Source organism: Virgibacillus sp. CM-4, assembly GCF_000445495.1.
Classification (GTDB): Bacteria; Bacillota; Bacilli; order Bacillales; family Amphibacillaceae; genus Virgibacillus; species Virgibacillus salexigens.
The window spans coordinates 288357-749729 of sequence record NZ_AUQA01000002.1; the positions used below are offsets into that span (position 1 = coordinate 288357).

Here is a 461373-nt window from a genome sequence, read left to right on the forward strand (position 1 = left end):
TCACTACTTATTTTTAACTTGGTTGCCCCTAAAAAGCATGGTGTATTTCCATAAATTTTTTCCTGATTCATGTTGTACCACTCCTAGTATTTATTTAACTCCTGTGACTTTATCGTACTCATCTATCATTTCTTTTGATGGTCCTTTTCCAACGAGGCTAAATAAGACAATAGCAATACTTGATAAAACAAATCCTGGTACCATTTCATAGAGCTCGGAGCCAGTTAACGGCCATAGGAATACAGTAATTCCACCAATTAATATTCCTGCCACTGCACCATTTCGGGAGGTCTTTCGCCAAAATAAAGAAAATAATATGGCGGGGCCAAATGTAGCACCAAATCCAGCCCATGCATAACTTACTAAATCAAGGACGGAACTCGTTTCATTCCATGCAATCATAACAGCAATAACGGCAATAACTAATACCGAGATGCGACCAACCCATACGAGTTCTGTTTCACTAGCATTTTTGCGGAAATACCTTCTGTAAAAATCCTCAGATAGAGCACTAGATGATACTAGTAATTGGGAATCAACCGTGCTCATAATGGCTGCAAGTACAGCAGCTAATAAAACTCCTGCGATCCAAGGATTGTATACCACTTGTACAAGCTGAATAAATACTTGCTCGGAATCCGCAAGCGGCTGATCAAAGGTTACAATTCCAAGCATTCCAACAATCAACGCCCCGTAAAGTGGAATCACTAAGCCCATCGATACACTAATTAACCGGGCTTTACGAACTTCCTTATGAGATCGAATCGCCATAAATCGAGCAAGTATATGTGGCTGCCCAAAATATCCTAATCCCCAAGCAAGAGCAGAAATGATTCCCACTGCTCCAATTGCACCTGCAGATTCCCAAAGAACCCCTTCCACTTGATTGTATTCGGTTGCGGCAAATGCATCGATTAGACTTGGTGTTATTTGACCTAGTTGATTAAACAATTCCCTAAATCCACCAATCTCAATCAATCCATAAATAGACGTAAAAAGAAGTGCTGCAGACATTAATGCACCTTGAATAAAATCGGTGTAGCTAACAGCCAAAAACCCTCCCAAAAAAGTATATGCAACAATAATAATTGCTCCAACCGTTAGTGCTAAATGATAATCCATATCAAAGGTTCCCTGAAAAAGCTTCGCACCAGCAACTAAACCAGAAGCAGTATAAAAAAGGAAAAAAGCTAAAATAAATGCTGCTGAAATGACTCGCAATAAATGAGAGTTATCTCTGAATCGATTTTCAAAATACTGAGGAAGCGTAATAGAATCATTTGTATATTCTGTATAGATTCGAAGTCGCTTTGCAACATACTGCCAATTAATCATGGCACCAATCGCTAAGCCAATGGCGATCCATAAACTCCATGTACCAAGACCTGCTGCATAAGCAGCTCCAGGTAAGCCAATTAACAGCCAACCGCTAAAATCACTAGCTGAAGCTGAAAAGGCAGTAACCCAACTGTTTAATTTTCTTCCACCTAAGACATAATCCGATAAGGTATTTGTCATACGGTATGTAATAATACCAATTACGATCATTACGATAAGATAGAAAATAAAAGTTAAAAGTGTAGGATTCATTTATCTTCTTTCCCCCTCTCGCTAAAAAAGGTAATGATTGCCCAAACAACAAGTAATGGCATTGGTATCGCAAACCAAAATAACGTCCATCCACTAATTGCATATTCCATCTTTTTCCTCCTTTTTTGATGAAATTCCCCTTTTTTATTACCTTATACCTAGTTTATCTTATCATAATAATTAGAAAATTTCATTTTATCTAATTTTATGCATTAGTCTTTACTTTTAATCTGATGGATTGATTTATATGTCTTCGTACAGCTTGTATCACGCTATACATGAACTCATCTTACAGGAAATAAAAAGAATCCATTTTTTACAAAATGGATTCTTTCTTCGTTATATAAGAGATCGAAATATTCTCTACCTTTACTTAAGAAGCGTTCCATCATGCAGAAAGACATAATTCTCTTCATTTCTTAAATTCGTAAACTGCCCGAATCTATTGATAGATTCGGGCTTAAATTGGGATAATTCTTAATCTAAACAGTTTTTCCCAGTCCTATTACATCATTCATATTGATAGTATTCTATCATATAGTTGGTATCAGCAAGCACTTCTTCATAAGCGTCCGTTGACAACCAACCTCGATCGTTTAATTGTTCGATTAATGTCTTAAATGTTAGTAAATGTTTGATTAGCTTATCCTCTCTTTGTTTCTTCTCATAATAGGCGAGAACATCTAAATGCCTCTGAATAGAACGAACCGTTCGATCGTTTGCGAAATCCCCACGTTCTGCCAGTTGTTCAACTAAGGATTGCATCCCACGAATCGAGCTAGAATGATTCCCTGGGATAACCTTCACTTCCGCAACAACAGGAAGATGATCAGCAGCATTCGTTTGATAAGTATGCGATCCTTCCACTTCCATCCGTTGAGAAGTGAAGATATAATCGATTCGCCGATCTGGATTGGTAGCTGGATAGGTAAAACCTGGCGCTTCATTTATTCCCCACGCATCAGTAAATCGTTGAAAGAGTGGCGATAATTCAGGAGCAGTTGGCCTGGCATTCATATCGCCAACTAATATAGAATATGTGTTTTCAAGCATGATATCTCTCATATCACTTACTTGCATTTCTCGTACAAACGGGTCCGAACGATAATCTAAATGTGTAACATAAACCGATACATGAGCACCATTCACATTAACCGTAGCTTCTAGAAATCCTGGTGCAAGACTCGGTGCTGGATTGGGATCCTGTGTAGAAAGCCTGGTAATTTCTCGATTGGCAGCATCAATAATGGGATATTTACTAAGTAGACCTACTCCGAATTGTCTGCGTTCTTCCCTACCAGTTTCAGGGGCCAAATCGTAAATTGGAGCAAAATAATAATACATATCTAATTCCTCAGCAAGCCTTTCCATCATATGATCATAATTACTTCGATTCCCCCAATGGATATCTACTTCCTGCAGCCCGATAATATCAGCTTCTGTCTCACGGATGGCTTCTGCAATTCGCATTAAATCATACGCCCCATCTGTACCTCTACCAGCGGCAATATTATAAGTTGCAACGTTCATAGCTATCTGATTATTATTTTCTGCTACCACCACATTTTCAGACTTGCCGAACATCGTAATAATCATTAAACTAAATAAAAGTATAACCAATCGCTTCATTAAAAACCGCTCCTTTACCCATGAAAGATTCATAAAAACAAGAGAAACCCATTGTCGCTTCTAACACATATGCTGTTTGTTGTAGGAAATGGCAAAATACAACCACTATCACTCCCCATTGTAAATAACCTGAAAAAAGTCCCCATTTATGAAAGGGGACTACTCTATTTGTTTTATTTCCATTGATTCATCATATCATTGGTATAATCCATTAAGCTTTTATACGCAGCTTCCGTGATATTTTGTTCTTCTTTTTGCTGATCAAGCAATAACTTGAATCCATTCAGATGTTTTCTCACTTTAGCTGCTTGACCTTGTTCTTCATACTGAGCAACTGCTGTTAAATGCATCAATAATTTACCTTTGGCATCTCCTTCAAATGCTGATCTATCATCCCATTCTTCTATTGCTGTTTGCACATCTTCAACCATCACTTTATAGATTAAATAATCCCTTCTCGTTCCTTTAAATGTTTCTAAATCTTCTGACCATGTATCAATCATTTGACCAACCGTTTCACCATTTTCAATTGCCTCACGTACCCATCCGTTACCAATTAAATTATCAAAGAAGGATATTCCATCACTATTTTCAGCACGGAATGAAAAATCTTCTGGATACATGTCATGAATCATCTTTACAATATGAAGTCCAGTAACTACTGGCTGATAAGCCTCTTTATCCATTACATGAATCTGTACGCCATGAGATAATGTCCCACTATGTTTGGAAAAAGTTGGTGTGAATGATGCTGCCCGGAAAATAACGCCAGGTAATTTCAAATCGTTCATTGCCTGAGCAAATTCCGTACTATTTATAAATGGCGCACCGATTAGTTCGAATGGTTTCGTTGTTCCACGTCCCTCTGAAACATTCGTTCCTTCAATGAGTGCTGACCCTGGATAAACGAGTGCTGTATTTAGTGTTGGCATGTTGGGCGATGGCAATACGAATTCTAAGTTCGTATCATCATAATACATCCCTCTTTCCCAGCCATCCATCCCTACAACCGTTAAATCGGCACCGATTTCAAATTCCTCATTAAATAAATTTGCTAATTCGCCGACGGTTAATCCATGACGTAATGGAATTGGATAATTCCCTACAAATGAAGCGTACGCTGGATCAAGTACCGGCCCTCCTACTTCATAACCACCTAATGGATTTGGACGATCCAATACAATAAATTCTTTGCCATTCTCTTGTGCAGCTTGCATTGCATAGGCCATGGTGTAAATATACGTATAAAAACGTGCACCGACATCTTGAATATCGAATAAAAGAACATCTACATTTTCTAACATTTCTGGCGTTGGTTTTCGTGTTTCTCCATAAAGACTATATACAGGCAGCCCCGTTTGTTCATCGATATAGTATTCAACGTATTCCCCTGCTTGTGCGTCACCTCGAACGCCATGCTCCGGTCCATAAAGTGTAGTTAAATCCACGTCCGGATCATTGTGTAGTCGGTCAACAATACTGTTTAAATTTTGATCTACCCCGGTAGGATTTGTAATTAATCCAACACGTTTTCCTTCAATTAATTCCTTTTGATCATCCAATAAAACTTCTACCCCAAGTTTTAATTGTCTTGGTTCCGATTCATTTGTTTCATTAGCTTTATCTGCCATAACAACGGATAAAGAGTAGACAACAAAAGCGATACTTAACAGTGTAATGACTACTTTCTTCATTGTTTCCCCCTCCTATGGAATCTTACATTATTTTGGCTGATTTTGAAAAAAGAAGACAGCTAGTCCCACTATCCTATTTCCACGTGAGTTCCTAGCTGTCTTCATATCCGTAGATCAACTGACGAAAAACATAGCTACATCCTTATTTAGTTTTGCCATTTATTTTGTAAATAAGCAGTATTATTCGCTAATGTCGTATACGCCTCTTCTGTTATCATTTCCTGATCTAACTGCTCATCGATAAGTTGTTGGAATCCTTTTAGATGCTTAATAACTTTATCTGACTTATCTAGCTTTTCGTACCTGCTTACTGCAGTTAAATGAAGCTGAAGGGAATAGGCAGCCCGATTCGTAGCAAATGCATCTTTCGTTTTCAATATCTCAACCATTTCCTTCATTTGTTCTGCACTCCATGAATGAATAGCAGCTGCAGTTTGTTCAGAGACTTCTCTACGGATTGGATTAGTCGAAACAGTTTCCCGCGTAGGGTGAACGCGATTCGTTAATAGAACCGCAAGGCTATTCTGGTTTGGGCTGACAACAATGGATGTGCCTGTATAACCCGTATGCCCCATCGTATTAACTTCAGCTAAATCATCCATGTACCAACTCTGATTTAACTCCCAGCCTAATCCTTGATCTTGTCCTGGAAAAGCCTCATTCCAATTTGTTTTCATCAGTTCTACTGCTTTATCAGAAAGAATTTGTTCGCCTTTGTAATTGCCATCTTGAAGCATCATTTGAGCAAAAGCTGCCAAGTCAGTAGCTGTACTGAAGATACCAGCTTGTCCTGCAACGCCATCTAGTGACCAAGCATTTTCATCATGAACGCTTCCCCATACAAGACCTCGTTCTGTCCATGGCTGGTATTCTGTAGCAGCTATCCGATCTCTTAATGAAGCAGGTGGATTGTACATTGTATCTTCCATATCTAGTGGCTCGGTGATATATTCAGATACAAAAGCATCTTGTCTAACTCCACTTAACCTTTCTACTAACACACCTAATGTTAGATAATTGACATCGCTATAGACATACTCTGTATTTGGCTGATTTTCCAATGGTTCTTCCAGTACAAAGTCTAGTCGATCCTCCCGATCCCCTTCTATTAAATATAGTGATTCTGAAGGACTTGGCGCGAAACCAGACGTATGGGTAAGCAATTGACGGATCGTCACTTCTTCCTTCTCATTGACAGCGAATTCTGGTATATACTCTGCTACAGGATCATCTAATTCAAATATTCCTTGATCCCATAACTGCATAACAGCAGTTGCTGTAAATAATTTAGATATCGATGCCATATCGAAAATGGTGTCTTCTTGCATCATGACCGGATTCTCCATTTCTGTAAAATCAGCATCCGTATAGCGCGCCGCATAACCATAAGCGTTATGTTTAACGATTTTTCCGTTTTTAGCCACCAACACCACTGCTCCAGGCATGACTTGCTCTGAGATAGCTTCTTCTATCGCTTGATCAATATCTGCTAATGGCTCTTCCAGCATTTGTACTTGATTGGGGTTATCTGGAACTAATTGGTTTGCAGCTGCATGACTCATGTCCATGCTAGAAATACAAAAACTAAGGATCAACGTCATAACTATCATGAAAGGGATGGTTCGTTTTTTCATTTCAACTCACTACTCCTATCTATTGCTAGTTCAATTATTTTTCCTCACCAGCACTTTGTGTCGCAGTGAAAGTCCATTCTAAATTCAAAGAATCTCCTTGAAACTGATTTTGATCTTCTCCGTTATCCACAAAATTAAATTTAACGACCAAATCATCAATCGAATCAACAGGAAGCCCTTGTTCTCCAAGCAATGGATCAAATACGTGTTCGTTAACGGCTTCCGGTGTCATTCCTTTTAACTCAGCTAATGTCGTTTCATAAATAACTTCATCCAATTTATCTGCATTATATAAAAACTCTACTTGAATATGTTGACCAAAATCTTCTGTATTATCGCCACTCGCATCCGCAACGTTATAATCTGTAGCAAGTAACACTTTATCAATATCCAATGATCCATTATTTTGCAGTTCAAAATCACGAATCATCGAATCTCCTGGTTTAATATTTTCAACTTGAATAATTTCAGTAGGCTCAGCTACCAAATCTAGTGTGCCAGCAGCAAACGTATTATTCGTCGTTTCACTATCACTGAAATAAGCATAAGTTCCTCCGCCAATAAGCGATAAACCGAGTGCCGCTGATAGAATCCCTGTTCCTAATTGTTTTTTAATATTCATTGAAAATTCCTCCCCTATATTCATAAATGGTATAATCTGTGATTCACTCTGTTCGCATATTTTTATCATCAATTAGTTGTTTCACTTCTTTAATGGTTCGGCGAATAGTAAATAATGCATAACCAAGCAGAAGAATTCCAGGTAAAATCAACAATAATGCTGCTCCTTCTTTTGTTTCAGCAAAATTCATAATGTAACCAATATACGGAATCGTAAATCCGCTATACGTACCAACAACATTTTGGGAAAGAACTGGATTTAAGTCTTTTCCATCATTAGCATCGCCTTTTGTAATATATTGATTGCCATTATCAATAACTTCTACTATACGATGGGTTACCAGCATATCGTCTTCTGTCCTAAACGTAATGACATCACCTGAATGGAATTGTGTTTTATCCCCTTCCGTATGAATAGCTATTATTGAGCCTGTTTCAATATTCGGCTCCATGGAGCCAGATAAAACCGTCTTTAGCTGATAACCAAATAAATTCGTCTCATTGCCAGTTGCCTTTGATACAAGAACCAGAAATAGCATACAAAGCAACAGGATAAATAAAAGAGTAGTGAGTAAATTACCGATTCGCTTCAGCATCTGTCTGCTGTTCATTTGGCTTATCACTCCCATCTGAATCAGAGGCCTCGATGTCTACTGTACTTGATTCGTCGTTTGCATCTTGAGCTTCTGTTTTGTCTTGATTTATATTTGAGGATGGTTTGGGTTCGGATTGTTGGTCCTTAACTGTTTTCTTTTCCAGTTGTTCTTTTTCCTCAACCGTTTCTTTCTTTTGTTCTTTATCTTCTTTTTTCTGATCTAACCCTTGTTCTTCTGAACGTTCTTTTAGCTCTGGTTTAGAATCATCAGATGATTCCTTTTTCTGTTTTATCTCCTCTGCATGATCTACTTGGATTATTTCATGAGCTGTCAAACTTCCTTGAACAGTACTTGTTGCCGTAAAGGATGCACTAGTAGGAGATGACAATTGGCTCACGATGATAAACATGAGATACAGTAATGTTATGAATCGAATGGTGATACGTTTAGAAAACGGTTTATTTCTGCTCTCTCTCTGTTTGTTATTCAACGTATATTCCTCCTGCTATTTGAAACAAGTCAATCGTTTTCATTCCAGGTTTCTATTAAGTGAATAGCTTCTGTATCTAGATAGCTAAACGCTTTGTCGGAGATCGCGTTATTTGCTAGTTGATGCTGAATCAAATCTTGAAAACCTTCCATATGTTTCACTACTTTATCTGCAGCTTGTTTACGTTCAAATCGACTGACAGCTGTTAAATGAAGAGATAATTTACGTTCCACATCACTCGAAAACTCGCCTTGACTAGCAAGCTCCGCAGCTAACTCCTTCATTCCATCTGCACTAAGCTCCGTATCAATATAGTCTATGCTATGACCAATCTCATACATATCTGGGATCGTCACAGGTAATTTCCCAAATGGGTTTAGCTCGCCAGTGAGTACATTAGCAACAGCATTTATGGATACATCCATATAACTATAGGTACTTAGATACCCCTCCACTTCAGGAAATGCCATTACATCATACGGATTCCGATGAGCGGAAACAATTACTGGTTTTCCTGTGTCTTCTAATGCTTGAACGAACTGCTGCTGCTGTTCATTGGTATTGGCTGTATAGGTTGTGACTAGCACTTTATCAGCCTCTTCAGCCCGTGCAACAGCTTCATTAATCTCTTCCTCTGTTGGCGAAGCAGCTGTCGAAAACCCTTCCACATGAATTCCTTGATCCATTAGTAAATCTGTTAGTCTATCTGGCTTAGCCATAGATGGACCTGTCACAAAAACGGAGTCGGATGATTGGAATGGGAGAACATCGTCACTATTTTTTACTAGTGTTACACTACGATCTGCCATCTCCTGAGCAGCATTTAAATGATCTGAAGATCCAATACTCTCTATTGCTCCAGGATCTGTATATGGGTCATTAAACAACCCATTATTCATTTTGGCAGCTAGTATTCGATGAACGGATGCTTCCAACCGTTCTACACTAATTTCACCAGTTTCTACTGCCTCTAGCATAGAATTAAAAGCAACCTCAACATTCGGTGGATTGAGTAAAATATCAGCACCGGCTTTAAACGCTTCTACAGGAACGCGTTCTGGTGGAACAACATTGGCACCTGACATTCCAAGACTATCTGTAATAATTAATCCTTCAAATCCCAGTTCTTCACGCAATAAATCAGTTAAAATCGGTTTCGATAGCGTAGCAGGCAATCCTGAATCATCTAATGCAGGAACTACGATATGACCAGTCATAATTGATTGTATTCCGTTATCGATCGCTTCTTTAAACGGTTTCAAATCTACTTCATGTAATGTTTCCAAATCATGATCTATAATCGGTAAACCATAATGAGAGTCAACAGCTGTATCACCATGTCCTGGAAAATGCTTTGCAGAAGCAATCACGTTTTGATCTTGATAAGCATTAATTTGAGCAGCACCTAATTTAGAAACAAGATCTGGATCTTCGCCAAACGAACGGACACCTATAACTGGATTTTCTGGATTCATATTGACATCCACTGTTGGTGCGAAATTCATATTAACTCCTAAACTCGTTAATTCATTGCCAAGTATACTTCCCGTACGGGATGCATAGGCTTCAGAGCGGGTCGCACCTAGTGCCATATTTCCTGGAAAGACAGTTCCTGGACTTGTTACCCTTTGAACAATTCCACCTTCTTGGTCTGTTGAAATAAATAATGGAATTTCTGCCGACTGATCCATTGCAATTTGTTGTAATCCATTTGATAAGCTATTTACTTGAACCGCATCGAGCGGCATGCCGATATTATCCGTCCAGTTAAAATAAATAATTCCACCGACATGGTAATTTTCGATGACTTCCTGAAAGTTCTTCCCTCCGCGATTATTTCGAAGATTTATCTCCTCATAATCAGAATCTGTTGGGGTTTGTCCATAAACATGAACAATAAAGAGTTGTCCAATTTTTTCTTCTAATGTCATCCCATCGATGATTTCCCTAATCTCATCGTCACCTGTTCCTTCCTTGTTTGTCTGATTTGCTGAAATCTTAGAGAACGGTCCAATAACCAAAACAAGGATTACGGAAAAGAGTAAAATCGCTCGGTAACGTTTCAATGGTATTACCTCCTTCAATGGTTACTACTAAAATGGAAGTCTACCTAATAACATGCTGCATCTAACAATCAACGTTTTACATTACATAAAAAAGAATGTGATATTCGAAACAAAAACACCTGCCTTTCCGAGCGTATTTCAGGTCATCGATGCAAAGAGCACAGTATGTAATTGATTAACTTGACAATAGCAGATAAATTTTGAAATATCTGCACAAATTTGTCGAATAAATCAAATTTTTAGAAAAATGATCCTATTGAACTAGAATATTTCTAACTACCATTAGGACAATAGTTGAAATTCTATTCCTAGAGCTATTAAAAAAGCACTAGGAACACATCTATTTCGAATTGGGTAACTTCATGCTACACTTTACATATCTGAAAATCGATGGAAGAAGGAGATGCATTATGACAAATTTTCCAATTATAGATGGTCATAACGATACCCTTTTACGCCTTTATGAGGAAAATGAGGATAAAAATAGTTTCTTTAGCAAAGGTGCGAATGGGCATATTGATTTACCTCGTGCTCGTAACAATCAATTTGGCGGCGGATTCTTTGCGGCCTTCACTCCAAACGCCAATTATGAAATCGCCCCTGAAAAGTATGTAACGTCGACTGGTTATGATATGCCGCTGCCACCTCAGATTGATCAGCAAACAGCGTTAAATCATACCATGCAACTTGCTTCTATGTTAGTTGAGCTAGAAGCAACTTCTAATGGCATTTTTCAAACAGTCACGAATACACAAAAACTAGCGTTCTGTCTAGAGAATCAGATTTTAGCAGCTATCTTCCATATTGAAGGAGCCGAAGCGATCGATACAGATTTCTCTGCATTACAAGTTCTTTATCAAGCTGGCTTGCGTTCACTTGGAATTGTATGGAGTCGACCAAATGCATATGGAGAAGGGGTCCCTTTTCGCTATCCATCTTCACCAGATATCGGAGGAGGTCTTACTGAAGCTGGTAAGGATCTAGTTCATGCATGTAATCAGTTGGGTATTATGATTGATACCACTCATTTGAATGAAAAAGGTTTCTGGGATGTAGTCCAACAGAGTGATGCACCTATTGTTGCAACACACTCCAATGTACATGCAATCTGCCCGATTTCTCGTAATCTTACAGATAAGCAACTTCAAGCAATTAAAAAAAGTAATGGGGTGGTAGGTATCAATTATGCAGTAAATATGCTAAGAGAAGACGGACAATTCGACACCAATATTCCCCTCGATACAATTGTCCAACATATTGCATATATCGCCGAAAACTTTGGAATTGATCATGTGGCTCTCGGTTCTGACTTCGATGGGACAACCGTTCCTGATTCATTAAAAGATGTCACAGGTTTACCTAAACTAATGAAGCGACTTCAAGCACATGGGTTTACAGATAAGGATTTGGAAAAAGTAGCCTATAAGAATTGGATACGGGTATTGGGAGCTACTTGGAAAGATTGATAATAGACGATATACTTATACCCCCAAAGTTGAATAACAGGTACAAAACGTAATTAATAATACTTCTTCTCGAAAGTTCCCATCATCTGCTTAGTGAGGTGGGATTGAAGGAGAATCATTTTCAATATAGGGATGGAATATACTGCGAGATATCGAGCCCCACAGTGGCGTTTTATTCCACGATGAGACTCGGGGTGTTCGTCCGCAGTACGTGTGAGACTGTGGACAATCAAAAATGTTATGCAAATCAAGGTAATTCTACAGACAAGGTTCCTTCTACCTTCTTATGTTTTTGCGATTTCTTTACCCCTTAATTGCACCTTCTGTCATTCCTTTGGCAATTCGCTGCTGGAAGATGGCATAAAGGATAATCACTGGAACAATCGCAATCACCAAACTAGCAAATAATGTTCCCCATGCGTTCGTATATTGCGCCTCACTACTGATATAATCAATAGCTAACGCAAGGGTATAATTCTCACTGCTCTGTAAAAAAATAAGTGCCATGAAATACTCATTCCAAAATTGAATAGCATTCATAATCGTCACTGTTATGATTCCTGACATACTTAATGGTGTGACGATCTTCCACAACACCCGATATGGAGACATGCCATCCATTGCTGCGGATTCTTCTAATGACTTAGGAATCGTACTTATAAAACTTGTCAAAACAAAAATAGAAAACGGCAATTGACTTACTGCATAAACAATTGCTAGCCCAAAGATATTATCCAATAAATTTAATTGCATTAATAGGAAAAACAATGGGATCCACCCCAACACCATTGGGATCATCATCCCAGAAACATACAACGTAAATAGCAGTTTACTCCCACGAAAATTAATTCGTTCAATTGCATATGCAGTCGGAATCGCCATAACTAGTGTTAAAACTGCACCAATAGCAGTTACAATTAAACTATTAAAAACGCTGATATCAATATTGTAATTGGTCCATGCTTCTACAAAGTTTTGTAGATGAAAAGATTCTGGTATTCCCCACGGATTTCGATAAATTTCTGCATTGGATTTAAATGAACCAAGAAACATCCAAAAGATCGGATATAATACAGCAATGGTCCATAAAACAAGTGGAAGCCGAATCCCAGTTCTGCCTAAGACCTGCCCGATACTTCGTTTCACAAACATATCCCCCTCTCAATTTACTTAATACTCGACTTTATCTCTACGCAGCAAGAACTGTAATATTAATACAGTTAGCAAGGAAAGAATTAAAATCATCACACCAATTGTGGCACCATAACCAAAATTATATTGAACAAATGCTTGTTGATATAGATAAGATCCCATAACATGCGTTGAATTATTCGGTCCTCCTCCTGTCATAACTTGTACGATTATAAAAGAACCGTTTAATGTTGTAATAACAATATAAAGGACAGAAATTTTTATTTGCGGCCAAACAAGCGGCAAGGTGACTTTCCAAAACTGTTGCCATTGATTGGCTCCGTCAATCTCAGCAGCCTCATAATAATTCTTTGATACATTTGCAATACCTCCCATGAGCATAAGCATAAACAAGCCAATCCCAGCCCAAATGGAAGGAAGAACAAGACTTGGGAGTGCCCAATTCTCATCCCCAAGCCATGGCCGCGCCCAATTCTCTAGTCCAAGGAATTCTAAGCCTGAATTTACTAATCCTAAATTGGGGTTATAAATAAACGTCCATAGAATTCCAATAACCACAACAGACATGATATTAGGAAAGAAAAAAACAATTCGATAAAAAGGTGCTTCCTTAATTTTCAACTGCGTTAAGGCAACCGCAAAGAACATAGCAAGAATCATGATTCCAATTACCTTTGTTATAACTAGAAAATAATCATGAATTATCGTATTTGGTATAATTGCATCTTTGATTAATGTTATGTAATTTGCCAAGCCAATAAACTCTTTATCTTGCGACGCACCTGACCAATCGAAGAATGAATAATAAAGTCCACTGAATAAAGGGTAGAGGGTAAAGACTGCGAACATAATAAATGTCGGGACCAAACAAAAAGCCAGAAATGTATACTTCTGTTTTTTTGACTGTACCATCCAATCACTCTCTCTGTTAATCGTTAGAAAACTTGACTATTTACATAAAATAACGAAAATCTAAATTGTACTTATAACTGATTTGCTTTACATGTTTATACCTAACTCCTATTTGGAAAAGCCATCAGCAGAGGTATGCAATCCCCTGCTGATGGACGGTCATGTTAATTACTATTCCGATAAGTTTCTGCCGCTTTTTCTGCCTCTTGAACAAATTCCTCCGCTGTCATATTTCCTAACATTAATGACATCAGCGCATTACCAATTGGTGTTTCCAAATCAGCACTCATCGGGTGTGGCTTTTCGTAAATTTGTACTTGTTCTGTATCATTGATCATTTCATTTGCTTCTGTTAAGTAACTTGGGATCTTATCACTTTGCGTTAAGTCCACCTCTGTGAGGTTCATGATCGCACCAGTATGTTCGGAGAATGACATCGCATAATCCCTTGTGAAGACAAATTCCACGAATGCTTTAGCAGCTTTTGGGTTCTCTGCATTTTCTGCAATTGCCAATGGTCGTAAATCCGGTACAATCGCAAATGGCTCTCCAGCATCCTGCATAGGTGATGGGATAAATCCAAATTCAAAACCATCAGGAATATCATTCTTCATCTCATTTGGCAGCCAGAATCCTACAGGAATAAAAGCATTTTCATGCAACAGAAAATTCATTTGAGATTGTGTATGATTTAAAGCACCTAAACCTTGATCAAACATGCCTTCTTGTTGCATTTTCTCCACTTTTTTCATCGTCTCTAACACGACATCACTTGTCCAAGCCCCTTCTTTCCCAGTAATTAGATCAGCTAGAAGTTCATCCCCGCCAGCTGCTCCAAAAGCCGGGTATAACATGCCTCGAAGGAAATAATATGGATGTTGACCAGAAGTAACAAATGGATCGATTCCTTCTTTATCTTTAATCTCAGTCATGGAACTCATAAAACTATTGAAGTCTGTCGGTACCTCATATCCTTTTTCTTCAAACAGTGCACGGTCATACCATGTACCCCAAGTATCAAACACCAATGGAAGTGAATAAATGTCACCATCGAATTTACCTGGATTTACGATAAAACTATCGATTAACTTATCCCCATTATCTAGTTCAATTCCCTCTACCCATTCCGTTAAATTCATTAGTTGTCCATCTTCCACCATTTGTGTTTCACTTGATCCTGCGCCATCGATATATACAACATCTGGTGGATCATTGGATACCCAACGAGACCGCATTTCTTCGTTAATATTCGGTCCGGCATGTTCGATTACGTTTACATCTGGATATTTCTCTTTGAAGTCAGCAATTACTTCTTTCCACCATGTATCGCCATATCCCCCAACAAAATACTGAATTTCTAGATCACCAGAAATCCCCCCTTCTCCACTAGTTTCTGAAGAATCCGTTGCCTCCTCTTCTTCTGATTCATCATTTGAAGAACAAGCAGCAACAACACCGATTAAAACTAAAGCCAGTAACCCAAGTATCCATCGGCTTTTACGGAACTCTTTCACTGTATAATCCCCCTTTATATGCCTTTTTTATATGAACGCATGAACAGAAGCACTCTATTCATGGAGTCCAACAACCTGAAAATGTCTATTAATTTATTGTATGTAAGGAACATGCATTAATGCCTAGTAATCCAGATGCTACTAGTTATATTCTCACACCCTTATCTGGCGAAACCATCATTACTGATTTGTTACCTTACCAAATCATGAATAAAAATTATTTAAAAAAATAATACAAATTAAGTTTTCTAATATATTTATAATAGGGATTTTTTTATGATTAAGGAATCGTTGGGAAGAAATAGTTAAAGATTCTAGAGATTAAAAAGCTGCTTTTCATCTCTAAAAAAATACGAAGGATAATTTCCAGTTTGCTATGGAAAGTATGAATCTAACATAAGGAGACCTGTTATGAGTTATATTATTGGAATCGATGGTGGCGGGACAAAAACACTTGCGCTTTTAGCTGATTTGCAAGGAAATATAATATCCACTTGTATCACTGGTCCCTCCAATCCGAATACCGTTTCATCAAGAGCGTTATCACATACTTTTGAAACGATCTTCTCTCAATTCAAAGAAGAAGCACCCGAAGCTTTTTCCAAACTCATTGGCATATTTGCTGGTATTGCTGGTGCTGGTAGCTCGATGATTCAAACACAACTATATCAACTACTCGATGCCTTATCTCCATCAGCTTGTAGGGTGACGGTTCAACCGGATGCCATTAATGCTCTTTATTCTGGCACATTAGGAAAGCCCGGCGTTGTTCAAATTTCTGGAACTGGATCATTAACTTTTGGGATAAACGAAAACCAACAACAGAGTCGTATTGGCGGTTGGGGGTATTTACTGGGAGATGAAGGAAGTGGTTATGATATTGGAAAAAAAGGAATAGCTGCTGCATTGCATTATCTAGATGGTAAGATAAATGAAACAATGCTTTTAAAGATGCTTTATGATTATTTTCATGTGGATACTGGACGTGATTTAATTGATCAGATTTATCATAATGCCGATCCTAAGCGTTCGATTGCATCTGTATGCAGGCTTGTTTTTCAAGCATATCAATCTGGAGATAAGGCTGCTTCAATTATTATAGATGACGCTGCTTGGGAAATTGCTAGAAACATTCACCTTCTTCATAAACGGCTATTTTCAGTAGGAGAACAAATAAATGTTGTAGTATGTGGCGGTGTATTCCAAAACAGTATATTTCCAACATTAATCAAACAGGAATTAAACAAAATTGTTTCGGGTATAACCGTTATCACACCTAAACTTCCCCCAGTATGTGGATCTGTGATTGGAGCATATTTGAGTGAGGATATGAATATATCCACCGATTCAATGAATCGTCTACAAAACTTTCAATCAAATAAATAACCGGAGGAAATCATATGAAAACGTTGATTTCCTCCGGTCTTATTATTCGCTTCGGAAAACTTCAACTCATGTTCCAGCACCGTTGCTTGTTGCAACGGAATCACGGTGGACAATTTGGTGTGGTATAATAATCCGTTTAGCTGGCTCATCTTTTGTCTGCGTTTTTTCAATTAATGCTTTAGCCGACTGAGCACCCAATTGATAGATTTGAATATCTACAGTTGTCAGTGACGGACTCGTAATTTCTGATAAATACACATTATTAAAACTAACCAAAGATATATCTGCAGGGACATCTACACCAAGTTCTTCTAAGGTACTAAGTACTCCAAGGCTCATCAAATCATCCGTTACAACAATTCCCGTTGGTCTCACTTTGAGAGCTAGCAATTGCTCAACTGCTTCCCTTCCTCCAGACTTGAGGAACTCAGTATGAATACGGTAAGCTTTGTCCGCGGCTATTCCAGCTTCTTTTAAGGCTGCTTCATATCCTGCTTCCCGATCCATTGTAACAAACAAATCCCTTGATCCACCGATAAAGGCAATCCTTTCATGACCTTGTTGAATTAAACAGGAAGTAATGTCCTTACCGGCAGTAAAGTTATCGTTATCCACATGGGTAATCTCATTCAAATGATCATACGGCTTGCCGACAATAACAAACGGAAAATCTTTCTCCCGTAGAAAATTCACAATTCGATCATTAACACGTGAATAAAGTAAGATAATCCCATCTACATAACTGCCATAAACCATTCTTTCCACTTCCGTAAATATTTCACTTTCTGTGCCTCCGCTAGAAAGTGTCATCGAATATTGTAATTGGTGAGTAATCGATCCAATTCCCCGAAGTACTTCTGGAAAAAACGGATTTTGCAATGACTTATCTGCTGATGAAGGCAATACTACACCGATTGCCTTTGTTGACTTTGCAACTAAGTTCCTAGCGTTTACGTTGGGATGGTATCCCAAATCCTTCATAACCTTTCGAACCTTCTTCTTTGTATCTGGGCTAATTCTCGGGTTATCTGCAATGACTCTAGAAACAGTAGAAGGTGATACCCCCGTTGCCTTTGCTACATCTTTTATTGTTACCACTGCGTTTTTCACCCTCTGTCTCCGGTAGGTTTTCCTAAGATAATGTTTTAATAAGATTCTAGCTTGTTTGTTCATTTATTATAACAAACTAAATACATATTGTGGATGAATTTTAAACTATCCCTTGGTTGCCCCTGATGTAAGCCCAGAGATTAAATATCGCTGTAAAAGTAAAAATACAAGCGCAATTGGTATAGCTATTAGTATTGACCCAGCAGCAAAGCGGGTAAAATTAGTGGAAAATTGATCATTGATAAAATTATATAAACCTAAAGCCAATGTATATTTTTCTGGACTAGTTAACACGATACGTGGCAATAAAAAGTCCATAAAAGGTGCCATAAAATTAAACAAAGCCACTACTGCCAAAATAGGCTTAGCAAGAGGTAACATAATCGTCCAAAATACCCTTAAATGCCCAGCTCCATCCATTTTTGCAGCTTCATCAAGTTCTTTAGGAATCGTATCGAAATACCCTTTCACTAGCCACGCATTAAAAGGTATTTGCCCTCCTAGATAAATTAGCATAAGTCCATATAACGAATCCGTTAACCCAATCGTGTTCAACAAAATATAAAGTGCTACCATTCCCATTAAAGCAGGGAACATCTGTAACAGTAAAAACATATATAAGCCATATTTTCTACCAATGAATTTATACCGAGAAAATGCATATGCAATTAACGAAGTAATGATAACTGATCCACCCGCATTAACTAATGCAACATATAGACTGTTTTGGTACCAAATAACATAATCACTGTTTGGATCCATAAATAACCATTTATAATGTTCTAGTGTTGGAGATTCAGGAAATAGATCGGTTACCAACATATTAGAGCCTGGATTCAGACTCATCATTAACGCCCAAAATAAAGGATAACCAATAATTATGAACATAATAAGAAAAAACAAGTAAATGAACGTTACCTCAATTTTCGATTTTTTCTTTTGTGACATAGCCATTAGTAACGTCCCTCCTCTTTAAAGGATGCTGTTTTTCTAAACTGGAAAAACGCAAATACAGAAATAATAATCCCCATAATGATTGTAATTGCAGCAGCCATATTGTAATTATTTGTCTCAAATGTAAGTTTATAAACCCAAGAAATTAGAATATCTGTCCCACCTGCATTTTGCCCACGCACAGCGGGGTTCCCTTCATTAAATAAATAAATGATGTTAAAGTTATTGAAGTTCCCTGCATATTGCATAATTAATAATGGTGCTGTTGCAAATAACACATGTGGTAATGTAATATGACGGAACTTCTGCAAACGGCTTCCCCCATCAACATCAGCTGCCTCATACATATCTTGTGGCACACTTTGGAGCACACCAGTAAATAAGGCAAATACAAATGGAAATCCAAGCCAGGTTTGAATCATAATCAATGCTACCTTTGCCCAAAATGGATCGGAAAGCCAAGGAATCATGGTTTCAAATTGACTTAGTATATCTCGATTAATTGCACCAAAAGTAGGATTAAATAAAGCAGAAAAGATTAAAATCGATACAAATGCTGGTACCGCCCATGGTAGAATTAAAATAGTCCGAATCGTTCGTTTAAATTTAATTCGTTTATCATTAACTAATAATGCTAGAAACAATCCTAAAATAATTTGAAAAGACGTTGCCACTACTGTCCAAACTACAGTCCAAGTAAATACGCTCAAAAATGTATCTTTCCAAATACCCACATTAGCTAAATCTACAAAGTTATTCAACCCAACCCAGCTCAATAAATGACGTGGTGGAGCATTGTATTGATTGTAATCAGTAAATGCCAAAGCTAGCATAAACATTAAAGGTACAACTACGATAAATAAAAGCATCAATAAACCAGGCAGAATCATAAAATATGGAAAACCATTGTTATAAAAGGCAGCCATACCTTGAATTAAAGTTGGATTTGATCTATGATTCTCCCTAGCAATTGCATCTGATCTAGCATCTTTCAAATTATAAAGATAGATTGCAATACCAAACCCTAAAATGATGAGTGAAATTAACCCTTGTATAAGTAATTGAATCGAATGATGGTCACGCGGAATAGTTCCTAGTGTGAATAATCCCCATATTCCAATATCAATATAGTTCCATGTTGTAATTAAGAATGAAACCGTCACAATCAATAAGCTAATACCTTTCAAAAAACGACGATTATAAAATTGTCCTAATCCTGGAATAATTGATAAAATCGTAGCAATATTACGAGGTTTTTTTATCCAGGCACTGCCACTATTATGATTTGTTGCCATTCCAGTATCCTCCTATATTTCCCGAATCACTTGATCATTCTAAAATGATCAAGTGAAACATTTATGGTGAGTTATCTCCCCATAGATTGTTCCTAATTTGCTCCAGAAGCGTCTATTTGACCCTGAATGGTTTCAACAGCTTCATCAAGGACATCTTTCACTGGTTCTCCTTTAGAAATAAAATTTAATGCATCGTTGATCGGATCCCAAACTTGCTGCATTGCAGGAACACTTGGCATTGGCTCTCCAAACTTTGTTTGTTCTGCAAATGCAGAAAAGATCGGATCCTCCGCAATAGCTGGATCCTCCATTGCATCATCACGGGCTGGAATTTCCCCAGCAATATCGTAATATGTCATAGAGTTTTCATAGTTTGTAATATATGCCATTAAATGCTCAGCCCACTCTTTGTTGTCTGAGTAATACGACAACATATATGATTTAACTCCTACAAATGATTTCGGGTTTTCTCCATTGTCCAAAATAGGTAATGGAACTGCACCGAGGTCGTTGCCTAGCGCCTCCGAGTATTCTCTTACCATCCAAGGCCCATTGATAACCGTTGACACTTTTCCTTCTTGAAATAATCCATTCATAATATCTGGAGTTAAATCTTGAGGAATATAGTTGTTATCGAACCATTTCTGAACAAGTTGACCACCCTCTACAGAACCTTCATTAGCTAATCCAATATCTGAAATATCATAGTTTCCATCTTCATTTGCAAACACATATGCTCCATTCCCAGAAAAGAAAGGATAAACAAAATAAAAATTAGCTGCTTCCATTAAAAATCCAAATTGGTCTTTGCTTGTATCTGTATCTCTCTCTGCAATTGACATAACATCTTGTATCGTTTCCGGAGTTTTTTCTACTAACGATTTATTATAATACATCGCATACGTTTCAATGACGGCAGGATATCCCCAATATTCATCTTCAAATTGAACTGCTTGCAGTGCGGTATCAGTGTAACCGCTTTCTTTATTTCCAAAGTTAACTGGATCTACTAATCCTCTAAGTACTAGATCACCAATTCGATCATGTGGTTGAAAAATAATGTCTGGACCATTCCCTGCAGGTCCTTCCACATCAAGCTTTTCCACTTGTTCCAGCATATCCACAGGAACCATATCTACCTTAATCCCGGTTTCCTCTGTGTATTTATTTGTAATTTGTTGAACTGCTTCTTGCTGCTTTTCCTCGGCATTTACCCAAAGTTTAAGAGAATCTGGCTTCTCCGGCATTTCATCCCCTGCTGCTTTCCCTTCATTGGTAGAATTTTCTTTTGGTTCGGTATTATCTGGACCACATGCAATTAAAATCACAGCTACCAATACCATTGTTAATGAATAAATCAAGCTCTTTTTCACTTGTACCCCTCCCATGATTTAATAGAGAACTGCATAAATAATGAAAACGTTTGCGCATTCATTATAACTTTATTATACATATTCCCCTAAAAATTACAACTCCATTTTAGAAACTTCTAATTATTTAATTAATAACTAATAAAACGCTTACATTATCATAGCATTAATGCTATGATAATTATAAACATTGGTAATGTATTTAAAAATTAATTAGTATTTAGCGCAAACGATTGTACAGAGGGAGGTAAAAAATGAATAAAGAAGCAATCTATCATCGTCCAAAAGATAATTTTGCGTATGCCTATGATAATGAGACCCTTCATTTAGTACTACGGACCAAAAAAAATGATCTAGAAATGGTGGAACTTGTATTTGGTGATCCTTATGATTGGATAGATAATCAGTGGCAGAGCGTGTCAAAACACATGAAAAAAACCGGTACAACAAGCTTACATGACTATTGGTTTATTGCTGTGAAACCGAATTATCGTAGAATGCGCTATGCGTTTATTTGCTCGAATGAACACGAATCTTGTATTTATAGTGAAGGTGGAATATTTGCAAGTCTCCCCTCGGATATTGCTAATTATTTTTGTTTTCCTTACTTAAGCTCCATTGATGTATTTAATGCACCAGATTGGGTGAAAGATACGGTATGGTACCAACTATTTCCTGAACGATTTGCTAATGGTAATGAACAGTTAAATCCAAAAGGCAGTTTACCATGGGGCTCTGCAGATCCAACACCTACTAATTTCTTTGGGGGAGACTTGGAAGGAATTATTCAACACCTCGATTACCTTGTCGATTTAGGAATCAATGGGATATACCTAACCCCTATCTTCAAGGCATATTCCAATCATAAATACGATACGATCGATTACATGGAAATTGATCCACAATTTGGAGATAAAGCTACATTTCGTCTATTTGTCCAAGAATGCCATCAACGAGGAATCAAAGTAATGCTAGATGCTGTCTTTAATCATAGTGGATATTATTTCCCACCTTTTCAAGATGTGTTGAAAAATCAAGAAGTGTCTATCTATAAAGATTGGTTTCATATTTGGAATTTCCCTATAGTAACCAAACCACGTCCGAATTACGATACATTTGCATTTGTGCCTACAATGCCTAAATTAAATACGAAGAATAAGGAAGTCAGAGACTATTTATTAAAGGTCGCAACATATTGGGTAGAAACATTTGATATCGATGGCTGGCGATTAGATGTTGCAAATGAAGTGGATCACCATTTCTGGAGAATGTTTCGACAAGCCGTCAAAGAAGTGAAATCAGATGTTTATATTCTAGGTGAAATCTGGCATGACTCTATGCCATGGCTACACGGTGACCAGTTTGATGCCGTTATGAATTACCCATTTACTAATGGAGCGATTGACTTTTTTGCTAAACAAAACATGAATGCTGCTACATTCACCGAGACCATCACTAGTGTTTTACATATGTATCCACAAAATGTGAATGAAGTCGCTTTTAATCTATTGGATAGTCATGATACCCCACGCATCTTAACTTTAGCAAATGACAATGAAGCCCGTGTAAAGCTATTGTACCTTTTTCAATTATCCTTTGTTGGAACACCTTGTATTTATTATGGTGATGAAATAGGAATGGCTGGTGATACAGATCCAGGGTGTCGTGCATGTATGCAGTGGAACCCTAACCAGCAAAAACAAGAACTGTATCGATTTGTCCAGTCTCTTATTCATTTACGCAAGACAAATCCACTTTTTGGTAACCATAGTGACATTCAATTTCTCCAATCGAATGATGCAAGCAACACCATTGTATATGAGAAAAACGACGGACATCATCGGCTCGTCTTCTTTCTTAATGCGGGTGAAAAAGAGGCAAACATAACTAGAGATATCCTACGTATAAGCAGTTGTAAATATCTAACTGAATGGCATATTCAAAACCAGCAAGCAAGGAAATATAGAATTGATGAATTACCAACTTCAATTACGGTACCCCCTCTTCATTTCCGTATTTTTGAAATTGTATAAACTTAAATTAAAAAAATACTTTTTTGGGAATTTCGAAAATTATCTTGACAGCCACATTCGTTTCTAAGATAATGAGTACAATCAAAATTTCATATTAACCTATCAAGAGTCAGGGGAGGAAACTGGTCCATTGATCCTGCGGCAACCATACTCTATTTGTTATTCCGAGTAAAGGTGCTAAATCCAGCAAACGAAACTTGTTTGAAAGATGGGAATTGTTTAGTAAACAATAATCAAACCTCTTTCAATCGAAAGAGGTTTTTACTTTTTTACTTGATAGGTAATGTTAACAAATTAAAGGAGGAATGGGATGGCTCGAATCGACGACAAGAAAATCAATGACATTACTGAAGCTCTAGAGAAGATTGAATTCGGATCATTAGCAATTACGATACATGAAGGAGAAATTACGCAGATTGACACAACGGAAAAGAAACGGTACCCGTTACAATCAAAACGAAAAAAACATGTAAACGGGTAACGACGTGCTTATTGGAACACCAAAAGCACAGTTAAAGATTATTTACAAGGGAAACCGAATAAACGATTAACATGCTAATTAGACGACTAAAGGCATCCATTGAAATTAAGGTATTTGTATTTCCTTTATTAATTTGGATGCCTTTTTTTAACTTTCATATGGAAAGGAGACGTAACATGGACTTGTTAGCCGAATTAGATAAACGAATCTTAATCGGCGATGGTGCAATGGGAACTTTACTTTATTCCTATGGGGTCGATCATTGTTTTGAAGCATTAAATCTTTCTCATCAAGAACAAATTGCACATATTCATGAATCTTACATTCATGCAGGTGCTGATCTTATTCAAACTAATACATATGGGGCAAACTATATGAAGCTCGCAAGATATGCTCTTGAAGATCAAGTAAAAAAGATAAATACCGAAGCCATAAAAATTGCGAAACAAGCTGCAAATGAAGAAACTTTTGTTCTTGGCACTATCGGTGGTATTCACGGCACACAAACGCTGCAAGCCACAACAGATGAAATCAAAAGAAGTTTTCGAGAACAGTTGTACTGCCAATTATTAGAAGGTGTAGATGGACTTATCTTAGAGACCTATTATGATCTTGAAGAATTAATTACTGTTTTAGAGATTGCAAGAGACGAAACAAATCTTCCAATTATTGCAAATGTATCAATGCACGAACCTGGTATCTTACAAAATGGGATACTTCTACCCGATGCACTAAAGCGATTAGAGAATACTGGCGCGGATATCGTGGGGATTAACTGTCGACTTGGCCCATTTCATATGCTTGAATCACTGAAAGATGTCCCATTACTAGATAAAGCATTTTTAGCAGCTTATCCGAACGCTAGTTTACCAGCTTATCGTGACGGCAAATTAATCTACGAAGATGAACCGAACTATTTCAAAAACTGTGCGACCGATTTTCGCAACGAAGGCATTCGCTTACTAGGTGGGTGTTGTGGAACTACCCCAGCCCATATAAAAGCAGCAGCTGATGCCATCAAACCTACAAAGCCAATTAAGGAAAAGATTGTACCAGTTAAGCCACGCCCCATTAAGGTCAGCGAACAGAAAGAACAATCAGAGTTAGGTCTAATTGATATTGTTCAACAACGACATGCTGTGATTGTTGAATTCGATGCACCAAAACATTTAGATACATCCGAGTACTTAAATGGGATTAACGCCTTGAACGATGTAGGGGTAGATGCGATCACATTAGCGGATAATTCGCTAGCTACACCACGAATTAGTAATATTGCTGTAGCAGCAAAAATCCAACAAGAAATTGGGGTAAGGCCGCTAGTGCACTTAACCTGCCGAGATCGCAATCTCATTGGACTGCAATCGCATCTTATGGGATTACATACCTTAGGAATCCATGAAATACTTGCTATTACTGGGGACCCTACTAAAATCGGGGATTTTCCTGGAGCAACTTCCGTTTTTGATGTTACGTCATTCGATTTAATAAAATTAATCAAACAATTTAACCAAGGGATATCGTTGTCTGGAAAATCCCTAAAGAAACCAACAAACTTTCAAGTTGGTGCTGCATTTAATCCGAATGTAGCCCACATAGATAAAGCGGTAAAACGAATGGAACGAAAAATGGAACGTGGAGCGGATTATTTTTTAACACAACCTGTTTATAGCAAAGAGACGATTGTTGCGTTGGCTAACAAAACCAAACATATTGATAAACCGATATTCATTGGGATTATGCCGCTTACATCTTCGAGAAATGCTGAGTTCCTGCATAATGAAGTGCCGGGAATTAAAATGCCAGATGTGATTAGAGAAAGGATGAAAGCAGTAGCTGATGATAAACAACGTTCTATTGATCAAGGAATTCAAATTGCAAAAGAACTGCTTGATACGGCATTGGAACACTTTCAAGGAATTTACATTGTAACGCCATTTATGCGTTATGACATAAGTATTGAATTGGTTACGTATATGCAAGCGCGTGTACAACTTCTTTCCACATCGAAAATGACATAATTAAAAAAATAGTATTGGAGGAATTGATAATGACTGCTATTAGTTCAAATCTTGGTTATCCGAGAATCGGGGAAAAGAGAGAATGGAAACGAGCGTTAGAGAAGTTTTGGAAAGGTGAAATTACTGAAGCACAATTAATCTCAGAAACAGATCAAATTAGACTTCAGAGCTTAAAAAAGCAAAAGGACATTGGTGTAGATCTTATTCCTGTAGGGGATTTTTCTTTCTATGATCATGTTCTTGACACATCGGTAATGTTTGGTATTGTCCCAGATCGCTTTAATTACCAAGGAGGAAAGGTTGACCTAGAAACGTATTTTGCAATTGCTCGAGGCACAAAAGATGCCGTTGCATCTGAAATCACTAAATGGTTTAATACCAATTACCATTATATTGTTCCTGAATTAGATAACTCGAAGCCTACGTTAACGGAGAACCGCCCCCTTACTTTTTATCAGGAAGCAAAAGAAAAATTAGGTATCGATGGGAAACCTGTCCTTTTGGGACCAATTACGTACTTACATCTTGCAAAAGGCTATCGAAAGGAAAACCTTTTGGAATTAATCGATACATTCGTTCCATTATACGTACAAATCTTAGAGGAACTTCAGGCAGCGGGAGCTTCTTGGATACAAATTGACGAGCCTATCTTCGGTACCCAGCTAGACCAATCCATTCTTTTAAAGGCTGAACAAGTCTATCAGCAATTTGCCGAAGCCGCTCCAAATTTAAAGATCATTTTACAAACCTATTTTGAACAAGTAATTCATTATCAAGCAATTAGTAACTTCCCTGTTCATGCTATTGGACTTGATTTTGTTCATGGTAATACATTGGAGCTAATTGAGCAATATGGATTTCCAAGTAATAAAGTGCTTGCTGCTGGAATTATTAATGGACGAAATGTATGGAAAGCTGATCTTGAGGAGAGACTTTCATTCCTTGAGTCTATTCGACCTTATGTGAGTACAGACCAAATTATATTACAGCCATCCTCCTCCCTCTTGCACGTACCAGTAACGAAGAAGTTAGAGGAGAAACTAAATAACGATATTAAAGCCGGATTATCATTTGCTGATGAGAAATTAACCGAAATTGTTACGTTAACAAATGGCTGGAACAATGGAAAAATAAAAATCACCAATGCCATTAAAGAAAATCGTGTAGAGCGGCAACAATTCATTCGTGCATCTTCACGTTCAAATGAGCAAGTGAAACAAGCATTAGCTACCTTGACTGCTTCTGATGCAGTACGCGATTCCTCCTTTGCTGAGCGAATAAAACAACAACAAACGAAGCTAAATCTACCATTACTTCCAACAACGACAATTGGCAGTTTGCCACAAACTGCAGTTGTTCGACAAACGAGGACGAAATGGCGTAAAGGAGATATTACCAATCAGGAATATGATCAATTTATTAAAGAGAATATAAGGAAATGGATTGCAATTCAAGAAGAATTGGGTCTGGATGTTCTTGTTCATGGAGAATTCGAACGGACCGATATGGTAGAATATTTTGGAGAAAAACTAAATGGATTTGATGTTACTGAGTTTGGCTGGGTTCAATCTTACGGTTCGCGTTGCGTTAAGCCTCCCCTTATTTACGGGGACGTATCTTTCAATAAACCAATGACAGTAAAAGAGAGTGTCTATGCCCAATCATTAACTAAAAAACCAGTTAAGGGAATGTTAACTGGCCCTGTTACAATACTAAATTGGTCATTTGTCCATGAAGATGTGGCCCGGTTTACCGTACAAAATCAAATTGCATTCGCTTTACGTAAAGAAGTGCAAGTGCTAGAAGAAAACGGTATTCAAATTATTCAAGTAGATGAGCCCGCATTACGTGAAGGTTTACCTTTGGATGAGCGAAAGTGGAAGGGGTATTTAGAAGCTGCTGTTTATGCCTTCGGCTTAGCTACTTCTGGTGTAACTAACAGCACCCAAATTCATACACATATGTGTTATTCTGAATTCCAGGATATCTATGATACGATCGATGCCTTGGATGCTGACGTAATCTCGATTGAAACATCTCGTAGTCATGGTGAAATGGTTGGTTCGTTTGAAGATCACACATATGATAAAGAGATTGGACTAGGCGTTTATGATATTCATAGTCCACGAATACCTGCCAAAGAAGAAATTCTAGAAAATATTAACCGAGCTTTACAGAACATTTCTCCGAAGCAGTTTTGGATCAATCCAGATTGTGGATTAAAAACACGAAGCGAAGAGGAGACCATTCAAGCTCTAAAAGTCATGGTCGATGCAGCAGCAGAAGTTAGAAATGAAAAATTGACATATCAAAATAACTAAATTTACAGCGCCAACACAAATGTGTTGGCGCTACTTTTATGGAAATTACTTGTTGTGTTGCAGATACACGAATTCCCTTAGAGCAAAGTCCGAGATTATTCCGTAAACAACCAACGCTGCAGACGTAAATAGCTTGATTATACTGAGAAGATTCCTCACTTTATAAAGCGAATTCTTTCAAACACTTCATGAATAATTATTATCGGTACCTACAACGTTCTATTTGCAAGAAAGGCATCCACTTGCTGTTGATGATGCTGATCATGCTAGATAAATCCTGCAATATAATTAAACATTGTATGTGAGTAGCCAGAGTAAGGGTCTATAGTTTCCCCAATAAATGCAAAAGGCGTAAAGAAATCATCTTCCGTCTTATTACGTAAATCCTTTATTAGTTTTTCCCGCATTATTTTTTGTTGACTAATTAAATTATGACCAGAAACGCCAGATAAAGCATATTCAGATGCTTAATTATTCCATGCGTCAAATCCAACACTACTAATTTCTGCATCTTGTTTCATTTGAGGTAGCGTTTCTTCTATTATGTAATTATCCCAAAAGGTCAGATGACAAATTATTTCAGCTGAGGTCTACTCTCCTTCTCCAATGGGCTCAAACAAAAGTCCTTCATTTATGGCTTTCAAGTCTTGTACCCAGCAACTACTTTCACTAAAATCATGAATTAAATTCGCTATCGAATACATTTGCTCCCCCCTATTTTACTTTTCTATTCTTTCGCTATGTTGTTTATGAATTCCTGATTTTTAACCGAAGTACTTGATAGATATAAAGAATAGGAGTATTATAATTCATGTGGAAAATTTGCTGGTGTAGCACAGCTGGCAGTGCACTTCACTCGTAATGAAGGGGTCGGAGGTTCGAATCCTCTCACCAGCATCCGATATGCACATTGACATAAAGCGATTCTTGATACTATCAGGAATCGCTTTTTATTTTAATTTGTCGACATTTTTTAGTGATTCATATTGAACAGAAACTCTTATTAAACAATGAGTTTTTTAATCTATTCATACAGCAATAACACAAATCATCCCTATTATAATTATTAATTTACAGCTGTGGCTTTGATAGAAATTAAAATCAAAGGGGAATTACAGCAAAAGAGTAACATTTATGATGCGCTGAAAAATCTGGAGAAGCACTAGGGCAGATTGTTTAACAGAAAAGAAATTGGGTTAAATAAAAGAGAAGTTATATTTTATCAAATGAGACATAACGACGGGTTTCCTTATCTTGAAAATAAAGTTAAACTTGTTGACTTTACGTTTATTATAGGAACGATATAAAGTGGTACTAGGAAATGTTATGCCAGTTTGAAAACTCCTATATCTACATGAGCAATATAAATTCAATAAAGTTGAGTATTCTTTGCACTACCTGTGTTAGTGAATGCCAAGGGAGGAATTATTCAGTATGATAACAAGAGAAACCATCTTTAAGCACGCCAAAGAAAAATACGGCACATCACCTGATTATCCATTTCAAAAATTCCCAAACTATGCAATCTTAAGACATGCATCTAACAAAAAATGGTATGCCCTTATAATGAATGTTCTCCCTAAAAAACTAGGACTAGAAGGAAATGAAGAAATAGATGTTCTGAATTTAAAATGCCCCCCTGAAATAATTGATGGTTTAAGAAATGGAAAAAATATTCTACCTGGATATCATATGGATAAAGAAAATTGGATTTCATTTGTTTTAGATCGTACCGACCCAAACGAAGAGGTTTATAACTTAATTGAGCAAAGTTTTAATTTAACCAAGAAAGAATAAAAAGTTTTTTTAATTAAGGTTTTTCGTCCTATGCCACAATAGGCTAAATTGTTGAATACAGAGTGTTAAAAACCAAATCACGGATACAATAATCAAATTGATCATAATACCTCTAATTGAAGGGGCTAAATGGTTAATTTAAACAATTTTTCCTTAGCCCTCTATCAGTACAAAGGGCTATTTTACTGTTGATTAGGTAAAGGAAGGAACCCGTAGGTTCCTAAAAAATTTTAATAGTATCTTCCACAACTCTTGCAATGTTTTTTCTTTTTCTTCTTTTTGCATGGATCGTCATGATAACAAGGATCGTAGTAATAATCTTCTTCATAACAACAATCATATTTCTTTTTACAGCAATCACAATAGTGGTGATGCTTCTTTTCAAAAGGATCATAATAATACATAAGATAACCCTCCTTTCTTTTACTACATAGTATGAGCGTAAAAGAAAGTTGATTGGACAAGTTTCTTAGTCAAAGAATACAATTTTTGGTTTAGGATGATCAATATATAGAAATACTATCATTGACTCAAAAGTCTTTAACACCTTTACTCTAGCCCCTCTGTCCTCGCATAGATCAGAAGGGGCTTAAACATGTAAAGAAAACGTAAAACTTATAAAGATTATCAAATTTAGAGTAGGGAAATTAATAAGTGAGCAGCCCCTTTCCCTAACTATCCCCCAAGTATATTGCGGGGAAAAAAACTTAAAAGGTATCATTAGATGCCTTTTAAGTGCTGCTCATTATACATATACTAGACATTGACGGTTCCTTTTCAACTCGCATCTTACGAAATTTGTTCACCCTATCATTGAGGATTATTACAACGGATACTCTATGGATCTATGTATATGTGGTTGGCTGTTACTGCAATTTCACTTTGGAAAACAGAGAATTATATTCGAAGAATAAAATGGTGATGGCTCCCTTTTTGAAAGGAAATTATCTGACTTAAAAATTTCCTCATTTCTGTCGATAGTAACAATAAGCCAAAAGCTCTCATCTTCCTAAAGATATAGTATAAAAGGATACTCTCCCTTTCTAATGTATAAAAATTGGTTAAGTCCGTCTAATTTGAAGCGTAAATAGTAGAAAAAATGATAAGTGAGGTAATACTATGAAAAAAATCACTAGAACTAATCCCGAGTTTATGCCAAAACCAGTAGGAAACTACAGTCACATCACTAGAGTGCCAAAGGGTGCAGGTTTAGTTGTAACATCAGGCCAAGTAGGAACGGATATGGATGGTAATATTCCTTCAAGTTTAAACGCCCAAATAACAAATACTTTTGCAAACATGAAAAAGGTACTTGAATCAGAAGGTTTGACTGAAGAAAACGTTATAAAAGTTAATATATGGGCAACAGAGGAAATAGACTGGGATCATTTATATCCTCAATGGGGTAAGTTATTCGAAACTTCATATCCATCTATGACAGTTGCTTATATTTCTGCTTTAGGATGGCCGGAGTTAAAAATTGAAATCGAACTTTGGTGTGCTATAGTATAATATTATTAAAGCTGTATTATTTTTACATTCACCATAAACATGAAGTAAAGCCCCACAAGCGTGAGGGTTGTAGCTTTTTCAACTCTAGCCTTTAAAAGGATAGTTTTCTAAACTTAATTACGTAATTGTTATTATCCATATAAGACACGATCATTTTTGTTTATACTCCTTCGACCGGTAATATAACCCTTTTCAATTACTCTAGTACTTATAAAATCCAAGCTGACTACGGGGGCAGCTTTTTTGTTACAACATTACTTGAATAAACTTAAATATTTAAACCCTTATAGACGTATTGCCCTATGTTATTATAAACTCTAATAAGTTAACCATGGACAATTTTCTGAGGTGATCGTGATGAAGCGAAAGAACACGGATAAAGAAACACATATTATCAAAACAGCTATGAAACTTTTTTCATCGAAAAATTACAACCGAACATCGATGCAAGAGATTGCTAATATTTGTGGAATTTCCAAAGGAACATTATATATTTATTTTAAATCGAAAGAGGACTTACTTTTACATATTCTCAAGTATTACTTTCATTCGATTGAAGAACAAATTATCGCTCTTGAACAGGACACATCCTTGACGGATAAAGATAGATTTATTCGAGAAATTGAAATCAAATTAAATCATTACATGGAGAATCAAGCATTTTATCGACTGCAAATTCAAGAATTACCAGGATTGTCTGACCAAAACATCTATCAGTTTTTACGACGACAAAATATTGTACAAATTAAACGTATCAAAAATTATTTAATCGCTATATATGGCCAGGAAATTAGTGGTTTTGCAGCGGATGGGGCATTTATTTTGTCTGGTATGCTTAAACAATATATGGAACTAATTATGTTAAAACAGCTTCCAATCCCTATCAAAAAAGTACTTCCTTTTTTAGTAAAACAAATGGATTTTATCATGGAAGGGGTAAAGCATCAAAAAGTGGAAGCCATTGTAAATAAAAATTTATGGAATATATACTTGGAAGATGTGAATCAAGAAGAAGTTAATCCGCTAGAGGTAATTCAACAAATGAAATTGAAACTAAATAAAAGTACGTTTACCGAAGCAGAAAAGGAAGATGGCATCCAATCCTTATGTATAATGGAAGAAGAACTGATGAAGCTACAACCAAGAGCTGTTATTCTTAGAGGAATGCTTCATAATCTTAAGAACTATCCATTTCTCGATGAATTACGAATGAAATTAAACAACAACCTGCCATACCAAAAAACATAAACACCGTGCCAAGGCCAGCCCTTGGCACGGTTATTCTTTATGAATGTAATTTTAATGGCAGCTGTTTCAAAGACTGACCAGCTGCAGATTCAACTAAATTCTCCTCCAGCTGAAAGGATTCAGTCGGTTCAATCTTCGAAAATTGGGTTAAAAATGTTTTTAAAGCAATTTTTAATTCTAATCGAGCAAGAGGAGCACCCAAACAAAAATGGGGACCCTTTCCAAACGTCATATGCCGTTTATTATTCTCTCGGTGAATATTTAGTGTGAAAGGATCTTCAAATATTGCCTCATCCATATTTGCAGCACTCATCCAAGCAATGACTAAATCGCCTTTTTTAAGGTTCACACCTAATAGATTATTGTCCTGTGTCACCGTACGATCCCGCTTAGAAATTTGAAATCGGTAGCGAAGCATTTCTTCAACTGCCTGAGGTACCAGTTCTAAATCATTACGAAGCTCTTCATATAGTGACGAATCGTCATAAAGTAACGAGTAAAACGTATTTGCCAACATATGGCCAGTCGTTTCTACCCCTGCACCTAAAAGCGCCATGGTTACGCGGACAATTTCATCATCCGTAAATTGTTCTCCATCTACTTCTGACCTGATAAGATCTGAAATAATATCATCGGTAAGATTTATGCGCTTTTCCGCTACGATTGGATAGAGATATTGATAATACTCTTTGGCAGCTATTTGTTTCTTCTCTTCTACTTCTTTGGCATTTTCCTCCGTGTAAGGTTGGAATATTATATCTACCCAATGCTTAAATTGATCTCTATCTTTAATCGGTACACCAAACAACTCTGCAATTACTAAACTCGGTAAAGGTGCAGCGAAGGATTGGACGATATCAACGGTGTCCTTCTCCTTTATTTCATCCACAAGTTCGGAAGCGATTCGTTGAATTTGAGGTTCCCAATTTTTTAAACTTCGTGGTGTAAAAGCTGCTGATAATAACGAACGACGCTTTCGATGGTCTGGAGGATCAACAAAGTTAACATTGACTTTATCTGGGATACTCCCTTCTTTATTACTTGCTCCAACAGGAATAGTTGTTTTAGCTCCCTCACTAGAGAAGTATTCATAATTACTTAATACTTCCTTTACATCATTATATTTAAAAACATTCCATGTTTTCGTTGGTTCATGATAATAAACAGGCTGATTATCAAGCATTTCTTTATACCAAGCTAATGGAAAAAATTCTTCCGACCGTGTACCAAATGATTTCACTTCATTTAATAAAACTACCTCTTTATTCATAGAGAAGACTCCCTTCGAAATAATTTGTGTAACACAAACGTTACTTAAACGGCTGCTCAGCTACAATAATGGAATCTGTAGGGCATTCTTCTTGAGCTTCTTCCAGCTGCTCTAGTTTTTCTTCCGTAATTGGTGTTACCCCTTCATTTTGATCTACTTTTACATAGGCCAGTCCTTCTTCATCCAATTTGAAAATTGTTGGAGCTACATCTTCACAGTTTCCACAAGCAATGCAGGTATCTTGGTTAACAATTGCATATTTTGGCACTGTACCTCCTCCTTTTCCTTCACAGAACTACAAAGTTCTATAAATGACTATATAGTCAATTAAAGATTATCATAATCAATAATTTCCAATCAATGGTAATTTAGTAGGGTTCAAAAAATATACTAGAGTAAGGATGAATCTAAAACTGATTCCTATTTATTAGATAGCAAAAGTGTTAAAAGTTGTAGTAACGATTCCTCTCATAATTTATTTCTCTGTTAAAGAATTTCAACATTCCTTCTATTGGCCTATTTATAAATCTTCACTCTAAAAAACAAAAAAGCTTGTAAAGAAGAATCTTTACAAGCTTTCTATAACATACAGTTGTTTATCTAAAACACAATGGTTTTATTATCATGAACAATAATACGATCATCTAAGTGCCACTTTACTGCTTTTGCTAAAACCGTACGTTCAATTGTCTGACCAATCTTTTTCATATCTTTACTGTTATCTCGATGATCAACCCGACCAATATCTTGTTCGATGATTGGCCCCTCATCCAAGTCGTTCGTAACATAATGAGAAGTAGCGCCAATCATCTTCACCCCACGTTGGTAGGCACGTTCGTAAGGTTTCGCACCAACAAACGCAGGTAAAAATGAATGATGTATATTGATAATTTGACTTTTATACTTATCGACAAAATCGCTAGTGAGAATTTGCATATATCTTGCTAAAATAATTAAGTCAATCTGATAAGTTTCCATTAATTCCAACTGCTTTTTCTCCACTTCTTTTCGAATCGATTTATTTGCAGGAATATAATAGAACGGGATACCTAGTGCCTCTACTGTCTCACGGGAGGACTCATGATTACTAATAACTAAAGCAATATTAGCCATTAAATCTCCGCTTTGATATTCCCATAATAATTCCAATAAACAATGTGGTTCATTTGAAACAAAGATAGCCATATTTTTTAATTGGCTCACATAAAGCAGCTTCCAATCCATATCAAATTGGGTAGCAATAGGTTGAAATTCTGCTTCTAATGTTGCTGCTTTTGTGTTTAAATCTGGACATTCAAACTCAACTCGCATAAAAAACTGTCCACCCTCTGGATTGATGGTATACTGATCAGACGCAATGATATTAGCGTCATGGTTATATAGGAATTCTGAAATCGCAGCGACTATTCCTGGCTGGTCTGGGCATTTAATTAGGAAGCGTGCTTTATTTAAATGAGCTTCTTTAAATTGGTCAATACTTTCTTTCATATAGTGATTCATAGAAAACATACCTCTACATTTCTTTTTAGTTAATACTCTATGTTACCATAACGAAGAAAGTCAAGAAAAGATAAACTACAAATTAGAGAGCATTGTAGTTGTAAATAGTGTCATTATTTATTACAATATCTTTTGTTGGATTCTTTAGTTTAACATAGATTCATAGAGCTGATTTGGAGAAATACCCAAGTCTGGCTGAAGGGGACGCACTCGAAATGCGTTAGGGCGTGCAAGCGTCGCGTGGGTTCAAATCCCACTTTCTCCTCCATAATTTATACAAATATCGTAAATGTACGAAATGAAAGGTACTCTTGATGGGTACCTTTTTACGTAAATATCTTTCCTTCCTTATTAATTCCTGTTGCTAAATGAAGGTTTTACTTGTTTGGAAACCTTTTATTTCGTGTATAGTGTGAATAGGAAGGAAGTGTTTACAATGCCAAACCAGTTGCAAAAGGAAAAATCACCTTACTTATTACAGCATAAGGATAACCCGGTTCAATGGTATCCTTGGGGCGAAGAGGCTTTTCAACTTGCCAAAAAACAGGGGAAGCCCATTTTTCTTTCGATCGGATACAGTACTTGCCATTGGTGTCATGTTATGGCGCATGAATCATTTGAAGATGCTGAGGTTGCCTCCATTCTCAATGATAAATATATCGCGATTAAAGTAGATCGAGAAGAACGACCAGATATTGACTCGATTTATATGAAGGTATGTCAAATGATGACAAGGCATGGGGGTTGGCCCTTATCCATCTTCATGACACCAGATAAAATTCCGTTCTATGCAGGAACTTATTTTCCCAAACATAAAAAATATGGGATGCCAGGGTTTGTTAATATCCTACAACAACTCTATCGCAAATTTAAACAAGATCCGGAGCATATAGACGAAGTAACAGAGAGTGTCGAACAAGCTCTTAAACAAAGTCTTGGCTCAAAAAGCAACAATCGTATTTCCAAAGAACATATAAACCAAGCATTTCAACAACTTGGCAAAAGCTTCGACTTTGTACATGGTGGGTTTGGACAAGCTCCCAAATTTCCAATGCCACAAAATTTATTATTTTTACTCAGATATGCTTATTTTTCTAATAACAGTGCTGCTTTAAAAATTACCGAAAAATCACTTCAATCCATGGGCTCTGGTGGGATCTATGATCATATTGGCTTCGGATTTGCTCGATATGCTACCGATGAGCAATGGCTCATCCCTCATTTTGAAAAGATGTTATATGATAATGCACTTTTGCTAATTGCATATACAGAAGCCTATCAACTTACGCAACGTCCCTATTACAAGAATATTAGTGATCAGCTAATTACGTTTATCTTGCGTGAAATGACCACCAAAGATGGGGCGTTTTATTCAGCTATTGATGCGGATTCAGAAGGTATAGAAGGTAAATACTATGTCTGGGATTATCAAGAAATTATCGACATACTTGGGGAAAAACTTGGTGACATCTATACAAGATGCTATGATATTACACCAGAAGGTAATTTTGAAGGAAAAAACATACCGAATTTGATTGAAGCTAATATCGAACAACTGGCTTCAGAACTGAAACTCCCAGAAAAGATGATCATGAATAAATTAGAAACAGCCAGACAAGCTCTTTTTACGGAAAGACAAAAACGTGTATATCCCCATGTGGACGATAAAATACTAACCAGCTGGAATGGCTTCATGATTGCTGCATTTGCTAAAGCCGGCAAAGCTTTTCAAAACCAAAATTATATCGCTACATCTGAGAAAGCAATATCTTTTATAGAGGATCATTTAATTGATCATGGTCGCTTGATGGCCAGGTACCGTGATGGGGATACAAGATATCCAGCTTATATTGATGACTATGCTTTTCTGTTATGGGGCTATATCGAGCTATATGAAGCGACATTTAAGCTTGCTTATTTACAACAAGCAAAACAGCTAGCAGATCAAATGCTTGCATTATTTTGGGATAGGGAAAATGGTGGTTTCTACTTTACTGGTGAAGATAGTGAAGCATTAATTGCTAGAGATAAGGAAGTATATGATGGTGCAATTCCATCTGGGAATAGTGTTGCAGCTGTTATGCTAGCTCGTATCGGCTACTTAACAGGTAACACCACTTATCTCGACCATGTAGAAGAAATGTTTTATACGTTTTATGAGGATATCGAAAGGCAAGCATCTGCTAGCCCCTTCTTTATTCAAAGCCTTCTACTTATTGACAAACCTACAAAAGAAGTCGTCGTAATTGGATCAGATACCGACCCAAAAAAACAAGCGTTTCTACAACAATTACAAGAAATGTTCTTACCTGATGTATCTGTCTTATCGCTCGAAAACAAAGAGCAAGCAAAAGGAATTGCTGACTTTGCAACAGCTTATGAGCAAATCAACGACGCCACAACCATCTATATATGTGAGAATTTTGCTTGTAAGCAGCCGACAACAGATTTAGCTGAGGCTTTAAAAGCAATTACAAGTTAAACATAAAAGAATCATTTCATTTAGAATTACGTTCACATAAATTCATCTAATCTATTATTTCCTGATTTCATGCTATAATTGGATTAGTTTAACAAAGGGAGTAATTAAGAATGAAGGTTAAAATGAATGTACAAACAGCTTATCATGGTGATCTCCTTCGTGCAGGAAAAACGTATGATGTTGATAAGGAAACAGCAAAACGTTGGATTGCCAGTAAACTAGCAATTAGAGTAGAGGATAACGAAAAATAAGAGTAGAGGCTGGGACATCATTAGCCAAGAACAAGCTAAAGCGGGTTTTATTATCGTATTTTGATGATCGAACCCGCTTTTGTGTGGGTTGTTCTTAAGATATGGATACGGCAGCTGGCTGAAACGAAAGGTGTCTGACTAAAGCCGTGCCCGCAGATAGCAGGCAGGCACCTGCAGTGTAAGTCACCCTAAGTGTATAGGATAAATGTCAGACAGTTCTTATCATTAGAAGATTCGCCTTACCAGGGTTTTGTCCCAGCCTATACTTTTACTTTGATAAATATAAAAGCCGAATCACCTAAATAGAGGCGATACAGCATATATAAGTAATCAATCGGATTGCTACTTGTTTGCAAAAAATGCTTCTGCTTTTTCTAGGAAAACTTCCTGTTCTTCCGTTATATCATATTCTTCTTCAATTGCATCTACTGGGCAAACTGCTTTGCAGGCACCACAATCAATGCAAATATCAGGATCGATGTAAAATTGATCAGGGCCTTCTTCTATACAATCAACAGGGCAAACACTTACGCATTCACCTGACTTTTCACTTTGACATGGATCTAAGATTACAAATGCCATCTAGTTTAACCTCCTTATCTCTTTAAAAACAAGTCTTGTCCACTTCTTATTTAATGATACATGACGTATGCATTGCAAGTAAACAGCTTAGAGATAATTCAGTCTATAGATAAATCTCGACACCAGGACCAAATGGAATACCTAAAAATACAAATAACAGTAATAATACGATCCAGGTTAGTAAGAAACAGATTGAATATGGTAACATAAGGGCAATTAATGTACCGATACCCGCTTTTTTATCGTATTCGCGCATAAAGGAAAGTACGATAATAATATATGGATTCATCGGTGTAATAATATTTGTTGAAGAATCTGCAATACGATATGCTGCCTGAATAAACGCTGGTTGATAATCCAAGAAATAGAACATCTTAATAAATATAGGCGCCTCTAGCGCCCATTGTGCAGACCCGCTGAAAATAAATAAATAAATTCAGTACCGCTGCTAATATCACAAAGCCAATAACGACCGCAATCCCTGTGAATCCGATGGACTCAAGAAAATTAGCACCGCTGACAGCTATCCATGATCCAATATTTGACCACTCAAAATAAGCAATAAATTGCGCCGCAGCAAAAATGAGTACGATAAAACCAGACATATCTTTCATCGCTTCCCCCATATATTTTCCGATATCCCTTGAGCTTGTAATATTTTTTACGGTTACACCATATGCAACTCCAGCGATAATAAATAAAATTAAAATTAGTGGGACAATTCCATTTAAAAATGGAGAAGGCACAATACTTCCATCTTCACTACGAAGTGGGGAGTTTGATAAAAATAGTACAATTAAAATAAGGGCTATATAGGCAATACTGGCAATTGCTGCATTTTTCAATCCCTTAATTTCCATTGGTTTGGCTGCTTCAAATTCCTTCTTCAATTCCCCTTCATAATTGCCTAAACGAGGTTCTACGATTTTTTCAGTCACAATTGCTCCGATAATAGATAAAACAACGACGGACGCAATCATGAAATACCAGTTATCAACCGGCGTTACAACGATGTTTTTCATCTAATGTTTTCATAACTTCAGTGGAAATACCTGATAACAATGCATCGGTTCCTGTCACCATAAAGTTGGCAGTAAAACCAGCACCTACCCCAGCAAACCCTGCAGCTAAACCGGCTAACGGATGTCGACCTATATTATAGAAGACCATTGCTGCCAGCGGAGGTACAATAACAAACGCAGCATCCGAAGCAATATTTCCAAGGATGCCTGTAAAAATAACAGCATAGGTTACGAATGCAGGTGGGGCTTTTAATATCGTACTTTTAATCCCCGTTTCTAATAATACAACTTTATCGGTTAATCCAATTCCCAACATCGTTGCTAAAACAATACCAAGTGGTGCAAAACCTACAAAGTTATCCAACATAGATGTGAGGATATACTCTAAACCTTCTTCAGATACTAAACTCTTGATGGCTACTTCCTGTCCATCTCCAGGCTGGGTAAATGTCACGTCAAACCATGAGATGATCCAAGATAGTAAAATGACAATTCCGGCTAAACTGATAAACAGTATAAATGGATCAGGCAGCTTATTTCCAACCCGCTCAATTCTATTTAAAAAGCTAGTCATAAATGATTTCTGCTTCTTTGCTGCCATTCTTTCCATCCTTTCCAAATCATTTATTGCTGTGATTTGTCTGTATAATGTTCGTTAGTGCTTCCACAGCAACTGGCAATACATCTTCTTGAAAATCAAACGAAGGATGATGATGTGGAAAATCTAAAGGTGTACCAAACAGCATATAGGTGGCTAACCCGTTATTTGCTTGAACACGATTCATCATAAAACTTGCATCTTCGGATCCAGAAACAAGAGCTACAGGCCAAACCTGTTCAATATACTTACCTTTATCACAGGCTATTTCAATGGAAGATATAAGTTCGTTGCTACCTTTTAGTTGTTCTGTTTGACCAACAGCTTCTATTTGATATTCTACCCCTTGCATCATCGCTGAAGCCTTAATAATGCGTTTAGCTTCATTTTGCATATAGGAATTCATTTCTTCTGTTTCACCACGTGTCTCGATTTCCAAATAAGCATCAGCAGGTATGATGTTTCGCCCACTACCTGCCATCATTTTTCCTACATTTATCCTGGTAATTCCACCGCTGTGACGCGAAATTCCATATAAGCTGGAAACAGCAGACGATGCTGCTAGTAAGGCATTCTTGCCGAGTTCTGGTTTCATGCCAGCATGAGAGGATACACCTTTAAATGTTACATTTAATTTTGAAGATGCTAAAAATCCATCTACTGTTGCTGCAACTGTTCCTACCGGCAACGATTCGATTCCAATATGGCCCGAATAAAAATAATCGACATCATCAAGCCAGCCATTTGCTGTAATCGCCTTCGCTCCCCTGCCTCCTTCTTCAGCAGGCTGGAACAGTAAGGTGAATTTACCACATAACCGTTCGTGGTAATCCGAAATGAAAGATGCTACACCTAGACCAATGGTCATGTGGCCATCATGTCCACATGCATGCATTACTTGCTCATTTAAGGAAGTAAAGCCTTGTTGATGAGGGAAATGGGAAGTTTCTCTAGTTTCTTGGATTGGGAGTGCATCTATATCAAATCGTAAGGCTACAGGATCTCCGGGCCTCCCTGTATTCCAGGTTGCGATTACTCCTGTCATACCACCTTGCATACGATCAAGAATGTCTTTTTCTACCCCATGCTTGATTGCCTTTGATTCATAAAATTGAAGCTCTTTTGATGATGGGATACCAAGCCGTGCTTCTTGTTTCATAACATCTTTTCCAATATGGATGGTAAACCCTAACCGCTCTAATTCCTTAGCCAATTTATAGCTCGTGACATATTCGGTAAACCCTAATTCTGGATATTGATGAAAATCACGGCGCCATTGTATGAGCTGAGGTGTTATGCTTTCAATAAATCCCTTCATTAGCTATCACCCTTTGCTAACGCATTTAACGTATCAAGAGCAACTTGTACGAACATTGAAGTTCCAAGTGGCAATGCACGTTCATCTAATTGGAAATGAGCATCATGAAGGGGTGCCTGTTCATCAGCATTTTCTATTTGGGTTCCTAGCCAAATAAATGCACCAGGATATTTTTCTAAAAATCTACTAAAATCTTCCCCCGCTAAAGAAGGATTCACTTCTGGTGTTTCTCCTTGAACGCGAGCTGCAGAAGTTCGAGCAAGCCTTGCCCATTTTGGTGTATTAATGGTAGCTGGATACCCATCTAAATAAGTAATATCTGCCTTTGCTTCAAAGGTTTCTGCGACTTGATTGGTAATCGTAAAGAACCGTTCCTTTAATCGTTTACGAATATGGGGAGCATAGCTACGAATTGATCCTTGTAGTGTTACTTGATTCGGAATGATATTCGGTGCTTCTCCACCCTCGATTGTTCCAATGGTAACAACAGATGCTTCTAATGGATCTAAACTTCTGCTCACAATCGTTTGCAAACTTGTAATTAAATGGCCTGCCGCAACCATCACATCATTGGTTTGATGTGGCATGCTTGCATGTCCACCTTTTCCTGTTAAGATGATTTTAAAGCGATCGGAAGCTCCCATCATTTCTTTATCGCGGATACCAATCTGTCCTACTGGTAGGTCTGGCCATACATGCTGTCCATAAATAATATCTGGTGTATACTCATGAAACACCCCATCATCTAACATGACCTTCGAGCCACCAACAGGAGAATCCTCTTCAGCAGGTTGAAAGACTAATAGAACTGTCCCATGTAATGATTCCCGCATCTGTTGGAGGACATAACCCGCCCCTAACAACATAGCAGTATGAGCATCATGTCCACATGCATGCATAATCCCTGCATGTTTTGAAGTGAAATCGTGATTATTCAACTCTTGTATTGGCAGAGCATCCATATCAGCTCGCAAGGCTACTGTCTTTCCCAGATGCTTTCCTTCAATAATTCCTAACACACCATATTTAGCAAAACCAGCTTGAAAGGTTACTCCATACGTTTTCAGTTTTTCTTGTATAAAACGGGAAGTTTCCGCTTCTTGGTTGCTTAATTCTGGGTTTTGGTGTAAATGACGGCGCATTTGAATAACGTCATCTTGGATATGATGTAAAAGACTTTCTCTTATGCTCGCCACTGTTTCATTCCTCCCTGTATTTTGCGACATTATTCTAAAAACTTTATTACACAAAAGTATACCGAAAAATTCAGACAGTGTATATTATTTTAGGAAAATTTATAAATATGAATTGATTACCAATTACGGTTTTAAATTTGTAAAATGCGGGAATTCCATAATTATCACTAGATAAAGATAAAGGAGTTTTAATAATGAAAACATATACGGTAACACCAAATGTAGATGCAACAGGATGGTTCGTAAAGTTAGAGGATGTAGCTCCGGAAGAGTTATATGATGCAAAAGATGAAGCGATTAGCGAAGCAACACGAATGGCGAAAGAAAACAGTCCTAGTAAGGTTACAATATTGGATAAATTCCACAATATTGTCGAAGAAACAAGATATTAAATAGAAAAAACGTGTCAGATTTAATCTGACACGTTTTTTATTTATTTTTAAATTTTGCAAGTTGTTCGGCAAGGGCATTGTTACTGAACCGTTCATCTTGTTTCTTCAAATACTTATTGACTTCCTTTTTGGAAACATTATGTTTCTTTTCTTTATCTTTACGTGCTTGAAACGTTGATAATTTTTCACGATGCCCACATTTACACATGAAGATTTGTCCATCTCCTTCACCACGTAGCTCAAGGCGTTTATGGCAATTCGGACAACGTGCATTTGTTTGTTTAGCAATGTTTTTCTTATGACCACAGGAACGATCCTGACAAACAAGCATTCTTCCTTTTTTGTTTGCAATTTCTAACATCAACTTTCCGCATTCTGGACATTTTGTTCCAGTCATATTATCATGCTTGAATTTTTCCTGACTCGATTTAATTTGCTGAACTACTTGCTTCGTATAACCTTTAATTTCAGACATGAACTGGTTTTTGTTTAATTTGCCATCTGCAATTTTTGTCAATTTATCTTCCCATTCTGCTGTTAATGCTGCAGAACGCAATTCTTCTGGAACCAAGTCGAGTAATTGCCTTCCAGTCGATGTAATAAAAATGTACTTTCCTTTCATTTCCATATACATGTTATTAAATAATTTCTCAATAATATCAGCTCTGGTTGCTACTGTACCGATTCCACCCGATTTGTTTAACGTGTTTGCATGTTTTTTGTCATTTGAACTCAAGTAACGTACAGGATTTTCCATTGCCTGTAACAGCGAGCCCTCGGTAAAACGTTCTGGTGGTTTCGTTTCACCAGCTGTTATGGTATACGTTATATTTGAAAGGGTTTGACCTGTTTCTAAAGCAGGTAACTGTTGATCATCTTCTGCTTCCCCATCATCAAAACGATGATTATAAACTTCTTTCCAACCTTGTTTTTGAATGACTTTTCCTCTAGCTGTAAACTGTTCTCCCTCTGTTTCTGCATAGATGGTTGTTTGTTCATATTCAAATGGATCAGACAATACAGCTAGAAAACGTTTCACTACTAAATCATAAATTTTCCGCTCTTTATCATTTAAATCAGCAAGCACAACATTTTCTTCTGTTGGAATAATTGCATGGTGATCCGATACTTTGGAGTTATCCACAACCGATTTTGTTAAATTTAAATCTTTGTTTAGAATTTTATACGCTGTACGAGCGTATTGATCGACACCACAAGCTTTGACACGATCCTTCAACGTAGAAACAATATCGGTTGAAAGGACCCGTGAATCGGTTCTCGGGTATGTTAAAACCTTATGTTGTTCATATAACTTCTGCATGATCGATAAAGTCTGTTTCCCAGAAAAATGAAACATACGGTTTGCATCACGCTGCAATTCTGTTAAATCATAAAGTTGAGGGGCTGATTTTTTCTTGTGTTTTTTATCAATATGTTTAATTGTCAGTGGTTGATTGTTCACTTTCTGTTCGATTGTTTGTGCTGCTTCTTTGGAAAATATTCGTTTATTATTTTTATTATCTTGCCAAGTTAACGAAAAGCCTCGATTTGTTCTGGCAGCTATTCCATAATACTTCTTTGGAATAAAGGATTTGATTTCCTCTTCTCTTGCCGCTATCATCCCAAGGGTTGGCGTTTGTACTCGGCCAGTAGATAATTGGGCATTATATTTCGTCGTCAATGCCCTTGTAGCATTTAAACCTACATACCAATCGGCTTCTGAACGTGCAACCGCTGATGCATAAAGGTTTTCAAACTTCGTACCTGACTTTAATTGATGAAAGCCATCACGAATGGCTTTATCCGTAACAGAGGAAATCCATAAGCGTTTAACCGGCTTATGAACACGTGCTTTTTCCAAAATCCAACGGGCAACAAGCTCTCCTTCTCTTCCTGCATCTGTGGCGATAACGATTTGATTCACATCACTACGATGAAGCTGTGTCTTAACAACATTAAATTGCTTGCCAGTTTTCTTAATTACCGATAGTTTTAGATTAGACGGAAGCATAGGCAAGTCTTCAAGCTTCCATGTCTTGTATTTATTATCATATACTTCAGGGTCTGCTAATGTAACAAGATGACCTAACGCCCAGGTTACGATATATTGGGAACCTTCCATAAAACCATTGCCTTTTTTATTACACTTTAAAACTCGAGCAATATCACGGCCAACGGAAGGCTTCTCAGCTAAAACAACTATTTTACTCATCTTTAAAATCCTTTCTTAAAAGACCTATCCTTTATCTTATCACATTTCACCTTCCGTTTCAGATTAAAGCAGCTAAACTAACTCATGATAAAAAGTTGGATACGCACAACAAATATAAAATAACCATACAATACCTTAGAAATAGATAAAGGAATTGGTGCCATGCTTTTTTATACTGGTTTAATTTTTTTAGTTATTGCAGTTAGCTTAGACGGGTTTGGAGTAGGTATAACTTATGGCATGCGAAATATTCGTGTACCATTAAATGCATTACTTATTATTATGCTTTGCTCAGGTATTATCGTTTTGCTGTCAATGACGATTGGAATTATGTTAACTTCCATTCTTTCTCCAAATATTGCTGGGATGCTTGGTGGAAGCATATTAATTATACTAGGGAGCTTTGCGTTATTTAATTGCATCACTCCCAGAAAAGAAATAGAAGAGAAAGATACCAATCAAAATATTTTGTCCACTGTTCTATCTACTCCAGATAAAGCTGACTTAGATCGCTCTGGTGTTATTTCTCCAACCGAGGCAATCCTGCTAGGTTCGGCATTAGCGCTTGATGCATTCGGTGCTGGAATTGGCGCCTCTATGTTAGGCTATGGGGCATTTTTAACAGCTGGTTTAATTGCAATAATGAGTGGTACATTTCTATTTTGTGGATTAAAAGCAGGGATATGGTTAGCTAAAAGCAGACAATTACAACGAATGACGTTTCTTCCGCCACTTCTATTAATTGCTTTGGGAATAACTAGCTTATTCCACTAAGAGTGCGAATATAATGGGAAACACAATGTAAGGAACACTGGGTTTCCCTTTCACTCTAAATTATAAGGATTTTATTAACCCGCCATCAACAATTAGTGACTGCCCAGTAATATACGTATTGGAAGCTGAAGCTAAAAACAGGATTGCTTTTGCAAATTCTTCTGGTCTTCCATAACGTTTCATTGGTATTTGGGCCTCTGCTTTGTTCATTACTTCTTCTTCTGATACCCCTAGCTTTCCAGCTTGTTTTCGATTTAAATCAAGAATTCGGTCTGTCTTTACTGAACCAGGCCCCACAGTATTGATTAATATATTGTCCTGGCTTAGTTCCTGAGCCAATGTCTTAGATAATCCGACAATACCTGGACGCATTGTATTTGAAAGCACCAAATTATCTAAGGCTTGCTTAATTGATGACGATGCAACATTGACAATATGACCGGCTTGCTGCTGTTGCATTTGTGGTACTACCGCTCTAATCGTTCGTATAAAACTAAGTAAGTTTAATTCAAAGGCATGATACCAATCTTCATCGTTCATTTCTAAAAAACTTCCTGCTGGAGGTCCTCCTCCATTATTAATTAACACATCAATTGTTTTCCGTTGGTCTAAAATAGAGTGAATCATTTGCTTAATCGCTTGAGGATCTTTCATATCACAAACAACATAAGAAACGGAATTATTACCCGTCTTCTGTTTGATCTCTTTCACTGCCTGCTTGAGATTTGTTTCATTACGACTGCTAATATAGACAACTGCTCTCTCTTCAGCAAACGCTGTAGCAATAGCTTTCCCCAAACCTTTACTCCCAGCTGTTACAATGACTGTTTTATCTTGTAACTGCATATCCATGTAATCATCTCCTTCTACATATAAAAACCCGAAATGACTTTCCCTTCATCCATTATAAAGGAAGTATTTCGAGTTAACTATTTAAAAGTTTGAATCTTATCGTTAATTAGAATAAAGAGACGATCCAACCAATTACGACAATTGCTCCAATAATCATTAAAATCGTACGTATCATCTTTCTCATCCTTTCGTTTTATCCGTGTTAGTTGAATACCCCTAATACACCCATAAGAAACATTTCATTTCGTTATCAAACATTAAAACTCCATACCTTCTTGACATTTCAAACAGTATATGAGAATATAATAAGGTTAATAAACCGAAGTAACAGATAAGTGATCTGGCATTCTACAATGTTTTTGAAGATGCTTATTCACACTGGCGCGACTTCGGGGTCGCAAGGACGTAAGAGCAGGTAGGGCTTACGTTGCTTAAGTTAGAGGACATCCAGTGGAACATATACCGCGGTTAAAGTGAAATTCGAAATAAAAATCATCGAAGATGAAACAAAGAGAAATATGGCATGCTGCATATTTCATACAGTTTAATTAATTTTAACATTGGATAATAAGAATTTCCCACCCGATGAACATTTATCGGGAGTAAAAATAAAAGGAGTAATAGCTTTATCCAGCTTTTACTCTCAATAAAATGAAAAACTTATGTGTTACTTTAAAAACAAAGGGGTACTCTTAAGATGAGTATCCCTTTTCCAATACATATAGAAAGAAGGTAATGTAATTGAAACATTTAATCGGAACTACCCAAACGATGATCGTTGATCGAATTATTGATACAGGCTATGTACTAACATTTGAAATGGATGAAGTTCTTTTGCATTACAATGAAGCAAAGAATGAATTAAGACCGAATCAAGAAGTAAATGTTTTTTTATACATGGACAAAAAAGGAAAGGTTGTTGCCACTTCCTATTTGCCTAATGTCAAGATGGATGAGTACGGTTGGGGACAAGTCAAAAACGTCCTCCCTAATCTTGGTGTTTTTGTTGACATTGGTACGACAAAAGAAATCCTCGTTTCTAAGGATGATCTTCCTTTATTTGAGGAAGTTTGGCCACAAATGGATGATCGTCTTTTTGTCACATTAGGCAAAGACAGGAAAGGACGACTACTAGCAATACCAGCATCAGAAGGGGTAATGGCAAGAATGGTGGAATTAGCACCTGATTCGCTCTTAAATACTACCATACAAGGAACCGTATACCATACAAGCAGAGAAGGGTCTGCAGTTATTACGAATCAAGAATACCGTGGGTTTATTCATCATACCGAGCGAAAAGAGGAACCGCGTTTAGGGGAACAAGTTACTGGCAGAGTAATTGAAGTTAAATCTGACGGCACATTAAATATTTCACTTCGGCCATTAAAACAGCACAGTATGTATGAAGATGCAGAAGTCATTTTACAACACTTAGAAGCCAATAATGGTGTTATTCCGTTTAGTGATAAGAGTGATTCAGATGATATACGAGGAACGTTTCAAATAAGCAAAGCTGCTTTTAAACGAGCCTTGGGTAAGCTAATGAAAGAAGGAAAAGTGGAGCAGAAACAAGGTAATACCTATCTAATTCAGTAATAAACATTAAAAAAGAGCGGATATATTATCCGCTCTTTTATGCTTTCGCATTCGCAAAAGAATCTGTTAAAGCTGTAATAATCAAGCCAATTGCAGCGGCAAATAATGATGCAATACCCCAGCCACCAAAACCAGCTCCCATAATGTCTACCTTGCCAGCCATCGTAGCTAACACTAGAAACACAATTCCTGCTGTAGCAACAACGAAACCAGGGAAGTAGGCAACATAGCTTTTCTTCGATGTTGCTTTAATAAGAACGAAACTAAGCGCAATAAGAATGGCTGCTAAAATTGCTCCAATTGTAAGTACTGGTTGAACCATTGTTTTCACCTCATACAATAAATATATTGCTTAGTATAGTCTACAATTGAACGGGAGTAAAGTCAATTATAGAAATGGATTTTCCGGTTGCGTTTACATAACCTATATGCCGCATTTCTATCTATATATTTTCTCCCTTAGTGTCTACATATGGCAAAGGGTTATACAGGTTCATGTTTCAACCAGTAAGGCACTAGGCTGTCTCAAGAATCTGATGCATACTTTCAATATAGTGTAATTGTTGATCCTTCCCGTTAACTAAAATCGAATGTGTTAAATAGTTTCCATTTCCTGTTTTTATACCATTTAAAAATAGATTGGCTGTTATTCCTGTCGCGGCAAATATGCATTCATCTGTTTGAACCAATTGCGAATGGGATAAGGCTTCATTCGGGTTCGTTATTCCCATTTCCAAACAACGTTCGATCTCTGTCTCATTTCTTGGTATCAGCTTCGCTTGCATCTCACCGCCAAGGCACCTAACTGCAACGGCACCTAATACCCCCTCAGGAGCACCACCAATTCCAAAAAACATATCAATATTTAAATCTTCCATACAAGTAGATGTTGCATAGATTACGTCTCCATCATTGAATAAATGTACATTCGCACCAATATCTCGGATTTCATCAATGTACTCTTGATGTCTAGGACGTTGCTGAATGAATACCGTTAAGTCACTAATCTTTTTATTTTGAGCTTTAGCCACTGCTATCATATTATCTTCCAAAGACGCTTCAATATTAATTTTCCCTTTTGCTCTTGGACCAACTGCTAACTTCTTCATATACATATCTGGTGCGTGAAGCAGCGTACCTTTTGGCGCAGCTGCAATAACAGTAATTGCGTTTGGTTGGCCATTGACCGTCGGGGTAGTTCCTTCAATGGGATCGACAGCAATATCAATTGCTGGACCCCCCCTCCCTGTGCCAACATTTTCTCCGATATACAGCATTGGAGCCTCATCAATCTCCCCTTCACCAATGACGATGGTGCCTTGCATATTCATCGCATTTAATTGTCTTCTCATCGCCGTCGTTGCGGCATCATCAGCAGCAATTTTATCCCCACTACCAACCCAGGGCTTCGATGCAATTGCAGCTAATTCGGTAACTTTTAAGAAATCGAATAATAAAGCTTCCATCAAATGAAACCTCCCATTTAACTACACTGATTACCTGCAGCTGCTTCTTGATAATGATCACGCAAAAATTTATTTTCATTTTCTATAATTTTATCAACTTTTCGTTTTGATCCGTTTGCCCATTCTGCATTTAGATAGGACTCAACCACCTTCTTACCAAGTTCAACACCAATAATTTGAGCGCCCATGGTAAGAATTTGAGCATTATTACTTAATTGAGCTCGTTCTGCTGAATACGTGTCATGAGCAAGCGCTGCCCTTATACCCGGGTATTTATTTGCTGCTATACATACACCAATGCCCGTTCCACATATTAAAATACCACGATCCAAATCCCCCTCACTAATCGCCTTCGAAACATCAAAAGCAACATCTGGATAATCCACTGCATTGCAGGAATGACAACCATAATCAACCACTTCACGCTCTGTACTTGATATGAATTCTTTAATCGCCTCTTTTAATTCAAATCCGTTATGGTCACTGCCAATCCCTATCTTCATGTTGAACATCCTCCCTATTTATTTTTTCATTTTAAATTAATTTACAACAAAAAACAACTTTAATACTTTCGTTTTTAATCGTTTTTTTTCGTTTAGTTGGATTTGGACGAAAAAAAGAATCAGAAAAAAATCTCTGACCCTATTTTTTTCATTTCCTATTGTTTTCTCTTCTATTCATAATAATGTTTAACTTACTTTTGCTTTTCTTTCTTCAATAAAACTTAAGAAGGTCGCAAGTATGAAGTATACAGAAGTTGCCCCTGGATCTTGTGCACCAACAGAACGTTCACCTAAGCGACTTGAACGTCCTTTCTTTGAGATAAGCTTTTTCGTTGACTCCATCCCCTTTTTTGCATCGTTAACCGCAATTTGAAAAGCGGTCAGGAAATCTTGCGTGTCTGCAAATTGGGATGTCAATGATTCGGCAAATGGTTCCAGCGTATCCACCATTGTCTTATCGCCTACTTCTGCTTGCCCTCGCTCTTTAATTCCATTTGCAAAAGCTACCCAATATGCTGTTAGATCATTATCATGTAGTGTATTTTTATTTTTCAACGTTTTTGCCCCTCGCATAAAGCCGGTTGCATACAGCGGTCCGACAGATGATCCAACCGCACTTAAAAATGTCTTCCCAACAACAAGACTTATTTTCGCAGGGTCTTCTTCGTCAACCAACTCATTTACGAGCTTTTCATTTACAGCTTGCCAGCCAATAGACATCGTAACACCATGATCTCCGTCACCAATTTTACGATCAAGTTCACATAAATAATCCTTTTCTTCTTCAACCATATTTACAATTAAGTGGAAATAATCCTTTAAATCTCTAGATGTTAGCTCCATTATTTGATCCTCCTATTAGGATTTTATTTTTGAACAAACATTGGACAATTCACAGGATGATCAATCGTCTGTTTTAATTCCTCATCTAGCTTCATTACCGTAACTGAACATCCACCCATCTCTAAAGATGTAATATAATCCCCGACATAGGAACGATATACGACGATCCCGCGTTCAGCTAGTAATTGTTCAACTCTTCGATAAATGAGATATAATTCCATTCGTGGTGTGGAACCTAAACCATTTACTAAAACAGCTACTTGTTCCCCTTGATTAATTGGCATATCTTCCAATATATCTTTCACTAAACGCTCGGCAACATGATCAGCGGTTTCTAATGGCCCTTTTTCTATACCAGGTTCTCCATGATGACCCAATCCAATCTCCATCTCATTTTCACCTAATTCAAAACTGGGCTCTCCTGTTTGTGGTAAAGAGCATGGAGACAATCCTACTCCCATAGAACGCGTATTAGCATTTGCTTTTTCTGCCACTCGGATGACATTTTCTAAATCATAGCCAAATTCAGCTGCTGCACCAGCAGCTTTAAAGATAAACAGCTCTCCAGCAATTCCACGACGTTTCTCCTGCTCTTCTTTGGGAGCAGATGCTACGTCATCCGTAGCCAATGCTGCTTGCACTTGAATCTCCTCTTCTAGATCAGCCATTTCAGCCGCCATACCAAAATTCATTACATCACCTGCGTAATTCCCATATAAGTAAGCAACTCCTGCACCCTTATCAATTGCTTTTGTTACTTCTAAAATAGGATCTGGTGAGGGTGATGCAAAAATATTACCAACTGCTACACCATCTGCCATCCCTTCTCCAACATAACCCATAAAGCCTGGCTCATGCCCGGATCCGCCACCAATAAGGATACCAACTTTATCATCTCTTGTTTCCCTTACTGTGACGAGTGAACGTTGGTTTTCAGGTAATTGTTTGATATAATCCGGATGTGCTTTTACATATCCTTCTAGCATCTCTTCTACCACATTCGTTGGGTTATTTAACAGTTTCTTCATCGATGCACACCTCTCATTTAAATAGTTATAATTAAACGTGCAAATACTTCGCTATTATACTTTTCTATTTTTATGAAAAATCAATAATTTTACTATCTATAAGTTTATCATAATTGGTTTATATCCTGTATGGAGAGGTCAAATTTGGGCTCTCCATACAATACTATTATTCCATTACACAACAGAGTGTGCTTCCTCTTTATCTGAACCTTCCAATTGATCTTCTGGTAATTTCAAGAATTTAGTTGAAAATGCTGCCACAAAGTATAATGCAGCTAGTAACCACATTAATCCTTGTGTACCAATCAAGTCATAGAATAAAGTAACTAGAGCTGGACCAACAAACACGCATAATCCTGCCCCTAAATTCAAAATGGACATTGCCGCACCTTTATCCCCATCACCAACTAGAGAAGGAGTTAAAGCAGATAATGGGACAAAGCCAGCTAGACAAGCTCCCCATAACATACCAATTGTCCCAATTAAGAAAACGTTACCTGTAAATACCTGTGGTACGTAAAACATTAATAGCGTAAAGAACCCACAGCCAACAGCTCCAAACCACATAACCGTATTTCTCCAGCCTAATTTGTCGCCAACATAACCAAATATCAAGTTAAAAGCAATATTTGAAATAAAGATCGTTCCCCAAATATTTAACCATACCGTCGTTTCTATCCCTTGATCAGCTAAATAAATAGGTAAGAACAGTGGAAAAGCGTATTGAGAGGCTTGGTTAACAATCCTAACACAGCCAGCAATTGCCACTTTTGGTTCTCTTTTTAAAATGGTTATTCCGTTGATTAGCTCTTTAAATTTACTATCCGCACTATTCTTTTCTTCCAATTCAAATTTATCCCGGTTAACGATCAGTGCAAAGAACGCTCCTACCAGCACCCAAAACACTGCTGTCCACATCGTAGGAATATGTCCAATTGTATTAATTGCAAAACTAGAATAATAAGCACCTAACACACTTAGTCCACCAGTAAATACAAACCAGAACCAACCTACAGCTGTGCCTAATTGATGCTGTGGTGTTCGGTATGTTATCCAAACGAGAAACGCATATGCAAATAATGGATATCCAAACCCACGAATGGCATAGGTAGGTATCATTAATCCGTAATTAAGGTTTGGTATCGCTAAGCCAACAAATAGCACATGGCCAATTAAGTATAAGACTAACCCCGCTGTCATAGTCTTCCGTGGTCCAAATGCTTCTACTAAAACCCCAGATAACCAGGCAGCAATTGCGATTGTAACACCATAAGAAGTGGTAAGAAATGCAGCTTGCTGCACGGAAAGACCTTGGTCAACTAAATATGGACTAATCCAAGCTAATTCTAGTCCATCACCCATCATAAAGATAAGTACCCCAAAGTATCCCCACGCTAAGTTAGCAGGGATACCAATCTTATCTAAAAATGTTTGGTTATTTAAATTTGGCATAACTTTCTCCCCCCTTTTGTCATGGAATCATTAAGGTTTTAATATAATCTTTAACGATTGCTCACCTTTCTTCATTAGTTCAAACCCTTCTTCAAACGCTTCTAAAGGTAATTGATGTGTTACAACACCACTAGTTGGAAAGTCTCCATTTGAAATTCCTTCAATGACAAGTGGATAACAATACGGTCCAAGATGTGACCCTAATAAATCAAGCTCTTTTCGGTCACTTATAATACTCCAGTCAACGGATACCGGTTCTCCAAACACACTGAACTCTACAAATCTACCAAGCTTACGAATCGCATGAAGTCCTTGTTCCACTGACTTAGGATGCCCAGTCGCTTCAATATAGATATCACATCCATACCCCTCGGTCATCTCTTTAATTGCTTTCACGACATCTGTTTTACTAGGATTCAATACGACATCTGCCCCAAATTGTTTTGCTAATTCAAGCCGATCTTCTTTCATATCTAAAACAACTAATTTTTTCGGACCAGCCTTCTTTATTGCTCCTACCATCCCAAGCCCTAACGTACCTGCACCTGATAATACAACGATATCCCCTAATTGCACTTGAGCCCGTTGAACAGCATGGAGACTACAAGCATATGGTTCAATCAAAATCGCATCTTCAATTGGTAAATCTTCAGGTACTTTATAATTAATAGCTTCTTTCGTAAACTTCATGTATTCAGCCATACCACCGTTTACATTATTCTGAAATCCGTATAAATCATGTTTCTCACACATCCAATATTGACCACGGTTACAGAAACGGCACTCCCAGCATGGGACAATTTGCTCTGATATCACACGATCACCAATGTTAAAGTCGGTTACTGCATCTCCTTTTTGGACAACATGCCCAATAAATTCATGCCCTGGTATCATCGGCGCTTTTATATAAGCTGGTTGTGTTTCATCACCCCAAAAACTAGGTGCACCGTCATATGCTTTGATATCACCAGCACATATTCCGCAAGCTTCCACCTTGATGATAACTTCTTTGTCATTTTCTAATTTTGGTGTTTCCACTTGCTCCTCAAATTTATAATTTTTTGGGCTATATGCAACAATAGCCTTCATATGTTCAGGTATTTCTTGCTGTTTCACAGCATGTTTCTCCACTGCTTTTTCCATACTTCCATCTCCCTTTAAATCAAATTTTTGGAGTATAAGACATCATTGGAATGATTGAAAACTTTGAAATCGTTTTCAATTTCTAATTCTATGTTATCATTCATTTTCACATTGTCAATATTATTTTTTGATTTTTTTCGATTTCAATTATTTTGTTTAATTTATATTAAAAACGACAGAAAACAAAAACATAATTGAATTTATATTGATAAATGCAGTGAAATACAATAAGATGAAGGTAGAATAAATATAAGGGTGAAACTTCATGAAAATGTTTGCTAGTGAGCGAAGAAGTAAAATTATTGATCTTCTTCATGAAAGGAAGCGAATTACAGTTAAAGAAATCGCTTCCCAAATCGGGGTATCTGAGGCAACGTTACGAACAGACTTGAATAAAATGGAGAACGATGGGTTGTTAACAAGAACGCATGGTGGGGCAGTAATTAATGAAGATAAAGAAAATGATACAAGCTTTAATGTAAGACAAAAAAAGAATAAAAAAGAGAAAATACAAATTTCAAAAAGAGCACTAGATTTAATAGAAGAAAAACAATGTATCTTACTTGATGCAAGTTCTACCGCTCTGGAATTGGCTCGATTATTAAATTCCACCTCGTTACGGTTAACTGTTGTCACAAGCGGCCTGCAAACAGCGATCGAGTTAAAAGATAATCCGGATATCACTGTGATATTAATTGGTGGTGTCGTTACCAAAAAATCAACATCAATTGAAGGTACTTTAGGAATTGATATTCTTGATTATGTAAATATTGATATTATGTTTACGTCTGCAAATGGATTTTCCTTGGAAAACGGACTAGAGGACTTTAACTTATATGAAGTTCAAATTAAAAAAGAGATCGTACAACGTGCCTCCAAGGTAATAGCATTGGTCGATTCTTCTAAGATTGGTAAATCATCCAGTGCTGTATTTGCCAAATTTGGTCAAATTGACCGGTTAATCACAGATCAACCAATTGAGTCGCCATTTCTAAACAAGTTAGACGCACATCATATTGATACTATTATTACGAATGAGACTTGAATAGTGGGATAACAAAGCCCACTACTTTTTTGATGAATATTATCTGATTATTTAAAAACTCTCTAACCGATAGTGCTATTTAAAAATTGGTATTCCTTTCTGATATTGATTTCTGCTTCAACGGTCACTTCCAAAAAGGAATGATCTCTATGAATTTAAACACACCTTTTTAATTACTTAAAGAGGATTTACATGGAATACAATTTAGAGTAGGACAAATCCCTTGCTTATGAATGAGCGCCAGTTCACATCAATATAAATACAATCTCACCTATTGTTATTCTTACAGAGTTAGGAAAAAAGGGATGGACAGGGGAAAAAGCGAAAAAAGAAATAGAATTTAATTACAGGAGAACAAATTGTCATGGATGGTGGCGTTACCATTAAATAAGCTTCTCCCATTTCATACGAATTGACAAATGCTTTTCGTATTTGAATAATAGAAGGAACAAGCAATGATTAAACAAGCAAAGGAGAAGTCCATGAACTATAAAATTCTATTCCTCGATATTGATGGTACCATCTTAAAGCCAGACCATACATATACACCCTCTACAAAAGAGGCAATTAAGCAAGTACAACAACAAGGGTTACTTGTGTTTCTATGCACAGGAAGACCACTTCATGAAGTCAATGATTTAGCGCATGAATTGGGAGTTGATGCATACATTGGTTATAATGGCTCCTATGCCGTGTATCAAGATACACCGCTTGTCAATGAACCGATGAAACGTAATACTTTAGAGGAATTTCTATCAATTGCCAGCAAGCATCAACATGAACTTGTATGTTATACAACGAAAAAAAATTATTTTACTTCCTTATCCAGTCCAGCTACCAAAGACTTCATAGAAGTTTTTCAGCTAAAACAAAATGAAAAACTCACAGATGATTCACTTGACCATATTCTCGGGGCTTCCATAATGAATGTCAGCCCTGAACAAGTGCAATGGTATGAAGCGATTGAGGAAGATATTCACTTATCTGGAGTCAATGTAAATGGAGTTTCTAACTGTTATGATATTATTCGCGACAGCGTAAATAAAGGAGAAACTGTGAAGAAAGTGCTTGATCACCTTCAGCTATACAAAGAACAAGCGATTGCTTTCGGAGATGGGATGAACGATAAAGAAATGCTGCAAACAGTTGGTGAAGGATTCATTATGGAAAATGGCGATCCTCAACTTTTCCCATATGCCAAACATCAAACGACTTCTGTTGATAATTCAGGTATCTTTAATGGCCTGAAAAAGCTAGGGTTAGTGAAATAAAAAGAGAAAGGTTAGCTAAAGAGCTAACCTTTCAGGCTGTCGAGAACGTATTTGACAGTCTTTTCTAATGGGTGCTAATGTCGTCACACCCTTCCCCTGGGCAATACGTAAGCCACCGTTCTGTGGGACGAAAACTACGAGATTCCTGTAGAATAACGAGCGAGCCAAGACCCCGCAGCGTGAGTTTCGCGAGGAGACTTGGGCGTTCGCCCACGGAAAGCGAGTGGTTTTCTCCCCGGCGAGACTAAAAAAAGCTTGCAAAAAAACATCTGATTTCACTACAAGCTCTGAAAGGTTAGCTATGAAGCTAACCTTTCTATTTACAAGAAAAACCCGCCATAAATAAGTGCCCCACCGATGACAAATGCTGGGTGTAATTTTACCCGTTCAATTAACAAATAACTAACCACTGTTAGAATGACTGTCTGCCATAAGCCGATACCTTCATAGGATTCACTAAAGAAGCGCCAAGCCATTACTCCTAATAAAATACCAATAACCGGCCGTATATAGAGCGTCATTCGCTTTACTTTCGGTGAGTTTTTATATTTATAAAGTATTCCTAATAAGACAATAATTAATAGTAGGGACGGGGCAACAGTAGCAAAAACACCTATGGCAGCACCCGGAATCCCCGCAACATCATAACCAATGTAACCAGCCATCTTTGTAGCGATTGGTCCTGGCAGTGAATTTCCCAGTGCAAGCACTTCACTGAATTCCTGAACATTCATCCAGCCGTAGCGTGTAACCACTTCATTTTCTACCAGAGGAATAGAAGCCGGCCCACCGCCGTAGCCTAAAATTCCTGGTATGAAAAAGGCCAGAAATATTTCCCAGTAGATCATTAAGAATCACCTTCCCTTTCGGTGACTGCCGTATCTTGCTCAGGGTTTTTATCTTTTTTAATAAGCGCTAAGATTAATAATGTTGCTATGATAATTCCTGGATGTATTTGCAGAAATTGCAGCAAAATGAACACAACTAGCAACAAGATACCTGTTTGTACCCATCCCATCCCTTTTCCTGCTTTTTGGACGAATTGCCAAGTTAACGTAGCAAGCATAACTGCAACAACAGGTATTACCGCTGCCGTCATTCCTTGTACCCAGTCATATTCTTTAATAGATGACAAGGAAGATAATAAAATAATCATAAGGACAACCGTTGGAAAAATCGTTGCTAAAACAGCATTGATCATTCCCCATATACCAGATACACGATACCCAATATAACCAGCAAGTTTTGTAGCAATTGGTCCTGGCAATGTATTGCCTAATGCTAATAAATCACCAAATTCCTCTTCACTCATCCATTTGTATTTATCGACTACTTCTTTGTGAACCAGCGGTATGGAACTGGGTCCACCACCATATCCCAACATACCAACCCGAAAGAACGCAATAAAGATATTCCAATGTGTTTTCATATGTCACGTACCTCTTCTAAGTTGTTATTTTTATTTACCAAGCCGCTACCGTGCCATCTGTACGAGATTCTGTTCCTCCAACGAGGACACCTGTATCAGGATCCCTCCAAATAACCTGCCCTCTTCCAAAGCTATTCGGTTCTAATTGGATGCGAATATCATGTCCTTTTTTGGCTAAATCCATTGCGATATGATGTGGGAAACGGTGTTCTACTTCCACTTGTTTATCTTTCATCCACTGCCAACGAGGTGCATCTAATGCTGCTTGTGGGTTTAAATGAAAATCAATCGTATTCATGATGACTTGCACATGTCCTTGCGGCTGCATAAAACCACCCATAACTCCAAATGGGCCAATCGGTTGCGTATCTTTCGTTAAAAATCCAGGAATAATGGTATGATACGTTCGTTTATTTCCTGCTAATACATTGACATGATTCGGATCCAAAGAGAAATTATGACCACGATTCTGCAACGCAATACCAGTTCCCGGTACTACAAGACCAGATCCAAATCCCATATAATTACTTTGGATAAATGAAACCATATTCCCCTCATTATCTGCAGTAGCTAAATAGACGGTACCGCTTAATGAAGGTTCACCCGCTTCTGGCTGCATGGCTGCATCACCAATCAAGCTTCTTCGGTCATTTCCATAAGTTTCACTTAGCAATTCTTCTGCTGAACGTTTCATATACCTTTCCTCTGTTACATGTTCTTGCCCGTCAGAAAATGCCAATTTAATCGCTTCGATTTGTTTATGGTATGTATCTACTGAATCTTTGGCTGTGAAATGAAAACCTTTTAAAATAGTTAAAGCTTGTAAAGCAACAATTCCTTGGCCATTAGGTGGAATTTCCCATACGTCATAACCATGATAGTTGACTTTGATCGGACTCACCCAATCCGGCTGATAGGATGCTAAATCATCCAGATCTAAAAATCCACCATTTGCCTGGGAGAAGTTACTTATTTTCTCAGCCAATTCTCCACGATAGAAAGATTCTGCACCTGTTTCTGCGATTTCCTGCAATGTCTTTGCATGATTAGGCGAGCTCCAAATTTCTCCAGGTTCTGGTGCACGATCATTTGGTGCAAACGTTTGAAACCACTCACGGAACATATCATCTGTTAATTGCGCTTTAAACACATCGTAAGCCTTCTTCCAGAACTTGCTTAATGTTGGTGACACAGGAAATCCATCTTGTGCATAGAGAATGGCAGGCTTTAGCACCTCTTGTAAAGGAAGTTTTCCAAATTGCTTCGAGAGTTCTGCCCAAGCTCCTGGTGCACCTGGGACCGTAACTGGAATCCAGCCAAATTTTGGAATTGCTTGATGTCCAGCTTCTTTTACTGCATCGATTGATATTGCTTTTGGAGATCTACCACTAGCATTTAAGCCATGTAGATTTCCCTTCGTCCACACCAAAGCAAATGCGTCCCCACCTATTCCATTTGAAGTAGGTTCTACAACTGTTAAACAAGCTGCTGTTGCAATGGCGGCATCAATTGCATTACCTCCTTGTTTCAAAATAGCAAGACCTGCTTGTGAAGCAAGTGGCTGAGATGTTGCAACCATACCGTTTTTCGCATATGTTGCTTGCCTTGGAACAGCATATGGGTACGTCTGTGAATTAAAAAATTCCATGTAAGTCATACTCCCCTTCTCTTATCATTGACCGAGTGAATCTTCTCCTGTTTTCTTTCTGTTTTTCATATTATTATAAATTCCATATCCCATTGAAATAATAGAAAGCACAATTAATACTGCAGATAGTGGGCGTGTCAAAAATAAAGATAAATCAGCACTTACAGATATAGCCTGTCGTAAATTTTCTTCAATCATCGGGCCTAATATAATACCTAAAATAAACGGGGCTAGCGGGAACTTATTGGCTTTCATCCAAAATCCGATTATCCCAAAAAACAATAGAACCCAAACATCAAAGATTCGATTGTTTACTGCATAGCTACCTAAGACACATAATAGTAAAACAATGGGAACTAATAGGTGATGCGGTATTTGATTAATTTTCATAAATGCTTTGATTCCAAAACTTTGTACAACCAACATTAAAATGGCTGCTAAGAAAAACGAAATAAATATTCCATATACCAAGACTGGTTGATTCTGCATTAATAATGGTCCTGGTTGAATTCCATGTATCAATAAGGCACCTAACATCATTGCTGTGACCGCATCTCCCGGAATTCCAAATGATAGCATTGGAACAAGTGAACCACCGATAGATGAATTATTTGCAGATTCAGCAGCAATTAAGCCATCTTTGTTCCCTTTTCCAAACTCATGCGACTGCTTTGAAAACTTTTTAGCAATATCATAACTTAATATATTAGCAATACTACCACCTGCAGCAGGCAGAATACCTACCAATGTACCAACAAGACTCGAACGCACAACATTAACTCCAGATTTCCATAAATCGCGTATTGTTTTAAAAATGGGATAGGAAATCGGTGCAGTACTGTCTAATGTTAATTGATTCGGTGGTTTCCGGATATCGTCCATTAACTGAGAAAAGGCAAATATCCCTATTAGTACCGGTAAGAAGTTAAAACCTGCCATCAGTTCTGTAAACCCAAATGTAAAGCGCGATACTGCAGTAAGCGGGTCAGAGCCAACCAGGGCAAACATAATACCTAAGCTTCCTGAAATTAATCCCTTTAACATCGACCCTTCACTTAAACTAGCTATAGCACTGATTCCAAATAACATTAATGCAAACATTTCCCATGGACCAAATTCTAATGCCCACTCTGCTAATATCGGTGCAGTAAAAATCAAGATGATTCCAGAAATAATGGAGCCTATAAAGGAAGACCATAAACCAATGGCTAGTGCTTTACCTGGCTGACCGTTTTTAACCATCGGATATCCATCAAACGTTGTTGCCATCGCGGATGGTGTCCCCGGAATTCCTAATAAACAGGCGGTTATTAAGCCTCCTGAACTGCCACCAACCTGTACCCCCATCATCAGCGCAATCCCATTCACTGGTTCCATTCCAAAGCTAAACGGTAACGTCAAAGCTACCCCCATCGTTATAGTGAACCCAGGTATACTCCCTACTATAATACCAGCAATGACCCCAATGAATAAAATAAGGATGGTTTTTACATTTAAAATTGCTTCAAAACTTAATAGTATTGATTCCATTTACACGATGCTCCTTTAAAAGAACATTCCAGGAGGTAGAAACACGGATAATGCCTGTTGAAATATTACATATAACAGCAAAATTAACCCGATCATCCCTAAAATGACTAATCCTAATTTATTTTTAGTTGGTGCAAGTACTATGTATAAACTGATCAGGAATAATACAGACGCAATAAAATATCCAATATATGGCAAAAGAAAAACATAGCCTGCAAATAATCCGAAGGTTGCCACCACTTTTTTATTCCGTTTAATCACTTTACGAATAGCTACTTTCTCCATTCTTTTTTCTTTTGTCATACGATACATGCTTATAATCAGCAAACAAATACTTAAAATCGCTAATACAGAAATAACGATCGTTGGGAAAAAGTCTGCTTCTGTTTTCCCAAGACCTTGAATGGGTATTTGTGTTGACCCGAAATAGGCAAACCCACTAAATGCTAACAAGATAATCGCGTTTATAAAATCACGTTTAGCATTTGCCAATGCACAACCTCCTAGTTATCTAGTAATCCACTTTTTTCTAGTGAATCTTTCATATCTTCTTCACTTTTTTTTAAGAATTCAATATATGCTTCTGTACCTTTAAAGTTAACCTCCGTACCTAATGAAGCTATTTTTTCTTTAAATGACGGACTATTTGCAACTTTCTCCAATGCTTCATTTAATTTTGAAACAATTGCTTCTGGTGTATCTTTCGGTACAACAATTCCCCTGTTCGCTGCGTTTATTACATCAATTCCTTGTTCCTTTAATGTAGGAACTTCTGGCAGTTCTGGACTTCGCTCCTCCCCTGTATAGCCTAATAATTTCATTCGTTCATCTTCCATATAATCTTTTCCTGCTGCGATCGAAACGCTTCCTAAACTGACATCATTAGCAACAACTGCTTTCATTCGTTTTGCCGTACCATCATACCCGACAATATTAAATTGAATATCTGCTGCAGTTTGAATTAGCGCTGGTTCTAGTTGTGATGTAGAGCCAATAGATGCTGCATAGGTAATCTCTCCAGGTTTTGCTTTCGCATCTTGGACAACGTCTTCCATTGAATCCCAGGGGTTAGATGGATTAGTTGCAACAAGCTGATATGTAGAAGTCATTAAAGAAACAGGCTCAAAATCAAAGTATCCAAAATCAGATTGTCCGGTTAATTGCGACATCGCTACCGAATCATGGATGGCAAGTAAGGTATATCCATCATTGTTTGCTTGCATTGCTTGTTGTGCCCCAATCACACCACTTCCACCAGCAACATTTTTTACAACAACACTTTGGCCAAGTTCCTTTTCTAATTCTTCAGCGACGATGCGATTAATTGCATCTGTATCCCCACCAGCATCCCAAGGCACGACGAGTTGAATATCCTTTGAAGGATAATTTGCAGCTGCTTCTTCTCCACTTCCGCTACTTGGGGAACTACATGCAGTTAATAGAAATAAACCAACTAGAGCGATTATACAAGTCAAACGACTGTACATTTTATTTCCTCCTTTTATTTTTCAGTAATTTCATACTTTTGTTAAATTAGTTAATATAATAATAAACAATTATACAGCTGTCAATATATTTTTCTGACATAAATAAACCTAAATAAAAATTATTCTTCCTATTGAAATTATAATGGGATATTTTTCTTACTTTATGTTGCTGTTTACATTTTCAGTATCATCTAGTTTTTCTTACCAAGATATTCTGGTAAACTAGATTTAGCTTGAAAATAAATGTAGGAGCCGAAAACGATGAAACTTGATAACATTGATAAGAAGCTGTTAGAAGAACTTGCTGAAGACGGCCGTTTATCCTATGTCGAACTGGCAGAAAAAGTTGGTTTGTCTCGTGTGGCTGTAAAAGATCGCATTCAAAATTTAAAGGAAAAAGGTGTCATTGAGAAGTTTACGGTTGTTATCAACTCAGAGAAATTCGGAAAACAAGTATCTGCTTTTTTCGAAGTAGATGTAGAACCGATGCAGTTGCAGGAAGTTGCTCAGAACCTGGCTGATCACCCCCAAGTTGCTAGTATCTACCAAATGACTGGTCCAAGTACCCTGCATATGCATGTCCTGGTAGAGGATTTTCAGAAATTAGAAGTTTTTATAAATGAGGAGTTATACTCAGTAGAAGGAATTACTCGAGTTGAAAGCTCCATTATTCTGAAACGCTTTAAGAGTCGAACTGGATTTAAGCTATAAAATAAGCACGTAATGAATGATTTATATTCATTACGTGCTTATTTAACTTATTGAATCATGGTTTCAATTAGACGAATATCAACATTTCCTCCTGACAGTACACAAACAACATTTTTGTTATGGACTGAGATTTTATTGAACATCGCTGCAGCTACCGTAACAGCACTAGAAGGCTCAATCAGCTGTTTCATTCTCTCTAATACTAGCGAAAGCGCCGCTTTTATCTCCGGCTCACGAACTAACACAACATCATCAATATAATGTTGAACGATGGGAAATGTTACATGGCCAGGATGGGTTGTCCGAAGCCCATCTGCAATAGTCCTGGTTGGGGGGATACTAGTAATTTGTCCAGATTGCAAGGAAAGAAATGTATCTTGGGCTGTGTCCGGTTCTACGCCGATGATTTTAATTGACGGCTTCTTTTCCTTTATTGCTGTTAATATGCCGGAGATTAATCCACCACCACCTATTGGTACAACAACGACATCAACGTCCTCTAATTGTTCCAGGATTTCAAATCCAACGGTCCCTTGACCTGCAATTATCAATGGATCATCATATGGTGGAATGACTACTCCTTGGTTTTCTTTTGCTAATGCTTCAGCCCTTGGTAAGCGATCAGCTGATGTATAGCCACATTTTTCAATACTTCCATGGTAAGCCTTAATCGCATTCAATTTGCTTTGGTTTGCATCTTCTGGCACAACAATTGTAGCTGGAATTCCTAGTTGATTTGCAATATAGGCAACTGCTTGCCCATGATTACCTGAAGATGCAGCCGTAACAAGGGAAGCTCCATCCTTCACTGCTTGTTTGACCTTGTTTGTTGCTCCTCTAATTTTAAATGACCCAGTCTGTTGTAGATGTTCCGCCTTAAAGAACATATGATTACCAAATAACTTTGACAGCTGCGTCGAACGTAAAATCGGTGTAGAATTTATCGTATCGGCAATGGTATGTCGTGCAATTTTTATCGCTTCGAATGTGACCATCAACTTCCTCCATATCCAGTTATAATAAATGTCCAACTTTGCATCTCAATTTTTTTAAATATCCTCGGCAATTAACTGCCGAGGATCCATCTTTTACTGCTTTTTTCCAAACGATCTTGTAACAGATTGATAAACTTCATCGAGGTTTTTTTCCATACCCGCTTCCACAGCAGCTACATACGATCCTTCCACAATTGGCGCCTCAATTAATTTCAGATCATCACGACCTGTTATCTCAATCGCCATTTCTGCATTCATTTTCGCACTACCGATATCGTAAAACAGTAAAACTCCTTCACCTTGGTTGGCTTGTTCAATGGCAGCGTTGATTTTTTCAATACTTGTCCCGATCTCGCCTTCGTCCGTTCCACCTGCTGTTTCAATTGGAACCTCCTTCATCACTTGACGAATGAGTTCTTTTGTTCCTTCGGCAATGTGGGAACTATGTGAGATGAGTACAATACCTACGAACGCCATATTAGTTGTCTCCTTTCCAAACATCAGCTAAAGCTTCAAATAGATAAAAAGTAGAGACAGCACCCGGATCTAGATGACCAACTGATTTTTCTTTAAAATAGGCTGCCCTGCCTTTGGTTGCCTCTAATTCTTTTACACTTTCTAATGCGGCTTGGGCTGCCTCCATCATATCTTCTGGACGAAAGTCACTTGCTTGTTGGAATGCTTCAGATATGGGCGACCACATGTCAATCATTGTTTTTTCACCCTCTGTGGCTTTCCCTCTTTGCTTTATGCCATTAACAGCTTCGGTTAAAGCTTTAGCAAATAAGTCTCTTTCGACAGTGCCTGCCCCTTTGACTGCTGTAGAGATCTTTAAAAAAGCAGTACCGTACAATGGCCCTGAAGCACCACCTACTTTTGACATTAACGTCATTGCAACATCCTTCAGTACAGCAGAAACCTCGTTATATTCGGTATCATTTAATTTATTGACTACTTCTTGAAACCCTCTTGCCATATTAATTCCATGATCTCCATCACCAATAGGCTGGTCAAGTGTGGTTAATTCATCTTTTTTTGCTTGCATTTTCTCATTTGTTTGTTCCATCCATTCTACAGTTTTTAAAACATCTAATTCCATTTTATCCCTCCTACCTTCGAAATGCAGGAGCTTCAGACGGTGCATCAAGTAGTAGCTTTAATTCATCATCTAAATGCAATACCGTAATCGAGCAGCCTGCCATTTCTAATGAAGTCATATATTCCCCAATATAAGTTCGATAAACCTCTATCCCTCTATCACGAAGAATGGCTTGAACTTTCTGGTTTACTATATATAGTTCCATTTCAGGGGTAGCTCCTAAACCATTAATTAAAACAGCAACTTCATTTCCATTGGAAATATCGATATCATCAAGGATACGGTCTGTTAGTTCTTGGGCAATCGTATCCGCTGAAGCAATTGGCTTTCTTTCTATACCTGGTTCTCCGTGAATACCAATACCAATTTCCATTTCATTATCTTCTAATTGGAAACCCGGTTTGCCTGCGGCTGGAACGGTACCTGAAGTCAAGGCCATTCCCATCGATCTTACATTTGCAACTACTTTATCAGCAACTTGCTTAACCTCTGATAACGATCCACCAGCTTCTGCTTTAGCCCCAGCAATTTTATGCACGAAAACCGTCCCAGCAATCCCTCTCCTACCAGTGGTGAAGGAGCTATCCTCTACTGCAACGTCATCATTTACGATTACTTTTTCAACTTGTATCCCTTCTGCTTCTGCTAGTTCTGCAGCCATTTCAAAATTTAAGACATCCCCTGTATAGTTTTTGATGACTAAGAATACACCCTCTCCCGCATCCACTGCTTTAATACCTTCTAAAACTTGGTCCGGGGTAGGAGATGTAAACACTTCTCCAGCAACAGCTACATCAAGCATTCCCTTTCCTATATATCCCGCATGTGCAGGCTCATGTCCACTTCCTCCACCACTGACAAGACCAACCTTCCCAGTGATTGGAGCATCTTTTCTAACCACTGCTAGTGTTTCAGGTATTAATGTCACCTTGTCAGGATAAGCTGCAACAAAACCATTTACCATATCTTGTACTGCTTGATTTGGATCATTTATAATTTTCTTCATATGCACGACTCCTTTCCTTTCTTATTATTGTAATACATTTCGATTAAATACGAAAAAAAGAGGTCATTCTTACCAATTGCGATAATCATGACCCCTTTTTATATCAGTCGTATGTTTTATTTAAATACACGTGTTGCTTCAACTGCCTTCTTCCATCCTGCATATAAATCTTCACGTTGCTGGTCTTCCATGTTGTTTTCAAATGTCTTTTCAACATTCCATTGCTGTGCGATCTCATCTTTGTCCTTCCAATACCCAACAGCAAGACCTGCTAAATAAGCTGAGCCTAGAGCTGTTGTTTCTTGTACGACAGGGCGCTCCACCGGAACTCCTATAATATCACTTTGAAATTGCATCAATAAGTTATTTTTAACTGCTCCACCGTCAACACGTAGTGTTTTTAAATCAATTTCTGAATCAGCGATCATTGCATTTAACACATCTTTTGTTTGGTACGCTAGTGATTCTAATGTGGCACGAATGAAATGATCTTTTGTGGTACCACGAGTAAGACCAAACACGGCACCTCTAGCATCACTATCCCAATAAGGTGTACCTAATCCAACAAAGGCAGGAACCATATATACTCCATCCGTGCTATCAACATTACTTGCATAGCTTTCACTTTCTGGAGAATCTTGGATTAATTGAAGCCCATCGCGAAGCCATTGAATCGCAGATCCCGCTACAAAGATACTTCCTTCAAGTGCATATTCTACTTTTCCGTCTACTCCCCATGCAAGTGTCGTCAAAAGACCATTTTCGGAATTAACGCCTTCTTCACCTGTATTCATCAACATAAAGCAACCCGTACCGTAAGTATTTTTAGCCATTCCCTTTTCGAAACATGCCTGACCAAATAACGCTGCTTGTTGGTCACCAGCTATTCCAGCAACCGGGATTTCTTCACCAAAGAAATGGTAAGATACCGTATGTGCATAAACCTCCGAAGATTGTTTTACCTCGGGTAACATACTCTTAGGTACAGTGAGAATTTCTAGTAGCTCATCGTCCCATTTCAAATCATAAATATTAAACATTAATGTACGGGAAGCATTTGAATAATCAGTGATATGCGTAGTTCCACCAGAAAGTCGATAAACTAACCAACTGTCAATTGTGCCGAACATAAGGTCACCATTATCGGCTTTTTCTCTTGCTCCTTCTACGTTATCTAAGATCCATTTAACCTTTGTACCAGAGAAGTATGGATCAATTAATAAACCTGTTTTTTCTCTAAATAGATCATTGTATCCAGCTTCTCTTAACTCTTTACAGATAGCTTCTGTCTGACGCGATTGCCATACAATTGCTTTATAAATAGGTTTACCAGTATGTTTATCCCAAACAACTGCTGTTTCTCGTTGATTGGTAATACCGATACCCGCAATTTGATTTGCTTCTAAATCTGCCTTGCGTAGCACCTCAGCAATACACGCAAGTACGGAGGTCCAGATTTCATTTGCATCATGCTCTACCCAGCCAGGATATGGGAAGAATTGCTCAAATTCCTTCTGAGCTGTCTCTACAATTTCACCATTTTGGTTAAAGATGATCGCACGAGAGCTTGTAGTACCCTGGTCAATTGACAAAATGTATTGTTTACTCATCACTATCTCCTCCTTAAACAGCCTTATTATTTATTTTATCAGAAACCGTTTGCGATTTCTTTAATTCCATACTAGCAGCGCTTACAATTAATATAGCCATGATAACACTTGTAATCCAAAAACCTACTGTAAAATCACCCATGAAAAATGCATTATAAAAGAACGCACCATAGACGCCTCCTAGTATTGGACCTAAAACTGGTATCCATGCATATCCCCAATCAGAGCCACCTTTTCCGGGAATTGGTAGAATCGCATGAGCAATTCGTGGACCTAAATCACGAGCAGGGTTAATTGCATAACCGGTTGCTCCACCTAAGGACATCCCAATCGCAATAATTAATACCCCTACAATTATTGGGTTTAACCCTTCTGTGAATTCGTTTGCACCAATGAATAAAAGACCCATCACTAGTACAAATGTACCTACAATTTCACTTAATAAATTTGAAAAAGGACTACGTATTGCCGGATCAGTTGCAAATACACCTAATTTTGCTGCTTGATCATCCGTTTTCTTCCAGTGCGGTAAGTAATTTAAGAAAACAATTGCCGCCCCAATAATTGCGCCTATCATTTGTGCAGTTATATACATTGGTACTTTTGACCATGGAAATTCTCCTATTGCTGCAAAGCCTAACGTAACTGCTGGGTTAATATGAGCTGGTGAATAATTACCAACCGCATATACACCTAATGCAACCGCGAGTCCCCAGCCAATGGTTACGACTATCCAACCAGCACCTTCTGCTTTTGATGACTTTAAGGAAACGCCTCCAACAACTCCGCCCCCAAAGATAACTAGAATCATCGTGCCGATTAGTTCTGCTAGAAATTCAGACTCAGCCATGTATAACACCCCTTATTTTATTTTCTCAAAGCTAACTATGTTTTAAAAAAACGTTTACATCTCCAACATATGATTGATGGTATGCAAAAAGACCCGCACTTTAAATGATATACTCCCCCCAAGGAAGATACGATTAAAGTGTGGGTCTCCTATTCTCCGCCACATAATTAACTTGTAAACTAATCATACTTTAGTATGCAAACGCTGTCAAGATTTAAATAATATTCTAAATTTTCCATCCTAATCGAATGTGCTTTCTGATCACGTTTAGAAAAAAAAACCATAGTCATTTTACCCAGCTTATTTCTATTTCGAGCTTTTCCGTGAAACAAAATCATTTTTCGATATTTCCCGGGTAATAATATTGTCCTACTTTAGCATTTAGACCAATCTATTATTTATTCTGGTTGGAAAATCAACAAATTACCTTGTGATTGCGAAAGTGTTGTTTCATGATAACTGCCATGAACCCAATCTGTTAATTGATCATGATACCAATCACTTTTGAAATGACCAGACTGTCCTGGGCCCACTATATGATACCCTTTTTTTGGCTCTTCCATATCGACAACAAAACGCCAAGAAGCTCCATGATTCACGATACCTGTCTCTGTTTTGTAGGCAGCAGCCATAGGTGTTACTTTGCTCCCTCCAACAGGTAAAGGGGCTTCATTATTGAAAAAGAATTCTAGTACTGGATTGATTTCAGATAATGGATGACGGAAAGAGACTTGATGATAATCTCCCCACTGCCAACCATTCATCTTCTTTCCAAAGTCATTTTCAAGTTTATTCAATGAATTTGTTAGTGCATCCTTTACTACCTGCTGTAATCCACCTGCGTTCTCTACCCATATTGCATCTTTTCCTTCAACAGATTTTCGAATTAGCTCATCTGTTGTTTGACCGCGCGAACCAAATAAATCCATCATATTATCTGGTATATCTTGATAGATAATTGCTTCTAATTCATTCATCCAATGATGGAAGATTAATGGTTGTACTGCTGTTGCTTCATCATGGTAATCCCATTTTTTCATGACATTGACCGCTTGTTTTTCTTTTTCTGAAATGTTCATATTACGCAATATCGATAAAAAAACAGGGACAAACTCTTCTGCTTGCATGTTCTTTGTATCCATTTGCAAATCTTGCATATCACGAACGGTTAATGCATTACTAGATTCTAATACTTCTGCTATTCGTTCATACCGATATGGTTGTGCCCAAACATTACTTATATGGTAAGGATAATCTTCTGTTGTAATTTTGTTATTTGCTGTAGCAATATAACCTTTCGCAGGGTTTACAATACGTGGTAATTGTTCAAAAGGGATATACCCTTTCCATTCACTTTCTTTCTCCCACCCTGGTAATGGTAATAACGCATCAGTCCCATCCTGATAGATTGGTATGTTTCCATTTGCCTTATAAGCAATGGTTCCATTTTTCTGTGCAAACACAAAATTTTGCGCAGGTACGAGAAACTTTTCAAGCCCTTTTTCAAAAGAAGACCAGTCACTTGCCCGGTTTATTTCAAGAATGGCTTCCAATTCTGTGGTAGGTTCGAGTGCTGTCCACCTTAAAGATAGCATTGTATCTTTTCCGCTTTCTTCAGCGAATTCAGAGATAATTGGCCCATGCCTCGTTTCTACTACATGATAATCTAGTGTTTCCTCATTTTTTACTTTAATCGGTTCTTCTATAACCGTTGCCTTTTCCCATTTCCCTTCATAGTAAAATTGATTTTCCCTCTCAGGATGCTGTTTTTCTAAATACAATTGCTGTACATCTGGGCCTGTATTTGTAACCCCCCATGCAATGGTATCGTTATGACCTAAAATAATTCCAGGAACACCTGCAAATATAACACCACTTACATGATTCGTATCTGATTCCAATTGCATCTGTAACCATATAGATGGGGTAGCTAATCCTAAATGAGGATCATCTGCAAGTAACGGTAATCCGGATGCTGTTTTATCCCCACTTACTACCCAGTTATTACTTCCATTAAAAGCAGGGGGGATAATCGCCTTATCAAAGCTTTCTGGTATCGATACATACGGTTCTTCCATAATTACTGGCTTCTCTTCAGGATAATCAGGAAATAGTTCATACGCTTTATTTTCCGGATAGTTTTGTAATAAGTAGTAGTTGAATGCTTGTCTTTCCCAATGCCCGCCTAAATCAAACGCCATATACTTCCCAATGGTTAATGAATCTATTGGTGTCCATGCTTCTGGTTTTATTCCCATTAAGGTAAATTCAATCGGCAGACGGTTGGTCCGTATTGCTTCATCCACGTAAGCATTTACGCCATCGGAAAAGTATTGTAATACCTGCTTTGCTTGTTCGCTATAAATGTCGTAGGATTTGGTAGCTGCCCTTCTTAGACCCAATGTTCGAAAATATTTATCTTGATCAATCGCTGCTTCTCCTACTACTTCACTTAATGTGCCAGATGCTTGTCTTCTCGACATCTCCATTTGGAACAACCGATACTGTGCCTGAACATATCCTTGTGCTACGTACAAATCATGATCATTCGCAGCTTTAATATGTGGAACACCATTTTCATCCGTTATTACCTGTACTTGTTCTTTCAGGATTGGTAAGTTGATCGTACCATTCACTTGTTCAACAGATCGTCCAATGAATGCGTTTACAAAAAGGATCAAACTACCGATCGTTAGCAATAAAATGCCACTAGTAATGAAGGCAAATTTTTTCTTCTTTCTTTCCTGCCTATGTGGCTGTTTATCAAATACACGTTCTTCCATGTTCCCCCTCCTATATTCTTCGAAGACAAATCCATCTTTTTCTCTAATCAATATCTTCTTATTTCGGCAAATCCTTATGGTTTTCCTCTTAAAAGCTGCCTCCAAGCAACAGATTTTTTAATTTGTCTGCATTGATAGGAGATTATCAGATTCGAAATAGTATTTTGTTCAAAAAATACTATTCTTGTCTGAAAGGAATGGATACCATTATCATAGCAAATAAAATATGGGTGACTCCTGCGGAATCAGCACGAGTCCGAAGATCCAATCCGGTAAGCGATTTTTGCTTACCGAAGTTAACTGAGTCCGTGCCCGCGGAAAGCAGCCCATATTTCAGTTTGCCATTTAAACAATAAAAGATTATTCAACTTGGGAGTTACTCACTACTTAAGCTATATCCGCGCCTTAACACCTTTTATTCACTCACTGTTACGTTATATTTCCGCAGCCAATAATCAATTTGACAGAGATGGGCAATAAGTTGGGGGCCCTTCATTAGTTGACCATACCAAGGGTCTTTGAATTCTTTCCCTTCACTTTGTAAAATCGCTTCAACCTTTTCACGCTTAAGAAACTCAAATAACCGTGCTTCTTTATCATCTAAAATCTCTTGCATCCATGTCGTTACTGCTTGCGTATATTCGGGTTGAAAGGTTTTCGGATATGGGCTTTTTTTACGATATAGCACGTCATGAGGTAAAATCCCTTCCATTGCCTTTCGTAAGATGCCTTTTTCTCTTCCTTCCGCCATTTTCATATCCCAAGGAATATTCCATACATATTCAACCAATTTATGGTCTGCATACGGCACTCGTACCTCAAGACTGGCTCCCATACTCATACGATCTTTACGATCTAGTAATTGGGCCATAAACCAGTGCATATTTAAATAAAACAATTCTCTTCTTCTCGCGTCCGTATCATTCTCGCCATGTAACCGAGGTGTTTCACGAATCGTTTCTTGGTAACGATCAAATACATAGTTTTTTAAGTCTAGCTTTTCTTGCCATTCGGGGTGCAATAGATGAATTCGCGAGTCAAGGGAGCGCATCCACGGAAATCCTGATCCTGCTTCCTTTGAAGGATCATGAAACCAAGGATAACCTCCAAAGATTTCATCAGCACATTCCCCAGAGAGACTCACCGTCGTATGCTTTTTTATCCGCCTGCAAAACCAAAGCATCGATGAATCAATATCAGCCATGCCTGGCTGATCACGTAGATCAACGGATTCTTTTAAATGATCTGCTAACTCCTTCCCTGTGATTATTTCATTATGGTGATCTGTTGCAAAAGCCGCAGCCATCTTATCAACCCAGGGCTGATCCATCGATGGTTGAAATTTACTTGCTTGGAAATGCTCTGCATTACCTTCATAATCAATGGAGAAGGTAGTCAAAGGAGCATTTCCTTGCTTTGTAAAATAATTGGATGCAATCGCTGTAATTGCACTGGAATCTAAGCCCCCAGATAGAAATGTAGATACAGGCACATCTGCTACGAGTTGACGCTGAACCGCGTCGACAAACAGCTCTCTTACCTTATTTGTAGTATCCGCTAGTGAATCGGTATGCGGATGGCTTTCCACATTCCAATATCGCCATACCTTTAATCCATGTATAGAAAAGGTAAGCGCATGGCCAGCACGAAGTTCTTTCATACTTTTAAAGATACCATGCCCAGGTGTTCGTGATGGTCCTAACCCAAACACTTCCGCTAGGCCAGAACGGTCTACTTCTGCTTTCACATCGTTATGTGCTAAAATTGCTTTTAACTCTGAACCAAAGATAAACTGCTTCCCCTGCGTCAGGTAAAATAATGGCTTTACGCCAAGCCGATCTCTCGCCATATATAGTTGATTCTTTTGTCCATCCCAAATACCAAACGCATAAATGCCGTTTAGATAATCTACACATGTTTCTTTCCACTCCATATAAGCAGTTAACAATACTTCCGTATCAGAAGTAGTTGCAAAGCGATACCCCTTTGTCAGCAGTTCTTTTCTAAGCTCATCCGTATTATACAACTCTCCATTATAAGTAATGGTATACGTATAACCATCTTTCGCCTTCTGCATTGGCTGTTTTCCACCTTCTAAGTCAACAACAGAAAGACGCTTATGTCCAAAGGCAATATGCTGATCCATCCAACAATTTGTATCATCCGGCCCCCGTAATGACAACGTTTCTGTCATATCTTGAAGCATTTGTTTATTCGCTCGAACATCGCTTCCCCAGTCTACATAACCCGTGATCCCGCACAAATATCGTCACCCTCTCTAAGTTGCATAAATAGCCTACGCAGCATTTTATGCAGAAACAGTTGTAAATATGACAGATTCACCATCTATTACTATATGATTGCATGTCTAGCAGTATTACTATTTTATTTGGTTCTAGTTAAAGTTGATCGAATAGCAAGCCGGATTCATGAAAAAAAGCCCCTGGTCAGAGGCTTCCTTTTCAACTAGATTTATTCTGCTTTCATTGGTTCTTCTTGGGTAACAGCAATCTCATGTAATCCACTCCATTCAAAAGCAATTGAATAGTTTTGGACACGATTGTTAACCGGTACTAATTCGGAACGATAAAGGGTTGGGAATACTGGAATTTCTTCAACCATTAGTTTTTGCCACTCATTATAAACTTCTTTACGATGTTCCACATCAAAGGATGCTTCAGAAATTCCTTCTTCAATTAACTTATCATTTTCCTCACTTGCATAACGTGAGAAATTAAAAATGGCATCACGGCCGTATAATCCGGCTGGATTCACATCATTCCCAACGCTCCAAGCCCCCTGGAAGATGTCTACTTTTGGATCGTCATCGCCATTTTGTCCGACACGATCATAGAAGGTATTGAATTCTTGTAAGCGCCCATCCAATAGTTGGACATTCAGACCTACCTTTTTCCATGATTGAATATAATAGTTTGCTAATGGCTCTGCAGTGTCCCCACCTGACATGGAGGCGAAATTAATTACTAATTCTTCCCCTTCCGGATTTTCACGCATACCATCGCCATTCACATCTTCGTAACCGGCCTCATCTAAAATTTCCTTTGCTTTCTCTGGGTCATAAGCTAAACCCGGATTCTCGGAATCATGGAATTCTGGGTGAGATGGCGGAATTAATGTAGTTGCATTCCAGCGAAGTCCATTATAGAACTGTTCACCAACGGCATTATTATCCACAGCATGCCACATCGCTTTACGTAGGTTAACATCCGCCATTTTCATATTAGGATCAGGTTTCACTTGTTTCTTCTCTTTATCCCATGTACCTAACTTAAAGCCAATATACGTATAAGCCATATCGATCTGTCCTAAGAATTCAACATTGGACATTTCTGCATTGTCCGGATATTGATCAACTGGAAAACTGTCAACGGTATCAACTTTTCCTGTTTCTAATGCTTGCACTACTGTGGTCGGATTAATTACTGATAGAGTAACTTTATCTAGCTTTGGCTCCCCTTGCCAATAATCCTCATTTTTCGTATAAACAACCGATTCACCTGGTGTAATGGTTTCGACTTTAAATGGACCAAATCCAATCGGATGTTCTCTTACTTCAGGTGATTCAGCCATTTTTGCAACTGGAATGTCTTCAAAAATATGCTTTGGCATCGCATATGGCCAAATTCCACCAGTTAGAAGCGAAGGTGTCGCTTCTTTGTAAGTAATTTTTAATGTTTTTTCATCAACTACCTCAATACCGGAAATGCTGTCAGCTTCCCCATTATGATAAGCTTCCATTCCTTCTACATTCGTGAAGTCCTCTCCATAACGAACGCCATTATAATCCGGGTGACCAATTACTTCATAAGAGAAAGCCCAGTCTTCTGCAGTAACTGGTTCGCCATCATGCCAATTGACATTATCACGAATCGTAAATGTGAATACTCTGCCATCCTCAGATGTTTCAAATGTCGCAGCACCATCTTGGGTATACATAAAATTCTCATCATCTGCTAATAAAGGTTCATCAAACCATTCAATCACCTCTGCATCATATGTTCCTGAATAGAAGTTCCAGTTTAATGTACCTTCAAACGCTGTATCGGTAACGAGGCCAAATTTTAAGTGACCACCGTCAATTGCTTCTCCTTCATTTGTTTTCTCCGCACTAAAATCATCAATCGAATATAATTTCTTTCCACTATCTTCTGATTTATTGGAATCAGATCCACCACTATCTCCCTCTGCTTCTCCCTCCTCAGATCCGCCACTGCATGCCGCTAAAGCAAGCAGCAAAACTAGCAACAGTGCGAGAAGTGCTTTGCTCCAACTTGTCTTTCTCATCCTTATAACCTCCCCTTTTTTGTCTTTCTTGTTGCGTCAACAAAGATGTTGACAGCATTTATACTTAACATCTGATGATGCAAGTAACAATTAGTAAACTGTATTACTAAATGATCGGATTTATGCTTACCCTCTCCGCTGTCTTGCGTCAGTAGCACGCTTTAATGCTTCCCCTACGTTTCGAACAGCCAACATCAGTAAGAAGATAAGAACTGCTGCTGGTACCCAGACCCACCAGTGAAACTCCAATGTTTGTGGATTTCTTGCATAGCCTAGTAGTGTTCCAAGACTTGGTGTTGTTTCCGGGAAACCAAATCCTAAAAAGGAAAGCCCAGACTCTAGGCCGATATTGGCGGCCAGATTTAACGTCATCGTTACAATAATAAGCGAGCTAAGATTTGGTAACACTTGGGTAAACATAATTTTAAAATTAGATGTTCCTAATGTTTTAGAAGCCTGTGCATAATCCAATTCTCTTTCTTGCAATGCTTTCGAGCGAATGAGGCGGGCAATTCCCATCCACAGAAAAGCAGTCATGATCAAGGAAAAGGACCATATGCTGTACTTCGGTACAATTGCAACAAAAACAATAACAATCATTAAGAATGGTAGAATTAAGAAAAAATCAACAATCCGCATCATAATATTATCGACGGTTCCCCCATAGTAGCCAGAAACCAGTCCATAAACGACGCCGATAACACCGGTCATTAGTGTAACGAGAATACCTATCGATAATGAGTTCCTCGTCCCAATAATTAACTGTCCAAAGATATCCCTTCCCCCGTAATCAGTACCTAGCCAAAATTGTTCAGATGGCGCTTCATTGATTGCAAATAAATCGACGGTTACGATTTCTGATTGTTCCAAAAATATTGAAATACCATATACAAACCCAGTTGTTCCAACAAGAAAAATGAGTGATATAAGCGCTACTTTATCCCTTACAATTTCCCTCCAAATAATGCTCCATGTAGAAGGGGTTTTTACTTCCGTGTCTGTTTGAGCCGTATCAACATGTGCATTGGCCATTTGAATCACCTCCATGTTTATCAAGTTATTATTTAATACGAATACGAGGATCCACAAGACTTAGAATGATATCTGAAAGTAGCGCTCCTAGAATGGAAGCTATCCCAAATAACAGAACAACTGCGGTTACCACACTGTAATCACGCTGCAATACAGAATCCATAAATAATAGTCCCATTCCTGGATAACTAAAAATCGTCTCGATAAACACTGTTCCCCCAATTAAACCGGTAATTTCAAAGCCAAAATACGCAGCGATTGGCAAAAGCGAATTTCGTAAAATATGGCGGTTATAAACACGTGATTCAGAGGCTCCTTTTGCTCTTGCAGTGACAATAAAATCTTTTTGCTTTGTATCAATAATTTCACTGCGTAAATACTGGACCGTATTAACCGTAGTAATTAATGCCATCGATAAGCCTGGCAATAATAAATGTTGAAATTTGCTGAGCGCATATTCAAATGTTCCGGGTTCTAATCCTGGTGCCACACTTCCACCTGTTGGGAACCATCCCAACTGAAATCCCCCAACCCAAAGCATAACAAGTGCAAAGATAAATAATGGGGTTGCGAAACCGATATACGTATAGCCAGTAATTAGCTGGTCGCGCATTGTATCATTATAGCGGCCGCTCGTAATACCAAGTGGAATTGCTATGATATAAGTAAAAATAAGGGTAACTAACCCTAACCAAAAGGAATTTATCAGGCGTTGTTCTACTAAATCAGTGACAGGCATCTTGAAACGAAACGATTGTCCTAGGTCTCCCTGTAATGCCGAAGATATCCAATCACCGTATTGGATATACCACGGGTCATTTAACCCCATTTTCTCTCGTTGCTCTTCAATAGCAGCGGGGTCAATATTTGGATCAATTAACCCGGTTAATGCGTCACCTGGCATCATTTGTGCCATAACAAATACTAAAATACTAAGTAAAACAATTTGCGGCAATGTAATTAAAAGTCGTCGAACGATAAATTTCCACATATTATACTCAACCTTTCTCTGGCAAAGCTACGAGATGTGAATCAGAAATGTTCCGTAATCTATAAGCCAAGCCCTCATTATCAAAGTAGTCGTTATAATATTGTTGATATTCCATTTGCACTTCATCACGCAAATGTTTCTGCTTTTGGCGATTCTGTGGGTCAATATCAGGAATAGCTGCCACCAGACGTTTTGTATAAATATGTTGCGGGTTATTAAATATGTCTTGCTTCGTACCTTCTTCTACGTAACGACCTTTATACATAATGCCAATATCATCACACATGTGTTTGACAATCCCTAAATCATGACTGATGAATAAGTAAGTTAAATTTAATTCTTTTTGAATTTCCTGCATAAAATTCAAAACTTGTGCTTGTACCGAAACATCTAATGCCGACACCGGCTCATCAGCAATAATCAGTTTTGGTTTTAAGGCAATTGCTCGAGCAATACCAATTCGTTGTCGCTGTCCACCAGAAAACTCATGGGGATATTTCAATATACTTTCAGGGTTTAAGCCAACTTGTTCTAATAATTCTTGCACCCGTAGCTTTTCTTCAATTTTAGTTAGCTTTTCATAGTTTCGCAGAGGCTCTGCAACAATATCTAGCACGCGTTTTTTTGCATTTAATGAAGAATAAGGGTCCTGAAAGATCATTTGAATGTCTTTTCGAACATGCTGGGTTTTACTTTTCTTGCTAGTTAAATCTTTCCCTTCAAACATAACCTGGCCCGATGTAATATGATTTAATCCAATAATTGCTCTTCCAGTGGTTGTTTTTCCAGAACCAGATTCACCAACGAGACCATATGTTTTCCCTTCTTCAATTGAAAAGGACACACCATCAACCGCTCTAATTGCCCCAATTTTTCGATTTAGAATACCGCCCCTAATCGGAAAATGTACCTTCAAATCGTTCACTTCAAGAAATCCCATCCGCCTGCTCCTCCTTCTTTTCATCTGGGAAGTAAAATTGATTATGGCATGTACAGCGAACAAAGTGCCCAGGCTTTATTTCATGTAATTCTGGATTCGTTTCGTGAGCAGAAGTGTCTATCCATGGAATACGGGCAGCGAACCGGCAACCCTCCCGAGGTAATTTATGTAATGGAGGTACAATGCCTTGAATAACATGTAGTTTATCGTTTCCTCCATCTATATTTGGTATTGAATGCAATAAAGACCTTGTATAAGGATGCCTTGGATTAGCGAACAATGTATGAACATCAGCGATTTCTACGATTTGACCAGCATACATGACAGCTACACGATCGGCCATTTCTGCAACAACACCCAAATCATGTGTAATTAAAACAATTCCAGCATTCATGTTTTCTTTCAAATCATTAATTAAATCAAGTATCTGCGCTTGAATGGTTACATCCAATGCTGTTGTGGGTTCATCTGCAATAAGAAGTTCAGGATCATTTGCAATTGCAATCGCAATGATGACACGTTGCCTCATTCCTCCAGATAATTCATGGGGGAATTGATCACATGTATGTTCAGGACGTGGAATCCCTACTTGATTTAATAAATCTATTACTTTCTCTCTACGTTTCTTCTTCGAGAGATTCTTATGATGGAGTAAAAGTGTTTCAGCAATTTGTTCTTCTATTGTCATTAACGGGTTTAGTGCTGTTAGTGGATCTTGAAAGATCATAGCCATATCATCGCCACGCAGCTTATTCAGCTTATTGGCTGGCAGATTGGCAAGATCATGATCCTTAAAATAGATATTCCCTTCTATTTTTGCGCGATTATGTAATCCCATGACCGAAAATGCTAACGCACTTTTTCCTGATCCAGATTCTCCGACAATGGCCAATACCTCATTCTTATTTACAGTTAGTGATACATCATCCACTGCCGCATAATAATCATCGCGAATGCGAAAAGATGTCTTCAGGTTTTTAATTTCTAATAATGCGTTGTTCAAATTAATCCCCCTAGTCTTGTTTTATATTCATTTGTATAGTTATCCCTAGGCCAACAATGAACGAAACTTCAGAAAATTTATCTTAAAATAAAAATAATACCCTATTATATTTAATTATTCTGATATTTCTAAACTTATTACTCACTTTAACGACACACCCTCAAAAAAATGGCGTGTTCATCGAATATAAATTATTTATTGAGAATATTATCAATGTTAATATATTGTGATTATATGGGAATGTTTTCGAAAAAGCAATATTATTTTCAATATTTCATAGATAATCCGGTCTATATTCTGACGAAAATTGTCAGACAAAAGTCATTAATATCTAGTTATATCAACGTTCTACGCCTCTAAAGCTAGTATATTTAATAGATAAATAATTTGTCGATTTATGCAGGTATTTTTTCTTAGTTTTTCCCTTTTCACATGGTGAAATTCTTAATGTAAAAGAAAGTTTCCCAAATTGATCTTACTACAAGAATTATGCCATAATATATCTTACTAATCGGATAAGAATTGTATTAGGAGGATCGGAATGAATTTATCCCAATTAAAAACAGCGGAAGAACGATTACAAGCGTTAGAAACAACGGTTAAACCATTCACGGAACGAGGCGCAAAGCATGATCAAGCAAATACTTTCCCTCACGACAATTTTAATGATTTAAAACAAATTGGCTACCCTGCATTAACCATTCCTTCCAAATATGGCGGAAAGGGAATATCTTTAACAGAATTAATAAAGTCGCAAGAAATTATTGCAAGAGCAGATGGGCCAACAGCCCTAGGTATTGGCTGGCATATGGGGATTACCAAACACCTTGGTGAAAATGAGATTTGGGAATCAACCAAGTATCAAGCTTTCGCTAATGATGTTATTCAAACTGGTGCCTTGCTAAATAATGCTGCTTCCGAACGTGCTACCGGAAGTCCTACACGTGGAGGCAGACCAGAAACAACAGCAAAACAAACTTCACATGGTTGGGTTATTCACGGTCGTAAAACATTTACTACATTAGCACCAGTTCTAACCTATTTCGTAGTTAGTGCATCGATTGAAGGTACAACAAAAACTGGCAACTTTTTAGTAAAGCGTGACCGTCCTGGTGTTTCCATTGATGAAACATGGGACTCTATTGCAATGAAAGGTACGGGCAGTCACGATCTTGTTCTAAATCACGTTTCTTTAGATAAAAGTGACTATGTGGAAGAGCTCACACCTGGAAAAAAAGCAGCTGCAGGCTGGCTCCTTCATATACCTGCTTGTTATTTAGGAATTGCTCGGGCAGCTCAGAAGTATGCATTGCAGTTTGCTACAAGCTACTCACCAAATAGTATTGAAGGAACCATCTCTGATTTACCAAATGTTAAACAAAAACTAGGGGAAATGGAACTTCAACTAATGGAGAGTGAACAATTTCTTTACGGAACAACCGAGCAATGGGATCATGGAACAGCATCCAAACGCACTGACATGCAACCTTTACTAGGGGCAGTGAAATTATCTGTAGTGAATAAAGCCATTGAAGTGGTTGATTTGGCTATGCGAGTTGTTGGCGCACGCAGCCTTTCCAACAGTAATCCACTTCAGCGTTATTATCGTGACGTAAGAGCAGGATTGCATAATCCACCAATGGATGACATGACAATAATAAAACTTGCTGACACTAGTTTAAAAGACCTTAATGATTAATCTCATTCTTTGAAAATAATGCATTGTTGTATTTTGATAAGCTATCGATACGAAGACCAAAGTAACTTATTCCTATAATCATCCGAACGATTCCATTCAAATCCGTTCGGGTGATTTGGTTACATAAAACAGGTTCTACCATCACTCCGTCAACATACTTCGCTTTCAGTTTCCTTGCCCCGTTAAGGGTATCCCAATGTGGCCCACAAAGGATGAGTTTCGTTGGCCCTCATTAGAACACATTCCTTCGAGATCTTCAACTCTTGCTGTTCCCGTGTTCCCACAGGAGTCTGAGTCTACGTAGGTTGATTGTACGTATATTAGCTTTTATTTCATTCCTGGCTTAGTTGTGTTTCTGCCTCTCTTTTTATACTTCCTCAATAATTAGTAAAATTTTTACAAAACGAAATATATTTGAAATAGAAATGTAAGATTATAATTAGCCTATTTAAGGGTAATAATATATAAGATTCCTATGTTTAAGGTTAGGATTAGGAAGTATCTTCCAAGTACAAGGGGTGTTACGATGAAAGGTATTATTTTAGCAGGTGGAAGTGGAAGTAGATTATCTCCAAGCACAGATAGTATTAATAAGCATTTACTTGCAGTTTATGACAAACCAATGATTTACTATCCGTTATCGGTTCTAATGCTTGGAGGAATGAAGGACATTATGATTATTAGCACGCCCGAGGATAAACCGAGATTTGAAGCTTTATTAGGAGATGGATCATCGCTTGGAATTACATTAACCTATAGCGAACAAAAAGATCCCAATGGTATTCCTGAAGCTTTAACTTTATCGGAAGATTTTGTTGGTGATGATGATGTGACATTAATTCTTGGGGATAATATTTTCTATGGTCAAGGATTTACAACATTACTTCGCAATGCAATAAAGCATCATAAATATGCGACTATTTTTGGTTATCGCGTCAAAAATCCACGTCGGTTTGGTGTAGTAGAATTTGACCACCGACAAAAAGCTATAACGTTAGAAGAAAAACCAAATGATCCAAGATCTGATTTTGCCGTCACTGGCCTTTATATCTATGATAATCAAGCTGTGAAACTAGCAAAGAAATTAAAACCATCTGCACGAGGGGAACTAGAGATTACTGATCTAAATAGAGCGTATTTAAAACGTGGACAATTAGATGTTGAACTTCTTGGCAGAGGTTTTGCTTGGATGGATGCAGGCACCCATGAATCATTATTTGACGCAGCTGAATTTGTTAAAATCACACAACAACGCCAAGGATTTAAACTTGCATGTCTTGAAGAAATTGCCTATTACCTTGGTTATATCTCTAGAGAAGCATTATATAACAAGGGAAAATCAATGGAGAAAAACGATTATGGAACGTATCTCCTAGAAATAGCGGATCGCAAGCATACACAACAATATTGGGATTCCATTGATCGTAATCCAATGCTAGGACTGGTTGAATGATGAAAACAAACGAAACTACCATTTTAATTACCGGTGGTGCGGGGTTTATTGGTTCTAATTTTATCCCTCATTTTATGAGTAAACATCCAAATTATAAAATTATTAACCTAGATAACCTTACGTATGCTGGTAATCCATTACATTTAACAGAAGTCAGTAATTTATCTAACTACCATTTTATCCATGGCGATATTGCAGACGAACAACTAGTTACCGACATATTCGAGCGTTATGACATCCATGGTGTAATTCATTTTGCAGCTGAATCACATGTTGATCGATCTATTAATGATGCAAAACAATTTATCCACACCAATGTTATGGGCACAATGGTTTTACTACAGATTGCTAAAAATAATTGGGAACAGAAGCACGAATTACACAACCGAAGATTTCACCATATCTCAACAGATGAAGTGTACGGATCACTTGGTAAAACGGGGAAATTTACAGAAGCAACACCTTATAACCCCAGAAATCCATATAGTGCGTCCAAAGCTGGTTCAAATATGCTAGCAAAAAGCTTTGGATATACGTATGGAATGAATGTCATCGTAACAAGTAGTTCAAATAATTATGGTCCGAAACAGCATCAGGAAAAATTAATTCCCACGATTATTCGAAAAGCTCTAAACGGAGAAGCAATACCAATTTATGGTGATGGCTCCAATATTCGTGATTGGATCTATGTATTGGATCATTGTAAAGCACTTGACCTTGTCTACCACCATGGCCAATCATTAGAAAAATATAATATTGGGGGCTCTAATGAACAATCTAATATTGCAATTGCGCAGCAGATTTGTAGCATCTTAGATGAACTTGTTCCGGAGTTAAAAACGGAGCACGGGATTTCTAGGTATGAAGAACTTATCACCTTCACAAAAGATCGGCTTGGACATGATCAACGCTACGCCGTCGATGATCAAAAACTACGCACAGAATTGGGCTGGCAACCTGTGGAAGAATTCCATACAGGTCTTCAGAAAACAGTAGAATGGTACGTTAATCAATGGTCGAGAACAAAAACCCATTAATTTCTGTTGTTATTCCGGTCTATGGTTGCCAAAAATGTCTACATGAACTATGCAACCGAATCAAATCGACAATAGAAGCAATTCCAGCCCAATACGAAATAATTCTAGTTAATGATGCTAGTCCGGATAACGCTTGGCCAACCATTAAAGCATTAAGCAATGAAGATAAACAAATACGCGGGTTTAATCTAGCTCGTAACTTTGGTCAACACCACGCAATCACAGCAGGTTTAGATTATACTAATGGAGACTTTATTGTCGTCATGGATTGTGATTTGCAAGACCGTCCAGAAGAGATAAAAAAATTATATGAGAAAGCATTAGAAGGCTATGAAGTCGTTTTTGGAAAACGAATGGAACGAAAAGACACTTGGTTTAAGCGAATTTCATCAAGAGCCTTCTATCGAATCTATGATTATTTTACTGGAGGAGCTTCTGATCATACGGTGGCCAATTACAGCATGGTAACCAAAAAAGTAGTGGAAGGATATCGCCACATGCGAGAACAGAATCGTTTCTTCCCATTATTCCTACAATGGATGGGGTTTGAAAGTACTTCTATTGCTATTGAACATGATGCACGTAAAGAAGGGAAGTCTTCCTACAATTTAAAGAAATTGATTACACTTGCCACCGATGCTATTATTTCACAATCCAATAAGCCTTTAAGGCTATCTATTCAATTCGGATTCCTTATTTCATCCGTGTCATTTATTTATGGCATGTACTTATTTGGCAGGTATTTTTTCCTTGCTGAACCAGTACAAGGTTGGACCAGTGTAATGGTATCTATTTATTTCATCGGTGGATTGATTTTTTTTAATTTTGGTATTCTAGGATTGTATATTGGGAAAATCTTTAACGAGACGAAAGATCGACCGCTCTATTTGATAAAAGATACGACAGACAAGGAAGAAAATCAAACGAACAAACGGAGCTGATAGAATGAACACATTTTTGAAACCAACCCCTTGGGATAAACGGAACTTTCATATTAATACCTATGAGCTTACAAGTGCTTCAGAGGAAGCCCTACAAGAGACAAATCAAATCGAGGGGCATTTTACATTAAAGATTGATCCTACCGTCAATACAGAGAAGTTGCATAAATATGGGTTTTACTATACAGATACGTTAATGGAACCAGTATGTAAAAAAGATAGATTACAATTATTTGAGCAAGAAGGTATCGAACTTTCTAGAGAATATGATAAAACACATATATTAGAAATCGCTGGAGATGTTTTTACGAATGGACGTTTTCATCGTGACTTTCATATCCCTAACTTCATGGCCGATCATCGCTATAAAAACTGGGTAAATGACCTCATTCAAGCGGACAAAATTGTCGCGCTAATTTATGAGAATCATTTAGCTGGGTTCTTTGCCTATGAAGGAGATAAAGTCTTGCTCTTAGCAATGGATAAATCCTACCGAGGAAAAGGTCTTGCTAAGTCGTTTACAAGCCATTGTGTCGCAGAATTATTTCGTATAGGTAATTATGATGAGGTACGTACATCGATCTCCCCTTCTAATTCGGCATCGTTAAATGTGTTCATTTCTTTAGGATTCCGATTAAATGGAGCAGTCGATGTCTATCATAAATTAAATGGTACGTTACCAGTAGGAGTGTAACCATGGGTTATCTATATATTTTAGGAACCATTGGATTCACGGTGTATGGTCAATTAATTCTAAAATGGAAAATTGACCAATATGGTAGTCTGCCAGATGCCTTCATGGATAAAGTTATCTTCTTACTTCAATTATTACTAAATCCGTGGATTCTATCTGGATTATTCTCTGCTTTTCTAGCAGCGCTGTGTTGGATGGCGGCGATGACAAAGTTCGATATTAGCTATGCCTACCCTTTCATGAGTCTTTCTTTTGTGCTCGTGTTTATCCTATCTGCGCTTTTCTTCGGGGAACCAGTATCTGCACAAAAAATTATAGGATTTTCCCTCGTAATTGTAGGCATAATTATAATGAGGTGATAGGATGATTCCGTTTAATAAACCTTGCGTGATTGGTTCTGAGATACACGCAATTCAACAGGTTATAACCGCTGATAAACTATCTGGGAATGGAGAATTTGGGAAGAAGTGTATGAAGTGGCTGGAAGAACAGCTAACATGTGAGAAGGCATTACTTACCCCCTCTTGTACTGCCGCACTAGAGTTGACGGCATTACTAACAGATATACAACCAGGTGATGAAGTAGTCATGCCTTCTTATACATTTGTATCAACGGCGAATGCCTTTGTACTACGTGGCGCTTCCATTCGATTTGTTGATATTGAGCCATCAACAATGAATATTGATCCACAAGCTATCGAAAGAGCGATTACCGAACATACGAAAGCAATTGTGGTTGTTCATTATGCTGGTGTAGGCTGTGATATGGATACCGTTTTAACCATAGCAAACAACCATAATTTATGGGTGATTGAAGATGCTGCCCAGGGCTTAATGAGTACGTATAAAGGCGAATCACTAGGTACAATTGGCCACCTAGGCACGATTAGCTTTCATGATACAAAGAATTATACTTGTGGCGAAGGCGGGGCATTACTGATTAATGACGCTTCCCTTATTGAACGAGCAGAAATGATTCAGGAAAAGGGAACAAATCGCTCCCAATTTATTCGTGGAGAAATTGACAAATATACGTGGAGGGATGTAGGTTCTTCCTACTTATTAAGTGAATTAAATGCAGCTTATTTATCCGTACAGTTCCAGCACGCGAACGAAATTAATCAGAATCGACGACACAGTTGGGCTCAATACAACCATGGATTGATGAATTTACAACTAGATGGTGCAATTGAATTACCAACCATTCCTAATGTATGCGAACATAATGCACATATGTATTATATTAAATTGGAAAATGAAATGGAAAGAAACCAATTACGACAATTTTTAAAGCAAAACCATATTACCGCAGCTACACATTATGTGCCTTTGCACACTGCACATGCTGGCAAACAATTCGGTTTATTTGTTGGAGAGGATAGGTATACAACAACGGAAAGTGATCGCTTATTGCGGTTACCGCTTTATTATGGAATAGGAGAAGAGGCAATAAATGATGTGGTCAACAAAATACAGCAATACTTCCAATCCTAAACTATGGGTAGGCATTGCTTGTTTCGTCATCATCGCCTACCTCATGCCTTACTTTATATTAGGGGAAGATACTCATATTCGTGTCCATGACAATTTAGATTCGAATATTGTATGGTATCAATTACTTGCAGAAAGCGGACAAATTTTTAGTTTAACGGACACAGTACTTCCTAACGCGATTAACGGCTTACCAAGAAGTGCTCTACCATCTGGATTAGATGCAATGGTTTGGTTATACGCCATTTTTGAACCAATGACGGCATACACGATTGGACAAACCATTATGCGGTTTACAGCTTTCTTCGGTATGTACTTCTTACTAAAGCATTTTACCTCGTTTGGGAAAGAGATACCAATCATTACGGTTGGGGCCTCGTTAGGCTTTGCGCTTTTGCCATATTGGCCATCCGGTATGCTATCCATTGCTGGATTACCACTAGCATTATTTCTTTTCCTAACGATTCGGAAATATGGGAAAGCAACACCGTGGTATTATTGGCTAACGTTACTGGTTATTCCATTTTTATCTAACTTTGTTTTAACCTTCGTTTTCTTTTTAGCCATGATGGGAGTATTTTGGCTTCTCGATTGGCTTCGCAGGAAGCACGTGAATTGGCCATCTTTTATTGCAATTGCAGCCATGACAAGTGTTTATGTAATTAAAAACTACCTATTAATTACTTCGATGTTTTTTAGTTCTGGGTTTACTTCTCATCGTGATGCGTTAGATTTAGGTCATAATTCTTTCCAGCGAAGTATTGAATTATCATTGGAGAACTTCCTCCATGGTCATACCCATGATATGGCACAACATTATTGGATTATTTTTCCGGTTATTGGTATCGCCTTAATTGTTGCTGGTTATCGGAATGTAAAACCAAACTGGCTTGTCGGGTTATTTTTCTTTAATTTACTGCTTTCTATCTGGTATGCGTTCTGGTATTGGGAAGGTTGGCGTATTGTTAAAGATAACTTTATGATAGCCAATACCTTTAACTTTGCACGAATACATTTTTTTGATCCGGCAATCTGGTATATTTGTTTTGCTTTGGCATTGGCTATATTTTGGAAACATTTACGATTTGGCAGGGTAATTACCATTATTTTAATAATTGCGCAATGTGGGTTGGTTTTATTTCCGTTAAACGAAGAAACCAAATATAATTTAATTGGAACACCCACATTTAAGGAATTTTATTCAGAAGATTTATTTGACGACATCCAGTCCTATATTGGTCAAGACCCTAAAGATTATCGAGTGGTAAGCATCGGAATGCATCCGACTATCGCTCAATACAACGGGTTCTATACGCTGGATACATACAATAATAGTTTTCCATTATCGTATAAACATACGTTTCGAGAAGTTATCGCAGGTGAGCTCGATAAAAACCCATCATTAGAAAATTATTTCGATACGTGGGGTGGCAGATTGTATATGTATGTTGCTGAACATGGCGAGAACTATCTCTATACAAAGCATCGCAATGATCCAATTGAACAACTGGATATTAATACGGAAGCATTAAAGGATCTTGGCGGAGATTATATTCTGTCGGCTGTTCCTATTGGTAATGCAGAGGAATTAAATCTCACGTTAGAGCGTACATTCGAACAATCTGACGCTGCTTGGAAAATCTGGCTTTACCGTGTAGATTAATGGAATCGCGCGAGTCAATAAGACTTGCGCGATTGTTGTATAAAATCAGACACCTGAATCATCCTTAACAGCACAGCTACTCGTAGTGGGCCCAATGATTAACTTTGCTGGAATACGTTCATTTACAATTTGACTTTCCCCGCTATACATCGCTAATAACCGTTGGGTGGCAAGTTTTCCTAGTTCATTTTCATTCTGTTTCAAATGTGTGAAGTTCCATTCAATCGTATTCCATGGTGGACTATCAAAACAAATAATGGACATATCATTAGGTACCTCTATGCTTAATTCTGTTAAGGCGACTTTTGCTAATACTGCTATTTTATATTCTAAAGCAAACAATGCCGTTATATCCTGATGTTTTCGAATAAAATGTTTAATAACCTTAATATCTTCTTCCTTCGCTGCCAGTGGTGTTGGCAACGTACTTTTTAAATCATAACACCATATTTTTCGATTAACACGTAACTGTTTTTCTGAAAAAGCTTCGACAATTCCATGTAACCTGTCATCTATAGTAGTTGTCTTAAAATAATATGGCATTAGAACACCAATTTCTTGATGCCCTTTATTAATTAAATAGTCTATCCCTTTTTTAGCCGCTGCTTTATTATCCGTTGATACAGAATTAGCAGCTATCCCCTTAAATGATCTATCAATCAAAATGAATGGGAATTTATTTATAACCATTTTCAAGATTTCTGAACTATAATGTTCAGCTTTAGCTGGAAATACTATTAAACCTTCGACCCCATCGTCTAATAATTCTTTAACTAGCTTCTCCTCATTTTCCGGAATGCCAAATGAACATTTTAATATAAAATGACATTTATCCCTCGATCCTTCTACAATTGATGTAATAAGGCCACTACCAAAACTGTCATCAAAAGCAGTTACGATTAAACCAAATAACGGTTTGCCCTCACTTTCAGCATGTGAACTTCTAGTTTCCATCTGATTGGAATCTTTAACGAAAGAGCCTCTTCCTCTTTTTCGGTAGATAAAACCTTCTTCCGCTAACTTCTCTAACGCTTTTTTACTAGTGATTCTACTAACTTGAAATGTAGTTGCTAGCTCTTTTTCCGATGGTACTTGATCTCCAGTTTTATATCGTTCGGATACAATATCTTTTTTAAGAGATTCATAAACTTGTTCATATAATGGTTTCATTTGTTCACCTCAACTAATAATTGTCCACATATATAACCGTTTCCTCATCGAAATAAAATATCCTCCACTACAGTGGAGGTATGTTTAATTAAATGAAATGATTTGATTGATTATACTCAAGTTCCTCCCTAGGAAAGAAATGTTTATTTCATCCTATGTTTCTAAATCGACTTGTATTGATTATCCTTTTGTCGCCCCGCCTAAGCTGAAGCCTTGAGACATAAATCGCTGGGAAAACAGATAAAGAACAACTGCAGGCATGGTATATATAACAGAGAAGGCGGCTAACTTCCCATATTCCACCATTCCATAAGTTCCAAAGAATTGATAGATCGTTACAGAAGCAGGAAATTTATCTGGAGTTTGAATCAAAATGTACGGCACAAAGAAGTTTCCCCAACTCATTGAAAATGTAAAAATGGCGACAGTACAAATTCCTGGTATCATTAACGGGGCTACTACTTTCCTAACCCCTTTCCATATAGAAGCACCATCCACCCATGCGGATTCTTCTAAATTAATTGGAACGGAATCCATAAAATTTTTTAACATCCAAATGCTATAAGGCAGACCTGAGGCAGTTAAGAATAACATGGTTCCAAATAAGGAGTCTTGTAGATTCAAAAAAACAAATAATTGATAAACTGGCACCATTACTGCTGTTATTGGTAATGAAGTCATAAATAAGATCGTATACATAAATGGCTTCTTATACTTTTGTGTATACCGAGATAATGGATAAGCAGCTAATACGCCTACAACAACAACTAATATAGATTGGCCTAATGATAATCCTAAGCCAATCATAAAAGAACGAATATTTGCTGGGTCTGATAATATAGAAGTGTAATTGGTAAATGTTATTTTATCTGGTAATGTTAAAGCTTGTTGTGCATTTTCATCAATAGAAGCGAAAATAACCCATAATAGCGGAAGAAGGAAACAAACCCCTATAACAGATAAAATTATATAAGGAACGGCTACTTCCAGTTTTATCTTTTTCATGTTTATCCCTCCTTATATCTGAACTTTCATAGATCGGATATAAAATAAGCTTGCGATTATTCCAATTACAAGTAAGACTAGTGAGATAGCCGTACCATATCCTAATTGATAATTAACAAATGCTTGATTATACATAAAGATCGGTAATGTTTGAGTCGAGGTTCCTGGTCCTCCTCCAGTCATCGTGTAAATTAACGTAAATACACCAAGCGTTTGAAGGGTAACTAAGATCATGTTTGTTACAATCGTTCCTTTTACAATTGGGAGGACAATTTTAGTCAAAACTTTTATCTTTGACGCTCCATCGATACGTGCAGCCTCCTCTAATTCTGTTGGAACATCATCTAAGGATGCTTGAAACACCATCATGGAAAATGCGGTTCCATGCCAAATATTTGCAATACAAACACTTATCATGGGGAATGTATATAGCCAAGTAACTGCACTTAGACCAATTGCGTTTAATATCATATTCAATGTGCCGCTATCATTCAAAAATGCAACCCAACAAAATGCCACTACAATTTCAGGGGTTACCCACCCAGCGATAATGATAATACCGATAATTCTTCTAAATGATTGCTTTCTCCCCTTCATTAGAAGTGCCAACAGAAATCCTAATACTTGCTGACCTATAATTGCTGATAAGAATAGGAAGACAATAGTTTTTAAAACGCTTATTCTAAAATTCGCATCATCAAACATTGCAGCAAAGTTTTGAAAGCCTACAAAATCTATGTTCTGTGCCTGTGTTCCAGTTAAAGCAAGATTCGTAAATGAAAAAAACACGGTTAACAAAATCGGACCTACAAAGAAAAGTAATAATAATAACCAAGAAGGAAGTAAGAATACGATGGAACGCAGGGCCTGTGGTTTTTTAAGTCTCCCTTCTTTCGTAACATAGTTAGATGCATTCATATTCAAGCCTAACCCTTCTCTCCAAATCTTATTTTGCTTATATTAAAAGCTTCCTCCCGCGCTATAGAAGGAAGCTTTAAAATCTATCTCTCTGTGACATTGTCCTTCCCAACAATTTTTGTAACTTCTTTTTTATACATCTCTGCCGCTTCCTCAGGCGTAATTCTATCAGTCACTACATCTTCTACCAATGATTGAATTACTGTTGATACATTAGGATATTTATCAACAGCAGGGCGAAAATTGGTATGTTGAAGAAATTCTGTAGCTTCTTCAAACATTTCTATCTCCAAATAAGATTTTTCTTTAGCGACATCCTCTCTTGGAGTTAGGTTTCTATCGATTAATTGAAGCTTCAAATTATTTTCTTTTGTTGATGCCATTTTAATAAATTCCCAAGCCATATCTTTATTATCTGAATTTGCTGGTATAGATAATGCCCATCCGCCAGACATTGACGTCGTACCTGGAGATTGGCCATTCTCTGTTGGCATAGCAGCAAAACCTAATGTTTCAAATGCTTCAGGCCATGGAGCAGGTCCACTTTCATGCCATGTACCTGCCTGCCATATTCCATCAAGACCTATTGCTAGATTCCCATTTGGCATTAATTCTTGATAGGCAATACTACTACCTTGCCCATTTAACACTTGAGAAAGATCTGGACCTAGATCTTGTTCGTAAACCTTATCAATAAATTTGAATGTATTTAATAATCCATTACTCTTTACAATCCATTTTTTATTTTCACTATCATATAATGGATCGCCTGTTCCATAGAGCAGCATTTCAAATGTTTGCATGGATGTTGCTTCACCGGTAGCCTTTCCAGAATTCATCCAAATTGGAACTACTTCACCTGACCCTTTTTCTTTTATTGCTGTTGCAGCATCTAAAATATCTGACCAGGATTTTGGTTCCCACGGGATAGAAATACCAGCCTGCTTTAATAATTCCTTGTTATACCATAATCCCCTAGAATCCGTATTATAAGGGACACCATAAATCTTTCCATCTTCAGCAATCACGCCGTCTTTTACATTTTCGGTAAAATTATCCCATTCTCCCCACTTCTCAATACGACTATCCAATGGCTCAAGATAACCGGCACTTGCATCAGAATTAACCATAAATGTATCTTCCGTCACAATATCTGGAGCAGCGTCTTTTGATTGTAACAGTAAAGATACTTTAGCAAAATAATCCCCTTCACTAACTTCTAACGGGGCTAAATTCACCGTCACATCTGGATATTTTTCATTAAATTGAGGTATTATTTCGTTATTTAACCAATGTATTAACCCACTATTCGTACCGCCACCTGAGCGAAATGTAATACGAAGTTCATTATCTGAATCCGTATTATCTTCATTGGAACATGCAGCAATTAAAAGTAAGCAAACAAGCAGACAGCCATATCCAAGTATCCTATACCACTTTCTCATAAAATCCCCCTTAAAGCCTATTTGGTAAACGTTTTCATTTAAGTGGAATAATTGATATATCAACTCCTTTAAATGATATATGAATAACATATTATATATATATTATTAGTACTGGCGAAAATGAATCAATTTAAAATTATCCAAAAAAAAAAGACCACATTTAGGTCCGCAAAAGGATAATTATTTATTGAACGTTAAAACGAACTGGTTAGGGCTAACTGTCCATATTTTCATAATCCCATAATAGCTTCCATTCTCCTTCTACTTCAGTCATATACACATCTTGTATCAATGTAGAGTTTCCATATTTCCCGTTAAAATGTTGCGAAACGGTAATGCGATAAACGGTGGGAATTGGTTCTTTATCAACAGCAGGTAACCAATTTTTTATTTCTTCTACGTCTTCGAAACTATATGTAAAATGCAGAACGCCAAAGTAGTTCATAATCACATCTGAACGATCTTGAATGTACGTTCCTTTTGGGAATTTTTCTTTCATTAATGGATGCAACATTTCCCATGACTCGGCAAAGGCACCGCTTTGTTCATAAGCATAAAATTCCTCTGCTGCTCCCTCTGCTTGATTTTCTGGTGATACTAGAACGATAAAATAAATAATGCCAGTAGCAAGGGTAGCCAGAATAATTAATGGAATAAGTAATTTTTTCAACCGTCCCATCTCCTTTTTATCTCTGCTATCATCTTATTCTAGCTAGTCTCAAATTATTATAGAATCTCTGGCAAATAAAAAGCTGTTACATCTACTGTAACAGCTTTTTCTATTCGTTAATCTGCAGTATAGATACTATCGATAAGCGTCCGTTCAAATGGAAAACCGGAACGAGTCTCTCCTTTCACATCAATGGTTATATTATAAGATTGGTTCTTTTTTAGGTTAGACAATTCACTGCTAAAGTCGAGCGTCCCGCTTTTTTTCCATGTATTTGCGGTTGAACGATTCCCAGATTCAAGCACTGTATAGGTTGCTTGCAAACTATCTTGTTTTACTTGCGCTGAATCTGCTTGTATTTGGTAGTTAAATGTAGATGGCTTACTTTTCTCACTGATCTTTTTTATTAATGGAAGATCTTTTTGTTTATCAAACTTGGTGACTAGTAAATAAGCACTGTCTTGATTACTGCTTAATTTCACTTTCCAATTCCCCTCAGGAGGATTTTTCACTGCAATTCGATACGACTTTGCCCCATAAAATATTCCACCTGTATCATGTGTCGTTACTTTTTTTGCTGAGTAGGATCTTCCGGTCGGATCAATTAATGTTAAATCTTTGAGATTATGTCCAGCATACACAAGTAAATCAATACTTTCTACACCATCTTCAACGACTAGTTCCTGTTGTTCGGGATTCCCTTTCGTGATGGCATTTCCTCGTATCAATTGATTCGATACTGGAGCCGATGTCGGCTTTACAGCTTTCGTTAGTTCGGGCCTTACTGCTACCTGTCCATCCATAATATAATCGTCCATAAACGGAAAAATAATTTCGGTTTTAATCGATAGATGATCCCATTCTCCAATCGCTATTTCTTGTCCCTCTGGCAAACTACTGCTTACCGCAGTAACAACCCCATCATTTTCACCATAACTGGACAGATAAACACCACCATACCATGTAACCGATAGAACACTACCCCAATCCATACCACCGAATGTGTAATAATCATTATAATACGCATAAGGCTGTTCATCTATTTCAGATCGAAAATGCGTCATACGACCGGTCTCTACCGCCGTCGTTCCTTCACCTTGAAAGCCTAGTAGATCTGCAAGCCATCCTGCCCAATTACTGTTTGCTAAGTCCGCCAATTGCGAACCATGATGAGGACTTGATAACGTAATAATATTGTCGACATAACGCCAAGCACCATAATAAGCGGCAGCAGTTTGAGCATCGACTCCCCCTTTACTATAAGCCACCAATGTAATTGGCCGTCCATTAAAATGCGCCGAAATCTCCTCAATTTTTTCAGCTAATAACATACCGTTGTCCCACATATCAGCTGATGCACCACCAGCATCATATAGTTGTACGAATGCTGTCTGATAACCAGCTTCATAGGCAGCATGATACAGCCCATCTTCCTCTTCCCAAAAGATTTGTGCGACATTGTTTAAACCAGGTACGAATAATAATATCGGTGCATTTTCAACCGGATTGACTGGTGCCTGGCCAACATACCAATCGCCAGGTGTTTCTTCATTTCCATTACCACCCTTTCCCATCAATACGTTTTCTTCCCCCTTGCCGACTAACCTTGGATTAGCTAACCCTTTCGACTGGGCAATTACATAACACGGAATGGATAATACGATTAAGCTGAAAAGCAGCATAACGACAATGCGAATCGTCATCTTTTCTCCTCCATTCTACTTTGTAATGTATATCGAAACACCATTTTTTAAATGATGGGATTAGAACTGTTAAATGAATATGTTATAACAAGCCCTGTTCAGAACTTCTCTATTCTAAAAAAACAGCTGAATCTATGAGTAGAGATTCAGCTGTTTTTTCTAAAGATGGATCATCGTCTGCACATAGATTTGTACCATGATATAAAAGACAATCGCATATTTAATATTAAAGCGAATACCATTTTTAAACCCATTTAATCCATTTGATGCACTTAACATAATGACTGGCATAATGAGTGGTGAAATTAAAATGGAAATCACACTACCAGAAGTAACAGCTAACACGATTAATTCCGGTGGGTATGGCAATGCTATATTTTCTAATATTCCAGCAACCAATACCATGACGGTTAATGGCCCCATTCCTAGAAACCCTAGTAAAATGACGATAAACGGAAGTAAATATAAAAAATTAATAAACGGTAATAACTCTTGTAGTGCATAGACCCCATCTACCACTTTCGTGGCAAAATTGGTTTGGTTAAGGGCAAATATTAACACCCCAGCAGCCAGCATAATACTGAGCTGGTACGATTGATTTGCCAAGCTTGTTTGAAAATAAATTTTTGCTTCCTTTGCAAATTTTCTTGGTTTGTTTTTAACTGCATAATATAAGCAGGTCCATACCAAGATGGTTAATGGAATGACGATCATCAAATCAGCAGAAAACAAACCATGGATGATAAAGATCGACCCGAATAAACTAAGAAATAAAACGACAAATTCAATAACCTTTCTCTTTCGTTCTTCTAATGGATCGGCATGACGTAACACTTCATCAATTTCTTGCTGCAACTCATACGTCAAATTTACACCATAATGCTTTTCTTGGAAATAAGAAAATAGAACCGCGATCATGATCCCACATATGGCAATAAGAAAGCCTTGCAGAATACAAATCCAGAGGGAAGCATTCATTGTTTCTACTGCAAATATAAAGCTAGGAATGCTAATTACCCACATCGTAGATAAAGCGAAAGCACGTAAGAGTGCGGTCCCCTTAAAGTTTTCCCATGCTTCGTTTCTTTTCTTCTTCAAAATCTGATTAATAAATTGATACATCATGGGGATTGCACCGAATAAAAGAAAATAGGAAAATATTTGGGTTAACGACATCATCCCCAAATAGAACTTCCGACTGGTATTTAAAAATCGATGCGCCATTCCCATAATGTCTTCAATATATGGCTCCTCTCTTAATACCCAGCTAATCATTGGTACAATCACAAGTAAACCGACAATACTTCGCATCTGCAAGAATCCGCCATACAGTCCTTTCCATACAGAACCTTCAGCAAAAAAAAGAATGATAAGTCCAGCTGCAAATAAGAAAAGCGGCAATTTAAATTGGCGTAATGTTTTCGAAAGCCCTGCAAATAGAAGGATCAAAAATCCTAAGACAGCTAAGATAGAAAGCAACGGTTCTACTTCAAGGAAAGTCGTTACAAAGTGGAGAAGTGTATAGGAAATAATGGAAATCCTTAACCCCCATTTGATGACTGACTGCATACACCCCATCTCCTAATCTAATTAATATTATTTACCTTCATTAGGATAGCGTTTATCTAACGATTACACAAGCTATTTCGACTTTCGAATTATTATATAATTGATTCACCTTTCCTTTGCAAACAGCTAAGATTCAATATAAGATGTCCTGTCCTATCCCACATCCCATTCCTTCCACGCTAATGTGCCACAAGTAGTTTTTTCCTATCATCGTTAATCCTAGTCGATAACTCTACCATTTACCACTTCTGACTAAGATATTTTTCAAGTTGTTTATGTAATAGAAAACTAAATGATAGGAGACCATGATAAGGAACACCCATGTTACTACATTGCTTATTATATGGTTTGAAATTTGATTAACCACCCAGATACCCAGGTAATATAGCAAAAAAGTTGCAGCTATAATGATGCCCATAAAAGAACCGAACACTTGTAACATATTACCGAAAGTAAGTTTTTTAATTATATCCCTATTTTTAATTAAGCTTTGAATTAGTACAATCAATGTTAATATAACCATTACAATATCGTTCATCATGTCACCCCATAAAATAATGTCCTGCAGACCGCTCAGATTTTCTGACGTATTTGGTAAGCATCAGACCATCCCCTTATTCAACGATTTCCATGTTGGTAATTATTTCAAAATCTTAAGCATAAAACAATTCCGTCTTTATCATCTATTATGCTGACAGGCATCATTCATAAAAAAATAACTTCTAATGCCACCATCTCTGCATATACATGAAAGGGTGTGTAACCATCGTTGATTAACAGGGAGGTTTTGGATTTGCCGAGCGGTATTTGTGAACGTCAAGTTAATATTCCTATTGAAAACATATGGCGCTTTGTTAGTGATATGAATAACTGGGCTCCTCTTGTTCCCGGCTATCAGGAACATCGCATTATTAATATGAAACAATCGATTTGGATCTGTAAAGGTGATCTAGGTATCATCCAAAAAACCGTTCGTTTATCCATTTGGATTACCGAGTGGAAACGTCCAACCAAAGTTGCCTTCACTCTTTCTAGCGGAAATGAACAAGTAATGGGTAACGGCTATTTTCAAGCAGTAAAGATTTCAAAAGATAATACAAAAATGATTGGTTCCCTAACAATTACTGCAAAAGGCATAAAAGGAACGATGATCAACTCTGTACTACGCCCATTTATTCCGAAAGCAACTGCTGATCTTACCGATGCAGTCATTAGACAAATACAGAAGAAAGAAACCGTTGTTATGCATTGATTGACAGGTTTTTCCTCTCTTAAGTTCGACAGTTTAGATCCTTCATGTTAGAATATAGCCGTCACAAGGCTATCAAGAAAGGATCTATCGTTATGACAGGATTAACTAAAAATATGAATAAAACCGTTTTGTCTTATACTCAAATTATTTTTGGAGCCACACTTGTTGCATTATCCTATAATTTATTTTTACTCCCATCAAAATTAGCGGCTGGCGGAATCTCAGGAATTAGTACAATTCTTTATGAGGTATATTCTTTAAGCCCGGCTTATAGTCAATTTCTAATTAATATACCTATCTTTATTATAGGACTACTCACCTTGGGAAAAGATTTTGGTTGGAAGACCTTAGTAGGTACGTTTTGGGTGCCGTTTATTATCTGGTTAACTGGCGACATCCCTTTTACCGTAACAAACCCTTTACTTGGTGCCATTTATGGTGGAATTATTCTAGGTACAGGGCTAGGAATTGTGTATAAAGGCAATGGTTCGACAGGTGGGACAGCAGCGATTGCCCAGATTGTAAAAAAATTCACTGGTCTATCGAGCGGCTACTCCCAATTAATCGTTGATGGATTGGTCGTTATTTCTTCTATCATTGTCTTTAATCTTGAATTAACATTATTTGCCTTAATGTGTATCTATATTACTAGCAAGACCATTGATATTGTGCAATTACAGACTTCAGCATCCAAGTTAGTTATGATTATTACAGAAAATGAAGAGCACATTCAGAACATCATCCGTACCGAAATCGATCGTGGATTAACAAAAGTACGCTCCGTTGGTGGATACTCTCATACGGATAAAACGATGATCCTATGTGTAGTCGAACAACAAGAAGCAGTCTACCTTAAAAAGATACTCCAAAAAGAGGAACCAAATGCTTTTGTTATCTTCTTAAATGCTTCAGAAATATTAGGTCGGGGATTTTCTATTGATAAATATTACGGACAAAAACTATAGTTAGTTGAAAGCTTCTAATGACAGAAAACGGACTAAAAAAGATTCATCCACGAAGAGATGAATCTTTTTTATGTTTAAAGGGTTATGAATTAACTAATATTGGGTGATGCAATCGATCGGCGAGTTGTTGAATTTGCGGCATTGTACCAATATCCATATTACCGCCACTAACAATGACGCCACAATGTCGGGACTTAATTTGCTTATTGTGAGCAAATAATGCTGCTAAAGCAGCTGCACCTGCACCTTCCATTAACGTTTTATTCCGCTCTAACATATAAACAATAGAGGATGCAATTTCCTCATCAGAAACGGTAACCATCTCATCTACATATTCTTTAATAAGTGGTAATGTGCGTTTTCCCGGCTTCTTCACAGCAATCCCCTCTGCGATGGTGTCGACTGATTTTAAGTTTTGACTTCGACCGGTATGGTAACTGGAATGCATAGCTGCTGCTCCAGATGCTTGCACCCCAATTATTCTCAAATTGCGGTTGACATATTTGGCAGCAACTGCAATCCCACTTATTAATCCACCACCACCAACTGGAACTAGAATCGTATCGATTCGATCTTCCTGTCGAAGCATTTCCATGGCAATCGTTCCTTGACCAGCCATTACATCATAGTCATCAAATGGGTGAATATATTCTGCTCCTGTTTTCATTTGATGTTCTACCGAGGCTTCATATGCCTCTTGAAATGTTTCTCCAGTAAGCACAACTTGCGCTCCATAGTTCCTGGTTGCATTCACCTTAGCTAAAGGAGTTTTTTCTCCCATAAATATGGTTGCCTTCGCACCTAATTTCGCTGCGGCATAGGCGACACCTTGAGCATGATTGCCGGCTGAAGCAGTAATTACGCCTTTTTTCAATTGCGCTTTGGTTAATTGCATTAATTTAAACGTGGCCCCTCGAAATTTAAAAGCACCCGTTTTTTGCTGGTTTTCCATTTTAAAATAGACATGTTTTCCCAAAAGATTATTCGTTGTCTGCGATGTTAATAATGGTGTTCGATGCACGAGTGGGACCAGCCTCTGCATCGCGGTGTGAACCTTTTCACCTGTTAAGCAATTCCCAATTCCGTCACTCTCCTTGTTCAGCTATTCCTATTATTTCTTCATACTTGTTTCATAGTCTGAGATTCTATCTTCATAATGAAGTGTTAGCGAGATATCATCCCATCCATTCACTAGTTTCTCTTTATGATATGCAGGGATCTCAAAGGGATATTCCTGATCGTCTTCAATAATTAGTTGTTTTTCGAGATCAACTTCTAGTGCTAGATTCCCAGTTTCTGCATCTTCCATCCATTGCCTTACTTGATCTTGGTCTAGTCGAATCAAGATGATTCCATTTTTTAAAGCATTATTATAGAAGATATCTGCGAAACTTGGAGCAATAATAACACGAAAGCCATAATCTAACAAAGCCCAAGGTGCATGTTCTCGTGAAGATCCGCATCCAAAATTTTCTCCGGCAATCAAAATAGATGCATTCTGATACCGTTCTTTGTTTAAATCAAAATCACTTCGTGTATTGCCCTCATCATCAAATCGCCAATGATAAAATAAAAATTGGCCAAACCCTGTTCGTTCGATTCGTTTTAAAAACTGCTTCGGAATAATCTGATCTGTGTCGACATTGGTTCGATTCAATGGGTATACGAAGCCCTTATGCTCTTTTATTGCTTCCATTTCACTCCTCCTTTACAACGGAACACCTGCGTAGTCACGAACATCAACAAACCGTCCCTCAATAGCTGCAGCTGCAGCCATTTCTGGGCTTACTAAATGGGTTCTAGCACCATTTCCTTGCCGTCCTTCAAAATTACGATTTGATGTAGAAGCACATCTTCCTTCAGGTGGTACAATATCATCATTCATTGCTAGACACATGCTGCATCCAGCTTCACGCCACTCAAAACCTGCCTCTTGGAAAATTTTATCAATTCCTTCTTTTTCCGCCTGCAATTTGATACTAAAAGAACCGGGTACAACAATCGCTCTTACATTCTGATGTACCTTTTTTCCACGGACAATTTCAGCTGCACGCTGCAAATCACTAAATCGAGAATTTGTACAAGAACCAATAAATACATGATCGATCTCAATTGACGAAATAGGTTGATTTTCTTTAAGTCCCATATACATCAAGGCGCGTTCAACATCGGCTTTATATTCCACTTCTTTTAGATTAGGCGTCGAGCCGCTAACAGGAACACACATAGAAGGATTTGTGCCCCAAGTTACTTGCGGTTCAACTTCATCCCCACGAATAATTACTTGTTCATCATATACCGCTCCATCATCTGTAGCTAATCCTAACCATTCCTGTGAAACTTTCGTAAAAGCCTCGCCATCTGGTACATGCGTTTTTCCTTTTAAAAATTCAACAGTTGTTTCATCCGGGCTTATTAAACCAGCTCGAGCACCAGCCTCAATGGACATATTGCAAATTGTCATACGACCTTCCATTGATAGATTACGAATAGCCTCTCCAGTATATTCCATCACATATCCTGTTCCAAATCGAACACCAAATTTTGCAATGATAGCCAGAATTAAATCTTTAGCCGTTACACCTGGTCCTAAATCTCCCTCTACATGCACATTTAATGTTTTTGGCCGTTCTTGCCAAATGCTTTGTGTCGCTAAAACATGCTCCACTTCACTTGTACCAATTCCAAAAGCCAATGCACCAAACGCACCATGTGTAGAAGTATGACTGTCTCCACAAACAATCGTTTTACCAGGTTGCGTTAAGCCCAACTCCGGTCCGATAACATGAACAATTCCTTGATCGGGATGAAACATATCCGCTAATGGAATATTATTTTCTTCACAATTTTTCTTTAATGTTTCCATCTGCTTTCGTGAGATTTCATCCTTGATAACATCTCTGTTTTTCGTAGGGACATTGTGATCCATCGTTGCAAAAGTCAGTTCTGGTCGCCGAACCTTACGACCGTTGATTCGCAGACCTTCAAAGGCCTGCGGGGACGTTACTTCGTGAACCAAATGCAAATCAATATAAAGTAAGTCTGGCTTTCCTTCTTCCTGATGGACAACATGTTTATCCCAAATTTTTTCTATTATTGTTTTTGGTTTTCCCATTATCTTCACCTCCAGCCATCAGGCATATGAGTTACAAATACAGTTGGAAACACTGTTGCTTGAAAGATTTCCAATTACGGTATCTGTCATTTCTTTCGTCCCTACTTTTATTCCATCCTTTATACTCAAATCAGGTGTATGATAACCTTGATCCAATGTCTCTTGAACTGCTTTTTCAATTTCATCTGCTTCTTCTTGCATATCAAATGATTGCCGAAGCATTAGAGCGGTAGACAAAATCATCCCTAACGGATTTGCAATCCCCAGGCCAGCAATATCTGGTGCAGAACCATGAACCGGCTCATATAGACCAACACCATCTGTACGTATGCTTGCTGAAGGCAGCATCCCTAGAGAACCAGTTAAAACAGAAGCCTCGTCACTCAGAATATCTCCAAATAAGTTTTCGGTTACAATTACGTCAAATTGATTTGGCTGGGTAATTAATTTCATAGCTGCTGCATCTACAAGTAAGTGATTTACTTCAACATCTGGATAGGATTTGCTTTTTTCTTCGACAATCTCTCTCCACAATCTACTTGATTCTAGTACGTTCGCCTTGTCAACAGAAGTAAGTTTTTTTCTTCTTTTTTGTGCTGTCTGGAAGGATTTATCAATAATTCGTTCCATTTCCTGTCGAGAATAATACAACGTATCTACCGCGGCATTTCCATCTTCTACCCGACTTTTCGGTTCACCAAAATAGAGGCCACCGGTTAATTCCCTGATAATTAAAATATCGCTACCTTCTATTATTTCTTGTTTTAAAGGAGAGGCATGAAGTAAAGGAGCAAATCCTTTAATTGGTCGTAAATTGGCAAATAAATCTAAAGCTTTGCGAATACCTAATAGTCCTTTCTCAGGACGTTGATCACCGGGAAGCGAATCCCATTTTTCTCCACCAACCGCCCCTAACAATACAGCATCGGACCCTTTACACGCTTTAATTGTTGTCTCCGGTAACGGCGTCTGATATTGATCAATCGCCGTACCCCCAATTGCATGTTCATGAAATATAAACTGATGACCGAAATTAGCTGCGACCGTATTTAACACTGATTTTGCAGATTCCATAATTTCTTGGCCAATTCCATCACCCGGAAGTAAAACAATCTCCCTCTTCATACACGCTCCTCCTCTTAATTTGATTTCACTGTCTTTTTCTTTTCGCTATTTTGATGAATGATAAACCGATTGATTGCATTTAAATATGCCTGAACAGATGCTTCCATTACATCTTGAGCAGAACCTCTGCCATTAACTGTTTTACCATTTACAATTAATTGCACACGCGATTCAGCTAATGCATCTTTCCCCCCACCAACAGAGTTAATTTGGTAATCAATCAACTTTGTTTCTTCCTCTGTCAGTGAATCCAATGTCGTATACAGCGCTTCTACGCTGCCTTGTCCGGTACATGCTGTCTTTACTGTATTTCCCGAAGGTGTAGTCAATTCAATAGCTGCTGTCGGGATATTGTTTGAGCCGTATTGAAGTTGGAACATTTTTAATTGATACTTTTCAATAGATGTCGTGTCTGTTTGTACTTCAGTAACAATGGTAAAAATATCATCATCGGTAACTTCTTTCTTATGATCTGTCAGTTGTTTAAATAGCTCAAAAGCCTTTTTAATATTGTCCTCAGAAACGTCCATTCCGAGTTCTTCTACTTTGTCTTTAAAGGCATGTCGTCCAGAATGTTTTCCTAGGAACAATGTGTTTGCGTTAACTCCAACCAGCTCTGGCGTAATAATTTCATAAGTGGATGCATGCTTTAACACTCCGTCTTGATGAATACCAGATTCATGGGCAAAGGCATTTCTACCAACTACTGCCTTATTTGCTTGAATATACATGCCTGTTAATTTTGCAACCATATCGCTAGTACGTTTGATTTCCTGTAAATTAAGATTCGTTTGATACGGATAGAAATCTGAGCGGACTTTTAAGGCAACAGCAATCTCCTCCAAAGATGCATTACCAGCACGCTCTCCGATTCCATTTATCGCTCCTTCTACCTGGGTCGCCCCATTTTCAACAGCAGCGATTGAATTTGCTACCGCCATTCCTAAATCATTGTGACAATGGCAAGACAACGTTACCTGATCAATATTCGGAACCGTCGACCGAATAAATTGAAACATATTGCCATATTCTTGAGGAGTGGTATAGCCTACAGTATCCGGTAGATTAATGACAGTTGCTCCAGCATCGATAACTTTCTCAATAATTTGTGCAAGAAAACTCCAATCTGAACGCGAAGCATCCTCAGCAGACCATTCAACTTGCGGGAATTTTTTCTTCGCATAAGCTACCATTTCCACTGCTGTTTCAATTACTTCGTCGGGTGTTTTCTTTAATTTATACGTCATATGAATCGGTGAAGTAGCTAGAAAAATATGCACACAAGGCTCATCAGCACCTTTTAATGCTTCCCAAGCAATATCAATATCCGATTTTGTTGTCCTTGCTAATCCTGTAACAGACGTATTTTTGATCGTATCCGCTATCGCTTTAACGGCTTGAAAATCACCTTTGGAAGAGGCTGGAAATCCAGCCTCCATTCGATCCACACCTAATCGTTCTAGCTGTTTGGCAATTTCTAATTTTTCTAGCTGATTAAGGTTTACACCTGGGGATTGTTCACCGTCTCTCAATGTGGTATCAAAAATTTTAATTTGTGACATGCACTTTCACATCCTTTTGTTTATTTTGAGTTGCTTGCAAAGGCTGTTTAACAAAAGGCATTAACTCTCGTAACTCCTTCCCTACTTTTTCAATTGGATGCTGGTTTTCTTTCACATTAATTGCGTTGAATTGTGGTCGATTTACTTGATTTTCGAGAATCCACTGCTTCGCAAACGTACCTGTTTGCACGTCGTTAAGAATCTCCTTCATACGCTCTTTTGTCTCTTCATTAATTACACGTGGTCCTGACACAAAGTCTCCCCATTGTGCAGTATCAGAGATGGAATAACGCATATTCTCCAGCCCACCTTCATAGAGAAGGTCAACAATTAATTTCATTTCATGCAGACATTCAAAGTATGCAACCTCTGGTTGATATCCTGCTTCGGTTAACGTTTCGAAACCTGCTTTGACGAGACTTGTTAGTCCTCCGCAAAGTACTGCCTGCTCGCCGAATAAGTCCGTTTCCGTCTCTTCTTGGAAGGATGTTTCTAAAATACCAGCTCGTGCTGCTCCAATACCTTGCGCGTAAGCAAGTGCAATGTCAGTAGCATTACCCGATACATCTTGGAACACACCATAAAGTGCCGGAACCCCCGCTCCTTCTTCATACGTTCTGCGTACAAGATGCCCTGGACCTTTAGGTGCGACTAAGAAGACATCCACGTTCGCTGGAGGAACAATTTGATTAAAATGAATATTAAATCCATGTGCAAATGCGATCGCATTTCCAGCTTGTAAATTAGCTTCAATACTCTCTTTATAAACTGCTGTCTGTTTTTCATCCGGTAATAAAATCATCACTACATCCGATTGCTTCACCGCATCTGCTACAGATAATACAGTAAAACCATCTTCTTCTGCTTTCGCTTGTGATTTACCAGGACGTAGACCAACGACAACATCATAGCCGCTTTCTTTTAAGTTAAGGGCATGTGCATGACCTTGTGACCCATAACCAATGACAGCAATTTTCTTATCCTTTAGAACCTCTGTTTTTACATCTTTTTCATAAAGTACTTTTGACATAATATATTCCTCCTCAAAATTATTAATTAAATAGTAAATGAATTTAATTCAGTAACTTGATTGGGCTGCTGCCCGCGTAAAAAGGCAGTTACTCCTGTTTTGGTTAACTCTTTGATTCCGTAGGGGCGAAGTAGCGCAATTAACGCTTCTACTTTATCTGGTCTGCCTGTTACTTGTATTGTCAGACTATCTCTACTTACATCAATAACAGTTGCGCGAAAAGGAGTTATTATCCCTTGAATTTCTGCGCGAAGCTGGCCACTTCCACCTACCTTAATCAGTGCTAATTCTCTTGCTACAATAGCTTTTTCTGTGATATCTGAAACCTTCAGGACGTCGATCTGTTTATTTAACTGTTTCGTTAATTGCTCCAGTTTTTGATGATCACTAACCTCAACTACAAAAGTCATTTTGGAAAGCCCTTCTGTTTCTGATGCACCAACCGAGATACTTTCAATATTGAATTGCCGTTTATGGAGCATGCCGGTAATTCGATTCAGCACCCCACTTCGATCTTGTACCGTAGCGGTAATGATACGCCTCATTTGCTCACCCCAATCATTTCATGAATCCCTTTTCCAGGAGCAATCATTGGATATACACATGTTTGTTGAACTACTTGACAATCAACGACGACAGGCCCGTCAAAACCAATTGCTTCCTCCAGCACTTCCTGAACATCTTCCTCCTTATTCACCCTCATTCCTCTTATGCCATAACTATCGGCTAACTTCACAAAGTCTGGATTTTGGACAAATAAAGATTCAGAATAACGTTCTTCATAAAAGCTCTCCTGCCATTGTCGAACCATCCCTAATGCTTGATTATTTACGATTAAAATCTTGATTGGAAGATTCCGTTCTTTTACGACTGCCAACTCTTGCGCAGTCATTTGGAACCCACCATCCCCCACAACCGATACAACTAATTCACCTGGCGCTCCTAACTGTGCACCAATCGCCGCAGGGAACCCAAAGCCCATTGTTCCTAGCCCTCCGGATGTAACCCAGCGATTTGGTTTTTCAAACGAATAAAATTGTGCTGCCCACATTTGGTGCTGCCCAACATCTGTTGTTACAATCGCTTCTCCATCCGTGATCTGGTGTACACGTTCCAGTAGCCATTGCGGGGAAATCTGTTGATCCGATCGTTCATACCAAAGCGGATAATCCTGCTTATATCGAGCTAACCGCTCCTTCCACACTAGTTGGTCACCAAGTTCTACGGATCTCTTCAGTAACGCTTCTAATGCTTCTTTTGCGTCTGCAACAACCGGGATTTCCGTCTGAACGTTTTTTCCAATTTCTGCAGGATCAATATCGATGTGAGCAACTTTGGCATGCGGTGCAAAATGTTTAAGATTACCAGTTAATCGATCATCAAAACGAGCTCCGATGTTAATTAATAGGTCACATTCGTACAATCCCATATTTGCTGCATACGTTCCATGCATTCCAGCCATTCCAAGCGATAGTTGATGCGAGCCTGGGAAACACCCCAGTCCCAACAATGTATTGGTAACTGGTAAATGATATTTCTCTGCAAATTCAATTAATTCATTCGTGGCTTTTGCAAAAATCACCCCTGCACCAGCTAATACAATCGGTTTCTTGGCACGACTTAATGCATCTGTTAGTTTAATAATTTGTAAAGGGTTCGGTGTTTTATTAGGTTGATATCCCGGTAATTCGAAATGACTTTCATAGACCGCTGTCGAAAGCTCAGCTGAGATATTCTTTGGAATATCCACGACAACCGGTCCTGGTCTGCCAGTTGAAGCAACATGAAATGCTTCTTTTACAATCCCTGGAAGTTCGGATAATTGATTGACCTGATAATTGTATTTTGTAATTGGTGTTGTAATCCCCATAACATCCGCCTCTTGAAAAGCGTCCGTGCCTATAACACTACTTGCCACTTGACCGGTAAATATGACGATAGGCAATGAATCCATCATAGCGTCTGTAATACCAGTAACTAGATTCGTTGCTCCAGGACCAGAAGTTGCAATTACAACCCCGGGTTTACCCGTAACACGAGCATAACCTTCAGCTGCGTGAATGGACCCTTGTTCATGACGAGAAAGCACATGTTCAAACTGAGCATTAGAACGATAAATCGCATCATAGATTGGTAATACAGCACCACCGGGATAACCAAAAATCGTATCGACCTCAGCTTCGACTAATGCGTTAATTAATACATCCGCACCTGTCATTACTTTCTTTGCACTTTCCAATTCATGCTTTGCCTCAACCTTCACTGCTGCATGCCTCCTTTAGTAATCATTTGTATAGAAAATCCTCGTTCTCATGGAACCTAAGGATCATTCAACCTTTTTTCATAAGTTTTTGCTGAAATAAAAAAGACGCCTTCTATCCCATAACTGCACATTCGTTTACAGTGATTGGGGAGAAAAGCGTCTTCTTTTCACGGTACCACCCAGGTTTTTAGTATCCTCGCGAACACTAACTCAACAAGACCAATATATTGGTCTCAATTGATAACAGGTACAGGTAAGCAGTACCTGGCCGGCCTATTAAGTAAACTGTTCAGTCCGGCACTCAGAGATGATGTCAGAATATAGTGTACTTCCGGGCTCACAGCAACCCCGGATCTCTGCAAATACACAAGTTATATTCCTTTTTTCCCGTCATAGCGTTATTTTTATAAAATTGTGAACTTTTTTCTTTTCATTGTTCTTACAGTCAATTAGGCGCTGTTAAAATTAATAAGTTAATATTGCCGTTAATCATATACCGTTTTCGAACAAGAGTCAACAGATATTTTTAAGTTTTTTGATATTTTTGATTTGCGAATTATTTTGGATGCGCTTACATATTTAGTGTGCATAGCATCTTTGTCTTTATTACATTTTCTTTACAAACCGATATATTGATTTAAACACCTAGTTTTATTATATTTATTAACTTTTTCACTTCGTAATATATCAGTTATTATTTTTTGTTATTTAAACCAATTTACTACAATTAATATATTGATATACAAAAAGGGCCTCTTACCTAGATAAGCCCCTTTTTGTAACCATTATTCTATTTATTTAAGTAATCCGTTACTGCACCAACGGATGAACAAGCAACATTATGTGCGTATTTACCTAACACTCCTTTTCTGTATAAAGGTGGAGCAATCCAGTCTTGTTTTCTTCGTTCCAATTCAGTTTCTGAAATCTCAAAGAAAATTTCCTTCTTTGTTGAATCAATCGTTACAAGGTCTCCCTCTCGTAAAAAGGCAATTGGCCCGCCGGATTGGGCCTCTGGAGCAATATGCCCAACTACTAAACCATGAGTCCCTCCAGAGAATCTACCATCGGTTAATAGAGCTACTTTTTCTCCTAAGCCCTTGCCAACTAGAATAGAAGAAATAGATAACATTTCCGGCATGCCAGGGCCACCCTTTGGTCCTACATAACGAATAACAAGCACATCACCTTCATTAATCTGATTATTCATGACTGCTACTGTAGCCTCTGTTTCCGTGTCAAAAACCCTTGCAGGACCTGTATGCCGACTCACCTTAACACCAGAGACCTTTGCTACCGCTCCTCGAGGAGCAAGATTACCCTTTAGTACGATCAATGGACCATCTTCTCTTTTTGGCTTATCAAAAGGCATGATAATGTCCTGACCTTCTAATAATGACGGGGCATTTGCTAAGTTCTCCGCTAACGTTTTGCCAGTTACAGTTAGACAGTCCCCATGTAAGTATCCAGCTTCGTATAACAACTTCATAACTGCTTGTACCCCGCCAACACGATGAAGATCTTGCATAACATATTTACCACTTGGTTTTAAATCAGCTAAATGTGGTGTTTTCTCTTGGATACGATTAAAGTCGTCAATCGTTATATCTACTTCAATTGCATGTGCAATTGCTAATAAATGTAAGATTGCATTGGTTGATCCACCCAAAGCCATAACGACGGTAATGGCATTTTCAAAAGCTTCTTTCGTCATGATATCTTTCGGGTAGATACCTTTTTCTAATAATTGATAGACTGCTTGCCCAGCTTTGGAACAATCTTCTGCTTTTGCAGCTGACTCCGCCGGATTTGATGAGCTTCCAGGTAAACTCATTCCAATTGCTTCCATTGCCGATGCCATGGTGTTCGCTGTATACATTCCTCCACAAGCACCTGCGCCTGGGCAAGCATGACATTCGATTGATCGTAATTCACTATCATTGATATCGCCATTATTATGTCTTCCAACACCTTCAAATACAGACACAATATCAATATCTTTTCCATTTACAGAGCCTGGGGCAATCGTACCACCATAAACAAATACAGCTGGTACATCAGCATTTGCTATAGCGATCATACAGCCTGGAATATTTTTATCACAGGCACCAATTGCAACAAAACCATCTAAATTTTCTGCACCAACCACTGTTTCAATCGAGTCACCGATTAAATCCCTGCTTGGTAAGGAGTACCTCATACCTTGCGTTCCCATTGATATCCCATCAGAAACGGTAATTGTATTAAAAATTAAAGGAACACCGCCAGCTTCCCGTGCTCCTTTCTTTGCCTGTACAGCCAAATCATCAATATGTATGTTACATGGGGTAACTTCACTCCATGTACTAGCTATTCCAATCATCGGCTTTTGAAAATCTTCATCTGTTACTCCTACAGCCCTCAGCATGGCACGATTCGGGGCCTTCATTGTCCCTTCACTAAATACTTTACTCTTTATCCGTAAATCTTTTCCCACTGGATTTCCCACCTTTCTTTCGAATTATTATATGCCTAATTATCGAATAGTTCAATGAATTTATTTAATTGGTATTAATTAAAATTTATCACCTCATATAGTTAGAGGGACAAAAAAGGCTTAACGCCATGGATTAGCGTAAGCCTTTTGTTATATGGATATGATCATGCCCTTTTTACACACCCAACCTGGACACAAGTATGGAAAACTGGTGATAACAAAGTACTAGGGGCAATAATTATATAAGTATATGATTAGCTTCATTTTATTCGCTCATCAATTTGTAAGATCCACTTTGATATCATCTCCCCAGCTGCTTGTTGTCTGCTTAATCTTGGGCCTTGACCACTCCATAAATGCATCCATTCTGGTCGATTTTGGTTAGCTGCTTCTCTACGTATCTCTTTCGTCAATGCATTTTGAATTGGATAGCTTGGTAGGTCTTCCTCATATGCTGCCATCTTTGTTATAAATTGATTCTTTATTCCTCTTGCTGGCTTGCCGCTGAAGGCGGAAGTAATTACTGGCTGTTCTTCTGTCGTATGTAAGATCGCTTCTTTATGTTGTTTTTTTGCACCGCTTTCTAGGCAAGTCAGAAAAGCAGTACCCATTTGTACAGCTTGAGCACCCAAAGTAAGTGCTGCCAATATACCTCGACCATCCATTATTCCACCTGCTGCAATAACTGGAATAGATACCTGGTCAACAGCTTGAGGTACAAGTGCCATCGTTCCAATCATCGCATCCTCAAATTCCCCTAAAAATGTTCCACGATGACCTCCTGCTTCACTCCCTTGCATAACCACCATATCCATCCCGTTTACTTCGTTTATCATTGCTTCTTGTACAGTAGTTGCTGTACCAATTAATAACAAATGATGTTGTTTGAGTTTTTGAATGGTTTCTTTATCAGGTACGCCAAATGTAAAACTGCAAATTGGTACCCCTTCTTGTAAAAGAATCTCTAATTGTTTTTCATAATTCGATGAGGAAGGTTGCTTCACTTCTGGTTTGGTTAGTTGTAATGCTTCTCGATAAGGTCGTAACCATTCATTTGCTTGGTTAATAGCTTCTGTATCCACATTCGGAATTTCCGGGATGAATAGATTTACCGCAAAAGGTTGATCTGTAAGTTGTTTAATTTGTTTAATCGCTTGTTGCATCGTTTCTGGAGTCATATATCCTGCCCCTAATGTACCAAGTGCACCACTATTCGAAACAGCAGCTACTAACTCGGGGGTGGTAACACCTCCTGCCATTCCAGCCTGTATGATGGGATACTGGACACCTAGCTTCTTCGTTATTTCACTCCTATACCACATCCATTTCTCCTCCTCTATACATGTGCTTTCCTTTTCCTATTCAGACATATCCTTCATCTCATTATAACGATAAATCCAGGGACGATGAAGTCTTCTTTTTCGATTAACGTAACACAAATATGGAGATAGCCAAATAAATAGCCTCCCGATAATCGGAGGCTATTTATCATACCTGACCCTATTGATCAATCAAAACGATCTGGATTTGAACCACTTCGTTCATTTATATTTAGATTAGTTATTTGCTTCATTTCTTCTTTTGTTAAAGTGAAATCAAAAATCGATGCATTTTCAATTATACGATGTTCTTTTGTTGATTTAGGTATCGTAATAACCTCATTCTGAATATCCCACCGTAAGATAACTTGTGCAGCGGTTTTATTATATTTTTCACCTATTTGTTTTAATACAGGTTCATCAACCAAGCCACCTCTTTTAAGTGGAGACCATGCCTCTAATTGAATGTCATGCTTTTTACAGAAAGCATGGAGAGCTTGTTGAGTTAAATGTGGATGATATTCTACTTGATTTACAGCTGGTTTAATCATGCAACCATCCATTAAATTTTCTAAATGATGTTGATGGAAATTGCTAACACCAATGGCCCTGATTTTCCCCTCTTTATAGAGCTCCTCCATTGCCATCCAAGTGTCCTTGTATAACCCCTTTACTGGCCAATGGATAAGATAAAGATCCAAAAACTCTAAACCTAACCTTTCCATACTATGATGAAAAGCTTTTCTCGTATTCCCATATCCTTGTTGATCATTCCAAACCTTTGTTGTGATAAACAATTCCTCTCTCGGAATACCTGATTCTTGAATCGCTTCACCGACACCCGTTTCATTATCATAGAACGAAGCCGTGTCAATACTGCGATAGCCATGTATAATTGCGTTTTTGACTGCATCCTTTACTGTACTTCCATCTTCTACTTTATACACACCTAAACCAAACCCAGGCATTTTCACATTATTATTTAGAGTTATCGTATCTTGCAAATGCTTCATCATATATCCAATCCTCCATTAGTTTTGCTACTTATATTTTAAAGGAAAACATTCATCGTTAAAATGAATAAGTCTATAACGCGATGTGTAGCGTGTTCAGAAACCGGGTACAGTAAATGGTATTAAAGGGTGTGAAACATGTTACCAGAATTATTTCATTCAAATTTATTTATTCTTGCAGTATCGATTATCCCTATCATTAGTATCCTAGGTGTTCAATTTTCTGCACGCATCAATTCACCATCTTTGGTCTTTTTTATTATCATCGGCATGATACTTGGAAGTGACACGATTGATGTCTTTGATTTTCGTGATCCGGAAATCGCTCAACTTATTGGAATGATGGCATTAGTTATTATTCTATTTGTTCTTGCTCTATTCCTATGCTTGCTGATTTACAACACAGTCAATTGTATTTCAATATTATTTTCTTTATTGTATTAACTTCTACAGTTATTCAAGGAACAACGATTCCATTATTCGCCAAAAAATTAGGACTATCGCAACCAGTTGGTACAAACCCATTGCATACCTTAGACCTACTATCTGTTGGCAAAAAGGAACTTAGTATCATTGAATATCAAGTTGGTGAACAAAATAAAATTAATGGACAAGTCATTGCAACGATTTCCTCCTGCAGCAAATATTATTATCATTCTAAGAGACGGTGAGACGATTTCACCTACTGCAAAGACCAAACTGTTCCAAGGTGATGTCCTTTATATCTTGGCGCCCGATAATAATAGAGAAGATCTTGATCTTGTGTTACGAGAAGAAAACTAACGAGGCTGTGATGATATAATTAGCTAAGAATATGCAGGTGACTGAAGCAAAAGGTGACTGTGGCCGTGCCCGCGGAAGGCAGACACCTGTAGTCTAAGTCAAACGTATAATAGTCAGGCAGATCATCCATCATTAGGTGATTTGCCTGACTTCTTTCTTTATTACCAGGATTTTGTCCCAACCTCATCTGTTTAAACAAAGATGGCCCACAAGAGGAATGTGATAATAAATGCAACCAATCCTTGGAATAATGTTGCAGCTGTTTGTGCTTTGTAGGCTTGTGTTACCGTCATCCCACTAAATTCCTTAACGACCCAGAAATAACTGTCATTCACATGGGAAACAACCATCGCCCCAGCTCCAACGGCCATTACTACTAAAGCAAGTGGAACAGCACCCGTAATCCCCAAATCAGGTAAAAGTGGAGCAATTAATGTAGATGTAATGACAATTGCCGCAGTCGATGAACCCTGTGCCGATTTTAAAGCAGCAGCAATTAAAAATGGAATAATTAGAAACATCGCGCCTGTCCATAACGTGTTTTGACCAAAACTCTGAATATAATCTGCAATTGGTGTGGTGCTAATGACTGTTCCAAATGCACCACCAGCACCGGTTATCAGTAATATTGGAGCCGCTTCTTTAATGCCGATGCCTATCCATTCTGTTAATGTTTCTTCATCATATGAGGGCAGCAGTGCAAAGGCAAATAGTACCCCAACCAATAATGCAACCACCGGTGAACCAAGAAATAAGAAGATAGATGCTAATGTACCATTCCAACCAGCAAATGTTATAATCGAGCTTAATCCAATTAAGATAATCGGTACAATAATTGGAGCAAACGACTTTGCGGCAGAAGGCATCTCGCCAAATGCCTTCACAATAGCCTCATAATCATATGCCTCTTCTTCTTTATCTTCTCCCTCTAATTTCATCTTTGTGCCAACTTTGATTGCCCAAAGATAGCCGGTAAAAATCACCGGAATAACCACAATAATGCCAATGAGAATAATCGTACCCAAATACGCTTCTGCACCAATATTACCAGCTGCCGCAATTGGTCCTGGAGTCGGTGGTACTAAAGTATGCGTAGCAAATAAGCCCGTTGATAAAGCAATAGTCATGGAGGTGACCGCAACCTTTGCTTTTTTTGCCAGTGCTTTTTTTAAAGAAGATAAAATAACAAACCCTGAATCACAAAATACCGGAATACTAACAATCCCGCCAATTAGACTCATTGCCATCTGCGGTCGTTTTTCGCCAACAATTCGCAATACAACTTCAGCCATTCGTAAGGCAGCACCTGACTTTTCTAATATCACACCAATGATTGTTCCGAAGATAATGACCAGACCAATACTGCTCATTAATCCACCAAATCCACTATTCACAGCTTCAACTACATCTGATAATGGAAGACCTGCAACAATGCCAATTGCAAAAGCTGCGATTAGTAAAGATAAAAAGGGATGAAGTTTCATCTTTGCTGTAGCAAAAATAACAAATAAAACACCCAGAATAATAACAAAAATAAGTCCTAATCCTTCCACGTTGTTCCTCTCCTTCTCTCTGATGTTTGTTAGCGTTTTCAATTGTTACATTATTATATTATCATCCATTCTGTATATAGACCAATGGAAGTTTTAATCTTCATCTTTCCGTAAGCATAACAAAAGCACCATCGATAAATCCGATGGTGCTCTCCATTAGCTATGTTTGTGACTGTGTATTGTTTCCAGATACTTCGTTTCTGATTTGGTGTGATCATGTACATCACAATAATATACGATTGTCTCAACCTTTTGAGATATTTGGCATGTGCGCTTGTGTTTCATAAAATTTTTCCAATATGTAAATTCATGGGTACCTGTATCAATAATATTCGTATCTCTACTATATTCTTGCCAATTATGCGACTTGTTGGAATCATCTTCCGTCGTCTCTGTATGAGCAAGTGCAATAGTTGGTAGGCCTAAAAGCAATAGAGCTAAGCCTATAATAACCAGTCTTTTCCGCATGCCATCACCACTTTATTGTAAATTCTTTGCTTGCTATTTAGTTTTAACAATAAAATCAATATTATTCCTATATAGCATGTAAATGTTTTTAAGAAATATTTTGTTTAACACCTGACTTAATAAAATCTTCATTTTTCGTATAAATCGTTAGTCCGGTAGTGTTCTTGGTGTAAGTCGGAAAAAAGATACTTGCTATATATCCAAAAATGCAGGAAGAAAAGAACGCCATCACACTTACCGCAAATGGTGAAAAACTAGTCTGTTGAATAAAGTAGGATGTAATTGCACTTAATATTAGACCAATAAGTACACCGGGAGCATTTGCTCTTTTTGTAAAAATCCCAAGAGCAAATATTCCGGCAATTGGAACTCCAAATAATCCAGTCATTGCCAAAAAGAGATTCCATGTTTCCGCTTGATTTGTAGATACCAGGTAAAGCGCAGCACTCATACCAAGAATTCCGGTAATGATTATAACAAGTCTTGCTAGTACCACATCATTAAGCCTCCATGTTTTGTCAAAAAAACGTTGTTTAAAGTCGACAGTTATACAGGCAGAGATACTATTTAAACTCGATGATATCGTCGACTGACATGCCGCAAAAATCGCTGCAATTAATAATCCAGCAACACCAACTGGTAAGGTTGTTACGATGAAGTAAGGAACAATCGCAGAAGTATTAAAACCTTCTGGAAGCGCCTCCACATTTGAATAATAACTAAAAAGAACTGTACCCATTCCATAGAATATTGGAATTGTGATTAATGCTAAAATACCATTTGTCCATAATGACCGATTCGTTTCTTTTATTGATTTTGTTGTTTGATAACGTTGAACAACATCTTGACTAGCGGTGTATTGATGTAAATTATTAAAAATTGATCCGATAAAAATAATAGGAATTGCGGCTGCAGCTGCTCCAAATTTAAAATTATCCGTAGTTATTAATTTATCATTGACCAATGCATCGTTTATTACAGTTGACCATCCACCATTGATCGTTAATATACCAAGGACTAAAACTAAAATTGCTCCTCCAAGTAATAAAATCCCTTGAATGACATCGCTCCAAATAACACCTTCCATTCCACCTAAAAAGGTATAAATAATACAGAGTCCACCAACCACGGAAGCGATTACAATTGGATTAATACTAGAAACGGATGTAATTGCAAGCGTAGGCAGATAAATAACAATTGCTACCCTACCTATATGATAAAGCACAAATAATAGACTGCCGACCACCCGTAACGAAGGTCCAAAACGCTCTTCTAAATATTCATAAGCCGTCGTTACGTTGAGTTTTCTAAAAAACGGAATATAAAAATAGATGAGTATTGGTATAATCGCAAAAATTGCAAGATTACCAGCAGCATACGACCAATCACTTAAAAAAGCTTGTTCCGGCGTTGACATAAACGTAATAGCACTTAATGTTGTAGCGTAAATACTAAATCCTGCTGCCCAGGCAGGAATTTTTCCACTTGCTGTAAAAAAAGCATCCGTATTTTTTCCTGAGCGTTTTGTAAAATATACTCCCACACCAAGCATAGCAACTAGATAAACAATTAATACGATCCAATTTACTGCTCCTAAACCTACCTTATCCATTTCGAGTTCCCCCTTGTTTCATTTTTACGGTGCTGCCGCAGCAACACACGCCTAAGCAGCACCGTTTCTGACATCTTATAGATTAAATGTACTTACTAACTTCTTCACTTCTGCTCGTTTCTCAGAGTTGAATGCTTCAAATGGTTTTTTACAGACTCCGGCATCGATACCCGTAATTTTTAAAATTTCTTTCAGTGTTTGATACAAACCTAAATCTAAAATTCTCTCTATTAAATCATTTGTTATATGTTGTATTTCATATGCTTTTGAAACTTGATCTTCTTGACAAAGTGTAAGTATTTGTTTTGCACGTTTTCCATTAATATTAAATGTGCTTCCTATTGCACCATCAATTCCTGAAATGGCACCATAAATTAACATCTCATCAAATCCCGAGTAAATCAGCTTGTTTGGGTACTTTTTTCTTAGACGCTCTAATAAATAGAAATTCCCATCTGTAAATTTAACCCCTATTACGTTCTCGTTTTGGAAAAGTGCTTCAAATTGATCCAATGACATCGAAATACCTGTTAAAGCAGGAATAGCATAAATAATCATATTATTCTTCGTTTCATTGATAATTGTTTCATAGTAATATTTTATCTCATCGAATGAAAACTTATAATAAAATGGAGTAACAGCCGATAAGCTGTCATAGCCTAAATCTGTCGCATATTTCCCTAACGCAACAGCTTCATTTAAATTAATCGACCCTACTTGAGCTATCAGCTTTACTTTCCCTTTATTTTCTTCACTCACTATTCGAAACACTTCTTTTTTTTGCTCGGTAGACATCATAAAATTCTCTCCAGAACTACCATTCACATATAATCCATCCACTTTTTGTTTATCAATATTTTGTCTAATGATCTCACGTAATCCTTGCTCTTTTATGTCTCCGCTTTCATCAAATGGTACGAGTAGAGCAGAAAATATTCCCTTCATGTTGTCCCCTCCGATAATGTATTGATTTATAAACTTAATCAAGTTATAATATGGTCAGACCAATTTTAGTTAAACTCATCATAATTTCCTTATCCATAAAAGTCAACCCTTTTTCGTAAGGGGTTTCCTATTCCAATATGATATGATATGGATAACAATCATCACAAACCTAACTATATCAATGGTTTTGTGAGTGGATGAGGAGATTAGAATGAAAGCAAAAAAACAATCATTAGTGGAAGTAGTTATCGAAAGAATTAAAAAATCCATTATCGACAATAATCTTAAACCAAATGATAAATTTTTGTCCGAAGGAGAATTAGTCGAACAACTACAAGTCAGTAGAACCGTTATTCGAGAAGCGCTAATTTCTCTTCAAGCTCTAGGCATTCTTAAGGTTAAGGCTGGAGGCGGTGTATTTGTTGCAGATACAAAGCTCTATGCAATTACTTCTATCTTAAAACATCATTATGAAACCTACGGTGTAAAAATCAAAGAACTTGTGGAAATACGTAAAATAATTGAGCTCGGAGCGCTTCGTTTAATAATTGAAAAAAACATAGATGTTAATCTAGAAGCATTTTACGGCATTAATCATTCCTATTATCAATCGATCATTAATAATAACAATACAAATCAATATGATAATGATTTCCATCAGTTACTAATAAAAACAACTCAAAACGAAACGTTCTATCATTTCAGCGAAATTATCAATGAATATTTCTTATTGGCAAAGATGGATTTATTTCAAAAAGAGGAAGATCTTATGAAGTCCTACGATGAACATACGCAAATAATTAAAGCAGTTGCTGAAAAGGATTTGACGAAAGCACAGCAAACGATAACACAACACTTCAATCCTATATTCACATTTATAAAACAAATGGAGGAAGAATCGTGAAGATAGAACCAATCCAGAGTATGGAGAGAACCTCACTTAAAAAAACAGTTATTCAGGAGATTAAAAACTATATTATCGAAAACGAATTGTCGTCTGGGAATAAACTTCCCACCGAGCGAAGACTAGCTGAGATGTTTCAAGTCAGCAGGTCTGTTGTACGTGAGGCTTTAAGCTATTTAGAAAATACAGGAGTAATAACGACCACGCAAGGAAAAGGAGCTTACTTAAATGAATCAAATATTGACACTCTTTTAAATAGCTTCTTTTTTCTTTGGCAGATAAACGGCGGCAATATTGAAGATATTATGAGCCTGCGTATTATGTTTGAATCAAGTGCCGTAGAAGAGATTGTAAAACAAGAAAACCGTGAAGAAATGGAGACGATTCAAGCACTCCTAATCAAGAGTAAAGATGCTGATACCATGGAGGAATATAGAAATTTTGATATGTTGTTCCATAAACAATTACTTAAAGCAACAAGAAACCCACTTTTTATACAAATGACCAATATGATTAATAGCTACTTTTTTGAAACCGAGTACATCCAACTTAGTCTAGAAGAATATCAGCAAGTTATTCGTGAGCATCAATCCATCATAGAAGCAATTAAAAACAAAAATGCTGAATTAGCAAAATCATTGTTGAATAATCATATAAAACGAGCAAAACTATAGGGGGCTTTAGATGGAATATTTATCAATCGATATTGGTGGAACGTATATTAAGTACGCCCTCTTAAACGAAAACTTAGAATTAAACGATCATAGGAAGGAACAAACCAAAACTACTAGTAAACAAGTTTTATACCAACAAATAGAACAGATTATTAAAGAGATACAGAACGAATATAACCTATCTGGAATTGGGATCAGTACTGCTGGTATTGTGGATAGATACATTGGCAAGGTTGTTTATGCTGGACCAACTCTCCCTTTCTACAAAGGGATGGAATGGAAACAGCCTTTAACCAAAAAATTCAGTATACCAGTTGTCGTTGAGAATGATGTGAATGCAGCATTATTGGGAGAAATCTGGAAAGGCTCTATGATAAATAAAAACAATATCTTCTGCATCACTATTGGTACTGGAATTGGTGGAGCTTACTACAAAAATCACTTAATAGATGGAGCAAATCAACAAGCGAATTCTGTGGGCTACTTATCATATGACCCTACTACAGGAACAAACTACGAGTCCAGAGCTTCTACCAATGCACTTATTTCAACAATAAAGGAACATCTTGATGATACTGTTACCCCAGAATCGTTATTTGAACGTGCAAAATTGGGGTGTCACAAATGTTTAACTATTATTCGTAACTGGGCAAAGGAAATAGCAAGTGGCTTGGCACAGATTATCCTACTATATGATCCAGAGTATATCGTGATTGGTGGTGGCATTTCCAAACAAGGTGATTATCTATTAAATTTTATTCAAAAAGAAATACATCACTATTTGCCTAAACATTTTCTACAGACAAAGGTAAGGATGGCTGCTTTACATAATCATGCAGCGTTATATGGCGCCATCTACCCTTTTTTAAAAACAAACGCGGAAGCGTCTTTGCATTAATCTACTTTTAAAAAGGATGAAGAACTTTAGATAAGGAGTTGATCGAATGCTAGCGCAAGTTAAAAATGGATTAATTGTTTCTTGTCAGGCTTTACCTGATGAGCCTCTACATAGCTCCTTTATTATGTCGAAGTTGGCACTTGCTGCTTTTCAGGGTGGTGCCTGTGGGATAAGAGCCAATACCAAAGAAGATATCGTAGAAATAAAAAAGGAAGTACCACTTCCAATAATCGGTATTGTAAAGAGGGATTACCAAGGCAGCTCTGTTTTTATAACAGCAACGAAAAAAGAAATTGATGAATTAATAGAGAGTGGTTGTGAAATGATCGCTATGGATGCTACAGATCGGCGAAGGCCCAAATCAGCGACAATTAGGGATATAATTAAACATACAAATCGATCAGCTCCCCATGTTGAGCTAATGGCGGATATAGCTACCGTTGAAGAAGCTATATCTGCACAAAAATTAGGATTCGATTGTATTTCAACCACACTTCACGGATATACAGAAGGAACAAATGGAAAGAAACTATACGATGATGACTTCTCCTTCTTAAAGAAAGTTATCGAACACGTTTCTATTCCTGTAATCGCAGAGGGGAATATTGTGACTCCTGATATGTACAAACGATGTAAAGAAATTGGCGCTTTTGCATGTGTAGTAGGTGGTGCAATTACTAGACCAAAGGAAATAACGAAACGATTTATCAATGTATGTGGTTAAGTCATACGGCAACTTCTACGAAAACAACCTCTGCTAACTCGGGTATGCAACAAGCAATTCCCCCGATTGGAACAGCACGACCTGTGCCGTTCCTGCAGATTTCTCAACATGCTCAACTGTTTCATTTTCCTGTTTATAAAATCCTATAGAAAGAGACAAGAACCCGAATACAATAATACGTATTCGGGTTTACTGTTATTTTATTTCGAAATTGCTCTTGCACCTGCCTCATCTGACAACGTGCTTCAATCAGCTAGCTTTAACGAGAATTTCTATTCCCTTTCGTATTGGTTACTTTATCTGCCGAACCAACCATTTCAATTTTTACATCTGTTGACACATGGATCGAGCTTTGTGAGAAATAATTTTCCCCCGTTTCCCAATTATCCTTAACCTTTGACCAAAACCCATAATGATATGTGTATAAGAATTCTCCAATCCCAAGTATATCCGTATGCAATTCATCTTGTGCTTTTGCTATTACTTGGTAGGACATGGCCTTTACCTTTTCTTCAATGGCTTTTTTTACCTTTTTCAGGTATGCATCATTTAAAACACTCATATCCCCTATTCTTTCGGTGATTCTTCCCTCTAAATCAATGGTTATAGCAATTTCTGCCGTATTTTTATGCTTATTTACTAGACGGATGGACGGTTTAATATCACTTAATTCAACAGCAACCATTTGACCATCGATCTTAATTTTAATTGGTCCTCCTTGGTTATGTTGTGTTAGGAAGTTTAATCCTTTTGATTCTTCATCCGATAATGAATCAACCATTTTATGGCTCATTCCTTGAAATGCAGCAGCATCTTTATATTGAATGTAATTTTTATCCGTCATGTTTACTTTAGGGATGACAAAACTTTGATTGCCTAGGAGCATCTCTTGAACTTCTCCAATATGTACTGGTTTCATTGATTCTGTATTTTTATATGCATTATCCATGAGCGATTCCAAATACAAAGCGGGAAGATGTTCATTCTCCACTTTTGAGTTTAAGATTTCTTTAGCTCCACCATCTGCAATGACTAACTTTATCGAACGTCTCATCTCATGATCTCGAATAAAGTAATCCACAATATTTGCAATTAAATTGGGCTCTTTCGCTAATTCTTCAGAAAGAATGAGTACTTGCATATGAGAAAAAAACAAGGCATGGCTGGTTATTGTAGACATTTGCCTAGTTAACTCAAACAAGCTTTCTCCAGAAGCTGATATATTGGAATATGCTTTTTTACTGCCACCTCCTCCTTTTAAAGGGGAACCAAACTCGGAAGGAACAGCTGCTTGGTGTGTCAGTTCTAATACATACGAGCCGTCAGGTTTTTTTTCTTTTAAATCAATAGCGGATCCAATAACGAACCCTCTATCTTCAATTTCCACACGATCCCAACAACCTGTTAGGAATATGCAACAACTGAGTACGATAACGATATGCTTTTTGCCCACTCATACCAAATCCCTTACCACGTTAAGCTATAATTCCAGCATTTTTATGGTTAACTTGTCCTCAATGAGAAGGAGATATGCATAGCAAAACAATATAAAAAACTGCACCAAAGCGGGGCAGTCTCTAGCAAAAAAAGTATTCAAAATGCATTCACTTTATATATTTTTTCTTATTCCATGTACGTAAGTGCAATAGCGCCTTTTATCCCCTGCTCATCTGATAACGTTGGAGCTGTGATAAAATCTTCTAGATTACCTAATTCCACATAATTATTCATTAGCTGTGAAAAGTAATTACGAATACGCTGATATAATTCATGCTGTTTCATAACGCCGCCACCAATAATAACTCGTTCGGGAGATAATACAAGCGTATAGTTTATAATCGCTTGTGCGAGGTAAAAAGCTTCTAACTCCCATACCTCCTTGTGACTTGCAAGCAATTCTGCTTTTTTACCATATCGCTTTTCAATGGCTGGGCCGGACGCTAGACCTTCTAAGCATGCACCATGAGAGGGGCAAATGCCAGCGAAATAATCATCCGTATGTTTTTGAATCATGATATGTCCCATCTCTGGATGACTTTTTCCTTGATACGTTACGCCATCTTTAACAAAACCAGCACCAATACCCGTTCCAACAGTAATATATAAGCAGCTCTGATCTTTTTGTGCAACTCCATATTTGTACTCTCCTAAAGCTGCAGCATTTACATCCGTATCTAGAAAAAGCGGGACTTGAACATATTCTTTCATTGCAGTTAGTAAATCAAATTGCCGCCATTGTTGCTTTGGCGTATGCAAAATGGTCCCGTAAGAGGTACTCTTCTTGTCCAAATCCACTGGTCCAAAACTTCCAATTCCAATAGCACGTATAGAGAATTCAGAAAAATAGTCACGTACACGCCTAAGTGTTTCATCCGGAGTTGTTGTAGGAAAGGTTACCTTGTCAATGATTTCCCCTGATCCTTTACCTACTGCACAGACAAACTTTGTACCGCCAGCTTCAATACCACCTGTTAACATACATGCTCGCTCCTCACTAAATGTTTATGTATGGGAGACAATGAATTCTGCATGACCATTCAATTTGATATGTTTGTATGCCGCGATGCAGAATAAAATGGTCTCCTTTTTCAATCGCAAATTGTTTTATCACGCTACATTGTAGAAAATCCAGCGATTGTTCTCTCCCCGCCCATATTCTCTTTTGAGACACGGGCTAAAAAAATCGGATCCTTATCCATACCATATGTCCTGCTCATTACTCAGTAATAGTATAACAAAATCTTACTTAACTTGTTTCATAGATAAACCAGAAGAAAACAATGCCCTGCCTTTATTGCAATTCTTGGATAAAAGCTTGATAGGTAGTAGATTTTATCAGTTGTTGGACAGTTATTTCTGAATTGACAATAGATCCTAACAACTCATACATCTGCTGTAAATCTTCCTTACTATCTTTTTTCACATTTAACAAACATATGAACTGAACAGGCTTTGTCCCCCATAACACCGGCTTTTTTAACGTACATACGGTTAAAAATGTTTCATTTGTCTGCGGTGTGATTGGGTGTGGAATGGCCACTAAATTACCATAGGAAGTTGGCGCAATTTTTTCACGTTGATATATATAATTCAGGAAATCACCTTGAACCATCCCTAACTGAAAGAGCTGATGATATAAAAATTCAAGCACTTCATCTTTTGTCACTAAATCTTCTCTTAAAAACATGAGGTGTTTTTGGAAATAGGTAGTTATTCGTCCTTGATTGTTAATAAACTGTTCAATCCGTTCTAAATCCGAACTTCCCAATATAGCGCTAACTTCGACAACAGGCACAGAAATATTCGATGCAATTGGCACGGAACTAATAATGACGTCAATTTCATGTAACGGATACTCATGTAACTTGTATCGTTCCGTAATTCCAACAACGTCTAGCGTTTGTTTAAATTCTGTTTTTACTTTGTAATAAATAAGCTGTGCTGTTCCAAACCCAGAAGCACAAACAATTAAACAGCGTTTCGGACCTGTATGGAAATTTTTCCTTTCGATTGCAGCACCAATGTGTAAGGCAATATAGCCAATTTCATTTTCATCAATCTCTGAACCTGTTTCCTCTTCAATTACCAACCCTGCTAAAATTCCTGCTTCAAATGCCAAAGGATACTTTCTTTTAATTTCTTCAAGTAATGGGTTTCGTATATTCATGCCATATTTGTATCGATTGATGGCTGGTTTCAAATGCAATCCTAACGCAATAATTAACTCCTTATCATGTTCAATTCCTAAGTTATATTCTCCCTCTACTTTATGCAGCATTTTTCGTATAATAGCTAAGATATTTTCTGAAATCATATGTTCATCGAGTACTTCTGCTTTATTAGGTTCCGATAACATTTTTGTTCCTAGTAAGTGAATAGCTATATAGGCTGTTTCTTCAAGTGGGAATGCAACTTGAAAGTGCTGCTCAACTTTCTTTACGATCCTTGCAGCTACTTGATATTCGTATTGCGTACGAATTTGTTTTACTTCACTAGACTGCAACGTGATATGATTTCCACTACGTATGCGCTGAAACGCAATAGCGATGTGGACAACTAAGTTTTGAATGGCAATATCTGACATACTAATATGATAGTTCCTAATCTGTCGGATAATAACCTGGGAAATAGACTCTACATCTTCCTTTTCGATAGAATCAATGAATTTTTCCATTGGTTGTTCACCACGATCATCGTTTCGCTCAACGATATATTCAGCCATACAAAATCGAATCTTTAATTCTTCACCTTCTAATCGCAATCCATAATTAGGTCGGGATTTTAGATGAATGGAGTAGCGCTGTAAAATACGTTTCACTTGCTTCAAGTCATTTTGCACGGTAGATTTACTAACAAACAGCTCATCAGCTAATTGTTCCAACTTTACATAGTCATTACTAACTAATAGCCTGCGAATAATTTCTGTCTCCCGTTCTTCTGGTGTTTGTGGATGCATTATTCCAATTGGTAATTCATGATAAGCAATCCTATGCAGAAAATCGCGGAACCTCGTCTCGTCAAGTATTGCTAGTTTATACCCTTTTCCCATAATCGTTTCAATCTTTGCGCCATATCCTTGAATCTGGTCATCCAACTTCTTTATATCTCCCCTTGTCGTGCGAGAAGTTACATTATTTAAATCAGCCAAAAAAGCTCCTGTAACAGGAGCATCGGCAATCATCATTTTTTTTAAAATCATTCGCATCCTTAAGGTAAGCATATCTAATTGCTCCTTACTGAAGGTTTAGAAAAGAGGGCGTTCTGGTAGTTGAATGTACTAAATCCACCAGAACGCTGTTTTTTTACTGAAGACCAAAATTACTCAATTCTCTTTATTTTAGTCGATTTGTTAATAGAATGATACTTTTTTAGTATTTGTCTTTTAATGGATATGAAGGCCATTCTTTTTTAAAATCCGTTATGCTCAGCTACGCTTTTTATCCAATGTGCGCTTTTCTTTGGTGTTCGTTTCATGGTTTTGAGATTCACCGAGTAGAAACCGTAACGATTTTTATAAGCATTCATCCAAGACCAATTATCCATGAACGCCCATAAATGATAGCCTTTTACATTACAATCTTCTTGAATCGCTTGATGGACCCATTTTAGATGATCACGGATAAATTCAATGCGATAATCATCCTGAATTTCTCCGTTTTCTATAAAACGCTCCTCATCTTGAACGCCCATCCCATTCTCTGAGATGAAAGACGCAATATTTCCATAGTTCTCTTTTAAATTAATCAAGATATCATAAATACCCTTTTCATAAATCTCCCAACCCCGATACTTATTCATCTTCCTTCCTGGCATTTCATAATTATCGAAAAACCAATCAGGCATAAACGGAGCATATGGATTTGGTAAATGCTCTTTTGCTTTGACTCGACGAGGCTGGTAATAATTTACGCCAAGTAAATCGATCGTATTTCGTTTTAAGAGCTCCTTATCCCCTTCGAATGTTGAAGGCAGTTGACCATGCTCTTTTAGAATAGCAATCAATTCTTCTGGATATTCACCAAGAACAGCTGGGTCTAAAAAGCTACGATTAAAAAATAGATCCGCGATTCGAGAAGCTCTAAGGTCGGCTGGGTTATTGCTTCTTGGATAAGAAGGAGTTAGATTTAAGATAATTCCAATCTTACTTTGTGTAAAGTCAAATTGACGAAATGCTTGCACTGCTTTCGCATGTGCAATCATCGTATGATAAGCTACTTGAACAGCCTTTTTGGCATCAACGATGTTTGGATAATGAAAATCATATAAGTAGCCACCTTCTACTGGTACAATTGGTTCGTTAAACGTAAACCATTTCGTTACACGATCGCCAAACAGCCGAAAACATGTAGCAGCATAATCTACATATTTATCTACTACTTCTCTACTTTCCCAACCACCCTGTTTTTGCAAATCAAATGGCATATCAAAGTGAAAGAGATTGACAAACGGTTCAATATCATTAGCTATTAACTCGTCGATTACCGAATTGTAAAATGTTACAGCTTGTTGATTTAGCTCTCCCTGAGGCATGAGCCTAGACCATGAAAGCGAGATTCGAAAGGTGTTATGTCCAATTTCTTTCATTAACTGTATATCATCTTTATAGGTATGATAAAAATCAGAGGTCTTACTCGGACCGACGTTATCAAAAAATCGATGAGGTTCTTGTTCATACCAATGATCCCAAATGTTTTTTGCTTTGCCGTCTTCGTTTGCCGCCCCTTCTATCTGCGTTGCTGAAGTTGCACTCCCCCACCAAAAACCTTGTGGAAACTGATAATTCACTTCCATTACTGTACCTCCTATTTATATCTGACTACTTATTTCGATAGATTTCAATTATTTCAATCGCAAGATCTCTTACTGTCATAGTTGTCATTAAATGATCCTGTGAATGGATAAGCATGACATTAATCACATTCTCCTCCCCTTTTGCCTCATTTTGAAGGAGTTTTGTTTGATACTCATGTGCCTTACTTAATTCTTCACCCGCTTCTTCTACTAATTCATCCGCTTTAGAAAAATCACCATGTTTAGCTTCTTGAATAGCCTCCATCACATTCGATTTACCATTACCTGCATGCAAAATAATTTGAAATGCAATTTCTGTTGTTTGATCCACGATTTTCACCTCTCATGACTGTTCAATTACGTCGATTTTTTTGTTTCTGCTTTTTTCTCTTTCTCATAGTAGCTTTTATCCATAATTTTCAAGAATGGCCACCAAATAGCAATAACAACAAGTAAATTGAAAGCTTGTAATACACCGCCTTGCCATGCATTCCCGGTTGCTAAAAATCCATTTAAAATAACAGGTGTTGTCCAAGGAACAATGACCCCTGCAGGTGGTGGAACTAATCCTGTAGCCATTGCAACATACGTAATAACGGTAACTACTACTGGTGCAACAAGCCATGGAATAATAATCAATGGATTCATAATAATTGGTAAACCAAAAATAATTGGTTCGTTTACATTAAAAATACCAGCAGGAGCTCCTAGCTTTCCTAATTCTTTCAATTGTCTACTTCTCCCGATGATAAAGATTAGGATAATGACAGCTAATGTCATACCTGACCCACCCATACCAACAAGAAAAGAATCAACAAACTGTTTGGTCACAATGTTTGGCAATTCATTTCCAGCCTGAAATGCAGACAGGTTTTGATCATTTAATGCATACCAAATTGGATCGAAAACGGAATTCACAATGATTTGGCCATGAAGACCAAAGAACCAGAAGAGTTGAATTAATAGTACGGCAATAATCGTTGCGGGTAATCCACTACCTAATTCAGTTAATGGTTGTTGTATAATAGTATAAATAAAATTCTGTAGCGTCTCAAAATTAGTATAACTAAATAGAATACGGATAACTAAAAATACAGATAATGTTAACGTGATTGGAATTAATGCACTAAATGATCTAGAAACAGCACCTGGTACTCCAGCAGGCATTTTGATCGTCCAATCTTTTTTCACAAAAAAGTGATATAATTCTGCAGAGATAAAGGCTGTAAAGATACCAAGGAACATTCCTTCTGCTCCAAGACTCGCTGTAGGAATAACCCCGGAAACACCTTCTAATACTTGCGGAGTTAAGATAAGGAATGCAGCTAATGCCACAACTCCACCGTATATTGCCTCTCCTTCATAATGTTCGGTTAGCTTATAACCGATCCCAACAATGACGAACATCCCCATAATACTCAACGTTGCAGCTGAAGCTGGACCTAAAGCATTTTGGTATGCTGTATATGCCTCCTCACTAATCATCTTATCCAGAAAAGGAAAATTGGCAATAACAACAAAAATGGATCCAAAAATAATCAGTGGTAAAGCAACCATAAATCCATCACGTAAAGCTGATAAATACCGATTATTGTTTAACTTATCAGCAATAGGTAATAAGAAGTTCTCCAACATTTCCATAAACTTCCCATTCATTTAAATCTCCCCCTTTTAAATGGCAGCTAAATAACGATTAAATAATTATCAAACACTTGAAATCGTTATTAACTTTTTATTTATTTCCCTCAAGCATCTCTAATGCTGTTGTTAACACCGCTTCTCCATCGATTCTTCCATATGCAATCGGATCAATGACATCAATAGGGACATTCAACTCTTCCGCGGCCTTCGAAAGCTTCTTCTTCAAAAAGCGCATTTGCGGTCCAATAAGTAGTACATCTGCTTGTTCCATTTCTTTAACCACTTTATCCTGTGCTACTGCCCAAATCCGGACATCTAGTCCTTTTTCAGTAGCTATTTCTTCCATCTTAGAAACTAATAAACTTGTTGACATACCTGCTGAACATGCTAAAACAATATTTTTCAAGAGAATTCCTCCTAGCTGGTAATTAGTTAATTTTAACTATAGTTTAAAAGAATACTACCGGAAACTACACCTATACTTTTTCCGTTACGAAACGGAAATAATTAAGCGCTTACAATTATTTACATAAGTAAAGGATAAAGTTTAATTCATCAATTAGGTGGGTACTAACATATTTAGACAGAAATGAGAAGGAGACAGTTCATGAAAAGGTTAAATCAATATGAAGCAGCTTGGATGGAGGAAGTTTTAGTTGAACATCAATGTCTATTTAAGATGAATGATCAAGTCTAACGAATTTGCATACAACAAACGGCGAATGAAAACCATATAAAAAACAAGCTGCAATAGAAGAGAAAAAGCAATCGCTTATAAATGGCGATGATTTTTCGCTGGAAGCTGTCGTAGATATGATTAATAGCGGGGAACTATAAGGATCAGATACTATTATGAAGAAAAAGGTTGCAGGAACTGGCAAAGAACCAGTTCCTGCATGTTTGTTAAACCTCATGGCAAGCAACAAAATGATTTTCTTCTACTTCACGATACGCAGGCATCCTTTCCGCACAATAGGATTTTGCAATCGGGCATCGTGTATGAAATGGGCAGCCTTTTGGATAATTTGCTGGACTAGGCATGTCCCCTTGTAACTTGATGCGTTCTCGCTTTATTTTAGTTTTCGGGCGAGGAATAGCAGATAATAATGCCTTCGTATATGGGTGAAGGGGATTTGCATAAATTCGACTTGCATCTCCTAATTCAACCTGTGCGCCTAAGTACATAACAAGGACTCGATCACTCATATGTCGGACGACTCCCAGATCATGGGAAATAAATAAATAGCTAAGCTGATATTTTTTCTGTAAATCTTTTAAAAGCTTTATAACTTGAGCTTGTACAGAAACATCAAGAGCAGATACAGCTTCATCGCATACAATCAATGACGGATTTAATGCTAACGCACGTGCAATACCTATGCGCTGCCGTTGCCCCCCACTAAACTCATGTGGATATCGATGATAATGTTCTGCTTTTAATCCAACTTCTTTAAGTAATTCCAAAACACGCTGCTTTCGGTGCTGTTTATTTAAATCGGAATCATGAATAATAAATACTTCTTCTAAGGCGTCTCCCACTTTTTGTCTTGGATTAAGTGATGCAAAAGGATCTTGAAAAATCATCTGCAAATTCCGTTTATATTTTTTCAAATGACGATCTGATAATTGTCCAATAGAGTCCCCTTGAAAATAAATGGTTCCATTGGTCATTTTTTCAAGACCAATAATTACTCTTCCTAAGGTAGACTTACCACAGCCTGATTCCCCAACCACACCTAATGTTTCTCCCTCATGAACAAACAAATCCACACCATTAACCGCTTTTACATGTGCTTTTGTACGCCGAAACACCCCTTTTTTTATTGGGAAATGTTTGGTTACATTGTTAACCTCTAATAACGGTGTTCGACTCACTCTCTGTCACCTCCTGTAACCAACATTTACTAGTATGCATCGGAGACAGATTAAATAATGGAGGTTCTTTCTGTTTACATTTTTCCATAGCAAATGGACATCTGGGATGAAATCGGCATCCTGTTATCTTATCGTCGGGTCCAGGCATAGAACCTTCAATTATTTTTAACTCCTGCATTGGATTATCAACATCTGGAACGGAATGAAGTAACCCTTTTGTATACGGATGTTGGGGAGCTTCAAAAATCGCATCGACATCAGCCGTCTCAACGACTTCCCCTCCATACATTACCATGACACGATCAGCAATTTCAGCAACCACCCCCATATCGTGTGTGACAAAAATAACTCCCATTCCAATCTCTTGTTGCAGCTCATCAATTAAATCCAAAATTTGTGCTTGAATGGTTACATCAAGCGCAGTAGTTGGTTCGTCAGCAATTAATAGATCTGGTTCACAAGCTAATGCGATAGCAATCATCACCCGCTGACGCATACCACCACTTAATTCATGTGGATATTGTTTTAACCTCTCTCTCGGACTAGGAATTCCTACTTTGTTTAATAACTCTATACTTTTTACAGTAGCTGCTTTTTTATTCATTTGCCGATGAATCATTAGTGATTCACGAAGTTGAAAACCAATAGTTAGGACGGGATTAAGCGCAGTCATCGGTTCTTGAAAAATCATGGATACTTTATTTCCTCTTATCTTCTCCATTTGCACTTCTGATTGTTTCGTTAGTTCTTCTTCCCCGAGTAAAATGCTTCCATTCGTTATTCTTCCCTTCGCTGGTAAAAGACCCATGATTGAAAGAGAAGTCAAACTTTTTCCGCAACCTGATTCACCGACAATACACAACGTTTCCCCATGATCCACCGAAAAGGATACATTTCGGACAGCAGTCAAATCTTTATTTGGTGTATGAAACGTTGTTTCTAAATCCGTTACTTGTAATAGTGGATTCATAAGATTCATCCTTTCTATCTACTAACTGGATATAGCGACCACTTTCCGGTAGGATCAACAATTAACCCCTCCATAGACGCATCATAAGCTGCTGTTACAATGCCATGATTCATTACAATCCAAGGAGCTTCCTCCATAGCAATTAAATTTGCTGCGTGTAATTTTTGCTTTCTAACTTCTTGATCAACAGACGAACGTGATTCTTGTACCAATTTATCAAATTCGCTATTTTCGTATCTTGCATAATTGGAAGAACCAATATTATCTGAGTGTAAATTCGGATAGAGTAATTCACTTCCGTCTGCAGTACTATTTGACCAGCCTAGAAAAGTCATCTCGTAGTCTCCCTTTCTAGCACTCTCCAAAAAGCTTGCCCACTCCATTGTTTCAATAGAAACATTTAATCCGATTTCTGATAACTGTGATTGTACAATTTCGGCCATTTTCATATAATTGTCACGGTTGGCAGCAAATAGTGTGATTTCCTGACCAGCGTACCCATTATCTTCTATCAGTTGCTTGGCTTTTTCAGGATTATATGCATACCCTTTTTCCTTAGCATCTTCTTGATAGCCGAAAACATTTGGACCAATAATACTCTCATTGTCTATACCAAGATCATTCAGTTGAGATACGTATGCTTCTTGATCAATACCGTATGCAACCGCTTGTCTAAATGCCAATTCATTAAATGGTTCTTTTTCCATATTAAATCCTAGATAGGATACACGCGTACCTTCCGTTTTTTGTACTTCAACATTTTGAATCGATTCGACACGATTAATATGATCAGATGCGATTGCATCGATAAATTGGACTTCCCCTGTTTCCAACATGGATATAGCGGTTGAAAACTCTGGAACTACTTTGTATGTCACCTTTTCTAATTTTGCTGGATCTCTCCAGTAATCTTCATTTCTAGTTAATGTAATATGATCGCCTTCCACCCACTCATCAAATACAAATGGTCCAGTTCCAACTGGTTCTTTATTGATATCCCCTTCCTGATCAGCTGTTGGGCTAACAATTGCTGCATTCGTATGGCTGAGAGCAGCTAACATCGGTCCGTACGGTTCCTCCGTATTTAATACGACGGTATTTTCATCTTCCACTTCGATCGATTCGATCGGTGCAAGCAAAGATGCTCGAGGCGCGGCTCTATCTGGATCTTTCAATTGTTCAAATGTATACTTCACCGCTTCAGCATTAAACGGAGTACCATCGTGGAAGGTAATCCCTTCTTTTAACTTAATAACCCATGTATTATCATCAGGATTTTCATACGATTCAGCTAATAATGGTTCGATTTCCATTGTTTCTGGATCCTGTGTGAATAATGTTTCATACACTTGATACGTTACATTTGAAGATACAGAGTCATTGGTATCAATTGGAGACAACCCTGCTGCATCTGAAGTAGAGGCATATGTGATTTCTTGTGGGGGTGTTGTGCTTTCTTTTCCACTACTATTCTCACTACTACAAGCAGCAGAAACAATCATTAATACGAGCAAACATATTGGTACAAAACGTTTTCTCATTCATATCTCCCTCTCTCTTTTTTAAACATTCATGTCCATATTTGGATCAAGTGCATCTCTTAATCCATCACCAACTACATTAAAGGCAAAAACGGTTAACATAATACCTAATCCTGGGATAATAGCCATATGCGGCGCTTCCCACATAAAATCCTGCCCTGCTGCTATCATTGCCCCCCATTCAGGCGTAGGTGGTTGCGCTCCTAATCCTAAGTAACTTAATGCAGAGGTTGATAAAATAGCAGTAGCCATTCGCATTGTCGCAAATACAATTAAAGGAGCAGTACAATTAGGAAGAATATGTTTTAATAAGATTCTTCTATCACTTGCCCCTAATGTTTTCATAGCAAGAATATACTCTTGTTGTTTTATGGATAACACACTTCCGCGAACGATACGAGCACAGCCTGGAATGGACCAAATACTTATCGCAATAATGACATTTATTAAACTTGTGCCAAGCATTGCTATAATTAACATGGCTAATAGAATTCCAGGAAATGCAAACAATAAGTCAACAACTCTCATAATCAATCCATCTAACTTTCGGTAATAACCTGCTAGTAGACCAAGACCAATTCCGCCGATCAATCCGATTGCTACGGAGCTTAAACCCACCACTAGAGATAGCCTCGCTCCATGAACCAATCTCGACCACATATCTCTCCCATAATTATCTGTTCCTAAGATGTGGCCATCTGCCCCAGCTGCTAATTTGGTACCACTTAAATCCTGTTCATAGGGACCATAACTCGATAACCAAGGAGCAAATACCGCTGCAATAAAAATGCTTGCGATGATTACAATCCCAATCGCAGCTAATTTGTTTTTAACTAAATCCCGAAATATGGTGATCAATCGATGTTCCTTCCATGATTTCTCTTGTTTTTCCTTAAGCCCAGCTACCGATGACATTGTTTACCTCCTTTCTAACTTAATAACTTATTCTTGGGTCAATGAGTGCATAGATAATATCTACTACCAAATTGACAACTACAAATATGCCGGCAACTAATAATACCGTTCCTTGTACAATAGGAAAATCTCTTGCTGCTATCGCATCAATCATTAATCTGCCAACACCATTAATGGCGAAAACCTGCTCCGTAATAATCGTTCCCCCTAGTAGCCCACCAAAGTTAATGCCAATGACAGTAATTACCGGAATCATTGCATTCTTAAGTGCATGTATCCATATTAACGAATGCTTGCGAACCCCTTTTGCTCTGGCTGTACGAATATAGTCTGATCGAATTACCTCAAGCATAGATGACCTAGTCATCCTCGCAATAAGTGCTGCAGATGCCGTACCTAAAGTAATTGCAGGTAAAATTAACTCTTTCATGCCTTCTACTGTGTAAAAAGGGGAATTCAATCCACCTACTGGAAGTATTTGTAGGTTTACGGAGAAAATTAATATAAGCATTGCACCAAGCCAAAAATTAGGAATAGAAACACCAGCTAAAGCGAAAGTTGTACTTGTCACATCAATCCAGCTATTCTGCTTTCTTGCTGAAATCATACCTGCAACGATTCCAATAATAATAGCCACAATCATACTAGCGGTTGCAAGCTTTATTGTCGCAGGAAATCGAGTAATAATTGCTTCTGTAACTGCTTGATTCGTTTGATATGAGTAGCCGAAATCTCCTTGCAACACTCCAGCTAAATAGTCAAAATATTGAACAACGACAGGCCGATTTAGTCCTAAATTTTCCCGAATAGCCTCCAAATCTGATGCGGTTGCATTAGGACCACCAATGATAGTTGCAGGATCTCCTGGTGCAAGATGCATGCTCATAAAAACCAAAAACGAAATACCGAATAACAGCAATAGTAATTGTAAAAACCGTCGAATAATTAATCCGACCATTCATTCCTCCCCTTTCAATTGTTTCATTTTTCTTATTTTTCTATATAAATTAAATATTATTCTATTTCACAATTCGACAGTTGTCAATATTATCAGCTGTCGATTTAACCATTTTTTTAAATAATTACTTTCTTTTTTAAGGAAATATCCCTATAATTATTTCGTTTATGTCATTAGCACTATATTGTTGTTTATAGCTGCCATAACATGTTTAAATACCTTCAATTACATCGGAAACGTGGATAAAAAAGCACTAATCTTCATTATATATAGCGATTCTGCACTGGCTGAAGTCTACATGAAATGAAGATTTTATCGTTACCACTGATCCCTTTATCATGATCCTGAAAATAGTACACGAAATCACTACAGAGTTAAATAAGTAGATTTTGCATAATGTTTTTAACTTGAATTTGTTACAGTTTTCTCTCCTGATACTACAATTCATTGTTATATGGCTGTTCCCATAGCTTATGTACGCTACGAATTAAATCAAATCAACTAAATTTAAACAGAAAAGGAGTTTTAATATGTCACAGTTTTCTCTTGAAATACGTCAACAAATGATGGGAGTTGTTATGATATGAATGAATAGGGGACTCAAGAATCCTCACAAAACTGGAGATACTCTTAATCGGGGTCTATAGACGTCTGGTTGGCCAGAAATCACGGTCGAAAATATATATCGTAATTATTGTAGGAGCTGTGATATTGCTTCAACAAGTCACCGATCCTAATCCCGGGTTTATGGGTCATGCTCTCTCTGCATTATCCGCTTTGGACGGATTAGGATCCTTTGGAGCAGCCTTCATCATACGTATTCGATCCGCTTTTTCTTTTGACTTTCGTAAAGTATCCTGGCGGTGGCTCTTGCTGGGGTTGGCTCTCGGAGTGGCTATTAGTTACGTATCCACCATCGCAATCTACTATATGGGCTACACTTCAATGGATACCCAAGAAAGTTATCGCACCAGATATGATTTCCTTATTTATCCATATAATGGCCACAATCGTCTCTGTAATCTTTATGTGAATTAGTCATTTGTTTTAAATTAGTACGAATAGTATTAGCGATAATCACACCAAGGATATGTTATCCTCAATTGAAGAATAGTCGATAAAGTTCCTTAGAACCATACCACTTAACCATTAAGTCGTTAGGTTTATTTAGTTGGACCAATAAAATCCGAACTACCCTTCCCCACTATAATTTCGTATACTCGGAATGATAGTTCGGATAGATCTGCCTTTTAATCAAAAATAACCGACTATGTTGTGTTAACGCATGAGGGCTATTCTATGTTGATTTACAAATGCAATGGCGACATCCTGATTCACTACTGTTTTCTTTAATTGTCGTTGAGTTGTTCCGACACCCGGTACAATTGATGAAACTGCATCAGATGCATTTATTAATCCATAACCGTATCCATTATTGGGCGATTCAGGAAATTCGCTATCCGTCAATGGGTTAGCTGTCGATATAATCGCTTGTTCTATCTCATCGACGGTTAAACTACTATCTGCTTGTTTCATTAATGCTACTACTCCAGAAACTGCAGGGCCAGCCATGGAAGTTCCATTCCATCCGCCTTCATAGCCACCACCTGGTACACTAGAACGGATGTTTACACCTGGTGCTGAAATTTCAGGCTTTATTTCTTCATAAGGGGACGGTCCTTGTAAAGAAAAGCTACCTAGTTGATCATTCAAGTCCGTTGCACCAGTTGCAAATGATTCAGGGTAATTCGCTGGTACTGCTACCGATTCCGGTCCACCTGGATTCGTAAGCGTCGTGTTGCCTGCTGAAAATTCAGGGAATATTTCTGCAGCTCTCCAATTTTGTACAACATCACGGTACCATTCATCAAGACCTGAACCGCCCCCCCAGGAATTATTAACAATATCTGGAGCCATTTCTACATGTGCATTTCCTTCAGCATCCGTCGGGGCTAATATCCATTCCGCTGCTTCTAATAAATCTGCATCTGTACCTCCAGTGGCAGAAAATGCTTTTACTGCGATCCAATCTGCTCCAGGAGCAACGCCAATTTGGTTAGAGCCATCAGCTTCACTTCCAACCATTGTACCGGTTACGTGTGTACCATGGCCTTGATCATCATAAGGCGCTGCTTCACCTGCTGTTGCATCAAACCAGTTAAAATCATGACTTACCTCTCCTGAAGCTGCATCATAGCCACGGTATTTTTCTTTTAATGCCGGATGATCCCATTGAACCCCCGTATCTATACTAGCAACAGTTACACCAGAACCATCAAATCCCATATCCCATACAGCGGGAGCACCGATACGCTCAACATTCCATTCTACATTAGCAATGCGTGAAGCAGGCGCTTCTGCATCTTGCCTAACTGCTGTAAATAATTCCCTTGTTTCATTAGGCAACACCTTTTCTACTTCCTCAAAACCGGCGATTTTATTAGCTGTGTCTTTTGTTGCTGTTACTGCCATCCCATTTACAATATGGTACGACTTAAATGATTCTACATTACCTTTTTTAGCTTCTTCTGCTAGAAACTGCCTCACATTTTGCTGCGTATCCAACGATGTTTCCTTTAATTCGGTTAAGACAGCAGACCGTTGGGTTAGCTCAGCCTTCTCAGCAGTTACTTGTGCCCTTTGACTGGAAGCTTTTGCTTGTTTAGCCACCCTCATCGTATCGGCTTTTTCACGAAATTTGACTAGGAAGGTTATTTTACTATCATCATTAAATTCGTTCACTAACCGCTTACTAACTTTTGCTTGTACCACCTGATTGGATTTAGTACTTGTTTCTGCATTTACTACTGCTGGTGTGAATAATGAGAAAGTCATGATTGCCGATACAGCTATGCTAAAAACTGCTTTCATTCGATGTCTCCGTTTTATTCTCACAGCTATTCCTCCCATCGTTTTTAGATCAGATAAGAACCTTGATAAAGAACACCTGCTGTCTACCCTCCTTACAAATTTTGGCCCTTAGCTGACAGTGGTGCTTTTTTGAACGATCTAGGTTGTAATGAAAAGTATAGTAAAAGCAGCGAGAAAAAAGCTGTCGATTGCAGTCGAAAGAAAAGCCGTTATTGATAAATTAGTAGATTCGTAGCAAAATTCTCATGTTTTATCCTAGGTAATTATAATGAATTTCACTTATTAGATTTGCTTCAAATCAAATGTATACCTTGTTTTCAAGCTTTATTCGCAGCTTCAAAGCTCAATCATAAATTAGTATATTTTTACAAAAATGAATAATAACACCTATACTTCCTTTGGAACCTACTATTTTTCCTCTTCATTTATAAGCCTTTTCTCGTAAATTTCCCTAAATACAGGAAGCAAATGTTTTTATCCATGGACTATTAGGGAATATAATAAAAATAATGAAGTGTTCTATTACTAAGTAAAGGAGTTTTTATCATGACTGATTCGATTGTTGTTACAAATCCTGCTAATGGGGAAACGATTAAAGAGATTAAAAAGCACAGCAAAGAAGATGTTCAGATTGCTCTTAAGAAAGGACACGACTATTTTTCAACATGGTCGAAGGTCAACGCCCATCAACGTGCGAAACTATTAAACGCATGGGCGAAAAAAATTCGCGATGCCAAAGATGATCTTGCCGAACAAATGACGCTTGAAAATGGGAAACCATTAAAAGAGTCGTATGGAGAAGTAGAGTACGCTGCAAGTTATATTGATTGGTATGCTGAAGAAGCAAAGCGAATATATGGACGAACAATCCCTGCAAATACCGAATCAAAGCGTATTATAATTAGTAAACAGCCCGTTGGTTTGGTAGCAGCCATTACCCCCTGGAATTTCCCAGCGGCTATGATGACGCGTAAAGCTGCACCAGCACTTGCAGCAGGTTGTACATTTATTGTAAAACCGGCTTCTGAGACACCATTAACTGGTATACGAATCATAGAATTAGCACATGAAGCTGGTATTCCAGAAGAAGCTATTCAATATGTTACTGGATCAGGTAGCGTCATTGGAGATTTATTTACGGAAAGTGAATATGTTCGAAAAATTACATTTACTGGATCTACGTCAGTGGGTAAAGAATTAATAAAAAATAGTGCAGATACAGTAAAGCATGTAACAATGGAACTGGGTGGTCATGCACCATTAATTGTCGCCAAAGATGCAGATATCGAGTTGGCCGCCAAACAAACCGTTGCAACTAAGTTTCGCAATGCTGGACAGACTTGCGTTTGCGCCAACCGGATTATTGTCCATGAAGATGTCGTTGACGACTTCTCTAAAAAATTGATTGCAGAAGTAAAACAACTGCAGGTCGGAAATGGATTAAACGAAGGTGTTGATATTGGACCAATTATAAACCAAGGCGGTTATGAAAAAATCATTTCTCATATTACAGATGCAAAGAAAAAAGGTGCCCAGGTGCTGTTAGGTGACCATTTCGATGCGAATAAAGAGAAAGGCTACTTTTTTGTTCATCCAACCGTGCTTACAAATGTAACCAAAGAAATGGATATCATGCACGAGGAAACGTTTGGTCCAGTTGCTCCTATAACCACCTTTACTGAAATTGGGGAAGCCGTTTCTATTGCAAATCATACACCATTCGGCCTTGCCGCTTACTTTTTTACAAATGATTACCGAACAGGTACGTATCTCCATGAACAATTAGACTATGGAATTATTGGCTGGAATGATGGCGGTCCATCTGCAGCACACGCACCATTCGGTGGTATGAAAGAAAGTGGGCTAGGACGTGAAGGCGGCCTAGAAGGCATTGAACCATATTTAGAGACAAAGTACTTGTCCATTGGAAATTTAGAATAAGGTTGTCACTAGATGTTGAACGCCAATTCAATGAGCTTCCATTTCGCTCATTGAATTGGCGTTTTCTTACAAAAAGTAAAATAGCTTAATCGTGTTTCGTTGCTTTCACAGAAACCAATTCCTTGCAATAGTGGGATTTTGTCACATGGAATTTCGATTTGAATACGCATTTTTGACAAATTGTTCTATTGATGTTGTAAATCTACTACAATACGTGAGTCATATGTTGGCGTTTCTATATCTACGGAAGGTTGCTTTAAATGAAATTCTGCCAAAAAATCTTCTCCCTCTACCCGATAATCAACATGCTCTATTACCGGGCTGTTCGAGACTGGTATACTTCCGCCTTCCTGAGCTAACTCACCATCTATCTCTCCATATGGAATGGTTAATAACAAGCGATGATCATCTTCTTCCAAAGTATAATTGGTCACAGATTTATTTAAATCCAGTACGATTCGTGTATAAGCATCGTGTATACCAAAACGGATGTTTTTAATTAACGTAGCAGATATATCAACGTTACGTACTGCTTTTTCTTCTCGAAAGGTTGCAATAATTTCACCGGTACCTTCTTTGATTGCATAAAATTGATTATCTTCAACATTCCCTAATCCGTTTGAGACTTCCCAATTAATTTCTTCCGGGTTTATTTCTAGTTCCTCTCCCTTCTTATCAAAACCTTGTAAGGTTAGAGGGATTGTTTGCCCAACTGCAGCGGATAAATCCAATGGTAAGATACCAAGTACGGTTTTTTCTTTATAAGGCTTTACCCCTTCTGGATAAGGTCCATAAAGTAAGTATTGATTACGTACATGGTCAACCCAATTCGTCAATTCCTCTTGCCAACTATTGATAATCCTCTCCACCGGTTCCCCTTCTTCAATCATTTCAGCCGCATCTGAATCGCCAATTAGATTCGCGTATTTTTCTGTCATCGAAAATTGCGCTGGATCTTGATTACGCATCGTATCTAAAAGCTGTAGTCCTAAGTTAACTAACTCTATTTTCTTAGGGTTTGTTATATGCACTTGGACACCACCGATTCGTTCCCCTTCATATGTTCCAAACATCGGTGTAAAATAAGCGGACCGAAATCGGACACCTTCTAGGCTCTTGGCATTCATTTCTTCCGCTAATTGCTCGCCATTAATCCATGGAGCACCTACTAGTTCAAACGGTTTGGTTGTTCCTAGACCAGTTGTTAATGTTGTATCATCCAGTAGTTCTGTTCCTGCATACAGATAAGCGGTTTCTTGAGTGGGAATATTTGGTGAAGGTTGAATCCATGGCAATGCAGTATCTTCAAAATGCATAAAACGCTTCCAACCTTTCATTTTTGCTACCTTTAACGATACACCCAAACTATATTCGTGATTCCACATCGTTGCTAGTTCCCCTACTGTCATTCCATGGCGAACCGGTAGCAAAAACCTCCCCATAAAACTAACCGCATCCGCTGAACGAACAGGACCCTCTACTCGCTCACCGCCAATCGGATTTGGTCGATCTAGGACAATGATCTCTTTACCTTGCTCCGCAGCTGCTTCCATTGCAAAACCAAGGGTATAAATATACGTATACACATTCGAACCGATATCTTGAATATCGAATAGCAACACATCAACATTTTCAAGCATCTTTTCTGTCGGTTTCCAGGTTGGACCATACAAACTGTAAACAGGTAATCCAGTCTTTTCATCAATGTAGGACTCCACATACTCTCCAGCTTCTCTATCTCCACGAATTCCATGTTCTGGACCAAATAGAGCGGTTAAATTCACTTCTGAATGTTCATGTAAAAGGTCAATGGAACTTTTTAAATCTTGATCGATTCCTGTTGGATTGGTAATTAAACCTACGCGCTTTCCAGCTATCCAATCCAAATGATCTTCTAACAAAACCTCAATACCTGGTTTTACTTTCTTCTTCCCATTATGACTCAGTTCTTTTTGTCCAAGTACCGTATGTTGCTGTAATAGAACGGAAACAATTGCAATTGCTGATAAACATAGTATCTTAATCTTCACCAAAACACTCCCATCCATCTAAATAGCGAACATTTATACGTTTTCTGTTTGATCTCCTTGCTCTTCGTGGACAAGCTGACGATCATACATCTTAAAGAAAGGATAATAAATAGCCATCGCTACAATTATATTTACAATCATAAGAATGCCACCCCGAAAATCACCTGTTGTCAAAATACCTGAAAACGGCGGTGGTGTTGTCCAAGGAACAATCACGTATGGCTTTCCAACCAAACCAATCGACATCGAAACATAGGTAATAATTCCAACCGCAAGCGGTGCAAGAATAAACGGGATAACAAGGATTGGATTCATTACCACCGGAGCACCAAAAATAACTGGTTCACTAATATTAAACGCACTTGCCCATACGGAACCTTTTCCTAAACTTTTCAAATGCTTGGATCGAGCTCGCCATACAAATAACAATGTCAAAGCCAAAGCCATACCAGAACCGCCCACTGCCCACCAAATTGCCATAAACGGCTGACCAACAATATGTGGCAGTGCTTCTCCCGCCTGATGAGCTGCGACATTCTCTTCCGTCAAACTATACCAAATAGGTGCCATTACACTAGCAACGACAGAAATACCATGAATGCCAAAAGACCATAATAAGTGAATTAAGATAATCGCTACAATTGCCCCCCAAAAACTTCCCCCGAGCAGCTGTAATGGTTCTCTTAACACAGCACCAACGATACCATGCAAGGATAAGTCCCAAGTTGTTTTTAATACCAAATCGATGCCCCAAACAATAGCAATGATTGCTGCTCCTGGAATTAACGCTGTAAAAGCCCGCCAAACAGACGGTGGTACGCCATCAGGCATACGAATGACCATATTTCTACTTTCAAAAAAGCGGTATACTTCCACCGTAAATAATGCCAATAAAATAGCAATAAATAGTCCTTCACTTCCCATCAAATGAAGTGGAATATTCCCGTTTTCTGTTAATGGTGTCGCTACAAAAAACGCTGCAATACTAAGTACCCCTGCTGACAAACCATCCATGTTATAACTTTTGGCTAAATGATATGCAATCGCAAACACGGCAATCAGTCCCAACAAACCGAATGTTGCATTAACTGGGATATTAAGTGTTGTGGCATATGGCTTCATGAATGCTGCCCATGATTCAACAGGTGGCGAAGAAATGATCAAAAAAATACTTCCAATAATTAATAAAGGCATCGTGGCAATAATTCCATCTCGGATTGCCCGTAAATAACGCTGTTCAGCCAACCTCGCAGCAACCGGCAAAAAGTAACGTTCCATAAATGCTTGATACCTATTCAATAGTCTACACTCCTTTCTAACGTAATATCTCCAAAGCTTGTTCCAGTATCTCTTCTCCATTCAGCGTTCCATATGCTTTCATATTAATCATAGCTATAGGCACATTAGCTTCTGCTGCTTTTTCGGCAAGTTCTTTTTGTTTGTAGCGAATTTGCGGTCCCAGCAAAATAAGATCTGAGGTAGCAAACTGCTTTTCCATTTCATCAACCGAATGTGCTTCAATTTGGATATTAATTGCTTTTTCCTCTGCCACCTTTTCCATTCTATCTACAAGCATACTTGTACTCATTCCTAATGCACATACCAGGGTAATTTTCATATATCTCACCTCCTAAGTAAGAATTGGTTGAAAATAAGCCTCATTCGCTATAAACATATCCTGTAGCAATTCATGCGCTTTTTCAGCTGATGGAATTAATGGATGAAGCGTTAAAGCTTGTAGAGCAGTACCTATTTCTCTAGTAACTGCTGCCTCTACGGTTAATTCTTCATAAGCCTTAACAACCTGCAGTAACCCTCTGATTTGTGGTGGAATATCTCCTGTTTGCAAGGGTGTTATTTGATGATTTTCAACAAGACAATTGACTTCGACACAGGCATCGTTAGGTAAGCATGGAATAGCACCATTGTTACGCACATTCACTGTGTGAATTTGCTTAACATCCAAGTGAATGGATTTAATTAGATTAATCGCTGCTTCTGAATAATACGCACCGCCTCGTCTATCTAGTGCTTCTGGCTTTTCTGTGGTAGATGGGTCCGCATAAATAGTAAACAATTCCTGTTCTACTTGTTGCACTTGATCAGCTCTTGTTTCTCCTTGCTTATATTCCTCTAATTGCTTCGCCAGGATTTGATCTGTCTGATAATAGTATTTATGGTAGCTACATGGAATGGCATCTAGTGATTGTAAGAAAATAGGATCCCATCCCATGTTTGGTATGTTTTTAGCTTGATAACTATCAGATGTTCCTGTTAACACATCATTTAATCGTGATATCCCTTTAATTGAAAAATCAGTAATCCAAATCAAATGATTAATACCAACAAACTGGAGACTCACATCCTTGATTGGTACTTGATAGTCTTTAGCAAATTTTTTATAAAAGTTGATTGGATTGTTACATAATCCAACTACTTTCACATGACGATGCTTGAGAATTGCCTCGGTTATAATACCTGCTGGATTCGTAAAATTAAGTAACCATGCATCTGGAGCAAGTTCCTCGATATCTTCACAAATATCCAACATTACTGGAATTGTCCGTAATGCTTTCATAAAACCACCTGCTCCCGTGGTTTCCTGCCCAATAACACCATGCTTAATGGATAAGTATTCATCACTTTTTCGCATCGTTAGTTGCCCTACTCTAATCTGGGTGATAATATAGGAAGCGTTTTCTATTGCTTCACGGCGATCTAATGTGGCAACTATCTTAATCGGACATCCTGCTTTTTCTACCATTCGCTTCGCCAATGCTTCAATAATTTCTAATTTTTCTCTGCCTTCAAGAATATCTACCAACCAAACCTCTGAAACTGGTAATACATCATGGTTGTCAATCAAGCCTTCAATTAATTCTGGGGTGTACGATGATCCACCTCCAATGACGACAATTTTTAGTGGTTTCATAGTAATCCATCCTTTCTAGTAAACGTCCTTGATACAGTTTATTAAGGATGATTGTAATTTAGTAGATATTTAATTAAATGGAACACATATGTTTAGCAGCTGGGAAAATTTTATCTATTCCATTAAAAAAAACGTTGAATCAGTTTTTCTGATCCAACGTTTCAACCAACGATGTTATTTTCTCCACGCTTCATAATCCAGATGTTTATATTTATCCAAGTACCTGGTTGGCATTTTTAAGGCATCTTTTCGGAAAGGTGGAGCGAGCTGCGTACCATCAACAAAAATATTCAGAACTGCCGGCTTTCTCATTTCTAACACTTCTTTTATCACGGGTTCCATCTCGTTTGGATTATTTATCGTATAGCCAAGAGCTCCCATTGACTTCGCTACTTCAGCAAAATCAGGAGCTTGAATATTGGATCCGACAAATCGATTATCATAATAGTCGACTTGGTTCTTTTTCTCAGCAGCCCAGGATTTATTATTAAATACACAAGCAATTACCGGTATATTCTGCTCAACGGCTGTGCTTACCTCATGCAAACTCATTCCCCATGCACCATCCCCAATAATAGCAACCACAGGTGAATCCGGTTCTGCTAATTGCGCCCCTAATGCCGCTGGATAAGCGAAGCCCGTATTACCAAATGTCAATGCAGCAATATGACGTCTGGTCTGGTTAAATTTTAAATACGCATTCGCTGTGGAAGAGACATTTCCAATATCTGTGGAAATGATCGTATTTTCAGGTAAAGCTCTTGTTAATTCTAATAATGCACGACGTGGATTGATTGGATTCCCGTCTTCCATCGCTAAATCAATTAATTCTTGCTCCCACGCAGTCTTCAATTTGCTTATATCATCTAATCGATGCTGATTTTTAGGTCTGTCTTGGGCCTTCTGACTTAATTGATGATAAATGGCATCACTAGTTGCTTTTGCATCCCCTATAATGCCAATCTCAACCGGATGCGTTCTCGCAATATGACGCGGATTAATATCGATTTGAATAATTTTGGCAGCCTTCGGAAAATAATCAATATCATAACAAGGCAATGTACCGAATACCGATAATCTTGTGCCAATTGCTAAAACCACATCTGCTTTTTGCAGCGTATACATGGCTGCTTTTGATCCCATATAACCGATTGGTCCCACAGCTAAGTGATGATCTGCAGGGAAAGCATCATTGTGCATATATGACACAGCAACAGGGGCTGTTAGATGTTCTGCGATTTTCTTTACCGTATCAACACCCTCTGCATCTACCACACCACGACCAGACAAAATTACTGGATTACTTGCATTTTTAAGTAAATTAACGGCTGCTTGAATCGACGCGGGGTCGCCACTTCCTCTATTATCTACTCGATATTGGCGAGGTTCTAGAATTTCATCTTCTAATTCCCCATAAAATAAATCTCTCGGAATATCATACAATACCGGCCCTCTTTCAGCATAGGCAATTCGAAAGGCTGTACGTAAACAATCTGCTACCCTGCTTTTATGTGTAACTCGAACCGTTTCTTTTGTGATATCTTCAAAAATGGATACTTGATTTGCTTCTTGGAAGCCATCCCAGCCAACTGTCGGCGTTCCTGCAGATGGTGAAATAACCACCATTGGCGTATGCGCTTGGTTGGCTGCTGCAACGGAAGTCACCATATTTGTAATACCAGGTCCATTCTGTCCAATCACCACACCAGCTGTACCGGAAACCCTTGTATATGCGTCTGCCATATGTGCAGCGCTTTGCTCATGCCTTACCGGAAGAAACCGAATGCCTGCAGTTGGGAAAAGATCGAGCATATCCATAAATGCAGATCCGACAATGCCATATACTTCTCGAATTCCTTCCGCTACCAAAGTCTCTACAATTGCTTCACTAGGTGTCATTCTCACCTTTTTACGGACTACGTTTTTAACTTCTTCCTGTTGTTTTACCATTTCCATTCCTCCTTCATAATGCATGAAGCATCCTTTGCTTCTAGAATATCTTTCTTTGCTAATTCACCTAAACGTACGATTTCAGTCGCATAGTTTAACAGAATTCCTGCTGATGGTGTTAACTTGACTTGTTTTGTAGAGCGTTCGAATAATCGCGTATCTAATTCCATTTCGAGTTCTTTTATTTGTATCGTTACACTCGGCTGCGTCACATGTAATATTTTCGCTGCTTCTGAAAAGCTCCTTTTATCAGCTACTGCTAGAAATGTCTTCAATCTTTCATAATTCATAGATTTTCCTCCATGAAAAATAATGATTCATAGTGACGTCCGTACCAGTTGAAGAAGCCATTTATACTGTTTGAGATTTCGCTTGCTTTTCTAATTTTTCACCGAGGGATAAATAGAGCATTTCAATATCCCGTCTCTCTGGAATTCTCCGGTTCGTTACAATCCCATTCCCATTTAATGCATCCTCCACAAGTGTATGCCGCTCCTGTTTTAACTCATCTAGATCGATATAAGCAAGCGCATCTTGCCAAATCCCGAACTGGTTATTGTATTGCTCGATTCTTTGCACTGCCTTTTCAGCTAATAAATGTTGATTTTCTCTATCCTGCTCGCCTAAAAGAATTGCAATTTGTGAAAGTCTCTCTACCGCTGAATCAAGACTAAATCGCAGCACAAATGGCAGCAATAAAGCAACACTCAATCCATGGGGGATATGAAAGTGTGCTCCTAAAGGTCTGCCAGCTGCATGTGCGAGATTCGTAGATGCATTTGAAAAGGCGATTCCAGCAAAACAACTTGCCATTTGCATTGTTTCGCGCGCTTGTAAGTTCTCCCCATTCTGATAAACAATAGGTAAATGCTTCCCGATTTTTTCAATGGCAAAGGTAGCATAAAAATCTGTAACAGGAGTAGCTTTTGTTGATATATATGCTTCAATAGCATGCGTTAATGCATCTAATCCTGTATAGGCTGTAAATTTCTTTGGTAAGCTTATTGTTAATTCCGGATCTAAAATGGAAGTATCTGGAACTAAATCTTTATGGCCCGGATTCATTTTGACATATGTCTCTGTGTTTTTAATCACCATTATCTTGGTTGCTTCTGATCCTGTGCCAGATGTTGTTGGAACCGCAATTAATGGAAGTCTATTTAACTGATGTTGATGGGGTATTTCCTCCCAATCCAGGTGTGGAGAGGCAGCGAACAACGAAACAGCTTTCGCTAAATCAATCGCACTTCCACCTCCGATTGCTATCACACCATTTGCTTTTACTTGATGTAATCGGTCAACAGCTTCTGATACATGTTCGGTTGTGGGTTCTCCCTGAAAGTCAGTAAAAAAGGTTAGATGAACACCTTTACTTAACTGCTTTCGTATCTTTTGGTCATAATTTAGAGGCGGAGAAACTAAAAAATGATCGATGATAATAAACAAATGACGAACACCTAGTTCCGAAGCAAGTCTATCTAGATGTGCTAGCTTGCCTTCTCCTAACATCATTTGCCTCGGTAAATATGTTGTGGACATTTTCTCCCTCCTTCGGTTTACAAAAATAGTCCTCTTCTCTTGTTTTTACCTCAAAACATCAACTAACCACATACTTATTGCTGGAATATAAGTAATGAATAGTAAGATAACCACCAGGGTAACTAACAGTGGACCAATTCCTTTGATCACCTCCTCAATACGCAATTTGGCAACACTTGCTGCCACAAACAAGTTCACTCCAACAGGTGGGGTAATAAATCCTATCGCTAAATTAAAGATCATCATCAAACCAAAATGGATAGGATCAACGCCTATTTCCATTGCCATTGGTAAAAGGATTGGTGTTAGAATAACAATTGCCGCTAACGCTTCAATTACAAGACCAACGAGTAATAGCAGGATATTTAATAATAGCAAGATGATGATTTGATTCTCACTAATCCCTAATACAAAGTTGGCAACGGTCTCGGCAACTCTTTCCAATGTAATCAGTTTTCCGAAAATACTTGCCATAACAATAAGTAAGATAATAATCGAAGAAGTCATGCCGGCTTTTACTACATTTTCATAGACTGCTTTCATTGATAAATCTTTATATACAAACATCCCAATGATTAACCCATATAAAACGGCAACTGCTGCTGCTTCTGTCGGTGTCATAATGCCACCGTAGATACCTCCAAGAATAAAAATTGGTACCAATAATGCGAGCTTTGCATCCCATGCTGCACGTAATACGCTCTTGAATTGAAAGGATGTTTGATTCCCTCTCCACCCTTTTTTCTTGGCAATTACATAGGTAACCACCATTAGTGCGACCCCAGAAAGGATCCCTGGTAGGATCCCAGCCATAAACAGCTGGGAGATAGATTGCTGTGAAACAACACCATATATCACTAAAGGATTACTTGGTGGAATAATGACGCCAATTGTTCCTGCGGCAGCCACGATTGCAGTTGCAAAGCCGGGATGATACCCTTGTTTAATCATTGCAGGTATTAATAACGTACCAATAGCCGCAACAGTTGCTGGTCCCGACCCACTAATTGCCGAGAAAAACATACTCGTTACAATTGCTACTAATGCCAGACCACCCGGAAGGAAGCCTAATAATTCATCCGATAAATGAAGTAACTTTTTAATCATACTGCTGCTTCCCATAATGACACCTGCCGCAATAAAAAAAGGAACAGCCATAATTGGAAAATTATCAATGCTTGTGAATGCGGTTTGTGGAAAAAAATCAATCGGGATCGCATCGGTAACTAATACGGTTGCTAGCGTACTAATTCCAAGCGCAAAAGCGATTGGCATACCAATTATAATAAACAATAGAAAATAGCCAAATAGTAAAATAGCAATAGAGGAATGAGTTAGAAATAGGGAAGGTATGATAAAAAGGGCAGCTATAAGACAAGTCATCCATCCCTCTTTTACAGTCATCCCTTTCATATCTTGCCATAGGTTCTGTAATAGTCGGATTGATATAAACAGAAACCCAACTGGAATTGCACTATAGGGTATTGCCATCGGTATCGACAGAGCAGGTGTTGTCTGCGCGGTTTCCAATTGAAATAAAATCATATCAACCCCGTAATGAATTAAAATATAGCTAAAATAAAGCATGAAGATAACGGTTACTGTTGAAATCGATTTTTGTATTCCACTCGATAACTTATCAACAGCAATCGTTACTTGGATAGACTCTCTATTCTTTACAGATAAACTAGCACCAATAAAGGAAACAAAAACAAACAAATATCTAGCTACTTCTTCTGTCCATGTTGTAATATTGGCAATTTCAATGAAAGGCAGTAAATAGCGATTAATCACCTGTAAATTAATTAAAATTGTAAAAACAAGAAACCCAATCACAATCAGTACTTCTTCCAATCTCCTATCCAAGCCCTTTAAAAAACGATTCCACGGATTTCTTTTATTCTTAGAAGTAGAAAGTTGTATACCCTTGACTACAGAAGACCCTTGGCTCATTCCCTTTCCATCCCTTCAGCAGAATCTATTTGTTTACTCAAAGATTTCTTGCTTTGTCTTACCAAGTGTTTCAAGAATTAAGTCAACATATGCAGGATCAGCGACACCAGGCTTGACAAAACGATCCCAAACCGGTTTTACAGCTTGTTTCCATTTCCGCATCTCTTCCTCATTCGGTTCGACAATTTCTATCCCGTAATCAATAAATTGTTGTTTCGCCTCTTCCTCTCTTTCATTTGCTAATTTCCGCTGCCATATCATCGCCTCATCTCCAGCTTCCATAATAAGCTGTTGATTTGCTTGAGTTAGCTCATCAAATTTTTCTTTATTCATCACGACAATGTCGGAGCTATAGTTATAGTTAACTTCGGTAGCATAACGAAGCACCTCCTGGTGTTTTGAATCCCATAATAAGGAGTAGCTATTCCCTTCTCCTTCAACCGTTCCTTGCTGCAGGGCAGTAAATACTTCAGACCATGAAACAGGGGTAGGAGTTGCACCAAGTGCATCAAAATCAGCCTGTTCAATCTTGGAGTTCGTTGTCCGAACCTTCATCCCTTTTAAATCGGATGGCTCTTGAATTGGCTTCACGTTATTAACAATTTGCCGAAATCCATAGTCTGGAAAGAAGATAACTTGAAATCCCGATTTCTTCATTTCATTACGAATAACATCTCCAGGTTCTCCATCAATTGCTTGATATACCTCGTCCTTGTTTTCAAAAATGTATGGTAAATCCCAAGCTGTAAAATAGTTTGTAAAGCTTGTCATATTCGGTGTCGATGAACTAGCAAATGCAATACCTCCTTTTTGTGCACTCTCTATCACTTCTCGATCATTTCCGATTAGTGCATCATGATACGTTTGAATCTGAATTTGCCCATTTGATTTTTCTTCTACAAGTTCTGCAAACTTATCGATCCCTTTAGAAACAGGGTGGTTAGCAGATTTCGATTGGGCAACCCGAAAAGTAATTACATCGGCATCTGTTGAACCAGCACTTTGATTCATTGCAAGGTTTCCAAGTACAAATAAGGTGATAAATATAAGTACAACAAAAACCGAATTCATAAAATGCTTCAACCCTTCTCACCCCCCATGTTGATAACGCTTACAAATTAATTACATTCAACCTCTCCTCTGTCTACTATCACGCCTCGTCTTAATCCGAAATCGATACATATCCGGTCGATACAAACCTTGATATGCTTCAATGGGTTCGCCATACTGATCGTAAATAACTCTTTCCGCACTTAATACTTGGGAGGAAGGCTCTATATTTAAATGTACCGCGTCCGCCTTTATTACCTTCTCTGTAGAAATAAACTGCTCTGCTTCTGTCAATGTAATATGTAATTCATTCTCTAATAAGTCATAAATGGTTGCATTATTTAAATTATACGTTTGAAGTTCCAATCCAACCTGAATTGGATAATAATGCTTCTCTATCGCAACGGGCTTTGCATCTGCATATCGTAAACGTTTGATCGTGTAAAGTTCTTCTCCGAAAAAATGGGCTAATGTATCTGCCTTCTGCTTTCCAGCGAATAGCAATTTACTCCCTGGTTTCATTCCCATTCTTTTTACCGTATCTGTGAAACTGTTTAGGGAAGAGAGCCATTCCTCAATTGGGGGCTTCTCTGCAATAAAAGTTCCCTTTCCGTGTATTTTTTTCAATACACCATCCTGGACTAATTTGGTTACAGCCTCTCTAACTGTAGTTCTACTTACGGAGAACATATCCATCAGATCCCGTTCACTAGGAATCTTATCTGTATACGTCCCATTATATATTTGTTTTTCTAAAACATTTCCAATTTGTATATGCAACGGGATAGGTAATTCTGCATCAATCATCGGTTTCCCTCCATTTCATGCTCATCATGACGTACCTACCAGTTAATTTAAATAAAATTTGGCAAGATTAATTTGTTTTTATTAAAACAGGTATCCTACAATAAATCAATAATTAACCCTAATTTGAATTATAAGAATATTTTATAAGTATTTATACGCAATCTAAGAAGCAAATCTTCCTTCACATGAAATCGGAATAGATCATTCCTTTGCTATATTTATTTCCTTATAAAAACACCTCCATGTCGTTACGCATACTCGACGGTTTGGAGGTGTTTAGATTTATTCTCTTTCTATAATTTAATAATATTAGATTCTTCTTTTTCTATATTTCCTGATTTTTGTAGGGTAACTTGCTCGCCATCGTTTAAATTCGTAAATACAATCGGCGTAATGATCTTCAAACCCTTACTTTGAATGAATGAGAGATCGGCGTTTAATATTGGCTGACCTGCTTTGACATGCTCTCCTTCTGATACCAATGCCTCAAAACCTTCCCCTTCTAAGTTTACGGTATCAATACCAAGATGAATAAGTATTTCTTTTCCTCCATTTGATTGCATACCAATGGCATGTTTCGTTGGAAAAACATTTACGATTTTTCCATCTACCGGTGCAACAACAAGTCCATCTTTTGGTACAATTGCAAAGCCATCTCCCATCATTTTCTCAGAAAATACTTTATCAGGTACCTCTGTAATCGCTAGGATTTCACCTGATAACGGGGCGACGAATGTATCCGCGAACGGTTCATTCTGCATCGCATCTGGATTCACTTCTTCAATTTGTTGCTGAATTTCAGCTTGTTGATCTACCTCTGCTTCTCGTGGTGTTTTTCCAGAAATAATATCTTGCATTTGTCCCTTAATCGTTTCCGAGCGTGGTCCGAATATAGCTTGAATATTATTGCCAACTTCTAATACACCTGAAGCACCTAATCGTTTTAATTCTTCTTTATCTACGTTATTGATCGTATTTACCGAAACCCTCAGTCTGGTAATACATGCATCCAAATGGGAGATGTTTTTCTCTCCACCCATGGCTTCTAGAACATTATAAGCTAAATCACCATTTTTACTATTTCCACTTTCTATTTCTTCCGTATCTTCTTCACGACCAGGCGTCATTAAGTTGAATTTCTTGATGAAGAAGCGGAAAATGACGTAATAGATTACTGCGAAAATAAGACCAAGTACAATTGTAATCCACCACGGCTCTTGATTTGGCAGAATACCAAATAATGCAAAATCGATGGCCCCGCCAGAAAACGTGTAACCCACATTCACACTAAACAAGGTCATGAGCACAAAGGACAAACCATCTAACACCGCATGCAAGAAAAATAGTAACGGCGATACAAACATAAATGAGAATTCCAATGGTTCGGTAATTCCTGTTAAGAAAGATGTTAAAGCTGCAGAGCCTAATAATCCAGCTACTAATTTTTTCTTTTCAGGTCGAGCAGCATGATACATTGCTAATGCTGCTGCTGGTAGACCAAACATCATAATTGGGAATTCACCAGCCATGAAATTACCAGCTGTAATTTCTACACCGTCTTTCAATTGGGCAAAGAAGATCGTCATATCCCCACGTACCAAATTTCCAGCTTCTGTAGTATAAGAACCGAACTCATACCAGAAAGGCGCATGGAAGATATGATGCAGACCAAATGGAATAAGCAATCGTTTTATAAAACCGAAAAAGAAGACGGCTAGATACGTTCCTTCTTCAATTAACCAATAAGATGCACTGTTCATTGCTTCTTGGACAGGAGGCCAGATGAACAGTAATATAAAACCTGCTACAAACGAAAAGGCGGCTGTTGCGATTGGCACAAATCGTTTTCCTGCGAAGAAACCAAGGAATGAAGGCATTTCAATATCGTGATAGCGATTGTAACAAAAGGCAGCAATCAGACCAATGATAATCCCGCCAAATACCCCTGTTTGCAGGGTTGGAATGCCTAATACAGAAGCAAAACTAGGATCATTTTCGATCATTTCCGGTGTCACACCGATCCAAGACCCCATCACTTGATTTAGTACTAAATAGCCAACAAGCGCGGCAAGTCCAGCAGCTCCATCACTTGCTAAACCAATTGCAACACCAACTGCGAAAATTAGTGCTAAGTTATCAAAAACAATGCCACCAGCATCTTCCATTACGGTAGCCACAAGTTGAATCCATTCTGTTCCTAAGAATGGCAAGTACTCGAGCATCGTTTCCTGCTGTGCAGCATTACCCAATCCTAAAAGCAAACCGGCTGCAGGTAATAATGCAACTGGAAGCATCAATGCTTTACCTACTTTTTGCAGCACGCCAAATGCTTTTTTAAACATATTATATTCCTCCTTTTTCTCAACCATTCTTTCGAAAAAACCATTAAAAAAAGCATGAGCAGAAATTACAAATAAGCTAACAAGGACATCCATTCCTTATCTACTTATTATCCTTTCCACTCATGCCTGATCGTATCAGTAACACGTTAGATATCATTCGTATTTTTGATTTAAGCGTTGTAAATGCATGGTTAAGTAAACCGCTTCCGCTTCATATACGGGTTTTTTCATTGTTTGTTGCATAATTTTTACCAACTTCCATGCTAGATTATAGCATGTCGGATATTCTCTTTTCAATAGAGAAGCAATTTTTTCTGGTTCTTCAATTCGTTCTCCTTTCAAAACCCGTTCAATCGTATAACGAATATGCCTTACCAAGCGGATGTACTCAATCCCTTCTCGATTGACCCGGATGCTTAGCTGGCTTTCAATGATATCAATAAATTGAGTAACAAGTTGTGAATATTTGTTAATATCAGAAAGTTTTTTATCCGTAATCGCACTATGCACATGTAATGCGATAAAACCAACTTCTCCTTCCGGCAAGTTAATAGCTAAATGATGATTAATATAATCAACCATCTCCGCAGCAATCTCATATTCAAACGGATAGAGCACTTTTGTCTCGGCTAGAAATGGATTACGAATTTCTAATCCATTTTTCAAACGATTTACAGCAAAAAGAATATGATCCGTTAATGCAACGTGAATCGCTTCATTTAGCATTTCCTGTGACCTGTTTCGAATAATACCAATGGCTTCTATAATTGATTGTAATAGGGGTTCATCTATATTTGGCAGTAATTTTTTATAGTTTTCTTGCTCTTTTGCATTACGTAAAACAAATAACTTCTCTATTGCCTTTTCATCTATATTCTCTTTTTTCTTATGGTGAAAACCAATTCCATTGCCGATTAATACGACTTCTGATTGACCTTGATCCAGGGCAATTAATACATTATTATTTAAGACTTTTTTTACCGTAAACGTATTCAAAGTGGTCCGTCCCCTCAAGTCGGTGTTTTGCAATACGTATGATTATAACATGATTCCCGATTTAGGCAAAACGATCTAGCTATCTAAAAAATACCAATTAATTATAATGAAAAGCTATCCGTAGCTTTAAAATTTATTAAAAGTACGAAAAGCATCCGAAGTCTATGCTCGATCGGATGCTCTGATAATCTTTCATTTACTCCCAAAAACGATTTTGATAAAAGTAATTCGGTTTATTGGTTGTATTATCAAATGGTTTATGAAAGATATGCGTCGTGGCAGGGGAAAGCGGTGGGATTAACCAAGCCCATTTTCCAGTCACAACTCTGCCTTGTTTCGCTTCTTGCTTCTCAAATATTTCAAATTGTTTCGCAGCGGTATGATGATCTACAATGGATACGCCTGCTTTTTTGTATGATTCAAGAACAGCAGCATTTAGCTCAACAAGCGCCCGATCTTTCCATAATGTACTTAAATGTTTTGTGCTTAGACCTAATTGTCTAGCAACAATGGGGAGCAAGTTATAACGATCTTCATCAGCGAAATTCCTAGCACCTATTTCTGTTCCCATATACCACCCATTAAATGGGGACGCTACATAATTTAGACCACCTATTTCTAAACGCATATCAGAAATAATTGGTACGGCATACCATTTCACATTTTTTCCAGCAAAAATGTCTACTGTTGGATGGTTAATGGGAACTTCAGTGACTACCTCCTCTGGGATCTCCCGCCATTGTGGTGATTGATCATTTACCTGAATTACCAATGGCAGTATATCGAAAGACGTTCCTTTTCCTTCCCAGCCTAACTTTTGACATTGCTTCGTAAATTCTAATGACGCTGGATCACCAATAACCCCATTCTCTGTTTCATAGCCAGCATAGCGAAGCAATTGATGATTCCAAATTTTAATCGGCTGCTCACCAGTTTGATATTGTTCGGGTTGGAAAATGGTAATGAATGGTTTAACTTTCCCATGATTCGTTGCTTTGTTTATATGATCAATGAGATACGTAAATACTTCTTCGCTTGTCGAAGCATCTCTTGCATCAATCACTTCCATACGTTCCCAGAATAGACGACCGATGCAACGATTGGAATTACGCCAAGCCAATTTTGCTCCATAAGCGATTTCATCATACGTCTGTCTATACATTCCATTCGCCTGTATTTCTTGTTTCACTTCGTTGCATCTTAGTTGGAAATCATCTGATGATGTTTCTAGTTCAGAATGGTACTGTTTAAGGAATGTCAATGCTTCTTCCCAAAGTTGTTGTTTATCCATGTCCTATTGCCCCCGACTTTTGTCTCTTTCTAGTGTATCAAAGCGCAGCTCATTTTTTGTGACAAAGTACGTACAATATAATTCTGAAAAAGCGTAACACAACATTTTACCTGAATAAATAGAAAGGCTTAAGCGCCTATATAAACTATAAATACAAAAAAGTTGAGTGACTATGTCTATCATGGTAAGATTTTAATTATAGATATTAAGAGTCTTTAATAACTATATTAAGCGGAGATGGATTGAGATTGAGGAAGTGAACCTAACTCAACAAGTAATCTATCTTTCTTCACTTTTAAACAAATTAGATTGGAGATGATTCGGTGATTTTAGATTGTGCTGTAATTGGTGGGGGTCCAGCAGGGATGAACGCTTCTTTAGTTTTAGGAAGATCAAGACGTAAAACCATTTTATTTGATGATAATCAACCTCGGAACGCTGTAACTAACGAATCACATGGCTTCCTTACTCGTGATGGTATCACCCCTTCTGAATTTAGAAGACTGGGGCAGGAAGATTTAAAAAAGTATCCAGATGTTACCATCAAAAAACAGCGCGTAACAGAAGTGCATAAAGTTCAGCAACTATTTACGATGCAGACAGAGGCTGGAGAAGTTTATCGATCAAAGAAATTAATTTTGGCAACAGGCTTGAAAGAAACACTACCAAATGTAAAGCAGATGCAACAGTTCTATGGTACTAGTATATTCAGCTGTCCATTTTGCGATGGTTGGGAATTAAGAGATCGCCGATTGGCTATTATTGCAGACAATACCCATGCCTTTCATATGGCTAAAGTTGCTTTTAATTGGAGTAAAGATCTGATTCTTTGTACAAATGGTAATTACATTCTTTGCAGTGAACAACAGGATTTGCTAGAGAAAAAAGGAATACATGTATACGTGGAATCAATTACATCTTTAGTTGGAGAAAACGGCTATTTGGAAAAGATCATCTTTGCTGATGGTACAGAGATTCTGCGTGATGGGGGATTCGTTGTGCCAGAAATGAAACAGGCTTCTTCTATTGGTGAATCCTTAGGCTGTGAATTAAATGAGCAAGGTGGAATAATAACAGATCGTATCGGACGTACAAATGTCGACGGTGTATTTGCCAGCGGAGACATGGCAATTGCAGGTCCAGCCCAATTAGTAATTGCTGCTTCAGAAGGTCATAAAGCTGCTATTGGAGTCAATGCAGCGTTTATTGAGGAAGATTTCTGATCCAAATAAAATGGCAAGATTCATTACAATCCGCGTTTTTCCAACTTTATAGAAGATGTAATGACTGGACTGTCGATAATCAAACAGTGGAAATCGTTGAAACTCCAGTGGGAACAACATAGCTCGTAGATCGACTCTAGTAAGCGATTTGCGCTTACTAGAGTTAGCTAGGGCCATGCCCGGCAGAAAGGGAAACGATTTCCACTGTGATACAATTATCCGTCTTTTTACGTTCCAGCTACTAATGCTAATCAAATATTTTCTTCTTCACTGTATGCTTGGCCACCTCGTTACGGTCAACACCATATCCTATTCCAGGATGATCATTTACTGTAAGGATACCATTTTCAGCTATCACCTCTGGTTGGATAATATCTTTGTTCCAATACCTTGATGAGGAAGCGGTATCCCCTGGTAATGTAAAATTGGCCAACGAAGCAATTGCAATATTATGTGCGCGGCCAATACCGGATTCTAACATCCCACCACACCATAGAGGAATGCCTGCCTGCTCACATAAATTATGAATTCGTTTCGATTCAGTCAATCCGCCAACGCGGCCAATCTTTAGATTGATAATTTTACAACTTCCTAATTCAATGGCTTGACGAGCGTCTTCATGGGAGTGAATACTTTCATCTAAACAAACTGGGGTACTGATTTGCTTTTGTAATTTTGCATGATCGATCAAATCCCCTGCCATTAATGGTTGCTCAATCATCATTAAATCAAATTCATCCAATGCTTTCAACACGTCTATATCATCCAATGTATAGGCAGAGTTTGCATCTACCATTAACGGAATATCTGGAAAATGCTTACGAACTTCACGAATCATCTCAACGTCTTTTCCTGGTTTAATTTTGAGCTTGATTCGTTTATAGCCTTCATCCACTTTTGCTTGTATGGACTCCATTAGCTTTTCATAACTATTCTCGATCCCCAAACTAATACCAACTTCAATTCTAGACTTCGTTCCTCCTAGACTTTTCGCTAAAGATTCTCCGTTTTGCTTCGCATATAAATCCCAAACCGCACCTTCTAAAGCTGATTTGGCCATATGGTTACGCTTATAGGGCTTGAATAGTTCTTGTAAATTATCCGGGTGATCAATTTTTTGACCTACTACTAGCGGGATCAGAAACTCCTCCAGCATATACCAGCTTTGCAGAGTGAATTCTTCGCTATATAATGGCCGTTCAGAGGTGACCCCTTCTCCCCAGCCGGAAAGTCCATCCTCGCTTCTCACCTCAACTAATAAGAACTCACGATCTTGCTCGGTTCCAAAACTCGTCGTAAACGGGTTTTTCATGCGCATTTTCATTTTATACATGATAACTTCCTTGATTTTCATAACCATCATTCTCCTTTTTAAATTGGTCCCCAACCCATTAAGACAGCAATTGTAAGATAAATAATTCCAATTAGACACCATATAATTACTAGCGGCATCACAAATTTAATCCATTTCACCCAGGATACCCCTGCGATGGCTAGGTTGGCCATTAATATTCCAGAAATGGGGGTGATGACGTTTGAAAATCCATCTCCCATTTTATAGGCTTGCACGGCTACTTGGCGAGGGATTTCCATAATATCTGCAAGTGGTGTCATAATCGGCATTACAATTACAGCTTGACCACTACCTGATGAGACGAGAATATTAAATAAGAAGTTTGCTACAAACATAACTAACGCGCCCATCACATTCGTAAATGGTTCCATAATCGTTGCCATGCCTTGGACAATCGTATCTAATATCTGTCCATTTTCCATTATAACGACAATGGAACGAGCCATTCCAATGATTAATGCTCCATAGACAAGCCCTTTACATCCTTCAAAGAATTGTACAACGAGCGCATTCGGATTAATTTTGGCTATAACTGCAGTTCCAATAGCAATGACGAGAAACATCGCTGCCATTTCGTTTAACGACCACTTGTATTGAAATACACCAAAAATATAAATTCCAATTCCAATAGCTAACCATAATAAGACGAGTTTATGTATACCTGTTAACTCGGAAGGTGCTGTATCCACACTTTTCTCATCATATTTCGGAAAGCGATTTTCGCCTAAAACACTGCGCATTGGATCTTTTTTGACACGATTGGCATACCACCATATATAACCAATGGTAGAGGCAAGCACCGTTACATAGATCAGTATCCGAAAACCAATTCCCGAAAACAAGGGTACTTGTGCAATTTCCTGCGCCATTCCTGTCGTTAAAGGATCAAGAAAGGCAGTATTAAAACCGGCATATGCGCCAAGATAAATAATAGAAACTCCAACAATTGCATCCAATTTCATGGATCGAGCAAGAATAATACCAATTGGAATAAAAGCAATCACTGCATTTACAATAATACCTAATGCGCCAAAAATTGAAAACAGCGTACATACAATAATTATCAGCAAATACTCTCTATTTTTCGTCTGATTAATGGTTTTCATAATTAACGCATCAATTGCTCCAGTATATTCAATTACCGCAAAAGCTCCTCCAATAATAAGTACGAGGAAAATTAACCCTGCTGAATCAATCATCCCTTGTTGAATCGATGTGAAAATGTCAATAAAGGATGTGGGCTGTTGATCTGTTTGCTGATAACTATCTGGCACCACCGTCGTGATATCATTCACTGTTTCTCTTTCAAATGTCCCGGCTGGTATCAAATACGTTGCAATGGCCGCTACAATTAGTATGATAAATAGAATAATATACGCATCTGGGAGCGCTAGCTTTCTTTGTTTGCTATTCCTCTTTTTGTTCTCCATTCAATCCCTCCTCTTTCAATTTTCGAAATATTAACAACTTGCATTGTATTATAATAAAGGATATAATTTATTTCAATATAAAATATTGTAAAAACTTTAAAAAGAATAAGGAGAATAACCTTGACTGCTGATTTTATTCGAAAAACGGAGGCCAACTTTTCAAAACTAACGAAGGGATTAAAGGTAGTTGCGGATGCGTTATTATCTGATCCAATGATTTTTGCAATTCATCCTGCAAAAAAAGTAGGAGATATACTTGGTGTTAGTGAAACAATGGTAATCCGTTTTTGTCATTCTATCGAATATAATGGCTATACTTCCTTACAAAAAGAGGTCCGTCAACACTTACTAGAGTTAAGCCAAACATCTAACCATGATATGAAAATAGAAGCCAATTACTTTGCTGAAAGTGTACAGAAGGATATCAAGATGATTGAAAATAATTTAGAGAAGTTGTCCATCCATGACATGGAAAAAATAGTAGAAACGATTATCGACTGTGAAAAGATAGTCGTTGCTGGATATCATCATTCCTTCACATTTGCACACTGGCTTTATTTTAACTTAAATTATATTGTTGGAAATGCTGACTTGTATCGGCCAGAGACAGATGCAGGATTGCTCGATTTATTACCCAATAAAGCCTGTATCATTGTTTTTTCATTTTACCGATATGCGATAGATACGATTCGCTTAGCAGAAGAAGCAAAAGCAAAAGGAATTACTGTCATTACCATTACTGACTCACGAGTGTCACCAGTTGTGGAATTTGCAGATATTTGTATCTCCTTATCTATTAATCAGCATACAATATTTAGTAAAGGACCTGTGACATTAGCAGTAATCAACGCAATTCTGTTTGAATTAGTGGAGCGAGTGGAGAACAGAGGGAAGATTCAATCAACCTATAAATACTTTATAAAGGATGGCGAATAGGTATATGAATATTGAACAACAGGTTAAAGATACATTCACGTATTTACATAATCACGCAGAAATTAGTTGGGAAGAAACGGAAACCACGCAATATATTGCCTCTATCTTAGAAAAGAATGGCTGCCGGGTTACTACTTTCCATGATCAAACAGGTGTCATTGGCGACTTCGGAAGATTTCATGCAAACCTACCAATTGTTGCGGTTCGAGCTGATATAGATGCATTATGGCAAGAAGTAAATGGTCAATTTCAAGCGAATCACGCCTGCGGTCATGATGCCCATATGTCCATAGTTCTAGGGCTATTATGGAAAATAAACCAATCTCCAGAATTAAAAGACAAAGTAGCTTTACGGTTCATTTTTCAACCAGCTGAAGAAAAGGGATCTGGTGCATTATCCATTGTAGATAAAGGAATGATAGACGAAGTTGACTACTTATTCGGCGTTCACCTTCGTCCACAACAAGAGACGAAAATGGGTCATGCTACACCAGTTATTGTTCACGGTGCTGCTAAAATGTACAATGCAGTCATCAAAGGACATGATGCACATGGCGCCAGACCACATTTAAATATCAACGCGATTGAAGTAGGTGCTCAAATTGTCAATTTATTAAGTAAAATTCATCTAGATCCTCGTATTCCGCATTCTGTAAAAATGACGAACTTCCAAGCAGGTGGAAAGAGCACAAATATTATTCCTGGTAACGCATCCTTCTCCCTAGATATGAGGGCCCAAACGAATGCAATTATGGAAGAACTCGATGCAAAGGTACTTCATATTTTTGAAACCATGAAGAATTTATATGACGTCGAAATCGACATTACCAATACCGATGGCATTGTTGCAGCCGAAACCAGCGATGAAGCAATTGCCATTATGGAAGCTGCAATAAACCATGTGCTAGGAACAGAAAACACAGATGCTCCTCTAGAAACACCTGGTGGCGATGATTTTCATTTCTATACCATTAAAAAACCCAACTTAAAAGCCACCATGCTTGGATTGGGTTGCGATCTTACTCCTGGACTTCATCATCCGCAAATGATGTTCAATAAAGATGCATTAATGAACGGGGTTCATATTCTATACGAGGCAGTAAAACAAGTATATAAATTTTAGTTAAAAAATCTCCAGCCCGATATGGTTTGGGGATTTTTTAACTTTCATAAACAGACAGAATGCCTTTTCAAGTGTATAGGCAAAAGGTTCCTATCTTAACTTATATTTTTGCTTGGTTCATCCATACTATTACTAGATATGTTAGAGGTGAGGATACGAATATGATTTTATATATCGGAAAAGTCATTTTAATATACATCCTAACGATCATCATTATTCGTTTGTTAGGTAAATCCGCTTTTGCTCAATTAACCGCTCACGATTTAGCAGGCGTCTTTTTCGTCGTTTCGATAGCGATCGGCCCGGTGGTTACAGATAACCTGGCCTATGCAATTGTCGCACTCATAGCTATTGGCACTATTCATATCATCTTTTCAAAACTTACACTAATTAATCGGTTAAATAAATATTTCATCGGACAGCCAACTATTGTTATCAAACACGGCAAGCTGATTAAGAGAAATCTAAAACAATCTCGTTTTGCACTGGCTGAATTGTTGTCGAGCTTAAGAGAAAAAGGGTATTCAACAATCGATTCTATTGAGTATGCAATTATTGAACCTAGTGGGGAAATTAGTATTTTACCAAAACCAGAAGATGCACCTGTCACACCAAAGCAACTAGATATGGCTGCTCCCTACCAAGGACTTCCGCTTGCAGCGATTGTTGAAGGGAAAATTCAGCATCAAAACTTGAAACTTATTAACAAAGACGTCCAATGGTTAAGAAAAGAGCTTACTTCAGCTGGATATTCAGATGAGCGCAACATTTTTTATGCAGTCGTTCAAGATAACAACCATTTGTTAACGATTGATAATGGAGAAGGAGATGTACACCGACAGCCATAAGTTGTACAGTTATGTAATCATTCAAATAGTTGACATTAATTCCCGCCGCATGACATGAAATTTTTAAAAGCGATTATCTCCTACATCCAGTGATTCACTGGTACGTAGTTTTTTTCTCGCTTCTCTCCCCCAGCTTTTTACTGCATCAATTGATACACCTTCCATTTCGGCAATCTCTTTCATCGTTAAGTTCTGAACAGCAAATAGATTTAACCATTTCCATTGCTTTTCGGTTAATACCTTCTTCGCCTCACTTAAAAAGATCTTCTCATCGAAATGTACGGATTCCATCTGCTTAACTGAATAATTACTTGTTCCTTTCTGATAATAATTTCCAGTCATCGTTTTTATTTTTTGTTGTTCAATGTAGGCTTTTACATTTTCTCTCTCTTTTGTTTGTTTACGAATCAAATCGATCATCCGATTACGAATTGCATAATTGAAATAGGTAGCTAGCGGGCCTTTATCCGCATGATAGGTTTCATACGCATTCCACATCGCCACTAACCCCTCTTGAAAAAATTCTTGATGGGGATCTCTTATCTTTAACCTGTGAATATGATAATGAATTCTCCGTTCATTCTGAGCAAGTACTTCTTCAAAAGTTAGATCAAACGTATTGGATTGCTTCATGCCACTTTCCTCCTAGCAATGCTTGTTAATACTATAATCGAATAAACATGACAAATAGTGGCATTTTGTTATCAATTTCCTTCAAAAAAGCTGGTACCTACCAAACCGGTGATATAGGCAATCTATGCATATAAGGATCGTGTAAATCGTATATAATGGAATAAAATTCGTTTATTGGGGAGGGGTTTTATGTTTTCTGACAACCAGATTAGTCATTTTTCTGAATTAGAATATAGTCTTTATAACTTTATTATGAACCATCTGGAAAAGGTACAGTATATGCGGATTAGAGAATTAGCAAAGGAAACGCATGTATCTACAACCAGTATTCTTCGTTTCTGTAAAAAGATTGATTGTGATGGTTTTTCGGAATTCAAAATTAAGTTAAAATTATACCTGAAAGAAGCAGAGCAGCTACGGATGATAAATACAACTACTTCCCTTTCTGAATTTCTCGAACGTACGTTACAACACGATTATCAAACGAAAATATATGAGATTGCCAACCACTTAGTAAAGGCGAAAAATTTAATTTTTATTGGTATTGGCACGTCTGGTATTTTAGCAGAATATGGAGCACGTTATTTCTCTGCATTGCGGAAATTTTCCCTACATATAAAGGACCCTTTCTTTCCCATTCACCCAACAACTTTTGAAGACAGTGTTGCCCTTATCCTTTCCGTATCCGGGGAGACAGATCATGTACTTAATTTAACCAATCAGATGAAACAAAGAGGAAGTACGGTGGTAAGTATTACCAATCATTCTGACTGCACATTAGCTAAAATTTCGGATTATAACCTTGCTTACTTTGTTACACCAGAATATCGGAAAACATATAACCTTACCACCCAAATCCCTGTGATTCATTTTTTAGAAAGCCTAGCTAAAGCAACCTATGAAGTAATGCAACGAGATTAATTCTGCCCATGTATGGAGAGATGATGGATTCTCTTATACATGACTACCATTTCTGTCACCATCTCTTTTAAAGTTTCGGTTGTGAGCATCAGGTCTTCCGCATGCATGAGGAGCAGGGAGAATTCAATTTTGCTCCCTGCAGCTTCTTGGGTTATAAAAGCTGTATGAACCTTATGGCCGTTATTTAATAATGTAACGGCTTCAGCTATTTTTAGTTCTGCTTCTTCCATTCGATTTTCTCTAGCGGCATATAATCCCTCCATTAATGAACTTCTAGCTGAACCTACATGACTAATTAGATCAAATATTGCTTGTTCTTCTACCTTCATAGTCACACCTCTTCTTTATCTAAACTATCATTAGGTTGATTCCCAGGTATTGCTTTATTCGCGGCAATTACAAACGGTAAATAAATTAGAATGGAGACAACCACACATAAAATCCCTACAAATAAAGCCAGCCAATTTCCTCCCGAACCTAAGAAAGGGATAAGTACGCCAGGCGTTGTCCAAGGTATCGCATACGCTGAGGGTGGGATCAATTCTAGTGTAATAAAAAAATAACCAATGAGTGTGTTAACAAAAGGAACCATGATAAACGGAATCATAAACAACGGATTCAAAACGATTGGTAAACCAAAAATAACGGGTTCATTAATATTGAATAAACCTGGCGCAAGTGAAAGTTTTCCAATTTCACGATGATCCTTCCGCTTAGAAATAAACAATATTGCTAGTACCAAACCAATCGTCATTCCAGAACCACCATAGTTTGCAAAAGCATCATACAACGTTCCCCATGTTTCAGGATACGGTGCTCCCCAAGCCATCCCATTTTGTCCTACATATTCCAGATTTTCTAAATTCGCCTCTGCAAAAATTGCTTCCCGTACAGCCGCAACTGTATTTGGCCCATGAATTCCAAAAATCCAAAGGAGGTTAGAAACAACACCTAGAAATAGTACTGTCCATACGTTTGTGCCCATATCTTTCAATGGCGCCTGTAATACGGTATAAACTAACTCATGAATGCCCCCATCATTAAATTTAATAATTAAATAGTTTAATACAGAAACACCAATTGTAATAAAAATGATCGGGAATAACACACGAAATGACCTTGCTACTGCCGATGGCACCTGAGGCGGCATAGTAATTTGTAATCGCTTTGCTTTCGAAAGCTTACTAAAGATTTCACCAACTAATAATCCAATAATTAACGCAACAAATAATCCTTGAGCACCAAGCCATTGAACAGTCATATAACCTTGCCCATCAACATCGATATTTGCCGTATAAACGATAAAATAAGAGGATAAAGCAGTTAAACCTGCTAATAAATCATCCGCCTTTAAATAGATTGCAAGATTTCTTGCAACTAAAAACACAATGAAGATAGACATAATTTCTGTCGATCCCCGTAATACTGGGGTAAAGATTTCTTGATAGTTACTTAGATTCGGGAATAATTTATCTAAGAATAATAAATTTGCTATGAATCCATCCGGTGATAAAATCGCGAAATTTAATAATAAAATGATCGAACCAGCCATCGTTAATGGAAAAGCGAGAATGAATGCATCACGAACTGCAATAATATGACGCTGTGAATTTAACTTATTCGCAATCGGAACTAATATCCTTTCGATAACGCTTTCAAATTTGCTCATAAAACCCATTATTATCCCCCCTTTTTTTATTCTCCGTGGAGAGCCATTGCTCTATTTAACACCGCTTCTCCATTCATCGTTCCGTAGTCTCGCATATCAATAACTTCAACTGGAACTCTACCATTAATAATGGTATCAACTTGCGGTTTCTGGTAACGTACTTGTGGTCCAAGAAGAACTACATCTACTTCATCAGCCACCGTACTGCATTCGGATATTGGCAATGCAATAATCTCTACTTCTTTGCCTAAATTCGCTGCATGCTCCTTCATCTTGGTGACTAAGAGACTTGTAGACATACCGGCTGCACATACTAATAATATTTTCATTATCTCTCCCCCTCTATTCTTCTCTAAGCCCATTCTGCTTAATTACTGATTGATACCAATAAAAGCTTTTCTTTTTTATTCTACGTAAATCTCTTTCATTCCATTCATTTCGATCTACATAAACGAAGCCATATCGTTTCTGGTATCCATTTAACCAACTTAATAGATCAGTAAATGACCACGTACAGTATCCGAGTACTTCCACTCCATCCGATATTGCCTGTTGAACTTGCTCAATATGCGCTTTGATGTATGCAATTCGATAATCATCATTTATGAAGCCATTTGCTTCCACCTCATCAAATTCTCCTAGTCCATTTTCTGTAATTAAAACTGGTAGTCCATAGCGGTTTGCTATTCGCCGCAATCCAATGCGAAGCCCTATTGGATCAATTTCCCAATCCCAATTTGTCACTTCCAGAAAAGGGTTTTTAACTGTTTTAAACAATCCTGGTACGCCTGACTCCGATGAAGTCCCTTTCTTCCCAGTTGTGTTCATTGTTCCCATACTTATTCCGTCTAGCGCATTGGATTCAACCGTTCCCGAGCGATAATAATTCACTCCCATGAAATCAGGCTTTGCTTCTTTTAGGAGTTCCATATCTCCCGGTTCTACCACTGGCGTTAAACTATGGGCTTCTAAGAAATTCCACATTATTTGCGGATATTGTCCAAATGCATAAATATCCATCCACCAATAGTTACGCTGCTCTTCAACATTCTCAAAAGCAAGTACATTGTCTGGCTTACTATCTAGTGGATATCCGGGCATATAGGCAAAACTCGGTCCAACTTTTCCTGCAGGCACATAATTACGAAAGGCTTGGATCACCTTAGCATTTGCTACATTTGCGATATGATTGGCTTGGTACATTCGCTTGGTATCCTTAACACCTGGTGGGTGGATACCCGCTTGATACCCAAGTCCGATAAACACGTTTTGCTCATTCATGGTTACCCAATAGGTTACTCGGTCTCCATATCGCTTAAATAAGGTAATACAATATTTCGTAAAATCATCAATGATCTTTCTCGATTCCCATGCGCCATATTCGTCCATTAATGCTTGTGGAACATCCCAATGATAGACAGTAATAATTGGTTCGATGTCATAAGAAAGCAATTCATTGATTAGATCATCATAAAATTGCAACCCCTGTTCATTCACCTTTCCTTTACCGATTGGATAAATTCTACTCCAGGCTATGGAAAACCGATATGCTTTTAAACCCATTTCTGCCATTAAGGCAACATCTTCTCGATACCTGTGGTAATGATCAACCGCTACATCTCCATTTGTTCCTTTGTAGTTCATTCCCTCTTTCTTTGTAAAAATATCCCATACAGACGGACCTTTTCCGGCTTTATTCCACGCTCCTTCCACTTGATAGGCGGCTGAAGCAGATCCCCAAAGAAAATGATTGGGAAACGAAGTTCGCTTTTGATGTTCCATATGTTCCTCCTATTGATTTGCCTTATCAATAGTAAACGCTTTCAAATCATTCATGTAAATACTTTACCGAAGCTTCGTATCATGTACCACCATCTAGGAATCTGTTTCAAATAGATAACAAGTTGTAACATCATCTATTCATTTTTAGTAAATATAGATTATGATCGATTTACCAAATCTTCACAATATCTTCATTTCACTTTAATAGTTGAAACGTATACTTAAACTAAATTTAATCTAGGAGGGAAAAAATGAAAAAACGGAAGTTACATAGCTTACTTGCAGTTATTGCTGCCACCATGTTGTTTGTAACAAGTCTATTACAGTCAACTTCGATCGCTTATGCCTCTGTTTCAAATCCAATTGAAAAGGTAGAAAACGAAGAGCAGACCGATCAAGGTGAAAACAAAACGGCAGACGCAAAAGAAGAGCAAACTATGGAGGAATTAAAAGATCAGAAAGAGCTCCCTCTAGAAATAGAACATGAACCCCCTTCCCAAGTTGGTTATAACCAAGATCAATACATTCAAGCTACTGTTCCAAATGCGACAACCGTTCAACTCGTTTATCAAGCAACCAAATACGCACAACCAATTCGTGTCGATATGAAACGATCTAAGAACGATACATTTACAGAAACAATACCTGGATCCGTACTTTGGTCAGATTCCGTAGATTATTGGATTGAAGCGAAAAATAATCAGGAAGAAAAAACATCTACTGTCTATTCTCTACCACTTAAAAAACAAGCAGATGATGTTTCCTTATCAACATCATCCCTGCTTATTACTGAAGTAAATCTTAGAGAACAGCCTTTTATTGAACTTTATAACAACACGAATCAACAGTTGAAACTTAATGATTATACCCTATCTCTTGGGGATAAAAAGCTAGATATACCAGAAAGTACGGTAGCTTCTGGAAAAACAATCGTACTTTGGTTATCCGAGGCAAATAAAAACCGTAATGATTTTAATCAACTTTATGAAACCAACCTCACAGACGATCAACTTATCATGCTCGAATATAAGGACCTGCCTACCCAAGATATAAAACTACAGCTCGTTCATAATCAAAAGAAGGAAGACCTTTCTACTGTTTCTTATAGTGATTCAGATACAGCAGCTAGTCAATTATATTATTATCATGAAGGAGAAATGAAAAGCGGCGGTCTAACTAAGCAAGCTGCACCTATTAACCTTTTGCCTGGTCAAGTACCGGAGAACGTAATTGAAATTAAAGAGCCAACATCACCAGAAAATCAAACGGAGGACACTTCTAAAAACAAGCAAGAAAAAGCCGAGCAACAACAAGCATTATATGACAATGCCGATAAGGGAAAAAATGAGTCTACACAACCAATTCAACATGAACCAATCACATCTGCTACGGATACAAACGATTTAACTATTACAGCTACTGCTCCTAACACAAATCAATTAACATTGCATTACAGAACAGGAGAAGGAATGACAGTACAAGAGCTTGCTTTTACGAAAGCGACTGATTCAAATGTGTATACTGTCACCATTCCTAAAGAACAGCTCTGGTCTCCTACTTTTTCGTATCGGATTGTCACTGAAGCTGAAGATGGGACAACAATTAGCTATCCTGAAACAAATGATATACAAGTAACTATAGAACAAACCAATAAAGCTGATCCACAAACCATACCACCATTACTGATTACCGAAATTACACCTGATACAGCAAATATAAACGGTGCCGATGCCTATGAATTTATCGAAGTCTATAATAATTCCAATCAGCCCATTCAAATGAGCGATTATCAAATCATCTACCGTTATCCAACAGAAACAGCTGATCAGCATTGGGATATTACAAATGATCAACTAATCGAACCTCAAGACAGCTTTATTATTTGGATAAAAAATGATGGAAATCAGAAGCAAACGGTTGCTGACTTTAATACGCACTACGGGTTAACGATGCCAGAAAGCCATGTTGCCAAACTAGATAGTGCCGGTATGGCTAATGGTAGTGAACGTACGGTAATTGTTGCAGACAAGTATGAGAATGAGATCATTGCTGCTTCGTACAATCAAGTAACCGATGATACCAATGCAGATCAAGGGATTGTTTATACGTATCCAGCAGAAAATGACAGAATGGTTAAAGCTGGTATTGGCGAAGGAATGACGCCATTAACCATTATTGATGGACAAGCGCCTGAGGAGCCTGTAGTCATTAATGATACAAGTACACCAGTCATTGAATCACCTACTTTCACAGTAACGAAAGAACAAATCATTTTTAATGTAACAGTTACTTCCGAACAAGAAATCATTGGGGCTAATCTTGCAATACTTCAAAGTGAAGATACTCAATATCAAACATGGTCCCTACAAGCTTCCGAAGATGATTCCCAAACCTACATGGTTACAATTCCTCGAGAAGAGATTTGGAGTGAAACCATTCAGTTTTATGTGGAGGCTTCAAATCAATCTGGAGATACTAAAACGGATGTAGAAGACTATACTTTTTCTCAGCAACCGATTGACTATCAAGAAGTTCCACCATTACTAATTACGGAGATTACACCAGATACAACAAATTTGAATGGTGCGGATGGCTATGAATTTATCGAGGTCTATAATAATTCAACAGAATCAATTAACTTTAAGGACTACAGTATTCGCTACCGATACCCAAATACGAGTGCAAGTAATGATCTAGTTTGGGGGCCTGAAGAAGGAAAAGATATAATGATACCTTCTGGTGAATCCATCGTATTCTGGGTAATTAATCATGGAAATACAGATAAGCAAGCAGCTGATTTTAATGCCCATTTCCAAACCAATTTAGTAGATGGAGATAACCTATTTAAAATATACAATAACGGCATGGCTAACGGCAGTGAACGTACGCTATTAATTGCCACTAAAACGGGAGAGGAACTCTCTTATGCAAGCTACAATGACCTAGTTGACAGCGATGACACCGTTGCTAATAAAGGTATTTTCTATCGTTACCCCATCGATGGAAGTCTACAATCAACAAAAATTAGTGCTGGAGAATGGGATGCGACTCCTGGAGAAACATTAGCAGCACAAGTACCAACTAAAAGAATAAACCTACCAGCAGATAGAGAAGAACCAATTATTAAAAATACGACAACGAAAAAGAAAATAACATCTGAAGAGCCAGTAACCCTTTCCGCTGCCATTACGGATAATATTGGAATTAAGTCAGCAGCTGTTTATTATCGCACTGATGAAAAGAAAGATTTTCGAAAAGTAAACTTAGAGAAACAAGCCGATAACCACTATCAGCATATCGTATATGAACCAGAACTTATAGGAAAACAAACGCTAGAATACTATTTTGTCGCTAGCGATGGCCGAAACCAATTAACTGCTCCTGCTAATTATATAGAGATTGAGAATCCATTTTCACAAGAAGGATTAAGGCTTAATCTCGAAGATAATCAACTACTTTCTGGTGAAAAAGTGATTAAAGCAACCGCTGATACATATAACAATGAAACGCAGCTATTTATTGATGATCGGCAGATAACAGATACTTTTGAAGCAATGGAAACGGAGGCTTACTTTGCCTTTGATGTAAAGGAAACAAATATTTACTTTAAAAATGGCGTAACCATGGGAGATGAGATTCTCGAGGTTTTTGACGACACGTATACGGATTTCACGACATTAACTGTACCGGTGTCTGCTGAACGGCTTCAGCAAGGGAAAAATACGATTTCTATCCGAGCAGGTAACAAAGTTAGTCCATTTGATGAAACTTCCGAAGAGAATCGGGATGATTTTATGATAAAAAATATCCGACTCGTTTTAACAGACGGGACAACCATCTATGATCCAGCTTATTCAGATCCTAGCAAAGCGTATTCTATTGGCGATAGTCCAAGAAAAGACGCTATCTACGACTTTAACTTTAATTTAGAAGAAGAACAATTTACATCAACAGCTTATGTATTTGATACAACATCTGTAGAAGATGGAAAGCATGAAGTAAAAACAAGTTATCAAGATAAGACAATAACAACTGCGATTATAACTGATAATACAAGTCCAACACTAATCCCTTCCATTAACGAGGGAAAAACATACAAAGGTGAATTTACGATTGATGCAGAGGCAAAAGATGCCACAAGTGAGGTTACATCAATAACTGCAACGTTAGATGGAGAATACATTTCCTTACCTTACGAAACGTCATCTGCACTACTAAAACCAGGGAGTCATGAACTTGTCTATCAGGCTACGGATAAAGCAAATAATGTAGCAAAGAAAAAGGTATCCTTTTCTGTTACAGAAGAGCATCCATTAATGCCAGATTGGCTTAGTGATAATGCTCATACAACAAGCGCCAATCTATCCGTAACTGTAAAGGACCCGACGAATGACATTATGGATGTTAACTTCCATGAAGCTTTTCAATACACGGCCGAAGATGAGAATATCACGATTTCACAAAACGCAGTCAGCACTGAACCCCCTATTGGCTACTTACCAGATGGAGAAGATCGTCTTACAAAAGAACAGCGAAACCAACTGCAGGCTTTAGATGGAAATGAATTATCTACCGAATCGAAGCAAAAATTCCCTTATCACCGATTTGATGTCAGGGTAGATAAACAGGTAGATAAAAATGACGAAATCGAAATTGTCTGGAATGGTTCTTCTTTAGAGGGAAGAAAAGTAACCATGTATGCTTGGAATTATGAAACAAGCAAATGGGCGCCGCTCGTATCTACGATTGCAGGAAAAGAAGCATTTCAACTTATAGGCTCTGTAAAAGGGTTGGATTATGTACAAGATCAAAAAGTCAGTGTGATTGTCCAAGACCAAATCGCCAACCCAGGAGAAGATTTTAGTTTCGTTTGGATGGCAGATACACAATATTACTCCGAAAGTTATCCATATATCTATGATAAGCAAGTGGATTGGATTGCGAACAATCAAGATACGTTAAACATTGAATATGTTTTTCATTCTGGCGATTTAGTAAATGTTTACGATGATTTTGAACAATGGGATGTTGCTGATAGATCAATGCGCGTTCTCGATGACGCAGGCATTCCTTATGGGGTTGTCGCCGGCAACCATGATGTATATAATAAAAGCCGAAACTATGAGAATTACTATCAATTCTTCGGTGCAGATCGGTTTGATAACAATGATTATTATGGAGGTTCTTTCCAAAATAATCGCGGACACTATGATTTAATTTCTGCGAATGGCATGGACTTCATCATGGTACATCTTGGCTGGGGAATCGAAGAAGAGGGTATCGAATGGCTTAATGAAGTTTTACAAGCACATCCTAATCGAAAAGCGATTTTGAATGTACATGAATACTTGCTAGCAACTGGAAGCAGAAGCCCAACAGGAGACGAATTATTTGAAAAAGTTGTCGTGCCAAATGAAAATGTCTTTGCTGTTTTATGTGGACATTATCATAATGCACAAACATTGATAGATGAAATTGACGATAATAGAGATGGCATTTCCGATCGTACGGTTTATCAAATGTTGGCCGATTATCAAGGAGGTCCTGAAGGTGGACAAGGGTATTTACGAATATTGAATTTCAATATGGAAAACAATCAAATTGATGTACAAACCTATTCTCCGCACTTAGATGACTATAATTATTATAATCCGGAAGAATATCCTGGAAAAGATACATTCTCGTTGGATTATGATATGGCAGCTCAAACGAAAAAAGTAGCAACAGATTATCTAGAAGTAAATGTATATACCGATACATTAATCGATCGTGTTGAAAACGTCCCAAGTGGTGAAAAAGCTTCCGTCACGTGGCAGAATTTAGATCCAGATCATGAATATTTCTGGTATGTTGAAGCAACCGATAAATATGGCGGTACAACCCGTTCTGATATTTGGAGTTTCCTAACGGAAGATGGGGAAATTGTTAATCCAGGAGACAACGATGATAACAAGGAAGAAGATGGTAACGAATCGGAGAATAAAGATGGCGATGGTGATGGTAACCCAAGCGTTGAAAAGCCAAAAGCAGGTTCTGAACAAGATAAAACAGATAAGAATCAAGATGATTCATCGCCATTAATTGAAAATACATCCAATAACCCAGGCAATGGATCTTCTCTACCGGATACAGCAACCAGTATATATAATTATCTGTTAATCGGAGCTCTTTTCTTACTCGCCGGCCTAAGTATTTGGCTGATTTACTACTACCGCAGGCGACATATCCTAACTTAGGTTATAGGGTCGGTTTCAAAAAACTTGGCATGATTTCCGCGGGCACGGCCACAACTAACTTGGGGGTAAGCAAAAATTGCTTACCCAAGTTAATCTTTGGACCGGTACTCTTCCCGTAGGAATCATGCCTATTTTGATTTTCTTATCTACTCCTTTGTTGTGCTTTCTATAAACGGTGAATGAAACATAGATTGACTATGCAGTAGCTCTTTACCAGCATACGGAAAGTTTGTCTTTAAAAAGTAGTCATCCTACGTAAACTCGTTCATTTCCTTATACTATTGAACTTTACACCAATCTAATATAAACGCCGCTATTGTTTTCGTAGTCGTCTTTAAGCTATCTAGATGAATATATTCATTTGGTGCATGCATATTAGCACCGCTTGGACCATAGCAAGTAGCAGGAATGCAAAATTCTTCAAAAGCTCGTATATCTGTTGTAGCCGTAAAACCAATGGATTCAAGCTGTTTATTTGTCGTAATTTCATGCGCATTAGCAAGTGAATCCATTAATGAAGGATCAACCGAAGAAAAACCCGGAGCGTGAAACCCATAAAATGTGATCTCAGGAGGAGTTTGCTTTAACCAGTTATCTTGATTAGCTGCTTCCAACAACCACGCTTTGACCTCTTTTTGAATATCTGTTGGATTTACATCTGCATAAAAACCTACTCTCGCCTCAAATGTACATACAGATGGCACATTCGAAGCCCAATCCCCTCCATGGATAATTCCAACATTTACATTCAGTGGATGAGGATGATTTTGAAAGTCTGGATGCTTTGGCTTTTGATTAATATATTCTCTATAGGCATCTAATGTCTCAATTAAATATGCTGCCTTATTAATTGGATTTTGCGCTTTTTCTGCACGTTCGACATGCGCACCGCTTCCTCTCACTTTTACACGTACCCACATGACCCCAAGCTGACCTTTTATCGCTCGATGGGACGTAGGTTCTGGTATAAGCGCACCGTCAGCAGTATATCCTTTGTCTAACAATGCTAGCGCTCCATTTCCAGTACATTCTTCTTCGATTACTGTCTGAATTTGCAAAGCTGCCCCTAGTTCAATACCAGCTGCTTGAATTGCTTTTACGGCATAGATCATTGCTGCAACGCCTGATTTCATATCACAAATACCTCGACCATACATTCTTTCATCCACAATTGTAGGATGATATGGATCATAGTCCCATAACTCCACTGGTTCTGCACTTACAACATCAATATGCCCTTGCAAAATTAAGCTCTTCCCTATTTTATTAGGATTCTCCCATTCTCCGACTAATACAGGCCGATCCTGGTAAGACCATTCAGGCTGCCCATAATTGTGATACTTTTTTAATCTTTCTGGTTCAGGATCAAAGGTGGTTGTTGTTAGATTCATTTCATCTAAGTGACCTTGAATAAAGGTTTGAATTGCCTTTTCATTACCTAATGTACTTTTATATGTCCCTAGCATCTTTAAAAATAATTTTTCCTCTTCCCATAATACATCGATCTTTTCATTCACTTCTCCAATTACGTGTTGATTCAATTTGGTTACCTCCATTCATGGAATCTTATTTTTTAAAGAATATATAGACTAGTATGACAATTAACCGTAAAAATGGAAAGTATCAGCTTCCATGAATAAGTGGTACCAGATGAAGTAACCTTATATAGATGTTTTTAGATATATAAAACCGGAGAGCATTTTAATGTTCTCCGGAGTACACTTACTTTGTAAAATAGTAATAACTATAAGGTTTTTCGGTATCTCGAATAAATTCATGCGCTTGATAGCCTTGGCTAAATAAATGAACAAATGCTTGTCTTGACTTCATTCGCCATTCAATAGCTGTCAACAAATCCCTATCTTTGATATCTTGAATATGACTTGGGATCGTAACAGCATACACATCGTTAGATAATGACTCTGTATAACAATCAGTCATCACTGGCTTCCCATTCTGCTCACTTAATAATACACTTGCTTGTTCTAGTGATGCCATTTTTAGTTCTGCTTGGTCATTCCAACGCCATTCGATAAACATCCGATCGGTAGGCATTCCCTTATTCAGCCCATCATCCATTTCACCATAATAATCTTCCTTATAGATTGCTCCGGTTGCTCCTAATTTGTGTACATTAAGATAGGCATTAAGACTTTGCAGTGGATCGAATGTCCAGATCATTTTAGCATAGCCCATCTCCTCTGCGATTTTTGCTTGCCTTTGTTTCATTCTCTCCCCTAAACCAGCTTTACGGTATGCTGGTAACAATCCTAACATATGGGAGTATAAATAGGGCTCCTTCCCGTCAAATCCAGCAAAACTATATGAAAAACCAACTAACTTCTTGCCATCGTACGCACCTAACATAAGTCCTCCATTGTTTACCGCTGTGAAGGTTTGATGGACAGGTGTCGCATTCCCCCAAATCACATCCTCTAACATGATGACATTCTCCAGTTCATTCATTTCAGTAATTGTTCTAATATCCAGATTCCCTTTCATTGTACCTCCCACCTACTCTCATTAATATGTATTGTTAAATCATATAGGATATATCAGCCACTTTTCAAGCATATACTTCCCTATTCTTTCACCAGATAGCTAAGAACATATGCCCATCTTTGACTTGATTGTCATATCGTTTATCCAACCCACGTAATCTTATATAAAATCTATAAATAAGAATAAGAGGATGATAGACGTGATAGCAGCATTAGAAGGATTACGTGTAATTGAATTGGGGAGTTTAATTGCTGGCCCTTTTGCTGGTAGGCTTTTTGCAGAGTTTGGTGCTGACGTTATTAAAATAGAACCGCCAAAAAAAGGTGATCCACTTCGTGAGTGGCGTTATATGTATGACGGAAAATCATTATGGTGGTCCCTGCAAGCAAGAAATAAAAAATCCGTTACCATTGACCTTAAATCAGCCGATGGCCAAGAACTTGTTCGAAAACTAATTGATGAAGCAGATATTGTTATTGCCAACTTTCGACCAGGCACACTAGAAAAATGGAATCTAGGATATGAACAACTAGCTAAACGGAATCCTAAAGTTATCATGGTATTGGTCTCAGGTTTTGGACAGTCTGGCCCCTATCGAGATAAACCTGGATTTGGGAGTATTGGTGAATCTATGGGTGGCATTCGTTATATAACAGGCTATCCAGAATTACCGCCTCCACGAGTAGGAATAAGCATTGGCGACTCGCTTGCCGCTTTATACTCCGTTATTGGAGCACTTATGGCTGTATATCACCGGGATGTTCGCGGGACAAAAGAAGGTCAATTAATTGATGTTGCTCTCTATGAATCTGTTTTCAGCCTGATGGAATCCCTCCTACCAGAATATGATAAATTTGGTGTCGTGCGAAAGCGCACAGGTGCTAAGCTACCTGGTATTACTCCTTCGAATACCTATCCTTGTAAAGATGGTAAATATATTGTTATCGGTGGAAATGGAGATAGTATATTTCAACGCTTCATGCATGCAATCGATCGAGCTGATATCGCTGAAGATGAACGATTTCGATCGAATAGTGGACGATCCCAATATGCTGATTTCTTGGACAAAGCCATTAACGATTGGACTAAACAAGTAAACCTAGACAAAGCATTGACCATCTTAGATGAAGCAAATGTACCTGCTGGCCCGATTTATAGTATTGAAGATATTGTCAAAGATCCTCAATACATGGAACGGGATATGATCCAAACCTATTCTTTAACAGAAAATGATACTGTAAAGATTCCTGGAATTGTTCCTAGAATGAGTAAAACCCCGGGTAGGACAAATTGGTTGGGTCCGGATTTAGGAACACATACCGTTGAAACATTAAGAAATTATTTAAACCTAACGGAACAAGAGATACAAGATTTACAAGACAAAGGGATTATTTAAAGGAGACTCGTTATGAGTAAACAAATATATATTCACGAAGTGGTTACCAGGGATGGTTTACAAAATGAAGACCAATTTCTTCCAACCAAAGATAAAATACATTTACTTAATCAACTTAGTCAAACAGGTTTAGACAAAATCGAAGTCACATCCTTTGTTTCTCCGAACGCAGTACCTAATTTGGCAGATGCTGAGCAAGTAATGACATCGATACAGCGGAATCCACAAATATCGTATAGTGCACTCATCCCTAATGTGATTGGGGCCAAGAGAGCAATGAAATGCCATGTAGACGAAGTTAATTTGGTTGTATCGGCGAGTGAGACACATAATCAAAAAAATATCCGACAATCCATCCAACAAACATATGATCAATTCGAATTAATCATCGATTATTTGTCTGATAAACCGGTGATACGCAATGGTTCCATTGGAACTGCCTTTGGCTGTCCTTTCGAAGGGAAGGTATCTGAATTTAAAGTACTCCTATTAATCGAAGCATACAAAAGTTTGGGCATAGAAAACATTACGTTAGCAGATACCACTGGAATGGCTACACCCACACAAGTATATCAATTATGTAAACAAGTACTCACCTTTTTTCCAGACCTCCAACTGACCATGCATTTCCATAATACCAGAGGTATGGGATTAGCAAATGTTATTCAAGCCATCCAAGCAGGGGTTACGCATTTTGATTCATCTTTAGGTGGAATTGGCGGATGCCCATTTGCTCCAGGAGCAACTGGAAATATATGCACAGAAGATGTCGTCCATATGCTTTATTTTATGGGTTATGACTTGAATGCTAAGTTAGACAGCCTGATAGATAGTTCTATTCATCTTCAGTCTCTACTTTCCCATGAAACTCCTGGCCAAGTTAGCAAGGCAGGTAAAATTACGGATTTACATGATCCATCCAAATTTTAAGCAAGGAGGTTATAGTATGAAACTAATAAAGGAACCAATTAAAAATTGGAAGTTATGGGTTGTTTTCGGTGTGCTGTTCTTATTAAGCGTTCCATGGTATTTTCCAACAGGTAGCTATAAACCGATTATTCTTGGGATTCCTTACTGGGCATGGATTATCCTGTTTGTCTCAATAGCCTTTTCAGCAACGATTACCTTCGCTATTAAACGACTCTGGATAACGGAGGAAATAACTACGGATAGAAAGGAGGATAACAAATGGAACAAGAACTAGCTTTTGGTGGCTGGGCAGGAATCCTGATTATGGCGAGTTACGGTTTATTGATGCTAGGAATTGGACTGTTTACATTTTTAAGAAACCGCAATCTACGAAATAGTAATGAAGAGTATTACTTGGGTGGAAAAGGTTTAAGTATCATGGTGCTTTTTTTTACTTTTTATGCCACTCAATATAGTGGAAATACGATCATTGGGTATGCACCACAAGGATATCGAATTGGCTTCGAATGGATTCAATCGATCACTTTTATGATATTAGTCATGGTCGGCTACCTATTATTTGCGCCCCGATTGTATGCCCTAAGTAGAAAACATAACTTCATTACGCCATCCGATTGGTTAGATAAACGATTTCGCTCTAAAGGCATTACCATTTTAGGATCTTTTCTTATGCTCTATGGTCTAGGTAATTATTTATTAGAACAATTAGTTGCAGTTGGACAGGGTGTTTCTGGATTGACCGGAGGAACCATTCCATATCAAATTGCTGTTGTGTTTTTTATCATTATTATGTTAATTTACAGTTGGCTCGGCGGTATGCGTGCAGTAGCCTATACGGATACAATGCAAGGAATTGCGCTCCTCTTCGGTGTTTGCATACTTGTAATCGGTTCTATTATTTACTTCGGCGGTCTTCCTACTTCAGCCAATTATATGGCTACACTTTCGCCAGAAAAACTTGGTGTCCCGGAAGCGAGTGGAATTTCTGGATGGTTTAGCATGTTGCTCCTTACGTGTATAGGTGCAGCAATCTATCCCCATGCAATTCAACGTATCTTTTCTGCCAAAAACGAAAGTACATTAAAAAACTCACTGATTGGTATGGCATGGATGCCGTTTATTACAACGGGGGTTATTTTTCTTGTTGGTATTATTGGTATAAACGCTTTTCCGAAGTTGGATGTCATGGAGTCCGAACAATTGGTTGGGATGATGGCGAATGTAATTGCATCGCAAAATACCTTTTTCTATTGGGCAATGATTCTATTATTCGGAGGGATAATTGCAGCAATTATTTCTACTGCGGATTCCGTATTATTAACCTTCTCTTCCGTAATATCCAAAGATTTATATGGTAAGTTCATTAATTCAAAGGCATCTGAACATAAACAAATTATTGTTGGAAAAATTTCCGGAATTCTGGCCGTTGCTGTTTTATTATTGTTAGCATGGTACCCTCCAGCAACGTTATACGAAATATTTGTTTTGAAATTTGAGTTACTCATACAGATTGCTCCCGCATTTATTCTCGGCTTATACTGGAAAAAGCTTCATACAGCTTCTGTTTTTACTGGAATGATTGTGGGGACAATTTTAGCAAGCTTGATGACATTTATAAATATGGAACCGCTTGGCGTATTTAGCGGTCTTTGGGGATTGCTAGTAAACCTGATCATTTGTGTTTGTGGGAGTTACCTATTCCAAGTGACTACAGAAGAGCAAACAGAAGCGGAGAGAATAATAGGTTTATAAAATCACAACAACACTAACCTACTACTTCATGTAATATTTATCATAAAAATAAGTGTAGAAAGACCGATGGTTTTTCTACACTTCAATATTCTGTTCGAATAAAGAATTATTGCTATTCTGTAACTTCTTGCATTTTTGTTTTCGCTTCCTGAACAATTTGATCTAATTCTTTCAGCTGAGCTGGATCAATCGTTCCATCCTGATTGTTTTGCTTTTCAATCTTATTGATTAACGTATCCGTATAACGTTGCAATTCTTTTGTTCGTGCCTTAATTTCAATACGAACCGTTTCATTTAAATCGCGTTCAGCTTCCTCTACCTCTTCTTTCAAGGCATCATTCAGACGATTCGTTTGTTCGTTTTGCACAGCTGAAATTTCCAATTCGATATGATCAATTGCTTCATCGGTTTTTTGTTGAAACCAATTTGTCAGTATCCCCGTTATATTCTGCTCTGCAAAGACAGCCGTATATGCGCCACCTGTTAACAACATACATAGTACTATACAAAACGTCCATCGACATATTTTCTTATTCTTTGTTCGTTCGCCATTGATTTGTCTATCTGCCACCTGCTTCTCCCCCCTTCACAGGTGATTCATCACAGTTCGAAATTACTCATTTATCCCTGAAACCACTTCATCAAGCGCTGCTTTAGCCTCATTTTCTAGTGTTTGTGCCGTTGCCGTAATTATGATTTGTTGTTCTTCTACCAATCCTCCAATTAATTCCGTAACCGTTTCTCTTAAATCGTTTATTGCCCAATCCACTTGGTTTTGTAGATTACGTATCGTTACTTCCTCATTCGTTGCAATTTCCGCTTCCAAATCAGCTTGCGCATTGGCAATTGCTTCTTCCAACTCAGCAACCGCTTGCGACTTTGCTTCGGTTAAATCAGAAGTTAATTGGTTTACCGCTTCATCTCCCAATTGTTCTGTAAATGCTGTTAAATCATTGGTTGCGTATTGAAGACCTTCTACTCCTAATCTTTCAATCTCTAGGTACCCATCAAGAAACACATTATAGAACTGTAATCCCATCTCCTCTAAAATCATGCTTTCTTCTTCACTCAACGATTCAATATGTGCTAGTTTTGCAGCGACGACTTCTTGAAGGGATGCTGCTGTCTCCTCTGTTCGAGCTAAATCAATATCTAACGATGCATCACGCCTCAATTGACCATATTTCTCTTCTAGTTCCGGCAGCTTGCTTTCACCGTACTCGGTAACTTCTTCTTCAATTGTCGCTACAGAATCATTAAACATCCCGTCATACCACTGGCGGATAGTTATCCCTACATCCGTATTCGCAAATACTACACCAGCGCTTGATAATATCCCTACTCCAATGACTCCCGCAGCAACTTTCGATTTTAAAGTTCCTAATCCTAGTTTCATTCTCAACTCTCCCCTTATTTTTATTATTTGGAAGGACTCGTTGTTGAATCCTTTTGATATAACCACGATTCCAGTGAACGACGAACATTATTTGATATACCTTGTTGTATCTCATGCTTCTTTTTCTCTGAATAATTGTCCAACCGTTCATAATTCGATTTACTTATTGCTTCGGTGATTTGTTCCTCATACGCTTCTCCATACTGCTGAATCTCTAGTCTAGAATCTATACGAAGTTGCTCTAGTCTTTCTTCAACGTAGTTTTGTTGATGATTTAAAAGATAGTCATTTAAAATATTTTGTTTAAAATTATCTTCCGTATGCTCGTTTATCCAACTCTTCATTTGAAAAATGGAATACCACATCTCTTTATCAGCTGCCACATGACTGGAGCTTATTAAAACGATGCAAAAAGCAATTGCTAATGATTTTTTCATTTTCCATACAACCTTTCGACTCAATACTTATCGCTTATATAGATGTATTCATTTCCATCTTTTATACTATCTTAGCAAAATATCAATAGATTAAAATCTGAATATTATACTATTTTTAAAATAGTATAATAGTTTTGCAAGATATCTATCTTTCATGCAACTGGTCTTATTTTAGGTATAAAGTCCTAGTGTTTCTTTTCTTTTTCAACAAATTCACAGAAAAACTGCAGTCTGCTCAAAACACTTAACCAAAAACAATACTATTTTCCTATTAAACCGATAACTGCTTTGATTTTTGTACTAATTACTGGATTACCCCACTAAGAAATAGGGTTAAAAATAATTAGGATGGATTGACTAAATGACGTAGTGAAAAGTCGCGTTCGCTGGAGGCATCATTCATGAATATTGATATAATTATCAATTTGACATCGTTACTCCTTGCTATGGCATTCTTTCTTATGACGATGTACAATTTAATACTAAGCATTACATACCTAATTAAAAAGGTAATTCATTCATCTTGGAATGATTGTCTTACTAATGCTTATTGTAATTATAAGTCTTCATAATGTTGCGTATTTTGGATAAATGGATAGATTGCAAGTCAAAGGAGAGAAGAATTATCTACCCTTTTATATTGATGATTAAAAGCCGAGTTAAATACTAGGCTTTACAAATTATTTTCCAAGGTATAAAATAGATCGAGTATATTATTTACCTAGGTAAATATAAGTTGAGGATGGTACTTGTGAATAACATAACAAATCGGGATCTGCTCCATTTATTAAATCAACGTTTTCGCTATTTAACCAAAGAAATGAACAACCGACTCAGTGACCATGGGTTGTATGCTTCCCAATGGTCTATTATTTTTTCTATTCAGCGATTTGGGCCAATGACACAAACAGATATATGGAAATATTTAAACATTGAAGCGCCAACCGTTACACGAACGCTTTCTCGTTTAGAAAAAGGTAGTTGGATTGTTCGAAGACAAGGAGAGGATAAACGCGAACGAGTCATTGAATTAACCGACTATGCAAAACAAAATTTTTCGGTTGTTCAAGAAACAATGGATACATTTGATGAAGATATGGTGACTCATTTATCACCAGAAGAAAGGAATCATTTGTATCGATTATTGGAAAAATTAGCAACAGGAGAGAAGTAATATGAGTCAAGAACAAAAAATATGGACGAAAAGTTTTATAAGCATTTCGATGACACAATTCTTAATTTTCATGTCGTTTTATGCTTTAATGACAACCTTACCTATTTATGTCATCGATAATTTAGGAGGGACAGAAGCTGAAGGTGGGTTAGTGGTAACTGCTATGTTATTAGCAGCAATTATTGTCCGTCTTTTTTCCGCTAAATTATTAGATAAGACCGGAAAGAAAATGGGATTAGTAGTTAGTGTGGCAATCTTTGCAGTAACTTCATTTCTATATCCAGTAATTGACGCATTTATGTCTTTATTAGCTTTACGTTTCTTTCATGGTTTATCATTTGGTGTCATTACAACTGCGACAGGGGCGATAGCAGCAGATATTATCCCACCATCACGACGAGGTGCTGGCCTTGGCTATTTTGCTATGGCAATGAATCTAGCAGTTGTTGTCGGACCTTTCATTGGGCTAACCGTATTACAATTTACGAGTTTTCAAAACTTATTCATTATTTTAGCGGTATTAATGATCGTAGCTGTCATTAATTCAATCATGGTACAGGTGCCAAGAGGAGCGAATGCTCCTGAAAAAGGGAAGCGAAAATTAACGATCCATGACTTTATCGAAACAAAGGCTATAACGATTGCACTCATTTGCAGTTTAGTATCGTTAGCTTATGCAAGTGTCATGTCCTTCATTTCTGTATACGCCAATACTTTAGGACTAGCATCAACAGCGAGTTATTTCTTTGTTGTATTTGCCGCAGTTATGCTCTTATCAAGACCATACTTTGGAAGGTCATTTGATTCTAAGGGACCGAAATTTGTTATATTCCCATGCTTAATTATGTTTACTATGGGACTAATTGCACTAAGTTTGACCAATTCACCTTGGATGCTTTTATTATCAGCTGTTCTTATTGGTCTTGGATATGGTACCATCTTACCAAGTTTCCAAACAATGGCTATACAAGCTTCACCAAAAAACAGAAGTTCTCATGCAACATCAACGTTCTTTATTCTCTATGATTCCGGGATTGCAATTGGATCATTCATATGGGGAATTGTCGCATCAGGAGTAGGGTATGCGAATCTTTATCTCGTGTGTGCAGTAATTGTTATTGTAGCACTTGCTCTCTTTAATTTATACCATTCAAGAGCAATAAAACCTAAGGCAAAACAAGAAACTGCATAGTTCCTACATCATCTCATAAAGTTCGAGGAATGGATCATCCTATCCTTCCCCGAATTTTAATATGGGTAAGACCTTCACATAGGATAACACGTGGAAATGCTGGCCATTAACCTTTGATAAATGCAATACATTTCTCGGCTATTAATTCCTTATCATGATCTAAAGTTGCAACATGGTAACTAAGCTCTAAAGACACAATAGAACGTTCTTTTGATGAAATAGATTGGTAGATTTCTTGAGAATTTTCCGGAGGAACTACATGATCTACCGAAGATGCAAAGATCATGGCTGGTATGTTAATTGTTGATAATTGTTCCCTTACTTTCTTGGTTAATGCAATAATTTCTCCCATCGATTTAACAGGTGTTTGTTTATAAGCTAATTCTTCAACCCCATTTTTTTTGATATCAGAACCGATCCCATCTATAAAGCGGGTATTTGAGTTAATAAGCTCTTGATAATTTTTGATCATTTCTGGCATATGAATAGCCGCATTGATTGGCATAATTCCCTTTATCTCTGGATGGTGTTCAGCAAGATAAAGCGTTAATGTCCCTCCCATGGAAAGCCCCGTCACATAAACTTCCTTACATGTTTCTTGAAGTTTTGCTAATCCTTTTTCCACTGTTTGAATCCAATCCTGATAGGTTGCATTTTCCATATCTTCTGGCGATGTCCCATGTCCGATTAAACGTGGTCCAAAAACCGTAAAACCAGCATTAGCAAGTTGTTCACCAAGAAATCGCATGCTTTGGGTAGAACCTGTGAATCCATGAATTACTAGCACCCCCGTTTGACTACCAGGAAAATAAAATTCTTTCGCACCCTCTATTACATTTTTCTCTGCCACGAATTAACACCTCCATCAAATACAATAATATTGTAAGCGCTTCATTTTTTTATAAAAAAATGAAAGTGATTTATAGGATCACTTTGTGCTTATATGTATTAATCAGCATCTAATATAGATGTCTTTGTTCCTTTTATATTACCACTAAGCAAAACTGGTGGCAAGACTTCTCCATTCTCCATTTGTTTAGGCTACAGCTAAAACAGCATTGATGATGGTTTTTTAAAATCACAGTAGAGCCTGGAGCAAATGGTACATCCACTTATCATGAGTTTCGTAAGGCACCGCAATCGGTACATTAATGGAATAAACTGACACAATTCAGCTAGCATATAGGCAGCCCAAAATCCACATTTCCATCTGACTCCATCGATGGAACAATTTGTTTGGCCGTTTGGTTCCTAGCCTATAATTCTTGTTGTCTACAATTCATATGAGGTCAGAAATGCAATTGCCTTATTCATCAGAGTGTTACTTCTACCATACATCCTCTAATCAAAAAGACACCACGGATTCAACAAAATGGTTATGCTGGTGTCTTTTCTCTGAGATTAATTCTTTAACTCATAAATTTCACACAAACAACTTCTGGCACTTCGACTTCACTGTCTTGTTTTGTTAATTTGCCAGTTGTTTTATCCCGAGCAAATAATACGAGATTTCCACTATGTTGATTCGATGCAATGATAAACGATTCACTTGGATCTAAAACGAAATCACGTGGCCACTCTCCGCCAGTAGCTGTCCATTCAACCAATGCTAACTGATCGTTTTTTTCCTCTACTTGGAAGACCGCAATACTATTATGTCCACGATTCCCCGTATAAACAAACTTTCCATCAGATGAAATATGAATAGCACTTGCATCATTTGTATCTGTAAAATCCTCTGGCTTCGCAAGGATTGTTTGTTTTTCTGTAAACCTACCTTCGCTTGCATGATAATCAAGTACAATGACTTCTGAACTTAATTCTGTCAGAACGTAGGCTGTGTTCCCATTTGGGTGGAATACAATATGACGAGGACCACTGCCTGGTTTCGTATGTAATGTTTGATGTCGAATCAATTTATTGTTTTCCACACGATACGTGACGACCTCATCTGTACCTAAGTCACATACGACAACATAACTCCCATCAGGAGTAAATCCAGCAAAGTGGACATGGGATTTTTCCTGTCGTTCATGTGGACCGTTCCCTTCATGCGTTACAAATGAGCCAGTTTCTATCTTGCCACTTGTATGAAGAGCATGGATAGCAACTTCACCTTTGTGATAATTCCCTGATACCACTTTTCCATCATGAACACTGACATGACATGGCGCTCTTCCCTCTAGAAGCTGTTCATTTAGTTTGTTTAGTTCCGCTTCTCCATCTATTTGATAAGCATGTACACCTCCCAAATCGCCGTCCTGACCAACAGCAAATAAGAAACGGTTATCATCGCTAATGGTTACATATGTAGGACTACCAACAGTAGCAACAGCTTTTACTGCATGTAATACTTGTTCTTGGGTATCCAGCTCAAAACGATAGATTCCTTTGCTATTTTCCCTTGTATAGGTTCCTGCAAATCCAATATAGTTTGTCATTCTACCCTACCCTTTCCATATACTGAAATACTATATAGCTAGAATTGTACGTTTAAATAGGTGAAATGTAAACCTCGACACTTCCTTTTCGATCAATATGTAAAGTGCCCGAGATAATTTATCTCGGGACACGATTCTACATATAGTTCCTCTTTATTTCCTTATTCCATGTCTTGCTGAATATCTTTTCGCCGTTTTCAAACGCTGACATGGTATTTGTTAAATAAAAGTTTGCTTCGTCGCTCGTCATTTCACTAAAAGTAACTAACTTAGTCTGCCAATCACCTCTGCCAACTTTTAATTCCCATTCACAAGAAGCCGTTGCCGATAAGGGGTCGTTTTCTTTAATCGTATAGGTATTTTTATTTTTACTTCCATACTCTAAACCATTGGTTACTAATTTCCGTTCCCCTTCATCGGAATAATCTTCTAATTTCCATGCTCCTGTCACTGTATCATGACTAACTTTTCTGCTTCGTTCTTCCATGCGTAATACTTTCTTTTCCATTACCTGAGCGATTTCAGGGTTTTCAAATCGTACCTGTTCATCGTTAGATTGCGCTTTTCTAATTGGTAATGAAAGCTTTGTATCCTCCCCAGTATGCAGGGTCAGTGTAACAGCTTTCGGAGACGGCCATGCTGACGGCCAGTAAGCTGGTGAAACAGCTAACTCTAACCGATGTCCTATAGGAATATGCTGACCGATTGCATCTAGTTGTACCGAGACCTGATATTTTTCTCCTGGAATTAGCTTGTCAGGATACTCATGTGAATTGCGATGGGTTAAATTAAGTACACCCGAGCTAATTAGTGTGGATTCCCCAGTCGGTGCTTTATCACATAATCTTACTGCTAATAAAGCCTGTTCTTGATCTGATTCAATCGTAGCATGGAACATAGGGAACCCTAAGATTTCCATATTTTCTTCCATTGGCTCGGAGGTAAATACGGTTGTCATGCCATTTTCTAATCGTTGGTCTGAAGGAAGGTCACCTGGTTGACCAAACGGACAAAATACCCCTGCATAAAATCCATGCTGTTGAACACTTGGAACCGTTATGCTATCTTCATTAGCTGCTTCTGAAAGCTGCATATGGTTCGGATAAAAATTCTTCTTAGCGATACTCTTGGAAGGCCATTCTTGATCTGCCACCCATTTACCAGGACGCACATCATAACTTACTTTAGGAGGAGCACTATCTTGGATATAAGTGGTTAATTTAGGTTCATCCATGATGCCAGTATCATTTCCCTTTAACCAGTGATCCCACCAACGTAGGCACTCTTGCAGAAATCCAATTGCTGGTTCCGGTGTAGCAACCTCGGGATACTCATGAGCCCAAGGTCCAATCAACCCTTTCGCATTTGGAAGACGCTCAATTAGGCGAAATACTGAATTGGTATAGCCATCCTGCCAGCCACTTACAGCAAACACAGGAATTTTAATATCGGAATAGTCTTCACAAACAGAACCATGTTTCCAATAATCATCTCTTACTTGGTGACTGACCCATTCTTCCACAAATGGAGGCGTATTCTCTAATCGATCCAACCAGTTTTCCTTCCAGCTCTCTCCTACTACCTTGGGGTCTTGTGGTCTAGCATTATAAACAAACATCGTTGACGCCCACCAAAGCATATCCGAAGCAAGCATCGTTCCTCCCTTGTAATGGACATCATCTGCATAGCGATCGTCCGTTGAACATAGCGTAATAATCGTTTTTAATGCCGGATGATTCCTCGCCGCTACTTGTAAGCCACTAAATCCACCCCAGGATTTCCCAATCATTCCGACGGAACCAGTACTCCACGGTTGGTTTGAAATCCAATCCAAGACGTCTAAAGCATCATCCTGTTCTTGCTTTAAATACTCATCTAATAAAATACCATCCGAATCACCAGATCCTCTTATATCTACTCGAATGCTCGCATAACCATGCCCAGCAAAATAAGGATGACGTATGGAATCTCTGATTGCAGTAAAATCATTTTTTCGGTATGGAATATATTCTAAAATCGCAGGTACGGGGTTCTCTTCGGCATCCACAGGCAGCCAGATGGTGGCCGCAAGTTTCTTGCCATCTGACATTGGTATCCAAATATGGTCAACTTTCTTTATTTCACGTGGATAATCTGTTTTAATTCTCCGCTCCTCTGAGTCTCTAACATTAAATACCAAGCTTATCTTCCTTTCTTGTGTTGCAACTTAATTTCCTAAAAAACGATAATTTATTTTCACTCTTTTATCTGGCTTAATCGTTCTCATTACGCTTTCATACACATAACATATTGTCCGTTCCACTGCTTGTTCCTTAGAGTAGTTACGTCGATGATTCATGAATGTACTCATCATTCCTTTCCAGACCATTAACGTAACATCAGCAATATAATCAATGTCTTCACGATCAATAAATTCTTCTTCCACTGCATTTTCGATATACAATGCGCTTCGTTTGGAGAAATTCTGTTCCATAATAATGGATTTAATCTGCTCAGGTAATCCAATAAGATCATCTTCGTATATACTATAATAGTCTTCCAACAGATCCTCAGGTATTGCTCCCAAATTATCCATAAAAAGAATAGCGTAGATTTCTGGCTGCTCAAAGGAATGCTTACAAAAGCATTCCCATGAATATAGCCATTTTTCTACAGTATTATTGCCTTTTTCCATATATGCTGGTAGTTCCTCTATATAAGTTGTTGTAAATCGCATGGCTGCAAAGAATACGAGATGAGATAAATCCTTAAAATAGTTATATGCTGTAGAACTTGTATATCCAGCGCGATCTGCGATTTTTCGTATAGTTATATTGTCAATTCCTTCTTCTTCAATAATTTCCGCAGCAGCATCGAGAAAATAACGCCACATACGTGCACGTTGTATTTTCTTTTTCATTTAACTGCCTCCTCACTTGAACATTTACGAACGACGTTTCTTCACATATACATGTTGATCTTCATTCTGTCTCAACCATCTTACCAAAGATATAGACAATAGAATATACATGATTAAAATCGGAACAGAGACTAAAACAGATGATGTTTGTACGACACTAAGCCCACCTGCAATGGTTAAACTAATTGCTAATGCTGATAGTAGTATTCCCCATAATAATCGATGCCAACGTGCTGGCTCAGCATTACTGTACAATTCTTTTGTTGCAACACTAGCAATGACATAGCTTGCAGAATCGAGCGAAGTTGCTAAGAAAATAAAACCTAAAACAACAAAGAAAATGGAAACAACGATAGGCATAGGGAGTGAGTTTAAGACCGCTACAATAACAGCTGGCTCACTCTGTTCTAAAATAGGAACTAAATCTACTTTTCCAGTTAATTGAAGATCCATCGTGTAACCACCAAAAACGCCGAAATAAAGCCAACTTCCTAATGCACCCCACATGAGCACATTAAATACTAACTCACGAATGGTTCTTCCTTTGGAAATACGAGCCACAAAAATTCCAATGAACGGGGCCGTCGCTGCAAACCATGCCCAATAAAAGACCGTCCACGCTTGAGGAAATCCTCCTTTTTCTATTGGATCCGTATACAGACTCATTCTCATAAAATTATCCAACATTAAACCAAGACTGTTTGTGAAATAGGATAGAATAAATAATGTTGGCCCAACAATAATCACAAATATCGCCAACCCCAATGCTAAATAGACATTCCAATCACTTAATTTACGTATCCCCTTATATAATCCAAAATAAGCACTTGAGCTAAAAATAACGGTCCAAATCAAAATAATAACAATATTTAAGCCTAATGATGGCTCTATCCCAATTAGATTTCCGATTACTGCAGATACCATTGGGACACCAAGGCCTAGCGATGTTCCTAACCCGCCAATCATGCTCCAAATTACTAATATATCAATAATTTTTCCGATAATTCCATCTGCATGCTTTCCAAGCACACCTCGGCAAGCCGCACTGATACGAAGCGAACGCTCTTTTCTTACATAGAAGCTATAAGCCATTACGACGGCTGGCAATGCGTATAGTGCCCATGCAGAAATACCCCAGTGAAATAGCCCATAGCTGACTGCATATTCAGCAGCAGTAGTGGATTCGCCTTCGATGCCAAATGGAGGACCCGTATAATAATAAAGTGGTTCGACAATCGACCAAAACATGATACTGGTACCCATACTTGCACAAAAGAGCATACCTCCCCAGCTAAACCGAGAAAACTCGGGTTTATCATCTATATCCCCTAGTTTCACTCTTCCATATTTACCCAACATCAACCATGCCAAAATAATAAATAAACCGATCGTTAAGAACTCAAACGCCCAATCTAAACGGTGTGTAATATCAGTCATGAGGCTTTCCACTACTGGACCAGCGGATTCTTTAAAAATAACTAAGAATAAGGTTGCAACTATAACTACCAATAAAGATGGCCAAAAAATAATTTGATCTACTTTTACTCTCATAACGTTTTTTACATACCTCCCCTTATTTATACATTTTATGAACGCGTTTTTTATATGAACACGTTCATATTAACATAATAATAAAATATATCAACCGCTCCTAAATGGATTGAAAAATTCGTTTTAAAATTAAAAAACCCCCTAGATAATAATAACTAGCCCTGGGGGGGATTAGTGTTATTTGTCCATTGATCCATTTACCATAAAGTCAACATATTGTTGAATCATTTGATCATTAAATAGAGTGACCTAATCTCCCTTATGAATACGATAATGCGTATACACTTGTAAACAAAAAATAGCAAAAAATACCTATTGAAAGAGAAATCCAAGCTATTAAGACTTGTTTCATTCCATCCGTTTCTAGTATTTAAGCACCCGAATAGCGCAGACTTTTAGCATTTTCCTTTATTGCTTTTTCCTCCTGAAAAAGCTATCGAATAATTCGATAGCTTTTTTTACCTTTAATTCGTTACCTATCTATTTTTAAAATAACCTTTCCATAGCAAAATGCCAATTACAACTTGGAAAACGATAAATCCATATAACCAGACGGAAAGCATAGGATTTACAAACATATTAACACCTCTTCACATGCTTTATGCCTTAGTAATACTAATACGAAAGTTACACACTTGTTTTCTCTGCTTGATTATAAGAATAGGTGTGACGATTTAAAAATGGTGCAGTAATGATAATTGTGAATATCCCAATGAAAGTTGCTACTGCTCCTGCTGACATGGTACTTGGAATAATTCCTCCAAAATACAGAATGAGATAGGATAACACACCAACAGCCATAGAAATTTCAGCTGCTCGTGCTGGCGCTTTTCTTTTTCCATAAATAGCATGTAAGATTGGTCCTAAAGTTCCTGCAGCTACACCAGAAATACCAATCCACATGACATCACCCATATAAGCAGGAGGTCTTACTACAATTAGAAAGGCAACTAACCCTATAATTGGAACAGTTACACGACTAATAATGAGAGCAATTCGCTCTGCCTTTTGGTTATCTACTTTAATTATTCCTCGTTTTACTAATACTTTTAGAAAAATATCATTGGCAAACACCGTTGAAATGGAAACAAATAGACCATCCGTTGTAGACATTGCAGCTGCCAGTATAACAACACCAAATATAGCCACAATAATAGCCGGAAATGCCCAGACAATATATTCCATTAATGCTACATCCGCGCTAACTACCGTATCCCCTAATGCAGCACGACTATAGATGCCACCAAATAAAACAACAAGTGAAAATATACTAGCCACAATGTACGTGACAATCATCTTTCCTAGATCTTTCTCATTCTTCAACCCTAACACTTTATTAAACAAATGAGGGGCAGAAGCGAATGCCCACTGAATCACGATGGCACCTACCACAACACCAATTGAATAAAAATGCGTCGATTCTGGGTTAAAAATACGCACCAAATTTTCATTTTGATTTGCTAAATTCGACGTAATTCCACTAAATGTTGCTGTTATACTGCCTTCCCAAAAAATAACGATCCCCGATACAAATATAAATAGACCGCCAATTCCCATCATCACTGCTTGAACAGCGTCCGTGTAAATATCAGCAAATGCCCCTCCAGCGAAGACATACAGAATAACAATAGCTGCAATTACAATTAAACCTGTGGTATAAGGGATATGTAATAAATATTCAAATATACGGGCACCTGCGACGAATTGCCCAGCAATATAAAATACATTAAATAATAATATAATCCCCGTACCTACTCGTAATATATCACTCTTATAAAAATCACCGAGCCAATCAGGAAGTGACAGTGATTTTTGTCCATTATTTAACTTCCTTACTCTTTTCGCTACCATAATTACACCAATTGGGCCACCACCAATCATTGCCAAAAACAGCCAAAGGTTAGATAATCCCCAGTCATGCGACCAGCCTGGATAACCGAGAAACGTAGCGGCACTTAAATAAGTTGCTGTGAAGGACAGACCAAGCACATAAGGACCAAGATTCCCCCCACCAATCGCAAAATCCCTCACATTCTTGGTTTTTTTTGAACTGACCAAGCCAAGCAAAAACATCACAACTAAAAAAATAGTAAAACCGATCCATGTATAGATCGTAACTGTACTCATCTCTGTCCCTCCTTTCTCACGGTGCTTTATTTAATTCATTCGCACAGTTCTAAACTGTTGTTTGAGCTTTTCTAGCTGGGTGATTGTCCGGTACATGTCTACGTCCTTTACCAAACATATTCTCTCTTAGTGTCTTCCCCTCATATTCTGTACGATAGATGCCACGCTGTTGCAGTTCCGGTATAACGTAATCAACAAATTCCTGGAATGTCCCTGGTGAATAGGACTGGGCAATATTAAACCCATCTGCATCGCCAACGGTAGCCCATTCTTCAATTTTATCGGCTATTTGTTCGGCAGTACCAATGAATTTCACCGTCCCATTCCCAAGTCCATGATTCTTCACTGCTTCACGTAGTGTCCACTTTTTATTTGGGTCCTTAGTGTACATATCTAAATTACCCTGTACTGCTTCTGTTTCCATATCTTCCATATATTGATCTGGGTCATAACTTGAGAAATCAATTCCTGTATGACCAGATAATAAAGCAGCTGTCCCCTCGTAACTGACCTGTTCTTTTAATCCTTCATATTTTTGATACGCTTCTTCTTCTGTCGAACCAATAATTGGTAGAATCATTGGAAAGATTCGTACATCTTCTCGATTACGCCCTTGCTTTACTGTCCGATTTCGGATATCGGCTGTATAATTCTTTAATGCATCCAAGGAATGATTTTTGGTAAAGACTCCCTCCGCATGTTTAGCTGCAAAATCTCTTCCTTTTGGAGAAGCACCAGCCTGAAAAATGACAGGTGTTCGCTGTGGAGAGGGCTCTACTAAATGCGGGCCAGGTACTTGAAAGAATCTTCCTTCATGATTAATTAAATGTACTTTTTCTGGGTCAGCAAAACGATCATTCTCGCGATTATAAACAACGGCATTTGCTTCCCAGCTTTGTTCCCAAAGTTTGTACACAACTTCCAAAAATTCATCTGCTCGATCATAACGCAATTCTTTTGGCAGTCTACTAGTAAGTCCTAAGTTTACAGCTTCACTTTCTAAATAAGAGGTGACGACATTCCAAGCCACCCTTCCATTTGTTAAGTGATCAAGCGTAGAAAGCTGACGAGCTAGTGAATACGGTTGTGCATATGTTGCTGATATCGTCGGTGCAAATCCTAGATGTTCTGTTACAGCAGCCATAGCTGCTATTGGAATTAGTGGATCATGAGCTGGAAGCTGTACTGCATGCTCCGTTGCAGCCTGATGACTATTGTTATAAACGCTGTAAGTTCCTAATACATCGGCAATAAATAGAGAATCAAATTTCCCTCTCTCTAGCAATTTAGCAATGTCCATCCAGTAGGTAAGTGTATTATGTTTAACTCCTTCATCCTTTTCATGCTTCCACAAGCCTGTCGAATGTGGAGAAGGTGAATTCTGAATAAATCCGTTAAAGTGAATTTGTTTAGCCATATCCAACTCTCCCTTATGCGTTATCCTAAATTAAATCTTTACCACTCTGGTGATTTTCATCCTCCCCTGATTGATGGTAACTCATGAGGATTCGGTGCCCCCGTGCTAACCTAGGAGACGGTTTAGTCGTCATAGGCATTAAGTGCATTTACACTATGTGCCAAAGCAGACCCTGCTTTCAAAGCTACAGCTACGAAGATTGCTTCAGCAATTTCATGGCGGTTTGCCCCCGCATGTTTTGCATTTTTCGTATGAAGGTCAATACAATATGCACAGCCTGTGGTATGTGCTGATGCCACTGCAATTAGTTCCTTTTCTTTCTCAGTCAGGTAATTCGTTTGGATTGCTTGTTTATCAAAATCAAGAAATGCGTCAAATGTAGCCCCATTTAATGCTGCAAATTCCTTTAATCGGTTAAAATAAGACGCCTGATACAAATTATCAGTTCCTTCCCCGTCATACGCATTCAATGCATTAACTCCATGGGCTGCTGCTGATCCTGCCTTTAATGCTGCTGCAACAAAGATAGCTTCAGTTACCTCTTCTTTTGTTGCTTTTTGTTTCTTCACATTGCCTACATGTAATTCAATGCAGTATGGGCATCCTGTAATATGTGCTACAGCAACGGCAATTAATTCTTTTAGCTTTGCCTGCAACTCTCCTTCAGCTAAGGCCTGATCATTAAAAGCAAAAAAAGTATTACATGTTTCTGGGGCATATTCTCTAAGCTCTTGAATCCGTGAGAAATAGGATTTTTTATACAAACTCTCCGTTATATTACTCAATGTTATCGCTCCTTTAATAAATAAATCATTTCACTAATTAAATATAACTTTTCCCATTCATTTAGTTGGATTAATGGAAGAGGATATACGGTTTCTATAATGACCAATGAAAAAACCCCTTCCGATGAGAAGAGGTTGCTGTATCGCCTACATTCTCTCATCTTTCAAGCAAATGCTTGCTGGAATTAGCACCTTGTTATATGTAACGGTTGCTGCGGGATCACTGGACCAGATTCCTCCCCCGACTCTAGATAAGGAATATTCAATTTAATTAGTAAGAATTGTACACAATAATACCGAATACCGAAAAATGTGTCAAGTATGATTTTTTACATTTTTCCGATAAGATCTTTTTAATTGTTGGTTAAGAGACTACAATTCTATCTTTTGACCTATTCCTAGCGATTTCGCTTTTACATAAATTCCTTTAGCTACGACAAGATCAAAATAGGCAGCTCCAACGGATTTAAAAAAAGTAATTTCTTGATCTGTTTCTCGCAATAATCGATCTCCACCACCAACATCACTTAACTCTGCGTGGATGTGAGAAAATTGCCAATCACTTTCTTGATTCGCATAAATTAACTCACCAGCTTCTTCTTTTATACTGGCTAAATCATCCACAATAATCTTATCAACTGTCTGAATGGTTTTTAGATCTACTTCTCTCATGCTAGGCAAATACGAACCAACCCCATTTATATGCATACCAGGTCGTAGATCATTTCCATCGAATACCGGATTATCCGACCTTGTACTACAAGCAATAATATCGGACACTTGCATGACTTGCTTCGGTGAATCCACTACTTTGATTGGAATCGTAATCCCCCAGGTCATTAATGCTTCTTTGAATGTGTACGCCTTTTCGATCGTCCGATTAAATAGGATTAATTCTTGGATAACACGAACTTCCAAAACACCTAGGACTTGTTCAAAGGCCATGGCCCCCGTTCCAATCACTCCCAATGTTTGTGCATCCGTTCTAGCTAATTTTTCTGTCCCTATCCCGCTCAGTGCTCCTGTACGTAAACGAGTTAAAAATGATGCACTCATCATACAAATATGTTCCCCATTACTAGCGTCGGTTAATACTAATGCACCTTGAGTAGTTGGCTTTCCTTGTTTCGGATTCTCAGGAAAAATACTGACTAATTTCACGGAGGCAATTTCCTGTGATAAGTCTGCACTTGGCATATATAGACTCGAAGCTTGATGCGCCGGTATGTCAATGACTGTCCGATGCGGATTAGTAATTTGTCCTTTCTTTTTAGAAATTAACCCTTGCTTTACATCATAGATTGCATCGTTCATAAAATAATGATCCTTAATTTCTTGCTCTGAAAGAATTAACATAGCTTTCTTCCTTTCATGTATATGTAATAGAAAAGTGCAAGCGCAGTTATGAGAATATCGGCATAAAACCTTTCTCAAATCGCATCTTGCACATTATAAACCGACTATTTTTTAAAGATTCCTTTTAATACAAAGGCAACGTTAGCTGGACGTTCGGCCAAACGACGCATATTATAACCAAACCAGTCATCTCCATACGGCATATATACACGTACTTTATATCCTTCGTCGACTAATCGTTCTTGTAATTCAATACGAATTCCATAAAGCATTTGAAACTCGAATTGGTCACGAGGAATATCATGCGCTTTTTCCAGTTCTTTGGTATAAGCAATAATACTGTCATCATGCGTTGCAACAGCTGTGTAATTCTCATTCAATAAGTTCTTTTTTATAATTTTTTTATAGTTATCATCGACATCCTGTTTATTTGGAAATGCCACTTTTTCGGACTCTTTATAAGCACCTTTAACTAAGCGAAGATAAGGGTTGTAGCTATCTAATGCGTCTAAGTCCTCTTCCACGCGATAAAGATACGCCTGTAAAACCGTTCCCAAATTATCAAATTCCTGTCGTAATGACTTAAATATGGTTAACGTCTGTTCTGTACGCTGATAATCTTCCATATCAATCGTTATAATCACACCATATTCTGTCCCAGCCTGCAAAATTTTTCGCATGTTCTCCATAACTAATTCATACGATATATCCATTCCCAAAGAAGTTAATTTCAACGATAATTGTGCATTCAATTCTTTTTCTGCAATGACCTTGATCGCCTGAATACATTCCTGAGCAGATTGCCTAGCCTCGTCTTCATTATCAATGAACTCTCCCAAATGATCGACTGTAACGTCAAATCCTTTGGCATTTAACTCTTTTATTTTTTCAGCCGCACCATTAATATCTACTCCTGCAACAAATCGCGATGCTCCAAATCGAAAACCATACTTCTTAGCTGCTTTCGTTAGTGGTTTATTATTGGATAAAAATAAAAAGAAATTGCGCATGATTTGTTCCACGTTGATCCTCCCCCCAACCATCTATAGTTTATGAACGATCAAAAGCAAGGGAAAAACACAATAAGTGATTTCCCATGATTTTGATTACGCATTTCCACAAAACTTTGTAAAGCAGTGCAGGAGTGAGATATTGTTATTATGTTATAGCATTTCAGAGCTTGTTTTACCTTGCATATGGTGAATCAGATAATCAGGTCCACCTGCTTTAGAGTCCGTACCCGACATATTAAATCCACCAAATGGCTGATAACCTACAATTGCAGCTGTACAACCGCGGTTGAAGTAAAGATTACCGACATGGAAATCTTGTCTTGCTTGCTCAAGATGGGTACGATTATTGGTAATTACGGCACCAGTTAATCCATACTCTGTATTATTGGCAATCTCAATCGCTTCATCAAAGTTCTTTGCCTTTGTAAGTGCAACTACTGGTCCAAAGATTTCTTCCTGCATAATTCTTGCTTCTGGACTTACATTACCAAAAACAGTAGGATTTACGAACCAACCTATACGATTATCACCTGAGCCGCCTGCTAATAATTCTCCTTCTTGCTTGCCAATTTCGATGTAATCCATAATTTTATCATAAGCACCTTGATCAATAACTGGTCCCATAAAATGAGAGTTATCATGTGGATTCCCAGCTGATAATTCTTTGGTAAGCTCTACGACTCTATCTTTCACTTCTTCATAGACATCCTCATGTATGACAGCACGTGAACATGCCGAACATTTTTGTCCTGAAAATCCAAATGCAGATTGTACAATCGATTCAGCTGCCAACTCTAGATCGGCTTCATTATCTACTACGATGGTATCTTTTCCACCCATTTCAATAATCGTACGTTTCAGCCACTTCTGACCTTCTTGTACTTTAGCAGCACGCTCAAAAATTCGTGTTCCAACCTCACGTGATCCTGTAAAACTAATAAACCGCGTACGTGGATGATCAACTAGATAATCCCCTACTTCTTTACCAGGACCCGGAATGTAATTGATAACTCCAGCAGGCATACCCGCTTCTTCCAACACTTCCATTAGCTTATAAGCAATTACTGGTGTAGCACTGGCTGGTTTCAACAATACCGTATTACCTGTGACCATAGCTGCTACCGTTGTACCGGCCATAATTGCAAACAAGAAGTTCCAAGGTGAGATCACAACCCCAACGCCTAATGGGATATAATGGTATTGATTGTATTCAATAGGACGACTGTTGATCTTGACACCATCTTTTAACTCAAGCATTTGACGGCCATAATATTCAAGGAAATCAATTGCTTCTGCTGTATCCGCATCTGCTTCTTTCCACGGTTTCCCACCTTCTTTAATTAAATGAGCTGTGAATTCATGTTTTCTACGTCGAATAATTGCCGCAGATCGAAAAAGAATATCCGCACGGAATTTCGGGTCTGATTTCCGCCACGTTTCAAATGTTTGATCTGCAACTTTCATTGCTTTTTCTGCTAATTCTTGATTCGCTTTCGAAACATAGCCAACTACTTCTTCTTTATTAGCAGGGTTAACAGAAACGATTTTATCTTCTGTTGTAATGCGTTCTCCCCCAATAATTAGTGGGTATTCCTTACCTAGATCCTTCTCTACTTTTTTTAATGCATGAAGCATTTGTTGCCGATTTTCTTCCACTGTAAAATCTGTAAAAGGCTCGTGTGTATAAGGTACTACCATATGAAAAACCTCCTAATTATAGTTTACTAGTCCAAATGATGAAAACGTTTTCACTACTTGTGAAAAGAAGAAACCCTAAAGCATATGCAGTGCTTATTAATTTAATCATTACTGTAATCAATAAGTTGTCTAGCCTGTTGCGGGTTTTTTTCTAGTTACTAATAAGAAATAGATCGTAGCTACATTAATTTGAAATTTGAACTAAGAAAATTTTCTAATAATTTAAGCGAAAAGTATTTAAGTATCACTTAAATTATGTTTAAATAAATTATAAGATATTTTTTGCTTTTTCGTCAACTGTTTTTTCATACCATTCTATAAAACTAGGAATTGTGAACTATCATGAACCGTTTAGCATAAGGGGCGAGTATACCATGACAAATTCTGAAAACCTTGGAAACAAAGTAAAGAATCTGCGAAAACAAAAAAAGTTAACATTGAAGCAAGTCTCTCAAGAAACCGGTCTTTCCATTAGTTTTTTGTCACAATTAGAGCATTCCAAAACATCTGCAACATTACTTTCGTTAAAACGAATTTCTGAAGCACTCGGGGTGAATCCAAGCTATTTTTTTTCTTCAGAAACACAAGGTTCCCGTTCGGCAATTACCAGAAATATTGTTGATACGAAAAACCTGACAGAAAATCGATTTATTTATAAAGATCTTTCGGGAGAAATGGAAAACCCTTTGTTTGTACCTAATTTAATAATTTTGAATCCAGGGGATAATCGGGGGAATAATTTTACACATAAAGGTCAGGAATTCCTCTATGTATTAGAAGGCACTCTAACCATCGAAGTTAACCATGAAGAAGTCCTATTGCAACCATATGATTGCATATTTTTGGAATCATCCACCCCGCATAATTGGTATAATCGAACCGATAAAACAATTAAATTTTTATGTATTTCTTCTACTGAATAAGGATTAATATCAATGGACTTTGGAATGATTGTAACCATTGATTATCGAGGGCACCTATAGGAAGGCTAAGCAGAGGCGCAATCATTGAGAAAATAGGGCTGAAAGTATTTAAACGGCAACACATTGGAAAATAGGCTTTGTAGAGAAAGGCTACAGAATGAAAACGATTAAAGTTAATGTTGTGATCTATTATAATCACTTTGCAAGGGCTTATTCCATAAAAACTAGGTCTTAAAAAGGCTCAGCACCTTGCTGAGCCTCTTGATTTACAAATGATTATCAATAAAAATGGTTAATACCCGAGCGGGTTCATTATTTACTGGTATAAACAGATGCGATTTGTTCCCTTTAAAGAAAGCACTATCTCCTTGTTCCATATGATGTTTGCTTTCTCCATAAAGTAATTGAATCTTTCCTTCCAGAATATAGATAAACTCATCCTGTGAGTGGGTATACGCTTCTTGACGAACATTCATGTCACGCGGAGTAACGTGTACAATCGTCGGTTCAATGCCAGTAAACCTTGAGCGATTGGCTAATAATTCATAGGAGTATCCCATATTTTCATCGCCTACTTTGAATTGTCGCTCTCCATGCGGAAGCAAAACAAGATCGCGATCATCGTGATCATCTAATAGCCATGATAATGGCACATGTAATACTTCACTAATTTTGGATAGCGTGGCAATTGCTGAAGCAGTCTGGCCATTTTCTATTTTTGATAGAAGACTTTTGGAGATACCACATTCATCTGCCACTTGCTGCTGTGTCTTTTTTGTTCGTAAACGCATCTGTTTTATTTTCTTTCCAATATTATTTAGATTTATTGCTACTCTCTCCTTCCAGTAAAAAAACCGTGACTATCTTAAACTAATTATAACAAAAGAAGCTAGATTACAGCAGTTACATGGTGAAGGCATTTATCAGAAGCTATTTTCAATAAATCAAACATGGGACTTCCACTGATGTTTGAGTTAAACTTCTTCCATGATAGAATAGTACAAAAACAACGTCAATTGGTAGGAAAAGAATCATCAGTTCAGGTTGATTAACATCTAAAAATCAGAATATACCGATAAAACGGGAGTATCTTTTGACAAAGGGGTGGTACAATGAAGCAAAAGCTGCTGTTATTCCTTTTATATTTTCTCAGTTTAACGAGTGTATATAACTATTTCCAATTCGTTCAGAGACCGATTGATGGAAACGGGATTGGCATTTCCTATCTTTTTATTATGATTAATGAGAACGTTAGTAATCATCAAATATCCATATATGCTTCGAGCTTTCTAATTATCGGTCTTTGTTTATTCATCCTTACTTTACTTTATCATTTAACCAAATATCGGCATCCAAGTCAGTAGTGTCTCTACATAGGGAACAGGACAAAAGTCATGTAGCTAAACAAATTACGACTGTCTTTCATGAATTTGACTTCTGCTATATTATTAGATGAAATGATTGAACGCATCATCTATTAAAGATCTGCAGTAGAAATCGTTGAAACCCAGCACAGACCTAAGATCCACTCGGATAGGCGATATTTTGCTCGCCCAAGTTAGCTGACATGCTCACGAAAAGCGAAACGATTTCCACTGCGAAAGTATGGTTCGCCTACTTATTTAGAAATTCATGGTTTCTCAGCCATATACTCTAATAGAAAACTGCTTAAACAGCAGTAAAGATATTTGTCTTTCCACCTGTACCTTGAACAACTGCCAAACCTAAAATTGCTTGAATAAGTTCACCAAGATCAATATTTTGAGCATCCACAATATATGCTACGGTGCCTCCCCCAATTGGGAAGTTATTACATCCAATAATATAAAGATTCCCCTGCTCAACCGAGAAGTTTTTGACTTCTGGAGCATCTTCACCTGGAGCTGTACATCCCGTTTCTACTTGATCACCTTCATACGTTAATACAATAACATCACCTAGTGTTGGAACTGGTACGGTAATAGCCACACTAAATTCCTCCTTTAAATTTTGTTTATCTTGCAAGATCATCCTATGATGTAATTCAGTCAGTGCATAGGTTGATAGAGGAAGTTAGAAGAAAATGATGATAGAATCTATTAATACTTAGGCAAATAATAGGGTTTTAACAAAAGATCAGAAGCTTTGGTGTTATTTTAAGGGGATAGAAAATAGATAAAGCGAGCGCTCTCCAAGCTGATGCATTCATTTCCATACCTTTCAACCGCAATCATGATGAAGAAAATGAACAATAAAAAAACTACCCGAATATAACTTGTATATTCGGATAATAATTTGGATTTTCCTTTAGTTAATTACTTACAAGAAGGAACCTCTAAACTTATTGCCATACATCTTCCGCTATCTCAACAACATGACGTATTTTTTTCCATTGCTCTTCTTCTGTTAAATTATTTCCTTCCTCGGTTGACGCAAATCCACATTGAGGGCTGAGACAAAGTTGGCCATAAGGGATATACGTAGCGGCTTCTGCAATACGTTTTTTAACCAAGTTTGGATCTTCCAGCTCCGCAAATTTTGATGTAACCAAGCCCAATACAACGTGAAGGTCGTTTCTATTCACATAAGATAAAGGTTCAAAGCCACCCGATCGATCATCATCAAATTCAAGGAAAAGCCCATCTACATCTAATCCTCCAAAAATAGTTTCTGAAACCGCATCATATGATCCTGTACTGAAATAGTGTGAGCGGTAATTACCACGACAAATATGCATCGTTATTAACATATCGTTTGGACGTTCGGCAATGGATTCATTAATAACACTTCTACAGACTTCCATTAATTGTTCCGGATCAAAACCTTTTTCTCGGAGCGATTCCCTGCCCTCATCTGAAAGAAATGAACTCCAAGAAGTATCATCTAATTGCAAGTAGCGACAACCAGCATCATAAAAAGCTTGGATTGCTTTTTGATATGTGTTAATTAAATCTGGAATCACTTGTTCCATATTTTCATAGACATTTGTTTCTATATCAGCTCGCACTAGCAACATATTCGGACTTGGGATTGTCTGCTTCGCAACATGCTGGTCTCCGACGGCTTCATGTAAGAACTTATAGTCTGCAAGAAAAGGATGGTTTTCACTAAAGTCTACTTCTCCAGTGACACGAATCGCACGTTTTTTTGTTTGAATTCCAGAAAATTGCAATCCTGCTTCGGGTACAAATTCTTCAACTCCAATCAAACCTTCTAAGAAGTCAAAATGCCACCATGCACGACGAAATTCCCCATCTGTAATTGCCTTTAACCCTGCTTTCTTTTGTTTTTCAACTAATTTAATTATCTCCGTGTCTTCAATGGCTCGGAGTTGTTCGTTCGTGATTTCCCTACTTGCCTTTTGAATTCGAGCTTGCTTAATCCGATCAGGTCTTAAAAAACTTCCTACATGATCCCCTTTAAATGGTGCTTTTTTTTCTACTTTTGTTGCCATTTTATCCACTCCCTAATTTTTTATGTAATAAAAAAGCCTCTTCTAGCTAAGAAGAGACGCTGTAATAAACGGTGTCATCTTCTTATCTCTCAAGTTTAACTAAACTTGCTAGAAGTAGCACCTTGTCTTCACAAACAGGTTGCTGAGGCGTCTACGGGCTAGTCCCTTGACCTCTCTTGATAAGAATTCCTTTTAAATATTTAATATCTATCATAGCAATTCCACAATAAAAATGCAAAAGGTTTTGACAATTTTTTTATTTATTTTCTAGTTGACGTCAACGTTTTATAAGGATATATCGCATGAAAAAGCTAAATAATACAACAACTAACATAAACACCATCCAGCGCCAATTAAACGATTCAGCAAGTAGATTTATCCCTAAGCTAACGATACCTAGAATCATTGATAAAATAACAAACAAATTAGCTATAATCTTATCGGCATATTGAGGCGATCGTACCGACTCCTCCTTAATTCCTCTTTTTTCTCTCCAATTTGTTCCAATCCATTCTAGGATGGGCATGGCAATTAATAAAAACAGCAGTAAATAATGAAGCAATTCCAAAAATGGCATATGCTCAGATGAATAAATGCTTGCAAAAGCACCAGCAACGGCAAATCCAAACATGACAAATCGGTCAACCAACGGTGTAAAGATTGGTTCTTGTAAGTAACGTTTTAAGTTCTTCATCCATGCAGTCACTCTCCTCATATAACTAACTTATAACAGTTTTTCTTTGTTAAGCGTAACATCTCTTATTAGTTAAGGATATACCTTCTTCCATTCACGCATGAAAAAGGATGATTTAACACATGGTAACAAGAGAGATCATTCATTATTATGAAATTCCATTATAAGGCGATAAGGGAGGTTATCTGATGGAACAATCATGGCTTTCATTAATTCCATTTATTATTGTTATTGGACTTTCGATCTGGCAAAAACGAATTCTTCCTGGTTTAGTACTTAGTCTGGTTGTAGGAGCTTTTCTATTAGAATTCAGTATTTTGGACGGGACAAAGGAGACGGTCAGCTATATCGTAACTACCTTGGCTGATCCAGGAAATATTAATATTATCGCTTTTTTATATCTATTTGGCGGATTAATCGGCATGATGCAAATCTCTGGTGGTGTGAAGGGATTTTCGGAGTGGGTTGGTAACAAAATTGACTCTGAACGCGGGCTTCTAGCGGTCATTTGGTTAACTCTCCCCTTTACCTTTATGATGCCAATGTTTCGAATTATGATGATTGGTCCTGTGATTAAATCCTTATTGAAAAAAGTCAATATATCAAATTGGAAAGTTGGTTTTACCATGGACGTATCAACCAGCTCTGTTATTGTATTGTTACCTGTAGCAACAGCATTTGTTGGGTTTATGGTTTCACTGATTGAGGGCGGTATTCAAAAACATAATTTGAATGCAGATGCTTATCAAGTTTTCCTATATAGTATCCCTTTCAACTTTTTTGCCATCGTCATGCTAATTATTGGATTGATTTGGACCTTCTGGTCAAAGCCAAAAAAGAAACAGACAAATAATGGTCCGCAAGACGGGGAAGAAGGGAAACATCATCGTGCTAGCATAAAAAAAGAATTAGAAATGGTAAAGGCACAACCTTGGAATTTAATTGTCCCATTGTTTTTACTACTTGGACTTACCTTATTTCTATTGTGGCAGGATGGGGTGGAAAAAGGAGCTACTAGCTTGTTCAATGCCTTTGCTGAAGCTGATGCTACTTTCGTCATCCTGCTTGCTGTTTTTATTACGTTAATCATCACATTTATTTTCTACATGATTCGTGACCAAAAATTAGGGGAAACGATTTATCATTTTTATGATGGGGGAAATCAATTAATGGAAGCGATCATCCTTCTCGTTTTAGTATGGTCTCTTTCGCTTGTTACGGAGGACCTTGGTTTCTCTCAATTTATTGAAGCAACACTAGGTTCTTTTCTCCCAGCCTTTACAATCCCTGCTATTGTTTTTATCGTCGGATCGATCGTTAGTTATTTTCTCGGATCATCTTTTGGAACGTGGGGGATATTTATGCCACTTGGTGTTGCTCTAGCAGCTTCCACTGGAGCTTCACTGCCAATGACAGTTGGTGCCGTCTTTGCAAGTGGATCATTTGGTGCCATGACCTCTCCACTTGGCGATACAACCATTACGACGGCGTCTATTTTAGAAGTTCCATTAATTGATTATGCACGGTATAAATTAAAGATTGTTTCCATTGGGCTTGGAATTGCAGCTGTCTTATACCTAATAGCGGGATTTTTTATCGGTTAAGATAAAGATGTTTTCCGTTTATAGAATATATTCTTTACCTTATCTGATTATAAGGAGGTTCTTTGAAAATTCTAAGTAAACAGGCTGTCGAGACTTTTTTCCGACAGCCTAGAAAGAATTTTCGCCTTTTTTAAATTAGTTGATAAACCCTAGCTTCATAAGGCCTTAATACCAATTGCTCCAATTGTTCTTCTTTATCTACATCGTAATTACTTAGTAACAACTTCGCTGATGATTGATCTGTAATGCTGACCAATACTTCCTCCTCAAATAAATTCACCATAATGAACATTTGTTGATTTCCATCGGTTCTTGTATACGCGTATACCTTATCATGATCGGCTAAAGAAAGATCATATTTTCCATAAATAAAGACTGGATGTTGTTTTCTTAATTGAATGAGCTGTTTATAGTAATGATAAATGGATGTTGGATCCTTTATCTGTGCAGCAACATTGATATTTCTATAATTTGGATTGATCTTCATCCAAGGGGTACCCGTAGTAAATCCTGCTTTTTCTTGGCTACTCCACTGCATTGGTGTTCTTGAATTATCTCGCCCATTTTTCCAAATAATCTCCATCACATCTTGATGATTTTTCCCATTCGCCATCTCTTCTGCGTATAAATTTTTCATGGAAATATCATTATAATCATCAATGGACGCAAATTGGACATTTGTCATTCCAATTTCCTGTCCTTGATAAATAAATGGTGTTCCTTGCATGAGAAAGTAAAGAGTAGCCAACCCTTTTGCTGATTCCTTCCAATATCGATCATCATTTCCCCAGCTTGAAACCGAGCGTGGTTGATCGTGATTTTCCAGAAAAAGAGCATTCCATCCGTCGCTTTCAAGCCCTTTCTGCCATTTAGATAATGTCTCTTTTAATGCGTGAATATCTAATCCACCAGACGCACTTTTCCCCCATAAATCCAAGTGCTCGAATTGAAATACCATATTGAATTTCCCTTTATGTTCACCAACCCAAAGATCTGCATCATCTACTGTCACCCCATTTGCCTCACCAACAGTCATGATATCATAATGATCAAATGTCTCCTGCTTTAATTCCGCTAAAAAGTCATGAATACCTTTCTGATTCATGTGACCATCAAAAGAAGGTACGTATTTCTTATTCTCCGGATTTGGCATATCCGGAAAACCTGGAGCCTTTTTAATATGCGAAATGGCATCTACTCGAAAACCGTCAATTCCTTTATCTAACCACCAGTTCACCATCTCATATAAAGATTGGCGGACTTTCGGGTTTTCCCAATTCAAATCAGGTTGTTTACGAGAAAAAACATGCATATAATAGGCATTAGTTGGTTCATCATATTCCCAGGCCGATCCCCCAAAAATGGATTCCCAATTATTGGGGGATCGATTGCCTTTTGCTTCATGCCATATATAATAATCACGATAGGGATTATTTCTTGAGGACCTTGACTCCATAAACCAAGGATGCTCATCCGACGTGTGGTTAATGACTAAATCCATAATTAATTTCATATCTCGCTGATGTACTTCTTCCAATAATTGATTAAAATCTGTCATGGTGCCAAATTCAGACATAATGGCTTGGTAATCACTAATATCATACCCATTATCATCATTTGGGGATTGATAGACAGGACTTAGCCAGATTACATCAATGCCTAAATCTTTAAGGTAATCTAACTTATCAATGACTCCTTGAATATCACCAATTCCATCTCCATTTGAATCCATAAAGCTGCGAGGATAGACCTGATAGGCTACCGCTTCTTTCCACCATAGTTTTTTCATCGTCCCTCTCCTTCATTTAACTAGTTCCATTCATCGTTCCATTTTCTATCGTCACTTCCACACCGAAATGATCGGAAATCACTGGTTTATTGATACCATTAAATATCACACGCGACAATCGTACCTTGTCCTTTGTCGACGTAAAAATAAAATCAATTCGTTTATTTTCGTTATTCTTTTCCCAACCTGCAATTTCACCAGCTACAGTAATTCCACTATCCTTTTCTCCTGCCAGTTGGAAGGTGTCATTATAACCTAAATGTTGCACATAGGCATACCCTTCCGCTTCTATATTAGACGCATTATTAAAATCGCCCATTAGATAATGTGGAATCTGTTTATTTACATTTGTAACGAGTTGATCCATCTGGCAACGAAACGGCTCTTCTTTGTCCTGCCACCATCCCATATGACAAGAATAAAATGCATATGGTATCCCATGATGATCAATGGTCAATCCTACCACCTTACGTGTTTTCCAAAATTCTGGATCATCACTTTGACTTACCAAGAACTCTGTTTGGTCAAGAATTGGACACTTTGTCAATAAAGCAACCCCTTCTTCACATTGATCATAAGCAGTATGTGAGAACGCCCATGTATATTTATAAGTTGATCCCAAATCATTTAGCTTTTGTACAAGTAATAATCCAAAATTATCCTTTTTCAAACGATCTGTTACTTGTTCCGATACAATAGATTGACTTACTTCTTGTAAAGCAACAACATCATAAGCAGCCTCATGAATTGATGCAGCAAGGATGTCCAGCTTCTTCCATTGATCTTCCTCTTGCCAAGAATGGCAGTTTAGTGTCAATAATTTCATCTACTCCTCCTCCAGGTAATCGATTACCTTTGATTTAAGCACATCTGCTTTTGGTCCGTAGATTGCCTGAACGCCAGTATCTTTTTTAACAAGCCCCATTGCACCTGTCTTTTTCCAATCCGTTTCAGAGGCAACTTGATCTACATCTTTTACAGAGACTCTAAGACGTGTCATACATGCATCTACTTCCAAGATATTCGCTTCACCCCCAAGTAAGCGGACAACTTCTTTCACTTCTGTATCTTTCGTATCTTTTGCTCTTGCTGTTTGCGTAGAGCTGTTGTTTTCCTCTTCTGTTTCATCGTCTTCTGAGTAATTACCGGCACGACCTGGTGTTGGTGAGTTTAATTTCCTGATTAAGAAGTGAAAAAGGAAATAACTAATTGCAAAGAAAACAAGACAAGTAATTACAAAGTTAATAATATCACCGATGAGCCCTGCATTGATTGCCATTGGTAATCGAGTAGTCAATTCGATTAACCCAAAGGAGTGTAAACGCAAATCTATTAAATCTACCATTGCAAAACTTACTCCAGCTATAAGAGCATAAACAAAGTACAATACTGGTGCTGCAAACATAAACATAAACTCAATCGGTTCCGTTACCCCTGTAATGAATACGGCTAGTCCCGCAGAGAAAAACATGGACTTGTATTTTGTACGCTTATCTATATCAACATTACGATACATTGCAAGTGCCGCTCCAATTAATACTGCACTGGATAAAATCATCTGTCCCATTTTAAACCTAGCTGGTGTTACTTCTTGTAGCAACGTATGATAGGCTTGCATATCACCAGCTGCTTGCAAATTGACTAGATCAGAAACCCAAGCCAACCAAAGTGGGTCTTGACCTGCTACCACTTCACCAGCCGATGCTCCGGTCATTATCGTATAGGTTCCGCCAAGCTCCGTATAGTTGATTGGAACCGTTAGCATATGATGTAAACCGAATGGTAACAACAATCGCTCTAACATCCCAAAGACAAATGGCGCTAGAAATGGTGCAGAGTCTTTAGACGATGCTAACCAAATACCAAAATCATTAATCAGTCCCTGAATAAATGGCCATACAACAGCCATGATCACAGCAATAATTACCGACCACAGGATAACCACAAATGGTACAAAACGTTTTCCATTAAAGAATGATAGGGCTTGTGGTAGTTTGCTAAAGTTGTAGTATTTATTATAAATTGCCGCTCCAATAAAACCGGAAATAATTCCAATAAATACCCCCATATTAAGCGCAGGTGCCCCTAAAATTGAAGTGAAATAATTATCCACGACCAATTCACTTCCAAATAAAGAAGTAACTGCCGCCTCCGGATTGGTAAACATATCGTTGGTAACACCAAATATAACACCAGTAATTCGATTAATTAATATAAACGCTAGTAAAGCTGCGAATGCCCCTCCGGATCGCTCTTTTGCCCAAGAACCGCCAATGGCTACAGCAAATAAAATATGTAAGTTATTAATAATTGCCCAGCCAATATCTTCCATCACTCGTCCAATCATAAGGATAAAAGATATATCTTCCACTGACATTGCAATTACTTTCCCTAACGAGATCATAATTCCAGCTGCAGGCATTACAGCCACAACAACCAACAACGCCTTCCCTAACTTCTGCCAGAAATCAAATGAAAACATGTTTCTCTGCTGCTCCCTCCTTATTATTAATGCAAACGATTTCTCAAATGAATCGATGGTTCCTTAGTTTTTCAAAAACTTGAAAACACTTTCATTTTACTAAAAAATAAAACATATACGTTATCAAAATTCTACTTATTTAATCCTATTCTCCCAACCATATGTGCAAACGATTGCATTAATTCTATAAACATAGTATAGCAGAATCAATGGAAGGTCAAGTACTTGTTATGATTTTTTGTTTATGTTCATCAAAAAACAGACTGTAATTATTGTTCATTTAGGAGAAAATACAGTTACATGTTGAGAGTATTTTCTATGGTTTTATGCATAAAGCGTTTCTGATAGTTCGCGTACAGAGGTACTACTATAGCAGGGGACAAATAAACTACTTGAACTTCAAATAGAATATGTATCCTGAGAATAAAGTCGATTACCTCATATAAGCATAATCGACTTACCATTATAGAATGTTATAAAAGGATTTGAATCTTATTATTTCCCCCCTAAGTTAGCAATCTTGTCATAGGGCATAGCGTCATTCATCATATGATGAAAGGTTTGTTGACCCATGATCTCATCACTAATGGTTTTCAGTAAAGTTACAGTTGCTCTAAAAGGGCCAGACCCACAACTAAGCCTCTCAATGCCAATATCTGATAACTCGGTCAAAGAAGGCATTCCAGGGCTGGCCAATAGATTAATAGGTAAGGAAAGTTCTTCTCTGAGATGTTGGATAATCGTCTGGTCTGTTAATCCAGGAACGAAAATACAATCCGCTCCCGCTTCCTCAAATTCTTTAGCACGTCTAACGGTTTCTTTCAATCGCATTGTTGCATCTCCAACATGGAGCCAGTATGTATCTGTACGAGCATTTATAAATAATGAAGCATCATCAGTGGCATAGGAAAGTTCCTTGATAGCTGCAATTTTTTCTTTTTGAAAGGATAGATCATATAGTGGTTGATCTGGTTTGCCTGTACCGTCTTCAATATTTATCCCAACAACTCCAGTAGCTATAATTTTTTCTACTGTTTCTAAAACCTCCCTAATGGTTTCTCCGTATCCTGCTTCAATATCTGCGCTGACGGGGACATTCACAGAACTTGTAATCAACTGAATGACTTCAATCATTTTTTCCAGTGGAATATTTCCTCCATCCTTATACCCCAATGAAGCGGCAATACCAGCGCTTGTCGTTCCAATCGCTTCAAATCCACTTTCTTCAAACATCTTAGCACTAATGGCATCCCACGCATTTGGAAGAACAAAGCTGGATGACTGCTGATGTAGATGATGAAAGTTACTCATTTTTAAAGATCGATGGTTTTGATCCATAAAAAAACCCCTTTTCATGAATTAAATTTGAAATCACTTATAATCTATGATTATTGTAACCTATGGATAGTTCAACTATAATCGAAATATGGAATGCAGAAGGAGATGAATACAAATGAGTGTGAATCCAAATGTGGCCGAAGTTGCTTCTCTCCTTAGTGAACCTTCAAGAGCAATGATTCTAACTAGTTTAATGGATGGGCGTTTTCATACAGCAAGTGAGTTAGCCTATATGGCTGCCATTAAACCCCAGACAGCCAGTTTTCATCTCTCAAAATTAGTGAAGGGGAACCTTGTTACTGTCGAAAAGCATGGACGATATCGTTATTATCAACTGGCAAGTCGAGAGGTTGCATGTATTTTAGAATCTTTTCTTACTATTTCAAAACCACCCGAAGTGCGTTCATTAAAACAGTCTAGCCAAACAATCGCCCTTCGTAATGCCAGAACGTGCTATGATCATTTAGCAGGACGGTTAGGTGTAGCATTAACTGAATCGATGGTGAATTTGGGTTATTTGCGAAAAGGAGAAAAAGAATTTGAGGTAACCTCTAATGGAGAACGGTTTTTTCAGGATTTCGGATTGGAACTTGCGGATCTAAGAAAAGAACGTCGTTCCTTCTCCCGTGTTTGTTTGGACTGGAGTGAACGGCATCATCATCTTGCTGGTGCTTTAGGTCAGGCCATAACTTCTCATCTTTTTGAATTGAATTGGATTAGCAGAAAACCTTTAAGTCGTGCCGTTACGATTACCGATAAGGGACAGAAAGAGCTCAAAAGATACTTTAACTTAAGCATTTAAACTCCTTTTTCACAGGTTGTCTCTATATAACGAAAGAGTGCAAAAAGGATTAAGCAATGCGTAAAGCTTGATCCAACGCAACTCTACTATTTAAGAAAGACTTAAAGGTAATCCATATTATGTTTTTTTGCTTTATATGGATTACCTTATATTGCTACACCTTCTTATAAAAGCTTACCACTTCTCAATTAAATAATCAGCATCATCATGAAGTCTGTTATATGCATCTTCAGCAATCAATCCTTCTTCGTTTTGATGATCAAGTAGTAATTTAAAGTTCCTCATATGCTTAACAACCTTCTCACCTTCTTCTCTTTTCTCATAAATATTAACCATCATCAAATGGATAGATAATGAATGGGCAGCACTTTCGTTCTCGATCTTTCCTTCCTCTAAAAATCGTTCAACTAATATTTTCATATCAGATGAACGCTCCGTCCAATACTTTGGCAAACGAAGGAATTGATCACCATTTAGTTGGTCGATAGACCCATCAGCCATACGAGTAGCAATGCCCCATAATCCATTTTCCACACGATCGATTAACGCTTGATCATATCCATATTCAGGTTGTTGCCCTGGCATTTCGAAGAGAACCGTAGCGGTTCCATTAAGAGCAAATGAAGACCTAGCCTGTCCAGGCAAGTCACGTTCCTCAGGGTGCAAATAACGGGCAACTCCTGGCTCTTCCCTATCCGAAAATTCCTTTACCCCAAGAGCAGCAGCTAACGCGTATCGCTTAGACTTATCTTGATCCAATTTTGGCCAATCCGCATATTTTGTACTATCTTCCGGCCCCAGTGGTGGATAGTCTATCGCGATTGTGACATCCTCGCCGGTCTTATTCGTTTCTGGGGTTCCCATATGATGAAGATCTACAAAAGCCTCAACTTCACCGAACTCATCTTTCAAATTCAGATATACGTTTCTAAGGATGCGGGATTCATTTGTTAGGAAAAAACCAGGATCGGCCCCTGTACCAGGTAAATCCGCAACCTCTGGTTCGTAGCTCAAATTCGGGTTAAAATCCCGGTTAATGTCAAATCCGCCGTTCGTTTCACTATAGTACCAAGATGGAGTAGTACCATTAAGCTGTGGATACTTATTCATAACATCATTCCATGAGAAAATATTCTGGCGTTGAGTTATGTCAGCACCATCGACATTAAGCCTAGGCACGGCAACTATTGTAACTTCGTCACGAATTGCTTGAGCAAAGGTACTATCACTGGTTCCGAGTGTTTCAAGCATTTGTACAAGTGCTTCAGGACCACTCTTTTCGTTTCCATGTATATTACCATTTATTAATAAAACTTGATCCCCTGTCCCCACTCTAGCAGCATAGATTTCTCGTCCTTGGTGTGAATGACCAATGACATCAACATCGACTCTGTTAGAACTTGCCTTCTCAATTTGATTTAGCTTTTGAATTAGTTCTTCATTGCTCATCCAATCATGGTCCACATTATCAGTATTATTATCGTTTTGCAGCGCCTGTACAGAAAGCGGATTCATTACTAGTAAGATAAAAGCAACGAATATTAATTTTGTCCAACTATTTTTTCTCATAATGCCCTCCCTAAAAATTCACTTAATCATCCCTACTGCTATTCATCTTAATAAAGTGATGAAACAATCACTTATTTTAGATGTACTTTGATGAAACACCTCCTTTAAATCTCTTTTTAGAGAAAGTCAATACATCCTTTTAAAACTCCGAGCAATCCAGTCCCTAACTTATAAACATGTATTTATTTTTAGTTTCGATAGGCGCTTTTGTATCTCCTTCTGAAAATGAATAATCAGTACTTTAGTAGGTATATCAAGTGAAGTGAATGATCTGAAGGGTATAAGTGACTTTGTAAAAACGCTGCCTGCAATCATTTAAAAACAAGAAAAGATGCCCTTAGGCACCCAACTAATTATTTGCTTTACTAAGATGGTGATCGTTATCCCAACAAAGCAGAGAAGTTAAAATATCGTAAGGCTCACATAAAGCAAACGACCTACAAAGCTCATTTACTTCGTAGGTCGTTGTTTTAGACTGTTTTTTTATAATTACTAGATTGATAAGCAAGTGCTTTACTCGGTAGACTTTTACCTAATTTATCTTGAATATATAAAGCTGCTTGTTGAATCTTTTCTTCTTTTATGCCGGTTTCAATTCCCAATCCATGTAACAAATATAATACATCATTTGTAGCAACATTCCCAGCCGCTCCTTTTGCATAAGGGCAGCCACCTAAACCGCCAACAGAGCTGTCAAATCGCGTTATTCCATGTTGAATAGATGTCATCATATTTGCGATTGCCATTCCTCTTGTGTCATGAAAATGCATAATAATCTTTTCTTGATCGTAACGAGATAATATAGAAGCTAATAAAGCTTCTACCTGACTCGGAACGGCAGTTCCAATTGTATCGCCCAATGATATAGAATCCACACCATAATCAAATAATTGATCGCAAACGTCTATTACTTGTTCTGGAGAGATTCTTCCCTCATATGGACAATCAAAAACGGTAGATACATAACCAGTTACTGCCTTTTTAGCATCTTTTGCTTCATGGATTACTTTTTTCAACACGGGGTAGGTTTCATCAATGGATTTATTAATATTTTTTTGATTATGTGTATCACTTGCTGACATAAAAACCGAAGCTACATCAATTCCTGTTTCCAATGCATGCTCTAGCCCCTTTAAATTGGGAACAAGCGCAGAGTAGGTCACGTCTGGATTTCGCTTAATCCTTCTGCCTACTTCACGTGCATCGGCCAATGGTGGAATCCACTTTGGATGTACAAAAGATGAATATTCAATTTCCTTCACACCGGATTCAGACAGCATGTTAATCCATTTCACCTTGTCATTTGTATCAATAAATACATCTTCATTCTGTAATCCGTCCCTTGGCCCAACCTCTTTGATACCCACATGCTTTGGATACTGACACATGCTTTCCCCTCCAATTTCAGAATTGATTTTTTCGAAACTCCTCATTACGTATTATTATCAATGTATGCAAAATGACAAATACAGTTCACGATAAGAAGGCTTATGAATACGCTTACTTATAAAAATATAACCTCTTTTTGTACTATATATATTGGATCATGTTTCATTTCATTCAACTTTGTTGAATAAAGTATATTATAAACATCCAACCCAAGTCAAACGAAGGAGAACAAAACTGCCCATCTCAGAAAATGTAATAGATGAACGACAAACTTGGTTTAACAAGTTCTATTTTGCTCATACTAAGTTCTATAATTATTTGAAGAATGGAGCTGAGCAAATGGATTCTACCAAATCAAAGCTGATTGAATATAAAGAAGGGATGGGAAAATTCTCCGATAAAATGCCGGGATTTACAAAAGCCTATACATCCTTTACAGAAGCTTGTTTTCAAGAAGGGGCCTTACCTAAGAAAGCAAAGCAATTAATCGCATTAGGTATCAGTGTTCATGCGCAAGATGAATATTGTATTATCTATCATACAAAAGGCTGTTTGGATCAAGGCTGCACCGAGGAGGAAATTCTTGATGCCATATGTGTGACTGCTGCTTTTGGGGGTGGACCTGCAATGAGTCAAGGAGTTACATTAGTACAAGCATGCATTGATGAACGAAAGCAGTAGCTTGTATATACGTTTTGGATGAGCATACTTATATAGATACGTATGAAATCAGCTTGTAAAGAAAAACTTGCAGGCTGATTTTTTTCTTACAAATGAGCTTATATAACAAGTGATTGCTCCCTTTAATCGTTCTCACGAAGTATAAAAACAATCGATTTATATTTCCTCATTTATTCCACATTTATCACATATTCATTCCATCACCATTGTTTAGTATTAGTAATGTGCTTCATTATAAGCACCCAGCAAACATTTGAAAATAATAGAAAGACGGTGAAAAACAATGGAATTGCTTAGTCTAAATGGGTTGTCTCACATTGTTGGCGTTCCAAAAAATACTGCAGCAACCTGGGTTGAGGAATTTAATATGTACGTACCAAAGACACAGCAGCAAGATGTCATGTATTATCTTCCAGAAGCAATTGACGTTTTAAAATTCATCAAAAAATGTAAATACAAAAACTATAAGAAACCAGATATACTAAAGCGATTAGCTAATAGAAGCTTTCCAATACGAGTAGAAAGTACAATCGAGGATGTACAAATGACTTTTGAACAAGGAAATTACCGAGAAAATATCTTAACGGTGATGCAAACGATTGGAATGACAGTCTCTAATGTTGCTAATCAAGAAAAATCCATTCAATCACTGCAGGAAGAACAGAAAAAAAGGATGAAGATCGCAGAACAACAATCCAAAGAAATTAATGATTTACGAGAACAGATTGAGTCATTAAAACAAGCAATCACCCCGGCGAATGAGTACGAAATGAAAAAGGAATCTTTCGCAAGAATGTTCGAATAACAAATTAATTGCTAGAGGAGGAACTGTAATGTTTAAAGCAGATACCAAAAAGGCTAACCCAGGTGATATTATTGAATTCGAGAAAGAAAATTACATCTTACAAGGACAAGTACTGCCATCAAACTGTAAACGTAGTATTATTGTCGATATTTCCTCATCCAATAATTTGAGGAAAATCAGCCATGGCTTCTCAAATACAGTGGTGGCACATGAAAATTACCGAATTATCCAAAAGGTTAAAAAGTAGTAAATTCATTGTCTCCCTCTTCCCCTTCATAAGTAAGGCGGCTGCTAAAAATAGCAGCTGCTTTTCTTTATGTGTGTTGATCTTATCTTCTAAAAACCGGCATAAAAAACATAACTGTCTAATTGTTTGTACAATTGTACAGCTAAGTCACTGTTTTGCTATTATGATTTCACATATTGATTGGCATGTTATTTGCATTAAGATTATAGAATAAAGTAACAATAGAATGATTCTAGGAGGAAGAACTATGGAATGTAATCATATTCAGTTAACGTATAAGGATAAACTTGCTAAGATAGAACTAGATGCACCACCAGCAAATACATTATCAACTACGATGATTCAAGAATTACGTACCGTTTTCAAACAATTACGCGAAGCTGATCATGTCCACGCTATCATTATAACCGGTTCTGGAAAGTTCTTTGCAGCTGGTGCTGATATTAAAGAATTTGTACCAGCGATGGGCGATGCACATAAGGGAAGGAGTATATCCGAAGCAGGACAAGCATTATGTAATGAGATCGAGTCCATGAATAAACCGGTGATAGCTGCCATTAATGGCCCTGCATTAGGCGGAGGACTGGAACTGGCAATGGCCTGCCATTTTCGAATTGCTGCTCATGATGCGAAGCTTGGGCTACCAGAGTTAAATTTAGGATTAATCCCCTCTTTTGGTGGAACACAGCGTCTGGCAAGAATTACCGGTATAGCTACTGCTACCGAGTTAATTTTATCTAGTAAACATATCAATGGCGAACAGGCTTTTGCATATGGAATTGTTCAACTATCTGTTCCCCAAGAAGAACTATTACCCACAACCTTAGCGACGGCTAATGGTTTTATTAATGGACATAGTATAACAAGTGTAATCAAAGCCATGGAGAGCATTGTCTATGGATACCATGAATCCTTCGCAGATGGATTAAAAAGGGAAAGAGAAAACTTTGCAGCATTATTTCAAACAGAAGATGCCAAAGAGGGCGTAAACGCGTTTGTTGAAAAAAGAAAACCAAGCTTCAAACATAAATAAATTCCCACTATAAGTATAAGTAAAGGAGACGTGTAAACATGGAGGAAGTTTTATTCTCAACACAGGATAATGGAGTTGCAGTAATCACCTTAAATCGACCAAAAGCGATTAATTCATTAAACTATGAGATGCTCGTACCAATTCGCGAGAAATTACTAGAATGGGAACAAGATGATCGTATTTGTCTTGTTATTCTGAAAGGTGCAGGTGCCAAAGGTTTTTGTGCTGGCGGAGATATTAAGACACTGTATCAGGCAAAAGATAACAAGGATGGATATGATAAGGCAATTACCTTCTTTACCGAAGAGTATTTAACCGATCAATTAGTTACTAGCTTTTCTAAACCGATTCTAGCAATCTTAGATGGTGTTGTTATGGGCGGAGGAATTGGATTATCCTACGGCGCCAGCCACCGAATTGTTACGGAACGAAGCAAATGGGCTATGCCTGAAATGAATATTGGGTTTTTTCCTGACGTTGGAGCAGCTTACTTTCTAAACAAAGCGCCTGGCTATGCTGGTAGATACCTAGCACTTACAGCTAATGTGATTACTGCTACAGATGTTCTCTATGTAAATGGAGCGGATACAGCTGTATCCAGTAATCAGCTAGAAGCATTAGAAAAGCAAGTAATGGAAACCAATTGGCATATTGAACAAGATCGAGCAGCAAAACTTGATTTGCTTCTTGATACATGTCATCCAACTTCAATACCTGATGGTGAAATCGAAGCCTTACAATCGAAAATCGACCAACATTTCTCTTATGGAACAGTTGAACAAATCATTGATTCTCTTAAATCCGATAATAGTGAATTTGCTAGCAAAACGAAAGAAACCTTGTTATCTAAATCCCCGATTTCTCTTAAAGTTACATTAGATCAACTAATCAAAGGAGAAAATAAAACATTAGAGGAATGTCTAGAAACAGACTTGGTTCTAGCTAGAAACTTTTTAAAGTCGCATGATTTTTATGAGGGCGTTCGGTCTGTCGTTATAGATAAAGATCGGAATCCGAAATATAATTACCAGCAATTATCGGATGTGTCCCCATCCGTAGTGAACTCTTTTTTTAACGTTAATTAAACAGACTTGTTCTAAAAACGAGTTGAAGCGGCACTATAAAAAACCCCAAGAGTTAGTTGTTAGACAAACTAACTTTTGGGGTGCAATATCATAAGGCTTTAGTGATCTATATGAAATTTAAAATTTATTGATCCAATTTTAATTTCAATGCCTCTGCAATTTTATTCGGTAAATCCGTATTATCATAAAATCCAACAAACTCATCTGCCTTCGGACCGTATGCAAATACAGGTACCTGAACACCAGTATGATTACTGCTTGTCCAGCCAACATCGGCACGATCACTAATCACTTTATTAATGGCAACTGCTGGATCTTCTGCCTTTTTAATTTGTTCAATTTCTGTTTCATTTAGGCCAAAATCCGTATATTGCTTAATAACTTCTGCAATATTGGAACGCTCTTCATTTAATTCCGCTGCCATTTGTGCTCCTGTTGCTTTTACATCCCTTAGCAATTCTGGATTTGCAGAAGCGGAGCCATTCGCGCCTACCGTCATACCTCCTGTTTCATGATCACTACCAATAACAACAAGCGTTTCTCCATCTTTTTTAGCAAATTCGATTGCCTCTTTTACTGCCTCTTCAAACGCTTCTACCTCATTCATTGCCCAGGCTGCATCATTGTCATGTCCGGCCCAATCAATTTGACTTCCTTCAACCATAAGGAAGAACCCGTCTCTTTCTTGATTAAGAATATCAATTCCGGCCTCTGTCATTTCAGCAAGGCTTGGTTGTTCCTCCTTGTCACGAATCATTTCATCCGAGAGTGGACCATCCGCAAATAACCCAAGTAGTTTATCATTATCTTTTAAAGAAATTTCATTTTTCTTCTGCAATTCTTCTCGATCTTCAATTACTTCATATCCTTGCTCTTCCGCTTCTTTCAGCAAATTTCCTTCCTCTTGCTCCCCACCTTCTGACTCAGGTAAGAAGTTGCTTTTCCCACCGCCAAGCAAAACATCAACTTCATTAGCAATCATTTGTCTAGCAATCTCTGTTTCATTATTTCGATCTTCAACATGAGAAGCAAACGCTGCTGGCGTTGCATGTGTAATCGTTGATGTAGCTATTAATCCTGTTGCCATATCTTTATCCTTTGAAGCTTCAAGAACAGTTTCCAATTCATCCCCGTCTGGATCAACACTTAGCATTCCGTTATTCGTCTTCACCCCTGTTGCCATTGCCGTTCCAGCCGCAGCAGAATCTGTAATATTGGAGTTAGCAGAATGTGTCGTATACATCCCTTTTAAGTGGTCATCCCAAACTGCCTCTTCCCCTTTAAAGATTCGATAATTCGTAGCATAATCGGCATTAAAACCGTCTGGGATCATATAAATAACATTCTCCACTTTTCCTTTTTCCACCCAATCAGGCTTCCCAGGCTTCACCCATTCTGGTTTACTTGCTTCTGCAACTTGTACAGATCCCATACTAGAAGCAACTAGACCAAGACTTACTGCAACCACACCTATTTTCTTTAACACATTATCTCTCCTCTCCAAACTCAATTAATTCTAGTATATCTACAAACTATTAATAGAGTTTTAATACATCGTAAATAGAATATTAATTTCAAACTGAATGCTATTCTCTATAAGTCATCTCCCCATTTGTTGTCATTTCTCCGATTATTATTTGCAATAATGAAAAGACCGCACCCGTTCCCTTGGTACGATCTAAACTGTCTTCCACTCTCATATTTGAACATATATCGATAATATGGAACACTTATTTCATGTGGTAGCATGCACTGATTAACAGAGCAAACAATATAATCACAAATAAAAGAAATGAGAAATAAATAATACTGGTATGCGATGAATAAAAGGTTTGTTGATCGATTTGTTTTTTCTTATTAAGGTAACTGAATGTAGCGATGATAATTGTTAACGTTCCTACCATTCCTATTCCTAATATGGTAACGATTAGAGTAATTCCCTTAATACCAAGATGCGCAATTAATAACCCTATACCTATAACAGCCACAACTGTACGAATCCAGGCAAGATAAGTTCGTTCGTTTGCTAGATGCTGCTGTGCATATTTTAGTTGGTTTTTATGTTTATCTTTTTCTATAGGATTAATTTGTTTCATTCTGAATCACTTTTGAATAGATTAACAAAATAGCGTAGTAAATCGACTTCCCCCACTAGTTGGACCTTACCCGAATGCAGTGCTTCTCGAATGTCGTATGCTCCAATAATGACTTCTTTCCATACCACACCTGTCGTTTCAATCCAAAGATCAGGATACTGAATATATCCCCTCCGTACCTCTGCTACTCCCCGTCGCACTTGGATTTGATAGGCTGCATCGTTATCTGTGATTTGAACGGATGCGGTAATGACATCATTCTTACTCTTGTCTGGGTTAAGGCGAATCGCCATATTGGAAAAAAATTGATCAACTGACATAGACTTGGCGTATGAAAGTTGTTTGTCCACAGATCTTGGCCGGTAATGAATTTCCCCTTTTAACTCAAGCGACTGCGTAAGATAATAAGCACGGTTGTTTGAATTCTGAGAAGCGCAGCCCAATTTAAATAATGCCTCAGCCTTCAAGGATGTAACTTCATCATTATCCGGTGTGATCGTCAGCAACATATCTGAAATTTCCGCGGTCCACTGATATTCTTTGTTGTCCAATGCAGTTCTAATCTCTTTCAGCATCTTTTGATAACCACCTGCTAAATCCACTATTTTTTGGGCACGAATCGCTTTAGAAAGGGGGATTAAATTAGTTGCGTTCCCGTCAAACCAGCCTAAATAACCATCATAGATAGCTCTTATAGACTGTGAAAGCTCTCCATACAGCTCACGTAATTCTTTATATGTTTGGAGATGTGGCGGAAGATAGATGCCTTCGACCAGCTCATCTGGGGTCTTCCCTTGATTCATTCCTCTAACAACAGAATCATGAACATATTGAATTGCATCACGGTATACCGTAAGAAGCTCATGGATTCTTTCTGATCCGTAAATCGGTTCTGCATGGCTAGGAACTAAATACTCAGCACCAAGATCTCTCATTTTATCTAGTGATTCAACCCATTTGTAAACTGGCCGTGGGATTGTTCCACGAATGGTATACAGATTAGGGAAACAAGGATAATAGTTATCAGCACTAAGTAACACTTTTTTTTCGGGTATCCATATAAATATTTGGTCATCGGTCTCACCTGGAGCAGAAACCAATTTTAATCGAAGTCCTCCAATACGTAATTCCAACAAATCTTCAAACTCTTGAGTAGGCATAACCAATTGAGGATTATATCCATCGACATGAAGAAACGGTCCAAGCCCCATCGCAGGAAGGTATTCACGTGGAATTTTCACTCCAAACTGTCTAGCTCCACGGACGGTTAAGATAGGATCCAATTGATTAAATTGTTGATTAAATAAATCTTTCGTCTTTGCATTCGCGTACACTTCCGTTCCCTCATCCATAAAAACAGAGGCACCACAAACATGGTCCGTATGCCCGTGGGTGTATATCACGGCTATAGTTGAAAGCGGTGAAATTTTATCAAATTCTCCCTTGATTTCCTGGGCAGCACGAATACTTTCCGTTGTATCAACAATGATGTTCCCCACGTCTGTTATCAACAAAATAGAATTTGCCAAACCGTAGCCAATGGCAGAATACACACCCTCTGTTACTTTTTCTATCCTTTTTGTGAAACGCTCGGCATGTTCCGCTAAATAAGAATGTTTGTCATAAAATAGTGCATTATTCTTATCCATATCAACCCTCCATCTAAATAGTATGAATATTAATCGTGTAATTTCTAGTCATTGTTTCTGACACTTGCATTGTCAAGATCTGCTCTAATACGATATAAATCGCTTTTTGTGAGATGAAATGGGAGAACAAATATAATACTAATGATTAGCAGGGCTGCTGGAATAATTGACAACAACCAAAGAATTCCATCCAACACAAATGGTGTCTGCGCTTGATTCGGTATATAGCCAATAAACATCAGCACAATTCCTATCAGCCAACCGCCAATAGCATTTCCCGACTTATGGAAAAAGGCAGACGTAGCAAAAGTCATACCTTGTGCGCGGAATCCATGTTTCCATTCTCCATAATCCACACAGTCAGCAATCATGGAGAAGACCAGAACGGTTATAACCCCCTGCCCAATACCAGCAAGAAAACGTGTTATAAATATCAACATCAAACTGCCGTAAGGAACAAAAAAGAACGTTGCATTACATACAGCTCCTAAAGACAGGCCAAAAATAAGTATTGCTTTCTTCTCCATAAACTTTGACATAAAAGGGACTAAAAAGGCTCCTACAATAGTTGCCCCCATCATATTTAACATATATAAACTTGTTAAATCCGCTCTACCAACATTATAGGTCATATAATAGATTCCTACTGGTTGTACTAACACCTGAACGATAGATGAAACAAAGAGCATCATGATTAAGAATCTTAATTTATCGTTTTTCCCTACCACTCCCCACCGTTTTAGAATACTTCCCCTCTTCTTATTCTTGTTGACCAAGCCTTCATACCATGCATACGGTTTTGTTGTTCTAAACGTTATGAACAAAAGAATTGCACAAACGATCCCAAATAGTACCATCGTAATAAGAAACCCTATTTCCTCATTGGTAAACATACGAACCAAAGGCATGGTAAGTGTTGATGCAATTAAAGCTCCAAACAACTGAAAAATCAGTTTCACCGAAATCACTTTCGACCGTTCATCCGGATCATATGTAATGGATGCTTCCATCGACATATGAGGGACATTTACAAACGAATACATCATTCCGAATAATATATATGTTATGGCAGCGTATATTACATTTCCGCTTTCAGAGATACCTGGCGAAGTAAAACAGAGCACACCTGTTACAACAAGTGGGATAGTTCCCCAAAGGATATACGGCCGATAGCGGCCATGCTTTGTGTTTGTTCTATCAGCAATGGTTCCTACAACAGGGTCAGAAATGGCGTCCACCAATCGAGCGAATAAAAAAATAGTTCCCGCAGCAGCTGCACTGATTCCTACAACATCCGTATAAAAATACATCAGATAGGTCGTAGTTGTCATAAACAATGTATAATAAGACAACGCGCCCAATGAATAACCAAAAATATGTTTCATTGGAATTTGTTTTACATTGGTCTGTCTATTTTCTGTATCCAAAATAACATCGGCCATACAAATCCCCCTATATTTATCACTTTTTAAGCTTTTATGTCTTCCTCCTATCAATGGACCTGTCGTTCCACTTTTTCCCAAAAAGGTTCTTTTAATTTTTTCTTATCAATCTTCCCAATCATCGTTAAAGGAAGCGATGCTTTAAAATGAACTTCTTTCGGAACCATGTAACTAGAAGTTCGTTCCTTACAGAATCGAATCAATTCTTCTTTAGAACAGCTTTTGTCCTTGCGAAGAACTACAAAGACGCAAACAGCTTCTCCCCAATCGGAATGTGGCACACCGATGCATGCACTCATGTCCACAGCGGGGTGCTGATTAATAACCCTCTCTACTTCAACCGAATATACATTGAAACCACCTGAAATTATCATGTCTTTTTTTCTTTCAACGATATACAAGAATCCGCTATCATCTATTTCACCAATATCCCCCGTATAAAACCAACCGTCCCGGAAAGAATTTTCAGTAAGCTCAGGGCGTTTGTAGTAACCGTTTGAGAGATAAGGGGCCTTAACAATGATTTCTCCCCTCCGTACCGTTTGATCGCAGTTACCATGATCATCAACAAGACGAATACTAGTACCTAGACAAGGCTTTCCACAACTTTTCAGCACTTCTCTCTTATTTTTGTAAGCCCATTGATGATCACTTTTTGTTAATCGGGCAATTAGGATACTGCATTCAGTCATACCGTACTGCTGTCTTAAAATTGGTCCGAATAATGCAAAAGCTTCCTTCAAACGTTCGGGAGATATCGGAGACGAGCCGTAATTAATATTTCGCAGCGAGCTTACATCATAGTTTTTTTCCTTGGCTTCATCTATCAAGCGATAAATGATCGTTGGAACAACGAAAGTGCTTGTAATACCTTCATTTTGCACAGCATGCAAGAAAGCCCCTGGTTGAAAAGATCTTAGAATATACACGTGACTGCCGGACAATAACGATCGATTAAGCAGGACCCCCGCTGAATGTACAAGTGGTGTACAAAATAAAACCTTATCCTGATCATCGTAAGGATATTCCATACTGGCGGTTTGCAATCCAGCTGCTAAATTCTTTTGCGAATGGATTACTCCCTTTGGTGTACCTGTCGTACCACCGGTATAGGAAATCAATGCCGTATCGTCAGGTTTAGCAACAGGAAATTCCACACTAGAAACGGTTTGATCCCAATTAAATATAATAAATTCCTCAGGATAGTCGATAGCAAACCCCGGGATCCCCACCACTATTCTTCCCGCTGTCCCCTTTTGGTACTCCAATACGGATTCTATATGATTACTCGTTGCAATAATCACAACATCCGGTTCGGCATCTGCTAGAATAAAATCAACCTCACTAACACCAAGTTTATTATTTAAGGGGACAAGTACAGCACCACAGCGTCCTATTGCACGGCTAAATAAAACGCTTTCAATACTGTTCGGAATTGACATAGCAATATGAGTGCCAACACCTGCACCAAGCTGCATTAAATAACCAGCAATCCGATCTACTCTATTTTGTAATTCCTTATAACTAATCGTTTCATTCTTCTCTAAATACGTAAGCGCAGGCTGATGGTCAAACCTTCTTACACCATTAAACATTAAATCTTGATAAGTCATGGTTTCCACAGAAAATCCCTCCATAAATCTAAAATCATTCTTCTTAGGAAATCTCACATTATCTATCCTTGAAGAATAATGTTGTTTGTTGCACTTATATAGTGAGGAAACATTGCCTCATTACCAAACACCCTTCTACCTTTTCAGCATTTGCTTTGCAATTGTATTTCTTTGAATTTCAGAAGTACCAGTCAAAACCCTAAACATACGCACATTTCTGTACATTTTTTCAACCGGGTGTCCCTTCATTAATCCTTTTCCTCCAAATATTTGAACCGCTTTGTCTGCAACTCGGTTGGATGTTTCAGAAGCAAAAACCTTCACCATGGATGCTTCTGCCCTCACGTTTTCACCGTTATCAATTTTTTCAATTACGTCATATAGCATGCAACGCGCAGCATAAATTTCAGTGGCCATATCAGCTAACATATGCTGAACAGCTTGAAATTCACTGATGGCATGCCCAAATTGGTTCCGTTTTTTGGCATGATCAATCGACAGATTTAAAAGCCGTTGTGCCACACCAAGATAAGTCGCCCAAGAAGCCCTGTTTTCATTAATCCTGCTCATCCCCAAGCGAAGTCCCTCTCCCGGCTCACCAAGTATATTTGAAGTTGGAACTTGACAATGGTCGAAAATTAGTTCAGCGGTACTATGCTCACCAGAAATTGGCACCTGTATATTTCCTAATTTAAAACCTGGTCTGCTCTCCGTCTTTCTATCAACGATAAATGCAGTAATCCCTTCATTACCTTTCTCAGAAATATCTTTTGCCATCACTATTGCCCAATCAGCATATGGTGAGCCACTGATAAAATGTTTCTTCCCATTTAAAATATAATTGTCACCATCTCGTATTGCTGTTGTTTGTATCGCATAAGCATCTGACCCTGCTCCTGGTTCTGACAAGGCAAAACAACATCCTGCTTCTGCATTAATAACTGGCATTACATATTTCTCTTTTTGTTCTGGAGTAAATACCTTTAGTATCTTACCAATCCTTAAGGGGCCGCCAATTTCACCTAATACATGTCCCCAAAGAGCAGCACCGGATTGTGTCAATGCTTCCTTCAAAAGACAAAGTGTTTTTAAACTAATATCCTGTCCTCCCAATTCTTTCGGAAGATTAATTCCGTAAAACCCTAGATCCTTAGATCTCTTTCTGACCCAATCAATATGTTCAATCGGAATCTGTTGTTCAGAGTCAATTTCATGCTCTCTTTCGTATGGTAACAACTCATTGTAAATAAATCTGCTTAATTTCTCTCTTAGGCCGTTATTTTGTAAAGTACTTGTCACCATGCATCCCTCCCTTTAGATGAATCTCCTTACTTTTCTGTCTACCAGTTATAAATAATACGTCATATGACGTATTATTTATAACATTAATATATCTCTAATTCTGTGTCAATATTTTTACAGAACCTTTCGAAAAGAATCGCAATAGTTCTTGTCTAACAGTTGCTCACAAAGAAGATGCTTAATAAAGGACAAAAAATAAACCAGTCTTATATGAAGACTGGATCACTTATTTATTCTTGGAATTCTGACCTTTATTTTTAATTGTAAATTGGTATGAATCAGAGGAAAGATACATAAGAGTTGAAATAAAAGGCTTGGAATTCCCAGTAATAAATGTACGGTATAGTGTTAAAACTGGAAATCTAGGAGGCACATGTAAATATTCTGCGATATCTCCAGGAATTTGGTTAACCTCAATCGAACACCTAATTTCTTCTAGCTCATTTTGAGATTGCTCTTGAATTAATGTACTTAACGGTTGGAATTCAATATTATCCAACACTTTTTGTTTATTAATATATAAGTTTGGAGATATGTATCCAATATGAAATGCAATCGGCAGATCTTTAATATAGAATAAACGCTCTATCTTTTGAACTTTCATATCCGGTGAACAACCCAAAGCCTCCGCAATATTTTTGGGGGGAGTATCTAAAGTTGATCTTAACAATTTAATATTCACATCTAAACCTTGATCTAAAAGGGTTTCATAAAAACCTTTAAAATTCTCAACGCTTAGAATATCATTCAAAACATCGGTCTCAATTACAGGGGCGTTAACAAACATCCCCTTTCCACGCTGAATCGTAATTAATCCATCCGTAACCAAAAGATTTATTGACTTTCGAATGGTGACCCTGCTCACTTGATACAATTCCATCAGAACAGGTTCAGTTGGTAACTGTTCGCCAACCTCAAAATATTTATCTTGTATTTTCTGTTGTAAATCGTCAGCTATTTGACGATACATGGGAACATGACTACTGCGATCTACTTTCACAAATATAACCTCCAAATGTTATCTCGTCTTATTATACAACAATTGGTAAAACTGGACAAAAAGAATATAGTTTAAGTTTAAATGAAGTATTTGTTATGCAGTTCTTCATCAGTCACGTTTACGTACAAAATTTGTAGGTCACTGTTTGAGAATAATAAAATAACCCGGCATCTACTTTTTCCTTAAGTCAAGCACATAAAACAACCTGATCCTCGAATTTAAGAATCAGGTTGTTTTGTACATCTTGCTATTTATCAAAACCAGCGTTCGGTTACCACTTTTTTCCTTGTATAAAATTGTACGCCATCTTTTCCATTTGTACCTAAATCTCCGTAGAAGGAAGCTTTGTTTCCAGCAAATGAGAAGAACGCCATTGGTGCTGGTACATTGACATTAATACCAACCATACCAGCATCGATACGCTCACGGAAAGTTTGTGCATGTTTACCATTCAAAGTATAGATAACAGCACCATTGGCAAATTTAGATTGATTCGTTAACTTTATGCCTTCCTCCAAATCTTTCACTCGGACAACACTTAAGACAGGTGCAAATATTTCATCTTGCCATATTTTCATATCTGGGGTTACTTGATCAAAGATAGTCGCACCAACATAATATCCATCTGGAGTAGCTTCTTCGATATGACGCCCGTCTACAAGCAGATCTGCTCCCTCGTCAACACCTGAATCAATATAGCGAATCACTCTTTCTTTATGAGAATCACGGATTACCGGTCCTACAAATGTCGATTCATCCATCCCGTCCCCAGCTTTTAATTTTTTTGTTTCCGATGTTAGTAATTCTAGGAATTCATCAGCTACCTCATCTACAACGGCAACTACCGAACAAGCCATACATCTTTCCCCACTGCTACCGAAGGCTGCGCCAATCACGCCTTGAACTGTTTTTTCTATATTGCAATCAGGCATAACGACCGCATGATTTTTAGCTCCAGCTAGTGCCTGCACACGTTTGCCATTAGCAGTACCTGTTTGATATACATGTTTTGCGACAGGCTCTGAACCAACAAAGGAAATAGCCTCAATGTCAGGATGTTCTAATACGCGATTAACCACATCTTTTGCCCCATGAACTAAATTCAATACGCCATCTGGAAATCCAGACTGATAGAATAAATCAACAAGGCGTTCAGCCAAAATTGGTGTACGTTCGGATGTTTTCAAGACAAATGTATTTCCACATGCGATTGCCAATGGGAACATCCAAAGCGGTACCATCATTGGAAAGTTAAATGGTGTTACCCCTGCTACAACACCGAGTGGGTAACGCCAGATTGATCCATCTATCCCTTTCGCTATACTTGGAAGTGCATCTCCCATCATGAGATTCGGTGTGGAGGTTGCCAGTTCTACTACTTCAATTCCTCGCTGTACCTCCCCTTCTGCATCTCTTAATGATTTCCCATTTTCAAGCGTAATAATCTTTGCTAACTCTGCTTTATGTTCTTTTAAAAGATGAAGATATTGAAAGAGATAACGAGCACGATCAGGTACTGGAACAGCCGCCCAATCTTCATAAGCTTCTTTTGCAGCAGCAACTGCTAGGTCTACGTCTTCCTTCTCTGATAAAGCTACTTGTGCAATAACCTCCCCTGTTGCAGGATTAGGAATATCAACTACTTCATCGCTCTGTGATTCTACCCATTTGTTACCGATAAAGTTTTTCATCATTTTTATTTCTGAAGATATCATTTTGCTGCCTCCTTCTTATTTGATTGTTCTTTCACTCGTTGGTACAGAACAGACATATCTTTATCCCCAAAACCTTCCTGCTCTACTTCCTTATACAAAGCTAATAATGTTTTGCTAATCGGTAAGTCCAATTGATTGTTATCTGCCACATCCATCGCAAACTCCAAATCTTTACGCAGTAACTTCAAGGAGAATCCTGGATTGTAATCTTCGTTAGCAATAAAAGTTTGATAATTCCGTTCATAAATTCGGCTCTGTCCATAGCTAACATTAAGCATTGAAAACAAGTCATCTAAATCAATATTTTTCTTATTAGCAATATGCAAGGCTTCACTAACCCCAGCAGTATAAAAACCAATTAATAAATTATTAATTAATTTAACTGTTGTTCCACTATCAATCTGTTCATCGACATGGAAGATATTTTCACCAAGCACTTCGAGTACAGGTAAGACTTCATTATAGATAGCTGTTGGCCCACCAACCATCACGGTCAATGTTTGGTTTTCAGCACCAATTACTCCTCCGCTGACCGGTGCTGCCAAAAACGATAATTGTTTTGCTTTACATGCTGCTGCAATCTGTTGATTAAGTTCAGGCGCGACGGTACTTGTATCGATCAACAACTTTGAATCGTCGCTTCTATCAACCAGTCCATCGACACCTAAGTAGACATCTTCTACCGCCTTAGAAGATGGCAAGCTCGTAAAAATCAAATCACTTTTCGCTACCACGTCAGCGATAGTAGAAGTAATCTCACCACCAGCCTGCTTCAACGAAAGTAGAGCTTGCTCATTTAAGTCATAACCAGTAACATGATATCCTTCCTGAATCAATCCCTTTGACATCGGTAATCCCATGTTCCCTAAACCAATAAATCCAATCTTCTTCATGCTATCCCCCATTTCTTATTCCATATATCCGTCATTTGCAATAATTGCTTGAGCAATTTCCTGTTTTACTAAAAATATATTGGAATACCTTACTGGTAATGCCCGAATGTCATCCAGTTGTTCACCCTTGTCGTTATCACTTATAGTTAAAGAAGACAGAAGCATGATCGCATTGTTTTCAATTCGTTGATATGCTTCCTCACAAAATAAGTTCGCTAGCTTTTGCTTCAACTGCTGATTGCTATCGGCAGCCATCAGTTGCGTAGCGTTCATAACGTAGAATTCCTTAATAATATCGGCCATACTTCGTAGCGACATCTGTTCAAACTTTGTCTGATCGGAAACTTTAGAAAACGCATTCAAAATAATGTTTATTATTGTCGCTGCATGGCGAATAAATGGATGGGCGGCGTTTGTGTCGATAGCAAGCAAGTGCTCCTTTTTATTTTTCAAAAACGATTTCGCTATGGTTTGTCGATTGATTTCATTTGTTCCTTCAAAAATACGATTAATACGAGCATCACGATAAATTCGTTCTACTTCATATTCTTGCATATAACCATATCCACCATGAATCTGAACTGCTTCATCAATCACATAGTCTAATGTTTCAGAAGCTTGCACTTTATTGACCGAACAATCCATTGCATAGTTCGCCAGGTGGCTAACTACATTGTCTACATGGTTATCCAGAACATCTAATGTTCCGGCAGTATACGATGCAGAACTTTCTGCACCATAAATCGCTACTGCCATATTGGCTATTTTCTCCTGAATCATGCCAAACTCTACGACAGCTTGCTGAAATTGTTTCCGTTCTTTTCCATATTCAACAGCAATGGCCAATGCTTGCTTGGATGTTCCAATATTCGCAAAAGTCAGTTTTAGACGAGCAAGATTTAAAATGTTTAACGCAATTTTATGCCCTTTGCCAATATCTCCTAGAATTTGTTCGTCTGATAGGATAACATCTTCAAAGATAACGGTTGCTGTAGATGAACCTTTAATCCCAAGCTTTTTTTCCTCAGGACTAACGGAAACCCCGGGGGTATCCCTTTCAACAATAAACGCAGTTATTCCATCTATCGTATTAGCAAACACAACATATACATCAGCAATATGTGCATTGGTAATCCATTGTTTTTCTCCATTTAGTTTCCATGTTTTCGTTCCTTCTTTCTTCTTTGCTGTTGTTTTAGATGCTAGGGCATCGGAACCTGCATGTGGCTCTGTCAAAGCGTAAGCACCCACCCATTCACCAGATACTAATTTAGGTAAATAGGTTCGTTTTTGGCCTTCTGTCCCAAAATAAACAAAAGGTAATGTACCAACTCCTGTATGAATATTATAGGATACACTAAATGACCCGCCAAAACCCATTTTTTCAGCAATGTTACCTGCCATTCGTTTCCCCATGGAAAGTCCGCCATAATCTTCAGGAACATCTGCACCAAGCAGTCCAAGCTTACCGGTCTCACGAAAAAGTTGTTTTGCTAATGTATAATCATGTGCTTCAAGTTTATCCATATTGGGATTTACTTGTTGGGAAACAAATTTTTCAATAGTTTTTGTAATCAGTTTTTTTTCTTCTTGAAAATGATCGAGATTCAATATCTGTTTGAATACATCCTCATTTGGAAACATGGATTCTCGCTGAGATGCACTTACTTTCTCCATCTTCTCGCCCCCTTCAATCTTACAAATGCAAAATTCATGCCAACCCCTCACTACCTTTACGAAGCTATTTAATAACGCCGGCTTGGATTTGGTAATTTGTTATCTTGCCGCTGCGGACGGCCGCTTTCCGCGGGTAACGCTTCAGGCTCCTCCGGGATCTTCAGCTGTTGCTTTTCCCGCTGGAGTCAGCTGTCCTTCACTTCATCACGAGACAAATCAACAAATTGCCCCCCCCATCCTCTTACTCCTTCGAGTGTGGTTAGTGATTATGCAACTCTACACATAAAGTGTTTAGCTGTCCATACAATTCCACATCCTATCTATAAACATTTTATTCCATACAAAATCACAGGATTCCTTAAAAGTATGCCTGTGATTGTACGTATTATATTTTTTTATAGCGTGATAATTTATTATATAGTGTTGAACGGGACATACCTAAAAGCTTAGCTGCTTGTGATTTATTTCCTTGTACTTTTCTTAGCGTACGTTCAATTAACTCTTGCTCCTCTTTGGAAGCTTCCTCTAATAATTCCTTTCTTCTTCCAAGATGATTATGGTGAGACGGGCTATAGGATTGCATTTCCTGAGAAGCAGTATTTGTTTGTTCAAGCTCGGGTAATTCATCAAATGTAATATGATCCCCATCTGTTAGGACAAACAATCGCTCCAATACATTCATTAGTTCACGTATATTCCCCGGCCAATGATATGTATGCATCATTTGCAGCAACTTCTGATCGATTGTTTTTTCTTTCTCATCATAGGTTTTTGCCAACGCTTGTAATTTATGAGAAACAATAATAGGAATATCTTCTTTTCGATCTCGTAACGGCGGGATCGATAATGGAATGACATAAAGTCGATAAAACAAATCTTCACGAAATTCCCCTGTCCTGACCAGTTGCGGCAAATCCTTATTCGTAGCTGTAATTAATCGAAAATTAACAGGTGTCGATTGATGACCGCCTACCCGTTCCACTTTTTTCTCTTGAAGCACACGTAAGATTTTTGCCTGCATCGCTAGTGGCATATCGCCGATTTCATCTAAAAAAATCGTTCCGTTATGCGCTAATTCGAATTTACCTATTTTCCCGTCTTTATCAGCTCCTGTAAATGCTCCTTTAGCATAACCGAACAATTCGGATTCCATTAACCCATCTGGAATAGCGGCACAGTTGACACTGATAAAATTGCCATGTCTTGTACTGCAACCATAATGAATCGCCTTGGCAAATTGCTCTTTCCCGACCCCGCTTTCACCTGTTATTAATACGGCAGCTTGTGATTTAGCAGCTTTTCTTGCCATTTTTTTTGGTTCTGATATAACCGGACTCTCCCCGAGTATATCCTCAAATTTCACACATGCTTCTGGTTCATTAACAGTTTTATAAGCTATCGGGGACTGATTTTTTTGAACATCCAACTGTTCCATTCGTTGAATAACCTGATAAATTTCAGAAACACCTTCATAGACAAGAATTCCTGCTGCACCAATTATTTTATTATTTTCCCAAATTGGAATGCGATGTACAATTACATTTTGTCCTTGCAAATTATGAGGCTGACTACGCTCGGGAACACCGGTTTTCAAGACAACCGGTAACCGTGTATTATCGATAACGTTCACTGCATGCATGCCAACTGCTTTTCCTTTAGGAACGCCAGTATATCGACTGTACGCTTGATTAAATAGGCGAATAATTCCATTTTCATCTACCACCGTTAATCCTTCATAAGCTGTATCAAATACGAGCTGATACCATCTTAAGGATTCCTCTCTCTTGTCGAGCTCTTCGATCAAAAATCGCTGAAAGTACGTTAATTCCTTATCTGAAATCGAACCGATAAGTTTTTCATCTTCATTGATGATATATACTGGTACATCGGTCACTTGTCTCATCAGGATACGATCATTTAAAACTCGATAATTCAGGCTCATTATTCTTGTAACATCATCCATAACCGAGTGTTCTTGCAAATAATTTACTACTTCATGTACACGAAAAACACCCATAATACTGCCATTATCTATAATTGGAAGTTCTGTTTGATTTTGTTCTGTGGCAATTTTCATGGCATCCTTAATCGTCATTGACTTTTGGATGGTTATAAGATTGGAATTCATCCACTTTTCTACCGTATGTATTACTTCTTCCACGCTAACCATCCTCCTATAATTAGATAAATTGAGCGGTTGTTCAATTTTTGTCCATTATAACCTGCAAATAAATGTAAGCCTTTTCATTTATGCGTGTAGAAACATGTGTTTTTTCTGAATTATAGCATTATTTTTTTGGATTCGCAAACGGCCTTCTTCCATTCGAAACGAAATACATGATCTTATTTCATACGAGGCAAACTAAACTTAAAGGAGGGAATGACATGGCAAAAGGAAAAACAAAAACAAAAAATAAGAGTAAAGAAGAAATTAATGATATGAAAAATCAAAACAAATATAAACGCAATCGTCCTCCTGGTAATTAACACAGGTCAAAGCATCCACTGATAGCTCATCGTGGATGCTTTATCTATTTATAATAAGTAAAATCCGATACCCATGATGACATAAGCCGCTAGTAATACCAATCCTTCAAACCAATTGGAATCACCATCAACCGATATACGAATCATTAACAATACGGCTGTAACCATACTGATAAGCTCTGCCCACGTAAATACAAGTGGCATCGATGTCGTGAAAAAGAGAGACAAAAGGACGAGAACCGGTGCGACAAACATAGCTACTTGGAGGGTTGATCCAACTGCTATTTCAACTGCAACGTCCATTTTATTTTTATACGCCATAATTACAGCTGATCCATGCTCCGCAGCATTTCCTACAATTGCTACAATAATCACACCAATGAATAATTCTGTCCAACCAAACGTGTCACCTACGACTTCAAATGTATGAACCAGATTTTCAGACACATAAGCAACAGAAATGGTAGAAGCAGCTAAGACAATAATGGACTTTATTTTTCCCCATTCTGGAACTTCTTCTTCCTGTTTTTTTTCTACATCTTCATTATTGTTTGTATAGACACCTCGATGAGTCACAAGCTTAAACACAAGTGCAGCGATATATAAAAGAATTAAAATAATCGAAATACCGATACTTAAAATCATTGTATCTGTTTCATTCATGGATGCAGAAAATACTTCGGGAATAACAAATGCCACAACAACAGCAAAGATTAACAGACCTGAATTATGTCTAGCATCATATACATCGAAAGATTGGCGTTTATATTTCAACCCGCCAACAAAAAATGAAAGACCAGCAACAAGTAATAAGTTACCTAGTACAGACCCAGTAAGTGAGGCAAGGACAATTCCAATTAATCCCGCCTTTAATGAAAAAATTGAAATAATGAGTTCTACTGCATTTCCAAAAGTAGCATTCATTAATCCACCAATTCGTGGCCCCATTACGATTGCTAAACTTTCAGTTGCTCGGCCAATAAAACCAGCAAGGGCAATAATCGTTAGGCAGTAGATGGCAAACATGATGACTGCAGACCAATGCAGTAAGGATCCGATCACAGATAAAGGTAGCCCTATAATTACTAAAATAATGAAGATTTTATTCATCATTTCGCATCATCCCCTTTCAAAAATGTTATAGGGATAGGCTACCCAATTTGGATGGTTTTATTTCAATGTATATACTCCTTTTATTGATTCACCACATCTTCTTCCACATCATCATATCCCTCATCAAGATCCTGTGATCGACGATCTTTCACAGTCAAAATAGCGACTAATGAGATAATTGCGGTTAAAATAATATAACAAGCGACCGGAATATAGGAATTATTAAATTGCATCAAAAGGTATGTAGCTACTAATGGAGCTGTTCCACCAGCTGCCGCTGCACCAATTTGATACCCTAATGAAATCCCTGTGTATCTTACTTTTGCTGAAAAAATCTCAGAAAACATGGTACCAAGAACTGCTGTAATTGGTGACCAAATCAGTCCAAGTCCCACGATCGTAGCAATTACTAAAAGCGCCACTGAATCTTGGTGGATTAGCCAGAAGTAAGGAAATGCATAGAGTATCATTAATATCGTTCCCCAAATATACAGTGGCTTTCGACCAATTTTATCCGATAATCTTCCCATAATTGGGATTAGTACCGTTGTAATGACGGTGGCAATCATTACTGCATTTAATATCGTTGTTTCACTAAATGCCAAGTTAGATGTGGCATAAGAGACAATAAAGGTACCGAAAATATAAAATGGGGCCGTTTCGACAACTTTTGCTCCGATGGCAATTAATACCTCGCGCCAATGAAATCGAAGGGTGTCTACAATTGGCAGTTTGGCAACATTGCCTTTTGCTTGGTTATTTCGGAAAGATGGGGTTTCATCAATTCCCTTACGAATCCATAAACCAAAAATAACTAGCAATGCACTAAGAATGAATGGAATTCGCCAGCCCCAAGCCATAAAGGCATCATCTGGCAATAACGACATAACAGAAAGGGCAAGCGTACCCATAACCATTCCAATCGTTACTCCCATCTGCGGCACACTGCCAAAAAGACCACGCTTTTCTTTTGGTGCATATTCTACAGCAAGTAAAAGCGCACCTCCCCATTCTCCACCAAGACCCAATCCTTGAATTAAGCGTAAGATGATAAGTAAAACAGGTGCCCATATTCCAATTGCTTCATATGTGGGAAGTATCCCCATCCCGAAGGTGGCAGCCCCCATTAGACTTAATGTTAGTACAAGCGTCTTCTTTCTTCCTATCTTATCACCAATATGACTAAAAATAATACCACCAAACGGACGAATAAAAAATGCTAGTGCAAATGTAGCAAAAGCATAAAGCGTACCAAAAGCAGGATCTTCACTAACAAAGAATAGTTGATTGAACACAAGTGCTGCTACTGTACCGTATAAAAAGTAATCAAACCACTCAATTGCACTTCCCACAACACTTGCAATCAGTACTCTCCTCATACCTTTATCCATGTTTTTTCCCCCATATTATTATCTATTATTCTTTTGACGCTCGGTAATGAAGTGGTTTTTTCTTACTTTGAATCGCTTTCATCAATAAAATGAAAAGATCTCCTCCTTTAACTAATAATTTAACCTCCATTTAAAATACGCGTATAAATTTAAATATAACTTAAATTTATACTAAGAATTATAAAATAATTCCGTTTATTATGTCAAATAATTTTTTGAAAAATCAAGTAAATGTTTTATACTTAAGTGCTCGGAATTTAGGGGCCCTTATTACGTAAAAAGCCAAAAGCTTTACGCCTTTGGCTTTTTTGTAAATTAGAGGGAGTATTAAGATTGCAATTGACTTTATTAAACTCCCTCTTTTCTTGAATGATTAAAATCAATCATTTATGCGCTTTTCTATCTGCTTCCTATACCCATATACACTTCCAAGCAAATTAGCATGTTGGCGGAAATGACAGAATTTTATAGTAGGCTTTATGGTGGAGAGGTCAATTTTTGCTAAGATTGCATCCACCTTCTCATCAATTGCATCAATAAGATCCACTCGCTCACTTATTCCCCCACCGAGTAAGATAATCTCCGGATCATAAATATATTGTAAATTATAAATCCCAACTGCAAGTATGTGATAAAATTCTTCTAAAGCCTCGATGCAGATATTATCGCCGCTATCAGCCAATTGAAAGATCCTTTCCCCAGTTAATTCTTGAATATTACTTAATCCTTTTTGTTTGGCTACTTTTTTTACCAATGCTCGTGTAGATGCAACCCGGCTCCAGACATCATCATCCCCAGTTATGTTCGTATTAAGAAGCATATAACCAAACTCGCCACCATGGAGATTAGCTCCTTTATGGATGGTTCCATCCTTAATAACAGCTCCACCGATTCCGGTACCAATTACAACAACGAGTATATCCTTTTTTCCCTTCGCTGCTCCCTCCCATAATTCTGCATAAGCAGCACAATTCGCATCATTTTCCACATACACTGGTAAATTAAAACGCTCTGATAGCATTTCTTTTATATTCGGTCCATGTAAATAAGGCACTGCGCTGGAGCCATATACAATCCCATGATCAGAAACTGCCCCAGGGCTAGACACAGCTACACCCTTTATATTGATCTGCCGTTTTAAATAATGATCCATTACATCCATTAACGCTTCTATCGTAGAAGGGGTGTTTACTTTTTTCAGTTGTGATATTTCACCTTGATCATTAACAACACCCATTTTAATATAGGTTCCACCTATATCGATACTGAAGTAACTTTCCACTAAGTCCCCCTCCATTCCCTAGTATTACTTCACCATGTCATCATTGATTGCTTCAAAATTCCGCTCTTCTATTAAATTTTTAAACCAATAGGCTGATTTCTTTAGACGCCGATTACGATTAGCCTCTAAGTCTATTTCTACTAAACCATATCGGTTTTTAAAGGCATTCATTGGCGAAACATTATCAGAGAACGCCCACAACATATATCCTGTACAATTAACCCCTTGTACGATTGCTTTCATTAACCATTTGAGATGCTCACTTATGAATTCGATGCGATAATCATCTTGAATGATACCATCTTCATTTTTGAATCGTTCCTCGCCTTCTACCCCCATTCCGTTTTCTGCTACAAACCATTCGATATTTCCATATTCTTCTTTCATTCGAATTGCCATATCATACATAATTTGTGGGTATATTTCCCATCCTCGATAAGGATTCATTTTCTTCCCTGCCAATTCATGTTTTTCATAATAATATGCTGGATGAAATGGAATATGGTCATTCCAAGCAGTGGATCTAGCTTTCACGCGGTGTGGAAAATATAAGTTGATACCAACATAATCGATCGTATTCTCTTTTATCACTTGCAATTCCTCTTTTATATAGTCAAAGGTAACTCCATGCGCCTCCATTAACTCAAATAACTCAGCTGGATATTCTCCTTTTATTGAAGGATCTAAAAAAATGCGATTAAAGAACAAATCATACATTCTGGCTGCTTCTTGATCATGTCTTGCTGTTGATCGTGCATAGGTAACTTCTGGATTAAGGATAACGCCAATCTTTGCTCCATGGTTTTCTTTCAGTTTCAGTTGTTTAAATAACTTTACAGCTTTAGCTGTAGCCAAGACCTTATTGTAATTCCATTGCATCCATTTTTTTGTATTTTGTTCAAATGGCCAGCGGATTGCATCTAAATATACCCTAGTCTGTACCACAATCGGTTCATTGAAGGTGAACCAATGTTTTACACGATCACCGTAACGTGCAAATACCTTTTCCGCATACTTAATAAATAGATGAATCACATGTTTTGATTCCCAGCCTCCATATTTTTCTAACAAAATAGCCGGCAGTTCGTAATGCTCTAAACATATCATTGGCTCAATGTGATTAGCAATAAGTTCATCAATCATATTGTCGATATGCTTTGCATATGTTTCATCCACAACCGCATTCTCATAATCGATTAGAAAACGGGACCAATTAATTGATGTTCTGAAATGAGTTAGGCCTATTTCTTTCATGTAGCTGATATCTTCTTGATAACGATGATAGAAATCTGTAGCTATTCCTGGACCGTAACCATTGTGCCAAACATGCTTATTGTTCTTATACCAACTATCCAAATAAGAATCTTGAAAATCTTTTTTACCTGCCCACCCTTCTGTCTGCCATGCTGACATGGCAGCTCCTAATATAAAATCCGTTGGTAATTGCAAATTAATTGTTTCATTCATATTCATAGGCCTCCTTGTTTAGGATTCATCTGTATTTTTGCTTTGAGTGGCTAGCAGCTTTCGATAATTCGTTGGTGTGATGTCAGTAAAACGCTTAAAAACTTCAACGAAGTACTTGTATTCCTGAAAACCAACTTCTTTTGCAATTTCATGTATTCGATATGGTGTCTCTGCTAATAATTGCTTTGCTTTGTCCATACGTAATTGATTTACATATTCATTAAATGTTTTACCTGTTTGTTGTTTAAATAAGGAGCTAAAGTAATTTGGCGATATATTCATGACATTCGCTAATTCAATTACTTTAATATTCGATGTATAATAAGTTTGGATATAATTCTCGGCACGTTTAATGATCCAATCTGTCGTATTGACTTTTTGTACATTTACGCTGTTCATAACATTGTCTAGTGCGTAATTAAACTGTGTCTGAAGTATTGAATAAGAATTATGTTTTGCTAGGTTTATACTTTCTAATTGTTTGGGATGAAGTTGAGATACTTCTTTTTCAAAAAGGGACTTATAACGATAAATGACTTCCTCCATGATCTCCATACATGTTTCTACTACTTCATGCAAAAAGTACTCATTTGTTTGAAAATAAGTAAATAACGTATTGACTAGCTTCCTTACCTTATTACTATCTTGAAAGCAAGCAGATAACACTTCTTCAACGATCGATGATGGAAATTCCCTCTGCCCCTTACGTTCCGTCTGATAGCAGTAGATAGATTGATTATTCAAGGGTAGATATGGCAGCATATTTATTAGAATGGTATATTGTTGCTGTAGTTGTTGAAGCGGGATTATTCTGTCACTCCAAATGAATTTCATATCGTTTTGTATTAATGGATGAAGAATAGTCGTAAATAAATCAATCTTAAGATCATTCTCTTCAACGATAATACACGTTAACAACAAATTCTCATCTGTAAAGATGGAAACAGCCTGATACCCATTTTTTACTACTATGTCTTGAATCACATGTTTCCAATCTGTTTTTAAAGCATGTATATCATATTCAGTCAGTTGATTTGTTTTTTCCGCCCATTCATTCATTCTGCTTAAAACTGGATAGATTTTGACTTGGTGGTTGATAGAATTATCCATAGATTCAATGGTAAATTCATTAATTTGCTGATAAATCGTATTCATCAGCTCCATGTGTTGCAAAGCTGTTTTCTGTTCCTCGGTTTTCGACAGCGCTTGTGTCAGATTCACCACTTTTTTTATTAGCTCTTCTACATTCACCGGCTTTAATTGATAATCTTTTACTCCTAGCTTTATTGCTTTTTGTGCATAAGCAAATTCATCATAACCACTAATCATAATGATTTGCACAGACGGATATTGTTTATAAATCAACTCAGCTAGCTGTAAACCATCTATTTTTGGCATTTTCACATCTGTTACAATAATGTCAATATTCCCATGATCAATTATCTTTTCCATTGCTTCTTGACCATCATAAGCGACAGCTACTACATTCACATTATAATCTGACCAAGGGATGGTTTGACTCAACCCTCGACATATAATCGGTTCATCATCTACAATTAGTAAATTAAAAGACATGACCTTATTCACCTAGTTCTCTTTGAATATTTTTCACTCTTTCCATATCTATCAATGGAAGAACAATTTGAATAGATGCGCCCTGTGTCAGATTTGTTTTTTCTAAAGTAGCCGCTTTACCAAAGACGAGCTCTAGTCTTTCTTGTAAATTCCGAAGCGCATAACCATGTATACCTATTTTTTCTGGATTGGTAAATCCCCATCCGTTATCGATTACATTAATATAAAGCGAGTTGTATGACCGATAACCATGAATCCTAATGATCCCTTGTCTTGGCAAGTCTTTAAATCCATGTTTAATACTGTTTTCTACTAATGGTTGGAGTAACTGTTTCAGGACATAGTTACCTTTCACATCATCCTGTACATTAATATAAAATTGGAGACGATCTCCTAATCTACTTTGCTGTAGTTCTAAGTAATTTTTAATATAGTTGATCTCTTCTTTTAATTGAACCCATGGTTTTCCGTTATTTAACTTCATCCGAAAGATGGAAGAAAGCCGTTCAATTAGACGACTGGTTTCATAAGCATTCTCTAGCCTTGCTGTCCAGCGAATCATATCCAGGGTATTGTACAAAAAATGTGGATCAATTTGACTTTGAAGCGCTTTTAATTCAGAGTCCTTTTGTTTTATTTTTAACCTATATTCCACATTTATATGATTTTGAATGGTCTTTACCATTTTGTTAAAGTGCATACCTAGAATTCCAATTTCATCTCTTGATTGTACATCTACACTTGCAGTAAAATCTCCGTTACTCACTTGCCATGTTTGTCTCGTTAGCTCAATAATTCTTCGAATATTCGATCTATAAAATCCAACAAAAGCAACAGCCCCTAATAAAACCAAGAGAATGATCATATTTCGAATCGAATTGCGTACATGATATAGTTCTTGAACAACTTCTCCTTCATCAACCATGGCCACGGAATACCAGTTAGTGCCTTGTAATTCTTTTTTTACGACGAGATAATTACTATCTTTTGTTTCCAAACGATACGATGATGCTTTTCCTTTTGTTACCCACGTTGCAAGTTCTGTTTCGGGATATTGCTTCCCGACCAGAGATGGATCGGAATGCAGGACTACAGAACCTTCATTTGATAATACAAAATAACTCCATTTCGTTGATGAATCTTGGGATTCAATACTGCGATATAACTTCTCATGATCCAGGCGAATGCGAACCATACCTATTCGATTATTAATTTGGTTCAAATCGTTAATAGCCCGGGATACACTGATAACTTCTTTCTCTCCCTCCCATTCACTCGTTACATGGTAAGCATCACTCCAAAGTGGTGCTCCGCTTTTTTGAATGGCAGCTTTAGCTAATTCCTTCTCACCATTAAGAATGGGCTCGCCTAGATCTAAGATTGTTCCATCCTCCGCTTCTAGTAAAACGGATGAAACATAGGGTTTAGATATCATTTGAAATGTAAAATAGCCATTTATACCATCTACAGCATTTTTGTAAGCTAGTTGATGTGTTTCTGCTTCTGGTGTCATAAAAAATGTCCGAAACTCCTTATCATAAGTCATATAAGCAGTCATATTAGTAACTTCTTCTATAATAGCGGATAAATTTTGTTCATTCTTCTCTAGATTCCCAATAATATCCTCTTTTGCCTGGTCCTTCAGTGCAACAGAAGTCTGATAATAAATGATAAAACCAAATACAGTAGGCAGCGTGATTAACACGACAAACACTGTTATGAACTTCCGCTTTAATCCCCAATTCGGAATCATCATACATCATTCCTTGTCGTTTAATTCTTCTATTCTACCCTTTTACCGCTCCGGCTGTCATACCCTTAACAATTTCTTTTTCTAAAAACAGGTAGAATACAACGATTGGAATTAAAGACATGGTTAACCCCGCCATCTGTGCTCCATAATTGGTTGTGAATTGCCCAGCAAAACTAGCCAAACCTAAAGGTAATGTTTGAAATGCTGGATCATTAATTAAAACGAGGGCGAAAGAAAATTCATTCCAATTGTAAATAAAATTTAGAATTACCACGGTAGCTAACGCTGGACGAGACATTGGTAAAATAATCGACCAAAAAATGCGAAACACGCCACATCCATCCATAATTGCTGATTCTTCAATATCATTAGGGAATGCTTTCATAAAACTCGTTAGTAAAAAGATCGTGATGGGTAAGTGAAACGCGATGTACGGAAAAAGCAGCGTTATCGGTGTATCTAATAAGCCCAAATCTCGCATCAATATAAACATTGGTACAAGCGTAGCGTGAATAGGAATTAACATACCAAAAATGAAGAATGTATATACTAACTTGCTCATTTTAAACGTAAATCGTGCTAAAAAGAAGGATGCAAGTGCTCCGAATAACACCGTAATTAGAGTAGCGGTAATACAAATGAAAATACTATTTCCAAATAGCACTCCTAGATTGGCTGTTTCCCATGCATTTACATAATTTTCTAAAACAAACGTATGTGGGAACCCTAATTGATTTGTTAAAAACTCTTGTTCCGATTTAAAAGAATTAATCATCATCCACAAAATCGGATATGCATTAACTAGTGCAAATAGAAAAAGAATCAGATAAATGGACGTCTTTTTTATACTCCTTCTTGGATATAATTTAAGCTTAGATCTATTCAATAACTCCATTAAGACGATACTCCTTTCTAAATCATCTTCTTTCCTAAGACTTTCGTGACAATAAAAATTAAGATTAGACTAAAAAAGAAGATAAAAACTGAAACGGCACTTCCATATCCGTAATTCAATTGACTAAAGGTCTCCTGGAACATATACAACGCCATCACATCTGTAGAATGGGAAGGCCCTCCATTGGTCATTACATAGATTAAATCAAAGGTTTTTAAACTACCGGATATACATAAAATGATAGCTACGATGATGGTATCCCAGATCATTGGAATTGTTATTTTCCAAGTCGTTGCCCATTCTGATGCACCGTCCATTTTCGCAGCTTCTATTACTTCATCTGGTACATTTTGTAAGGCTGCTAGAAAAATAATTAAATAGAGACCAACAAATTGCCAAATCACTGTGACCAAGACGGCAATCATTGCCCACTGTGGATCACCTAACCAATTCTGTGCCAACTCACGAAGTCCGATAGATTGTAATAACTGATTGATCATGCCATTTTTTGAATTATACATGAGGCTCCATGTTAGAGAAATAACTACCGTAGATAAGACAACCGGTAAAAACCCTATTGTTCGAAAAAACCTTACTCCCTTCAATTTGCGATTTAATAATAGAGCGATTAATAGTGCAATTGGAATTTGACCTAAGACGGAGGCAATTACGACATAGATGTTATTTTTTACAGAGTTCCAAAATAAGGAATCCTGAAATAATTCCTTAAAATTATCCAGCCCTACAAAAGTCATCTCAGAGAATCCATCCCACTGCATGAAAGAATAATAGAATGATTGAATAATAGGATAAATGGCAAATAGAATATAAAATAATAAAGCAGGTAACAATCCGATTATAATAATGCCTTTTTTACCAAGTAAATGCATATTCTTCTCGCCTCCTTCTCTGAAGAAGGGCTGCCAACTCAAGGCAACCCGAAAGTCATTTGCGCTTAATTTCCTTCTTCTAAAAGTGCTTGCATTTCTTTAGCCAACGCTTCGGGTGTTTTTTCATCCAACGTGATTGATTGCAACCCATTATTTATCATATCTGTTAGGTCAGGAGTAAGCGTTGCGTCATATACGGGTGCCAATCCATTTTGGGCAAACCGATTCGCTTTTTGAAATAAGCGAGGTACATCGTCATCCATTGGAATATCAGCCGGAACAATAATATTCGCTTGTGCTAATTGTTGATATAAATCTTCTGCATAAAAATATTTCAGAAAGGTAAAAGCGGCTTCTTTTTCTTCATCATTTAATTCACTGTTCAAGGCAATTCCACCTCCAGCTACTCCAGCTATCTTAGAAGGGTCTCCCTCACCACCTGCAAAACTAGGAAATGCAGCAACTCCGATGGAATCTGGATCGTCTACACCTTCTAAAATTGGTCCAATTGCCCAAGAACCAGCCAAATGCATCGCTGTTGTTCCATTAATAAATTCACTTCTTGCTTGAGCTTCATCTATCGTATTCATATCTTCGTTAAAAGCTTGTATTTCTGTTAACTCTTTAATTACTGTTAAGGCATTTATAAATTGATCGTTTTCAAATGTTTCTTCTTTACTTAATACATTCCCTAAGAAATCACTTCCTGTATAGCGATCAGCAATCGTTGAAATATAAATCGATTGCAGCGGCCAAACAGATTTGTTACCGAGTGAAATTGGTGTTTCTTTGTTATCATTTAACATACCAATTAATTTCTTTAGTTCTTCGTAAGTAGAAGGAAATTGTTCATAACCTGCTTCTTTTAATTTATCCTTATGATAAAATATGAGACTTGTCTCACTTATGTTAGATGGAATAGCATAATAATTACCATTAATTGCATAATCTTGTAAAATTTCATCCGGTATTATGTCTTTCCAATTATCTACTATAGAATTAAGTGGTAATAAAACTCCTCCTTCAGCTAACGGAGCTGTTCGAGCCCCAGGCCAAACTCTCATCATATCTGGTAGTTGTTTCCCAGCAGCTTGTGTACGGAGTTTTGTTTCATATTGATCATGCGGAATACTTTCCATCTTTATAGTAATATCTTCATGTTCCTCGTTAAACTGTTTGATAATGTCTTTATATACAGTATTTTCTGGACGATCCTCCGTCCAATCATTCCAAAGGGTTAACTCAATTCCTCCATTTCCCGAAGCCTCTTCTCCCCCGCTACAAGCTGCTATAAACATGAAAAACAACCCGACAGTTAAGCTTAATAACTTCTTCAATTTCCATACCTCCCTTTATTAAGCGCTTACATATATCTTAACAAGATAATAAAAGACGATATATCCTATAAATCTATAAAATTATCCGATTTTTTCAAATTATTATTCAATGAGGAAAGCTCAAAAATACCTCATAAAAAAAGCCAAGCATGTAAGCCTTGGCTTTTAGAAATAGAACTAACCTTTATTTAAAGAATGAAAGATATAATAGATTACCGTACCTAAGATTAAGGAAATAAACAGCCCCATGATCGTAGCTTCAGATTCAAATGTGTTCCCCCTGATATTGATGGAATACAAGGAAAATTGAAACATCGTCGGACTTGAAGAAACAGAAGTAGAGCCCATTAACCGGATGATGAATGGAGCACTAAAAACAATCAAAACATATATGAAGACAAAGCTTATTCCCAATTTGAGTGACTTCCATAAGACGGGCATTGGCATTCCCCCTTTCTTTACTCAATTTATATCTAAAATATCCAATTCCTTTTCTCTCAGAAACCCATACACACTTCCGAGAAGATTGGCATGTTGTCGGAATGCACAAGTATTTATCATTGGCTTAACCGTAGAATCTTCAATTAATTCAATGATATGAGTAAGTTTTCCATCAATTCTGTCTACCAAATCGTTTCTTTCACTTATTCCCCCACCAATAAGAATAATCTCAGGATCATAAATATATTGTAAATTATAAATTCCGAGTGCAAGGGAATGATAAAATGCTTCTAAGGCTTCGATACATATAATGTCTCCCATATCAGCCATGTCAAAGATTGCCTCCCCTGTAAGGTCCGAGGCATCCAATTGTTTTTGTTGGGCAACCTTTTTTACTAAAGCTTTCGTAGAGGCAATTTGACTCCACGTTGCACCGTTCTCAGAAGTTTTTGTCGGAATTAACATATATCCAAATTCTCCACCATGCAAATTAGCCCCTCTATGAATCAAACCATCTTTGACAACTGCTCCTCCTATCCCAGTTCCAATGACAACGACAAGCACATCTTTTCTACCTTTGGCAGCGCCTTTCCATATCTCAGCATAAGCAGCACAATTTGCATCATTCTCCATATACACAGGCAAACCAATTCGTGCCTTCAGCATTTGCTTTATATTTGGTCCATGTAAATACGATACAGCACTAGCTCCTTGGATAAGCCCTTCATCAGTTACCGCACCAGGACAAGAAACTGTCAAAGCCAAGGTATCAGAGTTTTGTAAAATATACTGTTCAATTAAAAGGAATAGTTCTTCTAATGTCTTCGGTGTTTTCTCTTTATGATGTTTGAGAATTTCTCCAGACTCATTCACTATTCCTTTTTTAATATATGTACCACCAATATCCAAAGATATGTATTTATCCATCGATGGCCGCCCCCCTGTTTCTTTTTTTTTCAACTATTATATCATTCAACTATTATAAAAATTGGATTTTTCAGAAATCAAAATCAACCTTTTGATGGTAATGAATTTCATATCATGACGTTAATCTTAGAAGGGAACATCAATGAATTTTATTTAGATGCAGCCAGAAGAAAAAGCCAAGCTTACGCATTGCAGCCCTTGGAATCGTATATCTTGGATGTTTAAACAGGATCGCTCTTTTGGAATAAGGAGAAAAATTTGCCTGAAGTTTAACCAGCCCATTAATCTTCTGTTGCTGGAAGTAATTGTTCCTCTAATACATATGCTTTTGCAGCTAGCGTTTCTTCCTCTTTTAATAATCGAAATAAACCTCTCATCACAAGTTCATCTGGTTTTGATTTTCTCGATTCTTCTGATATCCGGTCCGTTACCTCAAGGTAGTAAGTAGCATTTCGAAGTTCATGAATCCTTTTATACAGCGCTTTCCACGCACGTTCTCTGTCCTGGAACGATGTAAATGCTCCGTCTCGGTCCATTCCTACAGAAAAAGGGCGCATCATCTCATCGTCTAAAAACGGAACACTGTTACCTTGGAGAAAATCCTTCGCTAGAATATCAATCTGTCTTACGATATGTTGACCAAGCCCCTCCGGAGGAAGCACATTTTCTGAAGAAATGATAAGTCCCATATACGATGTATAAATGGATTGTGTCATCCACATTAAATCCCATTTGTAAGGCAAGATACTTTCACCATATAAATCAATTAAATTCTGTTCAAGCCAGTTAAATAATCGCCCTCTCATCCGATGGTGTAATCCCTGAAGCTTCTCACTGTTTTGAGCTGACTCCCCACGGATATGCATTTTCATATACGATTTATACTCTAATATTCCTTCGAATTGAACTTGAAACTGTTTAGCAAAACGTTTATAAGGTGGTAAATTATTATCCAAGCCTACTACAAAAGCACGTTCAAATACAAGCTGTTGATAATGTTCGTATATCGATATAATTAGATCTTCTTTTGATGGGAAAAACGAGTATAGCGAACCTTTTGATACACCAACATTATCTGCGATTTGCTGCATCGATGTACGTGTGTATCCATATTCTGCGATCAATTCAACAGCTGCTTCTAATATTGCTTTTCTTTTATCCATCATGCTCACCTCAATGTCTTCTACCACTAGAATACACTACTTGTCCAGTAAAATGATAGTCACAAACAGGGACCAGCACCTCTTATAGCAGCATCCCCTCTTCACTTATGTTTACACTATATCTTTTTTTAATAAGTAAACAATGAATGATTAAAACAAAAAAATGACTATATAGTCATAAACATCTATACTTTATATTACAATAAATATATGGTATAACTAATACCATGTTGACCAAACAGTCTAAAGATCAAAAAGGAGGCTGGCACATGCTGAAATGGATCTTAGAACGTTCGAAGCTCTTTATTATATTTATTGTGTTATTCGTCATTGTTGGAGCATTTACATTCATTCAACTTCCACAACGCGAAATTCCAGAAACACCTGTAAATATCGGTACCATCAACACTGTATATCCTGGTGCGACGGTGGACACAGTTGAACGGTCCATTACAAATCCTATTGAGTCTTCACTCCGATCAATTGATGGCATCGCTGAAGTAACTTCATCTTCTTCAGCTGGCTTTTCTAACATTGTTGTCGAAGTTGAAGAAGGAGAAAGCAAGAAAGAAGTATTTGGTGACGTCCGGCAGGCTGTATCCAGTTCTTCTGCTTCGTTTCCAGAGGAGGCACTGGAGCCAGAAGTTAACGAATCAACGTCAAAAATGCCAATCGTTTCCTATCACATTACAAGCGATAATCGCGATAACCTGCTCTCTCTTGGAGAGGAATTGAACCAATGGAAAGATGAAGTACAAGAATTATCAGGTGTTTCTGGTGTAACCATCAAAGGATTGCCTGAAGAACAAGTTTTGATTAAATTAAAGCAAGCTGAATTAAAAGAGGCTGGTTTGAACGTGACTGATGTTCAAAGTGCCATTAATAATGAGTACTATCCAATTCCTTTAGGAAAGCAGCAAATGAATGATGAAGTTGTCCAGCTCTCTGTTGAAAACTATGATTCGCTCGACCAGATGAATGAACTATTCGTTGGTAAAAACACAGAGGGGGATGCTGTCTATTTAGAAGACATTGCTAGTGTTGAAGTGAGTTCAAAAGAACTTGAAGATATGATTACATTTGAAGGTAACCCTTCTGTATCATTCACTGCTTATGTTAAGTCAGGGGAAGATATCCCAACCGTTGATGAGCGGGTAAGCGATAAAGTGGCTGAGCTTTCTGAAAACCTGCCTTCAAATGTCGAGCTCGTGTCGTATTATTCACAAGCATCTATTGTAACGGATATTTTTGATGGGCTATTCCTATCTCTTGCTATTTCTGTTTTAGCTGTGATTGTTGCTGCATCGCTTGGACTTTCTGGATCAGGTGCACTTGTAGTGGCACTTGCTGTTCCAATATCCGTTCTTACTGGTTTAATACCATTACCATTCACAGATGTTGACCTTAACCAAATTTCTGTTATTGGCTTAATTATTGCACTAGGAATTATCGTGGATGACTCTATCGTTATTAATGATAATATTCAACGTAGATATAAACTAGGTGATAAAGGACTAATTGGTACTACCACTGGGGTAAAAGAGATCTGGGTATCGATTGTAACCTCTTCCCTGGCAATTGTATTTACTTTCCTACCGCTGGTCTTCCTGTCAGGTGGAAATGGAGCATTTATACGCGCATTGCCAACCGTTCTTATTACTACAATTATCGCATCCACACTTGTTGCCCTAATATTTGTGCCAATTCTGCGTTATTTCTTAAATCGTTGGTCTAAGAAACCGATGTCTGACGCACCAGGTCTTCTTGGAAAACCTTTAAATAAGCTTGCTGATGTTTATGCAGATAAACTCTTAAAGAAATTTTCAAAAAAACCGATGCTTGTCTCCATTCTTGGGCTTGTATTTACAACGGCCATCTTTGGATTGATTGTCTTAACACCATTTGAATTCTTCCCACCAGCTGATAAGGAAGAAGTAACCGTAGATATCACACTTCCAATTGGTACACCAATTGAAGAAACACATCATACGCTTCAAGACATTGAAAAAAGATTAAAAACAGATGACGGTGTGTATGAAACAGGTGTCTTCACAGGAACTGGGACTCCTGGTCTCTTTAATAGTTCATTGTCAAGCACTGGAGAAAATACCGGACAAATCGTAGCTAGAGTCGACAAAAAAAATCAAACAACCCAAGGGCTGATTGACGATTGGACAGATACACTCCGAAATGAATACCCTGATGCTGAGATTTTTATGGATACTATTCAGCAGGGACCTCCCGTAGGGGCTCCAGTAACAGTTACCGTCAGTGGGCCGGAAATCAACAAATTAATTGAACTGAGAGATAGACTTACGAAGGAAATAGAAGGGCTTGAAACAGATATTGTCGTAGATAATGTAGGTGATTTTGAACCTTCTATAGAATATGTACCTGATCGTGGTGCACTCGAAGATAATGGAATTACCGTCAATCAGGTTAGTCAGCAAATTCGACTTGCGACGGAAGGTATCCCATTAAAAGCATTCGATAATGGTGTCGTTGAACGTGATATGAATATTGTATTAGAAGGAAATGAAGGTAAGGTTGACCTTTCAAAACTTGAGGTTCCAGCAGCATCTACAGATGGAACACCTGAACTCATTTCTTTAGATGAGCTTGTCACAACAGAAGAAACGGAAAAGCTTCAGAAAATCCCTCACATTGATGGCGAACGCTCGATTACACTTCGTGCCTTCCCAGAAAACGAGGAGAATTATGAGGCAAACGTAACCGATATCGTTGAAAATCAACGTAATCAGCTTGAGAACGATGATTACAGCATCACAATAGGTGGAGAAAATGAAGCGCAAAGTGATTTCTTTGCCGAAATCACCGTACTCTTCATCATTGTACTGTTCCTAGTATACCTGTTAATTGCTTTTCAATTTAACTCACTTTCGTTACCGTTCCTCGTACTTGTTGCGGTTTACCTGGCAATCTCAGGTGCGATTCTTGGTTTATTCGTCACGCAAACACCAATTAGTTTCCTTGGTGTTATGGGGATGGTTTCACTTACTGGTATTGTAGTGAGAAACTCCATTGTGTTAATTGAATTTATTGAACAAGCGCTGAATAGAGGCATGAATGTGAAAGAAGCTGTGATTGAATCTGGACGCGTTCGCTTACGCCCGATTCTTCTAACCGCCATCACATCAATTGTTGCCCTGATTCCAGTTGCAGTAAGTGGAGATGCTCTCTTTACTCCACTTGCCATAACCATTATATCTGGTATCCTCTTCTCAGCAGTATTAACGCTGATTATGGTCCCAATGCTTTACCTTGTTTTCTATCGATTTAGAAGAAAGAAAACAACAAAAGAAGCATAAGCTATACGAGAAAAGAGATGGAGACAAAGGTATCTTAATCCTATAATAATCCGAACGACTCCACTTGAGTCCGTTCGGATTATTTGTTTTCTCATTGCTCCGTCAAAATACTCCGCTTTCCGCGGGCACGGCATCAGCTTCCTACCCCGGCAAGGGGTATGCCGATGTTGTCCGCAAAGGACACGTTTAGTCGTCCCTCATCAGAACACTTTCCTGCAGGGTCTATAGCGCGTGCTGTTCCCGCAAGAGTCTACGTATTTTGACTACACTTTTGTATCAGCGGTTATTTCATTCCTATTTACCCCTTCGGCTTTTAAGTTATTGTGTTCCGACTCTTGTTAGAATGAATTTTATAATATATTTTATTTTAGAATAAATGCGTTATATATAAGAACGTATAATTAGCCTAAATAACTCCCTGTATTCGTAGTGTGATTTCAGCTATGATTGCTGAACCTAAATAAGTTCCAACTAACACAAACATCCCAACAATGATCGTCTTCCAGCCTAATTTAACGAAATCTGCCCAGGAACGGCCGATTGAGATTCCTGCGTAAGCTAAGATTGGTGTTGTAATTGCCAGTAAGTTAACCTCCGAAGTCCAGGTAACAATTTGTTCTGATCCAGGGAAGCCAGGAATCGTTAAGATAAATGCTAACAAACCAATATAAGCAATGCTTGGAATTTTTTTAGAGGGAATGAGACGATGAATGATAAGACCCGCTAAACTAATTAACGCTAACGTAATTATTCCTGGAATTGCTTGAAGCGGCATAATATCATAGCCAATCCAATTACCAATAATAATCATTGCACCAATAATCACAAATAATAAAATCCATTCTTGGATATTTTTCAGCATGACCTACACCGCCTTTGATTTTTTACCAATTTTATTCTTATTTGATTTGTCTCTTGTCATTATTTCGTATAATTTTTCCGTTAACGGCAACCCAATAAAAATACTTGCATATAGTCCTGTAACAGAGGTAAGTAAGTTACTAGCACCAGAGAATGCGGTTAATGTTTCTGCCATATTTGGATGTGCTGCAACTAGCGGACCTAATGATGCTGCTGCCATGCTTCCACTACCAATACCGGTTGCCATCGCAAATGAATATGGATGAAGTGGCGTAATCGTAGCTAAAAATCCTGAAGCTAATCCAAGAAAGATCGAGCCGAATACCGTACCGAAAATATACATAGCCATTACACCTCTTCCCTCCGGGGAAGATAGTCCATATTTATCAGTAATAAGGGCTAAATTAGCTTCTCTACCTATTGAGTGAGTCATACCAACACTTTCACGTTTCAAACCTAATAAGATTGCAAGTGGGAGAGCAATTAGAATGGTTCCTAAGTTTCCAATCTCCTGAAATACCAATGCCCAGCCTGCTTCAATTAATTGCGGCAATGCAGTACCAGCTTGTACGCCAAACTTTGCAATGAGCAAGGTTACTGAAATAAATACAAGCGATTCTGCATGAATAGATTGTTTCTGTTTAACAAGAGGTGTAAAAAACAAAGCAATTCCAATAATGACGGCATAAAGCATCGGCAATAATAGAATAACGCCAGCACCTATTGGAATCTCATGTGTTCCGATTATTTCTGTAAACATAACAATACCAAATACGAGTAAATGTAAGCGCCAATCCTTCCATAGTTGAGCTGCTTGTTGTGTCATTCTGTTTGCCTCCTCGAATAATGAATGAGGAGCCTCTAACTAATAGAAGACTCCCATCAAATAATTAACCAATTTCATTTAATGATTTGTTTGCATATTCATTCATGTATTGAAGAGTGGCAGCTCCTAAAACTTTTGCAGCATGTAGTAATGCCCGTTCGTCAATATCAAATTTAGGATGATGGTGTGGGTAAGCGATATCCCAATCTTCATTTCTAGCTCCTGTGAAGAAAAAGGTCCCTTTGACATGTTGTAAATAAAAAGCGTAGTCTTCTCCCCCCATAATTGGTTCCGTTACCTTTACTGCTTCTACACCAGGTACTTCTTTCGCAACTTCTGCTACAAATTCTGTCTCTTCTTTATGGTTTACTAAGGTAGGATAGCCGCGTGTATACGTATACACATAATCAGCCCCTGAGACATCACAGGTAGCCTTAATAATACGTTCCATTTCTTTTTCAATAAATTCTCTCGTTTCTTCTTTAAACGTACGTACTGTACCAACTAACTCTGCTGAGTCAGCAATCACATTATATGGGTTTTCAGCAACAAAATTACAGACCGACACAACTGCTGAATCTAGTGGATCTACCTTCCTGCTTACAATTTGCTGTAAGTTATTAATTAATTGTCCACCAATAACCACGCTGTCCTTTGTATCATGGGGATGAGCTGCATGTCCACCTTTTCCTTTAATCGTAATATCAAATCGATCTGGAGCTGCTTGCAAGGCTCCTGTACGATATCCAATTTCTCCTAATGGCATTTGAGCTTGTAGATGGGTACCAAAAATAACATCGACGCCATCTAAGCAACCATCTTCAATCATTGATATCGCCCCACCTGGTGGCAGTTCTTCCGCATGTTGATGTAAGAAAACAATCGTTCCTTCTAATTCATCTTGTAACCCGTTTAATACTTTCGCTAAGCCTAACAGTGTCGCTGTATGCCCATCATGCCCACATGCATGCATCACACCATCATACTTTGATTTAAATGGGACATCGGTTTGTTCATGGATAGGAAGCGCATCAAAATCAGCTCTTAAAGCAACCGTTGGACCAGGCTTTGCCCCTCTTAGATAAGCCAAGACCCCATTACCACCAACATTCGTGCGAACTTCATGTCCTAACGCAGTATGATAATCTGCAATATATGCTGCTGTTTCCGTTTCCTCAAAAGATAATTCCGGATGTTGGTGAAGAAATCTACGTATTTCTACCATTTCTTCATAGACTAAATCTAGATTACTATATAACTTTTCCATGTAGCTCACCCCTTTTAAATATTATTCTTATAGTAATACAAGTTTTCAGAAATTTAAATGGGAAATAATGGTCAGATATAAATTTATACTAGAGCCAATTGGATGAACGAATCCTATTTTCTAGGGAAAAGTATGTGTTTATTTTCCTTATCTAGGAATAACTTCGAAAATAAACCTGCTTAATAAGAAATAGTGAGAAAGGATAAAACGTGAGATCCAAGCCATTATCCCATTTATAGCTTTAATATTATTGAAATAAACATAAATTTTATTAAGGCTAATATATAAAAATATTTAACTTTAATATTGATTATGATACTATTAAGCAAGTGAGGTGACTATAAAATGGATCCAAAAGATACGCCCGCATGGATAGCATCCTTAGAAAAGGAAGATATAGAGTTTATTCGAAAATTTGTTTTAAGTTCAGGTTCATTAAAGCAAATCGCGAAGAGTTATGAAGTTTCGTACCCTACGGTGCGAACAAGATTAAATCACATCATTCAAAAGATCGAACTAAATGATGAATTAGAGAAAGAGCCTCTGATTAGTTATGTTAAACAATTGGCAATTGAAGACCGCATCCAATTAGATGATGCGAAACGAATTATTGAAAAGTATAAAGCAGAAAAGAATGATTATTAACAAATAGAGTTCTTTCTTCATGAATTTGGAACGGTAACTATCATTATTTTGGGTTCAGCTGCACAAATCTTTTTTCGAAACAATATAATATCTTGGAGGGGGAGTTGTTCCTACACTTTATGTGTCGATATTAACTTGGAAGTTTGTTAACCATTACATCGAAAGTATACTGGCTTATATGCTAATTATTTTAGTAGGTATAATCTGTTTTATCGAGCAGTGGTATCTAGCTAGGAACTCCCTTCAAAAGCAACGTAAAAAAGAATGATTCAAAATGAAAACCTATGATTTATCTAACGTTTCATGCTTATCTGAAAGAAAATCAAGTCTCCTTAAATGAAAAGTGAAAGACATACATAATGTAGGAAAGAACAATCCAAATGTCATCCGAGTATAAGTTCCTATTCGAATGATCGTTTGGATATTTTTTTCGCTTTTTCCGATACGAGCATTTATAACCATCCTTTTTAGATTGAATTAAGAAAAACTTGGGAATACCTAAGGTGGACGAAATAATAAAGGAGTGTAATATCATGACAGAGCGAATCTTTATCAGTCCAGCAAAATACGTTCAAGGCAAAAATGCCATTCATAATATTGGACAATATGTCAAAGATCTTGGTGATCAAGCGATAGTTATTGCCGATGAAACAGTCTGGGATATAGCTGGTAATGACGTTGTGAAATACTTAAAGAAGGAAGCTATCCAAACAGAAGAAGTTGTATTTAATGGTGAAGCTTCGAAAACAGAGATGAAGCGGATAACGGATATTGCCAAAAACGCTAAAGCAACGGTCGTTATAGGTGTGGGAGGTGGTAAAACACTAGATACCGCTAAAGCTGTATCCGATGATATAAATGGCAGTACTGTGATTGTGCCGACAACTGCTTCTACAGATGCGCCGACAAGTGGGCTTTCAGTCGTTTATTCGGAAGAGGGTGTATTTGAAAACTATCGCTTCTATAATAAAAATCCAGACCTTGTCGTAGTAGATACGAAAGTAATTGCTGGTGCTCCAAAACGCTTTCTATCATCAGGTATCGCTGATGCCCTCGCTACATGGGTCGAGGCAAGAAGTGTTATTCAAGCGAAAGGAAATACGATGGCAGGTGGTAGTACAACTATCGCTGCACAAGCAATCGCAGAAAAATGTGAGGAGACCTTGTTTGATTATGCACACCTTGCTTATGAATCGGTGAAGGCTAAGTCTGTCACACCTGCTCTTGAAGCAGTCGTTGAAGCAAATACATTACTTAGTGGTCTAGGCTTTGAAAGTGGGGGGCTAGCTGCAGCACATGCGATTCACAATGGATTCACAGCAATAAAAGGCGATATTCACCATCTAACACATGGCGAAAAGGTTGCGTTTGGAACACTTGTCCAGCTTGCTTTAGAAGAACGTTCCTTAGAAGAAATAGAGCGTTACATTGCGTTATACATTCACCTCGAATTACCTGTAACTTTAGAAGAGATTAAATTAAAAGATGCCACCCGCGAGGAAATTATAAAAGTGGCAGAAGCAGCAACAATTGATGAGGAAACCATTCATCAGGCATTTCAAGTAACCGCAGATGATGTGGCAGACGCGATCTTTGCCGCTGATCAATATGCAAAAGCTTATAAACAAAAAGTCAATAAATAGGTCACTTCAACTTGTGGGGGATTCATCCTCCTCAAGTTTTTTTATAAGGGTTAGTAACATCTTTGAATATGGTAAAATCAAAATCAACGTAGTGAATACAAATGAGAAAGTATGTGTAAAAATGAAGAAGATCATTAAATATATTCTGATTATTACTTCCCTACTTGTGTTCATCGGCTTTAGTGTATTTTGGATATGGTCTGAACAAACCTATGAAGCTTCAAATAACCTGTCGACATTCCTCGGTAATGATACCATGGAGTATCAGCAAAATTGGCTTGTTTTTGAACCAGAAAATCAGCAAGCAAAAACTGGTATCATCTTATACCCAGGAGCAAAGGTTGAACCAGAGGCTTACAGCTATTATGGAGATACATTATCAAAGGAAGGCTACCTTGTTATCATTCCAGAGGTCTTATTCAACTTTGCAATTTTTGATCAAAATATTGCGCAAGAGATAATGGATTACTTTCCTACTGTGGTTCAATGGATTATTGGAGGTCATTCACTAGGAGGCGTTGCTGCTGCTTCATTTGCTTTTAATAATCCAACGAAACTAGATGGTCTTATCTTGTTAGGATCTTACCCTACAGATAATAATAACTTCACAGGTATGGATCTACCCATGTTGTCTATTTACGCGAAAAACGATGGATTAACCACCCCCAAAGAAATACAAGAAACTCAACATTTGCTATCGCAGCACGCAGAGTTACAAGAAATTCAAGGTGGCAATCATGCACAGTTCGGGATTTACGGAGAGCAAAAGGGAGATGGCAATGCGACGATTTCTGTTGAGGAACAACAACGGAGGATTACAGATACAATAAAACAGTGGTTAGACGATGCCAATCTTTAAACAAACAGCATTATTTTTATATTTAATGAAAGGAGGAAGTTGAGAGAAATGGATACCCTGCTCTATTTTCTTTATACCATCATATATTTGATATTACTTATCTGCGTCGTTCGTTCACCCTTTTCTCAGAATAATTGGTCATTGCGTTCGTTTATCTATCTTGTCTTACTTGGTTTAGTAATCGATAATAGTATCATTGCAGTTGGCAGATTTATTGGAGAAGGTATGTTTCTCGAGTATCTGAATCTCAGCCGTTACTGGATCCATGCGTTAATCACGCCTACATTAGTACTCTTTTCCTTTGGGATATTGAAGCCATTCAACCTTCGAATCTTTCAACATAAGGCAGCTTTCATGGTTACTTTACTGTTTACCATGCTATTAATAATTTTTGAATTGTTTACTGAAACCATTCCTTTACATTTAAAACCACTCTGGGAATATGACGTCTTACGTTATGTTCCAATAGAATCAGAGAGTGGTCCACCTTTCATGATATTGTTCGTTACTCTTTGTTTATTGATTGTAGGTATTATTTTATCCGTTCGTATAAACTGGATTTGGATGTTAATGGGAGCTTTGTTGATAACATTAGCTAGTGTCATTCCTATCCCCTTAAATAGTTCGGCTATAACCAATGGTTTTGAATTATTTTTAATGTTAACATTAGTATTAACATAACAAAGAGTAGATAGATAGCCAGAAAAATAAAAAGACTGCTTGTTTAGATTAATAGTTGATTATAAAGCTACAAGCTTTTATATTCTAAGTGGTAAAGGATGATGAATGTGGTAAATCTTCCTCGAATTGGGATGGTAGGTTTAGGCGGGATTGCTCAAAAAGCATACTTGCCGATCCTCTCAAAAGAAACAGATTGGACGTTTGTAGGTGCATTTTCACCAAGTCGTGAAAAGAGAAAGACTATTTGCAAACAATATCGCATCCAAGATTTTTATAGCTTATCAGCATTAGCACAAGCTTGTGATGCTGTATTTGTACATAGCTCAACCCAGTCACATTACGAAGTCGTTTCAGAGCTATTGAATAAAGGACTCGACGTCTATGTCGATAAACCTTTGGCTGCGTCTATTTCAGAAGCAGAAAAACTAGTTGAATTAAGTAAAACATCAGGAAGAAAGTTGATGGTCGGTTTTAATCGCCGGTTTGCACCAATGTATATGAAAGCGAAGGAACAAGCAACTAATATTGCTTGGATACGTGTTGAAAAGCATAGAGCAGATAGTGTTGGTCCTAATTCTTATGCATTCACCATGCTAGATGATTATCTTCACATTGTGGATACAGTACGTTGGTTAAGTAATAGTGAGCTTCGTGTATTACATGGAACGATTCATACAAATGGGGAGAATCAACTTTTGTACGCACAGCATATGTATCAATCCACTCAAAATATATCTCTCACCACAGCAATGCATCGAAAGGCCGGGACAAACTTAGAACAAATTGAACTCGTATGCGATGGTGTAATAACTCGTGTTAAGAATATGAACAACACAGAAATCGAAGGAAACAACACCGTTTCAAGCTCTTCTTTCTCTTCATGGGACACGGTATTAAAACAACGAGGATTTGAAGGTGCTGTCTATCATTTCGTAGAATGTATAAAATTTGACAAGCAGCCTGTGATTGATGGAGTAGAAGGATTTAAGTCACAGCGGTTGCTGGATCAACTATTAACCCACCAATCGTAAAAGGACCGATTATACGTCTAATTTTAATCAGTCCTTTTAACATTCTGCTCATTTATTATCACATAGCTACTTACCAATTCTAAACTGCCTGCATACGACTAGATTTTTACTCATCATCTGATTGTATATGGTCGATTACTGCCTTCGTTGTCTCTGCAATTAACTTGTCATCATACTCCGCATCTTTCTGATCGCGTTTGGAAAGGATAGCAAGAACAATTGGATCGCCTTCTGGCGGCCAAATAATAGCAATATCATTTCGGGTACCATAGGAACCTGCACCCGTTTTATCTGCTACTTCCCAATCATCTGGTACACCTGCTCGAATCAAATGATCACCAGTTGTATTTCGCTTCATCCAATCCATTAACAGCAATCGTTTCTCCTTCGGAAGTGCATCTCCTAGTGTGAAAGCTTGAAGACTGTTAACAAGTGCTTTTGGGGTACTTGTATCAGCTGGTTCTCCTGGTGTAAAATCATTTAACGCTGGCTCTATACGCTGCGGATCAGTAACATCATCCCCTATATTTCTAAGTACCTTTTTCAATCCACTCGGACCTCCGATTTGGTTGAAAATAAGATTTGCCGCTGTATTATCGCTGTAGCGAAGGGAAGCATCGCTAAGTTCTTTAAGAGTCATCCCTGTATCAACATGCTTCTCTGTAATTGGATTATAATTTACCAGATCATCGTTTGTATAAGTAATCCTTTCATCTAATTCCGCTATTGACTTTTGTTGTAAAAGGGCCCCTACGGCAAGCACTTTATGGGTAGAAGTATAAGCAAATCGTTCATCTGACCGATAAGCTATCGATTCGTTCGTTCCCATGTCCAAAGCATATACACCAAGGGTGGCATCAAATTCATCCTCAAGGCTTTGAAAACGATCCTTTATTTCTGTCTTTGGCTCTTCTCGATGACTTTCACTACTTGCCTCATCATCTGTACAACCTATTAAGGCTGCAAATGAAACAAATAATACAAGCCCCGTTTTCTTCCATTTTATTAACTTAAAAAGCTTGTTCCCTAAATTCATCCCCATTCCCTCTTTCTACATGAAGTTTTGATCTTAGCCTGATGTTCACACAACATATTTAATCAGATTCCTACATGTTGAATCACCTCTAGCGAAAAATATGGTGTACTAAAAATGGCGCTTTCTTCTGCGTCCTTTTTCGATTGCAAAGGCAGGCTACCTCTGGATTATCAAATGATGATACATAACCAATAAGTGTAGACCAAAAAGTTAGATACCTTCATAAGACTACAACTGTAATCTTATACTACATTTGTAATCTTACTTTGTCAAATCGGTTAACTTTAGTCGAACACAAGTTCTCTTGAATTGTAATTATAACAACAATTAAAAGGAACACTTCGTTAAAAGATTGGACTTGCTGTAAATCCAAGTGGATTGATTATCCCATCACGAAATGCTACTATTTTTATATATTAAATTTATGAAGTCTCACCTTTTAGTGATCTTATCGGTGGAATATATATTCTCAATGAAGGACTAAGAAACGGAGATAATCATATGTACTTTACTCATTTTGTAATAAGTTTCATCGTGTCTTCTTTTACTGTTGTCGTAATAACGCTAATTAGAAAAGTGTTTAAAAGGCAGCTCACAGCCAAATGGAGATATTATTTATGGTTTCTAATGTTCCTTGGATTAACACTTCCTTTTATTCCAACGAATATACTTCAAGTTGAGAATTATTTTAACGTTGATGTTAGTCAGAGTACTCAAATCAATTCTTCCTCTACCTCTATGAAACAAACGCCAGGGGAAGAAAATTGGATGCAGGACTTTTCCGTATCTGTCAACAGGTTGGATCTTACCGTTCTCAATGAAATACTAGCTAATATATGGATACTAGGGATACTAATTCTATCTGTTTTGGCCATAAATGCTTGTTTAAAATTAAAGAAAATTAAAAGCAGTATAATAAACATTGAAAATAACGACATCATAGCCCTATTTGAACAGTGTAAACAACAATTAAATATATCGAATCATTTGATCATAGGCGTTTCTCCACTGATCAAAACGCCGATGGCGTTTGGCTTGTTTAAAACGTATATTGTGCTGCCAATCCGATTTGAGGAATGGCTATCGAAGGAAGAAATTGAATACATTCTGCTTCATGAGCTGAATCACTATAAATATAAAGATATGGTCTGGAATTACATTGTTGTCATCTATCAAATTGTATATTGGTTTAACCCACTTGTTTGGTTCGCCTTTAAAGAGATGAGATTAGACCGGGAAATTGCCTGTGATACTGCCGTTTTAAATACATTAGATAGGCAGAATTATGTTGATTATGGAAATACGATTATTAATTTTGTTGATAAGAACGCACAAGCCAAAGAACATTTTAGTTTGACCAATCAGCTTAATGGTTCTAAAAGGCAGATCAAAACACGGATTGAAAGTATTGCTTCCTATACAATGGAAACAAGAAAGTTGAAGCTAAAAAGTTTAGCTATCTTTCTTCTAGTAGGAGTAGTTATAACTAGTCAAATTCCAATCATTTCCGTTATGGGTGCTGAAGATAATTATCATCATTTAAATAATGAACAGACAGTATACGAGGACTTAAGCAAACATTTTGCGGATTATGAAGGAAGCTTTGTATTATATAGTATGAAAGATGATACGTATCGTATTTATAACGAAGAAAAAAGCACATTACGAGTTTCTCCGAACTCCACATATAAAATTTATAGTGCACTATTTGGATTAGAGACAAACGTCATCTCAAATAACCATTCCATCCTGAAGTGGAATGGGGTGGAATATCCTTATGATTCTTGGAATAAAGATCAAAATTTGTCAACAGCAATGAAAAATTCCGTCACTTGGTACTTTCAGCAATTGGATCAGAGTGTTCAGAAAGATACGATCCAAGCATACCTAAACGAAATAGGCTATGGGAATAACAATCTTTCTGGTGGATTATCTCAATACTGGCTAGAATCTTCGTTAAAGATTTCCCCAATTGAACAAGTACAAGTACTTAAAGGTTTTTATACCAACCAATATGGATTTAAAGATAAGAATATACAGACAGTAAAAAATGCTATCAAGTTAGAGGAAAAAGATGGGGCAATGCTTTCAGGAAAAACTGGTACAGGTAGCGTCAATGGCAAAAACATTAGTGGTTGGTTTATTGGCTATGTGGAAACCGAAAAAGATACTTTCTTCTTTGCGACGAATATACAAAGTGAGGAAAAAGCTTACGGAAGTAAGGCAGCTGAAATAACATTAGCAATATTAAGGGAAAAAGGCATGTATTAATTCCATGGTTTATGTGTCTTGGTTAGAAGGGTGGGAAATTCATTTGCCTAAAAAAGTACCAAGTATTTCAGAAGCAGAATGGGAAGTTATGACTGTGTTATGGGAAAACGCCCCGCTGACAGCCAATGAAGTCATTTCTTCATTACAGGAACAAAAAGATTGGAAGCCAAAAACCGTGCGCACCCTATTGGATCGTCTTGCACACAAACAAGTGATCAGTGTCAATAAAGATCAAAGAGTCTATACTTTTTACCCGAATTACGCGCAAGATGATTGTCAGCATGCCGAAGCTCAATCCTTCATTCAACGAATCTACGGGGGGACATTGAAGTCCATGCTTGTACAATTTATTGAAGACGACTCCTTGTCTGAAGAGGAGATTAATGAGTTACGCTCCATCTTAGATAAAAAACCAAGTGAAAACGATTCAGGTAAGAAATCAAGTGAATAACAATAAAAAACACCTCGAAGTCACTATTGAACAAAACGAGTTCATTTGCGACTGCGAGGTGCTTTTTTATTCAATACTTCTACCATTACAAAACCGGTCAATTAGTTAGTTCACCCGCTTTTCACTATTCCAATACTTTCTGCGCAGACGAAATTTCTGCAGTTTACCAGTCGCTGTTTTGGGAAGCTCTTCTACAAATTCTATGATTTTCGGCGCTTTAAAATGGGCCATATTATCACGACAATACGTGACAATATCTGCTTCGCTTACGTTTGCTGCAGATTTCAACACAATAACTGCCATTGGTACTTCTCCCCATTTATCATCTGGAACAGCGATGACAGCTGTTTCTAAGATATCAGGGTGTTTATATAATACCCCTTCTACTTCTGTTGAAGAGATATTTTCACCACCAGAGATAATCATGTCTTTCGCTCGATCTCGAATCTCAATATAGCCGTCCGGATGCGTTACGGCTAAATCCCCAGTATGGAACCAACCATCTTTGATCGCTTCAGCTGTCCGCTCTTTATCTTTATAATACCCCTTCATGACTACATTACCGCGGGTTACGATTTCTCCCAGCTCCTCCCCATTCCAGGCAACTTCTTGACCGCTGGGACTAATCACTTTTGTTTCTCCATTAAAGGCAAGTTCAATACCTTGCCTTGCTTTAATCGTTGCTTGTTCATCAGCTGATTTTTCATTAAAATCCTGCTTCCATTCATTGTATAAAATAAAAGGTGCCGTTTCCGTTAGTCCATAGACATGCATAATATTTAGTCCAAGTATCTTTTGCGCTCGTTCAATTAAAGCTGCGGCTGGCGGTGATCCTGCCGTGCCCATACGTGGCTTCGATGTTATCGTTGTTACTTGTGCTTTAGGATCGTTAACAAGCATATTGATCACCGTTGGTGCTCCACATAATAGCGATACCTGATGCTGCTCAAATAATTCTAAAATAATAGATGGTACAACTTTTCGTAAACATACATGAACCCCTCCTACCGCTGTGATTGCCCATATACCTCCCCATCCATTCGCATGAAACATCGGTAACGTATGAAGATAGACATCATCATGATTCACTCCAAGATGAAACATGAAGTTTGCTGCATTCATGTAGTTTGCCCGATGAGTCAACATCACACCTTTCGGGTTCGAAGTGGTGCCACTGGTATAGTTTAACGTTAGCAGCTGATTTTCGTCGATGTCCACTGGAGAATACACCGATGGATTGACGTGAGCGATAAAATGGTCATAATCTATCCCCTGTAAGGTAGAATGATATCCAGGAACAGAAACAATAATTATTTCTTCCAATGACAGATTTGCCTCAATTTCCTGAATCGAAGCTGCAAATTCCGCATCGACAATTAGCATTTTGGCATCACTATGGTTAATAATGTATTCCATATCCGATGCTTGAATTCGATAGTTTAGCGGTACCATAACAGCTCCAGTTTGGCAAATCCCATAAAAGCATTCCAGCATATAATGTGTATTAGGTAACATGACCGCCACATGATCGCCCTTTTGAATACCTGCATCTGTAAGCGCTGCTGATAAACGGTCAATCCTTTCTCCAAATTCTAGATAGGTAAATTGTTTCTCTCCATCAATCACTGCTGTCTTCGTTGGATAATATTTAACAGCTCTGCGTTTCCAATCCAACGGTGTCAGTGGATAATTCATATCGTCAGCCCCTTTAAAATGAGTTTTTTACACATGTTTATGTGTCAATCTATTACTCTGGCTGATAATCTTTTTTGTTGCTGATATATACGCGTTTTCTAGTTCAGACACGACTTCCTCTATCGACTGTACTTGATTAATTGCACCAATTCCTTGCCCAGAACCCCAAATATCTTTCCATGCTTTCACCTCCGGATTATCCAATTTATTAAAGTTAATTTCCTGTTTCTTTTCTAAGTTATTCGGGTCAAGACCTGCTTTTACAATACTTGGGATTAAATAATTTGCGTTAACACCGCTGAATGCATCCGTATAGATAATATCTTCAATCGATGAATCAACAATCATTTGCTTATATTCATCAGGCGCGCCACTCTCTTCTGAAGGAATAAACCGGGTTCCCATGTAAACAAAGTCTGCTCCTACGATTTCCGAAGCGAGAATATCTTCTCCTTCTGACATACCGCCAGCTAATACGATCGGCCCTTCAAAAAATGACCGTATCTCATGGATAAATGCAATGGGATTCAATACACCAGCATGCCCACCAGCTCCACTAGCTACGAGTATTAATCCATCCGCACCTTTCTCTATTGCCTTTTTCGCAAACTTAACATTAATTACATCGGAAAAGACGATGCCACCATATCCATGGGCAATTTCCACTACAGGACTTGGATCTCCGAGTGATGTAATTACAATAGGTGGTTGGTATTTTTCGATTAACTTAAGATCTTCAGTGTATCGTTTATTGGAACGATGAGTGATAAAGTTAATCCCCCATGGAGCGATTTTCTTCGTTGGCTCCTTTTCTTTAATTGCGTTGATTTCGATATTAATTTGATGCATCCAGTCTTCCAAAATATCACCGGTACGGGCATTTAATGCTGGAAATGTCCCAGCAATACCAGCTTGGCAAGCAGCCACTACCATTTTCGGGCTGGATACTAAAAACATTGGCGCCATAATAACAGGCAAGCGCACCGAATCTTTCATTCGTTGAATGGCTTCGTTAGACATATTCAAGACTCCTCTTTCCAAAGAATTTTTGTATACATTATACAGCTATGGTTACTATTGCTTTGAGTTGATAGATATCTCCTGTACCTGAGCCTCTTGCTCCATTCACTTGGTTAAAGTAAAAGTTTTAGGCGTCAAGCACTTATTGGAAGCGATTTCAACTTTATTTTTCATCCAATAATCACTGAATACCCATTCATTATTCAATTACTGATAATTCTAATAATTATGGCTTAGATTGTCAAGTTTTCTCTAGCGTCAGCGTACCCATAGAATCATTCTGTAGACGTAAATGACTAGCTACAGCTTCGATATCGGTAGAGAAAATCCGATCTTTGCTAATCGTCGGTACAATATTTCGGTATTCGTGATATTTCGCTTTTAGTTGCGCTGCCATGTTTTCAATCCCTTTACTTTCTACTGCTTGTAACGCACAAATACATTCAATTGATAACACGTGACGCGTATTGTGGATAATCTCTCTTGCGTGTCGAGATGCAATTGTTCCCATACTAACATGATCCTCCTGATTTGCAGAAGAGGGAATTGAGTCAACACTCGCTGGATGAGCTAAGGTTTTATTTTCAGATACAAGTGAGGCCGCGGCATATTGCATGATCATCGCTCCAGATTGAAGTCCTGGCTGCGCACTTAAAAATGGGGATAAATCATTTAATTGTGGATTAACTAATCGTTCCACTCGGCGTTCAGAAATATTAGCAAGTTCAGCAATTGCTATTTTAAGAAAATCCATCGCTAAGGCAATTGGCTGACCATGAAAATTCCCACCCGATATCACTAATTTTCCACCTTTAAATATAAGTGGGTTATCAGTTGCAGCATTTGCTTCAATTTCCAACTTTTCTTTTACGTAATCAAGTGCCTGCCATGTTGCTCCATGCACCTGAGGGATGCAGCGGAGCGAGTAAGCATCTTGTACACGCTTATCCCCTTGCTTAGTTATTAATCGACTCCCCTCTAACCAATCGGTCATTCGTCTAGCTACATTGGTTTGTTGTGGATATCCTCTTGCTTCATGAACCGCAGGATGGAAAGCATCAATAATTGCTTGTAATCCTTCCATTGTTAGTCCTGCAATCCATTCACTATCATATGCGAGCTTCTCTGCCTCTATATAGTTGATGACTCCAACTGCTGTCATTGCCTGGGTACCGTTAATTAAGGCTAAGCCTTCTTTTGCCTGTAATACAATTGGTTTAATTCCCTTTTCTGCCAAAACCGAAGCCGCATCCGTTGGTTTCCCTGTCATATCAAAGACCTTTCCTTCCCCAATCATTACTAAGGCTAAATGTGCTAGAGGAGCTAAGTCTCCAGATGCCCCAAGAGAACCCTGCGAAGGAATAACTGGATGAATACGCTGATTGACCAGTTTTACTAATTGTTCTACAAGAACCGGGCGTACACCGGAATATCCTTTTACTAATGCATTTAACCGAAGTACCATCATGGCACGTGCGATCGTTTCTTCGAATGGTTTGCCAATTCCACAAGCATGGGAGCGAATCAAATGCAATTGTAAATCTTCTACGTCCTTCGTATCAATTCTTACATCGCTGAATTTTCCAAAGCCCGTCGTGATCCCATAGACAATTTCTTTGTTGGCAACAATTCGATCTACGGCTACTCTACTTTCTTGGACCCTTTCCATCGTCTTACTCGAAATCGCTATTTGTTCAAAATGAATACAGATTCGTTTTAATTGTTCCACTGTTAAATTGTTTCCGGTTAATTCAATCATTGATTTTCCTCCGTTTCATAAACCAAGCAGCAAGGTGCAGCTCGAACTCAGTAAGTTATCCGCAACTGTAAATTTCTAGACAATAAAAGAGATGACAATGGCATACAAAAACAGCCATCATCACCTCCTTTTAGCTAATTCCTTTAGGTAATGATTATCTTATCTTCTTTAAATATGATTAACGCCTAGGCCAACCGTTTCATGTTCCAAGCCTTTGATTGGTGCACCGATCGTTCCATAAAAGGCAACCGCAATCCATTCACCTTCTCCAGAGTCCACATAAGGTTCTCCACGAACAACAGCAAAGCGTAAACCAACGGTCCGCATCATTTCACCAATCGCCCACTGCCCTCTTGTAATTCCTTCCAGACCTTCTAATATTGCATGATAAAGTGCATGGGTTTCTCGGTAAATTCCGTCTTGAATCAAACCGCTACGTTTTACTGCTGTCTCCACTGCAGATATTACCTTTTGCATATCCATTGATCCGACTTTGCCTTCACAGCATTGGGCATCTTGAAGCAGGGATGAATATGACGCTCGTTCTTGCTCCTCTAACATCGCCAGTAATGTTGCAATTTTCCCAATCCGAAGTTTCTGTGTCATCCGTTTGTTCTCCTAAAAAATATTCTATTTCTTTCAGCTCCATTCTAAAATGAGAGCAATTTAACTAATGACTAGTAACTAATAATCAGTATACGTGCTGGCAAATTCATTCGTCAATTCTATTTATGAAGATTCCGTCTTTTTATTATACAGATACTTTAAAATCGAAAACTCAACCTCATCACTAAATCATCTATTCCAATGTGAACTTATAATAATACATATGCAATCGGCGTGACGATAATGATTGTCAAAATGGTACGTTCTATCCATATCACGAGTAACTTCGGAATGGAAATTGGAATTTCCGTAGATAGAATAACTGGTATGGTTGCTGAGAAAAATAAAATCGCTGATACCGATAGGGTACCAATGACAAATTTCGTAACTAGCGGGCCTTCTGCAGCATACAGAGCTGGTAAAAACATTTCCGCTATTTCCATCGCTGCCGCTTTTGCTGCCATCAATGGCTCTGGTACTTGCATGATCCATGTAAATGGATAGAAGATATATCCAAGTATATCAAAGGTAAAAGTGAATTCTGCAAGTACTAACCCCAAAAGTCCAACCGACAAAATCGATGGTAAAATTGACATTGTCATCATAAGTCCGTCTTTCAGATTTAACCATATATTTTTATAAATGGATGGCGCATGTTCAGCAACTTTCATCGCTTGCTGCCATGCAACTTTGAATCGTTCCCTTTCTACTTTTGCTTCTGGATCGCCTTTTTGATCCGCATAAAAACGTTCACTCATTTTGTTTAACGGCCAAATCCGTACAGTAATTGCCGTGATCAGAAACGTGACAACTAAGGTAACCCCAAAATACGTATTCCATTTTTCCATGAGTCCAAGCGTGTTTGCCACAACAACCATAAACGTAACAGATACTGTAGAAAAACCCGTTGCGATAATCGCTGCTTCTTTCTCTGTATATTTTCCTTCTTTAAAAACGCGATTGGTAATTAATAAGCCAAGGGAGTAACTACCAACGAATGATGCAACAGCATCAATCGCCGACCTACCTGGCGTTTTCCATATCGGCCGCATCATTGGCTGCAGCAATACGCCAACAAACTCTAAAAGTCCGTAGCTAACTAATAATGCAAGAAAGATCGCACCAATTGGCACAAGCACCCCTACTGGAGTAACCAAGCTTTCCATTAAAAATGGGCCCATATCAGGACTGAATAACCAATTCGGTCCAATATCCAGATAAAGCATGAATGCTACAATTAGCCCAATGACCTTGAAAAAAGATAAGACCTTGGTTACAGCGCTTTTCTTCCATGAACGGTTCACAAACGGTTGTATCGCACCAAAAGCAATAATGACAAAGATATACACAGAGACTACAGTAGGGAAGCCATTACGTAAAAACGTTACGAGATGGTCCAACGGTATCGACGAACTGCCATTTATTGATATTGGAAGAAAGAACATGAAAATTCCAATGAGGCTATAACCAAAAAACTTCATTACCGCTTGCTTCGGATGATTTGTTCCGGTTACTGGTACCTGCTTCTGCACTTCACTCATGGATATCCTCCCAGCTTAACGTACCTTTTTTAACGCCCTCGTTTGTAAGTTACCATCTTCTACAACTACTTGCCCACACTTGATAACTGTATCTACATGATTCATTCCATATTGATAGGACAAAGTTAAATAATTCGGAACATCGAAAATTGTAATATCTGCTTGTTTCCCAATTTCTAGGCTCCCAATTTGATTAGCTCGGCCAATTGCATGTGCAGCATTAATGGTTGTGGCCGTAATTACTTCTTCTGGTGTCATACCCATTTTTAAACAGCCAAGATTCATAATAAATTGTAAAGACAGTGTTGGTGACGAACCTGGGTTTGCATCTGTGGAAAGTGCAACCGCTAAACCTTGGTCAATCATTTTCCTTGCCTGGGCAAATTCCGCCATTAGAAAAAATGCAGTGCCTGGAAGCAGGACCCCAATCACATCCTGATCCGCCATTTGGCGAATTCCTTCATCAGATGCTTTCAACAAATGATCGGCTGAAACAGCCCCAACTGCTGCAGCTAACTCTGCTCCACCATAGGGTTCAATTTCATCTGCATGGATTTTTGGAATCAAACCAAATTCCTTACCAGCTTCTAAAATTCTTCGTGATTGTTCTGGTGTAAACACACCCCGTTCGCAGAATACATCATTAAATTGGGCTAGTTTCCGTTTTGCAATTTCCGGTATCATTTCAGAAATAACTCGATCAACAAATGCGTCTGGATTCGCTTTTTCCTCAACTGGAACAGCATGTGCCCCCATAAAAGTAGAAACAATATCCATAACATGATTCTCATTTAAGTGCTGAGATACTTCCAATTGCTTGATCTCATGTTCTGTAGTTAAGCCATATCCACTCTTTGCTTCTACCGTAGTTACACCATTTACTAAAAATGTGTCTAGACGCTGTTTTGACTCTTGGTATAGTTGATCAACATCCGCCTGCTGTGTAGCCCGAGTAGTAGCATGAATCCCACCACCCTGATTCATAATGTCCATATACGTCTTTCCTTTTAAACGCATCGCATATTCATTTTCCCGCGTTCCTGCATGAACAAGATGTGTATGAGGGTCAATGAGACCTGGAGATACTACTTTACCTGACGCATTAATCTGTTTTGCCTGATTGATCTCATTTTTATACTTCGTTTGAATGCCTTCCGTTGTACCAACCGCAATAATCTTTCCATCCGTTGCAAGTAATGCGCCATCTTCAATACAGTTCAATTCTCTCATCCCATCTCTTTTGGCAGGATTCTCCGTATGTCCACTTACCGTAACTAATTGGGCTGCGTGTTTAATAAAGATACTCTCTGACATTTATAACGCTCCTTTATTTAACATTGGAATATGAACACCTTTTTCCTTTGCTGCCTCTTCTGCTTTTCTATAGCCCGCGTCCACATGCCGAACGACGCCCATTCCTGGATCTGTTGTCAGTACACGATCTAACCGTGCCTCCGCTTCTTTTGTCCCATCAGCAACAATTACCATTCCAGCATGTAGAGAATAACCCATACCAACACCGCCACCATGATGTACACTGACCCAACTTGCGCCACCAACGCTATTAATTAACGCGTTTAAGATTGGCCAATCTGCCACAGCATCACTACCATCCTTCATAGCTTCCGTTTCCCGATTTGGTGAGGCCACGGAACCTGAATCAAGGTGGTCGCGTCCTATAACCATTGGTGCTTTTAATTCCCCACGTTCAACCATACGATTAATGATCTTGCCAAAGCGCGCTCTTTCTCCATACCCAAGCCAGCAAATACGTGAAGGAAGCCCTTGAAAACTAATTTTTTCTCGTGCCATACGAATCCACTTACAAAGGGATTCATTGTCACTAAATTCCCGTAAGATGACTTCATCTGTTTTATAGATATCTTCCGGATCACCGGATAGCGCTACCCAGCGAAACGGCCCTTTCCCTTCACAAAATTGTGGGCGGATGTATGCAGGAACAAACCCAGGAAAATCAAATGCATTTGCAACTCCCTCATCTTTAGCTACTTGGCGAATATTATTGCCATAGTCAAAGGTGACCGCTCCTTTAGATTGCATTTCCAGCATCGCCTGTACATGAGTAGCAATACTTTGTTTAGATAATTGAACATAATTCGCCGAGTCATTCTTACGTCGTTTGACGGCTTCTGCTAACGTCAGTTCGACGGGAATATATCCATTTAATGGGTCATGAGCAGATGTTTGATCTGTAAGCACATCAGGGATAAACCCCTTGTTAAGCATTTGCGGTAGGAGATCAGCTGCGTTTCCTAATAGACCGATAGATAGTGCCTCTCCCTTATTACGTGCTTCTTCTGCAAGTTTAATAGCTTCATCCAAGCTATCAGTCGAAGTATCCAAGTAATTCGTATCTAAACGACGGCTTATTCGATGAGGGTCCATTTCCATTGCGATACAAACACCTTCATTTAATGTTACCGCTAATGGTTGTGCACCTCCCATTCCTCCTAAACCAGCTGTAACAGTTATCGTTCCTTTCAAGTTCCCGTCAAAATGCTGCCTCGCACATTCTGCGAACGTCTCATACGTCCCTTGTACAATCCCCTGACTGCCAATATAAATCCAACTACCCGCAGTCATTTGTCCATACATCATTAACCCTTTCTGATCCAATTCATGGAAATGTTCCCAATTCGCCCAGACTGGTACTAAATTCGAATTAGCAATCAATACTTTCGGAGCGTTTTTATGGGTGCGGAATACAGCGACTGGTTTTCCTGATTGAATTAGTAATGTCTCATTATCCTCAAGCTGTTTTAATTCCTTGACGATTGCCTCGTAGCATTGCCAATTGCGAGCTGCTTTGCCAATTCCTCCATACACCACTAGCTCTGCTGGATTTTCTGCCACCTCCGGGTTCAGATTATTACTCAACATTCGTAACGCCGCTTCTTGAATCCAACCTTTTGTATGCAATTCTGAGCCACGATATTGCTCTACCTGTATGTTGTTTTCCGTTTTCATATTTCCCCATCTCCTATTCTCTTGATCTTTTCAAAAGATATATGCACCCAATAGTCGAAATAGCCAGTATTTTATATTTAACGTAATATCATGTTAGTTAATTCCTTGCAGAGACTTCCTGTGTATTCCCTGCATTACTTCAGCAACCAGATAAGCAGCTAATCGTACGGTTGAATCACTTGTATCTAATTCTGGATTCACTTCAGAAATATCAAAACTTACGAACTGTTGTTTGTTTGAAATATATTGGAGGATCGCTCGAACAGTTTTTGGTTCCAATCCAAAAGGTGACGGTGCACTAACCCCTGGAGCTGCTGATTCCTGTAGTGAATCAGTGCATAAAGTTAACATAAGGTAATCATATTGTTCACTAAACCAATCGATTTGCTGGAACGTCGATGTAAGATCAGCAACATCTTCTTCCATCACATACTGACAACTATAGTTATCTGCCTCATCGAATAGCGCTTGAGTATTTCCCAACCGTTGGATACCCAAGCACAAATAACCTGCTCGCTTATCTTGTTCAAGAATTTGTTTGAACATCGTCCCAGATGAAGGTGCTGCTTCATTACGCAAATCAAAATGAGCATCAATGTTAATAATTCCAATCGTCGCCTCTCGACTAACCGATTTACGTACTCCTAAATAGTGACCGTATAATGTCTCATGTCCTCCTCCTAATATAATTGGCGTACAACGATGTTTAAACAGTGAATGAATATACGTCCCTAGTTCTTCCTGTGCCTCCTCCATACGCTCATCCATGCACTGTACATTACCCAGATCAATTATTTTGGAAGTATTTATATGGGAGGGCAGTTTTGCCAAGGACTTACGAATTTCGTTTGGTGCTTTTTTAGCGCCCTGTCTACCTTTATTTCGCTTGACTCCTTCATCACACTCAAAACCAATGAAACCAAAAGTCAATTGTTTTTGCTCAATGAGTTCACTGTTATTCTTTATTTCAACAATCTGATGAAATCGGTAGCTTCTAGGGTTATTGTAATCATCCACTCTGCCTGTCCATATTTTTTTATCTACTGGTTGATAGATGAAAATCACCTCGATGTTTCATTTTTTAGAAAATACTTACTTTACGTAAAATTATACGTAAGCTAATATATAATTACCAATACATATTTTCTATAAATTTATAGTTTAAATCTATAAAAATGGAGGGAAACAATGGATTTTCGCCTGTACATTTATTTCATTACGGTTGTAGAACAAGCAACCTTTACAAAAGCCGCTGATGTTCTTCATATTTCTCAGCCATCCTTGAGTGCAGCAATAAAAAGATTGGAACAAGGGGTTGGAATGACACTATTGGAAAGAAGCACTCGGCATATAAAAGTGACTGAAGAAGGAAACATTCTTTATCATGAAGCTAAGAAATTAGTCAATCATTATCAGCATGTTTCCAACGAAATGAACCGGCTAAAACGAGAAGGACCGCTCCAACTACAGATTGGGTTAATTGAGTCCTCTCATTTCTGGGTCCCTAAGATTTTAAAATCATTTAAACGAGACTATCCCCATGCACAAATTAACTTACATGAAATTCTCAGCTTACCTGACGTAGAAAACGCACTCATGAACTTTGATATTCACTTAGCTATCACGAATCAATTTCTCAACAGCGAGATGATTGAAGCAACTCCTCTTTATCAAGAAAGATTAGTGGCAGTTCTTCCTAACGGGCACAGACTGGCCAGCAAAAGAGAATTAAGGTTTGCAGATATGGAAGGTGAAGCATTTATTGTATGTAAGGAAGGATTTCAGACAAGAAAGGACATTTTACATGCATTTGGAAAATCTGGTTTTCAACCAAAAATCCAATTTGAAATTGAAAGGTTTGAAACAGCATGTCGTTTAGTGGATGAGGGACTAGGCATGACCATATTACCTGAAAACTACGTAGACCAAGCAATGAATGGGAATTATACAATCAGGCCTATAGTTGGAGAAGATATCGCGCGTCATGTTTACCTAGCATACGAAAAAAATCGGTATTTACCTCCGATTGTACTACGATATATTGAATTAATAGAAACATATTTTAAAGTCAATCATCGTATTACAACAAAGTAGCGATATCGTTCTCCCATTTAGCTGTGATGATGCCTCGTTTAAATAGAATAAGGGATCATTTGGTGTTCCTTAAAAACTCCTCCACATCTGCCATTGTTGGCATTGCTATAGCGGTTCCTGTTTTCGTTACCGATATTGCCGCAACTGCATTCGCTCGAATAACAGCTTTGTCTAATTTCATGCCTTTAGCAATAAATGTTGCCAAACCGCCATTAAATGCATCTCCCGCACCAGTTGTATCAACCGCTTGAACAGGGAAGCCTTTTACAAGTGTTCCCTCATCAGAACCGTCATACACAAAGCAGCCTTGTTTTCCAAGGGTAATAACAACTGCATGCACGCCACGCTCGATTAATTGTTTGGCTGCTTTCCTTGCTGATGACTCATCCACCACTTCTATCCCCGTGAGTAAACTTGCTTCCGTTTCATTTGGTGTAATATACGCAATGTCTTGCAGTAAATCATCGTCGATTTGTTGGAAAGGTGCTGGATTTAAGATGACCGGCTTATTATGTTTTCTTGCGAGTTGAATCGTTGTTCGAATTGCATCCATCGATGTTTCTAATTGAACGAGTACCATATCCGATGCTTCTAAACGCTGTTCAGCGCCTTGTACATCCGTTGAGGTTATTTTCCCGCATGCTCCCAAAGCAACAACGATCGTATTTTCCCCTTGATCATCAACCGTAATAATAGCAGTTCCAGTCGCTTCTTCTGTATGTCGTGTTACATATGTAGTATCTATGCTTTCTTCCGTAAAATTTTCCATTGCATGGTCACCGAATAGATCGTGACCAACTTTCGTCACCATGGTTACATTAGCACCCTGTCTAGCAGCGGCTACAGCTTGGTTACTCCCTTTTCCACCAGGCCCCATTTGAAATGGTCCACCTAATACGGTCTCTCCCGGTTTTGGCATATGTGGTGTTCTGCTCATCAAATCTACTACATAACTCCCTACAACCATTATATTCGCCATTGAATTTTTCACTCCTTACATTCGACTCTTTGTTCATTATACAAGCAATATTGGATATTTTGTATAGTAGAACCCGTTTACATCCCACCTCATTTACATTATCTTTAAAGGGGAAGGCGACAGCAAGGATTAAAATGAAAAGCAGGTGTTGTTACCCTAGTTAGCTCTAAGGTATGCCCTCGGAATATTTTAGATAATCATCGTTTCATTAAGACTTAACTTCCAAACGCTTTTCCTAATCAGTTTTGTATTATTCTATATTGCACCCTTGGTCATTTGAAGTACCTTTAAATAAGTCTATAAGCACCCTTACTTCCCCCCTTCTGATTGATATCCATTATTTCTTAGCGCCTTTTCTACCGCTTCTAAATATTGAAATTTTAATTTTTTATCGGGCTCGAGATAAGTTCCTTCTGCCCATTCATTCCAAGCATTTATGAACAAAAGGTCACTTTGATACAAATGGTTTGCACGATGAATTTGCTCGCTTAAATAGTTTTGAAAATATGTTGGATTAGCACCAACACAAAAACTGGCATTTTCGCCAAGACGAGCAGTATTATCCCAATCGATAAAAGCACCTGGTATAACCTTCGTTTCATTATCAACTAGAGATCTATTTAAAATACAGGACCATAGTGTATCGTAGTCCATGGCTAGTTTTCTTCCGTTGTATCCACTTATCCCCTTCCACATACGATGACAACCACCGTGAGCCATCGTATAATGCGGTTCAAATTCCAATGAAGCATCAAAATTAGTTTTATCCGATAGTGGATGAAATCCATTTAAAGTTCTAATAAAATATATCCCTTCAAGGCCGTGTTGCTTAGCCAATTCGTTCCAATATAGTAACATCTCAGAACAATTCGGTATGAGTTCAGGGCGATAAATTAGAAAAATTGGTTTATCCTGGACACGAATATATCTATCATCCATAAAGGCACGTAATAGATAGTTAAAATGCGATTGCCAATCTTTTTCTCTTCCATAGTATTGAGGCATCAAGACCTGATCTTCACTCCCATCCCATCTCCTTGACCAAGGTTCATTTGCCCAAGAAAGACAAAATGGAAAGTCTGGCTTACCAGAGGTTAATACTTCATTAAATGGTTTTTCAAGTAACATCTTTCCATCGAACCAATAATGATAATAGCAAAAACCATAGATACCATACTTCTTAGCTAAATTTGCCTGCCATTCACGCACACTTGGGTCTAGGAGGTTATAATAATAATCTTGATAAGGTTCACGGGGTTGATAATGATTGGTAAATAAGGGTGATGATTTTTTTGTATTCGTCCATTCTGTAAACCCTTCCCCCCACCACTTATTATTCTCAGGGATTTCATGAAATTGCGGTAAATAAAAGGCGATTAGTTTGATTTTGCATTGATTATTGTGATTAGCACCTTCCCCCGTTCTTTGAATTCGATCCATTCCTTTTCCATGCATTAGAGCTCTGCTCATAGGAAAGGATACTTCCTCATACGCAAAACCTTTCCATTCTAGAGATAGACCATTCTCCTTCCCAGTTATTTCATCGTCTTTACAATGCTGAATCAATCCAATATTTAGAGCATGATCCCATAACCTTACATTTTTAACCTTTCCTACAAAAAATCCATACCGTTTAAGTCCTCCAATTGTTCCTGAAGCAAATACTTCTTCCTTAGCACTGGAAACTCCTTCTTTAACAAACTCTCCATTTATAAAGAGATTAGGTATTTTATTCTTAATGACAATGGAAATATGGGACCATTCTTTTAGCTCTGTACCGCACACCAAAGTAGCAGGAAAATAGTCATCAGCATGCTCCACTACAACAACTCCGTTCGTACCAACAGATACCCCTACACCTGATTGGAATTTATTTTCAGTATGTCCTGGAAAAATTACAAATCGTTGATCAATTAGCCCCTGTGTACCTTTATTATTTTCATTAACTAACCGGATCTTTTCTTCCGGTTTCACCCAAAATTCATACGTGAAATGATTGCTGATGTTTTTAATTAACGGTTTAATTTCAATGTTACTATTTCCATCAAAGTACAGACGTTCTTCATTGACCATGAAATCTCTCCTTTTAAAACCCATTATCGCCCCAAAATGAGACTCTCCAAGTTTATACCATCACTAATTAATAAAAGGAAACCATATCATCATCTTCCCTTAAGCAAACAATACCTGATAGGGACTGACAATCTACCACAAACTTACGACGAATTGGAACCATTGGAGTCGTTCCTCCCACATCTTGATAACTAAAAATAACACAACAACTATTGTCCAATGATTTTTCCAATTTAAATACAGTTGGCATACCCGATCCATCAAGGGATATTGGTTCAGAAGTTCCCTTCTCCTTAATTAAGAATCGTTCACATCTTTCCACATCACAAAAATCTGTATTTTGTTGCCAAAACATATTACTTAATAATTTACAAATGCAATTATTACATTGTATTAAATGGTCACATCCACTACACCCATCCTTTCTTCTTTTTACACGACGCCGTTTCTCCCAGAATGCCTCTCTACTATATCTTCTAGCAGATTTATACACGCCCACGACTATCCCTCCTTTTATACCCCCATTTTGAAACAACTTACTACATCATATTAAAACTCCCAGATATTGATTAGATGTTCGACTACTTATTGGCTCATTATCCTGAATCTGATCTTAGAATATCTTTCTTTTCAAATACATAGGTATGTTAATGGAGTTGACAGCAACCGTTTACCGAGAAAGAGTGGTTGAATATGAAGGGTGTTATTTTAGCAGGTGGGTTAGGCACAAGATTGTCACCAATAACTAAAGTAATAAATAAGCACCTATTACCGGTGGGTTGTTTTCCAATGATTTACCATTCAATTTGGAAGCTAAAGGAAATAGGAGTTACGGACATTTTACTTGTGATAAATAAAAAAGACACACAAGATTTCAAAACAATAATAGGTAATGGGGAAGCATTAGGTGTCAATATACATTATGGATTACAGCTCGATGCAAAGGGAATTTCAGACGCTGTTTATGTATCAAAAGATTTTATTCAAGACGATAAATTCATCGTCTTACTCGGTGATAACCTATTTGAGGACTCACTAGTTTCCTATGTGGAGAATTTTAAAACACAGCCAGTTGGAGCCAAAATCATAGTGAAACAAGTGGGTAATCCGGAACAATTTGGAGTTGCTTCATTTAATAAGATGGATAATCGAATTACTTCGATTCTGGAGAAGCCCAAACATCCACCTTCAAATTATTGTGTTACTGGTATTTATATGTACGACAGTAATGTATTTAAGCTTATTGAAACACTAAACCCTTCAAATCGAGGAGAATTAGAAATAACAGACATCAATAACCTCTATATTCAAGATAGACTAATGACATATGACGTGTTATCGGGGTGGTGGATTGATGCTGGTACATTCCAAGATTACGCACGTGCTAATGAACTTATTTTAAAAAAGAAGCTGGATAACTAAATGAATTGTGATACAAGGATTGACGTATGACGCTTGACTATAATTACCAGTTATAATCAACCTCTAAAAAAGAAATCTCTAGAAGGGAGATTTATGATGAAAAAAATGATTATTTCAGGTGGGGAAGGGCAGCTTGGAGTAGCATTTGCAAAAAGATTACAGCCTTCATATCATATCATCAGTTATTCAAAAAAAGAGATGGATATAACAAATCCCGAGGAAGTTGACAAAATCATCAAGCAGAATAAGCCTGATTATCTTATTCATTGTGCTGCTTACACCGATGTGGATCAATGTGAAAATATGAAAATGAAAGCTTTCCAAGTCAATACACTTGGTTCATTAAATATTGCTAAATCTTGTAAGAGTCATAAGGTGAAATTAGTTTATATTAGCAGTGATTATGTATTTGATGGTGAAAGCAATGTGGCATATAGCGAAACGAGCAAGCCAAATCCCAAAAACACCTATGGCCTAAGTAAATGGTTAGGGGAAGAAGTCGTTTTAAAAACCAACCCTGAAAGCTATATTGTAAGAACATCTTGGCTATACGGGCACGGGGGAAAAAATTTTGTACGAACGATGTGGTATTTGGCGAAGCAAGGTCAGGAGGTGTCAGTTGTCTCGGATCAAATTGGATCTCCAACGTATGCAGAAGATCTTGTTGAAAAATGTTTAGAAATATTCGAATCTCCTTATGGTATCTATCACATTAGCAATCAAGGAAAATGTAGTTGGTATGATTTGGCTCGAGTAATTTACCAAGAGTCAGGCACAGGTATTCATCTGGTAAAACCAGTATTAACAAAGGATTACCAAAAGACTTCCGTGCCAAGGCCTTTTTTTTCTGCTCTAAAAATGGAAAGATTGAAGCAATTAAACATTTCCTTACCATGTACATGGAAAAAGGGGTTAACAAAATTTATGGGGAAGGAGAAACTTTAAATGATGGAAGGCGTAGTTGTTAAAGAATTAATAAGACATTGTGATGATCGCGGTTATCTGACTGAGTTAGTAAGAGATGATGATAATTTGCTAGAACACTTTGGGCAGGCAACCTTTTCCATGAGTTACCCTGGAGTCATCAAAGCATTTCATTATCATGAAAAACAAGATGACTTATGGTTTTTTCCATCTGGAAATGCTCAAGTGGTTCTTCATGATCTTCGAAAAAATTCAAGTACAAGTGGGAAAACCGAAACATATTATATGGGTGAAAACAATCCTATTCTATTATTAATCCCTAAAGGAGTCGCACATGGATACCGTGTGCTTGGTTGTAATCCAGCAACTTTAATTTATTTTACAACCACTTCGTATAATCCGAAAAATCCTGATGAAAAACGGTTATCTTGGGACGACAAACAAATCGATTTTGATTGGCAGACTCATTATCGCTAGTCAACAACAATGGTGGGGTTAATCACTCCTTACGATACCTATCATTTCTTCCACTCTACTCGCAAATGTATGCAAACGTAATACCTTATCTTTTGCACTTTCAGCAATTTCCTGTCGTAATTCATTTTTATTTAAATATTGGCTTATTTTGTATATGCAGTCTTCATCTGTTTGAAATGAAACAATCTCCTTTCCCTCTTGAAAATAAGTTGGGAGTTCATCAATATATTCCATAAGTGCGAATGAACCGCAGCTTGCAATATCAAACATACGATTATTAACACTTTGATTAAGAATTCCAGCCGTATTCTGATTGGAGGGTTCATTATGAGGCCGTAACGTATTAAGTATAATCTTAGAATTTGAATAGAAATCTGCAACTTTGTTGGGGGGAATCCAACGACTTATTACCTTACATCTGCTTCTAGCTGATTTTGGAATCCATTGTGCACGCCAATTATTTCCAATTAATTGCATAGTGTATGAAGTTTTTTCTAAAATTAATAACACCAATCGAATTCTTTCTAGATAAGGGTACCCGACCATACATATATCATATTGCCTTTCTATACTTCTTTGCGAGAATACAGAAGGGTTTGTACCAAGCATCAGATGATGGACATTTTTGTGCCCTAGCCTTTTATAATATGCTACTGCATTTGAATCAATTGAAAATATATAATCGAAGTACGGCAGAATTTTAATGGAACGATCCGTATAATAAGGATCTTCTGTAAGCCAAAGAACCGACTTAAAATTGCCGGATTGTATGGTTTCTAATATATAAATAGGAAGATGATCCCCCAACATAGTTAGAATCATATCGGGTTTAAACTGTTGACAAACATGTTGAAAATTCCCTCCGTTTCGTAACGAGAAATACATTGTAGTCAATCCGCTACATTTGTTTATTTCATCGTAGATCCATTGATCAAAATAGGTATAAATACCAGAATATCCGGATGGAATATATAAAACATTCATTTCAAAGATATCTCCTCTATTTATAGATATTTATTGCTTTCAATTATATTAGGAGTTCTTCAAAAAATGACTAGCAAAAAGGGAAATGAGGCAGGTGATAAGAGTGAACCCTAAAATAACCGTCATTCTTACAAGTTATAATAAGCCAGACACAGTTGGCAAAGCTATTAATAGTGTATTAAATCAGACATTTAATAACTGGGAACTTTTTATTATGGACGATGCTTCGAACACACAAACTACTAATATTATCCATACTTATTTAGACGACTCACGCATTTATTATTATAATAGTGGTATTAAAGACAATCAAAGATATAAAAAAACTCGCTATGCTACGTTAATTAATATCGCCATTTCCTTATCTCACGGAGAATACATTTCCTATTTAACAGATGATGTGTTTTATTTGCCTGAAAGATTAGAGGAGATGGCGCATTTCTTGGACCAACACCATTCCATTAACATTGTGTACTCTGGACAATTGATAAAACATGTTGATCATTCTTACAATGTGGTAGCTGAAAAGAACCTAAACACGAAGGGCATCTTAAAAAAGGCTGCACATCAAGTCGATCATTGCTCCGTAATGCATACGAGAAACATTGCCAATGAAGTTTTTAAATCCTATCAAAGTTATTGGAATGATGATCCTATGTATTGGTATAATGCTGATGCAGCATTCTGGAATCGATTAAATAGGTTTGCCCCCTTCCATCCCATTCCTAAAGTCTTAGATGTTAGCTTAATTACCCCATCATCTCTGCAACAGCTAACATCTTATCTTCCAGAAACCATACCGGATGGTGTTTTAGTAAAAGGATTAGATGACAAAGTTTATTTAATTGACAATCAGAAGCGTAGACATATTTCAGAAGCGATGTTTGACCAATTAAAATACAACAGAGCTAACGTTGTACAAATACCTGACCCCATCCTTTTTAAATATGAAGAAACTATGCCTATTGACCTCAATCTTGTTAATAATGGCTTCATTCCAAATCAACGTTTAGTACAATCAAGAGAATCCAAAGAAATGTATTTTATCCAAGATAACAAAAAAAGAAAAATTTGCAATAATAGGGTTTTACGGAGATTCCATCTTCATATTAAGGACATAATCCTAATGGATGACATTACGTTAACAAAATTAAAAGATGGTGAAGTAATAGTTGAACGCATTTCTAATAACACACTACTACCAGATGGAGTTGTTTTCAAATATATGAATACACATTATTTAAGTATTAATCATTGTCTACACCCCGTTCATCTAAAAATATTAAATAAACTGAAATTATTTACGAGAAATGCTGTTAGATTAACAAAAGGAGAATTTCAATTATTCGAAGTGGCAACCCCAATAACTTGGCCTTTCATAGGAGAAGATAATAAACAACATAAAATTTAAAGCAAAGAAATTTTCTCCCTTGCTTGCATAAATAATGATTTTCTGTTATATTACAGGCAACTAAATATCTTCTTATTTCAATTTTTTGAAGTGAGGATAGAGGTGCAATGTTCATGATTACACCGTTTGAGGATGATGAGATCCAGGGAAGATGGTGGAAAGGGGGCATTGCCGAAGCCACAGAAATCTCATATTTTCTGTAGCTGGTTCTGCTATTGAATAAATACAGGACTGTCATATAGGAAACTATATGGAGGGCTATCTGACGCAAGAAACGATTCTAACGTTTCTGCAGCAGTGATACCCCTCGCTGTTGCTTTTTTGCGTTTATTATATATGGCCTTTCCACCTATCAAAAATTACACAAAAAGGGTGTGAAGCAATGTTATTTGGCCAAGTAGTAACTGCAATGGTTACCCCATTTGATCAACAAGGAGAAATTGATTTTCAAGCAACGGAAAATCTAGTTAATTATTTAATTGCAAATGGATCCGATGCATTAGTCGTAGCTGGTACAACTGGAGAATCACCAACACTTACAAATGAAGAAAAATTAGCGTTATTTAAATCGGTTGTGAAAATTACTAACGGCAGAATTCCAATTATTGCTGGGACTGGATCAAATCATACAAAAGCATCGATTGAGTTAACGAAACAAGCAGAACAAACTGGCGTAGATGGTATTATGCTGGTTACCCCATACTATAGCAAGCCTTCACAAGAAGGGATATATAGACATTTTCAATCGATCGCCGAAGCAACCTCCCTACCGATCATGCTTTATAACGTTCCAGGTAGAACTGTTGCCAATGCTAGCGCTGAAACAATTGTAAGACTATCTGAAATTGATTCTATTGTATCAATTAAAGAGGCCAGCGGTGACCTTGATCAAATCACGGAAATCATTCGTCGCACGCCTCATGATTTCACACTTTATAGTGGAGATGATGGACTTACATTACCTGTATTATCGGTAGGAGGAACTGGTGTCGTTTCCGTAGCTTCCCATATAATTGGCAATGAAATGCAAGAAATGGTCAACCAGTATCGAAATGGAAATGTAATAAGAAGTGCAGAGGTGCATCAGCATCTACTCCCAATTATGAAAGCACTATTTGCGGCACCGAGTCCAACACCAGTAAAAGCAGCATTGAACCTTAAAGGTATTTCTGTTGGTAGCGTTCGTTTGCCAATGGTGCCTCTACATCAAGAAGAGTACGAAGAATTGAAACATGTATTGCAGTTCAGCCAATCCATGGTATCCGCGATATAAAAAATTTACAATTATGCAATGCCATAAAACAGCCGCACATCTTTTTGTGACGGCTGTTTCTTTTTGCTTTTACTTACTACTCCCTATCCTTCAGCGAAATAAACTTAAATACATATTTCGACGGATGAAAGTATATTTTTGAATACTCAAATACCGTTCCTTGCACAAATGTTGAAAATGCTTTTAAATAAAGCAGCGGCTCATTCTCCTCAACTTGAAGAAAATCCACAATCTCTTTCGTTGGCATGATCGGATACAGTTCTCCGTAACGTTTATCGATCTGATGACCTTTCTGTTCAATATAGTCATATTTTGATTCTTTCATCACATCAATGGACAAGTCTGGGAACAGTTCTACAGGCAAGTAAGATTCCTCCAGAATAAAAGCTTCTTTATCTGCCAATCGTAACCGCTTAATATAATACACCTTATCATCTTCCGAAACATTTAATACATCCTGCACTTCTACTGAAGGCAATGTTAACTGAAATTCTATTATTTCATTCGATGGTTGATGGTCTAGTCTGATCATTTCCTCTGTAAAGCTTTGTAATTTATATATATTATGTTCAACCTTGTTATGGCTTATATATGTTCCACTACCTTGAACACGATATAATAATTTTTCTTCTACCAATAACTTAATAGCCTGCCTTACTGTTACTCGACTAACACCATACGAATGAGCTAGCTTTGTTTCAGTCGGAATAGCATCTCCCTGCGCTAATTTTGCTGAGATGATATCTTCTTTAATTCTGTTTGCGATCTGTTTGTATAAAGGCAATGATTTATCCCACATTCAACGACCAGCCTCTCGAAAAATATATACTTCAGTCTACCATTTACAGCATGATTTTCATAGTTACTGATAGAATTTGTTCTAAATTTGTATTGATAACCATATAATATTTGTGTTAAAGTTGTATTAAATTATAAATGAAAGGGGTTTCATATGAGAAGCAAGCAAAATCTAGTCATCGTTGGCGGTGGAAGTACGTACACACTAGGAATAATTATGAGTTTAGTAGCCGAGAAAGCTAACTTTCCACTAAGAAAAATTGTATTCTATGATAATGATAAACAGCGCCAAGAGAAAATAGCCAAAGCATCGGAAATTATCCTTAAAGAAAATTATCCAGAATTAGAAACGTTCACCTATACGACGAATAAACAAGAAGCGTTCACAGACATCGATGTTGCTTTTATTCAAATCCGTACTGGTGGATTAAGGATGCGGGAGCAAGATGAAGAAATCCCTGTACGCCATGGTGTAGTCGGCCAAGAAACCTGTGGGGCTGGTGGCATGGCCTATGGTATGCGATCAATTACAGACATGGTTGCATTAATTCAAGATATCCGATCGTATTCCAAAGACGCCTGGATATTGAATTATACGAATCCAGCCGCCATCGTAGCCGATGCATTAAATCGAGAGTTTAAAGCAGATGAACGAATTCTCAATATTTGTGATATGCCTATTGCAATTATGCACAGCTATGCATCGATGTTACATAAAGATGTATGGGAGCTCGTACCAGAATATTTTGGATTAAATCATTTTGGTTGGTTTACAAGAATATATGATAAAGAGGGGAATGATTTAACGGATACCATTAAAAATAAAATACTTGAGGAGGGGTTCATACCTAAGGATAAAGAAATTGCCCATGATGAATCATGGAAGCAAACGTTTAAGCAGGCAAGGCAAATGCTGATCGATTTTCCAGAATATCTTCCAAATACATACCTGCAATACTATCTTTATCCAGACGATTTAGCGAAAAAGGAAGAGATCGGCAATACAAGAGCACGTCAAGTAATTAACGGAAGGGAAAAGCGTGTCCACGAACAATGTGACCAGATTATTAACGCGAAAACTGCTGCAATGATAGATATAGAAAGTGATATTCATGGGGTTTATATGATACGAGCCGCTGCCTCCCTTGTTTACCATTTGCAAGAGACTTATATTGTCATTGTTGAAAATAACGGAATTATATCTAATATTCCAAATGATGCAATGGTGGAAGTCCCTGCCTCGCTTACAAAGCATGGACCAAAACCGTATGTCGTTGGGGAAATCCCTCGGTTTTACAAAGGATTAATTGAAAATCAGTTAGCCTATGAAAAGCTAGTTGTAGATGCTTTCTATGAAAATAGTTATACAAAAGCATTACAGGCTCTTACGTTAAACAGAACAATTGTCCATGCTCCAACAGCTAAAGCTATATTAAATGACTTAATAAAAGCCAATCAAGGGTATTGGCCAGCTCTAAAATAAAATTCTTGAAGGTGGAATAGATATGAAGCAATTGATTATTAATGCAGATGATTTTGGATATTCGCGTGCGATTAATTACGGGATTATCGACGCGCATACAGAGGGTGTGCTAACGTCAACAACCTTAATGACCAATATGCCTGGTGCACAGCATGCCTATGAACTCGGCAGAAATCATCCAGATCTCGGAATCGGCGTCCATCTGACCCTCACATGCGGAAAACCAATATGTTCTACTCATCACACATTAGTAGATATGGATGGTAATTTCAAAAAACTCCATCATTATCAGAAACGATTTCATATCGATCAAGAAGAGTTATATTCTGAATGGAAAGCACAAATTGAATCGTTTATTGCATCTGGGCTTACTCCAACTCATCTTGATAGTCATCATCATATTCATCATAAAGAAACAATGCAGCCAATATTTGTAGAACTTGCTAAAGAATACAATCTACCTGTTCGTAATTATCTACAACATAATGACACGACGAAAGCGCTGCGGACAACGGAAGCGTTTGAAATGAACCCAGAGGTTTTATTAAAAGATATCGATGAATTGCTCGCCATGTATAGACATGCAACGACGATTGAAATCATGTGTCACCCGGCTTATTTAGATAAGCAGATTTTAGAGCAGTCTTCCTACGCGATGCCGCGCATAGAAGAGCTAACTGCATTAATCCATCCTTCGATGAAAGCGAAATTTCGAAACAGCTCTCATGTGCAGTTAATTTCGTATCGAGACTTAAGGAGAGGAGCTTTATCATGAGACGGTTTATGCAAAAGCTTGGAAAGTCCATGCTCATTCCAATTGTCGCTATGCCAATAGCTGGGATTCTATTCCGCATAAGTGCTCCTGACTTACTAGATCTACCATTATTCCAAGCCGCAGGAGTCATCTTTAATAACATGGATATTTTAATAGCTATTGGTATTGCCATGGGCCTAGCAAAAACAAAGGATAGAGGGATTCCAGCATTAACTGGATTTTTAGCGATTAGTGTATTAAATGAAGGATTAGCCCTGATGAATCCAGACTTGAATATGAGTGTCTTCGGTGGGGTATTATCTGGGTTAATTGCCGCCTTTATCTACAATCGATTTAAGAATACCCAATTACCGAATATCTTTTCATTTTTTGGTGGCGAAAAATTTCCAATTACGATGATTATTTTAACCATGATTCCAGTTGCAGGTATATTCACTTTTATTTGGCCATATGCCCAAGCAGGAATTGACTTTTTTGCCCAATCACTCGTAGGACTAGGCGCGTTAGGAATCTTTATCTTTGGATTTCTCAACCGCTTCCTCCTGCCATTTGGCTTGCATCACGTATTAAACACATATATCTATTTTGGCCTAGGCAGTTATGAAACACCTTCAGGTGAGGTAGTGACTGGAGAAATAACAAGATTTTTAAATGGCGATCCTACTGCTGGTTATTTCCTTGGTGGCTTCTTTATCGTCATGATCTTTGGTATCCCTGCAATAGCTTTAGCAATTACTCGAGCAGCAAAGAAAAAGAAAAAACAAGAAACAAAAGCACTCATGAGTTCCGGAAGCCTTACCTCTGTTGTAGCTGGTCTGACAGAGCCTATTGAGTTCACATTTATTTTTACATCGCCATTATTATACTTCATTCACTCTGTTTATACAGGACTCGCAGGTGCTACATTGTATTTGTTACATGTCCGGCACGGCTTTTCTTGGGGAGGGAGTATCATTGACTATGGATTAAACCTTGGTATTGCGGAGAATGGTCTACTCCTCCTCCCTATCGGTCTAGCATTTGGTGTATTATATTACATTACATTCTACACCATTATCGTAAAACGCAATATAAAAGTAATTGGAAGAGAAGATGATGTTGCATTCAGTGAAGAATCAGAAGAGCGTGAACAAGAACTATCCTTATCGCATTCGAAGTATGAATACATGGCGAAAAAGATTCTTGAAAATGTAGGTGGTAAAGAAAATATAACTGATTACGAAAACTGCATGACACGTCTACGATTAATCTTAGCTGATGCCTCCATCATTAACGAAGAAAAGATCAAGCAAACCGGCGCACACGGTGTCGTTAAGGTTGACGATCAACACGTACAAATTGTTGTAGGTCCAGAAGTATCCAACGTATACCAAGAATTTAAAAAACTTATCGAAATATAATATTTACCAGACCGCATCTAAGGTGCGGTCTTCTCTTGGATGAAGCTACCTATGATATGGAATACAACTACCAATTATAAAATTTTGAAAATCTATAGACTTTTCTGTTTTCAATCCTTATAATATGAAACAATTTCTTATTATTTAAAGGAGTAAAGATCTCAATGAAAACAATTAATTTCATCAGTACCTTTGCGAATAAGTACTTTGCTTTAATCACCATTCTGGTAGCTATCCTTGCATTCAACCTTCCAAATCAGTTTCTATGGCTTAATTCCTATATCAATATTTTATTAGGAATTGTTATGTTTGGCATGGGGATGAATATGAAACCAGTTGACTTGAAACTTGTTCTAACCAAACCAATACCAGTCCTAATTGGAGTACTTATCCAATTTTCGATTATGCCACTAATCGCATACGGAATTGCTACGCTCTTACAATTGCCGCCAATGTTAGCTGCTGGAATTATTTTAGTTGGATGTGTCCCAGGAGGTACTGCATCGAATGTAATGGTTTATCTTGCTAAAGGAAATGTCGCATTATCTATTGCAATGACTTCTTTTTCAACATTACTATCGCCTATGCTTACACCCTTATTACTATATTTACTTGCTGGGCAATGGATGCCAGTTAACCCCTTTGCTATGTTTCTTTCAATTATTCAAGTGATTATTATTCCGATCGCTTTGGGTATTATTATTCAAAAGTTCTTGCCTAACATCGTAGAAAAAAGTTCGCAAGCATTGCCTTTTATTTCTGTTATCGCGATTTCAGGTGTAGTTGCTGCCGTAGTTTCTGGGAATACGGAAAATATAGCTGCCTCAGGTATATTAATCTTTCTTACTGTTATTATCCATAATCTATCAGGATTGCTACTTGGCTATGTTATAGCGATGGCTTTAAGACTTGATGCAGACATGAGACGGGCGATATCGATAGAAGTGGGTATCCAAAATGCAGGTCTGGGCGTATCGCTAGCAAATACGCATTTTGCTCAGCAGCCATTGACCGCCTTGCCTGGAGCGGTAGCTGTGGTAACCCACGTTATTAATGGGTCTATTCTAGCTACAATTTGGTCAAGACGACCTATTCGTAAAAAAACAACAGATGTTGATAAACAAAGAAGCAGCAGTTATATTAGCTAAATTAATTTTCGAAAGTCTCCATTAGAATTAATTAAGAAGCTGATTATAAGCGTTTAACTAACTCCCTCTCCTTTATAACTAAAAATAAGTCTAGGAAACTTTTTAATAATGCTTTATAATGATGTATTGGAAAAATAATCTATTTATATAGGCAGACATCATGATTCTTCCTTATTACTAATCCCTATATCCTGCTATCAAGAGACTATTATGACAAGGAGCACTGACAATGAAGAAAACAACACCTATTATTTTAGTTAATTCATTAGATGTTGAACGCGGTGGTATTACAAGAGCTTCCATAAAAAGAGCAAATATGTTATCACAGCACAATAAGAACGTCATGATAATTACATTTGCATATCAACAATACTTTAATAAAATTATCCAAAAACTCTATGATAAGAATATTCTCAGTAAACATGTAAAAGTCATTAATTTTTTTGAAGAAATGCAATTGATGAAGAAGAAAACAAAAGCAAAAAAACAACTCGTAAAAGAAAAAGGGTACACTGTATTTCCAGTTGAAAACAGGAAAAAAGAACCTTCTTATAGGTACTATAAAAATGGATTATACATCATGTACAAACGATTTAACGCTGAAGGATGTATAAAATTTATTGATTATATGGATGAAACCGGTAAAAGGGTTCGTCGGGAGGAATATAATGAAAACGGTATTCTGGCGAGGACAAGGCATATGGACAGCACGAACAATAAACCCCGCTTTGATCAATATTTTGATACGTCGGGAAATTGTATCTTCAGTGTGTATGTTAATCCAAAGTCAGACAATGAAGGAAGAGTAGTACGGTTTATACATCAACCCAAAGAGTTCACTAGTTTATCTAAATGTCAGCAAGAATGGCTAGAATCTGTATTACAACGGATTAAATATCCAGTTGTATCGAGTGAATTGCGAAAGTTTACTCCAATGTTAGCCAATGTCCAGCACAAAAATATAAAAAAAATTGAAGTGATACATTCAAGTCATTTACAAAAACCGTTTAATGATAATAGTATGATTAAACCAGCATATCAGTCTTTATTCAAAGAGCTAGCAAGTAATTTTGATTATATTGTTTTTTTAACAAATGAACAAAAGCAAGATGTAGAGAAAGTCTATGGTGCAAACAGTAATTTTAGAGTAATCCCACACTCCACTTCAATTAAAGAAGAAAGAAAAACTAAAAATACGTTGAACTATAACCCATATCTTGCAGTAACCTTAGCTCGCCTTCATGAGGTCAAGAGACTTGAAGAAGCAATACGCGCATTTCGCCTTGTTGTAGATAAACTACCAAAAGCACAATATTATATTTATGGAAATGGAAATAGTAAAGAAGAACTGCAAGCACTTATCAAGAATTTAAAATTACAAAATAATGTATTTCTAAAGTCATATACAAATTCTCCGCAAACTACGTATAGAAACGCAGCATGCTCGATATTAACTTCGAGACAAGAAGGATTTGCAATGGTTATTACAGAAAGTATGGCAGTGGGTACCCCTGTAATATCATATAATATTAAATATGGTCCTAAAGATATTATTACAGATGGAATAGATGGGCATTTAGTCGAAGACGGAAGTAGACAAGCGCTTGCTAAAAAAATAATTGACGTAATGGAGAATGAAAAATATCGTAAGAATTTATCTACAAATGCATTAAAAGTAAAAAAAACATTTAGTGAAAAAAGATACAACAGAAATTGGCTCGAACTTTACCTGTAATACGATATACTCGTTACTATAAGTTCTATCAAATTAATACCATTGGTAGAATTTCCGAAGTGGATATACGATTTTAAAATTTGATATTTTTTCACCAAACCTGAACTCCTTTAAAAAGAAACCATCTCCATTCCTTAACTGTCTATGTATATGGTAAACTATTTCTTACTTGATTAAATGGGGATGTTCAACATGATGTTATTTCTTAGTGTTATTCTGCCAATTATGGCTGTTTTTGCTTCAGGATTTATTTTACAACGAATTCGGATTTTAGACGTAAAATCCATCTCTACCGTGTCACTATACATACTCTCACCAGCCCTGATCTTTGTTACACTATATGACGCGGAATATGACAGTGGTTTCTTCATTATTCTGATCTATATGTTTGTTTTGTTCTACTTAATGGTGGCATTAAATAAATTACTAGCAAGAATCTTTAAATGGGAACCTGATACAGAAAGTGCTTCTATTTTAGCTACAGGATTTATGAATTCTGGAAATTACGGCTTACCTGTTGTCCTGTTCAGTGTTGGAGAAGCTGCGGTTCCATATGCCATTTTCATAATGGTCGTACAAGCATTGCAAAATAATTTCTTTGGTATCTACTATGCTTCTAGAAGTACAAATGGAATACGGCGTGCCTGCGAAAATATTCTTAAGATGCCTACTACCTATGCAGCAATATTAGCTTTTATCTTTAAATACGTTGCAGTTCCTATCCCAGATGCCATTCGTTCAACCTTAGCAATGGTTGGGGATGCCGCCATTCCTGTCATGATGATTATGTTAGGAATGCAGCTTGGATCCATTACTGGATTAAAGCTTAATTGGCAAGTCGTTACATCTGCTGTTACCTTAAAAATGATAATTGCACCAGCAATCGCTTATTTATTTGTATTCATTGTTGATGTAGATCCAATTATTGCATCTGTGCTAATTATTATTTCTGCCATGCCAACCGCTGCAACTACAACTATGTATGCAATCGAATTCGATTCCGAACCAGAATTAGTATCGAGTATTACACTAATTTCTACTTTGGTTAGCATCGTTACATTGAGCGTATTGCTGAATATCGTGATATGAGGGTGGGGTGGTATGAAAAATATACTATTTAGTCTAGCTTAAAAAGAGATGAGGGCAATCCTAATTTAGATAAAGGAATAATCCGTTTTCTTCATGTGCGAAGTTACATTCGGAGAATTGTTTAAATTATTTATCGTTCGCTTTTAAAGTGGTATTTACTACTGTAAGGATAATAACCAATTCTTAATAATAGAACAGAAATGACTTCCACGGGGGAGTGAGTGAGGCTCCACTCGAGTAAGCGTTTTTTCTTACCCGAGCTAGCTGAGCCCTTGTCTGTGGAAAGTATCCCGTATACCAGATTGCAGTTTAACGCATACATTGGTTGATTCAAATTAGAGGTTCTTATTTTAGTTATATTCTAGCTAATTAACCAACATTATTAAAAATCTCTCTTTCCTCTTCTAATTTTTTTAGGGCCTCGTCATTTGTAATTTTTTTCTTTGGAGAACAATAACTAACTATTAAACCAGCAAGAAAGGACACTATTAAAGATGGGATAACTGGATTTCCCCAAAATTCAATGAAGTTTTCATTTGAAATTATGGTGAAAGAAGTACCAGATCCCCCTATTAGACTTGCTATTCCACCTTGCCAAGTAGCTCTTCTCCAATACTTCCCTAATAAAGCCGCTACTAGTAAACCAGTCATAATGGTAGAACTCATGTTGGTAATATAACTAATGATGTTTGTAGTACCAATAATGAAAAGTAGCGCTAACCCAATGGTTATCATTAATCCTATCCTTGAAAACAAAATTGTCTTCTTTCTACTTGGTAATTTCCCGCTAATTACCTGATAAACATCTCTCACTAGTATCGTTGTTCCAGCTATAGCATCTGAATCTCCTGAAGACATCGTTGCAGCTAAGCCTGCTACCAATAAAAAAGCACCAATCCAAATTGGAAATACCTCAGTTATCATATAGGGAAAGGCAAAAGCGGTATCTGACATGGTCGGATTTAACAATCGAGAAGATAAACCAATGATGGTTGGGAAAATAGAGAATAACACTGCTACAATTCCTGAAATAATAAAACTTTTCTTAACTACGCTCGCATTCTTACCAGAATAAATACGGTGTCGATAAGCAGGAATGACTAAAACTGCCACCACTGTAACTAAAATCAAGGATAGTCCGGGAATTAATCCAGCTTCTTGAACACCTAAGAATGTTGTCATCTCCCTAGGTAATCCTTCAGATAAACCAGCGAAGCCTCCAACCCTTATGAAGGACAATATGGCTAAAAGGGTAAACCCAATAAATAAAATAATAGATTGAACCACATCCGTATAAACAACGGCTAAATATCCACCAATTATGGTATATAAGCCAAAACCCACTGCAGTAACAATTTTAGCAGTTGTAGGATCTAGACCAGTAATCCACCCTAGATAAATACTGCCCCCTAGAATATGGGTTCCTAACCATCCAACCTCTGCTAAGTATAAGATAATTGACATAGCTCCTTTAATTACTTTGCTTGCCCCAAAGTAATAACTCAATTCTTCAGAGAACGTCATAAAATTTTTATCCCGTGCATCCGAAAATAACAAAACTAACGTAATCATTCCTATTCCCAATCCTATCCCAAAAAATGCTCCTGCCCACCCTTGCTCATAAGCTGTCTGGACTGCCCCCATACTTGAACCCGTACCAACAGCAGTCGCAACCGTTGTCCCAATTAAAAGAATTGGGCCTAACCCTCTTCCTCCCATTAAAAAATCCTCACCTGTTTGAACTTTCCGCGTTACCCAAATTCCAATACATACCATAAACAATAAAAATAGTAAAAAAAATACGAGGTAAATAATTTGATTTTCAACCATCATTTCTTTCACCCCTTCCCCACTTTAAAGAAAGAATTAACCATAACAGCTAGTTAAGACATTCGTTAGTTTTCCAAGACCCTCTATCTCTACTGTCACTTCGTCACCGTCACGTAACCAAACTTGCGCTGCCTTATCATACCCCATCACAACACCTTCAGGGGTACCGGTAAGAATGATATCTCCAGCTTTTAGCGTCATATATTGTGAAATATAACTAATTATCTCATCACAATGAAAAATCATATCCTTTGTATTGGACAGTTGCCTAACCTCTCCATTCACACGACAACTAATCGTTAAGTCATTTGGATTAGGTATCTCATCAGCTGTTACAAAATAAGGTCCTAGTGGGCAAAATCCCTCTAAATTTTTACCTAGTAACCATTGGGAAGATCTAAACTGCAAATCTCTTGCTGATATATCATTTGCACAGCAGTAACCAAAAACATAATCTTTCGCGTTTTCCTTCGACACCTTCGTTGCTGTTTTACCAATTACAATGGCCAATTCTGCTTCATAATCTACTTGGTCAGAATCCATTGGTAATTTGATATCCTCCATATGTCCAGCCAGTGTATTATTGTATTTATTAAAAAGAATCGGTGTTTGAGGTATATCTGCTTGCGTTTCTTCAGCATGCTTACGATAATTTAATCCAACACAGATGACCTTTTCCGGATCTGTGATACAAGGACCAAGCGTAAGTTTTGTATCATCAACAAAAACCGGCAATTCTTTTTCCATTTGTTCGGTAATCATCGTCTTTAATTGAGTTATATCTACATGCTCGATTAACTTCTTCATATTGTTATATCGAGGAAATATGGCAGTTAGATCGACTACTCCTGTATCTGTTTTTATGCCAAGATAATTTGTCTGTGATCCTCTAATTGTCACTAATTTCATGTTATCTCCTCCCTTTTCGATGATAAATAAATGCGAATGAAGCAAGTATCGTTTATGATTTAAAATTCACTTGCATTTGCCAGATGCCCCCCATCAATCGGTAATATCGAGCCGGTAATATAGGAGGCTTGATCGGATGCTAAAAAAAAGACTCCATTTGCAACTTCTTCTATCGTGCCAAGTCGATTCAATGGAGTTTTATCGGTTAAATTTAATTGTTCCTCTTTTTGCTTTAAGGCTTGATCTAATGGTGTATCAATGAATCCGGGTGCTACTGCGTTAACACGAATATTATACGCTGCTAACTCAACTGCCATAGATTGCGTTAATAGATTGATACCAGCTTTCGAGGCATTATAATGTGCGAGTTTGGAACTCCCTGCAAGCCCATTCTTTGACGATATATTCACGATAGAACCAGGTATTTGCTGCGCGGTCATCTCTTTGCTTATCCATTGGCTAAGGAGAAAGGTGCCTCGTAAATTGATTTCCAATATTTTATCCCAATTTGCTAATGAAATCTCTAGAAAAGGTTCTCTAGCAGCCCAGCCAGCATTGTTTATTAAAATATCAAGTCCATCCCAGCATTTCCAACACGCATCAGCAGCTGACTGAACTTCATTTTCATCTGAAATGTCGCAAATAACAGCGTGTGATGCGCCCTTTAATTCAGCTAGATCTTGCAGCGCCGCTGATAATTTTTGTTCATCCTTATCTAGCAACACTACTTTACATCCTGCACTTAGGAACTTTTCAGCAATTCCTCTCCCAATACCACTTGCAGCGCCAGTAACTAATACTCGCTTGTTCACGCAAAAATCCCCTCCCCTTATACGCTTTAGTCCCAAGTACGTTCCACGTCCACGCCTATGCTTTAAAAAACTCATGAATAAACTGAACGTAAATATTTATCGTTTTTTCCAGTTCACTGATTTCTACATATTCTATTTCTCCGTGAGCAGTACGTTGATCAGGACCATGGCAAACGGTTGGTATCCCCATCTCTTTTACAAAAATGCCAGCATCTGTTACTAGTTTTTTCCCTGTTAATGGTATTTCCACTTTCGTTACTTGTTTTACCGATTGCTGAAGAGCTGTTACTAGAGGATGATCTTTTGCTATGCGATAGCCATCTCTCACCTTGGTTAACTCTAAATGAATACGTACGCCATGTTTATCCGCAATAGTAGCTAATCGTTCTTCCATTTGGTGCTTAACCGCCTCAAAATCGTCATCTGGTCCATAGCGTCGGACTCCTTCCACACTAGCATACTTAGGCATTTGGTTATAAAAGGATCCACTTTGTATATGGCCAATAAAGTAAGAAGCATAGCCAATATCTTCAATCGCTTGTTGGTTTAAGTACTTATTTTCAAGTTCTAACGCATGAATGACATCTGCCATAACATGAATAGGGTGTGGTGTTTCAATCGGTGTGAATAATTGGTGACTAGGATCTCCCTCTCTTTCGACAACGATATGAAACGTGGCTGATCCCATTTGAGCAATGGTGCAATCGCTTGTTGCTCCTTCCATGACGATTGCTGCATCAGCTTTTAAATCTATCTTTTCCGCAAGCGCATATAAATCTTCTCCTCTTCCCCCCGGGCTTTCATGCATACTATTCGCAATCACAATCCATTCCCCATTAATAGCATCACGAGAAGCATGCAGCATTCTAGCAGCTTCCAAAATACACGCGAGGGATCCTTTCATATCGCATGTTCCACGACCGTATACTTTCCCATCCTTAACAAATGGGGCTCGATGATCTAAAGGAATGACATCCATATGTCCATTAAAGATTAACTTTTTCCCATCAGGGTTGGTATTTCCTTGAAATCTTCCAATAAGTGTTGGGTTATTTGGGATGAATTCATATGTTTCTACGTTAAAGCCGACTTCCGTTAGTAATTGTTCATAAAGTGCTGCAATTTCTCTCGTATCACCTGCATGATCTTGTATACGTACTAGATTCAGCAGATTGTTGATAACGAGCTCGATATCTGTTTGTTTATACAAATCCGGCATTATCTATCCCTCCATCTGTTTTACCATCTACCACTTTCGCACATCCGGAACCTCGATGGGAGCCCCATTACGAGTAATTGATTGTTCTGAAAGAATTCCCGGTAAGGTCATTTCAAGTGATTTATAGATATCAATCGCTACTGGTCGTTGTTCAAGGATACGATGAACAAAGTCTTTGACCATAAAATAATCGGCTCCCCAATGGTGGGAATCTTTTGCCTCTTCTGGGAAATCAATTAACTCAGCTGGAAGAAAATCACCATACACATCGGGGAGCGCCAGCCACTCCTCCTTTGATTGCGTATAATCCGTGAGCCAAATCCGATGTGTGCCACCAGGTACTCTTGGCGCTTCATAACAGCCTTTTGTACCTTGAAGCGAGTAATATCCCATGTTATGCGGCCGATTAGACACCATATCTAAACGGATCGTTATCAGGGCTCCACTTTCTGTGCGACATAGCATCATCGTTGTGTCATCGTTTTCATATGCAGGCTCCGTATGCGATCCCGGGCCCAGACAATTAACCAATTTCACCCGCTCATTAAACCAATCCAAAGGCGGTCCTAAGCTATGTGTGCCGTACGTACAGCCACGTTTTCCCATTGTTTCTTTACGTCGCCATGTTGGCTTCCCATGTTCGTCGTAATGAAGGTAGGTTACATTATGCAAATATTCCCCTTCAGCAAAATATATGTCACCAAATAAACCTGCTCTAACCATGTTTCGAATAGCGATATTTTCCCGAATATAACAGTAATTCTCTGCCATCATATATTGTGCATTGCTATTTTTAGCAGCTTGTAGTAATAACTTACAGTCTTCCAATGTAGCAGCAGCCGTAACTTCTGATAAAACATGAATATCTTGATTGAGTGCGTCGATCGCCTGTGCAGCATGAAGTTGCAATGGCGAAGCAATAACAACCACATCAATCCCAGCATTTAATAGATCTTCATACGAAGCGAGCGCATACTCAACTTGATATTTATCACAAAAAGCCTGTCGTGCTCTCTTATCCGGATCCATAATAGCGACTACTTCTGCACCATCTACCTTGCTAAAATCTTCATGAAAGTGACTTCCTCTACTCGTTCCAGCTATCCCAATGCGTAATTTGCCCATGAACTTTCCTCCTGCTCATCAATTAATTCATTTCAACAGATTGACGCTTTTCCCATCCGTCTGAAAAGAGTGGTAAAAAATGATTTGGGTGATAAGGATGTTGTTCTACAATTTGATGATTTAATGCAACCCCCCATCCAGGTTGATCACTAACTGAAATATAGCCGTTTTCTACGTTTATTGGATTGGTTAATAATTGTTGGGTCCAGTCGACATTGAAATCATCGAATATCTCATGTAAATAAAAATTCGGTGTCGCTGTGTTTAAATGGGCACAAACAACCGAACATAAAGGTCCTTGGGCACTATGTGGAGCAATGACACCATTACTTGCATGTGTCATCGCAGCAATTTGCTTCGCTGCTGTTATCCCTAAATATTGGGGCTCCAGCTGAATAATGTGAACGGCATGATGTGCTAAGAGTTCCGAAAATTGTTCTCTACAATAATAATCCTCCCCGCACGCGATTGGTACTGGACTTCGCTTGGCAACCTCCACCATCGAACTTATTTTTTGTGGCGGTACAGGGGCTTCAAACCAGGTTGGTTGAAAAGGCTGCATCGCATCAGCAAATTGCAACGCAGTATGAACACTAAATCGATTATGACCTTCGATTAAAATATCCACATCTTCTCCCACTGCTTCTCTAACTGCAGCAATAATTTCGATAGCTTCATTAAAATCAGGTCTACTCACAGTTCGCCAAGCTGATCCAAAGGGGTCAAATTTTAATGCTGTATATCCTTTTTCTATCACTTTCTTTGCGTTATTATAGAAATTCTCCGGTGTTCGCGCCGATCGATACCAGCCATTTGCATAAGCACGAAGCTTCGGTTGCACTTTTCCTCCAAGTAATTTATAAACCGGGACCCCTAATGCTTTCCCCATGATATCCCAGCAGCCGTACTCAATTCCAGATAATGCTGCACCATGAATCTGGCCACCATCAGAGTAGTAATCACGGAATAGTCGTAAGGAATGTTGCTCGACATCGAAAGGGTCCTTTCCTATCACCAACCGTTTTAACTCATGAACAGCTGCTTCTGTCGTTTTTGCAAATCCGTTAAGCGTTGCCTCTCCTAAGCCGGTTATTCCTTCATCTGTTTCAACCTGTGTAAACACCCAATTCTTCCAATTATTACCTGCGATATATGTTTTTACATCAGTAATTTTCATTGGTAACCTCCTATGTCTTCAAACTTAAAACAATTCTCGTAATACATCCTCCATCGCTTCCAAAGTTACATCAATTTCTCTGTCTGTATGACTAAAGCTAATATGATTCCGTTTCATGTTCATCGGCATTTTAAAGATACCTTTTTCGATGAGCTTCTTGCGATAGCGAACATATAGCTCTCCATCATTATGTTGTAAATCCGAATAGTTTTTCGGTCGAAAATTCATAAAATATGTTGTCCAAACGGATCCAAATCCTGCAACAAACGCGTCGATTCCTAGTACTTCATGTATTTCCTTTATTCCTTTTCGCATCCTATCTCCTAAACGGAAGATGTGATCATGTACAGGTTCATTCTCCAGCATTTCGATCGTAGCAAGTGATGCTGCTGTCCCTACTGCGTGACCATTGTATGTTCCTGCAAACCAAACATCACCACCTGGATTTGTATTAAATCGAGACATATACTCCCTCTTACCGGCAATAGCTGCCATTGGATATCCATTGGCCATTGCTTTTCCTAAGGTAGTTAGATCAGGGGTAATGCCTGCTATTTTTTGAAAGCCACCAATATCATGACGAAATCCAGTAATCACTTCATCAAATATCAACAAAGCGCCGTATTTCGAACAGAGTTCTTTTAAACCACTTAGAAATCCATCTTCCGGCAAAATACAGCCAATATTATGTGGAATTGGTTCAACAATAATTGCTGCTACTTCATCATTGTTTTCGATTAAGGTTTCTTCTACATGTTGAAGATCATTAAATGTACATACCAATGTGTTATCAACTGCTTCATTTAGCATCCCGTTAGAACCAGGATCCCGTTTCCCAATTTTATCCCAATCACTCAACATATTACGTGCTACATAATCATGCCAACCATGGTAACAGCCTTGAAATTTGATTAATTTCCGCTTCTCTGTTACTGCCCTTGCTAAACGTATCGCATGATACGTTGCTTCCGAACCTGAATTACAAAATAATACTTGTTCAGAGGAAGGAACATGCTGACAAATCTTCTTTGCTAATTCGATTTCGATATCTGTTGTTCCGACACCGAATAAATCCGTTCTTGCAATAGTTTCTGTTACTTTATTGTTCACATAAGGATAATTATGTCCGAGAATAAATGGTCCAAATGCGGCTTGGTAGTCTATAAATCTATTACCTTCCACATCTTCCATATAGGCTCCTTCCGCTTTTGTGAAGATTAAGTGCGGATCCACATTACGAATAGAAGTATGCACCCCACCTGGTGAATAGGCAGTTGCCTCTTTATAAAGCTCTACATTACTCGCTTTGTTCATACATATTACCTCCTTTGAGATTAATTATTGAACACGCAGCGTTATGACCTATATATCTACTACATAGATACTACATACAGCGTGATTTACGTTACTGCCCCTAATTCTTTTGAGACAGCCATGGCCGTTTGCTGCAATTCTTTTACCAATTCATCCAAATTGGTAAATGTCAGCATCGAGGTATGGCCGACAATACTGATAGAAGCTACCACTTTGTCTCCATTAAAAACGGGGACTCCGATACATCTGACGCCGATTTCTTCCTCTTCATCTTCGAGGGCATATCCTTTTTCTCGAATCTGCTGTAATGAATGTTTTAACTTCGAACTATCTGTAATCGTACGATCTGTATGACGTGTGAGTCCTTTCTGATCAATGAGTTGTTCAAGTTCTTCTTCTTTTAAATAGGCTGCGATTACCTTTCCAAGACTCGTTATATGAAAATCTGTCCGCAGTCCTGGGAAGGTAGAAAATCGTATAAATGAATTTGGTTCCACTTTATCCACATACAACACTTCCCCCTCATCCAACACCCCCAAATGAACGGTATATCCCGTTTTATTCATTAGCTTATTTAAATAAGGCCTTGCTATTTTCACCATATCCACTTCTGATATATAAGCCATACCTAATTCATAGAGCTTTACCCCAATCTTGTATTCTCCTTTTTCATTTTTCTTGACGATATCATGTGTTTCCAACACCTTTAAGATTGAAAAAACGGTTGTTTTAGAAATATCTAACGTCTTGTGAATCTCTGTAACGGTATATTTTCTTTCGGGTGATGCAATTAGATTTAATATAGAAATAGCTTTTTCCAAAGCCGGTACATTGTATTTAGCCACGATGTTCTTCCTTTCGATTCTTGCTTTTATCTATTTATTTCGTTGATCCATCAGCAATACCACTTATAATGTGACGCTGTGTAAATATAAAAATGATGATGATAGGAAGGGTAGAAACAGCTGATAACGCCATCAATTCTCCCCAATTTGTTCCAAACTGACCAACAAACTGTCGCATTGCTAATGTTATCGGCCATTTACTATTGTCTGACAGCATTGTTAATGAATATAGAAATTCTCCCCAAGCAAGTAAAAAGCTAAATGCCGCACAAGTTAGTATTCCTGGTTTTGCAAGAGGTAGAATAATTCGCAAAAATGCTCCCCACCTAGAGCAACCGTCAATGATTGCTGCTTCTTCTAATGCCTTGGGCAATGTTAAAAAATGCGTTCGCATGATCAAAATGACAAATGGCAGTGATAATGTCATATTCGCAATAATGACACCTAGATACGAATTCAATAATCCTATCTTGGCAAACATCGTATAAAGAGGTAATGCCAACATATTACTCGGAAACATCTGCGTAATTAAAATAAATAAAAGAAACAAGGTGATTCCTTTTAAATTCTTTCTTGCAATGGCATAGGCAGCAGGTGCAGCTAAGCAGATCGTACCAATCATTGTCCCAAAGCTAATGATCAGGCTATTAAAGAAGTGACGAAATATGGCTAGATCACTTCCTATAAAAATGTTTCGATACGCTTCAAAGGTAACATTCTTCGGGAAAAGTGTGGATTCACCAAAGATCTCCGACATTGGTTTTAAAGACGAGATTACCATCCAGTAGATTGGAAATAAGAATACAGCAACAATTAAAAAACCCACAATAGAGAATAGCCACTTTTTACTACGCATCACATTACTTCCTCCTTCCGAATAAGATAGAGATAGAGGATCGCTATCATTCCTATTAAAAAGAAGGAAATATTAGAAAGTGCAGCACCTTCTCCAAAACGATACATGCTAAAGGACAGCTGATATGCGAGAAATGGGATAACCTGGGTTGAATCAGCAGGTCCACCACCGGTCATGATATAGATTAAATCAAATACTTTAAATGTGAATATAACCCCGAGCATTAATAGGACGAGAATAGTAGGCTTCATCAATGGGAGTGTAATGTAATAAAATTGCTTTTTTTTATTCGCACCATCTATTTTAGCTGCCTCATAAATACCTGAAGGCAAACCTTGCAGTCCTGATAATAGAATGACCATACTAAATGGGATACTTATCCAAATATTTGCGATAATAATACTAATTAAAGCTGAATTTGGATTGGTCAACCAATACACAGGCTGCGAAATAAACCCACTCTGAAGCAAGAATTCATTAATGATGCCGTTCTCCCCACTTAACATCCAACTAAAAACGGTGCCAATAATAATAATTGGTGTCATCCAAGCAATTAATAGGATCGACCGCATCCATTTGTGACCAGGAAACGACTTATTGAATAATAAAGCAAGTGCAAATCCGATACTTGTTGAAAAAATTATTGTAGCAACAGTAAAGATTAGTGAATTTACAAGGGCTTTACCAAATAGCGGAGCTTTTAGTACGGTAATATAATTTTCAATACCGACAAATGGCTGCTCTCCCTGAATCAGATTACCGATGTTTATATCCTTGAAGCTTAATAGAATATTGTACAGAATGGGATACACAAGAAAAGCGAGTAAAAATAAAGCTGAAGGGAGAAGAAATGTATAGTCCTTGAATTTATTTCGATTTAATTGTTTCGCATTTCCAAACTTCTCCACCAAACTCCCTCCCTTTAATATAATCTCTAGTTCCTATTTGACTCCAATAATGGTTGTACTGTTTCTTTCGCCTTTTTCAACGCCTCTTCGGCAGATTGGCCACCAACTAAAGCATCCTGTAACACAGTATAAATAGCAGTATTGATATCATTATGTTGTTCGCCCCAGCCATATCCTTGAGAATTTTGGATGACATTAGCAAAGACACGACGTATTTCATTATCTTGGAAATAGGAGTCATTAGCTACATCGTCACTAAATGGGAAATTCCCAGTTGCTTTCAGCCACTCTAATTGTCTATCAGGTTCAAGCATGAATTGAATAAATTCCCACGATTCTTCAATCGATTGCCCACTCCCAATGGCAATACTTTCCCCACCGATAACGGAAGAATGGGTTTTATCTTTTGGAATTTGAGCGACAGACCAATTTAAATCTGGAGCTTCCGTCTCGAAAGTAGGTATCATCCATGAGCCGCCGATAATCATCGCAACTTTTTCATTATAAAAATCCACACCCACTTCCTCTAACTCTTTATTCACAATTTCTTGCGGCATCACTTTCTTATCAAACATTCGTTTCCACAAATCAAGTGCGCTTATCGCATCTGAACTTGTTATATTAGTTACATCACTACCTGTGGACCATAAAAACGGTATCCAAGATGCTGTACCATGCTGCGAATTATGTGCTGAAGCTGAAAAGCCGTATGTTCCATCTTCTGTTAATTCTTCTGCACTGCTCTCTAACTCGTCCCAAGTTGTAGGTGGCTCCGCTACTAAATCTGTGTTGTAAAAAAGCGCAACCGCATTTGTATGAAGCGGGACACCATAGTACTTGTCATCAAGTTGATGAATCGCTGCAATATTTCCATACATTTTCTCTGCTAATCCAGAATCTTTTACTTTGTCTGTAACGTCTTCTAGAATGCCAGACTTTGCGTAAAACTGAACTTCATTTATACCCCCGATAACCAAATCAGGCATATCACCACTCGTTGCACTAATTAAAAGCTGTTGTGTTAACTCGCTATAAGGTAGATATGTCAATTCTACTTGGATATCTTCTTGAGACGCATTAAACGCTTCAACACGATCAATAAGCTCTGATTCTAGGTTTTCTGACCAATAGTGCCATAGAGTAAGCGTGGTCTTATCTCCTTCTTTAGCTTCTCCTCCAGCATTCTTTTCCTCATTACAGCCAACCAGTAAAACTAGTCCGATCAACAGAAACGAAAACAATTTTTTCCTCATTCGTCCTTCTCCCCTCATTTAAATTTGGACCAGTAAACCATCATTTCTCCAGGGACCATCATTTTGAACTTTTGAAAAGGATAGTTTCGATATAAGTAATCTACAAAGAAAGCAGGACTTTCTGTATTTGATTGAAATAAGTCATAATGAACCGGTACTATTAAATCAAGGTCGATTTGTTGGGAAAGCTCGATAGCATCTCGAAAATTCATATTACCAAGTGCTCCTTCATTTGAGCGCTTCCAATCCTGACCGTTAATAGGTAAAAAACCAACATCTATAGCGCGTGGTTTCAAAAAGTCAATTAATTCTTTATAAAGTACGGTGTCACCTGCATGATAAATCGTTTCATTGTTTGTTTCGATAACGTAACCGAGATAGTAATGCCTTTGCTTTTGATCAGTGAAAAAATCTTCATGTTTCGCAGGAACTGGAGTAATGGACAAATTAGCGAATTGGATAACTTCGTATGCTAGTGCGGAGTGGATTCGATCTTCATGTATTCCTATCGTTTTTAGCTGTGTGGTAGATGGTGCTGGGCAAATAAACGTTGCTTCTGGGGAGCTTTTCATGATTGCTTTTAGCGTTTTTGGATCGAGATGATCTACATGTTCGTGTGTTATCAGAACGAGATTTGCGTGTGTAATAGCTTCAGGAGAAATAGGTGAATCGAAGTTTCGTTTTAATAAGTTAGGTGGATAGACTAGACTTTCTTCTTCAATGTAATTGGATAGGTATGGATCGATATAACAAATAACGTCATTCACTTTTAGTACTACACCTGACTGGCCTAAATGCCAGAACATTATCGCCCCCTCTGGAACTACTGCATTACTAATTTGCTGAACCAAGCTTGGATTACCGGAAGGATTTTGTGGCATTTCATAACCTCCATCTCCAACTATTTGTTCCGTATAAAAAACTATATTCTATACACAGAATTTTAACCAAGTTTATATCATCTGTCAATACAAAATAATTATTATTTTCAAAAAATAATCGTACAGGTGCCGCAGGAAATTGTTCTGATGAGGAACGACCACGCGGACAACGTCGACAACTCCTTGTCGCGGCAAGGAAGCTGAATCCTCGCTCGTGGAAAGTGATGGACCGATGTGTTGTGCAAAAAAAATTCCGAACAGATTCGAGTGGAATCGTTCGGATTCGTATTGGGATAAGATCCTTTTTTTCTCCGTTCGTTTCTTTACGGATACAAGAGTACCGCCTACGCAGCATTCCTTTCGGGCTTTCTAACAAAACACATAATTGCTGCTACTGCGTATAAGACAGATTGGAAAGCAATTCCTGTGAATAGTAACCAGCTGCTAATAACAGTAGCTGCAATAAAAAACCCGCCGGCAACACGTGGATTTCGCTTTAGATTAAGAACACCTACAAGTCCTAAGATAAAACTAATGACACAACTGATAATCGGAATCCATAATAAATTGATAAATATCGTTATTAATTCAGCAAAGGCTCCGAATTCGACAGGATTAATCGAACCTTCAAGCCAGCCAATACCTGTATTAACAATTATTAGTAATAACACCCCTACTGCAGCAAAAAACGCATCCATTACAAACCCAATAATGCCTAATATTTTTTCAATCGTTCGATTCATATTTTTCCTCCTGATTCAAAGGTAAACTGTCTAATTATACGTTGATATTTGAAAAAAAGATTCATGCTTTCTTTATCTATTTTATTACAAAAAAAGGATGTCATCCAAACCATTTCGATTTGATGACATCCTTCCCGCACGTATTTTTATTTAGTGAAGGTGGCTTCCTTCCCTTCAACTGCTAAATCATCACGCTTCTTCATGGCAACTAGTGTAATCATTTCAAATGCCACTGCAGAAGCAAGGGCAGCAGTTATTTCACCACTATCATATTCGGGCAATACTTCGACTAAGTCAAAACCTTTAATATCTAGCCCATGAAGCCCACGTACATATTCTAGGGCCTCATGACTATCAGGACCGCCTACTTCTGGGGTCCCCGTTCCTGGAGCAAATGCAGGGTCAACAAAGTCGATATCATATGAAACAAAAACGGGCTTGTCGCCAACACGTTCATGAATTTGGCGTAATACCTCTTCTTGTCCTAATTTTTTCACTTCACGCATCGGAATGGTTTTAAATCCTAAATCTTCCGGATCTGTTATATCTTCTGGACCATAAAGCGGTCCCCGTAAACCAACCTGTATAGAGTGTTCTGTATCAATGAGTCCTTCCTCTACTGCTCTACGGAATGGCGTTCCATGCATATATTTTTCTCCGAAATAATTATCCCATGTATCGCTGTGGGAATCGAAATGAACGAGCGAAACAGGGCCGTACTTGGCTGCAAACGCCCGAAGATGACCTAGAGATACAGAATGATCTCCTCCAAGGATAATGGGAGTAATTTCTTTTTCAAGAATGGGAGCTAACGATTCTCCCACAATGTCATAGGATTTATGAATGTTTTGTGGAACAATTTCAAAGTCCCCGTAGTCAACTCCTGAACAATAATCAAAAATATTAATTCCTTGATTCGGATTATAAGGTCGAAGCAACACAGAAAAGTTACGAATATGCTGCGGGCCGCCACGAGCCCCAATACGATTTGATACTGCAGTATCAAAAGGATTACCTACCACTACAAAATCTACATTTTCTGTTGTTTGGATTTGTTCCAGTCGCATAAATGTACGTACACCGGTGTATCGTGGGCTTTTTGAAGAATCTTTTGGTTTGTACATGTCGTCTTCCTCCTATTGAATTAATCACTCTACTATCAAACTAATTGCTAGCGGTTATTTATGCAAGTCACATTAAAGGAAAAAGAGCTGTGCCATTAGAATGATAATTGGCAGTGTAATGATGGTGCGCTGTAAAAATATAATTACCATATCAAGAAAACTGATTGGAATTTTCGAACGTAAAATTAAGATGCCTACTTCTGATATATAAATTAATTGCGTCATTGATAAAGATGCGATAACAAAGCGGGTAAGTTCACTTTCGATTCCACTGCCTATTACTGCCGGTAGAAACATGTCCGCAAAGCCAACGATCATCGCTGGCGCTGCCTCTGATGCTTCAGGGATATTCGCCCATTTCAGAAGTGGGACAAAGGGATAAGCAAGAATATGAAAGACTGGTGTAAACTCAGCAATTATAAGTGCAATCGTGCCTAATCCCATCACTAGTGGGAGCAAACCAAACCAAATATCAATGACATTTTGTACGCCACTCTTTACAATTGAGGAAATACTTTTCACTTCTGCTGCTCGAGCAACTGCTTTCTCCATCGCAAAGCGGAATTGGGTTTTCCCAGTAGGAACTTCTTCAGCGATTTGCTTGCCTGCTAATTCATAATAGTTATCTTCTTTTCTTGATAGTGGGGGGATCCTTGGAATGATAATTGCAGCAATAACTCCTGCCACAATAACCGTGATATAGAATTGTACAAACATATGACCCATACCAATAAAGTTAATAACGAGTAAACTAAAAGCAATGGATGCAATAGAAAAATTGGTTGCGATCACAGATGCTTCGCGTTTTGTATAAAATCCACTCTCATATTGCTGTGTTGTAATCAACACTCCAACGGTACCGCTTCCCATCCATGACGCTAAAGCATCAATTGATGAGCGTCCTGGTAATTTAAATAGCGGTCGCATCACCCCTCTAACAACGGTTCCAATAAACTCCATTAACCCAAAATTTAATAATAAGGGCATAAGAAAGCCAGCAATTAAAAACCACGTTGTAAGTACAGGAATGAGATCGAATAATACCGTACCACCGGTAGCACCCGTCCAGATAAATTTAGGACCTAACTCATATAGTGTCATTACTGCAAAAACAGCACCTAGGATGCGAAATATCCCCCAAAACCAATTAACATCTAATAATTCCCTTAAGAACTTGGAATTGGTCGCCCATTGTTTTTGGTATCGTAAACCTACTTTCATAACAGTAGTTCCCAATACAGAAAGGATTAACACACCTGTCATAAATGTTGGTAAATAAACCTCAAATTTGTTTTGAAGGAATTCAGCAATAATACCTATTCCAATTGTCCATTGTCCCTGATAAGGAATTGGAACAAGAAATAAAAATAAACCTGTAAGCGATACAATGAAAGATTTCCACTGGTTAGATGGTGTCCAAAAAGACAAATCTTCTTTTTCCAAGTCGTTGGATTTTTCTATTTCTTTTTGAACCACATTCACATGAGCACCTCCGACTAAATCTACGACATACATTTAAACGAATTTTCCAACAATAAAGTTTTGCTAAGCATCTGGCTAATTCCATATCCGTAGAATTAGCCATGTTTTATCTTAAGAAAAGTTACAATTACCAATCGACAAATATTTTGTTTCTAAGTACGGTTCAATTCCTTCCAATCCACCTTCTCTTCCAATACCGCTCTCTTTCATTCCTCCAAAAGGTACATGCGCACCAGAAGGAGCCCCATCGTTCCAACCGATAATCCCATAATCAAGATGGTCATGAAGATAACTTCCTACGCGGTAATCATTCGTAAAGAAATAAGCCGCTAAGCCATATGGCGTTCGATTCGCTATCTCAACCGCTTCTTCAATAGATGAAAAACTCGTAATCGGAAGAATTGGTCCGAATGTTTCTTCCTGCATGATAGCCATCGCTTCACTCACATGAGTTAACACCGTTGGGTAGACAAAAAAAGTACCGTTTTCAAAATTAGCATCAAACTTATTTCCAATCGACACCTCGGCCCCTTTTTGAATTGCATCTTCTACTTGAGATACAATTTTGTCATAGCCTTTTTCATTTATGATCGGACCGACATCTGTATCCTTCTCTAATCCATTACCGACTTTCAAATGCTTTATCGCTTCTGTTAATTTTGCTGTATAAGATTCTACCATGCTCTCATGTACAATTACACGATTTGCACAAATACAGGTTTGACCAGCATTTCTAAACTTAGAAAGGATTGTTTGCTTAACGGCAATATCCAAGTCTGCGTCCGCTGCTACAATAAGTGGTGCATGACCACCTAACTCCATCGTTACATGCTTTACTGTATCTGCACTATCACGAATTAATGTCTTACCTACTGGTGTAGATCCAGTAAAGGTAATCTTTCGCACATAGTTGCTCGCAGTGAACAATGGACCAACATCAGTTCCATATCCATTAACGTACTGTATCACATCCGCTGGAATTCCAGCTTCATGCGCAAGGTCTACGAATCGCATCGTCGTCAATGGGGTTTCTTCCGCTGGCTTAATAATAAACGAACATCCTGCAGCTAGTGCTGGTGCTGCCTTTCTTGTCATCATCGCCGCAGGAAAGTTCCATGGCGTTATCGCCGCAACTAACCCCACTGGCTGTCGACTGATGACAATCCGCTTTGAATCAGACGATGCAGGAATCGTTCGACCATAGATTCTTACTGTCTCTTCTGCATACCAATCAATATAACTCGTTGCGTAATCTACCTCGCCCAATGACTCCTTTAGCGGCTTTCCATTTTCTAATGTCATAACCTCTGCAATATCTTGTTTATGTTGTTGAATTACATGTGACCATTGTTTTAATAAGTTAGACCGTTTATGGGCATCAAGGTTTGCCCAGGCTTTAAAACCACGATGTCCATTTTCAAGCGCTTGATCAATTTCTGCTTTTGTATTAATTTTCACTTCATTAACAATCTCACCTGTTGCAGGGTTCCATACTTGGATCTTTTCAGACATGACCATCCCCCCTATTGATTAAATGCCTGTTCTAAAATGGTTAAGCCCTTCGCTAATTCTTCGTCTGAAATAACTAGTGGCGCTAAAAACCGAATCACATTTCCCTTTAGACCAGCTGATAGGAGTAGCAACCCATGACCATTCGCATAGTTGACAATTTCACTTGCCTTCGTTTTATTCGGAAATTTACTGTTTTGATCGGTAACTAATTCAACAGCCACCATTGCTCCTAATCTACGAATATCTCCTATAAATGCATGCTCCTTAGAGAGCGTAATTAATTTATCTTCTAGCTTTTTCCCAAGAAGCTCCGCTTTTTCTACTAATTTTTCTTCTTCAATAATATCTAATACTTGTAAAGCAGCCGCGCAAGCTACTGGGTTACCAGCAAATGTTCCACCCAATTCTCCAGGTTCTGCCGCATGAAGAATTTCTTTTCTGCCTACTACCCCACTTAATGGCAAACCTGCCGCCAATGACTTGGAAACGGTTACCAAATCTGGTATAACATCAAAATGTTCCATAGCAAATAGTTTCCCTGTTCGTGCGAAACCAGTTTGAATCTCATCGGCTACGAATACAATTCCATGTTTTTCACAAAATGCACGCACAAATTGAACAAACTTCTTTGGAGGAATTATAAATCCACCTTCGCCTTGAACTGGTTCCATCACGACACAAGCTACTGTCTCTGGGGCAACTGTCGAAATAAAAAACTCCTCAAATTCTTCTATCTGTTGGTCAATATAATCTGATTCTGACATCGTATCTGGTTTATGGTAGAGGTAAGGATACGGCGCTTGATAAATTTCCGGAGCAAATGGCCCGAACCCAAATTTATATGGTTTTACTTTACTTGTCATCCCCATCGTCAAGTTCGTTCTCCCGTGAAACCCTCTAGTAAATGTAACAACGGCTTGACGATTGGTATATTTACGAGCGATTTTGACCGCATTTTCTACTGCTTCTGCTCCAGAATTAAACAGGATTGCTTGCTTATCGAAACTACCTGGAGTTAGCTGGCATAATCGTTCCGCCAGTTGGATATACCCTTCATACATGACTACATTAAATCCCGGGTGTAAAAATTTATCTACTTGCGCTTTGACCGCTTCTGTAATTTTGGGGTGGGAATGTCCTACATTTAACGTCCCGATAGCACCAGCAAAATCAATCCATTCATTCTGTGCATGATCCGTAATGGTTGCTCCTTTAGCATGGTCAGCAATTAATACATTTCCGTTACTTACTCCCCTAGGAATATACTTATTTCGCTTTGTTCGTAATATATCATCTCTGGCTTGTTCGACAGTAGTCATCTATATCCCTCACTTTTTTAAATTTAGTAATTAGTATGACAATAATCTGGTATAATGAAAAGTACCAGATTTTAAATTTAATAGGTACCAGATTAAGGAGTGCTTTCAAATGTTATTGAGATTAGATAAAACAAAGAAAGAAGCCTTTATTTATCAGCAAATTTATGAAGAAATCAAAGCGATCATCCTAGCGGGTAAGATTCATGCCAATGAAAAATTACCTTCTAAACGAACGTTGGCCACTCAACTAAACGTCAGTGTAAATACGATCACCCATGCATATGAACAATTACTAGCAGAAGGATACATCTATACAATTGAAAAAAAGGGGTATTATGTCGAAGCGATAACTGCGTTTATTCAAGACAAACAACCTGTTCGTACTTTACCAGATGATTTAAGAGAAGAGAGTGTGGATAAAAAAGGTTGGCTCTCCTTATCTCATATGGCTTCTGATATTACGAAATTCCCATTTAAATCATGGATCAAATGTCAGCAAAAGGCGATTAATCAGCATAAGCAGGAACTTTCAGAATTCCCGCATCCTCAAGGACCCTTCATTGTACGCAAAACAATTGCCAGGATGATTACATTATCTCGTGGTGTGGTTTGCGAACCCGAACAAGTTGTTATCGGCGCAGGTACCCAGCTGTTAATTCGTCAACTCATGGAAAGCAAAACAGAAAAAACGAGAATAGCCATGGAAAACCCAGGGTATTCCCGGTTTTATACCCTCTTAAAGAATATGGAATTTCCGGTACAGCTTGTCGACTTGGATAATAAGGGAATGAATATAGAAAGAGCGGAACAATCAAAGGCGAATCTTTTGTTTGTCACACCCTCCCACCAATTTCCAACTGGAAAAATAATGCCAATCTCTCGACGTATCGAACTGCTTAATTGGTCATTACAGAACAACGATCGTTATATTTTGGAAGATGATTATGACAGTGAATTTAAGTATGAAACGGACAACATTCCATCCTTACAAAGTTTGGATCGAAATCAGCGGGTTATCTATACCGGAACGTTTTCAAAAACGATTTTACCTGGACTTCGCATTAGCTATATGGTACTTCCACCAAAGTTATTGCGCGATTATCAAAATCACCATCAGCATTTGATTCAAAACAGTAACGCACTTGCACTGTATACGTTGCATTATTTTATTCAAACAGGAGAATACGACCGACATGTGAAGCGAATGAATCATTATTATAAAGTAAAAAGAAAAAAACTAGTCACCTACCTTCGATCTTACTTTAAACATACTATTTCGATTGAAGATATCCCTGCCGGCCTTCATTTTGTTGCAACGTTCAAAACGGAAAAGCGGTATGAAGAAGTTGAGACTCATGCTAAAAAAGAAAAGCTTGAGATTTACTCTATGAGACGGTTCATGTTACAACATCAACCCAAACAACCTGGAAAGATTAAATTAATTATCGGTTTTGCTAATTTACAAGATGAGGATATTGAAGAAGCAGTGAACCGGTTGGGGAAATGTGTAGGAATACATCATGGTTACTGAATCAGCTGATAATAATTAACCTCTTATAGTGTTCTATTTTGTATTGACAAATTGGTATCGCTTCCATAAAATATAATATGTAGACCGTTTGGTATAAAACTTTAATTGGAGTGAATGTTCTTACATGAAAAAAAATACTCGAGAAGAAATGATTAAGGCAACAGCAAAACTTCTGCAAAAAAAAGGGTATGTTGGAACAGGATTAAATGATATTATACAGCAAAGTGGTGCACCAAAAGGGTCTATTTACTACCATTTTCCAAATGGTAAAGAGCAACTAGCTATTGAAGCTATAAATTGGACAAAACAAGTCGTAACCAATTTTATTAAAGAAAAACTTACACTACATGACAATCCAGTAGAAGCTATACAATACTTTATAGCAGAGAGCGCAGAACGTTTTGAAAAAGACAATTACTTTATAGGGGTCCCTATTACTGCCCTTGTATTAGAAACGTCCTCAACCAGTGAAAACTTACGAAAAGCATGTAATGATGTATTTGAAGCCTGGTCTACAGAATTTTCTCAAGTGTTAGAAATAAATGGCTATGAAAAAGAGAAAGCAAACAAACTTGGCGAGTCCATAAATTCCATGATTCAAGGCGCCTTTATTGTATCCTTAGCTCGTAAAGATTCTTCTGCTATTCGAGGGATGTCTCACATGATACCTATCATTCTAAAATAGTCATTTTTTTATAAATTATGTAGACCGGTCTACTAAAACGGAGGTACAAATAATGCATAAGACAAATGAAATCCTGGAAGCGAAAGATTTTATATCAAGTAAAACGAATATTATCCCTGAAGTCGGAATCGTTCTCGGTTCTGGGTTAGGAAGTCTAGCTGACGAAATAGAAGATGCCGTTACTATCCCTTATGAAGATATTCCTTTTTTTTCTAAATCTGATGCGGCAGGACATGCAAACGAATTGGTTATTGGTAGATTAGAAGGAAAAAAAATCGTTGCAATGAAAGGACGCTATCACTACTACGAAGGCTACAGTCTGGATGAAGTTACATTTCCTATAAGAGTAATAAAAGCATTAGGTGCTAAAAATCTAATTATTACGAATTCTTGCGGTGCAGTTAATACAGACTTTAATCCAGGTGAACTAATGCTAATTACCGATCATATTAATTTAGTTGGTACAAATCCGTTAATCGGCAGAAATAATCCTGCCTTAGGCACACGCTTTCCTGATGTATCTGAGGTTTATAGCAAGGAGCTACGTAATTTAGCCTTAGATATAGCTATCGAAAATAATATTACATTACAAGAAGGTGTATACGGATGGTGGAGTGGGCCTGTTTATGAAACACCTGCAGAAATACGAATGATACGAACACTTGGAGGTGATGCAATCGGTATGTCTACTGTACCTGAAGCTACCGTTGCAATACACTCTGAGATGAGCGTATTAGGGATTTCTTGCTTAACAAATATGGCTTGTGGGATCCTAGACCAGCCTTTAAGTCATGATGAAGTTATTGAAGTTGCCGGCAAATCCCGAGAGAAGTTTGTTTTATTAGTTAAAAAAGTAATTAATAGAATTTAAACAAGTAATCAGGATGTACAATCACTTACATTCTGATTACTCCAAAAATGTCATAATTTTTATTTTATTATATACAGAGGTGTACAAAATGAATGTAATTTGGGGTATAGCAGGATGCTGTTTTATCATTTTGGTCTCTTTTCTCTTATCTGAGAACAAAAAATATATAAATATAAGAACAGTTACAATTGGTTTTTTTCTCCAAATTGTTTTTGGGTATCTTGTATTAAAATGGGAGTTTGGAAAAGAAGTACTTGCATATGTATCCACAGGCATCAACGATATTATTAACTATGGACATGAGGGAATTGCATTTGTTTTCGGTCCTTTAGCAGATAAGGACGGTGAACTTGCAGTCTTCGCTGTTAACGTATTAGGCCTCATTATCTTCTTAACCGTTCTAATAGCAATACTTTATCATTATGGAATCATGCAGTATATCGTTCGGATTATTGGAGGATTTATTTCTAAGATAATGAAGACTTCTTATGCTGAATCAGCAGCAGCTGCTGCGAACATCTTTGTTGGTAATACACAATCACCATTAGTTGTAAGGCCCTATATTGCCAATATGACGAGATCACAGTTATTTTCTGTAATGGTAGGAGGCTTAGCTTCCGTTTCTGGTGCTGTAATGGTTGGACTAGCTGCAATGGGGATTCCATTAGAATATTTACTATCAGCAGCCTTAATGTCTGCACCAGCAGGGCTTATGGTAGCAAAATTTATTATTCCGGAAACAGAAGAAATTAATGATAACGAGTGGATAAAACCAGTAGAAGCTGCTGCAAGCAAGGAAAAGACAAATATCATTGATGTTATTTTTGTGAGTTCAAAGGAAGGATTACACTTTGCAGTAAACGTAGGCCTCATGTTAATGGCTATCATTGGATTAATGGCGTTAATAAATGGGCTTTTAAATTGGGGAGGATCCCTTTTGGGATTTGACAACTTTTCATTAGAATTGATTTTTGGTTATCTGTTCGCTCCCATAGCATTTATTATTGGGATTCCTTGGGGGGAAGCTTTAACAGCTGGAAATTTATTAGCTCAAAAATTCTTATTAAATGAATTTGTAGCGTTTGCCCAACTATCTGAAATTATCGATAGCCTATCGGATAGAACATTAGCTATTTTGACTTTTGCACTTAGTGGATTTGCTAACTTTGGAGCAGCAGGCAGTATCGTTGGGATGCTAACAAACATGGCTCCTAAACGGAAGTTTGAAATTCAAAAACTAATGTTGAAAGCATTAATTGCAGCTACTTTAGCAAACCTTTTAAACGGGGCCATTGTAGCAATGGTTATCTAATTAAAGCGGTGTACATTGCCAGCTACATAATTATTGTTTTAGATACTTTTAAAAATAGGACCTCCTGTCTCTACTTTTATTTCATAGTTTGCCATACAGGAAGAAAAACGATAGGATTCCACTCTACGATGTATATAGCTTCCAAAAACTGGTTATCATTCCGTGTGTTAAGCTTGCCATCGACCATGTCACAGGTAAATGGGAACTGATTTGACTTGAAAAGAAACCAAACTTATATGTGTCGTAAGGTTCCCATTCGGTCCGTCGGAAATCAATAAAACAGCAATGCTCCTGTTATTAAGGATCTTTTCGCTTCCTCTGCTGCTATTGATTCAAACTACGACATGTATACACAGTACTAATTTCTGCTCCAGCAAGGTGTTTTTTGCGGACATCTTCAGCTCCCGTGGCAACAAAGACTGCTTCTTCAAGGATCTTCAGTTATCCTATTTCCTGCTTGAGTCAACTTCCTTTTGCTCCAATTATCGAACATTTATTTAGTGAAACAAGCATGTTATGACATAAGAAGACTCCATGTTAACAAAGATACATAGACTTCGACGTGAAAGCGAAGACAGCAGACTTAAAAGCAGTACAAATGTTAGTATACCGGTTATCGTTCTAATAATAGAGCCGTTTTATCGTCACTTTCCTTTAACCTTGGATAGGTTAAACAGGAGGCGTCTTGACTCTCTCGTTTCACTACTTCATTAAATAATGCCTCTACCCCCTGATTACATGCAATCTCTGCAGATTTCTCCCAAGCAATCGTGGTTTGCTCTCTTGTAGGTAAAAGCATACCATCCGTAAGTAATACTATTTTCGACACCTTGCTTAAGGAAACCGTTCCTGACTCCATAAATTGGAATGCTTCAGCAGTCCCATCAATCACCCCATAACCCCCTGATGTATTCATGTTCTCGCGATTTTGCATTAAAATAGGTTTTATCATTTCTCTTAATTGACTTAAATCCATATGGTTTCCTTTTTTCTCATGGAGTTTCATGAATTCTTTAAGGGCAAGCTGATCAAAATATTGGATTAGATCATATGTAATTGCACGTATTTCACCACTTTTATACTCTACAAATATCATGCAGTCTCCCGCGTGAAAAAAGTCCAATGCATGACCATTTGAGTGCAACTGAATTGCTGCTAACCCGGTTGAACTTCTTTGCTTTTTAGGAATATCTTGAATACTAGATATATTGCTGCCACTCCTAGCAAAATTATTAAATTGATCCACTAATTTTTGACCTAGTGTTTGATTCGCTCGAAGCACCCCATTATATAATCCATCAGTTTGCTTCAGTGCTTGCAACTGCTCTTGGACCGTATACGAAGCCAAGTAACCCGGAAGTCCATCTAATCCAGTAGCCCCATCTATTACAGCATATACATTGGCATCTTGATTAATAACATAGGAATCTTCGTTAATCGGACCATTCCCTTTTTGGTATACATGGGTGCATTTCATTTATATACTCCTTTCAAACTCACCTGTTTAGTTCGAATTAAATACCTTAAGACCAGAGCCTAGAATTCCTTGGTCATGATTAAAATGACTAAATTCCATATGATCTAATATATGAAGTTGCTCCTTTAATAAGTAACAAGCTAATTCTTCTTTCACTAATTGTAATAGTTGCGGGTTATGTACAGCAACACTTCCGCCAAATACAATCTTGTGTGGGTCTAGTAAACTAGTAATCACGTATAACCCTTGGGTTAAAGAGGAAACCAGATCTTGAATAATTATCTCAGCTTGTGCATCTCCTTTATGATATGCAGATAATACATCTGCTGAGGTAATGTACGAATCTTTAAATAGATCCTGCCCTCTTTTGGCAATGGCAGGACCCGAAGCAATGGATTCTAACCTTTCCATGTATGTCCCTTTGTTTTTCAAGGTAATTGGAATAAGCCCTAGCTCTCCAGCAAAACCAGCACCTCGAATAATTTCTCCACCTTGGATGATGGAACATGCAATTCCTGTACTTATCGTAATATAAGTAAATAAATCCGTTTCCGTCAGCTCTGCTTTCTTCCATTCAGCAAAAGCAGCCATATCTACATCATTATCAATGACAATTCGATTAACGCCCAAAGCTTCGCTTATCCGTTTTGTAAACGGAAAGTCTCGCCAAGGTAGATTATTCTGGAATACAGCTATTCCATTTTCCCTATCCACTTTACCAGGGATACCTGCACCAATACCAAATATATCACTTAATGGGATACTCGAATGATTCATCAGGGTCTGCACACATGTTATTACCTGTGAAAACATTTGCTCTTTATCAGAAGTATCACTTCTTACAACTTCTTTTTGAATTAAATCCCCATGTTCATTAACAATCCCACTTGCAATCTTTGTCCCACCAATGTCAATACCAATGGCGTACCTCATTTCCTTCCCCCATTCTAATGGCTTAGAAAAGGCAAAACCAAATGGAGTGTTTCCAAAATTGTTTTGCCTCTTCATTCCAGATAAAAAGTTTCATTTTTATTACATGCGTATTATGGAAACTTAGACTTTCATCACCAAGATTGGCAAAAAGCAAAAGTAGTTCGTGTTCAAAAAGGAGGATAAAGATGTGACAATTTAACCATCCTCTATTAAATGAATTTCCGATTATAATTCCAGAGCAGGAACAACAACCCCGCCAACCCAATTAATTGGGAAAATAACTCAAGTCTCCCAATTGTTCGTTGTCCATTAATGATCAAATACATGCAAAAGAGAAAAAATACGATTTTCAAGATACGAAACACCTTATCTTCCATCTTTGCATACCTCCCAAATAATCTCACTCGGTCCAAGGGTCACTACATGCTCAATACCGGTTCCAACATAAACATTTGTTGTCTGTGTCTCCGTTGAATTGTTAACAACTGCGTACATATTGATTTCTAAGTAGGCATGAACTTCACAGTGAATATTTGATGCATACCATTTCTTCAATTCCCTTTCTTTATGTGCTGCAAAAAATAATGCCCGCATAAACAACCGTGTGTTTTCATGGCTATATGGAAGTCCGGCCATATAAACACTTCGACCACTTCCAAATGGTGAACTAGCTAAATAAATGCCATCATCATTTTGTCCAAGAATCGTCGTCTGCTGCTCTAATGCATAGATGTTTTTTATCCCTTCACCGAAATGGAATACCTTAGTATCATCGGTAATAAAATGGGAATCGGTCGTATCGGTAAAATACTTGTTCGTCGATAAGCTAAACCCAAGTTCTTTATCCACACCTAATACATTGGCTAGTTGAAAATAACGTCCTTCGTGATGATATGCACTTGGTTCGCCAATCCCGATAAATCCACCGCCATGATAAATCCATTCTCTTAGTTTTTCTGTCAACACAGATTCCTTCCATATTTCCCCACCTGAGAAGGCTGTACCAGCATCTCCTGCATTTATGATCACATCGATGTCATCAGGTATATCATGATGTATCACATCGTCAAAAGAAAGAAAGGTAACTTCTGCATTTGAACCACTGAGCGCTTCCAAAATACCATAATAGGAATAGGTTTGCTTATACCACTTCCCATGGGCAACAGTGTGTGCCTGCCAGGATCTCAGTTGCCCCCAGGCATTCAGAATGGCCACTTTAATTCCTGTATAAGGCTTTACTCCTTTAATCTTGTCATAAATTTCGCGAAATTCCTCGGTAATGTGTTCCACATAGTCAACAAACGCAGGAAATTTATAGGCGAGGCTTAAATAGCCGCCATAGCCGATGCGATCCAGTGGTTTTCGCATCATAGCCCTTCTAGCAGACAACCAAATTTCATTCGCTTCAATAACCGGATCGTTCCCTTCATAAAATGTATCCGGGAAAAAGTAAGGAAGTAATCGCCCCTCGGTATAAGCAACATGCGGAATATCGGAAATAATTCGAAGGGTAGTTCCATCTCCAACACTGCCAACGACCGCATCCATATCTGTATCTTTAAAATAGTTGCCGTATGGTTCTGTTCCAATCCAATTATCTCCTAAAAACATCATTGCTTCCTTGCCGCTGTCGTGAACCATTTCAACCAGTTCTTTCACTTCTTGCGCAACAAATTGTTGAATGAAATCAATATAATCCAAATAGGCTGTTGAAGGAACGCGAAAGGTAGTGTTGTAATAGCCTTGATCTACGATATCTTCCGGTCTTAGTGAATAGCCTTTTTCCTTTTCAAAGGCTTGCAATGCCGCCACAGAAACGCTCGCTCCATAGCCAAACCAATCCACAAATTTTTCTTTTCCTAAATGATTAAATATCAATGTAAAATGATAGAAAAAGGTGGTAAACCGAACCACATCGGTGTCCGGATTTTCCTTTAGCCACTTTACCAAATAATCTTTAATAAATTGATTAGAGTATGGCTGCCGAGCATCAAAAGGGATTTCATGCGGTTTATCCCCCCAATCATTGGTCATATGATTGTACATTTGTGTCGGATCCCATTTCATATAAGCTAAAAAGGAGACCGTATATTCATGCCAAGGCTGTGCTTGATGAATAACTAATTGATTCTCTGCTTGATTGACTTCCCAACTATCTGGATTTACTACCTCACCTGTTGTCCGGTCAATTACTTCCCACCACTTTTTTGGGTCATGTACATAATCCGGTTCTATCTGTTCATCAAAGTACCCCTTCATAAATGTTACTTCCAGCTTCGTTCCAGTAGCCATATGATATTGGGACATGAGATAAAGCTGCTGAATTTCTTCCGGATGCTGTTCAGCAAATTCATTGTGACTTCGTGCCACAAAATAGGTCGTATATATTTTGGCATTTAACTGTTTGATTTCTTTATCCAACTTGGTTCCATCACTATCCCGCAAAGCATCTGCACCCCAACGGCTAAGTAGTTCCTTCGTTTCATTTAAAAAATTTTCCTCACTTGGTAACGTTACTCTTCCTGATAATTTCTTCATTTGATCCACCTATCCTTTCAACCCACCAACCGTCATTCCTTGTGTTAGACGTTTTTGCAGGATAATATAAAGAATTAATGTTGGGAGCATAACGATGACCATCCCCGCATACATTGGTCCATAATTCGCCGCTGCCCGCTCAGCCGCCATCAGATTTAATAAGCCAACTGGCAATGTTTGATTTTCGCCCGGCATTAATGTTAGTGCCAGAATATATTCGTTCCAAAAAAGTAAGAAGTTAAATAAAATAACAATGATAATACTTGGTCCTGCCATCGGCAGCATCACTGAAAACATGGTTTTAAAATATCCCGCACCATCGATACTTGCTGCTTCCTCAAAATCGGAAGGAAGTGTTTGAAAATAACTTGATAAGAGATAAATTGTAAACGGCAATGCGGTTGACGCATAAATGAGTGCAAGCATAAACCGATTATTTAACAGGAGTTCTTCGCCAAGAATAGTCCGGATAACCGTATCCCAATCTAGGAGCATGAGGAAAATCGGAACGGCAATATAGCTGATATTAATAAACAATCCTACCTTAACGAACGAGTTAATCATTTTACTTCCTCTGAAACTAAAACGGGATAATACATAAGCTGCTGGTAACGCTACAATCAGCAAGATTGCCAATGCCAATACGGTCACCACGGCCGAATTAAATAAGTAGTTTCCCATATTTGCTTCCTGAAATGCTTCGATAAAATTTTCAACATGGAAGCCAAGGGGAATCGACCATGGATTACCGTAGAATTCAGCATTTTGCTTGATTGATGCAAAAAACACCCATGCTACTGGTACAATGATTGATATTGCCAAGGTGATCAAAGCAATATAGATAAATAGCTTATACAACGTATCCGTTTGCGAACCATTTGATTTTTTCACCACTTCCTACCTCCTTCTCTAATACTCCAGTACATCTCGTTTTGTAATAAAATTTACAATCGCCGCTAAAGCAAAGGAGAAAATAAAAACGACTACCCCGATCGCCATCCCATAGCCATAGGTCGAATTTGTATACGCTTGATCATACATATAGAAAAGAAAAACCTCTGACGAACCATCTGGTCCACCGCCGGTCATTGCTTTTACAAGTAGGAAGCTCAAGTTAATCGTACTAATGATAAAAAACGTTAGTGTCGTCCGAATATTGTTCCAGATCAATGGTAACGTAATGCCGGTAAATTGCTTCATCTTGCTAGCCCCTTCTAGGGAGGCTGCTTCATAATAGCTCGCAGGTATACTTGCCATGCTAGACATATACATTACCATGTAATAACCAATAGCCTGCCACACCAATGCTCCTGCTACACTGTAAATAACAATGGTCTGGTTACCTAACCATTTCTGTTGTAAGGTTTCCAAGCTTAATAGATGGAAAATGCTATTTAATAACCCATTGGAAGGATCATAGATGGCAGAAAAAATCCCAGCAATTACGACAATAGATAAGATGTTTGGGATATAAAAGATCACTCGAAAAAAATTGCTGCCTCGGATCTTCTCTTTGGATAATATTGCCGCAAAGAAAACAGCAATCACGAAGGTAAAAATGGCAACAATAACAATTAATAGAATTGAATTTTGAAAGGACCGAATAAAATCCATGTCATTCCATAAAAGCTTAAAGTTATTAAATCCTACAAACTGCTGGTTATTCGAAAACCCGCCCCATTGATAAAGCGACATTCGAAATACCTCAATCGTCGGAATTACCATAAAAAGAATCAGTAAAATAAGTGCAGGAGCCACACAGACGCCAATAAATAGATTCCTAGATTTCTTTTTACTCATTATTCTCACCTCTTTCATGTGAAATCGCGTAGGGGGTAGGGGGCACAGGCAACATGTTCAAATAGAACTGTTTCATCACATGCCGGGTATCCTGAGTTGGGCAACTTCACCACTCATTCACGCGTCCGTCCACCTAAGTCACACATTATATGCAACATATCACCATCCAGGCATCCTTCGTCACCATTCGACGTACCTCACACCCTGTAACCAAATAAAACGATGAGTTTACGTTCCCACCGTTTTATTTTTATCTTTGGGTCGTCCATTAGTTCATAGCAGGTCTTAGCTGGTCACTTGCCTCTTCAATTTGTTTTCTCCATTCCTCCACAGAAATTTCACCACTGATCACACTGTCAATGGAACCATATAATGTGTCTCCGATGCTGACACCTGGAACAGGAGCTGTAGAAGCGAATGTTCCCATTGCTGGAAGTACGCCATCTTCTTCATATATATTGTAATAGAGTAGATTGTCTCCCTCCATTTCTTCTGTAATCCCCTTAATTGGCTGAACTGCTCCAGATTCTAAGAAGATAGAAGCTGCTTCATCTGTGTACATATAGGTGATAAATTCTTTGGCTGCTTGTTTATTTTCAGAAGCAGATGGAATCCACATCTGTTCAAAGAATGTAAATGCATAACGATCGCCGCCTTTTTCAAACGAAGGAATTGACATCATCCCCCACTCAAAATTATCCGCTTTAGGGGCTTCTTTCATTTCACCAACTACCCAAGTTCCATTCGGCATAAATAGTGCCTCATTATCTAAAACCAACTGCTGGTTCTTCGTAAAATCATTGGGGTTTGCATTTGCAACTGTATTTGGATGCGTATAATCAGCTAATTTTTTTATTGTTTCTAACACTTTCGTTGCTTCTTCAGTTTCCCATACACCATCTTCATAAGTCATTGCTGAATTAAAGAAATCTGTACCTCCTGAAGCATACAGCATTGATCCAACCATCGTGTCAAAATAGCCAGTTGTTGGATAGGTGAAAAGTGAGATTCCTTCTTTAGCTGCCTTCTCACCTAAAGCCCACATGTCACCCCAAGTTTTCGGAACTTCCCAGCCTTTCTCTTCAAATAATCCTGCATTATAAAATAACCCTGTAGGACTGTAAAACATAGGAGCTAAATAGGTTTCCCCATCTGCATATGGATTCGTAGCTAATGTATCACTGAATCCTTCCAATAATTTGTTATTTACCGCCATGTCTTCTCCATATACATCCATGTCTAGTACATCTGTAATTTTTTCCATACCATCTTCCTTAATAAGTGTTTCTGTTAACCCTTCTGGTCTACCTGTTGCCAATAACAATACATCTGGATATTCACCGGCTTGCATATTTGGCCGGATCACTTCTTCCAGGTTTTTTTCTACGGTTAATTCAACAGTTACATTCTCGTTAGCTGCTTCATATGCATCGGCTATCTTTGTCCACATGTCTCCACCATAACCGGATTCCAAAGCAGCCACATGTAAGGTTGTTTTCCCATTTCCTGTATCACCGTTTGCTGATTGAGATTCCGAGCAAGCAGCCAAACTTAGCACGAGTAAGCTAAAGAAAATCATAGACAAGCATTTTTTCATCTTGTACCCCCCATAGTTTTATTTACTATAGTTCAATCGTACCTAGTGTTAAGCGCTTCCACAATAAAAATATTGTTGTGATTTTTAGATATATTGCTTTTTAATATGTTTTGAATAAAATTTCTTGATAAAGATAGAACCGTAACTTCTAAAAATCATTACCAAATAGAAATAAGGGAGCTGATTAAAAATTTAGCTCCCTGCTTTTTTATTCATATAGAAAGATAGGTAAAAAACTACTTCCATCTTCCGATTAAAATATCAGAACTCGATTTAAGCGTATTATACGCCTTTTGAGAAATTAATTTTTCTTGTTTTTGTTGATCTAGCAGCTGTTTAAATCCATTTAGATGCTTGATAACCTTTGCAGCTTGTTCCTGCTTTTCGTAACGAGCAACCGCAATCAAATGGGTGTTTAATGCGCGAATCACTTGAGGGTTCTCGAATTCCTCCATTTCATCGTATTGTTCAATAAGTGTTCGGATATCAGCTGTGCTTTCTATCGTAGCTACCTTTTCAATTTGTAAGTTGTCTAATATAAAAGTTCCTTCACCGGTATCCATATTCACACTTGTTCCATCACTAAAGATTCCAATATAGGTCTGTCCATTTCCTGAGCCAGTTACTGTGAACTCTGCCCTGTTGGTATCGGTGGATGCAGTTATTTGTTCATTCACTGAAAGCCCTTTGGCATCATCAATATCCTTTACATCAATCGCCTGATCTCCAGCTATAAACCGATAGGAATCAGCAGTAGTCTGATAGTCAAAGCTGACTTTGTATAGACTATTTGCTTCAAAGTGGACATGCTGTGGAATGGTACGGTACACTAGACCATTATTTCCAGTATTCACTTTCAAAGACCATTCACCATCGATTACGTCATCGACTAATTTTTTCCCTGCCCATCCTTTTTGGGTGTAAGGAGCATGGAGCTCGGATAAATGAATACGATTATCTTCCACTCCTTCTGTGTTTCCTACAACAAACGGATAAATACCCTGCACTACCTTTTCAAAATCCTGCTCAAATACACGTGGAGATGCATGATTTGTTAAAGACTTTTTAACAATTCGGATGTCATCATATATGGTATTTCCTTCACCAGATTCTCTACCAAGGATCAATTCAGCGCTTTCACTTTCCGCCGTAAAGCTTACCTGCATCCGCTGCATGGTACTATTGGTTCCATCATTTGTTGCATGTGAATCAGCTTTCACATAATTTTTTTGTAGACTGCGGAGAGTGTAATTTTTCACATCTTTTGAAGCACCAGTCACTTCGATGGAAGCTTGCTTATCACTGTTGTTTTCTACATAAACCTCAGCTACATAATCCTCACCTGGCTCCAGCCCTGTAAGTGTACGAGTGACATAGGTGTCTTTTTTGGGATTATCGATATCCAAGTAATAATTACCACTGCTTAAATTTCTAGCTGATCCTGCTTGATTCGTCCGTTTGACGGTTACAGCTTTTTTTTCACCAGAAATCTTTGTGTGTTCCCCTTTTACTGTTCCTGAATTGAAACCAGTATCATAAACATGCGCTTTTGAACTCCAATTATCAATGATCAATCCTTCATCTTTTTCCTTCGTCACGATATAAGGTGTAGCAGCCTCTGCCTGTAAGGTTATTTTTTGATCAATAACGTTAACTTTTTGCCTTTCTGATCGGCCTTGATCTGTCAATTTATATACATAAACCTTAGATACACCTGCATATTCATCTGGAAGCGACCATGTTGATTCTCCACCTTCTAGATTCCAATGATACAACTTATCAGAATCAGGGGTCGGGTTTTCAAAATCTTGTTCTACCCAAGGAATCAAATACGTATGTCCATCAAGTACTACCTGATCATTAAGCGCAATGATACGTTCTCTGGAATTATCCTTTCTTGTTACCACCACTTTATCTCCATTACTTGGATCTTCCAGCTTAATTTCTTGTTCTAAGTTTGTTACTGTCGGATCACCATCTGTTGTTTCCCAGTTTGTTACATAATATTTCTGCAAAAATTTTGTTGGAAGATTCGTATCAAACGTCATTTTGATGAAGTTGTCATAATTTTTATCGGATTGCCATCCTTCAAATCCAGCTAGTTCAAATCCGCCAAGTAATGGATGATCTGCTGTGCCGCCAGCTTCCGGCCAATTTAAAACCCAGGAATCTTTTTGATGGTTGCCAATAAAACGTAATACTTCAGAATTAATCCCTTTATTTTCAGGACCTCCGTAATTCTTGTCCGTAGCCCAGTGCTGCCATGTAGAATAGTTGGCTACAGCTGTCCCAAATTCGGATGTCAATCTCCAACCTCTATCTTTAAACTGCTCATAAATTCGATCTGATTCCCATTGATCCTGATACCAGACATCTAGATAGATAAAATCAAGCCCAGGAGCTGCAGCATGTAATTCGTCCAAACGTTCTGCCCGCGTTCCTGAATACAAGTCTTTTAATTTATCAATTGTATAAGATTGGTCTAGCCAGCCCCAACCTTTTGCATTTGGTCCTTCAATTAAGTCTTCATTGAAAGCTTTTGCTTCCGGATACGTTTCCTGGGCATTTATATGAACACCAAATTCGGTATTATACGCATGCCCCTCATTAATAAGGGTGTTTAGATCGGCTTTGCCCCCCATGCGTTCCCCTACATTACCATAATCCGGATGCGCACTATCATGTCCTTCACTTCCATATCCTTTTAAGAGAACTGCTTGTCCTAATCCATCTGTTGCCAAGGCTACCTTTTTTACATTATCCAATGTTTTAAGAAAAGGCTGCTGTGCCTGTGACCCAAAATTCATCGCAATTCGTGTTCCTACAAGATTATTAACATTGTTTGCTCCTTTAATGTCCTGCATGATATCACGGTAAGCAATCGCACTGTCCTGCCAGTCTACATTATTATCTTCATTGATATCTTCGGCAAGCGCAATTTTTATCGTTGGTTTATTGGATGATGGCTCAGGCATAAATTCGCGATGATAGTATAAGGGGCTGGATCCGATCCCCATCGCTTTGTCACCATTTTCATTTTCATAACGGCTTGCGGTAAGATTTTTGTATCCATTTACTTCGGAACTGGACCAAACACCAGCACTTATTTCATCTGTAGACAGGAAAGCAGTGTAATACCCTGTTTCTGTGTCCATCCCCCCCAGCGAATCATTAACCAATACATTGATGTCGCCAGGTTTGGTTACATCCTTGCTAAGGTTTGTTAATTTTGCCTTTGCATCCTTTTGACTGGAATTAACCGAAATGAAATTCATATCTGCAAATTCAATGGTCTCTATCGTTGCCCCAGCTTTATTATTTATATCTTCGAATCTGTAAGTAACTTGGTTATCTTCTACTTTTACGGAAAGTGTTAATTCGGCATCCATCGCTTCATACTCGTCTTCAACTGCTAAAGTGTAAATTGCTTCATCTTCACTGACTTTTTCAAATGATACTTCAGGATAGTACAGCATGTTGTTTAATTTTAAGCCATAAACAGGAGATTTCTGCCCATTCATCACTTTACCATCTACCTTGTATTGAATAATTCGTGGAAATACTTCATCAATGGTGACATCCATATAATTGGAATGTAATGTTTGTTCGATTGGTTCCTTATTTGGTGGCTCTGGGGGTGTGTATTCCTCGATACTTACATTAGAGATGGTAATATTAGCAGGTCCACGGCTCTTTTCCAAGCCAAGTAATCCTGCCTCATTTACCCCATCAGGTTGAAACCAGGAACCCACTTTTTCATTATCAACATATAACGTAACGTTATCATCAACAAACTTTGCACGTATATGGTAGGTTTTGTCCGCTTCCAAAGGTACCCCCTTCGTTGTAGAGGTCCACTTATTGGCAGGACCAAAAATCTCACTAAAATATTGATCGTTTTCATCCTCCGTACCAGCGAAGGAATACGTAGAAGCATCCTGCAGACGATAAATAAAACCAAAGCGGCTTAAATCCGTATTCGAAGTTATATCTGCTTCAAAAACACCATTCTTTATCTCTTCCATCTTATTGTAGACAATTTTATTTTTCTCATTTGAGGTAACACGAAAAGTCGCTGAACCGTCATCATTATATGTGATCGATCCGTCACCTTGAATCAAATTAAAATCCCCTTCTTCAAGATCACGATCACTAATATCTACTTTATCTTCTTCTGATAATTCGGCATGTAATGACGGGACGTTTATCGATAATAAAGATATCGTCATTGCAAAAAAAACGATGAAAAATGGTTTTTCATAACGTTTGTTCACATCAAAACCTCCTTTTGAATTTCAAGACAATTACCCAAGAATAAATGAACAGCTAGATCGTGCTAAAGCCGAATCATCCCCTCCTTTAGGAATCCAACGATTTTCCATAGTTGAACAAAGGCAAACCGTCGTTTCAATAGTTTATTTAGTAGTCAAATCACTACTCTACTCCAAGGCTACATTTATAAAAACGCTTTCACAATAATAATATTGTTGACTTTTTTATTAATATTGCTGTTATTATCGCTTGTTAATAAACTCCCATGAGACCCTGTAGTGAATACTAGATTCCTAGTTAAAAATAGATGAACGGAAACTATCCAAAACCAAACCAATAATTCCATATTCTAGGTGTCATTGTTTTATAAATATTGCCTTTTATTAGAAAACTAGTTAGAATATAAACAATAATCAGTCATCATAATTACGTATATAAAAAGAGGGTGCGTATCATGTCTTACGAAGTATATAAAGTAAATAATTCAACTGCTAAAAAAAGACCATTTAAACTTTTGTATATTACTCGTTCCGAATATGATAAGGGCTGGCATAGTACACAGCATACCCACCATTTTACTGAACTATTTTATATCGTAAATGGAAAAGGGTCTTTTGTTCTTCCAACTCATGAAATTCCAGTTAAAGAAAATGATTTAGTGATAATAAATCCTAATGTAGAGCATACGGAGAAGTCGAATGTTCAAGATTCACTTCAATATATTGCTTTGGGAATAGAGGGGTTGACTTTCTCACTTACTGAGGAAAAAGACGCACAAATGGGGCTTTTTACGTACCGCGGAGACCGTGAAGATGTTCTATTTTACCTTAATAAATTATTAAATGAAGTGATGCATGGCGATATCCAATATGAAATTATTTGTCAAAATATTATCGAAATCTTGATTGTTAAACTAAAACGCGAGAAAAAATTTACCATAGAGAAAACAGAAACACTGAATATTAATAAGGCAGTAGCTTTTATCAAGCATTACATTAATCAAAACTATCGTAACAACATCACACTTGATTTATTAGCAAAGGTGGGGCATATCAATAAATATTACCTATCACATACGTTTAAGAAAGATATGGGAATCTCTCCGATTGAATACCTGAATAAAGTTCGAATTAAGGAAGCAAAAATATTGTTGGATACAACCGACTATAATATCGGTGAGATTGCTGAAATTATTGGTTTTTCTTCACAATCTTTTTTTACACAGGCATTTAAACGCACAACAAATCAAACACCTTCCACGTATCGAAAAGTGCAATTAAACAGATGATTTATGCTTGTCCTTTTACCTGGTTGAATGCCATACAGATCTTGAAATCTACGAAAGTCGTTAATCATGTAAAACGCTTATACTCCATAGGATACAACATCAAAGCGCGTTTGGAAGAATCCGGATCGTGAAAAGGATAGTAGGAGGAACAAGTTGGGGGAATGGAGTCATCCTTCTATGTTGGTACATAACCAACGTGTCGCATTCTGTTACCCCTCTAACTTTGAGGGAATGGCTTATGGTACAGGCAAATATGCATGAACTTCATACCGATTTCCTTTTTTGATAGAGTTTAAATCTTTCAATCGTTATGGATCCAAACAACATTCCTAACAGGGCAAATAAGAATAACGATATTAGGAAACACATTAACCAGCGAAATACTATAAATAAGACAAATGCTAAAACAAATAAGCATACAATAATGATGGCTATGCCAACTTCTATTTTAAATCCGTTCTTTCCAGCAATTATGTAATCATTAATCATGTCGTCAGTTAGATATACTTCCATTAAAGGTTCGTAGGTTAATTTTTTATAATAATATACGCCTGTACCAAAACTAATTGCCAAGCCAATTACTATAAGTAGCGTCATATAAAATTCATTCAGAAGCGTCAAGTATATGTGATCTATCCCCCGAAGACATGCTAAAACAAGAGCAAATGCTATCCAATAATATAATTCATTTACTTTCCTTTGATAGGCTTTATAAACTTTACTAGTCTGTTTATCCATTTTTTATGTTCTTCGTATAAATAGGAAATAATTGATTATCTAATTTGCGATTCGTGTGCCACATTCTAAAAACCCCTCCCCACTAAAACGACCAATACCAACTTTTGTAACTTGCTCATGATCTTCTATAACCTGTAAGGACCACCCATCTACCTATACCAGAGCTGTCACACTATATACAGCATATACTAATGTTAAATGCAGTCTAGATTACTATCTATTTGGATTATTAGCTAAATGTAACGGTTTCTCTACGTTCTTTCCCAGTTATCAAAGGAGCAGTAAATAAAAAGCAAGAACTGTTGTTTTACCAGTAACAGTTCTTGCTTCATTACGTTGGATTTATCGAGTACGTTAGCGATGCGATACAATAAACGCTGCTTCACCTGCGATATGGTATTCAGTTATACCATAAGGGAGTACGAAATGATCTCCTTTTTTGATTGGGAATTCATTCTCGGCTACTGTTATCGTAGCATTGCCGTCTATCACACTAACCTGCAAAAAGTCATATTCTTGCTTCAAAGTTACCTCACCATGTAATTGCCAGTGATTTACCGAGAAATAGTTTGCTTCCACTAGTTTCTTTATATCTAAATCTTCTTCCGTGATCTCACTTTGTCCTACTTTCGCATCTTGATGTGGCACGTTTGTCACTTCAACCGCACGGTCTAAATGTAGTTCACGCTTTTGACCACTTCTATCGGTACGATCATAATCATATACACGGTACGTAATATCCGAACTTTGCTGTGTCTCTAAAATGACAATTCCTTTTCCAATGGCATGGATGGTACCGCTCGGAACATATACAAAATCGCCAGCTTGTACTTTTTTTCGACGTAATAATTTCTCCCATTCTCCACTACGAACCATTTCCTTCAGCTCTTCTTGGTTTTTAGCATGATGACCTAGAACGAGTTCCGCCCCTTCTTCTGCATGAAGCACATACCAACACTCCGTTTTTCCGTATGGTACACCTTCGACTTCTCTTGCAAACTCATCATTTGGATGAACTTGTACCGAAAGATCAGCGTTAGCATCTAAGATTTTGACAAGTAACGGATATTCCTCAATATTCGCTGCATCTTTATTAAATAATTCCCCATGTTTATACCAGGCATCTGCAAGCGTTTTTCCCGACAAAGGACCATTCATGATAACACTTGGTCCATTCGGGTGTGCAGAAATCACCCATGCCTCTCCGGTTTTTTCGTAAGGAATCTCATAATTAAATTCACTCCGCAGCTTTTGACCACCCCAAATCCTCTCTTGAAAAACGGGCTGTAAAAACATCGGTTCTTTATACATTCAACATCACCTCGAGTAATTTATCGGTCAACTATAACTTTATTGAATTTCCTCCAACAATTTCATTGCTTCTAATTCAGAGGTCACTTCAAGCAATTGGTTTCTATAATCTTCATCCATTAACTTACGAGATAGCATTTGCAATATTTTCAAGTGAGCATCTCCGGCACTCTCTTCAGGTACAGCGATCATGAAGATTAGCTTCGCATCGGTTCCATCGAGGCTATCCCAATCGACACCATCACGCTTAATCCCAAAGGCAACGGCCGGACGTTTTACTGCACTTGATTTACCATGTGGAATCGCAATATTCATTCCCAAGCCAGTTGAACTTTGACTTTCACGATCCAGAATTGCCTGCTTATACGCTTGTTTCGATTCTATTATACCGGCAGCATCAAATTTTTCAATTAATTCTTTAATTACTTCATCACGTGTGGAACCAGTCAGATTTGTTTCCATTAGATTGGTAGCGGTAATATCTACTAGCTTATGGATTTCTCCCTGATCTGCAGGTTGTTCAGACGTCTCTTTCGATGTTGCTGCTCCACCATCTGTGTTTTCTTGATGAACGGGTGCAGCATCTGCTACATCCTTTTTCAAAAAGTTAACTAAAAATGCTGTTACAAGAACACCCACAATTACTGCAATAAAGAACATGATTACATTATCGACAGCACCTAAGAGTGCTACAATTGGTCCACCGTGTGCAACCTTATCTCCAACATTCCCTATCATCGCGATCACAGACCCTACCATGGAGCCGACCACAATACTCGGTATTACTCGTAAGGGATCCTGCGCAGCGAAAGGAATGGCACCTTCTGTCACTCCAAAAAAGCCCATGGTCAATGATGCTTTCCCAGCTTCTCTTTCATTCTCCTGATATTTCTTCTTATTCAGTAATGTTGCTAATCCCATTCCTATAGGTGGAATACAGATTGCAACAGCAATCGGCCCCATAATTTCATAGTTTCCTTCTGCTATCATTGCAGAGCCGAATAAGAATGCCACTTTATTGAATGGTCCACCCATATCAACAGCAATCATACCACCAAGAATAAGTGCGAGTAAAATCGAACTTGCGCCTTGCATTCCTGATAACCATACCGTTAAACCTTCGAACACTTGTGCAACGGGTGCACCAATAACATAAATGAATAATAGACCTACAATGGCAGATGAAATAATCGGTATAAATATAATTGGCATTACTGGTTGTACAGCTTTTGGTACTTTTATTTTCTTAATACCCAATGCGATATAACCAGCTAAGAAACCAGCGATTATCCCGCCAATAAAACCAGCACCTGCCTCACTTCCATAAAAGCTTCCTGTAGCTGCAATATAGCCGCCAATCATACCTGGTACTAGGCCTGGCCGATCTGCAATACTAACAGCAATGAAACCAGCTAATATTGGTACCATGAACATAAATGCTGTATTGCCAAGGCTTTCAATCTGTTTCCAAATCGAACCCTCTGGTATTTTAATTCCACCTGCTGTTTGTTCCCCACCAAGGGTCAATGCAAACGCAATCAAAAGACCTCCAACAACGATAAACGGAATCATATACGATACACCATTCATCAGGTGCTTATAAATAGGGTTTTCTTTTTGTTTACGCTCTTGCTTCACTTCTTCTGGAAATACTAACCCCTCTTGATGAACCGATACGTCTCCAGCTTGAATTCGTTCAATTAATGCTTTTGGGTTACGAATTCCTTCTTGGACACCGGTTACAATTAATTTCTTACCAACAAAGCGTTCTTTAGAAATTTCTTTGTCAGATGCAATAATAATACCATCTGCTTCGGCAATGTCTTGTTCTGTAAGTACATTTTCTGCACCGATCGATCCCTGTGTTTCTACTTTTATATCAATGCCCATTTCTTCGCCTGCTTTTTGTAAATTTTCAGCAGCCATGTAGGTGTGAGCGATTCCAACAGGGCAAGCTGTAACAGCTAATACCTTCATCACACTTTCCTCCTATGAATCGTTTATTCTTACCTACCTGTATTATAACTTAGAATATCGAATAATTAATTTCGATGTTTACCAGAACTTCTGGTAAATATGAATTATTAGCGAAAATCTCAACTACGATTGACTATTTCATCTTTTGTAGAAATTCTTTCACACTAGTAGCATGAACTAATGAGTGAACAAATGACAGATCCTCACTATAATTAGCTATCTGTCGGACCGCGTCCTTATTTAACCTTTGATCATTCCTAGAAATGGCTAGCAAAAACACTAACGATACTTGTTCATCCCCCCAATTTAGAGATTGTTTTAACACAGCAACCGCAACGACGGATTGATTAATCATTGTTGGATTCCCATGCGGAATCGCAATACCTCCCCCGATTGAAGTCGATGACTTTCTTTCTCTTAACAGTGCACTATGGATGAACTCTTTGTTGATAAATCCTTTCTTATAAAGTGTATTCCCTAGCATTTCTATTACTTGAAACGGGTGCTCTTTATCCACATCCAAATGGATGAGATCCGCACGAATTAATGAGGAGAGTACTGATTTTTCACTCTTTCCACTTTGTTTAGTTTCTATTTCCGCAATAAATTGATTTAGTTTTTCTTTATCCTTCGCTTCTAATAAAGGAGATACCATCACATAGGGGATATTCACCTGTTCCAATTTTACAGTTGAAATGATGAAATCAATTTCATATTTTTTCACATAATCGTTCATATCGGCTTTCCCTATACAAGCAACAATTTGTAATCCATGGTATTGATGCTCGATCTTCGCTTGCAATAAGTGAGACATGCCGACACCCAAATGGCAAACGATTAATATCCTTTTTTCTTTCTCTCGTTTGCCTTCTAATCGTTCCAGTGAAGCTTGAAAATGAAGTACTAAATAAGCTGCTTCATCCTCAGGAACATCCAGTTTGTGGTTTTCTTTAATTTCATCCAACGCGATCATAACCATATTAAACAAGTAGGGATACATTTTTTTAATATCGGATAAGAGTGGGTTCGTAATAGGAAATCCATATTTCATTCGATTAATCACGGAATGAATATGTACAATTAATCCCTTCTTGAGAATACCATCACTTTCAAACGAAAATAAGGTAAGGTTACCCAGCCTGTTTATTAAATCATCAATAATTTGTAGTAGGTGATCATCTTTCATAAAGATGTCATCCCCTAAGTCATCCTTCTTTTTGCTGCCAAGCAAATGCCAGGTAAAATAAATTAACTCATCTTCAGGAAATTTAATTCGAAAAACGGAGCCGAGCTTTTTTAAAAACCAGGTTGCGTAGTGATATTCATTGTAAGAATGTATGGTTTCCTTCTCCACGGTTGGAATAGACACAGGAGATTTTTGCCGCGTTCGTTTAACCATAATAAGCGTATGCACAAGTAAACTTTCCATCGCACCATCTGTAAAGGCGATTTCATATCGTTTTTGTAATTCATGTAGTACCCTTTTTACCATTGTTATTTCATAAGGCAAAAACAAATTTAAGACATAGCTTTCATCGCTTGTAACAGAAGAAATAAGCTCTGATAAATGAGCCAATGCACTACGTTTTTGCATTTCTTCCCCTTGAACAGCATTGCCTAATTTAGGCTTAGATAATAACGTTAGCTGATACGTGTTAAGCCAATTCGCGATGATTTCTAATTCTTTTTTCACGGTGGCTCTTGAAACATAGTACCTATTGGACAATTCTTCTAAAGAAACCGCTTTATTACTTACCAGTAAATAATAGGCGATTTCAATACATCGATCCTCATGCACTTTGGTCTCAGATGATAGTACTCTCTGTAATAATTCAGGTCGGTCCGTTTCATCCATTTCAAGTGTAATTCCTACTCCTCGTTGCCGTCTTAGGCTTGTACCGTTATAGTCCATAAGCAGCGCTTCGATTACTTGCAAATCATTACGTACCGTCTTTTCTGAACATCCCATTTGCAGTGACAAATCATCTATATTAAGAATTTTTCCGTTTTGTATTAATAATGTTTTAAGCAGTTCCCTTTGTCGATCATTCATAATTACACCTCGCACTTAATCCAATCAGAGTGTAGCATACTTCGTAAATTTACTGAAATAGTTTTCCTTTATTAATGATTGGGCACACCGAAATTTTGAAGTACCCCAGCAAAAGGAGGGAACTTAAACATGATGATAGGAAACAATGTTTCTTAAAGGGGATACAGACAAATCCTTTTTCCAAACTATTGCTAATCGTTATACTATACTTACATGCTTGATAGGGAGTGAACAAACCAAGTTGCAACAAATTCGCAGATTACAAATAGAAGATGAGGCATATTTTGCTGCCATGGATACAGGAATAGAAGATGATTATATCCAACGAATTTTTCATCGATTAGTTACTGATTCCAATCGATTGTATGGATTATTCTCAGACAAACAATTGGTAAGTCTTGCTGGCTTTTCTGTATATGCCAAACGCTATGCCATGCTCGGGAGATTGCGAACAGATCGCAGGTATAAGAGGAAAAACTTTTCAACAGAAATGATGACGTACATGATAAATGAAGCTGTGCAACTTCCAGGCATCCATTGGATTGGGGCAAATACGCAGGAAAACAACTACCCTGCACGCCGTGTGTTAGAAAAATCGGGGCTCACCCCCTATATCAGCTTACATGGTGCGACTGCCTCGGACACTTCTGCTTTAACAACAGGAGAAGAGATTTGGCAACCGATTCATGATTTACAGAAAAAGAAAGGCTGGATTAATCAAGCATACATAAACAATCATGCCATTTTCCCTTATGAATGCTATTATTCTTTTCCTGCAACCGAAGATTTATTTACTGAGGAAAATTTACAAACATGGGAGTTCTATGAAAACCCTACAAGCACACGTTTTATCATTACGAAACATGATCAGAAAAAATATGATTATTTACATGTTGCCTACCCGTGGAATGATATCACAAGACAAGCAGGTCTATGGGAAACGATTACTTATGCCTATCGGAAATTATGTAGACGTACAAAAAAACCAACCTTTATATGGATAGATCTAACAAAGGAAGAAGCAAAAGCCCTTCCTGCTAATCATGCATTTGAACTTCCCTCTCCTTGGATCCTATATGGTAAAGATTGAAAGTCTTTTTAACCGTCTAGAATTGCGCGATTTAACCAGAAATCGCGCAACTTTGTCTTTTGATCGAGCAGTAATTGCAATATTCATGCTCCTCGACAATTCGCTATATTTCATCCATAAACGATTGAACAAATTCCCGCGCTCCCTGCTTATCATACCCAAAATACAATTCACTCGCTAATTTATATGGATTACCGAAGAAAAAACGCTCATATTGGGTTTGTCTTGTTCCAAATGGACTCATGGTTAAATCCCATGCTAATCGAAACAATTTAACACGTGCTTCTGCATCTAATGTGGCACTTTGTAAATATTGATTTAAATCACAACGGAGTTCTGAATTAAAATCTGCTTCTGTTGGAATAGAGATTAACCCGCTTGCTCCAAGTAATTGAATAATTTCAATTACCCTAGGATAAATAGTTGGAAAAGCACTGCTGGCCGCTTGAAGGGGAGCAACTTCCGGCCGCATTAAACCAAATTCATCTGTTTTGGCATTTGCTTCTGCTTTGGTTAATAATCCTTTCATCGATTCCAGTCCAACAATCACATCAGCCATTTTACTTTGAACATTTTCATAGCCAGCTATTTTGATAGATTGAATGATCTCCTCTGCAACCCCTAGGGCAAATTCCAGCTTCACAATCTGCCTATGGATGACTTGGTGTAAATTAAATGGCAAAAATGCGCTCGAGCGCTGGAAATGATTGCCCACCTCAATATTCTTATACGAAAATATCCTTTCCCATGGAATAAGTACATGATCAAATACAACAATTGAATCCATTTCTTCAAAGCGTGAACTTAGCGGATAATTAAAGGTTGAATCTCCTTTTTGAAATGACTCTCGACAAATGAATTTAAGTCCCCTGGCATTACTCGGTATCGAAAAGAAATAGGCATTATCATCTTCAAAGATTCCGCCTGCCGAAAACACCAGAATTTCATCGGTCATTCCTCCCTGTGTCGCTAGCAGCCTCGCTCCCTTAATAATGACTCCTTCGTCCGTTTCATCAACAATTCGGGCAGCAATAGGATCTTTACTATCTTCCACATAATACTCCGACCGATTTACTTGTGGATTAATAAATGTATGGGTAAACGATAAGTCTTTTTCTCTAGCTTCCTCATAAAACTTGACAAGCCGTTCGGGAAAGCAATTTGTTTTCCCTTTTAAAAAAGAGGCAGAAGCTGCAAATGCCATGACGATCGTATTCATATAATCAGGACTTCTCCCCATCATTCCACCATGTTTCTTGGCCCATGTCCGGATCATCTTTCCACGTTTAAATAGATCATCTTTAGTAATTGGTTGTAGATACGAGGTTCCAATTCGGTCCCCTGTAGTAGGAGAAGGATACGTCATTAATTCTTTGTAATTATCCTTAAGCTGTATATCATACAGCTCAGCTTGGCTTTTCATTGCTCCTCTAAAAGCAGGATGCTGTGATATTGGTCCAGATATTTTTTGCCCATTATACCAAACTTCTGTTTTAAGCTGATCAATGCGCCGTAAATAATCATCACCTGATATGGCTGGCATTTTCCTTTACACCCCTTACATATTTTCCAGTTAAACACCTATATTTCAATATATTATCGAGTATGAATTATGTTCACATACGTTTTAAACCAATGATTATAGCACCAAAAAGATATTCTTATTCGACGTTTCCTTCCCTGTTATTCCAATTACAATTAGCAGGGGTTCATTATTCATGAAACAGCCTTGAACACGAACTATTTCCAGCCTGGCATACGTCTGGATTGTAAGGTTAATCATTTACCATCATCATTCATTTATGATAATCTTAAATCATATACATAAGCATTATGGTTCTTACTTTATATAAGGGGGCTAATCATGGAAAATCAAATGATTACAGTAAAAAATCACCAACAATCCATTCCATTAACGATGAAACGGATGGCAATTTACAAACGAAGCCGAATAGTTGAGGCGACCGACGACAACGAGCAAACGTATCTATTGTTTTTCCATCTTGATCGCTACTTAACCTATGCAAAAACCCAAAAAAAACATACCAATTCACATATTGGCAACGCCTTTCAATCTGGACTAACCGTATCCTTCCCCCACCCGCTCATCGACTGGCAAATAACAAGCTCCACTTATAAGAAGTATAAATTCAATGAACTCTTCAAAAACTTACAACGTGAATACGGGCCTCAAGAAACTGCTCTCATTGCAACTTATTTTGAGTCACTCATTCCCAAAGAAAAACTTGCAAATCTTATCGAAAAACTTTGTTATAAAGAGAGACGTGATGGAAAATTACTTTCTTGCTACCGCCTATATACGATTCTAAAATCCTTTTCTCCTAATCACCGATTGGTCGAAGCCTTTTCGACTGACCTATCCTTCACTAAATACGATGAACAATACAAACATCAAGACGAAAACATGCTCGCGAAAGATCCAATTTATATAGAAAATCATCTGTATGATCAAAAATATAGTGCGTTTGATCAACTTAGTGCTCTTTATAGACAGCAAGCGCGATGGGTAGATCTTATAGCCATCACCATTGCTCAAGCAGCATACACTAAGAACGAGAATGATTATAAAAAGCTATTAACAATGCTTCATCATCATTTCCCTGACGTACCAATAACAGAAATTCTAAAAGACTTATATACACGTAATTTAACGATTGCTTCATTTTTGCAAGATTTAATAAATGCTTATTTAGCAATAGGAGAGTGGGAAAATGCCTTGCATTTACAAAATCAACATGATCTCTCTCTAACATCTGCTCAAATCCAATCGCTGGAAGCCATCACCAACAAGACTGAAATGAATTTTGATGCTATTTCACCGTTCGAACTTCAACAATTAATTCGTACGATAGCCAAAGTAAATCCAACACAAGCAAGCAAGATGTTACATCAAGCAATTTGTGCATTACTAGAAAAACACAAATTAACCTATATCCAAAATTGGTTATCTCCGTTTAATGATCTTCCATTAGCGCAACTAGACATTCAAAAAATCAAAGAAATGATTCATATTTTCGAAGAGCCGAATCAGCAGCGCAGGCTAGGTGAATTGTATCATTATTACCATCAACCTGAACGTGCAATTGAGTGTATGAGTTGGGATATGGAGCTATATGAAGATGACCCTAAACCAGTAGAATGGCTGGCAAAACTCTATTCCGAACTAGGCATGGAAGCAGAACATAAAGCATACCAACAACTCTATGTGGATATGGTTAAACGATCCTCATAAGAGGATCTCAATAAGAGGAACCAAGCCTTAATGAACCGAACAATTTGAGGATCCAGAGGGGTGTACTCCATATGATAAAGGAAAAAATATTCACATCTGCTTAAGCACACCCCTTTTTTAGATTGGAAAGAAAAAACAGCCATCACTCTTATTAATCGCTATCCAAATGCGAGCTGGAATATTGCTAGAATGGCACACCGATCTAATTATTAGGGGTGTGATAACTTATTAAGCATGTTTAATCCCTCAACGTAGTAACGATTCAGCACCGTCAACAAAGATTTCTGTACCAGTAATATGGCTTGCTTCATCCGAAAGCAAAAAGTGGACTAGATCAGCAACTTGTTCAGGCTTTCCAGCACCATGTTCCAAAGGCTGACTCCCCTCGGGGAACACTACTGGAATTCTGATTTTAGCTAAATTAGCTTCATCCGTAAACGTATTTTCACCAATATTGGTTTGAATTGCACCGGGGCAAATAATATTGACACGAATACGGTATTCAGCTAACTCTAAAGCAGCCATTTTTCCAAACGCCATTTGGCCAGCTTTGGAGGAACTGTATGCTGCCATACCAAAACCAGTAAACGTACGATTCCCATTTATTGAGCTGGTAATGACAATACTTCCTCCATATTCTTTCAAATATGGTACAGCGTATTTCACTGTAAGAAAGGTACTTTTCAGATTCGTGGTTAATGTTTGGTCCCAATCCTCCGGACTTAAATCCTCAATTGGAGTAACCCGTCCATTAATTCCTGCGTTAACAAAAACGGAATCCAGCCTTTCCCAACGCTGAACAATACGTTTAATTGCTTTTTCCAATACAGCAGAATCAGCTACATCCGCTTGTACAACGATAGCCTCTCCTCCTTGATGTTCGATATCTTCTTTCACAGCTGCTGCATCACCTTCATGTAAATCAATTAAACCAACTTTTGCCCCTGACTTTGCTAATCTTAATGCTGTCGCTTTTCCAATTCCTGATCCAGCACCGGTTATGATCGCTACTTTTTGTTCCATCATCTCGTTACACTCCTCACATGCTTTTACGATGAAGTTTACCCGGTTTAATAAGTAGTATGTATGTTGATACGGTATCTTTGAATCTCTTGGCTACACATTTTATACTTAACAACATACTAGGATAGAAAGGAAGGGGTCAGATTGGGACAAGAGATTAAAGGGAAAATCGCCTATATTACTGGAGCAGGTAGCGGTATTGGTAAAGCCACGGCTCTAACATTTGCACGTGAGGGAGTACATGTTGGCTTAATTGCAAGAACAAAAAGCAAACTGGATGTAGTTGCAAAGGAAGCAACAGAAATTGGTGTGAGGGTAAGTGTCGCAGTGGCTGATATAGCTAACTTAGAAGAAGTAGAAGAAGCAATTGCCAACTTAGAAAGTGAACTAGGCCCAGCAGATATTCTTATTAATAATGCTGGAATTGGTGCGCATGGGGATTTGCTAGAAATGAATCCAGAAACATGGAAACATACATTTGAAGTCAATGTCTTTGGAACCTATCATGTTATCCGGGCTGTCTTACCACAGATGATTGAAAAAAATCAAGGAGACATCATCAATATCTCCTCTAGTAATGGCTTAAAAGGAACGGCAGGTTCTACCTCATATAGCGGGTCTAAATTTGCTATTCAAGGTATGACCGAAGCACTGATGCAAGAAGTTCGTAAAAACAATATTCGCGTGTTTACAATGAACCCAAGCCTCGTTGCTACAGAACTCGTCTTTGGAGATGAACTAGCAGAAAAAAACGAAGATAAATATATGCAACCAGAGGATCTAGCAGAATATATGGTAGCTCAATTGAAGCTTCACCCACGCATCTTCATTAAACAATCTTTACAGTGGGCAACCAATCCTTTTTAGATTTGCGCTAGAAGTAGGTAAACTCACCTACTATTACAGTGTGACAATATGTTACTTATTAATCAAATAGAAAGGCCGAAGGCTGTTACAACCACCTTCTGCCTTTCTGTTTGTTTTACATTAATCTTTGCTTTTAAACTATTTACATGGCTATAAAATCAATGTGCCATCATTTCATGAGCTACTTCATGTCCACTCATTTCTGATGGATAATAGGTTGGCCAGTTAGTGACCTCATTTAATAATGCTTCCCGATCATCTCCCCAGTACAAATGGTAGTGTCCAGCTTCAGTCGGATAGATGCTATGATCACTGAATTGAATATACTGAGGGAGTCCTTCGGATTCTTCTGCAAGTTTAAATATATATCTTACTCCCCTATTCCCTGCCTCATAATTTAAAATTTCATATCCATCATAGGTGTATTTACCAGAACGCTCTTCACCATTCTCAAAGAAAGTTACTTTATCTCCTTCAATTAAAATACGCTCAACATCTGTTTGGTAACCTTCCTGATAATATTCCTTATATTCTTCCATCGTCTTATCACCTTCATGTTCTGCTTTATAGGCAAAAACTTCATCAAGCGTACCATCTTGAAGTAACGGATAAACAGACTGCCAATCTCCTTCCCAATCTGAAAGGGAACGATCCTTCACTTGACTGTCCTCAAAATACCCTTCATAAATTTTCTCTGTTTCTTCATCATGCGCATGATTATGGGTATGCTCATGTTCACTTTCAGAGGTAGAGGCTTCAGATAAGGCTTCGGTTAAAACCTCTAAGTTGTGCTCCATAAGTGTAAAATAATTCTCTTTATTCTTAACATCTTCTTCGGTTAGAACAGATAAATTGTGTATTCGCAAGGTCTCTGCATCAATTTCTTTCCTCACAACATCTGCCACTTTAGGAGTTACATTCTGTTCAAAAAGCACATAGTTTAACCCGTGCTGTTCAGAAGTTTCTATAATACCTTGTATATCTTTTTGTGAAGGTTCATTGGTAGGACTTAATCCAGAGATAGCAATTTGCTCAATACCATAAGATTGCTCCCAATATCCGTAAGCAGCATGAGATACAATTATTTTATTCTCAGGTAAGCTTTCTAGTTGTGTATGGAATTCTGTGTCAAGTTCTTCAAGCTTTCCTTTAAGTGTTTCAAAATTTTTATTAAATACTTCTCCCTGCTCAGGTTTAAGCTCTACAAGGATATTCTTAATGTTTTCTGCCATCTCAATAGAGAGAATGGGATCTAACCAAACATGTGGATCTTTATCCCCGTGATTATGTTCATGCTCATGATTACCTTCTTCCCCCTCATGGTGATGATGGTCATGGCTATGTACATGCTCTTTTAAGTCAATTCCTTTTGATGCTTCTAGTATTGTTACATCTTCAGATTCAATAGAATCTGAAATCTGTTTAGCAAAAGGCTCTAAACCTTCACCGTTATAAATAAAAGCATCGGACTCAGCAATATCCACTATTTCTTCCGTCGTCGGTTCATAATTATGCGGATTTGAACCTGGAGGTAAAATTGTCTCCACGGAAGCTGCACCTCCTGCAATCTGCTCTGCAAAATACTGAAGAGGATAAACAGTAGTAAATAGCTTCAAATCTTTATTCGGTTTCTCTGAATTATTGCTATCATCACTACTACTTACTCCATTTCCGCACGCAGATATAACAAAAATAAACGTAACAAAACTGATAATGCCTAATATTTTTTTCAATATCTCCCCTCCTCTTTATTTTCAAAAAACATTATATCGTAATGATTACGATTTGTAAATAGTAATCATTACGATTAATAATCATAATTTTATTCCAGTTTCTTTAACTGGACTCGTACATTGTGGACATAAGCCATAAATTTCAAATTTATGGCTATGAATTTGATAATCTTTTAATCTATCATTTATCATATTCATCGGATAAAGTTCAAATGCTTTTGCACTCCCACATAGGTTACAAATAAAATATTAGTGATCTCCATTAGATTACATGCAAAGCGAAAGTATCTTTTACCATGAAGATTAGTCATTTCTAATAATTTCTCATTCGCTAACAGGTATAAGTTCCTATAGATCGTATCGTGGCTCACATTTGGCAAAACTTGTTGAATGCTATATAAAATATCTTTAACAGGAATATATCGATCTTGACTTATAAGAAAATTCAACATATGCTCTCTCTGTTTTGTATGCTTATAACCCTTCTGTTTTAACTTTTGAATGGCTGTACTCAAATTCATCATACTCCCACCTTAATCAAAAATAGCGTATTTATCTTTTTATAAGCCATCGTTAAAATAAGAATCAGCACTGCTGTCATTACAATCGTACCTCCTGGAGGGATGCTTAAATGATAAGCAGAGAACAAACCGATAAGAACAGATATTTCACCAAATAGTACCGATAACCCGATCGTTTGTTTAAAGCTCTTGGCTATTCTTAAAGCTGAAGCTACCGGTAATGTCATTAAAGCTGAAACGAGTAGGATTCCCACTACTTGCATCGAAGAAGCGATAACTAGTGCCACCAGCAAAATAAATAGAAAATGGATCCAATGTCCTTTAACTCCTGAAACCCTAGCGTTTTCTTCATCAAATGATAAAACAAATAACTCTTTATAAAACAAAAAAACAAGTAAAATCACAGTAAATGTTATGATCAGGACGGTCCACATATTGGAACGGCTTACAGCTGCTACACTTCCAAATAAATAGCTAAACAGATCCGTGTTAAAGCCGTCTGCTAGAGATATGAAAACGACGCCTAATCCTATACCTCCAGACAAGATAATAGGAATGGCCAACTCTTCATAACTCTTATACACGCTTCTTAAACGTTCGATTAGAACAGCCCCTAATACGGAGAAGGTCATCCCCATGAATACTGGATTCCAATCATTTATCCCAGTAACTTTCTTTTCTAGTAAAAGACTGGCTGCAATCCCGGTTAATGTAATATGAGAAAGAGCATCTGCAATTAGAGACAGCCTGCGAACAACGATGAAAACTCCAAGTAATGGTGCAACCAGACCAATTAATATTCCTGTCACTGCAGCATTCTGTAAAAACTCATATTTTAAAAAGCCTTCGAGCATCAGGACATCACCTCCATATGATTTAGTTGCTGGTGCATGTGGCCATAAATTGGGTTCGGCTCGTTTCCATTGTATTGATTATATTCCTCCGGAGTACCATGAAACCTTATGGTTCTATTCATGAAGACCAGATGAGTTGCATGCTCCGTAATCGTAGCTATATCGTGTGTGATCATAAGAAGGGTGATACCATGATTTTTATTTAACCTTGCAAGTAACTCATAAAACGCGGTGACATGCTTTTCATCAATTCCCACTGTTGGCTCATCAAGAATTAATAACGAAGGGGCACTAACTAAGGAGCGTGCGATAAGTACTCTTTGCTGCTGACCGCCTGATAGTTCCCCTATATTAGATTTTGCAAATTCCTCCATTTCTACAATTTTTAATGCCTCTAATGCTTTTTGCGTATGCTCACGTTTTAGGAAGCGGAACATACCTAATCTTGAGACAAGGCCGGATCTTACGACTTCTAAGACACTCGCCGGAAAACCTGAATTGAAACTATTGGACGTTTGTGAAACGTATCCAATTTCCCTCCAATCCTTGAAATGTTTAAGTGGTTGGTTAAATAATTGAATACTTCCTTTATTAGGCTTAATGAGACCAAGAATCAGGTTTACCAAAGTAGTTTTTCCGGAACCATTTGGTCCTACCAATCCAAGGAATTGCCCCTTATCTATTGAAAAATCCACTTGCTCAACTGCCCATTCCTTTTCATACTTAAAAGAAACGTTTTTTACTTCTACAACCTGCTGTTCATTCATTTGATCCCCCCTCAAATATGATTAATTCGAACTTGCAAGATACTGAGTGATTATGTTTTATATTTACGAATGGAATTCAAATTTGCCTAACAAAAATCATAATCATTACGATTTATATTGTCTAATTATGAAACAAATGCCTCTTAAATCAACAATATTTCTTCTTGTTCAAGGTCCTTAGGTAAATTCAGGCAATGGATCATGAAATTTTCTCCAATCCTGCTTCGTCTCTTCATCTGTTAGTAAGCACTGATTTAAACCCATGATGATCTTCTCTTCACTCATATCTACGCCAATAAATACCAACTCTGTTAAACGATCACCATATTTTTCATCCCACTGCTCAGCTATCCCTGGTTCCTCATGTAAGATTTTTATTCTTTCCTGTTCAGGATAAGCCGCTATCCACTTCCCTACACCTTGGATAGCGATGGATGTGCCAGTTTTCGAACCACTTGATTATTAGAGAGTGGCACGCCCATCCGCCTTCAAACCATGAAAAGTCCTTCCACAGTCCCCTGTTTCCAACACTCATTCACGCCTGCCCCCTCCATTTTATCCAGGCTATGCTGATTAAAAATATCTAATCGAGGCCTTGAATATCTTCCTTTGAAGGGTTGAGCATAGTCATTTGACCGGGCGTATTTTTTTAAGCTGTAGGGATCACTAGCAGGGTAATGGAACAAGGGAGATCTTAAGTAAGACATGCCTATTTTTTTGTTAGTGTTCGCCACACTTACATGGGATCTGGATAGGAATCAATAATCAAAAAATCCTCTTTGTTGACTTTTTCTAGTAGGCGAGTGGCCACACTGCATCCTTGAACACCTCCGCCTATAATGATCCACTTATACATAAACAAAGTTCCCTCATTTTTCTTACCAACTTGATTTTTTCACACCTGGTATTTGCCCTTTATGCGCATAATCTCTAAAAGCGATCCGGGACATTTTAAACTTTCTCATATATCCTCGAGGTCTCCCTGTTACTTCACATCTGCCTGTTAAACGTGTCGGCGAAGAATCACGTGGTAGCTTTCTTAGTGCTTCATAATCTCCTTTTGCCTTTAACTCTTTTCGTAATTCTGCATATTTTGTTACCATTGCTTGTCTTTTCTTTTCTTTTGCAATTTTAGATTTTTTTGCCATTTTATCTCACCTTTCCCTTTTATCAATTAAAAATTGTTTTCCACTTCTTAATAAATTCAACTTGCAGTCGTGGCAGGATCATAGAGCGATCAGATGATTCAATGGTTAAGCCCTGCCATCGAACGTTGTATTCAATAGAAAACCTTCTTCCTTTAAATCGAAATCATTACGGTTTTGATTTAAAAATTTTTTCCGATATACATCTACGGAATTGCCTAGTAAGTTTTTCCTTATTTAAGTTCTTACCAATAAATACAAGTTCACTTATACGAGTATCCTCCTCCCTCCAGTTACCTTTTTCTTCTCCTGCAAAAAGCATATGAACTCCTTGAAAAATATAACGCTTATCTTTTCCTTCTATGTTTAAGACACCTTTATAACGATATAAATTCTCGCCTTGTATTTGAACAAGATAAGAAAACCACAAGTTAAGTTTTCTTAAGTCAAGCGGTCTTGTTTCTTTCAATAATAATGAAGAAATACTCTCATCATGATGATCCTTTGCATTTATACCATTTGCATTTAATCTTAACTTCTCGTTCAAGTCAAAAGAATAGATATTTAGCACATTACGCAAATCAATTTGACTATTTAAACATACATATTTGGTAGCTGTTGGGTTCATTTTTTCTAAACGCATGGTTAGCCTATCCCAATCATCACAGGTGACTAAATTCGTTTTGTTCTAATTGACTTAATGATTCATCTTTATACTCTAAATGTTTTTATTTCTTTAGTTGCTTATACAATAGTTTAATATCGAATAAACCAAATCGTAATGATTACGATTTATTGTAATAGAAACGTACGCATTTGTAAACTATAAACCTTTACAGCTTTTTCACCTTTATTGTTGCAAATGGTCTATGCCGACCAAAAAAAGGAGCTAAGTCAAAGGATTTAATTCGAAGGTATAGTCACATAAAACCACTTTTTGTTTCTGCTATCCTTATCCATACGAGAAATAATTTCTGTATAATCAACCCATAAAACCTTAGCATGCATTTCTTTTAATTTCTTATGAATCTTTCCCTCCAATTCTTTCATAACTTCTAAAAGTTCAAATAATGGCATATTAAAATGTTTAGCTATTTCCTCATGCAGCGAATATTTCTTCACTTGAATCATGTACTGTTCTGCTGTTAAGATGCTTTCTGTTAACTTATCTTCCATTTTTATTACCATACGATAAATTAATCGATCCTTCTCTGAGAACTCGTTTAAAATTCTACGTAGAAACAGTTCATATTAGCACCCTTTCAAGAAATCCTTTTTCTTACACGTCCGTAAAACGTAATGATTACGATTTATTTGCATGTCACTTACTCTATCACGTAACATCATTTAAAACAAAATAAAGTTAATCATCAAATGAACACATTTTATACGAAGAAAAGAGTAAATTACCCTTCATAGTGACATGTAGGTGTGGATGCAATAACCTAGTACGTTCTTAACATACGAAGTCTAAGATCTTCCTCTCTCGTTCATAAAATAGTTACAGGAAGAATATTGTTGATAGTAGCACAATCAATAAATGTAAAACGTTCTTAATTTATTTCTTTAAACATAATAATGGAACAGATAAATGAAGTTCCCTACCAATCAAAAGTATATGAAAAAGGAGAAATAGAATATGAAAAAAACACTCTCTTTATTTTTTCTTATTGTAATATTGGGCCTTGTTGCTTTTTGGGAAACGGCGGAAACAAAGCATGGATTCACGCCCACTTTTCGAGAGGGGGAAGACACGCTAGAAGTAAGTAATGAAGTAGAAACTGATAGTACGTTGGAATATATGAAAGAAGAAACGGAAGTTGAAAATGGGTACCGTATTGAAACATACCGGGAATACGAAATCTATACTGACAAAGAAGGAAATATAATCAAAAGGGAACCTACCTCTAATTATAATTACTTAAGGTATAAATTAGAACAAGAGTAATATTTGGGGGTGTGTCGATAATCGATTAGCTTCGAAAAGCAAAAAATCAAGCCCCCTATTAATAAGCATGAAAAAAGGTTCTGTGTTCACCTCCCAAATAAGTTAAACCGGAATGTTACAGACAAGCAATCTATCTCACAAAGCAAAAGTGGGGAGTATCTTTCTCCCCACTTTGATATTTTGAACTATGCGCCAATATAACGTTGATACAATTGTTTTGCGACATTTATATTTGTAACGCCATGTAATAAGGTTCTGCCATCTTGAAAAACGACAAAACGAACGGCTTCAACTTCAAAAATAAGTACTTCTCCATTATCGTTAATTTTATCCGTAAATGTCTTGACAGCTTTCGCTAAAGCAGAAAGTGATAAGCTGCCTTTTTCTCCTGGTCTTACTTGTACCGTATCTCTTCCACAAAGTAAAACTGTCTTCATCCCTTTTTCCTTGGTTAAATAAGGATAGGTTGCTGATTGTGAACAAGATGAACAAGTGGGATTCAATAACTTTTTTACGTTAATTGCACTATAGGTCCTTCCCCATATATCAACTTGTACTAACTCCTGAGATAAACCATTACCAGTCAAGTACTTTAAACACTCCGATGTCTGATAGGCAGCGGTCATCTGTACCGCAGGAGAAATAATACCAACCGTATCACAGGTTTTCCCTTCCTGAGGGAGATGATCAATTAAACATTGTAAGCAAGGGGTTTCTCCAGGAATAATGGAAAATGCAATGGCAGTACTCTGTAAGCAGCCACCATATACCCAAGGTTTACGATGTTTTGCTAACACATCATTAATCACAAAACGTGTTTGAAAATTATCTGTTCCATCGATAACAAAATCAGCATCATGTAGCATCTTTTCTCCGTTTTCCTCATCGAGCTCATCAACAATTCCCTTAATCTCTACTTCCGGATTAATTGCTTGTAATCGTTGCTCGGCAGTCCTTGCTTTCGTTCGATTCTGTTTCGCGTCTGCTTCTGTATAAAGCTGTTGGCGCTGAAGATTACTTAGTTCAATATAATCACGATCAATCAAAGTTAACTTACCTATTCCTGCTCGTACAAGCATTTCCGCATTTGCACTGCCTAATGCTCCCGCACCAACGATGACCACATGTTTGGCAGCTAATCGACATTGACCTGTCTTCCCTATCGGGGCAAATCGTTCTTGACGAGCATAACGTCCTGCTATCATTCGATCATCGCCGTATCTGGACTGCTCTTCATTCCATCCATTCGTTTAGGGATACGCCCGGCTTCATAACCTAATCGGCCAGATTGTACGGCCAACTTCATTGCTTCTGCCATTCGAATTGGATCTTTTGCGCCAGATACAGCTGTATTTAATAAAACCCCATCTGCTCCAAGCTCCATGGCATAAGCAGCATCACTTGGAGAGCCAATCCCTGCATCAACAATTACTGGGATATCAGATTGTTCGATAATAAATTGTAGATTCATTGTATTGATAATGCCCTGCCCCGATCCAATTGGTGAGGCTCCTGGCATAATCGCATGTACACCTGCTTCTTCCAATCGTTTTGCTAATACAACATCATCAGAGGTGTAGGTTAATACAGTGAACCCTTCCTCTAACAGTTGTACCGAAGCTCTCATCGTTTCAAAAGGGTCAGGCAGCAACGTTTTCTCACAGCCGATAACTTCTACTTTAATCATGTCACATAAACCAGAAGCCCGGGCTAAGCGGGCAATCCTTACTGCCTCATCGGCTGTTTTAGCTCCAGCAGTATTTGGTAGTAAATCATACTGCTGTAAATCTAATTCTTCCAATAAATTCGGCTCGTTTTCATCAAAAATGTTCATTCTTCTGACTGCAAAGGTTAGAATTTCTGTTTCGGATACTTGCACCGCCTTTTTTTGGCTTTGAAATGTCGGATACTTTCCAGTACCTAGCATCAGTCGAGAATGGAATGATTTTTCTCCAATCATTAACATGACTTATCCCCCTCCTACAAAATGAACGATTTCTATAACATCGCCATCGGTTAATGTTGTTTGGTTATATACGACTTTATTGATAATTTGTTGATTCTGTTCAACTACCACAAGCTTCTCTTGAATGTTAAAACGATTTAATAGATCACCGATCGTTGAATCCTTAACTACCTCCATTTGCCGTCCGTTCACGTGTATTTGCATATCTTACCCTCCCTTTCCTAAAACGTGCTGGTGTGAAAAGACGTTCGATCGAAGCTGGCACATAACGGTTTAAGACCATATCACTGACAAGTTTCCCTGTAGCTGGAGCAAGAAGAATACCATTCCGGTAATGACCGGTGGCAAAATACAAATTAGAAACATCGGGATGCTCCTCAATGATTGGTCTGCCATCTTTGGTACCTGGACGCACGCCAGTCCAACAGCTATGCAATTCTTCCTGCTGAAGGGATGGGAACAACCTAAATAGGCGATTCATTAACTCAAAAATGCCTCCTGTTGACGTATAGCTACTGCTATCGTAGTGATAACTAGTTGCTCCAATAATGTAGCGTCCATCTCGTTTTGGCACCAAATACAAATTGTGAAAAAATAATGTCTGCTCAATAGAGGGATCGCTTGGCTTGATGGCAAAACATTCTCCTTTTGTCGGGATCATCGGATTCTTTAAACCTGTTGCTTCAAACCACTTCCCACTATTCGCACCAGCCGCAACAACCACATGATCCGCTGAGATACCACCGTTCTCGAATTGGATATGAAAAACATCACGGACACGATCTATATTCGCAACGCGACAATTCTCGATTACTTGGCTGCCCATTCCTAAAGACGCCTGTTTAAAAGCTTCACATACAGCCAAAGGTTCCACATTCCCATCTTGCTGCATGTACAATCCTCCTACAGCATGCGTTAATGCTGATGTTCGTTGCCTAATCCCTCCCCCATCCAACCATTCCAAGCCTTCAAATGCCTTTTGTTTTGCTTGCAGTCTTTGCTTCTGTTCTTCATTCGTAGCTATCTCGAGCATACCGTTGGTGGAAAGCTGGATATCAATCCCTGATAACGAAAATAGTTCGTCGCTTAGAGATGCATACATATTTCTACTTGCTTGGCAAAATTGATAATACGTACCTTGCTGATCATTTTCTGTATGCACCCCAAGCATGCCCGCAGAAGCTTGTGTAGTTTTTCTTCCAATTCTATTTTGTTCAATTACCGTCGTTGCAACCCCACTTCTACTTAAATAGTAAGCAACGGATTGCCCAATAACGCCTCCACCTATAATCACTACATCAACGTGTTCCTTCATATCCGTTCACCTCCTTTCGAAATGACTTTACTGCTTCTAATGGATCAGTATGGCTGAAGATACCTGACATCACAGCAACCCCACCTGCCTTTGCTTGATATATATCATTTACCTTCCCGGTTGTAATTCCACCAATTGCATATACGGGAATATTCAATGCTTTCGCGACTGTCGCTAATTGTTTTACTCCCCTTGGCTTTACTCCCTTTTTGCTCGCTGTTGAAAAGACATGCCCATACAAAACATAAGCAGCGCCTACCTGCTCTGCCCTCTTGGCTACTTCAAGGGAGTGCGTCGATACACCAATTTGTAAACAAGGGTATTTTTTTTGGAGGCAGTCTACCTCTGGCAATCTATTTTCCGGAAGATGAAGCGTTGGTACAGCTGTCTCCTTAGGTAGAATCTGGTGGACATGAATAATTAGTTTTTCTGCTGGAAGACCTTGTGCAAGTAGTCGTTGAACGAACAAAGAATAGCCACTCTTGGTCATCTGTTTTTCTCTTAACATGATAGCGTCAACATATGGACTAATGCCCATTATTACCTGGAAAAGACGCGCTTCCTTCTGTGAACCACTCGTCACCGCAATTAATTTCATAACTCCCTTCTCCTTTTCATTAAAAAATGCCACTTTTCCAGCAAAGGAAAAGTGGCATGAATCGTTCAGCATATTCAATAATATCGTCGATACACACTAGTCATGTCACTTTCCTCCGCTGGTTCTTACCCCAGTTCAGGTTCAAAGGGTCTCCATGTCTCACATGTATCTCAGCCATTACGTAAAGGCACCCCTAGTGAAGCGTAATTTAATTATTTAATAGACATTTGTCTATAAAATACATGATTTTGGACTATTCGTCTACCAAAAACGACCAATTTTCTATTCTTCTTTCTGTTCTTTTATAAAAAAAGGAGCTGACTTAAAAACCAGCTCCTTCAAATCTGTGCTATTTGGTATAGCGTTGTTTCTCATCAATCTTTTGTTCTTTCGCAAGTTCACGACTTGCACGCGGAGCTGTCCAGAATGTGGTTAACATGAGTAAGGATACTGGCACAGCCGTAACGACGATAAAGGATTGCAACGATCCAACACTATCCTCACCAATAGTGATGAGTACAGTTGCGACAAGTCCCATAAGAATCGCCCAAAATACACGTAAGAATTTAGATGGATCTCCGTTGCCTGTGATCGCCATCGAAATAGTTAATGACATTGAATCGGTAGTTGTTAGAACAAATACAATCGTTGCCACTAAAAAGAAGAAACCGATAATTGTACCAAGCGGTAACTGTTCGGCGATAGCAATCATTGCTGCTGGAGGTCCAGCACTATTTAAGGCTTCAGAAACGGCACCAGGGTTATTCATTTCAGCAAAAATCCCTGTTCCACCAACGACAGTAAACCAGAATGTTGTTACTACAGGAGCAATTACCGCAACAGCAGTCACAAGCTCACGAATTGTACGTCCACGTGAAATACGACTAACAAACATGGCCATCATTGGACCATAGCCGATGAACCAGGCAAAGAAAAAGACGGTCCATAAGCCAAGCCAAGCTCCGTCTCCACGGAACGTATTCAAGGTTAGAAAGTCTTGAACATATAATCCAAATGATTGCACATACGAATCAAAAATGAATAGTGCTGGTCCTAGGATAAGGACGGCCACCATTAAACAAACTGCCAGTATAATATTATAGCTGCTTAATATTTGAATTCCTTTATGAATCCCTGTCGCAGCAGAAATCCCAGCTGCTAGAACAATGACGATAACAATAAGACATTGCACAGCTAAATTATTTGGTACACCGAACAATGCACTTAATCCGTAACCTGCTTGTAATCCAAGGAATCCAATTGGACCAATCGTACCAGCTGCCACTGACACAATCGAAAAGGCATCAACAAACGTACCAAGTGCACTTTTTCTCATAATTTTATCCCCAAATATCGGATAAAGCAACGATCTCGGCTTTAATGGTGCGTTCCGATGATAATGGGAGTACATGAGTACAATCGTACCTAATGTTCCTAAAATTGCCCATGAGACAAATCCCCAATCGACAAAACTTGCTGCAAGTGCAGGTACTACTGCTTCAGCAGTGCCAGCTTCAATTCCTGAGAAATGTGGCGGTACGGTTAAAAAGTGACTTAACGGCTCAGCAGCAGCCCAGAAGACACCACCCGCCGCTAGCAGCGTACACATGATAATCGAGATCCACTTGAACGTTCCGATCTCTGGCTTTTCTAATTTTCCTAATCGAATCTTCCCAAATTTGGAATAGCCTAGTATTAATGCAATAACTAAAGTCCCAACCATCAGAACTTGATAGATGGAGCCGAAATAGGTTACCGACCAGTTAAACATCGTATTAACTGTATTTGTAACCATTTCCTGGTTTATTAATGCAAGAATCACAAAGGCAAGTAGCGCCCCTCCACTTAGAAAAAGAACTGGCTTATCTATGGTTTGATCTTGCTTCATTCTATTCTTCAACAATCTGCTCCTCTCAATTCCATACAAAAAAATCTCACATAACCATCTACTGACTTTTCTTATGTTTACCTTTTTCGTCAGTTGTATGTGAGATTTAATAAGCATTTTAAATTAACATACAGCGTTTAAGGATACATTTTTTCTAAAAACCTGTCAAGTCAAGTGAATAAGAACTGCGTTCATAAGCGTCAAATAGGACTGACCAGGTGGGCATGTAAACGTCAGAACTCTTCTGTTTTGAGCAGTCTTTTCTCTTGAGTTGGAGCAGTGCTCTCTCCAGTTGGGGCTGGTCTCTCCTTTATATCTATAATTTTTAAACATTAACCTTATTATTTTTTGTAATGATTAAATTTTCAGAATATAATTGTATTCAGCTTTTTTGCATGCTTTAATAATACTAATACCCACTTAAGTTAAGCGCTTACAAAATTCGGGAGGAGAATAATGATGACCGAGCGTAAACAATTGAACAAAACATTAAAACCACATTGGGTGTGGGCAATTGCTTTTGGATCTGCTATTGGTTGGGGGGCATTTGTCTTGCCAGTAGATTGGATGTCATTGGCAGGACCATTAGGAGTTATTCTTGGATTTATAATTGGAGCAGTTTTAATGATTATTATAGGAGTTAGCTATGGTTTCTTAGTTGAAAAGCTACCGGTATCCGGAGGTGAATTTGCTTATGCTTATTACGGTTTAGGTAGGTATCACGCATTTTTATGCGGCTGGTTTTTAACACTAGGGTATATGTCTATTGTTGCCTTAAATGCCTCTGCACTCGCACTTTTAGGGAAATTTGTATTACCGTCTATTATTGAGCAGGGCTATATGTACAGTATTGCTGAGTGGGAGGTATATACTGGAGAGGTTATTCTTGCTTGTCTTGCTTTGATTGTCTTTGCATTTCTTAACATACGTGGTGCAAGTCTATCAGGCTTTTCTCAATTTATCTTTTGCATAGCATTAATAGGTGGTGTTATCGTTTTAGTAATATCTATGGTGCTTCACCCTTCAAGTTCTTTCTCATATCTGCAGCCTCTCTTTAAACCTGAAATAGGTGCATTATCATCAATTCTTGCGATTGTTGCAATAGCTCCCTGGGCGTATATTGGCTTCGATAACATACCACAAGCAGCCGAGGAATTTGATTTTCCTCCTAAGAAATCCTTTAAGATTATAGTTATTGCATTAATTTGTGCTAGTATAACTTATTCATTAACTATTATTGCTTCCGGTGTCGGCCAGTCTTGGACTAGCGCTGTAGAAGCTGGTTCTGCTTGGGGGACAGGTGCTATCATTGAAAATACTTATGGTGCAGTCGGGGTTATCTTATTATCCTTTGCGCTCATGATGGGAGTATTTACCGGATTAAATGGATTTTACATGTCAACAAGCCGCCTATTATTTGCGATGGGAAGAGCCAAAGTGCTACCGAGCGCTTTTGGAAGATTGCATCCGAAACATAATACACCACACATAGGTATCCTATTTACACTTGTCATTACCTTACTTGCCCCATTCTTTGGCCGAGAAGCTTTATTATGGGTCGTTGACATGTCAGCATTAGGAGTGACAATCGCCTACTTCTACGCCTGTTTCGTAGCATATCGACTTTTTAAATGGTCTGATAGAACCTCTCTGCATAACAGTACAAAAAAGTCAATCGTTTCACCTGGCAGAAAGCTCTGTTCACTACTAGGCATCCTCTGCGCAGCTGGATTTTTCTTATTACTCGTTATTCCAGGATCTCCTGGATTTTTGGATAAACCATCTTGGATCGCCCTATTTGTATGGGTGGGAATAGGAGCTATCTTTTTCCTCATAAGATTTAAAAGCTATCGAGCAATCCCTAAAGCGGAAATGGATTACTTGATTCTAGGAGAATATAACGAGAAGGAAGCCAATTCCAATGTAGCCTCTATGGAAGAGCATATTAAGTAACGAATGTTAGTAGATACGATTGTGTGATCATTAAGAAAATAAATGTGTCTTAATAAGCTCCTGGCTCTAGACAGGAACTAGATCTCAGGTACCTATAAAGAAGGTTGCTAAATCGAACGTCCTGGATCACCTCACGTCTGACCTATGCCCTTGAAAAGGAAACCACCCTTTTCAAGGGTGACGTAATACGAATGCACTTCAAGAGATACCCTCGTATGAAGCATCACCATCCCCACACGCTTAAGCTAGCCGTAGCTAATAATTCAAGTATTAAAACCGAAAGAACAAGCGCGCAAGCTCCCTGAACAGAGATGTACGGACTGCGACCTGCCAAGCAGGTTGGGGCGGTATTGCCACGCAAAGTGGCGAAATTAGCCGATCATTCTACCGTAGGAGATAATGGAATCATGCCCCTTCATAGGGGTATGCCGATGACTTAGCCCAAAGCACGGTTTTAGTCGGACATCATGCAACCGAATTGATGATGACTTTCGCTACGGGCATAAGTGTGATGAAGCCTCTTTCTTCACTTCGTTCAAAAATCGGCAAGTCTTCTTTATCGTAGGACACGACGGGAAATCTCCTAGTTTTTGGCGCTAAGAGCTAAACAGAGCTTTCTCATCAGAAGCGTTTTATCCAACCAAAATTTTATACTTCCTTAACTTGTAAAAAAATCACCGTGCCAAACTTTGGCACGGTGATTCTTGATTTCGTTTACTTCCCCCACACTCCATAATCCAGGTGTTTGTATTTATCCAATAAGCGTGTAGGCATTTTCAATGCATCCTTCCGAAATGGCAGTGCCAGTTGTGTTCCATCTACATAAATGTTAAGTACTGCCGGCTTTCTTTTCTGTAATACGTCTTTAATTACTGGTGCCATATCTTCTGGCTTTTCGATGGTATAGCCAAGAGCCCCCATTGACCTTGCAACTTCTGCGAAATCAGGAGCTTCTATATTGGAACCAATAAAGCGATTATCATAATAGTCTACTTGGTTCTTCTTCTCAGCTGCCCATGATTTATTATTAAAAACACAAGCAATTACAGGAATATTTTGTTCAACAGCTGTACTTACCTCGTGCAAGCTCATCCCCCAAGCGCCATCACCAATAATCGCCGCTACTGGTGAATCTGGTTCAGCAAGCTGTGCACCTAATGCAGCTGGATAAGCGAAACCAGTATTACCAAATGTTAATGCGGCAATATGTCGCCTTGTCTGGTTGAATTTCAAATATGCATTTGCTGTTGAGGACACATTTCCAATGTCTGTTGATATAATCGTATTATCAGGTAAGGCTTTCGTTAGTTCTAACAGAGCACGTCTTGGATTAATCGGTTCCCCATCTTTCATGGCAAGGTCAACCAATTCCTGCTCCCATTCCCCTTTTAATTTGCTTATTTCCTCTAAACGACCAAGGTCTTTGTTGCCATGTGGTACTGTTTCTTTTAGCTGATTATATAATTCATCTGCTGTAGACTTTGCATCCCCAATTATTCCAACCTCTACGGGATGGGTTCTTGCAATATTTCTCGGGTTAATATCTATTTGAATGATTTTCGCTTCTTTTGGAAAATAATCAATATCATAACATGGGAGCGTTCCAAATACGGACAAGCGTGTGCCAATGGCTAATACAACATCCGCTTTCTTTAACGTATGCATTGCTGCTTTCGATCCCATGTAGCCGATTGAGCCGACAGCAAGTGGATGATCTGCTGGAAAAGCATCATTATGCATATACGAAACAGCTGTCGGAATGGTTAAATGCTCGGCAATCTTACTAATAGTATCCACCCCATCAGCATCTACAGCTCCACGCCCTGAAATAATAACCGGATACTTCGCAGTTTTTAAAAGCTCTGCAGCTTTTTTTACGGAGGTTGGATCTCCACTTCCTCGATTGTTTACCCGATATTGATGTGGAGCTAGAATTTGATCCTCTAATTCTCCATAGAATAAATCACGTGGAATATCATACAATACAGGCCCTCGCTCTGCATAAGCGATTCGAAATGCTGTTCGCAAACAATCTGCTACACGACTTTTGTGAGTAACCCGAACGGTTTCCTTTGTAATAGCTTCAAAGATCGAAACCTGATCTGCTTCCTGAAACCCATCCCAACCAATGGTAGGGGTACCAGCAGAGGGTGATATAATAACCATTGGCGTATGCGCTTGATTGGCAGCAGCAACAGAAGTTACCATATTCGTAATTCCTGGACCATTTTGCCCAATAACAACACCTGCTACACCAGAGACACGTGTATATGCATCTGCCATGTGTGCTGCACTTTGCTCATGCCGTACTGGCAAAAAATGAATACCTGCTGTCGGGAACAAGTCCAGCATATCCATAAAGGCTGACCCAACAATTCCGTATACTTCCTTTACATTTTCTGAAACTAATGTTTCAACGATAGCCTCACTTGGTGTCATTTTCACTTTTTTGGATGCTTCCTTACTTACTGTGACTCCTTGTTTTTCCATAAAGAATTCCTCCTTCAAAATTAAATACATTAGCGAAACAAACTGTTCGAAACATCTAGTTCTAATTTATTTGCCATTTTTCTTAATTCATGAATGAATAACTCCGTTGTAGACGATAGTATTTGCTCTTTACGAAAAGCTATATAGAAATATCGGTAAAATGAAATATCTTTCATCGCGTAAGCTGTCAACAACTGTAACTTCTGTTCTTTTTTAATAGCATTTTTCGAAATAATTGAAACCCCTAATCCTGATTCAACTACTGCTTTAATTGCTTCTGTACTGCCTAGCTCCATCACAATATTTAACTCATCGATAGGTATTCCAGCTTGCTGCAAATAGTGGTTCACTACCGCTCTTGTGCCAGACCCCTCTTCTCTTACAATTAATGGGATATTTTTTAATTGATCTATCGAGATTTTCATCTCCATTTCAGAGAAATAATTTGGTGGAGCTATTAAACACATTTCATCTTCAAGAATTGGCTCAATCATAATATGTGGATCATCAATTGGGGTTTCAATTAATCCTACATCGATTAGCTGATCTTTAATATCAGAGACAATTTTATTAGAATTTGAAATATCAACACGCATTTGAATTAATGGGTATTTATCTTTAAACGTTTTAAGAAACTCAGGAAGAATATACTCACCTATGGTTAAACTACATCCAATACATAATTCGCCATGCGTACTTTCCTCGATTTTCAAAATTTCCTTCTGTGCCGAGTCACTTAATTTAATGATATCTTTGGCGTATTTTAGTAGGATACTCGCAGATTGAGTCATCTTCACTTTTTTAGTCGTTCGTTCAAATAATTTAGTATTAAGTTCTTCTTCAAGTGCTTTAATTTGCGAAGTAATAGTTGGTTGTGTAACAAATAGTTTTTTAGCGGCTTCTGAAAAGCTTTTCTTCTCAGCAACTGCGATAAATGTTATTAATCTTTCGTAATTCATGCATGCTACATCCCCTCCGATAAGCATTCCTTAAAAATGGGTGGCATGAAAATTAGTATCTTTCTACACGCTGCAAATTACTGACTCTACAGTTTCTACAAGAAAATCTAAATCTTCCTCTGTACTACTCAAGGGCGGAGCTATAATTATGACATTATTCTGACCAGGAACGGTGTCACCGTTTCTACCTATAATTAATCCTTTCTTTTTACATTTACTTACTATCTCTGCCATTTTTGAATCTTCAAGAGGTACTTTAGATTTTTGGTCAGTAACCATTTCCAATCCAAGTAAAAATCCAATTTGCCTTACTTCCCCTACGTTTTCATGTTCCATTAATTGATGAAGTTGACTTAATTTAGATTTCCCTAATTCATTTACCCGCTCGACAATATTTTCGTTTTCAATAATTTCAATATTTTTCAGTGCTACCGCACATGCAGCAGGATGGCCACCATATGTTGAAACATGGCGGAAGTGATTATCCTTTCCTTCTTCTTTAAACACGTCATAAATATTGGATTTAACCGCTGTTGCTCCCAAAGGTAAATAACCGCTCGTCAGTCCCTTGGCCATGGTTATGATATCTGGCTGTACTCCTTCTGCGTGCATAAAACCAAACATTTTACCAGTTCTACCATATCCTGAAACAACTTCATCCATAATTAAGAGCACGTTATACTTCTTACAAATTTCAGCAACACGTTGAATGTATTGCATGGAAGGAATGATTACGCCGCCACCAGATATAAAAGGCTCCATAATTAATGCTGCTACTGTTTCTTCTCCTTCCCAATTGATCATTTCTTCAATTAATTGGGCCGCTTTTAGATCCGATTCCTCTGGTTCTCCGCCAAAAATAGATCGATAATGATAGGGTGGATATACATGTAAAAAGCCAGGTACACCAGGATCATATTTCACCCTTCGATTTGCCTGTGCAGTTGCACTTAATGCACCTAAAGTTGAGCCATGATAAGCTCTATAGCGGGAAATGATCTTAAATTTGTCTGGGTTGCCAGTCTGCTTATGGTACTGCCTCACAATCTTAAATGCGGTTTCATTAGCTTCAGATCCACTATTAGAGAAGAATGTTTGATAACCTCCTCCTAGTAAACTACTAATTTTATTCGCTAGTTTAACTGCAGGATTGTGACTCATTGTTAAGGGAAAATAGGTAAGTTTTTTCATTTGTGCTGTTGCTGCATCAATAATCTCTTGCCTGCCATGCCCGAGATTTAAACACCATAATCCTGATACGCCATCCAAATAGCGGTTACCAGATTCATCCGTAAACCATGATCCTTCACCTGAGGCAGCAACCATTTGTTGAGCACCTGGGTGATAACGATGCATTGCATTCCATAGATGAGGTAATTCTTTTCCAACTACATCAGGCATTTCCGCTTCCTTTTTCAACTTTAAGCCCTCCATTCCAATTTAAAATAGGGTATAACTCTGAAACTTACTACGCAGTTATCGGAGCTTTTAAAACAGATGTGATAGGTTTGTACATCTGGTCATAGTGATTAGCAACTTTTTCATGCGTCATATATCCAGCATACGTATTAACCCCCTTCGCTAATGCTTCATTTATTTGAATTGCCTGTTGCAGGCCATGATTTGCAAGAAAAACCCCATACTGGCATGTGTTGTTTGTTAACGACAATGTTGAAGTTCGAGCTACAGCTCCAGGCATATTTGCCACAGCATAATGAATAACACCATGTTTCATATAAACTGGGGAGTCATGTGTGGTAACTCTATCAATGGTTGAGATCGATCCTCCTTGGTCAACTGCTACATCAATGATGACAGATCCCGATGTCATTTCTTTCACCATTTCTTCTGTAACCAATTGAGGAGCCTTTGCCCCTGGTATTAGCACAGCACCTATTACCAAATCCGCTTGCTTTACTGCCTGTTGAATATTCATTGGGTTTGACATTAACGTTGTTACTGTTCCAGCAAACATATCATCCAATGCACGTAAGCGATTCGCATTAATATCAATAATAGTTACATTTGCTCTTAAGCCTAATGCTATTTTTGCCGCATTCGTACCCACAACTCCACCACCTATGATAACCACATTACTAGGATGAACCCCTGGTACTCCACCTAGTAAAACGCCCTTACCACCTTTCATATTTTCTAAATATTGTGCACCAATTTGTACAGCCATTCGACCTGCTACTTCGCTCATAGGTGTCAAAAGCGGCAATGAATCGTCGCTGTCTTGAATAGTTTCATAAGCGATTGCAGTTACCTTTTTATCTATTAATTCCTTTGTCAATTCTGGTTCTGCAGCAAGGTGTAAATAGGTAAACAAAATTAACCCTTCACGGAAATAAATATATTCATCCGGCTGAGGTTCTTTCACTTTCATTACCAATTCAGCCGCCCAGGCCTCTTTTGCAGTACCAATTTCAGCTCCTGCAGCTTTGTACGCTTCATTCAAGAATCCACTTTCTTTGCCAGCTGCGTCTTCTACCAGCACCTGATGTCCTGCTTTGATGAACGAGGTGACACCTGATGGAGTAAGCGCTACTCGGCGCTCATTATTTTTAACCTCTTTTGGAATACCAATAAGCAATAACATCACTCCCTTTACGTCAAATAGTAATTACAATAATCAAGTTAAGACATCATAACGTCCGAACCAGTTAGGTTATTGTAATGTAAAGCGCTTCTGTGTGGTCCTCCTCTCTACTTCCTTCTGTATTTAATCAGCAATTACTTTTAGTATATAAGAGAACACATTTAAGTTTCAACCTATTACAAAAATTCTGATATTTAAAAGCGTAATAAGTTCCATTTAAAATTACTATTAATGTTTGTACTCTCCTTATTACCAATACATTGCTGGCAGAGAGAACTTCTACATCAAAATCAACGAAACTACTTCATATAATAAAGTGACACTTTAATCATTGAAGGGGTTTCTTTTATCCCCCACTGTTTGTTAGTGCCACTTTGGGTATGACCTAAAGCCTCTGAACAGAATCGGACATTTACTGGCAGTTGGATCTCCTAATTCTCCTCCTGGGCTTTACTTTAGGATGGAAGTGGAGGTTTTACTGCCAGTTAAATGCGGGATAAATAAGATGGCTACCCAAACTTGCGTGATAGATTAATCTTAAAGGTATACATATCACTTCGATAAAAAGCTTCTTCCAATTCAATAATATCTCCTGTTTGATCTTTTATAATTCTTTCAGCAATAAGTAAATTTGCTCCTGATGCAACGGATAAGTATTCTTTATCTTCATCTAGCATCTGTCCACTAGAAATGGTCTGATCAGCCTCAGCAAATTTTATTCCTAATTCATTCTCTATTAAGTAATATAATGTAGCATTGTCTAAATCATATTTTACCAATTCCCTACCAATTGAGACAGGGTAATAGTGTCTTTCTACTCCTAGCGGGATGTCATCAGCATAACGAATTCTTTTTATAAAATACGCCTTTGTAAACCCAGTTCTATCCTGAATATAACTAGGGGGCGTGGTGATATAATGAGTTATTAATTTTGCCCCGGGTTTCTTTCCCATATTCCTTATTGTTTCTGTTGTACTACTCAAATTACCTAACCAATCATGAATTGGTTTAAATGAAACAAATGTACCTTTACCATGTCTTTTTTCTAACACTCCTTCTCGTACTAAAAGATTAATAGCTTCCCGGACTGTACTTCGACTTATATTATAACGTTCCATAAATTGACGTTCACTTGGAAGTTGACTTGTAAAAATCCCTTGCTCAACTTGATTTTCTAAAATCTTTTTTAATTGAATATGTAACGGTATTGAGCTAGTATGATCAAGCAAAGAACTTCCCCCTTTTACTCGTTTATTAAAGAATAACACGGTTCTGTGTTATGTAAAGGGAAGTAACATTTATCCTTATTTATAAAGGTAGATGAGAGATTTTTAAATTTATCTTCATAAATCTTTTTCTATTGATAACCACACAGGCCTAACTATAATTATTATTACAGTAAGGGCGTGGTTAAGTTTAGTGCCTTTTTTTGGGGCGTACTCTGTCCAGTTATGGACGTGCTCTCTCCCGAGTTGATACGTTTCTCTAACGAAAAAACGCCTTTCTATAGAAAGGCGTTTTTTAGCTGGCCACTAAAAATTAGCCGCTTCAAAAAATCTATTTGGTTTCATATGTTGAATATGATAATTTGTTTTCCCATCGATACAAAGTTCTGAAAGTATCTTACCTATCATTGGAGAAAGTTTGAACCCATGCCCTGAAAATCCACTTGCTATTATTAGGTGAGAGGTGTCTGGCAATTCTCCAACAATAGCATGGTTATCTGGTGTGTAAGCATCCATATATGCACTTGCTCGTACAGGATCAGGATAAAGTACTGGAAGTAATGTTTTTACTGACTCACTTATTCTTTCTAATTCCTCAAGATTTGCATCCCTATATAATTTGGATGGATCGTCAATATACGATGGATCCTTTGTATAAGAGGCTTTTACCATGGAACCATCAAGCATTGGTGCGCCTGTAAGCCGGAAATCGCCACGCATGCGAGCGAATATAGGCAGCTTATCAGCAGTGACCAAAGAAACATCCTTTGGTGCAAACCATGTTAACAAGAGTCTCCTTGGAACCAACTTATTTTTTAGCTGAGGAATTAGTTTTAACGTCCATGCGCCGGTAGTAATGATAACTTTTTCTACATGATAGGACTTCTCATTAGTTACAATCGTTGCCCCTTGTTTTTCTGGAACAATATCATTTACCTTTGTATAATTTTTAACCTTCGCACCATGTTTGACAGCCTGCTGAACTGCTGATACAACAGCTAACTCTGGCCTTAAAAAACCAGCATTTTTATCTAGAATAACAACGTCGTTCTCGTATAACGTAAATTGTGGGTATCTTTTTTTGGCTTGTTCCCCCTCCAAAACTTCATGCTCAAGGGCAAAATCATGAATACTTTTTTTAATTGTATTTATTTCTAATGATCCTGACTCACCTATCATTAAGCCCCCGTTTAACGTTAATAAGTTGTTATCGCTTGCCTCTTCCAAACTCCTCCACAAATGCTTTGCTTCTTGTAATAACGGTACATACTCCGGACCTTCCATATAGGCAGTACGAAATAGGCGCGATTCTCCTCCTGCTGCTGTGCGATCATTACCAATGCCAAATTGTTCAAATCCAATTACAGATACACCTTTTTTAGCGAGCTGCCATGCTGCCATACTTCCCATTGTTCCGACCCCAACAATTGCAACTTCTGCATCCATCTAACACACTCCATTCCACATAACTTATAATTCTAATAATAATTTTTATTCAGAAAATTCAACCTATATCTAATTTAGCTGCATTCCGTTTCTTTGTCGTTTCATTTTTAAAAATGGCGTTGAATATCAGAAAGCCTATTAACGAACCGGCTACCCCAAAAACTGCATATGGAATTTCTGTATCTATTATTTGGGCTACTGCAGCACCTGCAACGCCTAGTACAATACTACCAATTGCACCTTTAGGAGAGAGGAAATTTGTACGTCGTATGCTAAATCCTAAAAAAATTGGAACTAATAACCCTGCGGCCGAATAGGCGTAAGTTGCTTGTAGCCATCCTAATGCTTTTGGGTAATACAAGGCTAATAGAATTGCTAAAAAAATAACGAATACGGATAACATCCTTGAAGACCTTATCAGTTTTTTGTCGCTCACATCTGGATTAATGTAAGATTGATAAATATCCTTCGTAATATTTACAACAACGGATTGTACTGCACTACTAACTGTAGACATAATTGTCGCTATAATAAATGCTGCATAGATGGAAAGAAACCAGGTAGGAATTTGTGTTAAAAACCACCCTGATGCCATTTCTGGATTACTTAAACCTGGGTTTTGCGATAAAATCGCAATCCCCATAAACGAAGCCCATACACCAGAAATTACACCTACTATTGCAGCAATTATAAACCCTCTTTTTGCTGTATTCGCATCCTTAGCAGCATAAATCCGTTGGTAAGACATTTGATTTGTTAAAGCTCCAGGGAAAATCGCAAAAATCCAAAGTACGATCGTACTTAATCCAACTGCTCCTAAACCTTCAGGAAAGGATACAAGATTGTTTGGAACATTTGCTGAGATACCACTCCAACCCCCAGCCATGTTCAACATATAGAGACCACTTGCAATTGAAAGTACTAGCATGAAACATCCATATACAAAGTCCGTCCAAGCTACAGAGGCTAGTCCTCCGGGTAATACAAAGAGTAGACTGATAGCTGCGAATATAATAATAAGTATCGTAAAGGAAATTCCCGTTATCTCGGTGAATAAGTTACCGAATGCAACCAGTTGTGTACATAACCAGCCAAACGGTACGACAATTGCCAATATGGTAACTAAGCTCATCATGATTCGATGTTCACCATATAGGTTTTTAAAAATATCTGGTAATGTAGAAAAGTTTTGCTTTTTCAACCACCCAGCAAGCAGTACAAGAAGCACAATTCCAATTGAATATAACAGATTATAAGTGATTGCAGACCATCCTGCGCTATATCCAATACCAATATGTGCAACTAAGACACCACCACCGACACCAGTAGCAAATTGACTACCTGCAACGACATACACGGGTAAGGATCTGCCACCAACAATCCAAGTTTCACTGCTTTTTTGTTTTTTTCCCACCAAAAAAGCGATTGCTGAACCAAGACCTAGAATTACAATCGAACTAATAATGATTGCGATTGTAGCGCTCATCGTTCTCCTCCTTATTTTTGACGAACTTTTTTCGAATCAAATTGTTAGCTTAACTTTTTAACTATTCAGATATCCGGGAGTACATTTGGTCGAATCGATTCATAGAAAATCGGGTAAGATCAATGGAAGTCTCTCCATCTTCTAACAACTCTGTCATAAGCGTACCTACTAGTGGAGACAACGTAATCCCGCTATGCATTGCAGCAATATAAGCATTACGGACCTCCGGAATTTCACCAATAATTGGAAAGCCATCTTTAGGCATCACTCTAATTCCCGAGAAACATCGCACAACATTTGCTTTGGCTAAGGAAGGAATAAATTCAGTAGCCATTTTTGCCGTTTCCTGCATGATATCTAGTGTTGATCGTTTGTCATATCCCACCTCCTCTTTAGAATAGCCAATTAAAACCTCCCCATTATCGGCTTGTCTTATTCCCCCTATTGTATGTTTTAAAAAAGGTGCTTGAGGTTCTGTTACTAGAATTTGCCCTCGAACCTGTTTAATGGGAATGTCTACCCCTAGCATCTTTCCTAAATCCTTAGACCATGGACCACCAGCTAAAATCACTTTTTTTGAATAAAAGGTATCTTGATCAGTCTCGATCTGAAATATATCCTTTTTCTTTGTAATAGTGACTACTTGATTATAAAAAGAAAAGACAGCACCATTCTTTTTGGCTGCTTTTGTATATAGCTCCACAAGACGAAAAGGATTTACATTACCATCTAATTTACAGAAAGTAGCCCCGGCTACTCTTTGTGAAAGAGCAGGCTCTTTTTCTAATACTTCCTCTCGGTTCAACACATCGACCTCAATGCCAACTTCAGCTTGTTTTTCAGCTAGCCTTAATGCCCCCTCTCGATCCGCCTCATTGAAAAATGGAGCGATTCCTCCAGTTCGTTTATATTCAACATCACCTATCTTCCGCTCTAGAAACGGGTATAATTCAGCACTATACATACTCAGTTCTCCATACCAAGATGGTGTTTTGCTGTGCACCCAAACCCAAGCTTGCGTTGACCCGGACGTTCCAGACATAGGAAATCCTTTATCAACAACAAGTATGTTATTTTTTTTACTTTCAGAAAGGTGATAGGCAATACTACTTCCAACGACTCCACTCCCGATAACAACTACATCGTATTTATTATTTATCACTTGGATCACTCTCTTCTAATGATTCCTCGAATACAGAAGCAACACTTTCGGATTCCTTTTCACCAGCAAGAGCACTCATTCGAACCATTCGTAACGGTAGCCGCATCCTAGATGGTTCAATCTCACTAGATTCCATCCCCGTGTACTCACTGATAATCCTTCTAACTAGTTGAAGACATATTTTTGATTGACAGGGGCCCATTCCACATCTTGTTAACCGTTTAATATCGTCAAACGTTTCTGCACCAAACTGAATTGCTGACTCAACTTCATCTATGTTTACTTCTTCACAGCGACAAACAATTGTCGATTTATCCAAAGAGCATCTCTCCTTTCAATGGATCAACAAAGTCTGGTAATGGAAGTCCTCTTTCACTATGATAATCCTTAACTAATTCTAACCTGGCTTGCATGGTATCCTTATTAAAAAACGTTTCTATTTGATAAAGTTCTTCCCACAATGCAGCCTTTTTTCTATTTGAATCACGTTCACTAATAAACTGTAACGATTCTAACGCACTTAAAGCAGCAATTTCCCCTGTTAAAAGTATCGAACCTAAGGAAGTAATCCCTGCTGCATTACCTGCAAGGTATACAGATGGATTGCTTGTTTGAAAATTCACGCTGTATGTTGGCAGCCATCCGCCAAGCACCTCACTGTGTGTTAAGTCACAACTCATTATTTGAAACGCTTCCAATATAGGACTAAATCCATTGGCTGTACAAATCAGATCTACTTCAAGCTCCTCCATCATACCTTCACTGGTTCGAATAGTCATTTTCTCAACATGGCCTGATCCACTAACCGATTCAATCGTACTATTTAAGAAAAAAGGGATATTGTTTTTCTTACACATGGATAGTAAAGCTTGATCCCTGCTTAATATCGTTTCAGACGCTTCCACAATCGCTTGTACTGAAATACCACATTCATATAATTGCTTAACGACTTCAAGAGCAAAGCTATTTGATCCGATCATCATTACTTGTTTCCCTGGATATACAAACTCCCTATTCAGTAAAATTTGTGCTGCACCAGCTGTCATAACCCCAGGTAGTGTCCAACCCGGAAAGATCCATGCATTCTCTGCAGCGCCAGAAGCTATAATATTCTTTTTAGCCTCTATTTCAAATGTTGTTTTTCCATTAGTAACACCGATATGTCCATTTTTATATGCACCGATCATCGTATGATTTCTAAGTATTTTTAGATTGGGAGTTTCTAATTGACTGGTAAGTCTCTTCACTAGTGATGTTCCACGTTCAGCAAAAAACTTGCTTGGTAGGTTTGCATGCAATTGTGTCTGCTGTCTTAATTGCCCACCAAGTGAAAAGGATTCCTCAATCAAAATAACATCCGCGCCATAAGAAGTAGCTGTTATGGCTGCACTTAGCCCCGCTGGACCACCACCTACTATTACTAAATCAGTCTCCATCTTACTTCCCCCTTTTTGGATCTCCAACATTCGATGACACGACCATACCTTCTTGTACTAATGTAGTGCAGCTTATCACATGCTCTAAGCCATCAATTGTTAAAAAACAGCTGCAGCATCTTCCCGTAGCACAGTATACTCCTCTTGCTTGAGCCAATTTACGGCTTCTTCCAAGTTCTTTAACTCCATTAGCTAGTAAAGCAGCAGAAACCGTTTGTCCCTCCCAAGCCTTTAATGGCTGTTCATTAAAATAAAACGTTATTTCCTGGTCAAATTTTCTCCCTAAAATTGGATGCTCCACCATTTGCATCATCAACCCTCCAAGCGTTTCAATGATTATTAGAAAAGAAACTCCATCATTATATAAAATATAATATTATAATATTATAATATTTAATTTGATACTTATTGTTGCTTAGATATTAACGCTACAATTGAACTTCTAGATAGTATTTAGCATCTTCGAAAAGCATGATGAGTTTTGAGTACTCAATCATTTGTTTCGTAGCAGTTGTAGTAAAGCGTTCTAAAACAAACAATGGATCACCTATATCTATACCAAGTGTCGAAGCTTCATATTCTTTTGCAGTCATTGTAGAAATATAAACTTTCGCTCTATCTAATTTAATTTTATATTTTCTAGAAAATATATTATACAGTAGCTCGTTTTCTATATCGTTCTGACTTAATTCTGGCGCCAAATGTTCTGGAACATAAGAGAATTCAATCACTGTAGGTTTCTGACCTTCAATTTTAAGACGGTTCATCATATAGATCATATCCCCTTGATCGATACCTAGTTTTCTAGCAATTGCTTCTTCTGCTGCTATTGTTTTAAAACCAAGTGTTTTATGTGGATATGCTTTTCTAGTTTCTTGTTCATCCTGAACCGAAACGAAACTGGCTAGATTATGTTCTTCTCGTTTTTTTACAAAAGTCCCTTTTCCACTTTTTCTGTGAAGAATCCCTTCGTTAACTAGATCAAGAATGGCTCGCTTAACAGTAATATTACTTACTTGGAAACGGGTAGCTAATTCCTTCTCAGCAGGTAACTTATATCCTACCTCCCATTCACCTGAATCGATTTTTGTTTCTAAATATTTTTTTATTTGCTTATATAATGGTATGGAAAGATCTTTATCTACAACCATATTGGTTTGCTCCTTATAATAGTCTAAAATTATAATAATATAACTTATTTAATAACTTTCAGTAAATTCTAACATTCAATATGTTTCGAATCAATCTTTTTATTAAATTTTCTAAATATAAATTAAAAAAGAAATGATTTCATCTTCTTATCACATAAAAAAGCCGGTTACCCGACTTTTTCATTTAACTTGTGGTCTTTTCCGTGGATACACATCTGTCCGCTTAGCCCATGCTTCCCAGATACCCTTCATCTCCTCCACAAGTTCTGGATAGTTGTCTTTTAGGTTATGCATCTCCGTTCGGTCATGCTCTATATCATAAAGCTCCCAATCCATTTCTTTTACTTTCGACAGCTTCCATTTGCCTTTCCTCACACCACAATGCTGCTCGTGTTCAAAACAAAACGTTCTTTCTTCCATTTCCTTTTCACCGCGAATGGCAGGCATGAAGCTTTGCCCTTCCATTGGTAAGATCGAATGTCCATTGTATTGATCGGGATAGGAAGCATTCGTAATCTCCACAAGGGTTGCCATTATATCTATAAAATGACCTGGGCGATGATCAATTCCTCCCTGGTTCGCCACTTTTTCCGGCCAATGAGCTATTAATGGCGTACTTATCCCACCTTCATGGCTATAATGTTTATACAATTGCAATGGCGTACTACTCGCATTTGCCCAGCCAGATCCATAACTATGATAAGAATCAGGACCACCCATATGATCTAAGTCCTCCTTGCGATGAAGAAAGTTAGACGTTGTAATCCAATTATCAAACCCCCATGGATCCCATTCTGCACAAGCACCATTATCGGAACAGAACAGGATAAGCGTATTGTCCATCTCGCCATGCTTCTTTAAGTCATTAAGTACCCTGCCAATATTTTGATCCATTCGATCAATCATGCCAGCATAAATGGCCATTCGTTTAACTAAATCCTGCTTTCGATCATTCGCAACCGATTCCCAAGCCGGGTTCACACCTTGAATATCTCTATCCCTATTCCAAAACGGAGCACGAGGCGTTAATTCTGTGTCTTCTGGAACAATCGCTAGTTTCTTCATTCGATCCAATCTTTCTTCTCGTATTTTATCCCAGCCTTTTTGATATAGCTTCTCATATTTCGCTATCTCTTCTTTTGGAGCTTGCAAAGGAAAATGTGGTGCATTATAAGATAAATAAAGAAAATATGGTTCCTGTTCTGCTCTTGCTTCTGTAATGAAGTCTAATGCATAATCGGTAATCGCATCTGTCGCATAAAACTCTCCATCCTTATAAGTTCTTTCCGGTCGCCCCTTCGGCAGCCTGGAATAATCCGATTGATCCCAGAAACTAGTAAACCCCCCTAATAATCCATAGAAATCATCAAAACCGCGCTCCGTTGGACCAATTTCACCAACATGCCATTTACCTGACAAATAGGTACGATAACCTACTTGTTTAACAACTTCAGCTAAGGTAACGCATTGATCTTTAAGGTAACCACGATACCCAGGCGTTTCCAAGTCTTCCGTCATTTCACCGACACCGGCTTGATGAGGGTATAATCCACTTAACAACGAAGCTCTGCTCGGGCAGCACCGAGCAGAATTATAAAATTGAGTAAACCGTAGCCCACCCTTGGCTAATTGATCTAAATGCGGCGTCTGAATCTCACTTCCAAAAGATCCAAGGTCTGAAAAACCTAGGTCATCTGCTAAAATCAAAATAATATTTGGTTTCTGATGCATATTAACACACTCCTAACAGCTAAAAATTAGGCATCATTGATTTCTTTAATTTTTTCCAGAGCTATCTTGGGTTCGCGATTTTCTTTTAGCAAGCCATTAATCTCCTGCTGAACATCGGTGGTTTGGGTATAACAATAACCTGAAATATAAGGGAGATCTTTGATAGCATTGGTAATATTACGGAAACGTTCTAGGAATTCGGCTTCCGTCGTCACTTGATTGCCATAGCCCCAACCACGCTTATCTTGAAACGCAATGCCCCCGTACTCCGTTATCATTATTGGCTGTCCTTGATAGTGATATCCTTCGGCAAAAGCATATTTATGGTGGTTATGTGGTTTTTTATTTTCTAAAATAGCTGCTTTATCTTGATAGCGATGATAGAAATTCTCACCTAATTCCTCGTAGTCATGTAAAGCAATTATGTCAGAGATTGTATGTTCCCAACCATCATTGACAATGACTGGACGGTTGGAATCGATTGATTTTGTTACATAGTAAATTGCCTCCGTAAAGGATTGCTGCTTTGTATCCTTAAAAATCTTTGGCACGCCCCATGATTCGTTAAACGGGACCCATGTAATAATCGAAGGATGATTATAATATTGAGTTACGACTTCCTGCCATTCTTTTGTAAAGTTCGCTACCGCCTTATCAGAGTACTCATAGGTTGCCGCCATTTCTGACCAAACAAGCAGCCCCTTCCTATCGCACCAATATAGAAACCTAGCATCTTCCACTTTTTGATGTTTACGTACCCCGTTATAGCCCATTGCTAAAGTCTTATTAATATCTTCTAACATCGCTTCATCTGATGGAGGAGTCAACATCGTATCAGGCCAGTACCCTTGATCCAGTAATAGTTTTTGATAAATCGGCTGATTATTTAACAATACCTTTCCCTCTTTAATTGAAATCTTTCGCATCCCAAAGTACGAATGAACTTCATCTTCCAAAGCTTCGTCCACATATAATTGGAAGGTTACATCATACAAATGTGGATGCTCAGGCGTCCAATGCATGATCTTCCATTCATGAATCGGCGAAGTTAACTCTATCTCTATCTGTTCATCTTTCCGAGTTGGCGTGATTACAAACTGTTTTACTAGATTTCCCTCATACCGGATCGTCGTCTCTATCCGGCAAGCCCCTGTTGGCAATTGATTTAAATCGTACGCCAAATGCAACGAATTTGTATCGATATTTGGTGTCATCTTCACATGATTAATCGTTGTCTCTGGTAAAAACTCCAGCCATACCGTTTGCCAAATCCCTGTTTGCTGTACATACCAGCAGCCAAAATTCTCATTAATCCAACGTTGCTTGCCGCGTGGCTGATAACAACTTTGGCTATCCTCTACTTTGACAACAAGTTCATTTTCCTTTGTTGCATCAACCGCATGCGAGATATCAAAGGAAAAAGCAGCATACCCACCAGTATGAGCACCGATAAATACGCCATTCACCCAAACCTTCGTATGATAATCAGAGGCTTGGAATCGTAACAATGCACGTTTCGCTGCATTTTCTTCTGTAATTTGAAACGTACGATGATACCATACATTCGCGTGAAATGCTTCTTCACCAATACCACTAGCTTTTGTCTCGTACGTAAAAGGAACTTGTATTTCTTTTGTCAATGCAGATGGCTTATGCTGCCACTGTTCTAATTCACCGATATTTTTATCGTCAAATCCGAACTTCCAAGTTCCATTTAGGTTCATCCACTCTTTTCGTTCAAATTGTGGACGAGGGTATTCCGTCCGTTGATACGTTTTCTTTTCCTTTGTCATTGTTTCTTTCATTTTCCTTCACTCCTCTATTAACCTTTTATACCTGTGAAACTAATTCCTTTGACAATCTGTTTTTCAAAAATCAAAAATGCAATAATAACTGGAATCGATGCGATGGCATTGGCTGTCATTGGTAACACATAAGCTTGCGAATAAGTTGAATTAAACACCGGCAAGCCAACCGGTAATGTGTACAACGTCTCCGACAATATGGATAAGTATGGCCATAAGAAATTATTCCATGAACCTATAAAAGTAAAGATTCCAATCGCTGCCATTGCAGGTTTTGCTAGGGGCAAGACAATTTTGTAGAATAATTTGAAATAAGAACAACCATCAATAATGGCACTCTCAATAACTTCTTTTGGTACACCATCAAAGAAACTTTTTAAAATAATGACTCCAAGTGGTGAAGCAATCATTGGCAGAATTAAACCAGCATAACTGTCAATCAGATTCATACTCTTAACAATTTCATAAAGAGGAATAATCGTTGCTTCTCCTGGAATCATTAAACCAAGTAAAAAGAAGATAAAAATAAAATTCTTAAAACGAAATTTCATTTGTGAAATCGCAAATGCTGCCAACGAAGTAATTGCTAATGTTAAAATGGTAGTTACCAAAGCAACAAAAAAACTATTAAACAGCCAACGTAGGATTAAGCTGTCCATAATGATAGTTACATAATTGGAAATCGTATAGGGTGGTAGAAACCACGCAATAGGATTTGACGTAGAGAATCCATCCGGTTTGATCGATACAAACAACATCCAAATAATCGGAACAATAAACACTATAGCTACAATCACACCGATGGTTACTTTTACCTTTAAGAGCGGATCTCGATTACGATCCAACGCTTTCCTACTTTTAGATGAAGTAATCGAAGCCATCTAGTTCTCCTCCAATCGTTGATTTTTTAACTGAATGATTGACAAGATTAATAAGATGAAAAATAACGCATAAGACATCGTTGCTGCATAGCCCAAATTATTTTGTGTAAAGCCTACTTCATAAATGTATTGAATGAGCGGCCGTGTGGCTCCTCCTGGACCACCACCAGTAATTAGCAGGATTTGCGCAAATACTTTATAAGAAGCTAATATTTGTAATAAAATGATTACCCGACCAATTGGGATTAATTGTGGTAAAGTAATATAGCGAAATTGCTCCCATCTCGTAGCGCCGTCGATTTCACTAGCTTCATAATACGTATCTGGGATTTCTTGCAAACTCGTAAGAAAAAGAATCATATTAAAACCAACCGACCACCATAGTGTTACCCCGACAATACTGACCCAAGCCAACGTTTTATCCGCCATCCAAAATGGTTCTGCTTCAATTCCTATTGCCTGAATCACCGTATTTACCAAACCACTGTATGGCTGTAACATAAAGATGGCTAAAAAGGATATTACCGCAACGGACAAGATACTTGGCAGAAAGAACGAGCCACGGAAGAAGGTCTTTAATTTGGTATTTAAATTAGCTAAAAGCGCAAGACCTAATGCTAGAAGTACCATCGTTGGTGTGGTGAGGATAACAAATAAGGTCGTATTCCATAAGGTCTGCCAAAAGAAAGGATCCTTAATCATGTCCACATAATTCTCCAAGCCGACGAAATCCATTTTCTTAACTAGATTCCAATCATATAGACTCATTTGCAATCCTTTAAAAATAGGCAGGATTGTAAATATTAAATAAGCAATAAAGAATGGAAGCAAAAAAGGAACCGCTTTCATATCTTTGATCCAAGCTTTCTTATTCATTTCCTAAACTCCTTTCTTGTCTTATTTGTTAATTAATCATGTATAAGCTCCTTTACCTCTTTCTCAATTTGCTGAAAAGCTTGTTCTGCGGTAGCTTCATTTGTCCATATTCGATCGAGATTACGGATCATAATATCGTTAATACCACGATAATAAATGGTTCGGTCAGAGAAATTGACATAATCGGCAACCTGGGCATAGTCTTCCCGATAGGCCATCTCTTTAAATTCCTTTGATTCTACTACCGTATCCTTTGCTGGAATATGACCTGCTTGCGCCCACTTTGCTCCATGATCTGTGGCAAAGTCCATAAATGCAACGGCACCTCGTTGTACTTCTGGATCTGCATCTTCATAGGCAGGTAAAACTAGGGTGTGCGAACCACCCCATGCTCCTTTTTGTCCAAAAATAGTGGGAATCGGCATTGCCGTAAAATTAAAATCCTCCGTGCTTTCCCAAACTCCTGTCGACCAAACACCTGTGGCAATCGTAGCCGCTTTACCAGATTGAAAGTCCGAATAGAAATCTGCTAGATTTAATGGAATGACTTCATCCTCATACCAGAATTTCTGCATGTATTCTGCAGCTTCAATTGCTTTGGCCGTATCTAACACATAACTAGGGTTTTCCAAATCATCTGTTACAATATTTTCGCCACCTAGCTGGGTATAAAATGTCCACCATTGTCGATATCCATCCATTCCAACTGTTGGGAATGCCAATGGAAAATTATTCTCTGGCAATTTCTCTTTTAATGTTTGAAAAAATGCTCGAAATCCTTCGGGCGTCTCCTCCATCTTTAGCGTTCCATCTTTATTTAATAATCCAGCTTGATCAATCAAATCATTATTGACGTACATAATATGAGGATGTGTATCAATAGGGATTGCATAATGTTGATTATCAAAAACGGTTTGATCTAGAATATTTGTATTAAACTCTTCCCATTGCACTCCTACTTCCTCTGCATAGCCATCTAGATGTTGCAAAATACCAAGATCGACTAACTCAGGTAATGTATGAGAATGAGAAATCGCAATATCTGGTCCCTTCCCTGCTCCAAGACTGGTAATTAGTTTCGTATAGTATTCCTCGAACTCTTGCTGAATATTGTTCACATAGAATTCGTTTTGACTAGCATTAAATTCATCTACGATGTTTTGCATGTATTCGGCATCTCCACCTGCAAATAAATTCCACATTTTGATTTCCTTAGCTCCATCTGGAACATTCGCGCTATTACCACTTACTAGCTGACCAAGACCAGAACACGCTGTTAACAGAAATAACAGGCTAAGCAAACACAATGATACGCCAACCCTTCTACGCATCAAACACCCCTCCCTTTATTACAATTTTTATGTTTTTATACTGTTTTTCTGTATTTTAAGTAAATAATACGCTTACATTTCTGAAAAGTCAATAAAATTAAATGTATTTTCTAACTCCTTTTGTTTTAGAAATCTCTTTTATATATAAAGAAAACATCCTTTCAAAGCCCCCTATTCAAGCGTATATAATTGACAGCAGGTACATGAAAAATAAACTCGCTTGGACAAATATCCAAGCGAGTTACTTTTAGGTTTTATTCCATTCACGACTCCCCGCGTTCATTTAATATAACTAAATTTTCCATTTAATTATTGCTTCTTAATTACAATCGATAATTTATAATTTGCATGCTTATTTAAGCCCAACAAAAAATCATCTAATACTTCATTTGATGGAAATCTACATTCAAGAAGATAACAACCATCTCCACTGATTTTATAATTGCTTATTATATGCTTCTCTTGAGTGTTAATAAAGGAAAGGAAAGGCTGATGATTGGTACTTCGTATAATAATTGTAATAAAGGCATATACATAACAACCTAATTTTACTTGGTTTATCTTTATTGTATATCCCTCAATTACTCCCTTTTCCTCTAATTTAGTGACTCTATCTGCAGCAGCTTGTCCAGTCAAATGAACTTTTTCCCCCAGTTCTTTCATCGTTATACGACTGTTCTCGTTAAGTTCCTCCAAAATCTGCATATCCGTATTATCCAGCATTCGGTCAAATCCTTTCAATTATCAAGTCAAACAGCAAAAAGTCTTGATTTTATCCATGTATTCTTAATTGATCCTAGTATAAAATATACTTAAATAAAAGCAAGGGAGTTTTATTAATGAATTTACAACAAATCCGAAATGCAACTCTTGTAGTTGACTATGCAGATAAAAAGTTTTTAATCGACCCTTTTTTAGCAGATAAGGGGACTTATCCTCCTTTCCCAAATTCAGCTAGACAGGAACAAAATAACCCTTTAGTGAATTTACCAACATCGATAGATAAAATTATATCCAACATCAATGCCGTCATTGTAACGCATCTACATTTAGATCACTTTGATGAAGTTGCCAAAGAAGTATTACCAAAAGATATCAAGATGTTTGTACAAAACGAAGAAGATGCGAAAGAAGTAGAAAAAGGGGGTTTCCAAAATGTAGAGGTTTTACAAGAAGATTCCGTTTTTGAAGATGTTAAGTTAATTAAAACGAAGAGGAATCATGGGAGGGGAGAAATAGTAAAACTTGCTGGTCCAGTTTGTGGTGTTGTTTTCAAACACCCAATGGAGAAAACGTTATATGTAGCAGGAGATACGGTTTGGTATGAAGGTGTGCAAGAAGAGATTGATGCACACAATCCAGCAATCATTGTCGTAAATGCTGGAGATAACCAATTCCTAGAAGGCGGTTCTCTTGTGATGAGTAAAGATGATGTTTATCAAGTATCTAAGGCTTCCCCTCATGCAAAAATTATCGCAAGTCATATGGAGGCTGTGAACCATTGGACATTGTCCAGAGAAGAATTAAAAAGCTTTATTAATGAAAAAGGAATCTCCTCTAACGTGTTCGTGCCAGAGGATGGGGAATCATTTTCATTTTAAGGTAAAAACAGACAGAAAGAATAAATTCTGTCTGTTTTTCTAGTACTTTAAATGCTCCAAATTCAACTACATACCTCAATAACTAGATTAGATCTTCCATTACACATAGGACAAATGATATTAATTTTAAGCGGGAGCCGATTCTGTCGGAACAGACAACAAACATACGATAGAGCAATCGTTACATTAACTATAATGAATCGTTAATACGATATCTTGATCATAATCACCAAATCCTTTACCAAATAAATTAATACCTCCTTTATGTATTGCATCTTCTTTAATGCCTACTTTAATTGATACAAAATTCTTTTCTAGTAGATTTAATTCGTCGAGGGTACATGCCGATAATTGAAAGTCATCAATAAATGTTTCATGCTTGGTAACCTTCCACGTTTTTAAACTGCCATACTGTGTACTGGTAGTATCAGCCCAGTAACTTGGATTAAGTTTCCCCGGACGATCTCCATAATCCCCTGGACTCGTCCATGTCCCAATATCTACACCGTTAATCCATAACGTAATATCCGATGGCCAATTGGGGTCATGATTCGGTGCTTCCGAACATATCTCCATGGAAAGTTGTAGGCTAGAGATCGTCGCACCACTTGGAATTACGATAGGAAATTTATATTCGAAATATCCCTTTCTGGTCCAAATTAATTGTGCTTTTGAGCGCTCTGGGCTATAAAAATGAACCGGTTCATCTTCAGGAATCAAGAATTGCTCTTGATTTACCATGCCACAAGTAGGGGCCACTTGAAAATCGGTATACTGACCAATCGGCATTTCTAATCGATAGCTTTGATTCTCCATATAGAAATTATCTTTTTTATTTAATTGAATATGAATATCATCGAAATTTCTTGTACAAACTTTCATAGCTCCCCTACTTGCCGGTCGAAGTTCTGTATGTATTAATGCAGCTTGTTCCAGCACCTTCACATGTGACGCTGTGGTAGAAACGGGTATGCCTAATGTCTCAGCCATTTGGTGGATATTCATATTTCCTTCATTAAGTAGATTAATAATTTGCAGACGAACATCGGAAGCTAGCGCATGGGCCACTTTCTTTAAATTATCTGTGTCTTTTATGGATAGTTCTAGCAAAAGAATCCTCCTCTACGATTAGATTGATTTTATTACAAGATTGTTAGAAATATACAAACTTTATATTTATTTCTTACTATATTACTATATATTTTGGAATAAATGAATACGCCATCCTCTCTAAATGGAAAAATCCTACATTGAAAAATGAAATTCCAAAAAATCTAAAATGATATTGATTTCAATACATTGCTGAAAATGGATCAAAAACATATACATTCAAAGATGGAGCTAAAATGGAAGTCGGTTCTGAATACGTATGACCGGAACGAGAAGTGCCAACAGTTATGAAACTGTTTGATTTAATTAATTTAATTTAGCAATAGCTCTTTAAAGATTTCACAGCCCCTTTAAAGAGCTATTTTTATATGTGGGGCCTTAGGATATGGATATATTGATATTTAATTGTTATTATAAGGTGGAAGTAATATTTGTGAGGTGATTTTATGACTATGCAGGAATTAATGCCTTTAATAATCATCTTTATTAACTTAATTTTTACTATAGCGATAGCTTTTGGAATAGTTTTTATTGTTAAGTATGTGAGATCCAAGAATTCTTCTAGAGATAAGTTAGAGGAAAGAGTTGAAAAGTTGGAAGAGAAAGTAAACAACAAATTCAAGTAATGGTTACTTCTATATATACAATACCTTATTTTATGGGAATATGAACAAATTATATAAAAATCCTGCTCAATATGAGCAGGATTTTTTACTGTTATTTTAGTCTAAAAATTAACGAAGTAATTATAATACTCCTGGTTTGCTTGTGCCAACATACTTGAGCAGCCTGCGTAAGAATATTATTCTTAGTGAAATTCATCATTTCTTTGGCCATATCAACAACTCTAATATGTGACTCAGCAGCTGTTCCGTTTTCAGTAAATGCTCCTTAATCGTATGCTCTAGACGGTTTTGTACTGCACCTAATGAAGAACATTGGGTAGATACTGAATTAATAGCATCATCAGTTTTCTTAAATTCGTCGTCGAAGCAAAACGGTACAGCTTCTTTACTGTTGAACTTGCTCCAAAGAATGAAATCTCCCTTCTTTTCCCTACCCCACATCCTCATCTATTTCCAATCGTTCTCCTTCCCTTTGTTCATGCCGATTCCCTAAATACCGTATAATAAAAAATTGAACCACAATACCGACAATTAAGAGAATGATACTATTGTCAATGAATGTATAACTTACGTACATTACTCCAGCAATACTAGCTGGTACAAGGGCATAAGGTATTTGTGTATTCACATGGGCAATGTGATCGGATTCGGAGAAGATCGATGCCATCACGGTCGTATCAGAGATTGGTGAGACATGGTCTCCAAAGATTGCCCCAGCAAAGATTGCTCCAATTACTATTGCAATTAATTCTTCTCCTCCCATTGAATAACCCAGCGGAATAGCAATCGGCGTCAAGATCGACATGGTGCCCCAAGATGTTCCTGTAGCAAACGAGATAAACATCGCAATTATAAATACGAGAAATGGCAATAATGCTTCAGTCATCCACCCTTGTGTGGCTTTAACTACAAATTCCGCTGTACCCAGCTCAGAAGTTACTGTACCGATTGACCATGCTAAAACAATAATAATTAATGCTGGCAACATGGTACGAATCCCACCTAACAATGTATCCTCACAAGCCTTTAAACGCATACCTTGGAGTAAAGCTAGGATAATGCCAACGGTTGTCATTGCAAATGCTCCCCAAGTAAGTGCTACAGAAACATCTGTATCTGCAAGTGCGTCCATAATGGACTTTCCTTCAGCGCCACCTCCTGAATACCATAGCCCCCAAATGCTGACAGATATTAACGTGACAAGAGGCAGAATAAAATTCCAAACGCTACTCACTTTTTTATGCGGTTCCCCCAAATCCTGGTCAACCGAAGACAATGGTGTCGATCCATCTGGAATCAACTTCCCGGTTGTATGCGCACGTTTTTCCGCTTTTGCCATCGGTCCAAAATCCTTTAATAAAATGATCATGGGTACAGCTAGCAAACAGAGAATCGCATAGAAATTCCAAGGAATCGATTGTAAGAAAACAAAGTACGGATCTATACCTGCTATACCAATCGTAGCAAATGCTGCTGCTATTAAAGATACTTGAAAGCCAATCCAATCTGAAACTGGGCCAATTGTTGAAATCGGTGCTGCGGTTGAATCAATGATATAAGATAATTTCTCACGTGATACTTGATGTTTTGCAGTAATATCCTTTGTTGCATTTCCCACGATTACGGAATTTACATAATCATTAAAAAAGACGACTAGCCCTAATATATATGGTAGGAATAGTACTCGCTTTTTTGTGGTTAATTTATTTTCCAATAAGCGTATAAGCCCTTCTGAACCACCGGTCTTAAACATAAATGCTGCCCCTGTTCCTAACAATGCTGTCATGACAAGGAAACGTGCATTCCAAGGATCAATCATCACATCTTTCATCCATGTAAAGGTCATACCGACTGCAGCAAAAGGATTTCCACCAGCTGCAATCAATCCTCCAACCCAAATACTAATAAATAAAGAAAACAACACACGCTTTGTAAAAATCGCCAATAATACAGCAACAATTGGTGGAATAATTGATAAAAAGTCCATAAACATGTCAACCTCCAATAATTGTGAAATTCAGTGACTTATCTTTTAAACAGCATCCTTCCTCTTGCTTCATTCTTATATTTTGTTCATTTATCTTACGTTTATATTTTTATTATTACAAGTTATAAAATATTCAGACAAAAGTCGTCTAGCAACATGAATCAAAAGTTTTAGCGGTATAATAAAGGGTAGGTAGTAATAGCTACCCTTATGTTTATACTGAAGGAGGAAATATCCATGCAATTCAAAGATAAAGTCGTACTTATAACAGGAGCAGCAGGAGGAATTGGAATTGCTGCAGCTAAAAAGTTCGCAGAGAAGGTGCCAAACTAGCACTTGTCGATCTTAAGAAAGATGCACTTGAAAAAGCAGCGGAATCCGTTCAAGCTGATGATATTCTCTTACTGGATGCCGATGTTTCAAAAGAAGCAGATGTTAAAACATATGTCGATCAGACCAACAAACATTTCGGGCGCATTGATGTGTTTATTAATAATGCTGGCATTAATGGAGCGTTCGCAAACATTACGGAGCAAACAGCTGATAATTACCATGCGGTATTTGGAGTAAATATAATGGGCGCATTCTTCGGCTTAAAATATGTACTTAAACAAATGAAGGAACAAAATAGTGGTGCTGTAGTGAATACAGCCTCGAATGGTGGCCTACTTGGTGCCCCAGGTATGAGTGCTTATGTTGCATCGAAACATGCCGTTATCGGGCTTAATAAAACAGCAGCCCTTGAGATGGCAGAATATAACGTCCGCGTGAATGCAGTTGCCCCCTCAGGGGTCGATACGGCTATGATGAAATCCATAGAAAAAAATGCGATGGGTGAAAACGCTGGAGAAGCAAGAAAACAATTCGAAGCTTCCGTTCCGCTGAACCGCTATGCTACAGCTGAGGAAATTGCCGACTTAATGCTCTTCCTTTCTTCTGAAAAAGCATCGTTCATCAGCGGTTCCTACTACCGAATTGACGGCGCACAAGGTGCTACATCCGTTTAATATTTAAAAATGACAGCCCAGATCTGGACTGTCATTTTTTATACTCCTTCCTAAAACATTTCCGATACGGTTTTTGCATGGAGGAATTGTGGTAAATAATCCGGGCCTCCCGCCTTTCCGTTTGTACCTGACATTTTGAATCCACCAAATGGCTGATAACCTACAATTGCAGCTGTGCAACCTCGATTGAAATATAGATTCCCTACTTGGAACTCATAGCGAGCACGGTCTAAGTGTTTGCGATTATTGGAAATCACTGCACCAGTTAGTGCATATTCTGTATTATTTGCGATGTCTAATAATTCATCAAAATCCTTTGCCTTTGCAAAACCAACGATAGGTCCAAAGATTTCTTCTTGCATAATTTGAGCGTTTGGATCGACATCTTTAAAGATCGTTGGATAAACAAAATAACCGTTGGAATCATCCATCTCCCCGCCGTAAGCAAGCTCTCCTTCTGTTTTTCCAATATCAATATATTGTTTGATTTTATCGAATTGCTTTTGATTAATTACCGCACTCATATAAAAATCCTGTTCAGCCGTATTTCCGATTGTAATTTGCTTTGTTTTCTCAATCGCTTTGGTAAGTACTTCATCATAAACAGCCTCATGAATAATAGCACGTGAACAAGCGGAACATTTTTGGCCTTGAAATCCAAATGCAGATTGAACAATCGCGTCTGCCGCAAGATCGATGTCTGCATCATTATCGACTATAATTGTATCCTTTCCGCCCATTTCAGCGACTACCCGCTTGAGGAAATCTTGACCTTCCTGTATCTTTGCAGCACGTTCTATAATTCGTGTTCCTGTTGCACGTGAACCAGTAAAGTTAATAAAATGTGTTTTCGAATGGTCAACCAGATAATCGCCAATTTCTTTAGGATCACCAGGGACAAAATGGATAGCTCCATCTGGTACGCCTGCTTCCATTAAAGCTTCCACAAGCTTATAAGCAATTACAGGTGTATTCTCCGAAGGCTTTAGTAATACCGTATTCCCGGCAACCAATGGGCCGACAGTGGTACCGCAAACGATTGCAAACGCAAAGTTCCATGGTGGGATAGCTACCCCTGGTCCCAGCGGCTGGTAAAAATACGAATTATTCTCATTTGGACGATCCTCCACCCATTTTCCTTCGGCAAGCTTTATCATTTCTCTTCCATAATATTCGAGGAAATCGATACCTTCTGCAATGTCAGCATCCGCTTGTCCCCAAGGCTTACCTGCATCATAGACGAGTATAGAGGCGAATTCATATTTCTTTCTACGAACAATCGCAGCTGTCCGGAACAGCACCTCTGCACGTGCCTCCGCACTCCAACGCCCCCATTCTTTAAACGCCTCTTGTGCCGCATTCATCGCTTGATCAATATGATCCGTTGACGCCATAGAAGCTTTCCCAACAACTTGTTCTTTGTTTGCCGGATTTATAGAGACGATTTTTTCTTCCGTATATACTTTTTGCCCATTAATCATTAATGGAATATCCTCTCCTAATTGACTCTCTGTTTTCTTTAAGACTTGTCGAAACGCTTCTCGATTCGCAGATTCATTAAAGTCAGTAAACGGTTCATGCTTAAACGGTAAAACCATATAACTTCCTCCTTATAAACACGTTTATATACCGATTCCCAAGACATAAACTTGTAAAACGTTTACAGAACAAAGGCTTAAAAAAAAGACCTCCATCGTTACATGAAGGTCTTATCCATTCCCATTATGATTTTATTTCGTTAATCATTCCGTGTACTTTCGTGATTTCTTCATCTGGCACAATGTAATAATAAGTGCCATCAATCTTGGTGCCGCTCCCCTCCATCATATAGCTAACAACGTTTTTCCTTACATTTGTATAGTTAAAAAGTAAATCTTTCATATCATCAAAATCCATATTTGTCGCCATATTGTTTCCTAATACATCGATGACACCGCTGATTTTGTTGACTGAGGCGACGGAAGCACCTTTATCGACAATGCCTTCGATCACTTTACGCTGGCGCTCGGTACGCCCAAAGTCTCCGGCATTGTCCTGTTTACGCATACGTACAAATGCCATAGTTTTCGCTCCATCCATCTCTACTGGCCCTTTCGTAAAATTATACGTACCATCATTCCAGGCAATCTCGTTATTTACTTCGATGGTACCAAGCTGGTCAACCAGTTCTTCGAGCCCTTCCATGTTCATACGTACAAAATAATCCAGCTCAATATCTAAGAAGTTTTCTACTGTTGCTATTGACATTTCGCTTCCACCATATGCATATGCATGGTTAATCTTATCCTCAAATCCTTTACCAACAATCGTTGTACGTGTATCTCTCGGAATACTAACTAATTGCATCTTTTCTTGTTTAGGGTCAAGTGAAAGCACCATTAACGCATCTGATCTTCCCTTATCCGCACCACGCGCGTCGACACCGAGTAATAACACATTTAATGGTTCTTCATCCTTCATTTTCTTTTTTGTTACCGTCGTATCTATCGCTTCCACCGGCTCACTCATTTTTTCGTTCACCGTACTCTTTGCATTATTATAAATGGAGATGGCATACGCTCCGCCCCCTAGTACCAATAATAGAATAATAACTAAAGGAATCTTAAACCATAGTCTTCTTGGTTTTTTCCGATCGCTTCGTTTCATACAATTTCTCCTTTTACATATAAATAACTCATTTAATTATTTTGAAATTTTAATAGAAAATTACTAGATTTACCAAAATCTATTACAATAGTCTTATTATACGCTATCTTTTCTACAAAAAACAACAGTATTTTCATTGGGCTGAGACAACTATCATCTCAGCGGCAACTCTTCATTTCAATATAAAAAGCCTGCAAACAGGATGTTTACAGACTCTTTAGCTTCTTATTTCTGAAAGTCCACCTTTGCTGTTTTTGTCAAATGGACATGTGATTCACTTGGTTTTGTTTCAGCAATTATATTGCCGTTACGAATCGAATACAATACAGCTGCCTGTTTGCGAATAGCTTCATAATCATCTTCCGCGTCAAGCACAATTAAATTTGCTGGTTTACCTTCTTCAATTCCATAGTGCCCCTCAATATCCATTGTCCTGGCGCTATTGGTTGTAATTAAATCAATTGAATTGCTAATTTGATCATATCCCATTAATTGGGAAGCATGAATTCCCATATGAAGTACTTGTAGCATATTTCCTGTACCAAGTGGGTACCATGGATCAAAGATATCATCATGGCCAAAGCAAACATTCATTCCAGCTTCCAGCAATTCTTTGACACGTGTTAATCCTCGTCGTTTTGGATAGGAATCAAACCTTCCTTGCAAATGAATATTAACAAGCGGATTAGAAATAAAATTGATTTCAGAAAGACCTAATAAACGAAATAACTTCGACGTATAGGCATCATTATAAGATCCCATAGCGGTTGTATGACTAGCTGTTACCCTTGATCCTAGTCCTCGCTCATAAGCTTCAGCAGCTACTACTTCTACAAAACGAGATTGCTCATCATCGATTTCATCACAATGAATATCAACGAGCCGATTATATTTTTCAGCTAAGTCAAAAGCAACCTTCATTGAATGCACACCATACTCACGAGTAAATTCAAAATGCGGAATTCCACCAACAACATCTGCACCTAGCTTAAGTGCTTCTTCAACTAATTCTTGACCATTCGGATAAGATAGAATGCCTTCTTGCGGAAAGGCAACCAACTGTAAGTCTACATATGCAGCCATTTCTTCCTTTACTTCTAATAAGGCTTTTAACGCCGTTAGTTTGGGATCGGTAACATCCACATGGGTACGTACATGCTGAATACCCTGAGCAATTTGCCATGTTAAAGCTTTCTTCGCCCTTATTTTTACATCTTCCTGTGTTAAGGATACTTTCCGTTCAGACCAACGTTGTATCCCCTCAAACAGCGTTCCACTTTGATTCCATGCAGGCTCTCCTGCAGTAAGTGTTGTATCGAGGTGGATATGAGGCTCTATAAAGGGTGGCAGTACTAGAGAACCATTTACATCGATTACATCTTCGCCATCTCTTATCGTATTCGATCGATGAACCGAGATAATTTTCTTATCCTGTATGGAAATGTCCCATTTCCCAGCTTTTCCTCGTAACGAGGCATTTTTTATAATCATATTAATTACTCACCTTCTCTACTTTTGATGTCATGACTTGTTTCTCTTTCATTCCAATGAATTTCATCCCTGCTACATGGACTACTCCTGTAGCAATTAAAGCATTAATTGGCGGGATCCCCGGGATAAAGGTTGCCGCGACAATCCCCACTCCCCACGCAAGTATTGCTACCCAATTGATGGGTTGAAAAGTCATTGTCTTAAATGCCCGATAATTCCCTCGATGAACAATGAAAAAATCAGCAAGAATAATAGCTCCAATTGGCGGCAGCGCAGATCCAAGTAGTGTTAAGAACCCAACAAAGTTATTATACAACCACATCGCAGCTAATGTCCCGATAACTCCATTAACAATAACTAATTTCTGTTTTGGTAGTTTCGTAATATTAGATAATCCAAGTCCAGAGGCATATAGCGCATTATCATTGGTTGTCCAAATATTTAGTCCTAAGACGATGATAGCTGGTAAAATCAAGTTTTGTATAAACATTACTTCCGATATATCTGCTTGTCCAGTTGCTATCGAACCAATAGCTCCAAAAACAAACATAAGCGTATTTCCTATAAAAAAGGCAATCACGGTTGTCACTACTGCTGAACGCTTTTTACGAGCAAAGCGAGTAAAATCCGGTGTCAGTGTTCCTGCGCTGATAAATGAGCCGATACAAATGGTTAACGCTGCAGCTAAACTGATTGCCTCAGCAGGTTGATAATCAAGTAGTCCCTGTATCCCTCCAATACTTTCTGCTGCTTTAAAAACAGAGGTACTGCCTAAGACTGTAATTAATGGCACGGCGATAAAACTTATGATAGCAAGTGCCTTCATTCCAAAAAAGGCAGTAAACGTCATAGCAATTCCCGCTATAGCAATTAATAGATAGATATCAATTCCTGTTACTTTTTGAACAGGAATTGCAAACATCGCTGTCCCAACACCGAACCAGCCAATTTGTGTGAATGCAAGGAGAAAGGAAGGAAGATAGGAACCTTTCTCACCAAATGCATAGCGTGCAAGTAAGTGGGTCGACAGCCCAGTCTTTGCAGCTATATAAGCTAATGCCCCAGTATATGCACCAAGAATCAAATTACCAGCAAGCACAATTCCAATAAACTGTAGGAATGTCAGCCCTTGTCCCAATTCTCCACCTGACATCATACTTGCTGAGAAGAATGTTAAACCAAGCATCACTACGAATGTTTTCCAAAATCCATTGCGATGATTTAATGGAACTGCCTGTAACGAAAACTCTGTATTATTTTTTTTCATTATAATTCCTCCTGGTTATCGGTACCATACCAAGAAGGGAGATTGTGTTTTCTGTATAAAAAAGCAGGCCTCCAGTCGTGTGCGACAAGAAGCCTGCTTTTTAGGGATGGCCATTATCGAAAAACGATAGTAGCTACCGTTATGTATGTTTGTACATCTATACATAACCCCTAGACATGATCCGCTGTCCTTGTCAGCCTCTCTGGACTGAATTAAAGGTACCATATTTAATTACCATTATTATGACAGATGGTTAGCGAAATCGTCAAGTTGGGAAAAGCTGGTAGATGCTTTTATTCCACACCTACTATCTATTTTTTATTCTTAACCTCTTCCTAACGTTCCTCTCCTCTCTAATTCTACGATTTTTTCTCCTTTAATATCGTGGCTTTACAGGAAATGTATGTACAATTTTTTATGAAAATTCATTCATCGTGTATTGAAAATCTAAGACTAATAACCTATAATTGAAAATGATTATCAATTTCATGTTCTGGAGGTGACAACATGATCGATATAGATCAAGTACAAGTTGGTTATGAGGATACCATTATTATTGATAAGCTTAGTGTTTCGATACCAAAAAATAAAATAACTACGATTATCGGGCCAAATGGTTGTGGCAAATCTACATTACTGAAAGGAATTGCCCGAATCCTCAAGCCAAAGACTGGTGGAATTTATCTTGATGGAAAGCGGATTAGTCAGACATCTACCCAGGAGATTGCAAAGAAGATGGCTATACTACCACAGTCTGCTGAAGCACCATCAGGATTAACCGTACGTGATCTTGTTACATATGGTAGATTTCCTCATCAACCCAGATTTGGCAAATTAAAAAAAGTTGATATAGAAGCAATTGATTGGGCACTAGAATCTACTGGACTAACGGACTTAGAGAAGCGCCCATTAGAAGCATTATCTGGTGGACAGCGACAAAGAGTTTGGATTGCGATGGCACTCGCACAAGATACAGAAGTGGTTATACTAGATGAGCCGACTACCTATTTAGATATGTCACATCAGCTAGATATACTGGAACTTTTAGAAAAGCTTAATCGGGAGCAAAACAAAACCGTTGTCATGGTCCTGCATGATTTAAACCATGCCTCCAGGTTCTCCCACCATTTAATCGCCATGAGAGATGGTGAACTAATTACCCAAGGCAGCCCACATGAAGTGATGGCAGAAGAGAATTTAAGAAAAGTGTTCCACATTCAGCCAATGCTGACTGTTTGTCCATTCAGTGATAAACCAATCTGTCTATCCTATGCAAATGTGGTAGAAAAGTCCGTTATCAGTTAATCTAGACGATTCGTATTTAGTTAAATACTAGTGAATGGGAGTTAACCAAAGATGAAGAAAAAACTTACATTACTTAGCACATTGCTATTTTTATTTATTATATTAACCGGATGTATGCAAGAAGATGCCTCATCACAAGAATCAGAGGATAAAAGTGATGCTTCAGACAACGAGACAATTATAATTGAAGCTGGTTCAGAGAAACATGAGTTTGATGGACCGCAGAAAAACATTGTTGCTTTAGAATGGAGTGTAGCAGAAGAATTACTAGCTGTAGGTGTACAACCAGCTGGAGTAGCTGATGTAGAAGGGTTTAATAAATGGGTAACCATTGATAAGAAATTGGATGATAGTGTGGTCGATGTTGGACAGCGTACCGAGCCAAATATTGAAGAAATTGCCAAACTAGATCCTGATGTGATTGTTGGAAAAGAATATCAACGGAAACATCAAGAAGAGTTAGAAAAAGTAGCCCCAGTTGTTTTATATGATGGAGCAACCGACGAAGCAATAAGCGACTTATATGCCCACATGACTGATACATTGAAACAAACTGGTAAATTAGTAGGGAAGGAACAAGAGGCCAAAGACGCTATTACGCATTTAGAAGAAAGAATGGATGCAGCTAAACAAAAGGTAGAAGCAGCTAATTTATCTACAAGTGAATTTGTTTTTACACAAGCATTTTCTGTGAATCAAGCACCAACTTTCCGGCTTTTCACGAGTAATTCTACAGTTAGTCACGTTCTTGAAGGCATTGGACTAACAAATAAAATTCAAGATCAAGAGCCACAGACGGATGGTTTCATTGAAGCAAATGTGGAAGCATTATCCAATTATCAAGAGTCGTTATTTTTACACACGGTGCAAAAGGATGATCCATTATTCTCTAATTTAGAAAATAATCAAGCTTGGAATTCTTTAGCTTTTGTTAAAAATGAGGATATGTATGATCTTGGCGCTGGTGTTTGGACATTCGGTAGTGTATTATCCATGGAAACGCTGGTTGATCATGCCGAAGAGGCTTTAGTGAAGTGATCGTATGAAGGTAAAACCAATCCTTTTCATATTCGGATGTTTTCTGTTATTTCTTGTCCTTGGATTGATTCACTTAAGCCAAGGGCAAGCCTCTTCGGGCTTTATTACGTTTTGGTTAGACGTGTGGAATAATGATCAGGAATTAAGCTTTTTATTATATAATCGTATGCCTCGATTTGTAATTGGCTGCTTAGCAGGAGCAGCATTAGCTGTTGCAGGAATGTTATTACAAACAATGACGAAAAACCCACTTGCCAGTGCGAGTACCTTAGGTATCCATGCAGGGGCATATTTTTTTGTCGTATTATTCACGATTTTCTTCCCTTCCATTAGCGGTGGCTACCCGATTATCGTGACGATGGCAGGAGGAATTGCGGCAGCATTAAGTGTCACCTTTTTAGTTGGCAAATCTTTAGACCCTGTGCGTATCGCATTAACGGGGCTCATTGTAACCATGCTTTTTTCGTCATTCACAAGTGCATTACAATTATTGTATGAGAATGAAGTGTCTGGATTATTTTTATGGGGTTCTGGAACATTATTACAATTGGACTGGAGTGGGGTCCAATTTGCTACTCCATGGATAATTGGTATATTAGTGGTTGCTATCTTAGTCAGCCGCCGCTTCGACATCTTATTGCTTGGCGATGAAGTTGCTATTGGCCTTGGTCAGAATATTACGTTGAGTAAAGCATTTGGTTGGGTTATCGCTATCTTATTAGCATCGGTTACCGTCACCGTAGTAGGACCAATTGGATTTGTTGGTATTATTGCACCACATTTAGTCCGATTAATGGGATTTCAAACACATCGAACGATGATAATTGCCAACGTACTTGTAGGTGCTAGTTTACTCATCAGTGCAGATATTTTCGTACGTATCATTTCTGATTTGTCAGAGTTACCCGTAGGTGCCATGACGGCAATTATTGGTGCTCCATGGCTCGTATATTTAGCACTAAAGATGAGCACTCAAACGCGCTCCTCTGGAAATGCATTAGAAGGGAAAGAAAGAATTGAGCGTGATCGAAGGAAAATCTTCTACCCAATTTTATCGCTTGGTATCTTGATACTCGTTGTCATTAGCTTATCGTTTGGGGGGACAAGTTTTACTAATTTGCTCGCGTTACCACAGGAGCTTATGTACAATAGTTATGTTTGGGATTTTCGAGTCCCACGAGTAGTAGTAAGCTTTGCTGTTGGTATGATGATGGCTGCAAGTGGTTTACTTATGCAAACCGTCCTACGAAATCCGTTAGCCGATGCATCTGTTTTGGGGATTACCTCTGGTGCTAGTGTCATTGCTATGCTGTTTATCGTAGTATTTCCTCAAGCTCCATTTATTTTTGTTCCAATTGGTGCATTGCTAGGAGCCCTATTAACAATGGTAATTGTGTTAATCATTAGCTCAAAAAGCGGATTCCAGCCGATGATTCTCTTATTAATGGGAATCGCCATGTCAGCAGTTGGTGCTGCACTTATTCAAATTTTACTCGTGCGAGCGAATGTCCACGCTTCCCAAGCTTTAACCTGGCTGTCTGGAAGTACGTATGGAATGAGTTGGGATGACTTGGTGATGGCTTTGCTTGCGGTTATATTGATTATCCCAATTATTATCTGGCTAGCTAAACCATTCGAGATTCTATCCTTTGGCGACGAAATTTCGATTGGATTAGGTGTTCGTACAAGCCGTATGCGATTACTTATGATTGTTTTAGGAGTCGTATTATCTGCAATTAGTGTATCCATTGTTGGAGCAATTGGTTTTGTCGGATTACTCGCACCACATATTGCCAGACAATTGGTTGGACCAAAGTTATTGCAGCTACTTCCATTAACTTTAGTCATAGGCGGCCTACTGTTGCTTTCCGCTGACTTTTTTGGAAGGGTATTGCTTGCCCCGAAGGAAATTCCAGCAGGTATCATTGTCTCGCTGATTGGCGCACCTTATCTCCTTTATCTTTTAAAGAAGACAAATCGAGTAAAATAAATAAAGGGTTGCCTCAAAGTTTTAAACGCTTTTGGGGCAACCTTTTTTGTTATATTCATTTTATCATTCTTGCTGTTCTTCTTTTACTTTTTTGATTGTATTCTTTATTGACTTACCAATAACCAATCCAATCAATCCACCGATAACTAATAAGAGAACATTTCCCCAATCCATTGCTTCGCCTTGAAATAAATTGATAATATAAGTTGTTACAATTATTCCTACTATCCATACAAAGATAAATTTAACAAAATACATATCTCTCACCTTTCAAGCTTAATACCAAAGATAAATTTAATACATGAACTCCTTTCACTTTTTTACGATCTTAATTCATCTTCCTAACATTTAGTACGATTTAACAGAAAAACAGTTTCAATAATTTTCCATTTTTTTATTATTGTACGCTTATAAATTAATTTACTACACTTTCAAATAACCTTTATATAAATTAAATCTATTTTAATTAATAGTTAACAATAGATATATATACTTAACCTAGTGAATAACAAAGGAGGAATTTGAGTTGAAAAAAGCATTATATCCTATTTTATTGGTAATGATTGTAATTATGTTGGTAGATAGTACCTTAATAGGACCTTCAAATGTGTTAGCATCTGAAAAATCTGGACAATCCACGAAGGTAGATTTAAAGATTATGACCTATAATTTAAGGTATTTAAATGACAGCGATCCTTCCCCACATACCTGGGAGGAGAGACTCCCTGCCATTAAAAAACTTATTCGTAGAGAAAGACCGGATATCATTGGGACGCAAGAGGTTTTATATCAGCAGCTTACTGATCTTGAACAAAGTCTAAAACATTACGACTGGATTGGTTTGGGACGTGAAGGTGGAAGCAATGGAGAATACGCAGCTATATTTTATGACAAAAAGCAATATTCTCCTATCGAATATGATCACTTCTGGTTATCAGATACACCAGAGGTGATCGGTTCCAAAACTTGGGGGAATAATATTCCACGGATGGTAACTTGGGCAAAATTTGTTGATAAAAAGAGCAAGCAAAGCTTCTATGTGGTCAATACGCATTTCGATCATGAATCTGCAAATGCTAGAGAGAAGAGTGCAGCGTTAATCATGAAGAAAATCAATAATTTTGATGAATCTCTACCTATTTTCTTAACAGGAGATTTTAATACAAGCCCTGATAGCATTCCACACCAGACACTAACAAGTGAGGGAGCATTTAGTGACTTGTGGGATACTGCAAAATTTAGATTTAATGAAAAGCTTGGTACTTTTAATGGATTCGATGATCCAACTGGTGGCGGTCCAGATAATCGAATTGACTGGATACTTGGAAAAGGAAATATTTATACACATAAAATTAAGATTTTCGATGACAGTAAAAATGGACAATTCCCAAGTGATCATTACCCAGTAATGGCGGATGTCATTTTATCCTACTAAACTAGCAAGAGGTGCAGTCCTTGTTTAAAAAGGGACTGCACCTCTCTTTAGCAACAACCTATTTCGGTATCGTAATCATCACTCGATCATCCTTAATCTCAACTTCAGCTCCCATTAATGCATTTTCCCTTAACCAGTCACTCCCATGGATACTAAGAACATAACCGTTATCAGGGATGTCTGAATTATTTCCACCCCTTTTTACCACTTCTCCATCTACAACCGTTACCTCATAACCGTATATATTCGTGCCTGTAGTATCACCATGCTCGGGTGTATATTGGATTAATTGATTAGCACCACGACTTTGATTCACACCATCTAATGGTCTTGAAAGAACATATTCCCCATACAATGCTTGGATTAGAAATGGATCAAATACAAACTCTCCCATTTTTTGAGGAATTTCTTCCAATCTATCTAACAATGATTGTAATTTTTCTCGGTGCTTCGCTGCCTCTTCCTCATTGCCTTCTCTCTCATTTAAAAGTAGATGTACTGCCTCCACACCTGCTTCTCCATACAATGCTAGTTTATCTAAATAGGGACTAATTTCTCCTAAGAATTGCTGATTATTGAGATGATTTCTTAGGTTTTCAGGTGTTGTTTGCAGCTTCTGAAACTCATGTATCAATGTGCTCGCTACTTTACTTATATCTCCGTCTGATTCGTAGACATCCCAAAACCGTTTAATAAGCGGTTTAATCGTAAGTGATTCCTTATCACTAAGGCGAGAGGAATAAGCATTCTCGGCGAAAGTCTTCACATAAGCAGCAGCATCCCCTCCGAAATCCTGAACACTGTTTTCCCAAGATGTCTCTGGGTCATAATGATACGGATTCCACGTATAATCAGCGATCGTATATAGTGGTATTTTGGATGCTTCCGCTTCATTCATCGGATTTGCGATTAATCCAGTGACACCATTTTCTGTTAGATCGCTATCTCTATTAACTAGTGGTCCTAGAAATAAGCGATTACGATCAAAATCATTTACTGGATAGTTGTCCCATAGTAATAGCTCATGACCAAAAATTTCAGATACTTGGCTTGCCCCTTCAGATGTAATTGATTCAGATACAACATTTGGACCTGTCCACATAACAACAATATCTTCATTCGTTAATGCAGCGAATCGTTCCCTGTACGTATTTGTGTGTGTACCGGCATAATCTGTTGGCACCGTTATTAACGCATTGGCACCTTCATGTGTATCAATAAACGCTTCTTCAAAACGATTTAATAAATAAGCTTGAGCAGCTGCAGTTGGATTCGGGTCATCACCGAACATTTCCTTATCCTGATCACAGTGAAGTTCATAACTAATATCATCTAAAAAAATAGCATAGGAACGAACACCTAAATCCCATACCGTTTCCATTTTATTCATAAGCAATTCAAAATCTTCGTCTCCAGAGTAGCATACGGTATTTCCTGGAGATAAGGAAAAGGTAAAATCAACATGATTTTCCTTCGATTGATCCACCAATTCTTGTAGTTCCTTCAACTTCTCTTCTGGATAAGCTTCACGCCAATCTTCTCGATGGTATGGGTCATCCTTCGGAGCATAAATATAAGAATTCAACTTGTTATCTCCATAAAATTCAATTTGACTCAAACGATCTTCATGAGACCATGGAGGTCCATAAAATCCTTCAATGGACCCACGTAACGGCATTTCCGGCCAGTCAATAATTGCTACACTAGGAACCCAATTTCTCCCTGGCCGCTCTTGGATAAGCTGTTCAAATGTTTGTGTTGCATAATACGTGCCTGTTTTGTCTTTCCCTGCTAACACCATTAATTTCTTATCTGCATTTGTAGCAAGGACATAACCGTCATCCTTTATGGTTGTTGGTTGTTTCATATCCAAGTTTTTCAGTATTTGACTCGAGTTTTCATTTTCAGAAGGTCCACCAAGAAAGATGGTTGTTGGTGTATGTGGCTTGTCTCCTATATGTTCTTTTATCACAATACGCTTCACATCATTATTTTTTAATGTTTTCTTCAAATGCTGTAATGCTTTTTCATCTGTATCGTCCCCAACTACGATTCCCACAACCGGCGTCAATGGAAAGCCATTACCTGTTACCTGTAGATGCTGTGGCTTCGGGTTAACGGTTATTTCACTTTCTTCTTCAGCTTGAACAACATTTGACTTGTTAAGCATCATCGACGCGACAACGAACATCATCAGTACAAACATCATCAACCAGTTTTTCCATACACTAGCACTTCTACTTTTCGAATGAGAATACAATTCATCACCTTCCTCCAATATTAAAACGCTTTCATTTATGCTAGCACTCTCTTTATTCTCCTGTCTATGCATCCATGGTTTGATTTTTTACAATTTTCAACATATTATTTCTAAACAATAAGAGACGCCCATGAAGGCGTCTCCCCTGATAAGATAGATCTTACTCCCTTGCAGCTGCAGTATGTGCTTGCAACAGTCCTTTATCCTTTCTACCATGCGCAAAGTAATAGACCATCAAGCCTACGATCACTAGTCCAGTAAGCGTCACATACATTCCCCTGTATCCAGATATCGGAACTAAATAACCTAATACAAAAGGACCAACACCTAAACCAAGGTCCAAACCGATAAAATACGTGGAATTTGCCAATCCCATGCGATGCTTCGGTGTTACTTTTATAGCAAGGGCTTGCGCCGTTGATTGGAAATTACCATAACCAAGCCCTATAATTGCTGCAGCGAGTAGTAGAGCCCAACCTGTTGTTGCCTGACTAAGAACAAGCATTCCAATTGCAAATAAAAGGAGTCCAGGATATGCTACACTGTTTCCTCCCTTACGATCCATTAATGGTCCAGTGATTGGACGTGTTAACAGGATAATAACAGCATATACAAGGAAATAAAAACTACCCGCCTCGACCAAATCGATATCTGCAGCATAACCAGTAATAAATGATAGAATACCAGAATACGCAAAAGCTGCAACAAACATGGCAATGGAAACCGGTAATGCATTTAATTCAAAGAAATTAGACAGCTTGAACCCTTTACTTTCTGTTTCCACAGGTTCTTGCACCATTGGTACTTTCACCATAAGTCCAAGTAGAAAGCTGATAACCGCCATTACGAGTGAAAACACAAAGATACTTGAATACCCACTGGAGGCAACAAGTGCCACGCCAATCAATGGTCCAATTGCTGTTGCTAATACAACACTCATACTGAAATAACCAATTCCCTCCCCATTTCTAGTTGGAGGAATGACCTGTGCAACAATTGTACCTGTTGCCGTTGTCGCCATTCCTAAGCAAATACCTTGTAACAGCCGGAGGATAATTAGTGGGTAGATGCCTATTGGAAAAAAATAAAAAAAGGTCAGAAAAAGAAAAAGCGAACTCCCAATAATTAAGATTTTCTTACTTCCAGTTTCCTGAATCTTTTTCCCCGAAAATAATCGACCAATTAATGAACCAATAACAAAAATACTAGCAACCAATCCACCCAAACTCACAGAAGCGCCATACGTTTCCATAGAGTAGGTTGCCATCGTTACTAATAATAAATACATCGATAGCATTAAAACAAAGTTAACAATCGATACAAACACAAAATCTTTCGTCCATAATTTTTCTTTTGTCAAAAACAGTTCATCCTTTCCGATAATCTGAAATCTTACCTGAAATATGATTTAACAGACGAGCAGCTGCTACTTGTTCTTCTTCAGGTATGTCTTCTAATAAGTACTGTTGAAATTGGCTAATCTTCGCTTGAATTTGATCACAACGTTCCAGTCCTTTCTCTGTTAATTGGATCAACTTCGTTCGTTTATCCGCCCCAGAAATAGACTGAAGATAGTCAAGTTCGATTAAACGTTGCACCATTTTAGTCGTCGTTGGCTTCTCCACTTTCTGATAACTAGCTATATCACTAAGCGTTTGCTCTCCATTGTGTAAAATGAAGTGCATAATCCGCCATTGTGAACTATATAATTGAAATTCTGCCAACTCTTGATTTAATTGGTTTACATACGGTCGATAAGTTAAGTTGTATTCATGAAAAAACTGCTTATAAGGTTTCATTCTTTACCACCTTTACACATTTAATTAGTTAGGCAAACTAACTAACAAATTACTATTATACATAGTAGTTTTGGAAATGTCTATAGCATGGTCGACGTAAATATAAAAAACCCCTCAGCTTCTGCCAAGGGGACGTTCATGCTTCGCTCAGTTCACCGTTCTATTGACTAACCTCATGTAAGAGCAAATATCTTCTTCATCTGCGCGCGTTAAAACAGCTATTACAAAAAAGGGAGTGTCATTGATTATTCTTCAATGTACCTACGAATACCAGAAAGCTCTTCATAATACCCCTCTGTTGTCACTGGTATGATCTCTACATCTTTTTTCGAGTTTGGTGAATGGATCATCATGCCATCGCCAGCATACATGGCAACGTGATGCACACTTCCCTTGCCTTGATCATGAGCAAAAAATAACAGGTCTCCAGGCTGCATATCTTCATACGCTACAGGTTCACCATGTGTTGCTTGGACACTGGAATCACGCGGAATCGTAATTCCATGAGATTGATACATCGTAAAGGTAAATCCAGAACAGTCAAATCCGAAGCCACTCATGCCTGCCCATAAATAATGCAAGCCTAAGAATTGCTTCCCCGTCTCTACCAATGCTTGTCCAGTCGGTGTCGGGATGGCTTCTTGAGATTCAAAGGTTTTCGCATCTGCTTTCTTCACCCACGCATGGCTTCCATTTGGCAGCATCACCCGATATGCATGCTTGGTTTCTCCTAGATAGGGTAAGCGTGTATTGTAGCTGACCTCCATACCCTGATGTCGGAATGATGGGGTATGATATAAATGACTAGTCGGTGCATCTACCATGACAAATGCGTCATCTGCTTCATATGCAAATCTTTTTGAATACGTCAACTGTGAAACTGGCATCCATCCACTATAACCTAATTCCTCTTTCGGCGTAGGTTGTCCATCAACAGCAACCTTTACCCAGTCCCCTTCTTTTTCTAAAATAGTAACCTTATTTCCATACAGTGCCTGGGTCTCCAACATCCCATCACCAGACAGCTGCAATTCTTGTTCATACGTCATATTTTCTTTCCATTTCCAAATATCAACCGGATTACTAGCCGACGGCTGATCGACTTCCCGCAAAATATTCGGACCAGTCCAAAGGGTGGCGACTGCGACTTCCACATAAGCAGTCTCCCCTTCTCCCGCTTCAAATGCTTTCTCCAAAGACTTGTCTGCAGCATGAGATTCAACTGGGCTAACGAGTAAACACCCAATTAGTGCTAACCCTACTATTTTTATCCACTTGATCAACATCGAACATCCTCCTTCTCTGATTCTTTGATTCTATTTTTCTGATTCATTCACTGCACCAATACCGGCACTGGATGATAGATAAAGCTTCTCTCCTTGATAGTCAATCACTTCTGCTTCCTCTACCAGCCATAATGGTGCATCTAAGTCGTAATAAATGACATTCGGATGTGCAGCAGCAAAATGTGCTGCTGCTCCAACGGAAAAGCTGGATTCCATCATGCTTCCTATCATGCATGGCATGCGGTGGACCATTGCTAAATTAGCGATACTTAGCGCATTTTGAATCCCACCACATTTCATTAATTTAATATTTAAAAGATCGGCGTAATGGCCACTGACAATTGTAAATGCATCCTGTGGAGAAAAGACGCTCTCATCTGCCATGATTGGTGTCTGCACATGATCGGTAACAAATTTCAATCCATCCAGATCCTTTGCTTTTACCGGCTGTTCAATAAACTCGATTCCCGCACCGATTTTCTCCATCTTTTGGATTAATTGGACTGCCTGCTTGGGCTGCCAGCCTTGGTTCGCATCAAGCCTAAGCAACACATCAGCAGGGATCGCTTCTCTTATCGCAGTAATCCGTGTAATATCGAGCTCCGGCTTAGCACCAACTTTAATTTTTAAACGGGAATAACCAGCTTCCACCCATTTCTTCGCATCAGCTGCCATCTTCGCTGGGTCATCTACCCCAACGGTCATGGATGTATAAATTGGTTGATGATCCCCTAACAATTGATATAGAGGAATAGCCAGCCATTTGCTGTATGCATCATAAAGTGCCATATCTGCGGCTGCCTTTGCACTCGTATTTCCGACACAACTATTTTGAATTGCGGTAAGCAACGTTTGGAAATGACGAATATCTTGATGAAAGAGCGCCGTTTTAATCGGTCCTTCAAGTGCAGCCTGAATACTCTGCGCCGAATCACCAGTTATCACCCAAGTCGGTGCTGCTTCCCCTTTCCCAATCACGCCATTCGCTAAATGAATCGTTACGGTAATACTTTCAATTTCCGTTGCCGTTCGCAATGCTGTTTTGAACGGGGTATGCAGCGGAATCTCTCGGTATGAAACCTTTATATCCTCTATAAGCAACACGATTTCCTCCTTCTTCCAACCTCGTAATATAGGAATCCACACTTTTATATCTAAAAATCTATTGTCATCTTATGCTCATTAAAGTATTTCGAGAATTTTTCCTACAAACATCCCAAAATACGTACCAAGGAAAGAACCGATCAATGCCATTACAACACCGACTGGAATTAAGCTCCGGCTATAAGCAGCTGCAAGCATTGGTGCTGATGCCATTCCCCCAATATTAGCTAAGCTGGCAATCCCCAGGGTGAATAAATCGTATTTGAACAACTTTCCTAGTAACAGCATAATGACTAAGTGAATCAACATAATTAGGAATCCAGAAATTAAATAAATTGGCGCTTGGGCAATTTGTGAAAAATCGGATTGCGAAGCGATTAAGGCTACGATGATATACAACATCACGTTCGAAACATCTAATGCCCCCGGAATTCTAGACACCCGTGTTTGTCCAAGAATCAACCCTACAACAGAAGCAATTAGAATCGTCCAGGTTGTTGAACTGAACACATCCCCTAATGCTGGTAAATGATTTCCTGCTAACGTTGCGAGTGCAGAGACAAGTAGACCAATTCCAAGTAAGTACATCATATGCTTGAATTCCGTGCCTTGCACATCATTCACGTTGTCAGCATCCTCTGCCAATCCACTGTCCATAATTGTCGTATCTGCTTTCGTCCAACGATTAAATGCACCAGCGAACGGAACCAGCCAGAACATGAACATGACCCACACAGCATAATTAATCGTATCCATCATTAACACATAACCAAAAATATTCTCTGGAACCTGTAGTATGTCTTGCAAAGCAACCATATTGGCACTTCCACCCGTCCAGCTGCCTGCAAGTGCACCAAATGCGCGCCATGTATCCGCTGCATAGAAGTGATTAAATATAAGATATACAATGGCAAAACCAAGAATAATACTGATTACCGCAACAAAATAGCCACCGAGCATGCGCGGTCCAAGTTTGATGATACTGCGAATATCACATTTCAATAGCATAATCATTAGCATCGCTGGAAGCAGCGCATTCTTCACAGTCGAATATGCAGGTGCTGTTGCTTCATTATCAAATAATCCAATTGTTTGTAAAAAGGCAGCCCCAATATAAATTAGTACAATACCTGGAATGAATTTAAAAAAGCGTTTCGAGCTAAATTTATTCTCTATTCCTACCATCAATGCTGCTAACGCTACTAAGACGGCAATATAAACAAAACCATCTGTAATCATGTTGTTTCCCCCTTTATATCAATCAACCTGTCTTACGATTTCTAATCTATTTCATGATTGGAACGAAGCCTCTCCCCCTTTATATATAAAAAGTACTCGCGTATGCTGCAGCTGTAGAATCCCTTATCACACAATCTTAATTATTTTCTGAACAAATAAAAATCCAACCTAACAAGTCATTGTCAGGCTGGATTTCGACTAGGTTTATGTAGTCAAAGCAGCTTTTGCTTGGTTATATTTATATTTCGCGTCTTGATAGGCGACGACCAACGCTTTTTGTGATGAACCATGATATCGCTTGCGAATTGCTTCCTCGATTAACGAATCATCAATCTTCCTTCCAATAAATAAGGATTTGACAAATTGATTCGTTAATTGAATTGTTGAAGAACACTCACAATCGACAATGTCATCGGTGGTCGCATCAATTACCAGTGCCAGAAAAAATTGACTGTACTTTTTCGTAATTGGGTTATTCTGTGGTGCCTTGGCATCCCCAATTACATAGATGGAGCTGTCATTATACAATGAAAGAATCCCCTTTAGGATGCTGCAGATAATATAAGGGAACTACAAGGGAAACTTGCAGTGACTTATACCATGCATACGCTTTCTATTAAATATAGTAACATTATAATATTTTTGAAAATTTACGTCAAATACTCTCAGCAAATTACTTAATTAGATAACTATACCCGCACATAGCTCCATATAGTATGACATAAGAAGTTTTATCTAATATAAACATGCATTAGGTTAATTAGCACGCTGGAACATAGTGATAAGATCATCTAGTGAATGAAGCGTTAGATCGAATTGATCGTTAGGAAGCGGAGTTTCCGTATATTCACGTGGCAAATAAACGGTAAGGAAGCCATGAGTAGCTGCAGCACGTAAATCCCAAGGATGCGCAGAAATAAACAGCGTATGAGCTGGATCGATCCCTAGTAAATCAATGGGCAGTTGATATGCTTCAGGTGTTGGCTTGTACGTTTGCGCAAGTTGAGTTGAAAGTAGGACATGCCAACGTAAAGCGCCGCGAGAACATACCTCCGTGATCTGTGTTAAGCTTGCGTTTGTTAACCCCACTGTTTTAACTAAATTTCCTAGTTCACTTAGCTGCCTTACCGCTTCTGGCCATGGTGTAAAGTACCTTCCAACATTGACTAGGTGTTCGAAGTTGTCACGCGTTAATGAAATTTCTTGTTCTTCCAAAACAGTGGATAGTACTTGGCGTCGAATATCATCTTGAAGCATAAAAGGAACTTCTCCTTTTATAATTTTATCTTGAAACGATTGTTGTCTCTTTTCCCATGTATTGACCACTTCCTGCGCTCGTTCTTCATCAAATCCGCTGCTTAAAAACACGCGTGTTATTTCCTGATTAGTGGTACCAACATAGTCCACAAGCGTTCCAACAATATCGAATATGATTGTATTCACATTATTAAAGGTAGTTTTTTGATTAACGTTATTGATGTCCATCGAAGCATTCCTCCCTCTTTATAAACAAATATTTAAGGAAATTCCGTGTTAACATTAATGATAGCGTTCGAAAAATGTTAATCTTGTTTATCGTGTCCAACAAAAAACAAAAATAATCCCTCATTAGTTCACAAGACCTGTTGAGGGATTATTCCTAATATAGCTCCTTCCCCTCTTGATGGGGTTGGTCTATTGTTACCATTGAATGTTCCAGCATGGAACGGATTTCACTCTTCTATGAACTTTTGTCATTTGCCTGTCACCTATGCATGATTTTCAAACCAATGATTCTGTAATTTATAGCCTAAGAATCATGCCTTTTTATACTACTAAAGCAGTTATCAACCCCAAATCACTTAACATTCTGACTTTTTTCTGTTTGTATATCTGCATCGCTTTTAAAATCCACATGCTGAACAGGATCTGATATATTTGTCAAATATGCTAGTTTGAAATTCGTATAACCATATATCACTGCAATCATTGGACTGATTATATTTAAAAAAGCATACGGAGCATAACTGAATGCGGAAACACCTAACGTAGCAAACATAAACACCCCACACGTATTCCAAGGAACGAGCGGTGAAGTCATGGTACCTGCATCCTCCAATGTTCTCGATAGGTTTTTAGGGTGAAGATTTCTATCTTTATATACCTTCGAATACATCCTTCCTGGAATGATGATAGATAAATATTGATCACAAGCAACAACGTTCGCTGAAATACAAGTCGCAACTGTGGAAGCAATTAAACTTCCTGTTGATTTGGCAATCGAAATGATGGCTTCTACAATTACTTCCAAGCAGCCGGATTTTTCTAATAAACCACCAAACGATAGAGCGATGATAATTAATGTAATAGTATACATCATACTTTCAATCCCGCCATTATTAAGTAGATTATCTACTACTTCGATTCCGACATCTTGTGAAAACCCATAGTACATAACACTTAAAGCATTGCCCGGATCCATTCCCTGAAATAGAATAGCAAATGCCACTCCCAACAAAGAACCGATTGTAAGACCTGGAATTGCCGGCATCTTAAATAACATCATAACGATTACTGCTGCAGGCGGTATAAGCAGCCACGGTGAAATCTCGAATATTCCGCTTAACTGATCTTGTAATGCTTGTACTTGTGCAATACTTGATTGCGTTTCTGAAAATTGAAGGCCTAAAAACGTATAAATGACTAATGCAATCACTAATGCTGGAATCGTCGTATACATCATATGTTTGATATGTTCGAATAACTCCGCTCCTGTAATACCAGGCGCCATATTCGTTGTTTCTGAAAGCGGCGATACTTTATCTCCGAAATATACCCCAGATATAACGGCCCCTGCAACCATTGGTAAATCAACGCCCAGCCCTTGGCCAATCCCCATAATTGCTATACCTATCGTTCCTGCGGCTGTCCATGCATTTCCAGATGCTAAAGCTACAACACAGGAAATTATACATGCAGATGCTAAAAAATAACTCGGTGATAACAGGTCCATACCATAGTAAATCATTGTAGGAACTATACCAGCTGCTATCCATGAACCTATGATCGTCCCAATTATTAATAAAATGACAACCGCTTGTAGAGACAGTCTAATCGTATCTAAAAAACTACTCTCCAATTCTTGCCAAGAATAACCTAAACAAAGGGCAACAATTGCAGCAACAATTCCACTAAACAACAGAGGTATATGAGGATCAAGCTCAAGTATAGATATACCTACGTAAAGCGCAATTATCATGAAGATAATCGGAATCATAGCCACCTTTAATGATGGTCTTTTACCCGTTTTCTTCAAACTAACCCATCCTCCCTCTATTTTTATACTATTGTCCGATCTGTAATTTCACTTGTTATTTTATACTCCTTACAATTTTAAAAAATTGTCTTTTCAGTTAATTATATTTCGTTTGAAACTCATCTTCTTTTTATTTACTTTTCCACGTAGTCGGGATTACTCCATTCCATCGTTGTTGCATACTTCAGTGATTCATGATCATCGGGCAAGTAGTTTGCGACCACCTCATGTAATACAAACCCTTTCTTGGATTGAAAGGTAAGAACAGGATCATATAATTCACCATGAATTACTTTTAATGCATAATCTTTCGCAGACATTTGCTCTGCATATTTATAGTAAAAAGGAATCCGCCCTCCAATGAAGATACTTTTTAGATTAAATTCTTTACAAATGGCTCTTCGGGCATCATACAAACGTTGACCAATTTTCATCCCTCTATAATCAGGGTGAACGCCAACTTCAATTCCATACAGATGTACCCCATGCGGATTATGATTACGAATATACCCTTCATCAGATAATACTTTATAGGAATGGTCCTCATCATAGTCATGGTAGTTAATAATTAAGCTCGATGCATTCCCGACAATTTCACCTTCGTATTCAATACAAATTTGACCTTCAGGAAAAACCTCCAATTGACTTGCAAAATGCTCCCTTTGGAGTGATATATCTGGACCGAAGCACTTATTCGATAATGCTGCGATCTCCTCCAGATCCTCATATCTTATGTTACGAACAATTAATCGCTCATCACGTTCCGTTACTTTTGCCTCATACATGGTTCGACTTCCTCTCTTTTAATTAATTATTATTTCGTGATAGCAGATTCTTCCCATATCTCTAGAAACCACATTCATTTTTCAGCAGTACGAATGGATACAAATTTTTCTTCCATAAACTCATAAAGTCCTGATGTACCGCCTTCCCTGCCAATTCCACTCTCTTTCATTCCTCCAAAAGGTGCATGCGGAACAATCGGTGCTGGGTCGTTAATTCCAACCATTCCATAGTCAAGCTGGTGCATCATCCGTATACTGCGACTTAAATCATTCGTGAAACAGTAGCTCATTAGCCCATATGGGGTATTGTTCGCTCGATCGATCACTTCATTTTCTGTACGAAAAGTAAATATCGGTGCAACTGGGCCAAATGTTTCTTCTTTTGCAATTTTCATATCGTCCGTTGTGTCAGCAAGTACTGTCGGCGCATAAAAATACCCCTTTGTCCCTTTAATCCGCGATCCACCTGTCACTACGCTTGCCCCTGACTCCGTAGCTTTTGTTACTTGATCTTCCACTTTTTCTAATGCTGCAGCATTTATCAATGGACCCATTTCTATATCTTCTTCCATACCATTACCAACTTTCAGTGTATGAACTTCTCTTGCAAGACGATTGCTGAATTCATCCTTTATGGACTCCTGTACGTAAATTCGATTTGTGCTGATACACGTCTGACCAGCATTCTTAAACTTTGTACCGATAACTGAGGCAACAGCATCATCTAAATTAGCATCTTCAAATACAATAAATGGTGCATGGCCTCCTAATTCCATGGATACTTTTTGAACATTCTCTGCAGCGTTACGCATTAATAGCTTTCCGACCTTTGTTGAACCTGTAAATGTAATCTTTTTTACTATTGAATTACTTGTCATTTCACTTCCAATGGAATCCGCGTCTCCAATAACTAGATTCGCAACTCCTTGCGGCAAACCACCACGTTCAAAACACTTGAATACTTCCATTGCACATGCTGGAGTTGATGGGGCTGGCTTCAAAACAGCAGTACATCCTGCAGCCAATGCTGGTCCTAACTTTCGAGTAATCATGGATACCGGGAAATTCCAAGGTGTAATGGCACCAATAACGCCAACAGGCTGACGCAGGACCATTAATTGTTTTTTCGTGTCAAGCGCTGGAAGCACATCCCCATATACGCGTTTCGCCTCTTCTCCATACCATTCGAGGTAAGCAGCGGCGGAAGCCACTTCACGCCGAGCATCAGTAATCGGCTTTCCCATTTCCTTCGTAATGGTCTCTGCGATCTGAGATTGCACTTTCATTATTTCATTGGCAATTTTCACAAGAATTTTACCTCGGTCATTTCCTGACAACATGCGCCATGATTTAAAAGCATGGCGGGCAGCTTGAATCGCCTCTTCCGCTTCTTTTTGCCCACCTACATATACTTCACCCACTTCTTCTTCTGTTGCTGGGTTAATAATAACTTCTTTTTGACTCGTCTCTATCCATTTACCGTTGATATACACCTGACAAATCCTCCTTTATAAAAATAAAAACGATAGTCGAACATCTATAATTTAAACCTGTTTCTCTTTCTCGCGTTTTACCGTATATTTTTGAAAGGGATGGTCTACAGGCATCCCATCACAAATATAAATACGATTCTTCGTTAAATTCATGACAATACCAAAAATTGTCTCCATCCGTCGATGTACCGGAGCCTGCTTGTTTACAAAGTGATTGATCGAGTTTGGTGCATTAAATGTATCGCTAAGCCATATTTTAAACGTTTCTTCTGTAATCTCTGTTTTATTTTGAATCGCTTGAGCAAGCAGCTGCTCCGCTCTACGCTTTCTAATTTCAGAATCACTGTAACGTAAATTATTTCCTTCTCCTACCTGCATTTGGATCTCTTGGGAACATATATGATTGGTGTGTACCCCATGGGATGCTTCTTTATTTGTAATCGCTATTCCAAAGGGAGATACCTCAACATGAAAGGTCATGCCATGATGTGCACCTTCACTATAACCAATCATAAAGTTCGCCGCCGAAGCCATTTGACCTTCTTGGATTTTCCCCATTGCTTCATGAAGGGAAGCAGAATCCAAAATCGAGCGAAGACCTAAGTGAATTGGCACCCCATCAGACTTCTTGCTGGAATGAAGTGCATTTAGTCCAACACCAACTGCGTGTTCATTACAACCAATCTTTCCAATAATGCCACCTTCTGTAACCATAAGGATATTCGGTCTATCTTTCCTCTCGATATTCATCATCAGCAAACTGTCTTTTTGCGTAGCTTTCCAGTCCCAATTTTGCCCGATAATCGTATCGGCAGTTAGTGGACTGCTCGTGCAAATACTTGTACAGCCATCGCTAAATGACGTATGAGCATCGCCAGTAAGTGCAATTTCGCTCCGTGCATTTAGAGCCAAAATATCTTCAAATGCAAGCCCAGACCCTTCAGCAACCCCTTCTATTTCATCAAGCAAAACGGAATCAAAGGCTTCGATTGCGGGAACATGAATCAGCGCACGCTCTCTTACCGTCTTCCAATCAATACCCTGGTACTCATAAAAAAGCCGTTCATACGTTTCCATACTTTTATCGATTTCTTTCTTACCTTGCTCACCATGCTGACGCCCGATTTCCTTCGCAGTCCCCTCAAGATTCAATATTTTCATTATTTACACCCTATTCTATTAAACTAGTTTTTTTACACAGAAAAGTTGGTAAGCGCATCGTCCATAATTGCGACCATACTTTCCACCTCTGACTTACTAATAACTAGAGGAGGCGCCAATGCAATAATTGATTTTCCATCGGCCATTCCGAGTGCTCGTAAAATCAAATGATGTTGAAAACAATCTTCTACATATTGAAGGCCTGCTTTCTTCTCAGCCGCAAAACGTTTGCCAGACGCACTGTTTTCAAAGAGTTCAAATGCTCCCATTAAACCTTTATTACGACAAAGACCTACCGTTTCGTGTTTGTCGTTCAAATAAGCAAGCCCATCATTCAGTACTTTTTCCATTGCTTTCACATGTTTTACAAGATTCATTTCTTCCATAATTTCCATGTTTCGAATACCGACTGCACAAGCCATGGGGTGCCCACTATACGTAAATCCATGAGCCATTACGTTTCCGAATGTGTTGATAACTTCTTTTACGTTGTCATGAATCATCACAGCACCTAATTGTGCATATCCGCTTGTAATCCCTTTAGCAAGTGACATTAGGTCAGGAACCACGTTCCAATGATCTACCGCAAATTTCTCACCCGTCCGACAGAAGCCATTAATAACTTCATCTGCAATTAACAAAATATCAAACTCATCACACAAATCTCGCAGCGCCTTCATATATCCTTCCGGTGGCATATATACCCCGCCGGATCCTTGAATCGGTTCTATAATCAGTCCAGCAATGGTTTCTGCTCCTTCTGTTTCAATGAGATGGCGAGCTGATTTTTCAAAATCAGGATGAGCGCGCTCCCCTTTTTCACATTCTGTTAAATGTGGGGTTGCATGAAGCACATCTACCATTTCAGTACCAGCAAACCGATGGAATCCAGCGATTTTTGTCGCCGTTCCAGCACCAATCGTTACCCCATGGTACCCATTTACAAAGGAAATGAATTTCGTTTTCTTCGGCTGATCTTTTATCTGATAATATAAACGGGCTAATTTGAAGGCGGTATCATTAGATTCCGACCCGCCAGAAGTATAAAACGCCGTATTCAATCCATCTGGAGACCAGTCCGCTAGCTTTTTTGTCAAACGAATAGCTGGTTCATTCGAATAACCGGCAAAAGAGGAGGCAAACGCAATTTTCTCCATTTGTGATTGAGCTGCTTTGCCCAATTCTTTGTTGCCGTGCCCTAAATTTACATTCCACAACATAGAGATGCCGTCAATAAATGATTCACCTTCTGTATTTCTTACATGAATGCCATTCCCGCTTTCAAAAACCATTTTCGGAACCTGCCCCGGAATACTTGTTGGATGCAGATAATGTTGAACGTCCATTTGTTCCAGCTCTTCAGTTAGCTTGCTTTTAACAGGTGCATGTTTCATATATAATTCCTCCATTTCTTTTATGAAAATCAGTCCTTCAACCATATACATGCAAATGTCATGCCAACATTTATGAAATGTTCATCCACCATATTTAAAACGCTTTCAAAACAAGATTATACATTTTGTTTTTTTATGCTTTTGCATTTCACTATTTATTTTTCTAAAATCATAAGCTTTATTTTCTATGCATTTCTGCATAATCTATACATACACGCATACTAAATAAACTATTCTCAATAACCAAAAGACCAAAACCTATACAATCCAAATTTCCATGGATATTTATAAATGAAAAAACATAGGACCAAACATATGAATCGATATTTCTCAGAACAAAGGCGCAAGCGCCCGTTTAGCGACGTACGAACTGCGCCCTGCCAAGCAGGGTGGGTCGGCATTGCCACGCAAAGTGGCGAAATTAGCCGATCATCCTACCGTAGGAGATAAAGGAATCATGCCCCTTCATAGGGGTATGCCGACGTTAGGTGCAAAGCCCGATTTAGTCGGACATCATTCAACTCAATCAATGATGACTTTCGCCACGGGTCCACATTTTATACTTTCTTACCTCAAATTATGCATTTTAGCATAACTCACTAGAACCAGTCTCTTTAAGTACAAGATTCCACTATATGGAAATTATACTTCTTTACTTTTATCCTGTCGTTTTATCGAAATGTCGTCTCTACCCTAAAATAAATAGAACAGCCGCTAAACACTAAGCATCTTGTAACGACCCGTCGAATAAAAAGACACCCTAAAAACACGGATGCCATTGTGGGAGCCAATATAATCCCGGCTCCTTTTATTGTCAAAACTAATTGATAGTATGTCGCCGATTTTTGAAGTTACTGAATACTTTAGGATCTTCCGTGTGAAATAACCCGTCAAAGCCATTTCAGGAAATAGAACCAGTTCTGCCTTCTTTTCCTTCGTTTATTGGATAAAATCAAGCATCTTATTGAAATTCTCTTGTTTATCACATAAAGCCGGTTCGATTTGCGTCAAAAGGATTTTTGTCAATTTGGTTTCCCCTTCCCTTCATCTTCAAATACAACCTTTCCGTCCATAACGGTTAATTTCACCTTGGTCTCTCTGATTTCTTCTACAGGCACATCAAACAAATTTCGATCGAGTACAATAACGTCGGCCAATTTTCCTTTTTCGAGTGTACCCAACTCATTTTCACAGAATCCCCCATAAGCGGAGCCTAATGTATAATTCCGTAACGCCTCAGCCAAGGTGATTTTTTCATTGGGATTCCAGCCTCCCGCCGGATTCCCGTCATTATGAACCCGGGTAACCGCACGGTAAATCTCCGTCATCGGTTCAAGCCCAACAACAGGGAAATCCGTACCAAACGCCATTCGTGCCCCTCTAGCTTGCAATGTCCGAATGGGCCATGTCAAATGTTCACGTTTTTTTCCTAGTCGAACAAGATAGTCATTATCTTTGAATTTTTCAGCCGCTGCCATATGTTCCGGCTGCATGGAAGCGATGATACCTAGTTCTGAAAAACGATCAATATCCTCGGGATGAATGACTTCAATATGCTCTATCGTATGACGAGAATCCCGTACTCCATTGGCTTTCTGCGCTTCTTCAAAGATATCCAATCCCAATCGGACAGCACCGTCACCGCAAGCATGAAAACGGATACGAAAGCCTTCATTATCGGCATCTAGCGCCCATTCTTTCACACGGTCAATCGGAATAAGCGTATCGCCCTGCGTATCCGGCCGGTCTGAATAAGGATCCACAAGATAAGCAGTGTACGTGGTTGGCACTCCGTCCAGAAATTGTTTTAAACCCGAAAACATGAGCTTATCCGATTTGAATTTCTCTCTTAACATCTTGGGTCGTTCCAAATCACCATTTAACGCCGTCAAAAATTGAATGCGAGTCGTTAATTTATCTTTTTTTTCAAACTCATGATAAGAATCAAGATCCCCTAGTTCAAGATTTGGAAGCGGCAGCATGTCACTCACTGTTTTAACCCTAACCTCGACGCACGATCCAAAAACTTTTGAATTAATTCAGTTTGTCGTTCCCTTGGAATGGTACTGAATGCCATGTGTGCCAATCCCATTGCTGTCTCAGATAAAAACCCTGTCGGTCCCCCATTCTCATCTCGTGCAATCTCACCAAATGGCGGATCAGGTGTGTTCCTATCAATACCTGCGAACTCAAGGGCTTTACTATTTAACCATGCCCCGTGACATTCGGCATTAAATAGGAAGACAGGACGATCCGGGATCAGCTGGTCAAGTGTAGAACGATGCGGCAATTTTTTTCATCCCAAAACACATGATACCAGCTAAAACCAATCACCCACGGATCATTCGGTCGACTGTCCGCAAAGGTTTTAACCATTTCCGCCGTTTCTTGTTCTGACTTTGCATCTATCAACCAAACACTGTCCTGCGATAAACTTCCAAGGAACAGATGAAGGTGGAAATCTTGAAAACCAGGCATGATAAGCTGATTCTCATAAACATTGACTTTTGTATTGGGACCAATGTATGATTTAACTTCTTCTTCTGAACCCACCGCAATGATGTGCTTATCTTTAATTGCGACGGAGCCGGAAAACGTAGTATCCTCCAAACCTGTAAATAGTGCATGACTGGACAATACCAAATCAGCTTGTTTAAAAATACTCATAGCTATGGCCATTCCTTTCACTTCGCTTAAGGCACGAAACACTATGAAATAGTACTTGCGCTGAGCGATTTTTCACAATAGCTTTGGGGCGGTATTCCGTTTTTCGAAAAAAATATTCAGTTACATTTCTTCTAAATATAGAACTCCACGTTACAGCATAATCATTGTTAGTATCACCGCATTATCCGCCTTAATGGCAAGATAAAACTATCCGCAAGTTCTTCAAACCGGAAGTAATACTTCTAATCCTAGAACCTCCAACTTTTCAGAATACTTCTTTTTATTATATTATTACTCAACTTTCGCATTAAAAAACAAGATTAACCTCTGTATATGACAAGGCCTTAAAGCAATAAGATACTATCTTTGATATTAGGGTTCTTTAACGTTAGTTAACCGCTGAAAAGGCTATCCTAATAATAGAACAAATCTTTCTAAACACCGCAGATTGAATATACTTCGCTTTCCGTAGGCGAGTGTCGAGACTCCTCGGACTGCCGTCCTGCGGGTCTCGCCGATTTCTTACTTCCCACTGGAGTCTACATATTTTCAATCTGCTAATACTAGTAGTTATTGCCATTATCAGCAACGAATTCTTTTCAGTGACATAGTTGGATTTCTTACAAAAAGCATCAAATGTTGTTAAGCCAATGATTTGATGTTTTAAAAAAACTTGTTGATTTCATTATTCATTTAGCGAGCAAAGCACATGCGATGTTGAACCACTTCATTAGCTTCCTGGAACGAAAGGTGACTGACTCCTACGGGAAAAGCACGTGTCTGAAAACCCCGCAATGAGCGGTCTTTGCGAGTGAGGAGGCTAAAGCCGTGCCCGCGGAAAGCATGTCACCTTTCGTGGAAGGCAGCGGTGTTAGGAACACCCTCCTATCTAACGCTTGTCAAATATCATAACAAGTTTCATATAAAGTGAATCTTCAATCAGTGGGGGTTTTCTTTTATCCCCCACTGATTGTTAGTACCGCAAGGGTATGACCTAAAGGCCTCTGAACAAAATCGGACATTTACTGGCAGTCGGATTCCCCACTTATCTTCCTTAATTTCACCTCGTAGGATTGAAGTGGGGGGCTTACTGCCAGTTACATGCGGGATAAACCTTATCATACCAATAGTTGCAGGATTATTTTTAACTGCAAAAGTTGAGTTGTTTAATCATTCTACTTTAATATTTTTATATAGTTGATTCATTTTCGCTAATTCATCTGGCTCTAAATATTCAAAGAAAACCGCTTTTTCCGGGATCTCTGGGTAAGAGGCATGATTACTTTTCTCTTCTTCGCTCATTAAATCTTTAGCTGCAGCATTTGGATTACTGCTCGGAATAGCATCTGTCAGTTTTTTACTCACTTCTGCTTCCAGCATATAGTTAATAAATACTTCCGCTGTATATTTATTTTTCGATGTTTTAGGGATTACAAAGTTATCCATCCACAACATCCCACCCTCTTCTGGAAGTACATAATCCAAATTATTATTTTCTTCCATAGCAGTACCTGCCTGATCTGAATAGACTTGTGATATCCATACTTCTTCATTAACCAGTTTTCCTGCTGGCGTTGAATCATAAGCGAGTATATTTTGTTTAATTTTCAAAAGACTTTTCTTTGCCTCACTTAACGTTTCTTCTGTTGGCTGGTTAATATCATAGTAGTGTTTCTGTAATGCCATCGATATCCCCTCACGCGGAGTTTCCTGAATAGTTACGTGATTTTTATACTTCGGATTCCAAAGATCATCCCAACTTGTCGGTGTTTCTACTTTTTCTTTATTGTAAACAATCCCGATGCTTCCATATAAATATGGAACGGAATATTTATTCCCAGGGTCAAACGAAGGATCCCGAAATTCCTCTTCAATATTTTCAAGATTCGGAATGTTTTCCAAGTTCAACTCCTGCAGCATACCCTCTTGGATCATTTGCTGTACGAAATAATCGGTCGGCACAACAATATCATAGGCAACTGTCCCACTACTTAGTTTTGTTATCATTTCCTGATTCGATGAGTATGTGTCATAAACCACCTTCACACCATACTCTTTTTCAAAGTCTTTGAGAATTTCCGGATCAATATTCTCGCCCCAGTTAAAGAAATATAACTCTTCAGACAATGCTTGCTCCCCTGAACTATTATTTTGTTTTGCCTTCGTAGTATCATCATTAGAATCACTGCAAGCAGTTAATAAAACAAGGAAAAAGACTAAACCGACTGCTAATCTTAAGTGTTTCATAAATATACCTCACTCCTCATAATCGATAATCTGAAACAATCTTTTATTTATTCCTTGTTATAACCCAGTTTAGCTTTTTGAAAATAACGGTTAATTAACTGATTCATCTATGGGTCAAGCAGCTTTCCCCAGCCTGTTTTTTCATTTTTTCTTTTGCATAATAATGTCGGGATTATTCTTTATGCTGTATCAAGTTAATGAAAACCTCAGTTATATATTTATAGACTGTACTCTTCGGAAATGAGCCTGTCCGGAATAAAGATTCAGAACAGTCCTCGTTATATCTACTTACATCTATTCTTTAGTAAATCGTTGTACGTCTATCTTTCAAAGGGGTGACGGTACCAACCTCACGATTCCGGCGGATGAGTTCCAAATCCAGTTCACCATAAATCGTCATTTCCACATTAAAATCTGATTCAGTAACCACACCGTTATGTCCAAAACCTAAGTCAGACGGGGAGAAAATACTCGATTGCGTGTATTGTGCATTCATGCGATACACCCTAGATAAATGTCCGGTCATACCAGTGGTGACGGTATATACTTGGTTTTCAATAGCACGTGCCTGAGCACAGCAGCGAATACGCGCATACCCTTGCTGATCTTCAACTGTATAAGGAGTAAATAAAATGTCCGCTCCATTTTCTACTACTTTTCGTGCTAGTTCTGGAAAGAGAATATCATACCCGATTAGGATCGCAATTTTTCCGCAATCTGTATCAAATACGTCCATCGTACTACCTGGCTTAATACCCCACCATTTTCGCTCGTCTGCTGTAATATGCAGCTTATATTGTTTATCAATTTTTCCGTTTCGATGAAATAAGAAAGATACATTATAAATAGAATCGGTTTCTTCGATAAAGTGAGAACCTGCAATAATATTTATGCTGTAACGTATAGCAAGATCCGAAAAAAGTTTCACATATGCCTCTGTATAACTGGTCAAGCTTCGAATTTGTTTACTTGGGACCTTCTCTCCCAAGAAAGACAATAGCTGAAGAGTCAATGCTTCTGGAAGCACCGCAAAGTCTGAGCGCTTTTTAGAAGCAAGGCTAATGAAATACTCACACTGCGAAGCAAATTCTTCAAAATACTGCATGTTCCTTAATCCATATTGTATCATGGAGATCCTTACCGGCATGGCATGTTGATAATACTGACGGTCTGCTGGGACATGATCGATGTTTTTCCACTCCAGTATCGTCGCATACTTTAATGAAGCTTCATCCTCTAACAAATAATTCGCTTTCACCCCTCTGATTTCAAATCCATTCATTAATTGAAAAATTAACACTGGATCGTAAATCTGCTGGTCCCTCACTTGTTCAACATATTCTTCAGCAGTCAGTACATCTGCATATTTGTGGTAATTGGGAATCCTTCCACCGAAGATAATACTTTTCAGATTTAATTTTTTGCATAGCTTCCGTCGTTCCTTATAAAGACGCCTTCCGATTTTCAAGTGTCTGAAGTCAGGATGCACCACCACATCAATCCCATACAAATGATTTCCATTCGGGTTATGATTTGTAATATATCCTCCTCCAGAAATATCATCTATTGAATGATCATCCCCATAATCTTCGTAATTAACAATAAGGCTCGAGCTCGATCCAATAATTTGGCCGTTATATAAAACGCATACCTGTCCCTCAGGGAAAATTCGAATATGACTTTCATAGTGCTTTTTTTCAAACGCGATGTCGGGATTATCGAATCCGATTTGAGCAATCCGTACAATTTCATCAATATCCTGTGATTCTATTTCACGGATAACTATCTTTTTTTCAAAAGTCGAAACATCTATTTTCGTTTCCGTCATCATCTCATGTCCCTTCTTACTATCTGTGAATTTTTAACTTTACATTTATTAGGCCTTAAATTCTAACCAAAAAACCGATCTTGAAACTGTTTGTAAAACTTCATTACTCCAACTGCTTTGGAATGTTGGTTGTGGAATGGGATAGACCGCAATTTTTTAATACGAAGTGGGTTGTCCGGATCTCCTTCCTCCAAAATATCTTCCGCCATTGTCTTCCCTAGTAAAGAGGCCATTGCAGCACCATGCCCCCCATAACCAAATGCAAAATGTGCTCCATCCTTTAATTGGCCAATATAAGGAAGCATGTTCTGCGTGAATCCTACTTTTCCTCCCCACCGATATTCGATACGTGTTCCCTTTAATTGTGGGAAAACGCTCAACATCCCTTCTAAAAGATTTTCATAAATTCGGTTTTGATCGCGTTTACTTGATGCTCTTCCTGAACCGCCAAACGCCAAACGATTGTCCCCGGTCCTTCGGAAATAATAAAGAAGGTTCTTTGTATCCGAGACCGCACGATTATTTTTAATTAGCGCTTCTACTACATCTTCTGGAAGAGACTCGGTTGCTATCATAATACTTTCCACCGGAACAACGGATTTTTTAACTATTTTGTTTAAATCACCAGAATAGGCATTTGTAGCAATCACTAGATTATCCGCAATCACTTTGCCTTTGTCGGTCCGAACAATGAATTTGTTTTTTGAATTTCTTTTTACACCTGTAGCTTCTGAGCGTTCGTATATTTTCGCACCCAGTTTTTCAGCTGCCTTTGCCAAACCTAATGTGTAGTTAAGTGGATGAAAATGAGCACTTTTATAATCAACACGCCCTCCGGAATAGAAAGAAGTTTCCAGTTCATTCTTTATCTCATTCTTTTCTACAATATCAATCCCATAATAATTCAGTTTACTAGCCATAAATTCTTGATCTTTTTTCATAGACTCTAAATGTGATGGTTTATATGCTGCCAAAAAGTCTCCATTCCGCTTAAAATCACAAGAAATATCATGTTTATTAATAATATTTTCAATCAGATCGATCGAGTCTAACGAAAGCTGCCACATCTTTTTCGCTGCATGTAATCCTTTTTTCTTCGTCCAATATTCCATAGATCCAAGATAACCAGTCAGTACTTCTCCTCCATTCCTGCCGCTTGCTCCGCATCCAACTTTTCCCTGTTCAAGAACAATTGTGCTGCATTGTTTTTCTTGTAAGTGATAGGCTGTGGAGAGTCCTGTAAATCCGCCGCCAATAATGACCACATCACAACACTCCTCTCCTTCCAATAGCGAACGATTCATACTGTTATTCGCTGTACCTTCCCACATTGATAATAGATCCATACTTTCACCTTCTATTTAAAATTATGTTTATTTAACATTCCATTCCTATAATAAAGAGCTATCATCATCAGACGATGTAAACTTGATTAATACCACAATAGATAATAGAACCAAAATCATTAATAAGAGTGAAATCGCAGAACCTAGCTGCCAGTTCATCTCTACTAAAAATGCATCACGAATCACATTTCCAATCATCAATAAACGTCCGCCGGTCAATAAATCGGTTACGACAAAAACACTGATAGCCGGTACAAAGGTAATAATTGTTCCTGTAAGCACACCTGGAAACGTCAGCGGCAACGTCACAGTCAGAAATGTTTTGACGGGATTCGCACCTAAATCTTCAGCCGCTTCTAAATATGTTTTATCTAACTGTTCGATAGAAGCATAGATAGGAAGAATCATAAACGGCAGAAAGCCGTACACTAATCCTACAATGATGGCAAATGGTGTATAAAGCATCGTAATTGGTTCGTCAATAATACCGATCTTAAGAAGTAAATTATTAATAGCACCTTGGTTATTCATTAATATAATCCAGGAATAAAGCCGGATCAGCAAATTTGTCCAAAATGGCACCATTACTAGCAACAACAAAAAGTTTTTCCATTTCCCTGCATGAGCGATAAAATAAGCAAATGGATAAGCAATAATTCCGCAAATAACTGTTGCAATCACAGACCACCAAAGAGACTGCCAAATCGCCTTTGCATATAAAGAACTAAATGCTAAACGATACGCTTCCATGCTGAATTCATAAAGGATGCCACCAAATCCAAGATTCGTGGTAAAACTAATTACAGTAATCATTCCAACTGGAACGACTAAAAAGACAAGAAGCCAAACTAAAGATGGAGATAACATCAAATATGCTGTTCTAATGTTACGTATCATATCAAATCCCTCCCTGCTGTTTATTCATCCTTTTCATTCTCCAGCCAACGATTACAATGACAAGTACGACCGCTAAAATCAGAATGGTAGATAAAGCATTAATTTCCGGGGATACCCCTCGCCGTACCATCGAATAGACAAGAACAGGTAGCGTATTAGAACCTGGTCCCGTCGTGAAAAATGCAACAACAAATTCGTCTAGGGAAATAGTAAATGCCAACAAAGCGCCTGCTAGAATTCCAGGATAAATTAACGGAAACGTAACTTTCCAAAATGTATGCCACTCATTAGCCCCAAGGTCTTTAGCTGCCTCTTCTAGTGCTTTATCTAAGCCAGCTAACCTCGCTAAGAGCACGAGAATAACAAATGAGGTCGCGAACACAACATGACCGGGGATTACAGTAGCTAGACCTAATTTAACGTTCAGAAAACTATATAGTACTAACAGAGCAACCGCTAAGACAATATCAGGTATAACAACTGGAATATAGAAAACGAAACCAACCGTTCTCTTTCCCGGAAATCCATATCGATGAAGAGTAAGAGCGGCTAATGTTCCCAGTACTGTGGAAATAACAGTCGTCACTATTGCGATAAACAAACTATTAAATGCTGCATCGATAATTTGCGAATTTGAAAATAATCGAATATACCAATCAAACGTAAATCCTGTCCATACCGTCCCTATCTTAGAGTCATTAAATGAAAAAACCATTAAGACAAGGATAGGTATATAAAAGAAAGCAAAAACGAGTATAGTAAAGACAAATAATGTTTTCTTCGTACCTTCTCTCATATTTGCACCTGCCTTCAGCAATAAAAAAATAGTAGCAAGCTTTAAACCGAAATTACTTCAGTCCCATACACTCACGATGTGCAATACACATAAAAACCTAATGGTTTATTGATTATCATGATTTCTCTGAAATATCCGGATGAAAAGCATCGTCGCTTTTTTCATCCTGTTAATTCACTTTTGCTTTTTGGAAATAACGATTCATCAATTGATTTTTATCGGGGGCAAGCGGCTTTCCCCAACCTGCTTTCTCAACTTTTTCGTTCGGCATGATAAGGCCAGGACTTTTCTTTATTTTGTCATCAAGTATTTCAACTGCAGCTTTATTTGGATTGCCGTAAGGATACGCTTCTGACAATTTCTTACTCACTTCCGGCCTTAATAGATAGTTCATGAAAACCTCTGCCGTATATTTGTGTTCAGCATTCTTTGGGATTACCATGGTATCCGTCCATCTAATTCCACCTTCTTCTGGAAGCACGAATCCTACGTTTTTGTTTTCTTTCCAAGCTACAGCTGCTGCTCCTGAATACGCATACCCAATCCACGCTTCTTCACTAACAAACTCTGCTTCTGGAGTAGATTTGAATGCTAATAAGTTTGGTACTAATTCTTTCAATTTTTCCGCACCTTCTTTAAGCTGCTCTTCTGTTGGATCATTGTGGTCGTATCCTAAATATTGAAGAACCATGTTAAAATTTTCTTTCGGCTCTTCCATGGTAATGACATGCCCTTTATATTTAGGATTCCACAAATCTTCCCAGCTGGTGGGTGGCTCTTTTATTTTTTCTTTGTTGTACGCAATACCGTCATACCCAAACATGTAAGGAACGGAGTACTTTTCATCCGGATCAAACGGAAGACCTTTCCATTCGTCTGCAATATTTTTATAGTTTGGTATATTTTCGAAATTGATCTCCTGAAGTAGGTCTTTTTCTTGTAGCTGATTTACGAAAAAATCAGATGGGACGACAATATCATAAGCAACAGTACCAGCACTTACCTTTGCAAGCATTTCCTGATTTGAACTGAACGTTGAATAAATAACATCTACGCCGAATTCTTCTTCAAAGCCATTTAAAATTTCTTGCGGCATATATTCACTCCAGTTAAAAACAACTAATTCATCAGACAACTCTTCTCCTGCATTGGCATCGCTTCCTCCCGACGACTCACTGCCAGCTTTTGAGCAAGCGGCTAGCGCAAGAACCACAACCGCCAACAACGGTAATATCTTTTTCTTCAAATTCATATCCCCCTCTTTCCTAGTTTTGAGCTATACTTCCAATTTCTCCTTCATTTTGAACACTATACTATCAGCCGGCTCCCAGCTTAGGTAAAGCTGGGAGCCTTGAGAACAACGCTTAAAAATATCGCGCGACCCATGAGCCACAACCTCCTGCCCGTCTGGAAACGCAGCGATAATCTTTGTGACCGAACCTATATAAATTTCGTCTTTCATGATTACTTTTAACTGCTTGACTTTATCATTAGCGTGCGCAGAAACCTTAATTTTTTCTGGACGAATAGACATATAAACACTTTCATTTTCCAGAAAATTCCGGTTGTTCGGGATGATTATATACTGTCCAGCACACTCCATTGTTGCGTATGTGTCATTTGTTTGCATAACCTTTCCTTCAAATAGGTTTGTCTCACCGATAAAATCAGCCACAAATTTTGTTGCAGGTTTTTCATAGATTTCATCCGGCAACCCCGTCTGTTCAATTTTCCCTTGATTCATAATGACAATCCGATCCGACATCGTTAAAGCTTCTTCTTGATCATGAGTAACATAGATAAAAGTCATGCCTAACTCTTGTTGCAGCTGTTTTAGTTCGAGTTGCATCTGCTTACGAAGTTTTAAATCCAGTGCTCCCAACGGTTCATCTAGCAGGAGTACTTTCGGGTTATTTACAATCGCACGAGCAATAGCAATCCGTTGCTGTTGACCTCCGCTAAGATTTTTTGGTTTTCTAGCAGCAAAATTTTCTAGTTGTACAAGATTCAAAGCTTCCTTAACTTTGTTTTTAATATCCTGTTTTGATACTTTTTTCATTTTTAAACCAAATGCTACATTATCAGCAACCGTCATATGTGGAAACAATGAATAACTTTGGAAAACAGTATTAACTTCTCGGTTGTACGGTTCAATCTTGTCTACTTTTTTTCCATCAATCCAAATATTTCCCGAAGTCGGTTTTTCAAACCCGGCAATCACTCGTAACGTTGAAGTCTTTCCACAACCAGATGGTCCTAGTAATGTCAAAAACTCTCCTGTTTTAATATCTAGATTTAACTCTTTAACTGCGTAAGTATTAGCAAACTTTTTAGAAATATTCTCTAATCGCACCATACCTTCCGCCATTTTCATCTCCTCCAATTTAATATTTGTCTCCCTGTGAAAAACGAAGAATATAAAAAGCCATGAAATTTTAGACTTTCTATACTTTCCATGCAATTATTATGCCAATTTTTAGTTTATTTTAAATTTTACCAAAAAAATAAATTCACTAAGGCTACCTTGGTTTTTAAACAATGGAGCAAGCAAACGTTTCTATGTATGATCTGGCCCACTCATTACGCACTCGTCCCACCTAAAAGATTGTTTGTTGTAAATCCAATCGGAAAATTTATTGTCGACGTCGCTATCCTTATCCTGCGTCAGCACTTGGTTCGGCGCAAAAGCAATGTAATACCTCACTGATATTCTATCTGTAGACCAGAGCGCAACGAATCAATGTTGATTTATCGTAAGAGCGTCTGGAAGCAGTCATTAAGCAATGAGTGTTTGTACCGGATGTGTTTAGCTCTGCAAATCACTTAAATAAAGCAAAATTTCATACAAAACTAAAACATTAATTTCAGTCTCTAGTTATCCAGCCAAGCGTATGCTGTATTGCATAGATCTATGCAATACAGCATTAAAATACGGATGTGATACATATCAATTACAAGTAATTTTTTATCTATGCTTTATTTCACCCAATCACTTCTATAAAGTAAATCTTCAATCAGTGGGGATTTTCTTTCGTCCCCACTTATCCTATTTGTTTTACCCCCCATGAAAATGCAGACAATCTTTACCTATTTTCATCCTAATAGGCGAAGTTCACTCCATGGTTGGCTTCCTGTTAACCTGCGACAATAATTAAAATAAGTTACAATTTTTCAGAAAACTGATTTCACAATATTAGCACCCTTTATTTTTTAACTATTATGCATTTTTGCATATTTTGTGATAATCTGATAATAAATGAAATTTATCGTGGAGGTCATTACATGACTGTTGTAATTAAAAATAAACTTCATCCCCTATTCACTATTTCAATAGCACCTGAGGAAGAAAGCTGGCAAAGCCGTTTAAAGAATAATCCCAATGCATTTCTCTTTCTTAAGGCAAATAATCAAATAAATGCTTATATTCATCTACGTGATACGAATTGGGAGCAAATGGAGGATATTACAATAGATAATTTGTATGAAAGCGCACATTCTCTGGAAAATGTGGGAGTTATCCATCAAGATCAGTCAGAAATACCATCTACCTTTATTTTTCAACTTTTAGGGGAGCCGATTGCTCTTGTTAAAGGTGAAAATGACGAATATATTGGATATATCCGGCGAGAAGATTTACTAGTTGAGCTTTTACGTATAGAAGATGACAACACGAACTTGTTAAAATTCATGCTTTCCTCGATCCCTATGGGGATTTTTATCACAGATAACGAAGGAAAGATCGTAAACTCGAATGAAGCTGGACTAAGAATGATTAAATCTTCTTTAAAGAAGTTAGAGGGTACTGCAGCTTCTCAATGGTTTAATGGCGATAACCTTAAGAAAGTATTCCGTACCAAAAAGAAAATTCTAAACCAGATTCAGATTGAGGATGAAGCAGGGGTTTTAGTTGATTATATACCCATTTCGGATTCCAAAGATAATTTGGACGGTATCATGATTGTCGTTCAAGATTTGCCTAAAGTAGAAGAGATGGCGATGGAAATTGCGTACGTCAAAAATCTCAATGCTGATTTAAACGCAATTCTCTCATCGATGTACGATGAAATATTAGTAGTAAATGATAAGGGGGATATCCTTCGCTTCAATGATAACTTTATTTCTGGACTTTGGAACGAAGAATTTAAAAATCTTGTCGGGCAAAATCTTTTCGAATTAGAAGACCAAGGATACTTCAACCCTACTATCTTACGGTTAGTATTAGATAAACATGAAAAAGTATCGATCGTTCAAGAAACAGAACAGGGTAAAAATATTTTAGCTGTCGGTAATCCTGTGTTTGATGAGGCTGGCCATATTCATCGTATTGTTATTGCACTGCGGGATATCACGGAAACAACGAAACTGAAAACAGAGCTTAACGAGACGAAAGAATTAACAAAACGTTACGAAAAAGAACTTCAAAATCTGCGAAACCTTGAAAATGCAAATAATAAAGTCATCTATTGCAGTACTGCAATGGATAACGTGATGACAAAGGTAAAAAAGTTAGGCGAGTTTCATTCTACAGTCTTAATTTTAGGAGAATCTGGGGTTGGCAAAGAAGTTATTGCTCAATCGATACACAAAAATGGTCTTCGCCAAAACAAACCATTTCTATCAGTCAATTGTGGAGCGATCCCAGAAAACTTATTGGAAAGTGAACTGTTTGGCTATATAAAAGGCGCTTTTACCGGAGCAATTAACCAAGGAAAAATTGGCTATTTTCAGCAAGCAGATCAAGGCATTTTAGTATTGGATGAAATCGGCGAGATTTCACAACAGTTGCAAGTGAAACTGCTACGTGTTCTACAGGAAGGTGAAATATTTCCTGTGGGGAGCTCCAAACCGATCCCTATTGATGTTCAAATTATTGCTTCTACAAATAAGGATCTAGAAAAAATGGTGAGGGAAGGCACATTTAGAGAAGATCTTTATTATCGAATTAATGTCATCCCGATAGTTGTACCGCCATTACGCGAACGCACGGAAGATATTCCACTTTTAGCTTACCATTTTTTGCAACAATTAAATTTAAAATACGGGAAAGAATACTATTTTTCACAAGAAGCATTAAACTTATTAGAGGTTTACTCATGGCCAGGAAATATTCGTGAACTCCAAAACATCATTGAGCGTCTAGTCGTAACTGCCGAGGAGCAAGTGATATCTGCTGACTCTGTCAGACCACTATTGAGATTAGGGGAGAGTGGCAAACATAAGCCGATTATAACCGACATTATACCTTTCAACGAGGCACAGGAATCCACCGAGGAACAGCTGATTTTGCTTGCGATGAAAAAATACAAAACTACAACAGAGGCCGCACGAGCATTAAAAATTAGTCAATCTGCTGTCAGCCGTAAATATAAAAAAATCTTAACTAAACAAACACAATACTAGGGGCAAGCATCATGTGATTTAAAGCCTGTCAGAGATACTTAAGGCAGCTGTTGAAAATCAACTCAACAACTGCCTTTTTATTTCTTTACGTTAACTATTCGTGATTAACCTTGGCAAGTTCATTTTCTGGCTTCTAGATAGGTATCATAGAAGCTGGTTGCTGTGCCAGTTGGTTCAATTACTGGATTATACATAGGACTGCTGACGAAATTCCCTCATAACTTAATGACAGGATACCTTGGTAAGCCTCTCTTTGGACTTCCCAGCCTGACGATAGGTACACCAACTTAGAATATTAAAACGAACTTTACTATGAACTGCAGTTAATTATTACAACGCAACGATGTATTACTACTTAGAAATCGAAGGCTATCAAATGATAAAACCTAAAACCAAATATCCAATTGCTGTTATACATCCACTTAATAAAACATATGGTGCTTGGGTTATAACATGTGTGATAGCGTCAATTCCCGAACCTGATGCAGATAATACTGTTGTATCACCATACGGACAAGCATGGCTTCCAAAAGCACCTGCTGAGAGAACGGCACCAACTGCCAACCATATATTTGTTCCCATTGCTTCAGCCAGCGGTATAATAATCGGAAGTGTGATTGCATATACTCCCCAGAATGAGCCTGTTGCAAAAGCAACTAAAGCCATGGCTAAAAACGATACAACTGGAAGCAAACCAGGACTCATGAATGGTTTTATTGTTTCAATCACATATTCTGTAAGACCTAAAGAGCTATTGACATCTACTAAAATAAAGGAGGATACAACAATTCCTAGCGGGTAAATCATCGGTTTAAACCCTTCAAAAAAAGTATCAAACAAATCTCCTAAGCTCATTAATCGTTGGAAAACCAGCATAATAATCATGACAATCAATGCAACAAGAACACCCTGTAATACATCAATACCGGAGTACCATGTATAAAAGATTAAAACACCAATAGGGACAAAAAAATTTATTAATTTCGGCTTCACTTTCTTTTGCTGATTGCCATTGAGTGATGAATCTTGAGCATCAGTTTCAACGGAGGCAGCCACATCAACATCTACTATTGAGGAGTCTTTAGAACCTTCTGGAAGACAAATCCCCATCTCTTCCGCTCTTTTTTCTGCTATCTTCATTGGACCCAGTTTAGGAATAATACCAAAAATTGCTAGCAAAACAATGAATAATGCTACCCAACCATACAGTATAAACGGTATAACTGTAACATATGTCACTGAACCATTCCCTGACGCAGCAAGCCCAAGATCTTCAAACAAGCCAGATACATAAAATGTCCATGTAGATAAAGGTATTAACACACATACCGGAGCTGCAGTTGAATCTACTACATAGGCTAAGAATTCTCTAGAAGTTCGGTGTTTATCCGTAATTTTCTGCATTGAGGTACTGACTGTTAATGCATTTAAATAATCATCGAGGAAAATTACAATACCCATTACCCAAGTTATAAGCAAAGCACCCTTTTTTGTCTTTACTTTGGAAGAAACAAACTCCCCAAACGCCAATGCACCTCCGGATTTAACCAGTAATGCAATTAGACCGCCAAAAGATAATATAACTAGGATAATCCAGCCAATGGTTGGATCTCCCATTACGGATAAGGATGAATCAACAAACGCTGAGAAAAAATGTTGCTTTTCCAATATAATAAATCCAATAATTGATCCAAAAATAAGCGATTCAATTGTTCTTTTCGTTATGAGCGCAACAGACAAAACACATAATGCAGGAACCATACTTATCCATCCATAATGCTCCATAAAATCATCCTTTAAAATAAGTATTTAATATTATCACATCTTTAGCGTAATACAGTTGTTTGAAATCATTTTTAAGATTGTTGTATATACATTAATTACAAATTTAGTAATCTACTAAAACATGGGTATATTTCTTACCTCCTTGTTCTTTGATAACTATAATATTGCAAATTTCATGCCAAACTAAAACAAGCAGACAAACTATTACAAACCCGTGAATTGTTCGCAATATCTAAATAATAAAGCCCAAAATGAGTCATTACCAATTCAGATGTGAAGCAAAGTTGAATCGAATATGAAACAAGGGAAACTCCTAAAATGTTGGGTATATCCAACAAGGCTATACGTATTAATAGATGAGTCAATTTTGAGGTATATTGCACTTTTTATGGATATAAAATTTGATCGCTTGAAATAATCAACGCTTGCACTATTCTGCCTTTATAAATAGGAACTAAAAAAAGCCCTGTAGAAATTACCTTCTACAGAGCAATCTTTTCAGACAGCTCAAAAACCCAATCCCACTCATTTATATGCAAGTTATCTTAATTGGTACTTCTTCTCCTTTATGTTAATGCCACGTGAACCAATTTCGTCAATAAACAATTGGTAAGGGATATCTGTTGTCGGTGAAAGGACACCCTTTTTTGTAATCGTATGGTTTCCAAGCATTTGTGCAATAATGCTTGCTGTGTAACCAACAGTTCGATTCATGGCAAATAAGCCAGTTTCTAAATCTCTTTCATCCATCATTTCATAAATAATTTCTATATTTTCCCCGTCTTTCTTTCCTCTTATTATATTCTTCATTAATACAAGATCTTTCTCATTCGCTTTATATTGAAGACGAGGCTCTAAGTGTTTTAATAGAAAATGATGAGGTGTTACATCGGATTCAAATCCTTGAACGGGCTCTTTCGTTAAGAATCCTAACTCAACCATGCTCTTCCAAAACTTCGCATGACCTGACCATCTGATCGTTCTTCGTTCCGTATTGACAATTTCCGTATCAATACCTAGTAATCTTGCAAAATTAAGCGCATTTCCATTTGGCATGGATTCCAACCCCTCGATACCGGATAAGGTAATATCCGTGACCCATTCCTCGTGATGTTGACGATCTGCTGGTATATCAATAACCTCTCCCTCCCTTAACATCAAGGCTGGGCGTTTGTAAGACATGAGCGTACTATCAAAGTTCCATGCAATTTTGTACTTTAATGGATTATCAGCTGCTTCCGCGGTTGGTATACCCCCACAATACGAAAAAAGATCATGGACCTCATCTAATTGACTCACACCATATCCACACAACACCAAATCAATCCCTGGATCCAAGCCTGCCTCCGGCATTATCGCCACTTCTTTTTCCAACGCTTTTTCAAAGACCTCTTTGGAAAGACCTGCTGCATAGGAACAATTGACCAATGAAACCCTTGTATTGATTGCCGCCCTTGCAACGGTATCGTTGAATTGCTTTGGCAAAAGATCAATGACAACATCTGCATCTTCTGTGAATAAGGATTCCAAGTTTTTCTGGGAAGTCGCGTCTATTTTTCTAGTATTCATCTTCTCCATGTTAAGGTGACTGCGAAAGCTTTCCAGCCCGTCGAATGAAACATCTGCACAAACAATCTCAGTGACTTGACTGCATTTTCCCAAGTCCTGCAAAGCGGCTCTCCCTTGTAAACCCGATCCACCTAGTACAATTACCTTCATCTAAGAACCTCCAGTCAAAAATTATCCGATTAATCCAAGTCCTAAATAGATTGCTAATCCAATGATTCCTACTACCATAGAATATGGAATTTGTGTGCGAACATGATCAATATGATCAACTGCCGCTCCAGTAGAAGCAAGTATCGTTGTATCCGATAGTGGGGAACAATGATCACCGAAAACTCCCCCGCCAGCTACTGCCGCTATCGTAGCTAATACTACTGTATCAATCTCTCCTCCTGCAAAACCAATAGCAAGTGGAACAGCAATCGGAATCATAATCCCAAATGTCCCCCAGGACGTACCAGTGGAAAAAGCGATCACAGCTGCCAATAAAAATGTAATTGCAGGTAACAACCCCGGATTAAGCCACGTTTCGGTTGTCTGAATTAAGTAATTGGCCGTACCCATCTGTTCACTTAAGGCATTAATCGTATAAGCAAAAACTAATATCATCACAGCAGGCATGATTCCCTTGATGCCATTTAAGGCGGTATCCATAATATCTTTCACAGGTATTCCTTGAATACGCATGATAATCCCTAGAAATATCACGGCAGCAAGAAATGCCTCCATCGTTTTTGCCGAACCAAGCCCAATATACGTACCAACTGCAATCGTTATAATCAGTAAAACCGGTAAAAAGAAATTCCAAGCAATACTAAGTAACCGATCATTAAAGTAAGGCTTAATATTTGTAAGTTCCTTTGATACTAATGGTGTTGAACCGTCTCGAACTAGCTTTCCTTCCTTGTGCGCACGCTCTTCTGCCTTTCTCATTGGACCAAAGTCTTTAATAATTCCTGAAGCGATTAATCCAACCAGTAGCACTGACAATACAGCATAAAAATTAAACGGAATCGACTTTGTAAATACATCCAGAGCATCAGCTTCATTCTGTATCGGTCCTAACCCAATTAATAACCCAGAAATAAATACCGCCCAACCGGTAATTGGAACAATAACGCTAACTGGCGCTGACGTAGAATCACAAATATAAGCAAGTTTCTCGCGAGACATTTTTACCTTATCGGTCACCTTTCTCATCGTTGATCCAACAAATACTGGGCTAAAGTAATCGCTAAAAAACACAAATAATCCCATAAACCACGTTGTTATCCCAATCCTCTTTTTTGATGCTTGCCTTCGTCCCACCAAATCAGCAAAGCTTTGGATCGCACCTGTACGTTGAAAAAAAGCAATTAAAATACCAATAAAAATCTCTAACAGAAAGATCCAAGAAAAACTTTCGTTACCCAATGCTTCCTTCATTAGATTTGGAAAACCAAGCAATCCTTCCCCCGCCAAAAATACCCCAACCAGACAGGCAATACCTAAAGATAAGATGGTATCCCTTGTCCAAAAAGCAAGCACAATTGCAATTAACGGAGGCAATACCGAAATAAATCCTAACGTTGAAGCACCATCCATCCTACCACCTCTAAAGTAAGCGTTTACATAATCATATGTTTGATAGGAAAGATGTAGAACGGAATAGTTACCTTGCTAAAAAACGAGAAAACATCGCTTCTCAAAAATGCCGTAATTATTGGGATCTAGTAAATTTTCGAAATGAATGATCGAGTTCTACTATTCGTTTTGATATATCATATCTAGTACGAAATACAATTTCACTTCTCAAAAAAATGCCCTGTATATTGTACAGAGCTCTCTATTCACTTAAAAGTTCTTCTTAAGTCACTACATAAAATACCTCATTTTGGAAATAGTAAACGTAAACGGCTGTTTTTCAGGAGGTAGTAATATGAATGAAAATAACGTCCATTTAACGTCTGGAGAAATTGCATCACTCTGGACAGCGTATATGAATGATAGTATGTCAAAATGTATTTTAGATTTTATGCTTAAACATATAGAGGATCAAGATATAAAGCCGATTATTCAACAAGCCCATGATATATCCATGAAACATATGGAACAATTAACAGCTATATTTGAAAGTGAGCAATTTGCCATACCGAATGGCTTTACCGAACAGGATGTAAATATGAATGCCCCATGGCTATTTACAGATGTCTTCTGTCTCACTTATGTAAATCATATGGCGAAGGTAGGAATGCTTGCATATAGTGGGTTTGTCTCCATGAGTGCTCGGCAGGATATAACTTCTTACTTTTCAAAAGGGCTGGCCGAGACCAATCAGCTTTTTCAGGACTCCCTTAAAATAGCGCTGCAAAAAGGTACAAACGCAAGACATCCTTATATTGAAGTTCCGAAAAGAGTAGAATATGTAGACAGCAAAAAATACCTAAGTGGTTTAAACCCGTTAAGCAATAAGCGACCGTTAAACTCTGTTGAGATTTCTCATTTATATATGAATATCATAACAAACTCAACTGGGATTAAACTATGCCTTGCCTTTGCTCAAACCTCCCCAACAAAGGACGTCCAAGATTTTATGATTCGGGGAAAAGATATCTCTCAAAAACATATTAAAATCTTTGTAGATACCCTACTGAAAGATGATATTGAAGCCCCTCATGTACCGGATGTAGGAGTGAGTGAATCGACAGCCTCCACCTTTTCCGATAAATTAATGATGTTTCATATGAGCTTACTCATATCCTCGGGAATTGGCAATTATTCCACAGCTGGTTCTGCAAGTCAACGAAGTGACTTAATGGTCAATTATGAACGATTATCATTTGAAGTTGCAAGGCTTGCCAAGAGTGGTGCAGATATTATGATTCAGAACAACTGGCTGGAACAACCACCAGGGGTTAAAGATCGTGAGAAGTTAGCAAGAAGTGAAGAAAAAAGCTGATCATACGTGGCGATCCCAAAACTTAGATTTTCACTCTTAACTTAGGGATCGCCACTAGTATTAAAAATATTGTTTACAGGTTATGGGTATCTAAACAAAAGACCTTAATTTATAATTAGAACCTTTTTCTACCGTTCAAAATGACTAATCTTACAAAAGTCCCCAATATGAAGAATTCTTAAAACAGTTCCATTTATATAGAGTTAACAAAAATAGACATTAGCAGAAGGAACCAGTAACTTCTATATTTTAAACTACTAATAATGAATGCCCTTTCCTAGCCAGGATGCTGCAGCTTCTGATAACCCTTCAGAAATAGTAGGATGTGGAAAGATCATGGAATCCACCTCTTCTACTGTTCCCTCTAAATGTATAAAGGAGGTTGCTTGACTGATCATTTCTGTCACATGTGTGCCCACCATCACGACACCTATTACTTCACCGTATTTTTTTTCAGCAATTAACTTCATAAATCCTGTATTCTCTCCAGCAGCAATTGCTTTTCCGTTTCCTGCCAGATCCACTTTTTTCGTCTTAACGTCATAACCCATTTCAATTGCCTTTGCTTCCGAAAGACCAATACTCGATATTTCTGGAAATGTATAGACACATCGAGGAACCGTTGCATCTACAACGGGGTTCCCTACAAGATGATCTACTGCTTTAATCCCTTCGTTACTTGCAGCATGAGCTAACTGGTAGCCACCAATTAAATCTCCAATGGCATAAATTCCATTAACAGATGTCTGCAGGTTGGAATCTGTTTTTACAAACTTTCCATTCATCTCTAGCGATAATGCTTCAATTCCAGTTATATTCGGTATTCTTCCTACACACATAAGCACGTGTTGTGTTGTAGTACTTTGTACTTTGCCTTTATGCTTCAATTCAACTTTCGTCCCACCATCTTCTTTAGCAAAAGAACTAATTTGAGTTTCCGTATGAATTTTGACCCCAGATTTTTTAAGTTGCTTCGCTAAGAAAGCACTCGCATCTTGATCTTCAGTTGGCAAAATGCGATCAGCCATTTCTATAATTTCTATTTTTGTACCCATACTATTAAAGATACAGGCAATTTCTAATCCAATCACACCACCTCCAACGATCACTAGGTGTTCGGGTAATTCTTTTATATCAAAGATGGTATCACTTGTACAATAGTCAATATCTCCAAGCCCTGGTAATTCTGGTACAAAGGGTTTTGAACCATTGGCTAGAATAATATATTCTGCAGATAGTTTCGATTCTTCTTGTTCAGATTTTACCGTAATTGATTTATCCTCTTTTACAAAGCCATAACCTTGATAAAAGGTTATCTTACTTTGTTTTAGTAACCGTTGTATTCCGCTTTTTAGTTGGTTAATCACCTTGTTTTTCCGTGACACCATTTGTTCCAATGAATAGTAAAAGGAGGAGACCTGTATACCATATTTATCGGCTTCCTTAATTTGGTTTAAAACTTCAGCGTGTTTCAGCATCGTTTTTGATGGGATACAACCACGATTTAAGCAAGTGCCACCAAGATCCCTTCCTTCTATGATGGCCACTTTTTTCCCTTCTTTTGCGGCTCGTATTGCTGCGACATAGCCTCCAGGACCAGCTCCAACGATCGCTAAATCAAATTTTTCCATTGTCTCCCCCCTAAACTAACAACCCAAATGGGTTTTCTAATCTTTCTTTCAATTCTGTTAGGAAAGCTGCAGCAGGGGCTCCGTCAATGGCTCTGTGATCAAATGATAAGCTTAGAACCATCATTGGTCTTATTTCAATCGATTTATCTCTAACAACCGGCTTGTCTGCCATTTGCCCCACACCCAAAATTGCTGTTTCAGGTGGGTTGATGATTGGAGTAAAGCCTTTAATTGCATACATGCCTAAATTGCTTATCGTAAACGTGCTTCCAGACATTTCAACTGAGTCCAATTTATTTTTTCTCGCTTTTGCTCCAAGTTCCTTACATGCAACTGTAAGTTCGGCCAGTCCTTTATCTTGTACATTTGGAACAGAGGGGACGATTAAACCGTTATCTACTGCCACGGCCAAACCTAGATTAACGGACTTATTATAGACAATCTCGTTATCTATTAATGCAGCATTTAATTTCCTATGATTACCAAGCACATGTGCTGTCGCTGTCATAATAATCTCTGTATAGGAAAGACGATAACCCGTTTGTTTTTCAATGATTGGCAGCAAAGATTTTCGAACCTCCACCACAGCTGACATATCTACCTCAGCTGTAAGAGTAACATGAGGGATAGATCGAGCACTTTCCAGCATTTTATCTGCGACTGCTTTACGAAGCCCTTTCAGTTTTACGTGTTCTAGTGGTTCCTGCGTGGTGGTCTCTACCTGCATACTAGAAGCTGAAAGTACATCCGACTTCGTAATCTTTCCATTTGAACCGGTACCTTGAACATTTTCCAGTGACACACCTTCTTTATCTGCAACTTTTCCAGCAAGCGGAGTGTGGCGAATAGACCGCGCTAATTCTTTAGATGATATGACATCCATTGCATGGATTCGCCCCTTAGGCCCACTTCCTTCTACTTCTTCAAGCATAATTCCCTGCTCACGGGAAACTCTCCTTGCTGCAGGTGTTGCTCTCACTTTCTCACCGTTTTCACAGTCTGCTTCTTTTTTCTCCCCAATCACAGAGGAAGTATCTTTCTCCTCTTGCTTATCGGTTTCGTTTTCTTCTGATTCAGGAACAGGTGCGGAATTCGGGACATTTTCGTCCGCTTCCCCAATATAGCCGATGATAGTGTTAACCGGTACTTCATCATCCACTTCATTGTATTTTTTTAGTAAAGTTCCTTCTTCATAGGATTCTACTTCTATATTTATTTTGTCTGTCATGATTTCAAATAACGGTTCCCCGACTTCTACTTCTTCGCCCTCTTCTTTAAACCATTGAAGCAAGGTACCAACTTCCATGGTACTACTTAACTTCGGCATAAAAATTTCCTTTGCCATCTGTCTCCCCCCTTATGCTCTATTTAGTGTTTCTTTGACTGCCTGCACAATGTCCTCTTTTTGTGGAACATGCATTCTTTCTAGCTCTGGGTTATATGGTACAGGGGATGGTGCACCACCAAGTCGCTTAATTGGAGCATCCAAGTAATCAAACGCTTCACTTTCTGCGATCATACTTGCAATCTCCCCACCATAACCACCGCGTTTTACGGCTTCATGAACAACCACAAGGCGGCCAGTTTTTGTCACTGATTTAATAATGGTTTCTGTATCTAGTGGTACAAGGGTACGCGGGTCAATGACCTCTACGTTAATCCCTTCCCTTTCTAGTTCCTCTGCTGCTTCTTGTGCTCTATGCACCATGATAGCAGTAGCTACTATTGTCACATCTTTTCCTTCACGCTTCACATCCGCCTGCCCAAGTGGAATATGATACTCTTCTTCTGGAACATCACCTTTTGTTTTATAAAGTAATTTATGTTCATAGAAAATAACAGGATTGTCATCATCCATCGATGCTTTTAATAACCCTTTTACATCATAAGCTGTCGATGGCTGCACAACCTTTAATCCAGGAATATGTGTTACCCATGCCTCTAAGCTTTGCGAGTGCTGGGCAGCTGCCCCTGTCCCTGAACCACTGGGAGTACGAAGCACCATTGGTACTTTTCCTTTCCCACCATACATATATCGTAATTTCGCTGCTTGGTTCACAATCTGGTCCATGGCAATTGTAATGAAGTCAGAGAACTGAAGTTCCATAATTGGTCGCATCCCTGTTAATGCCGATCCTACTGCTGTTCCAGCAATTGCTGACTCACTGATCGGGGTATTACGTATTCGCTCTGGTCCAAATTCTTCAAGCATTCCTCTTGTTACACCGAACGCGCCGCCATAAATCCCAATATCTTCTCCTAAAATAAAGACATCTTCATTTTTCCGCATTTCCTGACTCATTGCTTCTCTTACTGCTTCTAAATACGTTATTTCCCTCATTTGTCCCACTCCTTATGCATAGACATCTGTTAATAGATCTTCTTTACCAGGCATTGGACCTTCTTTTGCGAATGCTACAGCATTTTCAATTTCTTTCTTAGCTTCTTGCTTAAGTTCCTCTGCCTTTTCTTCGGTAATAAACCCTTCGTCAATTAGAACGTCTTTAAATCGTTTAATGGAATCCTTTGCTCTCCATTCCTTCTCTTCTTCACGTGTACGATATTTCTTAGCATCACTTTTTGAGTGACCTTTCCATCTATATGTTTTTGCTTCAATCAATGTCGGACCCTGTCCGCTACGTGCCCGTTCTACCGCTACATTGCTTACATTCATAAGTTCAATCATATCTGTACCATCAACAACAACTCCAGGAAAGCCATAAGAATCAGCACGTGTGGCAATATCAGGGATTTTCACCATATCCTTTACCGCACCAGACATTCCGTACTGGTTATTTTCACAAATAAAGACGACTGGCAAATTCCAAACGGCAGCTAGGTTTAATGCTTCATGGAAACTTCCTTCATTCGTTGCACCATCTCCAAAATAACAAACCGTCACATAGTTTAATTTTTTCATAGAGGATGTTAAAGCAGAACCAACTGCCAAAGGGATACCTCCACCAACAATTCCATTTGCACCAAGGTTCCCTTTTTCTACATCGGCAATATGCATAGAGCCACCTTTTCCTTTACAATAGCCTGTTGCTCTACCAAAAAGCTCTGCCATCATTCTGTTAATGTCTGCACCCTTAGCAATACAGTGACCATGCCCTCTATGTGTACTTGTAATTTTATCTTCATCTCTAAGCACTGCACACGGACCTGATGCACTTGCTTCTTGTCCAACCGCTAAATGGGTTGTACCGTGTATTAGTCCTTTTGCGAAAAACTCATCTACCTTTTCATCAAAAAAGCGAATGAGCCACATTTGTTTATATAGACCTATTAATTTTTCGTTTGTAACATTCTCTGGTAAAGATAGCTTTGTCATATTCACAGCCCCTTTTACATTTGTTCTTAATAGTTACATTTGTAACAAGAATACCAATAAGTAATAAAAACGTCAAGAAAAAATAAAAGCGTTTTCTTACCTAATAAAAGAAAAGCCTCTACACAGTATATAGTTGTGGAGAGGCTTTTCTTTTCTAAAAAAAATCTTTATCCTGGATAGCACGAAGCTTCCAAATTGTTGTTTCTTTTGTTTGTAAAATATCATCATACGTGATGATATTTCCTTTTTTAATCGATTTCTTCAGTTGCACGTTCTGATCAATTAATCCTAATGGTAAAGCGTTCATTTCTTTGGCTTCAGAGGCTTTTAACAGCTTTCCGTAAACGGTAAATCCGCCAATGTTATCTAGGTACTCTCCTTCTTCCAAATCCTTTTTCGCTACTGTTACCGTTTCGCCCTGCAATCCATGATATGGTGCAATTGTTGGCTCATGATCAAAATAAGCTTTTGCAATAGAAAGAGGCGTCTCTAAGCTTGTTAAATGGTATGGCCGATAAAGCACGTAGTTTGGCCCATCCCCCATTTTAAGATACTTCATTTCCGCATTCACTTCGTCTTTATCTGAAGCAATGATTGCAAATACACCTGGTGCAATCCCGTTAACAAAATCAACCACTTTTTTACTACTTACTTTACCGCCTTTGCTCTCTTCAAGAAATAATTCAGGAAGCTCAGAGACAGATCCACTAAATCCATGCATTCCAGGCTTGTCTGGAAGGAACCCTGTAGCGTTTGCAATCGCATTCATCTCCACCATTGTTTTGGTGCCGTCTTGGAAGGACGCTAACATTTTTGGACTAGAACCTTTGGATAATGCCTCTCCCTCAGCAGTAGCTGGGTTCGCCTCCAAATTGAGCGGGTTGTTTTTGCCTTTTCCTAATGCGACTATTTCAAATCCCATTGCATCGGCAAAGTCATAAAGCTCCATAATGGCGCCAGGCTCATCTCCTGCAGAACCTGTATACACAACGCCTGAAGCATCCGCCATTTTCTTCAATAAGGGTCCTATTGTTACATCTGCTTCAACATTTAGCATGACAATATGCTTCCGGTTTAAAATAGAATCCCATGCGATTTCTGCTCCTATATTTGGTACACCGGTTGCATCTACGACAACATCAACTTCTTCTAGCGATGTTACAAGCTTCATATCAGCTGTCGCAATAACTTGATTATGTTTTAAAGCTATAGTGGCTTTATCCTTGTCATCTGTAACTATGACATTTGATGATTCAATTCCTGCATGAGTATAGGCATTCTTTATGTTATCTACTCGCAAATCAGCTGTAACAACAACGCGCATCCCTTTCATACCCTCTATCTGGGAAATCATCCCTCTCCCCATCTGTCCTGCACCTATAAGCCCTACTTTTATATATGAACCTTTATTTTCTAGTCTTTGCAGTTTTCTATTTAAGCCAAGCATCTTTCTCCACTCCTCACATTTGAATTCTATCTATCTTCTAAATGATATAACAGTATTTTCATTAATCGGAGGGATCGTTTTATTTTCTAAACAAACCGTTCCTGGCATGTCTGAATGAGACTCACCATTAAAGTGAAAGGTTGCGTGGCCTAAATCTGCCAATGTTTCATTTGCTTTATCTCCTACAAACAACACCTGAAAGACTTCCTTATCAATCACCATTTCATCCCCTGCTTGTAATGCTATCGCCAGGCCTCCTCCATCATGAACAATAGCAATTTCTTTTAGATCATTGGGAACACTGCTGTTAAAAAGAATGATCATGTTTTCCTCAAACATTAATTCGGCGTCTGGACCGACCTGAACAACGTTTACGTCTACAGAAGGTTTGGTCATTTCCATTTTCTCTCTCCTTAATTTCTAGTCTATTATCTTAACTACATCTTAGAAATATAATTACAAATGTAACAATTAGTAACATTTGTAATTATAAGGCGTTTTCTTTTTCAGGTCAACAGATATATCTTAAATGAATGAAAATTGTGTTTTTAGCTATATAAACCAAAACTAGCAAAATATGCGATTACGACTGCTGCTGGTCCTGTAATCAGCCTTGAAAAAAGAACTGCAGGTACGCCTACTTCTACTGTTTCTGGATCTGCTTCTCCAAGCGTCAAACCAACTGGTACAAAATCCGTTCCTACTTGAGGGTTAATTGCAAACAATGCTGGCAGAGCCATTTGTGGAGGGATATTTCCATTTCCAATTTCCACACCTATTAACACACCAACAACCTGTGCGATAACAGCTCCAGGCGCAAGCAACGGAGAGATAACCGGTATGGAAGCAATTAATGATAGAATTAACATCCCTATTAAACTAGTCGCCATCGGAGCAACAAATTCAGCAATAATATCACCAATACCGGTATAGTTAATAATCCCAATAAGCGCACTTACAAATGCCATAAATGGTAAAATATTTTTTATAATCGTATCAATCGTATCTCGACCAGATTGGAAAAAGATACTAACAACATTTCCTACTTTATTTCCAAGCACTTCGATGAACCTCATAATAGGATTCTTTTTGCCCTTGTGCAGCTTCTGCTGGGCCACTGTCTCTTTTGCTTGTTGTTTTTTTTGCTGGGCAACATCCTTATCAAGTAGAGAGCTTTCTTGTGGTGTTGGATCTTGTGATTTGTCTATTGCAGCTGCTGCATCTGAGTTATCTGTGGACGCTATTTGCGCAACTTCCACACCAGAAACAAAGTTATCTTCATTTATAAATTTCATAAGCGGGCCAGATGGGGAATTACTAAATGTGTTCACTGTTTTAATCCCCAGTCGAGGATAGACACCACTTCTTGCCGTTCCACCACAATTGATAACAGCGGCAGCCACTTCTTCATTTGGAATAGACTTTTCAAAACCATCAACAGCTATCCCGCCAGTACGATCTGCTATCTCTTGTGCTACTGGGTGGATTCCTCCACCGGTCACCGATAAAATATATTTTTGATTATCTGTAGGTGCAATGATCAAAGGTCCTCCCCATCCAGACGGCCCTTTTGATATTTTAACAGCTTTATATTCACTCATTGATAATACGCTCCTTTCCCAACTAAGTTAAGATGCAACATTTGCTTCTGCATTCTTCGCTTTGTTTTTGATCATACGGTCTGTAATAATCTCTGTTACTAAACCTCTAAGCAGCATTACAACAATACCAACAAGTAGAAAGCGTAATGCCAACGGTCCTAAGGATAAACCAAGCGACGTGATTCCTGCCGAAACACCCATATATACAAACAACTCAGCTGGATTAGCATGTGGGAAAAGCCCTGTTACTGGATGAACAAAAGAAACAGCGGAATCATAAAAAGCGGGCTTCTGTTTTTCAGGTAAAAAGCGACCAAACGTATAGCACATTGGGTTAGTTAAGAAGAAAACGGCGATAAACGGAAAAACGGTATACCTTAAAATAAAATACTTCGTACACTTTTGAGCAAAAGCATTAACCCTCTCTTCCCCAACGAATTTTATTACAGCATTTACAGCTGTAATAAGAACTACCAATAATGGAATAATCCCTGTCACTAGGTCTACAAATTGTTTCCCGCCAGCCTCAAACATTCCAATAAATCCTTCAGCTAATGAAATTAAGAAATCCATGCTTTATTCCCATCTCCTTTGTTCACTTCTTTTTTAATCATATCAATTGCACCTTGTAATGCATTTCTTTCTTTTATGGACAAAAATTCTGCTTCCTTGCTTGAATCTAACTGCATTCCAATAAGTTTGCTCATATTACGGAATCTAGCAAAAACAGTAAGCCCTTTCATCACCTGTGCTTCTACAATATTCATTTCTTCATCACACACAATCAGCATAAGAGCACCTGTGCCTAGCGTTTTTTTGTAGTAACCTGTACCGAGATAGCCTACTTTCCGCTTGGCAAATTCTTTTATATTTGCTCTGTAATGCTTCACCTGTAGCTGTGTTAACAAAAACTGTAATGCCCAAATTCCGGCAAACACTAATATAAATGTCCCCCACACGTTAACCCCGCCTTTACACTTGTAAATTATTATGACGTTTGTAAACATAATAAAACGCTTACATATTATTGTCAATAATTTTAGACAATTTATTTTAAGATCCGTTTTCTAAAAGTAATTCTGCTGTCTGATCATCCATAACTAATGTCGTCAATATCCCTGCTTCCAAAGCCACTCTTAGGCTCTCCACTTTGTGTGCACCTTGTACAATGGTAATTACTTCCGGAATATTTTTTAAATCCTCAAGACAAAGCCCAATCTGTCTATCATTTAGAGAATGTTTAATCAGTTCACCTGCTGCATTGTAAAAATTGGAATTTATATCCCCGACTGCCTCTGTTTCCTGCAATGTCTGGATATCATATTCATTTAAATAGCCCATCTCTTTCATCGTTGCCTGAATAATAGGATGTCCAACTCCTACGACTGCAATATCCACTTTCTTCCCCTCATCTAAGACTTCTGCAACATCTTTAGAAGCAACAATTTCTTTCTTAAATTCTGTGGTTTCTGCGACCGCTGGTGCGTACAGATAGGAGGAACGCGTGTTTAATTTTTGCGCCAACTCGAATGTTAAATGGTTAGAATGATAATGGATAAAGGATTGCCCCATTCCTCCGATCAATGGAATAATATGGATGTGGTTCTTTTCCATGTGAGGAAAAGCTTCGACCATAGCTTGCATAGACTTCCCCCAGGAAATCCCGACTGTCTTAACTTCGTCTAACCTTTTGGATAAATAATTCGCAGCTGCTTTACCAAGTTGACTTTGTGTTTTCTCTTTATTTCCTTTTTTTCCAGCGATAATTAAGACTTCCTTCAGACCATACCTTTTCTCTAGTTTCATTTCTAATTCTACTGTAAGAGCTGTTTCATCTTTTATATAGATTTCTACTATATTTTTCTCCCTTGCCTGCTTAAGGGCTTTCGAAATAATAGGCCGTGATAGACCTACTTTTTTAGCAATTTGATTTTGCGTCCATCCTTCTAAATAATATAACTTTGCAATTTTCACAATGAATTTACGTTCTTTCGTATCCACCTTTTGTCCCCCTTAAACGTCTTTAATCCATGATGCTACTAGATTACCACAAATTCTATATATTGGAAGCTACTCAAATTTTATCACCATATCTTTGTAAGCCCTTTATTGACTAAAAATTTCAACAACGTTATACTAAATTGAGTGATTTTACGTATGATACCATATTGAACAATTGTAAAAAAGATAAAAAGGAGATGCACGAATGAAAACAGAAACCTTCTCAACTATGTCTCGTGATGCCATAGTAAAAAGAATGGAAGAAGATCATTTCGATGTATTGGTTATCGGTGGCGGTATAACTGGGAGTGGAATTGCGTTAGATGCCGTAACAAGGGGATTAAAAGTTGCGCTTATCGAAAGAAAAGATTTTGCTTCAGGCACAAGCAGTCGTTCTGGAAAGTTAATCCACGGGGGACTAAAATACTTACAAAACTTTGATTTCACTGTTGTAAAAGAAACAGGACGCGAAAGAGCGATCGTTTATAACAATGCTCGACATCTTGTATACCCAATTAAAATGAATTTTCCATTAGTAAAGAAAGAATCTTATAATCTCGTAACATTAAAAGCAGGTCTGACTCTATACGATCGACTTGCAGGCGTAAAAAAAGAGGAAAGACATACCATCTATTCCAAGAAAAATACGTTAAAGAGAGAACCCTTATTTAATAAAGATACTGTGCAGGGTAGCGGGGAGTATGTAGAGTATCGAACAGATGACAGTAGACTGACAATGGAAGTAGCAAAAACAGCCGCCGAAGCTGGTGCCTTAGTTTTGAATTATACAGAAATGACAGAATTTTTGAAGGATGAACACAACCAGGTAAAAGGAATCGTTGCCAGAGATTATATTGGAGCGCGGACCTTCACTGTTAGAGCAAAACATGTTGTAAATGCTGCTGGACCTTGGGTGGATGAAATAAGAAAAAAAGATCGACCAATTGAGGGAAAATACATGGTGCTTGCAAAGGGTATCCATCTTGTTTTCCAATATCGCGATCTACCTGTTTCTTCCTCCATTTATTTTCAACATAAAGGTAGAATGATTGCAGTTATTCCAGTGGGAGACAGGACCTATGTAGGGTCAACTGAATCTATCTATAGCCAGGATATGGATGATATTCATGTCAACAAGTCAGAAGTAACCTATTTGTTAGGATGTCTTCACGATATGTTCCCAGATGTGAACTTAAAAGAAGAAGATATTACGTCAAGCTGGGCTGGAATTCGTCCGCTTATCGGAGAACAAGAGAAATCTCCTTCAGAGCTCTCAAGGCATGATGAGATTTTTGAATCTGATACAGGACTCGTTACAATCGCCGGGGGAAAACTAACTGGTTACCGTAAGATGGCTGAAAGGGTTTTAGCCCATATTGAAGCCAAAACCACCACTAAATCAAATGGAACGAATACAACTTCTGTTAAACTTTCAGGAGGCAAATTTGACTCTAGTGAAGAGATAAATCAATATGCGAGAAAGCTACACGGAATGTATCATGATCTTAAGTTAACTGAAAAAGAAATCATGGACTATGTTCTACGTTATGGATCTAATACGGAGAAACTATTAAAGCTAATAAGTGAGCTCGATTCTATTTATGCTAAGAAGGAAGAACGGGATGTCCTTGCTGAGCTCCATTATACCCTTCAGTTTGAGATGGTAGCATCGTTAGCAGATTTTTATGATCGTCGCACAAGCTACCTCCTTTTTGATCTAGAAAAAGTAAAAAGGTCACTACCTTATGTTACACAAGAGATGGCAACAATACTTCATTGGGATAAAGAAAGGGAAGAGGAAGAAAGACGTGAAATGAATTACTTCATTACAAAGGCAGTGACATTTAAAGATGTGTAAAAGGGGGGGACACAAAATGAAAGCAGTCGAACTTACCGGGAAAAAGCGTTTAACACTGACGGAACGTGATCTTCCCGGTATTCAGGAAGATGAAATATTACTAAAGGTTCATGCTGTAGGTGTATGTGGATCTGATCTGCGAATTTATCAAAATGGGGATGATCGAGTAGACTATCCACGGATCACCGGACATGAAATTGCAGGAGAAATTGTAGATATTGGACCTAGAGTTTCCCGCTTTCAATTCGGGGATCGAGTAACACTTGGCGCGCACATGCCTTGTGGCACATGTCATTATTGCCAGGCAAATGAGGGCCACCATTGCGTAGAAGGTCGGTCCATGGGCTATCAAGTTGATGGTGGTTTCGCTGAATATATTGTTTTGCCAAGCCTATTTATTCAAAATGGATCTGTTCAGCGCATCGCTGATACGACATCTTACCAGCTTGCCTGTCTTTCCGAACCGTTTTCCTGTGTGTTAAGCGGGCTACAGGAAATAGAAGTACATGCGGGGGAAACAGCAGTTGTTTACGGAGCGGGAGCAATCGGTTGTATGTACATTGCCGCATTAAAACGAATGGGTGCTGCTAAAGTAATCGCAGTCCAGCGCTCAAAAGAAAGGCAGAAGAAGGCACTAGAAATTGGAGCGGATATTGTCATTGATCCAAATAATGAAAACACGATGGATAGGGTGATATCTGAAACAGGAGGACTCGGTGCACATGCTGTAATTGTAACAGCTCCCTCGCCAGTAGTTCAAAATGAAGCATTAATGCTTGCCAGAACAACAGGGCGTGTGCTGTACTTTGCAGGAATTAAAGGTGTTACCGATATGCCAGTAAATACAAACCCAATTATTTATAAACAGCTAAAAGTAGTGGGAACTCATGGTGCTCCGAGACATCTACACATGGAAGCAGTAAAATGGATTGATGAAGGCTTTATTGATTTTTCCTTTTTTATTACACACACCTTCCCATTAGAAGAAACACAGAATGCATTTGAAACAGCATTGAGCAAAGAAGGATTAAAATCTATTGTTATTCCTACCTAAAATAAAAATGCCGGACGAACCATTTACTATTGCATAGCATTCGATTCGCCCGGCTTTTCTATTAACAAAATTCTTTATCATTGCATTTGTTTCTAGTCTTCTACCAATTCCTGTGCAGTTCGATCATCTGTAATGAGGACATTTAAGTATCCGCCCTGCAGTGCAGATTCTATACTTTCAAGCTTATAAGAGCCCTCTACTATTCCGACAACCTCTGGTATTTTGCGTATCTCCTCTAAGGTAAGACCGATGACCTGATTATTCAGGGGATGGTCTACTTCCTCACCCACAGCGTCAAAAAACTTCGAACTAATATCGCCTACCGCACCTGCTTTTCTTAAGGATGTTAAATCGTGTTCATTAAGATAACCAATTTTTTCCATCGTAGATGTTTTGTAAGGATTCCCTAGACCAACTATGGCCATATCTACATTTCTTCCTTCTTCAAGCACATAGGCAATATCCTTAGAATTAACAAGACGTTCTCTTAAATCCTGACTTTCTACCATAGCTGGTGCATAAAGATAGGAGCAAGAAGCATTCATTTTTTGCGCTAAGTTAAAGGACAGCTGGTTGGAATGTAAATAAACATAGTTACTTCCCATTCCACCAACAATTGGCACAATATGAATATCGTTGCGACGCTCATATGGGTATTCCTCTACAAGGGATAATAGGGTTGATCCCCAGGAAATCCCTAAACTTTTAACATTCGTGAGATGATTGGATACATAAGAGGCAGCAGTTTGACCAAGTTGTCGTTTGGCCATTTCAGGTGCGAATCCTGCTGTAGAAACAACAATCACTTCATTTAAACCATACTTTTTTTCGAGTTGCTGCTCTAAATCCACCGTATGGGATGTTTCATCTTTAATATAAATCTCCACAATTCCTTCTTTTTTTGCTGTGTTTAACAGTTTGGAAATTACCGGTCTGGAAACGTTATGTTTATTTGCAATTTGTTGTTGTGTCCAACTATCAAAATAATATAGCTTTGCTACTTTCACCATTAATCTTCTATCTTCCCAATTCAGCATAAAATCTCTCTTCCCTTTTATATTACATATGTTCACTAATTATACATATGTATGTATCATAAACTTACTCTTAAAAACTGTCAAGGGATACTCAAGGAAAGTATAACGCTGACTATTCCACCCAGAAAAGCCTGTTCTTTCTCCTGTCGTTTCCTTCTTTATCCGCTCCTAGTAAGGTAACTCCGTGAAATGTTTCATTCAATGGCACTTGCAAGGTATAAGACATAGTAGATGTGTCAGCTTGAAATCCTGTTGGGTTAGTTTTTTTTAATCAATTCGGTGTGGCAAACCTTCAGCTGCTTAATCAAATACATTCAATAAGAATAGTGATATTTCAGGTATATACGCTATAACAAGCAAGGTAAATATCATAACAAGAATAAACGGAACGGTACTTTTAATTACCTCGGTTAATGATACTTTACTAATCCCCGAAGCTACAAATAAATTTAGCCCAAACGGAGGTGTGATCATGCCAATAGAAAGAGCAACAATCATAATAATTCCAAAATGGATCGGATCAATCCCAAGTTCGAAAACCATTGGCAAAAATAACGGAACAAAAATTAATACTGCCGCACTCGTATCCATAAACATTCCTACCAGCAGCAAAATGACTATAACAAGTAATAAGAAAACCACCTCAGTGTTGGCATACTCAAGAAAAACAGATGCGAGATTGGCAGGTATTTGCTCATAGGTTAGATACCAACTAAACACATTAGATGCCGCAATAACAAGCATGATCATCGAAGAAGTTATAACCGATTTCTTCGTAACATCGATGATCCTTCGCACTGTCAATTCCTTATAGACAAACAACCCAATGATTAGACTGTAAAAAATTGCAACAGCGGCAGCCTCTGTCGGAGTAAAAATCCCAAAATAGATGCCTCCTAAAACAATAACAGGAAGCAATATTCCCCAAATGGCTGAGATAAATGATTTTCCAACCGCTCCAAGACTCGCCCTTCCTTCTGGTTTAAATCCTTCCCTTTTTGAAATGATATAACTGACAATGATCAGGACCAAACCAATAAAAATTCCCGGAGCGATTCCAGCAAGGAATAAATCACTAATGGAAACCTCTGCAGAAGAGCCATAGACCAACAGCGTGATACTAGGCGGAATGATAATACCCAATGTTCCAGCAGTTGTCATTAAACCGATTGCGAATTTCCTTGAATATCCAGCATCATTTAACGAAGGAATCATTAATCCACCGATGGCAGCTACCGTAGCAGGGCTAGAACCTGAAAGTGCGGCAAATAGCATAGAAGACATAACCCCTGCAATTGGTAATCCACCCGTCGTCCAGCCTACTAGCTTTTTAGCAAAATCAATTAATCTCCTCGACGTTCCGCCAGCAAGCATCAAATCTCCAGCAAAGATAAAAAAAGGAATGGCCATCAGAGTAAAGGAATCTATTCCCGCAAAAATGGTTCTAGAGAATACATCAATCGAAACTCCCTGTTGCATCATGGCTACAAAACTCGCTAAGCCTATTGCTACGGCAATCGGTGCTCCAATAATTAATAGAAGAACAAAAATAACGATAATCATTCCTTCTTTCCCCCTTCTGTAACTGGAGGATTTCCATTGGAATTATTTTTTTTGTAGCATCTTTTATTAGTAATTGTAGAAAACGAATGAACATTAATGAACCGCCTACAGGAAGCGCCAAATATGGGATAAACATCGGAATACCTACAGCAGGTGTTACATTCCCAAATTCGATTACATTGGAAACCGTAATCGATCCAGACCAGATAAGAATGACACTAAAGATCATTCCTATCACGCTCGCTAATATCGAACATAGCCTCTTTAGTATGTACGGCAGATATGTAACCACCGCATCAACTGTCGCATGTGCCTTCTCTCTTACTGCTATACTGCTCCCCACTAAAATAAACCAAATAATAATATACCTTGAAACCTCTTCAGACCAGACTAAGGATATATTAAAAGCATATCGAAGTACTACTTGAAGGAAGACCAGTAAAGAAGCAATGAGAAGAGAAAGCACTGCCACGTACTCCTCCAAGTGATCTAATAATTTATTTATTCTCATTTACATGCTCCTTTTGAATCAATTAAAGAAAAAAGGGAAAGAACGGCCTCAACCGCTCTAATTTTAGTTTGGCAATTATTGATCGACCGCATTTAGCAATTCCTTACTACCATCCAACTTATTAAATTCGTTATATACGCTTGACATTGCATCCTTAAAGGCTGCCTTCTGCTCCGGACTCAGTTCGTTGATTTGAATATCTGTTTTATTTAATTTTTTTAGATAGGCCTCTTCATCACGCTTCGATTCTTCCCACTGCCATTCCGTCACTTCCTTTGAAACTTCATCTACAGCTGCTTGTAGTTCCTCAGGCAGCTTTTGATAAAATTTACTGCTGATTACAAGTGGATACGCCATATAACCATGACTACTTAGCGTAAGATAATCCTGCACCTCATAAAACTTCTTACTAACAATATTGGATAGTGGATTTTCCTGACCATCTACTGTACCAGTTTGCAAAGCAGTATATAACTCAGAAAAATCAATGGACACTCCACCTGCATGAACTGCCTGAAACTGGGAGATTAGAAGCGGACTTTGTGAAACTCTCATTTTTAGCTGATTCATGTCCTTCGGTGTTTCAATTGGATGTATGGAATTCGTCAAATGCTTGAATCCACCGTCCCAGAAACCTAATAAATGCATGCCTTGCGATTCTAATTTTTTTCCTAGAATATCCCCTAATTTACCATTCGTTGCTTTAAAGGCATGATCTCGATTCTCAAATAAAAAAGGAAGATCAAACACTTCAAATTCTTTTACAAAGGTAGGTAAAACACCTGTAAATGGTGCGTTCATTTGCACAGTACCAGACTGCATCTGTTCAATTATTTCACGATCACTTCCGAGTTGAGAATCTGGATAGACTTCTACTTTTATTTGCCCATCGGTTCTTTTTTCAATAAGTTCACCAAATTTTTCTGCCGCTTTCCCTTTTGCAGTAGATGGACTTACCACATGAGCGAATTTGATAGTATATTCTTGACCATCTCCTTCACTAGAAGCCGATTCCCCATTGCTGCACCCAGCCAAAAGCAAAACAATCATTAAGCTACCAATCACCCAATTAAAAGCAATTTTTTTCATCATGCATCCTCCCCCATTTTCATTATTAATCATGAACATCCACAATTGTAATCGCGCATGATTTCATGAATCCCGACGATCCGCGAAAATCCTCCATCAATTTTATCCTGTTATCCTGTTGAATAGAAATTGATTGTTGTAACTAGCAACGACTGAGCAGTGGTAAGGAAATAGTTTTCTTTAAACCATTCTTCGACATATTTTGTAAGCGCATTCATTTTTCTGCTTCGTTTAGTGTAAACGTAAAAATAATTACAAGCTGAAAACTAATTCGATCCGTCTTTTATTCCTAAATCCATCAATTGATCGCCGCCGTGAATCATTTATTACCCTAATCATAGAGCGTTCATCTTTACACGTCTTATTAATCCAAGAATTAAATTCTCAATTTCGGAAATCAAATAAAATACAAAAGTAAAAACTACTTGTCCATCATTTACAAATGTATGACTCACTTCGTATAGTATTCAACTTCTCTCTTTAAATTTTATTCGCTTTATGAAATCTTTTTGTTCTATAACAAAAACAGGTAATTATATCCAATTCTGGAGGGTCAGGTTTGTTTGATGATGAAAGCATTACAGATTTTAAGAAATTAAGAAATCAAAGCACACTGATGTAAGGCAAAACAAAAAGGCGATTCAATATAGGAGAAGTCGTAGATGGTACTATTAATGGTGTCATAGGTGGAATAAAAGTTGTTGTAGATGGAGTAACTGACTTCGCAGTAATACCTATATCCAGTCTTTATTCAGGCTTATAATGGTGTTGTTACCTCATCATATTTGCTTTAATCATAGTGAGTATAATAGGGGAAAGAATATATCATAAGCTAACAAAATTTCTTATCTGCTATAATATACGGAGTCAAGAGATGGTGCAGGAGATAAAACACGAAATGGATTAAGATAATTAATAATCCTATAACTGAAAAGAAAAATACATATGTTCTTACAGAAGGATTCATTTCTTTTTAAAGGCTAACTGTATTGTTATTCTTACCGTCTTTCTATTTCTAATTAATTATCCTTCTTGGAATTGGGATTGGCACCATGATCTATTGGTTTTTTGCTTTTTCCCCAACCTTTTCTAGTTTTATTAGCATTCGCTGCAGCTTTTCGAAAAAGGAGCAATAAACATTTGTATTCATTCGAACAAACAAAAAATTCATGGGTTGGCTCTGTACATGCCATTATTTTTTATATTCCTCTTTTCCCTAATTTTCCTGGGGGCAGAACTTCCTTTCCCTAGTACAATTTTGTTTTTGATTATTACCACGAGTTTTATGGTTGCAGCTTTTTCAATTATCTTTCATCCATTTACTATAGGAGTCTATGTCTATGGAGCAAATGTTTTTAGAATGCCAGACAAAAATAGATTTTGTATTTAAATATATTGTTATTTTTACTTCAGGTATTAACTATCATATACAAAAGTTATTACAACCGTTTTGCCGCTTTTGTGGAATAAGTTATTAGCTATACTGTTTGTTATTGTTTTACTCTGGCAGTTATTTGGCGTTATTTCCATTTTTAGTAATTAAATAATAGATAAGCGTTCAGTTCTAGATGCAGAATTTAAAGTATAATAGTGTACTTCTCTAAATTTATATAAGCCACATATTATCAAAAATAAACCTTTACAAAATTAATAGAAATACGGCGTTTTATAGAAAGAAAGGGGAAAATAATGATACAAGGTTATCGAAACACTGTTACTGTTACTGCTCCTTCTTTCAAAGCAGGAGCAGCTTTCTATCTAAAAGCACATTTACTTTTTTTTGCACTACTCTTACCTTTTTTATACATTTTAGAGATTGGGGAGGAGACGAATTGACGTCCATACTTACGCTAGTCTGAATTGATATAGCAGGAATAATCAACTATTTTGAAATTTAAACTTATATTAAAACCTATAACTATTATTTAAGCAAAAAGGTTATCTCTTTTTAAAAGATTACAGAATCATTTATCTTTAAGCAGTTGCAGATAAACTAGGTGAACTAAGAAGAGAGTTACGATGCACTCAATCAACAAAATACAAACTTAGAATAATTACTATAATCTATATTTTATTGAGCGTAAAGGTTCTACCTTATTTAGATAGAACCCTTACGCTCAACTTCTAAAAATGGTCTAGCATTTACTATTTCAATGGGTATGTAACTATTCCCTTTTCTATACTTTCATTATTTTCTTGTTTCCAATCGTTAAAAAGTTTCTGGAAACGTTCTTCTTCGTTATCTTTAAATCCTTCAAATACTACCCTATCGATATTTTCATGATTAAAATAAAAAACATTATCGGGCACCAACCCTTGAGGATAAAAGCATCCTGAGTAATCAAACATCTTCTTTTCGTTTTCCACTTCTAAGATCGGTCCTCTATTTAGAATCATAAGTTTACTTGTTCCTTCTTTTAAGTACACAATGGATCCTATTGGTAACACTATGTGCTTCCTCCTTTTATTATAATGCTATCCAACTGCCTTTTTATCATCTTTAAATTTCACTGTTGTATTTCCATCTATTACTGTCATGCCACTACCAATGAATAAAAGAAACAAAAAAACGGTTGCAAAGAATAGCATCATTACATTCCCGTATTCAATAAATGCAACAAAACTTATTAGTGTAAATCCTAAGAAGAATAGATAAAAAAATAAATATTGAAAACAATACTTCGTTGATTTTGGTCTGATCCATAATCTATCAGTTGATAACTGCTCGGTTTTAGCAACTTTATATAGATTTTTCTTATTCATATTACTTATATAAAAACGGAGTAAAAAAGCTATTATTAACACAACGATAAGAATAATAGAGTTCACTAATGTGGAACTTTGAATATTAAAATAATCCATTAAAGGTCGTAAAAGATTAGCTAATAATATGGAGATACCTGCTCCTAATATACTAAAGTAATTGGTTTTTGCTTGTTTTAATTCAGGAGCTTGTATATTTCTCAACATATCTTCATCGTCAATTTTATATACGGTATGTGGGAAAATCCAAAACAAAAAAGGAAATAATATTTTCCATAATGATTGCCCCATATCTACAAGGTAATAATCATTATTATTAATTGATAGAATTCTATATCTTATGTTTTTATTTACACGTTGAATCTCACATTTCATAGAATGATCACCATCCCCAGTTCATTGGATTTAAAGCATTTAGACCACTCTGTATAGCCTCACCTGCGTTTTCCATTGTACTATCAAATGTTTCGTTAATTTTTTCTCCCATATCATCTAACTTTTTCCCCACTGTATCTAAACCATCTTGAAGCCCCAAAAAATTATTATCATAAACAAAATTAAACGCAGTTGTAGCAAATGTACCCGCAGCTATACCACCTAGTACAGCCCAACCAGCTGGATTTGAACCAAGTAAGAAGGCCGTTGCAGCTGTTCCTCCTATATTCGCAACTACCCCCACTCCTAAAGCCGCTGAGTTATGAGAAATCGCTTCTCCTACAGTCTTATCCTTATGCGCTAAATCCACATAGATACCAACACCAAAACCAGCTGCCATAAAACCACGACCTAAAACTTTTCCTGCCGTACGTATATTCTCGCCGTTTTTAATAAAAGAGTTGGATAATCTTGCTGTTCTTTTATTGATCATTACAAAGGAATTACTTCCTGAAGGTCCATGTATACCACTAATTATGTTTATCAAACCACCAAATTTAGTTGTTCCATAGCCTACTTGTTGAAGAGTCGTAGCAGTAATATCTACACCTAAATTCGTACCTATTTTTTCAACATTACCTTTTAAATAGCCAAGAAAGCTGTCAGGTACATCTTCTTTTAATTCATCTTCACTTAAATCACCTTTTAATTTTTCAAGTACAGATAAATTTGTGTAATATTGTTCTCTATCAATTACTCCATTTTCTAAGTCCTTATACGAGTTATTCAAGATTACTTGTGATAACTCATCCATATCTTTCAACGATTCATTCTTCGCTTTTTCAATTTCATATAGTGGCAAGTTCTTAATAGAATACAAGTTTATAACTTCTGCTGTTTCTTTTCCATTTTTTGAATTACTATTCTTGATAGATTGATAAGCAGCAATGCCATTGACGGCATTTATATTGAAATCTTGTACCGACAAATCGCCACTGTCGAATTTGGAACTAAGCTCAGATATGTAATTTCTCATTTTATGTAAATCTACTTTTGTTTGTTCAAGCTGAGAGGTTTCATAGTCATCTAATCGATGCAACCCTTCCACTACATCTTGAATCATTTGTTTTTCGCGTTGAACATCTTCAACCACTCGAGATTCATCAATCTTAGGAATAGCGACTATATCCTGCACACTTCCTAGAATATGGTTCGCTTCATTGGTTAACTCGATCGTTTTTGTCTTCACTATATCCAAGCTTGGGTCCACTTCATTTTCTAGAAATCCCTGATCAATAAAGCCATTTGTATTAGATTCATATGTACCAATCGCTTGTTTCATATCTACTAATGTATTCTGATAGTCTACCAAAGATTGATACAAGAAGATAAGGAAAGGCTGATGACACTCATTATAGAATGTCCGCATTGCATCTCCTGCTTTTCCCTTTAATGCATCATCGAGACAATAGAAATCCCTGACTGCACGTTGAATAGAAGATATTCGGCCATAAAGGGATTCAATATCTTTTACAGCATAATCAATTCCAGACTGCACACGATGAACATCTAAAACTTTCAAGAGAGAACCTCCTTTCTAATTATACCTCATGCCAATGCTGTTAGCTATGCGATCTGACGCTTATTTCAGCTTAATATCATTCGCCACTTGTTGTTCAGTCTCTTGAAGTTTTGTGATGGCTTTTTCAGTCGCATTTACATTAGCAACAAATAATGCCTCAAATTGATTTAACAGTTCCTCATATTCCCTTTTTATTTCATTAAACGATCGTAGCATCCGAAGCTGATTTTCTCCATCAATTTCCCGTGCGAAAGATGTATTCAGCTCTTGGATAGAAGCTCGTAATTCTGCAATTCCATTCTCCACAGGGGTTTGTTGGAGTTTAATTTCTTCACTCATGATTGATTTTCCACCTCACGCTTTTGTCTGTTTACATTTGTGTGCTGTGTTTCCATCGATGAGATATTGCTTTCTATTACATAAATCTCTTGTTTTATCTGATTGATTTGTACTATGATTCGATTCTCCGCATCACTAATATCTTTATCGGAAATCGCTGAGAAGCTCACTTGTAATTCATTTTCTCTGAAGTTATGTATTTTAGTGGCATTATTACCATGAAGCGTTTTCGTTGTGAATTCTGGTTCTATACAGATGCTTTTTGTCCTATTAAAATCACTTTTATTCAGTTGTAATTGGGATAAAGCACTATTTAACCGTCTTAATTCTTCATTTTTTTCTTCTAATCTTAAGTTGGCTATACCGATGAGACGTTGAAGCTCCAAAAGCTCCGAGTTTAACTTATGTAAATTTAATTCCACATTGATCACCTACTATTTCTAAATACGTAATCCGTATTGCTTATTAGAGTGGAAATAAAGAAATTCCCATATAGTAATATGGTACTTAAAAAGATGGATTGCTTGTAGAGTAGTAAGTACCATTTTATGGGTGATTATATGAGTTAAGAAATGTTATTTAGGAAAATATGCCCATAAAACAAGCAGCGTAAGACTGTTTTCTTCATCCTCTTACCTAGAAATTAAAGGATATAAGGGATATTGGGATGATAATCAAGAAACGGGGATTGCAAGAGGATTAGAAGATTTATTGTACCTGCTTGTACATTCCAAGAAGAAGATTCGCACGATCAATATGCGTAATCATAACGTACTTATTATCCATTTATTGACCAACAAAAAAGATACATTGGTTCAGTCTATTGATGGAAGCAATCATCACTTCTCTTTCCTAGGTGTAAAAGACGGCATTGGCCAATTGCTTCGAGAGCATGCTCGAATGGAGGATACAGAGATTTCTGTGGATGGATGGCAGCCTATTCAGCTTCCGGAGGAGCTATTTGATGAGTTCCATACCTCCCCTGCCCCTGCTTTACAAGCAATGGCAGCGGATCAAAAACAACCAAAACCGATACGCGAATTTGTCTCTGCATTGTTAGCAAATGGGCAAGAATTCGATAATATTTCTTTTATGAAATCTAGTTACGTCAAAGATCAATCTGCATTTGATGATATTCATTTCTTTTTACCAGTAGAGGAAGAAGACTACATTTGGCATCTAGACTATCAGGAAATTGAAAGCGCAAGACGAGTTACCTTACAGCCGATCCCTGTCAGGAGTTATTTTCAAGAAATAGAGCGTGCAACCATTGCCTATTTTACAGAGG

Annotated in this window: 380 protein-coding genes, 2 tRNA genes, 7 pseudogenes and 5 riboswitches (2 of these 394 running past the window's edge); of the genes and pseudogenes, 101 read left to right on the top strand and 288 right to left on the bottom strand. The window is 38.0% G+C overall.

The window, feature by feature from the left end; all coding sequences use genetic code 11:
• The 9 genes and pseudogenes from M948_RS25305 to M948_RS25345 form a co-directional block, all read right to left on the bottom strand.
• On the bottom strand, positions 1 to 71 hold the 5' end (the start) of the coding sequence (locus M948_RS25305; RefSeq protein WP_021289160.1) for an agmatinase family protein. Its footprint begins 883 nt before the window's first position; 71 of the gene's 954 nt are visible here — the first part of the coding sequence; its start codon is at positions 69 to 71; the stop codon falls past the left edge of the window.
• Positions 72 to 90: 19 nt separating this feature from the next.
• On the bottom strand, positions 91 to 1590 hold the full coding sequence (gene putP, locus M948_RS25310; protein WP_021289161.1) for a sodium/proline symporter PutP: 1500 nt from the start codon (positions 1588 to 1590) through the stop codon (positions 91 to 93).
• A 510-nt stretch (positions 1591 to 2100) separates the two neighbouring features.
• Complete coding sequence (locus M948_RS25315) at positions 2101 to 3219, bottom strand: endonuclease/exonuclease/phosphatase family protein (protein ID WP_021289163.1); 1119 nt, start codon at positions 3217 to 3219, stop codon at positions 2101 to 2103.
• Between the two features lie 437 nt (positions 3220 to 3656).
• Positions 3657 to 4913: pseudogene (locus M948_RS25320) on the bottom strand (exo-beta-N-acetylmuramidase NamZ domain-containing protein); the annotation flags it as partial.
• Between the two features lie 146 nt (positions 4914 to 5059).
• Positions 5060 to 6547: a serine hydrolase domain-containing protein gene (locus M948_RS25325; RefSeq protein WP_021289166.1), complete on the bottom strand. Its 1488-nt coding sequence runs from the start codon at positions 6545 to 6547 to the stop codon at positions 5060 to 5062.
• Positions 6548 to 6581: 34 nt separating this feature from the next.
• A complete protein-coding gene (locus tag M948_RS25330) occupies positions 6582 to 7169 on the bottom strand; it encodes a CalY family protein (protein ID WP_021289167.1) in 588 nt (195 codons plus the stop codon).
• A 43-nt stretch (positions 7170 to 7212) separates the two neighbouring features.
• Positions 7213 to 7779 carry a signal peptidase I SipW gene (gene sipW / locus M948_RS25335; RefSeq protein WP_031334998.1) on the bottom strand — a complete coding sequence of 189 codons (567 nt, stop codon included), beginning with the start codon at positions 7777 to 7779 and terminating at the stop codon, positions 7213 to 7215.
• Positions 7745 to 8254 carry a hypothetical protein gene (locus tag M948_RS25340; RefSeq protein ID WP_021289169.1) on the bottom strand — a complete coding sequence of 170 codons (510 nt, stop codon included), beginning with the start codon at positions 8252 to 8254 and terminating at the stop codon, positions 7745 to 7747. Before M948_RS25340 ends, sipW begins: the two co-directional genes overlap by 35 nt.
• A gap of 29 nt (positions 8255 to 8283) precedes the next feature.
• Positions 8284 to 10320, bottom strand: a complete 2037-nt coding sequence (locus tag M948_RS25345) for a glycoside hydrolase family 3 protein (RefSeq protein WP_021289170.1) — start codon at positions 10318 to 10320, stop codon at positions 8284 to 8286.
• Between the two features lie 410 nt (positions 10321 to 10730).
• Between M948_RS25345 and M948_RS25350 the strand changes: the two genes are divergently transcribed.
• Entirely contained in the window at positions 10731 to 11786 is a 1056-nt protein-coding gene (locus M948_RS25350) for a dipeptidase (RefSeq protein ID WP_021289171.1), read from the top strand.
• A 303-nt stretch (positions 11787 to 12089) separates the two neighbouring features.
• Here the strand turns inward: M948_RS25350 and M948_RS25355 are convergent, their stop codons facing one another.
• The 3 genes from M948_RS25355 to M948_RS25365 all read right to left on the bottom strand — a co-directional run bounded on the left by M948_RS25355 (position 12090) and on the right by M948_RS25365 (position 15337).
• Positions 12090 to 12932: a carbohydrate ABC transporter permease gene (locus M948_RS25355; RefSeq protein WP_021289172.1), complete on the bottom strand. Its 843-nt coding sequence runs from the start codon at positions 12930 to 12932 to the stop codon at positions 12090 to 12092.
• Positions 12933 to 12956: 24 nt separating this feature from the next.
• Positions 12957 to 13850: a carbohydrate ABC transporter permease gene (locus tag M948_RS25360; protein WP_021289173.1), complete on the bottom strand. Its 894-nt coding sequence runs from the start codon at positions 13848 to 13850 to the stop codon at positions 12957 to 12959.
• A gap of 164 nt (positions 13851 to 14014) precedes the next feature.
• Entirely contained in the window at positions 14015 to 15337 is a 1323-nt protein-coding gene (locus tag M948_RS25365; protein ID WP_369759829.1) for an ABC transporter substrate-binding protein, read from the bottom strand.
• A gap of 438 nt (positions 15338 to 15775) precedes the next feature.
• Between M948_RS25365 and M948_RS25370 the strand changes: the two genes are divergently transcribed.
• Positions 15776 to 16750, top strand: a complete 975-nt coding sequence (locus tag M948_RS25370) for an N-acetylglucosamine kinase (RefSeq protein ID WP_021289175.1) — start codon at positions 15776 to 15778, stop codon at positions 16748 to 16750.
• A 66-nt stretch (positions 16751 to 16816) separates the two neighbouring features.
• On the opposite strand, the gene M948_RS25375 is transcribed toward M948_RS25370, so the two are convergent.
• From M948_RS25375 to M948_RS25390, 4 genes are all read right to left on the bottom strand, one after another.
• On the bottom strand, positions 16817 to 17848 hold the full coding sequence (locus tag M948_RS25375) for a LacI family DNA-binding transcriptional regulator (RefSeq protein WP_031335000.1): 1032 nt from the start codon (positions 17846 to 17848) through the stop codon (positions 16817 to 16819).
• 117 nt (positions 17849 to 17965) lie between these two features.
• On the bottom strand, positions 17966 to 18808 hold the full coding sequence (locus M948_RS25380; RefSeq protein WP_031335001.1) for a sugar ABC transporter permease: 843 nt from the start codon (positions 18806 to 18808) through the stop codon (positions 17966 to 17968).
• A gap of 5 nt (positions 18809 to 18813) precedes the next feature.
• Complete coding sequence (locus M948_RS25385; protein WP_021289178.1) at positions 18814 to 20109, bottom strand: carbohydrate ABC transporter permease; 1296 nt, start codon at positions 20107 to 20109, stop codon at positions 18814 to 18816.
• A gap of 92 nt (positions 20110 to 20201) precedes the next feature.
• Positions 20202 to 21482, bottom strand: coding sequence for a sugar ABC transporter substrate-binding protein (locus M948_RS25390; protein WP_021289179.1), 1281 nt, complete (start codon positions 21480 to 21482; stop codon positions 20202 to 20204).
• Positions 21483 to 21733: 251 nt separating this feature from the next.
• Between M948_RS25390 and M948_RS25395 the strand changes: the two genes are divergently transcribed.
• From M948_RS25395 to M948_RS25425, 8 genes are all read left to right on the top strand, one after another.
• Positions 21734 to 23512 (top strand): glycoside hydrolase family 13 protein, encoded by a 1779-nt coding sequence (locus M948_RS25395; protein WP_021289180.1) that lies wholly within the window; start codon positions 21734 to 21736, stop codon positions 23510 to 23512.
• 96 nt (positions 23513 to 23608) lie between these two features.
• Positions 23609 to 23727, top strand: a riboswitch (SAM riboswitch).
• Between the two features lie 95 nt (positions 23728 to 23822).
• Complete coding sequence (locus M948_RS42720; RefSeq protein WP_021289181.1) at positions 23823 to 23993, top strand: YezD family protein; 171 nt, start codon at positions 23823 to 23825, stop codon at positions 23991 to 23993.
• Positions 23994 to 24169: 176 nt separating this feature from the next.
• Complete coding sequence (locus M948_RS25400) at positions 24170 to 26014, top strand: bifunctional homocysteine S-methyltransferase/methylenetetrahydrofolate reductase (protein ID WP_021289182.1); 1845 nt, start codon at positions 24170 to 24172, stop codon at positions 26012 to 26014.
• A 26-nt stretch (positions 26015 to 26040) separates the two neighbouring features.
• Positions 26041 to 28335 carry a 5-methyltetrahydropteroyltriglutamate--homocysteine S-methyltransferase gene (gene metE / locus M948_RS25405; RefSeq protein WP_031335005.1) on the top strand — a complete coding sequence of 765 codons (2295 nt, stop codon included), beginning with the start codon at positions 26041 to 26043 and terminating at the stop codon, positions 28333 to 28335.
• Between the two features lie 824 nt (positions 28336 to 29159).
• Positions 29160 to 29232 (top strand) — tRNA-Thr (locus tag M948_RS25410).
• A gap of 537 nt (positions 29233 to 29769) precedes the next feature.
• Positions 29770 to 30132, top strand: a complete 363-nt coding sequence (locus tag M948_RS25415; RefSeq protein WP_021289185.1) for an MmcQ/YjbR family DNA-binding protein — start codon at positions 29770 to 29772, stop codon at positions 30130 to 30132.
• A gap of 1119 nt (positions 30133 to 31251) precedes the next feature.
• Positions 31252 to 31644 carry a RidA family protein gene (locus tag M948_RS25420; protein ID WP_021289187.1) on the top strand — a complete coding sequence of 131 codons (393 nt, stop codon included), beginning with the start codon at positions 31252 to 31254 and terminating at the stop codon, positions 31642 to 31644.
• 357 nt (positions 31645 to 32001) lie between these two features.
• Positions 32002 to 32892, top strand: a complete 891-nt coding sequence (locus M948_RS25425; protein ID WP_021289188.1) for a TetR/AcrR family transcriptional regulator — start codon at positions 32002 to 32004, stop codon at positions 32890 to 32892.
• A 37-nt stretch (positions 32893 to 32929) separates the two neighbouring features.
• Here the strand turns inward: M948_RS25425 and M948_RS25430 are convergent, their stop codons facing one another.
• The 3 genes from M948_RS25430 to purU form a co-directional block, all read right to left on the bottom strand.
• Complete coding sequence (locus M948_RS25430) at positions 32930 to 34162, bottom strand: cytochrome P450 (RefSeq protein WP_021289189.1); 1233 nt, start codon at positions 34160 to 34162, stop codon at positions 32930 to 32932.
• A gap of 40 nt (positions 34163 to 34202) precedes the next feature.
• Positions 34203 to 34430 (bottom strand): ferredoxin, encoded by a 228-nt coding sequence (locus M948_RS25435; RefSeq protein WP_021289190.1) that lies wholly within the window; start codon positions 34428 to 34430, stop codon positions 34203 to 34205.
• A 332-nt stretch (positions 34431 to 34762) separates the two neighbouring features.
• The gene (gene purU, locus M948_RS25440) at positions 34763 to 35662 is read right to left on the bottom strand and encodes a formyltetrahydrofolate deformylase (protein ID WP_021289191.1); all 900 of its coding nucleotides are present in this window, start codon (positions 35660 to 35662) and stop codon (positions 34763 to 34765) included.
• Positions 35663 to 35837: 175 nt separating this feature from the next.
• Here purU and M948_RS25445 point away from each other — a divergent pair.
• The 3 genes from M948_RS25445 to M948_RS43430 all read left to right on the top strand — a co-directional run bounded on the left by M948_RS25445 (position 35838) and on the right by M948_RS43430 (position 38395).
• Positions 35838 to 35930, top strand: a tRNA-Ser gene (locus M948_RS25445).
• A gap of 168 nt (positions 35931 to 36098) precedes the next feature.
• A complete protein-coding gene (locus tag M948_RS25450; RefSeq protein WP_021289192.1) occupies positions 36099 to 38144 on the top strand; it encodes a thioredoxin domain-containing protein in 2046 nt (681 codons plus the stop codon).
• 110 nt (positions 38145 to 38254) lie between these two features.
• The gene (locus M948_RS43430) at positions 38255 to 38395 is read left to right on the top strand and encodes a hypothetical protein (RefSeq protein WP_021289193.1); all 141 of its coding nucleotides are present in this window, start codon (positions 38255 to 38257) and stop codon (positions 38393 to 38395) included.
• 342 nt (positions 38396 to 38737) lie between these two features.
• On the opposite strand, the gene M948_RS25455 is transcribed toward M948_RS43430, so the two are convergent.
• The 4 genes and pseudogenes from M948_RS25455 to M948_RS25470 form a co-directional block, all read right to left on the bottom strand.
• Positions 38738 to 38977 (bottom strand): indolepyruvate ferredoxin oxidoreductase subunit alpha, encoded by a 240-nt coding sequence (locus M948_RS25455; RefSeq protein WP_021289194.1) that lies wholly within the window; start codon positions 38975 to 38977, stop codon positions 38738 to 38740.
• A gap of 103 nt (positions 38978 to 39080) precedes the next feature.
• Positions 39081 to 40600: pseudogene (locus M948_RS25460) on the bottom strand (AbgT family transporter).
• A 19-nt stretch (positions 40601 to 40619) separates the two neighbouring features.
• Positions 40620 to 41915 carry an amidohydrolase gene (locus M948_RS25465; protein WP_021289195.1) on the bottom strand — a complete coding sequence of 432 codons (1296 nt, stop codon included), beginning with the start codon at positions 41913 to 41915 and terminating at the stop codon, positions 40620 to 40622.
• Positions 41915 to 43111, bottom strand: a complete 1197-nt coding sequence (locus M948_RS25470; protein ID WP_021289196.1) for a M20 metallopeptidase family protein — start codon at positions 43109 to 43111, stop codon at positions 41915 to 41917. Before M948_RS25470 ends, M948_RS25465 begins: the two co-directional genes overlap by 1 nt.
• A gap of 194 nt (positions 43112 to 43305) precedes the next feature.
• Between M948_RS25470 and M948_RS25475 the strand changes: the two genes are divergently transcribed.
• Entirely contained in the window at positions 43306 to 43503 is a 198-nt protein-coding gene (locus tag M948_RS25475; RefSeq protein WP_021289197.1) for a DUF2188 domain-containing protein, read from the top strand.
• Positions 43504 to 43540: 37 nt separating this feature from the next.
• Here M948_RS25475 and M948_RS25480 read toward each other — a convergent pair whose 3' ends face one another.
• Positions 43541 to 45715: a DNA topoisomerase III gene (locus tag M948_RS25480; protein ID WP_021289198.1), complete on the bottom strand. Its 2175-nt coding sequence runs from the start codon at positions 45713 to 45715 to the stop codon at positions 43541 to 43543.
• Positions 45716 to 45877: 162 nt separating this feature from the next.
• On the opposite strand from M948_RS25480, the gene ytaF reads away from it, so the two are divergent.
• Positions 45878 to 46489, top strand: a complete 612-nt coding sequence (gene ytaF, locus M948_RS25485; protein WP_021289199.1) for a sporulation membrane protein YtaF — start codon at positions 45878 to 45880, stop codon at positions 46487 to 46489.
• Positions 46490 to 46549: 60 nt separating this feature from the next.
• Here ytaF and M948_RS25490 read toward each other — a convergent pair whose 3' ends face one another.
• On the bottom strand, positions 46550 to 47341 hold the full coding sequence (locus tag M948_RS25490) for an SDR family oxidoreductase (RefSeq protein WP_021289200.1): 792 nt from the start codon (positions 47339 to 47341) through the stop codon (positions 46550 to 46552).
• A 741-nt stretch (positions 47342 to 48082) separates the two neighbouring features.
• Between M948_RS25490 and M948_RS25495 the strand changes: the two genes are divergently transcribed.
• On the top strand, positions 48083 to 48937 hold the full coding sequence (locus M948_RS25495; protein ID WP_021289201.1) for a CvfB family protein: 855 nt from the start codon (positions 48083 to 48085) through the stop codon (positions 48935 to 48937).
• A 37-nt stretch (positions 48938 to 48974) separates the two neighbouring features.
• Here the strand turns inward: M948_RS25495 and M948_RS25500 are convergent, their stop codons facing one another.
• The 7 genes from M948_RS25500 to M948_RS25530 form a co-directional block, all read right to left on the bottom strand.
• Positions 48975 to 49259, bottom strand: a complete 285-nt coding sequence (locus M948_RS25500; protein ID WP_021289202.1) for a hypothetical protein — start codon at positions 49257 to 49259, stop codon at positions 48975 to 48977.
• Positions 49260 to 49452: 193 nt separating this feature from the next.
• Positions 49453 to 50403, bottom strand: coding sequence for a class II fructose-bisphosphatase (glpX, locus tag M948_RS25505; protein WP_021289203.1), 951 nt, complete (start codon positions 50401 to 50403; stop codon positions 49453 to 49455).
• A gap of 17 nt (positions 50404 to 50420) precedes the next feature.
• Positions 50421 to 50906: a ribose 5-phosphate isomerase B gene (rpiB, locus tag M948_RS25510; RefSeq protein WP_021289204.1), complete on the bottom strand. Its 486-nt coding sequence runs from the start codon at positions 50904 to 50906 to the stop codon at positions 50421 to 50423.
• 186 nt (positions 50907 to 51092) lie between these two features.
• The gene (dhaL, locus tag M948_RS25515; RefSeq protein WP_021289205.1) at positions 51093 to 51749 is read right to left on the bottom strand and encodes a dihydroxyacetone kinase subunit DhaL; all 657 of its coding nucleotides are present in this window, start codon (positions 51747 to 51749) and stop codon (positions 51093 to 51095) included.
• 23 nt (positions 51750 to 51772) lie between these two features.
• Positions 51773 to 52777 carry a dihydroxyacetone kinase subunit DhaK gene (locus M948_RS25520; protein WP_021289206.1) on the bottom strand — a complete coding sequence of 335 codons (1005 nt, stop codon included), beginning with the start codon at positions 52775 to 52777 and terminating at the stop codon, positions 51773 to 51775.
• 174 nt (positions 52778 to 52951) lie between these two features.
• Positions 52952 to 54229: an MFS transporter gene (locus M948_RS25525; RefSeq protein WP_021289207.1), complete on the bottom strand. Its 1278-nt coding sequence runs from the start codon at positions 54227 to 54229 to the stop codon at positions 52952 to 52954.
• A 30-nt stretch (positions 54230 to 54259) separates the two neighbouring features.
• Positions 54260 to 55372, bottom strand: a complete 1113-nt coding sequence (locus M948_RS25530; RefSeq protein WP_021289208.1) for an MDR/zinc-dependent alcohol dehydrogenase-like family protein — start codon at positions 55370 to 55372, stop codon at positions 54260 to 54262.
• A 265-nt stretch (positions 55373 to 55637) separates the two neighbouring features.
• Between M948_RS25530 and M948_RS25535 the strand changes: the two genes are divergently transcribed.
• The gene (locus M948_RS25535) at positions 55638 to 56417 is read left to right on the top strand and encodes a DeoR/GlpR family DNA-binding transcription regulator (RefSeq protein WP_021289209.1); all 780 of its coding nucleotides are present in this window, start codon (positions 55638 to 55640) and stop codon (positions 56415 to 56417) included.
• A gap of 455 nt (positions 56418 to 56872) precedes the next feature.
• Positions 56873 to 57688, top strand: a complete 816-nt coding sequence (locus M948_RS25540; protein ID WP_021289210.1) for an HAD family hydrolase — start codon at positions 56873 to 56875, stop codon at positions 57686 to 57688.
• Between the two features lie 320 nt (positions 57689 to 58008).
• On the opposite strand, the gene M948_RS25545 is transcribed toward M948_RS25540, so the two are convergent.
• The 6 genes from M948_RS25545 to M948_RS25570 are packed head-to-tail and all read right to left on the bottom strand — an operon-like array spanning position 58009 to position 63782.
• The gene (locus tag M948_RS25545) at positions 58009 to 58536 is read right to left on the bottom strand and encodes a chromate transporter (protein WP_021289211.1); all 528 of its coding nucleotides are present in this window, start codon (positions 58534 to 58536) and stop codon (positions 58009 to 58011) included.
• Positions 58536 to 59117, bottom strand: coding sequence for a chromate transporter (locus tag M948_RS25550; protein WP_021289212.1), 582 nt, complete (start codon positions 59115 to 59117; stop codon positions 58536 to 58538). Before M948_RS25550 ends, M948_RS25545 begins: the two co-directional genes overlap by 1 nt.
• 34 nt (positions 59118 to 59151) lie before the next feature.
• Entirely contained in the window at positions 59152 to 60765 is a 1614-nt protein-coding gene (locus M948_RS25555; protein ID WP_021289213.1) for a gamma-glutamyltransferase family protein, read from the bottom strand.
• Positions 60766 to 60789: 24 nt separating this feature from the next.
• Entirely contained in the window at positions 60790 to 62295 is a 1506-nt protein-coding gene (locus M948_RS25560) for a tripartite tricarboxylate transporter permease (RefSeq protein WP_021289214.1), read from the bottom strand.
• A 15-nt stretch (positions 62296 to 62310) separates the two neighbouring features.
• Positions 62311 to 62787 carry a tripartite tricarboxylate transporter TctB family protein gene (locus tag M948_RS25565; RefSeq protein ID WP_021289215.1) on the bottom strand — a complete coding sequence of 159 codons (477 nt, stop codon included), beginning with the start codon at positions 62785 to 62787 and terminating at the stop codon, positions 62311 to 62313.
• An 11-nt stretch (positions 62788 to 62798) separates the two neighbouring features.
• Positions 62799 to 63782 carry a tripartite tricarboxylate transporter substrate binding protein gene (locus M948_RS25570; protein ID WP_021289216.1) on the bottom strand — a complete coding sequence of 328 codons (984 nt, stop codon included), beginning with the start codon at positions 63780 to 63782 and terminating at the stop codon, positions 62799 to 62801.
• A 261-nt stretch (positions 63783 to 64043) separates the two neighbouring features.
• On the opposite strand from M948_RS25570, the gene M948_RS25575 reads away from it, so the two are divergent.
• Positions 64044 to 64493, top strand: a complete 450-nt coding sequence (locus tag M948_RS25575; protein WP_021289217.1) for an Lrp/AsnC family transcriptional regulator — start codon at positions 64044 to 64046, stop codon at positions 64491 to 64493.
• Between the two features lie 47 nt (positions 64494 to 64540).
• On the opposite strand, the gene M948_RS25580 is transcribed toward M948_RS25575, so the two are convergent.
• The 13 genes from M948_RS25580 to M948_RS25640 form a co-directional block, all read right to left on the bottom strand.
• Positions 64541 to 65488, bottom strand: a complete 948-nt coding sequence (locus M948_RS25580) for a threonine ammonia-lyase (protein WP_021289218.1) — start codon at positions 65486 to 65488, stop codon at positions 64541 to 64543.
• Between the two features lie 93 nt (positions 65489 to 65581).
• Positions 65582 to 65965 carry a dihydroxyacetone kinase phosphoryl donor subunit DhaM gene (gene dhaM / locus M948_RS25585; RefSeq protein ID WP_021289219.1) on the bottom strand — a complete coding sequence of 128 codons (384 nt, stop codon included), beginning with the start codon at positions 65963 to 65965 and terminating at the stop codon, positions 65582 to 65584.
• 1 nt (position 65966) lies between these two features.
• Complete coding sequence (gene dhaL / locus M948_RS25590; RefSeq protein ID WP_021289220.1) at positions 65967 to 66587, bottom strand: dihydroxyacetone kinase subunit DhaL; 621 nt, start codon at positions 66585 to 66587, stop codon at positions 65967 to 65969.
• A gap of 10 nt (positions 66588 to 66597) precedes the next feature.
• Positions 66598 to 67593 carry a dihydroxyacetone kinase subunit DhaK gene (gene dhaK, locus M948_RS25595; protein ID WP_021289221.1) on the bottom strand — a complete coding sequence of 332 codons (996 nt, stop codon included), beginning with the start codon at positions 67591 to 67593 and terminating at the stop codon, positions 66598 to 66600.
• A 116-nt stretch (positions 67594 to 67709) separates the two neighbouring features.
• Complete coding sequence (glpK, locus tag M948_RS25600; RefSeq protein WP_021289222.1) at positions 67710 to 69203, bottom strand: glycerol kinase GlpK; 1494 nt, start codon at positions 69201 to 69203, stop codon at positions 67710 to 67712.
• A 13-nt stretch (positions 69204 to 69216) separates the two neighbouring features.
• Entirely contained in the window at positions 69217 to 70053 is an 837-nt protein-coding gene (locus M948_RS25605) for an MIP/aquaporin family protein (RefSeq protein WP_021289223.1), read from the bottom strand.
• 398 nt (positions 70054 to 70451) lie between these two features.
• Positions 70452 to 72836, bottom strand: a complete 2385-nt coding sequence (locus M948_RS25610) for a penicillin acylase family protein (protein WP_021289225.1) — start codon at positions 72834 to 72836, stop codon at positions 70452 to 70454.
• A gap of 415 nt (positions 72837 to 73251) precedes the next feature.
• Positions 73252 to 75099: an asparagine synthase (glutamine-hydrolyzing) gene (gene asnB / locus M948_RS25615; protein ID WP_021289226.1), complete on the bottom strand. Its 1848-nt coding sequence runs from the start codon at positions 75097 to 75099 to the stop codon at positions 73252 to 73254.
• A 209-nt stretch (positions 75100 to 75308) separates the two neighbouring features.
• Positions 75309 to 77141 carry an oligopeptide ABC transporter substrate-binding protein gene (gene opp4A, locus M948_RS25620; RefSeq protein WP_021289227.1) on the bottom strand — a complete coding sequence of 611 codons (1833 nt, stop codon included), beginning with the start codon at positions 77139 to 77141 and terminating at the stop codon, positions 75309 to 75311.
• 126 nt (positions 77142 to 77267) lie between these two features.
• Positions 77268 to 78173 carry an ABC transporter permease gene (locus tag M948_RS25625; RefSeq protein WP_021289228.1) on the bottom strand — a complete coding sequence of 302 codons (906 nt, stop codon included), beginning with the start codon at positions 78171 to 78173 and terminating at the stop codon, positions 77268 to 77270.
• Positions 78174 to 78201: 28 nt separating this feature from the next.
• Entirely contained in the window at positions 78202 to 79164 is a 963-nt protein-coding gene (opp4B, locus tag M948_RS25630; protein WP_021289229.1) for an oligopeptide ABC transporter permease, read from the bottom strand.
• A 7-nt stretch (positions 79165 to 79171) separates the two neighbouring features.
• Entirely contained in the window at positions 79172 to 80104 is a 933-nt protein-coding gene (locus M948_RS25635; RefSeq protein WP_021289230.1) for an ABC transporter ATP-binding protein, read from the bottom strand.
• Positions 80091 to 81107 carry an ABC transporter ATP-binding protein gene (locus M948_RS25640; RefSeq protein WP_021289231.1) on the bottom strand — a complete coding sequence of 339 codons (1017 nt, stop codon included), beginning with the start codon at positions 81105 to 81107 and terminating at the stop codon, positions 80091 to 80093. Before M948_RS25640 ends, M948_RS25635 begins: the two co-directional genes overlap by 14 nt.
• Positions 81108 to 81648: 541 nt before the next feature.
• Between M948_RS25640 and M948_RS25645 the strand changes: the two genes are divergently transcribed.
• The 8 genes from M948_RS25645 to M948_RS25680 all read left to right on the top strand — a co-directional run bounded on the left by M948_RS25645 (position 81649) and on the right by M948_RS25680 (position 90085).
• On the top strand, positions 81649 to 82806 hold the full coding sequence (locus M948_RS25645; protein ID WP_021289232.1) for an acyl-CoA dehydrogenase family protein: 1158 nt from the start codon (positions 81649 to 81651) through the stop codon (positions 82804 to 82806).
• 526 nt (positions 82807 to 83332) lie between these two features.
• Positions 83333 to 84259, top strand: coding sequence for a glucose-1-phosphate thymidylyltransferase RfbA (rfbA, locus tag M948_RS25650; protein ID WP_021289233.1), 927 nt, complete (start codon positions 83333 to 83335; stop codon positions 84257 to 84259).
• Entirely contained in the window at positions 84256 to 85296 is a 1041-nt protein-coding gene (gene rfbB / locus M948_RS25655; protein WP_021289234.1) for a dTDP-glucose 4,6-dehydratase, read from the top strand. The genes rfbA and rfbB overlap by 4 nt, the downstream gene beginning before the upstream one ends.
• Positions 85272 to 86237 (top strand): glycosyltransferase family 2 protein, encoded by a 966-nt coding sequence (locus M948_RS25660; RefSeq protein WP_021289235.1) that lies wholly within the window; start codon positions 85272 to 85274, stop codon positions 86235 to 86237. The genes rfbB and M948_RS25660 overlap by 25 nt, the downstream gene beginning before the upstream one ends.
• A 4-nt stretch (positions 86238 to 86241) precedes the next feature.
• Complete coding sequence (locus tag M948_RS25665) at positions 86242 to 86931, top strand: GNAT family N-acetyltransferase (RefSeq protein ID WP_021289236.1); 690 nt, start codon at positions 86242 to 86244, stop codon at positions 86929 to 86931.
• A 2-nt stretch (positions 86932 to 86933) separates the two neighbouring features.
• Entirely contained in the window at positions 86934 to 87290 is a 357-nt protein-coding gene (locus M948_RS25670; RefSeq protein WP_021289237.1) for an EamA family transporter, read from the top strand.
• A 4-nt stretch (positions 87291 to 87294) separates the two neighbouring features.
• Complete coding sequence (rffA, locus tag M948_RS25675; RefSeq protein WP_021289238.1) at positions 87295 to 88425, top strand: dTDP-4-amino-4,6-dideoxygalactose transaminase; 1131 nt, start codon at positions 87295 to 87297, stop codon at positions 88423 to 88425.
• Positions 88385 to 90085: a DUF6044 family protein gene (locus M948_RS25680; protein ID WP_369759771.1), complete on the top strand. Its 1701-nt coding sequence runs from the start codon at positions 88385 to 88387 to the stop codon at positions 90083 to 90085. The genes rffA and M948_RS25680 overlap by 41 nt, the downstream gene beginning before the upstream one ends.
• A gap of 45 nt (positions 90086 to 90130) precedes the next feature.
• Here the strand turns inward: M948_RS25680 and M948_RS25685 are convergent, their stop codons facing one another.
• From M948_RS25685 to M948_RS25715, 7 genes are all read right to left on the bottom strand, one after another.
• Complete coding sequence (locus M948_RS25685; RefSeq protein WP_021289240.1) at positions 90131 to 91255, bottom strand: GntR family transcriptional regulator; 1125 nt, start codon at positions 91253 to 91255, stop codon at positions 90131 to 90133.
• 180 nt (positions 91256 to 91435) lie between these two features.
• A complete protein-coding gene (locus M948_RS25690; RefSeq protein ID WP_021289241.1) occupies positions 91436 to 92260 on the bottom strand; it encodes a carbohydrate ABC transporter permease in 825 nt (274 codons plus the stop codon).
• A 12-nt stretch (positions 92261 to 92272) separates the two neighbouring features.
• Positions 92273 to 93178, bottom strand: a complete 906-nt coding sequence (locus M948_RS25695; RefSeq protein WP_051170039.1) for a carbohydrate ABC transporter permease — start codon at positions 93176 to 93178, stop codon at positions 92273 to 92275.
• An 83-nt stretch (positions 93179 to 93261) separates the two neighbouring features.
• Entirely contained in the window at positions 93262 to 94623 is a 1362-nt protein-coding gene (locus M948_RS25700) for an extracellular solute-binding protein (RefSeq protein ID WP_021289243.1), read from the bottom strand.
• Positions 94624 to 94837: 214 nt separating this feature from the next.
• Positions 94838 to 95302: a hypothetical protein gene (locus tag M948_RS25705; RefSeq protein ID WP_031335016.1), complete on the bottom strand. Its 465-nt coding sequence runs from the start codon at positions 95300 to 95302 to the stop codon at positions 94838 to 94840.
• Between the two features lie 107 nt (positions 95303 to 95409).
• The gene (locus M948_RS25710; protein ID WP_021289245.1) at positions 95410 to 96996 is read right to left on the bottom strand and encodes a lipase family alpha/beta hydrolase; all 1587 of its coding nucleotides are present in this window, start codon (positions 96994 to 96996) and stop codon (positions 95410 to 95412) included.
• Positions 96997 to 97155: 159 nt separating this feature from the next.
• Positions 97156 to 98565 (bottom strand): hypothetical protein, encoded by a 1410-nt coding sequence (locus M948_RS25715; protein WP_021289246.1) that lies wholly within the window; start codon positions 98563 to 98565, stop codon positions 97156 to 97158.
• A gap of 793 nt (positions 98566 to 99358) precedes the next feature.
• Between M948_RS25715 and M948_RS25725 the strand changes: the two genes are divergently transcribed.
• Positions 99359 to 99817, top strand: coding sequence for a CoxG family protein (locus tag M948_RS25725; protein ID WP_021289248.1), 459 nt, complete (start codon positions 99359 to 99361; stop codon positions 99815 to 99817).
• 92 nt (positions 99818 to 99909) lie between these two features.
• On the top strand, positions 99910 to 100782 hold the full coding sequence (locus M948_RS25730; protein ID WP_021289249.1) for a YitT family protein: 873 nt from the start codon (positions 99910 to 99912) through the stop codon (positions 100780 to 100782).
• Between the two features lie 82 nt (positions 100783 to 100864).
• Here the strand turns inward: M948_RS25730 and ilvA are convergent, their stop codons facing one another.
• The 11 genes from ilvA to M948_RS25785 form a co-directional block, all read right to left on the bottom strand.
• A complete protein-coding gene (gene ilvA, locus M948_RS25735) occupies positions 100865 to 101824 on the bottom strand; it encodes a threonine ammonia-lyase (protein WP_038242839.1) in 960 nt (319 codons plus the stop codon).
• Between the two features lie 69 nt (positions 101825 to 101893).
• Complete coding sequence (leuD, locus tag M948_RS25740) at positions 101894 to 102478, bottom strand: 3-isopropylmalate dehydratase small subunit (RefSeq protein WP_021289251.1); 585 nt, start codon at positions 102476 to 102478, stop codon at positions 101894 to 101896.
• A 12-nt stretch (positions 102479 to 102490) separates the two neighbouring features.
• Positions 102491 to 103897 (bottom strand): 3-isopropylmalate dehydratase large subunit, encoded by a 1407-nt coding sequence (gene leuC / locus M948_RS25745; RefSeq protein ID WP_021289252.1) that lies wholly within the window; start codon positions 103895 to 103897, stop codon positions 102491 to 102493.
• Positions 103898 to 103915: 18 nt separating this feature from the next.
• A complete protein-coding gene (leuB, locus tag M948_RS25750) occupies positions 103916 to 105022 on the bottom strand; it encodes a 3-isopropylmalate dehydrogenase (RefSeq protein WP_021289253.1) in 1107 nt (368 codons plus the stop codon).
• 14 nt (positions 105023 to 105036) lie between these two features.
• On the bottom strand, positions 105037 to 106584 hold the full coding sequence (locus M948_RS25755) for a 2-isopropylmalate synthase (protein WP_021289254.1): 1548 nt from the start codon (positions 106582 to 106584) through the stop codon (positions 105037 to 105039).
• On the bottom strand, positions 106571 to 107614 hold the full coding sequence (gene ilvC / locus M948_RS25760; RefSeq protein WP_021289255.1) for a ketol-acid reductoisomerase: 1044 nt from the start codon (positions 107612 to 107614) through the stop codon (positions 106571 to 106573). The genes M948_RS25755 and ilvC overlap by 14 nt, the downstream gene beginning before the upstream one ends.
• A 26-nt stretch (positions 107615 to 107640) precedes the next feature.
• Complete coding sequence (gene ilvN, locus M948_RS25765; RefSeq protein WP_021289256.1) at positions 107641 to 108159, bottom strand: acetolactate synthase small subunit; 519 nt, start codon at positions 108157 to 108159, stop codon at positions 107641 to 107643.
• Entirely contained in the window at positions 108156 to 109877 is a 1722-nt protein-coding gene (ilvB, locus tag M948_RS25770) for an acetolactate synthase large subunit (protein WP_021289257.1), read from the bottom strand. The genes ilvN and ilvB overlap by 4 nt, the downstream gene beginning before the upstream one ends.
• Positions 109878 to 110667: 790 nt before the next feature.
• On the bottom strand, positions 110668 to 112353 hold the full coding sequence (gene ilvD / locus M948_RS25775) for a dihydroxy-acid dehydratase (RefSeq protein ID WP_021289258.1): 1686 nt from the start codon (positions 112351 to 112353) through the stop codon (positions 110668 to 110670).
• Between the two features lie 260 nt (positions 112354 to 112613).
• On the bottom strand, positions 112614 to 113675 hold the full coding sequence (locus tag M948_RS25780; RefSeq protein WP_021289259.1) for an NAD(P)H-dependent flavin oxidoreductase: 1062 nt from the start codon (positions 113673 to 113675) through the stop codon (positions 112614 to 112616).
• Positions 113676 to 113860: 185 nt separating this feature from the next.
• Positions 113861 to 114688: an aldo/keto reductase gene (locus tag M948_RS25785; protein ID WP_021289260.1), complete on the bottom strand. Its 828-nt coding sequence runs from the start codon at positions 114686 to 114688 to the stop codon at positions 113861 to 113863.
• Positions 114689 to 114823: 135 nt separating this feature from the next.
• On the opposite strand from M948_RS25785, the gene M948_RS25790 reads away from it, so the two are divergent.
• Complete coding sequence (locus tag M948_RS25790; RefSeq protein WP_021289261.1) at positions 114824 to 115129, top strand: hypothetical protein; 306 nt, start codon at positions 114824 to 114826, stop codon at positions 115127 to 115129.
• 129 nt (positions 115130 to 115258) lie between these two features.
• Positions 115259 to 115468 (top strand): TrkA C-terminal domain-containing protein, encoded by a 210-nt coding sequence (locus tag M948_RS25795; RefSeq protein ID WP_021289262.1) that lies wholly within the window; start codon positions 115259 to 115261, stop codon positions 115466 to 115468.
• Between the two features lie 191 nt (positions 115469 to 115659).
• On the opposite strand, the gene M948_RS25800 is transcribed toward M948_RS25795, so the two are convergent.
• The 4 genes from M948_RS25800 to M948_RS25810 all read right to left on the bottom strand — a co-directional run bounded on the left by M948_RS25800 (position 115660) and on the right by M948_RS25810 (position 120046).
• Positions 115660 to 117021, bottom strand: coding sequence for a GntP family permease (locus M948_RS25800; RefSeq protein WP_021289263.1), 1362 nt, complete (start codon positions 117019 to 117021; stop codon positions 115660 to 115662).
• A gap of 156 nt (positions 117022 to 117177) precedes the next feature.
• A complete protein-coding gene (locus M948_RS0121600; RefSeq protein WP_021289264.1) occupies positions 117178 to 117489 on the bottom strand; it encodes a hypothetical protein in 312 nt (103 codons plus the stop codon).
• Between the two features lie 88 nt (positions 117490 to 117577).
• Positions 117578 to 119101 carry a sodium:solute symporter gene (locus M948_RS25805; RefSeq protein ID WP_021289265.1) on the bottom strand — a complete coding sequence of 508 codons (1524 nt, stop codon included), beginning with the start codon at positions 119099 to 119101 and terminating at the stop codon, positions 117578 to 117580.
• Positions 119102 to 119176: 75 nt separating this feature from the next.
• A complete protein-coding gene (locus tag M948_RS25810) occupies positions 119177 to 120046 on the bottom strand; it encodes an N-acetylneuraminate lyase (protein ID WP_021289266.1) in 870 nt (289 codons plus the stop codon).
• A gap of 211 nt (positions 120047 to 120257) precedes the next feature.
• Here M948_RS25810 and M948_RS25815 point away from each other — a divergent pair, with 211 nt between their 5' ends.
• The 4 genes from M948_RS25815 to M948_RS25830 are packed head-to-tail and all read left to right on the top strand — an operon-like array spanning position 120258 to position 123246.
• A complete protein-coding gene (locus tag M948_RS25815) occupies positions 120258 to 120950 on the top strand; it encodes a FadR/GntR family transcriptional regulator (RefSeq protein WP_021289267.1) in 693 nt (230 codons plus the stop codon).
• Entirely contained in the window at positions 120947 to 121624 is a 678-nt protein-coding gene (locus M948_RS25820; RefSeq protein WP_021289268.1) for a FadR/GntR family transcriptional regulator, read from the top strand. The genes M948_RS25815 and M948_RS25820 overlap by 4 nt, the downstream gene beginning before the upstream one ends.
• A gap of 10 nt (positions 121625 to 121634) precedes the next feature.
• On the top strand, positions 121635 to 122522 hold the full coding sequence (locus M948_RS25825) for an ROK family protein (protein WP_021289269.1): 888 nt from the start codon (positions 121635 to 121637) through the stop codon (positions 122520 to 122522).
• A gap of 46 nt (positions 122523 to 122568) precedes the next feature.
• Positions 122569 to 123246 carry an N-acetylmannosamine-6-phosphate 2-epimerase gene (locus M948_RS25830; protein ID WP_021289270.1) on the top strand — a complete coding sequence of 226 codons (678 nt, stop codon included), beginning with the start codon at positions 122569 to 122571 and terminating at the stop codon, positions 123244 to 123246.
• A gap of 259 nt (positions 123247 to 123505) precedes the next feature.
• Here the strand turns inward: M948_RS25830 and M948_RS25835 are convergent, their stop codons facing one another.
• The 12 genes from M948_RS25835 to nikB form a co-directional block, all read right to left on the bottom strand.
• On the bottom strand, positions 123506 to 124699 hold the full coding sequence (locus tag M948_RS25835; RefSeq protein ID WP_074436630.1) for a Ger(x)C family spore germination protein: 1194 nt from the start codon (positions 124697 to 124699) through the stop codon (positions 123506 to 123508).
• A gap of 170 nt (positions 124700 to 124869) precedes the next feature.
• Entirely contained in the window at positions 124870 to 125724 is an 855-nt protein-coding gene (locus tag M948_RS25840) for an ROK family protein (RefSeq protein WP_021289273.1), read from the bottom strand.
• 313 nt (positions 125725 to 126037) lie between these two features.
• Positions 126038 to 127966: a BglG family transcription antiterminator gene (locus M948_RS25845; RefSeq protein WP_021289274.1), complete on the bottom strand. Its 1929-nt coding sequence runs from the start codon at positions 127964 to 127966 to the stop codon at positions 126038 to 126040.
• 188 nt (positions 127967 to 128154) lie between these two features.
• Positions 128155 to 129537: a glycoside hydrolase family 1 protein gene (locus M948_RS25850; protein ID WP_021289275.1), complete on the bottom strand. Its 1383-nt coding sequence runs from the start codon at positions 129535 to 129537 to the stop codon at positions 128155 to 128157.
• Positions 129538 to 129562: 25 nt separating this feature from the next.
• Complete coding sequence (locus tag M948_RS25855) at positions 129563 to 129868, bottom strand: PTS lactose/cellobiose transporter subunit IIA (RefSeq protein WP_021289276.1); 306 nt, start codon at positions 129866 to 129868, stop codon at positions 129563 to 129565.
• A gap of 26 nt (positions 129869 to 129894) precedes the next feature.
• Complete coding sequence (gene celB, locus M948_RS25860; RefSeq protein ID WP_021289277.1) at positions 129895 to 131193, bottom strand: PTS cellobiose transporter subunit IIC; 1299 nt, start codon at positions 131191 to 131193, stop codon at positions 129895 to 129897.
• 76 nt (positions 131194 to 131269) lie between these two features.
• On the bottom strand, positions 131270 to 131584 hold the full coding sequence (locus tag M948_RS25865) for a PTS sugar transporter subunit IIB (protein ID WP_021289278.1): 315 nt from the start codon (positions 131582 to 131584) through the stop codon (positions 131270 to 131272).
• Between the two features lie 497 nt (positions 131585 to 132081).
• Positions 132082 to 133053, bottom strand: a complete 972-nt coding sequence (locus M948_RS25870; RefSeq protein ID WP_021289280.1) for an ABC transporter ATP-binding protein — start codon at positions 133051 to 133053, stop codon at positions 132082 to 132084.
• Entirely contained in the window at positions 133025 to 134023 is a 999-nt protein-coding gene (locus M948_RS25875) for an ABC transporter ATP-binding protein (RefSeq protein WP_021289281.1), read from the bottom strand. Before M948_RS25875 ends, M948_RS25870 begins: the two co-directional genes overlap by 29 nt.
• 14 nt (positions 134024 to 134037) lie before the next feature.
• Positions 134038 to 135564 carry a glutathione ABC transporter substrate-binding protein gene (locus M948_RS25880; RefSeq protein WP_021289282.1) on the bottom strand — a complete coding sequence of 509 codons (1527 nt, stop codon included), beginning with the start codon at positions 135562 to 135564 and terminating at the stop codon, positions 134038 to 134040.
• 21 nt (positions 135565 to 135585) lie between these two features.
• Positions 135586 to 136479 (bottom strand): ABC transporter permease, encoded by an 894-nt coding sequence (locus tag M948_RS25885; RefSeq protein WP_021289283.1) that lies wholly within the window; start codon positions 136477 to 136479, stop codon positions 135586 to 135588.
• A 19-nt stretch (positions 136480 to 136498) separates the two neighbouring features.
• The gene (nikB, locus tag M948_RS25890) at positions 136499 to 137437 is read right to left on the bottom strand and encodes a nickel ABC transporter permease (RefSeq protein ID WP_021289284.1); all 939 of its coding nucleotides are present in this window, start codon (positions 137435 to 137437) and stop codon (positions 136499 to 136501) included.
• Between the two features lie 711 nt (positions 137438 to 138148).
• Here nikB and M948_RS25895 point away from each other — a divergent pair.
• The gene (locus M948_RS25895; protein WP_021289285.1) at positions 138149 to 138475 is read left to right on the top strand and encodes a hypothetical protein; all 327 of its coding nucleotides are present in this window, start codon (positions 138149 to 138151) and stop codon (positions 138473 to 138475) included.
• A 306-nt stretch (positions 138476 to 138781) separates the two neighbouring features.
• Here the strand turns inward: M948_RS25895 and M948_RS25900 are convergent.
• Positions 138782 to 140347 (bottom strand): annotated as a pseudogene (locus M948_RS25900) (S8 family serine peptidase); the annotation flags it as partial.
• A 507-nt stretch (positions 140348 to 140854) separates the two neighbouring features.
• On the opposite strand from M948_RS25900, the gene M948_RS25905 reads away from it, so the two are divergent.
• Positions 140855 to 142249: an NAD-dependent succinate-semialdehyde dehydrogenase gene (locus M948_RS25905; protein WP_021289287.1), complete on the top strand. Its 1395-nt coding sequence runs from the start codon at positions 140855 to 140857 to the stop codon at positions 142247 to 142249.
• Between the two features lie 185 nt (positions 142250 to 142434).
• Here M948_RS25905 and M948_RS0121605 read toward each other — a convergent pair whose 3' ends face one another.
• The 13 genes from M948_RS0121605 to M948_RS25965 form a co-directional block, all read right to left on the bottom strand.
• Positions 142435 to 144279 (bottom strand): exo-beta-N-acetylmuramidase NamZ domain-containing protein, encoded by a 1845-nt coding sequence (locus tag M948_RS0121605; RefSeq protein WP_160806658.1) that lies wholly within the window; start codon positions 144277 to 144279, stop codon positions 142435 to 142437.
• A 33-nt stretch (positions 144280 to 144312) separates the two neighbouring features.
• Positions 144313 to 145578, bottom strand: coding sequence for a PTS cellobiose transporter subunit IIC (gene celB / locus M948_RS25910; protein WP_021289289.1), 1266 nt, complete (start codon positions 145576 to 145578; stop codon positions 144313 to 144315).
• Positions 145579 to 145594: 16 nt separating this feature from the next.
• Positions 145595 to 145897 carry a PTS sugar transporter subunit IIB gene (locus M948_RS25915; RefSeq protein ID WP_021289290.1) on the bottom strand — a complete coding sequence of 101 codons (303 nt, stop codon included), beginning with the start codon at positions 145895 to 145897 and terminating at the stop codon, positions 145595 to 145597.
• Positions 145898 to 145909: 12 nt separating this feature from the next.
• On the bottom strand, positions 145910 to 147211 hold the full coding sequence (locus M948_RS25920) for a 6-phospho-beta-glucosidase (protein ID WP_021289291.1): 1302 nt from the start codon (positions 147209 to 147211) through the stop codon (positions 145910 to 145912).
• Between the two features lie 174 nt (positions 147212 to 147385).
• Positions 147386 to 149161, bottom strand: coding sequence for a sulfoacetaldehyde acetyltransferase (xsc, locus tag M948_RS25925; RefSeq protein WP_021289292.1), 1776 nt, complete (start codon positions 149159 to 149161; stop codon positions 147386 to 147388).
• The gene (locus M948_RS25930) at positions 149155 to 149451 is read right to left on the bottom strand and encodes a LysR family transcriptional regulator (protein WP_021289293.1); all 297 of its coding nucleotides are present in this window, start codon (positions 149449 to 149451) and stop codon (positions 149155 to 149157) included. The genes xsc (M948_RS25925) and M948_RS25930 overlap by 7 nt, the downstream gene beginning before the upstream one ends.
• A gap of 61 nt (positions 149452 to 149512) precedes the next feature.
• Complete coding sequence (locus tag M948_RS25935) at positions 149513 to 150700, bottom strand: iron-containing alcohol dehydrogenase (protein WP_021289294.1); 1188 nt, start codon at positions 150698 to 150700, stop codon at positions 149513 to 149515.
• A 45-nt stretch (positions 150701 to 150745) separates the two neighbouring features.
• On the bottom strand, positions 150746 to 152653 hold the full coding sequence (locus M948_RS25940; protein WP_021289295.1) for a TRAP transporter large permease: 1908 nt from the start codon (positions 152651 to 152653) through the stop codon (positions 150746 to 150748).
• Positions 152654 to 152686: 33 nt separating this feature from the next.
• Positions 152687 to 153736 (bottom strand): TRAP transporter substrate-binding protein, encoded by a 1050-nt coding sequence (locus tag M948_RS25945; RefSeq protein WP_021289296.1) that lies wholly within the window; start codon positions 153734 to 153736, stop codon positions 152687 to 152689.
• 45 nt (positions 153737 to 153781) lie between these two features.
• Positions 153782 to 154510 (bottom strand): GntR family transcriptional regulator, encoded by a 729-nt coding sequence (locus M948_RS25950; RefSeq protein WP_021289297.1) that lies wholly within the window; start codon positions 154508 to 154510, stop codon positions 153782 to 153784.
• Between the two features lie 293 nt (positions 154511 to 154803).
• Positions 154804 to 156852 carry a glucose-specific PTS transporter subunit IIBC gene (gene ptsG, locus M948_RS25955; RefSeq protein ID WP_021289298.1) on the bottom strand — a complete coding sequence of 683 codons (2049 nt, stop codon included), beginning with the start codon at positions 156850 to 156852 and terminating at the stop codon, positions 154804 to 154806.
• Positions 156853 to 157005: 153 nt separating this feature from the next.
• Positions 157006 to 157848, bottom strand: coding sequence for a glucose PTS transporter transcription antiterminator GlcT (gene glcT, locus M948_RS25960; RefSeq protein WP_021289299.1), 843 nt, complete (start codon positions 157846 to 157848; stop codon positions 157006 to 157008).
• Positions 157849 to 158044: 196 nt separating this feature from the next.
• Positions 158045 to 159139 carry a nitric oxide synthase oxygenase gene (locus M948_RS25965; protein ID WP_021289300.1) on the bottom strand — a complete coding sequence of 365 codons (1095 nt, stop codon included), beginning with the start codon at positions 159137 to 159139 and terminating at the stop codon, positions 158045 to 158047.
• Between the two features lie 323 nt (positions 159140 to 159462).
• On the opposite strand from M948_RS25965, the gene M948_RS25970 reads away from it, so the two are divergent.
• The gene (locus M948_RS25970; RefSeq protein ID WP_021289301.1) at positions 159463 to 160362 is read left to right on the top strand and encodes an NAD(P)/FAD-dependent oxidoreductase; all 900 of its coding nucleotides are present in this window, start codon (positions 159463 to 159465) and stop codon (positions 160360 to 160362) included.
• Between the two features lie 247 nt (positions 160363 to 160609).
• On the opposite strand, the gene menC is transcribed toward M948_RS25970, so the two are convergent.
• Together menC and M948_RS25980 are read right to left on the bottom strand one after the other, a co-directional pair.
• The gene (gene menC, locus M948_RS25975) at positions 160610 to 161716 is read right to left on the bottom strand and encodes an o-succinylbenzoate synthase (protein ID WP_021289302.1); all 1107 of its coding nucleotides are present in this window, start codon (positions 161714 to 161716) and stop codon (positions 160610 to 160612) included.
• A 17-nt stretch (positions 161717 to 161733) separates the two neighbouring features.
• On the bottom strand, positions 161734 to 163146 hold the full coding sequence (locus M948_RS25980; protein WP_021289303.1) for a YfcC family protein: 1413 nt from the start codon (positions 163144 to 163146) through the stop codon (positions 161734 to 161736).
• A gap of 120 nt (positions 163147 to 163266) precedes the next feature.
• Between M948_RS25980 and M948_RS25985 the strand changes: the two genes are divergently transcribed.
• The 3 genes from M948_RS25985 (at position 163267) to M948_RS25995 (ending at position 166053) form a co-directional block, all read left to right on the top strand.
• The gene (locus M948_RS25985; protein WP_021289304.1) at positions 163267 to 164082 is read left to right on the top strand and encodes a MurR/RpiR family transcriptional regulator; all 816 of its coding nucleotides are present in this window, start codon (positions 163267 to 163269) and stop codon (positions 164080 to 164082) included.
• A 4-nt stretch (positions 164083 to 164086) separates the two neighbouring features.
• A complete protein-coding gene (locus M948_RS25990) occupies positions 164087 to 165205 on the top strand; it encodes a M20 peptidase aminoacylase family protein (protein ID WP_021289305.1) in 1119 nt (372 codons plus the stop codon).
• A 161-nt stretch (positions 165206 to 165366) separates the two neighbouring features.
• Positions 165367 to 166053 (top strand): DUF421 domain-containing protein, encoded by a 687-nt coding sequence (locus M948_RS25995; RefSeq protein ID WP_021289306.1) that lies wholly within the window; start codon positions 165367 to 165369, stop codon positions 166051 to 166053.
• A gap of 63 nt (positions 166054 to 166116) precedes the next feature.
• On the opposite strand, the gene M948_RS26000 is transcribed toward M948_RS25995, so the two are convergent.
• A complete protein-coding gene (locus tag M948_RS26000) occupies positions 166117 to 166686 on the bottom strand; it encodes a sigma-70 family RNA polymerase sigma factor (RefSeq protein WP_021289307.1) in 570 nt (189 codons plus the stop codon).
• 189 nt (positions 166687 to 166875) lie between these two features.
• Here M948_RS26000 and M948_RS26005 point away from each other — a divergent pair, with 189 nt between their 5' ends.
• On the top strand, positions 166876 to 167607 hold the full coding sequence (locus M948_RS26005; protein WP_021289308.1) for a MurR/RpiR family transcriptional regulator: 732 nt from the start codon (positions 166876 to 166878) through the stop codon (positions 167605 to 167607).
• On the opposite strand, the gene M948_RS26010 is transcribed toward M948_RS26005, so the two are convergent.
• From M948_RS26010 to M948_RS26025, 4 genes are read right to left on the bottom strand one after another with little or no spacing between them, the layout of a single operon-like run.
• Positions 167604 to 167936 carry a PTS lactose/cellobiose transporter subunit IIA gene (locus tag M948_RS26010; protein ID WP_021289309.1) on the bottom strand — a complete coding sequence of 111 codons (333 nt, stop codon included), beginning with the start codon at positions 167934 to 167936 and terminating at the stop codon, positions 167604 to 167606. The two genes, M948_RS26005 and M948_RS26010, sit on opposite strands and share 4 nt — an antisense overlap.
• Positions 167937 to 167938: 2 nt before the next feature.
• Entirely contained in the window at positions 167939 to 169285 is a 1347-nt protein-coding gene (locus tag M948_RS26015; RefSeq protein WP_021289310.1) for a PTS sugar transporter subunit IIC, read from the bottom strand.
• A gap of 17 nt (positions 169286 to 169302) precedes the next feature.
• The gene (locus M948_RS26020) at positions 169303 to 169608 is read right to left on the bottom strand and encodes a PTS sugar transporter subunit IIB (RefSeq protein WP_031335033.1); all 306 of its coding nucleotides are present in this window, start codon (positions 169606 to 169608) and stop codon (positions 169303 to 169305) included.
• Between the two features lie 10 nt (positions 169609 to 169618).
• Positions 169619 to 171058, bottom strand: a complete 1440-nt coding sequence (locus M948_RS26025) for a glycoside hydrolase family 1 protein (RefSeq protein WP_021289312.1) — start codon at positions 171056 to 171058, stop codon at positions 169619 to 169621.
• A 251-nt stretch (positions 171059 to 171309) separates the two neighbouring features.
• Here M948_RS26025 and M948_RS26030 point away from each other — a divergent pair, with 251 nt between their 5' ends.
• The gene (locus tag M948_RS26030) at positions 171310 to 177294 is read left to right on the top strand and encodes a lamin tail domain-containing protein (RefSeq protein WP_021289313.1); all 5985 of its coding nucleotides are present in this window, start codon (positions 171310 to 171312) and stop codon (positions 177292 to 177294) included.
• Positions 177295 to 177572: 278 nt separating this feature from the next.
• Here M948_RS26030 and M948_RS26035 read toward each other — a convergent pair whose 3' ends face one another.
• Both M948_RS26035 and M948_RS26040 read right to left on the bottom strand, forming a co-directional pair.
• The gene (locus tag M948_RS26035) at positions 177573 to 178835 is read right to left on the bottom strand and encodes an ArgE/DapE family deacylase (protein WP_021289314.1); all 1263 of its coding nucleotides are present in this window, start codon (positions 178833 to 178835) and stop codon (positions 177573 to 177575) included.
• A 181-nt stretch (positions 178836 to 179016) separates the two neighbouring features.
• On the bottom strand, positions 179017 to 179796 hold the full coding sequence (locus M948_RS26040; RefSeq protein ID WP_021289315.1) for a GNAT family N-acetyltransferase: 780 nt from the start codon (positions 179794 to 179796) through the stop codon (positions 179017 to 179019).
• 190 nt (positions 179797 to 179986) lie between these two features.
• Here M948_RS26040 and M948_RS26045 point away from each other — a divergent pair, with 190 nt between their 5' ends.
• The 4 genes from M948_RS26045 to M948_RS26060 are packed head-to-tail and all read left to right on the top strand — an operon-like array spanning position 179987 to position 183874.
• A complete protein-coding gene (locus tag M948_RS26045) occupies positions 179987 to 181192 on the top strand; it encodes a CaiB/BaiF CoA transferase family protein (protein WP_031335037.1) in 1206 nt (401 codons plus the stop codon).
• Between the two features lie 12 nt (positions 181193 to 181204).
• Positions 181205 to 182122 carry a hydroxymethylglutaryl-CoA lyase gene (locus M948_RS26050; protein WP_021289317.1) on the top strand — a complete coding sequence of 306 codons (918 nt, stop codon included), beginning with the start codon at positions 181205 to 181207 and terminating at the stop codon, positions 182120 to 182122.
• Positions 182123 to 182138: 16 nt separating this feature from the next.
• Positions 182139 to 182396, top strand: a complete 258-nt coding sequence (locus tag M948_RS26055) for a hypothetical protein (RefSeq protein WP_021289318.1) — start codon at positions 182139 to 182141, stop codon at positions 182394 to 182396.
• Positions 182381 to 183874, top strand: a complete 1494-nt coding sequence (locus tag M948_RS26060; protein ID WP_021289319.1) for a sodium:solute symporter family protein — start codon at positions 182381 to 182383, stop codon at positions 183872 to 183874. The genes M948_RS26055 and M948_RS26060 overlap by 16 nt, the downstream gene beginning before the upstream one ends.
• 112 nt (positions 183875 to 183986) lie before the next feature.
• On the opposite strand, the gene M948_RS26065 is transcribed toward M948_RS26060, so the two are convergent.
• The 3 genes from M948_RS26065 to M948_RS26075 are packed head-to-tail and all read right to left on the bottom strand — an operon-like array spanning position 183987 to position 185707.
• Positions 183987 to 184445, bottom strand: coding sequence for a hypothetical protein (locus M948_RS26065; RefSeq protein ID WP_021289320.1), 459 nt, complete (start codon positions 184443 to 184445; stop codon positions 183987 to 183989).
• Positions 184446 to 184487: 42 nt separating this feature from the next.
• Positions 184488 to 185270 (bottom strand): hypothetical protein, encoded by a 783-nt coding sequence (locus tag M948_RS26070; protein WP_021289321.1) that lies wholly within the window; start codon positions 185268 to 185270, stop codon positions 184488 to 184490.
• Positions 185271 to 185293: 23 nt separating this feature from the next.
• Positions 185294 to 185707, bottom strand: coding sequence for a hypothetical protein (locus M948_RS26075; RefSeq protein ID WP_021289322.1), 414 nt, complete (start codon positions 185705 to 185707; stop codon positions 185294 to 185296).
• 751 nt (positions 185708 to 186458) lie between these two features.
• On the opposite strand from M948_RS26075, the gene M948_RS26080 reads away from it, so the two are divergent.
• Entirely contained in the window at positions 186459 to 186881 is a 423-nt protein-coding gene (locus M948_RS26080) for a MarR family winged helix-turn-helix transcriptional regulator (RefSeq protein ID WP_021289324.1), read from the top strand.
• A gap of 1 nt (position 186882) precedes the next feature.
• Entirely contained in the window at positions 186883 to 188073 is a 1191-nt protein-coding gene (locus M948_RS26085; protein ID WP_021289325.1) for an MFS transporter, read from the top strand.
• Between the two features lie 106 nt (positions 188074 to 188179).
• Here M948_RS26085 and M948_RS26090 read toward each other — a convergent pair whose 3' ends face one another.
• The 11 genes from M948_RS26090 to pruA (M948_RS26140) all read right to left on the bottom strand — a co-directional run bounded on the left by M948_RS26090 (position 188180) and on the right by pruA (M948_RS26140) (position 203360).
• Complete coding sequence (locus tag M948_RS26090; protein ID WP_021289326.1) at positions 188180 to 188923, bottom strand: alpha/beta hydrolase; 744 nt, start codon at positions 188921 to 188923, stop codon at positions 188180 to 188182.
• 559 nt (positions 188924 to 189482) lie between these two features.
• A complete protein-coding gene (locus tag M948_RS26095) occupies positions 189483 to 190514 on the bottom strand; it encodes a lactonase family protein (protein WP_021289327.1) in 1032 nt (343 codons plus the stop codon).
• 136 nt (positions 190515 to 190650) lie between these two features.
• On the bottom strand, positions 190651 to 192693 hold the full coding sequence (locus tag M948_RS26100) for a CocE/NonD family hydrolase (RefSeq protein ID WP_021289328.1): 2043 nt from the start codon (positions 192691 to 192693) through the stop codon (positions 190651 to 190653).
• A 27-nt stretch (positions 192694 to 192720) separates the two neighbouring features.
• Positions 192721 to 193413: a TetR/AcrR family transcriptional regulator gene (locus tag M948_RS26105; RefSeq protein ID WP_021289329.1), complete on the bottom strand. Its 693-nt coding sequence runs from the start codon at positions 193411 to 193413 to the stop codon at positions 192721 to 192723.
• 24 nt (positions 193414 to 193437) lie between these two features.
• Positions 193438 to 194964, bottom strand: a complete 1527-nt coding sequence (locus M948_RS26110; RefSeq protein ID WP_021289330.1) for a BCCT family transporter — start codon at positions 194962 to 194964, stop codon at positions 193438 to 193440.
• A gap of 627 nt (positions 194965 to 195591) precedes the next feature.
• Complete coding sequence (locus M948_RS26115; protein WP_021289332.1) at positions 195592 to 197091, bottom strand: sodium:solute symporter family protein; 1500 nt, start codon at positions 197089 to 197091, stop codon at positions 195592 to 195594.
• 49 nt (positions 197092 to 197140) lie between these two features.
• Positions 197141 to 198508 carry an LLM class flavin-dependent oxidoreductase gene (locus M948_RS26120; protein ID WP_021289333.1) on the bottom strand — a complete coding sequence of 456 codons (1368 nt, stop codon included), beginning with the start codon at positions 198506 to 198508 and terminating at the stop codon, positions 197141 to 197143.
• Positions 198509 to 198630: 122 nt separating this feature from the next.
• Complete coding sequence (locus tag M948_RS26125) at positions 198631 to 199284, bottom strand: carboxymuconolactone decarboxylase family protein (protein WP_369759830.1); 654 nt, start codon at positions 199282 to 199284, stop codon at positions 198631 to 198633.
• 163 nt (positions 199285 to 199447) lie between these two features.
• A riboswitch (SAM riboswitch) is annotated at positions 199448 to 199551 on the bottom strand.
• A 114-nt stretch (positions 199552 to 199665) separates the two neighbouring features.
• Positions 199666 to 200649, bottom strand: a complete 984-nt coding sequence (locus M948_RS26130; protein WP_021289336.1) for an ornithine cyclodeaminase family protein — start codon at positions 200647 to 200649, stop codon at positions 199666 to 199668.
• 104 nt (positions 200650 to 200753) lie between these two features.
• On the bottom strand, positions 200754 to 201671 hold the full coding sequence (locus M948_RS26135) for a proline dehydrogenase family protein (RefSeq protein WP_021289337.1): 918 nt from the start codon (positions 201669 to 201671) through the stop codon (positions 200754 to 200756).
• A gap of 141 nt (positions 201672 to 201812) precedes the next feature.
• On the bottom strand, positions 201813 to 203360 hold the full coding sequence (gene pruA / locus M948_RS26140; RefSeq protein ID WP_021289338.1) for an L-glutamate gamma-semialdehyde dehydrogenase: 1548 nt from the start codon (positions 203358 to 203360) through the stop codon (positions 201813 to 201815).
• A 374-nt stretch (positions 203361 to 203734) separates the two neighbouring features.
• Between pruA (M948_RS26140) and M948_RS26145 the strand changes: the two genes are divergently transcribed.
• The gene (locus M948_RS26145; protein WP_021289339.1) at positions 203735 to 204283 is read left to right on the top strand and encodes a helix-turn-helix domain-containing protein; all 549 of its coding nucleotides are present in this window, start codon (positions 203735 to 203737) and stop codon (positions 204281 to 204283) included.
• A gap of 266 nt (positions 204284 to 204549) precedes the next feature.
• Here M948_RS26145 and M948_RS26150 read toward each other — a convergent pair whose 3' ends face one another.
• Positions 204550 to 205110 (bottom strand): helix-turn-helix domain-containing protein, encoded by a 561-nt coding sequence (locus M948_RS26150; protein WP_031335044.1) that lies wholly within the window; start codon positions 205108 to 205110, stop codon positions 204550 to 204552.
• A 285-nt stretch (positions 205111 to 205395) separates the two neighbouring features.
• On the opposite strand from M948_RS26150, the gene M948_RS26155 reads away from it, so the two are divergent.
• Positions 205396 to 205647, top strand: a complete 252-nt coding sequence (locus M948_RS26155; protein WP_021289341.1) for a hypothetical protein — start codon at positions 205396 to 205398, stop codon at positions 205645 to 205647.
• 304 nt (positions 205648 to 205951) lie between these two features.
• Here the strand turns inward: M948_RS26155 and M948_RS26160 are convergent, their stop codons facing one another.
• From M948_RS26160 to M948_RS26170, 3 genes are all read right to left on the bottom strand, one after another.
• Positions 205952 to 206251 carry a hypothetical protein gene (locus M948_RS26160; protein WP_021289342.1) on the bottom strand — a complete coding sequence of 100 codons (300 nt, stop codon included), beginning with the start codon at positions 206249 to 206251 and terminating at the stop codon, positions 205952 to 205954.
• 352 nt (positions 206252 to 206603) lie between these two features.
• A complete protein-coding gene (locus M948_RS26165; protein ID WP_021289343.1) occupies positions 206604 to 207716 on the bottom strand; it encodes a 5-methyltetrahydropteroyltriglutamate--homocysteine S-methyltransferase in 1113 nt (370 codons plus the stop codon).
• A 79-nt stretch (positions 207717 to 207795) separates the two neighbouring features.
• A riboswitch (SAM riboswitch) is annotated at positions 207796 to 207902 on the bottom strand.
• A 91-nt stretch (positions 207903 to 207993) separates the two neighbouring features.
• Positions 207994 to 208410, bottom strand: coding sequence for a hypothetical protein (locus M948_RS26170; RefSeq protein ID WP_021289344.1), 417 nt, complete (start codon positions 208408 to 208410; stop codon positions 207994 to 207996).
• A gap of 188 nt (positions 208411 to 208598) precedes the next feature.
• On the opposite strand from M948_RS26170, the gene M948_RS26175 reads away from it, so the two are divergent.
• On the top strand, positions 208599 to 210014 hold the full coding sequence (locus M948_RS26175) for a Na+/H+ antiporter NhaC family protein (RefSeq protein ID WP_021289345.1): 1416 nt from the start codon (positions 208599 to 208601) through the stop codon (positions 210012 to 210014).
• 130 nt (positions 210015 to 210144) lie between these two features.
• Here M948_RS26175 and M948_RS26180 read toward each other — a convergent pair whose 3' ends face one another.
• From M948_RS26180 to M948_RS26195, 4 genes are all read right to left on the bottom strand, one after another.
• Entirely contained in the window at positions 210145 to 211803 is a 1659-nt protein-coding gene (locus M948_RS26180; protein ID WP_021289346.1) for a glycoside hydrolase family 13 protein, read from the bottom strand.
• Between the two features lie 16 nt (positions 211804 to 211819).
• Complete coding sequence (locus tag M948_RS26185; protein WP_021289347.1) at positions 211820 to 212629, bottom strand: endonuclease/exonuclease/phosphatase family protein; 810 nt, start codon at positions 212627 to 212629, stop codon at positions 211820 to 211822.
• Entirely contained in the window at positions 212630 to 214285 is a 1656-nt protein-coding gene (locus M948_RS26190; protein WP_021289348.1) for a PTS transporter subunit IIBC, read from the bottom strand.
• Between the two features lie 495 nt (positions 214286 to 214780).
• Positions 214781 to 215623, bottom strand: a complete 843-nt coding sequence (locus M948_RS26195; RefSeq protein ID WP_021289349.1) for an isocitrate lyase/PEP mutase family protein — start codon at positions 215621 to 215623, stop codon at positions 214781 to 214783.
• A gap of 115 nt (positions 215624 to 215738) precedes the next feature.
• Between M948_RS26195 and M948_RS26200 the strand changes: the two genes are divergently transcribed.
• The gene (locus tag M948_RS26200) at positions 215739 to 216425 is read left to right on the top strand and encodes an ArsR/SmtB family transcription factor (RefSeq protein WP_021289350.1); all 687 of its coding nucleotides are present in this window, start codon (positions 215739 to 215741) and stop codon (positions 216423 to 216425) included.
• 174 nt (positions 216426 to 216599) lie between these two features.
• Here the strand turns inward: M948_RS26200 and M948_RS26205 are convergent, their stop codons facing one another.
• Together M948_RS26205 and M948_RS26210 are read right to left on the bottom strand one after the other, a co-directional pair.
• The gene (locus M948_RS26205; RefSeq protein ID WP_021289351.1) at positions 216600 to 217994 is read right to left on the bottom strand and encodes a M14 family zinc carboxypeptidase; all 1395 of its coding nucleotides are present in this window, start codon (positions 217992 to 217994) and stop codon (positions 216600 to 216602) included.
• A gap of 470 nt (positions 217995 to 218464) precedes the next feature.
• The gene (locus M948_RS26210; RefSeq protein WP_021289352.1) at positions 218465 to 219382 is read right to left on the bottom strand and encodes a hydroxymethylglutaryl-CoA lyase; all 918 of its coding nucleotides are present in this window, start codon (positions 219380 to 219382) and stop codon (positions 218465 to 218467) included.
• A 340-nt stretch (positions 219383 to 219722) separates the two neighbouring features.
• On the opposite strand from M948_RS26210, the gene M948_RS26215 reads away from it, so the two are divergent.
• The 5 genes from M948_RS26215 (at position 219723) to M948_RS26235 (ending at position 223234) form a co-directional block, all read left to right on the top strand.
• Entirely contained in the window at positions 219723 to 220064 is a 342-nt protein-coding gene (locus M948_RS26215) for a carboxymuconolactone decarboxylase family protein (RefSeq protein WP_021289353.1), read from the top strand.
• 283 nt (positions 220065 to 220347) lie between these two features.
• Entirely contained in the window at positions 220348 to 220869 is a 522-nt protein-coding gene (locus M948_RS26220) for a MerR family transcriptional regulator (protein ID WP_021289354.1), read from the top strand.
• A 28-nt stretch (positions 220870 to 220897) separates the two neighbouring features.
• Positions 220898 to 221116: a DUF2187 family protein gene (locus tag M948_RS26225; RefSeq protein WP_021289355.1), complete on the top strand. Its 219-nt coding sequence runs from the start codon at positions 220898 to 220900 to the stop codon at positions 221114 to 221116.
• A 247-nt stretch (positions 221117 to 221363) separates the two neighbouring features.
• Complete coding sequence (locus tag M948_RS26230; protein WP_021289356.1) at positions 221364 to 222149, top strand: enoyl-CoA hydratase-related protein; 786 nt, start codon at positions 221364 to 221366, stop codon at positions 222147 to 222149.
• Between the two features lie 38 nt (positions 222150 to 222187).
• Positions 222188 to 223234, top strand: a complete 1047-nt coding sequence (locus tag M948_RS26235) for an enoyl-CoA hydratase/isomerase family protein (protein WP_021289357.1) — start codon at positions 222188 to 222190, stop codon at positions 223232 to 223234.
• Positions 223235 to 223358: 124 nt separating this feature from the next.
• Here the strand turns inward: M948_RS26235 and M948_RS26240 are convergent, their stop codons facing one another.
• The 23 genes from M948_RS26240 to M948_RS26350 form a co-directional block, all read right to left on the bottom strand.
• On the bottom strand, positions 223359 to 224720 hold the full coding sequence (locus M948_RS26240) for an alkaline phosphatase (protein ID WP_021289358.1): 1362 nt from the start codon (positions 224718 to 224720) through the stop codon (positions 223359 to 223361).
• A gap of 244 nt (positions 224721 to 224964) precedes the next feature.
• On the bottom strand, positions 224965 to 225330 hold the full coding sequence (locus tag M948_RS26245) for a YidH family protein (protein WP_021289359.1): 366 nt from the start codon (positions 225328 to 225330) through the stop codon (positions 224965 to 224967).
• Complete coding sequence (locus tag M948_RS26250; protein WP_021289360.1) at positions 225327 to 226979, bottom strand: alkyl sulfatase dimerization domain-containing protein; 1653 nt, start codon at positions 226977 to 226979, stop codon at positions 225327 to 225329. Before M948_RS26250 ends, M948_RS26245 begins: the two co-directional genes overlap by 4 nt.
• Positions 226980 to 227023: 44 nt before the next feature.
• Positions 227024 to 228421: an MFS transporter gene (locus tag M948_RS26255; RefSeq protein ID WP_021289361.1), complete on the bottom strand. Its 1398-nt coding sequence runs from the start codon at positions 228419 to 228421 to the stop codon at positions 227024 to 227026.
• 50 nt (positions 228422 to 228471) lie between these two features.
• On the bottom strand, positions 228472 to 230034 hold the full coding sequence (locus tag M948_RS26260) for a class I adenylate-forming enzyme family protein (protein WP_231378658.1): 1563 nt from the start codon (positions 230032 to 230034) through the stop codon (positions 228472 to 228474).
• 135 nt (positions 230035 to 230169) lie between these two features.
• Positions 230170 to 231336 (bottom strand): acyl-CoA dehydrogenase family protein, encoded by a 1167-nt coding sequence (locus M948_RS26265; protein ID WP_021289363.1) that lies wholly within the window; start codon positions 231334 to 231336, stop codon positions 230170 to 230172.
• A gap of 226 nt (positions 231337 to 231562) precedes the next feature.
• Positions 231563 to 232336: a GntR family transcriptional regulator gene (locus tag M948_RS42480; protein ID WP_021289364.1), complete on the bottom strand. Its 774-nt coding sequence runs from the start codon at positions 232334 to 232336 to the stop codon at positions 231563 to 231565.
• Positions 232337 to 232590: 254 nt separating this feature from the next.
• A complete protein-coding gene (locus tag M948_RS26275) occupies positions 232591 to 234051 on the bottom strand; it encodes a CoA-acylating methylmalonate-semialdehyde dehydrogenase (protein WP_021289365.1) in 1461 nt (486 codons plus the stop codon).
• Positions 234048 to 234944: an NAD(P)-dependent oxidoreductase gene (locus tag M948_RS26280; protein ID WP_021289366.1), complete on the bottom strand. Its 897-nt coding sequence runs from the start codon at positions 234942 to 234944 to the stop codon at positions 234048 to 234050. Before M948_RS26280 ends, M948_RS26275 begins: the two co-directional genes overlap by 4 nt.
• Positions 234945 to 234959: 15 nt before the next feature.
• Positions 234960 to 236621 (bottom strand): acyl-CoA dehydrogenase family protein, encoded by a 1662-nt coding sequence (locus M948_RS26285; RefSeq protein WP_021289367.1) that lies wholly within the window; start codon positions 236619 to 236621, stop codon positions 234960 to 234962.
• 385 nt (positions 236622 to 237006) lie between these two features.
• Positions 237007 to 238791 carry a sigma-54-dependent Fis family transcriptional regulator gene (locus M948_RS26290; protein ID WP_031335053.1) on the bottom strand — a complete coding sequence of 595 codons (1785 nt, stop codon included), beginning with the start codon at positions 238789 to 238791 and terminating at the stop codon, positions 237007 to 237009.
• 365 nt (positions 238792 to 239156) lie between these two features.
• Complete coding sequence (gene cax / locus M948_RS26295; protein WP_021289370.1) at positions 239157 to 240221, bottom strand: calcium/proton exchanger; 1065 nt, start codon at positions 240219 to 240221, stop codon at positions 239157 to 239159.
• An 80-nt stretch (positions 240222 to 240301) separates the two neighbouring features.
• On the bottom strand, positions 240302 to 241612 hold the full coding sequence (locus M948_RS26300; protein WP_021289371.1) for an MFS transporter: 1311 nt from the start codon (positions 241610 to 241612) through the stop codon (positions 240302 to 240304).
• 379 nt (positions 241613 to 241991) lie between these two features.
• Positions 241992 to 242894, bottom strand: a complete 903-nt coding sequence (locus M948_RS26305; protein ID WP_021289372.1) for an ROK family protein — start codon at positions 242892 to 242894, stop codon at positions 241992 to 241994.
• A gap of 24 nt (positions 242895 to 242918) precedes the next feature.
• The gene (locus tag M948_RS26310) at positions 242919 to 244361 is read right to left on the bottom strand and encodes a glycoside hydrolase family 1 protein (protein ID WP_021289373.1); all 1443 of its coding nucleotides are present in this window, start codon (positions 244359 to 244361) and stop codon (positions 242919 to 242921) included.
• An 18-nt stretch (positions 244362 to 244379) separates the two neighbouring features.
• Entirely contained in the window at positions 244380 to 245936 is a 1557-nt protein-coding gene (locus tag M948_RS26315; RefSeq protein WP_021289374.1) for a response regulator transcription factor, read from the bottom strand.
• A 4-nt stretch (positions 245937 to 245940) separates the two neighbouring features.
• A complete protein-coding gene (locus M948_RS26320) occupies positions 245941 to 247692 on the bottom strand; it encodes a cache domain-containing sensor histidine kinase (protein ID WP_231378650.1) in 1752 nt (583 codons plus the stop codon).
• 31 nt (positions 247693 to 247723) lie between these two features.
• Positions 247724 to 248584, bottom strand: coding sequence for a carbohydrate ABC transporter permease (locus tag M948_RS26325; protein WP_021289376.1), 861 nt, complete (start codon positions 248582 to 248584; stop codon positions 247724 to 247726).
• 17 nt (positions 248585 to 248601) lie between these two features.
• Positions 248602 to 249474, bottom strand: a complete 873-nt coding sequence (locus tag M948_RS26330) for a carbohydrate ABC transporter permease (protein WP_021289377.1) — start codon at positions 249472 to 249474, stop codon at positions 248602 to 248604.
• 65 nt (positions 249475 to 249539) lie between these two features.
• Positions 249540 to 250811 (bottom strand): extracellular solute-binding protein, encoded by a 1272-nt coding sequence (locus M948_RS26335; protein WP_021289378.1) that lies wholly within the window; start codon positions 250809 to 250811, stop codon positions 249540 to 249542.
• 177 nt (positions 250812 to 250988) lie between these two features.
• Positions 250989 to 251252 carry a hypothetical protein gene (locus tag M948_RS26340; RefSeq protein ID WP_021289379.1) on the bottom strand — a complete coding sequence of 88 codons (264 nt, stop codon included), beginning with the start codon at positions 251250 to 251252 and terminating at the stop codon, positions 250989 to 250991.
• Between the two features lie 21 nt (positions 251253 to 251273).
• Positions 251274 to 252179, bottom strand: coding sequence for an ROK family protein (locus tag M948_RS26345; RefSeq protein WP_021289380.1), 906 nt, complete (start codon positions 252177 to 252179; stop codon positions 251274 to 251276).
• A gap of 281 nt (positions 252180 to 252460) precedes the next feature.
• Complete coding sequence (locus tag M948_RS26350) at positions 252461 to 253345, bottom strand: TetR/AcrR family transcriptional regulator (protein WP_031335057.1); 885 nt, start codon at positions 253343 to 253345, stop codon at positions 252461 to 252463.
• A 266-nt stretch (positions 253346 to 253611) separates the two neighbouring features.
• Between M948_RS26350 and M948_RS26355 the strand changes: the two genes are divergently transcribed.
• On the top strand, positions 253612 to 256671 hold the full coding sequence (locus M948_RS26355) for an efflux RND transporter permease subunit (protein WP_021289382.1): 3060 nt from the start codon (positions 253612 to 253614) through the stop codon (positions 256669 to 256671).
• A 406-nt stretch (positions 256672 to 257077) separates the two neighbouring features.
• On the opposite strand, the gene M948_RS26360 is transcribed toward M948_RS26355, so the two are convergent.
• From M948_RS26360 to M948_RS26370, 3 genes are all read right to left on the bottom strand, one after another.
• Positions 257078 to 257533, bottom strand: coding sequence for a hypothetical protein (locus M948_RS26360; protein WP_021289383.1), 456 nt, complete (start codon positions 257531 to 257533; stop codon positions 257078 to 257080).
• Between the two features lie 3 nt (positions 257534 to 257536).
• Positions 257537 to 258358, bottom strand: coding sequence for a DUF3100 domain-containing protein (locus M948_RS26365; protein WP_021289384.1), 822 nt, complete (start codon positions 258356 to 258358; stop codon positions 257537 to 257539).
• Positions 258359 to 258422: 64 nt separating this feature from the next.
• Positions 258423 to 259625 (bottom strand): M20 family metallopeptidase, encoded by a 1203-nt coding sequence (locus M948_RS26370; protein ID WP_021289385.1) that lies wholly within the window; start codon positions 259623 to 259625, stop codon positions 258423 to 258425.
• A gap of 345 nt (positions 259626 to 259970) precedes the next feature.
• Between M948_RS26370 and M948_RS26375 the strand changes: the two genes are divergently transcribed.
• From M948_RS26375 to M948_RS26395, 5 genes are all read left to right on the top strand, one after another.
• Complete coding sequence (locus M948_RS26375; protein WP_021289386.1) at positions 259971 to 260270, top strand: DUF2089 family protein; 300 nt, start codon at positions 259971 to 259973, stop codon at positions 260268 to 260270.
• A gap of 533 nt (positions 260271 to 260803) precedes the next feature.
• Positions 260804 to 261913: a glycerol dehydrogenase gene (locus M948_RS26380; protein ID WP_021289387.1), complete on the top strand. Its 1110-nt coding sequence runs from the start codon at positions 260804 to 260806 to the stop codon at positions 261911 to 261913.
• Between the two features lie 121 nt (positions 261914 to 262034).
• Complete coding sequence (locus M948_RS26385; RefSeq protein WP_031335058.1) at positions 262035 to 262772, top strand: alpha/beta hydrolase; 738 nt, start codon at positions 262035 to 262037, stop codon at positions 262770 to 262772.
• Between the two features lie 48 nt (positions 262773 to 262820).
• Positions 262821 to 263453: a hypothetical protein gene (locus M948_RS26390; protein WP_021289389.1), complete on the top strand. Its 633-nt coding sequence runs from the start codon at positions 262821 to 262823 to the stop codon at positions 263451 to 263453.
• Between the two features lie 98 nt (positions 263454 to 263551).
• Positions 263552 to 264484, top strand: coding sequence for a Gfo/Idh/MocA family protein (locus tag M948_RS26395; RefSeq protein ID WP_021289390.1), 933 nt, complete (start codon positions 263552 to 263554; stop codon positions 264482 to 264484).
• Between the two features lie 106 nt (positions 264485 to 264590).
• Here the strand turns inward: M948_RS26395 and bla are convergent, their stop codons facing one another.
• A complete protein-coding gene (gene bla, locus M948_RS26400) occupies positions 264591 to 265520 on the bottom strand; it encodes a class A beta-lactamase (protein WP_021289391.1) in 930 nt (309 codons plus the stop codon).
• 501 nt (positions 265521 to 266021) lie between these two features.
• Here bla and M948_RS26405 point away from each other — a divergent pair.
• Both M948_RS26405 and blaI read left to right on the top strand, forming a co-directional pair.
• A complete protein-coding gene (locus tag M948_RS26405) occupies positions 266022 to 267791 on the top strand; it encodes a BlaR1 family beta-lactam sensor/signal transducer (protein ID WP_031335060.1) in 1770 nt (589 codons plus the stop codon).
• Between the two features lie 43 nt (positions 267792 to 267834).
• Complete coding sequence (blaI, locus tag M948_RS26410; protein WP_021289393.1) at positions 267835 to 268242, top strand: penicillinase repressor BlaI; 408 nt, start codon at positions 267835 to 267837, stop codon at positions 268240 to 268242.
• A 105-nt stretch (positions 268243 to 268347) separates the two neighbouring features.
• Here blaI and M948_RS26415 read toward each other — a convergent pair whose 3' ends face one another.
• The 8 genes from M948_RS26415 to hutG all read right to left on the bottom strand — a co-directional run bounded on the left by M948_RS26415 (position 268348) and on the right by hutG (position 278916).
• Complete coding sequence (locus tag M948_RS26415; RefSeq protein ID WP_021289394.1) at positions 268348 to 269937, bottom strand: long-chain-fatty-acid--CoA ligase; 1590 nt, start codon at positions 269935 to 269937, stop codon at positions 268348 to 268350.
• 27 nt (positions 269938 to 269964) lie between these two features.
• Complete coding sequence (locus M948_RS26420; protein WP_021289395.1) at positions 269965 to 270957, bottom strand: NAD(P)H-dependent flavin oxidoreductase; 993 nt, start codon at positions 270955 to 270957, stop codon at positions 269965 to 269967.
• A 241-nt stretch (positions 270958 to 271198) separates the two neighbouring features.
• Positions 271199 to 272716 (bottom strand): histidine ammonia-lyase, encoded by a 1518-nt coding sequence (hutH, locus tag M948_RS26425; RefSeq protein ID WP_021289396.1) that lies wholly within the window; start codon positions 272714 to 272716, stop codon positions 271199 to 271201.
• Positions 272717 to 272884: 168 nt separating this feature from the next.
• Entirely contained in the window at positions 272885 to 273322 is a 438-nt protein-coding gene (hutP, locus tag M948_RS26430; RefSeq protein WP_021289397.1) for a hut operon transcriptional regulator HutP, read from the bottom strand.
• 209 nt (positions 273323 to 273531) lie between these two features.
• On the bottom strand, positions 273532 to 274863 hold the full coding sequence (locus M948_RS26435) for a YjiH family protein (protein WP_021289398.1): 1332 nt from the start codon (positions 274861 to 274863) through the stop codon (positions 273532 to 273534).
• Between the two features lie 15 nt (positions 274864 to 274878).
• Positions 274879 to 276177, bottom strand: a complete 1299-nt coding sequence (gene hutI, locus M948_RS26440; RefSeq protein ID WP_021289399.1) for an imidazolonepropionase — start codon at positions 276175 to 276177, stop codon at positions 274879 to 274881.
• Entirely contained in the window at positions 276178 to 277851 is a 1674-nt protein-coding gene (hutU, locus tag M948_RS26445) for a urocanate hydratase (RefSeq protein WP_021289400.1), read from the bottom strand.
• A gap of 93 nt (positions 277852 to 277944) precedes the next feature.
• On the bottom strand, positions 277945 to 278916 hold the full coding sequence (hutG, locus tag M948_RS26450; RefSeq protein WP_021289401.1) for a formimidoylglutamase: 972 nt from the start codon (positions 278914 to 278916) through the stop codon (positions 277945 to 277947).
• Positions 278917 to 279039: 123 nt separating this feature from the next.
• Here hutG and M948_RS26455 point away from each other — a divergent pair, with 123 nt between their 5' ends.
• On the top strand, positions 279040 to 279945 hold the full coding sequence (locus tag M948_RS26455; protein WP_021289402.1) for a LysR family transcriptional regulator: 906 nt from the start codon (positions 279040 to 279042) through the stop codon (positions 279943 to 279945).
• A 55-nt stretch (positions 279946 to 280000) separates the two neighbouring features.
• Here M948_RS26455 and rbsK read toward each other — a convergent pair whose 3' ends face one another.
• From rbsK to M948_RS26465, 4 genes and pseudogenes are all read right to left on the bottom strand, one after another.
• Complete coding sequence (gene rbsK, locus M948_RS26460; RefSeq protein WP_021289403.1) at positions 280001 to 280924, bottom strand: ribokinase; 924 nt, start codon at positions 280922 to 280924, stop codon at positions 280001 to 280003.
• A gap of 309 nt (positions 280925 to 281233) precedes the next feature.
• Positions 281234 to 282310, bottom strand: coding sequence for a glycosyltransferase WbsX family protein (locus M948_RS43565; protein WP_031335065.1), 1077 nt, complete (start codon positions 282308 to 282310; stop codon positions 281234 to 281236).
• A gap of 198 nt (positions 282311 to 282508) precedes the next feature.
• Positions 282509 to 283021, bottom strand: a pseudogene (locus M948_RS43570) (LamG-like jellyroll fold domain-containing protein); the annotation flags it as partial.
• Between the two features lie 43 nt (positions 283022 to 283064).
• Complete coding sequence (locus M948_RS26465) at positions 283065 to 283496, bottom strand: hypothetical protein (protein ID WP_021289405.1); 432 nt, start codon at positions 283494 to 283496, stop codon at positions 283065 to 283067.
• A 194-nt stretch (positions 283497 to 283690) separates the two neighbouring features.
• On the opposite strand from M948_RS26465, the gene M948_RS26470 reads away from it, so the two are divergent.
• From M948_RS26470 to M948_RS26480, 3 genes are all read left to right on the top strand, one after another.
• The gene (locus M948_RS26470) at positions 283691 to 284419 is read left to right on the top strand and encodes a sugar phosphate nucleotidyltransferase (RefSeq protein ID WP_021289406.1); all 729 of its coding nucleotides are present in this window, start codon (positions 283691 to 283693) and stop codon (positions 284417 to 284419) included.
• A gap of 93 nt (positions 284420 to 284512) precedes the next feature.
• A complete protein-coding gene (gene rfbD / locus M948_RS26475) occupies positions 284513 to 285364 on the top strand; it encodes a dTDP-4-dehydrorhamnose reductase (RefSeq protein ID WP_021289407.1) in 852 nt (283 codons plus the stop codon).
• Entirely contained in the window at positions 285365 to 285820 is a 456-nt protein-coding gene (locus tag M948_RS26480) for a dTDP-4-dehydrorhamnose 3,5-epimerase family protein (RefSeq protein ID WP_021289408.1), read from the top strand. It begins immediately after the preceding gene.
• An 18-nt stretch (positions 285821 to 285838) separates the two neighbouring features.
• On the opposite strand, the gene M948_RS26485 is transcribed toward M948_RS26480, so the two are convergent.
• Positions 285839 to 286804: a CgeB family protein gene (locus tag M948_RS26485; protein ID WP_021289409.1), complete on the bottom strand. Its 966-nt coding sequence runs from the start codon at positions 286802 to 286804 to the stop codon at positions 285839 to 285841.
• A 103-nt stretch (positions 286805 to 286907) separates the two neighbouring features.
• Between M948_RS26485 and M948_RS26490 the strand changes: the two genes are divergently transcribed.
• On the top strand, positions 286908 to 288215 hold the full coding sequence (locus M948_RS26490; protein ID WP_021289410.1) for a glycosyltransferase family 2 protein: 1308 nt from the start codon (positions 286908 to 286910) through the stop codon (positions 288213 to 288215).
• Between the two features lie 89 nt (positions 288216 to 288304).
• Positions 288305 to 288484, top strand: a riboswitch (Lysine riboswitch).
• Positions 288485 to 288597: 113 nt separating this feature from the next.
• A complete protein-coding gene (gene dapA / locus M948_RS26495; protein ID WP_021289412.1) occupies positions 288598 to 289488 on the top strand; it encodes a 4-hydroxy-tetrahydrodipicolinate synthase in 891 nt (296 codons plus the stop codon).
• Between the two features lie 76 nt (positions 289489 to 289564).
• On the opposite strand, the gene M948_RS26500 is transcribed toward dapA, so the two are convergent.
• The gene (locus M948_RS26500) at positions 289565 to 290287 is read right to left on the bottom strand and encodes a GntR family transcriptional regulator (protein ID WP_021289413.1); all 723 of its coding nucleotides are present in this window, start codon (positions 290285 to 290287) and stop codon (positions 289565 to 289567) included.
• A gap of 153 nt (positions 290288 to 290440) precedes the next feature.
• Here M948_RS26500 and M948_RS26505 point away from each other — a divergent pair, with 153 nt between their 5' ends.
• The 6 genes from M948_RS26505 to M948_RS26530 all read left to right on the top strand — a co-directional run bounded on the left by M948_RS26505 (position 290441) and on the right by M948_RS26530 (position 297916).
• Positions 290441 to 291769, top strand: a complete 1329-nt coding sequence (locus tag M948_RS26505; RefSeq protein WP_021289414.1) for a 6-phospho-alpha-glucosidase — start codon at positions 290441 to 290443, stop codon at positions 291767 to 291769.
• Between the two features lie 22 nt (positions 291770 to 291791).
• On the top strand, positions 291792 to 292544 hold the full coding sequence (gene chbG, locus M948_RS26510; protein ID WP_021289415.1) for a chitin disaccharide deacetylase: 753 nt from the start codon (positions 291792 to 291794) through the stop codon (positions 292542 to 292544).
• Positions 292541 to 293944 carry a PTS transporter subunit EIIC gene (locus M948_RS26515; RefSeq protein ID WP_021289416.1) on the top strand — a complete coding sequence of 468 codons (1404 nt, stop codon included), beginning with the start codon at positions 292541 to 292543 and terminating at the stop codon, positions 293942 to 293944. Before chbG ends, M948_RS26515 begins: the two co-directional genes overlap by 4 nt.
• Positions 293945 to 294108: 164 nt before the next feature.
• On the top strand, positions 294109 to 295092 hold the full coding sequence (locus M948_RS26520) for a bile acid:sodium symporter family protein (RefSeq protein ID WP_021289417.1): 984 nt from the start codon (positions 294109 to 294111) through the stop codon (positions 295090 to 295092).
• 229 nt (positions 295093 to 295321) lie between these two features.
• Positions 295322 to 296827 (top strand): glycosyltransferase, encoded by a 1506-nt coding sequence (locus tag M948_RS26525; RefSeq protein ID WP_021289418.1) that lies wholly within the window; start codon positions 295322 to 295324, stop codon positions 296825 to 296827.
• 192 nt (positions 296828 to 297019) lie between these two features.
• Entirely contained in the window at positions 297020 to 297916 is an 897-nt protein-coding gene (locus M948_RS26530) for an AEC family transporter (protein ID WP_021289419.1), read from the top strand.
• Positions 297917 to 298285: 369 nt separating this feature from the next.
• On the opposite strand, the gene M948_RS26535 is transcribed toward M948_RS26530, so the two are convergent.
• The 17 genes from M948_RS26535 to gabT all read right to left on the bottom strand — a co-directional run bounded on the left by M948_RS26535 (position 298286) and on the right by gabT (position 317225).
• Complete coding sequence (locus M948_RS26535) at positions 298286 to 299749, bottom strand: sodium:solute symporter family protein (protein ID WP_021289420.1); 1464 nt, start codon at positions 299747 to 299749, stop codon at positions 298286 to 298288.
• A gap of 33 nt (positions 299750 to 299782) precedes the next feature.
• Positions 299783 to 300655: a fumarylacetoacetate hydrolase family protein gene (locus M948_RS26540; protein WP_021289421.1), complete on the bottom strand. Its 873-nt coding sequence runs from the start codon at positions 300653 to 300655 to the stop codon at positions 299783 to 299785.
• A gap of 59 nt (positions 300656 to 300714) precedes the next feature.
• The gene (locus M948_RS26545) at positions 300715 to 301467 is read right to left on the bottom strand and encodes an SDR family NAD(P)-dependent oxidoreductase (protein WP_021289422.1); all 753 of its coding nucleotides are present in this window, start codon (positions 301465 to 301467) and stop codon (positions 300715 to 300717) included.
• A gap of 55 nt (positions 301468 to 301522) precedes the next feature.
• On the bottom strand, positions 301523 to 302686 hold the full coding sequence (locus tag M948_RS26550) for a M20 family metallopeptidase (RefSeq protein WP_021289423.1): 1164 nt from the start codon (positions 302684 to 302686) through the stop codon (positions 301523 to 301525).
• Positions 302687 to 302713: 27 nt separating this feature from the next.
• The gene (locus M948_RS26555) at positions 302714 to 303811 is read right to left on the bottom strand and encodes a Gfo/Idh/MocA family protein (RefSeq protein WP_021289424.1); all 1098 of its coding nucleotides are present in this window, start codon (positions 303809 to 303811) and stop codon (positions 302714 to 302716) included.
• A 22-nt stretch (positions 303812 to 303833) separates the two neighbouring features.
• Positions 303834 to 304988 (bottom strand): mandelate racemase/muconate lactonizing enzyme family protein, encoded by a 1155-nt coding sequence (locus tag M948_RS26560; RefSeq protein WP_021289425.1) that lies wholly within the window; start codon positions 304986 to 304988, stop codon positions 303834 to 303836.
• A gap of 24 nt (positions 304989 to 305012) precedes the next feature.
• Positions 305013 to 306302, bottom strand: coding sequence for an aspartate aminotransferase family protein (locus M948_RS26565; RefSeq protein WP_021289426.1), 1290 nt, complete (start codon positions 306300 to 306302; stop codon positions 305013 to 305015).
• Positions 306303 to 306388: 86 nt separating this feature from the next.
• Positions 306389 to 307147: an IclR family transcriptional regulator gene (locus M948_RS26570; protein ID WP_021289427.1), complete on the bottom strand. Its 759-nt coding sequence runs from the start codon at positions 307145 to 307147 to the stop codon at positions 306389 to 306391.
• 34 nt (positions 307148 to 307181) lie between these two features.
• The gene (locus tag M948_RS26575; RefSeq protein WP_021289428.1) at positions 307182 to 308003 is read right to left on the bottom strand and encodes a carbohydrate ABC transporter permease; all 822 of its coding nucleotides are present in this window, start codon (positions 308001 to 308003) and stop codon (positions 307182 to 307184) included.
• Complete coding sequence (locus M948_RS26580; RefSeq protein WP_021289429.1) at positions 308003 to 308911, bottom strand: carbohydrate ABC transporter permease; 909 nt, start codon at positions 308909 to 308911, stop codon at positions 308003 to 308005. Before M948_RS26580 ends, M948_RS26575 begins: the two co-directional genes overlap by 1 nt.
• A gap of 26 nt (positions 308912 to 308937) precedes the next feature.
• The gene (locus M948_RS26585; protein WP_021289430.1) at positions 308938 to 310164 is read right to left on the bottom strand and encodes an ABC transporter substrate-binding protein; all 1227 of its coding nucleotides are present in this window, start codon (positions 310162 to 310164) and stop codon (positions 308938 to 308940) included.
• A 14-nt stretch (positions 310165 to 310178) separates the two neighbouring features.
• On the bottom strand, positions 310179 to 311045 hold the full coding sequence (locus M948_RS26590) for an MBL fold metallo-hydrolase (protein ID WP_021289431.1): 867 nt from the start codon (positions 311043 to 311045) through the stop codon (positions 310179 to 310181).
• Positions 311046 to 311389: 344 nt separating this feature from the next.
• On the bottom strand, positions 311390 to 311788 hold the full coding sequence (locus tag M948_RS26595; protein WP_021289432.1) for a DUF4064 domain-containing protein: 399 nt from the start codon (positions 311786 to 311788) through the stop codon (positions 311390 to 311392).
• Positions 311789 to 311934: 146 nt separating this feature from the next.
• Positions 311935 to 312912: an agmatinase gene (speB, locus tag M948_RS26600; protein WP_021289434.1), complete on the bottom strand. Its 978-nt coding sequence runs from the start codon at positions 312910 to 312912 to the stop codon at positions 311935 to 311937.
• Positions 312913 to 312984: 72 nt separating this feature from the next.
• Positions 312985 to 314394, bottom strand: coding sequence for a YjiH family protein (locus M948_RS26605; protein ID WP_021289435.1), 1410 nt, complete (start codon positions 314392 to 314394; stop codon positions 312985 to 312987).
• Positions 314395 to 314505: 111 nt separating this feature from the next.
• On the bottom strand, positions 314506 to 315906 hold the full coding sequence (locus M948_RS26610; protein WP_021289436.1) for an NAD-dependent succinate-semialdehyde dehydrogenase: 1401 nt from the start codon (positions 315904 to 315906) through the stop codon (positions 314506 to 314508).
• 11 nt (positions 315907 to 315917) lie between these two features.
• The gene (gabT, locus tag M948_RS26615; RefSeq protein ID WP_021289437.1) at positions 315918 to 317225 is read right to left on the bottom strand and encodes a 4-aminobutyrate--2-oxoglutarate transaminase; all 1308 of its coding nucleotides are present in this window, start codon (positions 317223 to 317225) and stop codon (positions 315918 to 315920) included.
• A gap of 109 nt (positions 317226 to 317334) precedes the next feature.
• Between gabT and M948_RS26620 the strand changes: the two genes are divergently transcribed.
• From M948_RS26620 to M948_RS26635, 4 genes are all read left to right on the top strand, one after another.
• Entirely contained in the window at positions 317335 to 318756 is a 1422-nt protein-coding gene (locus tag M948_RS26620; protein ID WP_021289438.1) for a MocR-like transcriptional regulator GabR, read from the top strand.
• A gap of 124 nt (positions 318757 to 318880) precedes the next feature.
• Positions 318881 to 319441: a TetR/AcrR family transcriptional regulator gene (locus tag M948_RS26625; RefSeq protein ID WP_021289439.1), complete on the top strand. Its 561-nt coding sequence runs from the start codon at positions 318881 to 318883 to the stop codon at positions 319439 to 319441.
• Between the two features lie 52 nt (positions 319442 to 319493).
• Positions 319494 to 320312 (top strand): purine-nucleoside phosphorylase, encoded by an 819-nt coding sequence (locus M948_RS26630; RefSeq protein ID WP_021289440.1) that lies wholly within the window; start codon positions 319494 to 319496, stop codon positions 320310 to 320312.
• 88 nt (positions 320313 to 320400) lie between these two features.
• Complete coding sequence (locus tag M948_RS26635; RefSeq protein ID WP_021289441.1) at positions 320401 to 321624, top strand: NupC/NupG family nucleoside CNT transporter; 1224 nt, start codon at positions 320401 to 320403, stop codon at positions 321622 to 321624.
• A 613-nt stretch (positions 321625 to 322237) separates the two neighbouring features.
• Here M948_RS26635 and M948_RS26640 read toward each other — a convergent pair.
• The 8 genes from M948_RS26640 to M948_RS26670 all read right to left on the bottom strand — a co-directional run bounded on the left by M948_RS26640 (position 322238) and on the right by M948_RS26670 (position 334243).
• Positions 322238 to 323101, bottom strand: coding sequence for a protein phosphatase 2C domain-containing protein (locus tag M948_RS26640; RefSeq protein ID WP_021289442.1), 864 nt, complete (start codon positions 323099 to 323101; stop codon positions 322238 to 322240).
• Between the two features lie 27 nt (positions 323102 to 323128).
• Complete coding sequence (locus M948_RS26645) at positions 323129 to 324034, bottom strand: ROK family protein (protein ID WP_021289443.1); 906 nt, start codon at positions 324032 to 324034, stop codon at positions 323129 to 323131.
• A gap of 209 nt (positions 324035 to 324243) precedes the next feature.
• A complete protein-coding gene (locus M948_RS43435) occupies positions 324244 to 324411 on the bottom strand; it encodes a DUF6903 family protein (RefSeq protein WP_021289444.1) in 168 nt (55 codons plus the stop codon).
• Positions 324401 to 326572, bottom strand: a complete 2172-nt coding sequence (gnpA, locus tag M948_RS26650; RefSeq protein ID WP_021289445.1) for a 1,3-beta-galactosyl-N-acetylhexosamine phosphorylase — start codon at positions 326570 to 326572, stop codon at positions 324401 to 324403. The genes M948_RS43435 and gnpA overlap by 11 nt, the downstream gene beginning before the upstream one ends.
• Before the next feature lie 9 nt (positions 326573 to 326581).
• Positions 326582 to 327466, bottom strand: a complete 885-nt coding sequence (locus tag M948_RS26655; protein WP_021289446.1) for a carbohydrate ABC transporter permease — start codon at positions 327464 to 327466, stop codon at positions 326582 to 326584.
• A 15-nt stretch (positions 327467 to 327481) separates the two neighbouring features.
• Positions 327482 to 328372 carry a carbohydrate ABC transporter permease gene (locus M948_RS26660; protein WP_021289447.1) on the bottom strand — a complete coding sequence of 297 codons (891 nt, stop codon included), beginning with the start codon at positions 328370 to 328372 and terminating at the stop codon, positions 327482 to 327484.
• Positions 328373 to 328640: 268 nt separating this feature from the next.
• Positions 328641 to 329969 carry a carbohydrate ABC transporter substrate-binding protein gene (locus M948_RS26665; RefSeq protein ID WP_021289448.1) on the bottom strand — a complete coding sequence of 443 codons (1329 nt, stop codon included), beginning with the start codon at positions 329967 to 329969 and terminating at the stop codon, positions 328641 to 328643.
• 236 nt (positions 329970 to 330205) lie between these two features.
• On the bottom strand, positions 330206 to 334243 hold the full coding sequence (locus M948_RS26670) for an endo-alpha-N-acetylgalactosaminidase family protein (protein WP_021289449.1): 4038 nt from the start codon (positions 334241 to 334243) through the stop codon (positions 330206 to 330208).
• A gap of 452 nt (positions 334244 to 334695) precedes the next feature.
• On the opposite strand from M948_RS26670, the gene M948_RS26675 reads away from it, so the two are divergent.
• Positions 334696 to 335529: an AraC family transcriptional regulator gene (locus M948_RS26675; protein ID WP_021289450.1), complete on the top strand. Its 834-nt coding sequence runs from the start codon at positions 334696 to 334698 to the stop codon at positions 335527 to 335529.
• A 264-nt stretch (positions 335530 to 335793) separates the two neighbouring features.
• Here M948_RS26675 and M948_RS26680 read toward each other — a convergent pair whose 3' ends face one another.
• The 4 genes from M948_RS26680 to M948_RS26695 all read right to left on the bottom strand — a co-directional run bounded on the left by M948_RS26680 (position 335794) and on the right by M948_RS26695 (position 341608).
• The gene (locus M948_RS26680; protein ID WP_155974749.1) at positions 335794 to 336126 is read right to left on the bottom strand and encodes a hypothetical protein; all 333 of its coding nucleotides are present in this window, start codon (positions 336124 to 336126) and stop codon (positions 335794 to 335796) included.
• A gap of 495 nt (positions 336127 to 336621) precedes the next feature.
• The gene (manA, locus tag M948_RS26685; protein WP_021289453.1) at positions 336622 to 337578 is read right to left on the bottom strand and encodes a mannose-6-phosphate isomerase, class I; all 957 of its coding nucleotides are present in this window, start codon (positions 337576 to 337578) and stop codon (positions 336622 to 336624) included.
• Between the two features lie 39 nt (positions 337579 to 337617).
• On the bottom strand, positions 337618 to 339555 hold the full coding sequence (locus M948_RS26690) for a PTS fructose transporter subunit IIABC (RefSeq protein WP_021289454.1): 1938 nt from the start codon (positions 339553 to 339555) through the stop codon (positions 337618 to 337620).
• A gap of 133 nt (positions 339556 to 339688) precedes the next feature.
• Positions 339689 to 341608, bottom strand: a complete 1920-nt coding sequence (locus M948_RS26695; RefSeq protein WP_021289455.1) for a BglG family transcription antiterminator — start codon at positions 341606 to 341608, stop codon at positions 339689 to 339691.
• A 241-nt stretch (positions 341609 to 341849) separates the two neighbouring features.
• Here M948_RS26695 and M948_RS26700 point away from each other — a divergent pair, with 241 nt between their 5' ends.
• Entirely contained in the window at positions 341850 to 342698 is an 849-nt protein-coding gene (locus M948_RS26700; protein WP_231378651.1) for a GNAT family N-acetyltransferase, read from the top strand.
• Between the two features lie 103 nt (positions 342699 to 342801).
• On the opposite strand, the gene hpaB is transcribed toward M948_RS26700, so the two are convergent.
• Positions 342802 to 344241, bottom strand: a complete 1440-nt coding sequence (gene hpaB, locus M948_RS26705; protein WP_021289457.1) for a 4-hydroxyphenylacetate 3-monooxygenase, oxygenase component — start codon at positions 344239 to 344241, stop codon at positions 342802 to 342804.
• A 321-nt stretch (positions 344242 to 344562) separates the two neighbouring features.
• On the opposite strand from hpaB, the gene M948_RS26710 reads away from it, so the two are divergent.
• The gene (locus M948_RS26710) at positions 344563 to 345951 is read left to right on the top strand and encodes a hypothetical protein (RefSeq protein ID WP_021289458.1); all 1389 of its coding nucleotides are present in this window, start codon (positions 344563 to 344565) and stop codon (positions 345949 to 345951) included.
• 246 nt (positions 345952 to 346197) lie between these two features.
• Here the strand turns inward: M948_RS26710 and M948_RS26715 are convergent, their stop codons facing one another.
• The gene (locus M948_RS26715; RefSeq protein WP_031335077.1) at positions 346198 to 346974 is read right to left on the bottom strand and encodes an SDR family oxidoreductase; all 777 of its coding nucleotides are present in this window, start codon (positions 346972 to 346974) and stop codon (positions 346198 to 346200) included.
• A 144-nt stretch (positions 346975 to 347118) separates the two neighbouring features.
• Between M948_RS26715 and M948_RS26720 the strand changes: the two genes are divergently transcribed.
• Complete coding sequence (locus tag M948_RS26720; protein ID WP_021289460.1) at positions 347119 to 347841, top strand: 3-ketoacyl-ACP reductase; 723 nt, start codon at positions 347119 to 347121, stop codon at positions 347839 to 347841.
• Positions 347842 to 347999: 158 nt separating this feature from the next.
• Here M948_RS26720 and M948_RS26725 read toward each other — a convergent pair whose 3' ends face one another.
• The 8 genes from M948_RS26725 to M948_RS26755 all read right to left on the bottom strand — a co-directional run bounded on the left by M948_RS26725 (position 348000) and on the right by M948_RS26755 (position 354049).
• Positions 348000 to 349574, bottom strand: a complete 1575-nt coding sequence (locus M948_RS26725; protein WP_021289461.1) for a metal ABC transporter solute-binding protein, Zn/Mn family — start codon at positions 349572 to 349574, stop codon at positions 348000 to 348002.
• A gap of 194 nt (positions 349575 to 349768) precedes the next feature.
• A complete protein-coding gene (locus tag M948_RS26730) occupies positions 349769 to 350098 on the bottom strand; it encodes a Fur family transcriptional regulator (protein ID WP_231378652.1) in 330 nt (109 codons plus the stop codon).
• Positions 350095 to 350949: a metal ABC transporter permease gene (locus M948_RS26735; RefSeq protein ID WP_021289462.1), complete on the bottom strand. Its 855-nt coding sequence runs from the start codon at positions 350947 to 350949 to the stop codon at positions 350095 to 350097. The genes M948_RS26730 and M948_RS26735 overlap by 4 nt, the downstream gene beginning before the upstream one ends.
• Positions 350949 to 351716, bottom strand: a complete 768-nt coding sequence (locus M948_RS26740) for a metal ABC transporter ATP-binding protein (RefSeq protein WP_021289463.1) — start codon at positions 351714 to 351716, stop codon at positions 350949 to 350951. The genes M948_RS26735 and M948_RS26740 overlap by 1 nt, the downstream gene beginning before the upstream one ends.
• A gap of 177 nt (positions 351717 to 351893) precedes the next feature.
• Positions 351894 to 352148: a GTP-binding protein gene (locus M948_RS42735; protein WP_081674597.1), complete on the bottom strand. Its 255-nt coding sequence runs from the start codon at positions 352146 to 352148 to the stop codon at positions 351894 to 351896.
• 446 nt (positions 352149 to 352594) lie between these two features.
• On the bottom strand, positions 352595 to 352864 hold the full coding sequence (gene rpsN / locus M948_RS26745; RefSeq protein ID WP_021289466.1) for a 30S ribosomal protein S14: 270 nt from the start codon (positions 352862 to 352864) through the stop codon (positions 352595 to 352597).
• A 166-nt stretch (positions 352865 to 353030) separates the two neighbouring features.
• Entirely contained in the window at positions 353031 to 353504 is a 474-nt protein-coding gene (locus M948_RS26750) for a GTP-binding protein (protein ID WP_021289467.1), read from the bottom strand.
• Between the two features lie 260 nt (positions 353505 to 353764).
• On the bottom strand, positions 353765 to 354049 hold the full coding sequence (locus tag M948_RS26755; protein ID WP_021289468.1) for a hypothetical protein: 285 nt from the start codon (positions 354047 to 354049) through the stop codon (positions 353765 to 353767).
• A 451-nt stretch (positions 354050 to 354500) separates the two neighbouring features.
• Between M948_RS26755 and M948_RS26760 the strand changes: the two genes are divergently transcribed.
• Entirely contained in the window at positions 354501 to 354809 is a 309-nt protein-coding gene (locus tag M948_RS26760) for a hypothetical protein (RefSeq protein ID WP_021289469.1), read from the top strand.
• Between the two features lie 185 nt (positions 354810 to 354994).
• Here the strand turns inward: M948_RS26760 and M948_RS26765 are convergent, their stop codons facing one another.
• The 6 genes from M948_RS26765 to M948_RS26790 form a co-directional block, all read right to left on the bottom strand.
• Positions 354995 to 356014 carry a ThiF family adenylyltransferase gene (locus M948_RS26765; RefSeq protein ID WP_021289470.1) on the bottom strand — a complete coding sequence of 340 codons (1020 nt, stop codon included), beginning with the start codon at positions 356012 to 356014 and terminating at the stop codon, positions 354995 to 354997.
• On the bottom strand, positions 356011 to 356775 hold the full coding sequence (locus M948_RS26770) for a thiazole synthase (protein ID WP_021289471.1): 765 nt from the start codon (positions 356773 to 356775) through the stop codon (positions 356011 to 356013). Before M948_RS26770 ends, M948_RS26765 begins: the two co-directional genes overlap by 4 nt.
• 3 nt (positions 356776 to 356778) lie before the next feature.
• A complete protein-coding gene (gene thiS, locus M948_RS26775; protein WP_031335079.1) occupies positions 356779 to 356979 on the bottom strand; it encodes a sulfur carrier protein ThiS in 201 nt (66 codons plus the stop codon).
• Entirely contained in the window at positions 356939 to 358090 is a 1152-nt protein-coding gene (gene thiO / locus M948_RS26780; protein ID WP_021289473.1) for a glycine oxidase ThiO, read from the bottom strand. Before thiO ends, thiS begins: the two co-directional genes overlap by 41 nt.
• On the bottom strand, positions 358074 to 358688 hold the full coding sequence (locus tag M948_RS26785) for a thiamine phosphate synthase (RefSeq protein WP_021289474.1): 615 nt from the start codon (positions 358686 to 358688) through the stop codon (positions 358074 to 358076). The genes thiO and M948_RS26785 overlap by 17 nt, the downstream gene beginning before the upstream one ends.
• A 93-nt stretch (positions 358689 to 358781) precedes the next feature.
• A riboswitch (TPP riboswitch) is annotated at positions 358782 to 358893 on the bottom strand.
• Between the two features lie 144 nt (positions 358894 to 359037).
• A complete protein-coding gene (locus tag M948_RS26790; protein ID WP_041203075.1) occupies positions 359038 to 360576 on the bottom strand; it encodes a BCCT family transporter in 1539 nt (512 codons plus the stop codon).
• A 459-nt stretch (positions 360577 to 361035) separates the two neighbouring features.
• Here M948_RS26790 and M948_RS26795 point away from each other — a divergent pair, with 459 nt between their 5' ends.
• A complete protein-coding gene (locus M948_RS26795; RefSeq protein ID WP_041203076.1) occupies positions 361036 to 362529 on the top strand; it encodes an APC family permease in 1494 nt (497 codons plus the stop codon).
• 714 nt (positions 362530 to 363243) lie between these two features.
• Here M948_RS26795 and xsc (M948_RS26800) read toward each other — a convergent pair.
• From xsc (M948_RS26800) to M948_RS26885, 18 genes are all read right to left on the bottom strand, one after another.
• A complete protein-coding gene (xsc, locus tag M948_RS26800; protein ID WP_021289478.1) occupies positions 363244 to 365019 on the bottom strand; it encodes a sulfoacetaldehyde acetyltransferase in 1776 nt (591 codons plus the stop codon).
• A gap of 29 nt (positions 365020 to 365048) precedes the next feature.
• On the bottom strand, positions 365049 to 365978 hold the full coding sequence (locus M948_RS26805) for a selenium metabolism-associated LysR family transcriptional regulator (RefSeq protein WP_021289479.1): 930 nt from the start codon (positions 365976 to 365978) through the stop codon (positions 365049 to 365051).
• 63 nt (positions 365979 to 366041) lie between these two features.
• The gene (locus tag M948_RS26810; protein ID WP_031335082.1) at positions 366042 to 367412 is read right to left on the bottom strand and encodes an aminotransferase; all 1371 of its coding nucleotides are present in this window, start codon (positions 367410 to 367412) and stop codon (positions 366042 to 366044) included.
• A gap of 34 nt (positions 367413 to 367446) precedes the next feature.
• Positions 367447 to 368574 (bottom strand): alanine dehydrogenase, encoded by a 1128-nt coding sequence (gene ald, locus M948_RS26815; protein ID WP_021289481.1) that lies wholly within the window; start codon positions 368572 to 368574, stop codon positions 367447 to 367449.
• A gap of 515 nt (positions 368575 to 369089) precedes the next feature.
• On the bottom strand, positions 369090 to 369809 hold the full coding sequence (locus M948_RS26820) for a GntR family transcriptional regulator (RefSeq protein ID WP_021289482.1): 720 nt from the start codon (positions 369807 to 369809) through the stop codon (positions 369090 to 369092).
• Positions 369810 to 370112: 303 nt separating this feature from the next.
• Positions 370113 to 371252: an N-methyl-L-tryptophan oxidase gene (gene solA / locus M948_RS26825; protein ID WP_021289483.1), complete on the bottom strand. Its 1140-nt coding sequence runs from the start codon at positions 371250 to 371252 to the stop codon at positions 370113 to 370115.
• 58 nt (positions 371253 to 371310) lie between these two features.
• Positions 371311 to 372738, bottom strand: coding sequence for a sodium:solute symporter family protein (locus M948_RS26830; RefSeq protein WP_021289484.1), 1428 nt, complete (start codon positions 372736 to 372738; stop codon positions 371311 to 371313).
• A gap of 61 nt (positions 372739 to 372799) precedes the next feature.
• Entirely contained in the window at positions 372800 to 373897 is a 1098-nt protein-coding gene (locus tag M948_RS26835; protein ID WP_031335083.1) for an NAD(P)/FAD-dependent oxidoreductase, read from the bottom strand.
• On the bottom strand, positions 373890 to 374219 hold the full coding sequence (locus tag M948_RS26840; RefSeq protein ID WP_021289486.1) for a (2Fe-2S)-binding protein: 330 nt from the start codon (positions 374217 to 374219) through the stop codon (positions 373890 to 373892). The genes M948_RS26835 and M948_RS26840 overlap by 8 nt, the downstream gene beginning before the upstream one ends.
• A complete protein-coding gene (locus tag M948_RS26845) occupies positions 374212 to 375336 on the bottom strand; it encodes an NAD(P)/FAD-dependent oxidoreductase (RefSeq protein WP_021289487.1) in 1125 nt (374 codons plus the stop codon). Before M948_RS26845 ends, M948_RS26840 begins: the two co-directional genes overlap by 8 nt.
• Position 375337: 1 nt before the next feature.
• Positions 375338 to 375649: a (2Fe-2S)-binding protein gene (locus M948_RS26850; protein WP_308436476.1), complete on the bottom strand. Its 312-nt coding sequence runs from the start codon at positions 375647 to 375649 to the stop codon at positions 375338 to 375340.
• A gap of 115 nt (positions 375650 to 375764) precedes the next feature.
• Positions 375765 to 376487, bottom strand: coding sequence for a GntR family transcriptional regulator (locus tag M948_RS26855; RefSeq protein ID WP_021289489.1), 723 nt, complete (start codon positions 376485 to 376487; stop codon positions 375765 to 375767).
• 180 nt (positions 376488 to 376667) lie between these two features.
• Positions 376668 to 378218: an arylsulfatase gene (locus M948_RS26860; protein WP_021289490.1), complete on the bottom strand. Its 1551-nt coding sequence runs from the start codon at positions 378216 to 378218 to the stop codon at positions 376668 to 376670.
• A 26-nt stretch (positions 378219 to 378244) separates the two neighbouring features.
• Positions 378245 to 380023, bottom strand: a complete 1779-nt coding sequence (locus M948_RS26865; RefSeq protein WP_021289491.1) for a glycoside hydrolase family 2 protein — start codon at positions 380021 to 380023, stop codon at positions 378245 to 378247.
• 17 nt (positions 380024 to 380040) lie between these two features.
• Positions 380041 to 380904, bottom strand: a complete 864-nt coding sequence (locus M948_RS26870; protein WP_021289492.1) for a carbohydrate ABC transporter permease — start codon at positions 380902 to 380904, stop codon at positions 380041 to 380043.
• Positions 380905 to 381780: a carbohydrate ABC transporter permease gene (locus M948_RS26875; protein WP_021289493.1), complete on the bottom strand. Its 876-nt coding sequence runs from the start codon at positions 381778 to 381780 to the stop codon at positions 380905 to 380907.
• Between the two features lie 32 nt (positions 381781 to 381812).
• Entirely contained in the window at positions 381813 to 383111 is a 1299-nt protein-coding gene (locus M948_RS26880) for an extracellular solute-binding protein (protein ID WP_021289494.1), read from the bottom strand.
• A gap of 309 nt (positions 383112 to 383420) precedes the next feature.
• Positions 383421 to 383834, bottom strand: a complete 414-nt coding sequence (locus M948_RS26885; RefSeq protein WP_021289495.1) for an Lrp/AsnC family transcriptional regulator — start codon at positions 383832 to 383834, stop codon at positions 383421 to 383423.
• Between the two features lie 116 nt (positions 383835 to 383950).
• Here M948_RS26885 and M948_RS26890 point away from each other — a divergent pair, with 116 nt between their 5' ends.
• Positions 383951 to 384712, top strand: coding sequence for an MBL fold metallo-hydrolase (locus M948_RS26890; protein WP_021289496.1), 762 nt, complete (start codon positions 383951 to 383953; stop codon positions 384710 to 384712).
• Positions 384713 to 384898: 186 nt separating this feature from the next.
• On the opposite strand, the gene M948_RS26895 is transcribed toward M948_RS26890, so the two are convergent.
• The 3 genes and pseudogenes from M948_RS26895 to M948_RS26905 form a co-directional block, all read right to left on the bottom strand.
• Positions 384899 to 385822 (bottom strand): ArsR/SmtB family transcription factor, encoded by a 924-nt coding sequence (locus tag M948_RS26895; RefSeq protein ID WP_021289497.1) that lies wholly within the window; start codon positions 385820 to 385822, stop codon positions 384899 to 384901.
• A 727-nt stretch (positions 385823 to 386549) separates the two neighbouring features.
• Positions 386550 to 386793, bottom strand: a pseudogene (locus M948_RS0121630) (flagellin); the annotation flags it as partial.
• 85 nt (positions 386794 to 386878) lie between these two features.
• Positions 386879 to 388441, bottom strand: coding sequence for a Na+/H+ antiporter NhaC family protein (locus tag M948_RS26905; RefSeq protein ID WP_021289499.1), 1563 nt, complete (start codon positions 388439 to 388441; stop codon positions 386879 to 386881).
• A gap of 362 nt (positions 388442 to 388803) precedes the next feature.
• Here M948_RS26905 and M948_RS26910 point away from each other — a divergent pair.
• Positions 388804 to 389442: pseudogene (locus tag M948_RS26910) on the top strand (SDR family NAD(P)-dependent oxidoreductase); the annotation flags it as partial.
• Positions 389443 to 389492: 50 nt separating this feature from the next.
• Here the strand turns inward: M948_RS26910 and pruA (M948_RS26915) are convergent.
• From pruA (M948_RS26915) to codB, 4 genes are all read right to left on the bottom strand, one after another.
• Positions 389493 to 391040, bottom strand: coding sequence for an L-glutamate gamma-semialdehyde dehydrogenase (pruA, locus tag M948_RS26915; RefSeq protein WP_021289502.1), 1548 nt, complete (start codon positions 391038 to 391040; stop codon positions 389493 to 389495).
• A gap of 124 nt (positions 391041 to 391164) precedes the next feature.
• Entirely contained in the window at positions 391165 to 392088 is a 924-nt protein-coding gene (locus M948_RS26920; protein ID WP_021289503.1) for an LCP family glycopolymer transferase, read from the bottom strand.
• A 225-nt stretch (positions 392089 to 392313) separates the two neighbouring features.
• Positions 392314 to 393579, bottom strand: a complete 1266-nt coding sequence (locus M948_RS26925) for a cytosine deaminase (protein ID WP_021289504.1) — start codon at positions 393577 to 393579, stop codon at positions 392314 to 392316.
• Position 393580: 1 nt separating this feature from the next.
• A complete protein-coding gene (gene codB / locus M948_RS26930; protein WP_021289505.1) occupies positions 393581 to 394846 on the bottom strand; it encodes a cytosine permease in 1266 nt (421 codons plus the stop codon).
• Between the two features lie 507 nt (positions 394847 to 395353).
• Here codB and M948_RS26935 point away from each other — a divergent pair.
• The 3 genes from M948_RS26935 to M948_RS26945 are packed head-to-tail and all read left to right on the top strand — an operon-like array spanning position 395354 to position 399179.
• On the top strand, positions 395354 to 396151 hold the full coding sequence (locus tag M948_RS26935) for an ABC transporter ATP-binding protein (protein WP_021289506.1): 798 nt from the start codon (positions 395354 to 395356) through the stop codon (positions 396149 to 396151).
• Positions 396152 to 396202: 51 nt separating this feature from the next.
• The gene (locus M948_RS26940; protein WP_021289507.1) at positions 396203 to 397189 is read left to right on the top strand and encodes an ABC transporter substrate-binding protein; all 987 of its coding nucleotides are present in this window, start codon (positions 396203 to 396205) and stop codon (positions 397187 to 397189) included.
• Between the two features lie 4 nt (positions 397190 to 397193).
• Entirely contained in the window at positions 397194 to 399179 is a 1986-nt protein-coding gene (locus tag M948_RS26945; RefSeq protein WP_021289508.1) for an iron ABC transporter permease, read from the top strand.
• A gap of 63 nt (positions 399180 to 399242) precedes the next feature.
• Here M948_RS26945 and M948_RS26950 read toward each other — a convergent pair whose 3' ends face one another.
• Positions 399243 to 399437 (bottom strand): hypothetical protein, encoded by a 195-nt coding sequence (locus tag M948_RS26950; protein WP_021289509.1) that lies wholly within the window; start codon positions 399435 to 399437, stop codon positions 399243 to 399245.
• A 268-nt stretch (positions 399438 to 399705) separates the two neighbouring features.
• On the opposite strand from M948_RS26950, the gene M948_RS26955 reads away from it, so the two are divergent.
• The gene (locus tag M948_RS26955; RefSeq protein WP_021289510.1) at positions 399706 to 400614 is read left to right on the top strand and encodes an endonuclease/exonuclease/phosphatase family protein; all 909 of its coding nucleotides are present in this window, start codon (positions 399706 to 399708) and stop codon (positions 400612 to 400614) included.
• A 58-nt stretch (positions 400615 to 400672) separates the two neighbouring features.
• Here M948_RS26955 and M948_RS26960 read toward each other — a convergent pair whose 3' ends face one another.
• The 13 genes from M948_RS26960 to M948_RS27015 form a co-directional block, all read right to left on the bottom strand.
• Positions 400673 to 402874: a beta-N-acetylhexosaminidase family protein gene (locus M948_RS26960; protein WP_021289511.1), complete on the bottom strand. Its 2202-nt coding sequence runs from the start codon at positions 402872 to 402874 to the stop codon at positions 400673 to 400675.
• A 160-nt stretch (positions 402875 to 403034) separates the two neighbouring features.
• On the bottom strand, positions 403035 to 404234 hold the full coding sequence (locus tag M948_RS26965) for an MFS transporter (RefSeq protein ID WP_021289512.1): 1200 nt from the start codon (positions 404232 to 404234) through the stop codon (positions 403035 to 403037).
• Between the two features lie 7 nt (positions 404235 to 404241).
• The gene (locus tag M948_RS26970; protein ID WP_021289513.1) at positions 404242 to 404673 is read right to left on the bottom strand and encodes a MarR family winged helix-turn-helix transcriptional regulator; all 432 of its coding nucleotides are present in this window, start codon (positions 404671 to 404673) and stop codon (positions 404242 to 404244) included.
• Positions 404674 to 404918: 245 nt separating this feature from the next.
• Entirely contained in the window at positions 404919 to 405944 is a 1026-nt protein-coding gene (locus M948_RS26975; RefSeq protein WP_369759832.1) for a C40 family peptidase, read from the bottom strand.
• A 45-nt stretch (positions 405945 to 405989) separates the two neighbouring features.
• Positions 405990 to 407060 carry a dipeptide epimerase gene (locus tag M948_RS26980; RefSeq protein ID WP_021289515.1) on the bottom strand — a complete coding sequence of 357 codons (1071 nt, stop codon included), beginning with the start codon at positions 407058 to 407060 and terminating at the stop codon, positions 405990 to 405992.
• An 81-nt stretch (positions 407061 to 407141) separates the two neighbouring features.
• Positions 407142 to 408302, bottom strand: a complete 1161-nt coding sequence (locus M948_RS26985; RefSeq protein ID WP_021289516.1) for a DUF819 family protein — start codon at positions 408300 to 408302, stop codon at positions 407142 to 407144.
• Positions 408303 to 408506: 204 nt separating this feature from the next.
• Positions 408507 to 408830 (bottom strand): DUF3870 domain-containing protein, encoded by a 324-nt coding sequence (locus M948_RS26990; protein WP_021289517.1) that lies wholly within the window; start codon positions 408828 to 408830, stop codon positions 408507 to 408509.
• A gap of 228 nt (positions 408831 to 409058) precedes the next feature.
• Positions 409059 to 409787, bottom strand: coding sequence for an HAD-IA family hydrolase (locus M948_RS42485; RefSeq protein WP_021289518.1), 729 nt, complete (start codon positions 409785 to 409787; stop codon positions 409059 to 409061).
• Positions 409788 to 410139: 352 nt separating this feature from the next.
• Positions 410140 to 411597, bottom strand: coding sequence for a Na+/H+ antiporter NhaC (gene nhaC, locus M948_RS26995; protein WP_021289519.1), 1458 nt, complete (start codon positions 411595 to 411597; stop codon positions 410140 to 410142).
• 134 nt (positions 411598 to 411731) lie between these two features.
• Positions 411732 to 412382 (bottom strand): GNAT family N-acetyltransferase, encoded by a 651-nt coding sequence (locus M948_RS27000; protein ID WP_021289520.1) that lies wholly within the window; start codon positions 412380 to 412382, stop codon positions 411732 to 411734.
• A gap of 74 nt (positions 412383 to 412456) precedes the next feature.
• Entirely contained in the window at positions 412457 to 413875 is a 1419-nt protein-coding gene (locus M948_RS27005; protein ID WP_021289521.1) for an NAD-dependent succinate-semialdehyde dehydrogenase, read from the bottom strand.
• A 51-nt stretch (positions 413876 to 413926) separates the two neighbouring features.
• Positions 413927 to 415036 (bottom strand): C45 family autoproteolytic acyltransferase/hydolase, encoded by a 1110-nt coding sequence (locus tag M948_RS27010; protein WP_021289522.1) that lies wholly within the window; start codon positions 415034 to 415036, stop codon positions 413927 to 413929.
• A 32-nt stretch (positions 415037 to 415068) separates the two neighbouring features.
• Positions 415069 to 416430 carry an aminotransferase family protein gene (locus tag M948_RS27015; RefSeq protein ID WP_021289523.1) on the bottom strand — a complete coding sequence of 454 codons (1362 nt, stop codon included), beginning with the start codon at positions 416428 to 416430 and terminating at the stop codon, positions 415069 to 415071.
• A 400-nt stretch (positions 416431 to 416830) separates the two neighbouring features.
• Here M948_RS27015 and M948_RS27020 point away from each other — a divergent pair, with 400 nt between their 5' ends.
• On the top strand, positions 416831 to 417025 hold the full coding sequence (locus tag M948_RS27020; protein ID WP_021289524.1) for a hypothetical protein: 195 nt from the start codon (positions 416831 to 416833) through the stop codon (positions 417023 to 417025).
• 427 nt (positions 417026 to 417452) lie between these two features.
• Here M948_RS27020 and M948_RS43955 read toward each other — a convergent pair whose 3' ends face one another.
• The 9 genes and pseudogenes from M948_RS43955 to M948_RS27060 form a co-directional block, all read right to left on the bottom strand.
• Entirely contained in the window at positions 417453 to 418412 is a 960-nt protein-coding gene (locus M948_RS43955; protein WP_337191356.1) for an amidohydrolase, read from the bottom strand.
• 5 nt (positions 418413 to 418417) lie between these two features.
• Positions 418418 to 419109: pseudogene (locus M948_RS43960) on the bottom strand (amidohydrolase family protein).
• Positions 419110 to 420267: 1158 nt separating this feature from the next.
• Positions 420268 to 421344 (bottom strand): ABC transporter substrate-binding protein, encoded by a 1077-nt coding sequence (locus M948_RS27030; protein ID WP_021289528.1) that lies wholly within the window; start codon positions 421342 to 421344, stop codon positions 420268 to 420270.
• A gap of 301 nt (positions 421345 to 421645) precedes the next feature.
• The gene (locus M948_RS27035) at positions 421646 to 423175 is read right to left on the bottom strand and encodes a bifunctional GNAT family N-acetyltransferase/carbon-nitrogen hydrolase family protein (protein WP_021289529.1); all 1530 of its coding nucleotides are present in this window, start codon (positions 423173 to 423175) and stop codon (positions 421646 to 421648) included.
• A gap of 59 nt (positions 423176 to 423234) precedes the next feature.
• Positions 423235 to 424518, bottom strand: a complete 1284-nt coding sequence (locus M948_RS27040) for an NAD(P)/FAD-dependent oxidoreductase (RefSeq protein ID WP_021289530.1) — start codon at positions 424516 to 424518, stop codon at positions 423235 to 423237.
• 45 nt (positions 424519 to 424563) lie between these two features.
• The gene (locus M948_RS27045; RefSeq protein WP_021289531.1) at positions 424564 to 425415 is read right to left on the bottom strand and encodes an ABC transporter permease; all 852 of its coding nucleotides are present in this window, start codon (positions 425413 to 425415) and stop codon (positions 424564 to 424566) included.
• A gap of 1 nt (position 425416) precedes the next feature.
• Positions 425417 to 426211: an ABC transporter permease gene (locus M948_RS27050; RefSeq protein WP_021289532.1), complete on the bottom strand. Its 795-nt coding sequence runs from the start codon at positions 426209 to 426211 to the stop codon at positions 425417 to 425419.
• Between the two features lie 169 nt (positions 426212 to 426380).
• Positions 426381 to 427457, bottom strand: coding sequence for an ABC transporter substrate-binding protein (locus M948_RS27055; protein WP_021289533.1), 1077 nt, complete (start codon positions 427455 to 427457; stop codon positions 426381 to 426383).
• 30 nt (positions 427458 to 427487) lie between these two features.
• Positions 427488 to 428579 (bottom strand): ABC transporter ATP-binding protein, encoded by a 1092-nt coding sequence (locus M948_RS27060; protein ID WP_021289534.1) that lies wholly within the window; start codon positions 428577 to 428579, stop codon positions 427488 to 427490.
• Positions 428580 to 429493: 914 nt separating this feature from the next.
• Between M948_RS27060 and M948_RS27065 the strand changes: the two genes are divergently transcribed.
• Complete coding sequence (locus tag M948_RS27065; protein WP_021289535.1) at positions 429494 to 431611, top strand: sigma 54-interacting transcriptional regulator; 2118 nt, start codon at positions 429494 to 429496, stop codon at positions 431609 to 431611.
• A 372-nt stretch (positions 431612 to 431983) separates the two neighbouring features.
• Here M948_RS27065 and M948_RS27070 read toward each other — a convergent pair whose 3' ends face one another.
• The 3 genes from M948_RS27070 to M948_RS27080 form a co-directional block, all read right to left on the bottom strand.
• Positions 431984 to 433396 (bottom strand): Na+/H+ antiporter NhaC family protein, encoded by a 1413-nt coding sequence (locus tag M948_RS27070; RefSeq protein ID WP_021289536.1) that lies wholly within the window; start codon positions 433394 to 433396, stop codon positions 431984 to 431986.
• Between the two features lie 540 nt (positions 433397 to 433936).
• Positions 433937 to 435115 (bottom strand): saccharopine dehydrogenase family protein, encoded by a 1179-nt coding sequence (locus M948_RS27075; protein WP_021289537.1) that lies wholly within the window; start codon positions 435113 to 435115, stop codon positions 433937 to 433939.
• Between the two features lie 21 nt (positions 435116 to 435136).
• Entirely contained in the window at positions 435137 to 436546 is a 1410-nt protein-coding gene (locus M948_RS27080; RefSeq protein ID WP_021289538.1) for a Na+/H+ antiporter NhaC family protein, read from the bottom strand.
• A 334-nt stretch (positions 436547 to 436880) separates the two neighbouring features.
• On the opposite strand from M948_RS27080, the gene M948_RS27085 reads away from it, so the two are divergent.
• Positions 436881 to 437900: a DUF3231 family protein gene (locus M948_RS27085; protein ID WP_021289539.1), complete on the top strand. Its 1020-nt coding sequence runs from the start codon at positions 436881 to 436883 to the stop codon at positions 437898 to 437900.
• 257 nt (positions 437901 to 438157) lie between these two features.
• Here the strand turns inward: M948_RS27085 and lpdA are convergent, their stop codons facing one another.
• The 10 genes from lpdA to M948_RS27135 form a co-directional block, all read right to left on the bottom strand.
• Positions 438158 to 439531, bottom strand: coding sequence for a dihydrolipoyl dehydrogenase (gene lpdA / locus M948_RS27090; RefSeq protein WP_021289540.1), 1374 nt, complete (start codon positions 439529 to 439531; stop codon positions 438158 to 438160).
• A gap of 10 nt (positions 439532 to 439541) precedes the next feature.
• Complete coding sequence (locus M948_RS27095; protein ID WP_021289541.1) at positions 439542 to 440876, bottom strand: dihydrolipoamide acetyltransferase family protein; 1335 nt, start codon at positions 440874 to 440876, stop codon at positions 439542 to 439544.
• A 12-nt stretch (positions 440877 to 440888) separates the two neighbouring features.
• Positions 440889 to 441872, bottom strand: coding sequence for an alpha-ketoacid dehydrogenase subunit beta (locus M948_RS27100; RefSeq protein ID WP_021289542.1), 984 nt, complete (start codon positions 441870 to 441872; stop codon positions 440889 to 440891).
• A 12-nt stretch (positions 441873 to 441884) separates the two neighbouring features.
• Positions 441885 to 442865, bottom strand: a complete 981-nt coding sequence (locus M948_RS27105; protein WP_021289543.1) for a thiamine pyrophosphate-dependent dehydrogenase E1 component subunit alpha — start codon at positions 442863 to 442865, stop codon at positions 441885 to 441887.
• Positions 442866 to 443019: 154 nt separating this feature from the next.
• Complete coding sequence (locus M948_RS27110) at positions 443020 to 444312, bottom strand: NAD(P)H-dependent oxidoreductase (protein ID WP_021289544.1); 1293 nt, start codon at positions 444310 to 444312, stop codon at positions 443020 to 443022.
• Between the two features lie 30 nt (positions 444313 to 444342).
• Entirely contained in the window at positions 444343 to 444714 is a 372-nt protein-coding gene (locus M948_RS27115; protein WP_021289545.1) for a PTS glucitol/sorbitol transporter subunit IIA, read from the bottom strand.
• A gap of 146 nt (positions 444715 to 444860) precedes the next feature.
• The gene (locus tag M948_RS27120; protein WP_021289546.1) at positions 444861 to 445913 is read right to left on the bottom strand and encodes a PTS glucitol/sorbitol transporter subunit IIB; all 1053 of its coding nucleotides are present in this window, start codon (positions 445911 to 445913) and stop codon (positions 444861 to 444863) included.
• 27 nt (positions 445914 to 445940) lie between these two features.
• Positions 445941 to 446486 carry a PTS glucitol/sorbitol transporter subunit IIC gene (locus M948_RS27125; RefSeq protein ID WP_021289547.1) on the bottom strand — a complete coding sequence of 182 codons (546 nt, stop codon included), beginning with the start codon at positions 446484 to 446486 and terminating at the stop codon, positions 445941 to 445943.
• Positions 446474 to 446872, bottom strand: coding sequence for a transcriptional regulator GutM (locus M948_RS27130; RefSeq protein ID WP_021289548.1), 399 nt, complete (start codon positions 446870 to 446872; stop codon positions 446474 to 446476). The genes M948_RS27125 and M948_RS27130 overlap by 13 nt, the downstream gene beginning before the upstream one ends.
• Positions 446873 to 446966: 94 nt before the next feature.
• A complete protein-coding gene (locus M948_RS27135) occupies positions 446967 to 447914 on the bottom strand; it encodes a sugar-binding transcriptional regulator (RefSeq protein ID WP_021289549.1) in 948 nt (315 codons plus the stop codon).
• Positions 447915 to 448119: 205 nt separating this feature from the next.
• Here M948_RS27135 and M948_RS27140 point away from each other — a divergent pair, with 205 nt between their 5' ends.
• Both M948_RS27140 and M948_RS27145 read left to right on the top strand, forming a co-directional pair.
• On the top strand, positions 448120 to 449772 hold the full coding sequence (locus M948_RS27140) for a glycerol-3-phosphate dehydrogenase/oxidase (RefSeq protein WP_021289550.1): 1653 nt from the start codon (positions 448120 to 448122) through the stop codon (positions 449770 to 449772).
• 16 nt (positions 449773 to 449788) lie between these two features.
• Positions 449789 to 450826 carry a zinc-dependent alcohol dehydrogenase gene (locus M948_RS27145; RefSeq protein WP_021289551.1) on the top strand — a complete coding sequence of 346 codons (1038 nt, stop codon included), beginning with the start codon at positions 449789 to 449791 and terminating at the stop codon, positions 450824 to 450826.
• 92 nt (positions 450827 to 450918) lie between these two features.
• Here the strand turns inward: M948_RS27145 and M948_RS27150 are convergent, their stop codons facing one another.
• From M948_RS27150 to M948_RS27165, 4 genes are all read right to left on the bottom strand, one after another.
• The gene (locus tag M948_RS27150; RefSeq protein WP_021289552.1) at positions 450919 to 451863 is read right to left on the bottom strand and encodes a sugar-binding transcriptional regulator; all 945 of its coding nucleotides are present in this window, start codon (positions 451861 to 451863) and stop codon (positions 450919 to 450921) included.
• A 300-nt stretch (positions 451864 to 452163) separates the two neighbouring features.
• Complete coding sequence (locus M948_RS27155; protein WP_021289553.1) at positions 452164 to 453426, bottom strand: TRAP transporter large permease; 1263 nt, start codon at positions 453424 to 453426, stop codon at positions 452164 to 452166.
• Complete coding sequence (locus M948_RS42740; protein ID WP_231378653.1) at positions 453320 to 453937, bottom strand: TRAP transporter small permease; 618 nt, start codon at positions 453935 to 453937, stop codon at positions 453320 to 453322. Before M948_RS42740 ends, M948_RS27155 begins: the two co-directional genes overlap by 107 nt.
• 75 nt (positions 453938 to 454012) lie before the next feature.
• Positions 454013 to 455029 (bottom strand): TRAP transporter substrate-binding protein, encoded by a 1017-nt coding sequence (locus M948_RS27165; RefSeq protein WP_231378654.1) that lies wholly within the window; start codon positions 455027 to 455029, stop codon positions 454013 to 454015.
• Positions 455030 to 456715: 1686 nt separating this feature from the next.
• On the opposite strand from M948_RS27165, the gene M948_RS43125 reads away from it, so the two are divergent.
• Positions 456716 to 456862: a hypothetical protein gene (locus M948_RS43125; RefSeq protein ID WP_021289558.1), complete on the top strand. Its 147-nt coding sequence runs from the start codon at positions 456716 to 456718 to the stop codon at positions 456860 to 456862.
• A gap of 309 nt (positions 456863 to 457171) precedes the next feature.
• Here the strand turns inward: M948_RS43125 and M948_RS27170 are convergent, their stop codons facing one another.
• Genes M948_RS27170 through M948_RS27185 form a run of 5 tightly spaced genes read right to left on the bottom strand, consistent with a single transcriptional unit; the run spans position 457172 to position 460507 of the window.
• Positions 457172 to 457474, bottom strand: coding sequence for a DUF4176 domain-containing protein (locus M948_RS27170; protein WP_021289559.1), 303 nt, complete (start codon positions 457472 to 457474; stop codon positions 457172 to 457174).
• 27 nt (positions 457475 to 457501) lie between these two features.
• Positions 457502 to 458164 carry a DUF443 family protein gene (locus tag M948_RS27175; RefSeq protein WP_021289560.1) on the bottom strand — a complete coding sequence of 221 codons (663 nt, stop codon included), beginning with the start codon at positions 458162 to 458164 and terminating at the stop codon, positions 457502 to 457504.
• A gap of 7 nt (positions 458165 to 458171) precedes the next feature.
• On the bottom strand, positions 458172 to 459746 hold the full coding sequence (locus M948_RS42490) for a ribonuclease YeeF family protein (protein WP_021289561.1): 1575 nt from the start codon (positions 459744 to 459746) through the stop codon (positions 458172 to 458174).
• Positions 459747 to 459806: 60 nt separating this feature from the next.
• Positions 459807 to 460085, bottom strand: coding sequence for a YwqI/YxiC family protein (locus M948_RS27180; RefSeq protein ID WP_021289562.1), 279 nt, complete (start codon positions 460083 to 460085; stop codon positions 459807 to 459809).
• The gene (locus tag M948_RS27185; protein WP_021289563.1) at positions 460082 to 460507 is read right to left on the bottom strand and encodes a hypothetical protein; all 426 of its coding nucleotides are present in this window, start codon (positions 460505 to 460507) and stop codon (positions 460082 to 460084) included. Before M948_RS27185 ends, M948_RS27180 begins: the two co-directional genes overlap by 4 nt.
• 334 nt (positions 460508 to 460841) lie before the next feature.
• On the opposite strand from M948_RS27185, the gene M948_RS27190 reads away from it, so the two are divergent.
• Positions 460842 to 461373: the 5' portion of a hypothetical protein gene (locus M948_RS27190; protein ID WP_148530679.1), read on the top strand. Its footprint extends 5 nt past the window's final position; 532 of the gene's 537 nt are visible here — the first part of the coding sequence; the start codon lies at positions 460842 to 460844; the stop codon falls past the right edge of the window.

Excerpts from the sequence above, each read along its gene's own strand:
- putP (WP_021289161.1), bottom strand. The coding sequence starts at position 1,590 with ATGAATCCTACACTTTTAACTTTTATTTTCTATCTTATCGTAATGATC.
- M948_RS25315 (WP_021289163.1), bottom strand. The coding sequence starts at position 3,219 with ATGAAGCGATTGGTTATACTTTTATTTAGTTTAATGATTATTACGATG.
- M948_RS25325 (WP_021289166.1), bottom strand. The coding sequence starts at position 6,547 with ATGAAAAAACGAACCATCCCTTTCATGATAGTTATGACGTTGATCCTT.
- M948_RS25330 (WP_021289167.1), bottom strand. The coding sequence starts at position 7,169 with ATGAATATTAAAAAACAATTAGGAACAGGGATTCTATCAGCGGCACTC.
- sipW (WP_031334998.1), bottom strand. The coding sequence starts at position 7,779 with ATGAACAGCAGACAGATGCTGAAGCGAATCGGTAATTTACTCACTACT.
- M948_RS25350 (WP_021289171.1), top strand. The coding sequence starts at position 10,731 with ATGACAAATTTTCCAATTATAGATGGTCATAACGATACCCTTTTACGC.
- M948_RS25360 (WP_021289173.1), bottom strand. The coding sequence starts at position 13,850 with ATGGTACAGTCAAAAAAACAGAAGTATACATTTCTGGCTTTTTGTTTG.
- M948_RS25370 (WP_021289175.1), top strand. The coding sequence starts at position 15,776 with ATGAGTTATATTATTGGAATCGATGGTGGCGGGACAAAAACACTTGCG.
- M948_RS25380 (WP_031335001.1), bottom strand. The coding sequence starts at position 18,808 with ATGTCACAAAAGAAAAAATCGAAAATTGAGGTAACGTTCATTTACTTG.
- M948_RS25385 (WP_021289178.1), bottom strand. The coding sequence starts at position 20,109 with ATGGCAACAAATCATAATAGTGGCAGTGCCTGGATAAAAAAACCTCGT.
- M948_RS25395 (WP_021289180.1), top strand. The coding sequence starts at position 21,734 with ATGAATAAAGAAGCAATCTATCATCGTCCAAAAGATAATTTTGCGTAT.
- M948_RS42720 (WP_021289181.1), top strand. The coding sequence starts at position 23,823 with ATGGCTCGAATCGACGACAAGAAAATCAATGACATTACTGAAGCTCTA.
- M948_RS25400 (WP_021289182.1), top strand. The coding sequence starts at position 24,170 with ATGGACTTGTTAGCCGAATTAGATAAACGAATCTTAATCGGCGATGGT.
- M948_RS25415 (WP_021289185.1), top strand. The coding sequence starts at position 29,770 with ATGATAACAAGAGAAACCATCTTTAAGCACGCCAAAGAAAAATACGGC.
- M948_RS25420 (WP_021289187.1), top strand. The coding sequence starts at position 31,252 with ATGAAAAAAATCACTAGAACTAATCCCGAGTTTATGCCAAAACCAGTA.
- M948_RS25425 (WP_021289188.1), top strand. The coding sequence starts at position 32,002 with ATGAAGCGAAAGAACACGGATAAAGAAACACATATTATCAAAACAGCT.
- M948_RS25430 (WP_021289189.1), bottom strand. The coding sequence starts at position 34,162 with ATGAATAAAGAGGTAGTTTTATTAAATGAAGTGAAATCATTTGGTACA.
- purU (WP_021289191.1), bottom strand. The coding sequence starts at position 35,662 with ATGAATCACTATATGAAAGAAAGTATTGACCAATTTAAAGAAGCTCAT.
- M948_RS25450 (WP_021289192.1), top strand. The coding sequence starts at position 36,099 with ATGCCAAACCAGTTGCAAAAGGAAAAATCACCTTACTTATTACAGCAT.
- M948_RS43430 (WP_021289193.1), top strand. The coding sequence starts at position 38,255 with ATGAAGGTTAAAATGAATGTACAAACAGCTTATCATGGTGATCTCCTT.
- M948_RS25455 (WP_021289194.1), bottom strand. The coding sequence starts at position 38,977 with ATGGCATTTGTAATCTTAGATCCATGTCAAAGTGAAAAGTCAGGTGAA.
- M948_RS25465 (WP_021289195.1), bottom strand. The coding sequence starts at position 41,915 with ATGAAGGGATTTATTGAAAGCATAACACCTCAGCTCATACAATGGCGC.
- M948_RS25475 (WP_021289197.1), top strand. The coding sequence starts at position 43,306 with ATGAAAACATATACGGTAACACCAAATGTAGATGCAACAGGATGGTTC.
- M948_RS25480 (WP_021289198.1), bottom strand. The coding sequence starts at position 45,715 with ATGAGTAAAATAGTTGTTTTAGCTGAGAAGCCTTCCGTTGGCCGTGAT.
- ytaF (WP_021289199.1), top strand. The coding sequence starts at position 45,878 with ATGCTTTTTTATACTGGTTTAATTTTTTTAGTTATTGCAGTTAGCTTA.
- M948_RS25490 (WP_021289200.1), bottom strand. The coding sequence starts at position 47,341 with ATGGATATGCAGTTACAAGATAAAACAGTCATTGTAACAGCTGGGAGT.
- M948_RS25500 (WP_021289202.1), bottom strand. The coding sequence starts at position 49,259 with ATGGTTCAACCAGTACTTACAATTGGAGCAATTTTAGCAGCCATTCTT.
- glpX (WP_021289203.1), bottom strand. The coding sequence starts at position 50,403 with ATGGAAGCTTTATTATTCGATTTCTTAAAAGTTACCGAATTAGCTGCA.
- rpiB (WP_021289204.1), bottom strand. The coding sequence starts at position 50,906 with ATGAAGATAGGGATTGGCAGTGACCATAACGGATTTGAATTAAAAGAG.
- dhaL (WP_021289205.1), bottom strand. The coding sequence starts at position 51,749 with ATGGAGCTAACATCTAGAGATTTAAAGGATTATTTCCACTTAATTGTA.
- M948_RS25520 (WP_021289206.1), bottom strand. The coding sequence starts at position 52,777 with ATGAAGAAACTGTTAAATAACCCAACGAATGTGGTAGAAGAGATGCTA.
- M948_RS25525 (WP_021289207.1), bottom strand. The coding sequence starts at position 54,229 with ATGCCAAATTTAAATAACCAAACATTTTTAGATAAGATTGGTATCCCT.
- M948_RS25530 (WP_021289208.1), bottom strand. The coding sequence starts at position 55,372 with ATGGAAAAAGCAGTGGAGAAACATGCTGTGAAACAGCAAGAAATACCT.
- M948_RS25535 (WP_021289209.1), top strand. The coding sequence starts at position 55,638 with ATGAAAATGTTTGCTAGTGAGCGAAGAAGTAAAATTATTGATCTTCTT.
- M948_RS25540 (WP_021289210.1), top strand. The coding sequence starts at position 56,873 with ATGATTAAACAAGCAAAGGAGAAGTCCATGAACTATAAAATTCTATTC.
- M948_RS25545 (WP_021289211.1), bottom strand. The coding sequence starts at position 58,536 with ATGATCTACTGGGAAATATTTCTGGCCTTTTTCATACCAGGAATTTTA.
- M948_RS25550 (WP_021289212.1), bottom strand. The coding sequence starts at position 59,117 with ATGAAAACACATTGGAATATCTTTATTGCGTTCTTTCGGGTTGGTATG.
- M948_RS25555 (WP_021289213.1), bottom strand. The coding sequence starts at position 60,765 with ATGGAATTTTTTAATTCACAGACGTACCCATATGCTGTTCCAAGGCAA.
- M948_RS25560 (WP_021289214.1), bottom strand. The coding sequence starts at position 62,295 with ATGGAATCAATACTATTAAGTTTTGAAGCAATTTTAAATGTAAAAACC.
- M948_RS25570 (WP_021289216.1), bottom strand. The coding sequence starts at position 63,782 with ATGTACAGTCGTTTGACTTGTATAATCGCTCTAGTTGGTTTATTTCTA.
- M948_RS25575 (WP_021289217.1), top strand. The coding sequence starts at position 64,044 with ATGAAACTTGATAACATTGATAAGAAGCTGTTAGAAGAACTTGCTGAA.
- M948_RS25580 (WP_021289218.1), bottom strand. The coding sequence starts at position 65,488 with ATGGTCACATTCGAAGCGATAAAAATTGCACGACATACCATTGCCGAT.
- dhaM (WP_021289219.1), bottom strand. The coding sequence starts at position 65,965 with ATGGCGTTCGTAGGTATTGTACTCATCTCACATAGTTCCCACATTGCC.
- dhaL (WP_021289220.1), bottom strand. The coding sequence starts at position 66,587 with ATGGAATTAGATGTTTTAAAAACTGTAGAATGGATGGAACAAACAAAT.
- dhaK (WP_021289221.1), bottom strand. The coding sequence starts at position 67,593 with ATGAAGAAAATTATAAATGATCCAAATCAAGCAGTACAAGATATGGTA.
- glpK (WP_021289222.1), bottom strand. The coding sequence starts at position 69,203 with ATGAGTAAACAATACATTTTGTCAATTGACCAGGGTACTACAAGCTCT.
- M948_RS25605 (WP_021289223.1), bottom strand. The coding sequence starts at position 70,053 with ATGGCTGAGTCTGAATTTCTAGCAGAACTAATCGGCACGATGATTCTA.
- M948_RS25610 (WP_021289225.1), bottom strand. The coding sequence starts at position 72,836 with ATGGAAGAACGTGTATTTGATAAACAGCCACATAGGCAGGAAAGAAAG.
- opp4A (WP_021289227.1), bottom strand. The coding sequence starts at position 77,141 with ATGAGAAAGACAAGTTGGAGCAAAGCACTTCTCGCACTGTTGCTAGTT.
- M948_RS25625 (WP_021289228.1), bottom strand. The coding sequence starts at position 78,173 with ATGGCCAATGCACATGTTGATACGGCTCAAACAGACACGGAAGTAAAA.
- opp4B (WP_021289229.1), bottom strand. The coding sequence starts at position 79,164 with ATGTGGAAATTTATCGTTCGACGACTTTTAATTACATTGCCGCAAATT.
- M948_RS25635 (WP_021289230.1), bottom strand. The coding sequence starts at position 80,104 with ATGGGATTTCTTGAAGTGAACGATTTGAAGGTACATTTTCCGATTAGG.
- M948_RS25645 (WP_021289232.1), top strand. The coding sequence starts at position 81,649 with ATGAATTTATCCCAATTAAAAACAGCGGAAGAACGATTACAAGCGTTA.
- rfbA (WP_021289233.1), top strand. The coding sequence starts at position 83,333 with ATGAAAGGTATTATTTTAGCAGGTGGAAGTGGAAGTAGATTATCTCCA.
- rfbB (WP_021289234.1), top strand. The coding sequence starts at position 84,256 with ATGATGAAAACAAACGAAACTACCATTTTAATTACCGGTGGTGCGGGG.
- M948_RS25660 (WP_021289235.1), top strand. The coding sequence starts at position 85,272 with ATGGTCGAGAACAAAAACCCATTAATTTCTGTTGTTATTCCGGTCTAT.
- M948_RS25665 (WP_021289236.1), top strand. The coding sequence starts at position 86,242 with ATGAACACATTTTTGAAACCAACCCCTTGGGATAAACGGAACTTTCAT.
- M948_RS25670 (WP_021289237.1), top strand. The coding sequence starts at position 86,934 with ATGGGTTATCTATATATTTTAGGAACCATTGGATTCACGGTGTATGGT.
- rffA (WP_021289238.1), top strand. The coding sequence starts at position 87,295 with ATGATTCCGTTTAATAAACCTTGCGTGATTGGTTCTGAGATACACGCA.
- M948_RS25680 (WP_369759771.1), top strand. The coding sequence starts at position 88,385 with ATGATGTGGTCAACAAAATACAGCAATACTTCCAATCCTAAACTATGG.
- M948_RS25685 (WP_021289240.1), bottom strand. The coding sequence starts at position 91,255 with ATGAAACCATTATATGAACAAGTTTATGAATCTCTTAAAAAAGATATT.
- M948_RS25690 (WP_021289241.1), bottom strand. The coding sequence starts at position 92,260 with ATGAAAAAGATAAAACTGGAAGTAGCCGTTCCTTATATAATTTTATCT.
- M948_RS25695 (WP_051170039.1), bottom strand. The coding sequence starts at position 93,178 with ATGAATGCATCTAACTATGTTACGAAAGAAGGGAGACTTAAAAAACCA.
- M948_RS25700 (WP_021289243.1), bottom strand. The coding sequence starts at position 94,623 with ATGAGAAAGTGGTATAGGATACTTGGATATGGCTGTCTGCTTGTTTGC.
- M948_RS25705 (WP_031335016.1), bottom strand. The coding sequence starts at position 95,302 with ATGGGACGGTTGAAAAAATTACTTATTCCATTAATTATTCTGGCTACC.
- M948_RS25710 (WP_021289245.1), bottom strand. The coding sequence starts at position 96,996 with ATGACGATTCGCATTGTCGTTATGCTGCTTTTCAGCTTAATCGTATTA.
- M948_RS25715 (WP_021289246.1), bottom strand. The coding sequence starts at position 98,565 with ATGCAGTCAGTCATCAAATGGGGGTTAAGGATTTCCATTATTTCCTAT.
- M948_RS25730 (WP_021289249.1), top strand. The coding sequence starts at position 99,910 with ATGACAGGATTAACTAAAAATATGAATAAAACCGTTTTGTCTTATACT.
- ilvA (WP_038242839.1), bottom strand. The coding sequence starts at position 101,824 with ATGCAGAGGCTGGTCCCACTCGTGCATCGAACACCATTATTAACATCG.
- leuD (WP_021289251.1), bottom strand. The coding sequence starts at position 102,478 with ATGGAAGCAATAAAAGAGCATAAGGGCTTCGTATACCCATTGAATCGA.
- leuC (WP_021289252.1), bottom strand. The coding sequence starts at position 103,897 with ATGGGAAAACCAAAAACAATAATAGAAAAAATTTGGGATAAACATGTT.
- leuB (WP_021289253.1), bottom strand. The coding sequence starts at position 105,022 with ATGAAGAGGGAGATTGTTTTACTTCCGGGTGATGGAATTGGCCAAGAA.
- M948_RS25755 (WP_021289254.1), bottom strand. The coding sequence starts at position 106,584 with ATGTCACAAATTAAAATTTTTGATACCACATTGAGAGACGGTGAACAA.
- ilvC (WP_021289255.1), bottom strand. The coding sequence starts at position 107,614 with ATGTCAAAAGTACTTTATGAAAAAGATGTAAAAACAGAGGTTCTAAAG.
- ilvN (WP_021289256.1), bottom strand. The coding sequence starts at position 108,159 with ATGAGGCGTATCATTACCGCTACGGTACAAGATCGAAGTGGGGTGCTG.
- M948_RS25780 (WP_021289259.1), bottom strand. The coding sequence starts at position 113,675 with ATGTGGTATAGGAGTGAAATAACGAAGAAGCTAGGTGTCCAGTATCCC.
- M948_RS25785 (WP_021289260.1), bottom strand. The coding sequence starts at position 114,688 with ATGATGAAGCATTTGCAAGATACGATAACTCTAAATAATAATGTGAAA.
- M948_RS25790 (WP_021289261.1), top strand. The coding sequence starts at position 114,824 with ATGTTACCAGAATTATTTCATTCAAATTTATTTATTCTTGCAGTATCG.
- M948_RS0121600 (WP_021289264.1), bottom strand. The coding sequence starts at position 117,489 with ATGCGGAAAAGACTGGTTATTATAGGCTTAGCTCTATTGCTTTTAGGC.
- M948_RS25805 (WP_021289265.1), bottom strand. The coding sequence starts at position 119,101 with ATGGATAAGGTAGGTTTAGGAGCAGTAAATTGGATCGTATTAATTGTT.
- M948_RS25810 (WP_021289266.1), bottom strand. The coding sequence starts at position 120,046 with ATGAAGGGAATATTTTCTGCTCTACTCGTACCATTTGATGAAAGCGGA.
- M948_RS25815 (WP_021289267.1), top strand. The coding sequence starts at position 120,258 with ATGAAAGCAAAAAAACAATCATTAGTGGAAGTAGTTATCGAAAGAATT.
- M948_RS25825 (WP_021289269.1), top strand. The coding sequence starts at position 121,635 with ATGGAATATTTATCAATCGATATTGGTGGAACGTATATTAAGTACGCC.
- M948_RS25830 (WP_021289270.1), top strand. The coding sequence starts at position 122,569 with ATGCTAGCGCAAGTTAAAAATGGATTAATTGTTTCTTGTCAGGCTTTA.
- M948_RS25840 (WP_021289273.1), bottom strand. The coding sequence starts at position 125,724 with ATGTTAACAGGTGGTATTGAAGCTGGCGGTACAAAGTTTGTCTGTGCA.
- M948_RS25845 (WP_021289274.1), bottom strand. The coding sequence starts at position 127,966 with ATGCTTACCTTAAGGATGCGAATGATTTTAAAAAAAATGATGATTGCC.
- M948_RS25850 (WP_021289275.1), bottom strand. The coding sequence starts at position 129,537 with ATGGAAGTGAATTATCAGTTTCCACAAGGTTTTTGGTGGGGGAGTGCA.
- celB (WP_021289277.1), bottom strand. The coding sequence starts at position 131,193 with ATGAATGGGAAGTTTATGGAAATGTTGGAGAACTTCTTATTACCTATT.
- M948_RS25875 (WP_021289281.1), bottom strand. The coding sequence starts at position 134,023 with ATGAATCCACTATTACAAGTAACGGATTTAGAAACAACGTTTCATACA.
- M948_RS25880 (WP_021289282.1), bottom strand. The coding sequence starts at position 135,564 with ATGAGAAAACGTTTTGTACCAATATGTTTGCTCGTATTAATGATTGTT.
- M948_RS25885 (WP_021289283.1), bottom strand. The coding sequence starts at position 136,479 with ATGTCATCGGTAGCTGGGCTTAAGGAAAAACAAGAGAAATCATGGAAG.
- nikB (WP_021289284.1), bottom strand. The coding sequence starts at position 137,437 with ATGGTCGGATTAATTATTCGACGGTTTTTACAATTACTATTGCTGTTA.
- M948_RS25905 (WP_021289287.1), top strand. The coding sequence starts at position 140,855 with ATGACTGATTCGATTGTTGTTACAAATCCTGCTAATGGGGAAACGATT.
- M948_RS25915 (WP_021289290.1), bottom strand. The coding sequence starts at position 145,897 with ATGAAAATTACCCTGGTATGTGCATTAGGAATGAGTACAAGTATGCTT.
- M948_RS25920 (WP_021289291.1), bottom strand. The coding sequence starts at position 147,211 with ATGAAACCACTAAAAATTGTCGTCATTGGAGGTGGATCATCGTACACC.
- xsc (WP_021289292.1), bottom strand. The coding sequence starts at position 149,161 with ATGGTAAAACAACAGGAAGAAGTTAAAAACGTAGTCCGTAAAAAGGTG.
- M948_RS25930 (WP_021289293.1), bottom strand. The coding sequence starts at position 149,451 with ATGAATTATGAAAGATTGAAGACATTTCTAGCAGTAGCTGATAAAAGG.
- M948_RS25935 (WP_021289294.1), bottom strand. The coding sequence starts at position 150,700 with ATGTCCACAACATATTTACCGAGGCAAATGATGTTAGGAGAAGGCAAG.
- M948_RS25940 (WP_021289295.1), bottom strand. The coding sequence starts at position 152,653 with ATGAGCCAAGGGTCTTCTGTAGTCAAGGGTATACAACTTTCTACTTCT.
- M948_RS25950 (WP_021289297.1), bottom strand. The coding sequence starts at position 154,510 with ATGATTGATGCAGAATTACCTATCCCGTTGCATATACAAATTGGAAAT.
- ptsG (WP_021289298.1), bottom strand. The coding sequence starts at position 156,852 with ATGTTTAAAAAAGCATTTGGCGTGCTGCAAAAAGTAGGTAAAGCATTG.
- M948_RS25965 (WP_021289300.1), bottom strand. The coding sequence starts at position 159,139 with ATGGATAAACAACAACTTTGGGAAGAAGCATTGACATTCCTTAAACAG.
- menC (WP_021289302.1), bottom strand. The coding sequence starts at position 161,716 with ATGAAAATCAAGGAAGTTATCATGTATAAAATGAAAATGCGCATGAAA.
- M948_RS25980 (WP_021289303.1), bottom strand. The coding sequence starts at position 163,146 with ATGGAGAACAAAAAGAGGAATAGCAAACAAAGAAAGCTAGCGCTCCCA.
- M948_RS25990 (WP_021289305.1), top strand. The coding sequence starts at position 164,087 with ATGAATATTGAACAACAGGTTAAAGATACATTCACGTATTTACATAAT.
- M948_RS25995 (WP_021289306.1), top strand. The coding sequence starts at position 165,367 with ATGATTTTATATATCGGAAAAGTCATTTTAATATACATCCTAACGATC.
- M948_RS26000 (WP_021289307.1), bottom strand. The coding sequence starts at position 166,686 with ATGAAGCAATCCAATACGTTTGATCTAACTTTTGAAGAAGTACTTGCT.
- M948_RS26005 (WP_021289308.1), top strand. The coding sequence starts at position 166,876 with ATGTTTTCTGACAACCAGATTAGTCATTTTTCTGAATTAGAATATAGT.
- M948_RS26010 (WP_021289309.1), bottom strand. The coding sequence starts at position 167,936 with ATGAAGGTAGAAGAACAAGCAATATTTGATCTAATTAGTCATGTAGGT.
- M948_RS26015 (WP_021289310.1), bottom strand. The coding sequence starts at position 169,285 with ATGGGTTTTATGAGCAAATTTGAAAGCGTTATCGAAAGGATATTAGTT.
- M948_RS26025 (WP_021289312.1), bottom strand. The coding sequence starts at position 171,058 with ATGGAACATCAAAAGCGAACTTCGTTTCCCAATCATTTTCTTTGGGGA.
- M948_RS26030 (WP_021289313.1), top strand. The coding sequence starts at position 171,310 with ATGAAAAAACGGAAGTTACATAGCTTACTTGCAGTTATTGCTGCCACC.
- M948_RS26040 (WP_021289315.1), bottom strand. The coding sequence starts at position 179,796 with ATGAAAGGGAATCTGGATATTAGAACAATTACTGAAATGAATGAACTG.
- M948_RS26045 (WP_031335037.1), top strand. The coding sequence starts at position 179,987 with ATGATAGACGTGATAGCAGCATTAGAAGGATTACGTGTAATTGAATTG.
- M948_RS26050 (WP_021289317.1), top strand. The coding sequence starts at position 181,205 with ATGAGTAAACAAATATATATTCACGAAGTGGTTACCAGGGATGGTTTA.
- M948_RS26055 (WP_021289318.1), top strand. The coding sequence starts at position 182,139 with ATGAAACTAATAAAGGAACCAATTAAAAATTGGAAGTTATGGGTTGTT.
- M948_RS26060 (WP_021289319.1), top strand. The coding sequence starts at position 182,381 with ATGGAACAAGAACTAGCTTTTGGTGGCTGGGCAGGAATCCTGATTATG.
- M948_RS26070 (WP_021289321.1), bottom strand. The coding sequence starts at position 185,270 with ATGAAACTAGGATTAGGAACTTTAAAATCGAAAGTTGCTGCGGGAGTC.
- M948_RS26075 (WP_021289322.1), bottom strand. The coding sequence starts at position 185,707 with ATGAAAAAATCATTAGCAATTGCTTTTTGCATCGTTTTAATAAGCTCC.
- M948_RS26085 (WP_021289325.1), top strand. The coding sequence starts at position 186,883 with ATGAGTCAAGAACAAAAAATATGGACGAAAAGTTTTATAAGCATTTCG.
- M948_RS26095 (WP_021289327.1), bottom strand. The coding sequence starts at position 190,514 with ATGACAAACTATATTGGATTTGCAGGAACCTATACAAGGGAAAATAGC.
- M948_RS26105 (WP_021289329.1), bottom strand. The coding sequence starts at position 193,413 with ATGAAAAAGAAAATACAACGTGCACGTATGTGGCGTTATTTTCTCGAT.
- M948_RS26110 (WP_021289330.1), bottom strand. The coding sequence starts at position 194,964 with ATGAGAGTAAAAGTAGATCAAATTATTTTTTGGCCATCTTTATTGGTA.
- M948_RS26115 (WP_021289332.1), bottom strand. The coding sequence starts at position 197,091 with ATGAGTACAGTTACGATCTATACATGGATCGGTTTTACTATTTTTTTA.
- M948_RS26120 (WP_021289333.1), bottom strand. The coding sequence starts at position 198,508 with ATGGCTAAACAAATTCACTTTAACGGATTTATTCAGAATTCACCTTCT.
- M948_RS26130 (WP_021289336.1), bottom strand. The coding sequence starts at position 200,649 with ATGTTAATTCTTTCAGAGCAAGAAATTAAGGATCATTATTTTATGAAC.
- pruA (WP_021289338.1), bottom strand. The coding sequence starts at position 203,360 with ATGGTAGTACCTTATACACACGAGCCTTTTACAGATTTTACAGTGGAA.
- M948_RS26145 (WP_021289339.1), top strand. The coding sequence starts at position 203,735 with ATGACAAATTCTGAAAACCTTGGAAACAAAGTAAAGAATCTGCGAAAA.
- M948_RS26155 (WP_021289341.1), top strand. The coding sequence starts at position 205,396 with ATGAAGCAAAAGCTGCTGTTATTCCTTTTATATTTTCTCAGTTTAACG.
- M948_RS26165 (WP_021289343.1), bottom strand. The coding sequence starts at position 207,716 with ATGGCAACAAAAGTAGAAAAAAAAGCACCATTTAAAGGGGATCATGTA.
- M948_RS26170 (WP_021289344.1), bottom strand. The coding sequence starts at position 208,410 with ATGAAGAACTTAAAACGTTACTTACAAGAACCAATCTTTACACCGTTG.
- M948_RS26175 (WP_021289345.1), top strand. The coding sequence starts at position 208,599 with ATGGAACAATCATGGCTTTCATTAATTCCATTTATTATTGTTATTGGA.
- M948_RS26180 (WP_021289346.1), bottom strand. The coding sequence starts at position 211,803 with ATGAAAAAACTATGGTGGAAAGAAGCGGTAGCCTATCAGGTCTATCCT.
- M948_RS26185 (WP_021289347.1), bottom strand. The coding sequence starts at position 212,629 with ATGAAATTATTGACACTAAACTGCCATTCTTGGCAAGAGGAAGATCAA.
- M948_RS26190 (WP_021289348.1), bottom strand. The coding sequence starts at position 214,285 with ATGTTTTCATTTGATTTCTGGCAGAAGTTAGGGAAGGCGTTGTTGGTT.
- M948_RS26195 (WP_021289349.1), bottom strand. The coding sequence starts at position 215,623 with ATGGATCAAAACCATCGATCTTTAAAAATGAGTAACTTTCATCATCTA.
- M948_RS26200 (WP_021289350.1), top strand. The coding sequence starts at position 215,739 with ATGAGTGTGAATCCAAATGTGGCCGAAGTTGCTTCTCTCCTTAGTGAA.
- M948_RS26205 (WP_021289351.1), bottom strand. The coding sequence starts at position 217,994 with ATGAGAAAAAATAGTTGGACAAAATTAATATTCGTTGCTTTTATCTTA.
- M948_RS26210 (WP_021289352.1), bottom strand. The coding sequence starts at position 219,382 with ATGTGTCAGTATCCAAAGCATGTGGGTATCAAAGAGGTTGGGCCAAGG.
- M948_RS26215 (WP_021289353.1), top strand. The coding sequence starts at position 219,723 with ATGGATTCTACCAAATCAAAGCTGATTGAATATAAAGAAGGGATGGGA.
- M948_RS26220 (WP_021289354.1), top strand. The coding sequence starts at position 220,348 with ATGGAATTGCTTAGTCTAAATGGGTTGTCTCACATTGTTGGCGTTCCA.
- M948_RS26225 (WP_021289355.1), top strand. The coding sequence starts at position 220,898 with ATGTTTAAAGCAGATACCAAAAAGGCTAACCCAGGTGATATTATTGAA.
- M948_RS26230 (WP_021289356.1), top strand. The coding sequence starts at position 221,364 with ATGGAATGTAATCATATTCAGTTAACGTATAAGGATAAACTTGCTAAG.
- M948_RS26235 (WP_021289357.1), top strand. The coding sequence starts at position 222,188 with ATGGAGGAAGTTTTATTCTCAACACAGGATAATGGAGTTGCAGTAATC.
- M948_RS26245 (WP_021289359.1), bottom strand. The coding sequence starts at position 225,330 with ATGAAACAAATTAATCCTATAGAAAAAGATAAACATAAAAACCAACTA.
- M948_RS26250 (WP_021289360.1), bottom strand. The coding sequence starts at position 226,979 with ATGGATAAGAATAATGCACTATTTTATGACAAACATTCTTATTTAGCG.
- M948_RS26255 (WP_021289361.1), bottom strand. The coding sequence starts at position 228,421 with ATGGCCGATGTTATTTTGGATACAGAAAATAGACAGACCAATGTAAAA.
- M948_RS26260 (WP_231378658.1), bottom strand. The coding sequence starts at position 230,034 with ATGACTTATCAAGATTTAATGTTTAATGGTGTAAGAAGGTTTGACCAT.
- M948_RS26265 (WP_021289363.1), bottom strand. The coding sequence starts at position 231,336 with ATGGTGACAAGTACTTTACAAAATAACGGCCTAAGAGAGAAATTAAGC.
- M948_RS26275 (WP_021289365.1), bottom strand. The coding sequence starts at position 234,051 with ATGATATCTTCAGAAATAAAAATGATGAAAAACTTTATCGGTAACAAA.
- M948_RS26280 (WP_021289366.1), bottom strand. The coding sequence starts at position 234,944 with ATGAAGAAGATTGGATTTATTGGTTTAGGGAACATGGGATTACCGATG.
- M948_RS26285 (WP_021289367.1), bottom strand. The coding sequence starts at position 236,621 with ATGGAGAAAGTAAGTGCATCTCAGCGAGAATCCATGTTTCCAAATGAG.
- M948_RS26290 (WP_031335053.1), bottom strand. The coding sequence starts at position 238,791 with ATGGTTAGCGTGGAAGAAGTAATACATACGGTAGAAAAGTGGATGAAT.
- cax (WP_021289370.1), bottom strand. The coding sequence starts at position 240,221 with ATGATGAATAAAATCTTCATTATTTTAGTAATTATAGGGCTACCTTTA.
- M948_RS26300 (WP_021289371.1), bottom strand. The coding sequence starts at position 241,612 with ATGGATAAAGGTATGAGGAGAGTACTGATTGCAAGTGTTGTGGGAAGT.
- M948_RS26310 (WP_021289373.1), bottom strand. The coding sequence starts at position 244,361 with ATGAATGAAACAATTAATTTGCAATTACCAACGGATTTTATATTAGGA.
- M948_RS26315 (WP_021289374.1), bottom strand. The coding sequence starts at position 245,936 with ATGTCTTTTAATTTACTAATTGTAGATGATGAACCGATTATATGTCGA.
- M948_RS26320 (WP_231378650.1), bottom strand. The coding sequence starts at position 247,692 with ATGATGATTCCGAATTGGGGATTAAAGCGGAAGTTCATAACAGTGTTT.
- M948_RS26325 (WP_021289376.1), bottom strand. The coding sequence starts at position 248,584 with ATGGAGTTATTGAATAGATCTAAGCTTAAATTATATCCAAGAAGGAGT.
- M948_RS26330 (WP_021289377.1), bottom strand. The coding sequence starts at position 249,474 with ATGCATTTACTTGGTAAAAAAGGCATTATTATAATCGGATTGTTACCT.
- M948_RS26340 (WP_021289379.1), bottom strand. The coding sequence starts at position 251,252 with ATGCCCGTCTTATGGAAGTCACTCAAATTGGGAATAAGCTTTGTCTTC.
- M948_RS26345 (WP_021289380.1), bottom strand. The coding sequence starts at position 252,179 with ATGGATAAATACATATCTTTGGATATTGGTGGTACATATATTAAAAAA.
- M948_RS26350 (WP_031335057.1), bottom strand. The coding sequence starts at position 253,345 with ATGATGGATAAAAGAAAAGCAATATTAGAAGCAGCTGTTGAATTGATC.
- M948_RS26355 (WP_021289382.1), top strand. The coding sequence starts at position 253,612 with ATGCTGAAATGGATCTTAGAACGTTCGAAGCTCTTTATTATATTTATT.
- M948_RS26360 (WP_021289383.1), bottom strand. The coding sequence starts at position 257,533 with ATGCTGAAAAATATCCAAGAATGGATTTTATTATTTGTGATTATTGGT.
- M948_RS26365 (WP_021289384.1), bottom strand. The coding sequence starts at position 258,358 with ATGACACAACAAGCAGCTCAACTATGGAAGGATTGGCGCTTACATTTA.
- M948_RS26370 (WP_021289385.1), bottom strand. The coding sequence starts at position 259,625 with ATGGAAAAGTTATATAGTAATCTAGATTTAGTCTATGAAGAAATGGTA.
- M948_RS26375 (WP_021289386.1), top strand. The coding sequence starts at position 259,971 with ATGGATCCAAAAGATACGCCCGCATGGATAGCATCCTTAGAAAAGGAA.
- M948_RS26380 (WP_021289387.1), top strand. The coding sequence starts at position 260,804 with ATGACAGAGCGAATCTTTATCAGTCCAGCAAAATACGTTCAAGGCAAA.
- M948_RS26385 (WP_031335058.1), top strand. The coding sequence starts at position 262,035 with ATGAAGAAGATCATTAAATATATTCTGATTATTACTTCCCTACTTGTG.
- M948_RS26390 (WP_021289389.1), top strand. The coding sequence starts at position 262,821 with ATGGATACCCTGCTCTATTTTCTTTATACCATCATATATTTGATATTA.
- M948_RS26395 (WP_021289390.1), top strand. The coding sequence starts at position 263,552 with ATGATGAATGTGGTAAATCTTCCTCGAATTGGGATGGTAGGTTTAGGC.
- bla (WP_021289391.1), bottom strand. The coding sequence starts at position 265,520 with ATGAATTTAGGGAACAAGCTTTTTAAGTTAATAAAATGGAAGAAAACG.
- M948_RS26405 (WP_031335060.1), top strand. The coding sequence starts at position 266,022 with ATGTACTTTACTCATTTTGTAATAAGTTTCATCGTGTCTTCTTTTACT.
- M948_RS26415 (WP_021289394.1), bottom strand. The coding sequence starts at position 269,937 with ATGAATTATCCACTGACACCGTTGGATTGGAAACGCAGAGCTGTTAAA.
- M948_RS26420 (WP_021289395.1), bottom strand. The coding sequence starts at position 270,957 with ATGTCTAACGAAGCCATTCAACGAATGAAAGATTCGGTGCGCTTGCCT.
- hutH (WP_021289396.1), bottom strand. The coding sequence starts at position 272,716 with ATGATTGAATTAACCGGAAACAATTTAACAGTGGAACAATTAAAACGA.
- hutP (WP_021289397.1), bottom strand. The coding sequence starts at position 273,322 with ATGACACAGAAACTTCGGATTGGGAAAATTGCAACATTACTGGCGATG.
- M948_RS26435 (WP_021289398.1), bottom strand. The coding sequence starts at position 274,863 with ATGAGTGAAGTGCAGAAGCAGGTACCAGTAACCGGAACAAATCATCCG.
- hutI (WP_021289399.1), bottom strand. The coding sequence starts at position 276,177 with ATGTCAGAGAGTATCTTTATTAAACACGCAGCCCAATTAGTTACGGTA.
- hutU (WP_021289400.1), bottom strand. The coding sequence starts at position 277,851 with ATGAAAACGGAAAACAACATACAGGTAGAGCAATATCGTGGCTCAGAA.
- M948_RS26455 (WP_021289402.1), top strand. The coding sequence starts at position 279,040 with ATGGATTTTCGCCTGTACATTTATTTCATTACGGTTGTAGAACAAGCA.
- rbsK (WP_021289403.1), bottom strand. The coding sequence starts at position 280,924 with ATGGCGAATATAATGGTTGTAGGGAGTTATGTAGTAGATTTGATGAGC.
- M948_RS26470 (WP_021289406.1), top strand. The coding sequence starts at position 283,691 with ATGAAGGGTGTTATTTTAGCAGGTGGGTTAGGCACAAGATTGTCACCA.
- rfbD (WP_021289407.1), top strand. The coding sequence starts at position 284,513 with ATGATGAAAAAAATGATTATTTCAGGTGGGGAAGGGCAGCTTGGAGTA.
- M948_RS26480 (WP_021289408.1), top strand. The coding sequence starts at position 285,365 with ATGATGGAAGGCGTAGTTGTTAAAGAATTAATAAGACATTGTGATGAT.
- M948_RS26485 (WP_021289409.1), bottom strand. The coding sequence starts at position 286,804 with ATGAATGTTTTATATATTCCATCCGGATATTCTGGTATTTATACCTAT.
- dapA (WP_021289412.1), top strand. The coding sequence starts at position 288,598 with ATGTTATTTGGCCAAGTAGTAACTGCAATGGTTACCCCATTTGATCAA.
- M948_RS26500 (WP_021289413.1), bottom strand. The coding sequence starts at position 290,287 with ATGTGGGATAAATCATTGCCTTTATACAAACAGATCGCAAACAGAATT.
- M948_RS26505 (WP_021289414.1), top strand. The coding sequence starts at position 290,441 with ATGAGAAGCAAGCAAAATCTAGTCATCGTTGGCGGTGGAAGTACGTAC.
- chbG (WP_021289415.1), top strand. The coding sequence starts at position 291,792 with ATGAAGCAATTGATTATTAATGCAGATGATTTTGGATATTCGCGTGCG.
- M948_RS26515 (WP_021289416.1), top strand. The coding sequence starts at position 292,541 with ATGAGACGGTTTATGCAAAAGCTTGGAAAGTCCATGCTCATTCCAATT.
- M948_RS26520 (WP_021289417.1), top strand. The coding sequence starts at position 294,109 with ATGAAAACAATTAATTTCATCAGTACCTTTGCGAATAAGTACTTTGCT.
- M948_RS26525 (WP_021289418.1), top strand. The coding sequence starts at position 295,322 with ATGAAGAAAACAACACCTATTATTTTAGTTAATTCATTAGATGTTGAA.
- M948_RS26530 (WP_021289419.1), top strand. The coding sequence starts at position 297,020 with ATGATGTTATTTCTTAGTGTTATTCTGCCAATTATGGCTGTTTTTGCT.
- M948_RS26535 (WP_021289420.1), bottom strand. The coding sequence starts at position 299,749 with ATGATGGTTGAAAATCAAATTATTTACCTCGTATTTTTTTTACTATTT.
- M948_RS26540 (WP_021289421.1), bottom strand. The coding sequence starts at position 300,655 with ATGAAATTAGTGACAATTAGAGGATCACAGACAAATTATCTTGGCATA.
- M948_RS26550 (WP_021289423.1), bottom strand. The coding sequence starts at position 302,686 with ATGCCGGATTTGTATAAACAAACAGATATCGAGCTCGTTATCAACAAT.
- M948_RS26555 (WP_021289424.1), bottom strand. The coding sequence starts at position 303,811 with ATGGGCAAATTACGCATTGGGATAGCTGGAACGAGTAGAGGAAGTCAC.
- M948_RS26560 (WP_021289425.1), bottom strand. The coding sequence starts at position 304,988 with ATGAAAATTACTGATGTAAAAACATATATCGCAGGTAATAATTGGAAG.
- M948_RS26565 (WP_021289426.1), bottom strand. The coding sequence starts at position 306,302 with ATGAACAAAGCGAGTAATGTAGAGCTTTATAAAGAGGCAACTGCCTAT.
- M948_RS26575 (WP_021289428.1), bottom strand. The coding sequence starts at position 308,003 with ATGCGTAGTAAAAAGTGGCTATTCTCTATTGTGGGTTTTTTAATTGTT.
- M948_RS26585 (WP_021289430.1), bottom strand. The coding sequence starts at position 310,164 with ATGAGGAAAAAATTGTTTTCGTTTCTGTTGATCGGACTAGTTTTACTG.
- M948_RS26590 (WP_021289431.1), bottom strand. The coding sequence starts at position 311,045 with ATGCCACAAAATCCTTCCGGTAATCCAAGCTTGGTTCAGCAAATTAGT.
- M948_RS26595 (WP_021289432.1), bottom strand. The coding sequence starts at position 311,788 with ATGAATCGAACGATTGAAAAAATATTAGGCATTATTGGGTTTGTAATG.
- speB (WP_021289434.1), bottom strand. The coding sequence starts at position 312,912 with ATGTACAAACCAAAAGATTCTTCAAAAAGCCCACGATACACCGGTGTA.
- M948_RS26610 (WP_021289436.1), bottom strand. The coding sequence starts at position 315,906 with ATGTCTGAAAAGATCCAAGTATGGAACCCTGCAACAGGTGAGATTGTT.
- gabT (WP_021289437.1), bottom strand. The coding sequence starts at position 317,225 with ATGACTACTGTCGAACAAGCCAGAGATGATATATTACGAACAAAGCGA.
- M948_RS26620 (WP_021289438.1), top strand. The coding sequence starts at position 317,335 with ATGTTATTGAGATTAGATAAAACAAAGAAAGAAGCCTTTATTTATCAG.
- M948_RS26625 (WP_021289439.1), top strand. The coding sequence starts at position 318,881 with ATGAAAAAAAATACTCGAGAAGAAATGATTAAGGCAACAGCAAAACTT.
- M948_RS26630 (WP_021289440.1), top strand. The coding sequence starts at position 319,494 with ATGCATAAGACAAATGAAATCCTGGAAGCGAAAGATTTTATATCAAGT.
- M948_RS26635 (WP_021289441.1), top strand. The coding sequence starts at position 320,401 with ATGAATGTAATTTGGGGTATAGCAGGATGCTGTTTTATCATTTTGGTC.
- M948_RS26640 (WP_021289442.1), bottom strand. The coding sequence starts at position 323,101 with ATGAAATGCACCCATGTATACCAAAAAGGGAATGGTCCGATTAACGAA.
- M948_RS26645 (WP_021289443.1), bottom strand. The coding sequence starts at position 324,034 with ATGAGGTACGCCATTGGTATTGACATTGGTGGGACAAAGATTGCAAGT.
- M948_RS43435 (WP_021289444.1), bottom strand. The coding sequence starts at position 324,411 with ATGGAAGATAAGGTGTTTCGTATCTTGAAAATCGTATTTTTTCTCTTT.
- gnpA (WP_021289445.1), bottom strand. The coding sequence starts at position 326,572 with ATGAAGAAATTATCAGGAAGAGTAACGTTACCAAGTGAGGAAAATTTT.
- M948_RS26660 (WP_021289447.1), bottom strand. The coding sequence starts at position 328,372 with ATGAGTAAAAAGAAATCTAGGAATCTATTTATTGGCGTCTGTGTGGCT.
- M948_RS26665 (WP_021289448.1), bottom strand. The coding sequence starts at position 329,969 with ATGAAAAAATGCTTGTCTATGATTTTCTTTAGCTTACTCGTGCTAAGT.
- M948_RS26675 (WP_021289450.1), top strand. The coding sequence starts at position 334,696 with ATGTCTTACGAAGTATATAAAGTAAATAATTCAACTGCTAAAAAAAGA.
- M948_RS26680 (WP_155974749.1), bottom strand. The coding sequence starts at position 336,126 with ATGACGCTACTTATAGTAATTGGCTTGGCAATTAGTTTTGGTACAGGC.
- manA (WP_021289453.1), bottom strand. The coding sequence starts at position 337,578 with ATGTATAAAGAACCGATGTTTTTACAGCCCGTTTTTCAAGAGAGGATT.
- M948_RS26690 (WP_021289454.1), bottom strand. The coding sequence starts at position 339,555 with ATGAAGGTATTAGCTGTTACAGCTTGCCCTGTTGGAATCGCTCACACC.
- M948_RS26695 (WP_021289455.1), bottom strand. The coding sequence starts at position 341,608 with ATGAATGATCGACAAAGGGAACTGCTTAAAACATTATTAATACAAAAC.
- hpaB (WP_021289457.1), bottom strand. The coding sequence starts at position 344,241 with ATGCCAGCCATATCAGGTGATGATTATTTACGGCGCATTGATCAGCTT.
- M948_RS26710 (WP_021289458.1), top strand. The coding sequence starts at position 344,563 with ATGGAAAATCAAATGATTACAGTAAAAAATCACCAACAATCCATTCCA.
- M948_RS26715 (WP_031335077.1), bottom strand. The coding sequence starts at position 346,974 with ATGGAACAAAAAGTAGCGATCATAACCGGTGCTGGATCAGGAATTGGA.
- M948_RS26730 (WP_231378652.1), bottom strand. The coding sequence starts at position 350,098 with ATGATGAATTTGAGTACAGCCATTCAAAAGTTAAAACAGAAGGGTTAT.
- M948_RS26735 (WP_021289462.1), bottom strand. The coding sequence starts at position 350,949 with ATGCTCGAAGGCTTTTTAAAATATGAGTTTTTACAGAATGCTGCAGTG.
- M948_RS26740 (WP_021289463.1), bottom strand. The coding sequence starts at position 351,716 with ATGAATGAACAGCAGGTTGTAGAAGTAAAAAACGTTTCTTTTAAGTAT.
- rpsN (WP_021289466.1), bottom strand. The coding sequence starts at position 352,864 with ATGGCAAAAAAATCTAAAATTGCAAAAGAAAAGAAAAGACAAGCAATG.
- M948_RS26750 (WP_021289467.1), bottom strand. The coding sequence starts at position 353,504 with ATGCGTTTAGAAAAAATGAACCCAACAGCTACCAAATATGTATGTTTA.
- M948_RS26755 (WP_021289468.1), bottom strand. The coding sequence starts at position 354,049 with ATGGTAATAAAAATGGAAGATAAGTTAACAGAAAGCATCTTAACAGCA.
- M948_RS26760 (WP_021289469.1), top strand. The coding sequence starts at position 354,501 with ATGAAAAAAACACTCTCTTTATTTTTTCTTATTGTAATATTGGGCCTT.
- M948_RS26765 (WP_021289470.1), bottom strand. The coding sequence starts at position 356,014 with ATGATAGCAGGACGTTATGCTCGTCAAGAACGATTTGCCCCGATAGGG.
- M948_RS26770 (WP_021289471.1), bottom strand. The coding sequence starts at position 356,775 with ATGTTAATGATTGGAGAAAAATCATTCCATTCTCGACTGATGCTAGGT.
- thiS (WP_031335079.1), bottom strand. The coding sequence starts at position 356,979 with ATGCAAATACACGTGAACGGACGGCAAATGGAGGTAGTTAAGGATTCA.
- thiO (WP_021289473.1), bottom strand. The coding sequence starts at position 358,090 with ATGAAGGAACACGTTGATGTAGTGATTATAGGTGGAGGCGTTATTGGG.
- M948_RS26785 (WP_021289474.1), bottom strand. The coding sequence starts at position 358,688 with ATGAAATTAATTGCGGTGACGAGTGGTTCACAGAAGGAAGCGCGTCTT.
- M948_RS26790 (WP_041203075.1), bottom strand. The coding sequence starts at position 360,576 with ATGAAGCAAGATCAAACCATAGATAAGCCAGTTCTTTTTCTAAGTGGA.
- M948_RS26795 (WP_041203076.1), top strand. The coding sequence starts at position 361,036 with ATGACCGAGCGTAAACAATTGAACAAAACATTAAAACCACATTGGGTG.
- xsc (WP_021289478.1), bottom strand. The coding sequence starts at position 365,019 with ATGGAAAAACAAGGAGTCACAGTAAGTAAGGAAGCATCCAAAAAAGTG.
- M948_RS26805 (WP_021289479.1), bottom strand. The coding sequence starts at position 365,978 with ATGAATTACGAAAGATTAATAACATTTATCGCAGTTGCTGAGAAGAAA.
- M948_RS26810 (WP_031335082.1), bottom strand. The coding sequence starts at position 367,412 with ATGGAGGGCTTAAAGTTGAAAAAGGAAGCGGAAATGCCTGATGTAGTT.
- solA (WP_021289483.1), bottom strand. The coding sequence starts at position 371,252 with ATGGATGCAGAAGTTGCAATTGTTGGGGTCGGAACAATGGGAAGTATG.
- M948_RS26830 (WP_021289484.1), bottom strand. The coding sequence starts at position 372,738 with ATGAGCGCTACAATCGCAATCATTATTAGTTCGATTGTAATTCTAGGT.
- M948_RS26845 (WP_021289487.1), bottom strand. The coding sequence starts at position 375,336 with ATGGAGACTGATTTAGTAATAGTAGGTGGTGGTCCAGCGGGGCTAAGT.
- M948_RS26850 (WP_308436476.1), bottom strand. The coding sequence starts at position 375,649 with ATGATGCAAATGGTGGAGCATCCAATTTTAGGGAGAAAATTTGACCAG.
- M948_RS26855 (WP_021289489.1), bottom strand. The coding sequence starts at position 376,487 with ATGGTTGTAGATAAAGATCTTTCCATACCATTATATAAGCAAATAAAA.
- M948_RS26860 (WP_021289490.1), bottom strand. The coding sequence starts at position 378,218 with ATGCATCAGAAACCAAATATTATTTTGATTTTAGCAGATGACCTAGGT.
- M948_RS26865 (WP_021289491.1), bottom strand. The coding sequence starts at position 380,023 with ATGAAAGAAACAATGACAAAGGAAAAGAAAACGTATCAACGGACGGAA.
- M948_RS26870 (WP_021289492.1), bottom strand. The coding sequence starts at position 380,904 with ATGGCTTCGATTACTTCATCTAAAAGTAGGAAAGCGTTGGATCGTAAT.
- M948_RS26875 (WP_021289493.1), bottom strand. The coding sequence starts at position 381,780 with ATGAATAAGAAAGCTTGGATCAAAGATATGAAAGCGGTTCCTTTTTTG.
- M948_RS26880 (WP_021289494.1), bottom strand. The coding sequence starts at position 383,111 with ATGCGTAGAAGGGTTGGCGTATCATTGTGTTTGCTTAGCCTGTTATTT.
- M948_RS26885 (WP_021289495.1), bottom strand. The coding sequence starts at position 383,834 with ATGCTGGATAATACGGATATGCAGATTTTGGAGGAACTTAACGAGAAC.
- M948_RS26890 (WP_021289496.1), top strand. The coding sequence starts at position 383,951 with ATGAATTTACAACAAATCCGAAATGCAACTCTTGTAGTTGACTATGCA.
- M948_RS26905 (WP_021289499.1), bottom strand. The coding sequence starts at position 388,441 with ATGTTTATGGACTTTTTATCAATTATTCCACCAATTGTTGCTGTATTA.
- pruA (WP_021289502.1), bottom strand. The coding sequence starts at position 391,040 with ATGGTTTTACCGTTTAAGCATGAACCGTTTACTGACTTTAATGAATCT.
- M948_RS26920 (WP_021289503.1), bottom strand. The coding sequence starts at position 392,088 with ATGAAACGAAGCGATCGGAAAAAACCAAGAAGACTATGGTTTAAGATT.
- M948_RS26925 (WP_021289504.1), bottom strand. The coding sequence starts at position 393,579 with ATGATTATAAAAAATGCCTCGTTACGAGGAAAAGCTGGGAAATGGGAC.
- codB (WP_021289505.1), bottom strand. The coding sequence starts at position 394,846 with ATGAAAAAAAATAATACAGAGTTTTCGTTACAGGCAGTTCCATTAAAT.
- M948_RS26935 (WP_021289506.1), top strand. The coding sequence starts at position 395,354 with ATGATCGATATAGATCAAGTACAAGTTGGTTATGAGGATACCATTATT.
- M948_RS26940 (WP_021289507.1), top strand. The coding sequence starts at position 396,203 with ATGAAGAAAAAACTTACATTACTTAGCACATTGCTATTTTTATTTATT.
- M948_RS26945 (WP_021289508.1), top strand. The coding sequence starts at position 397,194 with ATGAAGGTAAAACCAATCCTTTTCATATTCGGATGTTTTCTGTTATTT.
- M948_RS26950 (WP_021289509.1), bottom strand. The coding sequence starts at position 399,437 with ATGTATTTTGTTAAATTTATCTTTGTATGGATAGTAGGAATAATTGTA.
- M948_RS26970 (WP_021289513.1), bottom strand. The coding sequence starts at position 404,673 with ATGAAACCTTATAAGCAGTTTTTTCATGAATACAACTTAACTTATCGA.
- M948_RS26985 (WP_021289516.1), bottom strand. The coding sequence starts at position 408,302 with ATGATTACAGATGGTTTTGTTTATATTGCCGTCTTAGTAGCGTTAGCA.
- M948_RS42485 (WP_021289518.1), bottom strand. The coding sequence starts at position 409,787 with ATGGACATCAATAACGTTAATCAAAAAACTACCTTTAATAATGTGAAT.
- M948_RS27000 (WP_021289520.1), bottom strand. The coding sequence starts at position 412,382 with ATGTATGAGGCAAAAGTAACGGAACGTGATGAGCGATTAATTGTTCGT.
- M948_RS27010 (WP_021289522.1), bottom strand. The coding sequence starts at position 415,036 with ATGAAAATATTGAATCTTGAGGGGACTGCGAAGGAAATCGGGCGTCAG.
- M948_RS27015 (WP_021289523.1), bottom strand. The coding sequence starts at position 416,430 with ATGAAACATGCACCTGTTAAAAGCAAGCTAACTGAAGAGCTGGAACAA.
- M948_RS43955 (WP_337191356.1), bottom strand. The coding sequence starts at position 418,412 with ATGCTGCCGCTTCCAAATCTTGAACTAGGGGATCTTGATTCTTATCAT.
- M948_RS27030 (WP_021289528.1), bottom strand. The coding sequence starts at position 421,344 with ATGAAACACTTAAGATTAGCAGTCGGTTTAGTCTTTTTCCTTGTTTTA.
- M948_RS27035 (WP_021289529.1), bottom strand. The coding sequence starts at position 423,175 with ATGATGACGGAAACGAAAATAGATGTTTCGACTTTTGAAAAAAAGATA.
- M948_RS27040 (WP_021289530.1), bottom strand. The coding sequence starts at position 424,518 with ATGGATCTATTATCAATGTGGGAAGGTACAGCGAATAACAGTATGAAT.
- M948_RS27045 (WP_021289531.1), bottom strand. The coding sequence starts at position 425,415 with ATGATACGTAACATTAGAACAGCATATTTGATGTTATCTCCATCTTTA.
- M948_RS27050 (WP_021289532.1), bottom strand. The coding sequence starts at position 426,211 with ATGAGAGAAGGTACGAAGAAAACATTATTTGTCTTTACTATACTCGTT.
- M948_RS27060 (WP_021289534.1), bottom strand. The coding sequence starts at position 428,579 with ATGGCGGAAGGTATGGTGCGATTAGAGAATATTTCTAAAAAGTTTGCT.
- M948_RS27065 (WP_021289535.1), top strand. The coding sequence starts at position 429,494 with ATGACTGTTGTAATTAAAAATAAACTTCATCCCCTATTCACTATTTCA.
- M948_RS27070 (WP_021289536.1), bottom strand. The coding sequence starts at position 433,396 with ATGGAGCATTATGGATGGATAAGTATGGTTCCTGCATTATGTGTTTTG.
- M948_RS27075 (WP_021289537.1), bottom strand. The coding sequence starts at position 435,115 with ATGAAGGTAATTGTACTAGGTGGATCGGGTTTACAAGGGAGAGCCGCT.
- M948_RS27080 (WP_021289538.1), bottom strand. The coding sequence starts at position 436,546 with ATGGATGGTGCTTCAACGTTAGGATTTATTTCGGTATTGCCTCCGTTA.
- M948_RS27085 (WP_021289539.1), top strand. The coding sequence starts at position 436,881 with ATGAATGAAAATAACGTCCATTTAACGTCTGGAGAAATTGCATCACTC.
- lpdA (WP_021289540.1), bottom strand. The coding sequence starts at position 439,531 with ATGGAAAAATTTGATTTAGCGATCGTTGGAGCTGGTCCTGGAGGCTAT.
- M948_RS27095 (WP_021289541.1), bottom strand. The coding sequence starts at position 440,876 with ATGGCAAAGGAAATTTTTATGCCGAAGTTAAGTAGTACCATGGAAGTT.
- M948_RS27100 (WP_021289542.1), bottom strand. The coding sequence starts at position 441,872 with ATGAGGGAAATAACGTATTTAGAAGCAGTAAGAGAAGCAATGAGTCAG.
- M948_RS27105 (WP_021289543.1), bottom strand. The coding sequence starts at position 442,865 with ATGACAAAGCTATCTTTACCAGAGAATGTTACAAACGAAAAATTAATA.
- M948_RS27110 (WP_021289544.1), bottom strand. The coding sequence starts at position 444,312 with ATGCTTGGCTTAAATAGAAAACTGCAAAGACTAGAAAATAAAGGTTCA.
- M948_RS27115 (WP_021289545.1), bottom strand. The coding sequence starts at position 444,714 with ATGGAAATGACCAAACCTTCTGTAGACGTAAACGTTGTTCAGGTCGGT.
- M948_RS27120 (WP_021289546.1), bottom strand. The coding sequence starts at position 445,913 with ATGAGTGAATATAAAGCTGTTAAAATATCAAAAGGGCCGTCTGGATGG.
- M948_RS27125 (WP_021289547.1), bottom strand. The coding sequence starts at position 446,486 with ATGGATTTCTTAATTTCATTAGCTGAAGGATTTATTGGAATGTTTGAG.
- M948_RS27140 (WP_021289550.1), top strand. The coding sequence starts at position 448,120 with ATGAAAACAGAAACCTTCTCAACTATGTCTCGTGATGCCATAGTAAAA.
- M948_RS27145 (WP_021289551.1), top strand. The coding sequence starts at position 449,789 with ATGAAAGCAGTCGAACTTACCGGGAAAAAGCGTTTAACACTGACGGAA.
- M948_RS27150 (WP_021289552.1), bottom strand. The coding sequence starts at position 451,863 with ATGCTGAATTGGGAAGATAGAAGATTAATGGTGAAAGTAGCAAAGCTA.
- M948_RS27155 (WP_021289553.1), bottom strand. The coding sequence starts at position 453,426 with ATGATTATCGTTATTTTTGTTCTTCTATTAATTATTGGAGCACCGATT.
- M948_RS42740 (WP_231378653.1), bottom strand. The coding sequence starts at position 453,937 with ATGAGAATAAATAAATTATTAGATCACTTGGAGGAGTACGTGGCAGTG.
- M948_RS27165 (WP_231378654.1), bottom strand. The coding sequence starts at position 455,029 with ATGATGAAAAAAATTGCTTTTAATTGGGTGATTGGTAGCTTAATGATT.
- M948_RS43125 (WP_021289558.1), top strand. The coding sequence starts at position 456,716 with ATGATACAAGGTTATCGAAACACTGTTACTGTTACTGCTCCTTCTTTC.
- M948_RS27175 (WP_021289560.1), bottom strand. The coding sequence starts at position 458,164 with ATGAAATGTGAGATTCAACGTGTAAATAAAAACATAAGATATAGAATT.
- M948_RS27180 (WP_021289562.1), bottom strand. The coding sequence starts at position 460,085 with ATGAGTGAAGAAATTAAACTCCAACAAACCCCTGTGGAGAATGGAATT.